This is a genomic window from Kineococcus aurantiacus (assembly GCF_013409345.1).
GTDB lineage: Bacteria > Actinomycetota > Actinomycetes > Actinomycetales > Kineococcaceae > Kineococcus > Kineococcus aurantiacus.
Genome location: NZ_JACCBB010000001.1, coordinates 629868 through 1091240, shown reverse-complemented (window position 1 = coordinate 1091240; position 461373 = coordinate 629868). Strand labels below are relative to the sequence as shown.

419 protein-coding genes, 9 tRNA genes, 1 pseudogene and 3 riboswitches (2 of these 432 running past the window's edge) are annotated in these 461373 nt (G+C 74.9%); of the genes and pseudogenes, 247 read left to right on the top strand and 182 right to left on the bottom strand.

The window, feature by feature from the left end; genetic code table 11:
• Positions 1–311, bottom strand: partial view of a GTP 3',8-cyclase MoaA gene (gene moaA / locus BJ968_RS05160; protein WP_179749812.1) — the beginning only. Its footprint begins 787 nt before the window's first position; 311 of the gene's 1098 nt are visible here — the first part of the coding sequence; it begins with the start codon at positions 309–311; its stop codon lies off the left edge, out of view.
• Between the two features lie 146 nt (positions 312–457).
• On the opposite strand from moaA, the gene BJ968_RS05155 reads away from it, so the two are divergent.
• Positions 458–607 carry a hypothetical protein gene (locus tag BJ968_RS05155; RefSeq protein ID WP_179749810.1) on the top strand — a complete coding sequence of 50 codons (150 nt, stop codon included), beginning with the start codon at positions 458–460 and terminating at the stop codon, positions 605–607.
• A gap of 59 nt (positions 608–666) precedes the next feature.
• On the opposite strand, the gene BJ968_RS05150 is transcribed toward BJ968_RS05155, so the two are convergent.
• Positions 667–957 carry a WXG100 family type VII secretion target gene (locus tag BJ968_RS05150; protein ID WP_179749808.1) on the bottom strand — a complete coding sequence of 97 codons (291 nt, stop codon included), beginning with the start codon at positions 955–957 and terminating at the stop codon, positions 667–669.
• A 164-nt stretch (positions 958–1121) separates the two neighbouring features.
• On the opposite strand from BJ968_RS05150, the gene BJ968_RS05145 reads away from it, so the two are divergent.
• Positions 1122–1709 (top strand): DUF4031 domain-containing protein, encoded by a 588-nt coding sequence (locus BJ968_RS05145; RefSeq protein WP_179749806.1) that lies wholly within the window; start codon positions 1122–1124, stop codon positions 1707–1709.
• A gap of 203 nt (positions 1710–1912) precedes the next feature.
• On the opposite strand, the gene BJ968_RS05140 is transcribed toward BJ968_RS05145, so the two are convergent.
• The 3 genes from BJ968_RS05140 to BJ968_RS05130 form a co-directional block, all read right to left on the bottom strand.
• Complete coding sequence (locus BJ968_RS05140) at positions 1913–3370, bottom strand: S1C family serine protease (protein ID WP_218884822.1); 1458 nt, start codon at positions 3368–3370, stop codon at positions 1913–1915.
• Positions 3371–3463: 93 nt separating this feature from the next.
• Positions 3464–5071: a sensor histidine kinase gene (locus BJ968_RS05135; protein ID WP_179749803.1), complete on the bottom strand. Its 1608-nt coding sequence runs from the start codon at positions 5069–5071 to the stop codon at positions 3464–3466.
• Positions 5068–5787, bottom strand: a complete 720-nt coding sequence (locus tag BJ968_RS05130) for a response regulator (protein WP_179749801.1) — start codon at positions 5785–5787, stop codon at positions 5068–5070. Before BJ968_RS05130 ends, BJ968_RS05135 begins: the two co-directional genes overlap by 4 nt.
• Positions 5788–5970: 183 nt before the next feature.
• On the opposite strand from BJ968_RS05130, the gene BJ968_RS05125 reads away from it, so the two are divergent.
• The 3 genes from BJ968_RS05125 to BJ968_RS05115 are packed head-to-tail and all read left to right on the top strand — an operon-like array spanning position 5971 to position 9149.
• Positions 5971–6696: a HipA family kinase gene (locus tag BJ968_RS05125; protein ID WP_218885510.1), complete on the top strand. Its 726-nt coding sequence runs from the start codon at positions 5971–5973 to the stop codon at positions 6694–6696.
• A complete protein-coding gene (locus tag BJ968_RS05120; protein WP_179749800.1) occupies positions 6689–7081 on the top strand; it encodes a DUF3037 domain-containing protein in 393 nt (130 codons plus the stop codon). Before BJ968_RS05125 ends, BJ968_RS05120 begins: the two co-directional genes overlap by 8 nt.
• Before the next feature lie 28 nt (positions 7082–7109).
• A complete protein-coding gene (locus BJ968_RS05115) occupies positions 7110–9149 on the top strand; it encodes a M3 family metallopeptidase (RefSeq protein ID WP_179749798.1) in 2040 nt (679 codons plus the stop codon).
• 18 nt (positions 9150–9167) lie between these two features.
• On the opposite strand, the gene BJ968_RS05110 is transcribed toward BJ968_RS05115, so the two are convergent.
• On the bottom strand, positions 9168–11822 hold the full coding sequence (locus tag BJ968_RS05110) for an ExeM/NucH family extracellular endonuclease (RefSeq protein ID WP_179749796.1): 2655 nt from the start codon (positions 11820–11822) through the stop codon (positions 9168–9170).
• Positions 11823–11938: 116 nt separating this feature from the next.
• Between BJ968_RS05110 and BJ968_RS05105 the strand changes: the two genes are divergently transcribed.
• The gene (locus BJ968_RS05105; RefSeq protein WP_179749794.1) at positions 11939–12955 is read left to right on the top strand and encodes a zinc-binding dehydrogenase; all 1017 of its coding nucleotides are present in this window, start codon (positions 11939–11941) and stop codon (positions 12953–12955) included.
• A gap of 60 nt (positions 12956–13015) precedes the next feature.
• Here the strand turns inward: BJ968_RS05105 and BJ968_RS26350 are convergent, their stop codons facing one another.
• From BJ968_RS26350 to BJ968_RS25460, 3 genes are all read right to left on the bottom strand, one after another.
• Entirely contained in the window at positions 13016–14686 is a 1671-nt protein-coding gene (locus BJ968_RS26350; RefSeq protein WP_179749792.1) for a DNA repair helicase XPB, read from the bottom strand.
• A gap of 37 nt (positions 14687–14723) precedes the next feature.
• Positions 14724–15509 (bottom strand): hypothetical protein, encoded by a 786-nt coding sequence (locus tag BJ968_RS05095; protein ID WP_179748099.1) that lies wholly within the window; start codon positions 15507–15509, stop codon positions 14724–14726.
• Positions 15510–15591: 82 nt separating this feature from the next.
• The gene (locus BJ968_RS25460; protein ID WP_179749790.1) at positions 15592–17958 is read right to left on the bottom strand and encodes a helicase-associated domain-containing protein; all 2367 of its coding nucleotides are present in this window, start codon (positions 17956–17958) and stop codon (positions 15592–15594) included.
• Between the two features lie 53 nt (positions 17959–18011).
• Here BJ968_RS25460 and BJ968_RS05085 point away from each other — a divergent pair, with 53 nt between their 5' ends.
• The gene (locus BJ968_RS05085) at positions 18012–18536 is read left to right on the top strand and encodes a DinB family protein (RefSeq protein ID WP_179749788.1); all 525 of its coding nucleotides are present in this window, start codon (positions 18012–18014) and stop codon (positions 18534–18536) included.
• A gap of 4 nt (positions 18537–18540) precedes the next feature.
• Here the strand turns inward: BJ968_RS05085 and BJ968_RS05080 are convergent, their stop codons facing one another.
• Entirely contained in the window at positions 18541–19533 is a 993-nt protein-coding gene (locus BJ968_RS05080; protein ID WP_343077824.1) for a sigma-70 family RNA polymerase sigma factor, read from the bottom strand.
• A gap of 68 nt (positions 19534–19601) precedes the next feature.
• Here BJ968_RS05080 and BJ968_RS05075 point away from each other — a divergent pair, with 68 nt between their 5' ends.
• Together BJ968_RS05075 and BJ968_RS05070 are read left to right on the top strand one after the other, a co-directional pair.
• Positions 19602–20348 carry a TSUP family transporter gene (locus BJ968_RS05075; protein WP_179749786.1) on the top strand — a complete coding sequence of 249 codons (747 nt, stop codon included), beginning with the start codon at positions 19602–19604 and terminating at the stop codon, positions 20346–20348.
• Positions 20349–20464: 116 nt separating this feature from the next.
• A complete protein-coding gene (locus BJ968_RS05070) occupies positions 20465–21244 on the top strand; it encodes a nitrilase-related carbon-nitrogen hydrolase (RefSeq protein ID WP_179749784.1) in 780 nt (259 codons plus the stop codon).
• A gap of 8 nt (positions 21245–21252) precedes the next feature.
• On the opposite strand, the gene BJ968_RS05065 is transcribed toward BJ968_RS05070, so the two are convergent.
• Positions 21253–23532: a HelD family protein gene (locus BJ968_RS05065; protein WP_343077822.1), complete on the bottom strand. Its 2280-nt coding sequence runs from the start codon at positions 23530–23532 to the stop codon at positions 21253–21255.
• Positions 23533–23773: 241 nt separating this feature from the next.
• On the opposite strand from BJ968_RS05065, the gene BJ968_RS05060 reads away from it, so the two are divergent.
• Both BJ968_RS05060 and BJ968_RS05055 read left to right on the top strand, forming a co-directional pair.
• Complete coding sequence (locus BJ968_RS05060) at positions 23774–24850, top strand: fatty acid desaturase family protein (protein WP_343077821.1); 1077 nt, start codon at positions 23774–23776, stop codon at positions 24848–24850.
• 170 nt (positions 24851–25020) lie between these two features.
• Positions 25021–25224, top strand: coding sequence for a cold-shock protein (locus BJ968_RS05055; protein ID WP_179749782.1), 204 nt, complete (start codon positions 25021–25023; stop codon positions 25222–25224).
• A 56-nt stretch (positions 25225–25280) separates the two neighbouring features.
• Here BJ968_RS05055 and BJ968_RS05050 read toward each other — a convergent pair whose 3' ends face one another.
• Positions 25281–25787, bottom strand: coding sequence for a mycothiol transferase (locus tag BJ968_RS05050; RefSeq protein WP_179749779.1), 507 nt, complete (start codon positions 25785–25787; stop codon positions 25281–25283).
• Positions 25788–25889: 102 nt separating this feature from the next.
• On the opposite strand from BJ968_RS05050, the gene BJ968_RS05045 reads away from it, so the two are divergent.
• On the top strand, positions 25890–26129 hold the full coding sequence (locus tag BJ968_RS05045) for a hypothetical protein (protein WP_179749778.1): 240 nt from the start codon (positions 25890–25892) through the stop codon (positions 26127–26129).
• Between the two features lie 11 nt (positions 26130–26140).
• On the opposite strand, the gene BJ968_RS05040 is transcribed toward BJ968_RS05045, so the two are convergent.
• Positions 26141–26491 carry a VOC family protein gene (locus BJ968_RS05040; RefSeq protein WP_343077820.1) on the bottom strand — a complete coding sequence of 117 codons (351 nt, stop codon included), beginning with the start codon at positions 26489–26491 and terminating at the stop codon, positions 26141–26143.
• 75 nt (positions 26492–26566) lie between these two features.
• On the opposite strand from BJ968_RS05040, the gene BJ968_RS05035 reads away from it, so the two are divergent.
• Positions 26567–27298 carry a methyltransferase domain-containing protein gene (locus BJ968_RS05035; protein ID WP_179749774.1) on the top strand — a complete coding sequence of 244 codons (732 nt, stop codon included), beginning with the start codon at positions 26567–26569 and terminating at the stop codon, positions 27296–27298.
• Here BJ968_RS05035 and BJ968_RS05030 read toward each other — a convergent pair.
• From BJ968_RS05030 to BJ968_RS05015, 4 genes are all read right to left on the bottom strand, one after another.
• On the bottom strand, positions 27286–28425 hold the full coding sequence (locus tag BJ968_RS05030; RefSeq protein WP_179749771.1) for an ABC transporter substrate-binding protein: 1140 nt from the start codon (positions 28423–28425) through the stop codon (positions 27286–27288). The two genes, BJ968_RS05035 and BJ968_RS05030, sit on opposite strands and share 13 nt — an antisense overlap.
• Positions 28425–30050 (bottom strand): ABC transporter permease, encoded by a 1626-nt coding sequence (locus BJ968_RS05025; RefSeq protein ID WP_179756234.1) that lies wholly within the window; start codon positions 30048–30050, stop codon positions 28425–28427. The genes BJ968_RS05030 and BJ968_RS05025 overlap by 1 nt, the downstream gene beginning before the upstream one ends.
• Positions 30051–30202: 152 nt before the next feature.
• On the bottom strand, positions 30203–31309 hold the full coding sequence (locus BJ968_RS05020) for an ABC transporter ATP-binding protein (RefSeq protein ID WP_179749769.1): 1107 nt from the start codon (positions 31307–31309) through the stop codon (positions 30203–30205).
• Between the two features lie 83 nt (positions 31310–31392).
• The gene (locus BJ968_RS05015; protein WP_179756232.1) at positions 31393–32505 is read right to left on the bottom strand and encodes a PrpF domain-containing protein; all 1113 of its coding nucleotides are present in this window, start codon (positions 32503–32505) and stop codon (positions 31393–31395) included.
• 146 nt (positions 32506–32651) lie between these two features.
• Here BJ968_RS05015 and BJ968_RS05010 point away from each other — a divergent pair, with 146 nt between their 5' ends.
• Complete coding sequence (locus tag BJ968_RS05010; RefSeq protein WP_179756230.1) at positions 32652–33665, top strand: LysR family transcriptional regulator; 1014 nt, start codon at positions 32652–32654, stop codon at positions 33663–33665.
• 18 nt (positions 33666–33683) lie between these two features.
• On the opposite strand, the gene BJ968_RS05005 is transcribed toward BJ968_RS05010, so the two are convergent.
• Positions 33684–34892, bottom strand: coding sequence for a pyridoxal phosphate-dependent aminotransferase (locus BJ968_RS05005; protein WP_179749767.1), 1209 nt, complete (start codon positions 34890–34892; stop codon positions 33684–33686).
• Between the two features lie 139 nt (positions 34893–35031).
• Here BJ968_RS05005 and BJ968_RS05000 point away from each other — a divergent pair, with 139 nt between their 5' ends.
• From BJ968_RS05000 to BJ968_RS04975, 6 genes are all read left to right on the top strand, one after another.
• Positions 35032–35682, top strand: coding sequence for an ElyC/SanA/YdcF family protein (locus BJ968_RS05000; protein ID WP_179749765.1), 651 nt, complete (start codon positions 35032–35034; stop codon positions 35680–35682).
• Between the two features lie 170 nt (positions 35683–35852).
• On the top strand, positions 35853–36695 hold the full coding sequence (locus tag BJ968_RS04995; RefSeq protein ID WP_179749763.1) for a fumarylacetoacetate hydrolase family protein: 843 nt from the start codon (positions 35853–35855) through the stop codon (positions 36693–36695).
• 64 nt (positions 36696–36759) lie between these two features.
• Positions 36760–37497: an SDR family NAD(P)-dependent oxidoreductase gene (locus BJ968_RS04990; protein ID WP_343077819.1), complete on the top strand. Its 738-nt coding sequence runs from the start codon at positions 36760–36762 to the stop codon at positions 37495–37497.
• 4 nt (positions 37498–37501) lie between these two features.
• Positions 37502–38449, top strand: coding sequence for an aldo/keto reductase (locus BJ968_RS04985; RefSeq protein WP_179749761.1), 948 nt, complete (start codon positions 37502–37504; stop codon positions 38447–38449).
• Positions 38446–39249 (top strand): amidohydrolase family protein, encoded by an 804-nt coding sequence (locus tag BJ968_RS04980; protein ID WP_218884814.1) that lies wholly within the window; start codon positions 38446–38448, stop codon positions 39247–39249. The genes BJ968_RS04985 and BJ968_RS04980 overlap by 4 nt, the downstream gene beginning before the upstream one ends.
• A gap of 128 nt (positions 39250–39377) precedes the next feature.
• The gene (locus BJ968_RS04975; protein ID WP_343077817.1) at positions 39378–40862 is read left to right on the top strand and encodes an alpha-L-fucosidase; all 1485 of its coding nucleotides are present in this window, start codon (positions 39378–39380) and stop codon (positions 40860–40862) included.
• Between the two features lie 54 nt (positions 40863–40916).
• Here BJ968_RS04975 and pdxH read toward each other — a convergent pair whose 3' ends face one another.
• On the bottom strand, positions 40917–41573 hold the full coding sequence (gene pdxH / locus BJ968_RS04970; RefSeq protein WP_179749757.1) for a pyridoxamine 5'-phosphate oxidase: 657 nt from the start codon (positions 41571–41573) through the stop codon (positions 40917–40919).
• Positions 41574–41642: 69 nt separating this feature from the next.
• Between pdxH and BJ968_RS04965 the strand changes: the two genes are divergently transcribed.
• The 3 genes from BJ968_RS04965 to BJ968_RS04955 all read left to right on the top strand — a co-directional run bounded on the left by BJ968_RS04965 (position 41643) and on the right by BJ968_RS04955 (position 47276).
• A complete protein-coding gene (locus BJ968_RS04965; RefSeq protein ID WP_179749755.1) occupies positions 41643–43130 on the top strand; it encodes a hypothetical protein in 1488 nt (495 codons plus the stop codon).
• A gap of 80 nt (positions 43131–43210) precedes the next feature.
• Positions 43211–44224 (top strand): substrate-binding domain-containing protein, encoded by a 1014-nt coding sequence (locus BJ968_RS04960; protein ID WP_179749753.1) that lies wholly within the window; start codon positions 43211–43213, stop codon positions 44222–44224.
• Between the two features lie 25 nt (positions 44225–44249).
• Positions 44250–47276 carry a glycoside hydrolase family 38 N-terminal domain-containing protein gene (locus BJ968_RS04955; protein WP_179749751.1) on the top strand — a complete coding sequence of 1009 codons (3027 nt, stop codon included), beginning with the start codon at positions 44250–44252 and terminating at the stop codon, positions 47274–47276.
• Positions 47277–47340: 64 nt separating this feature from the next.
• Here BJ968_RS04955 and BJ968_RS04950 read toward each other — a convergent pair whose 3' ends face one another.
• Entirely contained in the window at positions 47341–48354 is a 1014-nt protein-coding gene (locus BJ968_RS04950) for a putative sulfate exporter family transporter (RefSeq protein ID WP_179749749.1), read from the bottom strand.
• Between the two features lie 139 nt (positions 48355–48493).
• Here BJ968_RS04950 and BJ968_RS04945 point away from each other — a divergent pair, with 139 nt between their 5' ends.
• Complete coding sequence (locus BJ968_RS04945; protein ID WP_246314078.1) at positions 48494–49306, top strand: sugar phosphate isomerase/epimerase family protein; 813 nt, start codon at positions 48494–48496, stop codon at positions 49304–49306.
• A gap of 2 nt (positions 49307–49308) precedes the next feature.
• Here the strand turns inward: BJ968_RS04945 and BJ968_RS04940 are convergent, their stop codons facing one another.
• The gene (locus BJ968_RS04940; RefSeq protein WP_179749748.1) at positions 49309–49719 is read right to left on the bottom strand and encodes a DUF1810 family protein; all 411 of its coding nucleotides are present in this window, start codon (positions 49717–49719) and stop codon (positions 49309–49311) included.
• Positions 49720–49898: 179 nt separating this feature from the next.
• Here BJ968_RS04940 and serC point away from each other — a divergent pair, with 179 nt between their 5' ends.
• Positions 49899–51050, top strand: a complete 1152-nt coding sequence (gene serC / locus BJ968_RS04935) for a phosphoserine transaminase (protein ID WP_179749746.1) — start codon at positions 49899–49901, stop codon at positions 51048–51050.
• A 74-nt stretch (positions 51051–51124) separates the two neighbouring features.
• Positions 51125–51424 (top strand): DUF1540 domain-containing protein, encoded by a 300-nt coding sequence (locus tag BJ968_RS04930; RefSeq protein ID WP_218884811.1) that lies wholly within the window; start codon positions 51125–51127, stop codon positions 51422–51424.
• Here BJ968_RS04930 and BJ968_RS25455 read toward each other — a convergent pair.
• The 3 genes from BJ968_RS25455 to BJ968_RS04915 are packed head-to-tail and all read right to left on the bottom strand — an operon-like array spanning position 51409 to position 54454.
• Positions 51409–52611 (bottom strand): methyltransferase, encoded by a 1203-nt coding sequence (locus BJ968_RS25455; RefSeq protein ID WP_179749744.1) that lies wholly within the window; start codon positions 52609–52611, stop codon positions 51409–51411. The two genes, BJ968_RS04930 and BJ968_RS25455, sit on opposite strands and share 16 nt — an antisense overlap.
• A gap of 50 nt (positions 52612–52661) precedes the next feature.
• Entirely contained in the window at positions 52662–53972 is a 1311-nt protein-coding gene (locus BJ968_RS04920; RefSeq protein ID WP_179749742.1) for an MFS transporter, read from the bottom strand.
• A complete protein-coding gene (locus tag BJ968_RS04915) occupies positions 53969–54454 on the bottom strand; it encodes a MarR family winged helix-turn-helix transcriptional regulator (protein ID WP_179749740.1) in 486 nt (161 codons plus the stop codon). The genes BJ968_RS04920 and BJ968_RS04915 overlap by 4 nt, the downstream gene beginning before the upstream one ends.
• A gap of 176 nt (positions 54455–54630) precedes the next feature.
• Between BJ968_RS04915 and BJ968_RS26345 the strand changes: the two genes are divergently transcribed.
• The gene (locus tag BJ968_RS26345) at positions 54631–56841 is read left to right on the top strand and encodes an EAL domain-containing protein (protein WP_179749738.1); all 2211 of its coding nucleotides are present in this window, start codon (positions 54631–54633) and stop codon (positions 56839–56841) included.
• Here BJ968_RS26345 and BJ968_RS04905 read toward each other — a convergent pair.
• Entirely contained in the window at positions 56830–58011 is a 1182-nt protein-coding gene (locus BJ968_RS04905) for an aminotransferase class I/II-fold pyridoxal phosphate-dependent enzyme (protein WP_179749736.1), read from the bottom strand. The two genes, BJ968_RS26345 and BJ968_RS04905, sit on opposite strands and share 12 nt — an antisense overlap.
• 108 nt (positions 58012–58119) lie before the next feature.
• The gene (locus BJ968_RS04900; protein WP_179749735.1) at positions 58120–58875 is read right to left on the bottom strand and encodes an SDR family NAD(P)-dependent oxidoreductase; all 756 of its coding nucleotides are present in this window, start codon (positions 58873–58875) and stop codon (positions 58120–58122) included.
• A gap of 45 nt (positions 58876–58920) precedes the next feature.
• Here BJ968_RS04900 and BJ968_RS04895 point away from each other — a divergent pair, with 45 nt between their 5' ends.
• The gene (locus BJ968_RS04895; protein ID WP_179749733.1) at positions 58921–59160 is read left to right on the top strand and encodes a DUF2530 domain-containing protein; all 240 of its coding nucleotides are present in this window, start codon (positions 58921–58923) and stop codon (positions 59158–59160) included.
• A gap of 4 nt (positions 59161–59164) precedes the next feature.
• Here the strand turns inward: BJ968_RS04895 and BJ968_RS04890 are convergent, their stop codons facing one another.
• The 4 genes from BJ968_RS04890 to BJ968_RS04875 all read right to left on the bottom strand — a co-directional run bounded on the left by BJ968_RS04890 (position 59165) and on the right by BJ968_RS04875 (position 64439).
• Complete coding sequence (locus tag BJ968_RS04890) at positions 59165–62305, bottom strand: sacsin N-terminal ATP-binding-like domain-containing protein (protein ID WP_179749731.1); 3141 nt, start codon at positions 62303–62305, stop codon at positions 59165–59167.
• 8 nt (positions 62306–62313) lie between these two features.
• The gene (locus BJ968_RS04885) at positions 62314–63186 is read right to left on the bottom strand and encodes a DUF3027 domain-containing protein (protein ID WP_343077814.1); all 873 of its coding nucleotides are present in this window, start codon (positions 63184–63186) and stop codon (positions 62314–62316) included.
• On the bottom strand, positions 63183–63566 hold the full coding sequence (locus BJ968_RS26340; RefSeq protein WP_179749729.1) for a cold shock domain-containing protein: 384 nt from the start codon (positions 63564–63566) through the stop codon (positions 63183–63185). Before BJ968_RS26340 ends, BJ968_RS04885 begins: the two co-directional genes overlap by 4 nt.
• Before the next feature lie 135 nt (positions 63567–63701).
• Positions 63702–64439 (bottom strand): HAD family hydrolase, encoded by a 738-nt coding sequence (locus tag BJ968_RS04875; RefSeq protein ID WP_179749727.1) that lies wholly within the window; start codon positions 64437–64439, stop codon positions 63702–63704.
• Positions 64440–64633: 194 nt separating this feature from the next.
• On the opposite strand from BJ968_RS04875, the gene BJ968_RS04870 reads away from it, so the two are divergent.
• Positions 64634–65257: a superoxide dismutase gene (locus tag BJ968_RS04870; RefSeq protein WP_179749725.1), complete on the top strand. Its 624-nt coding sequence runs from the start codon at positions 64634–64636 to the stop codon at positions 65255–65257.
• 102 nt (positions 65258–65359) lie between these two features.
• Here BJ968_RS04870 and BJ968_RS04865 read toward each other — a convergent pair whose 3' ends face one another.
• Positions 65360–66241: a LysR substrate-binding domain-containing protein gene (locus BJ968_RS04865; RefSeq protein WP_179749723.1), complete on the bottom strand. Its 882-nt coding sequence runs from the start codon at positions 66239–66241 to the stop codon at positions 65360–65362.
• A gap of 85 nt (positions 66242–66326) precedes the next feature.
• Between BJ968_RS04865 and BJ968_RS04860 the strand changes: the two genes are divergently transcribed.
• A complete protein-coding gene (locus tag BJ968_RS04860; protein WP_343077813.1) occupies positions 66327–67526 on the top strand; it encodes an MFS transporter in 1200 nt (399 codons plus the stop codon).
• On the opposite strand, the gene BJ968_RS04855 is transcribed toward BJ968_RS04860, so the two are convergent.
• Positions 67498–68127 carry a copper resistance protein CopC gene (locus BJ968_RS04855; RefSeq protein WP_179749721.1) on the bottom strand — a complete coding sequence of 210 codons (630 nt, stop codon included), beginning with the start codon at positions 68125–68127 and terminating at the stop codon, positions 67498–67500. The two genes, BJ968_RS04860 and BJ968_RS04855, sit on opposite strands and share 29 nt — an antisense overlap.
• A gap of 160 nt (positions 68128–68287) precedes the next feature.
• Between BJ968_RS04855 and BJ968_RS04850 the strand changes: the two genes are divergently transcribed.
• The 3 genes from BJ968_RS04850 to BJ968_RS04840 are packed head-to-tail and all read left to right on the top strand — an operon-like array spanning position 68288 to position 72185.
• The gene (locus tag BJ968_RS04850; RefSeq protein ID WP_179749719.1) at positions 68288–71404 is read left to right on the top strand and encodes a S8 family serine peptidase; all 3117 of its coding nucleotides are present in this window, start codon (positions 68288–68290) and stop codon (positions 71402–71404) included.
• Between the two features lie 38 nt (positions 71405–71442).
• Positions 71443–71691, top strand: a complete 249-nt coding sequence (locus BJ968_RS04845; RefSeq protein WP_179749717.1) for a hypothetical protein — start codon at positions 71443–71445, stop codon at positions 71689–71691.
• Positions 71688–72185: a 2'-5' RNA ligase family protein gene (locus BJ968_RS04840; RefSeq protein WP_179749715.1), complete on the top strand. Its 498-nt coding sequence runs from the start codon at positions 71688–71690 to the stop codon at positions 72183–72185. The genes BJ968_RS04845 and BJ968_RS04840 overlap by 4 nt, the downstream gene beginning before the upstream one ends.
• 24 nt (positions 72186–72209) lie before the next feature.
• Here the strand turns inward: BJ968_RS04840 and BJ968_RS04835 are convergent, their stop codons facing one another.
• From BJ968_RS04835 to BJ968_RS04815, 5 genes are read right to left on the bottom strand one after another with little or no spacing between them, the layout of a single operon-like run.
• The gene (locus BJ968_RS04835; RefSeq protein WP_179749713.1) at positions 72210–73343 is read right to left on the bottom strand and encodes an aminotransferase class V-fold PLP-dependent enzyme; all 1134 of its coding nucleotides are present in this window, start codon (positions 73341–73343) and stop codon (positions 72210–72212) included.
• Positions 73340–74203 (bottom strand): carboxylating nicotinate-nucleotide diphosphorylase, encoded by an 864-nt coding sequence (gene nadC, locus BJ968_RS04830; protein ID WP_179749711.1) that lies wholly within the window; start codon positions 74201–74203, stop codon positions 73340–73342. Before nadC ends, BJ968_RS04835 begins: the two co-directional genes overlap by 4 nt.
• Complete coding sequence (nadB, locus tag BJ968_RS04825) at positions 74200–75750, bottom strand: L-aspartate oxidase (protein WP_218884809.1); 1551 nt, start codon at positions 75748–75750, stop codon at positions 74200–74202. The genes nadC and nadB overlap by 4 nt, the downstream gene beginning before the upstream one ends.
• A gap of 14 nt (positions 75751–75764) precedes the next feature.
• Complete coding sequence (nadA, locus tag BJ968_RS04820) at positions 75765–77057, bottom strand: quinolinate synthase NadA (protein ID WP_179749709.1); 1293 nt, start codon at positions 77055–77057, stop codon at positions 75765–75767.
• A gap of 46 nt (positions 77058–77103) precedes the next feature.
• Complete coding sequence (locus BJ968_RS04815) at positions 77104–77796, bottom strand: NUDIX hydrolase (protein ID WP_179749707.1); 693 nt, start codon at positions 77794–77796, stop codon at positions 77104–77106.
• Positions 77797–78268: 472 nt separating this feature from the next.
• Here BJ968_RS04815 and BJ968_RS04810 point away from each other — a divergent pair, with 472 nt between their 5' ends.
• Positions 78269–79555, top strand: a complete 1287-nt coding sequence (locus BJ968_RS04810) for an MFS transporter (protein WP_179749705.1) — start codon at positions 78269–78271, stop codon at positions 79553–79555.
• Between the two features lie 25 nt (positions 79556–79580).
• Here BJ968_RS04810 and BJ968_RS04805 read toward each other — a convergent pair whose 3' ends face one another.
• Positions 79581–80951 (bottom strand): FAD-binding domain-containing protein, encoded by a 1371-nt coding sequence (locus tag BJ968_RS04805; protein WP_179749691.1) that lies wholly within the window; start codon positions 80949–80951, stop codon positions 79581–79583.
• Between the two features lie 138 nt (positions 80952–81089).
• On the opposite strand from BJ968_RS04805, the gene BJ968_RS04800 reads away from it, so the two are divergent.
• From BJ968_RS04800 to BJ968_RS04780, 5 genes are all read left to right on the top strand, one after another.
• Positions 81090–81773 (top strand): iron-dependent transcriptional repressor DtxR, encoded by a 684-nt coding sequence (locus BJ968_RS04800; protein WP_179749689.1) that lies wholly within the window; start codon positions 81090–81092, stop codon positions 81771–81773.
• 242 nt (positions 81774–82015) lie between these two features.
• A riboswitch (cyclic di-AMP (ydaO/yuaA leader) is annotated at positions 82016–82187 on the top strand.
• Positions 82188–82189: 2 nt separating this feature from the next.
• Entirely contained in the window at positions 82190–83077 is an 888-nt protein-coding gene (locus BJ968_RS04795; RefSeq protein ID WP_179749687.1) for a C40 family peptidase, read from the top strand.
• 385 nt (positions 83078–83462) lie between these two features.
• A complete protein-coding gene (locus BJ968_RS04790; protein WP_179749685.1) occupies positions 83463–83960 on the top strand; it encodes an HNH endonuclease in 498 nt (165 codons plus the stop codon).
• Positions 83961–84188: 228 nt separating this feature from the next.
• Complete coding sequence (locus BJ968_RS04785; RefSeq protein ID WP_179749683.1) at positions 84189–84542, top strand: hypothetical protein; 354 nt, start codon at positions 84189–84191, stop codon at positions 84540–84542.
• On the top strand, positions 84539–84757 hold the full coding sequence (locus tag BJ968_RS04780; protein ID WP_343077811.1) for an RNA-binding S4 domain-containing protein: 219 nt from the start codon (positions 84539–84541) through the stop codon (positions 84755–84757). Before BJ968_RS04785 ends, BJ968_RS04780 begins: the two co-directional genes overlap by 4 nt.
• 40 nt (positions 84758–84797) lie before the next feature.
• Here the strand turns inward: BJ968_RS04780 and BJ968_RS04775 are convergent, their stop codons facing one another.
• The 3 genes from BJ968_RS04775 to BJ968_RS04765 all read right to left on the bottom strand — a co-directional run bounded on the left by BJ968_RS04775 (position 84798) and on the right by BJ968_RS04765 (position 86520).
• A complete protein-coding gene (locus tag BJ968_RS04775; RefSeq protein ID WP_218884803.1) occupies positions 84798–85577 on the bottom strand; it encodes an aldo/keto reductase in 780 nt (259 codons plus the stop codon).
• A 10-nt stretch (positions 85578–85587) separates the two neighbouring features.
• Positions 85588–86418 (bottom strand): alpha/beta fold hydrolase, encoded by an 831-nt coding sequence (locus BJ968_RS04770; RefSeq protein ID WP_179749681.1) that lies wholly within the window; start codon positions 86416–86418, stop codon positions 85588–85590.
• Positions 86419–86447: 29 nt separating this feature from the next.
• Positions 86448–86520 (bottom strand) — tRNA-Arg (locus BJ968_RS04765).
• Between the two features lie 120 nt (positions 86521–86640).
• Between BJ968_RS04765 and ettA the strand changes: the two genes are divergently transcribed.
• Complete coding sequence (gene ettA, locus BJ968_RS04760) at positions 86641–88323, top strand: energy-dependent translational throttle protein EttA (protein WP_179749679.1); 1683 nt, start codon at positions 86641–86643, stop codon at positions 88321–88323.
• 49 nt (positions 88324–88372) lie between these two features.
• Here ettA and BJ968_RS04755 read toward each other — a convergent pair whose 3' ends face one another.
• Positions 88373–89545: an acyl-CoA dehydrogenase family protein gene (locus BJ968_RS04755; RefSeq protein ID WP_179749677.1), complete on the bottom strand. Its 1173-nt coding sequence runs from the start codon at positions 89543–89545 to the stop codon at positions 88373–88375.
• A gap of 44 nt (positions 89546–89589) precedes the next feature.
• Positions 89590–90456: an acyl-CoA thioesterase domain-containing protein gene (locus BJ968_RS04750; protein WP_179749675.1), complete on the bottom strand. Its 867-nt coding sequence runs from the start codon at positions 90454–90456 to the stop codon at positions 89590–89592.
• 49 nt (positions 90457–90505) lie between these two features.
• On the opposite strand from BJ968_RS04750, the gene BJ968_RS04745 reads away from it, so the two are divergent.
• Positions 90506–91471 carry a zinc-binding dehydrogenase gene (locus tag BJ968_RS04745; protein ID WP_179749673.1) on the top strand — a complete coding sequence of 322 codons (966 nt, stop codon included), beginning with the start codon at positions 90506–90508 and terminating at the stop codon, positions 91469–91471.
• Positions 91472–91564: 93 nt separating this feature from the next.
• Here the strand turns inward: BJ968_RS04745 and BJ968_RS04740 are convergent, their stop codons facing one another.
• Entirely contained in the window at positions 91565–93463 is a 1899-nt protein-coding gene (locus BJ968_RS04740) for a phosphoenolpyruvate carboxykinase (GTP) (protein ID WP_425491472.1), read from the bottom strand.
• Between the two features lie 118 nt (positions 93464–93581).
• Here BJ968_RS04740 and BJ968_RS04735 point away from each other — a divergent pair, with 118 nt between their 5' ends.
• The gene (locus tag BJ968_RS04735; protein WP_218884799.1) at positions 93582–95093 is read left to right on the top strand and encodes an XRE family transcriptional regulator; all 1512 of its coding nucleotides are present in this window, start codon (positions 93582–93584) and stop codon (positions 95091–95093) included.
• On the opposite strand, the gene BJ968_RS04730 is transcribed toward BJ968_RS04735, so the two are convergent.
• The 4 genes from BJ968_RS04730 to BJ968_RS04715 all read right to left on the bottom strand — a co-directional run bounded on the left by BJ968_RS04730 (position 95054) and on the right by BJ968_RS04715 (position 99319).
• On the bottom strand, positions 95054–95746 hold the full coding sequence (locus BJ968_RS04730) for a response regulator (protein ID WP_179756207.1): 693 nt from the start codon (positions 95744–95746) through the stop codon (positions 95054–95056). The genes BJ968_RS04735 and BJ968_RS04730 overlap by 40 nt on opposite strands.
• Before the next feature lie 2 nt (positions 95747–95748).
• Positions 95749–97800 carry an ATP-binding protein gene (locus BJ968_RS26335; RefSeq protein ID WP_179749669.1) on the bottom strand — a complete coding sequence of 684 codons (2052 nt, stop codon included), beginning with the start codon at positions 97798–97800 and terminating at the stop codon, positions 95749–95751.
• 59 nt (positions 97801–97859) lie between these two features.
• The gene (locus BJ968_RS04720) at positions 97860–98555 is read right to left on the bottom strand and encodes a hypothetical protein (RefSeq protein WP_179749667.1); all 696 of its coding nucleotides are present in this window, start codon (positions 98553–98555) and stop codon (positions 97860–97862) included.
• 152 nt (positions 98556–98707) lie between these two features.
• On the bottom strand, positions 98708–99319 hold the full coding sequence (locus BJ968_RS04715) for a malonic semialdehyde reductase (protein ID WP_179749665.1): 612 nt from the start codon (positions 99317–99319) through the stop codon (positions 98708–98710).
• A gap of 95 nt (positions 99320–99414) precedes the next feature.
• Between BJ968_RS04715 and BJ968_RS04710 the strand changes: the two genes are divergently transcribed.
• Positions 99415–99771 carry a winged helix-turn-helix transcriptional regulator gene (locus BJ968_RS04710; protein WP_179749664.1) on the top strand — a complete coding sequence of 119 codons (357 nt, stop codon included), beginning with the start codon at positions 99415–99417 and terminating at the stop codon, positions 99769–99771.
• 72 nt (positions 99772–99843) lie between these two features.
• Here BJ968_RS04710 and BJ968_RS04705 read toward each other — a convergent pair whose 3' ends face one another.
• Both BJ968_RS04705 and BJ968_RS04700 read right to left on the bottom strand, forming a co-directional pair.
• Positions 99844–100254: a globin domain-containing protein gene (locus BJ968_RS04705; RefSeq protein ID WP_179756205.1), complete on the bottom strand. Its 411-nt coding sequence runs from the start codon at positions 100252–100254 to the stop codon at positions 99844–99846.
• A gap of 35 nt (positions 100255–100289) precedes the next feature.
• Positions 100290–101846, bottom strand: coding sequence for an SDR family oxidoreductase (locus BJ968_RS04700; RefSeq protein WP_179749662.1), 1557 nt, complete (start codon positions 101844–101846; stop codon positions 100290–100292).
• A 193-nt stretch (positions 101847–102039) separates the two neighbouring features.
• Here BJ968_RS04700 and BJ968_RS04695 point away from each other — a divergent pair, with 193 nt between their 5' ends.
• The gene (locus BJ968_RS04695) at positions 102040–102663 is read left to right on the top strand and encodes a response regulator transcription factor (protein WP_179749660.1); all 624 of its coding nucleotides are present in this window, start codon (positions 102040–102042) and stop codon (positions 102661–102663) included.
• Positions 102664–102712: 49 nt separating this feature from the next.
• Positions 102713–105088, top strand: a complete 2376-nt coding sequence (locus BJ968_RS04690; RefSeq protein ID WP_179749658.1) for a phosphoketolase — start codon at positions 102713–102715, stop codon at positions 105086–105088.
• Positions 105089–105130: 42 nt separating this feature from the next.
• Here BJ968_RS04690 and BJ968_RS04685 read toward each other — a convergent pair whose 3' ends face one another.
• Both BJ968_RS04685 and BJ968_RS04680 read right to left on the bottom strand, forming a co-directional pair.
• Complete coding sequence (locus BJ968_RS04685) at positions 105131–106222, bottom strand: mechanosensitive ion channel family protein (RefSeq protein ID WP_246314077.1); 1092 nt, start codon at positions 106220–106222, stop codon at positions 105131–105133.
• Positions 106223–106228: 6 nt separating this feature from the next.
• On the bottom strand, positions 106229–108373 hold the full coding sequence (locus BJ968_RS04680) for a prolyl oligopeptidase family serine peptidase (RefSeq protein ID WP_179749656.1): 2145 nt from the start codon (positions 108371–108373) through the stop codon (positions 106229–106231).
• Between the two features lie 73 nt (positions 108374–108446).
• Between BJ968_RS04680 and malQ the strand changes: the two genes are divergently transcribed.
• Complete coding sequence (gene malQ, locus BJ968_RS04675; protein WP_343077809.1) at positions 108447–110597, top strand: 4-alpha-glucanotransferase; 2151 nt, start codon at positions 108447–108449, stop codon at positions 110595–110597.
• A 216-nt stretch (positions 110598–110813) separates the two neighbouring features.
• The gene (locus BJ968_RS04670; protein ID WP_179749652.1) at positions 110814–113780 is read left to right on the top strand and encodes a BTAD domain-containing putative transcriptional regulator; all 2967 of its coding nucleotides are present in this window, start codon (positions 110814–110816) and stop codon (positions 113778–113780) included.
• Here BJ968_RS04670 and BJ968_RS04665 read toward each other — a convergent pair.
• Both BJ968_RS04665 and pepN read right to left on the bottom strand, forming a co-directional pair.
• Complete coding sequence (locus BJ968_RS04665; protein ID WP_179749650.1) at positions 113740–114276, bottom strand: N-acetyltransferase; 537 nt, start codon at positions 114274–114276, stop codon at positions 113740–113742. The genes BJ968_RS04670 and BJ968_RS04665 overlap by 41 nt on opposite strands.
• A gap of 85 nt (positions 114277–114361) precedes the next feature.
• Complete coding sequence (gene pepN / locus BJ968_RS04660; RefSeq protein WP_179749647.1) at positions 114362–116917, bottom strand: aminopeptidase N; 2556 nt, start codon at positions 116915–116917, stop codon at positions 114362–114364.
• 104 nt (positions 116918–117021) lie between these two features.
• Here pepN and BJ968_RS04655 point away from each other — a divergent pair, with 104 nt between their 5' ends.
• Positions 117022–117645 (top strand): mycothiol-dependent nitroreductase Rv2466c family protein, encoded by a 624-nt coding sequence (locus BJ968_RS04655; protein ID WP_179749646.1) that lies wholly within the window; start codon positions 117022–117024, stop codon positions 117643–117645.
• 28 nt (positions 117646–117673) lie between these two features.
• Here the strand turns inward: BJ968_RS04655 and BJ968_RS04650 are convergent, their stop codons facing one another.
• The 3 genes from BJ968_RS04650 to BJ968_RS04640 form a co-directional block, all read right to left on the bottom strand.
• Positions 117674–118882 (bottom strand): glycerate kinase, encoded by a 1209-nt coding sequence (locus BJ968_RS04650; protein ID WP_179749644.1) that lies wholly within the window; start codon positions 118880–118882, stop codon positions 117674–117676.
• Between the two features lie 71 nt (positions 118883–118953).
• Positions 118954–119020, bottom strand: a tRNA-Gly gene (locus tag BJ968_RS04645).
• A gap of 53 nt (positions 119021–119073) precedes the next feature.
• The gene (locus BJ968_RS04640; protein WP_179749641.1) at positions 119074–120210 is read right to left on the bottom strand and encodes a tyrosine-type recombinase/integrase; all 1137 of its coding nucleotides are present in this window, start codon (positions 120208–120210) and stop codon (positions 119074–119076) included.
• Between the two features lie 348 nt (positions 120211–120558).
• Here BJ968_RS04640 and BJ968_RS04635 point away from each other — a divergent pair, with 348 nt between their 5' ends.
• The 10 genes from BJ968_RS04635 to BJ968_RS04590 all read left to right on the top strand — a co-directional run bounded on the left by BJ968_RS04635 (position 120559) and on the right by BJ968_RS04590 (position 125925).
• Positions 120559–120801: a helix-turn-helix domain-containing protein gene (locus BJ968_RS04635; protein ID WP_179749639.1), complete on the top strand. Its 243-nt coding sequence runs from the start codon at positions 120559–120561 to the stop codon at positions 120799–120801.
• A 70-nt stretch (positions 120802–120871) separates the two neighbouring features.
• Positions 120872–121216: a hypothetical protein gene (locus BJ968_RS04630; protein WP_218884794.1), complete on the top strand. Its 345-nt coding sequence runs from the start codon at positions 120872–120874 to the stop codon at positions 121214–121216.
• Positions 121213–121566 (top strand): hypothetical protein, encoded by a 354-nt coding sequence (locus tag BJ968_RS04625; protein WP_179749635.1) that lies wholly within the window; start codon positions 121213–121215, stop codon positions 121564–121566. The genes BJ968_RS04630 and BJ968_RS04625 overlap by 4 nt, the downstream gene beginning before the upstream one ends.
• The gene (locus BJ968_RS04620) at positions 121563–122312 is read left to right on the top strand and encodes a hypothetical protein (protein ID WP_179749633.1); all 750 of its coding nucleotides are present in this window, start codon (positions 121563–121565) and stop codon (positions 122310–122312) included. Before BJ968_RS04625 ends, BJ968_RS04620 begins: the two co-directional genes overlap by 4 nt.
• Positions 122309–122779 carry a hypothetical protein gene (locus BJ968_RS04615; protein ID WP_179749631.1) on the top strand — a complete coding sequence of 157 codons (471 nt, stop codon included), beginning with the start codon at positions 122309–122311 and terminating at the stop codon, positions 122777–122779. The genes BJ968_RS04620 and BJ968_RS04615 overlap by 4 nt, the downstream gene beginning before the upstream one ends.
• 197 nt (positions 122780–122976) lie before the next feature.
• Complete coding sequence (locus BJ968_RS04610; RefSeq protein WP_218884791.1) at positions 122977–123339, top strand: hypothetical protein; 363 nt, start codon at positions 122977–122979, stop codon at positions 123337–123339.
• Between the two features lie 44 nt (positions 123340–123383).
• The gene (locus BJ968_RS04605) at positions 123384–123731 is read left to right on the top strand and encodes a hypothetical protein (RefSeq protein WP_179749627.1); all 348 of its coding nucleotides are present in this window, start codon (positions 123384–123386) and stop codon (positions 123729–123731) included.
• Positions 123732–123867: 136 nt separating this feature from the next.
• Positions 123868–124380, top strand: coding sequence for a phage terminase small subunit (locus BJ968_RS04600; protein WP_484496871.1), 513 nt, complete (start codon positions 123868–123870; stop codon positions 124378–124380).
• Positions 124377–124916, top strand: a complete 540-nt coding sequence (locus BJ968_RS04595; protein WP_179749622.1) for a hypothetical protein — start codon at positions 124377–124379, stop codon at positions 124914–124916. The genes BJ968_RS04600 and BJ968_RS04595 overlap by 4 nt, the downstream gene beginning before the upstream one ends.
• Before the next feature lie 169 nt (positions 124917–125085).
• Entirely contained in the window at positions 125086–125925 is an 840-nt protein-coding gene (locus BJ968_RS04590; RefSeq protein WP_179749620.1) for a phage major capsid protein, read from the top strand.
• 67 nt (positions 125926–125992) lie between these two features.
• Here the strand turns inward: BJ968_RS04590 and BJ968_RS04585 are convergent, their stop codons facing one another.
• The 3 genes from BJ968_RS04585 to BJ968_RS04575 form a co-directional block, all read right to left on the bottom strand.
• Entirely contained in the window at positions 125993–126481 is a 489-nt protein-coding gene (locus BJ968_RS04585) for a DUF4411 family protein (protein WP_179749618.1), read from the bottom strand.
• Positions 126478–127659, bottom strand: a complete 1182-nt coding sequence (locus tag BJ968_RS04580; protein WP_179749616.1) for an ImmA/IrrE family metallo-endopeptidase — start codon at positions 127657–127659, stop codon at positions 126478–126480. The genes BJ968_RS04585 and BJ968_RS04580 overlap by 4 nt, the downstream gene beginning before the upstream one ends.
• A 643-nt stretch (positions 127660–128302) precedes the next feature.
• Positions 128303–128376 (bottom strand) — tRNA-Gly (locus BJ968_RS04575).
• Positions 128377–128466: 90 nt separating this feature from the next.
• Here BJ968_RS04575 and BJ968_RS04570 point away from each other — a divergent pair.
• The 5 genes from BJ968_RS04570 to clpX all read left to right on the top strand — a co-directional run bounded on the left by BJ968_RS04570 (position 128467) and on the right by clpX (position 133191).
• Positions 128467–128540, top strand: a tRNA-Pro gene (locus BJ968_RS04570).
• Positions 128541–128694: 154 nt separating this feature from the next.
• Complete coding sequence (gene tig / locus BJ968_RS04565) at positions 128695–130152, top strand: trigger factor (RefSeq protein WP_179749614.1); 1458 nt, start codon at positions 128695–128697, stop codon at positions 130150–130152.
• Positions 130153–130329: 177 nt separating this feature from the next.
• A complete protein-coding gene (locus tag BJ968_RS04560) occupies positions 130330–130971 on the top strand; it encodes an ATP-dependent Clp protease proteolytic subunit (protein ID WP_425491469.1) in 642 nt (213 codons plus the stop codon).
• Between the two features lie 46 nt (positions 130972–131017).
• Entirely contained in the window at positions 131018–131671 is a 654-nt protein-coding gene (locus tag BJ968_RS04555; protein WP_179749612.1) for an ATP-dependent Clp protease proteolytic subunit, read from the top strand.
• Positions 131672–131898: 227 nt separating this feature from the next.
• Positions 131899–133191 carry an ATP-dependent Clp protease ATP-binding subunit ClpX gene (gene clpX, locus BJ968_RS04550; protein WP_179749610.1) on the top strand — a complete coding sequence of 431 codons (1293 nt, stop codon included), beginning with the start codon at positions 131899–131901 and terminating at the stop codon, positions 133189–133191.
• A 66-nt stretch (positions 133192–133257) separates the two neighbouring features.
• Here the strand turns inward: clpX and BJ968_RS04545 are convergent, their stop codons facing one another.
• The 4 genes from BJ968_RS04545 to BJ968_RS04530 form a co-directional block, all read right to left on the bottom strand.
• Positions 133258–134037, bottom strand: a complete 780-nt coding sequence (locus BJ968_RS04545) for a YceI family protein (RefSeq protein WP_425491563.1) — start codon at positions 134035–134037, stop codon at positions 133258–133260.
• Between the two features lie 65 nt (positions 134038–134102).
• Complete coding sequence (locus BJ968_RS04540; protein WP_218884789.1) at positions 134103–136634, bottom strand: MFS transporter; 2532 nt, start codon at positions 136632–136634, stop codon at positions 134103–134105.
• Positions 136631–137116 (bottom strand): MarR family winged helix-turn-helix transcriptional regulator, encoded by a 486-nt coding sequence (locus BJ968_RS04535; RefSeq protein WP_179749606.1) that lies wholly within the window; start codon positions 137114–137116, stop codon positions 136631–136633. The genes BJ968_RS04540 and BJ968_RS04535 overlap by 4 nt, the downstream gene beginning before the upstream one ends.
• Positions 137117–137263: 147 nt before the next feature.
• Complete coding sequence (locus BJ968_RS04530; RefSeq protein ID WP_179749604.1) at positions 137264–137692, bottom strand: MarR family winged helix-turn-helix transcriptional regulator; 429 nt, start codon at positions 137690–137692, stop codon at positions 137264–137266.
• A gap of 142 nt (positions 137693–137834) precedes the next feature.
• Here BJ968_RS04530 and BJ968_RS04525 point away from each other — a divergent pair, with 142 nt between their 5' ends.
• Together BJ968_RS04525 and BJ968_RS04520 are read left to right on the top strand one after the other, a co-directional pair.
• Complete coding sequence (locus BJ968_RS04525) at positions 137835–138410, top strand: helix-turn-helix transcriptional regulator (protein ID WP_179749602.1); 576 nt, start codon at positions 137835–137837, stop codon at positions 138408–138410.
• On the top strand, positions 138410–139492 hold the full coding sequence (locus BJ968_RS04520; protein WP_179749600.1) for an inositol-3-phosphate synthase: 1083 nt from the start codon (positions 138410–138412) through the stop codon (positions 139490–139492). The genes BJ968_RS04525 and BJ968_RS04520 overlap by 1 nt, the downstream gene beginning before the upstream one ends.
• Before the next feature lie 80 nt (positions 139493–139572).
• On the opposite strand, the gene valS is transcribed toward BJ968_RS04520, so the two are convergent.
• Positions 139573–142212, bottom strand: a complete 2640-nt coding sequence (gene valS, locus BJ968_RS04515) for a valine--tRNA ligase (protein WP_179749598.1) — start codon at positions 142210–142212, stop codon at positions 139573–139575.
• A gap of 108 nt (positions 142213–142320) precedes the next feature.
• Here valS and BJ968_RS26330 point away from each other — a divergent pair, with 108 nt between their 5' ends.
• Genes BJ968_RS26330 through BJ968_RS04500 form a run of 3 tightly spaced genes read left to right on the top strand, consistent with a single transcriptional unit; the run spans position 142321 to position 146493 of the window.
• Positions 142321–143778, top strand: coding sequence for a diguanylate cyclase domain-containing protein (locus BJ968_RS26330; protein WP_179749596.1), 1458 nt, complete (start codon positions 142321–142323; stop codon positions 143776–143778).
• A gap of 52 nt (positions 143779–143830) precedes the next feature.
• Positions 143831–145336 carry a long-chain-fatty-acid--CoA ligase gene (locus BJ968_RS04505; protein ID WP_179749594.1) on the top strand — a complete coding sequence of 502 codons (1506 nt, stop codon included), beginning with the start codon at positions 143831–143833 and terminating at the stop codon, positions 145334–145336.
• Positions 145333–146493 carry an acyl-CoA dehydrogenase family protein gene (locus tag BJ968_RS04500; protein WP_179749592.1) on the top strand — a complete coding sequence of 387 codons (1161 nt, stop codon included), beginning with the start codon at positions 145333–145335 and terminating at the stop codon, positions 146491–146493. The genes BJ968_RS04505 and BJ968_RS04500 overlap by 4 nt, the downstream gene beginning before the upstream one ends.
• 60 nt (positions 146494–146553) lie before the next feature.
• Here BJ968_RS04500 and BJ968_RS04495 read toward each other — a convergent pair whose 3' ends face one another.
• Both BJ968_RS04495 and BJ968_RS04490 read right to left on the bottom strand, forming a co-directional pair.
• Positions 146554–148617, bottom strand: a complete 2064-nt coding sequence (locus BJ968_RS04495) for a 3-hydroxyacyl-CoA dehydrogenase NAD-binding domain-containing protein (protein WP_179749590.1) — start codon at positions 148615–148617, stop codon at positions 146554–146556.
• The gene (locus BJ968_RS04490; RefSeq protein WP_179749588.1) at positions 148617–149828 is read right to left on the bottom strand and encodes an acetyl-CoA C-acyltransferase; all 1212 of its coding nucleotides are present in this window, start codon (positions 149826–149828) and stop codon (positions 148617–148619) included. The genes BJ968_RS04495 and BJ968_RS04490 overlap by 1 nt, the downstream gene beginning before the upstream one ends.
• 354 nt (positions 149829–150182) lie before the next feature.
• Between BJ968_RS04490 and ileS the strand changes: the two genes are divergently transcribed.
• The 4 genes from ileS to BJ968_RS04470 are packed head-to-tail and all read left to right on the top strand — an operon-like array spanning position 150183 to position 155689.
• Positions 150183–153401 (top strand): isoleucine--tRNA ligase, encoded by a 3219-nt coding sequence (gene ileS, locus BJ968_RS04485; RefSeq protein ID WP_179749586.1) that lies wholly within the window; start codon positions 150183–150185, stop codon positions 153399–153401.
• On the top strand, positions 153398–154948 hold the full coding sequence (locus BJ968_RS04480) for a bifunctional folylpolyglutamate synthase/dihydrofolate synthase (protein WP_343077806.1): 1551 nt from the start codon (positions 153398–153400) through the stop codon (positions 154946–154948). Before ileS ends, BJ968_RS04480 begins: the two co-directional genes overlap by 4 nt.
• Positions 154945–155310 (top strand): DUF4233 domain-containing protein, encoded by a 366-nt coding sequence (locus BJ968_RS04475; RefSeq protein WP_179749584.1) that lies wholly within the window; start codon positions 154945–154947, stop codon positions 155308–155310. Before BJ968_RS04480 ends, BJ968_RS04475 begins: the two co-directional genes overlap by 4 nt.
• 52 nt (positions 155311–155362) lie before the next feature.
• Entirely contained in the window at positions 155363–155689 is a 327-nt protein-coding gene (locus tag BJ968_RS04470) for a hypothetical protein (RefSeq protein ID WP_179749582.1), read from the top strand.
• A gap of 1 nt (position 155690) precedes the next feature.
• Here the strand turns inward: BJ968_RS04470 and BJ968_RS04465 are convergent, their stop codons facing one another.
• From BJ968_RS04465 to BJ968_RS04455, 3 genes are all read right to left on the bottom strand, one after another.
• Positions 155691–156365 carry a maleylpyruvate isomerase N-terminal domain-containing protein gene (locus tag BJ968_RS04465; protein WP_179749580.1) on the bottom strand — a complete coding sequence of 225 codons (675 nt, stop codon included), beginning with the start codon at positions 156363–156365 and terminating at the stop codon, positions 155691–155693.
• 19 nt (positions 156366–156384) lie between these two features.
• Entirely contained in the window at positions 156385–157851 is a 1467-nt protein-coding gene (locus tag BJ968_RS04460; RefSeq protein WP_179749578.1) for a sugar porter family MFS transporter, read from the bottom strand.
• A gap of 135 nt (positions 157852–157986) precedes the next feature.
• A complete protein-coding gene (locus BJ968_RS04455) occupies positions 157987–158235 on the bottom strand; it encodes a hypothetical protein (RefSeq protein WP_179749576.1) in 249 nt (82 codons plus the stop codon).
• A gap of 40 nt (positions 158236–158275) precedes the next feature.
• On the opposite strand from BJ968_RS04455, the gene ndk reads away from it, so the two are divergent.
• Positions 158276–158707: a nucleoside-diphosphate kinase gene (gene ndk, locus BJ968_RS04450; protein ID WP_179749573.1), complete on the top strand. Its 432-nt coding sequence runs from the start codon at positions 158276–158278 to the stop codon at positions 158705–158707.
• A gap of 95 nt (positions 158708–158802) precedes the next feature.
• Positions 158803–159219 carry a VOC family protein gene (locus tag BJ968_RS04445; protein ID WP_218885476.1) on the top strand — a complete coding sequence of 139 codons (417 nt, stop codon included), beginning with the start codon at positions 158803–158805 and terminating at the stop codon, positions 159217–159219.
• A gap of 18 nt (positions 159220–159237) precedes the next feature.
• Here BJ968_RS04445 and BJ968_RS04440 read toward each other — a convergent pair whose 3' ends face one another.
• Positions 159238–160359, bottom strand: a complete 1122-nt coding sequence (locus BJ968_RS04440; protein WP_179749568.1) for a LacI family DNA-binding transcriptional regulator — start codon at positions 160357–160359, stop codon at positions 159238–159240.
• A gap of 177 nt (positions 160360–160536) precedes the next feature.
• On the opposite strand from BJ968_RS04440, the gene BJ968_RS04435 reads away from it, so the two are divergent.
• The 5 genes from BJ968_RS04435 to BJ968_RS04415 all read left to right on the top strand — a co-directional run bounded on the left by BJ968_RS04435 (position 160537) and on the right by BJ968_RS04415 (position 165247).
• Complete coding sequence (locus BJ968_RS04435; RefSeq protein ID WP_179749565.1) at positions 160537–161409, top strand: ABC transporter substrate-binding protein; 873 nt, start codon at positions 160537–160539, stop codon at positions 161407–161409.
• A 13-nt stretch (positions 161410–161422) separates the two neighbouring features.
• The gene (locus BJ968_RS04430; RefSeq protein ID WP_179749563.1) at positions 161423–162214 is read left to right on the top strand and encodes an ABC transporter permease subunit; all 792 of its coding nucleotides are present in this window, start codon (positions 161423–161425) and stop codon (positions 162212–162214) included.
• Positions 162215–162327: 113 nt separating this feature from the next.
• Positions 162328–163041 (top strand): amino acid ABC transporter ATP-binding protein, encoded by a 714-nt coding sequence (locus tag BJ968_RS04425; protein WP_211298452.1) that lies wholly within the window; start codon positions 162328–162330, stop codon positions 163039–163041.
• Positions 163038–164063, top strand: coding sequence for a Gfo/Idh/MocA family protein (locus tag BJ968_RS04420; protein WP_179749561.1), 1026 nt, complete (start codon positions 163038–163040; stop codon positions 164061–164063). The genes BJ968_RS04425 and BJ968_RS04420 overlap by 4 nt, the downstream gene beginning before the upstream one ends.
• Positions 164064–164116: 53 nt before the next feature.
• Positions 164117–165247, top strand: a complete 1131-nt coding sequence (locus BJ968_RS04415) for an NAD(P)/FAD-dependent oxidoreductase (protein ID WP_179749559.1) — start codon at positions 164117–164119, stop codon at positions 165245–165247.
• A 129-nt stretch (positions 165248–165376) separates the two neighbouring features.
• On the opposite strand, the gene acs is transcribed toward BJ968_RS04415, so the two are convergent.
• Positions 165377–167323, bottom strand: a complete 1947-nt coding sequence (acs, locus tag BJ968_RS04410) for an acetate--CoA ligase (protein WP_179749557.1) — start codon at positions 167321–167323, stop codon at positions 165377–165379.
• A gap of 88 nt (positions 167324–167411) precedes the next feature.
• On the opposite strand from acs, the gene BJ968_RS26325 reads away from it, so the two are divergent.
• From BJ968_RS26325 to sufU, 6 genes are all read left to right on the top strand, one after another.
• A complete protein-coding gene (locus tag BJ968_RS26325) occupies positions 167412–167504 on the top strand; it encodes a putative leader peptide (protein WP_343077804.1) in 93 nt (30 codons plus the stop codon).
• 93 nt (positions 167505–167597) lie between these two features.
• A complete protein-coding gene (locus tag BJ968_RS04405) occupies positions 167598–168695 on the top strand; it encodes an LLM class flavin-dependent oxidoreductase (protein WP_218884784.1) in 1098 nt (365 codons plus the stop codon).
• Entirely contained in the window at positions 168692–170044 is a 1353-nt protein-coding gene (locus BJ968_RS04400; RefSeq protein ID WP_179749555.1) for an NtaA/DmoA family FMN-dependent monooxygenase, read from the top strand. The genes BJ968_RS04405 and BJ968_RS04400 overlap by 4 nt, the downstream gene beginning before the upstream one ends.
• A gap of 10 nt (positions 170045–170054) precedes the next feature.
• On the top strand, positions 170055–170840 hold the full coding sequence (locus tag BJ968_RS26320; RefSeq protein ID WP_179749553.1) for a DUF1684 domain-containing protein: 786 nt from the start codon (positions 170055–170057) through the stop codon (positions 170838–170840).
• Positions 170837–172171: a SufS family cysteine desulfurase gene (locus BJ968_RS04390; RefSeq protein WP_179749551.1), complete on the top strand. Its 1335-nt coding sequence runs from the start codon at positions 170837–170839 to the stop codon at positions 172169–172171. The genes BJ968_RS26320 and BJ968_RS04390 overlap by 4 nt, the downstream gene beginning before the upstream one ends.
• 13 nt (positions 172172–172184) lie before the next feature.
• Positions 172185–172613 (top strand): Fe-S cluster assembly sulfur transfer protein SufU, encoded by a 429-nt coding sequence (sufU, locus tag BJ968_RS04385; RefSeq protein WP_179749549.1) that lies wholly within the window; start codon positions 172185–172187, stop codon positions 172611–172613.
• A gap of 16 nt (positions 172614–172629) precedes the next feature.
• Here sufU and BJ968_RS04380 read toward each other — a convergent pair whose 3' ends face one another.
• A complete protein-coding gene (locus BJ968_RS04380; RefSeq protein ID WP_179749547.1) occupies positions 172630–173697 on the bottom strand; it encodes a substrate-binding domain-containing protein in 1068 nt (355 codons plus the stop codon).
• Between the two features lie 394 nt (positions 173698–174091).
• On the opposite strand from BJ968_RS04380, the gene BJ968_RS04375 reads away from it, so the two are divergent.
• The 10 genes from BJ968_RS04375 to BJ968_RS04330 are packed head-to-tail and all read left to right on the top strand — an operon-like array spanning position 174092 to position 185783.
• Entirely contained in the window at positions 174092–175396 is a 1305-nt protein-coding gene (locus BJ968_RS04375; RefSeq protein ID WP_179749545.1) for an extracellular solute-binding protein, read from the top strand.
• 7 nt (positions 175397–175403) lie between these two features.
• Entirely contained in the window at positions 175404–176354 is a 951-nt protein-coding gene (locus tag BJ968_RS04370) for an ABC transporter permease subunit (protein WP_179749543.1), read from the top strand.
• On the top strand, positions 176351–177235 hold the full coding sequence (locus BJ968_RS04365) for an ABC transporter permease subunit (RefSeq protein ID WP_179749541.1): 885 nt from the start codon (positions 176351–176353) through the stop codon (positions 177233–177235). Before BJ968_RS04370 ends, BJ968_RS04365 begins: the two co-directional genes overlap by 4 nt.
• Positions 177232–178197 carry an aldo/keto reductase gene (locus BJ968_RS04360; RefSeq protein WP_218884781.1) on the top strand — a complete coding sequence of 322 codons (966 nt, stop codon included), beginning with the start codon at positions 177232–177234 and terminating at the stop codon, positions 178195–178197. The genes BJ968_RS04365 and BJ968_RS04360 overlap by 4 nt, the downstream gene beginning before the upstream one ends.
• Complete coding sequence (locus BJ968_RS04355; protein ID WP_179749539.1) at positions 178194–179288, top strand: Gfo/Idh/MocA family oxidoreductase; 1095 nt, start codon at positions 178194–178196, stop codon at positions 179286–179288. The genes BJ968_RS04360 and BJ968_RS04355 overlap by 4 nt, the downstream gene beginning before the upstream one ends.
• Complete coding sequence (locus tag BJ968_RS04350) at positions 179288–179713, top strand: tautomerase family protein (RefSeq protein ID WP_179749537.1); 426 nt, start codon at positions 179288–179290, stop codon at positions 179711–179713. The genes BJ968_RS04355 and BJ968_RS04350 overlap by 1 nt, the downstream gene beginning before the upstream one ends.
• Positions 179710–180858 (top strand): zinc-binding dehydrogenase, encoded by a 1149-nt coding sequence (locus BJ968_RS04345; RefSeq protein WP_179749535.1) that lies wholly within the window; start codon positions 179710–179712, stop codon positions 180856–180858. Before BJ968_RS04350 ends, BJ968_RS04345 begins: the two co-directional genes overlap by 4 nt.
• Positions 180855–181631, top strand: a complete 777-nt coding sequence (locus BJ968_RS04340; protein WP_179749533.1) for an SDR family oxidoreductase — start codon at positions 180855–180857, stop codon at positions 181629–181631. Before BJ968_RS04345 ends, BJ968_RS04340 begins: the two co-directional genes overlap by 4 nt.
• Positions 181628–183382: a dihydroxy-acid dehydratase gene (locus BJ968_RS04335; RefSeq protein WP_179749531.1), complete on the top strand. Its 1755-nt coding sequence runs from the start codon at positions 181628–181630 to the stop codon at positions 183380–183382. Before BJ968_RS04340 ends, BJ968_RS04335 begins: the two co-directional genes overlap by 4 nt.
• A 31-nt stretch (positions 183383–183413) precedes the next feature.
• Positions 183414–185783: a beta-xylosidase/alpha-l-arabinosidase gene (locus BJ968_RS04330; RefSeq protein WP_179749529.1), complete on the top strand. Its 2370-nt coding sequence runs from the start codon at positions 183414–183416 to the stop codon at positions 185781–185783.
• Here the strand turns inward: BJ968_RS04330 and BJ968_RS04325 are convergent.
• Positions 185762–186673 carry a VOC family protein gene (locus tag BJ968_RS04325; RefSeq protein ID WP_179749527.1) on the bottom strand — a complete coding sequence of 304 codons (912 nt, stop codon included), beginning with the start codon at positions 186671–186673 and terminating at the stop codon, positions 185762–185764. The genes BJ968_RS04330 and BJ968_RS04325 overlap by 22 nt on opposite strands.
• A gap of 50 nt (positions 186674–186723) precedes the next feature.
• Between BJ968_RS04325 and BJ968_RS04320 the strand changes: the two genes are divergently transcribed.
• The 8 genes from BJ968_RS04320 (at position 186724) to BJ968_RS04285 (ending at position 193870) form a co-directional block, all read left to right on the top strand.
• Positions 186724–187029 (top strand): antibiotic biosynthesis monooxygenase, encoded by a 306-nt coding sequence (locus BJ968_RS04320; protein ID WP_179749525.1) that lies wholly within the window; start codon positions 186724–186726, stop codon positions 187027–187029.
• A gap of 33 nt (positions 187030–187062) precedes the next feature.
• Positions 187063–188379: an endo-1,4-beta-xylanase gene (locus BJ968_RS04315; RefSeq protein ID WP_218884778.1), complete on the top strand. Its 1317-nt coding sequence runs from the start codon at positions 187063–187065 to the stop codon at positions 188377–188379.
• The gene (locus tag BJ968_RS04310) at positions 188376–189416 is read left to right on the top strand and encodes a glycoside hydrolase 5 family protein (RefSeq protein ID WP_179749523.1); all 1041 of its coding nucleotides are present in this window, start codon (positions 188376–188378) and stop codon (positions 189414–189416) included. The genes BJ968_RS04315 and BJ968_RS04310 overlap by 4 nt, the downstream gene beginning before the upstream one ends.
• A gap of 39 nt (positions 189417–189455) precedes the next feature.
• Complete coding sequence (locus BJ968_RS04305; protein WP_179749521.1) at positions 189456–189980, top strand: GNAT family N-acetyltransferase; 525 nt, start codon at positions 189456–189458, stop codon at positions 189978–189980.
• 51 nt (positions 189981–190031) lie between these two features.
• A riboswitch (SAM riboswitch) is annotated at positions 190032–190115 on the top strand.
• A 5-nt stretch (positions 190116–190120) separates the two neighbouring features.
• Positions 190121–190522 carry a rhodanese-like domain-containing protein gene (locus BJ968_RS04300; RefSeq protein WP_179756186.1) on the top strand — a complete coding sequence of 134 codons (402 nt, stop codon included), beginning with the start codon at positions 190121–190123 and terminating at the stop codon, positions 190520–190522.
• Positions 190523–190637: 115 nt separating this feature from the next.
• Positions 190638–191828, top strand: coding sequence for an O-succinylhomoserine sulfhydrylase (locus BJ968_RS04295; protein ID WP_179749519.1), 1191 nt, complete (start codon positions 190638–190640; stop codon positions 191826–191828).
• A gap of 22 nt (positions 191829–191850) precedes the next feature.
• Positions 191851–193071 carry a cobalamin-independent methionine synthase II family protein gene (locus tag BJ968_RS04290; RefSeq protein ID WP_179749517.1) on the top strand — a complete coding sequence of 407 codons (1221 nt, stop codon included), beginning with the start codon at positions 191851–191853 and terminating at the stop codon, positions 193069–193071.
• 4 nt (positions 193072–193075) lie between these two features.
• Complete coding sequence (locus BJ968_RS04285; RefSeq protein WP_179749515.1) at positions 193076–193870, top strand: methyltransferase domain-containing protein; 795 nt, start codon at positions 193076–193078, stop codon at positions 193868–193870.
• Here the strand turns inward: BJ968_RS04285 and BJ968_RS04280 are convergent.
• Together BJ968_RS04280 and BJ968_RS04275 are read right to left on the bottom strand one after the other, a co-directional pair.
• Positions 193806–195743 (bottom strand): FAD/NAD(P)-binding protein, encoded by a 1938-nt coding sequence (locus BJ968_RS04280; protein WP_179749513.1) that lies wholly within the window; start codon positions 195741–195743, stop codon positions 193806–193808. The two genes, BJ968_RS04285 and BJ968_RS04280, sit on opposite strands and share 65 nt — an antisense overlap.
• Before the next feature lie 195 nt (positions 195744–195938).
• Positions 195939–197075: an ROK family protein gene (locus tag BJ968_RS04275; protein ID WP_179749511.1), complete on the bottom strand. Its 1137-nt coding sequence runs from the start codon at positions 197073–197075 to the stop codon at positions 195939–195941.
• Positions 197076–197285: 210 nt separating this feature from the next.
• Between BJ968_RS04275 and BJ968_RS04270 the strand changes: the two genes are divergently transcribed.
• The 5 genes from BJ968_RS04270 (at position 197286) to BJ968_RS04250 (ending at position 205802) form a co-directional block, all read left to right on the top strand.
• A complete protein-coding gene (locus BJ968_RS04270; RefSeq protein ID WP_425491468.1) occupies positions 197286–199487 on the top strand; it encodes an alpha-galactosidase in 2202 nt (733 codons plus the stop codon).
• A gap of 168 nt (positions 199488–199655) precedes the next feature.
• On the top strand, positions 199656–200999 hold the full coding sequence (locus BJ968_RS04265; protein WP_179749509.1) for an ABC transporter substrate-binding protein: 1344 nt from the start codon (positions 199656–199658) through the stop codon (positions 200997–200999).
• Positions 201000–201010: 11 nt separating this feature from the next.
• Positions 201011–201976, top strand: a complete 966-nt coding sequence (locus BJ968_RS04260; protein ID WP_179749507.1) for an ABC transporter permease subunit — start codon at positions 201011–201013, stop codon at positions 201974–201976.
• Positions 201973–202890, top strand: coding sequence for a carbohydrate ABC transporter permease (locus BJ968_RS04255; RefSeq protein WP_179749506.1), 918 nt, complete (start codon positions 201973–201975; stop codon positions 202888–202890). Before BJ968_RS04260 ends, BJ968_RS04255 begins: the two co-directional genes overlap by 4 nt.
• Positions 202887–205802, top strand: a complete 2916-nt coding sequence (locus BJ968_RS04250; RefSeq protein WP_179749504.1) for a glycoside hydrolase family 2 TIM barrel-domain containing protein — start codon at positions 202887–202889, stop codon at positions 205800–205802. Before BJ968_RS04255 ends, BJ968_RS04250 begins: the two co-directional genes overlap by 4 nt.
• Here the strand turns inward: BJ968_RS04250 and BJ968_RS04245 are convergent.
• Positions 205745–206623, bottom strand: a complete 879-nt coding sequence (locus tag BJ968_RS04245; RefSeq protein WP_179749502.1) for a helix-turn-helix domain-containing protein — start codon at positions 206621–206623, stop codon at positions 205745–205747. The genes BJ968_RS04250 and BJ968_RS04245 overlap by 58 nt on opposite strands.
• An 84-nt stretch (positions 206624–206707) precedes the next feature.
• Between BJ968_RS04245 and melA the strand changes: the two genes are divergently transcribed.
• Positions 206708–208078: an alpha-glucosidase/alpha-galactosidase gene (melA, locus tag BJ968_RS04240; RefSeq protein ID WP_179749500.1), complete on the top strand. Its 1371-nt coding sequence runs from the start codon at positions 206708–206710 to the stop codon at positions 208076–208078.
• Positions 208075–209337 (top strand): glycoside hydrolase family 27 protein, encoded by a 1263-nt coding sequence (locus BJ968_RS04235; protein WP_218884775.1) that lies wholly within the window; start codon positions 208075–208077, stop codon positions 209335–209337. The genes melA and BJ968_RS04235 overlap by 4 nt, the downstream gene beginning before the upstream one ends.
• A gap of 15 nt (positions 209338–209352) precedes the next feature.
• On the opposite strand, the gene BJ968_RS04230 is transcribed toward BJ968_RS04235, so the two are convergent.
• From BJ968_RS04230 to BJ968_RS04210, 5 genes are read right to left on the bottom strand one after another with little or no spacing between them, the layout of a single operon-like run.
• On the bottom strand, positions 209353–210516 hold the full coding sequence (locus BJ968_RS04230; RefSeq protein WP_179749498.1) for an acyl-CoA dehydrogenase family protein: 1164 nt from the start codon (positions 210514–210516) through the stop codon (positions 209353–209355).
• Between the two features lie 29 nt (positions 210517–210545).
• Complete coding sequence (locus BJ968_RS04225; RefSeq protein ID WP_343077802.1) at positions 210546–211934, bottom strand: LLM class flavin-dependent oxidoreductase; 1389 nt, start codon at positions 211932–211934, stop codon at positions 210546–210548.
• Between the two features lie 14 nt (positions 211935–211948).
• Complete coding sequence (locus tag BJ968_RS04220) at positions 211949–212764, bottom strand: carbohydrate ABC transporter permease (RefSeq protein WP_343077801.1); 816 nt, start codon at positions 212762–212764, stop codon at positions 211949–211951.
• The gene (locus BJ968_RS04215) at positions 212761–213711 is read right to left on the bottom strand and encodes a carbohydrate ABC transporter permease (protein WP_179749494.1); all 951 of its coding nucleotides are present in this window, start codon (positions 213709–213711) and stop codon (positions 212761–212763) included. The genes BJ968_RS04220 and BJ968_RS04215 overlap by 4 nt, the downstream gene beginning before the upstream one ends.
• Entirely contained in the window at positions 213708–215084 is a 1377-nt protein-coding gene (locus BJ968_RS04210) for an ABC transporter substrate-binding protein (protein ID WP_179749492.1), read from the bottom strand. Before BJ968_RS04210 ends, BJ968_RS04215 begins: the two co-directional genes overlap by 4 nt.
• Before the next feature lie 220 nt (positions 215085–215304).
• Positions 215305–215395, bottom strand: a riboswitch (SAM riboswitch).
• A 382-nt stretch (positions 215396–215777) separates the two neighbouring features.
• On the opposite strand from BJ968_RS04210, the gene BJ968_RS26315 reads away from it, so the two are divergent.
• The 7 genes from BJ968_RS26315 (at position 215778) to BJ968_RS04175 (ending at position 224093) form a co-directional block, all read left to right on the top strand.
• Positions 215778–218801 (top strand): Rne/Rng family ribonuclease, encoded by a 3024-nt coding sequence (locus tag BJ968_RS26315; protein WP_218884773.1) that lies wholly within the window; start codon positions 215778–215780, stop codon positions 218799–218801.
• Between the two features lie 129 nt (positions 218802–218930).
• Entirely contained in the window at positions 218931–219242 is a 312-nt protein-coding gene (gene rplU, locus BJ968_RS04200; RefSeq protein ID WP_179749490.1) for a 50S ribosomal protein L21, read from the top strand.
• Between the two features lie 6 nt (positions 219243–219248).
• Complete coding sequence (rpmA, locus tag BJ968_RS04195; protein ID WP_179749488.1) at positions 219249–219503, top strand: 50S ribosomal protein L27; 255 nt, start codon at positions 219249–219251, stop codon at positions 219501–219503.
• 99 nt (positions 219504–219602) lie between these two features.
• Entirely contained in the window at positions 219603–221114 is a 1512-nt protein-coding gene (gene obgE / locus BJ968_RS04190; protein WP_179749486.1) for a GTPase ObgE, read from the top strand.
• Between the two features lie 7 nt (positions 221115–221121).
• Positions 221122–222270 (top strand): glutamate 5-kinase, encoded by a 1149-nt coding sequence (gene proB / locus BJ968_RS04185; RefSeq protein ID WP_179749484.1) that lies wholly within the window; start codon positions 221122–221124, stop codon positions 222268–222270.
• A gap of 85 nt (positions 222271–222355) precedes the next feature.
• A complete protein-coding gene (locus BJ968_RS04180) occupies positions 222356–222742 on the top strand; it encodes a hypothetical protein (protein WP_179749482.1) in 387 nt (128 codons plus the stop codon).
• A gap of 58 nt (positions 222743–222800) precedes the next feature.
• A complete protein-coding gene (locus tag BJ968_RS04175; protein WP_179749480.1) occupies positions 222801–224093 on the top strand; it encodes a glutamate-5-semialdehyde dehydrogenase in 1293 nt (430 codons plus the stop codon).
• Here BJ968_RS04175 and BJ968_RS04170 read toward each other — a convergent pair.
• The gene (locus BJ968_RS04170) at positions 224078–225043 is read right to left on the bottom strand and encodes a glycosyltransferase family 2 protein (protein WP_343077800.1); all 966 of its coding nucleotides are present in this window, start codon (positions 225041–225043) and stop codon (positions 224078–224080) included. The two genes, BJ968_RS04175 and BJ968_RS04170, sit on opposite strands and share 16 nt — an antisense overlap.
• A gap of 106 nt (positions 225044–225149) precedes the next feature.
• Between BJ968_RS04170 and BJ968_RS04165 the strand changes: the two genes are divergently transcribed.
• From BJ968_RS04165 to BJ968_RS04145, 5 genes are all read left to right on the top strand, one after another.
• Positions 225150–225308: a hypothetical protein gene (locus BJ968_RS04165; protein WP_179748097.1), complete on the top strand. Its 159-nt coding sequence runs from the start codon at positions 225150–225152 to the stop codon at positions 225306–225308.
• Positions 225305–225952, top strand: coding sequence for a nicotinate-nucleotide adenylyltransferase (gene nadD / locus BJ968_RS04160; protein ID WP_179756176.1), 648 nt, complete (start codon positions 225305–225307; stop codon positions 225950–225952). Before BJ968_RS04165 ends, nadD begins: the two co-directional genes overlap by 4 nt.
• A gap of 31 nt (positions 225953–225983) precedes the next feature.
• On the top strand, positions 225984–226364 hold the full coding sequence (gene rsfS / locus BJ968_RS04155) for a ribosome silencing factor (RefSeq protein WP_179749476.1): 381 nt from the start codon (positions 225984–225986) through the stop codon (positions 226362–226364).
• A 10-nt stretch (positions 226365–226374) separates the two neighbouring features.
• Positions 226375–227001, top strand: coding sequence for a histidine phosphatase family protein (locus BJ968_RS04150; protein ID WP_179749474.1), 627 nt, complete (start codon positions 226375–226377; stop codon positions 226999–227001).
• Positions 227002–227082: 81 nt separating this feature from the next.
• Positions 227083–227155: transfer RNA gene (locus BJ968_RS04145), tRNA-Ala, on the top strand.
• 56 nt (positions 227156–227211) lie between these two features.
• On the opposite strand, the gene BJ968_RS04140 is transcribed toward BJ968_RS04145, so the two are convergent.
• Both BJ968_RS04140 and BJ968_RS04135 read right to left on the bottom strand, forming a co-directional pair.
• On the bottom strand, positions 227212–228003 hold the full coding sequence (locus BJ968_RS04140) for a serine hydrolase (RefSeq protein ID WP_179749472.1): 792 nt from the start codon (positions 228001–228003) through the stop codon (positions 227212–227214).
• A 67-nt stretch (positions 228004–228070) separates the two neighbouring features.
• Complete coding sequence (locus BJ968_RS04135) at positions 228071–229096, bottom strand: LLM class flavin-dependent oxidoreductase (protein WP_179749470.1); 1026 nt, start codon at positions 229094–229096, stop codon at positions 228071–228073.
• Between the two features lie 47 nt (positions 229097–229143).
• On the opposite strand from BJ968_RS04135, the gene BJ968_RS04130 reads away from it, so the two are divergent.
• The 8 genes from BJ968_RS04130 to BJ968_RS04095 all read left to right on the top strand — a co-directional run bounded on the left by BJ968_RS04130 (position 229144) and on the right by BJ968_RS04095 (position 238565).
• Positions 229144–229959, top strand: a complete 816-nt coding sequence (locus tag BJ968_RS04130) for a shikimate 5-dehydrogenase (protein ID WP_343077799.1) — start codon at positions 229144–229146, stop codon at positions 229957–229959.
• 41 nt (positions 229960–230000) lie between these two features.
• Positions 230001–230936 carry a diguanylate cyclase domain-containing protein gene (locus BJ968_RS26310; RefSeq protein ID WP_179749468.1) on the top strand — a complete coding sequence of 312 codons (936 nt, stop codon included), beginning with the start codon at positions 230001–230003 and terminating at the stop codon, positions 230934–230936.
• A gap of 161 nt (positions 230937–231097) precedes the next feature.
• Positions 231098–233641: a leucine--tRNA ligase gene (leuS, locus tag BJ968_RS04120; RefSeq protein WP_218884768.1), complete on the top strand. Its 2544-nt coding sequence runs from the start codon at positions 231098–231100 to the stop codon at positions 233639–233641.
• Between the two features lie 10 nt (positions 233642–233651).
• Positions 233652–234176, top strand: a complete 525-nt coding sequence (locus BJ968_RS04115; RefSeq protein ID WP_343077798.1) for a GNAT family N-acetyltransferase — start codon at positions 233652–233654, stop codon at positions 234174–234176.
• A gap of 76 nt (positions 234177–234252) precedes the next feature.
• On the top strand, positions 234253–235053 hold the full coding sequence (locus tag BJ968_RS04110) for a hypothetical protein (RefSeq protein ID WP_179749464.1): 801 nt from the start codon (positions 234253–234255) through the stop codon (positions 235051–235053).
• Positions 235050–236456, top strand: coding sequence for a protein kinase domain-containing protein (locus tag BJ968_RS04105; protein WP_179749462.1), 1407 nt, complete (start codon positions 235050–235052; stop codon positions 236454–236456). Before BJ968_RS04110 ends, BJ968_RS04105 begins: the two co-directional genes overlap by 4 nt.
• A 152-nt stretch (positions 236457–236608) precedes the next feature.
• Positions 236609–238069 (top strand): fibronectin type III domain-containing protein, encoded by a 1461-nt coding sequence (locus BJ968_RS04100; protein ID WP_179749460.1) that lies wholly within the window; start codon positions 236609–236611, stop codon positions 238067–238069.
• A gap of 31 nt (positions 238070–238100) precedes the next feature.
• On the top strand, positions 238101–238565 hold the full coding sequence (locus tag BJ968_RS04095) for a DUF2690 domain-containing protein (protein ID WP_179749457.1): 465 nt from the start codon (positions 238101–238103) through the stop codon (positions 238563–238565).
• A gap of 45 nt (positions 238566–238610) precedes the next feature.
• Here the strand turns inward: BJ968_RS04095 and BJ968_RS04090 are convergent, their stop codons facing one another.
• Positions 238611–240863 carry a glycoside hydrolase family 3 C-terminal domain-containing protein gene (locus tag BJ968_RS04090; RefSeq protein ID WP_179749456.1) on the bottom strand — a complete coding sequence of 751 codons (2253 nt, stop codon included), beginning with the start codon at positions 240861–240863 and terminating at the stop codon, positions 238611–238613.
• 46 nt (positions 240864–240909) lie between these two features.
• Between BJ968_RS04090 and BJ968_RS04085 the strand changes: the two genes are divergently transcribed.
• Genes BJ968_RS04085 through BJ968_RS04075 form a run of 3 tightly spaced genes read left to right on the top strand, consistent with a single transcriptional unit; the run spans position 240910 to position 244865 of the window.
• Positions 240910–241584, top strand: coding sequence for a TetR family transcriptional regulator (locus tag BJ968_RS04085; RefSeq protein ID WP_179749454.1), 675 nt, complete (start codon positions 240910–240912; stop codon positions 241582–241584).
• A 9-nt stretch (positions 241585–241593) separates the two neighbouring features.
• Entirely contained in the window at positions 241594–242466 is an 873-nt protein-coding gene (locus BJ968_RS04080; RefSeq protein WP_218884766.1) for a ComEA family DNA-binding protein, read from the top strand.
• Complete coding sequence (locus tag BJ968_RS04075) at positions 242463–244865, top strand: ComEC/Rec2 family competence protein (protein WP_179749452.1); 2403 nt, start codon at positions 242463–242465, stop codon at positions 244863–244865. The genes BJ968_RS04080 and BJ968_RS04075 overlap by 4 nt, the downstream gene beginning before the upstream one ends.
• Before the next feature lie 64 nt (positions 244866–244929).
• Here the strand turns inward: BJ968_RS04075 and BJ968_RS04070 are convergent, their stop codons facing one another.
• Positions 244930–245688: an SDR family oxidoreductase gene (locus BJ968_RS04070; protein ID WP_179749450.1), complete on the bottom strand. Its 759-nt coding sequence runs from the start codon at positions 245686–245688 to the stop codon at positions 244930–244932.
• A 143-nt stretch (positions 245689–245831) separates the two neighbouring features.
• On the opposite strand from BJ968_RS04070, the gene BJ968_RS04065 reads away from it, so the two are divergent.
• Together BJ968_RS04065 and BJ968_RS04060 are read left to right on the top strand one after the other, a co-directional pair.
• On the top strand, positions 245832–246725 hold the full coding sequence (locus BJ968_RS04065; RefSeq protein WP_179749448.1) for an MmyB family transcriptional regulator: 894 nt from the start codon (positions 245832–245834) through the stop codon (positions 246723–246725).
• A 59-nt stretch (positions 246726–246784) separates the two neighbouring features.
• On the top strand, positions 246785–248236 hold the full coding sequence (locus BJ968_RS04060) for an amidohydrolase family protein (RefSeq protein WP_179749446.1): 1452 nt from the start codon (positions 246785–246787) through the stop codon (positions 248234–248236).
• On the opposite strand, the gene BJ968_RS04055 is transcribed toward BJ968_RS04060, so the two are convergent.
• Entirely contained in the window at positions 248217–249095 is an 879-nt protein-coding gene (locus tag BJ968_RS04055; RefSeq protein ID WP_179749444.1) for an NAD(P)-binding domain-containing protein, read from the bottom strand. The two genes, BJ968_RS04060 and BJ968_RS04055, sit on opposite strands and share 20 nt — an antisense overlap.
• A gap of 72 nt (positions 249096–249167) precedes the next feature.
• Here BJ968_RS04055 and holA point away from each other — a divergent pair, with 72 nt between their 5' ends.
• Positions 249168–250199, top strand: a complete 1032-nt coding sequence (gene holA / locus BJ968_RS04050) for a DNA polymerase III subunit delta (RefSeq protein ID WP_179749442.1) — start codon at positions 249168–249170, stop codon at positions 250197–250199.
• A gap of 99 nt (positions 250200–250298) precedes the next feature.
• On the opposite strand, the gene rpsT is transcribed toward holA, so the two are convergent.
• Positions 250299–250559: a 30S ribosomal protein S20 gene (gene rpsT, locus BJ968_RS04045; RefSeq protein WP_179749440.1), complete on the bottom strand. Its 261-nt coding sequence runs from the start codon at positions 250557–250559 to the stop codon at positions 250299–250301.
• A gap of 243 nt (positions 250560–250802) precedes the next feature.
• Between rpsT and BJ968_RS04040 the strand changes: the two genes are divergently transcribed.
• On the top strand, positions 250803–251594 hold the full coding sequence (locus tag BJ968_RS04040; protein WP_179749438.1) for a hypothetical protein: 792 nt from the start codon (positions 250803–250805) through the stop codon (positions 251592–251594).
• A gap of 13 nt (positions 251595–251607) precedes the next feature.
• Here the strand turns inward: BJ968_RS04040 and BJ968_RS26305 are convergent, their stop codons facing one another.
• The 6 genes from BJ968_RS26305 to BJ968_RS04010 form a co-directional block, all read right to left on the bottom strand.
• Positions 251608–253356 (bottom strand): twin-arginine translocation signal domain-containing protein, encoded by a 1749-nt coding sequence (locus BJ968_RS26305; RefSeq protein WP_179749436.1) that lies wholly within the window; start codon positions 253354–253356, stop codon positions 251608–251610.
• Positions 253353–253817 (bottom strand): hypothetical protein, encoded by a 465-nt coding sequence (locus BJ968_RS04030; RefSeq protein ID WP_179749434.1) that lies wholly within the window; start codon positions 253815–253817, stop codon positions 253353–253355. Before BJ968_RS04030 ends, BJ968_RS26305 begins: the two co-directional genes overlap by 4 nt.
• On the bottom strand, positions 253814–254407 hold the full coding sequence (locus BJ968_RS04025) for a hypothetical protein (protein ID WP_179749432.1): 594 nt from the start codon (positions 254405–254407) through the stop codon (positions 253814–253816). The genes BJ968_RS04030 and BJ968_RS04025 overlap by 4 nt, the downstream gene beginning before the upstream one ends.
• Positions 254408–254496: 89 nt before the next feature.
• Positions 254497–255312, bottom strand: coding sequence for a hypothetical protein (locus BJ968_RS04020; protein WP_179749430.1), 816 nt, complete (start codon positions 255310–255312; stop codon positions 254497–254499).
• Complete coding sequence (locus tag BJ968_RS04015; protein ID WP_179749428.1) at positions 255309–255842, bottom strand: MauE/DoxX family redox-associated membrane protein; 534 nt, start codon at positions 255840–255842, stop codon at positions 255309–255311. The genes BJ968_RS04020 and BJ968_RS04015 overlap by 4 nt, the downstream gene beginning before the upstream one ends.
• 108 nt (positions 255843–255950) lie before the next feature.
• Positions 255951–256910 carry a DUF4349 domain-containing protein gene (locus BJ968_RS04010; RefSeq protein WP_179749426.1) on the bottom strand — a complete coding sequence of 320 codons (960 nt, stop codon included), beginning with the start codon at positions 256908–256910 and terminating at the stop codon, positions 255951–255953.
• Positions 256911–257014: 104 nt separating this feature from the next.
• Here BJ968_RS04010 and lepA point away from each other — a divergent pair, with 104 nt between their 5' ends.
• Positions 257015–258925 carry a translation elongation factor 4 gene (gene lepA / locus BJ968_RS04005; protein ID WP_425491465.1) on the top strand — a complete coding sequence of 637 codons (1911 nt, stop codon included), beginning with the start codon at positions 257015–257017 and terminating at the stop codon, positions 258923–258925.
• A 24-nt stretch (positions 258926–258949) separates the two neighbouring features.
• Positions 258950–259978, top strand: coding sequence for a LacI family DNA-binding transcriptional regulator (locus tag BJ968_RS04000; protein ID WP_179749422.1), 1029 nt, complete (start codon positions 258950–258952; stop codon positions 259976–259978).
• Here BJ968_RS04000 and BJ968_RS03995 read toward each other — a convergent pair.
• From BJ968_RS03995 to BJ968_RS03940, 12 genes are all read right to left on the bottom strand, one after another.
• On the bottom strand, positions 259966–261270 hold the full coding sequence (locus BJ968_RS03995; RefSeq protein ID WP_179749420.1) for a glycoside hydrolase family protein: 1305 nt from the start codon (positions 261268–261270) through the stop codon (positions 259966–259968). The genes BJ968_RS04000 and BJ968_RS03995 overlap by 13 nt on opposite strands.
• Complete coding sequence (locus BJ968_RS03990) at positions 261267–262130, bottom strand: carbohydrate ABC transporter permease (RefSeq protein ID WP_179749418.1); 864 nt, start codon at positions 262128–262130, stop codon at positions 261267–261269. Before BJ968_RS03990 ends, BJ968_RS03995 begins: the two co-directional genes overlap by 4 nt.
• Positions 262131–262141: 11 nt before the next feature.
• On the bottom strand, positions 262142–263083 hold the full coding sequence (locus BJ968_RS03985; RefSeq protein WP_179749416.1) for a carbohydrate ABC transporter permease: 942 nt from the start codon (positions 263081–263083) through the stop codon (positions 262142–262144).
• 4 nt (positions 263084–263087) lie between these two features.
• Positions 263088–264485: an extracellular solute-binding protein gene (locus BJ968_RS03980; protein WP_179749414.1), complete on the bottom strand. Its 1398-nt coding sequence runs from the start codon at positions 264483–264485 to the stop codon at positions 263088–263090.
• Between the two features lie 164 nt (positions 264486–264649).
• On the bottom strand, positions 264650–265636 hold the full coding sequence (locus BJ968_RS03975; RefSeq protein ID WP_179756168.1) for an LLM class flavin-dependent oxidoreductase: 987 nt from the start codon (positions 265634–265636) through the stop codon (positions 264650–264652).
• Between the two features lie 31 nt (positions 265637–265667).
• Positions 265668–266336: an aminoacyl-tRNA hydrolase gene (locus BJ968_RS03970; protein WP_179749412.1), complete on the bottom strand. Its 669-nt coding sequence runs from the start codon at positions 266334–266336 to the stop codon at positions 265668–265670.
• A complete protein-coding gene (locus tag BJ968_RS03965) occupies positions 266333–267319 on the bottom strand; it encodes an acetylxylan esterase (protein WP_179749410.1) in 987 nt (328 codons plus the stop codon). Before BJ968_RS03965 ends, BJ968_RS03970 begins: the two co-directional genes overlap by 4 nt.
• A gap of 18 nt (positions 267320–267337) precedes the next feature.
• Positions 267338–268213: a GTP-binding protein LepA gene (locus tag BJ968_RS03960; RefSeq protein WP_179749408.1), complete on the bottom strand. Its 876-nt coding sequence runs from the start codon at positions 268211–268213 to the stop codon at positions 267338–267340.
• 161 nt (positions 268214–268374) lie between these two features.
• Complete coding sequence (locus BJ968_RS03955; protein ID WP_179749407.1) at positions 268375–269169, bottom strand: DUF1206 domain-containing protein; 795 nt, start codon at positions 269167–269169, stop codon at positions 268375–268377.
• A gap of 50 nt (positions 269170–269219) precedes the next feature.
• A complete protein-coding gene (locus BJ968_RS03950; protein WP_179749405.1) occupies positions 269220–271403 on the bottom strand; it encodes a heavy metal translocating P-type ATPase in 2184 nt (727 codons plus the stop codon).
• The gene (locus tag BJ968_RS03945) at positions 271403–271636 is read right to left on the bottom strand and encodes a heavy-metal-associated domain-containing protein (RefSeq protein WP_179749403.1); all 234 of its coding nucleotides are present in this window, start codon (positions 271634–271636) and stop codon (positions 271403–271405) included. Before BJ968_RS03945 ends, BJ968_RS03950 begins: the two co-directional genes overlap by 1 nt.
• Positions 271636–271926 carry a metal-sensitive transcriptional regulator gene (locus BJ968_RS03940; protein ID WP_179749401.1) on the bottom strand — a complete coding sequence of 97 codons (291 nt, stop codon included), beginning with the start codon at positions 271924–271926 and terminating at the stop codon, positions 271636–271638. Before BJ968_RS03940 ends, BJ968_RS03945 begins: the two co-directional genes overlap by 1 nt.
• A 94-nt stretch (positions 271927–272020) precedes the next feature.
• On the opposite strand from BJ968_RS03940, the gene hemW reads away from it, so the two are divergent.
• The gene (gene hemW / locus BJ968_RS03935) at positions 272021–273226 is read left to right on the top strand and encodes a radical SAM family heme chaperone HemW (RefSeq protein WP_179749399.1); all 1206 of its coding nucleotides are present in this window, start codon (positions 272021–272023) and stop codon (positions 273224–273226) included.
• Between the two features lie 55 nt (positions 273227–273281).
• Positions 273282–274325 carry an LLM class F420-dependent oxidoreductase gene (locus tag BJ968_RS03930; RefSeq protein WP_179749397.1) on the top strand — a complete coding sequence of 348 codons (1044 nt, stop codon included), beginning with the start codon at positions 273282–273284 and terminating at the stop codon, positions 274323–274325.
• Here BJ968_RS03930 and BJ968_RS03925 read toward each other — a convergent pair.
• Together BJ968_RS03925 and BJ968_RS03920 are read right to left on the bottom strand one after the other, a co-directional pair.
• Entirely contained in the window at positions 274306–274716 is a 411-nt protein-coding gene (locus BJ968_RS03925; protein WP_218884764.1) for a magnetosome magnetite crystal formation protein family, read from the bottom strand. The two genes, BJ968_RS03930 and BJ968_RS03925, sit on opposite strands and share 20 nt — an antisense overlap.
• 61 nt (positions 274717–274777) lie before the next feature.
• Positions 274778–275644, bottom strand: coding sequence for a DUF3097 family protein (locus tag BJ968_RS03920; RefSeq protein WP_179749395.1), 867 nt, complete (start codon positions 275642–275644; stop codon positions 274778–274780).
• Between the two features lie 107 nt (positions 275645–275751).
• On the opposite strand from BJ968_RS03920, the gene hrcA reads away from it, so the two are divergent.
• Together hrcA and dnaJ are read left to right on the top strand one after the other, a co-directional pair.
• Positions 275752–276792 carry a heat-inducible transcriptional repressor HrcA gene (hrcA, locus tag BJ968_RS03915; RefSeq protein WP_179749393.1) on the top strand — a complete coding sequence of 347 codons (1041 nt, stop codon included), beginning with the start codon at positions 275752–275754 and terminating at the stop codon, positions 276790–276792.
• Positions 276793–276820: 28 nt separating this feature from the next.
• On the top strand, positions 276821–277942 hold the full coding sequence (dnaJ, locus tag BJ968_RS03910) for a molecular chaperone DnaJ (RefSeq protein WP_179749391.1): 1122 nt from the start codon (positions 276821–276823) through the stop codon (positions 277940–277942).
• A gap of 78 nt (positions 277943–278020) precedes the next feature.
• Here the strand turns inward: dnaJ and BJ968_RS25450 are convergent, their stop codons facing one another.
• On the bottom strand, positions 278021–279178 hold the full coding sequence (locus BJ968_RS25450; protein WP_179749389.1) for a Gmad2 immunoglobulin-like domain-containing protein: 1158 nt from the start codon (positions 279176–279178) through the stop codon (positions 278021–278023).
• Complete coding sequence (locus BJ968_RS03900) at positions 279175–279693, bottom strand: RNA polymerase sigma factor (protein WP_343077793.1); 519 nt, start codon at positions 279691–279693, stop codon at positions 279175–279177. The genes BJ968_RS25450 and BJ968_RS03900 overlap by 4 nt, the downstream gene beginning before the upstream one ends.
• A gap of 208 nt (positions 279694–279901) precedes the next feature.
• Here BJ968_RS03900 and BJ968_RS03895 point away from each other — a divergent pair, with 208 nt between their 5' ends.
• The 4 genes from BJ968_RS03895 to BJ968_RS03880 are packed head-to-tail and all read left to right on the top strand — an operon-like array spanning position 279902 to position 284631.
• A complete protein-coding gene (locus BJ968_RS03895) occupies positions 279902–280267 on the top strand; it encodes a histidine triad nucleotide-binding protein (protein WP_179749387.1) in 366 nt (121 codons plus the stop codon).
• Positions 280268–280289: 22 nt separating this feature from the next.
• The gene (locus BJ968_RS03890; RefSeq protein WP_179749385.1) at positions 280290–282074 is read left to right on the top strand and encodes an N-acetylglutaminylglutamine amidotransferase; all 1785 of its coding nucleotides are present in this window, start codon (positions 280290–280292) and stop codon (positions 282072–282074) included.
• A gap of 14 nt (positions 282075–282088) precedes the next feature.
• Positions 282089–283879, top strand: coding sequence for an N-acetylglutaminylglutamine synthetase (gene ngg, locus BJ968_RS03885; protein ID WP_179749383.1), 1791 nt, complete (start codon positions 282089–282091; stop codon positions 283877–283879).
• An 8-nt stretch (positions 283880–283887) separates the two neighbouring features.
• On the top strand, positions 283888–284631 hold the full coding sequence (locus tag BJ968_RS03880) for a DNA-formamidopyrimidine glycosylase family protein (RefSeq protein ID WP_179749381.1): 744 nt from the start codon (positions 283888–283890) through the stop codon (positions 284629–284631).
• Positions 284632–284804: 173 nt separating this feature from the next.
• On the opposite strand, the gene BJ968_RS03875 is transcribed toward BJ968_RS03880, so the two are convergent.
• Positions 284805–285728, bottom strand: a complete 924-nt coding sequence (locus tag BJ968_RS03875; protein WP_179749379.1) for a hypothetical protein — start codon at positions 285726–285728, stop codon at positions 284805–284807.
• A 52-nt stretch (positions 285729–285780) separates the two neighbouring features.
• On the opposite strand from BJ968_RS03875, the gene BJ968_RS03870 reads away from it, so the two are divergent.
• The 5 genes from BJ968_RS03870 (at position 285781) to BJ968_RS03850 (ending at position 289802) form a co-directional block, all read left to right on the top strand.
• Positions 285781–286977 (top strand): osmoprotectant NAGGN system M42 family peptidase, encoded by a 1197-nt coding sequence (locus BJ968_RS03870; RefSeq protein ID WP_179749377.1) that lies wholly within the window; start codon positions 285781–285783, stop codon positions 286975–286977.
• Positions 286978–287041: 64 nt separating this feature from the next.
• On the top strand, positions 287042–287782 hold the full coding sequence (locus BJ968_RS03865; protein WP_179749375.1) for a DUF899 family protein: 741 nt from the start codon (positions 287042–287044) through the stop codon (positions 287780–287782).
• Between the two features lie 36 nt (positions 287783–287818).
• A complete protein-coding gene (dhaK, locus tag BJ968_RS03860) occupies positions 287819–288832 on the top strand; it encodes a dihydroxyacetone kinase subunit DhaK (protein WP_179749373.1) in 1014 nt (337 codons plus the stop codon).
• Positions 288820–289416 carry a dihydroxyacetone kinase subunit DhaL gene (gene dhaL, locus BJ968_RS03855; protein ID WP_425491464.1) on the top strand — a complete coding sequence of 199 codons (597 nt, stop codon included), beginning with the start codon at positions 288820–288822 and terminating at the stop codon, positions 289414–289416. Before dhaK ends, dhaL begins: the two co-directional genes overlap by 13 nt.
• Positions 289417–289427: 11 nt before the next feature.
• Positions 289428–289802, top strand: a complete 375-nt coding sequence (locus BJ968_RS03850; RefSeq protein WP_218884759.1) for a PTS-dependent dihydroxyacetone kinase phosphotransferase subunit DhaM — start codon at positions 289428–289430, stop codon at positions 289800–289802.
• Positions 289803–289811: 9 nt separating this feature from the next.
• Here the strand turns inward: BJ968_RS03850 and BJ968_RS03845 are convergent, their stop codons facing one another.
• The 4 genes from BJ968_RS03845 to BJ968_RS03830 form a co-directional block, all read right to left on the bottom strand.
• A complete protein-coding gene (locus tag BJ968_RS03845) occupies positions 289812–291359 on the bottom strand; it encodes an alkaline phosphatase D family protein (protein WP_179749370.1) in 1548 nt (515 codons plus the stop codon).
• A gap of 100 nt (positions 291360–291459) precedes the next feature.
• Complete coding sequence (locus BJ968_RS03840) at positions 291460–291747, bottom strand: hypothetical protein (RefSeq protein ID WP_179749367.1); 288 nt, start codon at positions 291745–291747, stop codon at positions 291460–291462.
• 49 nt (positions 291748–291796) lie between these two features.
• On the bottom strand, positions 291797–292612 hold the full coding sequence (locus BJ968_RS03835; protein ID WP_179749365.1) for an aminotransferase class IV: 816 nt from the start codon (positions 292610–292612) through the stop codon (positions 291797–291799).
• Entirely contained in the window at positions 292597–293676 is a 1080-nt protein-coding gene (locus tag BJ968_RS03830) for a Gfo/Idh/MocA family oxidoreductase (RefSeq protein ID WP_179749363.1), read from the bottom strand. Before BJ968_RS03830 ends, BJ968_RS03835 begins: the two co-directional genes overlap by 16 nt.
• A 169-nt stretch (positions 293677–293845) precedes the next feature.
• Between BJ968_RS03830 and BJ968_RS03825 the strand changes: the two genes are divergently transcribed.
• Genes BJ968_RS03825 through BJ968_RS03800 form a run of 6 tightly spaced genes read left to right on the top strand, consistent with a single transcriptional unit; the run spans position 293846 to position 300546 of the window.
• On the top strand, positions 293846–294910 hold the full coding sequence (locus BJ968_RS03825; RefSeq protein ID WP_179749361.1) for a PhoH family protein: 1065 nt from the start codon (positions 293846–293848) through the stop codon (positions 294908–294910).
• Positions 294907–295428 (top strand): rRNA maturation RNase YbeY, encoded by a 522-nt coding sequence (gene ybeY, locus BJ968_RS03820; RefSeq protein ID WP_179749359.1) that lies wholly within the window; start codon positions 294907–294909, stop codon positions 295426–295428. The genes BJ968_RS03825 and ybeY overlap by 4 nt, the downstream gene beginning before the upstream one ends.
• A gap of 3 nt (positions 295429–295431) precedes the next feature.
• A complete protein-coding gene (locus tag BJ968_RS03815; protein WP_179749357.1) occupies positions 295432–296742 on the top strand; it encodes a CNNM domain-containing protein in 1311 nt (436 codons plus the stop codon).
• Positions 296735–297646 (top strand): GTPase Era, encoded by a 912-nt coding sequence (era, locus tag BJ968_RS03810; protein ID WP_179749355.1) that lies wholly within the window; start codon positions 296735–296737, stop codon positions 297644–297646. Before BJ968_RS03815 ends, era begins: the two co-directional genes overlap by 8 nt.
• 22 nt (positions 297647–297668) lie before the next feature.
• The gene (locus tag BJ968_RS03805) at positions 297669–299690 is read left to right on the top strand and encodes an alkaline phosphatase family protein (protein WP_179749353.1); all 2022 of its coding nucleotides are present in this window, start codon (positions 297669–297671) and stop codon (positions 299688–299690) included.
• 22 nt (positions 299691–299712) lie between these two features.
• The gene (locus BJ968_RS03800) at positions 299713–300546 is read left to right on the top strand and encodes an MBL fold metallo-hydrolase (RefSeq protein WP_179749351.1); all 834 of its coding nucleotides are present in this window, start codon (positions 299713–299715) and stop codon (positions 300544–300546) included.
• Between the two features lie 137 nt (positions 300547–300683).
• On the opposite strand, the gene BJ968_RS03795 is transcribed toward BJ968_RS03800, so the two are convergent.
• Complete coding sequence (locus BJ968_RS03795; RefSeq protein WP_179749349.1) at positions 300684–301622, bottom strand: aldo/keto reductase; 939 nt, start codon at positions 301620–301622, stop codon at positions 300684–300686.
• Complete coding sequence (locus tag BJ968_RS03790) at positions 301619–302506, bottom strand: aldo/keto reductase (RefSeq protein WP_179749347.1); 888 nt, start codon at positions 302504–302506, stop codon at positions 301619–301621. The genes BJ968_RS03795 and BJ968_RS03790 overlap by 4 nt, the downstream gene beginning before the upstream one ends.
• Positions 302507–302580: 74 nt before the next feature.
• Here BJ968_RS03790 and BJ968_RS03785 point away from each other — a divergent pair, with 74 nt between their 5' ends.
• Positions 302581–303501: a LysR family transcriptional regulator gene (locus BJ968_RS03785; protein WP_179749345.1), complete on the top strand. Its 921-nt coding sequence runs from the start codon at positions 302581–302583 to the stop codon at positions 303499–303501.
• Here BJ968_RS03785 and BJ968_RS03780 read toward each other — a convergent pair.
• The 5 genes from BJ968_RS03780 to BJ968_RS03760 form a co-directional block, all read right to left on the bottom strand.
• Complete coding sequence (locus BJ968_RS03780) at positions 303444–304217, bottom strand: trans-aconitate 2-methyltransferase (protein ID WP_179749343.1); 774 nt, start codon at positions 304215–304217, stop codon at positions 303444–303446. The two genes, BJ968_RS03785 and BJ968_RS03780, sit on opposite strands and share 58 nt — an antisense overlap.
• A gap of 38 nt (positions 304218–304255) precedes the next feature.
• Positions 304256–305524 carry an enolase C-terminal domain-like protein gene (locus tag BJ968_RS03775; protein WP_179756160.1) on the bottom strand — a complete coding sequence of 423 codons (1269 nt, stop codon included), beginning with the start codon at positions 305522–305524 and terminating at the stop codon, positions 304256–304258.
• 118 nt (positions 305525–305642) lie between these two features.
• Positions 305643–306572, bottom strand: a complete 930-nt coding sequence (locus BJ968_RS03770; protein WP_179749341.1) for a 5-dehydro-4-deoxyglucarate dehydratase — start codon at positions 306570–306572, stop codon at positions 305643–305645.
• Between the two features lie 185 nt (positions 306573–306757).
• Complete coding sequence (locus BJ968_RS03765; RefSeq protein ID WP_179749339.1) at positions 306758–307762, bottom strand: adenosine deaminase; 1005 nt, start codon at positions 307760–307762, stop codon at positions 306758–306760.
• Positions 307763–307811: 49 nt separating this feature from the next.
• Positions 307812–309077 (bottom strand): glucarate dehydratase family protein, encoded by a 1266-nt coding sequence (locus tag BJ968_RS03760; protein WP_179749337.1) that lies wholly within the window; start codon positions 309075–309077, stop codon positions 307812–307814.
• A gap of 278 nt (positions 309078–309355) precedes the next feature.
• Here BJ968_RS03760 and leuA point away from each other — a divergent pair, with 278 nt between their 5' ends.
• From leuA to recO, 3 genes are all read left to right on the top strand, one after another.
• Positions 309356–311083: a 2-isopropylmalate synthase gene (leuA, locus tag BJ968_RS03755; RefSeq protein WP_179749336.1), complete on the top strand. Its 1728-nt coding sequence runs from the start codon at positions 309356–309358 to the stop codon at positions 311081–311083.
• A 122-nt stretch (positions 311084–311205) separates the two neighbouring features.
• Positions 311206–312804: a diguanylate cyclase gene (locus tag BJ968_RS26300; protein ID WP_179749334.1), complete on the top strand. Its 1599-nt coding sequence runs from the start codon at positions 311206–311208 to the stop codon at positions 312802–312804.
• 115 nt (positions 312805–312919) lie between these two features.
• Positions 312920–313699: a DNA repair protein RecO gene (gene recO / locus BJ968_RS03745; protein WP_179756158.1), complete on the top strand. Its 780-nt coding sequence runs from the start codon at positions 312920–312922 to the stop codon at positions 313697–313699.
• Positions 313700–313706: 7 nt separating this feature from the next.
• On the opposite strand, the gene BJ968_RS03740 is transcribed toward recO, so the two are convergent.
• A complete protein-coding gene (locus BJ968_RS03740; RefSeq protein WP_179749332.1) occupies positions 313707–314276 on the bottom strand; it encodes a histidine phosphatase family protein in 570 nt (189 codons plus the stop codon).
• A gap of 32 nt (positions 314277–314308) precedes the next feature.
• On the opposite strand from BJ968_RS03740, the gene BJ968_RS03735 reads away from it, so the two are divergent.
• Positions 314309–315139, top strand: coding sequence for an isoprenyl transferase (locus BJ968_RS03735; RefSeq protein WP_179749330.1), 831 nt, complete (start codon positions 314309–314311; stop codon positions 315137–315139).
• Between the two features lie 115 nt (positions 315140–315254).
• On the opposite strand, the gene ppc is transcribed toward BJ968_RS03735, so the two are convergent.
• Together ppc and BJ968_RS03725 are read right to left on the bottom strand one after the other, a co-directional pair.
• Positions 315255–318092 (bottom strand): phosphoenolpyruvate carboxylase, encoded by a 2838-nt coding sequence (gene ppc, locus BJ968_RS03730; RefSeq protein ID WP_179749328.1) that lies wholly within the window; start codon positions 318090–318092, stop codon positions 315255–315257.
• Positions 318093–318271: 179 nt separating this feature from the next.
• The gene (locus tag BJ968_RS03725) at positions 318272–318550 is read right to left on the bottom strand and encodes an HU family DNA-binding protein (protein ID WP_179749326.1); all 279 of its coding nucleotides are present in this window, start codon (positions 318548–318550) and stop codon (positions 318272–318274) included.
• 159 nt (positions 318551–318709) lie between these two features.
• Here BJ968_RS03725 and BJ968_RS03720 point away from each other — a divergent pair, with 159 nt between their 5' ends.
• A complete protein-coding gene (locus BJ968_RS03720) occupies positions 318710–319756 on the top strand; it encodes a GTP-binding protein (protein WP_179749324.1) in 1047 nt (348 codons plus the stop codon).
• Positions 319757–319774: 18 nt separating this feature from the next.
• Here the strand turns inward: BJ968_RS03720 and BJ968_RS03715 are convergent, their stop codons facing one another.
• Positions 319775–320176: a transcriptional repressor gene (locus BJ968_RS03715; protein WP_179749322.1), complete on the bottom strand. Its 402-nt coding sequence runs from the start codon at positions 320174–320176 to the stop codon at positions 319775–319777.
• A gap of 185 nt (positions 320177–320361) precedes the next feature.
• Between BJ968_RS03715 and BJ968_RS03710 the strand changes: the two genes are divergently transcribed.
• Both BJ968_RS03710 and BJ968_RS03705 read left to right on the top strand, forming a co-directional pair.
• Positions 320362–321744: a glycine--tRNA ligase gene (locus BJ968_RS03710; protein ID WP_179749320.1), complete on the top strand. Its 1383-nt coding sequence runs from the start codon at positions 320362–320364 to the stop codon at positions 321742–321744.
• 82 nt (positions 321745–321826) lie between these two features.
• Positions 321827–323029, top strand: a complete 1203-nt coding sequence (locus tag BJ968_RS03705; protein WP_179749318.1) for a benzoate/H(+) symporter BenE family transporter — start codon at positions 321827–321829, stop codon at positions 323027–323029.
• Here BJ968_RS03705 and BJ968_RS03700 read toward each other — a convergent pair.
• Positions 323013–324041, bottom strand: a complete 1029-nt coding sequence (locus BJ968_RS03700) for a LacI family DNA-binding transcriptional regulator (RefSeq protein ID WP_218884757.1) — start codon at positions 324039–324041, stop codon at positions 323013–323015. The two genes, BJ968_RS03705 and BJ968_RS03700, sit on opposite strands and share 17 nt — an antisense overlap.
• Positions 324042–324188: 147 nt before the next feature.
• Here BJ968_RS03700 and BJ968_RS03695 point away from each other — a divergent pair, with 147 nt between their 5' ends.
• From BJ968_RS03695 to BJ968_RS03685, 3 genes are read left to right on the top strand one after another with little or no spacing between them, the layout of a single operon-like run.
• The gene (locus BJ968_RS03695) at positions 324189–324623 is read left to right on the top strand and encodes a universal stress protein (RefSeq protein WP_179749314.1); all 435 of its coding nucleotides are present in this window, start codon (positions 324189–324191) and stop codon (positions 324621–324623) included.
• Positions 324620–325786 (top strand): tRNA dihydrouridine synthase DusB, encoded by a 1167-nt coding sequence (dusB, locus tag BJ968_RS03690; RefSeq protein WP_179749312.1) that lies wholly within the window; start codon positions 324620–324622, stop codon positions 325784–325786. Before BJ968_RS03695 ends, dusB begins: the two co-directional genes overlap by 4 nt.
• Positions 325783–327036 (top strand): deoxyguanosinetriphosphate triphosphohydrolase, encoded by a 1254-nt coding sequence (locus tag BJ968_RS03685; protein WP_179749310.1) that lies wholly within the window; start codon positions 325783–325785, stop codon positions 327034–327036. Before dusB ends, BJ968_RS03685 begins: the two co-directional genes overlap by 4 nt.
• Positions 327037–327051: 15 nt before the next feature.
• On the opposite strand, the gene BJ968_RS03680 is transcribed toward BJ968_RS03685, so the two are convergent.
• Together BJ968_RS03680 and BJ968_RS03675 are read right to left on the bottom strand one after the other, a co-directional pair.
• Positions 327052–327663, bottom strand: coding sequence for a CoA-binding protein (locus tag BJ968_RS03680; protein WP_343077792.1), 612 nt, complete (start codon positions 327661–327663; stop codon positions 327052–327054).
• Positions 327660–328979, bottom strand: coding sequence for an aminotransferase class V-fold PLP-dependent enzyme (locus BJ968_RS03675; protein ID WP_179749307.1), 1320 nt, complete (start codon positions 328977–328979; stop codon positions 327660–327662). Before BJ968_RS03675 ends, BJ968_RS03680 begins: the two co-directional genes overlap by 4 nt.
• 51 nt (positions 328980–329030) lie before the next feature.
• Between BJ968_RS03675 and dnaG the strand changes: the two genes are divergently transcribed.
• The 6 genes from dnaG (at position 329031) to BJ968_RS03645 (ending at position 333317) form a co-directional block, all read left to right on the top strand.
• Entirely contained in the window at positions 329031–330935 is a 1905-nt protein-coding gene (dnaG, locus tag BJ968_RS03670; RefSeq protein WP_179749305.1) for a DNA primase, read from the top strand.
• Positions 330936–331045: 110 nt separating this feature from the next.
• Positions 331046–331118: transfer RNA gene (locus BJ968_RS03665), tRNA-Asn, on the top strand.
• A 100-nt stretch (positions 331119–331218) separates the two neighbouring features.
• Complete coding sequence (locus tag BJ968_RS03660) at positions 331219–331911, top strand: HemK2/MTQ2 family protein methyltransferase (protein WP_179749303.1); 693 nt, start codon at positions 331219–331221, stop codon at positions 331909–331911.
• Positions 331901–332176: a CDGSH iron-sulfur domain-containing protein gene (locus BJ968_RS03655; RefSeq protein WP_179749301.1), complete on the top strand. Its 276-nt coding sequence runs from the start codon at positions 331901–331903 to the stop codon at positions 332174–332176. Before BJ968_RS03660 ends, BJ968_RS03655 begins: the two co-directional genes overlap by 11 nt.
• A gap of 17 nt (positions 332177–332193) precedes the next feature.
• The gene (locus tag BJ968_RS03650) at positions 332194–333189 is read left to right on the top strand and encodes an iron-containing redox enzyme family protein (protein ID WP_179756155.1); all 996 of its coding nucleotides are present in this window, start codon (positions 332194–332196) and stop codon (positions 333187–333189) included.
• A 54-nt stretch (positions 333190–333243) separates the two neighbouring features.
• Positions 333244–333317, top strand: a tRNA-Ile gene (locus BJ968_RS03645).
• A 3-nt stretch (positions 333318–333320) separates the two neighbouring features.
• Here the strand turns inward: BJ968_RS03645 and BJ968_RS03640 are convergent.
• The 4 genes from BJ968_RS03640 to BJ968_RS03625 form a co-directional block, all read right to left on the bottom strand.
• Positions 333321–333485 (bottom strand): hypothetical protein, encoded by a 165-nt coding sequence (locus BJ968_RS03640; RefSeq protein ID WP_179749299.1) that lies wholly within the window; start codon positions 333483–333485, stop codon positions 333321–333323.
• 124 nt (positions 333486–333609) lie between these two features.
• Positions 333610–333876, bottom strand: a complete 267-nt coding sequence (locus BJ968_RS03635) for a thioredoxin domain-containing protein (protein ID WP_179749297.1) — start codon at positions 333874–333876, stop codon at positions 333610–333612.
• A 34-nt stretch (positions 333877–333910) separates the two neighbouring features.
• Complete coding sequence (locus BJ968_RS03630) at positions 333911–334630, bottom strand: response regulator transcription factor (RefSeq protein ID WP_343077790.1); 720 nt, start codon at positions 334628–334630, stop codon at positions 333911–333913.
• Between the two features lies 1 nt (position 334631).
• Positions 334632–335834, bottom strand: coding sequence for a sensor histidine kinase (locus tag BJ968_RS03625; RefSeq protein WP_343077789.1), 1203 nt, complete (start codon positions 335832–335834; stop codon positions 334632–334634).
• 160 nt (positions 335835–335994) lie between these two features.
• Here BJ968_RS03625 and BJ968_RS03620 point away from each other — a divergent pair, with 160 nt between their 5' ends.
• The 6 genes from BJ968_RS03620 to BJ968_RS03595 all read left to right on the top strand — a co-directional run bounded on the left by BJ968_RS03620 (position 335995) and on the right by BJ968_RS03595 (position 340940).
• Positions 335995–337047 carry a 3-isopropylmalate dehydrogenase gene (locus BJ968_RS03620; protein WP_179749295.1) on the top strand — a complete coding sequence of 351 codons (1053 nt, stop codon included), beginning with the start codon at positions 335995–335997 and terminating at the stop codon, positions 337045–337047.
• A gap of 101 nt (positions 337048–337148) precedes the next feature.
• On the top strand, positions 337149–338252 hold the full coding sequence (locus BJ968_RS03615) for a branched-chain amino acid aminotransferase (protein ID WP_179749293.1): 1104 nt from the start codon (positions 337149–337151) through the stop codon (positions 338250–338252).
• A 49-nt stretch (positions 338253–338301) separates the two neighbouring features.
• The gene (locus BJ968_RS03610) at positions 338302–339099 is read left to right on the top strand and encodes a fumarylacetoacetate hydrolase family protein (RefSeq protein ID WP_179749291.1); all 798 of its coding nucleotides are present in this window, start codon (positions 338302–338304) and stop codon (positions 339097–339099) included.
• Between the two features lie 12 nt (positions 339100–339111).
• Positions 339112–340629, top strand: coding sequence for a glutamate--tRNA ligase (gene gltX / locus BJ968_RS03605; protein WP_179749289.1), 1518 nt, complete (start codon positions 339112–339114; stop codon positions 340627–340629).
• 147 nt (positions 340630–340776) lie between these two features.
• Positions 340777–340848 (top strand) — tRNA-Gln (locus BJ968_RS03600).
• Between the two features lie 19 nt (positions 340849–340867).
• Positions 340868–340940: transfer RNA gene (locus tag BJ968_RS03595), tRNA-Glu, on the top strand.
• Between the two features lie 50 nt (positions 340941–340990).
• Here the strand turns inward: BJ968_RS03595 and BJ968_RS03590 are convergent.
• On the bottom strand, positions 340991–341707 hold the full coding sequence (locus tag BJ968_RS03590) for an IclR family transcriptional regulator domain-containing protein (protein WP_179749287.1): 717 nt from the start codon (positions 341705–341707) through the stop codon (positions 340991–340993).
• Positions 341708–341756: 49 nt separating this feature from the next.
• Here BJ968_RS03590 and leuC point away from each other — a divergent pair, with 49 nt between their 5' ends.
• The 3 genes from leuC (at position 341757) to BJ968_RS03575 (ending at position 344686) form a co-directional block, all read left to right on the top strand.
• Complete coding sequence (gene leuC / locus BJ968_RS03585; RefSeq protein WP_179749285.1) at positions 341757–343181, top strand: 3-isopropylmalate dehydratase large subunit; 1425 nt, start codon at positions 341757–341759, stop codon at positions 343179–343181.
• A gap of 13 nt (positions 343182–343194) precedes the next feature.
• Entirely contained in the window at positions 343195–343800 is a 606-nt protein-coding gene (gene leuD / locus BJ968_RS03580) for a 3-isopropylmalate dehydratase small subunit (RefSeq protein WP_179749283.1), read from the top strand.
• A 331-nt stretch (positions 343801–344131) separates the two neighbouring features.
• Positions 344132–344686, top strand: coding sequence for an HU family DNA-binding protein (locus BJ968_RS03575; protein ID WP_179749281.1), 555 nt, complete (start codon positions 344132–344134; stop codon positions 344684–344686).
• Between the two features lie 71 nt (positions 344687–344757).
• On the opposite strand, the gene BJ968_RS03570 is transcribed toward BJ968_RS03575, so the two are convergent.
• Together BJ968_RS03570 and BJ968_RS03565 are read right to left on the bottom strand one after the other, a co-directional pair.
• A complete protein-coding gene (locus BJ968_RS03570; RefSeq protein WP_179756150.1) occupies positions 344758–346287 on the bottom strand; it encodes a UDP-N-acetylglucosamine 1-carboxyvinyltransferase in 1530 nt (509 codons plus the stop codon).
• Between the two features lie 125 nt (positions 346288–346412).
• Complete coding sequence (locus tag BJ968_RS03565; protein ID WP_179749279.1) at positions 346413–347564, bottom strand: PLP-dependent transferase; 1152 nt, start codon at positions 347562–347564, stop codon at positions 346413–346415.
• A gap of 38 nt (positions 347565–347602) precedes the next feature.
• On the opposite strand from BJ968_RS03565, the gene BJ968_RS03560 reads away from it, so the two are divergent.
• On the top strand, positions 347603–348736 hold the full coding sequence (locus BJ968_RS03560) for a D-alanine--D-alanine ligase family protein (protein WP_179749277.1): 1134 nt from the start codon (positions 347603–347605) through the stop codon (positions 348734–348736).
• On the opposite strand, the gene BJ968_RS03555 is transcribed toward BJ968_RS03560, so the two are convergent.
• The gene (locus BJ968_RS03555; RefSeq protein ID WP_179749275.1) at positions 348733–349266 is read right to left on the bottom strand and encodes a DUF3515 family protein; all 534 of its coding nucleotides are present in this window, start codon (positions 349264–349266) and stop codon (positions 348733–348735) included. The genes BJ968_RS03560 and BJ968_RS03555 overlap by 4 nt on opposite strands.
• A 44-nt stretch (positions 349267–349310) precedes the next feature.
• Between BJ968_RS03555 and BJ968_RS03550 the strand changes: the two genes are divergently transcribed.
• Entirely contained in the window at positions 349311–350234 is a 924-nt protein-coding gene (locus tag BJ968_RS03550; RefSeq protein WP_179749273.1) for a thiamine-phosphate kinase, read from the top strand.
• Between the two features lie 78 nt (positions 350235–350312).
• Here the strand turns inward: BJ968_RS03550 and rpmB are convergent, their stop codons facing one another.
• Positions 350313–350498, bottom strand: coding sequence for a 50S ribosomal protein L28 (rpmB, locus tag BJ968_RS03545; RefSeq protein WP_106208090.1), 186 nt, complete (start codon positions 350496–350498; stop codon positions 350313–350315).
• A gap of 224 nt (positions 350499–350722) precedes the next feature.
• Here rpmB and BJ968_RS03540 point away from each other — a divergent pair, with 224 nt between their 5' ends.
• The 10 genes from BJ968_RS03540 (at position 350723) to mutM (ending at position 359643) form a co-directional block, all read left to right on the top strand.
• Complete coding sequence (locus BJ968_RS03540) at positions 350723–352975, top strand: helicase-related protein (protein WP_179749271.1); 2253 nt, start codon at positions 350723–350725, stop codon at positions 352973–352975.
• Entirely contained in the window at positions 352972–353682 is a 711-nt protein-coding gene (locus BJ968_RS03535) for an ABC transporter ATP-binding protein (RefSeq protein WP_179749269.1), read from the top strand. The genes BJ968_RS03540 and BJ968_RS03535 overlap by 4 nt, the downstream gene beginning before the upstream one ends.
• The gene (locus tag BJ968_RS03530) at positions 353679–355328 is read left to right on the top strand and encodes a DUF6297 family protein (RefSeq protein WP_179749267.1); all 1650 of its coding nucleotides are present in this window, start codon (positions 353679–353681) and stop codon (positions 355326–355328) included. The genes BJ968_RS03535 and BJ968_RS03530 overlap by 4 nt, the downstream gene beginning before the upstream one ends.
• Positions 355329–355338: 10 nt before the next feature.
• Entirely contained in the window at positions 355339–355896 is a 558-nt protein-coding gene (gene rsmD / locus BJ968_RS03525) for a 16S rRNA (guanine(966)-N(2))-methyltransferase RsmD (protein ID WP_179749265.1), read from the top strand.
• A gap of 41 nt (positions 355897–355937) precedes the next feature.
• Positions 355938–356462 carry a pantetheine-phosphate adenylyltransferase gene (gene coaD, locus BJ968_RS03520; RefSeq protein WP_179749263.1) on the top strand — a complete coding sequence of 175 codons (525 nt, stop codon included), beginning with the start codon at positions 355938–355940 and terminating at the stop codon, positions 356460–356462.
• A 21-nt stretch (positions 356463–356483) separates the two neighbouring features.
• Positions 356484–357023, top strand: coding sequence for a F0F1 ATP synthase subunit B family protein (locus BJ968_RS03515; protein ID WP_179749261.1), 540 nt, complete (start codon positions 356484–356486; stop codon positions 357021–357023).
• Positions 357024–357147: 124 nt separating this feature from the next.
• A complete protein-coding gene (locus BJ968_RS03510; RefSeq protein WP_218884749.1) occupies positions 357148–357741 on the top strand; it encodes a YceD family protein in 594 nt (197 codons plus the stop codon).
• Between the two features lie 2 nt (positions 357742–357743).
• On the top strand, positions 357744–357947 hold the full coding sequence (gene rpmF / locus BJ968_RS03505; protein WP_179749259.1) for a 50S ribosomal protein L32: 204 nt from the start codon (positions 357744–357746) through the stop codon (positions 357945–357947).
• Positions 357948–357975: 28 nt separating this feature from the next.
• Positions 357976–358698 (top strand): ribonuclease III, encoded by a 723-nt coding sequence (rnc, locus tag BJ968_RS03500; RefSeq protein ID WP_179749257.1) that lies wholly within the window; start codon positions 357976–357978, stop codon positions 358696–358698.
• Between the two features lie 18 nt (positions 358699–358716).
• Positions 358717–359643 (top strand): bifunctional DNA-formamidopyrimidine glycosylase/DNA-(apurinic or apyrimidinic site) lyase, encoded by a 927-nt coding sequence (gene mutM, locus BJ968_RS03495; protein WP_179749255.1) that lies wholly within the window; start codon positions 358717–358719, stop codon positions 359641–359643.
• Between the two features lie 18 nt (positions 359644–359661).
• Here mutM and BJ968_RS03490 read toward each other — a convergent pair whose 3' ends face one another.
• The 6 genes from BJ968_RS03490 to map all read right to left on the bottom strand — a co-directional run bounded on the left by BJ968_RS03490 (position 359662) and on the right by map (position 364251).
• Complete coding sequence (locus tag BJ968_RS03490) at positions 359662–360504, bottom strand: PHP domain-containing protein (protein WP_179749253.1); 843 nt, start codon at positions 360502–360504, stop codon at positions 359662–359664.
• Between the two features lie 21 nt (positions 360505–360525).
• Complete coding sequence (locus BJ968_RS26295) at positions 360526–361080, bottom strand: DUF6083 domain-containing protein (protein WP_179749251.1); 555 nt, start codon at positions 361078–361080, stop codon at positions 360526–360528.
• A 24-nt stretch (positions 361081–361104) separates the two neighbouring features.
• On the bottom strand, positions 361105–362097 hold the full coding sequence (locus BJ968_RS03480) for a TIGR03560 family F420-dependent LLM class oxidoreductase (RefSeq protein ID WP_179756146.1): 993 nt from the start codon (positions 362095–362097) through the stop codon (positions 361105–361107).
• A 75-nt stretch (positions 362098–362172) separates the two neighbouring features.
• Positions 362173–362904, bottom strand: a complete 732-nt coding sequence (gene ppgK / locus BJ968_RS03475) for a polyphosphate--glucose phosphotransferase (protein WP_179756144.1) — start codon at positions 362902–362904, stop codon at positions 362173–362175.
• A 144-nt stretch (positions 362905–363048) separates the two neighbouring features.
• Positions 363049–363246, bottom strand: coding sequence for a PspC domain-containing protein (locus BJ968_RS03470; protein ID WP_179749249.1), 198 nt, complete (start codon positions 363244–363246; stop codon positions 363049–363051).
• Positions 363247–363372: 126 nt separating this feature from the next.
• On the bottom strand, positions 363373–364251 hold the full coding sequence (map, locus tag BJ968_RS03465) for a type I methionyl aminopeptidase (protein WP_179749247.1): 879 nt from the start codon (positions 364249–364251) through the stop codon (positions 363373–363375).
• Positions 364252–364358: 107 nt separating this feature from the next.
• Between map and BJ968_RS03460 the strand changes: the two genes are divergently transcribed.
• From BJ968_RS03460 to BJ968_RS03400, 13 genes and pseudogenes are all read left to right on the top strand, one after another.
• Complete coding sequence (locus tag BJ968_RS03460; RefSeq protein ID WP_179749245.1) at positions 364359–364541, top strand: SPOR domain-containing protein; 183 nt, start codon at positions 364359–364361, stop codon at positions 364539–364541.
• Positions 364542–364779: 238 nt separating this feature from the next.
• Positions 364780–366042: a toxic anion resistance protein gene (locus tag BJ968_RS03455; protein WP_179749243.1), complete on the top strand. Its 1263-nt coding sequence runs from the start codon at positions 364780–364782 to the stop codon at positions 366040–366042.
• The gene (locus BJ968_RS03450) at positions 366039–366968 is read left to right on the top strand and encodes a hypothetical protein (protein ID WP_179749241.1); all 930 of its coding nucleotides are present in this window, start codon (positions 366039–366041) and stop codon (positions 366966–366968) included. The genes BJ968_RS03455 and BJ968_RS03450 overlap by 4 nt, the downstream gene beginning before the upstream one ends.
• Before the next feature lie 9 nt (positions 366969–366977).
• Entirely contained in the window at positions 366978–367823 is an 846-nt protein-coding gene (locus tag BJ968_RS03445) for a hypothetical protein (protein ID WP_179749239.1), read from the top strand.
• Between the two features lie 449 nt (positions 367824–368272).
• The gene (locus BJ968_RS03440; protein WP_179749237.1) at positions 368273–368695 is read left to right on the top strand and encodes a hypothetical protein; all 423 of its coding nucleotides are present in this window, start codon (positions 368273–368275) and stop codon (positions 368693–368695) included.
• A gap of 37 nt (positions 368696–368732) precedes the next feature.
• Positions 368733–369530: an AIM24 family protein gene (locus BJ968_RS03435; protein WP_179749235.1), complete on the top strand. Its 798-nt coding sequence runs from the start codon at positions 368733–368735 to the stop codon at positions 369528–369530.
• A 74-nt stretch (positions 369531–369604) separates the two neighbouring features.
• Complete coding sequence (locus BJ968_RS03430; protein WP_179749233.1) at positions 369605–370180, top strand: TerD family protein; 576 nt, start codon at positions 369605–369607, stop codon at positions 370178–370180.
• Positions 370181–370312: 132 nt separating this feature from the next.
• Positions 370313–371440, top strand: a complete 1128-nt coding sequence (locus BJ968_RS03425) for a DUF475 domain-containing protein (RefSeq protein WP_179749231.1) — start codon at positions 370313–370315, stop codon at positions 371438–371440.
• Between the two features lie 256 nt (positions 371441–371696).
• The gene (locus BJ968_RS03420) at positions 371697–372353 is read left to right on the top strand and encodes a hypothetical protein (RefSeq protein WP_179749229.1); all 657 of its coding nucleotides are present in this window, start codon (positions 371697–371699) and stop codon (positions 372351–372353) included.
• A 74-nt stretch (positions 372354–372427) separates the two neighbouring features.
• Positions 372428–373006, top strand: a complete 579-nt coding sequence (locus tag BJ968_RS03415) for a TerD family protein (protein ID WP_179749227.1) — start codon at positions 372428–372430, stop codon at positions 373004–373006.
• Between the two features lie 8 nt (positions 373007–373014).
• Entirely contained in the window at positions 373015–374241 is a 1227-nt protein-coding gene (locus BJ968_RS03410; protein ID WP_179749225.1) for an HpcH/HpaI aldolase/citrate lyase family protein, read from the top strand.
• Positions 374238–376762: pseudogene (locus BJ968_RS26290) on the top strand (phosphoribosyltransferase). The gene BJ968_RS03410 and the pseudogene BJ968_RS26290 overlap by 4 nt, the downstream one beginning before the upstream one ends.
• Positions 376762–377577, top strand: coding sequence for an HAD family hydrolase (locus BJ968_RS03400; RefSeq protein ID WP_179749223.1), 816 nt, complete (start codon positions 376762–376764; stop codon positions 377575–377577). The pseudogene BJ968_RS26290 and the gene BJ968_RS03400 overlap by 1 nt, the downstream one beginning before the upstream one ends.
• 15 nt (positions 377578–377592) lie before the next feature.
• Here BJ968_RS03400 and BJ968_RS03395 read toward each other — a convergent pair whose 3' ends face one another.
• The 3 genes from BJ968_RS03395 to BJ968_RS03385 are packed head-to-tail and all read right to left on the bottom strand — an operon-like array spanning position 377593 to position 381134.
• Positions 377593–378423 carry an alpha/beta fold hydrolase gene (locus BJ968_RS03395; RefSeq protein ID WP_343077786.1) on the bottom strand — a complete coding sequence of 277 codons (831 nt, stop codon included), beginning with the start codon at positions 378421–378423 and terminating at the stop codon, positions 377593–377595.
• On the bottom strand, positions 378420–379472 hold the full coding sequence (locus tag BJ968_RS03390; RefSeq protein ID WP_179749221.1) for a pyridoxal-phosphate dependent enzyme: 1053 nt from the start codon (positions 379470–379472) through the stop codon (positions 378420–378422). The genes BJ968_RS03395 and BJ968_RS03390 overlap by 4 nt, the downstream gene beginning before the upstream one ends.
• A 51-nt stretch (positions 379473–379523) precedes the next feature.
• Positions 379524–381134, bottom strand: coding sequence for an alpha-amylase family glycosyl hydrolase (locus tag BJ968_RS03385; protein ID WP_179749218.1), 1611 nt, complete (start codon positions 381132–381134; stop codon positions 379524–379526).
• A 90-nt stretch (positions 381135–381224) separates the two neighbouring features.
• Here BJ968_RS03385 and BJ968_RS03380 point away from each other — a divergent pair, with 90 nt between their 5' ends.
• Positions 381225–382403, top strand: coding sequence for an ROK family protein (locus tag BJ968_RS03380; protein WP_179749216.1), 1179 nt, complete (start codon positions 381225–381227; stop codon positions 382401–382403).
• Between the two features lie 10 nt (positions 382404–382413).
• Here BJ968_RS03380 and panB read toward each other — a convergent pair whose 3' ends face one another.
• Both panB and BJ968_RS03370 read right to left on the bottom strand, forming a co-directional pair.
• Positions 382414–383235, bottom strand: coding sequence for a 3-methyl-2-oxobutanoate hydroxymethyltransferase (gene panB, locus BJ968_RS03375; RefSeq protein ID WP_179749214.1), 822 nt, complete (start codon positions 383233–383235; stop codon positions 382414–382416).
• Between the two features lies 1 nt (position 383236).
• On the bottom strand, positions 383237–385009 hold the full coding sequence (locus tag BJ968_RS03370; protein ID WP_179749212.1) for an NAD+ synthase: 1773 nt from the start codon (positions 385007–385009) through the stop codon (positions 383237–383239).
• Positions 385010–385155: 146 nt separating this feature from the next.
• Between BJ968_RS03370 and BJ968_RS03365 the strand changes: the two genes are divergently transcribed.
• Complete coding sequence (locus BJ968_RS03365) at positions 385156–386499, top strand: glutamine synthetase family protein (protein ID WP_179749210.1); 1344 nt, start codon at positions 385156–385158, stop codon at positions 386497–386499.
• A gap of 10 nt (positions 386500–386509) precedes the next feature.
• A complete protein-coding gene (locus BJ968_RS03360; RefSeq protein ID WP_179749208.1) occupies positions 386510–389641 on the top strand; it encodes a bifunctional [glutamine synthetase] adenylyltransferase/[glutamine synthetase]-adenylyl-L-tyrosine phosphorylase in 3132 nt (1043 codons plus the stop codon).
• A 141-nt stretch (positions 389642–389782) separates the two neighbouring features.
• On the opposite strand, the gene fgd is transcribed toward BJ968_RS03360, so the two are convergent.
• A complete protein-coding gene (gene fgd, locus BJ968_RS03355) occupies positions 389783–390805 on the bottom strand; it encodes a glucose-6-phosphate dehydrogenase (coenzyme-F420) (protein ID WP_343077785.1) in 1023 nt (340 codons plus the stop codon).
• Positions 390806–390940: 135 nt separating this feature from the next.
• Here fgd and BJ968_RS03350 point away from each other — a divergent pair, with 135 nt between their 5' ends.
• A complete protein-coding gene (locus BJ968_RS03350; RefSeq protein WP_218884739.1) occupies positions 390941–391951 on the top strand; it encodes an acetamidase/formamidase family protein in 1011 nt (336 codons plus the stop codon).
• A gap of 12 nt (positions 391952–391963) precedes the next feature.
• On the top strand, positions 391964–392722 hold the full coding sequence (locus BJ968_RS03345) for an SDR family oxidoreductase (RefSeq protein WP_179749205.1): 759 nt from the start codon (positions 391964–391966) through the stop codon (positions 392720–392722).
• A gap of 67 nt (positions 392723–392789) precedes the next feature.
• Here BJ968_RS03345 and BJ968_RS03340 read toward each other — a convergent pair whose 3' ends face one another.
• Positions 392790–393650, bottom strand: a complete 861-nt coding sequence (locus BJ968_RS03340; protein ID WP_179749203.1) for a discoidin domain-containing protein — start codon at positions 393648–393650, stop codon at positions 392790–392792.
• A 174-nt stretch (positions 393651–393824) separates the two neighbouring features.
• Positions 393825–395249, bottom strand: a complete 1425-nt coding sequence (gene glnA / locus BJ968_RS03335) for a type I glutamate--ammonia ligase (protein ID WP_179749201.1) — start codon at positions 395247–395249, stop codon at positions 393825–393827.
• Positions 395250–395422: 173 nt separating this feature from the next.
• On the opposite strand from glnA, the gene BJ968_RS26285 reads away from it, so the two are divergent.
• A complete protein-coding gene (locus tag BJ968_RS26285; RefSeq protein WP_179749199.1) occupies positions 395423–395851 on the top strand; it encodes an RDD family protein in 429 nt (142 codons plus the stop codon).
• A 68-nt stretch (positions 395852–395919) separates the two neighbouring features.
• On the opposite strand, the gene BJ968_RS03325 is transcribed toward BJ968_RS26285, so the two are convergent.
• From BJ968_RS03325 to BJ968_RS03315, 3 genes are read right to left on the bottom strand one after another with little or no spacing between them, the layout of a single operon-like run.
• Positions 395920–396660 carry a DUF4191 domain-containing protein gene (locus BJ968_RS03325; protein WP_179749197.1) on the bottom strand — a complete coding sequence of 247 codons (741 nt, stop codon included), beginning with the start codon at positions 396658–396660 and terminating at the stop codon, positions 395920–395922.
• A gap of 36 nt (positions 396661–396696) precedes the next feature.
• Positions 396697–397701, bottom strand: a complete 1005-nt coding sequence (lipA, locus tag BJ968_RS03320; RefSeq protein WP_179749195.1) for a lipoyl synthase — start codon at positions 397699–397701, stop codon at positions 396697–396699.
• A gap of 20 nt (positions 397702–397721) precedes the next feature.
• Positions 397722–399095, bottom strand: coding sequence for a serine hydrolase domain-containing protein (locus tag BJ968_RS03315; RefSeq protein ID WP_179749194.1), 1374 nt, complete (start codon positions 399093–399095; stop codon positions 397722–397724).
• A gap of 77 nt (positions 399096–399172) precedes the next feature.
• Here BJ968_RS03315 and BJ968_RS03310 point away from each other — a divergent pair, with 77 nt between their 5' ends.
• Together BJ968_RS03310 and BJ968_RS03305 are read left to right on the top strand one after the other, a co-directional pair.
• Positions 399173–400096, top strand: a complete 924-nt coding sequence (locus BJ968_RS03310; protein ID WP_179749192.1) for a TIGR03560 family F420-dependent LLM class oxidoreductase — start codon at positions 399173–399175, stop codon at positions 400094–400096.
• Between the two features lie 146 nt (positions 400097–400242).
• On the top strand, positions 400243–401133 hold the full coding sequence (locus tag BJ968_RS03305) for a glycosyltransferase (RefSeq protein WP_179749190.1): 891 nt from the start codon (positions 400243–400245) through the stop codon (positions 401131–401133).
• Here the strand turns inward: BJ968_RS03305 and lipB are convergent.
• The 3 genes from lipB to BJ968_RS03290 all read right to left on the bottom strand — a co-directional run bounded on the left by lipB (position 401094) and on the right by BJ968_RS03290 (position 403946).
• Positions 401094–401807 (bottom strand): lipoyl(octanoyl) transferase LipB, encoded by a 714-nt coding sequence (gene lipB, locus BJ968_RS03300; protein ID WP_218885419.1) that lies wholly within the window; start codon positions 401805–401807, stop codon positions 401094–401096. The two genes, BJ968_RS03305 and lipB, sit on opposite strands and share 40 nt — an antisense overlap.
• Before the next feature lie 89 nt (positions 401808–401896).
• Entirely contained in the window at positions 401897–402631 is a 735-nt protein-coding gene (locus BJ968_RS03295; protein WP_179749188.1) for a Type 1 glutamine amidotransferase-like domain-containing protein, read from the bottom strand.
• Complete coding sequence (locus BJ968_RS03290; protein ID WP_179749186.1) at positions 402621–403946, bottom strand: FAD-dependent oxidoreductase; 1326 nt, start codon at positions 403944–403946, stop codon at positions 402621–402623. Before BJ968_RS03290 ends, BJ968_RS03295 begins: the two co-directional genes overlap by 11 nt.
• Before the next feature lie 67 nt (positions 403947–404013).
• Here BJ968_RS03290 and BJ968_RS25445 point away from each other — a divergent pair, with 67 nt between their 5' ends.
• Complete coding sequence (locus BJ968_RS25445; protein WP_179749183.1) at positions 404014–405765, top strand: protein kinase domain-containing protein; 1752 nt, start codon at positions 404014–404016, stop codon at positions 405763–405765.
• A 21-nt stretch (positions 405766–405786) separates the two neighbouring features.
• Here the strand turns inward: BJ968_RS25445 and BJ968_RS03280 are convergent, their stop codons facing one another.
• From BJ968_RS03280 to BJ968_RS03260, 5 genes are all read right to left on the bottom strand, one after another.
• The gene (locus BJ968_RS03280; protein WP_179749181.1) at positions 405787–406677 is read right to left on the bottom strand and encodes a TIGR01777 family oxidoreductase; all 891 of its coding nucleotides are present in this window, start codon (positions 406675–406677) and stop codon (positions 405787–405789) included.
• 77 nt (positions 406678–406754) lie between these two features.
• A complete protein-coding gene (sucB, locus tag BJ968_RS03275) occupies positions 406755–408599 on the bottom strand; it encodes a 2-oxoglutarate dehydrogenase, E2 component, dihydrolipoamide succinyltransferase (RefSeq protein ID WP_179756134.1) in 1845 nt (614 codons plus the stop codon).
• A gap of 69 nt (positions 408600–408668) precedes the next feature.
• On the bottom strand, positions 408669–410048 hold the full coding sequence (lpdA, locus tag BJ968_RS03270; RefSeq protein ID WP_179749179.1) for a dihydrolipoyl dehydrogenase: 1380 nt from the start codon (positions 410046–410048) through the stop codon (positions 408669–408671).
• A gap of 189 nt (positions 410049–410237) precedes the next feature.
• The gene (locus BJ968_RS03265) at positions 410238–410768 is read right to left on the bottom strand and encodes a hypothetical protein (RefSeq protein WP_179749178.1); all 531 of its coding nucleotides are present in this window, start codon (positions 410766–410768) and stop codon (positions 410238–410240) included.
• A 276-nt stretch (positions 410769–411044) separates the two neighbouring features.
• Positions 411045–412544 carry a leucyl aminopeptidase gene (locus BJ968_RS03260; protein WP_179749176.1) on the bottom strand — a complete coding sequence of 500 codons (1500 nt, stop codon included), beginning with the start codon at positions 412542–412544 and terminating at the stop codon, positions 411045–411047.
• A gap of 22 nt (positions 412545–412566) precedes the next feature.
• On the opposite strand from BJ968_RS03260, the gene BJ968_RS03255 reads away from it, so the two are divergent.
• Positions 412567–413250 carry a GNAT family N-acetyltransferase gene (locus BJ968_RS03255; protein ID WP_218884737.1) on the top strand — a complete coding sequence of 228 codons (684 nt, stop codon included), beginning with the start codon at positions 412567–412569 and terminating at the stop codon, positions 413248–413250.
• Here the strand turns inward: BJ968_RS03255 and BJ968_RS03250 are convergent.
• Complete coding sequence (locus BJ968_RS03250; protein WP_179749174.1) at positions 413181–414362, bottom strand: nicotinate-nucleotide--dimethylbenzimidazole phosphoribosyltransferase; 1182 nt, start codon at positions 414360–414362, stop codon at positions 413181–413183. The genes BJ968_RS03255 and BJ968_RS03250 overlap by 70 nt on opposite strands.
• 193 nt (positions 414363–414555) lie before the next feature.
• Between BJ968_RS03250 and BJ968_RS03245 the strand changes: the two genes are divergently transcribed.
• The 8 genes from BJ968_RS03245 (at position 414556) to BJ968_RS03210 (ending at position 423285) form a co-directional block, all read left to right on the top strand.
• Entirely contained in the window at positions 414556–415812 is a 1257-nt protein-coding gene (locus tag BJ968_RS03245; protein WP_179749172.1) for a GAF domain-containing protein, read from the top strand.
• A gap of 101 nt (positions 415813–415913) precedes the next feature.
• The gene (gene adh / locus BJ968_RS03240) at positions 415914–417437 is read left to right on the top strand and encodes an aldehyde dehydrogenase (RefSeq protein ID WP_179749170.1); all 1524 of its coding nucleotides are present in this window, start codon (positions 415914–415916) and stop codon (positions 417435–417437) included.
• A gap of 1 nt (position 417438) precedes the next feature.
• Positions 417439–417795, top strand: coding sequence for a DUF779 domain-containing protein (locus BJ968_RS03235; protein ID WP_179749168.1), 357 nt, complete (start codon positions 417439–417441; stop codon positions 417793–417795).
• 42 nt (positions 417796–417837) lie between these two features.
• The gene (locus BJ968_RS26280; protein WP_179756130.1) at positions 417838–418857 is read left to right on the top strand and encodes a Gfo/Idh/MocA family protein; all 1020 of its coding nucleotides are present in this window, start codon (positions 417838–417840) and stop codon (positions 418855–418857) included.
• A gap of 167 nt (positions 418858–419024) precedes the next feature.
• Positions 419025–420332, top strand: coding sequence for an MFS transporter (locus BJ968_RS03225; RefSeq protein WP_179749166.1), 1308 nt, complete (start codon positions 419025–419027; stop codon positions 420330–420332).
• 35 nt (positions 420333–420367) lie between these two features.
• Positions 420368–421447, top strand: a complete 1080-nt coding sequence (locus BJ968_RS03220) for a quinone-dependent dihydroorotate dehydrogenase (RefSeq protein WP_179756126.1) — start codon at positions 420368–420370, stop codon at positions 421445–421447.
• A 163-nt stretch (positions 421448–421610) separates the two neighbouring features.
• The gene (locus BJ968_RS03215) at positions 421611–423062 is read left to right on the top strand and encodes an MFS transporter (RefSeq protein WP_179756129.1); all 1452 of its coding nucleotides are present in this window, start codon (positions 421611–421613) and stop codon (positions 423060–423062) included.
• Positions 423063–423075: 13 nt separating this feature from the next.
• A complete protein-coding gene (locus BJ968_RS03210; protein ID WP_179749164.1) occupies positions 423076–423285 on the top strand; it encodes a hypothetical protein in 210 nt (69 codons plus the stop codon).
• 35 nt (positions 423286–423320) lie between these two features.
• Here BJ968_RS03210 and BJ968_RS03205 read toward each other — a convergent pair whose 3' ends face one another.
• From BJ968_RS03205 to BJ968_RS03195, 3 genes are read right to left on the bottom strand one after another with little or no spacing between them, the layout of a single operon-like run.
• The gene (locus BJ968_RS03205; RefSeq protein ID WP_179749162.1) at positions 423321–424331 is read right to left on the bottom strand and encodes an aldo/keto reductase family protein; all 1011 of its coding nucleotides are present in this window, start codon (positions 424329–424331) and stop codon (positions 423321–423323) included.
• Between the two features lie 25 nt (positions 424332–424356).
• The gene (locus BJ968_RS03200; protein ID WP_179749160.1) at positions 424357–425253 is read right to left on the bottom strand and encodes a COX15/CtaA family protein; all 897 of its coding nucleotides are present in this window, start codon (positions 425251–425253) and stop codon (positions 424357–424359) included.
• 8 nt (positions 425254–425261) lie between these two features.
• Positions 425262–425855 carry a DUF3043 domain-containing protein gene (locus BJ968_RS03195; RefSeq protein WP_179749158.1) on the bottom strand — a complete coding sequence of 198 codons (594 nt, stop codon included), beginning with the start codon at positions 425853–425855 and terminating at the stop codon, positions 425262–425264.
• 79 nt (positions 425856–425934) lie between these two features.
• Here BJ968_RS03195 and BJ968_RS03190 point away from each other — a divergent pair, with 79 nt between their 5' ends.
• The 8 genes from BJ968_RS03190 to BJ968_RS03155 all read left to right on the top strand — a co-directional run bounded on the left by BJ968_RS03190 (position 425935) and on the right by BJ968_RS03155 (position 434175).
• Complete coding sequence (locus BJ968_RS03190; protein WP_179749156.1) at positions 425935–427362, top strand: M20/M25/M40 family metallo-hydrolase; 1428 nt, start codon at positions 425935–425937, stop codon at positions 427360–427362.
• Positions 427363–427441: 79 nt separating this feature from the next.
• Positions 427442–427795, top strand: coding sequence for a HesB/IscA family protein (locus tag BJ968_RS03185; RefSeq protein WP_179749154.1), 354 nt, complete (start codon positions 427442–427444; stop codon positions 427793–427795).
• Positions 427796–427850: 55 nt separating this feature from the next.
• Positions 427851–428612 carry a leucyl/phenylalanyl-tRNA--protein transferase gene (aat, locus tag BJ968_RS03180; RefSeq protein WP_343077781.1) on the top strand — a complete coding sequence of 254 codons (762 nt, stop codon included), beginning with the start codon at positions 427851–427853 and terminating at the stop codon, positions 428610–428612.
• A 92-nt stretch (positions 428613–428704) separates the two neighbouring features.
• Positions 428705–429643: an aa3-type cytochrome oxidase subunit II gene (ctaC, locus tag BJ968_RS03175; protein WP_218884735.1), complete on the top strand. Its 939-nt coding sequence runs from the start codon at positions 428705–428707 to the stop codon at positions 429641–429643.
• Positions 429643–431409 carry an aa3-type cytochrome oxidase subunit I gene (ctaD, locus tag BJ968_RS03170; RefSeq protein ID WP_179749150.1) on the top strand — a complete coding sequence of 589 codons (1767 nt, stop codon included), beginning with the start codon at positions 429643–429645 and terminating at the stop codon, positions 431407–431409. Before ctaC ends, ctaD begins: the two co-directional genes overlap by 1 nt.
• Before the next feature lie 3 nt (positions 431410–431412).
• The gene (locus tag BJ968_RS03165; RefSeq protein ID WP_179749148.1) at positions 431413–431814 is read left to right on the top strand and encodes a cytochrome c oxidase subunit 4; all 402 of its coding nucleotides are present in this window, start codon (positions 431413–431415) and stop codon (positions 431812–431814) included.
• A gap of 190 nt (positions 431815–432004) precedes the next feature.
• Positions 432005–433237, top strand: coding sequence for a L,D-transpeptidase (locus BJ968_RS03160; RefSeq protein WP_179749147.1), 1233 nt, complete (start codon positions 432005–432007; stop codon positions 433235–433237).
• A gap of 23 nt (positions 433238–433260) precedes the next feature.
• A complete protein-coding gene (locus BJ968_RS03155; RefSeq protein WP_179749145.1) occupies positions 433261–434175 on the top strand; it encodes a lysylphosphatidylglycerol synthase domain-containing protein in 915 nt (304 codons plus the stop codon).
• 15 nt (positions 434176–434190) lie between these two features.
• On the opposite strand, the gene BJ968_RS03150 is transcribed toward BJ968_RS03155, so the two are convergent.
• The 5 genes from BJ968_RS03150 to ctaE all read right to left on the bottom strand — a co-directional run bounded on the left by BJ968_RS03150 (position 434191) and on the right by ctaE (position 439385).
• A complete protein-coding gene (locus BJ968_RS03150; protein WP_179749143.1) occupies positions 434191–434952 on the bottom strand; it encodes an SDR family oxidoreductase in 762 nt (253 codons plus the stop codon).
• Positions 434953–435042: 90 nt separating this feature from the next.
• Positions 435043–436716, bottom strand: coding sequence for a cytochrome bc1 complex cytochrome b subunit (qcrB, locus tag BJ968_RS03145; RefSeq protein WP_179749141.1), 1674 nt, complete (start codon positions 436714–436716; stop codon positions 435043–435045).
• Positions 436713–437744, bottom strand: a complete 1032-nt coding sequence (gene qcrA / locus BJ968_RS03140) for a cytochrome bc1 complex Rieske iron-sulfur subunit (RefSeq protein ID WP_179749139.1) — start codon at positions 437742–437744, stop codon at positions 436713–436715. Before qcrA ends, qcrB begins: the two co-directional genes overlap by 4 nt.
• 61 nt (positions 437745–437805) lie before the next feature.
• Complete coding sequence (gene qcrC, locus BJ968_RS03135) at positions 437806–438648, bottom strand: cytochrome bc1 complex diheme cytochrome c subunit (RefSeq protein ID WP_179749137.1); 843 nt, start codon at positions 438646–438648, stop codon at positions 437806–437808.
• Positions 438649–438725: 77 nt separating this feature from the next.
• On the bottom strand, positions 438726–439385 hold the full coding sequence (gene ctaE / locus BJ968_RS03130) for an aa3-type cytochrome oxidase subunit III (RefSeq protein ID WP_179749135.1): 660 nt from the start codon (positions 439383–439385) through the stop codon (positions 438726–438728).
• Positions 439386–439694: 309 nt separating this feature from the next.
• Between ctaE and trpD the strand changes: the two genes are divergently transcribed.
• A complete protein-coding gene (trpD, locus tag BJ968_RS03125; protein ID WP_179749133.1) occupies positions 439695–440750 on the top strand; it encodes an anthranilate phosphoribosyltransferase in 1056 nt (351 codons plus the stop codon).
• An 8-nt stretch (positions 440751–440758) separates the two neighbouring features.
• Here the strand turns inward: trpD and BJ968_RS03120 are convergent, their stop codons facing one another.
• Together BJ968_RS03120 and BJ968_RS03115 are read right to left on the bottom strand one after the other, a co-directional pair.
• The gene (locus BJ968_RS03120; RefSeq protein WP_179749131.1) at positions 440759–441037 is read right to left on the bottom strand and encodes an Lrp/AsnC ligand binding domain-containing protein; all 279 of its coding nucleotides are present in this window, start codon (positions 441035–441037) and stop codon (positions 440759–440761) included.
• On the bottom strand, positions 441034–442809 hold the full coding sequence (locus tag BJ968_RS03115) for a DEDD exonuclease domain-containing protein (protein WP_179749129.1): 1776 nt from the start codon (positions 442807–442809) through the stop codon (positions 441034–441036). Before BJ968_RS03115 ends, BJ968_RS03120 begins: the two co-directional genes overlap by 4 nt.
• 147 nt (positions 442810–442956) lie before the next feature.
• Here BJ968_RS03115 and BJ968_RS03110 point away from each other — a divergent pair, with 147 nt between their 5' ends.
• The 3 genes from BJ968_RS03110 to BJ968_RS03100 are packed head-to-tail and all read left to right on the top strand — an operon-like array spanning position 442957 to position 445533.
• Positions 442957–443190, top strand: coding sequence for a hypothetical protein (locus tag BJ968_RS03110; RefSeq protein WP_179749127.1), 234 nt, complete (start codon positions 442957–442959; stop codon positions 443188–443190).
• 7 nt (positions 443191–443197) lie between these two features.
• Positions 443198–444355, top strand: a complete 1158-nt coding sequence (locus BJ968_RS03105) for a hypothetical protein (protein WP_179749125.1) — start codon at positions 443198–443200, stop codon at positions 444353–444355.
• Positions 444352–445533 carry a glycosyltransferase gene (locus BJ968_RS03100; RefSeq protein ID WP_179749123.1) on the top strand — a complete coding sequence of 394 codons (1182 nt, stop codon included), beginning with the start codon at positions 444352–444354 and terminating at the stop codon, positions 445531–445533. Before BJ968_RS03105 ends, BJ968_RS03100 begins: the two co-directional genes overlap by 4 nt.
• On the opposite strand, the gene BJ968_RS03095 is transcribed toward BJ968_RS03100, so the two are convergent.
• Positions 445436–446800, bottom strand: coding sequence for a hypothetical protein (locus BJ968_RS03095; protein ID WP_179749121.1), 1365 nt, complete (start codon positions 446798–446800; stop codon positions 445436–445438). The genes BJ968_RS03100 and BJ968_RS03095 overlap by 98 nt on opposite strands.
• Positions 446801–446807: 7 nt before the next feature.
• Positions 446808–448556, bottom strand: a complete 1749-nt coding sequence (locus tag BJ968_RS03090; protein WP_179756122.1) for an AMP-dependent synthetase/ligase — start codon at positions 448554–448556, stop codon at positions 446808–446810.
• 206 nt (positions 448557–448762) lie between these two features.
• Here BJ968_RS03090 and BJ968_RS03085 point away from each other — a divergent pair, with 206 nt between their 5' ends.
• The 4 genes from BJ968_RS03085 to BJ968_RS03070 all read left to right on the top strand — a co-directional run bounded on the left by BJ968_RS03085 (position 448763) and on the right by BJ968_RS03070 (position 452429).
• Positions 448763–449449, top strand: a complete 687-nt coding sequence (locus BJ968_RS03085; protein WP_179749119.1) for a hypothetical protein — start codon at positions 448763–448765, stop codon at positions 449447–449449.
• A 118-nt stretch (positions 449450–449567) separates the two neighbouring features.
• Complete coding sequence (locus BJ968_RS03080; protein ID WP_179756120.1) at positions 449568–450575, top strand: ROK family glucokinase; 1008 nt, start codon at positions 449568–449570, stop codon at positions 450573–450575.
• 22 nt (positions 450576–450597) lie between these two features.
• Positions 450598–451671: an ROK family glucokinase gene (locus BJ968_RS03075; RefSeq protein WP_179749117.1), complete on the top strand. Its 1074-nt coding sequence runs from the start codon at positions 450598–450600 to the stop codon at positions 451669–451671.
• Entirely contained in the window at positions 451671–452429 is a 759-nt protein-coding gene (locus tag BJ968_RS03070; RefSeq protein WP_179749115.1) for an endonuclease/exonuclease/phosphatase family protein, read from the top strand. Before BJ968_RS03075 ends, BJ968_RS03070 begins: the two co-directional genes overlap by 1 nt.
• A 13-nt stretch (positions 452430–452442) precedes the next feature.
• Here BJ968_RS03070 and BJ968_RS03065 read toward each other — a convergent pair whose 3' ends face one another.
• Entirely contained in the window at positions 452443–453081 is a 639-nt protein-coding gene (locus tag BJ968_RS03065; RefSeq protein ID WP_179749113.1) for a hypothetical protein, read from the bottom strand.
• 77 nt (positions 453082–453158) lie between these two features.
• Between BJ968_RS03065 and BJ968_RS03060 the strand changes: the two genes are divergently transcribed.
• The 3 genes from BJ968_RS03060 (at position 453159) to BJ968_RS03050 (ending at position 456500) form a co-directional block, all read left to right on the top strand.
• Complete coding sequence (locus BJ968_RS03060) at positions 453159–453959, top strand: 1-acyl-sn-glycerol-3-phosphate acyltransferase (protein ID WP_179749111.1); 801 nt, start codon at positions 453159–453161, stop codon at positions 453957–453959.
• A gap of 71 nt (positions 453960–454030) precedes the next feature.
• Complete coding sequence (locus BJ968_RS03055) at positions 454031–455062, top strand: 6-phosphofructokinase (RefSeq protein ID WP_179749109.1); 1032 nt, start codon at positions 454031–454033, stop codon at positions 455060–455062.
• Positions 455063–455105: 43 nt separating this feature from the next.
• The gene (locus tag BJ968_RS03050) at positions 455106–456500 is read left to right on the top strand and encodes a class II 3-deoxy-7-phosphoheptulonate synthase (protein WP_179749107.1); all 1395 of its coding nucleotides are present in this window, start codon (positions 455106–455108) and stop codon (positions 456498–456500) included.
• A gap of 63 nt (positions 456501–456563) precedes the next feature.
• Here BJ968_RS03050 and pknB read toward each other — a convergent pair whose 3' ends face one another.
• Positions 456564–458459, bottom strand: a complete 1896-nt coding sequence (gene pknB, locus BJ968_RS03045; RefSeq protein ID WP_179749105.1) for a Stk1 family PASTA domain-containing Ser/Thr kinase — start codon at positions 458457–458459, stop codon at positions 456564–456566.
• Between the two features lie 32 nt (positions 458460–458491).
• Entirely contained in the window at positions 458492–459607 is a 1116-nt protein-coding gene (locus tag BJ968_RS03040) for a lytic transglycosylase (RefSeq protein WP_179749103.1), read from the bottom strand.
• Positions 459608–459776: 169 nt separating this feature from the next.
• Here BJ968_RS03040 and BJ968_RS03035 point away from each other — a divergent pair, with 169 nt between their 5' ends.
• Positions 459777–460172: an Rv2175c family DNA-binding protein gene (locus BJ968_RS03035; RefSeq protein ID WP_343077780.1), complete on the top strand. Its 396-nt coding sequence runs from the start codon at positions 459777–459779 to the stop codon at positions 460170–460172.
• Here BJ968_RS03035 and BJ968_RS03030 read toward each other — a convergent pair.
• Positions 460162–461124 (bottom strand): phytoene/squalene synthase family protein, encoded by a 963-nt coding sequence (locus BJ968_RS03030; protein WP_343077779.1) that lies wholly within the window; start codon positions 461122–461124, stop codon positions 460162–460164. The genes BJ968_RS03035 and BJ968_RS03030 overlap by 11 nt on opposite strands.
• Positions 461121–461373 carry the 3' end of a phytoene desaturase family protein gene (locus BJ968_RS03025; RefSeq protein WP_343077778.1) on the bottom strand. 1280 nt of this gene lie beyond the right edge of the window, so the window shows 253 of its 1533 coding nt (coding positions 1281–1533); its start codon lies off the right edge, out of view; its stop codon occupies positions 461121–461123. Before BJ968_RS03025 ends, BJ968_RS03030 begins: the two co-directional genes overlap by 4 nt.

Here is a 461373-nt window from a genome sequence, read left to right as displayed (position 1 = left end):
CCCTTGCGCAGCAACGGCTCGCCGCCGGTGAAGCGCACCTCGTGCACGCCGAGGTCGCGGACGGCGACCTCGATGAGCCGGACGACCTCGGCGTCGGACAGCACGTCGTCGGAGGCCAGCCAGGGCAGGCCCTCGGGGGGCATGCAGTAGTGGCAGCGCAGGTTGCAGCGGTCGGTCAGCGACACCCGCAGGTCCCGGGCCACCCGGCCGTGGCGGTCGCGCAGGGGCCCGGTGGTGAAGCGCGGGTCAGCGGGACCCGCCGACGGCGGGGCGCTGCGCACCCGCGGGACACCCAGATCGACCGTCGTCACCGGCCCAGGGTAGGCCGCGGGACCGGCCGGTCCCGCCCGCAGGGCGATCAGTATCGGTTTGGTCACTTTCCGCGATTCGCGCCGAAAGTTGGTCAAGAGCGGGTCACGTCCGCTAAAGTGAACTCCAGATGAACAGGAGGTGGCACATGGCCAACATCGGAACGAAGTCCACTCAGCAGACGAGCACCAAGCCCGCCGTGCACTGGGTGACGGTCCGGGACGCGTCCGGCCGCCCGCACCTGGAGATGCGCTGGAGCATCGCCGGGGCGCACGCGCCGCTGTCCCGAGCCGCCTGACCCCACCCCCACCGCCGGAGGCCCCACGCTCCCGCGTGGGGCCTCCGGCGCTCCCGGGGTCAGCCGGCGAACATGCGGGCGTTGGCCGCCTCGACGTCGGCGTACTGCCGGCCCGCCTGCGCCAGCGCCCGCTGGATCTCCTCCAGCGTCGTGCGCACCCGGTCCTGGGTCTGCCGCCACTGCGCCGACAGGTGCTGGAACCCGCTGGCCGCCTGCCCCTTCCAGCACGACTCCAGGTCCAGCAGGTGGCGCATCATGCCGTCCACCTCGGCGGCGAGGTTGCCCGCCGACGTGGCCACGGCCGCGCTGGCCTGCTCCACCCGCGCGCTGTCGACCTCGAACCTGCTCATGGGATCCTCTCCTCCCCGCGGCGGTCCGCGGTCCCGTGGCCGGCCCGGTGGCCGCCCCCGGGGGAGAAGCTAGGTCGGCGCACGAGCGGAGGACGGATGCTGTCCACAGGGCCCGGTGGTCCGGGGGCCCCCGGCCGCCCTGTGCACGCGGGGACGGCGGCGGCGTGACCGTCCTGGTGGACACCGCGCGCATCCCCGCGCACGGACGGTGGTGGGCGCACCTGGCCAGCGACACCTCCAGCGCCGAGCTGCACGCCTTCGCCGACCTGCTCGGCGTCCCGCGCCGCGCCTTCGAGGGCGACCACTACGACGTGCCCGTCGAGCGCATCCCCGAGGCCGTCGCCCTCGGCGCCGAGCTCGTCACCACCCGCGAACTGCTCGCCCGCGTCCGCGCGGCGGGGCTCCGCACGCCCAAGCGGCGGGGCGAGAAGGTGCTGTCCACCGCCGTCGTCGACGGTCACCGCGTCGACGTCGTCCGCTCCGCGGGCGTCCCCGCCCCCCACGGCGAGCACCGCGTCGCCCGCCTCGTCGGGGGTCGCCTCGACCTCACCGACGACGGCGACCTGCCCCGGGTGGCGCACCCCGGTGCCGTCCCCGGTGTCCAGCCCGGTGTCGTCGCGGGGTTCCGGCGGCGCTGGACCCGCACCCCGGCGGGCCTGACCCTGCACCACGACGGCGTCGTGCTCCTCGCCGACCGGTTCCCCGGCCGCCTCCCGGACCGCTGGTGGACCCCCCTGCTGCACCCCGGTTGACCCGCCCCGCTCATCCCCCCGTCCTCCCCGTCCCCCTGAGTTCCCGCTCTTCGCACGGTTCGGGCCCTCGCCGGCCGTCCGGGAGGGCCCGAACCGTGCGAAGAGCCCCCGCCGGGCGGCCGGCGAGGGCTCTTCGCGTGCGTTGGGCGGGACTGGGGAGCGGGACTGGGGAGCGGGAGCGGGGCTGAGGGGCGGGGGGCGGGTCAGCCCTCCGAGCGGGCGGTGAGCGTCGCCTTCAGCGTCTGCTGCGCGCCGTCGCGCACGACCGTCAGCTCGACCGTGCTGCCCACGGCCTTGCCGCGGATCGTGGCGGTCAGCGACTCGTAGCCGTCGATGTTCACGCCGTCGACGGCCGTGATGACGTCCCCGGCCTCGACCCCGGCCTCCGCGGCGGGCGAGCCGTCGGTCACCGCGGCGACCTGCGCGCCCTCGCGGGTCACGTCCCCGACCGTGGCGGTCGCCGACGCCTCGGACATGCTGACCCCCAGCCACGCGTGCTGCGCCTTGCCGGAGGCGATGAGCTGGTCGGCGATCATCTTCACCTCGTTGGAGGGGATCGCGAAGCCCAGCCCGATGCTGCCGGACTGGCTCGAGGAGGACGACGAGCTCAGCGAGGCGATCGAGGAGTTCACCCCGATGACCTTCCCCGAGGAGTCCAGCAGCGCGCCGCCGGAGTTGCCCGGGTTGATGGCCGCGTCGGTCTGGATCGCGTTCGTCGCCGCGGTCTCACCCGTCGTCTGCTGCTGCTGCTGACCGCCGAACTGGCCGAAGGGGTCCTGCGACTGCGACTCGTCCTCCGCCGTCGTCAGCACCGGCCGGTCCAGGGCCGAGACGATGCCCGTCGTGGCGCTGCCGGACAGCCCCAGCGGGTTGCCCAGGGCCATGACGGCCTGCCCCGCCACCACGTCGTCGGAGTCGGCGAACGTGGCCGCCTTCAGGTCGCTCGGCGGGTCGGTGATCTGGATGACGGCCAGGTCGGTCGCGGCGTCGGTCCCCCTGACGGTCGCGGCGTACTCGCGGCCGTCGGACAGCGTCACCTTGATCGTCGCGCCGGAGCCCAGGCCCGAGACGACGTGGTTGTTCGTCACGACGCGACCGGAGGTGTCGTAGACGATGCCGGACCCCTCGGCCTCCCCGGACTGCCCCGTCACGGTCACCGAGACCACGCTCGGCGCGACCGCGCTCACGACGGCCTGCCAGTTCACGGTCGTCTCGCTGACGCCCTGGACCTGGCTGCTGCTGGAGCTGCTCGTCGTGGTGGCCGACCCCGTGCCGGTCTCCTGCCCGAACGCGCCCGTCAGGCCCGCGGTCAGCAGGCTCGCGGCGACGGTGCAGACCACCGCGACGCCGGCGACCCCCAGCCAGCCGGGGGAGCGGCGCGGCCCGCGACGGCCGCCGCCGCCCCCGCCGCCGCCCTCACCGCCGCCGCCGTGCGGCGGGGTGGGGCCACCGGGCGTGGTCCACGGGTCGTGCTGGGCGTACTGCCCCTGCGACTGGTCGGCGGGCCGGCCGTAGGGGCCCTGGTTCCAGTCCCACGGCTGCTGCGGCGCGGTGGCGCCGGTGTCGTCGTGGCCGTCGCCGCGGTGGTCGCGGGCGGTGGTGACCAGCCCGGACGAGGGGCGGCTGCCGTCGGGGGTGTGGCGCTCGTCGGGGCGGTTCATCCTTGCTCACCTCTGCGGGTCGGTCTGGGGCGGTCTTGCCGTACCCCCATTGACGGACACCACGCTGCAGGTGGACCTGGAGCCGGCTGGAACCTAGCTGTGAAACCCCGCGCTCCCGGTCCGGTCCTCGTCCGGGGTGCCGTCCAGGGTGTCGTCAGGGTCGTCGTCCGGGTCGTCGGCCACCGCCACGGGCTGCTCCCCGGCGCGGAACCGCACCCGGAACGTCGCCCCGCCCCCCTCGGTCGGCAGCACCGAGACCGTCCCGCCGTGCAGGTCGACGATGGTGGCCACGATCGCCAGCCCCAGCCCGGAACCGCCGCCGGTCCCGCGGCGGCGGGAGGAGTCGACGCGGTAGAAGCGCTCGAAGACCTTCTCGGCCTGGTCCGGGGTCAGGCCGGGCCCGTGGTCGCGGACCTCCACCACCGACTCCGGCCCCGAGGGCCCCTGCACCGGTCCCACGGCCACCTCGATCGGCGTCCCCGCCGGGGTGTGGTGCACGGCGTTGGCCAGCAGGTTCGTCAGCACCTGCCGCACCCCGGCGTCGTCGGCCAGCACCACCGCGGAGTTCGGGCCCACCCCCTCGTGCAGGCCGGTCAGCCGCACCGCGCGGTCCGGGGCCAGGGCCCGGGCGTCGTGGACGGCGTCGGAGGCCACCACCGCCAGGTCCACCGGCTCGCGCGCGGCCGTCCGGGCCCGCTGGGCCTCGTCGAGCCGGGCCAGCGCCAGCAGGTCCTCCACCAGCCGGCCCAGCCGCGTCGACTCGCCCTCGATGCGCCCCATGACGTGCGCGACGTCGGCCGGTTCGCGCACCGCGCCCTGCCGGTACAGCTCGGCGAACCCGCGGATCGCGGCCAGCGGGGTGCGCAGCTCGTGGCTGGCGTCGGCGACGAACCGGCGCATCTGCTCCTCCGAGCGCTGCTGGGCCCGGAACGAGGACTCGATCTGGGTCAGCATCGCGTTCAGCGCCGTCGACAGCCGCCCGATCTCCGTGCCGGCCGGGGCGCCCGGGACGCGGCGCGACAGGTCGCCGGCCGCGATGGCCGACGCCGTCTGCTCGATGTCGTCCAGCGGGCGGAAGCTGCGGCGGATCGCCAGGGCGGCGAAGAACCCGCCCAGCAGGATGGCGCCGGCGGCGACCAGGAGCGCGATCGAGCGGAAGTCGGAGATCGTGCGCGTCGCCCCCGACAGCGGCAGGGCCACCGCGAAGTTCAGCACCGTCGAGGAGCCCCCGATCCGGCCCTGGAAGAGCAGGACGCGCCACGGGTCCCCGCCCTCGTCGTCGGCGACGGTGAAGGGCCTGCCCGCGCGCGCCGACGCGTAGGCCGAGGTCAGCAGGGGCAGGTCCGGGCGGCTCGTGCAGTCCTGCGACCCGGTCCGCTCGCACGCCTCGATCGGGTTCGCGCCCTCGGCGTCGGCCACCTGGACGTAGTAGTCGGACAGCCACAGCGCCCGCGACTGCGTCTGGTTGAGGTTCGCGAAGGACGTCTCCACCGCGGCCTGCCCCTTGGACAGCAGCTCCTCGTCGACCTGGTCGCGCAGGTTGCGCTGCAGCAGCTGCAGCGACACCACGCTCGTGACGCTCATCGCCAGCACCAGCAGCACCACGACGATCACCAGCAGCCGCACCCGCAGCGGCAGCCGCGCCTCGGCGGCCAGCGCCCGCGCCCGCGCCGCCCGCAGCCGGTCGGCGACCCGGCTCATCCCACCGTCTGCGGCACGCGCAGCACGTACCCCACACCGCGCTTGGTGTGGATCAGCGGTTCCAGGCCCTCGGTGTCCAGCTTGCGGCGCAGGTAGGAGATGTAGGACTCCACGATCCCCGCCTCGCCGTTGAAGTCGTAGTCCCAGACGTGGTCCAGGATCTGCGCCTTCGACAGCACCCGGTTCGGGTTCAGCATGAGGTAGCGCAGCAGCTTGAACTCGGTGGGGGACAGCTCGACCTCCCGGCCGGCGCGCCGCACCTCGTGCGAGTCCTCCTCCAGCTCCAGGTCGTGGAACACCAGGCGGCCGGTGTCGGGACCGTCGGCCGCGCCGGTGCGGCGCAGCACCGCGCGGATGCGGGCCACGACCTCCTCCAGGCTGAACGGCTTGGTGACGTAGTCGTCACCGCCGACGGTCAGCCCGGCGACCTTGTCGGCCGTGTCGTCGCGCGCGGTGAGGAACAGCACCGGGACGGGACGGCCGCGCTCGCGCAGCTTGCGCGTCACGGTGAAGCCGTCGAGGTCGGGCAGCATGACGTCCAGGACGACCAGGTCGGGGCGGAAGTCCTCGGCGAGCTTGAGCGCCTCGGCCCCGTCGGCGGCCGAGGCGACCTCGAAGCCGGCGAAGCGCAGGCTCGTCGCCAGCAGCTCGCGGATGCTCGGCTCGTCGTCGACGACGAGCAGGCGCGCTTCCGGTGCGGAACTCGCAGATCTCACGCCGGCCAGTCTGCGCCCGGCGCCTGGGAGCACGCTGGGGACCCGCCCGGAACGGTGCGTGGGAACTGCGAAGATCGACCGTGTGAGGATCGGGGGGTGCTGCCCGCGTCCCCCGAGCCGCCCGCCGCCCTGCGCCGGGTCACCGCCACCCGCTACGTCCTGCCGCTGCGCGAGGGCGGCAGCATGCCGGGCCTGTGCGAGGCCGACGACCTCGGCACGTACGTCGTGAAGTTCCACGGCGCCGGGCAGGGCCGCCGGGTCCTGGTCGCCGAAGTGCTCGCCGCCGCGCTCGCCGGCGCCCTGGGCCTGGCGGTGCCCGAGCTCGTCGTCGCCGACGTCGACCCCGTCATCGGCCGCGGCGAACCCGACGAGGAGGTCCAGGACCTGCTGCTGCGCTCCCCGGGGGCCAACCTGGGGATGGACTTCCTGCCCGGGGCGCTGTCGTTCGACCCGGCCGTCGACCCCGTCGACCCCGCGTGGGCGGCGGCCGTGCTGTGGTTCGACGCCTTCGTCCTCAACGTCGACCGGTCCTGGCGCAACCCGAACTCGCTGTGGTGGGGCGGGCGGCCCTGGCTCATCGACCACGGGGCGGCCCTGTACTTCCACCACGACTGGCCGCGGGCGGCCGCCAGCGTCGACCGGCCGCTGCGGCACGCCGAGGACCACCTGCTGCTGCGCGCGGCCGCACCGCTGGACACCGTCGCCGACCGCTGCGCGGCCGTCCTGACCCCGCAGGTGCTGCGCGCCGCCGTCGAGGCGGTGCCGGCCGAGTGGGTCGAGGACGAACCGGGCTTCGAGGACGCCGGGGCCCTGCGGGGCGCCTACCTAGACTGGTTCACCGCCCGGCTGGCCGCGACCGGCTGGGTCGCCGACCTGGCCCGCACCCAGGCGGAGGCCACCCGTGGCTGAGCTGGACGTCTTCGAGTACGCCGTCGTGCGGGTCGTCCCGCGGGTTGACCGCGCCGAGTTCCTCAACGCCGGGGTCGTCCTGTGGTGCCGCGCCCGCGAGCACCTGCAGGCCCGCACCGCGCTGGACACCGCCCGGCTGCGCGCCCTGGGCGCCGACCTGGACGTCGAGGCCCTGACCCGGCACCTGCGGGCCCTGGAGGCCGTCTGCGCGGGGGACCCCGCCGCGGGCGCCGCGACGAGCGAGGCCAAGGGGGCCCGGTTCCGCTGGCTCGTCGCCCCGCGCTCGACCGTGCTGCAGACCTCGCCCGTGCACTGCGGGCTGACGGCCGACCCCGCCGCCGAGGTGACCCGGCTCCTGGAGGCGCTGGTGCTGCCCCTGCGCTGAGGCGGGCCCGTGGGGCAGGATCGGGCGCATGGCTCTGGACCCCGCGAACCCCTTCGCCGCCCCCAGCGAGCTGCCGTTCGCGGTGCCGCCCTTCGACCGCGTGCGCGTCGAGCACTACGCGCCGACCTTCGAGGCGGGCATGGCCGAGCACCGCGCCGAGCTCGACGCGCTGCTGGAGCGCGACCTGCCCGCCGCGCGGTTCCTCGACGCCCTGGAGTCGGCCGGGCAGCTGCTGGGCCGCGCCGAGGCGGTGTTCTTCAACCTCGTCGGCACCGACGCCGACGACGCGCTGCGCGCCGTCCAGGCCGAGTACTCCCCGCGGTTGTCGGCCCACCACGACGCCGTGCGCCTGGACCCCCGGCTCGTCGAGCGGGTCCGGGCGCTGCACGAGGACCCGCCCGCGGACCTGGACCCCGAGCAGCTGCGGCTGCTGGAGCGGCTGCACCGCGACGCCGCCCGCTCCGGGGCGCTGCTCGACGAGGCCGGGCAGTCCCGGCTGCGCGACCTCAACGAGGAGCTGTCCCGGCTGACCACGGCCTTCGACGTCGAGCTGCTCGCCGACACCAACGACCTCGCCGTCCGGTTCACCGACGCCGCCGAGCTGGAGGGCCTGTCGCCCGCGGAGCTGGCGCGGCTGGCCGACGGCGACGGCGAGGGGTACGTGGTCCCGCTCGTCCTGCCCACCGGTCAGCCCGTCCTGGAGTCGTTGCGGCGCAGGGACAGCCGCCGCCGCGTGCACGAGGCGTCGGTGCTGCGCGGCGGGCGCGGCGGCCCGCACGACACCCGCGCGACCCTCCAGCGGATCGCGGGTCTGCGCGCCGAGCGCGCCGCGCTGCTCGGCCACCCCGACCACGCCTCCTGGGTCGTGGCCGACGAGACCGCCGGCGACGTCGAGGCCGCCGCCGGGATGCTGCGCCGCCTGGCGCCCGCCGCCGTCGCCAACGCCCGCCGGGAGGAGGCCGAGCTCACCGAGCTGCTGCACGCCGACGGCTTCGACGGGCCGCTGGAACCGTGGGACTGGGCGTACTACGCCGGCCGGTTGCGCCGCGAGCGGTTCGCCGTCGACACCGACGCCCTCAAACCCTGGTTCGAGCTCGAACGGGTCCTCGTCGACGGCGTCTTCGCCACCGCCACCGCCCTGTACGGGCTGACGTTCACCGAACGCCCCGACGTGCCCGTGTTCTCCGCCGACGTGCGCGCCTTCGAGGTCGCCGACGAGTCCGGGCCGCTGGGCCTGTACCTGTTCGACCCCTACGCCCGCCCCTCCAAGCGCGGCGGGGCGTGGATGAGCTCGTTCGTCGAGCAGTCCCGGCTGCTGGGCACCCGGCCCGTCGTCGTCAACTGCCTCAACGTGCCCCGGCCCGCCCCCGGCGACCCGGCCCTGCTCACGGTCGACGAGGTCGAGACCCTCTTCCACGAGTTCGGCCACACCCTGCACGGGCTGCTGTCCGACGTGCACTTCCCCCGGTTCTCCGGCACGAGCGTCCCGCGCGACTTCGTCGAGTTCCCCTCCCAGGTCAACGAGTTCTGGGGTTTCGAGCCGGAGGTGCTCGCCGGGTACGCCCGCCACGTGGAGACCGGGGAACCGCTGCCGGAGCAGGAGGTCGCCAAGCTGCGCGCGGCCCGCGGGTACGGCCAGGGGTTCTCCACCACCGAGTACCTGGCCGCGGCCCTGCTCGACCAGGCCTGGCACCGCGTCGGCCCCGGCGCCCTCGACGGCGCCGAACCCGACGACGTCGGCCGCTTCGAGGCCGCCGCGCTCGCCGAGGCCGGGGTCGGGCTGGAGACCGTCCCGCCCCGCTACCGCAGCACCTACTTCCACCACGTCTTCGGCGGCGGGTACGCGGCGGCCTACTACTCCTACGTGTGGAGCGAGGTCCTCGACGCCGACACCGTCGAGTGGTTCGCCGAGAACGGCGGACTGCGCCGGGAGAACGGCGAGCACTTCCGCCGGACCGTCCTGGCGCGCGGGGGGTCGGTGGACCCGCTGGCCGCCTACCGGGAGTTCCGGGGCCGCGACGCGCGCCTGGAGCCGCTGCTGCGGCGGCGCGGCCTCGACGGCGTCTGACCCCGGAACCCCGGCGGGTCAGGCGGCGGGACCGCCGGGGTCCTCCACGCCCGTGCCGCGACCCTGCACCAGCACGTCGTCCCCCGCTCCGCCGAGCAGGCGGTCGGAGCCGTTGTCGCCGTTCAGGACGTCGTCCCCGGCGCCGCCGAGCAGGACGTCGTCGCCGCTGCCGCCGGAGACGCGGTCGTCCCCGTCCCCGCCGCAGAGCACGTCGTCGCCGTTGCCGCCGGTGATGACGTCGTCGCCACCGAGGCCGACGACGACGTCCCGGCCGCTCGTGCCGCGCAGGACGTCGTCCCCGGGGGTGCCGACGAGCGTGGGCGTCAGGCCCTGGCAGGTCGGCGGGGCCGGCGGCTGCAGCTCCAGGCCGAGCACCAGCGGGTCGTGGTCGCTGGAGCGGTACGGGTCGGCCGCGTACAGCGCCGGGTCACCGGCGTACTGGTAGGCGAACGACTCCACCGCGTTGATGTTCCAGTGCGTCACGCCCGTCACCTTCGCGGTGAGCTCGGCGGTGCCGAAGGCGTGGTCGAGGGAACCGGACAGCCCGTCGAAGACGTAGCTGTAGCGGCCCGGGTCGAACTGCGCCCCGAGGTCGGTCAGCCCCGCGTCGTGCAGCGCCACGACCGGGTCCTCCTGCGAGTAGGCGTTGAAGTCGCCCAGGGCCACCACGTCGGGGTCACCGCTGCTCTGCCGCAGCCGCTCGACGAACGCGGCCAGCGACGCCGCCTGCCGGGTGCGGTCGCCGTTCCACTGGCCCTGCCCGTCGCCGGCGTCGACGTTGTCGCCCGTCGGCGCCCCGGGGCTCTTGGACTTGAAGTGGTTCGCCACCACGGTGAGCACGTCACCCTCGGCGGTGGCGCGGAACGTCTGGGCGATCGGCTCGCGGGCGTTGGACCAGACGGTCTCGTCGACCAGGCCCACCGGGGCCCCGACCGGTTCGACGGCGTCGGTGCGGTAGACGATCCCGTTGCGGATGACGTCGCGGTCCACGGCGTACAGCTCGGCCGGCAGCGGCACGTACGCCCACACGTCCGAGCCCTCGGCCGCGTTGAGCCGCCGGACGAGGTCGGCCAGCGCCGTGTCCGCGTTCCCCGGGGTCAGGCCCGTGGAGTCGGTGTCCTCGATCTCCAGGAGGGTCACGACGTCGGCGCCCAGCCCGCGGACCGCCGGGACGATCTTGCCGGCCTGCTCGTCCAGCTCGGCCTGGTTCGCGGCCCCGCGCCCGGCGCCGCCGAAGGTGAGGAAGTAGTTCAAGACGTTGAACGCCCCGACCTGCAGGTCCCCGCCGACCGCGGCGGGCGCCTCGGGACGGGTGTCCTGCGGCGCGAGCAGGCCGTCGGCGGTGCCCTCGGCCGGGACGAGGCGCCACTCGTCGAAGCCGTACCCGAGCACGACCGGTTCGCGCAGCTGCGCCACGTCGCCCACGCGCACGGGGGAGTCCGGCGACAGGTACGGGCGGGCGGTGGCGCTGGTGCGGGCGCTGACCGCGTCGTCGAGCAGGACCCGGCGCTCGGCGTCGGCCGCGGCGAGCGCGACCGCCTCCGGGCTGCCCGGCCGGGCCAGCTCGGTGGGCTGGACCAGGAGCCCACCCTGCGACAGCGTCAGCTCCCCGTAGGAGGTCAGGGCGTACACCTCGCTGACGGTCAGCTCGTCGGCGGGGACCACGAGCACCCCCTCCAGCACCTCGCGCGCGGCGTCCCCGGCGGGCAGGTCGAGGACGGCCGGGGCGGGCAGGTCGGCCGCCGTCCCGTCCGCGCAGACCGCCACGGCGGCACCGGCGTCGACCTGGGTCTGGTCGTAGTACTCCTGCGCGGTCCCGGTGACGCTCACCGTGTCGCCCAGACCGACGGCGACGTCGCTGTGGACGAAGACGCCGTCGGAGGTGGTGGCGTCGCCGTCGCCGTCGGGGTCCTGGAGGTAGAAGCCCGACAGGCCCGGGGTGGCGCCCACGACGGTCCCGCGCACGGTGACCCGCTGCCCGGCCAGCGGCGTCGTCGCGCCGCTGCCCTGGACCTGGCCGACCTCGTGGGTGGGGGCGCTGTCGCAGGAACCCGACGGCTCCTGGCCGTCGCCGGCGGCGGCGGTGTTGAGCGCCCCCGGGCTGGCGGTGGCCGGGCCCGACCACACCAGGGCTCCGGAGGCGTCGACGGTGCGCTGCAGGGACTGCCCGACCGGGGTGGTGGCGCTCTCGGCGACGCCGACGTCGGTGCTGGTCAGCCCGGCGGCGGGACCGCCGACGGCGGTCAGGGGGCCCTCGTAGCTGAGGAACTCCAGCACCGCGCCGTCGGCGCCCACGAGGGCGACGCCGTCGGGGGAACCGTTCTGCACGCCGTTGGCGGGGTACTGGACCACCGCCACGGCGGGGGCGCCGGCCGGGGCCGTCACCGCGGGCAGGGCGTCGGTGTCGTACACCGCGCCGTTGCCGCCGTTGTAGAGCACGACCGACAGCCCCGCCGAGCTGGTGCCCGCGGGCAGCTGCACCTCGACGAACTCCCCGCTGTCGGTGCCGTCGTTGTCGTAGTGGAGCTCTGAGACGAAGGGGGTGGCCAGGGTGGCCGCCGAGGCCGGGAGCGCAGCGACGACGGGCAGGCCCAGGGCCGTCAGCGAGACGGCGGCGGCACCGACGGCGGCGCGCCGGGTGCAGGCACCCAGGCGGCCGGGGACGAGGAACATGCGGGTCCTTCCGGGAGTGACGACGGACGGTCGCACGCTAGGTGCGGTGTGTGACGTCACTGTGTCCGGGAGGTGAACCGGAATCGGGCGCGACCGGCCGGGGTTGGCGAGCAGTCGTGAAGACGATCGTCTACTCCCAGACCGGCCCCAGCTCCGTCCTGCGCCTGGTCGACCGCCCGCTGCCCGAACCCGGCCCCGGGGAGGTGCGGCTGCGCGTCGTCGTCTCCGGCGTCAACCCCACCGACTGGAAGTCCCGCTCCGGGGCCACCAGCAGCCTCGCGTTCCCCGAGGCCACCCCCAACCAGGACGGTGCGGGTGTCGTCGACGCCGTCGGCCCCGGCGTCGAGGACCTCGCCGTGGGCGACCGGGTGTGGACGTGCATGGCCGCGCAGGGCCGGCCCACCGGCACCGCCCAGGAGCACACCGTCCTGCCCGCCGACCGCGTCACCCGCCTGCCCGACGGGGTCTCCTTCGACGTCGGCGCCTCCCTCGGCGTGCCCGCCGTCACCGCCCACCGCGCCCTGACCGTCGCCGAGGACGGCCCGAGCCGGCTCGCGCCCGGCGCGCTCGCCGGCCGCACCGTCCTCGTCGCCGGGGGAGCCGGCGCGGTGGGCAACGCCGCGATCCAGCTCGCCCGCTGGGCCGGCGCGACCGTCGTCACCACCGTCAGCAGCCCCACGAAGGCCGACCTGGCGCGCGCCGCCGGCGCCCACCACGTCGTGAACTACCGCGAGGGCGACCCGGCCGCCGCGGTCCGCGAGGTCGCCCCCGACGGCGTCGACCTCGTCGTCGAGGTGGCCCCGGCGCAGAACGCCGCGCTCGACCTGCAGGTCGTGCGGCCCCGCGCCTCCATCGCCGTCTACGCCAACAACGGCGGCGACGAGGTGCGGCTCGACGTGCGCCCCAACATGGTGACCAACGCCCGGTGGCAGTTCATCCTCATGTACACGATGGGCGCGCAGGCCCTGGCCGCGGCGGCGCAGGACGTCACCGCCGCCCTGCGCGACGGGGCGTTCGGCGTCGGCGAGGAGCACGGCCTGCCGCTGACCCGCTTCGCCCTGGCGGACACCGCCGCCGCCCACGACGCCGTCGAGGACGGCGTCGTCGGCAAGGTCCTCATCGACGTCGGCTGACGCGCCCCCTGCCCGCGGGCCGGGCCCCGGCCCGCGGGCAGGTCGTCGGGGCAGCGTCCGTCAGGGGAGCACGCCGTCGGCGTCCGGGACCCCGCCGTCGATGTCGTCGGCGTCCACGATCCGGTAGGCGTACCCCTGCTCGGCCAGGAACCGCTGCCGGTGCGCGGCGAAGTCCTGGTCCTTGGTGTCGCGGGAGACGACCGTGTAGAAGCGCGCCGCGCCGTGGTCGCCCTTGGGGCGCAGGACCCGGCCCAGGCGCTGGGCCTCCTCCTGCCGCGACCCGAACGAGCCCGACACCTGGATGGCGACCTTCGCCTCCGGCAGGTCGATCGAGAAGTTCGCGACCTTGCTCACCACGAGCGTCGTGATCTCCCCGTGCCGGAACGCGTCGAACAGCCGCTGCCGCTCCTTGACGCTCGTGTCGCCCTTGATGACGGGGGCGTCCAGCCGGTCCCCGAGGTCGTCGAGCTGATCGATGTACTGGCCGATGACGAGCGTCGGCTGGCCCCGGTGCTGGGCGACGAGCTTCTCCACCACGCGGGACTTCGCGTCCGACGTCGAGCACAGCCGGTACTTCTCGTCGTCCTCGGCCGTGGCGTACGCCAGGCGCTCGGAGTCCGGCAGCGTCACGCGCACCTCGACGCAGTCGGCCGGGGCGATGTAGCCCTGCGCCTCGATGTCCTTCCACGGCGCGTCGTACCGCTTGGGGCCGATGAGGGAGAACACGTCGCCCTCGCGGCCGTCCTCGCGCACGAGCGTCGCCGTCAGCCCGAGGCGTCGGCGGGCCTGCAGGTCCGCGGTCATGCGGAAGATCGGCGCGGGCAGCAGGTGGACCTCGTCGTAGACGATGAGCCCCCAGTCGCGGGCGTCGAACAGCTCCAGGTGCGGGTAGACGCCCTTCCGCTTCGTCGTCACGACCTGGTACGTCGCGATCGTCACGGGGCGGATCTCCTTGCGGGCCCCGGAGTACTCGCCGATCTCGTCCTCGGTCAGCGACGTGCGCCGGATCAGCTCGTCGCGCCACTGCCGGGCCGAGACCGTGTTCGTCACGAGGATGAGGGTCGTCGCGCGGGCCCGCGCCATCGCCCCCGCACCGACGATCGTCTTGCCCGCCCCGCAGGGCAGGACGACGACCCCGGACCCGCCGTGCCAGAACCCCTCGACGGCCTGCTCCTGGTAGGGCCGCAGCGTCCAGCCGTCCTGGGCCAGGTCGATCGGGTGGGCCTCGCCGTCGACGTACCCGGCGAGGTCCTCCGCGGGCCAGCCCAGCTTCAGCAGGACCTGCTTGAGGTTGCCGCGCTCGCTGGGGTGCACCACGACCGTGTCGGGGGCGACCTTCGCGCCCAGCAGCGGGGCGACCTTCTTGCTGCGCAGGACCTCCTCCAGCACCGGGGTGTCCAGGGAGTGCAGCACCAGCCCGTGCGCGGGGTCCTTGACCAGCTGCAGGCGGCCGTAGCGGGCCATCGTCTCGGCCACGTCGACCAGCAGGGCGTGCGGGACGGAGTAGCGGGAGAACTCCAGCAGGGTGTCGACGACCTGCTCGGCGTCGTGCCCGGCCGCGCGCGCGTTCCACAGCCCCAGCGGCGTCAGCCGGTAGGTGTGCACGTGCTCGGGGGCGCGCTCGAGCTCGGCGAAGGGGGCGATCGCCGCCCGGCACGCCGCGGCGCGCGGGTGGTCGACCTCGAGCAGCAGCGTCTTGTCGCTCTGGACGATGAGGGGGCCGTCGGTCACCTGAGGGTCAACTCCGTGGGGGCTGGGGAACTTCCGGTCAGCGCGCGAACGCGACGCCGACCGCGTCGGACGTGTCGAAGGTGTCGAACGTGGAGCCGGTGCCGGTGCCGCCCTGGGAGGCGGCCCACACCAGGAGCCCGACGACGACGGCGACGGCCAGGACGCTGAGGCCGATGTTGACCCAGGCGCAGATCTTGCCGGCCAGCAGGTACCCCAGGCCGCGCTTGGCCCCGTTCGAGGCCAGGACGTCGCGGCGCGCCCCCGGGGTCAGGGCCAGGGCCACGACCGAGGCGATCCAGCCCAGCGTCCCCGCGCTGAAGAAGTTCAGCACCAGGCCGCCGACGGCCGTCCACAGCACCGCGTGCGCCGTGCCGGCCACGGGCACCTGGCCGAAGGACTGGTCGGCGTACCGGGGGTACTGCTGGTTCGGCTGGTCGCCCTGCGCGGGGTGCTGCCGGCCGTACGGGGACTGGCCGTACTGGGGCTGGCCGTACGACTGCCCGTACTGGGGCTGGCCGTACTGCTGCTGCCCGTACTGGGGCTGCCCGTACTGCTGGTCGTACGGGGACTGCTGCTGCGCGTACGGCGAGGGCTCCCCGTACCGGGGCAGGCTCTCGGTCGGCGGTGTCACCGGCGGGTGCTCCTGACCGGACGCCCCCTCCGGGCCCGGCCCGGGGGCCCGGGTGGAGCCGCCCGTGCGGTACGGGTCGTGCGCGTCCTCGGCGCCGCCGTCGCGGGGGGCGTACGGGTCCTGCGCGGCCGGCTCGGAGTCGGGCTTCTCCCACCAGGACCGCTGTCCGTCGCCCTGCTCGCGCTCGCTCATGGTGGTCCGTGCTCCGATCGGAAGGCTGTCGCTGGTCGGGGGACGACGCTAGCCCACGGCTGCGACGGGCACCTCCCGCCGCTCAGCCGCCCTGGACCACCCCGGTGATGCGGTGCACGGAGAAGGACCGGACCGTGCGCTCGGCCTGGTCGAACACCGTCACCCGGCCGCCGTCGACGCCCAGCGGCTCGACGAGGTGCCGCCCCGCGGCGCCCGTGGCGTCGACGTAGCCGATCCACACCGGCTGCCGCCGGCTGACGGCGTCGCGCAGCACCGACAGCGACGTCGCCGGGTCCATCGCCGGCAGCGCCGGGGCGTCCTTGAGCCGGTCGCGGCGGCGCTCGAGCTCGGCGATGTCCTCGTCCCCGCCGCGCACGGTCTGCACGGCCGCCGCCAGCAGGGAGGGACCCGGCGCGGGGGGCTCGCCCGTGACCGGCGCGGGCGGGGGCGTGGGACCCGAGCGCGCGGCCGGGGGACGGCGGACCAGCAGCTCACCGGCCGGCCCCTCCGCCGCGGGCGCGACCCCCAGCTCGCGCAGCACCGCCAGCACCTCGTCCGGGTCCGCCGCGGCCGCCAGCACCGTCGGCGCCAGCGCCCGCAGCCCCAGCCCGGCGCACCGCTTGTCGGCGACGAGCTCGGCCAGCAGGGCGGGGTCCTCGGCCCGCACGTACGCGCCGGCCCGGCCCACCCGCACCCGCCCGTGCCGCCGGGCGACGTCGCGCAGGAGGTACTCCAGCGGCTGCGGGACACCCGTGGCGGACAGCCGCGCCAGGAAGGCCAGCGCCTCGTCGGCCGTCTGCCCCTCGTCCAGGCCGCGCCGCACCGAGGCCGCGTCGAAGCGGTAGACCGTCGCCCCGCCGCGGCTCTCCACCCGCGCCAGCGTCTCCAGCCGGCGCGCCACCGCGGGCTCCAGCGGCCCCGGCGCCACCGCCGTCAGGTCGGCCTGCAGCAGCACCTCGCGCACCGGTTCGGGCAGCGCGGACGCCAGCGCCCGCAGGGCCGCGTCCTCGTCCCCAGCCAGGAGCGCCCGGCCCGCCGGGGCCAGGGCCCCGGCCCCCAGGACCCCCAGCCAGCCGGCGTCGCGCAGCGTCCAGGTGACGAGGTCGTCGCGCAGCCTGCTCGCCCGGCGCGGGGCGGCCCAGCGCAGCCGGGCCGCGAGCTCGTCGGCGGGGGCCGAGGCGTCGGCGGGCAGGGCCGCCAGCTCGGCCAGGACGGCCTGGCGCACCGCGGGCGCCGAGGCCCGGTCCAGGTCCGGGCCCAGCGCGTTGCGGGCCGAGTCCCGCGCGTCGCGGGTCCCCACCATCGCCGGGACGCGCGTCGAGGGCAGCCAGGCCGTCGCCAGCGTCAGCCACTGCGCCGGGACGTCCTCCTCCAGCCAGCCGTCGAAGGCGGGGGTCGGCAGCCAGCGCGGTTCCACCTCGCCGTCGTCGGCGACCAGCCCGGCCACCCGCGCGGTCTCCACGACGAGGGCGGCGGTGGCCTCGTCGACCTCCAGCGCGGTCGCCGTGCGCCGCAGGTCCCGCACGCCCAGCCCACCGGCGCGCAGCACCGACGGCCCGGCCGAACCCCACCAGCGGCCGAGGTCGGCGACGAGGCGGCACGCCTCGGCGGCGGCCGCGGCGGAGGCCGCCAGCACCCGGTCGTGCGGGTGGGCGGTCACCGTCAGCTCCGGGGCGGACCGCTCGGGGGTGCGGTGGACGCGCCCGCCGCGCAGCGCCAGCGCGACCTCGCGGGGCAGCACGACGGTGCCCGGGCCGGACACCGCCAGCAGCCCGCGGGACAGCAGCCACTCCACGGGCCCGGTGCTGGAGGCCGCCCGGACCTGCCGGTCGGCGCGTTCGACGGCACCCGTCGGCGGCCCCCACGTCAGCTTGTCCAGGACCGCCGACACCCCCTCGGGGGCCGTGTCCAGCAGCGCCCGCACGGTGCCCGGCGCGGCCAGGTGCGCGGTCAGCCGCCGCAGCGCGACCTCCGGGTCGTGGCTGACCTCCAGGCCGAGGTCCTCCAGGAGCTCGGCCAGCCGCTGCGGGGACCGGCGCCCCAGCGCGTCGGCCAGCGTCGGGCCCAGCCCCGCCGGGTGCGGGCCCAGCAGGTCGCGGACGGCGGCCACCAGGTGCAGCCGCCGGTCCGGGCCCCACACCAGGGCCCGCCGCCGCAGGTCGGCCACGACCTCCCCGGCCTTGGCGCCCCACGCCTTCGAGACGGCCGTCACGCTCGTGGGGTCCGGCAGGACCGCGAGCACCTCGGCGACCTGCAGGGTGGGGGTGTCGAGGCGTTCGAGGGCCCGCTGGGTGCTGGCGCGGGTCGTCGCGCGGGTGGCCAGGGCCGTCGAGGACGTCGGCAGCGGCGCGGCGAGGTCGGGGCGGGCCGTGAAGAGGGCCTGCAGGTCCTCGTCCGGGCGGGCGCGCAGGTCCTCGGCGAGGGTGCGCGGGGCTGGGGCCGTGGGCATCACCGGCCAGTTTAGGTCCGCCGCGTGTCCGGGCCCGCCCCTACCGTTCGGCCATGACCACCGACACGACCACCGACGGGGCGCTGTCGCCCGAACGTCGCGAGCTCCTGTCCGCGCTGGGGAAGCACCGCTGGCTCCTCACCGCCACCCTGACCGGCCTGACCGACGAGCAGGCCGCCTCCCGTCCCACCGTCAGCGAGCTGTGCCTGGGCGGGCTGGTCAAGCACGTCGGGCAGACCGAGGCCCAGTGGGTGCGGTTCGTCCAGGAGGGGCCGGCGGCCTTCACGCCCCCGGAGGAGACCGACTGGCAGGCGCGCGCCGACTCGTTCCGGATGCTGCCGGGGGAGACCGTCGCCGGGGTGCTGGCCGACTACGCCGCCGTCGCGGCCCGCACCGACGACCTCGTCCGCACGGTCGACCTCGACGTGGCCCACGACCTGCCGGAGGCGCCGTGGTTCGAGCACGAGCGGTGGAGCGCCCGGCGGGTGCTCCTGCACCTGCTGGCCGAGGTCTCCCAGCACGCCGGGCACGCCGACGTGCTGCGGGAGACGATCGACGGGCGCAAGTCCATGGGCTGAGGGTTCAGCCCCGCGCGGGCGGCTCGGCCGGGAACCCGAAGAGCCCGAACAGCCGCGTGTCCAGGAACGAGGTGATCCGCGCGATCTTCCCGTCGGCCAGTTCCAGGGCCTGGATCGCGAACGGCACCAGCTCCCCGTGCGCGCCGATCGGCTTGTAGTGCACGAACGCGGGGGAGCCGTTCGCCGTCACGGGCACCAGCCGCGACCCGCGGCACTGGTGGCCGGGGCCGAGCATCCAGGCGGCGATGTCGTCGGCCCCGGCCAGCCACAGCTCGAACGGCGGCATGTTCTGCGTGACGTCGGCGGCCAGGAGCTCCACGAACGCCTCGATGTCGTACGCCTCGAAGGCGCGCACGTACTCCTCCAGCAGCGCCCGGTGGCTGTCGTCGAGGACCTCGGTGCGCCCGACGTCGGGACGTTCGGCCAGCGTGGCCCGCGCCCGCTGCAGCGCGCTGTTCACCGACGCCGTCGTCGTCCCCAGCAACCCGGCGACCTCGTCGGCCTTCCAGCGCAGCACGTCGCGCAGGATGAGGACGGCGCGCTGGCGCGGGGGCAGGTGCTGCAGCGCCGCCACGAACGCGAGCCGGATCGACTCCCGGGCCACCGCGATGTCGGCCGGGTCCCCGGCCTCGGGCAGGACGCGCTCGTCGACCATCGGTTCCAGCCAGGTGTCCTCGGGCCGGCTGCGGGCCAGCGACGCCTCGACCGGTTCCCACGCCGCCGCCGACAGGTCCATCGGCCGGGCCCGCTTGCCGCGGGTCTCGATCATCGTCAGGCACACGTTCGTCGCGATCCGGTACAGCCAGGACCGCAGCCCCGAGCGGCCCTCGAACCCCTCCACGCCCTTCCAGGCGCGGACCATCGTGTCCTGCACGGCGTCCTCGGCGTCGAACGCGGACCCGAGCATGCGGTAGCAGTAGCCGGTGAGCTCCGCGCGGTGCGCGGCCAGCCGCGGTTCGAGCTCGTCGGGGGTGAGAGCACCGGTGGTCGTCGTCACACGCACAGCACAGCACAGGGCCCCGACACGACGGGAGCACGCGGCGCCCCCTGGTTGGATGGTGGCCCGTGCCGTCCGCCGAGGTCCCGCTGCTGCTGCTCGCGGGCGTCCTGTCCGGGCTGGTCGGCAGCACCGCCGGGCTGGCCTCGCTCGTCTCCTACCCCGCGCTGCTGCTGGCAGGGCTGCCGCCGCTGGCGGCCAACGTCACGAACACCGTCGCGCTCACGGGGGTCACCGCGGGGACGGCGGCCGGCTCGCGGCCCGAGCTGGCCGGTCAGCGCGCCCGGCTGCTGCGGCTGGTGCCGCTGGCCGCGGCCGGGGGAGCGGTGGGGTGCCTGCTGCTGCTGGCGCTGCCGGCGGGCGCCTTCGAGCTCGTCGTGCCGTTCCTGGTCGCCGGTGCGTCGGCGACGCTGCTGCTGCAGCCCCGGATCAAGCGGCTGCAGCCCGGGCGCCTGTCCGCCCGCAACCCGCTCGTGCTGGCCGCGATCTTCCTCGTGGGCGTCTACGGCGGCTACTTCGGCGCCGCGGCGGGCGTGCTCATGCTCGCCCTGACGGAGGTCCTGCACGCCCAGTCCCTGGCCCGCAACAACGCGCTGAAGAACATGCTCACGGGCGCCGCGAACACCGTGGCCGCCGCGGGGTTCGCCGCGTTCGGCCCGGTCGACTGGTGGGCCGCGCTCGCGCTGGGCGCCGGGTGCGTCGCGGGCGGGCGGGTCGGCCCCGTCCTCGTCCGCCGCGTCGACCCGCGGCTGCTGCGCGGGGTGGTCGCGGTCGCCGGGTTCGCGCTGGCGGTGCGGCTCCTCCTCGCGCGCTGACCGGCGGGGCGGGCCGACGGGGTTGCCATCGTTGTGACAACGCTGCCGATCACCGGCAGCGTTGTCACAACGATGACGACCCCGCCGCCCGCTCGCCCGCGTGGTAGGCAGGGGCCGTGCGCGTCGCCCTCTCGCAGCTGAACAGCGGTACCGACCCCGCCGCCAACCTCGACCTGGCCGCCGCGGAGATCGCGGCCGCCGCCGACGCCGGGGCCCGGCTGCTGGTCCTGCCCGAGGCGTTCTCCTGCCGCTTCGGCGTCCCCCTCGGACCGGTCGCCGAACCCGTCGACGGGCCGTGGGCCACGCGGCTGGGCGAGCTCGCCGACGCGGCCGGGATCACCGTCGTCGCCGGTGCCTTCTCCCCCGGGGAGGGCGGGCGGGTGCGCAACACCCTCCTGGTCCGCGGGGCCGGCGTGCACGCCCACTACGACAAGGTCCACCTGTACGACGCGTTCGGCTTCGCCGAGTCCGACACCGTCGAACCCGGTGCGCGGCCCGTGGTGGTCGACGTCGACGGGGTCGGCGTGGGGCTGACCACCTGCTACGACGTGCGCTTCCCCGGCCTGTTCCAGGCCCTGGCCGACGCGGGGGCGCAGGTCGTCGTCGTGGCCGCCTCCTGGGGGGCCGGGCCGGGCAAGGTCGAGCAGTGGCGGCTGCTGGCCCGGGCCCGCGCGCTGGACTCCACGTGCTTCGTCCTGGCCTGCGGCCAGGCCGAGCCGCCCACCGCGCACGGGTCGGCCCCCACGGGCGTGGGGCACAGCCTCGTCGCCGGGCCCCTGGGGGCCGTCGTGGCCGAGCTCGGCGCGGCCCCGGGGCGGCTCGTCGTCGACCTGGACCTCGAGCAGGTCCGGGCCGCCCGGGCCGGCCTGCCCGTGCTGGCGAACCGGCGGTTCTGACCGGCGGCTCAGCTGCCCGCGATCGTCATCCCGGCCGGCAGCGGCTCGGCGTGCAGGACGTGCAGCTCCTGCGTCGCGCGGGTCAGCGCCACGTACAGGTCGTTCGCCCCGCGCGGGCGGCGCAGCACGGCCGCGGGCTCGACGAGGACGACCACGTCGAACTCCAGCCCCTTGGCCCGGTGCACGTCGAGGACCGACACGCTCGCGTCGAGGTCGTCGGGGGAGGCCGCGACCGACCCCGGCGGCAGCACCGCGCCCACGGCCGCGCGCAGCGCGTCCGAGCCCAGCGGGCCGTGCTCCTCGGCGGCGATGACGGCGATCCGGCCCTCGTCGAGCGCGGCGAACCGGTCCCGCACGTGGTCCACCACGGAGGCCGCGCCGGTCAGCGGGACCGCGACGGGCTCGTGCTCGCCCTCGCGCACGGGCGTCGGGGGGTTGGCCGCGATGCCCGCGGCCCGCAGCACGTCGGCCGCCACGCGGGAGATCCTCGCCGGGGTCCGGTAGTTGACCGTCAGCTCCTCCAGCCGCCACCGGTCGTCGACGACGGGTTTGAGCGCCTGCGCCCAGCTGCGCGCGCCCGCCGGGTTCGAGGTCTGGGCGACGTCGCCGACGAGGGTCATCGACCGCGACGGGCAGCGCCGCTCCACCAGCCGCCACGCCATCGCCGACAGCTCCTGCGCCTCGTCGACGACGACGTGCCCGTAGGCCCACGTCCGGTCGGCGGCGGCGCGCTCGGCCACGGTGCCGCTGGGGCCGCCGCCGGCGAACCGGTCGGCGAGCAGCTCGGGGCTGACCAGGGGGTTGCCCACCCCCGACGCCTCGAAGTCCTCCAGGACCTTGCGGGCGTACGCGACCTGCTCCTCGCGGTCGGCCGCCGCGCGCGCCGCCGTGGCGCTCTCCTCCAGCGGCCCGAGCAGCTCGGCCAGCTCGTCGAGCAGCGGCACGTCGGCCTCCGACCACGCGGTCGCGTCCTCGCGGTGCAGGGCCGCCCGGTCGCGCGCGGACAGCTGCGGGGCGACGGCCTCCAGCCGCTCCGGGCTGGCGTACAGCCCGGCCAGGACCTTCTCCGGCGTCAGCGGCATCCAGCACAGGTTGACCTCGCGGCGCACGTCGCGGTCCTCGCGCAGCTCGGCGACGAGGTCCTCGCGCTCCTCGCCGAGGTCGACGCCGCGGGCGCGGGCCAGGGCGTTGACGAGGGAGTTCAGGACCTCGCGCACGAACGTCACGCGCGCCACGTTGTGCGGCTTGCGGGTGCGCCGGGCCCGCGCGCGGGCCGAGGCGATGACCTCCGGCCGCAGCTGGACGCGGGTGCCGTCGAGCTCGAAGCGCAGCGGCTGGGCGGGGACGCGTTCGCGGGCCGCGACGGCGGCCTCCAGGACGTCGACCATCCGCAGCGAGCCCTTCAGGCGGGCGGCCTCGGGGGAGTCCTCGCCCCGGGCCACGACCCCGGGGTGCATCTCGCCCAGCGTCAGCGTCACCACGCCCGTCTCGCCGAGGGCGGGCAGGACCTGCTCGACGTAGCGCAGGAACACCGGGCTGGGGCCCAGCAGCAGCACGCCGCTGCGGGCCAGCCGGTCGCGGTGCGTGTAGAGCAGGTAGGCCGTGCGGTGCAGCGCCACGGCCGTCTTGCCCGTGCCGGGCCCGCCCTGGACGACGAGCACCCCGCGGTCGGAGGCGCGGATGACGCGGTCCTGCTCGGCCTGGATCGTGGCGACGATGTCGCCCATGCGGCCCGTGCGCGGGGCCGTCACGGCCGCCAGCAGCGCCGCGTCGCCCGTGGTGCGCTCGCCGTCGGCCGCGACGAGGACCTCGTCGTCGAGGCCGGTGACGTGGCGCCCGGAGGTCAGCAGGTGCCGGCGGCGGACGACGTCGCGGGGGGCGGCCGCGGTGGCCTGGTAGAAGTCCTGGGCCGCGGGGGCCCGCCAGTCGACGAGGATCTGGCTGCCGCGCTCGTCGGACAGCCCCAGCCGCCCGACGTAGCGGCGGGGGTCCTGGGTGCCCGGGCGCAGGTCCAGGCGGCCGAAGCACAGCCGGTTCTCCACCGACCACAGCTGCGAGAGCCGGTCCTCGTACAGCGTCGCGAACGCGTCGCGCTCGAAGCGGTTCTGGTGGGTCCCGGTGGCCAGCGTCCGCCGCACCTCGGCCAGCTGGGCCGCCGTCTGCTCGCGCAGCGCGTCCAGGCGGGCGTAGAGCGCACCGACGTGGGCGTCCTCGCGCTGGACCTCGGTGTCGGTCCCGGTGGCGTCCGGGCCGCCGTCGGTCAGGCTCGGGTCGGTCGACTGGCTCACTCGGGCGGCTCTCCTCGAACTGGCACGGTGCGCGGTGCGTGCGCCGAACGGCACCGAAGAAGAGTAGACGCGGGACCGCGGGCACCGATCGGCGGACCGGTACGTTGAACCGGCGGGAGGAACGCTGCGCGAGGTCGCAACTCCCGCCTGCACCGCTGTGTCCTCCCACGGGTCCACCTCCCGGGCACCGCTCAGGACGCACCCGGCCCCGGGACGTCCTCCACCGCCCGCGAGGAGTCCCGTGCCCGCCCTGCCCACCGAGCCCACCCCTGCCCGCGCGCCCCGCCGGACGACCCCCTACGCGGCGCTGACCGCCGAGGTCCAGGAGGCCGGGCTGATGCGCCGGCGCACCGGCCACTACTGGGGGCGCATCGCCGCGACGTCGGTGGCCTTCGCGGCCGTCGTGACCGGCGCGTACCTGCTGCGGGAGTCCTGGCTGGTGCTGCTCACGGCCGCCCCGCTGGCCGTCGTCCTGACCCAGTTCGCCTTCCTGGGCCACGACGGCGCGCACCGGCAGATCTTCGCCACGCACCGCGGCAACGAGTGGGCCGCCCGCGTCTTCGCCGCGCTGCTGACGGGCCTGAGCTACGGCTGGTGGATGGGCAAGCACACCCGCCACCACCAGGCGCCCAACAAGCGCGGCACCGACACCGACATCGAGTCCGACGTCGTCTCCTTCCACCCCGAGGCCGCCGCCGGCCGCCGGGGCCCGCTGCGCTGGGCCACCCGCACGCAGGGCTGGTGGTTCTGGCCGCTGCTGCTGCTGGCGGGCCTGAACCTGCACGCCGACTCGGTGCGCACGATGGTGCGCGGCCGCTCCGGCAAGCGCCGCTGGCTGGACACCGCCTTCATCGTCGTGCACTGGGCCGTCTACGGCGCCGCCCTGGTCCTGCTGCTGGGCCCGGGCCGCGGCGCGGCCTTCTTCGGCGTGCACATGGCCGCCTTCGGCCTGGCGATGGGCGGGGCCTTCGCGCCCAACCACGTCGGGATGCCGATCGTGCCGCGCGAGGCGAAGGTCGACTACATCCGCCGCCAGGTGCTGACCTCGCGCAACATCAGCGGCGGCTGGTTCGTGGACCTGTTCATGGGCGGGCTCAACCACCAGGTCGAGCACCACCTCTTCCCGAGCATGCCCCGGCCCAACCTGCGGGCCGCGCGCCCCTTCGTGCGCCGCTTCTGCGCCGAGCACGGCATCTCCTACACCGAGACGTCGCTGCCGCGGGCCTTCGCCGACATCGTCGGGTACCTCAACGAGGTGGGCCTGGCCGCCCGCGACCCGTTCCGCTGCCCGCTGGTCTCGCAGCTGCGCGCCGGCTGAGGGGGCAGACGGATCAGCCGGGACGTGCTACGTTAGGCGGCAGTCGCAGTTTCTCGTCGTGCTTGTAGCGCCCGGGGGATCACCGAGGGGCACGCACGCTCGGCCACAAAGGTCAGCACCCTCGGCGGCGAGTCCCACCTCGTGTGGGGCGCAAGACCCGAGGAGGCCTCATGGCTCAGGGAACTGTCAAGTGGTTCAACGGTGAGAAGGGCTTCGGCTTCATCGCCCCCACCGACGGCGGCCCGGACGTCTTCGTCCACTACTCCGCGATCAGCGGCAGCGGCTACCGCAACCTCGAGGAGAACGACACCGTCGAGTTCGAGGTGACCCAGGGCGCCAAGGGCCCCCAGGCCGCGAACGTCGTGCGTCTCTGATCGTCTGATCACCGGAACGACCCCCGTCCCCTCGTGGGACGGGGGTCGTTCTGCGTCTACCGCCGTTCCAGGACGCCCCGCACGAAGGCCGCCTGCGCCGCGTGCTCGAGGTCGTCGTCGGCGACGCTGACCAGCCGCACCCCCAGCGTCACCGGCGGGTCCCAGCGGACGTCGACGATCCGGTCCAGGTCGGCCTCGCGCAGGGTCGAGAGGTAGTCGACGGTCCGCAGGTGCACGGCGTCGAGGTACCCCGTCAGCAGCTCGGCCGGGGCCCGGACCTGCCCCACCTGCTCGGAGGTGAACCCGTAGCCGGTCTCCCCGTCGGGGAAGGGCAGCGCGAACCGCCGGGCCCAGCCCTGCGTCGTCCACGCCTGCTCCTGGCCGGCGACCTCGCTGACGTGGTCGTCCTGCACGCGGGCCAGGTGCCAGACCAGCCACGCGATGCTGTTGGCGCCCTCGTCGAGGCGGGTCGTCAGCGCGTCGTCGTCCAGGCCGTCCACCGCGGCGTGCACGGCGTCGGGGATGCGCCCGTAGAGGTCGAGCAGGAGGTCCTTGGCGTCCATGCGTCCTGCCTAGCGCTCTCGTCCCCGGCCCGCACCCCGGCGCCCTGCTCCGGACGGGGGACCACCTGCAACGCGCGGCGGCCGCCCCGCGATGGACCGGGCGTGAACCAGACCGATGCCCTCGCGCGGTGGTGGGCCTCGCTCGACGCGCGCGGCCGGCGCGACGTCCTGGAGGTCGAGCCCGGTGACTTCCTGTCCGAGTCCCTGGCCCTGGACCTGCAGCTGTACGGCGTCCACGTGCCCGACGTGGCCGTCGCCTTCGACGTCGACGGCGACCTGCGCCGCATCGTCGTGCACGTGCAGCCGCGCGGGCTGACCGACTTCCTCAGCTCCGTGCGCTGACCGAGCCGCGCTCAGGCGTCGGCGGGGTCGAACGCGCAGAACTCGTTGCCCTCGGGGTCGGCCAGGACGTCCCACGGCCGGCCCTCCCCCCGGGCCCGCAGGAGCGTCGCACCGGCGGCCAGGAGGTCCTCGCGCCGCCCGACGACGTCGAGGTGCATGCGGTTCTTCACCGTCTTGGGCTCGGGGACGGGCACCACCCACAGCGCCGGTCCCGCCCCCGAGGGGTCGTCCAGCACCACCGGGTCGGCGGGGGGCCGGTCGCCGGCGCGCCGCACGTAGCCCAGCACCCGGCACCACCAGTCGGCCTGCGCCTGGTGGTCGGTGGCGTCGAGGCAGAGGTCCTTGAAGCGTGCGGTGGCCACGGCCCCACGGTGCCACCGGCCGGGGGAGCGCGGAACCCCGGTGACGCGCCCGGCGCGCTGCGCCACCATCGGGACGTGCCCGACCCCCTGTTCGCCGATCCGCGGCTGGCGCCCCTGCACGACCTCTTCGAGGACCCCGACCGCCCCGACCTCGCGCCGTACGAGGCCCGGGCCGTGGGCGCCGGGCGCGTCCTGGACGTCGGCTGCGGCACCGGCGTCCTGGCCGCGCGCCTGGCCCGGCGCGGGGTGGACGTCGTCGGCGCCGACCCGGCCGCGGCGAGCCTGCGGGTGGCGCGGGCCCGCGGGGTGGACGTGCGCTGGCTGCAGCTGCCCGCCGCGGACCTGCCGGCCCTCGACGCCGACCTGGCGCTCATGACGGGCAACGTCGCCCAGGTCTTCACCACCGACGCCGGGTGGGACGCGGCGCTCGCCGGGGTGGCGCGCGCCCTGCGGCCCGGTGGCCGGTTCGTGTTCGAGACCCGGCGCCCCGCGGCGCGCGACTGGGAGAACTGGTCGACCGCCCCGCAGCACCGCGACGTGGCGGGCACCGGTCACGTCACCAAGCGCTCCGAGCTCCTCGACGTCACCGGCGCCCTGGTCTCCTTCCGCGACACCTTCGACCTCGCCGGGACGGTCGTCGTCTCGGAGTCGACCCTGCGGTTCCGGGACCTGCCCGAGCTCGAGGAGTCCCTGCACCGCCGCGGGTTCACCGTCCAGGACGTGGGGCAGGCCCCGGACCGGCCGGGGCTGGAGCTCGTGGTCGAGGCCACCAGCGCCCCGGCCCGGCGGCGCGGTCAGCCGACGTAGCCGAAGGCGGCGTTCCACAGCTCCTGGTCCGAGGCCTGGTGCGCGGCCAGGTCCCGGGGGTCGGGCCGGTGCGGCAGGCCGGTGGCGACCGTCGGCAGCGTGGTGCCGTGCACCGTGGGCGGGTCGGCGTCGGGGTTGGTCGAGTACTCGCCGATGTCGGCGAACACGGCGCCGCCGCGACGGCTCATGTTCCAGTTGAGGAACACCTGGGCGGCGCTGGGGTGCGGGGCCGCGGCGGCCACGCCCGCGAAGTAGTCGTAGAGCGCGAACCCCTCCTCGGGGACGACGAACTGCACGGGCGCGTTCTTGGCCATCGCGATGTTCAGGCTCGACACGACCGCCGTCGAGGCGTGGATCTCCCCGCGGGCCAGGCTCTCCTGCATGGCCCCGGAGCTGTCGAAGATGCGCGGGCTGTTCGCGGCCAGCGCCTCCAGCCAGTCCGGGCCCAGGACCTCCAGCTGGAACCTCGTGAGCGACAGCGAACTGCCGCCGGCGCCGGCCTGGGTGATGCCGAGGCGGTCCTTCCACCTCGGGTCGACGAGGTCGTGCCAGCTGCGGGGGCGCTCGTCCTCCTCCACCAGGGCGGTGTTGCACCCGAACGTGAAGGCCGGGTCGAAGCAGCGGTAGTAGCTGCCGTCGGCGTACCGGACGGTGTCGTCCAGCTCGTCGTACCCGGGGACGACGTGCGGGGCGAACACACCGGCCTCCTGCATCCGCAGGACGTTGGCGGGGTCGGAGGAGCGGACGACGTCGGCCCGCAACCGGCCGGCGCCCTGCTCGCTGAGGACGCGTTCCAGGAGCCGGTTCGGCACCAGGCGGATCACGTCGACCGCTATGCCGGTGTCGGCGGTGAAGGCGCGGACGACCTCCTTCTCGCTGTTCTCGACGTAGCCGGTGTAGAGGCTGACCCGGCCCTCGGCCTTCGCCGCCGCGAACAGGGCGGCGTCGGCGATGAGCTCGCCGTCGACGACCAGACCGGAGGTCGTCTCGACGGAGGAGGCGGGGCTGACGAGCTGGTACGAGGGCGGCGGGGCGCAGGCGGCCGCGCCCAGACCGGCGGCGGACAGCGTGCCGGCGGCCAGGACCGTCCGGCGGGAGAGGCGGGTGGTGGAGCGGGTGGAGGACATCAGCGTGCTCCGTTCGCGGGGCGGGCCCCGAGGAGTCGGGCCAGCAGCACGACGACCATGATCGCGAGGCAGTACAGGAGGCTGGTGGACGCCGCGTCGCGCAGCGCCCCGTTGTCGTACTCGTCGAAGACCACGATCGACAGCAACCGGGTGTCGGAGGTGAAGAGGAACAGGGCGGCCGACAGTTCGCGCATCGACAGCATGAGCAGCAGCAGGAGGGTGGACAGCAACCCCGTCCGCATGAGGGGCACGGTCACCGTGCGGACGGCCCGGAACCGGCGGGCGCCGAGCAGGACCGCGGAGTCCTCCAGGTCGTCGTCGACCTGCAGGATGCTCGCCGTGGTGCCGCGGTACCCCTGCGGCAGGTAGATCCCGACGAAGGCGATGACGAGGACGGCGACGGTCCCGTACACCGGCACGGGGGCGGCGACCCACGTCCACAGCAGGCCCAGGCCCATGACGATCGCGGGCACGGCCAGCGGCGCCATCGCGACGTACTCCAGGACCTTCCGGCCCGGGCTCGTGGTGCGGTAGACGGTGTACCCGACGACGAAGCTGAGCGTCGTGCCGACGGTCGCGGCGACGACCGCCACCAGCAGGCTGTTGCGCAGCGCGTGCAGGAACTCCGGGTCGATCGCGGTGTGGCCGAGGGACCAGAAGGACAGACCGCCCGCCGTCGTCAGCTGGCTCAGGTCCGACAGGTACGGGGAGCTCTGCAGCGAGGCCAGCAGCAGCGCCAGGGCCGGCAGCACCAGGGCCAGGAACAGGTAGGCCGCGGCCAGGACCAGGCCGATCGTGCGCCACCGGCCGATCGCCAGGACGCGGGGTTTCATGCCCTTGCCGGAGACGGTCGTGAACTTGCGCTTGAGGACGACCCGCTGCTGGACCGCGGTGACGACCATGAGCACGAGCGTCAGGACGACGGCGACGGCGGCGGCCTCCGTGCCGCGGGCGGGGGCCGCGTTCATGAGCCGGTAGATGAACGTCGGGAGCGTCTCGACCTGACCGGGCGTCCCGATCATCTGGGCGACGGGGAAGTTCTCCATCGTCAGGGCGAAGATCAGCACGCCCGACCCCAGGGCCGCGGGCAGGGCCAGCGGGAACGTGACCTCGCGCAGCGTGCTGCGCATGCTGCCGCCGTGGACGCCGGCGGCGTCCTCCAGGTCGGGGTTCATGAGGGCGAGCGAGCCGTACACGAGCAGGAACGCGTAGGGCGCGTAGTACAGCGTGAGGACGAAGACCATCCCGAGGTGGGAGTAGACGTCGAACACGTTGCCGATCCCCACCGAGCGCAGCACCACGTTGAGGTACCCCGTGCCGGGACCGGCCAGCAGCGACCAGGCCAGCGCCCCGACGAGGGAGGGCAGGAACATCGGGGCGATGCCCGCGAAGTACACGAGGAGTTTCCAGCGCACGTCGGTCCGGGCGGCGAGGAACGCCAGCCCGCACCCGATGACCATCGCGCCGACGGAGGCGCACCCCGCGATGAGGACGGAGTTCCCGAGCGCGACGAGCGAGGCGTGCGAGACGACGATCGAGAAGTTGCCGAGGGTCAGCCCGCCGAGCGTCGCGGCCCCGGGCCGCGGCACCTCGTCCGAGAACGCCGCCAGCACGATGAGGGCCATCGGGACGACCACCAGCAGGGCCAGCAGGAGGAGCTGGACGCCGGTGAAGGTGCTGCGCCGGGTCAGGCTCAGCGCACGGCGCCGGCGGCCCGGACCGCTGGGGGTGCGGGTCAGGGTGGGAGGCGTCTGGCTGCGGGGCAGGGTGCCGGTGCTCACGCGGCCACCTCCGCCGGGAGCACCTGCACGTCGCGGGCCGCGATCGAGGTGCGGACGCGGTCGCCCTTGACGAAGGGGGAGCCCAGGCGGCGCGGGGAGGCGACCTGCAGGCTCGGCCCGTCGTCGAGCACCACCTGGTAGACGGTCGTGGCGCCCTGGTAGCTGACGACGTCGACGACCCCGGCCCAGCAGTTCGGCTGCCGGCCCGGTCCGCGGTCGGCGTCGAGGTGCAGGTCCTCGGGCCGGATGCAGGCGCGCAGTTCGGTCCCGGCACCGGGCAGACCGGCGCCGCAGACGTCCCCGCACTCCAGCTCCAGGCTCGTGCTGGCCAGGCGGAACCGGCGGTCGGTGCCGTCGGCCTCGACGGGCAGGATGTTGCTGACCCCGAGGAAGTCGGCGATCGAGGCGCTCACGGGGCGCTCGTAGACCTCCTCCGGCGCCGCGCACTGCACGATGCGACCGGACTGCATGAGGGCGACGCGGTCCGCGAGCGCCATCGCCTCGGTCTGGTCGTGGGTGACGTACACGCACGTGAGGTCGAGCTTCTGCTGGATGGACCGCAGTTCGACCCGCAGCCGCTCGCGCAGCCGCGCGTCGAGGTTCGAGAGGGGTTCGTCGAGCAGCAGCACCCGGGGACGCATGACGAGGCTGCGGGCCAGGGCCACCCGCTGCATCTGACCGCCGGACAGCAGGCTCGCCCCGCGGTCGGCGAAGTCGCTGAGGCCGACGACCTCGAGGACCTCGCCGACGCGTTCGGCGATCTCGCGGCGGCCGAGCTTCTGCATCTTCAGCGGGAACGCCACGTTCTGGAAGATCGTCCGGTGGGGCCAGACCGCGTAGGACTGGAACACCATGCCCACCTGCCGCTTGTACGAGGGCACGTCGATGCCCGCGGCGCTGTCGAAGACGACCTGGTCCCCGATGGTGATGCGGCCGGCGACGGGGGTCTCGAGGCCGGCGATGCTGCGCATCGTCGTCGTCTTGCCGCACCCGGACTTGCCGAGCAGGACGAGCGACTCGGCGTCCTTGATGTGGATGCTCAGGTCCTTCACCGCGACCGCCCCGCCGTAGGCGATCGAGACGTTCTCGAGCGTGACTTCCATGACTGCTCCTTCGCGACGCTGCGGGTGGTGCGGTGGGGGTGCGGGGGCGGTGGTGCGGTGGCGCGGTGGTGCTGGGGGTGCCCTCAGACGAGGGCGGGCGTGTAGATGGTGGCGTCCGCGATGACGCGCGCGGCGCGCTGCACGGTGACCTCGCGGCGGGGTGCCCCGTCGGTCGCGGCCGGACCGGTGACGGTGACGGTGACGACGCCGCCGGGGGTCCCCAGCCGCACGGTGCCGCCGGTGCGCCGGCGCGCCGCGCGGGCCACCACGGTGCCCTCCTCGAGGGCCGCCGTCGCGACCCCCACGGCGGAGGTGAGCCCGATGACGGGGTGGACGTCGAACATCGACAGCATGCGGACGGCGACGTCGTGCTCGTCCTCGCCGACGACGTGCCCCTCGCTGGTCTTGTGCTCGGCGGGCGGCCCGACGACGCCGACCTTGGGCACGGCGTGCCGGACGGGCTCGTCGGCGGTGCGCAGACCCATCCGGACGGCGGCCGCCGCGCGCAGGTCGATGAGGTCGCCCAGCCGCGACCGCAGGTCCTCGACGCTCTCGGTGGCGCTGAGGCCCAGGTCGGCGGCGGTGACCAGGGCCAGGGGCGCGCCCGCGTCCACGAGCGTCGCCTCCACCGCCAGGGATCCGCTCACGAGGCGCTGGCGGCGCTCGCCGGTGGGGAACAGCCGGCCCGTGGTGCCGCCGTCGGCGTCCAGGAAGGACAACCCGACGGGCACGCCGGCGGCCTCGGTCCCCGGGACGGTCGCCGTCCCCTCGGCCGGGACGAGGCCGCCCGGGGTGCTCACGAGGCCGTCGAGGCGGGCGCCGGTGTTGAGGTTGTGCAACCGCACGCGGGTCACGTCCCCCGTCGTGGGGACCAGGCCCTTGGTGACGGCGTACAGGGCGATGGCCGTGGCGCAGTTGCCGCAGTTGCTGCCCCACTCCACGACGTTCTCCCCGATCCCGACCTGGGCGAACAGGTAGTCGACGTCGACGCCGGGGGTGCGCGAGCGGCCGACGACGGCGGCCTTGGAGGTCGTGGAGGTGGCGCCTCCCACGCCGTCGATCTGCCGGCGGTCCGCGGCGCCGTAGGCCGCGAGCAGGAGGGCTTCGAGGGTGTCGCGTTCACGCGGCACGTCCACCGCGGAGAAGAGCCAGCACTTGCTGGTCCCCCCGCGCACGAGCGTCGCCTTGATGTCCACGTCCGGTCCTTCCTCGACGGACGACAGCCGGTGCGGCGTCGTCGACCGGTCCAGGATGCGACGCCGCACCCTTCAGTACAATGTCGATCTGGTTCAACGCCCTGTAGCAGAACTGGAGGGTCGGGGTGGCTCTCGACGTGCGCCGGATGGCGCTGCTCGCCGACGTCGCCGACGCCGGGTCCCTCACGGCGGCGGCGGAGAAGCTGAACTACACGGTGTCCGCGGTCTCCCAGCAGGTCCGCCGCCTCGAGGAGGAGGTCGGCCAGCCGCTGCTGGAACGTCTCCCGCGCGGGGTGCGGCTCACCGACGCCGGCGCCGTGCTCGCGGCCCGGGCGCGGCGCATCGCGCTGGAGCTGCGGGCGGCGCAGGCCGAGCTCGACGGCCTCTCGGGCCTGCGGGGCGGCACCCTGCGGCTGGGGTCCTTCCCCACGGCGAGCTCCTCGCTGCTGCCGCTCGTGCTCAGCCGCTTCCTGCGCGACCACCCCGGGGTCGCGCTGCACGTGCGCAGCGCCCTGCAGGACGACCTCGTGGAGGCGCTGCACACGCGCGAGGTGGAGCTCGCGCTGCTGTGGGACTACCCCTGGAACCGGTTCGCGGACGCGGACGTCACGTCCTCGGTCCTGCTCGACGACCCCTCGGTCCTCGTGGTGCCGCGCGACGGCCCGCTGGCGGGCCGGTCGGACGTCTCCATCGCGTCGCTGCGCGACCAGCCGTGGATCGTCCGGTCGCGCCGGCACCCGGTGGGGGAGGTCCTGCTGCGCAGCTGCCTCGCCCGGGGGTTCGAGCCGACGATCGCCTACCAGGCGCAGGACTACCAGGAGACGCAGGCGATGGTCGCCGCCGGTCTCGGCATCGCCCTCGCCCCGCGCCTGGGCCTGACGAACCTGCGCGACGACGTCCGCCTGGTGCACCCGGCGGCCTCCGACCGGGTCGCGTCGCGGCGGATCCTGCTGGCGCACCTGCGCGACCGCGGGTCCTCGCCCGCGGCGCGCGCGATCGTCGGGTACTTCCGCGAGGCCACGTCCACCCTGTCCCTGGAGACCTCCGGGTCGGGGCAGCTGGGGTCCGTGGGCCCGGGGTCCGTGACCCCGGGCCGTGCGGCGGTGCCGACGGGCCGGGCCCGCGGCCGCGCGCCGGACCCGCCGGTCACCGGCGCGTAGGGCCGGTGGGGTCCCCCGTCAGCGCCGGGACGCCAGGAACGTCCCGATCCGGCCCACGGCGTTCTCCAGGTCCTCCACGCGGGGCAGCGTCACGATGCGGAAGTGGTCGGGTTTCGGCCAGTTGAACCCCGTGCCCTGCACGACGAGCACGTGCTGGTCCTCCAGCAGGTCGACGATGAACTGGTAGTCGTCCTCGACGCGGTGCACCTCGGGGTCCAGCCGCGGGAAGCAGTACAGGGCGCCGCGCGGTTTGACGCAGCTGACCCCGGGGATCGCGTTGAGCAGCTCCCACGTGCGGTGGGCCTGGTCGGCCAGCCGGCCGCCGGGCAGCACGAGGTCGCCGATCGACTGGTGCCCGGACAGCGCGGCCTGCACGACGTGCTGGGCGGGGACGTTGGCGCACAGGCGCATGTTGGCCAGCAGGTCCAGGCCCTCGACGAACCCCGCCGCGTGCGCCTTCGGGCCGGACAGGTACATCCACCCGGAGCGGAAACCCGCCACGCGGTACGCCTTCGACAGGCCGTTGAAGGTGATGCACAGCAGGTCCGGGGCCAGCGACGCGGTCGAGACGTGCACGGCGCCGTCGTAGAGGATCTTGTCGTAGATCTCGTCGGACAGGACGAGCAGCCCGTGCTCGCGGGCGACCTGGAGCATCCCCTCCAGCACCTGCGTGCCGTAGACGGCGCCGGTGGGGTTGTTCGGGTTGATGACGACCATCGCCTTGGTGCGGGGGGTGACCCGCGAGCGCAGGTGGTCCAGGTCCGGTTCCCAGCCCTGGGACTCGTCGCACAGGTAGTGCACGGCCCGGCCCCCGGCCAGGCTGACGGCCGCCGTCCACAGCGGGTAGTCCGGGGCCGGGACGAGCACCTCGTCGCCGTCGTTGAGCAGGGCCTGCATCGCCATGACGATGAGCTCGCTGACGCCGTTGCCCATGTAGACGTCGGCGACGTCGACGTCGGGGACGCCCTTGAGCTGGCTGGACTGCACGACGGCCCGGCGCGCGGACGGTATGCCCTTGGAGTCGCTGTAGCCCTGCGCGACGGGCAGGTTGGCGATCATGTCCTGCAGCAGCTCGTCGGGGGCCTCGAAGCCGAACGGGGCCGGGTTGCCGATGTTCAGCTTGAGGATGCGGTGCCCGGCCTCCTCCAGCTGCTGGGCCCGCCGCAGCGCGGGCCCCCGCACGTCGTAGAGGACGTTGGCGAGCTTGTCCGACTGCGCGAGTTTCATGACCGGCCTTCTCGGGACGTCCTGGGCCCGACCAGCTTGGCACGCCGGGTCGCCCCCGGGGACGGGGGTGGCACGCCGGAGTGTCGGACGGTAGCGCTACCCGGTTGCCCGCCGCCGGTGGGCGGGCCAGGGTGAGGTCGTGCCCCGGACCGCAGGACCCCTCGGCGCGGGGTCCTCGGCGCTCGTGCCGGGTCTGGTGCCGGGTCTCGTGCTGGGCCTCGTGGCCGGTGTCCTGGTGGGCGTGGAGGCCGTCCACGCGCTCGCGTCGCGCCGGGGCTTCCCCGGTGGCCGCCGCCGCGTCGCCCCGGACGTGGTGCTGGTCCTGGGCTGCCCGCCGCGCGCGGACGGCTCGGTCAGCCGCATGCAGCGCTGGCGCACCGAGATCGCCGTCCGCACCTCGCCGACGGCGCAGCTGGTGTTCTCCGGGTACGCCCGCGACGGCGGCCCGAGCGAGGCCGCCGTGATGGCCGCCCACGCCCGCGACGTCCTGGGCGTCGCGCCGGGCCGGACCCGCACCGAGGAGGAGGCGCGCACGACGTGGGAGAACGTCGAGTTCTCCCTCGCCGGGCTGGAGGCCGGGCGGTACCTGGCGATCGCCTCCTCGCCCGTGCACGCCTGGCGGGCGCGCCGGTACGTGGCCCGGCAGCGCCCGGACCTGGCCGCCCGGCTCGTCCCGGCCGCCGACCACCGGCTCGGGGAGCGGTGGGGGCTGAAGGCCGCGACGCTCGCCTACGACGTCGCCCGGTCGGTCGTGCTGCGGCTGTGGCCCGCCAGACATCTGACGTCCTGAGGAGGGAGACCGGGGATCTCCCCACTTGACGCGCCGACCGAGCGCGGGACAGGCTTCAGACGTCCGAGGTCTCCCTCGGCGCTCCGTGCGGCCCGCCGCAGTGACACCGACGTCGCGGAGGCCCGGCCCCGGCGGCCGCCGGACCCCGCACCCCTGGAGAGGCAGACACCGTGAAGCTCCTGCGCTTGGGCCCCCCGGGTGCCGAACGACCCGTCGCGCTGCGCGAGGACGGCACGTACGCGGACCTGTCCGGTGTGCTGGACCCCGACGTCGCCTGGTCGTTCGCCGACCTGGACCGGGCCCGCGCCGCCCTCGCGGGCGCGCCCGCGCTGGACGCCGGCGGCCTGCGGGTCGGCTCGCCGGTCCCGCGCCCGCACGCGGTCGTGTGCATCGGGCTGAACTACCGCGACCACGCCGCCGAGACGGGCGCGCCGGTCCCCGACGAGCCGGTGGTCTTCCTCAAGATCCCCTCCACCGTCGTGGGTCCCTACGACGAGGTCCTCGTGCCGCGCGGTTCGGTCAAGACCGACTACGAGGTCGAGCTGGGCGTGGTCCTGGGCCGCACCGTCCGCTACCTCGACTCCGCCGAGGAGGGCCTGGCCGCCGTCGCCGGGTACGTCGTGTCCCACGACGTGTCCGAGCGCGAGTTCCAGATCGAGCGCGGCGGCACCTGGGACAAGGGCAAGAACTGCGAGACCTTCAACCCCCTCGGCCCCTGGTTCGTCACGGCCGACGAGGTCGGGGACCCCTCGGCGCTGGGGCTGCGCTGCTGGGTGGACGGGGAGCTGCGCCAGGACGGCACGACGAAGGACATGGTCTTCGGCGTCGGCGAGCTCGTCCGGTACCTGTCGCAGTTCACCGTGCTGGAGGCCGGTGCCCTCGTCAACACGGGCACCCCCGCGGGCGTGGCCCTGGGCCGGCCGGACCCCAAGCCGTACCTGCGCGCCGGGCAGGTCGTGGAGTGCGAGGTCGACGGCCTCGGCCGCATGCGACAGGTCCTCGGGGCGGCCTGATGACCGGGTCCACGAGCCCCGCCCCGGACGCCGCGCGCCTCCGCGCGCCCGCGGGGGGCCGGCGGTGAAGGAGCTGCGGGTCCTGGTGACCGGCGGGGCGTCCGGCATCGGCGCGGCGACGGTGCGGCGGTTCGCGCAGGACGGCGCGCGGGTCGTCGTCCTGGACCGCGACCCCGCGCCCGGCGCCCACGGCGTGCGGGCCGACCTGTCCGACGACGCCTCGGTGCGCGCCGCCGTCGCCGAGGCCGTCGCCCACCTCGGCGGGCTCGACGTCCTCGTGAACAACGCCGGGGTCGGCGCCGTCGGCGACGTCACCGCCAACGACGACGAGGAGTGGCACCGCGTCTACGACGTCAACGTCCTCGGCATCGTGCGCACCACCCGCGCCGCCCTGCCGCACCTGCGGGCCTCCGGGCACGCCGCCGTCGTCAACACCTGCTCCATCGCGGCCTGGACGGGCCTGCCGCAGCGGGCGCTGTACTCGGCGACCAAGGGGGCGGTCCAGGCGCTGACGCTGGCGATGGCGGCCGACCACCTGGCCGACGGGATCCGGGTGAACTGCGTGAACCCCGGCACCGCGGACACCCCGTGGGTGCAGCGGCTGCTCGACGCCACCGACGACCCCGCCGCCGAGCGGGCCGCGCTGCAGGCCCGGCAGCCCACGGGGCGGCTCGTCAGCGCCGACGAGGTCGCGCACGCCGTCGTTCACCTGGCCGACCCGCGGTCGTCGGCGACCACGGGGGTCGTGCTGGCCGTCGACGGCGGGACGCACTCCCTGCGCCTGCCCGCGCGGCAGGGGTGAGGCGGTGCTGCAGCTGCCGCCGTGGGGCCTGGGGTCGGCCGCCCTGGGGAACCTCTACACCGCCGTGAGCGACGAGCAGGCCCGCGCCACCGTGGACGCCTGCTGGGACGCCGGCGTCCGCTACGTCGACACCGCCCCGCACTACGGCCTGGGGCTGGCCGAGGAACGGGTCGGGGCGGCCCTGCGCGACCGGCCGCGGGCGGAGTTCGTGCTGCAGACCAAGGTGGGGCGGCTGCTCGTGCCCTGCGCCGGGACCGGGCGCGACAGCCAGGGCTTCGACGTGCCCGCCACCCGGGAACGGGTGTGGGACTTCTCCGCGGCCGGGGTCCGGCGCTCGATCGAGGACAGCCTGGAGCGGCTGGGCCTGGACCGCGTCGACGTCGCGCTCGTCCACGACCCCGACGACCACCTCGACCAGGCCCGCCGGGAGGCGATCCCCGAGCTGCTGCGGATGCGCGAGGAGGGGCTCGTGCGGGGGGTCGGGGCGGGCATGAACTCCTCGGCGCCCCTGGCGCGCTTCGTGGAGGAGTTCGACCTCGACGTCGTCCTCGTCGCCGGGCGCTACCACCTGCTCGACGCCTCCGCGGCGGCCGACCTGTTCCCGGCGGCGACGCGCACCGGCACGGCCGTCGTCCTCGGCGGCGTGTTCGCCTCGGGCCTGCTCGCCCACGACGAGCCGCCCCCGGACGCCACGTACGCCTACGGGCCCGCACCGGCGGACCTGCTGGAGCGGGCCCGCCGGATCGCGCGGGTCGCCCGCGAGCACGGCACGACGCTGCCGGCCCTGGCCGTGCAGCACGCCGCGGCCCACCCGGCCGTCGCCTCCCTGGTCCTGGGCGTGCGCTCCCCCGCCGAGGTGCGGCGCGACGCGGCGCTGTTCGACCCCGCACCGCCCGAGGTGTGGGAGGCGCTGCGCCGCGAGTCCCTGCTGCCCGGCGGGGTGAGCGCGTGATCGTCGACGCCCACCACCACCTGTGGGACCCGGCGCGGCGCGACTACCCGTGGATGGTCCCCGCGCTCGCCGAGCCGTTCGGGCTGGAGGACCTGCGGCGGGTGACGCGGGCGGCGGGCGTCGACCGCACGGTGCTCGTGCAGACCGTCTCCGACCTGGCCGAGACCCAGGAGTTCCTCGACGTCGCGGCCGCCTCCGGCGGGCTCGTCGCGGGGGTGGTCGGCTGGGTCGACCACGCGCGGGACGTCCCGGGGCAGGTGGACGGCCTGCGCCACCGCGAGCTCCTCAAGGGCGTGCGGCACCAGGTGGAGGACGAGCCGGACCCGGACTGGCTGCTGCGCCCCGAGGTCGTCCGGGCGCTGGGCGCGGTGGGCGACCTCGTCGTCGACCTCCTCGTCCGCTGGGACCAGCTCCCCGCCGCCGCCGAGCTGGCCCGGCGCTGCGAGGGCACCTCGTTCGTCCTGGACCACGGGGCGAAACCCCCGCTCGGCTCGGGCGACCTGCCGGCCTGGGAGCGGGGCGTCACGGCGCTGGCCTCGCGGCCCAACGTCCGCTGCAAGGTCTCCGGGTTGTTCACGCTGGCGCACCAGGAGCACCTCGGGCCCGCCGTCGACCACGTCCTCACCGCCTTCGGCGCCGACCGCCTGCTGTTCGGCACCGACTGGCCCGTCAGCACCCTGGCCCACGACTACCCGACCGTGGTGGAGCGCACCCGGTCCCTGCTCGACCCGCTGAGCCCGGACGAGCGCGCCGCCGTCCTGGCGGGCAACGCCGTCCGCACCTACCACCTCGCCCCCTGAAGGGAACCCCGCACCGTGTCCCTGTCCACCGCCGACCCGCAGCGGTACCGCGACGCCGCGTCCGGCGTCCCCGTCGCGCACCTCGCCCCTCCCGGTCCCGTCGTCGATCCGGACCCGCGGTGAGGGGCGTGGGGGCCGACGACGCGGAACTGGCCCGCGTCCGCGAGGTCGCCACCCGCGGCCCGTACCAGCCGACGTGGGAGTCGCTGCAGCGGTACACCGCGCCCCGCTGGTACGCCGACGCGAAGTTCGGCGTCTTCACCCACTGGGGCGTCTACTCGGTGCCTGCGTTCGGGAACGAGTGGTACGCGCGGAACATGTACCGGCGGGGGACCCCGGAGTTCGAGCACCACGTCGCCACGTACGGCCCGCACACCGAGTTCGGCTACAAGGACTTCGTCGACCGGTTCACGGCGCCGCGGTTCGACCCCGCGGCCTGGGTGGCGACGTTCCACCGGGCCGGGGCGCAGTTCGTCGTCCCGGTCGCCGAGCACCACGACGGGTTCGCGATGTACGCGACCGCGCGCTCGGAGTGGAACTCCGTCGCCCGGGGCCCGGGGCGGGACGTCGTCGGGGAGCTCGGCGACGCGGTGCGGGCCGCGGGGATGGTGCTCGGGGCGAGCTCGCACCGCGCGGAGCACTGGTGGTTCATGAACGGCGGGCGGGAGTTCGACTCCGACGTGCGCGACCCCGCGCACGCGGCGTTCTACGGCCCGGCCCTGCGGGAGGAGACGGCCCCGAACGAGCAGTTCCTGGAGGACTGGCTGCTGCGGACCGTCGAGCTCGTCGACCGGTACCGGCCGCAGGTCCTGTGGTTCGACTGGTGGATCGAGACCCCGGCGTTCGAGCCCTACCTGAAGCTGTTCGCCGCGTACTACTACAACGAGGCGGCGCGCTGGGGGCGCGAGGTGGTCATCAACTACAAGTGGAACGCCTTCGCCGACGGCAGCGCCGTCTACGACGTCGAACGCGGTGCGCTGCACGGGATCCACCCCCGGGTCTGGCAGAACGACACGTCGGTGGGGCGCACGTCGTGGAGCTGGGTGCCCGACCAGCGGTACAAGAGCGTCCCCGAGCTGGTCGCCGAGCTCGTCGACGTCGTCGCCAAGAACGGCGTGCTGCTGCTCAACGTGGGACCGAAGGCCGACGGGACGCTGGCCCCGGAGGAGGTGGAGATCCTGCACGGCATCGGCGACTGGCTGACGGTGCACGGGGAGGCGGTGTACGGGACCCGGCCGTGGACGGTGCCGGGGGAGGGACCCACGCACCTGGCGGCGGGGTCCTTCGTGGACTCCACGGCCCGCGACCACACCGGCGCCGACGTCCGGTTCACGGTGCGCGAGGACCCCTCGGGGACCCACCTGTACGCCACGGCCCTCGGGCCGGTGACCGACGGGGTGCTGCGGGTCCGGTCCTGGGGCAGCGGGGCCGGGCTGCTGGGGGAGTTCGACGACCTGCGGGTCCTCGGCCACGCCGGGCCGGTCACGTCCCGGCGCACCGCCGAGGCGCTGGAGGTCGACGTGCCCGCCGACCGGGTGGGGACGTCGGGGGTCGTCGTGCGCGTCACCCGGCGCGAGCCGGTGCCCCCGCCCCGGCACGACGGCCTGCACTGACCGGCCGCAGCCGCTGCTGCACCCCGCGACGGGGACCCGCGCCCGGGGGTCCCCTCAGGGTTGCCGGCGCTCCACCCGCCAGTTCGCGGGGACGTCCAGGTCGGTGCCGGCCCCGTCGCGCACGAACACCAGCCGGTCGTGCAGCCGCGACGTGCGCCCCTGCCAGAACTCGACCTCCTCGGCCCGGACGAGGAAACCCCCCCAGTGCGGGGGCGTGGGGACCTCCTGCGGCCAGCGGGCCCGCAGCTCGGCCTCGCGCGCGTGCAGCTCGGCGGCGGAGGCGATCGGCTGCGACTGCTCGCTGGCCCACGCCCCGATGCGCGACCCGTACGGCCGGGAGGCGAAGTACGCCTCGGTCTCGGCCCGCGGGACGTGCTCGGCGCGGCCGCGGACCGCGACCTGCCGGTGGACCCCGTGCCAGCCGAACAGCAGGGCCACGCGCGGGTCGTGCCCGATCGCCCGCGCCTTGCGGGAGCCGTGGTTGGTGTAGAAGACGAAACCCCGGGCGTCGACGGCCTTGAGCAGCACCGTGCGCGCCGAGACGCCGTCCGGCCCGGCCGTCGCGACCGTCATGGCGTTGGGCTCGTCCACGCCCGCCTCGACGGCGGCGGAGTACCACGTGCGGAACTGCTCCAGGGGGGTGGCGGCCAGGTCGCCCTCCTCGAAGCGGCGTTCCCCGTAGTCCACCCGACGGCCCGCAGGATCCTCCACGCGCCCAGGGTACGGCGGCCCGCCCGACCCCGCCGCGGGGGCCGGGAGCGGGGACGGCACACTGCGCGGGTGCTCCAGGACAGGGCGGCGGACACCGGTGCGGACACCGTCGCGGCGACCGCGCTCGGCCTGACGCTCACGACCGCCGTGCGCCCGCCCGTCGACGACCCGACCCTCGGGGTGCCCGTGCGCGCCCGCCGGGCCGTGCCGGACCCCGCGCACCGCCTCGTGGCGGTGGGGGACTCCCTCACCCAGGGGTTCCGGCACTACGCCGTGCACGACACCTCCCTGAGCTGGCCGGCCCTGGTCGCCGACCTCCTCGGCACCCCCTTCTCCCACGCCGAGGACCACGGCCCGGGCGGGTACCCGCTGAACCTGGAGTTCCTCGCCCGGCGCGCCCTGGGCCGCCCCCTGCTCTCGGGCGCCGTCGAGGGGATCCGCTACCTGCGCGAGGTGCAGCGCGCCTACGAGGTGGACCTCGGCGAGCCCGGTGGCCCCCGCCACGAGGCGCTGGCGGTCTGGGGGTGGGACCTGCGCGACCACCTCGCCCGCACGGCCGACACCGAGCGCCCGCGCGTGTCGTCCTCCCGGCTCAACCCCCTCGTCGACGACCCGAACGCCCGGGCCGCCGTGGCGGTGCTCGACGGTTCCCGGGACGCCGGCGGGCAGGCGTTCACGACCCTGCAGGCGGCCCGGGACCTGTCCCGCGGGGGCCTGGAGACGCTGTGCGTGTGGCTGGGGTCGAACAACGCGCTGCGCAGCGTCGTGGACCTGCGGGTCGTCCCCAGCGGCCCGGCGTTCCGCGACGTGGAGGCCAAGGAGGCGTACACGGTGTGGACGGTGCCGCACTTCCGCGCCGAGCTGGCCGAGCTCGCCGACCGGGTCCGGGCCGTCGAGGCCGACCGGGTGCTGTGGGGCACCGTGCCGCACGTGACGATCCCCCCGATCGTCAACGGCCTCGGCGGGGCGCTGCCGGAGTGCCCGCGCTACTTCCGCTGGTACGGGCGGCCGTGGGCGACCGAGCACGGTTTCGACCCCGACCGCGACGAGCACCTCACGGGGTTCGACGTCTGGGCCGTCGACCTCGCCGTCGACGGGTACAACCGGGCGATCACCGAGCTCGTCGCCGCCGAGCGCGCCGCCGGCCGGGACTGGCGCGTCGTGGACGTGGGCGCGATGCTCGACCGGCTCGCGGTGCGCCGCAACGACGAGCTGGGGGCCCGGCCGCCGGAGTTCCCGCCCCTGCCGCTGCCGGAGGCCCTGCGCGGGCTCGACACGCGCTTCCCCGTGACCGACGACGAGGGCAACCTCGTCGCCGGCGGCCTCATCGGCCTCGACGGGCTGCACCCCACGACGTGCGGGTACGGGCTCGTCGCGCAGCAGTTCGCCACCGTCATGGCCGACGCCGGGGTGGACTTCCCCGGCGGGCCCGGTCTGGACTTCGCCGCGCTGCGCCGCCGGGACACGTTCGTCTCGGCGCCGCCGCCGGGGATCGCCCGCGCGCTGCGGGTCATCGGCCGGGTGGACCGGTTCGGGCGGGCGTTCCGCCGCCGGTGAGGGGCGGGGCTCCGTGACGCGGTGGCCCCCGTCGTCTACCCTGCCGCTGGAAACGTTCGCAGGACGACGGGGAGGTCGCCGTGGCCGCAGGCCGCCCGCCCACGATGCGTGACGTGGCCGCCCACGCCGGGGTCAGCGTCTCCACCGTCTCCCGCGTCGTCAACGCCGAGCGGTACGTCGACGCCGCCACGCGGGAGAAGGTCGAGGCCTCCGTCGCCGCCCTCGGCTTCCTGCGCAACGAGAGCGCCCGCACCCTGCGCCCGGGCCAGCGGACCGCGACCGTCGCGCTCGTCGTCGAGGACCTCACCAACCCCTTCTCGGCCGAGCTGGCCCACGGGGTCGAGCTGGTCGCCGCGGCCGCCGGGTACGTCGTCCTGCTGCTGTCGACCGGGCGGGACGCCGCGGGGGAGCGCGACGAGGTCCGCGAGCAGGAGATCGTCGCCGAGCTCCTGCGCCGGCGCGTCGACGGCGTCCTCGTGGTCCCCGGCGCCGACGACGCCGCGGGCCGCTACGCCGCGCTGGCCGAGCGGGCCCCCGTCGTCTTCGTCGACCGCCTGCCCCGGGGGGTGCGCGGCGACGTCGTCCTGCTCGACAACGCCGGCGGCAGCCGCCGGCTCACCGGCTGGCTCGTGGACCGCGGCCACCGGCGCATCGCCTACGTCGGCGGGGACCGGCGCTCGGGCCCGGGCGCCAAGCGGTACTCGGGGTTCCGGGCCGCGCTGAAGGCGGTCGGGGTCCCCGAGCACCGCGAGCTGCTGCGCTTCGGGCGGCGCTCCAGCGAGGAGGCGCGCACGGCGACCGGGGAGCTGCTCGCCCTGCCCGACCCGCCCACGGCGGTCTTCTGCGACAACAACCGGATGACGGTGGGCGCGCTGCTCGCCGTCCACCGCGCCGGCGCCGACGTCGTCGTCGCCGGGTTCGACCACGTCGAGCTCGCCGAGGTGCTCGTCGACCGCGTCGCGCTCGTCACCTACGACCCGGTGGACGTCGGCCGCCGGGCCGCCGGGCTGCTCGTCGAGCGGCTCGCGGGGGCGGACGTCGCCCCCCGCAAGATCACCGTGCCGGTCGAGCTGGCCGAGTTCGGGAACCGATGACCGACCGACCGTCGAGGAGGACGTCGTGCACGACCAGCGCCAGGCCACCGAAGCCCGGCTCGAACGAGCGGTGGCGCAACGCCTGCGGCCCGCCGTCCACTCCGGCGCGGTACCGCTGGACGTCGCGGCCTGGCACGCCCCCGGCGAGCCCGTCCCGGTCGCCGAGGGGATCGCCGCGCCCTACGAGCCGTTCGCCGTCGGCACCCCGTGGGGGCCGCCGTGGGGGACCACGTGGTTCCGGCTGCGCGGGCAGGTGCCCGCCGACCGCGCCGGGCGCGAGCTGGAGGTCGTCTTCGACCTCGGCACCGACGCCCGCAACGTCGGTTTCCAGGCCGAGGGTCTCGTGCACACCCCCGACGGGCAGCCGGTGAAGTCCATCAACCCGCTGTCCACCTGGATCCCCGTCCCGGCGGGGACGACGACGTTCGAGTTCTTCGTCGAGGCCGCCTCCAACCCCGACGTCCTGGGCGGGGGCGGGGCCGCGTTCGAGCCGACCCTCCTGGGCGACGTCCTCACCGCCCCCCGCGACCCCCTCTACGTCCTGGCCCGCGCCGACCTGTGCGTCCGGGAGACCGAGGTGGCCGAGCTCCTGGCCGACGTCGAGGTCCTCGGCGGCCTCATGCGCGAACTGCCCCTGGAGGACGCGCGGCGCTGGGAACTCCTGCGCGGCCTCGACGCGGCCCTGGACGCCCTCGACCCGCACGACGTGGCCGGTTCCGCGGCGCGGACCCGCGCCGTCCTGGCGCCGCTGTTCGCCGCACCGGCGCGCGCCTCGGCGCACCGGGTCAGCGCCGTGGGGCACGCCCACATCGACTCGGCCTGGTTGTGGCCGCTGCGCGAGACCGTGCGCAAGGTCGCCCGCACCACCGCCAACGTCACCCAGCTCATGGACGTGCACCCCACCTTCTCCTACGCGATGAGCTCGGCGCAGCAGTTCGCCTGGATCGCCGAGCACCGCCCCGAGGTCCACGAGAAGGTCCGCCGCCGCATCGCCGAGGGCCGGTTCGTGCCCGTCGGCAGCATGTGGGTGGAGTCCGACACGAACATGGTCGGGTCCGAGGCCATGGTGCGGCAGTTCGTGGAGGGCAAGGGCTACTTCCTGCGCGAGTACGGCGTCGACACGCAGGAGGCGTGGTTGCCGGACTCCTTCGGGTACTCCGCGGCCCTGCCGCAGATCATGAAGCTGGCGGGTGTCCGCTGGTTCCTCACGCAGAAGATCTCCTGGAACGCGGACAACAAGTTCCCGCACCACACGTTCGACTGGGAGGGCATCGACGGGACGCGGATCTTCACCCACTTCCCGCCCGTCGACACCTACAACTCCGAGCTGTCGGCGCGGGAACTGGCCCATGCCGCGCGGAACTTCCAGGAGAAGGGCCGCGCGAACTGGTCGCTCGTGCCCTTCGGCTGGGGCGACGGCGGCGGCGGTCCTACCCGGGAGATGTTGCAGCGCGCCGACCGGCTGGGCGACCTGGACGGGTCCACCCGGGTGACCCTGCACTCCCCGGAGCAGTTCTTCACCACGGCCGAGGCCGACTACCCCGACCGGCCCGTGTGGTCGGGGGAGCTCTACCTCGAACTGCACCGCGGCACCTACACGTCGCAGGCGGGGACGAAGCAGGGCAACCGCCGCAACGAGCACCTGCTGCGCGAGGCGGAGCTGTGGGCCACGACGGCGGCGGTGCGCACGGGGGCCGAGTACCCGGCCGCGCGGTTCCAGGAGCTGTGGCGCACGGTGCTGCTGCACCAGTTCCACGACATCCTGCCGGGGTCCTCGATCGCGTGGGTGCACCGGGAGGCCGCGGCCACCCACGCCCGGGTCAGCGCCGAGCTCGAGGAACTCGTCGCCGGCTCCCTGCGGGCGCTCACGGGCGAGGGTTCGCAGCGGCTGGTGGCCAACGCCGCCCCGCACGCCCGCGACGGCGTGCCCGCCCTGGGCGTGGCCGTCGCCGAACCCCCCGGGGCGCTCGTGTCGGCCACGACCGACGGGTCGGGCACGGTGCTGGACAACGGGGTCCTGCGGGTGCGGGTCGACGCCGGCGGGAACGTCGTCTCGGTGCTGGACCTGCTGGAGGACCGGGAGGTCCTGCTGCCCGGCACGAGCGCCGGGCTGCTGCAGCTGCACCGCGACACCCCGAACCGGTGGGACGCCTGGGACGTCGACGCGCACTACCGCAACGTCGTGCGCGACCTCACCGACGCCGAGTCCGTCGTCGTCCACCCCGACGAGGAAGGCTCCCAGGGCGGCGCGAGCGTCGTCGTGACCCGCTCGACCGGGCCGAGCACCCTCGTCCAGACGATCCGCCTGCCCCGCGGGGAAGCGCGCCTGGCGTACACCCTGGACGTGGACTGGCACGACCGGGAGGCGCTGCTCAAGGCCGCGTTCGGTCTCGACGTCCACGCCGACCGGTCCGCCTCGGAGATCCAGTTCGGTCACGTGTTCCGCGCCACCCACGAGAACACCAGCTGGGACGCCTCCCGGTTCGAGATCTGCGCGCACCGCTGGGTCCACGTCGGTGAGGCCGGGTACGGCGCGGCGGTCACGAACTCGGCGACCTACGGCCACGACGTGACGCGCAGCGCCGTCGAGGGGGGGCGGCCGGGGACGACGGTGCGGCTGTCGCTGCTGCGGGCCCCGCTGTCGCCCGACCCCGAGACCGACCAGGGCAGCCACCACCTCGAGTACTCCCTCGTCGTCGGTGCCCAGATCACCGACGCCGTGCGCGAGGGGTACCGGCAGAACCTCGCCCCGCGCCCCGTGCGGGGCGCCGAACCCGTCGAACCCCTCGTGACCGTCGAGGACACCGGCGTCGTCGTGGAGGCCGTGAAGCTGGCCGAGGACGGGTCCGGGGACGTCGTCGTGCGGCTCTACGAGGCGCTCGGCGGCCGGGTGCGGACGTCGCTGCGCTGGGGTTTCGCCGTCGGTGCGGTGACCGAGGTGGACCTGCTGGAACGCCCGCTGGAGCAGGGGGCCACGACGGTCGGGGACGGTGGCGCGACCGTCTCGCTGCGCCCGTTCCAGATCCTCACGCTGCGCCTGGCGCGAGCCTGACGCGCGCCTGACGCGCGCCCCGCCGCGGCCGGGGACCCGGCCGCGGCGGGGCGGCGCCGTGGGGTCAGGCCCCGACGTGCAGCAGGTGCACCCCGGCCAGGGCGACCCCGGCGACGAGCACCCACGACGACAGGCCCAGGACGAGCGAGCGCGCGCCCGTGCGCACCAGGTGCGGGACGTCGATGCCCGTGCCGAGCGCGAACAGCGCGGCCACGAGCAGGACCGACTGCAGCTGCTGGGCCCCGGCCAGGGCCGCCCCCGGCACGAGCCCGGTGGCCCGCACCGCCACGGCGACGACGAAGGCCGCCACGAAGAACGGCAGGACGGGGGGCCGCTTCGCGGTGGTGGTCCCGGCGTCGCGGGCGCGGCGGCGCAGGACGACGAGGGCCACGAGCGGGGCCAGCAGCAGGACGCGGGAGAGCTTGACGACGACGGCGGTGCCCAGCGCCCCGGGGACCCGGTCGCCCGTCGCGACGACCTGCCCCACGTCGTGCACACTGGCCCCGGCCCACACGCCGAACCCGTGCACGTCCAGGCCCAGCGGGACGCGCAGCAGCGGCAGCACGACGATCGCCAGCGAGCCGCAGAGGGTGACCAGCGCGATCGAGGTCGACACGTCCTCCTCGTCGGCGTCGGTGGCCGGGCGCACCGCGGCGATCGCCGAGGCGCCGCAGATGGAGAAGCCCGTCGCCACGAGCAGCGACCGCGCCGGGGACAGACCCAGGGCACGGCCGATGAGCTGGGTCCCGCAGAACGTCACGGCGACGACGCCGACGACGAGGACCACCCCGCCCCAGCCCAGGTCGCGCACCTGCGACAGCGGCAGCTGCAGGCCGAGCAGGACCACCGCGACGCGCAGCAGCCGCCGGGAGGCGAAACCCGTCGCGGGCGCCCAGGAGCGCCGGAACAGGCCCGTGCTGCGCACCACCGCCCCCAGGGCCACGGCGACCGTGGAGGCCGTCAGGACGGGCGCGAGGGCCTGCACGCCGAAGGCGAGGAGGGTCGCGGCGGCGACGACGACCAGGCCGGGCAGCAGGGCGGCGGCGGGGTGGGCGGGGCGGGGGACGGCGCGGAGCACCCTGCCAGGGTGCTCCCGCCGCGCCGGGGGCTGAACCCGGGGCCTGCCGTGGGGTCACCGGTCCTGCTTGTGACCGCCCGCGTCGTTGACCCTCCGTCCGGCGCTGTGGGACAGTGCCGCGGAAAGCGCATTCCAGACGATGACGACGGAGTGGACGATGGACACCGCGCGGCTCAGCCTGAACCAGATCACGCTCAACACCCTCGGCCTGCCCGAGGTCGTCGAGATCTGCGAGCGCCACGGGATCGGCTCCCTCGCCGTGTGGCGCGACAAGGTCGCCGCCGTGGGCCTGGACCGCGCCGCCGCGCTCGTCCGCTCCGCCGGCCTGCACGTCAGCTCGGTCTGCCGCGGCGGGATGTTCACCGACCCCACCGTCGACGTCCGCGAGGAGAACCGCCGCGCCGTCGAGGAGGCCGCCGCGCTGGGGGCCGACTGCCTCGTCCTGGTCTGCGGCCCGCTGCTCGACCACGACCTGGCCGCGGCCCGCGGGCGCGTCCACGACGGCATCGCCGACCTGCTCCCGCACGCGCGGGCGGCCGGGGTCCGGCTCGCGGTCGAACCGCTGCACCCCATGATGATCAGTCGGCGGTCGGTCGTGAACACCCTCGCGCAGGCGCTGGACCTGTCCGACGCCCTCGACGGGGAGGTCGGCGTCGTCGTCGACGCCTACCACGTGTGGTGGGACCCCGAGCTCGACGCGCAAGTGGCCCGCGCGGGGCGCAGGGTCCTCGGCTACCACGTCTCGGACTGGCTGCCGGGGACCGCGGACCTGCTCCTGGACCGCGGGATGATGGGCGACGGTCTCATCGACCTGCCGCGGGTGTCCCGGCTCGTCGCCGACGCCGGCTACACGGGCCCGGTGGAGGTCGAGATCCTCTCCACCCGCTGGTGGGCCGAGGACCCCGACGACGTCACCCGCACCCTGCGCAAGCGGTTCGAGGAGTTCGTCTGACCTCAGCCGGCCCGGCCGAGGAGGCGCGTCGTCGCGGGGTCGGGGTCCCCCGCGAAGAACTCCTCCAGGACGCGCGCGGCCAGGTCCTCCCCGGCCGCGGCGAACAGCGTCGCCGAGCTGCGCAGCTTCACCGCGTCGACCCCGCCCAGCACGCGCTCCGCGTCGCGCGACCCCTGCCCCAGCAGTGCCGCGCAGTTCTCCCGGTACCGGGCGCCCAGGACCGGGTGGGCCAGGTAGGCGCGCGCCTCCTCGACCCCCTCCAGCGCGTAGGCCACCGACGTGGGGGAACTGCCCAGCAGCAGCTGCGGGAACTCCCACCACATCCAGTGCGACGTCTTGCGGCCCGCGCCCAGCTCCCGCAGGGCCTGGGCGTGGGTGGTGTCGGAGGCGGTGACGAAGCGGTCCAGGTCCACCGCCCCATCGTGCGCCACCCCGTCGCGCGCGACGACCCCACCGTTGTGCTCGATCACCGGAGTGCTTGATCACCGCTGTGCTTGATCACCGCAGGGGGTGGCGGGGGGCGAGCACTCCGGTGATCGAGCACAGCGCCGGAGGGACGGGGGGAGCCGTGCGGTGCGGCAGGATTCTCCCCGTGACCGTCGCTGCCACCGACCTGCGCCTCCCCGCCCACCTGCTGCCCGCCGACGGCCGCTTCGGGTCCGGGCCGTCCAAGGTCCGCCCCGAGCAGATGGCCGCGCTCGCCGCCGCGGGGCGCACCGTCATGGGGACCTCGCACCGGCAGGCGCCCGTCAAGGACGTCGTGCGGCGCGTGCGGGCGGGTCTGGCCGAGCTGTTCGCGCTGCCCGACGGGTACGAGGTCGTGCTCGGCAACGGCGGCAGCACGACGTTCTGGGACGTCGCGACGCTGTGCCTGGTCCGGGAGCGCTCCCAGCACCTCGTGCTGGGTGAGTTCTCCTCCAAGTTCGCCGCGGCCACCGCCTCGGCGCCGTTCCTGGCCGACCCCGTCGTCGTGCGCGGGGAACCGGGGACCCTGCCGCGGCTGGGAGACGTCGCCGACGGCGTCGACGTCGTGGCCTGGCCCCACAACGAGACCTCGACGGGCGTCATGGCCCCCGTCCTGCGCCCGGCGGGCCCCACGGCCGCGCAGGGGGGCCCGCTGGTGCTCGTCGACGCCACCTCCGGGGCCGGCGGGCTGCCCGTGGACGTCGCCCAGACCGACGCGTACTACTTCGCGCCGCAGAAGGTGTTCGCCTCCGACGGCGGGCTGTGGGTCGCGCTGCTGTCGCCGGCCGCCCTCGACCGGGTCGAGGAGGTGGGGGCCACCGGGCGCTGGACGCCGGCGTCGCTGGACCTGCGGATCGCCGTGGAGAACTCCCGCAAGGACCAGACGTACAACACCCCGGCCGTGGCGACGCTGGTCCTGCTCGCCGAGCAGGTCGAGTGGATCCTCGCCCGCGGCGGGCTGGGGTGGGCCACCGCGCGCACCGCGCAGTCCTCGGGGATCGTCTACGACTGGGCGCGCGACCGGGAGTGGGCCACGCCCTTCGTCGCCGAGCCCGCCGCCCGCTCGCAGGTCGTCGCGACCATCGACCTCGACGCCTCGGTGGACGCCTCCCTGGTGCAGGAGGTGCTGCGGCGCAACGGGATCGTCGACGTCTTCCCGTACCGCAGCCTGGGCCGCAACCAGCTGCGCATCGGGGTGTTCCCGGCCGTCGAACCGGACGACGTGCGGGCCCTGACGGCGTGCGTGGACCACGTCGTGGAAGCGCTCAGGAAAGCCTGACCTGCATTCCGGGGGGAATTCAGGAAAGGCGTTCCTGCCTAGCCGCGGGAACGCCGGACGGTTACTTTCGAACCATGGCGACCGTGAACCTGGACCTCACCCCGATCCACCAGTGCTCCGTCGAGGGGTGCACCTTCAACGCCTCGACGTCCTGCCACGCCCCGGCCATCACCGTGGGCGACCACGGCGCGAACCACTGCGCCACGTTCCTCGGGATCCCGACCAAGCACACGCCGACCCGCGACGGCCACGTCGGCGCGTGCCAGCTCGCTGACTGCACCCACAACTCCGACCTCACCTGCCACGCCAGCACCATCGAGGTCGGCACGGCCGACAGCGGCCAGACGCGCTGCCTGACCTACAGCGCGGCCTGACGCACCCGCTCCAGCTCGGGGGTGAGCATCCGCGCCAGCGCGGGTTCCACGCCCCAGGCCCGGGTCAGGTCGTCGTACTCCGCCAGCAGCTCCGCCAGCCGCGGGCCGCGCGGTGCGCCCGCGCGCACCGCGCGGATCATGGCGTTGCGGGGCGTGTGCGCGGAGTCGATGAACTCCACGACCTCCACCCGGTAGCCCAGCAGCTGCAGCACGAGCGAGCGCAGCGTGTCGGTGAGGACGTCGGCGAACCGCTCGCGCAGGATCGCGTGCCGCACCAGGGGGGCGCGGTTGCCGTGCAGCTGCCGCTGCACGTCGCGGTGGCAGCAGGGGGCGGCCAGCACCACCGGTGAGCCCCAGCGCACCGCCCGGGCCAGCGCCTCGTCGGTGGCCGTGTCGCAGGCGTGCAGCGCCATCACGACGTCCGGGCGCTCGTCCGGGAACGGTTCGGCACCGGCGATGGAGCCGACCGCGAACTCCAGACCGGGCAGCCCGGCCTCCGCCGCGGCCCGCCGGCCGGTCGCCACGACGTCCTCGCGCACGTCGACGCCGACGGTCACGAGGTCCTTGCCGCGCTCGCGGGCGGCCTCGCCCAGCCAGCGGTGCGCGCCGAACGTGAGGTAGGCGTTGCCGCAGCCGAGGTCCACGGCCCGCACGCGCTCGCCGTCCCCGGTCAGCACCGCCGGGGCCAGGGTGGCGAGCTGGCGGACGAACGCCTCGACCTGCCGGCGCTTGTCGCCGCCGGCGCCCAGGACGCGGAAGACCGGGTCGTCGGGGTCGACGAGCCGCTGCTTGGCCTTGTCGTGCCGGGCGGGGCCGGCCGCGTCCCGGGCCCCCTCCGGCGCCGGGGCCCGGTGCACCTGGGCGTCGCCCTTCTTGGTGACGCGGACCTGGACGACCTCGGTCGCCGTCTCGACGTGCAGGTTGCCGTACGCCTGGCCCAGCAGGTCGTCCACGGCCCCGCCGGCGGCGGCGACGGGGACGTTGCGCGTCGTCACGACCGGCCCGGTGCGGGCCGTGAACTGCAGGTGCGGGCCGTTCTTGAGGGTGACGGGACGGACCTCGACCCGTTCGGCCGCGGGCGGCTCGCAGCCCTTGCGGCGTCCGGCCGCGACCGCCCGCGCGAGGTTCGGCGCGTCCAGCAGCAGGGCGCGGACGTCGGCGAGGGCGGTGGGCAGGTCGGTGGGCACGGCACCATTCTCCCGCGTCCGCGGCGTCCTCCCGCCGCGGACGCCGGGCCTCAGGCGGCGGCGGAGTCGCGGGTCGGCTCCGCGGCCGGGCCGCTGGGCGCGTCGCCGGTGGGCACGAGGCGGACGTGGGGGGAGCGCCGCCACGACCAGCTGACCCGGACGTGCGCGCGGCGCAGCAGGAAGATCCCGACCGCGACGGCGACGAGGGCCGAGGGGACGGACCCGACGAGGATCGACCACGAGGGCCCGAACCGGGTGCCCACCCAGCCGACGAACGGGCCGCCGACGACGGTGCCGCCCTGCATGAGCGACATGTAGATCGCCATGACCCGCCCGCGCACGGCCGGCTCGGTGCTCATCTGCACGGTGGCGTTGGCGGCCGTCAGCAGCGTCAGCGAGGCCAGCCCCATGAAGGGCAGCACGAGCAGGTAGAGGGCGTAGGTCGGCATGAGCGCCGCGACCGAGGCGAGCACCCCGAAGGCGGCGGCGGCCCCGACGACGAGCCGGTAGCGGGGGCGGCCCCGGCGGGCGGCCACGAGCGCCCCGGCCAGGGAGCCCACGGCCAGGACGGTGCCCGCCAGGCCGTACCCGGCGGAGTCGGTGCCGTACCGGACGCTCGTCATGAGGGCGCTGGTGAGCTGGAAGTTCAGCCCGAACGTGCCGACGACGGCGACGAGGACGAAGACCGCGACGAGGTCGGGGCGGGCCCGGACGTACCGCAGGCCCTCCCGCATGCTGCCGGTCCCCGCGACGGGCCGGACCCGCGGCGAGGGGTGCGCGGGCCGCATGAGGTGCAGCATCACCAGCGGCGCGGCGAAGGACAGCGCGTTGAGCAGGAACACCGGCCCGGTGCCGATCCAGGCGATGAGGACGCCGGCCAGGGCCGGGCCGACCAGGCGCGCGGAGTTGAACGAGGCGGAGTTCAGGCCGATGGCGTTGGGCAGGTCCTCGCGGGGGACGAGCTGGCCGACGAACGTCTGCCGCACGGGCCCGTCGATGGCCGAGGCGCAGCCCAGCAGGGTGGCCAGGACGTAGACGTGCCAGAGCTGGACGTGCCCGGACAGGACCAGCACGGCCAGGACGAGCCCGATGAGGCCCATGGCGGCCTGGGTGGCCACGAGGGTGCGGCGCTGGTCGAAGCGGTCGGCGACGGTCCCGGCGACGGGGGCCAGCAGCAGGATGGGCCCGAACTGCAGGCCCGTCGTGATGCCGCCCGCGGTGCCCGAGCCGTGGGTGAGGACCTGGATGACCAGCCAGTCCTGGGCCACGCGCTGCATCCAGGTGCCGACGTTGGAGACGACGGCGCCGCTGACCCAGAGGCGGTAGTCGCGGTGCCGCAGGGAGCGGAAGGTCTGGTTCACTCCGCGATCACCGCGGTGAGGATGCGGGCCGCCTCGGCCAGGGTCGCGCGCTCGGCGGGGGACAGGCCCTCCAGGCGGCGGCTGAGCCAGGCGGCGCGGCGCTCGCGGGTCTCCACGACGACGGCGCGGCCGGCGTCGGTGGCGGACACGAGCACCTGGCGGCCGTCGTCGGGGTGGTCGGTGCGCTCGACGAGGCCGGCCTCGACGAGGCCGGCGATGGTGCGCGTCATGGAGGGCGGGCGGACGTGCTCGGCCTCGGCGAGCTCGCCGGGGGTGCGGGGACCGGTGGTGAACAGCTGGGACAGGACCGAGAACTGGCCGTCGGTCAGCTCGTCCACGCTCTTCTGGGCGCGCAGCCGGCGGGCGGTGCGCAGCAGGGAGACGCGCAGGTCGACGGCGAGCCGGTCCAGCGGGGCGGTGTCCACGGCGGTCCCCCCGGCGGTCTCCCCGGTGGTGGGGAGCTCCTCGGTGGATGGTGGCATGAGGCCACCATAATCCTTCCCTCGGCTAATTACCACTGCGAAACACCGGGGTGGGACACCGGCGAGGTTCCGTCCCGGCCCACAGCGCGTTAGAGTCGGTCACGTTGTGTGATTACTTGGCGAAGGTCCCCGGACCGCGTCACGGAGGGGTGAACGTGCCAGTGAGTGGAACTCCCGTGACGTCGGCCGACCGCCGGGCCCGGCGGGCCCTCGAACGCGCCGCGGCCGCCGTCGCCGAGGCCGGCGCCGCCGTCGAGGCCCGCGGCACCGAGCACCCCGACGTCGACCTCGCCCAGCACCTCGACCTCGGCGTCACCCGGCGCGACACCGGCGCCGCCTTCCTGCGCGCCCAGCGGCGGTTCAGCGAGTGCGGCGACCTCAGCTCCCTCGGCGAGGAGCTCGTCACCGAGGTCCACGAGGCCGGCCACCAGCGCGTCCTGCTGCTGGAGACCGTCGCCCGCTCCCGGCACCGCGAGCTGGAGGTCCTCGCCGCCCGCGGCGACCTGCTCCTCGTCCCCGGCCGCCGGCTGACCGGCAACGACCTCACCCGCATGTGCCCCTCGGCCGTCGTCGAGCTGGTCCCCGGCCACCCCCGCGCCCCCCGGCTGGCCGTGTGGGGCGTGCCGGACGGCGACTCCCCGGGCCTGGAGTTCCTCGCCCTCGCCGCCGGCGCCGCCTGGCGCGCCCTGGTCGCCACCGCCGACGCCGTCCGGGCCGACCGCGAGTCCACCCGCGCCACCCTCCTGCTGTCCGGTGCCGCCCGCCTGGCCGGGCTCGGCTCCTGGAGCTGGGACCCCGCCACCGGGGTCGTCACCCTCGACGACCGCCTGCGCGAGATGCTCGGCATGACCGCGGCCGAGGCCGACCCCGACCTGGAGACCTGGCGGCTGCGCGTCCACCCCGACGACCGCGCCCCCTTCACCGGCGTCGACGACCCCGCCGCGCACGCCGGCAGCTCCGCGCCCTACCCCTTCCGCGTCGCCGCCCCCGACGGCACCGAGCGCACCTTCCTCGGCATGAGCGTCCCCCTGACCCGCACCAGCTCCAGCGTCGTGCAGGGCCTGGTCATGGACGTCTCGGCCGGGGGGAAGTCCACCGGCGAGCTCGTGCGCCTGGCCCAGTGCGACTCCCTCACGGGCCTGGCCAACCGCTCCGTCCTCGACACCCGGCTCGCCGAAGCGCTCGCCGGGGCCACCCCCAGCGACGCCGTCGCCCTCGTCCTGCTCGACCTCGACCGGTTCAAGCTCGTCAACGACACCCTCGGCCACCAGATCGGCGACGCGCTGCTGCGCCAGGTCGCCGTCCGCCTCGAGGCCGCCGCCCCGCCCGGGGCGACCCTGGCCCGCCTCGGCGGCGACGAGTTCGTCGTCATGGTCCCCGGCGTCAACCGGCCCGAGGCCGCCTCGATCATGGCCCGCGACGTCATCCGCCGGCTCCGCGCCCCGATGCTGCTGCCCGGCCTGCCCGAACCCTTCGTCTGCACCTCCAGCGCCGGGGTCGCCGTCGCCCACGAGGGCACCGCCGACGACCTGTTCCGCAGCGCCGACATGGCCCTGTACCGGGCCAAGGACGGTGGCCGCGACCGCGTGGCCCTCTACGACACCGCCATGCGCGACGAGGCCCACGCCCGCCACGTCGCCGAGCACCGCGTCCGGCGCGCCCTGCGCACCGACGGCCTGCGCGTCGTGTGGCAGCCCATCGTCGACCTGCGCAACCGCGAGCTCGTCGCCGCCGAGGCCCTCGTCCGCCTCGACGACCCCGTCGAGGGCATCCTCGAACCCAAGCACTTCGTCGACACCGCCGAGGACACCGGGCTCATCGTCGACGTCGACACCTGGGTCCTGGGGGAGGTCCTGCGGCAGCTGCGGGAGTGGCGGCGCGAGGAGGTCGGGCTGCAGGTCTCCTTCAACGTCTCCGGCAAGACCCTGGAGCACCCCGCCTTCGCCCACCGCCTCGCCCACAGCGTCGAGTCCACCGGCGCCTCGGGCAGCTCGCTGCTCGCCGAGGTCACCGAGCGCACCCTCATCGACCTGTCCACCTCGACCCGGGCCAGCCTGGGGGAGCTGCGCAGCATCGGCGCCCGCGTGGGCCTCGACGACTTCGGGACCGGGTACTCCTCGCTGTCCTACCTCGACCGGTTCCCGCTGAGCTTCCTCAAGATCGACATGAGCTTCGTGCGGCCGCTGGGGTCCTCCGACCGCGCCGAGGCCGTCGTCGAGGCGCTCATCAGCCTCGCCCACGCCCACGGCATGGTCGTCACCGCCGAGGGCGTGGAGACCGAGCTGCAGGCCTCGATGCTGCGGGACATGGGGTGCGACCGCGCCCAGGGGTACCTGTTCGGCCGCCCGATGGACGCCGGCCTGCTGCCCCTGACCTCACGCCCGTAGCGCCCGGCCCAGCCGGGCCACCCCCTCGGCGGTGCGGGCGGGGGAGTGCGTCGTGAACGACAACCGCAACGTCGAGCGGTCCGGCGCGCCCGCGAAGAACGACTCACCCGGCACGAACGCGACGCCCTCGGCCAGCGCCGCCTTCAGCAGGACCCCCGTGTCCGGCCCGCCCGGCAGCCGCACCCAGGTGAACATCCCGCCCTCGGGCCGCGACCACGTGCTGCCCACCGGCAGCTCGGCCGCCAGCGCCGTCAGCATCGCGTCCCGGCGCTCGCGGTAGGCCGCCACGACCGTCGCGACGTGCGCGTCGAGGTCGGTCGCGGCGAGGTACTGCGCCGCGGCGGCCTGGTCGACCGTCGAGGTCTGCAGGTCCGCGGCCTGCTTGGCCACGACGACCGACGGGCGCAGGGCGCGCGGCAACCGCGCCCAGCCCAGCCGCAGCCCGGGAGCGCCGACCTTGGAGAAGCTGCCGAGGTGGACGCAGTTCCCGGTCGCCGCGGGGTGCGCCGCCAGCGGCGGCAGGTGCTCACCGGCGTAGCGCAGCTCACCGTACGGGTCGTCCTCGACGACCCACACCCCGTGCTCGGCGGCCAGCTCGGCGATGCGGGCCCGGCGGTCGGCGCGCAGCGTCCGGCCGGTGGGGTTCGCGAAGTTCGGCACGAGGTACAGCACCGCCGGCCGGCGGGTGCGGAACACCTCCTCCACGGCCTCGGGGACCGCGCCGTCGTCGTCGCCGGCGACCCCGACCAGTTCCGCGCCGGCCAGCGAGAACGACTGCAGCGCAGCCAGGTAGCTGGGTTCCTCGACCGCCACCACCGACCCCGGGCCCAGCAGGGCGGTGGTGAGCAGCGTCAGCGCCTGCTGCGACCCGGTCGTGACGAGCAGGTCGTCGGGGCCCGTCGGCAGCCCGCGGCGCGTCAGCCGCGCCGCCACGAGCGCGCGCAGCTCCGCGTCGCCCTCGCTGGGGGCGTACTGCAGGTTCCGCCGGGCGGCCGGCCCCGTCAGGGCCCGCTCGTAGGCCGCCCGCAGCCCCTCCACGTCGAACAGCTCCGGGGCCGGCAGACCACCCGCGAACGAGATGACGTCGGGGGCGTCGACCAGCGCCAGCAGGTCGCGCACGGGCGAGGAGCGGACCCCGGCCAGGCGGGGGTTGAGCGGGAGCGGTGGCACGGGTTTCCTCCCCGGTGGCGGCGTGCGGTGGGACCGGCCGCCCGCGACGGTCGTGGCGTCGCGCGGGGACGGGGGGACGCCGCCGGGGTGGGGAGCGTTGCCCGGATCCTACGCCCGGTGCACGTGCGCGGCGTCCGCCTGCGCGACCGGCCGCACGACCACCTTGTCGAGGTCGACGTGCGGGGGCCGGGTCACCGCGAACGCGATGACCTCCGCGACGTCCTGCGCGGTCAGCGGCGTCAGCCCCTCGTACACCTCGTCGGCCGCCTCCTGCGACCCCAGCCGGACGAGGGAGAACTCCGTCTCCACCATGCCCGGGGCGATCTCGGTCACCCGGACCGGCTCACCCAGCAGCTCCAGGCGCAGCGTGCGGCACAACGCGTTCACGCCGTGCTTGACGGCCGTGTACCCGCCGCCGCCGGGGTACACCTCGAACCCCGCGATCGACCCCAGCACCACGACGTGCCCGTTCCCGCCGCGGCGCATCCCCGGCAGCAGGGCCTGGTGCACGCGCAGCACCCCGACCACGTTGGTGTCGTACATCGCCTTCCAGCCCTCGGGGTCACCGGCCTCGACCCTGTCGCTGCCCAGGGCGCCGCCGGCCGAGTGCACGACGACGTCCACGTCACCGACCTGCTCGGCCATCGCGGCGACCGAGGCGGCGTCCGTCACGTCCAGCGCCACCGCCCGGCCGCCGACCTCGGCCGCCAGCGCCTCCAGGCGCTCGACGCGGCGCGCGGCCGCGACGGTGTCGAAACCGGCCGCCGCCAGGGCCCGCACGGTGGCCGCGCCGATCCCGCTGCTGGCCCCGGTCACGAGGGCGGTGCGCCGGCGGGGGGTCGGGCAGGACGTCTGCGTGGACATGCCGCCATCCCAGCAGACGCGCCGCCGGCGGTGGACACTGGCCCGGTGCCCCTGTTCCTGCCGCCGTCCAAGGCCAAGCCGCCGCCCCCGCCGCTGAAGACCGACGACCGCCGCGCCGTCCTCGTGGGGCTGGGCGTCTGGGCGGTGCTGCTCGTCGTGGCGCTGGCCGTGCCGGAGGTGCGCAGCACGGGGGAGGGGCGCTGGCTCGGCTCGTGCGTCGCGGGGCTGGCGCTGGGGCTGGTGGGGCTGGCCCACGTGCACCGGCGCGGCCGCCGCTCCCGCTGACCGGTCAGGCCAGGCCGGGCAGCTCCGCGCCCAGGACCTCGCCCGCCGCCGTCCCCGCCAGGAGCCGGGCCAGGGCCGTGCGGGCCCACCACGCCCCCGCGGCCTGCGCCAGGCCGTCCGCGGCGGCCGCCGGGTCCGTCGCCACGACCTCCCCGACCGCCCCGTCCCGCCCCTCGCGCACCCAGAACCGCACGGGCACCCCGTCGCACGTCAGCGACGCCACCCGCGTCCACACCCCGGGCACGTCCGGCGCCAGGGCGCGGGCCGCGGCCGGCACCTCGTGCACCACCCCCGCAGGGTGCTCCAGGACGGCGTCGGCGCGGTCGGAGGACAGGTCGACGTCGAGCAGGTCGGCCACGCGCCCGGCGTGCGGGACGAGCAGGCGCGGCCCCAGGTCGGTGCGCTGGGCCCACGCGGGGGAGTCGGGCACGACGACGTCGTCCGCGTCGGCCAGGACGACCCGGCCGTGCGCGTCCAGGGCCGCGAACCGCTCGGGGACCACCGCCCACGACCCCGCCCACGACCCGGCCGACGACCCGGCTGACGACCCCGCCGCGGCCCGGCCCAGCAGCGCCCACAGCACGAGCAGGTCCCCGGCCTGCGGCAGCGCCCCGGCACCGGCCTCCAGCAGCCCCGCGAGGTCCTGCGCGCCGGCGTCCACCAGGTCCGGCAGGACGCCCAGCGCGCGGCGGGCCGGGACGGGCAGCCCCGCCGCCCAGGCCGGGGCCGCCGGCAGCCAGGCCGGGGCCGTGCCCGCCGGGTCCCGCGAGACCACCGGCAGCGGACCGTGCCGGCGCAGCCACCAGGCGAGGTGACCGGGCCGGCGGTGCGGGCCCAGCACCCACGGCTCCGTCAGCGCGCCCAGCCCCGCGGGGGTGGCCGCCAGCGCCGCCACCACCTCCGGCCAGGCGCCGGGGACGACGAGGTCCAGGTCGCGCACCGAGACCGCCCCGGCGACCACGGTCGTCCCCGGCGGCTCGTCGAGGACCTGGTCGAGCACGTCGCCCCAGACGTCCTCGACGTACGCGCCGAACGCGGCCAGGCCCACGTCGAGCCCCGCCGCCGGGTCGGTCAGGTCCAGACCGGCCGGCTCCACCAGCGCCGGGCCCGCCAGCACCCCCACCGCCCGCAGGACCCCCGGCCCCCAGTCGGCCAGCAGGTCCGGGTGCACGGGGGCGACGTCGGCGGCGTCGAAGGCCCGCTCGGCCGGCGTGCCCGGCAGCACCAGGGCCCCGGCGGGGGCCAGCTCGTCCCGGTCGTCGGGCAGGGCCAGGTCCGCCAGCCAGGGCAGCTCCCGCGCCACCCGCGCCACCAGGTCCCCGTCGGCCCCGCCGCGGTCGTCACCGTCCCGCCCGGCGCGCACCGCCGCGGCGACCACGCCCAGCACCGCCTCGGCCACCTCGTCGGGGTCCTCGGCGTCCGGCGACGCCTCGACCGCGGCCCGCACGGCCGGGTCCGTGAGCACCGCCCACGCCCCGCCCTCGCGCGCACCCAGGCGCACCAGCAGGTCCCGGGCCGGGCCCACCGCGACGTCGGGGTCGACCACCCGCAACCCGGACCCCGCGAACACCCGCGCCGCCGCCGCGTCCAGCAGGTCGGGGTCCTCGACGAGGACGGCACCGCGGACCCCGTGCACGCGCCGGCCGTCCAGCAGCGGGACCGGCAGGCCGCTCATCGCCTCGCGCGCCACCGGGTCGGCCGCGGCCAGCGGCGCCAGCGCCGCGAACAGCTCCCGCGCCCGCGCCCCGTCGACCCCCGGCAGCACGTCGAGGACCTCGGCCAGCCCCATCCGCGTCACCCCGAGCTCGGTGAGCAGCCGGTCGGTGCCGCGCGGCGCGGCGACCAGCCCGGCCAGGGCGGGCGCCAGCGCCTCCAGCAGGACCCGGTCGTCGGCCCCCGGGCCGGTCAGCGCGACGGCCGCGCTCGGGCGCACCGGCAGCGGTGCCCCGTCGACCCGCTCGACGCAGACCAGCAGCGGCACGTCCCGCGCCCGGTCCAGGACGCGGCGGCGCAGCTCGGCGTCGACGCGCCCGGCCGCGGCCCCGTACGGCAGCAGCGCCACGGCGTCCCCGCCCTCGGCGGCGACCTCGCCCAGCAGGTCCCCGTAGGCGTCGGCGGCCGCGTCCAGCAGCACCTCCGTCGCCGGGCCCGGGGCCAGCCGCCGCCGGTCCGGCCCCAGCGGGAACGTCGCGACCAGCAGCGCCGGCCACGGCAGGTCCTCGTCGGTCGGCGTCGGCGCGCACACCACCCCCGGCGGCCGGGCCCCGCCGCGCGGCAGCGCCCACGCCAGGTGCCAGCCGGGACGCCGCCGGTCCTCCACCCCGCGACCGGCCAGGTCGGCGGCGTCGAAGCGGCCGCTGCGCCGCAGCACCCGCCAGCGGTCCTCCACGTCCGCGCACCGGCGCGCCGGTCCCCCCGGCACCTCCACGACGACCTCGGCCAGCCCCGGCAGGGCCAGCAGCAGGACGTCCGCGCCCCCGCCGTCCGTGCCGTCGGCACCGTCCGTGCCGGTCAGGGCCGCCAGCTGGCGCTCCACGAGCCCGCGGGCCGCCGCGTCGCGCAGGGGCAGCTCGACGACCGTGTCGTACCCGTCCGGGACGGCCGCCGCGCCCGGGGCGGGCAGCGGCAGCCGCAGCGCCGCCACGTGCCCGTCGCGGGCCTCCAGCTCGGCCACCGCCGCCGCGCCGGCGCGGCGGCGGACCAGGGCGGCGGACTCGTCGCGGGAGAAGCGGACGGCCCCGGTGGCCGAGCGCAGGGCCGGGGCGTCGGTGACGGCCAGGACGGCGGCGAACCCCACCCCGAACCGGCCCACGGACCCGCCCTCGTCCCGCTTGGCGCTGGCCCGCAGCGTCGCGAGGGCACCCACCCCGGCCGCCGACAGCGGCGCCCCGGTGTTGGCGGCCAGCAACCGGCCCGGACCCCCCGCGGGGTCCTCCACCAGCCGCAGCAGCAGCCGCCCCCGCACACCCGCCGCCGACGCGGCGTCGGCGGCGTTCTGGGCCAGCTCCACGACCAGCCGGTCGCGGTAGGCGCCCAGCGCGGCGTCCTCCTCGGCGTTGGCGTCCTCGCGCAGCCGGGCCGGCGAGGCGCTCCAGGCCGCCAGGACCCGCTCGCGCAGCTCCGCGGTGCCGAACGGGTCGTCCACCGCTTCGCTCAGCGGGTGGCCCCGGCCGCCGCGGGGACCTCGTCGGACGGCTCGTCCGGCCCGAAGAGCTCCAGGCCCTCGGGGGACAGGTCGTCGATCAGCGGCACCGACGGCGGCTCGGCGACGACCTCGACGTCGGTCTCGCTGTGCGCCCCGCAGCCGTGGTCGACGCTCACGACGCGGGCGTCCTCGGGGGACCACTCGTTGGCGCAGACGCCGAACACCTGCCGCAGCGACCCGGCCAGCGGCAGGAAGAAGCCGCACGTCGAGCAGGGCGCCTTGGCGTGCTCGGCGATCTCGGCGCGGGGGCCGCGGTCGCCCTCGTACCAGCGCGTCGCGGCGGCGTCCCGGCCCTCGGCCGACAGCACGCGCTCGCGGCCCAGGCCCAGCTCCCACAGGGCCACCGCGTCGGTGTCCTCGTCGCCGGCGGACTCGAAGCCCTGCTCCAGGTGCGGGTCGTCGGCCTTGCGCGGCAACGTGTCCTGCGGGCCGACGTCGCCGGGGGACAGCCGCTCGGCCCACGGCAGCCACGCGGGCGGCTGCAGCGCGTCCTCACCGGGCAGCAGGCAGACCTCGTCGACCGTGACGTTGCGCGCGCGCGAGGCGCGCACCACGGTGACCGTCCACCGCCAGCCCCGGTACCCCGGCAGCAGGCACTCGAAGACGTGGCTCGCGAGCCGGTCGCCCTCGGCGACCGCCCCGAGGTGCTCACCGACCGTGCCCGGCTCGGCCACCTCCTGCGCCGCCTCGCGGGCCAGGTCCACCGCGGCGGCCACGGCCGCGTCGAGGGTGGGCTTGCGGGAGCGGCGGACCTTGGGGGCCGGTGCGGGCGCCGCCTCGGCGCCGGGCGTCCCGGCCGGGACCTTCGGGGCCACGCTCACGCCTCGATGTCGTCGGCGACGGCCCGCAGCACGGTCGCGATCTTCGCCGCGCCCGCCTTGTCGGGGTAGCGCCCGCGCCGGAAGGACCCGGAGACGCCGTCGAGCAGCTTGATGAGGTCCTCGACGATCGGGACCATGTCCTCGGGCTTCTTGCGGGTGGCGCGGCTCACCGAGTGCACCGGCTCCAGGACGCGCACGGACAGCGCCTGGTTGCCGTTCTTGCCCTGCACCACGCCGAAGTCGACGCGGGTGCCCTTCGTCAGCGTCGCCGTCCCGGACGGCAGCGCGGAGGCGTGCACGAACACCTCGGCGCCGTCCTCGGCGGCGAGGAAGCCGAAACCCTTGTCGGCGTCGAACCACTTGACCTTGCCAGTCGGCACAGGAACCTTCTCCAGTTCGCGGGGGCCGGGCGCTGCGGGCGGGCCGCGCGCACCGGCGGGGTGCGTACTCCATGTCGTCGCAGGTCCACGCCCGGCAGACCGTGGGTCCGCCTCGGCGTGAGCCGTCGACCAAGGTTAACGGGGGACGGGTACCGCTCGCTCACCGTCGCGCAGGTCGGCCGCGTGCGCGGCGAGCCAGCCGGGGAACTCCTCCAGGCCGGCGAGAACGACGTCGGCCCCGGCGCGGCGCAGCGCGGCGGCGTCGTGGGAGCCGGTCGTCACGGCGACCGCGACGGCCCCGGCGACCCGCGCGGCCCGCACGTCCCCGGGGTGGTCGCCGACGTAGGCCGTCGCGCCCACCTCCCGCAGCCGCACGCCCTTGTCCTCGGCGAACAGGTCCCCCGTGACGTCCTCGTCGGCCACGACCCCGGCCAGGCCCGTGACCGCCAGCACGCGGTGGACGTTGGGCGTGTGCTTGGCGCTCACGACGACGCTGCGGCCCCCGAGCGCGGCCGGGGCGCGCAGGGCGGCCGCCGCGGCGGGGTAGGCGCGCACGGAGGGCACCCCCAGGTCGGGGTACAGCTCGCGGTAGCGGGCGGTGAGCACCGCGACGCCGTCGGCGGCGGTGCCAGGGACCAACCCGGCCACGATGGACTCCAGCGGCATCCCCGCGTACGGCCACACGTCGTCGGCGGTCACCGCGACCCCGACCTCGGCCAGCACGGCCCGCATCGTCGCGGCGATCCCGGCGCTGGAGTCCACGAGCGTCATGTCGAGGTCGAAGCCGACGACGGGCGCCCCCGGGGGGACCGGCCGGGCCGGCGTGGGCGTGTCGCTGGTCCGGGGCGCGCCGGTCGGGGCCGCTGAGCTCATGCCCCGACCCTACGGGGCGCCCCGGACCGCCCCGCCGACCCCGGCAGCGGGGCGGCGATCACGCGGTGAGACGCTTCGGGCGGCCGGTTGCGCACCCCCGGGGGCTGCGCGATGGTCACGGGTGCGAGGCGGGGCCGGCAGGCCGGTCCTCGTCCCGACCAGGACGACGCTGACGACGCTGACGAGGAGAAGGCATGGCTGACTACACCCTTCCGGATCTGCCCTACGACTACTCCGCGCTCGAGCCCCACATCTCCGGGGCGATCATGGAGCTGCACCACGACAAGCACCACGCCACCTACGTCGCCGGCGTCAACACGGCCCTGGAGAAGCTGGCCGAGGCCCGCGACAAGAACGACCTGGCCACGGTCAACCTGCACGAGAAGAACCTGGCCTTCAACCTCGGTGGGCACGTCAACCACTCGGTGTTCTGGCCCAACCTGTCCCCCGAAGGCGGCGACAAGCCCACCGGGGAGCTGGCCGCGGCCATCGACGAGCACTTCGGCTCCTTCGACGGCTTCCGCGCCCACTTCACCGCCACCGCGCTGGGCATCCAGGGCTCGGGCTGGTCGATCCTGGCCTGGGACTCCATCGGCCAGAAGCTGATCAACGTCCAGCTGTACGACCAGCAGTCCAACCTGGCCCTGGGCCTGGTCCCGATCGTGCTGCTGGACATGTGGGAGCACGCGTTCTACCTGGACTACAAGAACGTCAAGCCCGACTACGTCAAGGCGTGGTGGAACGTGGTGAACTGGGCCGACGCCCAGTCCCGCTTCGACCGGGCCCGTACCCAGACCGTCGGGCTGATCGTCCCCTGAGACGTCACCCGGGGCATCGCCTGAGGCGTCGTCTGGACGGCGCCGGCTGAGGAGGGGGTGGGACCGCACCGGTCCCACCCCCTCCTGCCGTCCGGGCGCCCCTCAGGGGCCGGGCAGGTGCCGGTCGAGCTCGGCCAGCAGGGCGCGGGCGGCGGCCGAGGCGCCGTCGCCGGCGTGCAGGACGTAGCTGCGCCGGGCCGGGCCGTCGGGCACCGCCAGGGTGTGCAGCCCGGGGGCGCCGGCGACCGAGGACCCCGGCAGCAGCGCCGTCCCGACCCCCCGCCGCACGAGGTCCAGGAGCAGCGGCAGGTCGTCGGTCTCGACGACGACGTCGCGCACCAGCCGCGCGGCCGAGAACGCCTCGTCGGTCTGGCGGCGCCCGCCGGTGCCGGCGGGGTAGTCCACGCAGGGCCGGGAGGCGATGTCGCGCAGGCGGACCCGCCGGCGCGTGCGCCAGGGGTCGTCGGCGGCCACCACGGCGACGTGCGGCTCGACGGCCAGCAGCCGGCTCTCCACCCCGGCCGGCGGCACCCCGAGGGGGAAGCCGGCCAACCCCACGTCGAGGGTGCCGTCGCGCACGGCGGCCAGCGTCACGTCGCTGCTGCGCACGACGACGGACGTGCGCACCCCCGGGTGCCGCCGGCGCAGGCCCCGCAGCACGTCGGCCAGGCGCAGGTCGGGCAGCGAGGGGACGGTGCCGACGCGCAACCGGCCGGCCACCGCCCCGCCGGCGGCCACGACGTCGGTCCGCAGCCGGTCGAGCTCGGCCAGCACCGCCCGCGCGCGCGGCAGCAGCGCCTCGCCCGCGGGGGTGAGCCGGACCCGGCGGCTGGTGCGGTCGAACAGGCGGGTGCCCAGCTCGGCCTCCAGGGCGGCGACCTGGTGGCTCAGCGCCGACTGCGCGATGCCCACCTCGGTGGCGGCGCGGGTGAAGTGCAGACCGTCGGCGACGGCCAGGACGCACTGCAGCTGCAGGGGGGTCACCCGGGCACACTAATCGCGTCCCGCGATCGATCAGCAGCCTTCGATCGCTTGGACAGGGCGCCGCGACGGCGCGCAGGATGGTCGCGTGCTCACCAGGCCCCTGCTGCTCCTCATGGCCGTCACGACCGGGCTGACCGTGGGCGGCAACTACGTCAACCAGCCCCTGCTCGACACCATCGCCGGTGACCTCGGGATCGGCGACGGCCGCGCCGCCGCGCTCGTGACGGTCGCGCAGGTCTCCTACGGCCTGGGCCTGCTGCTCGTGGTCCCGCTGGGGGACCTGCTCGAACGCCGCCGCCTGCTCGTGGCCCTCGCGCTGCTCGCCGCGGCCGGTCACGCCGTGTGCGCGCTGGCGACAAGCTACCCGCTGCTGGTGCTGGGAACGGCCGTGGCGGGGCTGTTCTCGGTCGCCGCCCAGATCCTCGTGCCCTTCGCGGCCGAGCTGGCCGCCCCGGGCCGGGAGGGCCGCGCCGTGGGGACCGTCATGAGCGGGCTGCTCGTCGGCGCGCTGCTGGCCCGCAGCGTCTCGGGGGCGCTGGCCTCCTTCGCCGGCTGGCACGCCCCGTACGCCGTGGTCGCCGTCGCGCTGGTGCTCGTCTCGGTCGTGCTGGGCCGGCGCCTGCCGCGCAGCGAGCCGACCGCCGCCGGCGGGTACCTGGCGACGCTGCGGTCGGCGGCCGCGCTGGTGCGCGAGCTGCCGCGGCTGCGCACCCGCGCCCTGCTGGGCGGTCTGGGGTTCGCGGGGGTCTCGGTGCTGTTCGCGACGACGACGTTCCTGCTGACGGGCCCGCGGTTCGGCCTCTCGGAGCTGCAGGTCGGGCTCGTGGGGCTGGCCGGGGTGGCCGGCGCGTCGATGGCGAGCGTCGCGGGCCGGCTGGCCGACGCCGGCCGGGGGCAGTGGGCGACGGGGATCGGGGCCGTGGGCCTCATCGCGACGTGGGGGCTGCTGGGCCTGTCGAGCTCGGTGTGGCTGACGTCGACGCTGCTGTTCGTGCTGGGTTTCGGGCTGGCGGACATGTTCCTGCAGGCCGTGCACGTCTCGAACCAGAACGTCGTCTACCCGCTGCGCCCGGACGCGCGGTCCCGGCTGAACTCGGTCTACATGACGACGTACTTCGCCGGCGGGGCGCTGGGTTCGGCCGCCGGGTCGGCCGCCTGGAGCGCGGGCGGCTGGCCCGTCGTGACGGCCGTCGGCGCGGGCCTGGGCGTCCTGGTGCTGCTCGTGTGGTTCGTCGACCTGCGCCTGGAGCGCTCGCTCAGCCTTGCCGGCGCCGGTAGCCGATGACCCCGCCGACGACGCCGACGACCGCGACGACCACGAGGCCGACGCCGATGAGCGCGTCGTCGCCCTGACCGGCGGTGGGGTTGGACGGGTCGACCGTGGCCGGGCTGGTCGACGCGGACGCCGTCGCGGAGGGGGTCGCGGAGGGGGTCGCGGACGCCGGCGCGGAGGGGGACGCGGAGGACGCGGCCGCGCCGGTGGCGGTGAAGGTGAAGCTGCCCGAGACGGGGTGCCCGTCGGAGGAGGTGATCCGCCACTGCACCTCGTAGGTCCCGGCGGGGCGGGCGCCGGTGAGGTCGGCGGTGACGGTGGTGTCGACGATGCGCGGGTCGCCGCCGGAGACGACGGTGCCGTCGGGGCCGGTGACCTGGACCTGCGTGCCGAGGGCCAGGGGCGTGGTGGACATCGTCAGCACGACGGAACCGGGGGCCGCGTCGAGGACGGCGCCGGTGCCGGGGCTGGTGGACTCCAGGCGGTCGTGGGCCGCGGCCGGAGCGGCCGCGGCGAGCCCGGCCCCCAGGGTCAGCAGCCCGGCCGCCGCCACCGCCAGGCGCCGCCGTCGCGGTGCGAGGGGGGCGGGTCGGGGGCGGTTCGGCGTCGGCACGGCGCCAAGACTACGCAGCGTCGTGGACGGCGCCGGGAGTCGCAGCACCCTTGACGGGCGTACCCACCACCCGGTTGGCTGCACCGAGTTGTCACAGGCTCACCGACTGTCACGGACGCCGTGCTGTCGTCCACCACCGGCACCAGCAGGAGGCCGCACCATGGTCGCCCCCCGTCCCCACCGCCGAGCCGTCCGGCCGGTGCTCGCGATGGGGGTGGGCCTCCTGCTCGCCGCCGTCCCGGCGCTGCCGGCCCAAGCCGCACCCACCGCGCCCACCCGCCACAGCACGCAGGGGTTCACCGCCGGCAACTACGTCGTCACGCTCGCGCAGGACCCCATCGCCGGGTACGACGGCTCGCTGCCGGGCATCCCGCGGCTGAAGTCCGCCACGGGCGGCCTGGACCTGTCCGGCGCCACGACGCAGCGCTACCGCGACCTGCTCCTGGGCGCCCAGCAACGCGTCGCCGACGCCGTCGGGGTCCAGCCCCGGCAGCGCTACACCGTGGCGCTCAACGGGTTCAGCGCGACGCTGACGGCCGCGCAGGCCGGCAAGCTGGCCGCCACCCCCGGCGTCGTCTCGGTCGCCCCCGACAGCGTGCGCCACCTGACCGCCGACCAGGCCACCGCCCAGACCGCCACCGAGCAGACCGCGGCGGCCGTCGACGAGGCCACCGAGGAGGCCACCGAGCAGGCCACCGAGCAGGCACCGGCCGCCGCGCCCACCGCCACGACCCTCGCCGCCGCCGCCCCCGCGCGGACCACGGCCGACTACCTCGGCCTGACCGGCCCCGGGGGCGTCTGGGAGCAGCTCGGCGGGGTGGCGCAGGCCGGGAAGGGCGTCGTCGTCGCCGACCTCGACACCGGCCTGTGGCCCGAGCACCCCTCCGTCGCCGGCGCGAAGCTGCCCTCGAAGGCCCCCGCGGGCGACCCCTTCGGGGCCTACCGCTCCGGCGGGACCATCACGGTGCCCAAGGCCGACGGCGGCACCTACACGGGCGTCTGCCAGACCGGCCGGGGCTGGACGGCGGCCGACTGCACGACCAAGGTCGTCGGCGCCCGGGCCTTCAACACCGGGTTCAGGGCCGCCCACGGCCTGGCCGACGACGAGTACGACTCCGCCCGCGACAGCGACGGCCACGGCACCCACACCGCCACGACCGCCGTCGGGCTGCCCGGCGTCCCGGCCAGCATCGACGGCGTGTCCTACGGCGACGTCACGGGCATCGCCCCGGCCGCCTCCCTCGCCGTCTACAAGGTCTGCTGGACCGGCGAGGACGGCGACAACTCCTGCCTGACCTCCGACCTGCTCGCCGCCATCGACCAGGCCGTCGCCGACAACGTCGACGTCATCAACTACTCCATCGGCGGCGGGGCCACGGCCGACGCGGCCGACCCGATCGACCTCGCGTTCCTCGTCGCGGCCTCGGCCGGGATCTTCGTCTCCGCCTCCGCGGGCAACTCCGGACCCGGCGCCTCCACCGCCGAGAACACCGGCCCCTGGGTCACCACCGTCGCCGCGGCCACCTCGGTGCTGCGCGAGGGCACCGTCGTCCTGGGCGACGGCAGGAAGCTCGTCGGCGCCCGGCTGGTGCAGTCCGCGCTGCCGCGCACCCTGGTCGTCCTGGGCTCGGCCGTCGCCGCGGCCGGCCGCAGCGCCGACGACGCCGCCAAGTGCTTCGCCGGGTCCCTGGACGCGGCGAAGGTGAGGGGCAAGGTCGTCGTCTGCCAGCGGGCCGTGACCGCCCGCATCGACAAGTCGGCCGAGGTCGCCCGCGCCGGGGGCGCCGGGATGGTCCTCTACAACCCGACGCCGAACTCCCTCGAACCCGACGCGCACTCCGTCCCGACCGTCCACCTGGACACCGCGGCGGGCGAGGCCGTCGTCGCCTACGTCCGCCGGACCGCGAACCCCACCGTGGCCTTCCAGCCCGGCAACACCAGCGGCCGGGCCACCCCGGCCCCGCAGGTCTCGGCGTTCTCCGGGCGCGGCCCGGCCCTCGTCGACGGCGGCGACGTCCTCAAACCCGACCTGGCCGCCCCCGGCTCCGGTGTCCTGGCCGGGTACTCGCCCGACGCCACCACCAACGGCCGGGACCTGTTCGCCCCCGAGTCCGGCACCTCGATGTCGGCCCCGCACGTCACCGGGCTCGCGGCGCTGTACGTCGCGGCGCACCCGGAGTTCACGCCGATGGCGGTCAAGTCGGCCCTCATGACCACGGCCCGCAGCCTCCTGGGCCCCGACGGCCGGGCCCAGCGCCGCGTGTTCGCCGGCGGCGCCGGTTTCGTCGACCCGACGAGGATGCTGACGCCGGGGCTGGTCTACGACTCCACGCCCCTCGACTGGCTGCGCTACCTGGAGGGCTCCGGCGTCGCCACCGGCACCGGGCTCACGGGGATCGACCCCAGCGACCTCAACCAGGCCTCCCTCGCCGTCGGCGACCTCGCCGGGACGCGCACGGTGACGCGCACGGTGACGGCCACCACGGCGGGCCTGTACTACGCGAAGGCCTCGGTGGCGGGCTTCGACGTCCAGGTGCGGCCCAGCGTGCTGAACCTGCAGGCCGGCCAGACCGCGCAGTTCCGGGTCACGTTCACCCGCACGAGCGCGGCGCTGGGCAAGTGGGTCTCCGGCGGTCTCACCTGGACCGGCGGGTCGGGCCTGAGCGTGCACTCGCCGATCGCCCTCGAACCGGTCGCCCTGACCGCCCCGGCCGAGCTGACCGCCCCGGCCGCCGCGCAGGGGTCGGTCACCGGGACCGTCACGGCGGGCCGCAGCGGCACGCTGGGCCTGCGCACCACCGGCCTGGTCGCGGGCGACACCTACCGCCAGCGCATCCCGCTGGGCTACTACGACGAGCTGCCCGTGACGATCCCCGAGGGCACCGCGTTCACCCGCTTCGACGTGGTGGGCGAGGACGGCTCGGACGTGGACATGGGGCTGTTCACGACCGGCGGCGACCTCGTCGAGGCGTCGGCCACGGCGTCGTCCGACGAGCGCATCGACGGGTACGTCACCCCCGGCGACTACCTCCTGCGCGTCGAGCCGTACGCCCCGGCCCCCGGCCGGCAGGACGTGGGCTACCAGCTGACGACGTACGTCCTGGGGGCGGGCGCCGGCACCGGGTCGTTCACGGTCGCACCGGGCGCGCTGCCGCTCACCCAGGGCCGCCCGGCCACCTTCACGGCGTCCTGGGCGGGGCTGGACCCCGGCACCCGGTACCTGGGGCTCGTGACGTACGACGGTTCCCGGGACCGCACGGTGGTCACCGTCGGCTGACGCGGGCCGCCCCGCGGGGCGCGTGGGAGAGTGGGGCCGTGCAGGAGCAGAAGGCGCAGCCCACCAACACCGGCGCCCTCGCGGGGATCGTCGCCTCCCTCGCGGGGCTGGTCGTCTCCCTGGCGCTGGCCCCGCTCGGCGTCGTCATGGGGCTGGTGGTCCTGGTCCTGGGCGTCCGGGCCCTGCGCGGCGGCCACCCGGACCGGGGCTGGTGGACGGCGGCCCTCGTCCTGTCGGTGCTGTGCGTGGCCTCGGGCGTCCTCGGGACCGTCCTGGCGCGGCCGTGAGCGCGCTGATCGTCGCCGCCGCCCCCGACGCGGCGGCCCAGGAGGAGCTGGACCGGTTGCGGCGGGAGAACTTCCCGCCCGAGCGCAACCAGCTGCCCGCCCACCTGACCCTGTTCCACGCCCTGCCCGGCGAGGCGCTCGGCGAAGTCGTCGAGGCCTGCCGGGACGCCTGCCGGGCGGACCCGCCGCGGGCGCAGGTGCGCTCGGTGCGCTCCCTGGGCCGCGGGGCCGCGCTCGTCGTGGACAGCCCCGGCCTGGTGGCCGCGCGCGCCGCCGTCGCGGGCCGCTTCGCCGGCCGCCTCACCCGCCAGGACGCCCAGGGGTTCCGCCCGCACGTCACGGTCCAGAACTTCGTCGACCCCGCCACGGCCCGGGCCACCGTCGAGCGGCTGGACGCCGGGTTCGCCCCGTGGGGCTTCACCGTCGAGGCGCTGGCGGTGCACCGGTACGCGGGCGGCCCGTGGGAGCTGCTGGAGACGGTGCCCTTCGGCTGAGGGCCCGGCCGACCGCCCCGGCCCTCAGCCGCGGGCGGTCGCCACGGCGCGCGGCAGGGCGGCCAGGACGGCGTCGACGTCGTCCTCGCCGGAGGTGCGGCCCAGCGTGAACCGCACGGCGGTGCGGGCCAGGTCCGCCGGGACGCCGGTGGCCAGCAGGACGTGCGAGGCGTCCTCGGAGTCGGCCGAGCAGGCCGACCCGCTGGAGCAGGTGATCCCGGCGGTCTCCAGCTCGGCCAGCACGGTCTCCCCGCCGACGCCGGCGAAGCAGAAGGAGGCGTGACCGGGCAGCCGCCGGGTGCGGTGACCGGTCAGCGCGGCCCCCGGGACGCCGGCGAGCACGCCCTCGACGAGCCGGTCCCGCAGCGCGGTCAGCCGCGGCACCTCCTGCGCGCGCGTCGTGGCGGCCAGGTGCAGCGCGACGGCCGTCCCCACGGCCGAGGCCACGTCCGTCGTGCCCGAGCGGCGCCCGCGCTCCTGGCCGCCGCCGTGCAGGACGGGGCTGAGCGGGACGGCCGAGCGGACCCAGAGGAAACCGGCCCCCCGCAGCCCGCCGAACTTGTGCGCCGAGACCGACAGCGCGTCGACGCCCAGGGTCGCGACGTCGAGGTCGAGGTGCCCGGCGGCCTGGACGGCGTCGGTGTGGAACGGCACGCCCAGCGCCCGGCAGCGCGCGCCGATCTCGGCCAGCGGCTGCACGGTGCCGATCTCGTTGTTGGCGTACATCACCGACACCAGCGTCGTGTCGGGCCGCAGCACGGCGTCGAGCTCGTCGAGGTCCAGCAGCCCGTCCCGGTCGACGCCCACGACGTCGACGGTGAAACCGCTGCCGCGCAGGGCCTTCGCGGTCTCCAGGACGGCGGGGTGCTCGATCGCGGAGACCACGACGTGCCGTCCGCGCGGGGCGGCCGTCGCGATCCCGGTGACGGCGAGGTTGTCGGCCTCGGTGCCGCCGGCGGTGAGCACGACCTCCCCGGGCCGGGCGCCGAGGACGTCGGCGATGGCGGCGCGGGCGGCGTCGAGCCCGGCCTTGGCGGCCCGGCCCGCCTCGTGCGCGCTGGAGGGGTTGCCGGTGACCTGCGTCAGGTAGGGCCAGACCGCTTCGAGGACCTCGCGCCGCGGCGGGGAGGTGGCGGCGTGGTCGAGGTAGGCGCTCACGCCGCGACCGTGGTGTCGAGCCCCAGGTCCAGGGTCCGGGGGTTCTGCGTCAGGGACCCCACCGAGACGAGGTCGACGCCCGTCGCGGCGATGGCGCCGACGGTCTGCAGGGTGACCCCGCCGCTGGCCTCGACCAGGGCCCGGGAGCGGGCCCGGACGACCCGGACGCCCTCGGCGAGGTCGGCCAGGGCGAAGTTGTCGAGCATCACGACGTCGACGTCGGCGGCCAGCACCGCGTCGAGCTGGTCGAGGCGGTCGACCTCCACCTCGATCGCCGTCGTGTGCGGCACGGCGGCCCGCACCGACCTCAGCGCCGCGGTGACGTCGAGCCCGGAGGCCAGCAGCACCGCGAGGTGGTTGTCCTTGACCAGGACGGCGTCCGACAGCGACCAGCGGTGGTTGTGCCCGCCGCCGGCGCGCACGGCGGCGCGTTCGAGCGCGCGCAGCCCGGGTGTGGTCTTGCGGGTGTCGACGACGCGCGCGCCCGTGCCGGCCACGGCCTCGACGAACCGCGCGGTGTGGGTGGCGACGCCCGACAGGTGCTGCAGCAGGTTCAGGGCGACGCGCTCGGCGCGCAGGACCCCGCGGGCGGTCCCGCGCACGCGCCCCAGCACGTCCCCGGCGGCGAAGCGGGTGCCGTCGGCGGACAGCTCCAGCAGGTCCAGCGACCCGCCGGTGAGGCGGGCGGCCTGCGCGAACGCCTCGCGGGCGGCCCCGGTGCCGGCCAGCGCGCCCGGTTCGCGGGCCACGAGCTGGGCGTCGGCGGCGGCGTCGGCCGGCAGCAGGGCCTCGCTCGTGACGTCCCCCCAGGGGGCGTCCTCGGCCAGGGCGAGCGCGACGACGTCGGCTGCGGTTCTCACGCGGTCCTCCGGGAACTGCGGCGCACGGGCCGCGGCGGGCTGGTGGGGTGGTCGCTGCGGAAGTGCGCGCCCAGGCTCTCCCGGCGCGCGGTGGCGGCCGCGACGAGCAGGCGCGCGGCGAGCAGCAGGTTGGCGTCCTCGCGCGTGGCGCGGGGCACGTCGAGGTCGCCGGGGAGGATCTCGACGGGTTCCTCCTGGGGGGTGAGGAGCTTGGTGGCGACCGCCAGGCCGGCCTCGTCGCGCACCAGCCCGGCGTGCTCCCACAGCGCGGCCTGCAGCTCGCGGCGCCCGACGTGCGCGGCCTGGGGCAGCGCGGGGGAGGTGACGGTGGTGACCTCGTCGTCGAACCGGGCCGCCGCGGCGCCGCGGGCGATGTCGGCCACGACCGTTCCGCCGGCGACGAGGGCCTCCAGCAGGGAGTTCGAGGCCAGCCGGTTCGCGCCGTGCACGCCGGAGCAGGCCACCTCCCCGGCGGCCCACAGGCCCGGCAGCGACGTGCGGCCCGCGGCGTCGGTGCGGACCCCGCCCATCCAGTAGTGCGCGGCGGGCGTCACGGGCACGGGGTCGTGCTCGGGGTCCAGGCCGGCCTGCGCGCACATCCGCGCGATGCCGGGGAAGCGGTCGGCGAAGGGGCGGCCGAGGGTCGCGGAGACCCCCGTCGCGTCGAGCAGGGCGGGCCGGCCGCCGTGCTCGGCCATGGCCGTGGCGATGGCGCGGGCGACGACGTCGCGCGGGGCGAGCTCGGCGCGCGGGTCGACCGCGGGCATGAACCGGTTCCCGGCGGCGTCGAGCAGCACGGCCCCCTCGCCGCGGACGGCCTCGGAGACGAGGAACGGCGCGGGCACCGCGGCCACGGTCGGGTGGAACTGGAAGAACTCCAGGTCCGCGACGAGCGCACCGGCCCGGAACGCGGCCGCGAGGCCGTCGGCCGTGGCGACGGGCGGGTTCGTCGTGCGGCTGAACAGCTGCCCGGCCCCGCCGGTGGCCAGGACGACGGCCCCGGCGTGGACGCGCAGCAGGTGCGGGGACTCCTGCCCGACGTGGAACTCCGCGCCCGTGACGCGGCCGCCGGAGGTGAGCAGCCCCACGAGGAAGGCGTCCTCGTGGACCGCCACGTCGCTGCGCCGCACGGCCGCGGCCAGGGCCTGCGAGATCGCCTCCCCGGTCCGGTCCCCGCCGGCGTGCAGGATGCGCGAGGTGGTGTGCGCGGCCTCCAGGCCCAGGGCCCAGTCGCCGGAGCGGGCGCGGTCGAACTCCACGCCCCGTTCGGCCAGGACCCGCACGGCGCCCGGCCCGGCGGCGCACAACGCCTGCACGGCCGCCGGGCTGGACAGCCCGGCTCCCGCGGCGAGGGTGTCGGCGACGTGGACGGGGACGTCGGCGGCCCCCGTCGCCGCCGCGATCCCGCCCTGGGCGTAGTGGGTGCTGCCGTCGCCGAGGGAGGTCTTGGTGGCCAGGACGACCCGCCCGGTCCGGGCGGCCTCCAGGGCTGCCGTCAGCCCGGCGACGCCCGCACCGACGACGAGGACGTCGGTGCGCAGCTCCACGGGTCCGGGGTGTCTCACGCCCCGACCGCCAGCATCCGCTCCACCGCCGTGCGCGCGTTGGCGGCCACCCCGGCGTCGACGCTGACCCGGTTCACGACCCGGCCCTCGACGAGGGACTCCAGCACCCAGGCCAGGTAGGCGGGGTGGATGCGGTACATCGTCGAGCAGGGGCACACGACGGGGTCCAGGCACTCGATCGTCAGGTCGGGCCGGGTGTCGGCCAGGCGCCGGACCATGTTGACCTCGGTGCCGATCGCGAACGCCGTGCCGGGGGCGGCGGCGTCGACCGCGAGCTGGATGTACCGGGTGGACCCGGCCTCGTCGGCGGCGTCGACGACCTCCACCGGGCACTCGGGGTGCACGATGACGCGGACGTCGGGGTTCTTCGCGCGGGCCTGCGCGATCTGGTCGACGGTGAACCGCTGGTGCACCGAGCACCAGCCGCGCCACAGCACGACCCGGGCGTCGCGCAACGCCTCCTCGGAGTTCCCGCCGCGGGGTTTGCGGGGGTCCCACAGGGGCATGTCGGCGACGTCGACGCCCATGGCCTTGGCGGTGTTGCGGCCCAGGTGCTGGTCGGGGAAGAACAGCACGCGCTGCCCGCGCTCGAACGCCCACTCCAGGACCTCGCGCGCGTTGGAACTGGTGCACACGATCCCGCCGTGCTCGCCGCAGAAACCCTTCAGGGCCGCGGCGGAGTTCATGTAGGTGACCGGGACGACGGGGACCTTGCCGTCGGCGTCGGGTTCGGTGCCGTAGAGCGCCTCGAGCTGTTCCCAGCAGGCCTGCACGGCGTCGATGTCGGCCATGTCGGCCATCGAGCAGCCCGCGGCCAGGTTGGGCAGGATGACGGGCTGCTCGGGGGTGGTGAGCAGGTCGGCCGTCTCGGCCATGAAGTGGACGCCGCAGAACACGACGAACTCGGCCTCGGGGTGCTGCTGGGACTGCTGGGCGAGCTGGAAGGAGTCGCCCACGAAGTCGGCGTGCTGGACGATCTCGTCGCGCTGGTAGGCGTGGCCGAGGATCGTGACGCGCGACCCGAGGGTCTGCTTGGCGGCGCGGATGCGGCGGTCGAGCTCGTCGGCCGGCAGCAGCCGGTACTGCGCGGGGATCTGCTGCTGCACCGGGGCGTCGGCGGGGACGGGGTCCTGCCGGGAGGCTCCCGCGCCGTACGTGGGCAGCGGCAGGGGCCGCCCGGGGACGGCGTCGAACTGCCACGGCGCGGTGGGCAGGTCGGGGTCGCACGTCGCGTCGGCTCCCCCCGGGGTGCGGGTGAGCAGGGCGATCTGCGTGGGGACGGACGCCATCGGGCAGCCTTTTCTCGAGGAGTTCCTGTGAACGTTCCCGGGTCGCTCAGGCGAGCGGGCCGGCGGACAGCAGCGGGCCGGCGGATCCCTCGGGGACCACGGCCCGGTAGAGCTTGGGGGGCCGGTGCCGGCCCCCGGTCTGGCGTTCGCCGGTCTCCACGACGGTCCCGGACCCCTCCACCTGGCGGCGGAAGTTCGCGGGGTCGAGGGGACGTTGCAGCACCGCCTCGTGCACCTCGCGCAACTGCGCCAGGGAGAACTGCTCGTCGAGGAAGTGCTGGGCCACGTGGGCGTGCTGGACCTTCGTCCGCAACCGCCACAGCGCGTACTGCACGACCTCGTCGTGGTCGAAGGCTAGTCCCGTGCAGTCGTCGGCCGAGGTCCAGCGCACGTTCTCGCCCTCGACGGCGGCGGCCGCCTCGTGGTTGCGCACGAGGGCGGAGTAGACGACGGACACGACGCGCTGGCCGGGGGAGCGGTCCGGGCGCCCGAAGGTGTAGAGCTGCTCCAGGTAGCTGGGCCGCAGGCCCGTCGTCTCCGCCAGCGTCCGGCGCCCGGCGTCGCTGAGGCTCTCGGCCGTGCGCACCCAGCCGCCGGGCAGGGCCCACTGGCCCCCGAAGGGGTCCCGGGTCCGCCGCACGAGCGGCAGGTGCACGCGCACGGCGCCGTCGCGGTCGGGCAGCAGCGCGAAGATCACCGTCGACACCGCGACGAGGATCGCCTGCTGGGACGTGCTCATGGACCCTGGCCCCGGATCAGTAAAGGTGGTTCTGACAACAACTGGTCGGCGAGAACTGTAGGGCCGGTGGGGCCTCCGCCACAAGCCGGTCCCCGGACCCCCGCGCGGCGCCGGTCCGGGGACCGGCTCGGCGCGGTCCCCGGGGTCGCCGGGAAAACGGGGGTGACAACCGGCGGACCCCGTCGTACCGTCGGAGGACACGGGAAGGAGGTGGTCCGAAAACATGGTTTCCCATCGGACGCGTGAGGTGGCTGCCAGCTAGCAGCTGCGCGACAGGACGCGGACCGCTCTGGTCGCCCCGCGCAGCGCGGCGAATCCACGGCAGTCACCGGGTCCCCGGGCGCCGGTCTGTCCAACCGGACCGCCCCGACGGTGCCAGCACCGCCGGGCGGGAAGCGCCCGGGGACTTCCTGCGTCCCGGCGCAGGGCCCTGGGGGGACGTCGCCCCGGGCAACCGCTTAACCTCCAGGGCGTGAGCTCACCACCCGTCACCCGGCGGCGGTTCCTCGCCGACACCACCCCGCTGCGCGAGGTCCCCGCCTTCCGGTGGCTGTGGATCGGCCAGTCGCTCGCCGGGATCGGCACCCAGCTGACCGTCGTCACCGTCGGCCTGCAGGTCTACGCGCTGACCTCCTCGACGTTCTCCGTCGGCCTCGTCGGCATCTTCGCGCTCGTCCCCCTCGTCGGGCTGGGGCTGTACGGGGGAGCGCTCGTCGACGTGCACGACCGCCGCCGCGTCGCCCTGCTGGCCTCGCTCGCGCTGTGGGTCCTGTCCATCGCCATCGCGGTCCAGGCGTGGCTGCACGTGGACTCCGTCGGGCTGCTCTACGGCCTCGTGGCGCTGCAGAGCGCGGCCTTCGCCGTCAACAACCCGGCCCGCTCGGCCATCGTCCCCGGGATCGTCCCGCGCGAGCTGCTCCCGGCCGCGAACGCCCTGTCGGGCACGACGAACGCCGTCGCCCTGACCGTCGGGCCGCTGCTGGCGGGGTTCCTCGTCGGCGGCTGGGGGTTCCAGGCCGCCTACACCGTCGACGCGCTGACGTTCGTGGCCGCCCTGGCCGGGGTGTGGCGGCTGCCGCCCATGCGGCCCGACGCGGCGGCCGGCGCCCGCCGCCCGGGCCTGCGCTCGGTCCTGGAGGGCATGACCTTCCTCGGGACCCGGCCCAACATCCGCATGACGTTCCTGGCCGACCTGTGCGCCATGGTCTTCGCCATGCCGCGCGTGCTGTACCCGGCGATCGCCGCCGCCGAGCTGGGCGGCGGCGCCCGGACCGTCGGCGTCCTGGGGGCGGGGTTCGCGCTGGGCTCGGTCCTGGCCGGGCTGTTCTCCGGCCCGCTGGGCGCGGTGCGCCGGCAGGGCGCGTTCGTCGTCGGCTGCGTGAGCGTCTACGGCGCCTCCGTCGCGGCGTTCGGGCTGGTGCTCGTCCTCGCCCCCGACGGCGACGCCTGGAAGCTGTGGCTGTGCGTCGGGCTGCTGGCCGTCTCCGGGGCCGCCGACGCGGTGAGCGCGGTCTTCCGCGGCACGATCCTGCAGGTCGCCACCCCCGACGCCCTGCGCGGCCGGTTGCAGGGGGTCTTCATCGTCGTCGTCGCGGGCGGTCCCCGGTTGGGCGACCTCGTCCTGGGCTCGGCCGCCGGTGGCGTGGGCGAGGGGCTCGCGGCGCTCGGCGGGGGCCTGGCCTGCGTCGCGGCCGTGCTCGCGCTGGCCGCCTGGCAGCGGGGCTTCCTGCGCTACGACGCCCGGCACCCCACGCCCTGACCCGCCGCCGGGGGCCCGGCGGGGGTCAGCCCCGCACGCGCGCGTACTCGGCCAGCGCCACCCGCCGCTCGTGGGCGTGGTCGACGATGCGCTCGGGGTACCCGTGGGCGTACCCGTCGGCGGCCTCCCACGGCGTGTGGACGCTGCGGCCGGGCAGGTGGCGCAGCTCGGGGACGTGCTGGCGGACGTAGTCGCCGGAGGGGTCGAACCGCTGGCCCTGGGTGACGGGGTTGAACACCCGGAAGAAGGGGGAGGCGTCGGTGCCCGAGCCGGCCACCCACTGCCAGCCGTGCATGTTGCTGGCCAGGTCCCCGTCGCGCAGCCAGCGCATGAACTCCCGGCCCCCGTGCTGCCACTCCACGTGCAGGTCCTTGACCAGGAAGCTGGCCACGATCATCCGCACCCGGTTGTGCACCCAGCCCACCGACCGCATCTGCCGCATCCCGGCGTCGACGATCGGGTACCCCGTGCGCCCCTGCGACCACGCCTCGAACTGCTCGCCGGGCTCGGCGTAGCGCAGCCCGGCCAGCTGCGGCTTGTAGTACTCGCGGGCGCTGTCGGGGCGGTGCCACAGGACGTCGGCGTAGAAGTCGCGCCAGCACAGCTCGGTCCGGAAGGTGTCCGCGCCCGGGGACCGGTGGCGGCGCAGGTCGGCCAGCAGCGTGCGGGGGTGCACCTCGCCCCACTTCAGGGCGTGCGAGAGCTGGGAGGTCCCGTCGTGGTCGGGGCGGTCGCGCTCGTCGGCGTACCCGGCGAGCGCGTGCGCGCGGAAGTCGGCCCAGCGCCGGTGCGCGGCGTCCTCCCCGGCCTCGGGCAGCTCCAGGTCGCCCAGGTCCGGCTCCTCGGGCCAGTGCGGGCCGTCGACGCCCCCGCCCCCGCCGGTCCAGCGGACCTCGCCGGGGTCGTCGGCGGGAGCGGGCCAGCCGTGGGCGGCCCAGGCGCGGGAGAAGGGCGTGAACACCTGGAACGGCTTGCCCGAGCCGTTCAGGACGGTCCCGGGCCCGATGGCGTAGGGCGTCCCGGTCCGGACGAGCTCGCGGCCGTGCGCCGCCAGCGCCCGCGCCACGGCGTCGTCGCGGCGGCGGCCGTAGGGGCCGGCGTCGGCCGTGACGTGCACGCGGCGGGCCCCGGCGCGCGCCGCGACCCGGTCGACGACCTCGGCGGGGTCGCCGGCCTCCACGACCAGGTGACCGCCGAGCCGGGCGTCCAGGGCGCGCAGCGAGCGCAGCAGGTAGGCGCGGCGGACGTCGCCGGAGGGCCGCCACAGCGCCGGGTCGACGACGAACAGCGGCAGGACGGCGCCGTCGGCGGCGGCCGCGAGCAGCGCGGGGTGGTCGTGCAGGCGCAGGTCGCGCCGGAACCACAGGACACTGGAGCTCTCCGCGCGCGCCGTCACGTCCGGCGACGCTAGCCGCGCCGGTGCCCGGGCGCGATCGGGGACCGGGTGCCGCCGGCGGCGGGGGAGGGCCCGGGCAGGTGCCGCGGCGGGGGCCACGGGTGCGACCACGGGTCCCGATACCGGATGATGTGCCCCGTGAGCGATCTCATCGACACCACCGAGATGTACCTCAAGACGGTCTTCGAACTGGAAGAGGAAGGCATCGTGCCGATGCGCGCTCGCATCGCCGAGCGGCTCCACCACTCCGGGCCCACGGTCTCCCAGACGGTGGCCCGCATGGAGCGCGACGGCCTCCTGCACGTGGGCACCGACCGCCGCCTGGAGCTGACCGAGGCCGGGCGGACCAAGGCCATGCGCGTCATGCGCAAGCACCGCCTCACCGAGCGGCTGCTGACCGACGTCATCGGCCTGGAGTGGAGCCTGGTCCACGAGGAGGCCTGCCGCTGGGAGCACGTGGTCTCCGAGGAGGTCGAGAAGCGCCTGGGCGCGATCCTGGACCACCCGCACTTCGACCCCTACGGCAACCCCATCCCGGGGCTGGGCGAGCTGGGGGAGGCCGGGGCCGCGGAGGAGTTCCGCGCGGGGGTGCAGTCGCTGACGTCGGCCGAGGTGGCCGGGCGCAGCGTCGTCGTGCGCCGGCTGGGGGAGCCCCTGCAGACGGACGTGCCGCTGCTGGCGAAGTTCCGCGAGGCCGGTCTGGTCCCGGGCGTCGAGGTCGTCGCGAAGCCCTCCACGTCGGGGGTCGAGGTGAGCGTCGGCGGGACCGTGGTGGACCTCACACCGGCCGAGGCCGGGCACATCTTCGTCGCGCTGGCCTGACGGGCTCTCCCGGGTCGGGCCCGGCGGGAGCCGGGTGGCGGTGCGGGTGGTCCAGCGCTCACCGAGGTCGGCGTTGCGTCCTCGATCGCTACGGTGAGTAGCCCGATGTGAGCATCTCGTCACACTCCCGGCACCTGCCCGTCACCGGGTCGTGACATCCACGTCGCCGGCGGGTTATGGTCCACCCGCTACCGCGTCACTGCACGCGGAAGTCCTCGCGCGGACGCCGAGCCCTGCCACCGCGACGAGGTTCCCCGAGACAGCTCGTGGCAGGGGTGGGGGAACCACGTTTCCCGGGCGACGTCCGACCAGCGGGTCGGGCCGAGCCCTTGGGGTGAAGCCGGTGCGAACCGGCCGGGCGATGCTCCCGCCCGAACCCGACAGCTCACCTCGCAGGCGTCGGAGAGGCCACCACCTTGACGACTCGCGTCCAGGCGCGCCACCGCGCCGCCGTCCGCTCCACCACGCCCCTGACCGACCTGTCGGTCGGCCTCGCCCGCACCGCCGGCGCCGCCCGCACCGGCGCCGTGGCGCTCGCGGCCGGTGGCCTGCTCGTGTCGATCGCCGCCCCCGCCGGTGCCGCCCCCGCGGCCGCGCCCGCCGCCGTGGGCACCAGCTTCGCCTCGGTGGCCACCACGGTGCCCGCCGCGTTCGGCACCACCGTCCCCGGGGTCGTCTCCGCCCCGGCGACCGTCGCCGCGCCGACCACCACGGTGACCTTCGCGAGCGCCCCCGCGGCGCCCGTCGTCCTGGCGGCCCCCGTGCTCCAGCGCTCCTCCCGCGCGACCGACGACGCCCCCGTTGTGGCCTCCAGCGTCGCCGAGAGCGCGCTCGTGCCGCCGCCCGCGCCCGTCCCCGCGGCCGCCGCCGTGGCGGTCGTCGCCGAGCCGGCTCCGGCGCCCGCGCCGGCCCCGCCGCCCCCGCCGGCTCCCGCCCCGGTCCCGCTGGGGCAGCGCATCCTCGACGTGGCCGACGACTACGCCGGCGTGCCCTACGTCTACGGCGGCACCACGCCCGCCGGCTTCGACTGCTCCGGCTACACCAGCTACGTCTACCGCCAGCTCGGCGTGGAGATCCCGCGCACCGCGGACGCCCAGAAGCGGGCGGCCCGCACCATCTCGCGCGGCGAGGCCGTGCCGGGCGACCTGGTCTTCTTCTCCAGCGGCGGTGGCCGGGCCTACCACGTGGGCATCTACGCCGGGGGGAACTCGATGTGGGACTCCCCCCGCGCCGGCAAGCCCGTGCAGCTGCGCGCCATCTGGTCCGACGCGGTGAGCTTCGGCCGCCTCGCCCCGACCGTCTGAGGCGTCCGCACCGCACCACCCGACCGCCGGTCCCGGGGGCTCCACGCCCCCGGGACCGGCGGTTCGCGCGTCCGGGGCCGTCCGCGGCGCCCCGGGGACCGTGCGTCCCGTGGGATTCACGGGAAAGTTGCTGACTCGTCCACCTCCGGCGACGTACTCTCCCTCCACGGACGATCAGGTCCGCACCGGACCAGGACCGCGGAGGGCCGATGACCACGAGTCACCCCGGCTGGACCCCCCGACGGGGGACCGCGATACCCCACGTCCGGTACGCCGCCCAGGTCGTGGGGCACCACCGCGTGCACCACCACCATGTGGCCGTCGTCGCTGTCAGAGGCGCCTACCCCCTCGGGGGAGGCGCCTCTCGTCGTCTCAGGAGGTGGATGTGCGCACGCTCGTGCTGAACGCCGGCTACGAACCCCTCGCGGTCGTGTCCTTCCGGAGGGCACTGGTCCTGGTGCTGGCGGGGAAGGCGTCGGTCGTCCTGGCCGACGCCGAGGACCCCGTCGTCGGGGCCACCGTCAGCCTCGAACGCCCCTCCGTCATCCTCCTGACGCGCTACGTCCGGGTCCCGCGCGGGCAGGTCGTGCCCGTGAGTCGGCGCGGTGTCCTGCGCCGGGACCACCAGCGGTGCGCCTACTGCCGCGGGCACGCCACGACCATCGACCACGTCCTGCCGCGCAGCCGCCGCGGCCCGGACACCTGGGAAAACCTCGTGGCGGCCTGCGTGCGCTGCAACAACGCCAAGGGCGACCGCACCCCCGAGGAGATGGGCTGGCACCTGCCGTTCCGGCCCGCCGCTCCCCGCGGGGCCTCCTGGGCGGTCCGGGGCGCCGAGCAGCCCGACCCGCGCTGGGACGAGTTCCTCGCCACCGCCGCCTGAGGGGCCGGGCCGGAGGGGTGGCGCCCCCCGGCCCGGGGCCGCTGCGCTGCGCCGCGCGGGGGGCGGCGCGTGCCGGCGGGGACGCCCGCCGGCGGCGTGACGTCGGCGTTCGGCGCGGGGGCGGACCGGGAGGGGGACCGGGGGCACCCGGCGGGGCAGCCGACCGGAGGGGGCCGGGTCCGACCGGCGGGTGACGCGGGGTGCGCGCCGCGGTGCGAGGCTTGCGCCATGGATCAGGACAAGTGGCAGGGCGAGTCGGTCGACTCGGTCCTGCGCAAGCTGCTGAAGCAGGGCCGGCTGGACCCGCAGGCCGAACGGCTCGCCGAGCAGGGCATCGACCGGCTGCGGACGTTCCTGGGCGGGACGAGCGCGCCCGCGCCGACGCCGGAGGAGGTGGTGGACGCCGAGGTGGAGGCCGACGCCGGGGCCGGTTCGGTGGTCGCCACGGGCCGGGGGATGCTCATGCACACCATCCCGCTGCCCGACGGCACCCGCGTGGAGGTGCTGGTGCCCGAGCGGCTGACCCGCGCCGAGGCCGAGCGCGTCTCCGCGGTCCTGGGTGCGCTGGCCGTCGAGGAGTGAGCGCCTTCGAGGTCGAGGTCACCGGGGTCGTGCGCCTGGGCCAGTTCCTCAAGCTGGCCGGGGCGGTCGACTCCGGCGGCCAGGCCCGCGAGGCGCTGCAGGCCGGTGACGTGACCGTCAACGGCGAGGCCGAGGACCGTCGCGGCCGTCAGCTGGCCGACGGGGACGTCGTCGCGCTCGGGACGGGGTCGTGGACGGTGCGCGTCACGGGCTGAGCCCCGCGGGGCGCCCGGCGAGGACGGGCGGCGCGGGCCCTCACGCCCGCGCGAGCCCGTCGAGCGCCGCCACCTCATCGCCGGTCAGCGCGAAACCGGCCACGTCGCGGTTGCGGGCCTGCCGGCCGGGGTCGCCGGACTTGGGGATCGCGATCACCCCGTGCTCGACGTGCCAGCGGACGACGACCTGCTCGGGCGTCACGTCGTGCTCCGCGGCGATCCCGGTCAGCACCGGGTCGGACAGGTCCGTCGACTTCAGCGGTGAGTACCCCTCCAGGACGACGCCCCGCTCGCGGTGCCCGGCGAGGAACGCCGCGTCGAAGCGGGCCGGTCCCCACTTCACCTGGTTCACCGCGGGGGTGACGCCCGTGGCGGCCGTGAGCTCGTCGATCTGGGCGAGGGAGTAGTTGCTGACGCCGACGGCGCGGACCCGGCCGTCGGCGCGGGCGGCGACCAGGCGCTCCCACACGTCGGGGCGGGCCTGCCCGCCCGGCGGCCAGTGGATGAGCCACAGGTCCAGGACGTCCACCCGCAGCAGCCGCAGGCTGCGGTCGAGGAACTCCTCCTCGCGCCCGGCGTGCTCGTGGTGCAGCTTGGTGGTGATCCGCACGTCGGGCAGCCCGGAGTCGGCGACCGCGCGGCCCACCTCGTCCTCGTTCTCGTACATCGTCGCGGTGTCCAGCAGCCGGTAGCCCAGGTCCAGGGCCCCGCGCAGCGACCGGTAGCCGTCCGCACCGCGCAGCGCGTAGGTGCCCAGGCCGACGAGGGGGACGTCGAGGGTGCCGTCCAGGGTGCGGACCGGGGTCGTGGGCAGCGTCACGCGGACGACGCTACGACCGCGGGCCGCCCTCCGCAGCCGCCAGGACGGCCCGCGCCACGGCGCCGGGGGCCAGCTCGGGGACCCAGTGCCCGGTGTCGAGCTCGACGCGGCGGTACGGCCCCCGCACGTGCCGGGCGGTCCCCGCCACGGCGGTGCGGGAGTAGAAGGGGTCCCGGCGGCCGTGCAGGTAGGTCACCGGGACCGCGACGGCCCCCACGGGGCCGGCCAGGGCCAGGGCCCGGTACCAGTTCAGCGCGGCGGTCAGGCTGCCCGGGGCCAGGTGGCGGCGGGCGTACCCGTCGGCCAGCGCGGCGGGCAGCCCGGTGCGCCGCAACGACTGCGACAGCACGGCCCCGCCGCGGGCCAGCAGCACCCGCTCGGGCAGCGTGGGCAGCTGGAAGAAGGCGACGTACGCCGAGCGCAGCGCCTGCGAGGACCGGGGCACCGCCGCGCCGAAGGCCGCCGGGTGCGCCTGGGAGAGCGCGGTGAGGGAGGCGACGCGGTCGGGGTGCCGGGCGGCGGTGGCCCACGCCACGACCCCGCCCCAGTCGTGACCCACGAGGTGCGCCCGCCGCACCCCGGCGGCGTCCAGCAGCGCCAGGACGTCCCCGACGAGCTCGCCGAGGGCGTAGTCGCGGCGGTGCGCGGGCCGGGCGGTGGCGCCGTACCCGCGCTGCTCGGGGACCAGGACCCGCAGCCCGTGCGCGGTGAGCAGCGGCGTCAGCGCGTCGTAGGCCTCCGGCCCCTGCGGGAAGCCGTGCAGGCACACGACGGCCTCGCCGTCGCCGGGCCCGGCCTCGCGCACGGCGAACGTCAGGCCGCCGCGGTCGAACTGCTGCACGGGCCACCCCCGGGGATCGCGGTGAGGGGCGCGCTCGGAGGGATTCGAACCCCCAACCAACCGGGTAGAAGCCGGTCGCTCTATCCGTTGAGCTACGAGCGCTGGCGCCGGCCGGGGCCGACGGGCACACCCTAGCGAGCGCCGGGGCCCGGTGCGGCCCGGTGCGGCCCGCACGGCCCGCGGCGGTGCGTCCCGGTGGGCCACCTCGACTAGGCTCGGGCCGTGGCGGAATTCATCTACGTGATGTCCAAGGCTCGCAAGGCGCACGGGGACAAGGTCATCCTCGACGACGTCTCCATGTCGTTCTTCCCCGGCGCCAAGATCGGCGTCGTCGGCCCCAACGGCGCGGGCAAGTCCAGCGTCCTGAAGATCATGGCGGGGCTGGACCAGCCCTCCAACGGTGAGGCCCGCCTCTCGCCCGGCTACAGCGTCGGCATCCTCATGCAGGAGCCGGCCCTCGACGAGACCAAGACGGTCCTGCAGAACGTCCAGGACGGCCTGGGCGACCTCAAGGTCAAGATGGACCGCTACAACGAGATCACCGGCCTGTTCGAGGACCCCGACGCCGACTTCGACGCCCTGATGGCCGAGATGGGCACCCTGCAGGAGGAGCTGGACCACGCCAACGCGTGGGACATGGACTCCCAGCTGGAGCAGGCCATGGACGCGCTGCGCTGCCCGCCCGGGGACGCCGACGTCTCGGTCCTGTCCGGTGGTGAGAAGCGCCGCGTGGCGCTGTGCAAGCTGCTGCTCGAGGCGCCCGACCTGCTGCTGCTCGACGAGCCCACCAACCACCTCGACGCCGAGTCGGTGACGTGGCTGGAGCAGCACCTGGCCAAGTACCCCGGTGCCGTCCTGGCCGTCACCCACGACCGGTACTTCCTCGACAACGTCGCGCAGTGGATCCTCGAGCTGGACCGCGGTCGCGCGTACCCGTACGAGGGCAACTACTCCACCTACCTGGAGAAGAAGGCCGCGCGCCTGAGCGTGCAGGGCAAGAAGGACCAGAAGCTCGAGAAGCGCCTCAAGGAGGAGCTGGAGTGGGTCCGGTCCAACGCCAAGGGCCGCCAGACCAAGTCCAAGGCCCGCCTGGCCCGCTACGAGGAGATGGCCGCCGAGGCCGAGCGCACCCGCAAGCTCGACTTCGAGGAGATCCAGATCCCGGCCGGCCCGCGCCTGGGCTCGGTCGTCATCGAGGCCAAGGACCTCAAGAAGTCCTTCGGGGACCGCACCCTCATCGACGGCCTGTCGTTCTCGCTGCCGCGCAACGGCATCGTCGGCGTCATCGGCCCCAACGGCGTCGGCAAGACGACGCTGTTCAAGACGATCGTCGGCCTGGAGGAGCTCGACTCCGGTGAGCTGAAGATCGGCGAGACGGTCAAGCTGTCCTACGTCGACCAGTCCCGCGGTGGCCTGGACCAGGGCAAGACGCTGTGGGAGACCGTCTCCGACGGCCTGGACTTCATCCAGGTCGGCAACCAGGAGATGCCCTCGCGCGCCTACGTCTCGGCGTTCGGGTTCAAGGGCCCGGACCAGCAGAAGCCCGCGGGCGTGCTGTCCGGCGGGGAGCGCAACCGGCTGAACCTGGCCCTGACGCTCAAGGAGGGCGGCAACGTCCTGCTCCTGGACGAGCCGACCAACGACCTCGACGTCGAGACCCTGGGGTCGCTGGAGAACGCGCTGCTGGAGTTCCCCGGCTGCGCCGTCGTCGTCAGCCACGACCGGTGGTTCCTCGACCGCGTCGCGACCCACATCCTCGCCTACGAGGGCACCGAGGAGAACCCGGCGAACTGGTACTGGTTCGAGGGCAACTTCGCCGGCTACGAGGAGAACAAGGTCGCCCGCCTCGGCCCCGACGCGGCGCGCCCGCACCGCGTGACGTACCGCAAGCTCACGCGCGACTGACCGCGGCGCGCGGGGACGGCGCGCTCCGGCGCTCCGTCCCCGCGCGGCCTCACCCCGCGGGCAGGTACCGCCGCGTCGGGGTCCCGTTGAGCTCGAAGTCGCCGATGGCGCGGCGGCGGTGGATCGCCGGGTTGTGCGTGGCGATGGTCCGGGCGTTGCGCCAGTGCCGGTCCAGCCCGAGGTCGACGTCGACGGCGGAGGCGCCGCCCACCTCGAACAGCCGCGCCGTGGCGTCGACGACGAGCGGCAGCACGACCTGCTGGGCGCGGTACACCTCCAGCTGGGCCTCGGCCAGCGCCTCGGGGTCCCCGCCGCGCAGGTGCGAGCCGAGCGCGGCGTCGAGCGTGCGCGCCGCCTGCAGCACGACCGCCCGCGCGGCCGAGGCCGCGCTGGACAGCCCGCCCACCTCGGCCTGCACGAGGTGGTGCTCGCGGGGCAGCGCCTCACCGGCGTACCCGAAGATCCGCCGCCGCCCGCGCACGTACTCCACGGTGTCGTCCAGCGCGGCGTAGCCGATCCCGACCACCACGGCCAGCAGCACGTTCTGGAAGAAGCCCAGCAGGTACGTCTGGGCGTCGTCGTCGGGGTCGATGGGGCGGACGTGGGCGGGGTCGACCTCCACGTCGGTGAAGGTGGTCGTCCCGCTGCCGGTCAGGCGCTGGCCGAAGCCCTTCCAGTCGTCGACGACCTCGACGCCCGGCGCCCGGGTCGGGACGAAGACCTGGACGCTGCGGTCGCCGAAGGCCGCGGACGTGTCGATCCAGTCGGCGTAGATCGAGCCGGTCGTGTAGAACTTCCGGCCGTCCAGCCGCAGCCCCCGCTCGCTCTCGCGCAGCACCGTCGACAGGTCCGAGGTCGCCGAGGCCTCCGAGACGGCGTTGCCGACGAGGTCGCCGTCCAGCACGCGCCGCCACCAGCGGTCGCGGACGGCGGGGTCGGGCTCGAAGTACTGCTTCTCCACGAAGGCCAGGTGGCCGCGGAAGACGTGCGCGACGTTGGCGTCGGCGCGGGCGAGCCGGACGAGCCGGTCGAACAGCGTCTCCAGCGAGGCGCCCTCCCCGCCGGCCGCCCGCGGCACGTGCGCGTTGGCGAACCCCGCGGCGGCCAGTTCCCGGACGAGCCCGGCGGGCAGCTCGCGGCGGCGCTCGCGCTCGGCGGCGCCGGTCCGCACCCGGGCCAGCAGGTCGTCGAAGGTCTGGTCGCTGAGCACTGCGGGAGGCACGCGGACACGGTGCCACACGGCCGCCGGGGCGTGCCGGGGCGGGTTCAGGCCCCCGCGCCCTCCCCGGGCAGGCGCAGCATGCCCTCCTGCGCCACGGTCGCCAGAAGCCGGCGCTGCCGGTCGTACATGCGGCCGGTCGCCAGCCCCCGCGCGCCCGAGGCGTTCGGGCTCTGAGTGACGTACAGCACCCACTCGTCCGCGCGCGCGGGCCGGTGCCACCACATCGCGTGGTCCAGGCTCGCCACGCTCATCCCCGGCGTGGCCCACGCCAGCCCGTGGCGGCGCAGGACCGGTTCCAGCACGGACAGGTCGCTGGCGTAGGCCAGCGCCGCCCGGTGCAGCAGGTCCGGCCCGGGCAGGGGGGCGTCCAGGCGCAGCCACACCGACTGCCGCGCCGCGGGGGCGGGGTCGGGGGCGAGGTAGAGCGCCGGTTCGACGTGGCGCACGTCGACGTGCCGGCCCTCGCCCAGCTGGCGGGCCACCGGGTGGTCCAGCGCGGCGAGGAGGTCCTGGTCGCTGGGCAGGTCCTCGGGGTCGGGGACGTCGGGGGCGGGTTCGGCGTGGTCCAGCCCCTCCGAGCGGGTCTGGAAGGAGGCGATGGCGGACAGGATCGGGACCCCGTTCTGCGTCGCCTGGACCCGGCGGGCCGAGAACGAGCGGCCGTCGCGCAGCCGCTCGACGGAGAACGCGACGGGCACGTCGGGCTGGCCGGGGCGCAGGAAGTAGGCGTGCAGGGAGTGCAGGTCCCGGTCGCCGGTGACGGTGCGGCCCGCGGCGACGGCGACCTGCCCGAGCACCTGGCCGCCGAACAGCCTCGTCCGCCAGTGCCGCAGGTTCGGCCCGGTGAACACGTCGAGCGCGTCCCCGGCGGGTCGCACGTCCAGGACCTGGAGCAGGGGCGAGTCGGTCACCCGCGCACGGTACCGAGCCGGGCCGGGGGGCGGGCGGTAGCGTCGGGCCGTGCTCGCCGCCCGTGCCGTCCGCGCCAGCCCCGACGACCCGCTGTCCGCACTGGAGGTCGCCGACGCCCCCGCCGCCGAGCCCCCCGCGGGCTGGGTCCGCGTGAGCGTCCGCGCCGCGGCCCTCAACCGGCACGACCTGTGGAGCCTGCGCGGGGTGGGGCTGCCCGCCGACCGGCTGCCCATGGTCCTGGGCTGCGACGCGGCGGGCACGACCGACGACGGCGCCGAGGTCGTCGTGCACGCCGTCGTCTCCGACGAGGACTTCCGCGGGGACGAGACGCTGGACCCGCGGCGCACGCTGCTGTCCGAGCTGCACCCGGGGACCCTGGCCGAGCACGTGTGGGTGCCGCGCCGCAACCTGCTGCCCAAGCCCGCCGGGTGGAGCTTCGAGCGGGCGGCGTCGCTGGGGACGGCGTGGCTGACGGCCTACCGCATGCTCTTCACCCAGGCCCGCGCCGTGCCGGGGCAGACCGTCCTGGTGCAGGGCGCCGCCGGCGGGGTCTCGAACGCGCTCACCGCGCTGGGGTCGGCCGCGGGCCTGCGGGTGTGGGTCGCGGGGCGCACCCCCGAACGGCTGGTCAGGGCCCGCGCGTGGGGGGCGGCGGCGACGTTCGCGACGGGGGAGCGGCTGCCCGAGCGGGTCGATGCCGTGTTCGAGACCGTCGGCAAGGCCACCTGGAAGCACTCGGTGCAGTCGCTGCGGCCCGGTGGCCGGCTCGTCGTCTCCGGGGCCACGACGGGCGGCGACGCGCCCGCCATGCTAGAGAACGTGTTCTTCCGGCAGCTGCAGGTGCTGGGTTCCACCATGGGGACCCGCGAGGAGTTCGAGCGCCTGCTGCGGTTCTGCGACACCGCGGGGCTCGAACCCGAGGTCGACTCGGTGCACGCGCTCGCCGACGCCCGGGACGCGTTCGCGCGCCTGGAGTCCGGCGAGGCCGTCGGGAAGGTCCTCGTCCGGCCCTGAACCCCGTCCCGGACGGGGTGGTTCACCGCCGCCACGTCCTCCCGGCGAGCCCGGTACCCGGGGGGACGTGACGACGGTGGTCGGTGGGGCGGGTCAGTCGACCTGCCAGTCCGCCCAGCGCTGCCGGGTCCAGCGCGCGGCGCGCAGGCCGTCGCGCACCCGGTCCACGCTCTGCCCGATCTGCGCCGGCAGCCTGTCGCCGAAGCGGGCGAAGTACGCCTCGAGCCGGTCCAGCTCCTGCGACCAGGCGGCCGGGTCGACGGCGAACAGCTCCTGCAGGTCCGCCGCGGGCACGTCGAGCCCGTCGAGGTTCAGGGCCCCGGCCGCCGGGACGAGCCCCACGGGGGTCTCCTCGGCCGCGGCGGTGCCCTCCAGTCGGCGGCAGATCCACTCCAGGACGCGGGAGTTCTCCCCGAAACCGGGCCACAGGAACCGGCCGTCGTCGCCGCGGCGGAACCAGTTCACGCCGAACACCTGCGGCAGGTGCTCGACCCGGTCGGCCATCGACAGCCAGTGCGCGAAGTAGTCGCCCATGTGGTAGCCCGCGAAGGGCAGCATGGCGAAGGGGTCGTGCCGCAGTTCGCCGACCGTCCCCTCGGCGGCGGCGGTCTGCTCGCTGGAGATCGAGGCGCCCAGGAACACCCCGGCGGACCAGTCCGGCGCCTGCGTCACCAGCGGCACGTTCGACCGGCGGCGGCCGCCGAACAGGACCGCGTCGATCGCGACGCCCTCGGGCGCGTCGAAGTCGTCGGCGATGCTCGGGCACTGCGAGGCCGCGACGGTGAAGCGCGCGTTCGGGTGCGCCGCGGGCGTGGGGCTGTCCGGGGTCCAGTCCTCGCCGCGCCAGTCGACCAGGTGCTCGGGGGTCTCCTCGGTCATCCCCTCCCACCACACGTCGCCGTCGTCGGTCAGCGCGACGTTGGTGAAGATGACGTCCTGGGACAGCATCTGCATCGCCGTCGGGTTCGTCGACCACCCGGTGCCCGGTGCCACCCCGAAGAACCCGGCCTCGGGGTTGATGGCCCGCAGCCGCCCGTCGGGGCCGGGGCGCATCCAGGCGATGTCGTCCCCGATCGTCTCGACCCGCCAGCCCGGGAGCGTGGGCCGCAGCATCGCCAGGTTCGTCTTGCCGCACGCCGAGGGGAAGGCCGCGGCCAGGTGGAACACCTTCGACTCCGGGCTGGTGACCTTCAGCACGAGCATGTGCTCGGCCAGCCAGCCCTCCTGACGGCCCATCGCCGAGGCGATCCGCAGCGCGAAGCACTTCTTGCCCAGCAGGGCGTTCCCGCCGTACCCGGAACCGAAGGACCAGATCTCGCGCGCCTCGGGGAAGTGCGCGATGTACTTCAGGTCGTTGCACGGCCACGGCACGTCCGCCCGGGCCCGCCCCACGGCGTCCACCAGCGGGTACCCCACCGAGTGCACGGCGGGCACCCACGGGGCCCCGGCCTCGATCGCGGCCAGCGCCGACGTGCCCGTCCGCGTCATGATCCCCATGGAGACCACCGCGTACGGGGAGTCGGTGACCTGCACGCCCAGCTGGGAGATCGGGCCGCCCACCGGTCCCATGGAGAACGGCACGACGTACATCGTGCGGCCCCGCATGCTGCCGGCGAAGACCCCGGCCAGCTCCTCGCGCAGGGCGCCGGGCTCGCGCCAGTTGTTCGTCGGGCCGGCGTCCTCGCGCCGGTGCGAGGCGATGAACGTCCGCGACTCCACGCGGGCCACGTCCGTCGGCGCCGACCGCGCCAGGAACGACCCCGGCCGCAGCGTCGGGTTGAGCGGGATCAGCGTGCCCGCCGCCACCATCTGCGCGGTCAGCCGGTCGTGCTCGGCCCGGGACCCGTCGCACCAGACGACCGCGTCCGGCCGGGTCAGCGCGGCGATCTCCCGCACCCAGGCCGACAGCGCGGGGTCGCTCGTGGGCCCGGTGGACAGCTGCAGGTCGTCGGTCGCGGTGACGGTGGACTCGCGCGTCAGTTCGATGGTCACGGCGGCGTGTCTCCTCGGATCGGTCGGCGGCTGGTCTTCCGAGGATGTGCCGACCGCGACCCGCTCACAACGGACTTGGCACGTGAAGATCGGCCGTTCTTCACCTATCGTGAACCCCATGGCCCCACTGCGCGTCGCGGCGCTCGAACCGCTCACCGACCCCGCGCTGGCTCCGCCGGTCCCGGAGACGGGGCTGGACGCGCTGACCGTGGGCCGCCGCATCCGCCACCACCGGCAGGCCAAGGGGTGGACCCTGGCCCAGCTGGGGGAGGAGGTCGGGGCCGCCCAGAGCCAGCTGTCCCAGGTCGAGAACGGCAAGCGCGAACCGCGGCTGTCCCTCATCACCGCCGTCGCCCGGGCGCTGGGCGTGCCGCCGTCGGACCTGCTGGACCCCGCGCCGCCGCCGAGCCGGCGGGCCGCCCTGGAGATCGAGCTGGACCACGCCCAGCGCTCGACGCTGGCGCGGTCCCTGGGGCTGACCGAGGTCCGCTCCAGCCGCAAGCTGCCCACCGACGCCCTGGAGGCCCTCGTCCAGCTGCACCGGGAGCTGGCCCGCCGGCACGACGCCTCGAACGCGACCCCGGAGGAGGCCCGCCGGGCCAACACCGAGATCCGCCAGCTCATGCGCGCCTCGGACAACCACCTGCCCGAGATCGAGGAGGTGGCCGAGGACCTCGTGCGCGCCGCCGGGTACACCGTCGGGGCGCTGACCCACCGGCAGGTGGCGCGCATGGCGGCGGACCTGGGGTTCAACATCATCCACGTCGACGACCTGCCGCACTCGGCGCGCACCGTGACCGACCTGGCCAACGGCCGGATCTACCTGCCGCCGGCCTCCATCCCCGGCGGGCACGGCCTGCGCTCCCTGGCGCTGCAGGCCATCGCGCACCGCGTGCTGGAGCACGAGCGGCCCGCCAGCTACACGCAGTTCCTGCGGCAGCGGCTGGAGATCAACTACTTCGCGGCGTGCTGCCTGATGCCGCGCAGCGCGGCCGTGGAGTTCCTCTCGGCGGCCAAGGCCGACAAGGACCTCGCGGTGGAGGACTTCCGCGACGCCTTCGGCGTGACCCACGAGGCCGCCGCCCACCGGCTGACGAACCTGCTGACCTCGCACCTGGGGATCCCCGTGCACTTCCTGCGCGTCGGGGACGACGGCGCGCTGTACCGGGGGTACGAGAACGACGGCGTGCCGTTCCCGGAGGACTCCTCCGGCGCCATCGAGGGGCAGCCGGTGTGCCGCAAGTGGACCGCGCGCACCGTGTTCGACGTCCGGAACCGGACGACCGAGAACTACCAGTACACCGACACCCCCGCCGGGACGTTCTGGTGCTCCTCGCAGACCGGCACGAGCGACGACGGGGGTTTCTCCATCACCGTCGGCGTGCCGTACGCGCACGCGAAGTGGTTCCGCGGCCGCGACACCCGGGTCCGCAACGTCAGCACGTGCCCGGAGGCGTCGTGCTGCCGCCGGCCCCCGGCGGAGGTGGTGGAGCGCTGGGCCGACGCGGCGTGGCCCAGCGCGCGCCTGCACGCCCAGACCCTCGCCCCGCTGCCGTCGGGGCGCTTCCCCGGCGTCGACGACCTGGAGGTCTACCAGTTCCTGTCCTCGCACGCCCCGCGCGACGTCTGACGGCCAGGCCCCCCACCACCCCCGAGGCCGGCGTCCCGCGCGCGGGCGACGGCCTGGGCCCGGTCGGCCACCTGCAGCTTCGCGAAGACGTGCGAGACGTGGTTGCGCACGGTCTTCGGCGACACCCCCAGTTCCGCGGCGATGCGGGCGTTCGGCAGTCCCCGGCTCAGCAGGCCCAGCACCTCCCGCTCGCGGTCGGTGAGCTCGGGGAACGGTTCGGCGGTGGGGGTGTCCGCGGCAGCTGTGAAGTAGGTGACGAGCCGGGCCGCCACGGCCGCGGAGAACAGCGCTTCCCCCGCGGCCACCGCCTCCACCGCCCGGGCCACCTCGGTGCGCGGGGCCCCCTTGAGCAGGTAGCCGCGTGCGCCCGACCGCACGGCGGCGAACACGGACGCGTCGTCGTCGGACATCGTGAGGACGACCACCCCCACGTGCGGTGCGCTCTCGCGCAGGCGCCGGGTGGCCTCGACCCCGCCGATGCCCGGCATGGCCAGGTCCATGAGGACGACGTCGGGCTGGAGCCGTCCGGCCTGGACCAGGCCCTCCTCGCCGGAGGCCGCCTCGCCCAGGACCTCCACGTCCGCCAGCGAGCCCAGCAACCGCACCAGGCCCTCCCGGAAACCCTTGTGGTCGTCGACGACCAGCAGCCTCACGGTCACGGCCGGACCTCCGGGGCCAGCGGCAGGCGGGCCCGCACGGTGGTCCCTGGGGGACTGACGACCTGCAGTTCCCCGCCGAGCTCCTCGGCCCGTTCCCGCATCCCCAGCAGACCGGCGCCGGGACGGGAACCGGCGGTGCCGCACCCGTCGTCGCTGACCTCCAGCAGGACCTCCCCCGGGCCGTCGACGACGCGTACCCGGACCCGGCCGGCCCGCGCGTGGCGCCCGGCGTTCCGCAGGGCCTCGGCGGCGATCCGGTAGACGGCGACCTCGACGGCCGCCCCCAGCGGTGCCCCGACCCGGACGTCGACGTCCACGTCCGCACCCGTCAGGTGCTGCTGCGCGACGTCCTCCACGGCACCTGCCAGCCCCAGCTGCTCGACCTCGGGTGGGTAGAGCCGGTAGGCGAGCCCGCGGACCAGGGCCACGTCGTCGGTGATCGTCGCCCGGACGCCCTCCAGCAACCTGCGGGCGGTCGCCGGGTCGGACCCCAGCACGGTCAGCGCCACGTCGAGGTCCATCGCGGCGGTGGCCAGGCCGGGACCGACTTCGTCGTGCAGTCGTCGCCGCATCCGGCGGCGCTCCTCCTGGGCCGAGGTCACGAGCCTGCGGTGGGCGAGCCGCAGCTCCTCCGTGCTGCGCAGCGCCAGGGCCAGCGTGGCCAGGTGGGGGGCCACGACGTCGAGGAGGTGCCGGTCCCGAGCACCCAGGACCACGTCCCCGCGGCGGGGGGCCAGCGCCAACCGCCCCACGGCCTCACCGCGCGCGACGAGGGTGGTCTCGGCCGCGCTCGAGGGCAGCGCCGGCCCGCTGCCCAGCAGCGGGGACCCGTGCCGGTCGAGGAGCTCGAGGTGGGTGGCGGGCAGGCGCAGCGCCGTGGCGAGGGTGGTGGCCGCCGCGCGGAGCGCCTCCTGCGCCGAGCCCGCCTGCGCGGTGCGGGCGGTCAGCCGGGCCAGGACCACCTGCGGCACGTCCCGGTCGCCGAAGGTCCACCGGTTGAGCGCGCGCTGCGCGGCGCGCCGGGTCGGGGCCACGAGCGCGACCACCACGAGCGCGGCGACCACGGCGGGGACGGCGGGGCTGCCGGCCGGGGCCCGCAGCGTCGCGTCGACCACGGCGACCACCCCCAGGTACACGAGGGTGGAGGTGAGCGTGAGAGCGCCCCACAGGAGGGTGCGGTTGATGAGGGCGTCGACGTCCCACAGCCGGTACCGGGTCGTCGCCGCCCCGACGGCCAGGGGGACCAGCAGCACCAGGAGGACCAGGAGGACGTTGCCGACCGTGGAGACCACGAGCCCGCCCGGTCCCGGAGCGGTCCAGGCCGGGAACGCGGTCGTCGAGGCGAACAGGGCCGTCCCGCCGGCGGCCACCAGGCTCAGGCTCCAGACCACCCACTTCGTCTGCTGGCGCCCGACGGGGTCGGCGTGCCGGTACCGCCGGACCTGCGCCAGCAGCGCGGTGCCGACGAGGAGGACGTCGGCGCCCGCGGCCACCGGTCCGGTCACCCCGAGCGCCGCGCAGGTGACCCCGACGACCGCCACGACCCACGTCCACCGCGGGCGGAAACGGCCGTCGGGGAACACGAGGAGCAGGACGGTCAGCCCGCCGAAGGCGGCGACGCCGAACCGCTGCAGGGCTTCGGCGGCGAACGGCAGGAGCGTGGCGAGGGTGGAGTGCGTCCCCGAGAGCGCCCACCCGCTGACGGCCAGCAGCAGCGAGACCACCAGGGGACCGCGGTCGCCGGGGCGCCGCCGGCCGATCAGGACGGCCACGGTGAGGAAGCTGACCGTGACGAGCTGGCCGACGGCGTGCACGGCCCCGGCGTACAGCGGTTCCGGGACACCGAGCTCCCGCAGCGCCGACCGCACGTCGGTCACCGTCCAGCGCTCGTCCGGGACCAGCGACTCGTCCACCCGCCCGTGCCGGCGCGCCCCGGCGGGCACGCACAGGAGGAAGGTGACCACCGCGGTCCCCGTCCCGGTGAGCCACCACCAGGGCGGGAGCGGGGTGCGCGGGGCGGGGACGGTGAGCGCGGGTGGTGGTGGCACGGGACACCGTCCTCCTCGTCGCCGCGGTGCCGGACCGGTGCCGCCGACGGTAGCGCTGCTCAGGCGTGGGCGTCGCTCAGCGATCGGTGCGGTGCGGTGCGGTGCCGGCCGCGCAGGAGGTCCGCGGTGGCCGGCAGGCAGGCCAGGACGAGGACGGCCGACGGCAGGAGTTCCGCGGCCCGGCCGGGCAGCGGCAGGACGGCCGCGACGACGGGCAGGGCGAAGGCGGCGAGCGCGGTCCAGCGCACGAGTCCGTGCCGCGCCAGAGCGGCGGTGACCAGCGGCAGGGTCAGGACGCACCCGCCCACTCCGGCGAGCAGCATGACCAGGAAGGGGAGCCAGTCGTTGGTGACCAGGGCGGCGCGGACGCCGGCCTCGACGTCGAGGGTCCCCGACACGAGGGCGCCCTGGGCGAGCTCGTACCCGAGCACGAGCACCGTGGTCACGGCCGCCGCGCCGCCGAGCACCGTGGCGGCCAGTGCCGGCACCCGGCCCCGGGTCCCGGGCGGGACCAGGGTCAGCGACGAGACCAGCAGCGGGGCGAGGGCCAGCGCGCCGAGGAGCTGCAGGGTCAGGAGGTGGTGGGGGAAGCCCTCGGCCGCCCACTGGCGCAGCGCGTCCTCGGCGCGGGCGTGCTCGCCGCCGAGCAGGGCCGGCGTGAGCAGCAGGAGGAGGGGGACGGCCGGCAGCGAGGCGGCCAGCACCGTGGCGGTCGTGGTGGTTCGGGGGGTCCGGGGCGTCCGGTCGGGGTCCACAGCGGGTTCCTCTCGTCGGCGGGACGGCGACGGTCGTCGCCGTCGCGCCGACGGTAGGTACGGGGGTGTCCCGGCCGGACGTGACTCGGGTCCCGGTCGGGCCGGGAACCTCGGCCCCGAGGTGCGCCTCCGGCGGGAACGCCGGGGGAGCCTCAGGCGAAGCGGACGACGTCCTCGTGCGGCAGCCGCGGCAGACGGGGGCGGAAGGCGTCCTCGCCGGGGTAGCCGATGTTCACGACGAGGGACGAGCGCCAGTTCGTGCCGGCGAAGAACTCCGCGTCCACGGCGGCCTTGTCGAAACCTGCCATGGGGCCGGCGGCCAGGCCGAGGGAGCGGACGGCGAGGATGAAGTACCCGGCCTGCAGGGCCGCGCTGTAGGAACCCATCTCACCGCGCACGGCCGGGTTCTCCTCCAGGAAGCCCTGGCGGGGGGCCATGAAGGGGGCCACGGTGGGGATGGCGTCGTGGAAGCGGTCGTCGACGGCGAGCACGGCGGTGACCGGGGCGCTGGCCGCGCGGGCCTGGTTGGTGTCGGACAGCAGCGGGACCAGGCGCTGCTTGCCCTCGGGGGAGCGGACGAACAGCACGCGCAGCGGCTGCAGGTTCGCCCCGGTGGGCGCCCAGCGCGCCAGTTCCCAGATCTGCGTGAGCTGCTCGTCGGTGACGGGCGTGGGGGCGAAGGCGTTGGCGGTGTGCGCGTCGCTGAACAGCGCGGCGCGGGCGGCCTCGTCGAGGCCCCGGGGGCGGTCGTCCAGGGTGGTCATCTGGCTGCTCTCCTCGTATCGGCTAGCCGTGGGCTTGCTGCTTCGAAAAAGAGAGTAGCACTTTCGTTTGAAGCGTCAAGGGGTACAGTGGTCCCGTGAGCGAGCAGGTGCAGCACGACGCGCGGGCGTGCGACGGAGCCCTCGCCCGCGCCTTCGGGTTCCTCGGCAAGCGCTGGAACGGCATCCTGCTCGCGACCCTGGGCTCGGGCCCCGCCGGCTTCTCCGAGCTGCGCCGCGCCGTCGCGGGCATCAGCGACTCGGTCCTGTCCGACCGGCTGGCCGAGCTGTGCGGGGCCGGCCTGGTGCACCGCACCGTCCACGAGGGCCCGCCCGTCGCGGTCGTCTACGAGCTCAGCGACTCCGGCCGCGCGCTCACCCCGGCCCTGCGCGAGCTGACGACCTGGGCCCGCGAGAACCTGCCCGCCGACCGCTGCGCGCGCGAGAGCGCTTGACCACCGAAGTGCTCGATCACCGGCAGGGTCCGCGCTGATCGAGCACTGTCGTGATCGAGCACTCCGGGGTCGTCAGTCCTCGAAGGTGTTGAGCATGCTGTGCGCGGCGCGGTCGAGGTAGTCCCACAGGACCCCCTCCTGCGCCGGGGGCAGCCCCAGCGACTCCACCGCCCCCCGCATGTGCCCCAGCCAGCGGTCCCGCGCGTCGGGGTTGACCTTGAACGACGCGTGCCGCATCCGCAGCCGCGGGTGCCCGCGCTCGTCCGAGTACGTCGTGGGGCCGCCCCAGTACTGCTCCAGGAACATCAGCATGCGCCGCCGCGCGGGCCCCAGGTCGGCCTCGGGGTACATGGGCCGCAGGACGTCGTCGGCGGCGACGCCCTCGTAGAACCGGTCCACGAGGGCCACGAACGTCTCGTGCCCGCCGACCTCGTCGTAGAAGCTGCGCGTCCCGCCGTCCGGGCCCGCCGGTGTGCGGCCGATCAGGTTCTGCGGACGGACGAACGGCAGGTCGGGGCTCACCGCACCAGTGTCCCCTCCGCGCGCACGTCCACCGACCCCGGGGCCGAGGCCGTCGGCCCGCGACCGCGCGCGGCAGCCTCGGCGGCGTCCTTGACGTTCTTCTGCATCCCGCCGAAGACGACGCCGTGGAACGGGCTGATGGCCGCCCAGTACGCCTGCCCGGCCAGCCCCTTGGGGTGGAACAGGGCCCGCTGGTGGAACAGCGTGCGCCCCACGGCGTCGGTGTCGACCCGCAGGTCCAGCCAGGCCAGGCCCGGCAGCTTCATCTCCGCGCGCAGCCGCAGCAGCCGGTCCTCCTCCCGCTCCTCCACCCGCCACCAGTCCACCGCGTCACCCACCATGAGGTGCCGCGGGTCGCGCCGCCCGCGCCGCAGGCCCGGGCCGCCGGAGAAGCGGTCCATCACCCCGCGCACCGCCCACGCCATCGGCCACGAGTACCAGCCCTGCTCGCCGCCGATCCCCTCCAGGACCTCCCACAGCACGTGCGGCGGGGCCTGCACGACCGTCGTCCGCTCGTCGACGTAGAGGTTGCCGCCGGCCCAGTCCGGGTCGCTGGGCAGCGGGTCGCTGGGGGCGCCGGGCACCGAGGCCGAGCTCCAGCGGGTCGTGACGTCGGCCTCCTGGATGCGCTGCAGCGCCAGCTGCACGGCCCGCCGGAACGGGACCAGGCCCCCCGGCGGGTCCGGCACGTACTTCGCGATGTCGTTCTCCTTGCACACGACCTCGTGCACCAGGCTCTCCACCAGTGGCCGCGCGATCGACCCCGGCACCGGCGTGATCGTCCCGACCCAGTGGCTGGACAGCTTGGGGGACATGACCTTCACCGGCAGCACGTGGCGCTTGGGCAGCCCGGCGACCTCGGCGTACCCGCGCATCATGTCCAGGTAGGTCATGACGTCCGGGCCGCCGATGTCGAACGTGCGGTTCACGTCGTCCGGCATCGAGGCCGACCCGACGAGGTAGCGCAGCACGTCGCGCACGGCGATGGGCTGGATGCGGTTGTTCACCCAGGCCGGGCAGACCATGACCGGCAACCGCTCGGTGAGGTAGCGCATCATCTCGAAGCTGGCCGACCCCGACCCCAGGATGACCGCGGCCTGCAGCACCGTCGCCGGCACGGGGGAGTCCAGCAGGATCTCCCCGACCTCCCGGCGCGACTCCAGGTGCCGCGACAGCTCCTCGCCCTCGGGGTGCAGACCCCCCAGGTACACGGTGCGGCGCACCCCGCGCGCGGCCGCGGCGCGCGCGAAGGTGCGCGCCGTGCGGCGGTCCTTGGCCGAGAACGACGACCCCCCGCTCATGGCGTGGATGAGGTAGTAGGCCACGTCGACGCCCTCCAGGGCCGCGCCGACCTGGTCGGCGTCGGAGGCGTCGGCCTGCACGACCTCGACGTCGTCGACCCACGGGCGGTCGCGCAGGGACTCCGGCCGCCGGGCCATCGCCCGCACCCGGAAACCGGCCGACAGCAGCTCCGGCACCAGCCGGCCGCCGATGTACCCGGTGACCCCCGTCACCAGCGCCAGCCGTCCGTCCCCCGCCGCGATCTCGCTCATGCCGCCCAGTGTCGGAGGGGTCGGTCCGCCGCGCGAGTCAGCGCAGGTGCCCGGCGAGGGGGCGGCGACCGCGGCGTCCACCCCGGCGGCGCGCACCGCCCGGGACCTTCGTCCCGAACCGGTCCCCGCGGTCCCCGCCGGCCCGCCGCGCGGGCCAGGATGGTCCCGACGGTCCGACTCCGGGAGGGGAGCGATGATCCGGGTCTTCCTGCTGGACGACCACGCCGTGGTCCGCGCCGGTCTGCGCGCGGTGCTGGAGTCCGACCCCGGCATCGAGGTCGTGGGCGAGGCGGGCACGGTCGCCGAGGCGCTCGCGGGCATCACGCTGACCCGCCCGGACGTGGCCGTCCTCGACGGCCGGCTGCCCGACGGGTCCGGCACCGAGGTGTGCCGGCAGGCGCAGCTGGTCTCCCCGGGCACCCGCAGCATCCTGCTGACCTCCTACGACGACGACCAGGCGTTCTGGGCGGCCGTCGTCGCCGGGGCCGCGGGGTACCTGCTCAAGGAGATCGGCACCACCGACCTCGTGGGGTCGGTGCGCACCGTGCACGCCGGGGGTTCCCTGCTGGACCCCGCCGCGGTCGAGGCCGTCCGCCGCCGCCTGCAGGACCCGCTGGCGGCGGACCCGCGGCTGGCCGACCTCACCCCGCAGGAGCGGCGCGTGCTGAGCCTGGTCAGCCGGGGCTGCACCAACCGGCAGATCGGCCGGGAGATGCACCTGGCGGAGAAGACCGTCAAGAACCACGTGTCGAGCCTGCTGGCGAAGCTGGGGCTGAGCAGCCGCACCCAGGCGGCCGTCTTCGTCGCGCAGGCCTGAGCCGAAGGGCCCTGGCGCGCCCCCGGCGGGGTGGGCCAGCCTGGGCGCCGTGGAACTCCTCGAGACCGTCCCCGACAGCCTCTCCACCGAAGAGCTCGCCACGGTCGACGCCTGGTGGCGGGCCGCGAACTACCTGACCATCGGGCAGATCTACCTCCAGGACGACGCCCTGCTCCAGCGGCCCCTGCGGCCCTCCGACGTCAAACCCCGCCTCCTGGGCCACTGGGGAACCAGCACGGGCCTGTCGTTCGTCTACGCCCACGTCTCCCGGCTGATCCGGCACACCGGGCAGCAGACCCTCTACCTCGCCGGCCCCGGGCACGGCGGGCCCGCGCTCGTGGCCGCCAGCTGGCTGGAGGGCACCTACGCCGAGTGCTTCCCGGCCGTCACCCGGGACGCCGACGGGATGCGCCGGCTGTTCCGGCAGTTCTCCTCCCCGGGCGGCATCCCCTCCCACGCCTCGGTCACCACCCCCGGCTCGATCCACGAGGGCGGCGAGCTGGGGTACGTCCTCGTCCACGCCTTCGGCGCCGTCATGGACAACCCCGACCTGCTGGCCGTGGCCGTCGTCGGCGACGGCGAGGCCGAGACCGCGCCGCTGGAGGGGGCGTGGAAGGGCATCTCGTTCCTCAACCCCGCGCGCGACGGCGCGGTGCTGCCCGTCCTGGACCTCAACGGCTACAAGATCTCCGGACCCACCGTCCTGGCCCGCAAGGACCCCGTGCTCGTGCGGTCCCTGCTGGAGGGGCACGGCTACCACGTGCTGGAGGTCACCGGCGAGGACCTGCCCGGCATGCACCACCGGTTCGCCGCCGCCCTGGCCGAGGCCCACCGGCGCATCCGCGCCGTCCAGCGGGCCGCCCGCAGCGGCCAGGCCCCCGAGGGGGTCCCCGCCTGGCCGGTGATCGTGCTGCGCTCGCCCAAGGGCTGGACCGGGCCCTCCGTCGTCGACGGGGTGCAGGTCGAGGACACCTGGCGGGCCCACCAGGTCCCGCTGTCGGGGGTGGAGGAGAACCCCGAGCACCTGCGGCTGCTGGAGGAGTGGATGCGCTCCTACCGGCCCGAGGAGTTGTTCGACGACCGGGGCCGGCCCACCGCGCTCGTGCGGGCCAACGACCCCGAGGGGGCGCTGCGGATGTCGGCGACCCCGCACGCCAACGGCGGTCTGCTCACGCGCGACCTCGTGCTGCCCTCCCCGGGCGACTACGCCGTCGACGTCCCGCGCCCGGGCGCCACCCGCGCGGAGTCGACGCAGCGGCTGGGGGAGTACCTGCGCGACGTCTACCGCGCCAATCCCGAGACGTTCCGGCTGTTCTGCCCCGACGAGACCAGCAGCAACCGGCTCGGCGCGGTGTTCGAGGCCAGCGACCGCGCGTGGATGGAGGCGACCGTCCCCGGCGACGTGGGGCTGTCGGCCTCCGGGCGGGTGCTGGAAGTGCTGTCCGAGCACAACTGCCACGGCTGGCTCGAGGGGTACACCCTCACCGGCCGGCACGGGCTGTTCGCCACCTACGAGGCGTTCGCCATGGTCAGCGCCTCCCAGACCGTCCAGCACGGCAAGTGGCTGGAGGAGGCCGAGCACCTGCCGTGGCGGGCGCCCGTCCCGAGCCTGAACGTGCTGCTGACCTCCACGGCCTGGCGCAACGACCACAACGGCTTCAGCCACCAGGGTCCCGGGCTCATCCAGACCGCCCTCACCCAGCGGTCGGGGATCTCGCGCATCTACCTGCCCCCGGACGCGAACTGCCTGCTGGAGGTCGCCGACCACTGCCTGCGGACCCGCTCGCGCATCAACCTCGTCGTCATCGACAAGCAGCCGCAGCTGCAGTACCTGTCCGCCGCGGAGGCCGCCGACCACGTGGCGCGCGGGGCGGGGACCTGGGAGTGGGCCGGGACCGACGACGGGTCCGCCGACCCCGACGTGGTGCTCGCCTGCGCGGGGGACGTGGTGACCATGGAGACCGTCGCCGCGGCGCGGATCCTGGCCCAGCGGCTGCCGCAGCTGCGGGTGCGGGTCGTCAACGTCGTCGACCTCATGCGGCTGCACCGCCCCGCCGACCACCCGCACGGCGTGGACGAGTTCACCTTCCGGGAACTGTTCACCGACCACGTCGACGTCGTGTTCGCCTTCCACGGGTTCCCCGGGGCCGTGCACCAGCTCGTCCACGGCCGGCCCCGCGCCGACCGGTTCCACGTGCGGGGGTTCATCGAGGAGGGGACGACGACCACGCCGTTCGACATGACGGTGCGCAACAAGGTCTCCCGCTACGACCTCGTGGTCGACGCGCTGAACAACGCCGGCCGGCTGCCCGTGGGGGCCGGGGACCTGCGCCGCTGGTGCCGGGCCCAGCTCGAACGGCACCGCGCCCACGTCGTGGAGCACCTGGAGGACATGCCCGAGGTGCGGGACTGGGTCCTGGACTGAACCCGGCCTCCGGGGCCTGCGGCGTGCGGGCCCCGGGACGGTTCACAGACCGCGGTCGGTGGTCCGGGGGTCGGCGGCCGCGGCGTCCTGCGCGGCGACGTCCGCCTCGCTCGGGGCGGGCGGGTGCGGGACCACGGCCGCGGCCGGGTCGACCGGCCGGTGCTCCCGGCGCGCCCCCTGGCCCGGGGCGCCCTGGGGCAGGAACACCGTGCGCTGGGCCGGCGGGAACTCGATGCCCTCGGCGTCGAACACGCCCTTCACCCGGCGGTTCAGCTCCCGCTGCACGGCCCACTGCTGCATGGGGGCCGTCTTGACGACGAGCCGCAGCACGATCCCGTCGGTCGTCATCTGCTCCACGCCCCACACCTCGGGGGCGTCCAGCACGAGGGGTTTCCACTCCTCCTCGGCGGCCAGGCCGTCGGCGATGCGCTGCAGCACCTCCTGCGCGTGGGTCAGGTCCTGGCCGTAGGCGACCGACACGTCGACCACGGCGCGGGCCCAGCCCTGGCTCATGTTGCCCACCCGCAGGACCTCCCCGTTGCGGACGTACCAGACGGTGCCCTTGACGTCCCGCAGGCGGGTCACCCGCAGACCCACGGCCTCCACGGTCCCCGTCGCGTCGCCCAGGTCCACGGAGTCGCCGACGCCGTACTGGTCCTCGGCCAGCATGAAGATGCCGGACAGGAAGTCCTTGACCAGCGCCTGCGCGCCGAAACCCAGCGCGACCCCCGCGATCCCCGCCGAGGCCAGGAACGGGGCGATGGCGATGCCGACGGTGTCGAGCACCACGAGGATCGCCATGATCCCCAGCACGAAGGTGACGGTGCTCTTGAGCACCGAGGCCAGCGTCTCGGCGCGCTGCTGGCGGCGTTCGCTGAGCAGCGGGGAGGAGTCCAGCAACCCGTTGCGCCGCCCGCCGCCGAGCTTGCCGGCCCCCGTCGCGATGCCCGCCGCGACGCGGCCGATGAGCCGCAGCAGCAGGTACCGCGCGATCCAGCAGACGAGCAGGACGACGACGATCTTCAGGGGTTTGTCCAGCAGGAACGCGGCGACGTCCTGCGCGCCGGCCGTGGCGCCGGCGGTGTCCACCGCGGGCAGGGTTCCGGTGATCGAGTCCAGCACGAGGTCGAGCAACTCCTTCTAGTCCCGCAGGGTCAGGCCGGTGGCCCGGGCCGCGAAGGCCAGGGTGTCCCGGACGAGGCCGGCGCTGCGCGAGACCGACCGCGCCCCGTGGCCCACGTCCTTCTCGCGGCGCAGCAGCACCGGGCGCACCGCCGGGTCCGACGACGTGGCGTGCTGCAGCGCGGCGCACAGCTTGCGCGCGTGCAGCGGGTCGACGCGGCTGTCGGCGTCGAACACGGTGAACAGCACCGACGGGTACGCCGTCCCCTCGACCACCCGGTGGTAGGGGGAGTAGGCGTGCAGCCAGCCGAACTCCTCGGCGACCGCGGCGCTGCCGTACTCCTCGCTCCACGTCGCCCCCAGGCCGTGCAGCTCGTAGCGGACCATGTCCAGCAGCGGGGCCGAGCACACCGCGCCGGCGAACAGCGACGGTTCCTGCGTCACCGCGGCCCCGACCAGCAGGCCCCCGTTCGACCCGCCGTGCACGCACAGCTGCCCGTGCGTCGTGAAACCCCGGGCGACGAGGAACCGCGCCGCGGCGTGGAAGTCGTCGAACACGTTCTGCTTGTCCCCGCGCATCCCGGCGCGGTGCCAGTCCTCGCCCTCCTCCCCGCCGCCGCGCAGGTTCGCCACGGCGTACACGCCGCCGGCCTCCACCCACGCCAGGGCGTCGGGGGCGTAGTGCGGGGACAGGCTGATGCCGAAACCGCCGTAGCCGTAGAGGATCGCCGGCACCGGCCCGCGGGGGGCGCCGTCGGCGTCCAGCAGGTCCGCCCGCGCCGTGACCTGCAGCCGCACGACCGTCCCGTCCGCGCTGGGGTACTCCAGCAGGCGGCTGACGACGGCGGGCACCTCCACGGCCCCCGGCGGCGCCGCCTCCACGGTCAGCTCGCGCGTGCGGCCGTCCAGGTGCCACACGTGCGACGGCGTCGTGGTGTCCGTGTACGTGAACCACAGGTCGTGCCCGCCCTCGGGCCGGCCGACCAGGCCCCCGATCGAGCCCGTCCCCGGCAGCTCCACGCGCCCCGCGGCCCCCTCCAGCCGGGCCCCGGTCACGAGGTCGTGCACCGTCACCGAGCTCACCGCGTGCTCGGTCCAGCCCACCACCAGCAGCGGCTCGGCCAGCTCCGGGCCGTCCAGGACCGCGACGTCGTCCAGCAGCGCCGGGCCCTGCGGGACCAGGTCCCGCCAGCCCTCGACGCCCGGCTCGCGCGGGTCGGCCACCGCCAGCCGGCCGCGCGGGGCGTCGAGGTCGGTGAAGACGTACAGCCGCCCGTCGCGGCCCACCCAGGCGCCCGTGTTCGCGTCCTCGCCCTCCACGACCGTGCCGAACTCCGGCCGCGCCGGGTCCGAGGCCGCCAGGTCCGCGATCCACACGTCGTTGCGCGGCGCGGTCCCGTCCGAGGCGCTCACGACGAGCCAGCGCCCGTCGCGGGAGGTCCAGACGCCGTAGTAGTTCGTCATCGACCGGCCCGCGCCGAAGACCTCCACGTCGGTCGCGGGGTCGGTGCCCACGACGTGCAGGTACACGCGGCGGTGGTACTGCCGCTCGTCGGCGGGCAGCTGCTCCGGCGGCAGCCGCCGCACGTAGTAGAAGGCGCGGCGGTCCCCGTCGGCCGGCAGCCACGCCACCGGGGAGTAGCGGGCCCGGTCGATCGGGCCGTCGACGACCTCGCCCGTCGCCACGTCCAGGACCCGCAGCACGCTCTCCTCGCTGCCGCCCTCGGACAGCTGGTAGGCCAGCAGGTCCCCCTCCACGTCGGGCCGCCACGCGTCGAGCGTCGTGGTGCCCGAGGGGTCCAGCGCCACCGGGTCCACCAGCACCCGCGGTGCGGCGCCCGGGTCGGTGACCAGCAGCACCGCGTGCTCGGCGGTGGGCTCGCGGCGGGTGCGGAACACCCGCTCCCCGCGGTGCACGGGGGTCCCGACCGACCCCGTCGCCATGAGCTCGCGCACGCGCCGCTCCAGCCGCTCGCGCCCGGGCAGCGCCGCCGCCCACGCCTCCCACGCCTCGTCCTGGGCCCGCGACCACGCCACCGTCCGCTCGTCGGCGGCGTCCTCCAGCCAGCGGTAGGGGTCGGGGACCGCGGTCCCGTGCAGCTCGTCGACGACGTCCACGCGCGGGGCCAGCTCCGGCCCGGGCGCCGGGTGCGGGGTGCTCATGGCCGCCCACCCTAGGTCGGCGGGCCCGGCGCGTGGACGGGCAGGGGCGGGGCACCTCTGGCAGAGTCGCCGGGTGGCCACCGACGTGCCGAGCTCCGAAACCCCCGCCGCCCCGCGCGCCGACCTCACCGACCTCGCGGCGGCCTGCGGGGTCTCCACGACGTTCCACGACTGGCAGGGCCGGGAGACGACCGTGCCCGCCACGACGATCACCGCGGTGCTCGGCGCGCTGGGGCTGGACGTCTCGACGGCGCAGTCGACCCGCGAGGCCCTGCACGAGGTGAAGCTGCGCCCGTGGCGGCGCGTGCTGCCGCCCGTGGTCGTCGCCCGCGAGGGCCGGGTCCACCCCGTGCCCGTGCACGTGCCCCACGGCGACCCCGTCGACGTCGTCGTCGAGCTCGAGGGCGGCGGCTGGGCACCCCTGCGCCAGCTGGACCGCTGGGTCGACCCCGTCCACGTCGACGGCGTCCTCACCGGCCGCGCCACCTTCGAGCTGCCCGACGACCTGCCGCTGGGCTGGCACGTCCTGCGCGCGCGGACCCCCGCGGGGCAGGTCGAGTGCCCGTGCGTCGTGACCCCCGACGTGCTGGAGCTGCCGCCCACCCTGCAGACCGGCCGCAGCTGGGGCTACCAGACGCAGCTGTACTCCGTCCGCTCCTCCCGCTCCTGGGGCGTGGGCGACCTCGCCGACCTGGCCGAGCTGAGCGCCGTCGCGGCCGACCAGGGGGCGGGGTGGGTCCTCGTCAACCCGCTGGCCGCCGCGCAGCCGGTCCCGCCCATGGAGGCCTCGCCCTACCTGCCCACCACGCGCCGGTTCGTCAACCCGCTGTACCTGCGGGTCGAGGACGTCCGCGAGGTCGCCTACCTCACCCCCGGCGACCGCGCCCTCGTCGAGCGCCTCGCCGAGCGCGTGCGCCCGGCCGACCGCGACGCCGGCCAGATCGACCGCGACGCCGCCTGGGCCGCCAAGCGGCAGGCCCTGGAGGTCGTCTTCGCCCACGGCCGCACCCCCGCCCGCGAGGCCGCGTTCCGCCGCTACGTCGCCGCCGAGGACCCGGGGCTGACCGGGTTCGCCACCTGGTGCGCGCTCGCCGAGCGCTTCGGCCTGCCCGCCGCCGACTGGCCCGCCGAGGCCGCCTCGCCCGAGGCCGCCGCCTCCTCCGGCCTGGCCGGCGAGCTGGCCGACCGCGTCGAGTTCCACCGCTGGCTGCAGTGGCAGTGCGACGAGCAGCTGCGCACCGCCCAGGACGCGGCCACGGCCCCCGGCACCGGGCCGGGCATCGTCCACGACCTCGCCGTGGGGGTCCACCCCGACGGCGCCGACGTGTGGTCCCTGGGCGACGCCCTGGCCCACGGCGTGACCGTCGGCGCGCCGCCGGACGCCTTCAACCAGCAGGGGCAGGACTGGAGCCAGCCCCCGTGGCGGCCCGACCGCCTCGCCGAGCTGGCCTACGCCCCGTTCCGCGACATGGTCCGCACGATCCTGCGGCACGCCGGCGGGCTGCGCCTGGACCACGTCATCGGGCTGTTCCGGCTCTGGTGGATCCCGCAGGGCGCCTCGCCCGCGGCGGGCACCTACGTGCGCTTCGACCACGAGGCCCTGCTCGGGATCCTGGCCCTGGAGGCCCAGCGCGCCGGGGCGGTCCTGGTCGGGGAGGACCTCGGCACCGTCGAGCCGTGGGTGCGCGAGTACCTGGCCGACCGCGGGATCCTCGGCAGCGCCGTCCTGTGGTTCGAGTACGACGGCGAGCGCCCCAAGGCCCCCGAGGCGTACCGGGAACTGGCCCTGGCCAGCGTCACCGTGCACGACCTGCCCCCCACGGCCGGCTACCTCGCCCAGGAGCACGTCGCCCTGCGCGACCGCCTGGGGCTGCTGACCCGGCCCGTGGAGGAGGAGCGCGCCAAGGACGCCGCCGAGCAGGAACGCATCCTGGGGCTGGTCCGCGAGCGCGGGCTGCTGCGCGAGGGGGCCGACGAGCAGGCCACCGTGGAGGCGCTGCACCGCTACCTGGCCCTGTCGCCCTCGCTCATGGTCGGCGTCTCGCTCGTCGACGCCGTCGGGGACCGCCGCACCCAGAACCAGCCCGGGACGTCCCTGGAGTACCCGAACTGGCGGATGCCGCTGACGGGCCCCGACGGCGAGGTCGTCCTCCTCGACGACCTCGCCGGCAACGCCCGCGCACGCTCGCTGGCCCGGGCGGTGGACGAGGCCCTGCGGGGCTGACCCCGCACCCCCGGCCCCGTCCTCGCCCGGACCCGCCACCGCCCGGGACGTCCCCTCCGGCGCGTCCCGGTCCCCCCGGTGGCAGGACTGAGCCTGCCCGCCCGTCCTTGCGGACGGCTTGCAGGCCGCTGCCGTCCCCCCGACGTGACCGGACGCCCCCCGCGCGCACCCCCCGGGTGGCTACCGTGTGCGGCGTGAGTGCCGCGTGAGGGCCCGGTGAGCGGGGTGGCCGCGCCGCAGCGGGCGGCCGGCCCGGACGTGGAGGTGCGCGTCCTGGGCGCCGTGGAGGTCCTCGTCGCGGGGACCGCGGTGGCCCTGGGCCCGTCCCTGCGGGCCGTCCTGGCGGCCCTGGCCCTGGACGCCGGGCGCGTCGTGGGCGCCGACGTGCTGGCCGAGCGCACCTGGGGGCAGGCCGGGGGCCGCCCCGCCGCCTCCACGATGCACAGCTCCGTCTCGCGGCTGCGCCGGGCCCTGGCCCCGGCCGGTGACGTCCTGCGGACCCGCGCGCCCGGCTACCAGCTCGCCCTGGGCCCCGACGCGCTCGACGCGGCCGTCTTCGAGGGGCTGCTGGACCGCGCGCACGCCGAGCAGGACCCCACGAGCGCCCATCGCGCCGTGACGCAGGCGCTGGCCCGCTGGCGCGGACCCGCCTACGCCGACGTCGGCGCCGACTTCGCCCGCGAGGAGGCGCACCGCCTGGAGGGCCGCCGCCTCAGCGCCCTGGAGCTGCGCGCGCGCCTCGACCTGGCCCTGGGCCGGCACCGGGAGGTCCTGGCCGACCTGGCCGACCTCGTCGACCGGCACCCGCTGCACGAGGACCTGCGCGCCTCGCTGGCCCTGGCGCTCTACCGCAGCTCCCGGCAGGCCGAGGCCCTCGCGGTCCTCGACGACGCCCGGCGCGTCCTGCAGCGCGAACTGGGCCTGGACCCCGGACCGCAGCTGCGCCGGCTGCGGGACCTGGTGCTGCGCCAGGACCCCTCGCTGGAGGCCCCCGAGCCCGCGCCGCGGCCCACCCCGCCCCCTGCCGCCGGGCCCGCCCGGTCCGCCGCGACGACGGCACCGGCCGTGCCGACGACCTCCCTGGTCGGCCGCGACGCCGAGGTCGAGGCGCTGCGGGCACGGCTGGGGTCCAGCCGGCTGCTGACCCTGACCGGCACCGGCGGGGTCGGCAAGACCCGGCTGGCCGCCGCGGTGGCCCGGACCGCCGCCGCGGACTTCCCGCACGGGACCTGGTTCGTGCCGCTGGCGATGGTCACGCACGCCGCCGGGGTGCTGCCGGCCGTGGCCCGCGCCGTCGGGCTGCCGCAGGCCACCGACGACGACGTCCTCGACGACGTCGCCACCCGGCTGAGCGGCGGCCGTGGGCTGCTCGTCCTGGACAACTGCGAGCACCTGCTGGAGGCCGCGACCGACGTCGCCGCGCTCGCGGCCCGCTGCCCCGACCTGTCCGTCCTGGTGACCTCCCGCGCGCCGCTGCGGGTCAGCGGGGAGGCCGAGCACCGCGTCGAACCGCTGGCCGCGGCCCCGGCCCGGGAGCTGTTCGTCCAGCGGGCGCAGGCCGTCGCGCCCCGCTTCGTCCTCGACGAGCGGACCGGGCCGGCCGTGCAGGCCGTCTGCCGCGCCGTGTCGGGCATCCCGCTGGCGCTGGAGCTGGCCGCGGCCCGCGTGCGCACCCTCGACGTGGAGGACCTGCTGGGCCGCCTCGACCAGGCCCTGGCCAGCGGCCCGCGCGACCTGCCCGAGCGTCAGCGCAGCGTGCGCGCGACCCTGGACTGGAGCTACCACCTGCTGGACCCCGGCGCGCAGGGCCTGTTCCGGCGGATCGGCGTGTTCACCGGGGGCTGGACGCTGGAGCAGCTGGAGGAGGTCGAGGGCCCCGACGTCCTGCAGCACCTGCACACCCTCGTCGAGCACTCCCTCGTCGGCGTGGACCCGCCCGCCGCGGGCGGGGGACCGGCGCGCTACTCGGTGCTGGAGCCGACGGTGCAGCACGCGCGCCGGCTCCTGACCGGCGCCGAGCGCGACGCCGCGGCGCGCGCCCACGCCGAGGCCTTCGCCCGGCTCACCGAGCGGGCCGCCGCCGGCTACCGCTCCGCCGAGCAGGTGCGGTGGCTGGACCGGATGGACCGCGAGCACCCCAACGTCCTCGCCGCGCTCGACTGGGCGGTCGGGGCGGGCCGGGCCGACCTGGCCGGCCGGCTGGTGTGGGGCAGCTGGCTGTTCTGGTGGCTGCGCGGGCAGCTGCGCACCGGCCGGCGCTACGCCGAGGCGGTCGTGTCCCTCGCCCCACCGGGACCGGTGGGCCTGGCGCTCGTGCGGGCCCGCACGGCCTGCGCGGCGATGGCTTTCGCCCAGGGCGACGGCGAGGCCGCGCGCGCGCACTGGGCCCAGGCGCTCTCCGAGGCGCGGGCCTCGACCGACGGCAGCCGTGCCGAACGCCTCGAGGCGAGCGCCCACTGCGAGGCGGGGCTGGGCATCTGCGCGCTCACCGACGCCGACCTGGACACGGCGGCGACCCAGCACCGGCGGGCCATCGACCTGGCGCGGGACCTGCCCGCCGACTCCTGGGGGCCGTGGATCGTCCGGCTCAACCTCGTCTGGGGCGCCACCGCCGCCTGGCGCGCGGGGCGCCTGGAGGACGCCCGGCGGGACCTGCGCGCCGCGCTGCGGGCGGCCCGCGGGGTGGGGGACCGGCTGGCGACCTACATGGGCCTCTACAACACGGCCCTCGTGGAGGGTGGGGTCGACCCGCACGGAGCCGCCGCAGCGCTGCTGGAGGGGCTGCGCCTGTCCGAGCAGATGGGGGACCTGGCCAACCTGTCGTACTTCCTGGAGGCGCTCGTCGTGCTCCTCGTGCGCGTCGGGGGGCCCGCGCCGGACCCGGCCACGACCGAGCTGCTCGCGGTGCTGGCCGCGGCGGCGGCCACGGCCCGCGAGACCGTCGGCTTCGAGGTGTACCGCTACTACCCGCGGGACGCCGCGGCGGCCGCGGCGGCGCGGGAGGCCCTGCGCGCCGGGCTCGGGGAGCACCGGCTGCAGCAGGCCACGGCCCGCGGCCGGCAGGCCCCACCGGCCGAGGTGGTCGCGCTGGCGACCGGTGCCGCGGGCACCGTCCTGGCCGCGGCGCCGGTGACCGTGGACCTCACGCCGGGTCCGGCAGCAGAGCCCACTCCGGCCAGCTGAGGTCGAAGCCCACGAAGCGCGGCCGGGTGAACGGCCAGTCCCGGGCCAGCCAGCCGCGCAGCGCACCGGGCAGCTCGGCGTGCACGGCCGAGCCGACCAGCGCGTCCACCGTCCACCAGGTCACGTCGACGTCGGCCCCGCCCGGCCCGCCGCGCGGCGGGTCCAGGTAGACGCACCCGCCGAGGGCCTCCTCGGCCTCGTCGAACAGGCCGTAGCTGAAGGAGGTCCCGGCGGACATCTCCTGCTCCTGCCGTTCCAGGTCCCGCCGGTCGCCGTCGCGGTCCAGGTCGGCCGGGGGCCAGCCCCAGGCGAACCCGTACCGGGCCCACAGGCTGAGCCGGGACCCCAGGACCGCGGGCAGGTCCAGGTCGACGTCGACGGCGCGCAGCGGCCGCAGGTGGAACCCGCTGTCCAGCTCCAGGTGCGCGGGGTGGGTGAACCAGGACGGCAGCCAGCTCGTCGCGGACGGCTGCGAGGTCTGAGGGTTCTCGTTCACACCGCCACCGTGCCCGGCCCGCCTTGCGACCTGCTTGCACGCCGGTGCCAGGGGCGGTGCGGCCACCCCCGGCACCGGGCACGGGTCAGCGGGCGTCGCGCTCCTGGGCCCGCAGGGCGCGCGCGACGCCGTCGCGGTTCTCCAGCACGAGGCGGCGCAGCGCGGGCGGCGCGTCCTGCTCGGCGGCCAGCCACGCGTCGGTCCGCTCCAGCAGCGCCGCGTCGGCCAGCTCCACCGGGTACAGGCCGGTGACGATCTGCTGGGCCATCTCGTTGGTGCGCTCGGCCCACACCGTGCGCAGCGCGGCGAAGTACGGCTCGACGAAGGGCCGCAGCAGGGCCTCCTCGTGGGCCCGGCCGAAACCGCCGATGACCGCGGCCTGCACCGCGTTGGGCAGGTCGCCGCGCTCGACGACGTCGGCCCACGCCCGCTGCTTGGCCTCCGCGCTCGGGACGGCGGCGCGCGCCGCGGCCGCCGAGCGCTGGCCGGTCGCGGTGGCGTCGCGGGCCAGCTCGGCCTCGATCGCCTCCTCGCCGGCGGCCCCGCCGGCCACCAGGGAGGTCAGCAGCACCCAGCGCATGTCCGCGTCGACCTCCAGGCCCTCGATGACCTGCGAGCCGTCGTACAGGCCGCCGATCACCGCCAGGTGCTCGCCGCTGCGGGCGAAGGAGGCGAAGGAGCGGGCGAACTGCAGCTGCGTGTCGCTGCCCGGGGCGGCCGCGCGCAGCAGCTCCAGCAGCGTCGAGGCCGTCCGGGCGCGGACCTCCTCGCGGTGGGCCGGGGCGGTGTACAGCTCGACCGTCGTGGTGAGCTGGCGCAGCAGCACCAGGGCCACGGTGGAGTCCGCGCGCGCCGCGTCCCCGGGCAGCAGCGTCGTCAGGAGCAGGTCGACGTAGTCGCGCGCGGGGGACTCGCCGTCGCGCGTCATGTCCCACAGCGCCGCCGCGACCAGCGAGCGGGGCAGGGAGTCCTTGAAGGCGTCCAGGTGCTGCAGGGCCGTGGCCAGCGACGCCTCGTCGAGGCGGATCTTGGCGTAGGCCAGGTCGTCGTCGTTGACCAGCAGCAGGTCGGGGCGCCGGCGGCCCACGAGCTGCGGCAGGTCGGTGCTGGCCCCGGCGGCGTCCAGCTCGATGCGGTCGGTGCGCTCGAAGCTGCCGTCGACGAGGTCGTAGCAGCCGACCGCGATGCGGTGGGACCGCAGGTGCGGGTGCTCGGCCGGGGCCTCCTGGAGCAGGGCGGCCGAGGTGACCGTGCCGTCCGCGTCCGTCGCCAGCTGCGGGCGCAGCGTCGCCACCCCCGCCGTCTCCAGCCACTCGCGCGACCACGCCGACAGGTCCCGGCCCGAGGTCGTCTCCAGCTCACGCAGCAGGTCGACGAGCTCGGTGTTGCCGTAGGCGTGCCGGGCGAAGTAGGCGCGGACCCCGGCGAGGAACTCCTCGCGGCCCACGTAGGCGACGAGCTGCTTCAGGACGCTGGCGCCCTTGGCGTAGGTGATGCCGTCGAAGTTGACCTCGACGTCCTCGAGGTCGTTGATCTCGGCGACGATGGGGTGCGTGGTGGGCAGCTGGTCCTGCCGGTAGGCCCAGGACTTCTCCAGGGAGTTGAAGGTCGTCCACGACCCCTTCCACTCCGTGGCCTCGGCCGCGGCCAGCGTCGAGGCGAACTCGGCGAAGGACTCGTTGAGCCACAGGTCGTTCCACCAGCGCATGGTCACCAGGTCGCCGAACCACATGTGGGCCAGCTCGTGCAGGACCGTGACCACGCGCCGCTCGACGGTGGCCTGCGGCACCTTGGACCGGAAGACGTAGCTCTCGACGAAGGTCACCGCACCGGCGTTCTCCATGGCCCCGGCGTTGAACTCGGGGACGAAGACCTGGTCGTACTTGGCGAACGGGTACGGGCGGTCGAACTCGCGCTCGAAGAACTCGAAGCCCTGCTTGGTGGCCCGCACGACGTTGTGCGCGTCGAGGTGCTGCACCAGGGACTTGCGGCAGTACACGCCCAGCGGGATCGTCCGGCCGTCGGCGGACACCAGGGAGTCCTCCGAGCCCTCGTAGGGGCCGGCGATGATCGCGGTCACGTAGGACGACAGCCGCGGCGTCTTCTCGAAGGTCCAGCGGGTGCCGGCCTCGACGGGGTGGCGGTGCTCGACGGGGGAGTTGGAGACCACCCGCCAGTGGGCCGGGGCGGTCACGGTGAAGGTGAACTCGGCCTTGAGGTCCGGCTGCTCGAAGACGGCGTACACGCGCCGGGAGTCGGCGACCTCGAACTGCGAGTACAGGTAGACCTCGTCGTCGACCGGGTCGACGAAGCGGTGCAGCCCCTCACCGGTGTTCATGTAGCGGCAGTCGGCCACGACGCGCAGCTCGTTCTCGGCGGCCAGCCCGTCGAGCCGGACGCGCACCCCGTCGGCGACCGCGGCCGCGTCCAGGGCGGTGCCGTTGAGGACCACCTCGTGCACGGCGGCGCTGATGAGGTCGATGAACGTCGAGGCCCCCTCGGTGGCGGTGAAGCGCACCGTCGTGGTGGAGCGGAACGTCTCGGGCCCCGTCGTCAGGTCCAGGTCCACGTCGTAGTGCTCGACCTGCACGAGCCCCGCACGGGCCCGCGCCTCCTCGCGCGTCAGGTTCTCCCCGGGCACGGCACGTCCTTCCCTCGGTCTCAGGTACGTCGAAGCACTCTGCCACGCCGCCCCGACGGGGGCCCCGCCGCCCGTGCCCGGGGCGCGGGGAGCACCATGGCCCCATGACCACCGAGACTGCCGCCCGGGCCCAGGCCGACTTCTGGTTCGACCCGCTGTGCCCGTGGGCGTGGATGACCTCGCGCTGGATCCTCGAGGTCGAGAAGGTCCGCGACATCAGCGTGCGCTGGCACGTCATGAGCCTGTCGGTCCTCAACGAGGACAAGCCGGACCTGCCCGAGAGCTACCGCGAGATGCTGCAGCGCGGCTGGGGCCCCGTGCGCGTCGTGACGGCCGCGCGCATCCTGCACGGCGAGGACGTCGTCCTGCCGCTGTACACCGCGCTCGGCACGCGCCGCCACCCCGGCGGCCAGGAGGACTGGGACGTCATCATCGCCGAGGCCCTCGCCGAGGTCGGCCTGCCCGCCGAGCTGGCCGAGCACGCGGGCAAGGACACCTACGACGCCGAGCTGCGCGCCTCGCACGCCGAGGGCATCACGAAGGTCGGCGAGGACGTCGGCACGCCCGTCGTGGCCTTCGAGGACGTCGCCTTCTTCGGCCCGGTCGTCACCCCCGCCCCCAAGGGCGAGGAGGCCGGCAAGCTGTGGGACGGCTGCGTGCTCGTGGCGAGCGTGCCGGGCTTCTTCGAGCTCAAGCGCACCCGGACCCAGGGCCCCGTCTTCGACTGAGGACGGCGCGACCGGCGGCCGCGCGGGCTCAGGCGCGCGCGGCCGCCCGGGCGCCGTGCTCGGCGCCCAGCTGACGGGCCAGCCGCGCCAGCAGCACCGCCGCGTCCCGCACGCACGTGCGGGGGTCCGGTTCCAGGTCGGTCAGGGCGCGGGCGTCGCTGAAGCCGGCGGCCCGCCACCGCTCCTCCGGCAGCGCGCGGCGGCCGCTGAGGACCACCACCGGCGCCGGGATCCGCGCGGCGGCGGCCGCCACCCCCACGGGCGTCTTGCCGCCCAGGGACTGCTCGTCGAAGCTGCCCTCACCCGTGATGACGAGGCAGGCCCCGCGCGTGCGCTCGGCCCAGCCCGCGAGCTCCAGGACGACCTCGACGCCGGGCCGGCGCACGGCCCCCAGCAGGCCCAGGGCCACCAGGCCCAGCCCGCCGGCCGCGCCCGCGCCGGGCGCCCGGCGCGCGTCGGTGCCCGTGGCGGCGGCCAGCGCGTCGGCGAAGCGGGTCAGGGCCGCGTCGAGCAGCGCGACGTCGGCGGGGGAGGCGCCCTTCTGCGGGCCGAATACCGCCGCGGCGCCCCGCTCGCCGAGCAGCGGGTTGTCCACGTCCGCGGCGAGCGTCCAGCGGACCTCGCGGACCCGGGGGTCCAGGCCGGACAGGTCGACGCGGTCCAGGTCGAGCAGGGCCGCGCCGCCGTCGGGCAGGTCGTGGCCGCCGGCGTCGAGCAGCCGGGCGCCGAGGGCGGTGAGGACCCCGGCGCCGCCGTCCGTCGTGGCGCTGCCGCCGACGGCCAGGACGACCTCGCGGGCCCCGTCGTCGAGGGCGCGGCGGACCAGCTCGCCGGTGCCGCGGGTCGTCGCCGTCAGCGGCGCCGGGACGCCGCCGGGCAGCCGGTCCAGCCCCGAGGCCTGCGCCATCTCGACCAGCGCGAGGTCGCCGTGGCGGGCGAGGACGGCCTCGACCGTCGCGCCGGTCGGCCCGGGCACGCTCGCGGTCAGGGCCCGGAAGCCCGCCGAGCGCACGGCCGCCTCCACGGTGCCCTCGCCGCCGTCGGCGACGGGCAGCACCGTGCAGGTGAGGGTGGGGGCGGTGCGCGCGCCACCGGCCCCGGCGCGGTGGAAGCCGTCGGCGAACCCGGCGGTGAAGCCCTCGGCGACGACCTGCGCGACCTCGGCGGCGGTCAGGGACCCCTTGAACTTGTCCGGGGCCACGACGACGTGGACACCGGCCGGCTCCGCGGTGGGCATGCACGGACCCTACCGACGGGCCCGGGGACGCGGACGGCGGCCGGCTCTGAGAGAGCCGGCCGCCGTCGGTGAGCGGGTGACGAGAATCGAACTCGCGTAGCTAGTTTGGAAGACTAGGTTATTTCCAGGTAAAGCCGCAGGTCAGTGTCGTCCGAGGTCCCCCGCGAGGCCCCGTGTGACCGCCACGTGACCTAAGCGACTGAAATGGCCGTGCTAGTGACCCGCCTCGGGGTCGCCGCTGCGACGACGTCGAGCGCCCGCGCGATCTCGTCGTCGCGGTGCTCAGAGGCGTGCTGGTAGACCAGTGCAGCGGCCGGTGACGAGTGCCCAAGGCGGGTCATCACCTCGCGCAGCGAGGCGCCAGCAGCCGCTGCGAGGGTCGCGCCCGTGTGCCGCAGCTCGTGAGGTCGGGTCGGAGGAAGTTCACACCGAGTGACCGCCCGCGAGAACATCGACGAGAAGTTCGACCGCGCCAGGAACCCACCCGACCTCGTGCCGAACACCAATGCGTCAGGCTGCCGTGGCACGAACTCGCGCAGGTGCTCGACGAGTGCCGTGGCGATTGAATCGGGCAGGGCCACCCGGCGCCGACCCGCTGCCGTCTTGACGTCGCCGACGAGGTGCTCGTGCCCGTCGTGCCAGACGCCCCGCTCAACGGTCAGCAGTCGCCCGTCAGCGCTGACGTCCTGACGGCGCAGCGCAGCGGCCTCGCCGAAGCGCAGCCCTGACCACGCCAAGACCAGCACGAGTACCGAGTACCGAGCAGGCACCGCCTCGGCCAGCTTGACCACGTCCTCGGGGGAGAGGCTGCGCGTGGCCCGCGCGGGCTTATGGACGGCCGCACCCCTGACGGTCGCAGGGTTGGCTCGGATGGCCCCGTCGTTGAGCGCGACGTTAAGGACGGCCCGCAGCAGCCGGTACGCCTGCACGAGGGCCGTTGGCGCCGTCGTGGCACCAACGCGCTCGTGCCAGCGCCGCACGGCCTCGACGGTGATCTCGCCGACGGGGGTGCTGGCCCACACCTCGTCGAGGTGTACCCGCCACACCCGCTCGTAGAGGGTGCGGGTCGACTCGCGCAGGTCGGGACGGGCGAGGTAGTCGGCCGCGTAGTCGCCGACCGTGCGCCGGCCGACCTCGGGCGCCCGCCACTCGCGGCGCACGACGTCGGCCGCTTGGGTGTTGATCCATGCTCGCGCGTCGGCCTTGGTTGGGAACGACTTGGTGCGCCGCTTGCCGTCCGGCCCCGTGTGCCGTGCGCGCCATGCGCCGCTCGGCAACCTGTCGATGGCCCCGTCGGATGCCCGGCGTGACCGCTTAGGACTAGTCATGCAGCACATGATGCCATCGAACTCGCCTAGCCGTGGTTTCTACTAGTCCGATCGGGCGCGTGACTACCCCCTCCGTGCGTCGAAACCGGGTTACACCCGCTTAAGCGCATGCCGCCGTACCCACTTATGGGTACGGCCGAAACTGTCGTCGCAGGTCAGCCGACGTGTTGTCCTGCGAAAGCGGGTTCGACGTATGTAATAAGCGGGTACCGCTGCAGTGCAACGCATTTCTGCCTTGCCTTGTCCGGCCATCTCGGTCAGAGTTTCGTCATTGAATCCCCGAGGTTCTCTGAGAGTCCCTGGGAACGACCGCCAATCGGCGAGACCCCTCAACCGGAAGGACCGCTCATGCCTGCCCGCCAGATGCTCAACGTGGTTGACGCGGCCGACTACCTCGGCGTCACGACGCGGTTCATGCGTCGGCTCGTCGAGGAACGCCGCATCACGCACGTCAAGGTCGGTCACTTCGTGCGGTTTCCCACGGAGGTGCTCGACGAGTTCCTGCGACAGGGCACGCGCCCGGCCGTCCACGGCGCCAGCGCGCTCGACCGGGAGGAGTTCGCTCAACGGGGCACCGCACCCGTGCGGTAGGGGAGTAGCTCGGCACGGCCGGGATGAACGCTTCAGCGCCCATCGACGACACCGACACCTAGGAATTCAGATGACCAGAACGAGAACGGCGGCGCCCCCACCGGCCAGAGTCAGGGGCACCGCCAAGGAGTCGAGCGCCGACCAAAGCCCCGACCGCGCCATCATCGCATTGACCGACGAGGTGGTCGAGGGGGTCAACGTCGTTGACCACGACACCGTGAGGGCCGTCGAGGGGCGATGGGCCGTCGTGGTCCGTTTCAACGTCGGCAGTGACCAGGCGCACACCCGCTCCCGGGTCTACCTGACCGCCACGGCCGCTCAGCGCGCGGTCGAGGCCGCTCGGGACCGAGGGCAGCCCGCTGCGGCCGTGCTCGTCGAGCTGCGGGTGGTCGGCACGCTCGGGGCGACGTCGTGAGCCCCCACACCGCCGACCTCGGCCTCGGCGAGTACGACCCCGAGCTGCTCGACGGCGACCCGCGCGTCGTGTGGTTGGTGCTCGTGCAGACGCCCCGGGGCGCGTTCCGCTCGCCGTTCCTGACGATGGGCGCCGCTGCCAAGCGGGTGCGCCGCGCCCGCAACCGGGGGTGGTCGGCCCGACTCGTGCCGTGCGAACTATGGCCCCTCGACCCCGAGGCCCCCATCGACCCCTACAACCTGCCCGCGCCCGACCCCGAGGCCGAGGTCGGGCGTCCTCGACGAGCACGGGCTGCCCGCATCGACCTCGTGCCGGCCACGCCCTCGGCGACCCCGGGGGCCACGTCGTGAGCGCCCTCTACTGGCCGCAGTACCACGACTCGGTCGAGCGGCTCGACGCCCTCGGATGCACGAGCGATGCCGTGGCCCTGTTCCTCGTCGACGTCCTGCCGCACTGCGCTCGGTTCCAGAGCGACGGGGCCGTGCTCCGAGGCGTGCCCCGTCGCGGCCATGTGCCCGATCCCGAGGCCGCTGTGCAGTCCCTCGTTGAGGCGGGGGTACTGGCCCCCACCGACACCGGGTGGCAGGTCGTCGACTACTCGGTGCCGTTCGACAAGGGCGGGTGGGGCCAGCCATCGCAGGCGACCATCGCCGAACGGCGAGACGCCAGCGCCAAGAGCAGCGAGGCCCACCGCAGGCGCAAGGGACTGCACGCCCGGGGCGACCACTCGCAGTGCGACCGCTGCGAGTGGGTCAAGGTCCACGGCCGCGACGCTGCCCGGGCCACAGCAGGCGTGACGAGTCACGCGGCCGTCACTGACGCGTCAGTGACCGAGGAGCCACCGTCACTGACCCCCCTAACCCAGAACCACTTCAGCTCCAGCACCAACACCACCACCACGGAACGTCAGTGGAGTGGTGGTGGTGAGGGTGAGGGGTGGACGGACAGCGACAGCGCCCGCGCTGGCGCGCGGTCACAGCCGCAGCCGTCCACCCCTCACGAGGACAGCACCGCGCGGTGGCCCGAACCGCAGGGGTGGGAACTCGCAGCCACGTGGGTCGACTTATCCCCGGCCGAGGGGGGTGGTGCCTCGTGACGTTCCACCCCAACCGGCTTGACGTCGTTGAGGCCACCGACGACCCCACCGACGAGAGCCGCAAGGCGCACGCGCTGCTGCTCGTGCGCTCGTCGTTGTCGGCCGAGGCCATCGCCGAGCACCTGCCGACGTGGTCGGCCGAGACCGTGCAGGCCCGACGGGTGGCCCACGCGGGCGTGCTCGCCCGGGTCGGCCTGTTCGTCGAGCACGAGGTCGACAAGCTGCGCCGCAACCACAACTGCGGGTGGTGGTGCGGGCTCGTGCCCGTCGAGGGGTTCCCCACCATCACCACCGACCGCGACGCCCCGACCCTCGGCGTGCGCGTTCCCAAGGACGACGCTGACGAGTGGGTCGAGCGCCTGCAGCACCTCGTCGAGTTGGTGCAGCGCAACGACAGCCCCCCAGCGTGGCTGGCCGAGCAGCAGCGCCGGCCACCGAACTCGCCCGACCTGCGGGCCGTCCGGTGACCCCTCGACGCCGTCACCGACGGCGCACGTTCCGCACTAATCCCACCAGCCCCCGCACCACCACCGATCCGTTGGGAGACGCCGCCATGACCACCGCCCCCGCATTCCCCCCGTTCGTCACCGAGACCGGGGAACCCCGGTGCATCCACCTCGGGTGCCCTCACGCGCAGACCGAGGGGCCGACCCTGTTGTGCGCCATGCACGTCGGGTTCGCGCTGGCCATGTCCGACATGCACCGTCGGTGGTTGGCGCAGAACTCGACGGCACCCACCGACGTCGAGCGGGTCGACGTCCGTCTCACGGCCGTGGCGATGGTCGAGGCAGCGGCCAAGGGGGAGCGCGAACGCATCCCGCAATTGGTCGGCCTCGTCGTCCCCGAGGGGGTCGGAGTGCCCGACGACCTCGTCGCGCTGACCGCCATCACCGCGCAGCTCGCGGCCATCCTCGTGCCGGTGGTCGGCGACCGCGACGAAGTCATCGCAAGGTTGCGCGCGGCTATGAGTAGCACCGAGCACCCCGGGGTTATGGCCGAGGACGACGACGAGGGTGGTGCCCGGTGACGGCTGTGACCTTGCCGAGCTGTCCGCTCTGCGCTGGCCCTCGGATGCGCTTCTACCTCGACGGCTCGCTCGTTTTCTCGCACACCTTGTCGTGCGTATACGGCCACGCCGAGGACGCCCGGGAGGTCGCCGACCATGAGTTCGTCGATGGGGGCGTCGTGCGCCGGCCAGCGACTCACACCGAGGTGTCGCTGCTGCGCGCGGCCGGGGTCGACCTGCCCGAGGACGACGACGAGGTCGAGACGTTCGTCGCGTGGTCGAGCCCCGGCGTGCGGCGGCGGCGGTGGTTCGACCGCCTCGGCCGACAGGTGGTGTTCGACCCGCACCCCGTCGCGCGCACCGCCGAGGTGCACCTCATCGCCACGGCCGCGCCGGTCGCACCGACCGCGTGAGGGGGGAAGGGGACCTCTCCCCGGCCCCCTCGTCATCACCGGAGCGCTCAGGCGCTGCCCCCGCGTGAGGGATAGAGACCCCTCCCGGCCCCCGTCCACCCCCTGACCTACACACCGCACCACGAGAGGACACCCCATGCCCGGCCCCCCACCCCGCGACCCGCGCCGACGGGCGCGACCCAAGGACGACCCCACCGTGCGCCGCGTCGACCTGCCGGTGGCTGGCCCGCAAGACCTGCCAGCCGATCTTGAGCCCGACGGCGGGTGGCACCCCTCGACCGTGCGGTGGTGGGCGACGTGGCGCGATTCGCCGTTGACCACCACGTGGCCCGCGACCGAGTGGGCCGAGCTTGAGGTCGCGGCCGTTCTGTACGAGGCGTTCGTGCGGGGGCGCACGTCCGCTGCTGCCGAGCTGCGCCGACGCACCGCCGCGCTCGGGGCGACCGCTACCGACCGTGCCCGCCTGCGCATCTTCGCCGCCGATGCGGACGCCAAGGAGAGCAAGGCGTCCCCGCGCACCGCCGCCCCGCGCCGGTACCCCGCGCTGCAGGCCGTCGACCCGGTCCTGGCGTTCGCGCCGCGCCCGCAGGACACCACCACCGAGGCCCGCGACGAGGGGCACGACCACCGAGAGGACAACCCCGCATGAGCATCCCCACGACCACCACCACCGACCCGCAGCCCGGGCCCGACGAGACGTTCGACCCGGCCTCCACCGAGGGCCTCGACGACTACCTCGTGGCCGAGGGCCTCCGCGAGGTCGGTAACCCCGTCGAGGGCACCGAGGACGAGGGCCAGCAGAGCGCCGGCCGAGGCCCCAACGCCGAGGCTGCCCGGTGGCGGGCGTCGTTCCGTGAGGCCGAGGCCGAGCGGGACGGCCTGCGCGAGCGGGTGACCAACCTGCAGCGTCGCGAGGTCGAGCGCCTCGCCGAGGGCAAGCTCGCGCAGGCGGGCGACCTGCTGACGTACGGCGAGGTGACCCTCGACGACCTGCTCGACGCCGACGGGCACGTCGATGCCGGGGCCGTCGAGCAGGCGGTGGCTGGCCTGCTGGCCGCCCGCCCGGGGCTGCGGTACCTACCCCCGGGGCCGTCGAGCTTCGGCCTCGGGTACACCCGGCCGATCCCCCGAGGTGAGCCCGAGACGTTCGCGCAGGCCGTCCGCAAGACCGTGCGCGGCGGGTAGTCGACCAACTACTCTGTGTCGTGCAGGGGTGGTGCGGGCCAGGTGCCGGCCACCCCGAGCGCGCACGGCCCCAGCGGGGCACGCACCAACCGGCAGGCACGGGGTGCGGGCAGTACCGGCCACGTCGAGCACGACGTCGCCGAACGCACCCCGCTGAGAGGCCCCCGTCATGCCCTTGAACACCCTCAACGCCGCGCCGCTGCTCACCCCTGAGCAGGTGCAGGCGACCATCGTGCGGCCCGTGACCACTGGCTCGGTCGCCACGCAGGTCTCCACCGTCGTCACCTCGACGAGCAAGTCGACCCGGTTCCCGCTCGTCGTCAGCGACCCCACCGCAGCCGGGGTCGCCGAGGGGCAGGAGATCCCGTTCAGCTCGCTCGGTACCGACGCCGTCACCGTCGTGCCGTTCAAGCTCGCGGTGCTCGACAGCATCACCCGCGAGGCCATCGAGGACAGCGACGACGCCGCGCTCGACCTCACCGCCGCCCGCATGGCCGAGGCCATCGCCAAGCGCCTCGACGCGGGGTTCTTCTCCGCTGCCGCCGCAGGCGTCGTGCAGGCGGGCATCGGTGCGGTGGCTGGCGTCTCGACCGTCGATGCGGGCGAGACGTGGTCGAGCGTCGACCCGTTCGTCGATGCCCTCGCCGAGGCCGAGGGGGTCGGCGCGACCGTCGATGCGTTCGTCGCCAACCCCGCCGACGCCCGGGCGCTGGCCAAGCTCAAGCAGGCCACCGGCAGCAACCTGCCGCTGTTCTCGGGCGACCCCACGGTGCCGACCCGGCGCGTGGTGCTCGGGGTGCCGCTGTTCGTGACCCCGGCCGTGCCGGCCGGGACCGTGTGGGGCATCCCCCGCGCCCGCTCGTTCGTCGTCATCCGCGACGAGGTGCGCGTCGAGACCGACGGCAGCCCGCTCTTCACCAAGGACAGCGTGGCGGTGCGCACCACCATGCGCGTCGGCTACGCATGGCCGCACGCCGCTGCCGTGGTCAAGGTCGCTCTTTCGTCCTGACCCGGCTCGGACGTCAACGTCCCCCCACCCGTGTCCTCAACCGGTCTTGCGGGTCGGGGGGTGACGCCTACCGGTGTAGTACCCACCCCTCGTAACGGACCATGTCCACGAACTTGCCGTAGTCGACGTTCCGCTGCCCACACACGTAAGGGATCTTCGGTCGCCCAGGTCCACCGTTGGTCTCTCCCGTGATGACGGTGCACGCATCGACCTCAGCGACCGCGATGACGAATGGGTCAGCACCATTCTTGCGACCCTGCTGAGCCCATTTCGGGAAATCGTTAGTAATCGAACCCGCGATAGTCGCGACCGCTGCATCCGTTTCGCGGATGCAAGCTTCCCTGTTCATGCCAGGTTCCAGGCACCATGACTTGAGAGGGGCATCCGCTCGTAGCGCCTCGGCCCAAGCCTCTTCCGAGACCAGAAGGCGCCCCGCGGCGATGAGGTCGTCCACGTGTTCCCATACGCCAGGGAAGTTGCCGATCGGGTAGAAGCGCTCGATTCCGTCGATGAGCCCACTCGTGTCGAATGAGTAAATCCGCGGGACTGCACTCACGCTGGAGCCTCCCCGATTACAGACAGCAGCTTGGGTACTTTGTCGTAGGAGACCTCCAGCAACTGCGAGACGTCGCGGGAACTGATGGCTTCATCGCGGTGCGCCTCGACCACTCGGGTAATGAAGCGGCGACCCAAGTCGCGAGCCTTGAGCTGATAGAAGATCGGTGGAGGATCTTTCCCCTCCCGCGCCTCTCGTTGTTCCGTGCGGAAAGCTCGGTAAGCGGCGTCGAATTCAGGCTTGAGTCGCCAATAGTCGTCCCATTCCGCTAGACCGAGCTCGATCGTCCGGAGCACAGCCGCCTCGCCGCTCACTCCGAATTGACTTCCGATGGCTCGGGCGGTGTCCGTGTCTAGAGCCCGTGAATCGGGAAGATCGATCAGGCTGAGGAATTGATCCTTTGGCATGAGGGTTGCGGCGGCAATCTGCTCGCACTTGCGCTCAAGGTCGCCGTCGTCCTCGTGCTGCAGATCGCAGAGGCCGCTCGTTCTGAATCCGACATGAGCCAGCTCGTGAATGAGGGTGTAAATTTTGCCGCGGGGCCAGTCCGCACCGTTGAGCGCGATAATCGGGCACGGTCCATCCGCTATGGAGAACCCCCGCATCAAGCGAGCGTCAACGCGCTGCGTCTGAATGACGGTGATACCGAGAGCCTCGGCTCTGCGGATTAGGGTGCGCGCGTATTCTTCCGGGCGGAGCACGGTGGCGCGGGGGATTGAATCTAGGTCAAGAGCAGTGCGCAGCTCGACGCTGATTTCCTCGGCAGAGGACTCCGGGTCCAGCTCGAACGCCGCGTACCCGGACTCTGCATTCCCGTCCGTCGCCTCAAGAATATCGATGAGGGCATCGCGTTGCCGGTAGGCGCGGGAAATGGCCTTCTGTAGCGGAGCCGGATCGATGCCTTCCCGAGTCTCTGATCGCCGAAAGTCTGGCAGTCGGGAGGGTTCGGGCACGTCGGGGAGTTCACGCATGAAGAAGGCGGCAAGGGGGCGTTCGTAGACGTCGCTCATCTTGCGAAGCTGGTTCAAGGTGGGGGTGGCCTGGCCCGCCTCCCACTGCTCGACGCGATTCAGCTTCACGCCTAGGCGGGCAGCGGCAGTCTGCTGATCGATCCGCGCCGTCTCACGCGCCCAGCGCAACACCGGCGCTTGGACCGCGAAGCTGCTGGCCGTCGACACGGGTCTCCTCCATCTGACTTGGCAAGGACTCTAGGGCCTGCCTCGGACACTCGGTACCGGAGGCGGACGGCGACCTGTCGGGGGAGGCGAACCAGAGCTGTCGGTCACACCCAACCGGTCCCACACCGCACTGCGCCCTTGGGTCTTGGGCGCCGTCGGCGTTGTTCCACGGCGTTGAAAGTTCGTTGCCAGCGGTAAGCAAAGCGTTCAAGATCATCGTCGGTGGTGCAGTCCTGTAGCTCGCGATCCTCCAATGGCGTCCAAGGACTGCTCCGTCGCAGTGCCGTGTTGCGCGTCGCGGCCTGCCGGGATGACTGGGACCGAGCGGGCGAGGGCAGTGCCGTCTCTGCGCGCCGCGGGAGGTCTCGTACGGTGCCGCCGCCATCGGCGAGAGCGTCTGCCTTGGTACGTCCACGGTCGTCCGGGTGAGTGGGCGAGGTCACCGCAGGTTGGTCGGCATCGTGAGACGCGAGCAGGAGCGCAAGTAGCCCACCAGGGTCAAGCGACCGAGTGTCCCCACGACGCCCTCGGCGTGACCTCCGCATGACCTAAGTCGTGGTCATTGGGGGTCTGTGGCGGGTCATTGTGGGGGGAGGCCGGTTCGCCCTTCAGGAGCGAACCGGCCTCTGACCTGCGGCCTTACTGGAGCGGGCGACGGGAATCGAACCCGCGTAGCTAGTTTGGAAGACTAGGGCTCTACCATTGAGCTACACCCGCGTGAGGGCCGGCTCAGCGCGCGACCCTCGGTGACCATCGTAGCGGGTGCCGGGGCGGTAGCCTCTCCCCGTGCCGCCCGCGGGTGGCGCGCGGGGTGTGGCGCAGCTTGGTAGCGCGTCCGCTTTGGGAGCGGAAGGCCCCCGGTTCGAATCCGGGTACCCCGACGGACACGCGTCCGCCTGCACGTGCGGCGGTCGTGCGAGTGAAGAGCCCCGGCGCGGACGGCTACGCTTTCGCGGTGCGTCGGGGCTGCCCCGGCGTGCCGCACGCCTGACCACGACCTCCGCACCGGCGGAGAGACCCCAGGAGATCCCCGCTGTGAAGAGCGACGTCGAGACCCTCAACCCGACCCGGGTCAAGTTCACCGTCGAGGTCGGCTACGACGAGCTGAAGCCCAGTCTCGACAAGGCCTACAAGACGATCGGCGGTCAGGTCCAGGTCCCCGGCTTCCGCCAGGGCAAGGTGCCCCCGCGCGTCATCGACCAGCGCTTCGGGCGGGCCGTCGTGCTCGAGGAGGCCGTCAACGACGCGCTGCCGAAGTTCTACCAGCAGGCCGTGGAGGCCTCGGACTTCCTGCCGCTGGGCCAGCCCACGGTCGACGTCTCCCAGGCCCCGGACCCGGCCAAGGGCGGGGACCTGAAGTTCTCCGTCGAGGTCGACGTCCGGCCCACGCTCGAGCTGCCCGACCTGTCCACGGTGACGGTGACCGTCGAGGACCTCGACGTGCCGGCCGAGGAGGTCGAGACCCGCCTGACCGCGCTGCGCGAGCGCTTCGGCACCCTCGTGGGCGTCGACCGCCCGGCCGCCGACGGCGACTTCGTCTCCATCGACCTGCACGCCGAGATCGACGGCGAGGAGATCGAGACGGCCAAGGGCATCAGCTACCGCATCGGCCAGGGCAACATGATCGAGGGCCTGGACGAGGCCCTGACGGGTGTCTCCGCCGAGGGCACCGCGACCTTCACCGCGCCGCTGGCCGGTGGGGACCGCAAGGGCGAGGACGCCTCCATCACCGTGACCGTGCAGTCGGTCAAGGAGCGTCAGCTGCCCGAGGCCGACGACGACTTCGCCCAGCTCGCCAGCGAGTTCGACACGCTGGAGGAGCTGAAGGCGGACCTGCTCAAGCAGGTCGAGCAGTCCAAGAAGTTCGAGCAGGGCCTGCAGGCGCGCGACAAGGTGCTCGAGAAGCTCCTCGAGCTCGTCGAGGTCCCCGTCCCGGCGTCGCTGGTCGAGGCCGAGATCCACGCCCACCTCGAGCGCGAGAACCGCCTGGAGGACGCCGAGCACCGCGCGGAGATCCAGGAGTCGACCGAGCAGGCCATCCGCAGCCAGCTCCTGCTCGACGCCCTCGCCGAGCGCGAGGAGATCGGCGTGGAGCAGGGCGAGCTCATCGAGTACCTGGTCGGGCAGTCCCAGCAGTACGGCATGGACCCGAACCAGTTCGTCCAGATGGTCGACGGCGCGGGTCAGGTCCCGGCCATGGTCTCGGAGGTGCGTCGCCGCAAGGCGCTGGCCGTCGCCATGGAGCAGGCGACCGTGACCGACGCCTCGGGCAACCCGGTGGACCTGGAGGAGCTCGTGGGCGGCGAGGACGGGGCCGAGGGCACCGACGAGGACGCGACCGAGGGCGCGACCGAGGGCACCGACGAGGGCACGCAGGGGACCGGCGAGGCCGTGGAGAACCCCGGCTCCGAGGCCGGCGCGACCGTCGACCCGACCGGTGAGGACGAGGCCGCGGCCGCGCAGGAGGTCGGGCAGGACCCCTCGAAGGGCTGATCCCGGTCGCTGTGGGCGCACCCGTCACGGGTGCGCCCACAGCGAAAAGGGCCCGGCCCCGACATGGTCGTCGGGGCCCGCGCGTTAGGGTCGATCGAGATCGGCGGAGCATCCGCCGGACCCTCCCGGACACGTCCGGGGTGGGTGGTCGACGCCAGGAGAGGGCCAGGGAACAGCGTGAGCGAGATCTTGAGCGCACCGGGACTGGTGACGCCGCAGCAGGCCCGGACGGGCAACCCGGGAGTGGGCCTCGACGACAACGTCTACCAGCGCCTCCTGCAGCAGCGGATCATCTGGCTGGGGACCGAGGTCCGGGACGACATGGCCAACGCCATCTGCGCGCAGCTGCTGCTGCTCGCGGCCGAGGACCCGGACGCGGACATCTTCATGTACATCAACTCGCCCGGCGGCTCGGTGTCCGCGGGCATGTCGATCTACGACACGATGCAGTACATCAAGCCGGACGTGGCGACGATCGCCACCGGCATGGCGGCCTCGATGGGCCAGTTCCTGCTCTGCGCGGGTGCTCCGGGCAAGCGCTCGGCGCTGCCGCACGCGAAGATCATGATGCACCAGCCGCTGGGCGGCCTGGGCGGCTCGGCCAGCGACATCAAGATCCTCGCCGAGCAGATCATCGCCACCAAGAAGCAGATGGCCGAGCTGATCGCCAAGCACTCGGGCCAGACCTTCGAGACCATCACCCGCGACTCCGACCGCGACCGCTGGTTCTCGGCCCAGGAGGCCAAGGAGTACGGGCTCATCGACCACGTCGTCGGTCACACCAGCGAGGTCGAGGGCGGGGGCGGCACCGGTGCCTGAGCTCCACCGCCCGCCGTTCACCACCGCTCCGAGGGGAGACCGCCCGATGAACCCGCAGTCCCGGCTGAACCCGGCGTACGACCAGTCCGCCCGGTACGTCCTGCCGCAGTTCGAGGAGCGCACGTCCTACGGGATGAAGCGCTCGGACCCGTACACCAAGCTCTTCGAGGACCGCATCATCTTCCTCGGCGTGCAGGTGGACGACGCCTCGGCGGACGACATCATCGCCCAGCTCATCGTCCTGGAGTCCCAGGACACCGAGCGCGACATCATCATGTACATCAACTCCCCGGGCGGGTCCTTCACGGCCCTCACGGCGATCTACGACACGATGATGTACATCCGCCCGGACATCCAGACGTACTGCATGGGCCAGGCCGCCTCGGCGGCCGCGGTCCTGCTGGCGGCCGGTGCCCCGGGCAAGCGGTTCGCGCTGCCGAACTCGCGCATCCTCATCCACCAGCCCGCCATGGCCGGTGGCGACTACGGGCAGGCCTCCGACCTGGAGATCCAGGCCAACGAGATCCTGCGGATGCGGTCCTGGCTGGAGAGCACGCTCGCGTTCCACTCCAACCGGACCGCCGAGCAGGTGCGCGACGACATCGAGCGCGACAAGTTCCTCACCGCGACCGAGGCCGTCGAGTACGGCCTCATCGACGAGGTCCTGACCAGCCGGAAGGCGTCCGCCCCCTCCCTGTGAGCGGGGACCGGGCGTCACTCACCTGCAGCACCGGGTGAGGTGAACGGGAGCGCCCCGGGGGACCGGTCTGGCACCGTGTCCCCCGGGGGCGTCTAATGAATCGCACCCGCGAGTGGTCGGGAGAACGCCCGCCCGGCAGGTAGCGTGGCACCACGTGACGCGACGAGGACCCGGCTCCGCCGGCCCTCCCGGGTCGCGCCCGAGCAGCACGAGGAGAGGAATCGTCGGTGGCACGCATCGGTGACGGTGGCGACCTGCTGAAGTGCTCGTTCTGCGGCAAGAGCCAGAAGCAGGTCAAGAAGCTCATCGCGGGCCCCGGCGTCTACATCTGCGACGAGTGCATCGACCTCTGCAACGAGATCATCGAGGAGGAGCTCGCCGAGGCCAACGACCTGGGCCTGGTGGAGCTGCCGAAGCCGAAGGAGATCTTCGACTTCCTCGACCAGTACGTCATCGGCCAGTCCTCGGCGAAGAAGTCGCTGGCCGTGGCCGTCTACAACCACTACAAGCGCATCCAGGTCGGCGAGGCCGCGGGCAAGGCCCGCGGCGAGGACGCCGTGGAGATCTCCAAGTCCAACATCCTGCTGATCGGCCCCACGGGCTGCGGCAAGACGTACCTGGCGCAGACGCTCGCCAAGATGCTCAACGTGCCCTTCGCCATCGCCGACGCCACGGCGCTGACCGAGGCCGGCTACGTGGGCGAGGACGTCGAGAACATCCTGCTCAAGCTCATCCAGGCGGCCGACTACGACGTCAAGAAGGCCGAGACGGGCATCATCTACATCGACGAGGTCGACAAGATCGCCCGCAAGTCCGAGAACCCCTCGATCACGCGCGACGTGTCGGGGGAGGGCGTGCAGCAGGCGCTGCTGAAGATCCTCGAGGGCACCACGGCCAGCGTGCCGCCGCAGGGCGGCCGCAAGCACCCCCACCAGGAGTTCATCCAGATCGACACGACGAACGTGCTGTTCATCGTGGGCGGGGCCTTCGCGGGCCTGGACCGCATCATCGAGGCGCGCTCGGGCAAGCAGGGGCTCGGCTTCGGCGCCCAGCTGCGCTCGAACCAGGCCAAGGGCGAGCCGACCTTCGCCGACGTCATGCCCGAGGACCTCATGAAGTTCGGGCTCATCCCCGAGTTCATCGGGCGCCTGCCGGTGATCACCAGCGTCGAGAACCTCGACCGGGAGGCGCTGGTCCAGATCCTGACCAAGCCCCGCAACGCCCTGGCCAAGCAGTACCAGCGGATGTTCGAGCTGGACGGCGTGGAGCTGGAGTTCACCGACGACGCCCTGGAGGCCGTGGCCGACCAGGCGATCCTGCGGGGGACCGGCGCCCGCGGCCTGCGGGCCATCATCGAGGAGGTCCTCCTCCCCGTGATGTTCGACGTGCCGAGCCGCGACGACATCGCCCGCGTCGTCGTGACCCGCGAGGTCGTCCTCAAGAACGTCAACCCGACCCTGGTGCCCCGCGAGGCGCCGGCCCGCAAGCCCACCCGCGAGCGCCGGGACAAGTCGGCCTGACGACCTGCTCGTGGCACGACGAGGGCCCCGCACCGGCTGGTGCGGGGCCCTCGTCGTGTCCGGCGGCTACTGCTGCAGCACGGCCTGGACGTCGATCTGGACCTTCAGGGTGGTCCCGAAGACGGCGACCCCGATCCCGACGGCCTGGTTCCAGTTCATCTTGAAGTCGTCGCGGTGCAGCTCGGTGGTGGCCGTGAAGGCCGCCCGGGTGCCGCCCCAGGGGTCCGGGCCGCTGCCGGCGTAGGACAGCTGCAGCTCCACGGGCCGGGTGGTGGCCAGCAGGGTCAGGTCCCCGGCCAGGACCCAGCCGTCGGCGCCGCGCTGGACGCCCGCGGCGCGGAACGTCAGCGTGGGGTACCGGGCGACGTCGAGGAAGTCCGGCGAGCGCAGGTGGTCGTCGCGCACGCCGTTGCCGGTGTCGATGGAGGTCGCGTCGATCTCGACCTCCACGGTGGCCCGCGTGACGTCCTCGGGGACGGTGATGACCCCGGAGAAGCCCGTGAACCGGCCGTGCACGGCGGACAGGCCCAGGTGGTGGGCCGTGGCGGAGATCGTCGAGTGCGCGATGTCGATCACCCACACCCCCGGCGGCGGGACGTCGCTGCCGCCCTGGCGCCGCAACCGGACCTCCCCGACGCGCCAGGCGCCGTCGGCGGGCACGACGACGCTGGTCGCGCGGGGCTCGTGCGCCGCGGCGGCGACGAGCATGGTCGCCGCCCCCGCGGGCACCCCGAGCAGGGCGAAGCCGCCGTCGCCGCCGGTCACGGCCCGGGCCACCTGCGACCCGTCGGCGCCCAGGAGCGTCACGGAGGCGCCGGTCACGGGCCAGCCCTCGCGGGTCAGCACGCGGCCCTCGCCCGTGACGCCGTTCCCGGCGGCCGTGGCGTGCCGCCGGGCGGCCGGTTCGGCGTTCACCGCTGCTCCGAGCGGGCGTCGAAGCGCGTCAGGTCGAGCACGGCGGGACCGGTGCCGGTCCCGAGGGTGATCCGGGCGGCGGACACCGAGTCCTCCTCGACGTCGACGGACGCGGCCACGGGGGCGAACCCGGCCGCGGTCAGCGTGTAGTGGCCGCCGGCGAGGTCCTCGAAGGAGTAGCTGCCGTCGGGGCCGGTGACGACGGACCCGACGACCTCGCCGTCGGCGTCGACGAGGGTGACGGACGCCTCCCGCAGGACGCGGCCGTCGCTGGCGGCGACCACGGTGCCGGTGAGGCGGCCCCCGCCGGTCAGGACGAGGTCGCAGGCCAGGGCGCCGGCGTCGGGCACCTCGACGCTGCGGGCCAGCGGCCGGTGCGACTCGCTCTGGGCGGTCAGCACGTAGGCGCCGCCCATGAGCTGGTCGAAGGCGTACCCGCCGCCGCCGTCGGTCCGGGTGGACCCGACGACCTCGCCGGTGACGTCGGTGAGGGTGACCAGGGCGCCCTGCACGCCGTGGGTGCGCAGCGGCTCGTCGGCCTGGTGCGGCTCGTGGGCCAGGACCCGGCCCGTGATGGCCGAGCGCCCCGACAGCACGACGTCGCGGGTCACGGAGGTGTCGCCGATGCCCACGAGGGTCGCGGCGGGGGCCACGTGGGCGGCCGCGACGATGAGCAGGTAGGTCCCGCCGGTGGGCAGGGCCAGGGAGTAGCCGCCGTCGTCGCGGCTGGCGGTGCGGGCGACCTGCTGGCCGGACTGGTCGGCCAGGGTCACGACGGCGCCGGCCAGCGGCCGGGAGTCGTGGTGGCGCACGGTGCCGGACAACGTGAGCCCGGCGTCGGTGCGCGTGGACTGGGCAGGCACGCTGGGGACCTCCTCCCGCTCGGGGTGCTGGTGCTGGGCACCGTCGATCTGAGCACCGTTCATCGCAGCTGCGTCGATCTTCGCAGGTGCGGCCGCCGCGGGGGCGTCCTGGCCGCCGTCGGTGCGCAGCGCGCGCTCCTTGAAGAACAGGGTGATGACGAAGGCGACGAGCGCGAACGGCGCGGCGAGCAGGAAGACGTCGGCGATGGAGGAGCCGTAGGCGGCCTGCACGATCGAGCGGACCGGCTCGGGGATCGCCCCGAGGTTCGGCACGCCGGTGCTGGAGCCCAGCGAGGACAGGGCCGCGGCGGGGTCGATGCGGGCGGCGGTCAGCCCGTCCTGGAGGTGGGTGGTGACCCGGTGGCCCAGGACGGCGCCGAGGGCTGAGACTCCGATGGCCCCGCCGAGGCTGCGGGCGAAGGCGACGAAGGAGGACGCCGAGCCCATGTCCCGGGGCTCGGCGACGTTCTGCACGGCCAGGACGAGGTTCTGCATCATCATGCCGACGCCCAGGCCGATGAGGGCCATGTACGGGGCGACGACCCAGTAGTTCGTGTCGTACTCGATGGTGCCCATGAGGCCCAGGCCGGCGGTGAGCAGCACGCCGCCGACGACGAGCCAGGCCTTCCAGCGGCCGGTGCGGGTGATGAACTGCCCGGCGACGGTGGAGGCGAGGAACAGCCCGACGATCATCGGGATGGTCATGACGCCGGCCATGGTGGGCGTCTCGTGGCGGGCGAGCTGGAAGTACTGGCTGAGGAAGATCGTGGCGCCGAACATGGCGACCCCGACGAAGAGGCTGGCGGCGGCCGACAGCGCGATGGTCGGGTTCCGGAAGAACTTCAGCGGGACGATCGGCTCGGTGGCGCGGTGCTCGGCCAGGACGGCCAGGGCCAGCAGGACGACGCCGGCGGCGACGAGACCGACGGTCCACCAGGACGCCCAGTCGAACTCGGTGCCGGCCAGCGACACCCAGATGAGCAGCGCGGAGATGCCGGCGGCGATGAGCAGGGCGCCGAGGTAGTCGATGGAGACGGCGCGGCGGGGCTGGGCCGGCAGCTTGAGCTTGAACTGCAGGACGACGAAGGCCAGGACGGCGAAGGGGATGCCGACGTAGAAGCACCAGTGCCAGGACAGGTGCTCGGTCAGGACGCCGCCGATGAGGGGGCCGCCGACGGTCGCGAGGGCGAACGTCGCGCCGAGGTAGCCGGAGTACCGGCCGCGCTCGCGGGGGCTGACCATCGAGGCGAGGATCACCTGGGCCAGCGCGAGCAGGCCGCCGCCGCCGATGCCCTGGAACACGCGCAGGGTGATGAGCGTGCCCATGTTGGTGGACAGGCCGGCGACGGCCGAGGCCAGGACGTAGAGCACCAGGGCGGACTGGACGAGCAGCTTCTTGGAGAAGAGGTCGGACAGCTTGCCCCAGATGGGGGTGGAGATCGTCGTGGCGAGCAGCGCGGCGGTGACGACCCACGTGTAGCCGGACTCGGTGCCGTGCAGGTCGTTGACGATGGTGGGCAGCGCGTTCGAGACGACCGTCGAGGACAGGATCGCGACGAACATGCCCAGCAGCAGGCCCGACAGCGCCTCGAGGACCTCCCCGTGGCTCATCTTGGGGGCGGTGCCGTCCAGCTGCGGGGCCTGGGTGTGGGTGGTGGCGCTCATGCGTTCGCCTGCAACGGGTTCTCCTGGTGGGTGTGGGCGTTCTCCGGCGGTGCCGGCGTGGTCGCGGGGGTGCACCCGGTGGTGCGCGCGAGGCGCCCGAGCAGCCGGGTGAGGTCCTGGACGTCCTCGTCGTGCCAGCTGCCGAGCTGGCCGACGAGCCGGTCGACGACGGTGCGCCGGAACGCGCGCAGGTCCTCGACCCCGGCGTCGGTGACGGTCAGCCGGTGCGAGCGCCCGTCGTCGGGGTCGGGGGTGGCGCGCAGCAGGCCCTTGGCCTTCAGGTGCGACACCTGGCGGCTGACGGTCGACAGGTCGAGCGAGAGGTGCTCGGCGACTTCGCTCAGGCGCAGCGGGCCGTGCTGGTGGACGACGGCCAGGGCGGCGACGGCGGGGGTGTTCAGCGTGCCGACCAGGCAGCGGCGGGCCCGGAGCAGGTCCGGGAAGACGTCGACGAGCGCTGCGCACGCGTGCGGGGTGGCCATGGCGACCTTCGGGAGTGCGGTTGGTGTGTGCAAGCAACCATAGGTCGATTGGTTGCCTCATGCAACCCCATCGCCCCACCCGGGGCAGGCGTGACCCCGCGCCCGACGGCCGGGCGCGGGGTCACCGCGCGCGGCGGCGGGGCGGGCTCAGATGGCCGTGTTGAGCCGGTGCAGGAGGGTGGCCAGGGTCGTCATGTCCTCCTCGGGCCAGCCCTCCAGTCGGGTGTGCAGGCGCTGGCGGCGCGCGGCGCGGGCGGCGTGGACCTTCTCCAGGCCGTCGGGGGACAGGGTCAGGCGCACGGCGCGGCCGTCGGTCGGGTCCGCCTCCCGGCTGACCAGCCCCAGCCGCTCCAGGAGCTGGACCTGCCGGGACAAGGTGGGCTTGCCGATCCCGAAGAACGTCGCCAGGTCCGAGGGGCGCGCCTGTCCGACGTCGTCGAGGCGCACGAGCAGGCTGTACGCCTCCGGCTCCAGGTCCGGGTGGACGCTGTTCGCGGTCTCCCGGTTGATCGCACGCGATCGCCGCAGGAGGACGGCGAGCTCGCGTTCCAGCGCTTCGGCGGGGCCACTGACCATCCCAGGAACCTACCGGTCCGCGCCCCCGGCCCGTGCGGCACGGGCGACGCGCCGGGCGGACGGGCTTGAACAGCGTCGCGGTCACCCCCTAATGTCACGCGCAGATGCATCGAACCGATGCATCGAGGAGAGCGGGGGCGACGTGGTGCGCAAACGGGGTGACGTCGTCCTGCTGGCGGTCCTGGCCCTGCTGGCCGACGGCCCGATGCACGGCTACGAGGTCCGCAAGCGGCTCGACCAGCGCCTCGGGCTCTTCCGGGCCCTGAGCTACGGCACCCTCTACCCGGCCCTGCGGGCGCTGCAGGCCGGCGGCTGCATCACCGAGACCACCGAGCAGCGCCTCCCCGGCACCATCAGCCCCAAGCGGGCCCGCGTCGTGTACGAGATCACCGCCCACGGCCGGGACCGGCTCGCCGACCTGCTCGAGGAGTCCGGCCCGGAGGTGTGGGAGGACGACGCCTTCGGCGTCCACTTCGCCCTCTTCGCCCGCGTCGCCCCGCGCACCCGCCTGCGCATCCTCGAGGGCCGCCGGGCCCGGCTGCTCGAACGCCTCGAGGTCATGAACCGCTCCATCGAGCGCACCCAGGCCCAGCTCGACTCCTACGCCCTGGAGGCCCAGCGGCACGGTCTGGAGACCGTGCGCAGCGAGGTCGACTGGCTCGAACGCCTCATCACCGCAGAGCACACCCCGAACCACCACCCCGAGGAGAAACCCTGATGGCAGGTCCGATCCGCGTCGCGATCGTCGGCGTCGGCAACTGCGCCGCCTCGCTCGTGCAGGGCGTCCACTACTACCGCGACGCCGACCCCTCGCAGTCCGTCCCCGGGCTGATGCACGTGCAGTTCGGCGACTACCACGTGCGCGACGTCGAGTTCGTCGCCGCCTTCGACGTCGACGACAAGAAGGTCGGCACCGACCTCGCCGACGCCATCGGCGCCAGCGAGAACAACACGATCAAGATCTGCGACGTCCCCACCACCGGCGTCACCGTCCAGCGCGGCCACACCCTCGACGGCCTGGGCAAGTACTACCGCCAGACCATCACCGAGTCCGCGGCCGAGCCCGTCGACGTCGTCGCCGCCCTGCGCGAGGCCCGCGTCGACGTCCTCGTCTGCTACCTGCCCGTCGGCTCCCAGGACGCCGCGGAGTTCTACGCGCAGTGCGCCCTGGACGCGAAGGTCGCCTTCGTCAACGCGCTGCCCGTGTTCATCGCCAGCGACCCCGAGTGGGCGCAGAAGTTCACCGACGCGGGCGTGCCGATCGTCGGCGACGACATCAAGTCCCAGGTCGGTGCGACCATCACCCACCGCGTGCTCGCCAAGCTGCTGGAGGACCGCGGCATCGAGCTGGAGCGCACCTACCAGTTGAACGTCGGCGGCAACATGGACTTCAAGAACATGCTCGAGCGCGACCGCCTGGAGTCCAAGAAGATCTCCAAGACGCAGGCCGTCACCTCCAACGTGGAGGCCGACTTCGGCACCCGCAACGTCCACATCGGCCCCAGCGACTACGTCCAGTGGCTCGACGACCGCAAGTGGGCCTACGTCCGCCTCGAGGGCAAGGCCTTCGGCGGCGTCCCGCTGAACCTGGAGTACAAGCTGGAGGTCTGGGACTCCCCGAACTCCGCCGGCGTCATCATCGACGCCGTCCGCGCCGCGAAGATCGGCCTGGACCGCGGCATCGGCGGCCCGCTGCTGTCCCCGTCGGCGTACTTCATGAAGTCCCCGCCGCAGCAGCGCGACGACGAGACCGGCCGCAACGGCGTCGAGGCGTTCATCGCGGGCACCGTCGACCGCTGAGGTCCGCACCGCCCGCACCGCCCGCACGAGGAGGGCCCCCACCGGCAGCTGCCGGTGGGGGCCCTCCTCGTCGCCGGTCCTCAGTCCCCGGCGGGGGCGATCTGCGCCTGCGCCGTCAGCGACTCGGCGCCCTCGACGACGACCCACGTGATCGACGCCGCGCGCGAGGCCGCCAGGACGTCGCCCTCGGCCTGCCGGGCCGCCTCGACGAGCGCCGCGGGACCGGACACGGTGGCCGCCGACAGCGGCGTCTTCTGCGAGACCTTCGCCTCGCTCTTGACCTTGCGCAGCACCGACAGCGCCTGCCCCGCCGCCGGGAGCACGCCGCCCGCCGCCGCGTCGACCGTCCCCAGCTCGGGCAGCACGGGCCAGGCGGTGGTGTGCACCGACCCGTCCTGCCACCACGACCAGACCTCCTCGGCCGCGTAGGGCAGGAACGGGGCGAACAGCCGCAGCAGGGTCCGCAGCGCGATGGCCGCGGTCGCCCGGGCCGAGGCGGCCGGCCCCTCGCCGCGGCTGCCGTACGCGCGGTCCTTGACCAGCTCGACCCAGTCGTCGCAGAAGTTCCAGAAGAACTTCTCCGTCACGTCCAGGGCGGAGGCGTGGTCGTAGCGCTCGAAGGCCTCCGTGGCCTGCTGCACGACCACCGCCAGGCCCGCCAGCACACCGGCGTCGATCGGCTCGGTGACCGCGGCCGGGTCCGCGGCGTCCCCGCGCTCCACCCCCAGGCCGAGCACGAACTTCGAGGCGTTGAGCAGCTTCATCGCCAGCCGGCGGCCGATCTTCATCTGCCCCGTGTCGAACGTCGCGTCGGTGCCCAGCCGCGAGGAGGCCGCCCAGTACCGCACCGCGTCGGAGCCGAACTCCTCCAGCAGCGCCAGCGGCGTCACGACGTTGCCCTTGGACTTCGACATCTTCTTGCGGTCGGGGTCCAGGATCCAGCCCGACAGCGCCGTCCGCGCCCAGGGCAGCCCGCCGAACTCCAGGTGCGAGCGCACCACGGTGGAGAACAGCCAGGTGCGGATGATGTCCTGCCCCTGCGGCCGCAGGTCCATGGGGTACACGCGGGAGAACAGGTCCTCGTCGCGCTCCCACCCGCCGGCCAGCAGCGGCGTCAGCGACGACGTCGCCCACGTGTCCATGACGTCGGGGTCGGCCGCGAACCCGCCCGGCACGCCGCGCTGGTCCTCGGTGTACCCCGGGGCGGGCTCGGCCGCGGGGTCCACCGGCAGCGCGTCCTCGGAGGGGGTGACGGGGGAGTCGTAGACCGGCTCGCCGTCGGCGTCCAGCGGGTACCACACCGGGAACGGCACGCCGAAGAACCGCTGCCGGGAGATGAGCCAGTCGCCGTTCAGGCCCGAGACCCAGTGGTCGTAGCGGTGCTTCATGTGCTCGGGGTGCCAGGCCAGCTCCGCGCCGCGCCCCAGCAGCGCCGAGCGCAGCTCGCCGTCGCGGCCGCCGTTGCGCAGGTACCACTGGCGGGTCGAGACGACCTCCAGCGGGCGGTCGCCCTTCTCGTAGAACTTCACCGGGTGCACGATCTTCTTGGGCTCCCCGACCATGTCGCCGGAGGCCTGCAACGCCTCCACGAGGGTCTTCTGGGCGCTGAACACCGTCGCCCCGGCGATCGTGGCGTAGACCTCCTCGCCCGGGGTCCCCACCAGCCAGGCCGGGGTCTCGCGCAGCAGCCGGCCGTCGCGGCCGATGACGGCCCGGTTGTCCAGCTGCAGCTCGCGCCACCAGGTGATGTCGGTCGTGTCGCCGAAGGTGCAGATCATCGCGATGCCGGACCCCTTCCCGGGGTCGGCCAGCTCGTGGGCCAGGACGGGCACCTCGACGCCGAACAGCGGCGTGCGCACCGTCGTGCCGAACAGCGGCTGGTAGCGCTCGTCGTCGGGGTGGGCCACCAGCGCCACGCACGCCGGCAGCAGCACCGGGCGGGTCGTCTCGATGAAGACCGTCCCGCCGCCGTCGGTGCGCTGGAAGCCCAGCCGGTGGTAGGCGCCCTCGGTCTCCCGGTCCTCCAGCTCCGCCTGGGCCACGGCCGTGCGGAACGTCGTGTCCCACAGCGTGGGGGCCTGCTGGGAGTACGCCTCCCCGCGGGCCAGGTTGCGCAGGAACGCCCGCTGCGCCGTGGCGCGCGAGGTCGCCGAGATCGTGGAGTACGTGTGGGACCAGTCGACCGACAGGCCCAGGCGCCGCCACAGCGACTCGAACACCTGCTCGTCCTCGGCCGTCAGCCGGTCGCACAGCTCCACGAAGTTGCGCCGGGAGACCTGGACGAAGTCGCGGTCGTTCTTCGGGGCCTTCTCCGGCGGCACGAACGAAGGGTCGTACGGCAGCGACGGGTCGCAGCGCACGCCGTAGTAGTTCTGCACGCGGCGCTCGGTGGGCAGGCCGTTGTCGTCCCAGCCCATCGGGTAGAAGACGGACTTGCCGCGCATGCGCTGGAAGCGGGCGACCACGTCGGTGTGGGTGTAGCTGAAGACGTGACCCACGTGCAGCGACCCCGACACCGTGGGCGGCGGGGTGTCGATGGAGTACACGTCGGCGCGCTGCGCGGTGCGGTCGAAGGCGTAGGTGCCGGAGTCCTGCCACTGCGGGGCCCAGCGCTCCTCCAGGCCGTCCACGGTGGGACGGTCGGGTACCTCGACGCCGGGCGCGGTGGTGGCGCGGAACTGCGCTGCGGGCGGGGCCGAGGGGGTGGTGGCGTCGGACATGGCCCCATCATCCCAGCCCCGGCCCGCGCCCCGCGCCGCTGCCCCGCCCGTCCGCAACGGTGCGGTCACGACGCTTGAGGTGGGCCGCGGGCCGGCCGATGCAGGGGCGTGGACTTCCGGCACCGGTTCCTGCCCTGGCAGGCCTACACCGCCTTCGGCGCGGTGTTCGGCGTGCTGGGCCTGCTCGTGCCCGCGGGGCTGCTGCACGACGCGCTGTTCTCCGTCGTCAGCCTGTCCGCCGCCGCGGCGACGGCCGTCGGCGCGCGGCTGCACCGCCCGCAGCGGGCCTCGGCGTGGTGGCTGCTGGCGGCCGGTCTGCTGTGCTGGGCCCTGGGGGACGTCAGCTACGCCGTCTGCTACGACTGGCTGGGCTGGGACGCCTACCCCAGCGTCCCGGACGTCTTCTACGTCGCCGCCTACCCCCTCATCGCGGCGGCCATGCTGCGGATGGCCCGCCAGGCCCGGCCCGGCTCCGACCGCGAGGGGGTCATCGACGCGGCGATCCTGGCGGTCGGCTTCGGGATGCTGTCGTGGACCTTCCTGGTCCGGCCGGCCCTGCACACGCTGCCGCAGGACCTGCCCGCCGGGCTCGTCGCCCTGGCCTACCCCGTCGGCGACGTCGTCGTGCTCGCCATGCTGGTGCGCGTCTTCTCCGCGGCCGGGCACGGCTCGCGCGCCTTCACCCTGCTGGCCGGCGCCGCCACGGCCATGCTGACCGCCGACGCGCTCTGGCAGGCCGCCGAGGCCTACTCGACGCTGGACGCGACCTGGATCGACTCCGTCTTCGTCCTGTCCTACGTCCTGTGGGGCGCCGCGGCGCTGCACCCCTCCATGCGGCGCCTGTCCGACCCGTCCCCGGCCACCCGCGACGAGTTCAGCCGCCTGCGCCTGGTCGTCCTGACCGCCGCCAGCCTCCTGTCGCCGGGCACCCTGGGCGTGGAGCTCGCCCTCGGCCAGCCCACGCAGGGCTGGGCCGTCGTCATCAGCTCCTCCGTCCTGTTCGTCCTCGTCGTGGCCCGCATGTCGGCCCTGCTGGGGCGGCTGCGCGAGCAGACGGCCCTGCTGGGCGACCTGGCCCGCACCGACCCCCTCACCGGGCTGCTGAACCGCCGCAGCGCCGACGCCGAGCTGGAACGGGTCCGCGCCCGCGCCCGGCGCGACGGGGTCCCCCTGGTCGTCGCCCTCCTGGACCTGGACCACTTCAAGGCCTTCAACGACACCCGCGGCCACCCCGCCGGGGACCGCCTCCTCGTGGGGGCGTCCGCGGCGTGGCGCGAGACCCTTCGCGGCAGCGGCGTCCAGCTGGCGCGCTGGGGTGGGGAGGAGTTCCTCGCCGTGTCCTGCGGGAGGGCCCCCGAGCAGGTCGAGCAGCTGCTGGACCGGCTGCGCGCCGTCGTGCCCGAGGGGCAGACCTTCTCCGCGGGCGTGGCCCGCTGGGACGGGCAGGAGGACGTGGCCGCCCTCGTGGCGCGCGCCGACGCGGCCCTGTACGCCGCCAAGCACGCCGGCCGCGCCTGCACCCGGACGGCCCACGACCCGCGGGAGCGCGTGAGCCCGGGACGGTGACGTGTGCGAAGCTGCACGCAACCAGCGACGACGACGTCCGCAGGAGCTCCGCATGCCCAGCTTCGCCAGCACCATCGCCCAGCACGCCCGCACCCGGCCCGACGACGTGGCCGTCCGCCTCGACGACCACGCCCTGACCTGGCGCGGCCTCGACGACGCCACCGCCCGCGTCGCGGCGCTGCTGAGGTCCCGGGGCGTCCGTCCCGGGGACCGGGTGGCGCTCATCGCCCCCAACGTCCCGCACTTCCCGGTGCTGTACCACGGGATCCTGCGCGCCGGCGCGGTCGTGGTCCCCGTGAACCCGCTGCTGCGCGGGCGCGAGGTCAACCACCTCTTCGCCGACTCCGGCGCCGTCCTGGCCCTCGTCTGGCACGCCGTGGCCGAGGCCGCCCACGCCGGCGCCGTCGGCACCGGCACCCGCGTCCTCGTCGTCGAGCCGGGGGCGACCAGCGCCCTGCTGGCCTCCGTCGACCCCGACCCGCACGTGCACGAGCCGGACCCGGACGACACCGCCGTCATCCTCTACACCTCCGGCACCACGGGGGCCCCCAAGGGCGCCGAGCTGAGCCACCGCAACCTGCTGAGCAACGCCGTCACCAGCCAGGAGCAGCTCATCCGGCTGGGGGAGGGCGACACGATCCTCGGCGCGCTGCCGCTGTTCCACGCCTTCGGGCAGACCTGCGCCATGAACACCGCGGTCGTCGCCGGGCGCACCATGACGCTGCTGCCGCGGTTCACCGCCGCGGCCGCGCTCGCCCTCGTCCAGCGCGACCGCGTCACCCACTTCGCGGGCGTGCCGACCATGTACGTCGCGATGCTCAGCGAACCGACGGCCGGCGACTTCGACCTGTCCTCGTGGCGCTCGTGCGTCTCGGGCGGGGCCTCCCTGCCGGTGGAGGTGCTGCGCGGTTTCGAGGAGAAGTACGGCGTCGTCGTGCTGGAGGGGTACGGGCTGAGCGAGACGTCCCCGGTGGCCTCCTTCAACCGCCCCGACGTCCCGCGCAAGCCCGGCACCATCGGCCTGCCCGTGCGCGGCTGCGAGATGGACCTGCGCGCCGCCGACGGCACCCCGGTCACCGAGGGGGTGGGCGAGATCGTCATCCGCGGCGAGAACGTCATGAAGGGCTACTGGCGCAACGAGGTCGCCACGGCCCACGCCTTCGTCGACGGCTGGTTCCGCAGCGGGGACCTCGCCACCCGCGACGCCGACGGCTACTACACGATCGTCGACCGCGCCAAGGACATGATCGACCGCGCCGGGTACAACGTGTACCCGCGCGAGGTCGAGGAGGTCCTGTACGAGCACCCCGCCGTCGAGCAGGCCGCCGTCGTCGGCTTCCCCGACCCCCTCGTGGGGGAGGAGGTCGGGGCCGCCGTGGTGCTCAAGGAGGGCGCCACGGCCACCCCCGAGGAACTCGTGGAGCACGTCAAGGGCCAGCTCGCGGCCTACAAGTACCCCCGGCGCGTGTGGATCGTCGACGAACTGCCCAAGGGCCCCACGGGGAAGGTCCTCAAGCGCCAGATCAAGCCCCCGGTACGAGAGGAAGCACAGCCATGACCGGTGTGGACTACTACGACATCGCCGCCGACCTCACCGAGCAGGAGCGCTCGGTGTGGGAGACCGTCCGCGGTTTCGTCGACGAGAAGGTGATCCCCGTCGCCGGGGGCTTCTGGGAGCGGGCGGAGATGCCGCTGGACCTGCTCAAGGAGTACGGGCAGCTGAACCTCGTCGGCGACGGCCTCCAGGGCCCGGGCGTCCCGTCCCTGAGCCACACCGCGGCCGGGCTGGTGACGATGGAGCTGTCCCGCGGGGACGGCAGCTTCGCCACGATGCTCGGCGTCCAGGCGGGCCTGGCGATGCGGTCCATCGCGTTCCTCGGCTCGCCCGAGCAGAAGGAGCGCTGGCTGCCGCCCATGGCGCGGCTGGAGGTGCTGGGCGCGTTCGGCCTGACCGAACCCGACCACGGTTCCGACGCCGTGGCCCTGGCCACGACGGCCCGGCGCGAGGGCGACGAGTACGTCCTGGACGGCGCCAAGCGCTGGATCGGCTTCGGGACGGTCTGCGACGTGTGCGTCGTGTGGGCCCGCGGGGAGGACGGGCAGGTGCAGGGCTTCCTCGTCGAGCGGGGCACCCCCGGCTTCGAGGCGACCGTCATCGAGGGCAAGGCGTCGCTGCGGGCCATCCACAACGCGCACATCACGCTGACGGGGGTGCGGGTCCCGGCGGCCAACAGGCTGCCGGGCGCGAACAGCTTCCGCGACACCGGCCGGGTGCTGTCGGCCACCCGCGCCGGCATCGCCTGGGGGGCCCTGGGCCACGCGCTCGCCGCCTACGAGACGGCGCTGGCGCACTCCCTGGAGCGCAAGCAGTTCGGCCAGCCGATCGGCAGCTTCCAGCTCGTGCAGGACAAGCTCGTGCGGATGCTCGCCGAGGTCACCGCCATGCAGCTGTTCTGCCTGCGCGTGGGCAAGCTCGCCGACGCCGGCCGGCTCACCGACACGCAGGCCTCCCTGGCCAAGGTCAACGCGACCCGCAAGGCCCGTGCCGTGACGGCGATGGCGCGCGACCTGCTGGGCGGCGACGGGATCCTGCTGGAGAACCGCGTCGCGCGGCACATGGCCGACGTGGAGGCCCTGCACACCTACGAGGGGACGGAGTCGATCCAGACCCTCATCGTGGGCCGCCACCTCACGGGCCTGTCCGCCTTCACCTGACCGGTCCCGCACCGGGACCCCCGGTGGGGTCCCGGCGCGGGGCCTCGAGGGCCCGCAGCCTCAGGCCGCGGGGGCCGCGGGGTGGAACCGGCGCCCGGTGACGCGCTCGCTGGCCCCGACGCGGTCCAGGTACGGGGTGATCCCGCCGGTGGACAGCGGGTGCCCGGTGCCCAGCACAAGGCACACGTCGACCTCCTCCGGCCCGGCCACGACGCCCTCGTCGAGCACGCGCCGGACCTCGTCGGCCAGGGCGTCCTGCACGTTCCGCAGGACCTGCTCGCGCGTCAGCGGCGCGTCGCCCACCTCGAACAGGCCCGCGTCGGCGCCCGTCGCGGCGACCGGGCCCTTCGGGGTGACGAGCTCGGGCCCCCCGGCCTCGACCCAGCGCCGCAGGTTCGCCGAGACGCGGTAGCGGTCGGGGAACGCAGCGGCCAGGGTCTCGTGGACGTGCAGCATGACGGCCGGCCCGACGAAGTGCGCCAGCCGGAACGGCGACATCGGCAGCCCGAGGGGGTCCAGGGCGTGCTCGACGTCCATCAGCGGCGTCCCGGCGTCCAGGGCCCGCAGGACCTCGTCGAACATGCGCGTCGAGATCCGGTTCACGACGAACGCGGGGGCGTCGCGCACCAGGACGCACGTCTTCTTCAGCGCCGCGCCGACGGCGAACGCCGTGGCGAGGGTGGCGTCGTCGGTGGCGGGGGTGCGCACGACCTCCACGAGCGGCAGCACCGCGACGGGGTTGAAGAAGTGGAACCCGACGAACCGCTCGGGGTTCTTCAGCACCGAGGCCATCCCGGTGACCGGCAGCGAGCTGGTGTTGGTGGCCACGACGGCGTCCTCGCGCAGCAGCGGTTCCAGCTCGCGCAGCACGTCCTGCTTGACGCCCAGCTCCTCGAAGACGGCCTCGACGACGAAGTCGCACCCGGCGAGCGCGCCCTTGTCCACCGACCCCGACACCGAGGCGGTGAGCCGGTTGACGGTGTCCTGCGTGATGCGCCCCTTGGCCAGCAGGTCCTGCACGCCCTGCCGGACGAACCCGACGCCCTTCTCGACGCGCTCGGCGGAGACGTCGGTGAGCACGACGGGCACCTGCAGGCGGTGCAGGAACAGCAGGGCCAGCTGCGAGGCCATCAGCCCCGCCCCGACGACGCCGACCGAGTTCACCGCCCGCGCCGCGGTGCCGGGGGCGCCGGTGGGCCGGCGGCCGTGGCGCTGGACGAGGTCGAAGGCGTACAGCCCGGCGCGCAGCTCCGGGGAGACCCCCAGGTCGGCCAGGGCCTCGTCCTCGGCCGCGAAGTGCTCCTCGCGGGAGTTCGTGCGGGAGGCGGCGATGAGGTCCAGCGTCCGGTACGGGGCGGGGGCGGAGCCGTGGACGCGGGCGTCGGCGACGGCCCGGCCGCGGGCGACGGCGGCGTCCCACTCCTGCTCGGTCGCCGGGTCGCGCCGTTCCACGACGGTCCGCCCGGCCAGGACGGAGTCCGTCCAGCGCAACGACTCCACGAGGAAGTCGGCGGGGTGGAACCGCACGTCGGCGATCCCGGCGTCGAACGCCTGCGGACCCGTCAGCGTCCTGTTGCCGGCCAGCGCGTTCTCGATCGCGACCCGCACGGCGACGTCGGGGCCGGCCAGCCGGGGGAGCAGGTGGGTGCCGCCCCAGCCGGGCACCAGGCCCAGGTACGCCTCGGGCAGGCCGACGCCGCGCACCGCCGAGGAGATCGTCCGGTGGGTGCAGTGCAGCGCCAGTTCCAGCCCGCCGCCGAGGGCGAGGCCGTTGACGTACGCGAAGGTCGGCACGGGCAGGGTCGCGAACCGTCCCAGGACGCGGTGCCCGAGCCGCCCCAGGGCCAGGGAGTCCTCCCGCGAGGGCGTGCGGGCCACCTGCTTCAGGTCGGCCCCGGCGCAGAACACGCCGCCCACGCCGGTGACGCCGACCGCCACGACGCCCTCGTCCCGGACCAGCCGCTCGGCCTCGTCGAGGGCGGCCGACAGCTCCTCCAGGACCTCCGGGCCCAGCACGAAGGGTTTGCGCGGGTCGCCGGGGTCCAGGGTCAGCAGCGCCGCCCGCCCCGCGCCCGTCCCGCCCCCGGCCCGGGGCAGGTCCAGCCCGCGGACGTGCACCGGCATCAGTTGGCCCCTTCCCAGTTCGGGTTCTCCCACAGCACCGAGCCACCCTGCCCGAGCCCGACGCACATGGCCGTGAGCCCGTAGCGGACCTCGGGGTGCTCGGAGAACTGCCGGGCCAGCTGCGTCATGAGCCGCACGCCGGAGGCGGCCAGGGGGTGGCCGATGGCGATGGCCCCGCCGTAGGGGTTGACCCGCGGGTCGTCGTCGGCGATGCCGAAGTGGTCCAGGAAGCTGAGGACCTGCACGGCGAAGGCCTCGTTGAGCTCGAACAGGCCGATCTCGTCGATGCCCACCCCGACCCGGCGCAGCAGCTTCTCGGTGGAGGGGACGGGGCCCAGGCCCATGACCTCCGGTTCGACGCCGGCGAAGGCGAACCCGACGAGCCGCATCCGCGGGGTCAGGCCGAGCTCGGCGGCGGTGTCCTCGGCCGCGACGACGCAGGCCGTCGCCCCGTCGGTCAGCGGGGAGGCGTTGCCGGCGGTGACCCGCCCGTGCGGGCGGAAGGGGGTGCGCAGGTTCGCCAGGGCCTGCACCGTCGTGCCGGGGCGGGCCAGCTCGTCGGCGGTGGCCAGCCCCCAGCCCCGCTCCGCGCTGGCGGAGGCGACGGGCACGAGGTCGGCGCCGACCTGGCCGCTCGCCACGGCCTTGGCGAACTTCTCCTGGCTGGCGGCGGCGAACGCGTCGGCCCGCTCCCTGGTCAGCTGGGGGAACCGGTCGTGCAGGGCCTCGGCCGTCTTGCCCATGTCCAGGGCGTCGGGGGAGACGATGCGCTCGGTGAGGAACCGGGGGTTGGGGTCCATCCCGGTCCCCAGGGGGTGCCGGCCCATGTGCTCGACCCCGCCGGCCAGGGCGACGTCGACCGCCCCGACGGCGATGGAGGCCGCCGTCGTCGTGACGGCCGTCATGGCCCCGGCGCACCAGCGGTCGACGGCGTAGCCGGGCGTCGTCACGGGCAGGCCCGCGAGCAGCGCGGTGCTGCGGCCGAGCACGAGGCCCTGGTCCCCGCTCTGGGTGGCCGCCGCGATCGCGACCTCGTCGACGCGCTCGGGCGGCAGGGACGGGTTGCGCCGCAGGAGTTCGCGCAGGCAGGCGACGACGAGGTCGTCGGCGCGGGTCTGGGCGTGCAGGCCGTCGGGACGGGCCTTGCCGAAGGGGGTGCGGACGCCGTCGGCGAAGACGACGCTCCGTCCGGGCGGAGCGGTGTGGGCCACAGGACCTCCTCGTCGTGGGTGCGCTCGGGCCCACCGTACGCGCCGCCGGAGGTAAGCGGTACCGCGGGTCCCTGGTAGTTGGCCGGGGTCCACCGGGCCGCCGGGGGAAGACCGCCGGGCCCGCGCCGGTTACCATGACCGCACAGGCGACGATCCGGCCATCACCGGTGAGCCTCCGGAAGAACGGGTCGGCCACGAGCGGGCCCCACTAGAACCGGGCGGGTCCGGCCCGCGTGAGCACGCCGGACGAGAGAGGTCACCCGCGGCGCGGGTGGCAAGCGGGGTGGTACCGCGGCACCGCCGGCCCCGGCGGCGTCGTCCTCGCGGCTGGAGCGGTTCAGTCGAGGAGACACGGTGTCCGAGGACGTCACGGAAGCCCCGCCGACCGGGGCGGAGACCACCGGCAGCCCCAGCTTCCCCGAGATCGAGCAGCGCGTCCTCGACTCCTGGGCGGCCGACGACACGTTCCGCGCCAGCGTGCGGGCCCGCGAGGGGTCCGCGGCCGGGGAGTTCGTCTTCTACGACGGCCCGCCCTTCGCCAACGGGCTGCCGCACTACGGCCACCTGCTCACCGGGTACGTCAAGGACCTCGTCCCGCGCTACAAGACCATGCGCGGGTACCAGGTCGAGCGCCGGTTCGGCTGGGACACCCACGGCCTGCCCGCCGAGGTCGAGGCCGAGAAGCAGCTCGGGATCACCCACAAGTCCGAGATCGACGCGCTCGGCGTCGCCGCCTTCAACGACGCCTGCCGCACCTCGGTGCTGCGGTACACGAAGGAGTGGGAGGCGTACGTCACCCGCCAGGCCCGCTGGGTCGACTTCGACAACGACTACAAGACCCTCGACACCGACTACATGGAGTCGGTCATGTGGGCCTTCAAGACGCTGTGGGACAAGGGCCTGGTCTACGAGGGGTTCCGCGTCCTGGCCTACTGCTGGCGCTGCGAGACGCCCCTGAGCAACTCCGAGACCCGCCTGGACGACGTCTACCGCAACCGGCAGGACCCCGCCGTCACCGTCGGGTTCCGGTTCACCGACGCCGGTGACGACCTCGACGGCGTCCTGGGGCTCATCTGGACCACGACGCCCTGGACGCTGCCCAGCAACCTCGCGATGGCCGTGCACCCGGACCTGGAGTACGTCGTCGTCGCCGGCACCGGCGAGCACGAGGGACGCAGGTTCCTGCTCGCCGCCGAGCGCGTCGGGCACTACGCCCGCGAGCTCGGCGAGGACCCGCAGGTCCTGACCCGCCACCGGGGCGCGGACCTGCTGGGCCGCACCTACACCCCGCCGTTCCCGTACTTCGCCGGCCGCGAGAACGCCCACCAGGTCCTCGCCGCCGACTACGTCACGACCGACTCCGGCACCGGCGTGGTCCACATCGCGCCCGCCTTCGGCGAGGACGACAAGCTCGTCACCGACGCCGCCGGGATCGTCCCCGTCGTGCCCGTCGCCTCCAACGGCACCTTCACGGCCGAGGTCACCGACTTCGCCGGGATGCACGTCTTCGACGCCAACAAGGAGATCGGCCGCGCCCTGAAGAACGGTCTCCCCAGCGGTGCCGTGCTGCTGCGGCTGGAGACCTACGACCACTCCTACCCGCACTGCTGGCGCTGCGGCAACGCCCTCATCTACCGCGCCGTCTCCAGCTGGTTCGTCAAGGTCACCGCGATCCGCGAGCGCATGGTCGAGCTCAACGAGCAGATCACCTGGGTCCCCGAGCACGTCCAGCACGGCTCCTTCGGCAAGTGGCTCGAAGGCGCCCGGGACTGGTCGATCAGCCGGAACCGCTACTGGGGCAGCCCCATCCCGGTGTGGGTGTCGGACGACCCCACCTACCCGCGCGTCGACGTGTACGGCTCCCTGGACGACCTCGAACGCGACTTCGGCGTCCGCCCGGCCGACCTGCACCGCCCGCACGTCGACGAGCTCACCCGGCCCAACCCCGACGACCCGACCGGGAAGTCGACCATGCGCCGGGTCCCGGAGGTCCTCGACTGCTGGTTCGAGTCCGGCTCGATGCCGTTCGCCCAGGTGCACTACCCGTTCGAGAACACCGAGTGGTTCGAGTCGCACTACCCGGGCGACTTCATCGTCGAGTACATCGGGCAGACCCGCGGCTGGTTCTACACCCTGCACGTCCTGGCCACGGCGCTGTTCGACCGGCCCGCGTTCCGCACGGCCGTCTCGCACGGCATCCTGCTCGGCGACGACGGCCGCAAGATGAGCAAGTCCCTGCGCAACTACCCCGACGTCTCCGAGGTCCTCGACCGCGACGGCTCCGACGCCATGCGCTGGTTCCTCATGAGCTCGCCGGTCCTGCGCGGCGGGAACCTCATCGTCACCGAGCAGGGCATCCGCGAGTCCGTGCGCCAGGTGCTGCTGCCGCTGTGGAACACCTTCCAGTTCTTCCAGCTGTACGCCGGCTCCTCCAGCCACACCCCGCGCTGGCGCACGAGCTCGCCCGACGTCCTGGACCGGTACGTCCTGGCCAAGCTGCACGACACCGTCGTGACGGTCACCGAGCAGCTCGACGCCTACGACATCGCCGGGGCCTGCGAGAGCGCCCGGCAGTTCTTGGACTCCCTCACCAACTGGTACGTCCGGCGCTCGCGCTCGGCGTTCTGGGACGGGGAGTCCGAGCGGGCGAAGGACGCCTTCGACACCCTGTACACGGTGCTGGAGACGACGACGCGCATGCTCGCGCCGCTGCTGCCGCTGGTCAGCGAGGAGATCTGGCGGACGCTCACCGGTGGCCGCTCGGTCCACCTGACCGACTGGCCCGACGCCCTCGACCTGCCCGCCGACCACGCCCTCGTCGCGGCCATGGACGAGGTCCGCGCCACCTGCTCCAGCGTGCTGGCGCTGCGCAAGGCCAACGGGCTGCGCGTCCGGCTGCCGCTGCGCGAGGTCGAGGTCCTCGTCGCGGACCCGGCCGCCCTGGAACCGTTCACGCAGCTCGTCGCGGACGAGGTGAACGTCCGGTCCGTCACGCTGGGCCCCCTGGAGGCGGCCGTGGAGCACGGCGTCGTCGCCAAGCTCACCGTCAACGCCCGGGCCGCCGGGCCCCGGCTGGGCAGGAACGTCCAGCAGGCCATCAAGGGGTCCAAGAGCGGGGACTGGGAGGAACGCCCCGACGGCACCGTCGTGGCCGGCGGCATCGAGCTCGTCGAGGGCGAGTACGAGCTGTCGACCGTCGTCGAGGGCACGGACACGGGCCTGGCGACGTCCGCGCTGGACGGCGGCGGTTTCGTCGTCCTCGACACGACCGTCACGCCGGAACTGGCGGCCGAGGGCGTCGCCCGCGACGTGGTCCGCCTCGTCCAGCAGGCCCGCCGCGAGGCCGGGCTGCACGTCTCGGACCGCATCCGGCTCACGGTCGCGGCCGACGGCCCCGTCTGGGAGGCGCTCGTGGCGCACCAGGACCTCGTCGTGACCGAGACGCTGGCCCAGCAGTTCGGGTCCAGCGGGTCGGCCGACGCGCTGGACGCCGGCGAGGCGACCCTCGTCGGGTCGGTCGAGGGGCACGAGGTGCGCGTCGCGGTGGAGAAGGTCGTGGAGGTGGACCGGTGAGCGACCCGAGGGACCCCTTCGACGCCGAGCTGGAGGAACTGCTGGGGCCGGTCGGGGACGGCACCGACGACACCGGCGAGGCCTTCGGCACCGACGGCCTGCGCCGCGGCCGCGTGCCGCAGGACCGCCGCTCCCCGCGCGTGGACGCCACGGGCCGGCTCGTGCCCGCCGGGCCCGTGCAGGAGGAGGACGACCGGTTCGCCGGGGTCGTCGAGCAGATCCTGGGCCGCAACCCCGAGCACCGGATCCACCCGACGCTGGACCGGGTGCGCGAGGCGTGCGGGCTGCTGGGCGACCCGCAGCTGGCCTACCGCGTCGTGCACCTGGCCGGCACCAACGGCAAGACGTCGACCGCGCGCATGGTGGAACGGCTGGTCCGCGAGCACGACCTGCGCACCGGCCGGTTCACCAGCCCGCACCTGGTGGACATCACCGAGCGCATCTCCATCGACGGCGAACCCATCACCCACGCGGCCTTCGTGCGGGCCTGGGACGACGTCGAGCCCGTCGTGACGATCGTCGACGCCCGCGCCGCCGAGCGCGGGGAACCGCGGCTGAGCTTCTTCGAGGTGCTCACCCTCATGGCCTTCGCCGCGTTCGCCGACGCCCCCGTCGACGTCGCCGTCGTCGAGACGGGCCTGGGCGGGACGTGGGACACGACGAACGTCGTGCAGCCCGACGTCGCCGTCGTCACGCCCGTCTCGATGGACCACGAGGCCTGGCTGGGCTCGACGATCGAGGAGATCGCCGCGCAGAAGGCCGGGATCATCAAGCACGGGGCCACCGTCGTGCTCGGCCGGCAGACCGAGGAGGCCGGCGGCGTGCTGCTGGCCAAGGCCGCCGCCGAGCGCGTCACCGTCGTGCGCGAGGGCCTGGACTTCGGCGTGGAGGAGCGGGCCCTGGCCGTGGGCGGGCAGCAGGTCTCGCTGCGCACGCGCGGCGGCCTGTACGCCGACGTGTTCCTGCCCCTGCACGGGGCGCACCAGGCCGAGAACGCCGCCACGGCCCTGTCGGCGGCCGAGGCGCTGCTGGCCCTGCCCGGCGGCACCCTGCCGCCGGGGCTGGTCGAGGCCGCCTTCGCCGACGTCACCTCCCCCGGACGGCTGGAGGTCCTGCGGACCTCCCCGCTGATCCTGGCCGACGCCGCGCACAACCCCGCCGGCGCGCAGGCCCTCGCGGCGGCCATCGCGGAGGCCTTCACGCTCAGCCGCCTCGTGGGGGTCGTCGCCGTCATGGGCGACAAGGACGTCGAGGGGGTGCTGCACGCCCTCGAACCCGTCCTGGCCGAGGTCGTCGTGACCCGCTCCAGCTCCCCGCGGGGCATGGAACCGTCCGAGCTGGGCGAGCTGGCCGAGGACGTGTTCGGCGAGGACCGCGTGCACGTCGTCGACCGGCTCGACGAGGCCATCGCCACGGCCGTGGACCTCGCCGAGGCCGAGGCCGGTGTCGGCGGGGGCATCGGCGGCTCCGGGGCCGGCGTCCTCGTCGCCGGGTCGGTGGTGCTGGCCGGGGACGCCCGGGCGCTGCTGGGGAAGGACGGGCGGTGAAGCGCAGCACCAGGCGGCTGTTCGCCGCCACGACGCTGACCTGCGAGGCCCTGCTGGTGTTCTTCGCGACGCTGGTGGCCTACGGGCTGGTCCCGATGCAGGACCGGCACGCCGGCTACCTCGCCGCGGGCGGCGCCCTGCTCCTGCTGTGCCTGGTGGCGGCGGGGACCCTGCGCTCGCGGGTGGGGTACGCCCTGGGCTGGCTCGTGCAGGTGCTGCTGGTCGCCGGCGGGTTCGTGGTGCCCATCATGTTCGTCATCGGCCTGGGCTTCGCCGTCATCTGGTTCTTCGCCCTGCGCATCGGCGGCCGCGTCGACCGGGAGAAGGCCGAGGTGGCGCGGCGGCTGGCGGAGGGGTCCTGACGTCGCGGGCGCCGCGCCCGCGATGATGGGGTCCCGACCCCGAGGAGGACCCGTGCGCATCGCCGTCGACCCCAGCGCCGCCCAGCCGGCCGAACTGCTCGACCGTGACGTGTTCACGGCGTTCGACGTCGCCGTCCCCGCCGGGACGACCGTCTCGGACCTGTCCGCCGTGCTGGGGTCGGTGGGGGAGCTGGACGCGCAGGGCGAGGACGTGACCGCCGCCCACGTGCGGGTGTCCGTGGCCTGGCTGCGCGAGACCGCGCACGCCGAGGGGGCCGACGCCGGGTGGGACGAGCAGTTCGAGGGGATGCTCGCCTACGCCGAGACGAAGGGGTGGGTCGCCGAGGGCACCGTGCGGGCCCACGTCGTGACCGGCTGAGTCAGCGCAGCACCGGGAACCGGGCCGCCAGCGCGGGGTGCTGCGCCGCCACCTCCCCGGTCAGGGCCACCCGGCCGGTGCCGGCCAGGACGACCGTCGCGTCGTCCCAGTCCGCCGGCACCGCACCGCCGGCGAGGTCCTCGACGGTGCGGCGCGCCACCCGCAGCGCCGACGCGGCCGGGGGAGCGGCGACGAGGTCCAGGTCGAGGTGGTGGACGGCGAGCTCCACGGCCCAGCTGCCGAGGAAGTCCCCGGTGGACAGGACCTGGCCCTGGAACCCCACCCGGCCCGCCGGTGTCCGGCCCAGGCCGCGGCCCAGCGCCGCGACGGTCTCGGCGAGGTGGGCCGTCAGCGTCGCGGCGTCGGGGTAGGCGCGGGCGAACCCGTCGAGCAGCTGGGTCTGGCGCTGGGCGTCGGTCGTGGCGGGGTAGCCGGTCCAGTACCCGGCGGCGTCGACCGTCGCGGCGCCGGGGGCATCGGCGGCCTCGACGTCCAGCAGGGCCAGCGCCACCTCGTGCAGCCCCAGGTGGACGTGGACCAGCACGTGGGCGCACGACCACCCCGCGCACCGGCTGGGGGCGTCGAGGTCCTGGTCGGCGCCCAGGAGCACCGACCAGGACGCGAGCTCGTCGGCCAGGGCCGTGCGGCCCTCCTCGTGGGTCAGGTGCAGGGTCACGGCCGGTCCCGTCCCGTCCTCAGGCCTGGCCTCCGCTGGTGGCCGGGGACTCCTCGTCCATGTCCTCCAGCTCCCGGCCCTTGGTCTCGCGCACGGCCTTGCGGACGAAGACGAACGACAGCAGCGCGATGAGCGCGTACAGGCCGTAGGCGAACTGCAGGCCGATCCCGGCCAGCGCCGGGAAGCTCGTGGAGATGGCGAAGTTGGCCAGCCACTGCGCGGCGGCGGCCACCGCCAGGCCCGCGGCGCGGATCTTGTTCGGGAACATCTCGCCCAGCAGCACCCACACCACCGGGCCCCAGGTGGCGCCGAAGGAGATGACGTACACGTTCGCCGCGACGACGGCGATGGGGCCCCACGGGGCGGGCAGCGAGGGGTTCTCGGTGGTGCCGCCGGCCTGGGAGAACGCGACGGCCATGACGAGCAGGGACACGAACATGCCCGCCGACCCGACGGTGAGGAGGGGCTTGCGCCCGATCCGGTCGACGGTGGCGATGGCGATGAAGGTGACGACGACGTTGGTGACCGACGTGATGACCGACGTCGTGAACGCGTCGGACTCCTGGAAGCCGACGGCCTGCCACAGCGTCGTGGAGTAGTAGAAGATCACGTTGATGCCGACGCCCTGCTGCAGGACCGACAGCAGGATCCCGACCCAGACGACGGGCAGCAGCCCGAACCGGGGCCCGCGCAGGTCGCGCAGGCTCGGGTCGTGCTCGCGGCGCATCGAGTTGCGGATCTCGGTGACCTTGCGCTGCGCCGCCTCCAGGCTGCGGGTGCCGAGGACCTCGCGCAGCACCTCACCGGCGCGCTGGGTCTGCCCCTTGGCGATGAGGTAGCGGGGGGACTCGGGGACCTGCAGGGCCAGCAGCGCCCAGATCACCGACGGGACGACGCCCACGACGAACATCCACCGCCACGCCTCCCAGCCCAGCCAGGTGGTGTTGGCGGCGCTGCCGGCCGTGTTGGCGATGAAGGCGTCCGACAGCAGCGCGGCGAAGATGCCGATGGTGATGGCCAGCTGCTGCAGGGAGGCGAGGCGGCCGCGGATGTAGGCCGGGGCCACCTCGGCGATGTAGGTGGGGGCGATGACCGAGGCCACCCCGACGCCCACGCCGCCGACCACGCGCCACAAGATGAGGTCCCAGACGCTGAAGGCGAACGCCGACCCGACGGCCCCGATCGCGAAGAGGGCGCCGCCGACGACCATGACGGCCTTGCGCCCGAAGCGGTCGGCGATGCGCCCGGCGAACCACGCCCCGACGGCCGCGCCGAGCAGGGCGCAGGAGACCGCGAACCCGGACAGCCCCTTGGACAGGGCGAACTGGTCGGTGACGGCGTCGACCGCGCCGTTGACGACGGAGGTGTCGAACCCGAAGAGGAACCCGCCGATGGCGGCGACGATCGAGATGAGCACCACCTTCGTCGTGGTGCGCTTCTCGTCCTCGGCGTCGTGCGCCTGGTCGTGTGCTCTCTCCGAGCTCATCGGGCCCTCCTGCTGGTGCGGTGGTGCCCCGGTGCCGGAGCCCGTACCCGATGGTCCGCTCGTGCCGCGATCACCGCACCCCGAGCACCTGACCCTGACCGGGCCACCCTGCCCGCGGAAGGGGGGCGGGTGGGCTCAGGCGTCCTCGCCACGCGCCGTGGCGAGGTCGTGCGCGGCCAGGTCGACGGCCTCCTCGGCGCGCCGGGCGGCGTCGACGAGCCCGGCCAGGGCCGAGCCGTCCGGCAGGCGCGCGGTGCGCCCGGCGTAGGCCCTGGACAGCGAGCGCGCCTCGGTGGCCAGCTCGGCCAGCACCGCGGCGGCCTCCTCGCGGGCGCGGCGCAGCGCGTCCTCCTGGGCGGCGGTGTCCTCGCGGTCGTGGCGCACGGGGCCATCCTGCCGGACCCGTCCCGCTAGGGTCGGCCCCGTGACTGACACCAACGTCCAGCGGACCCTCGTCCTGGTCAAGCCCGACGGCGTGCGCCGCAACCTCTCCGGTGAGGTGCTGCGGCGCATCGAGGCCAAGGGCTACACCCTCGTGGCGCTCGAGCTGCGCTCGGCGACGCGCGAGCTGCTCGCCGGCCACTACGCCGAGCACGAGGGCAAGCCGTTCTACGAGCCGCTCGTGGAGTTCATGCTGTCCGGGCCCGTGCTGGCCGCCGTGGTCGAGGGCCACCGCGTCATCGAGGGCTTCCGGTCCCTGGCCGGCACGACCGACCCGACGACGGCGGCCCCCGGCACGATCCGCGGGGACCTGGGCCGCGACTGGGGCCTGAAGGTGCAGCAGAACCTCGTGCACGGCTCGGACTCCCCGGAGTCGGCCGCGCGCGAGATCGGCCTGTGGTTCCCCGGTCTCTGACCGATCAGTTCCCGCGGTCCCGGCGGTCGGTAGGGGCAGGAGGGCCGGAGCGTCGGAGCGCCGGCCCGTGAGCGACCGGGGAGCTCGTCGTGCGCATGGTCTTCATCAACCTGCCGGTGGCCGACAAGGAGGTCAGCAAGACCTTCTTCACGGCCCTCGGGTTCACGCTGAACCCGCAGTTCGAGGACGAGACCACGGCCTGCGTCGTGGTGGAGGAGAACATCGTCGTCCTCGTGCACGAACCGTCCAAGTGGCAGCAGTTCCTGCACAGCCAGGCCGCGCCGAAGGGCACGAACGAGGTCATGGTCGCGCTGTCGTGCGCCGACCGGGCCGAGTGCGACGCGCTCAAGGCCGCGGCCCTGGCCCACGGTGGCGGGGAGTACGCGCCGACGATGGACCTGGGCTGGATGTACGGCACGAGCTTCCTCGACCCCGACGGCCACGTCTGGGAGACCAGCTGGATGGACGTCGAGGCGGCGGCCGCGGCCGGCGGGATCGGCGAGCCCGCCTGAGCCGCGCGGGCCCGCCCGTCAGCGGCGGGCCCGCGGGCCCGGGCCGATGGAGGCCCGGTGCACGACGTGCGCGGGGAAGGACCGCACGCGCGCCGGCCCAGCGCCCTCCCCGTCCCCGGAGGCACCCGGACCGCTGTCCCGGCCGGTGCCGGGGTGCTGGACCTGCTCCAGCAGCAGCCGGGCGCACTCGGCCCCCACCTGCTCGATGGGCTGGCGCACGGCGGTCACGGCCGGGTCCACCAGCGGGGCCCACGGCGCGTCGTCGAAGCTGGCGAAGGACACCCGGCCCGGCAGGTCCTCACCGCGCTCGCGCAGCCGGGTCAGGACGTCCAGGGCGATGACGGCGTCGGAGGACACGACGGCCGTCGCCGGGTCCGGGCCGTCCAGGGCCCGGTCCACCAGCGCGGCCGTGGCGGCGGGGGAGTGGGCCCCGAAGAGGGTCAGGTCGGCGGGGAAGGGGACCCCGGCGTCGGCGAAGGCCAGGCGCATCCCGCGCAGGCGGTCGGCGATGGGGGAGCTGACCAGCTCCAGGTCGGGGTGGTCGAACTCCGGCTCCAGCGAGGTCAGGTAGGCGACGCGGGTGTGCCCGGCGGCCAGCAGCGCCCCGGTCAGCTCCCGCACCGCCGGGACGACGTCGACCCCCACCGACAGGGCCGGGACGTCCTCGCGGCGGCGGTCCAGCAGGACCACGGGGCGCCCGGTGGCGCAGGCCGCGCGCAGGTGGGCGGCCTCGAAGGAGGCGGCCGGGACGACGACGAGCCCGTCGACGCGCTTGTCGAGCAGCAGCCGCACCGCGTCGGCCTCGTCGGCGTGGCGCTCGGCGGTGTTGACGAGCACCACCTCGTACCCGGCGGCGTGCGCGACCTCGGAGATCGCGCGGGTGGCCAGCCCGAAGTAGCTGTTCTCGATGTCGCCCACGACCAGGCCGATGGTCCGCGAGCGGCCGGTGCCCATGCTGCGGGCCAGCTCGTTGGGCCGGTACCCCAGGGCGCGGGCGGCGGCGGTGACGCGGTCGCGCACCTCCGGGCTCACCGAGCCGTAGCCGCCGAGGGCGCGCGCGGCGGTCGCCTTGGCGACACCGGCCCGGCGGGCCACGTCGGCGGTGGTCGGCTCCCGGCGGCGGGAGGCGGGCTCGGTCATCGTCGTCCTGGGGCGCTGGGCACGGGAAAGTCTTAACACGGTGGAAACGCCAGGGGTTGACCGGTGGTCGGCGCGCCCTTTACGTTACCGGAGTTCCGCCATTGAGACCGGTCTCATACGCGGATGTTTGAGACCGGTCTCAATGCTCCCCCACCCTTCTCACGGAACGGCTGACCCATGACACGCCACACGACCCGCCGGGCCGTCCTCGCCGCCGCGCTCACCGCGGCGGGGCTCGCCGTCGGCGCCTGCAGCTCCTCCGGGACGACCTCCTCCCCGCAGGAGGACCCCTACGGCCTCATCCAGCCGGGCACGCTGCGGGTGGCCAGCATCGGCGACGCCAAGCCCTACACGTTCACCGACGCCCAGGGGGAGTTCACCGGGTTCGACGTCGAGCTGTTCCGCGACGTCGCCCGGCGCATGGGCATCACCGACGTCACCTTCACCGGCCAGGACTTCACCGCCATCCTGCCCGGCGTGGCCAACGGCCAGTTCGACGCCGGCGTGGCCGCCATCGGCATCACCGACCAGCGCAGGCAGACCGTCGACTTCAGCGACGGCTACCTCGCCGGCTACCTCACCGTCCTCACCACGCCCACCTCCGGCGTCACCTCGGCGGCGTCGCTGGCCGGCAAGCGCCTCGGCGTCGTCCAGGGCACCCTGCAGGACGCCTACGCCGCCAAGAACTTCCCCGACGCCGACCTCGTCCGGTTCCCGGACAACAACGCCGCCGTCTCCGCCCTCAACGGCGGCAGCGTCGACGCGCACTTCCTCGACTACGAGGCCGCGAAGTCCTACGTGCAGCAGTTCGGCCTCGTCGACGCCGAGGACATCCCCAGCTTCGACGCCCCCGCCGGGTTCGCCATCGCCAAGGGCAAGACCGCCCTGCGCGACGCGCTGGACGAGAACCTGCACGCGGCCATGGAGGACGGCACCTGGAAGCGGCTGTACGAGAAGTGGTTCCCCGGCTCGCCGATGCCCGAGCAGTACCTGCCCAGCGCCGAGCGGACCGGGACACCCAGCCCCTCCGGCACGCCCGCGGCGTCCTGACGGGAGCGACGTCGTGACCTGGTTCGAGACCATCTCCCGGACGTTCCTGGACGGTCAGGCGATGCTGGCGGTCCTGCCGCAGCTGCTCGCCACCGGCCTGAGGAACACCCTGGTCATCTCGCTGGCCGCCACCGTCATCGGCACCGTGCTCGCGATGGTCGTGGCCCTCATGGGGATCTCGACGTCGCGCTGGCTGCGCGTGCCGGCCCGCATCTACACCGACGTGTTCCGCGGCCTGCCGGCCATCCTCACCATCCTGCTCATCGGCCAGGGTTTCGCCCGGTTCAGCCAGTCGGTGTTCGGGCCCTCGCCCTACCCGCTGGGCATCATCGCCCTGGCCCTCATCTCCAGCGCCTACCTCGGGGAGATCTTCCGCGCCGGCATCCAGGCCGTCGACCGCGGCCAGCTGGAGGCCTGCCGCGCACTGGGCATGAGCTACGGCCGCGCCATGCGGCTCGTCGTCGTCCCGCAGGGGGTGCGGCGGGTGCTGCCGGCCCTGGTGAACCAGTTCATCGCCATCGTCAAGGACTCCAGCCTCGTGTACTTCCTGGGGCTGCTGACCTCCGAGCGCGAACTGTTCCGCGTCGGGCAGGACGCCGCCGTGCTGTCCGGGAACCTGTCCCCGCTGGTGCTGGCCGGGGTGTTCTACCTCGTCGTCACCGTTCCGCTGACCCACGTGGTCAACGTCGTCGACGCCCGGTTCCGCACCGGCCGCCGCGTCCCCACACCGCCCAAGAGCGGGCTCGACGAGGTCGCCGAACTCGCGCCCTCCGCGCCCGCCGGACCCCGCGGGAGCAGCCTGTGAGATCCACCGCCGAGAACCCCACCGCCCAGAACCCCACCGCCGAGGACCCCACCGCCGGAGGAACCGTCGTGCAGGAGGCCGTCGCGCCCGCACCCGCCTACGCCGGGTCCGCCCTGGACCTGCGGGACGTCCGGCTGTCCTACGGCCCCGTCGAGGTCGTGCGCGGGGTGACGTTCTCCGTCCCCGCCGGCAGCACCACCTGCGTCATCGGCCCCTCCGGCTCGGGCAAGTCGACCCTGCTGCGCGGGATCAACCGGCTGCACGAACCCAGCGGCGGCGACGTCCTGCTCGCCGGCACCAGCACCCGGGGCCAGCACCCCGACCGGCTGCGCCGGCGCATCGGCATGGTGTTCCAGCACTTCAACCTCTTCCCCGACCACACCGCGCTGGAGAACGTCGCGCTCGCCCCCCGCACCGTCGCGGGCGTCCCGCGGGCCGAGGCCCTGCGCCGCGCCCACGCCCGCCTCGCCGAGGTGGGGCTGGCCGAGCGCACCGACCACCGGCCCCGGGACCTGTCCGGCGGCCAGCAGCAGCGCGTCGCCATCGCCCGCGCGCTGGCCATGGACCCCGAGGTCATGCTCTTCGACGAGGTGACCAGCGCCCTGGACCCCGAACTGGTCAAGGGCGTCCTGAACCTCATGGCGACCCTGGGCCGGCAGGGCATGACGATGGTCGTCGTGACCCACGAGATGGGGTTCGCCCGCCGCGTCGCCGACCAGGTCGTCTTCATGGACGAGGGCCGCGTCGTCGAGGCCGGCCCGCCCGCGCAGCTGTTCGAGCAGCCCCGCAGCGAGCGCCTGCGCCGCTTCCTGGCGGAGGTCCTGTGAGCGCCCCGCGCCCCCTGCGCACCGCCGTCGTCGGCTGGGGCACCGCCGGGGCGGTGTTCCACGGCCCGCTGCTGGCCGCCGACCCCGAGTTCACCGTCGACGTCGTCGTCACCCGCGACCCCGCCCGCGCGGCCGCCGCCCGCGCGGCGCTGCCCGGGGTGGCCGTGGTCACCTCGCCCGGGGAGGTCCTGGCCCGCCGCGACGAGCTCGACCTCGTCGTCGCCTCCCCGCCGGCCACCCACGTCGACCTGGCCACCCGCACGCTCCAGGCCGGGCTGGCGACGGTCGTCGACAAGCCGCTGGCCGTCGACGCGGCCGGCGCGCGCAAGCTGCTCGACGTGGCCGCCGCCACCCGCACCCCGTTGACGGTGTTCCAGAACCGCCGCTGGGACGGGGACTTCCTGACCCTGCGCCGGCTGCTCGCCGAGGGCACCCTGGGACGGGTGCACCGCTTCGCCTCGCGCTTCACGTGGTGGGAACCGGCCGGCGGCAAGGCGTGGAAGATGGATGCCCCCGTCGCCGACGGCGGCGGGATCCTCGCCGACCTCGGCACCCACCTCGTCGACCAGGCCCTGCAGCTGTTCGGCCCCGTCGACTCCGTCACCGCCGAGCTCGACCGGCGCCGCCCCGGCCCCGGCCCCGAGGACGACGCCTTCGTCGCCCTGCACCACCGCAGCGGGGTCCGCTCGCACCTGTGGATGAGTGCCGTCGCCGCGCTGCCGGGCCCGCGGTTCCACGTGCTGGGCGAGCGCGGCGCCTTCGCCGTCGACGGCCTGGACCCGCAGGAGGCGCAGCTGGCCGCCGGGCTCGGCCCCGGGTCGGCCGGGTACGGGGTGCGCACCGCCCCGGCCCGCGGCGGGACCGTCGACGCCCCGGCCGAGGTCCCGGTGGCACCCGGTGACTACGCCGCCTTCTACCGCGGGCTGGCCGGCGCCCTGCTGCGCGGCGGACCGCTGCCGGTCGAGGCCGCCGACGCCGTCGCCGTCCTGGACGTCCTGGACCGGGTCCGCGCGGCCGCCTGAGCCCGCACCCGCCGAACCCCGCCAACCCCGCTCCACGATCGGAAGAGAGAACCATGAGCACCTCCACCGCCCGGGTCGTCGTCGTCGGCGCCGGCATCCTCGGCGCCTCCACGGCCGCCCACCTGGCCCGCGCCGGGGCGTCGGTCGACCTCGTCACCGAGGCCGACGTCGCCTCCGGGGCCAGCGGCCGGTCGCTGTCCTGGCTGAACTCCGCCGGGGCCCGCAGCGACGCCTACCACCTGCTGCGCACCGTCGGCATCGACCGCTGGCACACCTTCGCCGCCCGCCGCGCCGGCCGCGCGGACGTGGCGCAGGGCGTGCGCTTCGACGGCGGCCTGACGTGGGCGGCGCCGGGGGAGAGCCACCGCGACCGGCACGCCCACGAGCTCGCCATCGGCTACGACTCGCTCTGGCTGGCCCCCGACGAGGTCGCCGCCTGGACCCCCGGCGTCGACCCGTCCGCCGTGGCCGCCGAGGGCGCGGTCTTCAACCCCGGTGAGGGCTGGGTGGACCTGCCGCTGGCCGCCGGGGTGCTCCTGGAGGAGTTCGACGCCGCCGGCGGCCGCCTGCACACCGGCACCGGCCGCGCCCACCCCGTCGTCGAGGGCGGCCGCGTCACCGGCGTCACGACGGACTCGGGGGCCACCTTCGCCGCCGACGCCGTCGTGCTGGCCACCGGCCCGTGGGTCCCGCGCGACCTGGCCGAGCTCGGCCTCAGCGTCCCCGACGACTCCCCGGTCTCGCTGCTGCTGCGCACCAAGCCCGTCGAGGTGGCGCTGCGCGCGGTCCTGAACACCCCCCGCGTCGCGGTGCGCCCGGCCCCCGGCGGGGTGCTGGTGCTGGACTCGGCGTGGTCGGAGGAGGAGGTCGTGATCCACGGCGAGGGCGACTACGAGGTCAAGGACAGCACGCTGGAGGGCCTGCTGGCCGAGGCCTCGGCCGTCCTGGCCGGGAACCCGCAGCTGGCGCTCGACGGCTACGGCGTGGGCCGCAAGCCCATCCCGGGCGACGGCGAGCCCGTCGCCGGGGCCGTGGACGGCGTGGCGGGCCTGCACGTCCTGTTCACCCACAGCGGCGCCACCCTGGGCCTGGTCCTGGGCGAGTTCACCGCCCGCGAGGTCCTCACCGGGCAGCCGAACCCGCTGCTGGCGGCCTTCCGCCCCGGCCGCTTCGCCGCCTCCTGACCCCCGACTCCTGAACCCCGCCCCCTGACCCCGGGTCCGCCCCACCCCCTCCGTGATCAAGCACTTGTGGACAGGAGTGCTCGATCACGGAGGGGGTGGGGCGGGGCCGCGCCGGGAGGGGTCAGGGAGTCAGCGGGAGCCCACGTACTGCGCCCAGGCCGTCTCGACCGCGGCCAGCGCCGTCTCGTCCTGCAGCGACGTGACGTCGCCGCCGCCGCGGCCGGCGGTCAGGTCGGCCATCAGCCGGCGCATGATCTTGCCCGACCGGGTCTTGGGCAGGTCCGGCACGACGACGACGTCACGGGGTTTGGCCACCGGCCCGATCTGGTGCGCGACGTGCGCGCGCAGCTCCTCGGCGAGGTCCCCGTCGGTCCCCTCGCCGCGCGTGATGACGAACGCGACGATCCGCTGGCCCGTGGTGTCGTCCGGGGCGCCGACGACGGCGGCCTCGGCGACCCGCGGGTGGGAGACCAGCGCCGACTCCAGCTCGATGCTGGACAGGCGGTGCCCGGAGACGTTCAGCACGTCGTCGATCCGGCCGCCGATCCAGATGTACCCGTCGGCGTCCTTCGTCGCGGCGTCCCCGGCCAGGTAGTAGCCCTGCGCCGCGTACGGTTCCCAGTAGCTCTTCACGAAGCGCGCGTGGTCGCGCCACACCGTCCGCGCCATGCCGGGCCAGGGCTTGGTGATGACGATGACGCCCGTCTCACCCGGTGCCGTCTCGTTCCCGGCCTCGTCCACGACGGTCGCCGACAACCCCGGCAGCGGGACCGTCCCCGACCCCGGTTTCAGGGGCGTGACCCCGGGCAGGGGCGCGACGACGGCGGCGCCGGTCTCGGACTGCCACCAGGTGTCCACGATGGGGCAGCGCCCGCCGCCGACGTTGCGGTGCAGCCACAACCACGCCTCGGGGTTGATGGCCTCACCCACCGACCCCAGCAGCCGCAGCGAGGACAGGTCGAAGCGGGCGGGCAGTTCCGGCCCGTGCTTCATGAACGTCCGCACCAGGGTCGGGGCCGTGTAGTAGATCGTCACGCCGTACTTCTCGATGACCTCGAAGTGCCGGCCCGGGTGGGGGGTCAGCGGGGACCCCTCGTAGATCACCTGCGTCACGCCGTTGGACAGCGGCCCGTACATCTCGTACGAGTGCGCCGTCACCCACGCCAGGTCCGCCTGGCACCAGTAGACGTCGTCGTCCTTGACGTCGAACACGGCCCAGTGCGACCACGACGTGTGGGTCAGGTACCCGCCGCTGGTGTGGACCAGGCCCTTGGGCCTGCCGGTCGTGCCGGACGTGTAGATGATGAACAGCGGGTTCTCGGCGTCGAAGCTCGGGGCGGTGTGCTCGACGGGCTGGCGGTCGACCAGCTCGTGCCACCACACGTCGCGGCCCGGCGTCCAGGGCACGTCCGGGGTCTGCTCGCCCGTGCGGCGCAGGACCAGGACGTGCTCGACGTGGGACAGCCCCTCCACGGCGGCGTCCGCGGCGCCCTTCACCGCGACGGCCGTGCCCCGCCGGAACTGCCCGTCGGTGCAGATCAGCAGCTTCGCCCCGGTGTCCTCGACGCGGAACCGCAGCGCCTCGGCCGAGAAGCCGCCGAAGACCAGCGAGACGACGGCGCCGATGCGCGCGCAGGCCATGGTCGCGACGATCGTCTCGGGCAGCACGGGCAGGTAGAGCACGACCCGGTCGCCGTGCCCGACGCCCAGCTCCTCCAGGGCGTTGGCCAGGCGGCAGACCTCGTCCTGCAGCTGCGCGTAGGTGATCGTGCGGGAGTCGCCCGGCTCGCCCTCCCAGTGCAGCGCCACCTTGTCCCCGCGCCCGGCCGCGACGTGCCGGTCGACGCAGTTGACCGCGACGTTGAGCCTGCCGCCGGTGAACCACTGCGCCGTCGGCAGCGTCGAGCCGTCGAAGACGGTGTGGAACGGCTCGTCCCACTGCAGCCGGCGGGCCTGCTCGGCCCAGAACGCCTCCGGGTCGGCCGCGGCGCGGGCGTGCTCACCGGCGCCGACGTTGGCCTGGGCGGTGAACTCCGGCGAGGGGGCGAAGACGAGCTCGTCGGGCGTGGTGGTCACAGGCGGCGTCCTCACGGGCTGGGGGGTGGGGAGCGACCGGCCAGCGGCCGGCTTGGTCGCCAGGGTAGCCGCGCCGTAGCCTGCCCCCGTGGAGACCACCGGTACGAGCGCCCGCTCGTTCTTCGCCGTGCAGCGTCGCCACGTGGACCTCTGCCGCACGCGCTCCGCGGTCTGTCGCTGACCCTCGATCTCCCGCGCCGGGAACACCCCGGCGCCACCGGGCGCTGCACCGTGCGACCCGGCAGGTCCTGAGCGCCCCGAGGGGGTCCCACCCGTGTCCGAACCGCTGCGCCACCCCGTGCGCCTGGGCGTCGAGCTCGACGCCGCCGGTCGCCACCCCGCCGCCTGGCGGCTGCCCGGCGCCCGCCCCGCCGAGCTGTTCACCGCCGCCCACTGGCGCCGCCTGGCCGCCACCGTCGACGCCGCCGACCTCGACCTGCTCGTCGTGCCGGACTCCTTCCGCCTGGGCTCGGCCGACGAGCGGGACCAGCGCGGGCGCCTCGACGCCGTCGCGGTCGCGGCCAACCTCGCGCCGCTGACCCGGCGGACCGGCCTGGTCCCGGTGGTGACGACCACCCACACCGAGCCGTTCCACACCCAGAAGGCGGTCGCGACGCTGGACTTCACCAGCCGCGGGCGCGCGGGCTGGCAGGTCGAGGTCTCGGCCACGCCCGCCGAGGCGGACCTGTTCGGCCGCAAGGCGGCCGCCCCGGCGCAGGAGCTGTGGGCCGAGGCCGCCGAGACCGTCGACGTCGTCCGGCTGCTGTGGGACTCCTGGGAGGACGACGCCGTCGTCAAGGACCTGGCCACGGGCCGGTTCGTCGACCGCGACAAGCTGCACTACGTCGACTTCACCGGCGAGCACTTCTCCGTCAAGGGGCCCTCGATCACCCCGCGCTCCCCGCAGGGCCAGCCGCTCGTCGTGGTCCCCGTGCGCGACGAGCCCTCGCTGGCCGTCGCCGCCGCCCACGCCGACCTCGCCCGGCTGGAGGCCCCCGACGCGACGGTCGCGGCCCGGCGGGCGGCCCGCCTGGGGACCACGACCCTGCTCGACGTCGAGGTGCTGCTGCGCCGCGACGCCTCGCAGGCGCAGGAGGTCGCGGCCCACCTCGACGAGCTGAGCCCCGGCCACGGGCCCCGCACGCTGCGCCACGTGGGGACCCCGGCGTCGCTGGTGGAGCTGCTGCACGACCTGCCCGCGGGCCTCGACGGCGCCGTCCTCGTCCCGCTGGACCTGCCCGCCACCCTCGAGCTCGTCGCCTCCGACGTCGTCCCGCACCTGGGTCGCCCGCCGGCGGCGGGCACCACCCTGCGCGACCGCTTCGGCCTGACCCGACCCGCCAGCCGCTACGCCGTGGGAGGCACCCGATGAGCAAGCGCCAGGTCCACCTCGGGGCCCACTTCCCCGGCGTCAACAACACCACCGTCTGGCGCGACCCCCGCGCCGGCAGCCAGGTCGACTTCTCCTCCTTCGAGCACCTGGCCCGCACCGCCGAGCGCGGGCTCATGGACTTCTTCTTCCTCGCCGAGGGGCTGCGGCTGCGCGAGCAGCGCGGGAAGATCCACGACCTGGACGTCGTGGGCCGCCCCGACACCCTCACGGTGCTGAACTCCCTCGCCTCGGTCACGACGCACCTGGGGCTGGCCGGCACCATCAACGCCACGTTCAACGAGGCCGCCGAGGTCGCCCGGCAGTTCGCCTCCCTGGATCACCTCTCCGGGGGCCGGGCGGCGTGGAACGTCGTCACCAGCTCCGACGCGTTCACGGGCGAGAACTTCCGCCGCGGCGGGTACCTCGCCCACGCCGACCGCTACGTGCGCGCCCGCGAGGTGCTCGACGTGGCCCGGGCGTTCTGGGACTCCTGGGGCGCCGACGCCCTCGTCGCCGACCCCACGACGGGGGTGTTCGCGCGCGGGATCGGCGAGGTCGAGCACCACGGCCCGCAGTTCGACGTGCGCGGCCCGGGTCTGCTGCCGCGCAGCCCGCAGGGGCACCCCGTGCTGTTCCAGGCCGGCGACTCCGACGCCGGCCGCGAGTTCGGCGCCACGTACGCCGACGCCATCTTCACCATGCACGGGACCCTGGAGGCCGGTGTCGCGTTCACCGCCGACATGCGCTCGCGGGCCGTGCGCAACGGCCGCTCCGGGGACGACCTGCGGATCCTGCCGGGGGCGACGTTCGTCCTGGGCGACACGCTGGAGGAGGCGAAGGAGAACGCCCGGGAGATCCGGTTCCTGCAGGTCGGGCCCGAGCAGGCCGTCGCGTTCCTGGAGCAGGTCTGGGGCCGGGACCTCACCGGTTTCGACCCCTCCGGCCCGCTGCCGGACTTCGAGCCCGAGGTCGCCTCCGACATCGCCCAGGGCCGCACCCGCATGACGAAGGACCCGCGCGAGACCGCCCGCACCTGGCGGCAGCTGGCCGAGGCCAACGGCTGGAACGCGCGCGAGCTCGTCGTGGAGGTCACCGGCCGCCAGCAGTTCGTCGGGACGCCCGGGCAGGTCGCCGCCGAGATCGACGCCTACGTGCAGGCCGACGCCTGCGACGGGTTCATCCTCGTCCCGCACCTCACCCCGACCGGCCTCGACGAGTTCGTCGAGAAGGTCGTCCCGCTGCTGCAGGAACGCGGCAGCTACCGCACCGAGTACACCGGGCAGACGCTGCGCGACCACCTCGGCCTGTCCCACCCGCACGCCGTCCCGTCCGTCCGCGCCACCGCCTGAGGGGAACACCGTGACCACCACGACCGGCACCACCGCCCGGGAGACCGCCCGCGCCGAGTTCGACGCCTGGCGCGCCGCGCGCACCGCCGAGCTGTCCAAGCCCCACGGCTGGCTGAGCCTGACCAGCCTGCACTGGCTCGTGGGGGACCCCGCTCCCGTCGAGGGCCTCCCGGGCACCTGGGGGTCGGTCCCCGGTGGTGTCGTCGTGACCGCCGCCGCGGCCGACGGGGTCGTCGTGGAGGGTTCCCCCGTCGAGGGCACCGTGACGGTCCCGACCGTCGAGGGCGCGCCCGGCAGGCTCGTCGAGGTCGGCGACCTGCGCGTGGAGGTCATCCAGCGCACCGGGTCGCACGCCCTGCGCGTGCGCGACCCGCAGGCCCCCGCGCTGGCCGCCTTCACGGGCGTGCCGGTCTTCGACTTCTCCGACGACTACGTCCTGGACGCCGAGTTCGAGCCGTTCGAGTCCTCCCGCGCCGCCGTGGTGGGTGCGGTCAAGGACGGGCTGGAGCACCACTACGAGGCCGTCGGCGTCGTGCGGTTCGAGCTCGACGGCCCGCAGCAGCTCACCGTCTTCCGCGGCGGTACCGTGCTGTTCACGGACGCCACCAGCGGCGTCACGACGACCGGCACGACCCGGTCGGTGAAGGTCCCCGAGACCCCCGGGCGCTTCGTCCTGGACCTCAACCGCACGCAGAACCTGCCGTGCGCCTTCACCGACCACGCCACCTGCCCGATCCCGCCCGCCGAGAACCGGCTGACCGTCCCCGTGGCCGCGGGGGAGAAGGACCCCCGTTGACCCCTGCCGACCCCGCCGTCCTCGCCGGTTTCTCCGACGTCGAGCTCGCCGCCCTGCGCGCCGACTTCCCCATCCTGGGGCGCTCGACGCGCTCGGGGAAGCCGCTGGTGTACCTGGACTCGGGGGCGACCTCGCAGAAGCCGCTCGCCGTCCTCGACGCCGAGCGGGCCTTCTACACGCAGCGCAACGCGGCGGTCCACCGCGGCGCGCACCAGCTCGCGGAGGAGGCGACCGACGACTTCGAGGCCGCCCGCGCCGCGATCGCCGCGTTCGTGGGCGCCCCGGCGCAGGAGGTCGTGTTCACGAAGAACGCCACCGAGTCGCTCAACCTCGTCGCGCACGCCTTCAGCACGACCACCGCCTACGCCGCCCGGGGCTCGGCCCCCGGCGGCCAGGTCGTCGACCCGCGGTTCGTCCTGGCCGAGGGCGACGAGGTCCTGGTCACCGAGGCCGAGCACCACGCCAACCTCGTGCCGTGGCAGGAGCTGTGCGCGCGCACCGGCGCGGTCCTGCGGTGGGTCCCCGTCACCGACTCCGGCGTCCTGGACCTGTCGACGCTGCCCGCGCTCGTCACCGACCGCACGAAGGTCGTCGCCTTCGCCCACGCCTCCAACGTCCTGGGCGGGATCGCCCCCGTCGAGGCGGTCGTGGCCGCGGCGAAGGCCGTCGGGGCGCTCGTCGTCCTCGACGCGTGCCAGTCCGTGCCGCACCTGCCCGTCGACCTGCCCGCCCTCGGCGTCGACCTCGCCGCGTTCTCCGGGCACAAGATGCTCGGCCCGTCGGGCATCGGCGTCCTGTGGGGGCGCTCGGAGCTCCTCGACGCGATGCCGCCGTTCCTCACGGGCGGCTCGATGATCGAGCTCGTCCGGATGGAGCGCTCGACGTTCGCGCCGGCGCCGCAGAAGTTCGAGGCCGGTGTCCCGATGACGGCGCAGGCCGTGGGGCTGCACGCCGCCGTCGACTACCTGCGCGGGCTCGGGCCCGACGGCACGGGCATGGCCCGCGTCGAGGCCCACGAGCGGTCGCTGACGGAACTGCTGCTCGCCGAGCTGGCGCAGCTGCCGTGGGTGCGGGTCCTGGGGCCCCTGGAGGCCACCGACCGCGTGGGGCTGGTGTCCTTCACGGTCGACGACGTCCACGCCCACGACGTCGGCCAGCTGCTCGACGACGAGGGCGTCGCGGTCCGCGTCGGGCACCACTGCGCGTGGCCGCTGCACCGCCGCTTCGGGGTCGCGGCCACGACCCGGGTGAGCTTCGGCCCCTACAACCAGCCCTCCGACGTCGACGCCGTGCTGCGCGGTCTGCACCGCGTCCGCGCCCTGTTCGCGTGAGAGCCTGAACGGCGTGGACCTGTACCAGCAGTTGATCATCGAGCACTCCAAGCGCCCGCACGGCGAGGGGCTGCGCGCACCGTTCGGCGCGCAGTCGCACCACGTGAACCCCACGTGCGGTGACGAGATCACGTTGCGGGTCCGGGTCGACGGCGGGTCGGTCACCGACGTCTCCTACGACGCGCTGGGGTGCTCCATCAGCCGCGCGTCGGCGTCGGTGCTGCACGACCTCGTCGTCGGCCGGTCCGTCCCGGAGGTCGGCGACCTGCGCGATGCGGTGCAGCACATGCTCACCAGCCGCGGTGAGGACCCCGGCGACGAGGAGGTGCTCGGGGACGCCGTCGCCTTCGCGGGCGTCGCGAAGTACCCCGCGCGCGTGAAGTGCGCCCTGCTGAGCTGGTCGGCGCTGGCCGACGCGCTGCTGCGGACCGCCCCGGCCTGAACCCCGGCGCCGGGCCTCAGCCCGCCGCGGCCGGGACGCGCGCGGGGGGCGGCCCGCTGGAGTCGCGCACGACGAGCTCGGTGGCCAGCTCGACGTGGTGCGGCTCGACGGTCTCGCCGTCGACCAGGCGCAGCAGCATCTGCAGGGCGTAGCGGCCCATGTCCTGCAGCGGCGTGTGGACGGTCGTCAGGGCCGGGGTGACCCACGGCGCCAGGTAGGTGTTGTCGAAACCCACCACCGACAGGTCCTCGGGCACCCGCAGCCCGCGCCGGTGGGCGGCCTGCACGACCCCGAAGGCGCACACGTCGGTGACGGCGAAGACCGCCGTGGGCGGGTCGTCGGCGGCCAGCAGGCCGGTGGCCAGCTCCAGGCCCGCCTCGAACCCGAACCCGCCGTCGACGACCAGCCGGGGGTCGACGGGCAGCCCGGCGTTCTCCATGGCCGCCCGGTAGCCGTGCAGCCGGGCCTGGCTGATCGCGGCGCGCGCGGGCCCGCCCAGGTGGGCGATGCGGCGGTGGCCCAGCCCGATGAGGTGCTCGGTGGCGCTCAGGCCGCCGGTCCAGTTCGTGGCCCCGACGCTGGCCACGCTGGCCTGCGGCGTGTGCACGGGGTCGACGACGACCAGCGGCAGGCCGACCTCGGAGAAGCCCGACGTCTGCTGGGCCGTGAGGTCGGAGGTCACCACGAGGACCCCGTCGCGGCCGGCCCGCAGCAGCCGCTGGGCCCACGCCGCGCCGTCGGTGCCGGAGGAGCCGTCCGAGAAGCGGCCGACGACGACGTCCGCGTCGGCGGCCGCACCGGCGTCGGTGACGCCGCGGATGAGCTCGGTGGCGTAGGGGCTCATGAAGTCGTCGAAGATCAGGCCGATCGTGCGGTGCGGCCCGGCGGGTCCGTTCCTCGCCGGCCGCTGCCGGGTGGCCGGCAGGTAGTCGTGCTCGGCCAGCAGGCGCTGGACGTGCGCGCGCGTCTGCGCACCCACGTCGTCGCGCCCGTTGAGCACCTTGGACACGGTCGCCGCGGACACCCCCGCCGCCGAGGCGATGGCGCTCAGCGTGGGGCGTCGGCGCCCTGCTGCATCGGTCACGGAACCCCCTCGGGCGCTGCGGGAGCCGGGTGCCCCCTGCGGGGATCATCCCAGCCCGCCGGTGGGCCGGGGACCGGCGCGAGCCGTCCTGCCCCGTGTTCGGGAGGACGGCGATCCCTGCTTTGCGAAACCTGAGCATAGGTTGCGAAAGGCCTCTTGTCGCTGTCTTCCCACTGATTTCGGAGGGGGAGTTGCCCCCTTGACGGTTTCGGCGGGCCAGGTCTAGCGTCGGGTCTCGCCGGACTTGCGAAACTTTGCGAAGACGCCGCAGTCCCGCGACGGTGACCCGATCCGTCCGACTCAGCCCGCCCCATCCAGCACGCACCGGCTCGCACCGCCGGTGCCCGGCCCGGCACGTGGACGTGCCGGGCACCCCACTCCGATGGAGGACCCCGTGCACGAGACCCCGGCCGCCCCCCGCACCCGCCTCACCCGCCGCAGCGTCCTGGCGCTGGGCGCCGCCGCGGGCGCCGCCCCCGCCCTGGCGGCCTGCGGCTCGAACGACAGCGCCGGCGGGGGAGGGGACGTCACCCTCGGCCTGTGGACCTGGGCCTCGGAGTTCGAGGACGCCTTCGCCGCCGCCGCCGACGAGTACCACCAGCTGCACCCGAACGTCACCGTGAAGCCCCGCTACTGGAGCTTCGCCAACTACGCCCCCTCGCTGCAGGCCGCGCTGGCGGCCAAGGAGGAGGGCGACATCTTCATGCCGCTGGTCTCCACGCTGGCGCTGGCCCAGGCCGAGCGCACCGTCGACCTGCGCAAGGCCCTCGGCGCGGACTTCCTCGAGGGGTTCTTCCCCTCCACCAACGAGGAGAACGTCTACCAGGACGGCCAGTACGCCGTCGGCTGGGCCGCCCAGACCTTCGGCCTGTTCCACAACACGACGATCATGGCGCAGCTGGGGCTCACGCCCCCCGAGACCTGGGACGACCTGGCGGCCATGGCCCCGCAGATCAACGCCGCCGGCCTGGTCCCCATGTCCATCCAGGGCAACCCCTCGAACCAGCTGTCCGACTTCATGCTGCCGATCATCACGCAGATCACCGACGACCCCCAGGTCGTGCTGGACCTCGACACCCACGAGGAGAAGGGCGTCAGCTGGGACAGCGAACCGGTCGTGCAGGCGCTGACGATCGTCAAGCAGCTGACCGACGCCGGGGTGTTCTCCTCCGGGGTCCTGGCCACCGACAGCGACACCGCGAACAGCACGTTCACCAGCGGCAAGGCCGCGATGCTGTTCACCGGGTCGTTCTTCCCGCCGTCCCTGCAGACCACCGCGCCGCCGGAGTTCCTCACCCAGTACGGCATCGCCAAGACGCCGACCGTGCAGCCGGGCGGCAAGCACTGGTGCGCCAACCAGGCCGGCTACACCTGGGCGGTCAGCTCCGGCTCGAAGAACCAGGACGCCGCCGTCGACTTCCTCAAGTACCTCTACGACCCGCAGCGGTACCTGAAGATGATGAACGACACCTTCTCCATGCCCAGCACGAAGGCGGCCGCCGACGGGGTCACCAGCTCGGACATCAAGACCATGACGTCCTGGCTGCTCGACGGCGAGGGCGCCCCGCACATCATGTTCGGCAAGGGGACGCTCGACTCGGTCACCAACGGCGTCGTCTCGGTGATCAACGGTTCCGCGACCCCGGCGCAGGCGGCCAAGGCCATCGAGGCGGCCGTGGTCCAGGCCCGGAAGATCTGAGGCGCCCGTGGCGACCACCACCTCCGCGAAGGCGCCCACCGCGGCGCCGGGCCGGGGCCGCCGGCCACGGCCCCTCACCGGCTGGTCCAACCCGACGGGTCTGCTGTTCACCGCCCCCGCCGTCGTGTTCTTCGGCGTCTTCATCGCCTACCCCGTGCTGCGCACGTTCTGGCTGTCGCTGACCACCTCCGACGGTTTCGGCGGCTCCTCCTTCGCCGGCCTGCACAACTACGGGGTCATGCTGACCGACCCCATCTTCCGCAAGGCGGCCGTGGTCACGCTCGTGTACACCGTCGTGACCACGGTCCTGCAGACGGCGCTCGCGCTGCTGCTGGCCCTGATCGTGCACGCCGGTCCCCGCCGCAGCGCCGTCGTCTACCGGACGCTGCTGTTCCTGCCCGCAGCGGTGTCCCTCACCGTCACCGGCCTGCTGTGGCGCATCGGCCTGACGCCCGTCTTCGGGGTGTTCAACCGGGCGCTGGAGGCCGTCGGGCTCGGTGCGCTGCAGCACGAGTGGCTCGGGGACACCGCCACCGTGCTGCCGACGGTCATCGTCGTCTCGCTGTGGCAGTCCACCGGGCTGTTCATGCTGATCTTCTACGCGGCGCTCGGCAACGTCGACCCGGCCATCTCCGAGAGCGCCCGCGTCGACGGGGCCGGCCCCTTCCGGGAGGCGTGGAGCATCACCGTCCCCATGCTGCGGCCCGTCGTCGAGGTCGTCGTCATGCTCAACGTCCTCAACGGGCTGAAGGTCTTCGACCTCAACTTCGTCATGGCCAACGGCGGGCCGCTGCACGCCTCGGAGTCCCTCAGCAGCTACACGTACCTGCTGACGTTCGGCTCCTCCACCGGCGGGGTGCCCTCCTTCGCCTACGGCTCCGCCATCAGCGTCGTCGTCTTCCTCGTCGCCGGCCTGGCGACGGTCCTGCTCTACCGCTTCCGGAAGGGGGAACAGTGAGCACCTCCACCCTGCACCGGCCGCGACCGGCGACGGTGAGCACCCGGCCGCCCCGCACCGCCGGCGCCGTCGGCCGCCGCGTCCTGTGGCACGCCGTCATGGTCGTCGTCGCCGCGGCCGCCGTCGCCCCGCTGCTCTACATGCTCCTGACCTCGATCCGCCCGCAGGCCACCGCCTTCTCCGGGCCCATCGTGCCGGACGAGTTCTCCGGCGCCGGGTACGCCTTCGCGTGGAACGACCTGCAGATCTGGCGCAACTTCCTCAACAGCGTCCTCATCACCGGGGTCACCCTGGCCCTGACCATCGCGGCGGCGACCCTGGCCGGGTACGCGTTCTCCCGGATCGGTTTCACCGCGCGGAACCTGCTGTTCTTCGTCGTCACCAGCGCGCTGTTCCTGCCCGGCGTCGCGACCCTCATCCCCGTCTACCTGGAACTGCAGAGCTTCGGCCTGCTGGGCAGCCGGCTGGGCCTGATCCTGGTCTACACCGCCGGCGGGGTCTCCTTCTCGCTGTTCCTCATGCGGACGTTCTTCGACGCCCTGCCGCACGAGCTGAGCGAGGCCGCGCGGCTCGACGGGGCCAGCGAGCTGCAGATCTTCTGGCGGGTCATGCTGCCGCTGTCGGCCCCCGGGATCGCCACCGTCGCGATCTTCCAGATGATCGGCGTCTGGAACGAGCTGCTGTTCGCCAGCGCGCTGGTCTCCGACCCCGCGGCCCGGCCCATCCAGCCCGTCGCGAACTCCCTCATCGGCCAGTACGGCACGAACTGGCCCGCGCTGACCGCCACCATGACCCTCACGGCGCTGCCCATGGTCGTGGCCTACGTCGTGTTCCAGCGCTGGTTCGTCGCCGGCCTCACCGCCGGGGCGGTGAAGGCGTGAGCGCGCAGCGCGGCCGCACCGGTGGTGTCGACGTCCTCACGCCCCGACCGCTGGGCCGCACCGGGTTCGAGGTCACCGGGTTGTGCGTGGGCACCGCCGAGCTGGGCGACATGACGAACGTCTACAGCGCCGTCCCCGAGGAGCAGGCCCTGGCCACGGCCCGGCGCGCGTTCGCCGGACCCCTGACGTTCGTCGACACCTCCAACGGCTACGGCTCCTCCGAGCAGCGGCTGGGCACCGTCCTGCGCGAGCTCGGCGGCGTCCCCGAGGGGATCCTGCTGGCGACCAAGGTGGACCCCCTCGACGGCGGCCCCTTCGACGGGCCGCGGGTGCGGGCCTCGGTCGCCGAGAGCATGGAGCGGCTCGGGCTGGACCACCTGCCCCTGCTGCACCTGCACGACCCCGAGCGCATCGAGTTCGAGGCCGCCACCGCCCCCGGCGGGCCGGTCGACGTCATGCGCGAACTCGTCGCCGAGGGGCTGGTCGGGCACCTGGGCGTGGCGGGGGGGACCGTGGACCTGATGCGCCGCTTCGTCGACACCGGCGTCTTCTCGGTCGTGCTGAACCACAACCGCTGGACGCTGCTGGACCGCTCCGCCGGGCCGCTCCTGGACGACTGCGCGGCCAGCGGCACCGCCTTCCTCAACGGCGCCCCCTTCGGCGGCGGGATCCTGGCCAAGGGCCCGGCCGCGGTGCCCCGGTACTGCTACGGCCCGGCGTCCCCGGAACTGCTGCGCGCGGCCGAGCGCATCGAGGCCGCCTGCGCCCGCCACGGCGTCCCGCTGGCCGCGGCCGCGCTGCAGGACTCGTTGCGCGAACCGCGCGTCACCTCCACCGTGGTCGGGTCCTCCCGACCGGAGCGGCTGGACCAGACCCTGGCCCTGGCCGCCCACCCCGTCCCCGACGAGCTCTGGACCGAACTCGCCGACCTCGTCCCGCCGAAGGAGCACTGGCTTCCGTGACCACCCCCACCACCCCCGCGAGACCCACCACGTTCGCCGTCGTCGGCAGCGGCTGGCGCTCGGAGTTCTTCCTGCGCCTGGCCCAGGCCGCGCCCGACCGGCTGCGCGCCGTCGGCGTCGTCACCCGCAGCGCCGAGAGCGGCCAACCCCTCACCGACCGCTGGGCGGTGCCGACGGTCCGCACGGTCGACGAGCTCGTCCGCAGCGACCGCCCCGACTTCGTCATCGCCTCGGTGCCGTGGGCCCAGATGCCGATCACCGTCCGCGAGCTGGAGGCGGCCGGGATCGCCACCCTCGCCGAGACCCCGCCGGCCCCCGACCTCGACGGGCTGCGCTCGCTGTGGAACGACGTCGGCGCCGGCGGTCGCGTGCAGGTCGCCGAGCAGTACCTGCTGATGCCCGGCCACGCGGCCCGCCTGGCGCTGGTGCGGGCCGGGGTCATCGGCGAACCCACGCAGGTGCAGCTGTCCTCCACGCACATGTACCACGCGGTCTCGCTCATCCGCGGCCTGCTCGGCGTCGACATGGACGAGGTCGTCGTCAACGCCCGCAGCTTCACCGCCCCGCTCGTGGACCCGCTGAGCTTCGGCGGCTGGGACACCGACGCGACGCCGCAACCCCGCGCGAACGTCCTGGCCACCCTCGACTTCGGCGGGAGGTCCGCGCTCTACGACTTCAGCGACAACCAGTGGTGGAACCCGCTGCGGGCCCGGCGCATCGTCGTGCGCGGCTCGATCGGCGAGATCGTCGACGACGCCGTGACGCGGATGGTCGACCCCACCAGCCCGGTCACCTCGCCGCTGTCCTACCGCCGTCGCGGCGTGGACATGAACCTCGAGGGCGTCGACCTGGACACCGTGAGCTTCGACGGGCAGGTCGTGTACCGCAACGCCTGGGCCGGCACCCGGATGTCGGAGGACGACATCGCCGTGGCCCAGATCCTCGCCGACACCGGCGCCTGGGCCCGGGGGGAGGGGCCCGAGCCGTACCCGCTGGCCCAGGCCTGCCAGGACCACGCCATCGCCCTGGCCATGGGCACCTCGGCGGCCACCGGCACCGACGTGCGCGTCGCGAAGGAGGTGTGGGCCTGATGCCCCTCGTCCGCATCGACCTGCCCGACACCACCCCCGTCGAGCTGCGGCGCGCCATCGGCGACGCCGTCCACGACGGTCTGGTCGAGGGGCTGCAGATGCCCCCGCAGGACCGGTTCCAGATCCTGCGGGCCCTGCCCGCGGAGGACTTCTCCTTCGACCCGCACTTCATGGGCGGGACCCGGCGCGACGTGGTGTTCCTGCAGGTCCTCATGGTCCGCGGCTACTCCACCGAGGTGAAGAGGGCGACGTTCGCTGCGATCGCCACCCGGCTGGAGGCCGCCGGGGTCCGCCCCGACGACGTGTTCCTGGCCGTCACCGAGAACGGCGGGGAGGACTGGTACGTCGGCCGCTCGGGAGACGACTCGGGGGACGACTCGCAGGACGACGCCGATCACGACGCGGGTGGGGGTCCCACCCCGTGAGAGCGCTCGTCCTGCGCGAACCCGGCACCCGGCCGGCCGTCGAGGACGTCGACCTCGACGGCCCGGGCCCGGGGGAACTGCTCGTGCGCGTCGAGGCGGCCGGGGTGTGCCACACCGAGCTGCACTACGTCAGCGGCGACATCCCCTGCCCGCTGCCGATCGTCCTGGGCCACGAGGGCACCGGCGTCGTCGAGGAGGTCGGCCCCGGCGACGCCGGTAAACCCGACGCCCTGCGCGTCGGGCAGCGCGTCGCCTTCACCTGGCGACCGCGCTGCGGGCAGTGCGAGCCCTGCGTCACCGGCCGGCCGGTGATGTGCGTGTACGGCCGCGTGCAGGCCCGCAGCGGCGGGCTCATGGACGGCACCAGCCGCCTGCGGCGCGGCGGTGAGCGGCTGCACCACTTCCTCGGGGTGTCCTGCTTCGCCGAACGCGCCGTCGTGTCCCGGCGCGCCGTCGTCGCCCTGCCCGACGACGTCGCGCCCACCCTGGCCGCGGTCGCGGGCTGCGCCGTCGTCACCGGCGTGGGGGCGGTCGTCAACGTCGCCGCCGCCGACGGTTCCCTCGCGGGCCGCCCGCTGCTCGTCGTCGGCGCCGGCGGGGTGGGGCTGTCCGCCGTCATGGGAGCCGCCCTCGTGGGCGCCGGCCCCGTGGTCGTGGTCGACGTCGCGGCGGACAAGCTCGCGCTGGCCCGCCGGCTCGGGGCCACCCACACCGTCGACGCCTCCGGGCTCAGCCCCGCCGAGGTCGTCGAGGCCGTGCAGGAGGTGACCCGCGGCGGCGCCGACGTGGCGGTGGAGGCCGTCGGGAACCCGGCGACGCTGGCCCAGGCGTTCTCGGCCGTGCGCCCCGGCGGGACGGTCGTGGCCGTCGGCCTGTCCTCGACGACGGCCACCGTCGCCGTCCCCGTCAACGAGCTCGTGCAGCAGCAGAAGCGGCTGGTGGGCAGCCTGTACGGGTCGGCGAACCCGCCCGTCGACCTGCCCCGGCTGCTGGCCCTGCACCGCACCGGCCGGCTGCCGCTGGAGGACCTGCTGGGGGCGACGTACCCCCTGGAGCAGACCGCCGACGCCTACGACGCGCTGCGGGCCGGGGCCGTCGGCCGGGCCGTGGTCCTGCCCGGGGCCCCCGCGGCGGTGGCCGCGTGAGCGGGGTGAGCCGGTACGCCACGTACCCCAGCCTGCGCGGGCGCGGCGTGGTGGTCAGCGGCGGAGCCACCGGCCTCGGCGCGCAGTTCGTCACCGAGTTCGCCGCCCAGGGCGCGCAGGTCGCCTTCGTCGACGTGCAGGAGGAGGCCGGGCTCGCGCTGGTGGAGTCCGTCGCCGCCGCGGGCCACCCGCGGCCGCGGTTCCGGCGCACCGACGTGCGCGACCTGGAGGGCTACCAGCAGGTCCTGCGCGACCTCGCGGCCGACTTGGGGTCGGTGGGCGTCCTGGTGAACAACGCCGCCGACGACACCCGGCACGACAGCGCCGGGGTCGACCCCGCGGCCTGGGACGCCGGTCTCCGGGTGAACCTGGACCACCAGTTCTTCGCCACCCAGGCCCTGGCCCCCGCGCTGCGGGCCGCCGGCGGGGGGTCGGTGGTCAACCTGGGGTCGATCAGCACGCACGTCAAGCTGCGCGACCTCGTCGTCTACCGCACGGCCAAGGCGGCCGTGGAGGGCCTGACGCGCGCGCTCGCGCTCGAACTGGGCGCCGACGCGATCCGGGTGAACTGCGTGGTCCCCGGCTGGGTCATGACCGCCCGCCAGCTCGAGCACCACGTCGACGCGGAGGCCGAGGCCACCCTCGACCGCGAGCAGGCGCTCGCCCGCCGCGTCCTGCCCGAGGACGTGGCCCGGATGGTGCTGTGGCTGGCCGCCGACGACAGCGCCGCCTGCACCGGACAGAACTGGATCGTCGACGGAGGCTGGATGTGAACGGCACGCAGCACGAGGACCGGCAGGAGGCGCGCCCGCGGCGCAGCCGGGCCTGGTTCGGGGCCACCGGGCGCTCGGGCATGCTCTACCGCTCCTGGCTGCGCAACCAGGGGTACGGCCCGGACGTGTTCGACGGCCGGCCCGTCATCGGCATCGCCACCACCTGGTCCGAGCTGTCCCCGTGCAACGCCCACCTCGACCGCGTCGCCGAGGCCGTCAAGCGCGGGGTCTGGATGGCCGGGGGCTTCCCCCTGGTGTTCCCGGTGATGTCCACCGGGGAAACCCTCATCCGCCCCACGGCGATGCTGTACCGCAACCTCATGGCCATGCAGGCCGAGGAACTCATCCGGGGCAACCCCCTGGACGGGGTCGTCCTGCTGTCGGGCTGCGACAAGACCACCCCCGCCCTGCTCATGGGAGCGGCCAGCGTCGACCTCCCCACGATCGTGGTGACCGGCGGGCCCATGCTCAACGGCAAGTTCCGCGGCCAGGACGTCGGGTCGGGGACCCACGTGTGGCGCTTCGAGGCCGAGATGAAGGCCGGGCGCATGAGCGCGGCCGAGGGGGCCGTCGCCGAGGGGTGCATGGCCCGGTCCGCCGGTCACTGCATGACCATGGGCACCGCCTCGACGATGGCCTGCGTGGCCGAGGCGCTGGGGATGCAGCTGCCCGGCTCGGCCGCCTGGCCCGCCGTCGACGCCCGCCGCGACGAGGTCGCCCAGGCCGCCGGCCAGCGGATCGTCGCGATGGTCGAGGAGGACCTGCGCCCCAGCGCGGTCATGACGCGGGGGGCGTTCGAGAACGCGATCCGCGCCACGGCCGCCATCGGCGGGTCCACCAACGCCATCGTGCACCTGCTCGCCCTCGCCGGCCGCCTCGGCGTCGACCTCGCGCTGGAGGACTTCGACACCCTCACCCGCGACGTCCCCACGATCGTGGACCTCATGCCGTCGGGGCGGTTCCTCATGGAGGACTTCTGCTACGCCGGGGGCCTGCCCGCGGTCCTGCGCGACCTCGCCGAGCACGGCCTGCTGAACACCGACCAGGTCACCGTCACGGGCCGGCCGCTGGGCGAGCTCGTCGCCGACGCCGAGTGCTGGGACCGGGAGGTCATCCGGGAGTTCGACTCCCCGCTGCAGCCGGCGGGGTCGGGCACCGCGGTCCTGCGCGGCAACCTGTGCCCGCGCGGGGCCGTCCTGAAGCAGTCCGCGGCCTCGCCGCACCTGCTGCAGCACACCGGGCGCGCGGTGGTGTTCGACTCGCCCGAGGCCTACCACGCGGTCTGCGACGACGAGGACCTCGACATCACCGCCGACGACGTCATCGTCGTGCGCGGCGCGGGCCCGCGCGGCTACCCGGGGATGCCGGAGGTCTCCAACGTCCCCCTGCCGGCCAAGCTCCTGCGCGCCGGGGTCAGCGACATGGTGCGCATCAGCGACGGCCGCATGAGCGGCACCGGGTTCGGCGCCGTCGTCCTGCACGTCGCCCCCGAGGCGGCCCTCGGCGGCCCGCTGGGGCTGCTGCGCACCGGCGACGTCATCACCCTCGACGTCCCCGCGCGACGGCTGAACGTGCACCTGAGCGACGACGAGCTCGCCGCCCGGGAACCGTCCTGGCGCCAGAGCGCCCACGCCCCCGCGGGCGGCTGGCCCTGGCTGTACGCCCGGCACGTCCTGCAGGCGGACGAGGGAGCCGACCTGGACTTCCTGGTGGGTGCGCGCGGCAGCGCCGTACCGCGAGACTCGCACTGACGAACGACCACCCGAGCACGGAGGAACCACCATGGACCACGCGACCGAACCGTCCACCCGCCCCCGGGCCCGGGGCGAGGAGCGCGTCGAGGAGCTCCTGGCCGCCATGACGCTGGAGGAGAAGCTCGCCCAGCTCGTGGGGCTGTGGGAGGGCCGCGGGGACGCCGACAGCGACGGCGAGGGCGGTGAGGGGGCGGCCGTGGCCCCGATGCAGGACACCATGCAGGTCGCGGTGGACAGCCTCGAGGGGTTCGCCGGCCAGGGGCTCGGGCAGCTCACCCGGGTCTTCGGGACGACCCCCGTCGAACCCTCCGAGCAGGCGCGCGCCCTCATCGCCAAGCAGCGCTGGCTGCAGCAGAACACCCGGCTGGGCATCCCCGCCCTGGTCCACGAGGAGTGCCTGACCGGGCTGGCCGCCTGGAAGGCCACCACGTTCCCCGCCCCGCTGTGCTGGGGCGCCAGCTTCCACCCCGAGCTCGTGCAGGAGGTCGGCGCCGCCATCGGCGCCTCGATGCGCAGCCTCGGCGTCCACCAGGGCCTGGCCCCCGTGCTCGACGTCGTCCGCGACGCCCGCTGGGGCCGGGTCGAGGAGTGCATCAGCGAGGACCCCTACGTCGTGGGGACGGTCGCGTCGGCCTACGTGCAGGGCGTGCAGTCCACCGGGGTCGTCGCGACGCTGAAGCACTTCGTCGGGTACTCCAACTCCCGCGCGGGCCGCAACCTGGCCCCCGTGCACGCCGGCCCGCGCGAACTCACCGACGTCCTGCTGCCCCCCTTCGAGATGGCCGTCCTCGACGCCGGGGCCCGCTCGGTCATGAACTCCTACACCGAGGTCGACGGGGTCCCCGTCGCCGCCGACGAGCGGCTGCTCACCGACCTGCTGCGCGAGCGGTGGGGCTTCACCGGCACCGTCGTGGCGGACTACTTCTCCGTCGCGTTCCTCGAGCGGCTGCACGGGGTGGCGGGTTCCCCCGCCGACGCCGCCGCGCAGGCCCTGCGCGCCGGCATCGACGTGGAGCTGCCCACCGGGGTCACCTACCTGCAGCCGCTGGCCGAGCTGGTCCGCGCCGGGGAGGTGCCCGAGGCCCTCGTGGACCGCGCCCTGCGCCGGGTCCTGCGCCAGAAGGCCGAACTGGGCCTGCTGGCGCCCGACTACGACCCCGCCGCCGGCGTCGACCCCGACCGCGTCGACCTCGACCCGCCGGCGCACCGGGACCTGGCCCGGACGCTGGCCGAGGAGTCGATCGTCCTGCTGTCCAACGACGGCACCCTGCCGCTGCGGACCGCGGACCGCGCCGAACCCCTGCGGGTCGGCGTCGTCGGCCCCAACGCCGACGACACCTCCGCCCTGTTCGGCTGCTACAGCTTCGCCAACCACGTGCTGGCCCAGCACCCCGGCGTCGAGCTCGGCCTCGACGTCGACTCCGTCCTGGCCGCCCTCGGCGCCGAGTTCGGCGACGGCGCCCGCACCACCCACGTCCGCGGCGCGGACGTGGACACCGACGACACCAGCGGTTTCGAGGCCGCCGTGGCGGCGGCCGCGGCCGCCGACGTCTGCGTCGCCGTCGTCGGGGACCGCGCGGGGCTGTTCGGCCGCGGCACCTCCGGGGAGGGCTGCGACGCGGAGTCGCTGGAACTGCCCGGCGTGCAGCGCCCCTTCGTCGAGGCGCTGCTGGCCACCGGGACCCCCGTCGTCCTGGTCCTGCTGACCGGCCGCCCCTACGCCGTCGACTGGGCGCTGCAGCGGTGCGCCGCCGTCGTGCAGGCGTTCTTCCCCGGCCAGGAGGGCAGCGGGGCGATCGCCGGGGTCCTGTCCGGGCGGGTCAACCCCTCCGGCCGGCTGCCGGTGTCGCTGCCCCGCTCGGTCGGCGCCCAGCCCTACAGCTACCTGCACCCCAAGCTGGGCGCGGCCAGCCCCGTCTCGAACATCGACACCGCCCCCGTGCGGCCCTTCGGGCACGGCCTGTCGTACACGACGTTCGCGCACTCCGACCTGCGGCTGGCCGCGGCCGAGGTGCCCACCGACGGCTCGATCGCGGCGACCGTCACGGTCACCAACACCGGCGACCGCGCCGGGGCGCACGTCGTGCAGCTGTACGGCAGCGACCCCGTCGCCTCCGTCACCCGCCCCGTCGTCCAGCTGCTCGGCTACGCCCGGGTCGAGCTGGAGGCCGGGGCCAGCGCCGAGGTCACCCTCGACGTCCCGACGCAGCGGCTGGCGTTCTCGGACCGGCGGATGGTGCGCGTCGTCGAACCCGGCCGCGTCGACCTGTTCGTCGGCCACGACTGCGCCACCCCGGACCTGACCGCGGCGGTCGAGCTGACCGGTGCGGTGCACGAGGTCGGCGTGGGCGACCGCCGCCTCGTCGAGGTCGCCGTTCAGCCCGCGGCGGGGTCGTGACCGGCGTGCGCACCCCCGTCCCCCGCCCCGGAGGGGGCGGGGGACCAGCCCGCGGGCAGGAACCGCAGGGTCAGCCCGTCGCGGTCCACGACGTGCCGGCCCGGTCCGGCCAGGGCGCTGCCGCGCCCGCCGCGGCCGGTGACGACGTGCGCCGCCGCGTCGGGGTCGGGGGAGGTCAGGGCGACCACCCGCAGCCCGAGCCGGTGCGCGTCGACGTCCGCGGCCGCGGGCAGCGGGTCCACGGCGTAGGAGAACACCTCCAGCACGCCCGGACCGGCCGCGAGGTAGCTGCGCACGTACCCGCGCTCGTCGCCCGGGTGGGGCACCTGGCCCAGCCGGCCCATGCCCAGCCCGTCCGCGTACGTCGCCAGGCCCTCCCGCAGGTCGCCCACGGTGGTGGCGGCGTGGTCCAGCACCAGGTCCCCGCCGTCCTGCGCCCCGGCGCGGCCGTGCGCGGCCCGGGCGGCGACGAGCCCGGCGTCCCAGACGTCGCTGTAGCGCAGCTGGCCGGAGACGAGTTCGACCAGCGCCCCGTCGGGGTCGCTGAAGAACACGATCCGCACACCGCCCAGGGCGTCCATGGGCGCGATGGCGAACTCGACCCCGGACCGGCGCAACCGGTCGGCCCACGGGTCCACGGCGGCCACCGTGAAACCGACGTGCCGCAGACCGGCCTGGTGGTTCACGCTCGACCAGCCGCCGAGGTCCCCGTCCCCGACCCGCAGCAGCCGCAGGAACCCGGGCCCGGCCGCGAGCCAGGCCTCCTGCGGGGACCAGGCGCGCCGGTGGACGGGGCGCAGCCCCAGGACGTCGACGTAGAACTCCAGGCTGCGCGCGAGGTCGGAGACGCCGACCTCGACGTGGTGCAGTTCGACCGGTGCGGTGGGCATGGCCCCACCAGACCGCGACCCCGTCCCGGCGGCAACCCGGGAGGGACGCGGTGAGCCTGGCCCTGGTCGTCCGGTTCGACCTGCCCGACCCCGCGGCGGCGCAGCGGTTCGACGCCCTGCTGGGCGCCGCGCTGCCCGCCGTCCGCACCGAACCCGGGACCCACCTGTACGTGCCGCACACCAGCGCCACGGAACCCCTCGTGCGGCTGGTGTACGCCGTGTACGCCGACCGCGCTGCGCACGAGCGGCACAACGCCGCGCCCGGGATGGCGCGGTTCCTGCGCGAGCTGCCGGACCTGCGCGCCACCGTGCGCGTCGAGGAGCTCGTGCCCACCCCGGACGTCCTGCCGGCCTGAGGCCGGCGGTCCCCGCCCCCCGAAGGAGCCCCCGTGTCGCACGACACCCCCGCCCGCGTCGCGGCCCCCGCCGCCGACCGGCCCGAACTGGCCCACCGCCTCGCCGCGGCCACGGTCACCGTCCTGGGCCCCGACGGCGCCCCGCTGGCCGACCGCGAGGTGACCCTCGCCCAGCGGAACCACGAGTTCCTCTTCGGCTGCATCGGCTTCGACTTCGTCGCCCACGCCGGCGGGGAGGACCTCGACGGCGCGTCGTCGTTCTTCGGGGCGTCCGCGCCCGCCGACCAGGTCGACGCGCTCGCCGAGGCGTGGTTCGGGCTGTTCAACGCCACGACCCTGCCGTTCTACTGGGGTGAGTTCGAGCCGGTCCGGGGCCGGCCGGCGACCGACCGCCTGGTGAAGACCGCCCGGTGGTTCGCCGACCGCGGCGTGCTCGTCAAGGGGCACCCGCTGACCTGGCACACGGCGGCGCCGGACTGGCTGCTGGACCTGAGCACCGCCGAGGTCGTCGAGGCCCAGCGGGCCCGGATCCGGCGCGAGGTGGGCGGTCTGGCCGGGCTCGTCGACACCTGGGACGTCGTCAACGAGTCGGTCATCATGCCGGTGTACGACAAGTACGACAACGGCCTGACCCGGGTCGCCCGCGAACTCGGCCGCACCGCCACCCTGGCGGTGGCGTTCGGGGAGGCCCGGGCGGCGAACCCCGCCGCGACGTTGCTGCTCAACGACTTCGACATGTCGCCCGCCTACGAGAGGGTCGTCGAGGAGGCGCTGGAGGCCGGTGTCGGCATCGACGCGCTCGGCCTGCAGAGCCACATGCACAAGGGCTACTGGGGCGAGGAGCGGACCCACGACGTGCTGGCCCGGTTCTCCCGGTTCGGCCTGCCGCTGCACTTCACCGAGAACACGCTGGTCTCCGGCGACCTCATGCCCGCCTCGGTCGGCGACCTCAACGACCACCAGGTCGACCACTGGCCCTCCACCCCCGAGGGGGAGCAGCGGCAGGCCGACGAGCTCGTCCGGCACCTGAGCACCCTCGTGGCGCACCCGTCGGTGCAGGCGTTCAACTACTGGGGCCTGACCGACGCGACCACCTGGCTCGGCGCCCCCGTCGGCCTCGTCCGGGCCGACGGGACCCGCAAACCCGCCTACGACGCGGTGCACGCGCTGGTGAAGGGGCAGTGGTGGGTCGCCCCCACCACCGTGCGGACCGACGCGGACGGCCGCCTCGCGGTCCACGGCTTCCGGGGCGAGTACGAGGTGTCGGCGGGCGGCGCCCGCGCCGGGGTGCGCCTGGACGGCACGGCGGCCGCCCTCGAGGTGCGGCTGGCCGCGGGGACCGGCCGGTGACCCGCCGCCCGACCCGGGAGGTCCACGGCTTCAACTACGCCGGTTCCTGGGGCACCTCGGGCCTGGACCTGTGGCAGCACCACGACCACGGGCTGATGGCCGTCGAGGTGGCCCGCGGCAAGGCCGCGTTCCCCGGCTGGAACACCGCCCGCTGGTGGCTGTCGCACGAGGCGTTCCAGCGCGACCCCGGGCGGTTCCTGGCCAACCTCGACGCCGGGCTGGGGGTGTTCGCCGCGCACGGCATCGCGGTGGTGCCCGTCCTGTTCAACCGCTGGCGCGACCCGGTGTGCGACTTCGGCGGGGTCCCGCTGGACCACCTCCTGCCGCACGCCAGCGCCTGGAGCCGCACCGACGACCTGTTCGCCGACCCCCTCGCCGACGGCCCCGACGTCGCCCCCGTGCAGCGGATCTTCCGGCGCTACCTCCTCGACGTCGTCACCGCCCACGCCGACGACGAGCGGGTCTGGGCGTGGGACCTGTGCAACGAACCCCTCATGGGCGCCTACGTCCACGACGAGGACAGCCCGCTGCGCACCGCCGAGCTGCGCTGGCTGCGGTGGTGCCGGGGCGTGGTCCTGGCCGCCGGGGCCCGGCAGCCGCTGACGGTGGGCAACTACGCCGACGTGGCCGCGCTGCGGGCCACCGAACCGGTCAGCGACGTCCTGGGTTTCCACCCGTACTGGATGTGGCAGGGCATCGGCCCGGAGACGGACGTGCACACCCACGAGGGTTTCGAGGCCTACCTCGACGAGTGCGTCGCCCTCGCCCGCTCGGCCGGCAAGGACCTGTACGCCAGCGAGACCGTCTGGGGCGCCCGCGACGACGCCAAGCACGTCGAGGTCATGCGCTACACGCTGTCCCGGCTGCGGGAGCGGGGGATCGGGTACACCGTGCACGCCCTGCACCACAGCGGCGTCGCCGACCTGCACCGCGACACCCACGGGCCCGTGGGGCACCCGGAGTGGCTGCACTTCCTCGACGCCGACGGCACCGTGCGCCCGGGCCACGAGGCGTTCAACGAGTTCGCCCCCGGCTGAGGCGGCGGCCCCGCGGCCCGCCCCGGCTACGGTGCCGGGGTGCAGATCCGCGAGTACGCCGAGACCGACTGGGCCCGCGTCTGGCCCTTCTTCGACGAGGTCGTCGCCGACGGGGAGACCTACGCCCTGCCGCAGGGACTGACCTCGCAGCGGGCCCGCGACCTGTGGGTGCAGCCGCCGCCGTGGGCGACCTTCGTGGCCGTCGAGGACGACGGCACGGACGACGGCACGGGGGACGGGACGGGGGAGGAGGAGGTGCTCGGGACGGCCAAGTGCGGGCCCGTCCGCCCCGGCGGCGGGGCCCACGTGGCGACGGCCAGCTTCATGGTGTCCCCCGCCGCGCGCGGGCGCGGGGTCGGGCGCGCCCTGGGCGAGCACGTGCTGGCGTGGGCCCGCGCGCAGGGGTACCTGGCGGTGCAGTTCAACGCCGTCGTCGAGACCAACACCGCGGCCGTCGCGCTGTGGACGTCGCTGGGCTTCGCGATCGTCGGGACCGTCCCGCAGGCCTTCGACCACCCCGAGCACGGGTACGTCGGCCTGCACGTCATGCACCGCTTCCTCTGAGCCTCCTCCCCGGCCCGGCCCCGGGGCCCTCCGCCATGCCCTAGGGTGGGCGGACCATCCAGAGCGGCCGAGAGACCTGGCTCGTCGACGCCGCAGCAACCCCGCGAGGGGTGCTCATGCCAGGACCGATGGGAGGAACAGTGGGTCACGCCGGCGACCTCACCCCGCGTGAGGCCTTCGAGCTCGTCCGGGACGACCCGGACGCGGTCCTGGTCGACGTCCGCACCGACGCCGAGTGGCGGTTCGTGGGGGTCCCCACGGGCCTGGGCGCCGAGCCCACGCTCGTGTCGTGGCTGCCGGTGGACCCCGAGCGCTTCCTCGCCGACCTGGCCGCGGCCGGCCTCACGCCCGGGTCCGGCCGCAAGGTCGTCTTCCTGTGCCGGTCCGGGCAGCGCTCGGTCGCCGCGGCCGAGGCGGCCACGGCGGCCGGCATCGCGCCGAGCTACAACGTCCTGGACGGCTTCGAGGGGCCGCTGGACGCCGAGGGCCACCGCGGCGCGGTCGGCTGGCGCGCCGCGGGCCTGCCCTGGAAGCAGTCGTGAGCGACACGCGGTGCGGCGCTGCCTGGACCGAGGAGACGCGCCGACGGAGTCGTCGCGCGGATCCGGGGGAAGGCGGCGCCACGGGCACCGCGACGGAGCGAGCGGGGGAGACGTCGTGAGCGACGCGCGGGACTGGCGGCCGGACACCACGGCCGTCCGCGGCGGCCTGGCCCGCTCGCAGTTCGAGGAGACCGCCGAGGCGATGTACCTCACGTCCGGCTACGTCTACGGGTCCGCCGCCGACGCCGAGGCCGCCTTCTCCGGTGACGTCGACCGGTACGTCTACTCCCGCTACGGCAACCCGACGGTGTCGGTGTTCACCGAGCGGCTGCGGCTCATGGAGGGCGCGCAGGCCTGCTACGGGCTGGCCAGCGGGATGTCCGCGGTGTTCTACGCCCTGGCCGCGCTGCTGGGCGCCGGGGACCGGGTCGTCGCCGCGCGCAGCCTCTTCGGGTCCTGCTTCGTCATCCTCGACGAGATCCTGCCCCGCTGGGGCGTCGAGACGGTCTTCGTCGACGGCGAGGACCTCACCCAGTGGGAGCAGGCGCTCGCCGTGCCCACCCAGGCCGTGTTCTTCGAGACGCCCGCCAACCCCATGCAGACCCTCGTCGACATCGAGGCGGTCACCGAGCTGGCCCACGCCGCGGGCGCCGCGGTCGTGGTCGACAACGCGTTCGCCTCGCCCGTGGGCCAGCACCCGCTGCGGTTCGGGGCCGACGTCGTCGTGTACTCGGCCACCAAGCACATCGACGGCCAGGGCCGGGTCATGGGCGGTGCGGTGCTGGGCACCGAGGAGTTCATCGGCGGCCGGTTCCGGGAACTCACCCGGCACACCGGCCCCACCCTCAGCCCGTTCAACGCCTGGACCCTGGCCAAGGGGCTGGAGACCCTGGGCCTGCGGGTCCGGCACTCGGCGGCCAGCGCGCTGCGGATCGCCGAGCACCTCGAGCAGCAGCCCGGCGTCCGCTGGGCCCGCTACCCCCTGCTGCCCAGCCACCCGCAGTTCGACCTGGCGAAGCGCCAGATGGACCTCGGCGGCACCATCGTGACCTTCGAGCTCGACGCCCCCGCCGGGCGCGGCAAGGAACGCGCCTTCGAGGTCCTCGACGCCCTGCGGGTCGTGGACATCTCCAACAACCTCGGCGACACCAAGTCGCTGGCCACCCACCCCGCCACCACGACGCACCGGCGGCTGGGGCCGCAGGGTCGTGCCGCCATCGGCCTGACCGACGGCGTGCTGCGGTTGTCCGTGGGTCTGGAGGACCCCGACGACCTGCTCGACGACCTCACCCGCGCCCTCGCCTGAACCACCCGAACGGAGAACACCCTTGTCGCAGCAGCAGATCCCCGTCTCCCACGCCGGCAGCCTGCCGCGCACCCCCGAGCTCATCGCCGCCAACGAGGCCCGGCGGGTCGCCGAGGACGGTTTCACCCTCGAGCGCACGCCCGAGTTCGAGGCGCTGCTCACCCGCGCCGTCGTCGACCTCGTGCAGCGGCAGGAGGACCTCGGGGTGACGATCGTCGGCGACGGCGAGTACGGCAAGGCGATGTCCAGCGCGGTCGACTACGGCGCCTGGTGGTCGTACTCCTTCCAGCGCGTCGCCGGCCTGGAGGTGACGGGGGAGGACCTGTTCACCCAGCCGACCGTCCGGTCCGGCCCGGGCGACGTCAAGCTCACGAGCTTCCCCGACCGCCGCGACTGGACGATCTTCAAGGAGGCCTACCAGGACCCGACGTCGGGGATCTCGACGGGCAAGAACGCCACCGCGTTCCCCGCGACCACCGGCCCGCTGTCCTACACCGGCCAGGACGCCATCGCCTCCGACATCGCCAACCTCAAGGCCGGGCTGGCCGCCACGGGCCTCGAGCAGGGTTTCATCACCTCCCTGTCCCCGGGCAGCGGCGCGCGCATCTCCAACCGGTACTACGCCACCGAGGAGGAGCACATCTGGGCGTGGGCCGACGTCATGCGCGAGGAGTACAAGGCGGTCACCGACGCCGGGCTGATCGTGCAGATCGACGACCCGTCCATCGCGGAGAACTGGGACCAGATCAACCCCGAACCCTCCGTCGAGGACTACCGCGCGTTCACCCGGATCCGCGTCGAGGCGCTCAACCACGCGCTGCGCGGCCTGCCCACCGAGCAGGTCCGCTTCCACCTGTGCTGGGGCAGCTGGCACGGCCCGCACACCACGGACGTCGAGTTCAAGCACATCGTCGACCTCATGCTGGAGATCGACGCGGGCTCGTACTCCTTCGAGGCGGCCAACGTGCGGCACGAGCACGAGTGGAAGGTCTGGCGGGACGTGGAACTGCCCGCGGGCAAGCAGATCGTGCCCGGCGTCGTCAGCCACGCCACCAACGTCGTCGAGCACCCCGAGCTCGTCGCCGACCGCCTCGAGCGGTTCGCCTCCGTCGTGGGTGCCGAGAACGTCGTGGCCTCCACCGACTGCGGCCTCGGCGGCCGCATCCACCCGCAGATCGCCCTCGCCAAGCTCGCCACCCTGGGCGAGGGGGCGCGGATCGCGAGCGCCCGGCTGTTCGGGTGAGCCGGTGTCCGCGGGGGAGGCGGCGTGGGCGCTGTGGCAGGACTCGCCCTGGGGGCGGCTGCGCTACCACGTCGTCGCGCGCCTGCTGAGGGAGTGGACCGCCGACCTGGGGGAGGGGCTGCGGGTCCTGGACGCCGGCGGCGGTGACGGGCGCGACGCCCTGCCCTTCGCGCTGGCCGGTCACGAGGTGACGGTCCTGGACCGGTCGCAGGAGATGCTCGCCCTCGCCCGGGCCGCCGCCGCGGCGGCCGGGGTCTCCGACCGCGTGCGGACCGTCGCGGCCGACCTGGAGGACCTCACGGCGCTGGCGGCGCTGACGCGGTACCGCGAGGGCGGGTCGGGTTCCTTCGACGTCGTGTTCTGCCACGACGTGCTGCAGCACCGCAGTTCCCACGCCCAGGTCCGGGCCGACGTGGCGACGCTGGTCTCCTCGGTCCGGCCCGGGGGGCTGGTGTCGCTGCTGGCGCCCAACCCGCCCGCCGACGTGGTGACCACGGTGCTGCGGGAGGGGCCGGCGGCGGCGTGGGTGACGCTGGACGCCGAGCGCGCCGGTGACCCGGCGACGGGTCACACGGCGTTGCGGCTGTCCCCGGAGTTCGTCGCGGACGCGCTGGAGGAGGCCGGGTGCGCCGTCGTCGGCGACGCCGGGGTCCTGACCGTCACGGCGCTGCTGGAGAACGCCGAGCGCGTCGACGACCGCGTGGCCGCGGACCTGGAGGAGCTGGAGGTGGAGCTCAGCGCACGGGCTCCGTTCGCCGGGACGGCGCGCTACTGGCTGCTCGCGGGGCGACGACACTGATCCCGGCGGTACCCCCCGGGTCGGCGTCCGGGGTGCCCTCGACGTCCAGGAGGGCCAGGGCGACCCGGTCGTTGAGCCGGAAGAACCCCGCATCCAGCCCCGGCCGCGCGAACGCCGCGGCCCAGCCGCCGCCCGCCACCCAGGGGCCCACCCCGAAGCGCCGCGGGTGGACGCTGCCGTCGGTGTGCACGAGCCGCTGCAGCGGGTCGACGACGAGGCGGCCGTTGCCGAGCTCGCTGACCTCGCCGCGGGTGGTGAGGTGGCGCAGCAGCGGGTCCGCGCTCGTCGTGACCCGCGCCTCGGGCAGCCGGGCGTCGACGAGGGTGCGGGCGCTGACGACGGCGGGTGAGTTCGCCGAGCGGGCCGTCCAGCACCGGCCGACCTCGTCGGGGGCGACCCGCAGGTCACCGCCGAGGAAGCGCACGACGCCGGCGTCGGCCAGGGCCAGCAGCTCGGCCAGCCGCCGCGGCGGGGGGCCGGAGGCGACGTAGCTGAACAACCCGTGCCACCACCCGTCGACCTCCACGACGGACTGCCGGTCCAGCCGCCCGGCGTGGGCCAGGCCCGCGACCGTGACGTAGCAGGACAGCAGGGCGTGGAACACCGCGGCGTCCATGCTGAAGGCGGGGTCGGCGCGGCGCGCGACGTCGGCGGCGACGTGGTCGCGGACCCTGCGGTGCACGTCGTCGGCACCGGGACCCCACCAGCCGTCCAGCGGCCGGTCGAGGCGGTGCAGGTCGAACCGGTCCTCCGGGCGGGGCACGGCGGAGGCCACGAGGTCGTCCAGCCCCGCGTCGCCCCAGGCCAGCGCGGCGAACCGCCGGTCGAACTCGGCGGCGTCGAGGGTCGTCCGGTCCGGGTGGGCGCGGAACAGCTCGTGGTAGTGGGCCCCGGCGAGTTCCTTGGCCACGAGCGGCCAGACGTCGGCGCGCAGGTTCAGCGGCCCCTCGCCGGGCAGGGCGCCGGGGGTGAGGAACCGCGGCAGCGGGGGGCGCTCGCCGAGCTCGTAGGTGATCTTCGAGCGGTAGGGGACACCGCGCCGGGAGCCGACGTGCAGGCGCGGTTCGCGCCCGCTGGGGTGGTAGACGAGGCCGCCGGGACCCTCGGAGAACCGGCCCCCGCGGCCCTGGGCGACGAGCACGACGAGGTCGACGAACGCGAGCCCCATGCCCGCGACGAGGACGTCCCCGCCGGGGGGCAGGGTGTCCTCGTCCTCGGTGAGCCCGAGGTCGCTGGTGTACCCGGGCGCGACGTAGCGCAGGCCGTGCCGGTCGGCGAACTCCCGGGCGCCGGTCTCGCGCGGGCCCGGGACGACGTCGGGGTGCCCCTGGGCCAGCACGACGGCGTCGACGGTCAGCGCGGTGCCGTCCTCCAGGTGAACCTCCTGGCGGCCGGTGCCCCGGACGTCGACGACGCGGGTGCGGTGGACGTGCAGCCGCACGGTCGCGGGCAGGTGCGCGACGACGGTGTCCCACGCCCAGCTCAGGTAGCGGCTGCCCAGGGCGCGGGACACGAAGGTGCCCTCCCGCACCGCCAGCACCTCCCGGTGCAGCGCGTCCTGCCCGGTCGCGGCGAACTCCGCGGCCAGGGCGGCGCGGTGCTCGGCCAGCCAGGCGTACAGGGTCGGCCCGGGCCGCACGGGGCCCTCGAGCCGGGAGGAGGCGTCGGGCAGGACCGTCACGTCGGCGGCCCGGGAGTTCATCCACAGCAGCGGGTGCTGGTCGGCCCGCCAGATCCTGCCCGCACCGGCGGGGTGGGGGTCGACGACGTGGACGTCGACGCGGCGGTCGGTGGTGGAGGCGTGCGCGGACAGGCGGTCCAGGACCCCGAGGGTGCGGGGACCGGCGCCGACGAACAGCAGGGACAGGCTCACGGGTGGGCTCCTGAGGGGGGATCCGGCGGGGGACTCCTCAGCGACACGTGGCGGTCTGCGTGCGGCACAGGTCGACGTGCCGGCGGCGCACGAGCCGTCCGTTCGTCGCTCCCCGGGTCCGCACACCTCCAGGGTAGGCCCGCCGCCACGTCCCCACCTCCGCTGCCCCGGCGGCCCGGGCCCGCCGCCGGGCGGTCAGCGGCGGTGGCCCAGGACGAACGTCCGGATCGCGGTCACGGCCGCCCCGCGGGCCCACTCGGTGAACCCCGTCGGCTGCACCACGAGGTCGATGGGGGTGGCGAAGGGGCTGCGGTGCTCACCGATCGCGCGGTGCAGCGCCTCCTCCCCGACGACGGCCAGCCGGATCCCCTCCCCGGACAGGATGACCATCTCGGGCATCGTGAGGTTGGCGACGGCGGCGACGAGGACGCCCAGGCCGCGGGCGGAGTCGTCGACGACGCGCCGGGCGACGGGGTCCCCGGCGGTGGCGAGGTCGAGGACCTCCTCGTACCCGACGGCGCGCCGCAGCCCGGTCGAGGCCCGCGACTCCACGGCGGCCACCGTCAGCAGGGAGTCGGCGCAGCCGAGGTGGCCCGCGGGGCACATCGGGCCGCCGGGCAGCAGGGGGTAGTGCCCGAGCAGACCCACGCCGGCGTCCGGGCGGTCGAGGACCTCGTCGCGCACCACGAGCCCGTACCCGAGCCCCTCGCCGATGGTCAGCACCGCGAAGTGGCCGCAGCGGCGCGCGGACCCGAACCACTGCTCGGCGCGGGTGAAGGACAGCAGGTCGTTGTCGACGACGACGGGCAGGTCGAGCTCGGCTTCGAGCACCGGGCCGAGCGGGACGTCCTGCCAGCCGAGGAAGCTCGCGTTGAGGACGTGGCCGTGCTCACCCACCAGACCCCCCAGCGACACCCCGACCGCGCGCAGGGAGTCGGTGCACCCGCCGGCGACGGAGCGCACGAGGTCGACGACGGTGGCGGTGACAGCGGCCGGGGTGCGGTCGGGCAGGTCGGCTTCGGCGGACCGCAACACGTTGGCGCGCAACGAGGTCAGCACGACGTGGACCGTCGTGGCGGTGAGCTTGACCCCGACGAACAGGTGCGAGCGCTCGTCGACGTCCATCGGCCGGGTGGGCCGGCCGGTGACCGGGTCGGGCGCCTCGCCGATCTCCTGCAGCAGACCGGAGTCCAGCAGCGGCTTCGACAGCCGGGTCAGGGTGCCGGCCGACAGGTCCAGCCGGCGCGCCAGCTCGCTGCGCGGCAGGGGGCCGTCGAGCAGCACCTCCAGGGCGATGCTGTGCGCGGTCCCCGTCAGGGGTGTCCAGGCCACGGCGTCGGGGACGGGGGCCGTGGCGGGTGCGGGAGCGTCGATGGTCCGCCTCCTTCGTCGGGGGCTCAGCGTACGCCTGGGAGTGTTGCAACGGAACTCACAGCCGTGATCCAGTCCCGCTGAGCCGGGTGAGCTTGGGTGATTGACGTCCTGGGAGTTTCAGCGTAGAACTTCCCCCGTCCCGTACATCGACGTGCCGACGGAGCCACCGTGACTCAGCTGGACCTCGACCCCCACCCCCCGGCGGCCGGCCCCGGCACCGCGCCGCAGGGGCGGGTCCTGCACCTGCGGGCCGCCGGGGTCAGCCTCGTCCTCGACGTCCCCGCGACGTCGCTGCCGACCGTGGTGCACTGGGGCGCCGACCTCGGCGAGCTGTCGGCCGCGGCGCTGGACGACCTCGTCACCGCCGGCCGGACGGCGCGCGCGAACAACGACCTCGACGTGCCCCAGCCGCCCCGGGTCCTGCCCGAGCAGTCCTGGGGCTGGAGCGGGCGGCCGGGGCTGTCCGGGCACCGCGCCGGCGCCGCGTGGTCCACCCGCTTCGTCCCGACCGGCGTGCACGTCGAGGAGCGCGCCGAGGGTGGCCGGCTGGGACTGACCGCCGCCGACCGCGACGCCGGGCTGACCCTGGAGGTCGAGGCCGAGCTGCTGCCCTCGGGGCTGCTGCGGCACCGCGCCACCGTGACGAACACCGCCGGGCCGGGCGAGCAGCCCTACGAGGTCGCCGAGCTGGCCCTCAGCCTGCCGGTCCCGCCGGTCGCCACCGAGCTGTTCGACCTCGCCGGCCGGTGGGCCAAGGAGCGCGTCCCGCAGCGCCGTCCGCTGACCTTCGGCTCGCACGTCCGGGAGAACCGCCGCGGGCGCACCGGACCGGACGCGCCCCTGGTCACCGCCCTGGGCCCGGCCGGTTTCGGGTTCCGGCACGGTGAGGTCTGGGCCGTGCACACCGCCTTCAGCGGCAACCACCGCACCGTCGTCGAACGGCTCTCCAGCGGCGCCACCACCGTCTCCGGCGCCGAGCTCCTGCTGCCCGGGGAGGTCCGGCTCGCGACGGGGGAGCAGTACCGCACCCCGTGGGTGTACGCGGCCTGGTCGGCCGAGGGCCTCGACGGCGTCGCCGCCCGGTTCCACGACCACCTGCGCTCGCGGCCGCACCACCCGCGCCTGCCGCGGCCGGTCGTCGTGAACACCTGGGAGGCCGTGTACTTCGACATGGACCTCGACCGGCTGCTGGAACTGGCCCGCGCCGCGGCCGAGGTGGGCGCCGAGAGGTACGTCCTGGACGACGGCTGGTTCCGGCACCGCCGCTCCGACGACGCCGGGCTGGGGGACTGGTACGTCGACGAGGACGTCTGGCCGCAGGGCCTGCACCCGCTCGTCGACGGCGTGCGCGCCCTCGGCCTGGAGTTCGGCCTGTGGGTCGAACCGGAGATGGTCAACCCCGACTCCGACCTGGCCCGCGCGCACCCGGACTGGATCCTGCGCGGCGGGGACCGGCTGCCGCCGGCCTCCCGCCAGCAGCAGGTCCTCGACCTGGGCAACCCCGCCGCCTACGAGCACGTGCTGGGACGGCTCGACGCCATCCTGTCCGAGCACGCGATCTCCTACCTGAAGTGGGACCACAACCGCGACCTCGTGGAGGCCGGGTCCGGGCCGGTCCGGGCCCCCGGCGTCCACGCCCAGACCCTCGCGGTCTACCGGCTGCTCGACGAGCTGCGGGCCCGCCACCCCGGCGTGGAGATCGAGTCCTGCTCCTCGGGGGGGCTGCGGGTGGACCTGGAGGTCCTGGAGCACACCGACCGGGTGTGGGCCAGCGACTGCATCGACCCGCTGGAGCGGCAGGACATCCAGCGGTGGACGACGCAGCTGCTGCCGCCGGAACTCATCGGGTCGCACGTGGGGGCCTCCCCCTCGCACACGACCCACCGCAGCAGCGACCTGTCGTTCCGGGCCGGGACCGCGCTGTTCGCCTCCTTCGGCATCGAGACCGACCTCACGCGGATGGACGCCGGGGAGCGGGCCGAGCTGACCCGCTGGGTCGCGCTGTACAAGGACGTCCGGGAACTGCTGCACACCGGGGTGGTGGTCCGCGACGACGACCACGACCCCTCGTACCGCGTGCACGGGGTCGTCGCCCGCGACGGTTCCGAGGCGCTGTTCGCGGTCGTCCAGACGGGGACGCCCGACGGTTCCCTGACCGGCCGGGTGCGCCTGCCCGGCCTGCTGCCCCGGGCGGAGTACGAGGTCACCGCGCAGGAACCGGGCAACGACCCGGCCGTGCGCGGGGGACGGGACCTGCCGTGGCTCGCGACGGGGGTGCGCCTGAACGGCCGCACCCTCGCCGCGGCCGGGGTGACCGCACCGGCGATGCAGCCGCAGCAACTGCTGCTGCTGCGGGTCCGCCGTGCCTGACCCGCCCGCTCGCGGGCACCTGCCGCACGACCTCCCGGGGGTTCCCCCGAACCGCTTGACACCCGACGAAACACCAGCCCACGCTTGCAGAACCGCCCGCCGTGATCACGGCCGGCAGTGCTGCGCGCCGCGTCCCGGCGCCCGCCGGACGCCGACGAAGGAGTCGCGATGAACCGCCCCGCCACCGAGTCCGAGTACCTCGCGAGCCTCGTGCCCGCATCCGCCGGCCGCTCCGGTTTCAGCCGGCGCTCGATGCTGCGCGGCTCCCTGCTGGCCGCCGGGCTCCCCGCCCTCCTCGCCGCCTGCGGCGACGGCGGGTCCGGCGGCAGCGGGGGCGGCGGAGGGGGCTCCCAGGTCACCCTGGGGTCGAACTTCTCCGACGAGGTCCCCCTGAAGACCATGAACGCCATGGTCGAGGACGCCCAGAAGAAGCAGGGCATCTCGATCAAGCTCAACACGGTCGACCACACCACGTTCCAGAACAACATCAACAACTACCTCCAGGGCAGCCCGGACGACGTGTTCTCCTGGTTCGCCGGGTACCGCATGCAGTTCTTCGCGGCCAAGGGCCTCGCCTCGGACATCTCCGACATCTGGGGCACGATCGGCGCCGACTACACCGACGCCTTCAAGAAGGCCTCGACCGGTGAGGACGGCAAGCAGTACTTCGTCCCCACCACCTACGGCCCGTGGGCGGTCTTCTACCGCAAGTCGCTGTGGCAGGAGAGGGGCTACCAGGCCCCGCAGACGCTGGACGAGATGAAGACCCTCGCCGCGCAGATGCAGAAGGACGGCCTCGTCCCGCTCGCCTTCGCCGACAAGGAGGGCTGGCCGGCGATGGGCACCTTCGACCAGCTCAACATGCGCATCAACGGCTACCAGTTCCACGTCGACCTCATGGCCGGCGAGGAGGCCTGGACCGACCAGAAGGTCAAGACGGTCTTCGACACCTGGAAGGGCCTGCTGCCCCTGCACCAGACCGACTCCCTGGGCCGCACCTGGCAGGAGGCGGCGTCCGGCATCGTCAACAAGACGTCCGGCATGATGGTCATCGGCTCCTTCATCGGCCAGCAGTTCGACGAGGCCGACCAGGAGGACATCGACTTCTTCAACTTCCCCGAGGTCGACCCGGCCGTCGGCGCCGACGCCGTCGAGGCGCCCATCGACGGGTTCATGATGTCCAAGCGGCCCCGCAACGAGGACGGCGCGAAGAAGCTGCTGGAGTACTTCGGGTCCCCCGACGACGGTGTCGTCCAGACCACGAACGACCCCTCGGGCATCGCGGCGAACACCAAGTCCGACCAGTCGCACTACACCGAGCTGCAGAAGAAGTGCGCCGAGTTCGTGGCCAACGCCAAGTCCATCTCGCAGTTCATGGACCGCGACACCCGCCCCGACTTCGCCTCGACGGTCATGATCCCCTCGCTGCAGACGTTCATCTCCAACCCGAACGACATCGACGGCCTCTGCAGCCAGATCGAGTCCCAGAAGAAGAGCATCTTCGCCTCCTGAAGGAGCCTCCCGTGTCGTCCCCCGACCTGCCCCTGGTGGCTCCCCAGACGGCGCAGCCCGCGCCGTCCGGGGGGTCGCACCAGGGCACCGGCAAGAAGCAACGCGTCCGCCGACTGAGCGGGCGCGACCGCGTGGCCGTCGTGCTCATGGTCGCCGTCCCCACCCTCGTGGTCGTCGGCCTCGTCTGGCTCCCGGCCATCGCCTCGGTGCTGCTGTCATTCACCAACTGGGACGGCGTCGGGTCGCTGGCGGACGTGAAGGTCATCGGCCTGCAGAACTACACCGACGTCTTCACCAACTACCCGCCCTTCAAGCCGGCCGTCCAGCACAACCTGCTCTGGCTCGTCGTCATGTTCGTGGTGGCGACCCCGCTGGGCGTCCTGTTCGCCGTGCTCATCGACAAGGAGCTCAAGGGCAGCCGGTTCTACCAGACGGCGCTCTACCTGCCCGTCGTCCTGTCGCTGGCGCTGGTCGGCTTCATCTGGCAGCTCATGTACTCCCGCGACCAGGGGCTCATCAACGCCGTCCTGGGCACCCAGGTGGACTTCTACGGCGACCCGAAGTGGAACATCTGGGCGGCGCTGTTCGCGACCTGCTGGAAGCAGGTCGGGTACGTCATGCTGCTGTACTTGGCCGGCCTGAAGGGCGTGGACGCCTCCCTCAAGGAGGCGGCGCAGATGGACGGCGCCAACCAGGTCCAGACGTTCTTCCGGATCGTCTTCCCGGTGATGCGCCCCATCAACATCATCGTCCTGGTCATCACGGTCATCGAGTCGCTGCGCGCCTTCGACCTGGTCTGGGTCATCAACCAGGGCCGCAACGGGCTGGAGCTCATCGCGACCCTGGTCACCGCGAACATCGTGGGTGAGGCCAGCCGCATCGGCTTCGGCTCCGCCCTGGCGACGATCATGCTCGTGATCTCGCTGGTGTTCATCAGCATCTACCTGTGGGTCGTCATGCGGGAGGACGAACGATGAGCTCGACCACGATCCCGGGGGTCGGCGGGCGCACGCTCGCCGACACCCCCCGGGCGCCGCGCCGGACCCCGCCGGCGCGGGTCGTCCTGTACGTCTTCCTCATCGGCGCCTCGGTCCTGTGGCTCTTCCCGCTGCTGTGGGCGCTGTTCAACTCCTTCCGCGACTACTCGTACACCCAGGCCAACGGCTACGCGTCCTTCGGCGGGTTCACCTTCTCCAACTACGTCAACGCGTGGCAGCAGGGCGACTTCGGCCGGCACTTCCTCAACTCGGTCATCATCACGGTGCCGTCGGTCGTGCTGGCGCTGCTGCTGTCCTCGATGGTCGGCTTCGTGGTGGCCCGCTTCAACTTCAAGTTCAACCTGGCCCTGCTGGGCCTGTTCACGGCGGCCAACCTGCTGCCCCCGCAGGCCCTGCTCATCCCGCTGTACCGGCTCTTCCGGGCCATCGAGGTGCCGTACTGGTTCAGCTACTCCGGGACGCTGCTCGACAGCTACTGGGCGCTCATCGTCGTCAACACGGCCTTCCAGACCGGCTTCTGCGCCTTCGTCCTGAGCAACTACATGAAGACGCTGCCCTACGAGCTGTACGAGGCGGCGCAGGTCGACGGCCTGAGCGTCTTCAAGCAGTACTGGAAGATCACGCTGCCGCTGTGCCGGCCCGCGCTGGCGGCCCTGGCCGTGCTCGAGATCACCTGGATCTACAACGAGTTCTTCTGGGCGACGGTCCTGCTGCAGTCGGGGGACAAGTTCCCCATCACCAGCTCGCTGAACAACCTCAAGGGCCAGTTCTTCACCGACTACAACCTGCTGTCCGCCGGTTCCGTGCTCGTCGCGCTGCCGGTGCTCGTCGTGTTCTTCGCGCTGCAGAAGCAGTTCGTCTCCGGTCTGACGCTGGGAGCCACCAAGGGATGAGCCACTGGTTCGAGGACTTCGCCCCCGCGCGGGGAGCCCTCCCGGCGCGGGCGTGGCTGCGGTCGGACGCATCGACCCTCCCGCTGAACGGCGGCTGGCGCTTCCGGTACGCCGAGCGCGCCGACGGTCCCACGGACTTCGCCGAGCCCGCGTTCGACGACGCGGGCTGGGACGAGATCGCGGTCCCGGGGCACTGGCAGCTGCAGGGGTGGGGGGCGCCGGCCTACACCAACGTCACCTACCCGTTCCCCGTCGAGCCGCCGTTCGTGCCCGACGAGAACCCCACGGGTGACCACCGGCGCGCCTTCACCGTGCCCGCGGCCTTCGGCGACGCCCGCGTCGTCCTGCGCTTCGAGGGCGTCGACTCGGCGTTCACGGCGTGGGTCGACGGCGTCGAGGTGGGCCGCTCGGTCGGGTCCCGGCTGCCGGTCGAGTTCGACGTCACCGACGCCCTGGGGCCCGGGGACCAGCACGTGCTGGCCGTCCGCGTCCACCAGTGGTCCGGGGCGAGCTACCTCGAGGACCAGGACATGTGGTGGCTGTCCGGGATCTTCCGCGACGTCACCCTGCTGGCCCGGCCGGCCGGGGGCGTCGAGGACGTCTTCGTGCACGCCGGGTACTCCGGCGGGACCGGCACCCTGCGCGTCGACACGCCCTCACCGGCCCGGCTGCTCGTCCCCGAGCTCGGGGTGGACGCCGCGACGAACGAGGACGTGGCGGTGGGCCCGGTGCAGCCGTGGTCGGCCGAGGTGCCCCGCCTGTACGACGCCGAGGTCGTGACCGGCGCCGAGCGCGTCCGGCTGCGGATCGGCTTCCGCACCGTCGCGATCGTCGACGGCGTGTTCACCGTCAACGGCGCCCCGGTCAAGCTGCGCGGCGTGAACCGGCACGAGGTCTCCGCCGACCGGGGGCGCGCCGTCACCGAGGACGAGATGCTCGCCGACGTGCTGCTCATGAAGCGGCACAACGTCAACGCCGTCCGCACGAGCCACTACCCGCCGCACCCGCGGTTCCTGGAGCTGTGCGACGAGCACGGCCTGTGGGTCGTCGACGAGTGCGACCTGGAGACCCACGGGTTCTGGTCCCTGGACTGGCGGGACAACCCCTCCGACGACCCGCGCTGGCACGACGCGCTGATCGACCGCATCACCCGGACCGTGGAGCGCGACAAGAACCACCCCAGCGTCGTCCTGTGGTCGCTGGGCAACGAGAGCGGCACCGGCCGCAACCTCGCTGCGATGTCGGCGTGGGTGAAGGACCGCGACGGCTCCCGCCCCGTCCACTACGAGCACGACTGGGCCGTGCCGTACGCCGACGTCTACTCGCGCATGTACGCCACCCACGCCGAGGTCGCCGCCATCGCCACGCGCACCGAGGAGCCGCTGCCCGACGCCGCGGCCGACGCGCGCCGGCGGGCGATGCCGTTCGTGCAGTGCGAGTACGCGCACGCCATGGGCAACGGGCCGGGCGGCCTGGTCGAGTACCAGGACCTCTTCGAGTCCTCCGAGCGCTGCATGGGCGGTTTCGTCTGGGAGTGGATCGACCACGGCCTGCGCCAGACCGGGCCCGACGGCCGGGAGCGCTTCGCCTACGGCGGTGACTTCGGCGAGCCCGTCCACGACGGCGCGTTCGTCGCCGACGGCCTCGTCTTCCCCGACCGGACCCCCTCCCCGGGCCTGCTGGACTACGCGGCCGTCATCGCCCAGGTGCGCCTGCGCCCCGACTCCACGTCCGGTGAACCCCGGCTGCGGCTCACGAACCACCACGACGTCGTGGACCTCGGCCACGTCCGGCTGCGCTGGACGGTGGAGGACGACGGCGTCGAGGTCGCGGCCGGGGAGCTGCCGACACCGAAGCTCCCGCCCCGGGCTTCGGCGCTGCTGGACCTGCCCGACGAGATCGCGGCCCTGGCCCCGGCGACGGGGGAGCGGTGGTTCACCGTCGTCGCCGAGCTCGCCGAGGGCACCACGTGGGCCCCGGCCGGTCACGTCCTGGGCCGCGGCCAGGTGCAGCTCGCCACGACCCCGGCGGCGGACGCACCCGCTGCGGCGGGCACGCCGGTGCAGCGGCTCGGCGCGGACGTCACCGTCGGCCCGGCGGTCCTCGACGCGCGCACGGGGACGCTGCTGCGGCTGGCCGGCCACCCCGTCGGGGTCGCCGAGCTCGCCCTGTGGCGGGCCCCGACCGACAACGACCGGGGCGAGCACGGCGAACCGCTCGAACCGGCCTGGCGCGCCCTGGGCCTGCACCGGGTGCGGCACCGGACCGTGGACGTCCGGATCGACGGGCAGGTCGAGGGGGACGGCGGTCCCGGCGTCGTGGTCCGGCGCCGCAGCGCCCCCGCGGGCACCGACACCGGGTTCGCCACGACGTGGCGCTGGGCGGCCGAGGGGACCGGTGCGCGGCTGACCGTCGACGTCGTCCCGCAGACCCCCGGCGCCCTCGCCGCGCCGCTGCCCCGGCTGGGGATCCGGCTCGCCCTGCCCCGGGACCTGCGCCACCTCACGTGGTTCGGGCGGGGACCGGGGGAGGCCTACCCCGACACGGGGACCGCCACCTGGGTCGGCCGGTTCTCCCGGACCGTCGAGGAGCTGCAGACGCCGTACGTGCGCCCGCAGGAGAACGGCCAGCGCGCCGACGTCCGCTGGGCCGAGCTCACCTCCGCCGCGGGGCGGGGGCTGCGCGTCAGCTCGGCGGAACCGTTCGGGGTCACCGTGCGGCCCTGGAGCACCGAGACGCTCGACGCCGCCACGCACACCTCCGCGCTGGACGACGAGGGACGGGTCTGGCTGCACCTCGACCACGCCCAGCAGGGCATCGGCAGCGGCTCCTGCGGGCCGGGTGCGCTGCCGGCCTACCGGCTGGAGGCCGCGCCGGCGAGCTTCAGCTTCCTGTTCGAGGCGCTGGGCTGAGGTGGCGTGCCCCGCGGGGTGAGGGTCCGGGTGGCGCGGTAGGCGCCGGGGGAGCAGCCGCAGGCCCGTGAGAAGTGGGCGTACAGGCTGCTGCCCGACCCGAACCCCGCGGCGTGCGCGACGGCGGCCGTCGTCATCGACGTGGTGAGCAGCAGCCGCTGGGCCTCCGCGAGGCGGTGGCGCAGGAGCTGCTCACCCAGCGTGGCGCCGGTGGCGCGGCGGAACAGCGTCGTGGCGTAGTTCGGGTTGAGGTTCACCGACCGGGCGATGTCCGCCGGGGAGATGGGCTCGCGGAAGTTCTCCGCGGTGAAGCGGGCCATCAGCGCGACGGGACGCGGGTCGGTCCGCCGCCCGGGGGCGGGGGACGACCCCTCGTGTGCCAGGATCCTCAGGACCAGGGCGTTCGCCTCCAGCAGCACCGTCTCGGTCCCCACCCCGGCCGCCACGTCGCGCTCCCACGTGGCGAACTGGGCCTCGACGTGCTCGCCGAGCGCCCGCGTCGGGACGACCACCGTGTCCTGCGACAGGACCCGCGCCGAGAAACCCTCCGGCAGCGACCAGCGCAGCACGGCCGTCAGCGGGACGTGGATCCAGCAGGTGTCGCTGTCCGGCGCGTCCGCCGTGGGGAGCAACCGGTGCGGGGCGGCGGCCCAGAACATCGCCGTGTGCCCCTGCGGCACCGTGACCCGCTCGCCGCCGAAGAGGTAGTCCAGGGTCCCCCGGACCGCGACGTTGATCTCCAGGTCGTCGTGGCGGTGGAACTCCCGCATCGGCGGGACCGCACCGCGGTGGACCCAGAGCGCGGGGGCGACGACGTCCACGCGGCCGAGCGTACCTGAGGATCCTGGAAGGTCCACGGGGTTCGCCGGAGGACCGGGGGCCGCGCGCGCACCTAGCGTGGCCGCATGACGCGCAGCCCCAAGATCACCATCATCGGCGCCGGTGGTTTCGTCTTCCCGTTCCGCCTCATCGGCGACATCCTCAGCTTCCCGGCCCTGCGCTCAGCCCGGCTGTGCCTCATGGACGTCCGTCCCGACAAGCTCGGCCCCGTCGCCGACGCGGCCCGCAAGCTCGTCGCCCACCACGGCTTCGGCGCGCAGGTCGAGGAGACGACCGACCGCCGCGCGGCCCTCGACGGCGCCGACTTCGTCGTCATCACCTTCCAGGTCGGCGGGGTGGAGGCGTACGAGGACGACGTCCTCATCCCGCGCCGGTACGGCGTCGACCAGACCGTCGGCGACACGCTCGGCCCCGGCGGGGTGTTCCGGTTCCTGCGCTCGGTCCCCGCGTACGAGGCCATCGCCGCCGACGCCCTCGAGGTGTGCCCGGACGCGGTGTTCATCAACTACGCCAACCCGATGGCCATGGCCACGGCGTTCCTCAACGCCAAGGGGTTGAGGACCGTCGGGTTGTGCCACAGCGTCCAGGGCACCACCCGCATGCTGGCCCGCACCCTCGACGTCCCCTACGAGGAGGTCGACTACCTCTGCGCCGGGATCAACCACCAGGCCTGGATCCTGAAGTTCCGCCGCGGCACCGAGGACCTGTACCCGCGGCTGCGCGAGGTGATGAACGCCAAGCACGTCGTGGGCCGCGGCGCCGCCGAGCTCGCCGGTGACGACGGCGACCACAGCGGGGCCGCTCCCGCCGCCAGCACCTACGAGGGCGGCAACGAGCAGGTCCGCACCACCCTCATGAACGCCTTCGGCTACTTCGAGACCGAGTCCAGCCACCACGCCTCGGAGTACCTGCCGTACTTCCGCAAGAACCCGGAGATGGTCCAGCACTACATCCCCGAGCGCTGGGACTACTACGAGATCTGCGCGGGCCACGACGACCAGGGCGACCTCGACACCCAGCTCGACAAGCTGAAGGCCGAGCTGAAGCCGTCCGTCGAGTACGGCGCGTCCATCGTCAACTCCGTCGTCACCGGGGTGCCCAGCGTCGTCTACGGCAACGTGCCGAACACGGGCCTGATCCCCAACCTGCCCGCCGACGCGTGCGTCGAGGTGCCCTGCCTCGTCGACCGGAACGGCGTGCAGCCCACGGCCGTCGGGGAACTGCCCCCGCAGCTGGCGGCGCTGAACCGCACCAACGTCAACGTCCAGACCCTCGCCGTCCGCGCGGCGCTGACGGGGAACCGGGAGAACGTCTTCCACGCGGTGGCCCTCGACCCGCTGACGGCCGCGCTGCTGACGCTGGAGCAGGCCCGGGCCATGACCGAGGAGCTGTTCGCCGCCCACGCCGAGCGCCTCCCGGAGGACCTGCGCGCATGAGCCGGCCGCCGATGGGCTGGAACTCCTGGGACTGCTACGGCACGACCGTGACCGAGGAGGAGGTGCTCGCCAACGCCCGGTTCCTCGCCGAGCACCTCCTGCCGTTCGGCTGGGACACCGTCGTCGTCGACATCGACTGGTCCGACCCGACGGCGAAGCCGCACGGGTACAACGCCGGCGCCCCGCTGTGCCTGGACGACCGCGGCCGGCTCGTCCCCGACCCCGGCCGCTTCCCGAGCTCGGCGGGCGGCGCGGGGTTCGGGCCGCTGGCCGAGCAGGTCCACGCCCTCGGGCTGAGGTTCGGGATCCACGTCATGCGCGGGATCCCGCGGCTCGCCGTCGACGAGGACACCCCCTTCGTCGACCGCGGCAACGTGTGCGAGTGGAACCCCGACATGTTCGGCCTCGACCACACCCACCCCGGGGCGCAGGCGTACTACGACTCCGTCCTGGAGCTGTACGCCTCCTGGGGCGTGGACTTCCTCAAGGTCGACGACATGCTCTGGCCCTACCAGGCGAGGGAGATCGAGGCCTTCGCCGAGGCGATCCGGCGCTCGGGCCGCGACATCGCGCTCAGCCTGTCCCCGGGCCGCGACCTGTCGCTGTCGCGGCTGGAGCACCTGCGCGAGCACGCCACGATGTGGCGGATCTGCGACGACCTGTGGGACCGGTGGCCGGACGTCGAGGCGAACTTCGCCCGGTTCGCGCGCTGGGTCCCGCACGCCGGCCCGGGCGGCTGGCCCGACGGGGACATGCTGCCCCTGGGGCGCATCGGCCTGCGCGCCGAACGCGGCGAACCCCGCCACGACCGGCTCACCCCCGCCGAACGGCGCACGCTCGTGACGTTGTGGGTGGTCGCGCGGTCACCGCTGATGATCGGCGGGGACCTGCCGTCCTCCGACCCCGCGACGGTCGCGCTGTTCACCAACGCCGACGTGCTGGCGGTCCTCGACGCGGCCTGGAGCCGGGAGGTGTTCCGCGAGGGGCCGCTCGTGCTGTGGACCGCCGAGGGCGGTCACGTCGCCGCGTTCAACCTCGGCGACGAACCGCTGAGCGTCGCCCTGGACAGCCGGAACGTGGACCTCCCGGGGCGGCTGGGGACGGTCACCGACCTCTGGACGGGCGAACCCGTCGAGACGGTCGCGGTGACGGCCCAGACCGACGCCACCCGCGGTGTCGCCCCCGGCAGCACCGCGGTCCCGCTGACGGTCGAGCCGCACGGCGCGGTCCTCCTGCGGCACGCCCCGGGAGCGTCCTAGCGCGACCCCGTCCCCTCAGGTGTAGAGGGTGAAGTCCGGGTGCGCGCCGGTGAGGAAGTGGTTGCCGACCTCGCGGGCCTTGTACTGCACCGGGTCGTGCAGCGTGTGCGTGCGCACGTTGCGCCAGAACCGGTCGAAGCCGTGCTTGTTCGCCGACGCCCGCGCGCCGGTCACCTCGTAGATCGCCGACGTCGCCTCGATCGCCAGGTCGCTCGAGACGACCTTCAGCGCCGCGATCTCCTCGGCGACCTCGCCGCGCTCGGCCCACGTCAGGTCCGCCCCGCGCTCGTGGGCCTGCGACAGCGACTCGCCGACGCTGCGCCCCAGCGCCTCCGCCGCGCGCAGCCGGGCGACGAGCCGGCCGTAGGTCGCCAGCACGTACGGGTCCTCCACGGCCCGCTCCACGTCCGACAGCAGCCACGGCCGCGACGTCGTGCGCGTGTACTCCGAGGCCGCCTCCAGCGCCCCGCGGGTGACCCCGAGGTAGAAGTGCCCGAAGGCGGCCTGGATCGAGGGGGTCACCAGGGACCCGAACGCCCCGCTCGCCGACGCCGACCCCAGGACGGCGTCGGGCGCGACGCGCACGTCCTCGAAGCGCACCGACCCCGACGCCGACAGGCGCTGGCCCAGGTTGTCCCAGTCGCCGTTCTTGACGAAACCGGGCGCCTCGCGCGGGACGACGACGAGCAGGTCCTGCCCCTCGTCGGTGACGCCGCCGACCAGGGTCACGTCGCCGACGCTGGCCCCGGTCGAGAAGTTCTTCGTGCCCGACAGGACCCAGTCCGCGCCGTCGCGGCGCAGCTGCAGGTCCGGGTCCACCGGGTTCACCGCGTCGCCCCACAGCCACTGGTCCTCCACGCTCGGCACGCCCCAGCGGGCGCGGCCGGCGTCGTCGGCGACCCACACGAGGTTGTGGGCGTTGACGTAGTGGTAGGCGATGAGCTGGGCGATGGAGCCGTCGGTGCGGGCGATCTCGCGCACGACCTCCAGCGCCACCGACCAGGGCAGGCCCGCCCCGCCGGTCGAGGTGGGCAGCAGGACGCTCGGCAGCCCGGCCTTGCGCAGCAGCTCGGCCTCGGCGAACGGCTCGGCGTTGGCGCGGTCGCGGTCCAGCGCGTCGAGGGCGAGGTGGCGGGCGACGTCGCGGGCGGCGTCGAGGACCTGGTCGCGGGTGGTCATGCCGGGTCTCCTGGAGTTCTCGGGGTGGGTCAGCGGGCGGCGCGGGCGGACGCGCGGAAGGCGGCGGCCGGGTGGTCGTCGCGCACCCGGACCTGCCCCTTGCCGTAGATCGTCTCGCGCAGCGTCTCGCCCTCGTACTCGGTGGGGTAGACCCCGCGGCGCTGCAGCTCGGGGACCACGAGGTCGACGACGTCCTCGAACGTGCCGGGGGTGATGGCGTAGGCGCAGTTGAACCCGTCGACGTCACCGACCTCCATCCAGCGCTGCAGCTCGTCGGCCACCGTGGCGGGGGACCCGACGAGCACGGCGCCCATGCCGCCGATGCCCACCCAGTTCGCGATGTCGCGCGGCGTCCACTCCCGGTCCGGGTCGGCCGTCGAGAACGCCTCGACGGCGCTGCGGACGGCCTCGGTCTCGGCGTACTGCAGCGGCTCGTCCGGCGGGTAGCTCGACAGGTCCAGCCCGCTCCAGCCTCCGTAGAGGTTCAGCGCGCCGTCGTAGCTGACGTAGCGCGCGTACTCCTCGTACTTGGCCCGCGCCTCCTCGTCGGTGGGGGCGGTGACGATCGTCACGAGGGTGAACACCTTGACGCTGCGGGGGTCGCGGCCGGCCTGCGCGGCCTGCGCGCGCAGCCTGTCGACCCAGGGCCGCATGACCTCCGGGCGGGTGGCGGTGTTGAAGACCGCCTCCCCGTGCCGGGCGGCGAAGGCGATCCCGCGCGGGGACGCGCCGGCCTGGAAGATGACCGGGGTCCGCTGCGGCGACGGTGCGGTCAGGCCGATGCCGGGGACGTCGAAGAACCGGCCGTGGTGCTCGACCGGGTGCACCTTCGCCGGGTCGGTGAAGACCCCGGCCGCGGCGTCGCGGACGACGGCGTCGTCCTCCCAGGACCCCTCCCACAGCTTGTAGACGACCTCCATGAACTCCTCGCCCAGCTCGTACCGGTCGTCGTGGGAGATCTGCGTCGACAACCCCAGGTTCCTCGCGGCCGACTCCAAGTAGCTGGTGACGACGTTCCAGCCGACGCGCCCGTTCGTGTAGTGGTCCAGCGTCGCCATCTTGCGGGCGAAGGAGTACGGCTGCTCGTACGTCAGCGAGACGGTGACGCCGAACCCGAGGTGCTCGGTGACCGCACCCATGGCCGAGACCGCCAGCATCGGGTCGCCCACGGGCACCTGGGTGGACTCGCGCAGCGCCGTCTCGGGGCCGCCCTTGTAGACGTCGTAGACCCCCAGCACGTCGGCGATGAACAGGGAGTCGAACTTGCCGCGCTCCAGCAGCCTCGCCAGCTCCGTCCAGTACCGCAGGTCGTCGAAGCGGTGCGACTGGTCGTCGGGGTGCCGCCACAGGCCGGGGGACTGGTGCCCGACGCAGGTCATGTCGAAGGCGTTGAGGTGGACTCGTCGGGGCTCGGTCACGGGGGTCTCCTCCATCACTTCACGGCCCCGGCGGACAGCCCGCCGACGAGCCACTTCTGGGCCACGACCGCCAGCACGTACATCGGGACGATCCCGACGAGCGAGGCCGCGGCCTGCTGGCCGAACTGGACGGTGCGGTCGCCCTGGAACAGCGACAGCCCGACGGGCAGGGTCTGGCTGCTGGTGCTCTGCGAGAACGACACGGCGAACAGGAACTCGTTGTAGGACAGGAACAGGCAGATGAGCAGCGCCGCCACGAGCCCGGGGGCCAGCAGCGGCAGCACGATGCGCCGCAACCCGCCGGTGGTGGACAGCCCGTCGACCCAGCCGGCCTCCTCGACCTCGAGGGGGACGCGCCGGACGAAACCGTCCAGCAGCCACACCGCCACCGGCACGTTGGCCAGGCCGTTGACCAGGACCAGCCCGAGCGCGGAGTTCGTCAGGTCGGCCTGCTTGAGCAGGTAGTACAGCGGCAGGACCGCGACGATCGGCGGCGCGCAGTAGCTGGCCAGCAGCAGCGTCTGCAGCCGTTCCCCGCGCGCCCCGGCCCGTGCCGTGACGTACGCGGCGGGGACGGCGACGACGCAGGTGAGGACGGTGGCGCCGATCGCGACGACCCAGGAGTTCACGAGCATCGTCGACAGCGGGACCGTGGAGAACGCCTTGCTGAAGTTCGACCACACGAACGCGGTCGGCAGCCAGCCGCCGTTGGCGATGTCGTCGACGCTGCGCAGCGACAGCGAGACGAGGAACAGCAGCGGCAGCAGCGCGACGAGCGCGACGGCGGCCAGCGCGACCCGCAGCCCCCCGCGGCGCAGGACCGCGCTCACCGGTCGGCCCGCACGGCGCGCGCCCGCAGCAGCGTGACGACGGTGGTCAGGACCCCCACGACGAGGCCGAAGACCAGCGTCTCGGCGGCGGCGGTGCCGATCTCGTAGCTGCCGCGCATCCCCGTCCGGAAGATCTCGAAGCTGCTGACGATGGTCGAGACCCCCGGACCGCCCTGGGTGACGACCGTGACGAGGTCGAAGACCTTCAGGCCGATGACCAGCTCCAGCAGCAGCACGGAGAACACGTTGGGGGCGATGACCGGCCACACGACGTGGGTGAACGAGCGGAACGCCCCGGCCCCGTCCAGGGCGGCGGCCTCGCGCAGTTCCTCGGGCACGCCCAGCAGCGCCGCGAACACCAGCAGCGTCACCAGCGGCGTCCACTGCCACACGTGCATCACGACGAGCGCGCCGAACGCGCCGACGCTGTCACCCAGCGGGTTGGCGCCGGGGAACCCCAGCGCGGAGAACAGCCCGCCGAACGCCCCGCCGACGGGGGCGAGCATGAGCTTCCAGGCCACCCCCACCATGACGGGCGGGGTCACCAGGGGCAGCAGCAGGATCGTGCCGACGACGCCGAACCGCGTCCCCCGCGCGTGCAGCAGCAGCGCCAGGACCACCCCGAGGGCCGTCGCCGCCAGGGCGGCGAGGACGGCGAACACGACCGAGCGGACCAGCGAGCCCGCGAAGGCCAGCGACTCCCACGCCTCGACGAGGTTGTCGGTCCCGGTGAAGCGCTGCAGCGGCCGGGCCAGCGACGACTTCGTCACCGCCAGCGCCACGACGAACACCGTGGGGTAGACGAGCATGAGCGCCAGGCCCGCCAGGCTCGGCGCCGCCAGCCACGTCGAGACGTGCCCGGGGCGGTGGCGTCCCGGCACGGCGCGCCCGGGGACCCTGCCGCGTTGCCGCGGCAGGGTCCCGCGTCCGTCGAGGAGCTGGGTCATCCGAGCGTCTTCCCCCAGCTCTCGGCGGCCTCGTCCAGGGCCGCCTGCGGCTCGACCTGCCCCTGGATGGCCAGCGCGAGCTGGTCGACGAGGTCCTGCAGCGCCTTGGGCGCTCCCTGCTGGGACGGCCACGCCAGCGGGTCGCCGTCCAGGCCCTCGCGGATGACGTCGGTGGCCTTGCCGGCGGCCGCGGCGTACTCGGCCGAGTCCAGGACCGTCTTGCGCGCGGGGTCGATGCCCGAGCCGGCCGTGGAGGCCAGCAGGAAGTTGTTCTGCTCGTTCGTCGCCCACTTCACGAAGGCGGCGGCCTTGTCCTGCTGCCCGGAGGCCGAGGAGACGCCCAGGCCGAACCCGGCGTCCAGCGCCGTGCGGGGGGTCGTGTTCCTCCCCCCGACGGGCAGCGTGACCACGCCCCACTTGTCGACGATCTTGGAGCTGGCCGGGTCCTGCGCCTTCAGGCCCAGGTCGGTCCAGGTGTCGAGCATGGCGCCCTGGCCGGACAGGAAGGCGGAGTTGGCCTGGTCGAAGCCCGTCTGCAGCGGCGTCGGCAGCGCGTTCGGCGACACGTCGACGAGGTGCTGCAGCGCGGCCAGGCCCTCCTCGCCGTTGAAGGCCGCCTTCCCGTCGGCGTCGACGAGGGTGCCGCCGTAGCCGGCGAGGCGGTTGATGAAGGAGCAGCCCAGGATCATCGGGACCTGCTGGGCCTCGACGATCGCGCCGTACACCTTCCCGCCGGAGTCCTTCGTGATCTTCTCCGCAGCGGCGTCGTACTCGTCCCACGTCGTGGGCGGCTCGACGCCGTACGTCTCGAACACCTCGGCGTTGTAGTAGAGGACGTGGGTGTCGCCGTCGAAGGGCAGGCCGTACCGCCTGCCGTCGATGAGCGTGTACGGGTCGTAGATCGAGGGCAGGAAGTCGTCCGTGGCGATGTCGGCGTTGGCGCCGATCCAGTCGGTGAGGTCGACCAGGGCGCCGGCGTCCACCAGCTCGCCGAGGCCGAAGTAGAAGTAGTCGAAGACGTCGAACTCGCCGTCGCCGCCCTGCACGTCCAGGATCTGCTTGCTCGTCAGCTGGTCGTAGGGGATGGCGGTGACCTCGAGCTTGCCGCCGAACTCCTGTTCGAACTTCTTGCCGAGCAGGTCGGTGAAGGCCAGCACGTGCGGCTGGTTGACCATGAGCTTCAGCGTCGCGCCCTGGAGGTCCACGGCCTTCTCGGCGGCCAGCTCCGAGCCGCTGCTGCCGTCGCCGCAGGCGGCCAGGGAACCGGTGGCGGCGAGGGCGCCGACGCCCAGGGCGCCGGACAGGACGCGGCGGCGGGACGCCAGGAGGCGGCGGGTGCTCGCGGGCAGGGGGGTGCGACCAGGTGCGGGCATGGGGGAGCTCCGGGGGTAGGCGGACGGGACGTCCGTCGGGGGGTGCGCGCGGAGGACGGCGCGCTCGTCTGAGGACTCGGGGGGAGGTGGGGCGGCCGGTCAGGCCGCGCGCGACGTCCCCCGCCGCATCGACGCGCCGGGGCGACAGGCCATGGAGGCCGTGCGCGCCAGGTCGACGTGGTAGCGCCGGGTGAGCTGGGTGCAGCTGATCACTTCGAGTCCTCCATCGCCCCTGGCGGGAGCACCTGCCGCTCGCGCGGTGGTTGCTGTGGCGTCAACGAGCCAGGTCTCTCGGCCACTCTGGATGGTGTTGATCGGAGCGTAGCGGACGCCGTGCCGCCGTGGCGATGCCCCGCTGACGTGTGGGCAGGGTCACCTGGTCGGGCTTGTGCGACACTGACCGTGGCCGAGCGTTCCCCACACCGGGCGCCCGGCCCGCCGACGAGACCGCCGCCCAGCGCGCGGACCCGGGCAGCGCCGCGGTCCAGTGGAAGGGCCCCGCAGGCGCCCCGGCCCGCTCACCGGGCGTCGACCGCCGGCGGCCCGGGGGGAGCACGCGTCGCGCGAACCTCCCCGGTGCACCGAGGACTTCCGTCGGGTGCGGGACGACCCGCCCGACGAATCCGACGAGGACGCCCGAGCGTCCGCGGGGTTCACCGGTGGAGCGGGCGCTGCGGGCGAAGCGGAGCACCCGTGAGCACCACACCTGAAGAGAACACCGCAGCCCCCGCCACGGCGGAGGACGTCGCCCCGACCACGCGGCCGCGCCGCCGGCGGGCCGCCAGCCGTCCCGCCGGGGCTCCCGCGCACGTCGAGCCCGTCGTGAGCACCGTCCCCGCGACCGTCCCGGCCGCGGACGCCGCGCCCGCGCCGGCCCCCGCCGAGGTCCCCGCCGCCGAGGCCCCGGCCGCGCCGGAGGCGGCCCCGGTGGAGGAGGCGCCCAAGCGCCGGGCCCGCCGGGCCACCCGCAAGGTCGCCACCCCCGAACCGGTCGCGCCGGTCGCCGACGAGGTGGCCGCCCCGCCCGTCGCGCCCGTCGCGGCCCCGGAGAGCGAGCCCGTCGCGCAGGTCGCCGCCGAGCCCGTCGCGGAGCCCGCTGTGGAGCCCGTCGCCGAGCCCGCCGCCGAGGAGGTGGCCGCGCCGCCGGCCCGCCGCCGCCGCACCCGCAAGGCCGCCGCGCCCGCGCCGGCCGTGACGCCCGAGCAGGCCGTCGCCGTCGCCGTGGACACCCCGGTGGAGGAGGCGCCCGTCGTCGAGCCCACCCCCGAGCCCGCCGTCGAGCCCGTCGCCGCCGCCGAGCAGCCCGCGGGGGAGGACTCCGCCGCCGACCTCATGGACGACCCCGTCCTGCTGCGGGCGGCCGGGCTGGCCCGCCGCGGCGGGCGCGCCCCCCGCGAGACCGACGCCGACCGGGCGGCCGACGCCGCCGCCCGGGCCACGGCCCTGTTCTTCCAGGCCCCCGAGGCCGACGCCCCGGCCCGCCGCTCCCGCCGGGCCTCCGCACCGGCCGGCCCGCCGCCGGGCCTCTTCGGCTTCGCCGGTGCCGAGCCGCTGGACGAGGACGCGGTCGAGGAGGAGTTCGAGGAGGTCCTCGACGGGACCTCCGACGACGACGCCGCGGACGAGGCGCCGGACGACGTCCAGGACGAGGCGCGGGACGACGCGCAGGACGACGAGACCGGTGCGCCGCGCCGCCGTCGCCGCCGCGGTGGCCGGGGCCGGCGCAGCCGCACCCGCGACGACGACAGCACGGACGACAGCACGGACGACAGCACGGACGACAGCGCCGACGACGACGCCGACGAGGACGCCGACGAGACCGACGCCGGGACGTCCCCGGACGCCGCGGAGGACGCCGAGACCGACGAGGACGACACCGACGAGGGCGAGGAGTCCTCGGGCTCCTCGCGCCGCCGCCGTCGCCGCCGTCGCCGCGGGGGGTCCTCGGAGGGCGAGGACTCCTCCTCCCCGGACGACCCGCCGAACACCGTCACCCGCGTCCGCGAGCCGCGCCGCTCCAGCGCCCGCGGCACGGGCGAGGACGAGATCACCGCGCTGCGCGGCTCGACGCGCCTGGAGGCCAAGAAGCAGCGCCGCCGCGAGGGCCGGGAGGCCGGCCGCAAGCGCGCCATCCTCACCGAGGCCGAGTTCCTGGCCCGCCGCGAGGCCGTCGAGCGCGTCATGGTGGTGCGCCAGGAGGACGACAAGACGCAGATCGGCGTCCTGGAGGACGGGATCCTCGTCGAGCACTACGGCGCCCGGCAGGCCCAGACCACCATGGTCGGCAACGTCTACCTCGGCCGCGTGCAGAACGTGCTGCCCAGCATGGAGGCCGCCTTCGTCGACGTCGGCAAGGGGCGCAACGCCGTCCTGTACGCCGGTGAGGTCAACTGGGACGCGGCCGGGCTGGAGGGCCAGCCGCGCCGCATCGAGGCCGCGCTGAAGTCCGGCGACCCGGTCCTGGTGCAGGTCACCAAGGACCCCGTGGGGCACAAGGGGGCGCGGCTGACCAGCCAGGTCTCGCTGCCGGGCCGCTACCTCGTGTACGTCCCGCGCGGGTCGATGACGGGCATCTCCCGCAAGCTGCCCGACACCGAGCGCGCCCGCCTGAAGAAGGTCCTCAAGGAGGTCGTGCCGCAGGGCGCGGGCGTCATCGTCCGCACCGCGGCCGAGGGGGTGGCCGAGGAGGAGCTGCGCGCCGACGTCCAGCGCCTGCAGGCCACCTGGGAGGCCATCCAGGCCAAGGCGGGCAGCAAGAACGCGCCGCAGCTGCTGCACGGCGAGCCCGACCTGACCGTCCGCGTCGTGCGCGACGTGTTCAACGAGGACTTCAGCCGGGTCGTCGTCTCCGGCGACGCGGCGTGGGAGGCCGTCCACGGCTACGTCGCCGACGTCGCCCCGGACCTGGCCGACCGGCTCGAGCGCTGGGAGGGCCCGCAGGACGTCTTCGAGCACCACCGCGTCGACGAGCAGCTCGCCAAGGCCCTGGGCCGCAAGGTCTGGCTGCCCTCGGGCGGTTCCCTCGTCATCGACCCGACCGAGGCGATGCACGTCATCGACGTCAACACCGGCAAGTTCACCGGTGCCGGCGGCACGCTCGAGGAGACCGTCACCCGCAACAACCTCGAGGCCGCCGAGGAGATCGTCCGGCAGCTGAGGCTGCGGGACATCGGCGGGATCATCGTCATCGACTTCATCGACATGGTCCTGGAGTCCAACCGCGACCTCGTCCTGCGCCGGCTCGTGGAGTGCCTGGGCCGGGACCGGACCAAGCACCAGGTGGCCGAGGTGACCTCCCTGGGCCTGGTCCAGATGACCCGCAAGCGGACCGGCCAAGGGCTGGCGGCCGTGCTCGAGGAGCTCGACGCCGCCGCCGACGCCAACCCGGCCCCGCAGCCGCCCCCGGCCGCCCAGAACGGCGGGGGCGGCGGCAGGAACGGTGGTGGCGGCGGTGGCGGTGGCGGCGGTGCCGAGAACGGTGGCGGCACCGCGAACGGGTCGGGCAAGTCCCGCAACCGCCGCGGCCGCGGCCGGGACCGCGGCGCGGCCGAGGAGGCCCCCAAGGTGGACGAGCCGGCCGCCGAGGCGCCGCGCGAGCCCGCCCGGGACGCCGCGGCGCTGGCGGCCATCGCGGCCGTGGCGGCCGCCGGCCGCCGGGAGCGGGAAGCGGCCGCCACGTCCACCGAGGCGCACGAGCCCGCCCCCGCGGCGAAGTGAGCGCGTCGTTTTGACCCCGGGGGGCGGCGTTCCGTACGCTTGCCTCTTGGTGCGCCGTCGTGCGCGAGCCTCCAACTGCACGTGCAGTTCGGCGGCGTTCCAGTTCGTGACGAGAGAAACGGGTTCGTTGTGGTGTACGCCATCGTCCGCGCCGGCGGCCGGCAGGAGAAGGTCTCGGTCGGCGACGTGCTGACCATCGACCGGGTCCCCGTGGCCAGCGGGGAGACGCTGCAGCTGCAGCCCCTTCTCCTCGTCGACGGTGAGACCGTGACTCACGACGCTTCGGCGCTCGCGGGTGTCAAGGTCGTCGCCGAGGTGGTCGAGGAGGCCAAGGGCCCCAAGATCACCATCCTCAAGTACAAGAACAAGACCGGGTACCGCAAGCGTCAGGGTCACCGCGCGAAGCTCACCCGCGTCAAGATCACCAGCATCGGGGCGTGACGTCAGATGGCACACAAGAAGGGCGCGAGCTCCTCGCGCAACGGTCGTGACTCCGCCGCTCAGCGCCTCGGTGTGAAGCGCTTCGGCGGCCAGGTCGTCAGCGCGGGCGAGATCCTCGTCCGTCAGCGCGGCACCCACTTCCACCCCGGTGCGGGTGTGGGCCGCGGCGGCGACGACACGCTGTTCGCGCTGGTCCCGGGCGCCGTCGAGTTCGGCACCCGTCGTGGTCGCAAGGTCGTCAACATCGTCGCGGGCGAGTGACGACGCTCCAGTCGTGAACACGAGGGGCGGACCGGAGAGATCCGGTCCGCCCCTCGTGCGTTCCACCAGCAGTCCCCCCTCGAAGTCCTAGGAGTAGGTATGTCGACGCACTTCGTCGACCGTGTCGTGCTGCACGCGGCCGGCGGTGACGGCGGCAACGGCTGCGCGTCGGTGCACCGCGAGAAGTTCAAGCCCCTCGGCGGGCCCGACGGCGGCAACGGGGGCCGCGGCGGCGACGTCGTCCTCGAAGTGGACCCCCAGGTCACGACGCTGCTGGACCTGCACCGCCGCCCGCACCGCAGCGCCCCCGACGGCCGCTTCGGCATGGGCGACCACCGCAACGGCGCCGAGGGCGACGACCTCGTCATCGGCGTCCCCGAGGGCACGATCGTCCGGTCCGCCAGGGGTGAGCTGCTGGCCGACATGGTCGGCGCCGGGACCCGCTACGTCGTGGCCCCCGGCGGGCGCGGCGGGCTGGGCAACGCCGCGCTGGCCACCACCAAGCGCAAGGCGCCGGGCTTCGCCCTCCTCGGGGAGCCGGGGGAGGCCGTCGACGTCACCCTGGAGCTGAAGACCCTCGCCGACATCGCCCTGGTCGGGTTCCCCAGCGCGGGCAAGTCCAGCCTCGTCGCGGCGCTGTCCGCGGCCCGCCCGAAGATCGCCGACTACCCCTTCACGACGCTCGTGCCGAACCTGGGGGTCGTCGAGGCCGGGTCGACGCGCTTCACCGTCGCCGACGTCCCGGGCCTGATCCCCGGCGCCAGCGAGGGCCGTGGGCTCGGGCTGGACTTCCTGCGCCACGTCGAGCGCTGCGTGGCGCTCGTGCACGTCCTGGACGGGGCGAACCTGGAGTCCGACCGCGACCCGATCAGCGACCTCGAGGCCATCGAGAAGGAGCTGGCGGCCTACACCGTCGACGACGGCACCGTCCCGCTGCAGGACCGCCCGCGCCTCGTCGTCATCAACAAGGCCGACGTGCCCGACGCCCGGGACATGGCCGACATCGTCCGCGAGGACCTCGAGAAGCGCGGGGACCCGGTGTTCGTGGTCTCCGCCGTGGCGCGCACCGGGCTGCGGGAGCTGGCCTTCGCCATGGCCGAGCTCGTCGCGGCCTCCCGGGCGGCCGAGCCGGCGGCGGTGCCGCAGCGCGTGGTCATCAACCCGCCGGCCGTCGACGAGTCCGGGTTCCGCGTCTCCCGCGACGAGTACGGCGAGGGCCAGGTGCGCTTCCGGGTGCGCGGGGAGAAGCCCCGCCGCTGGGTGCGCCAGACCGACTTCACCAACGACGAGGCCGTCGGGTACCTCGCCGACCGCCTCGCGCGGCTCGGCGTCGAGGACGAGCTGTTCAAGGCCGGTGCCACCCCGGGCGCCGAGGTCGTGATCGGCGACGACGCCAACGCCGTCGTCTTCGACTGGGAACCCACGATGGTCGCCGGCGCCGAGGTGCTGGGGCAGCGCGGGTCCGACCTGCGCCTGGAGGACCACTCGCGGCCCACCCGCGACGTCAAGCGGCAGCAGGAACGGGAGCGGCGGGCCGCCAAGGCCGCCGCCCGCGGCGAGCTGGAGGCCGAGCGCCTGGCCGGTCACTGGACCGCCGACGACGACGAGTAGGCCGCAGGTGAGCGAACCGTCGACGCTCGCCCGGCGCGAGGACCTCGCCGCGGCGCGCCGGGTCGTGGTGAAGGTGGGCTCGTCCTCCCTGACGACGGCAGCCGGGGGGCTGGACACCTCCCGGCTGGACGCGCTGGTGGAGGTCCTGGCCGCGCGCCGGTCCACCGGGGGGGACGTCGTGCTCGTCTCCTCCGGGGCCATCGCCGCCGGGCTCGCGCCCCTGGGGCTGCCCAAGCGGCCCCGGGACCTGGCCAGCCAGCAGGCCGCGGCCAGCGTCGGGCAGGGGCTGCTGCTGGCCGAGTACGCCCGCGCCTTCGCCCGCTCCGGCCTGACCGTGGGCCAGGTGCTGCTGACCGCCGAGGACGTGGTGCGGCGCACGCACTACGGCAACGCCCAGCGCACGCTGGAGCGCCTGCTCAGCCTCGGGGTGGTGCCCGTCGTCAACGAGAACGACACCGTGGCGACCCACGAGATCCGCTTCGGCGACAACGACCGCCTCGCCGCGCTCGTCGCGCACCTCGTGCGCGCCGACGCGCTGGTCCTGCTGTCCGACGTCGACGCCCTGCACACCGCGCCGCCCTCCACCCCCGGCGCGCGGCGCATCGCCACCGTCCGCGGTCCCGAGGACCTCGCGGGGGTGACCGTCGGGTCGGCCGGTGCGGCCGGCGTGGGCACCGGGGGCATGACGACGAAGGTCGAGGCGGCCGGCATCGCGGTGTCGGCGGGCGTGCCCGCGCTGGTGACGTCCGCGGCCCTGGCCGGGCCGGCCCTGGCCGGTCAGGACGTGGGGACGTGGTTCTCCGTCCCGGCCTCCCGGCGGGCGCGGCGCAGCTCCCGGCAGCTGTGGCTGGCCCACGCCGCGGCCCCGGCCGGGCGGCTGGTCCTGGACGACGGGGCCGTCAAGGCGGTGCGCGGCAACCGCTCCTCGCTGCTCCCGGCGGGGGTGGTGGGGCTGGCGGGGCGCTTCCGCGCCGGTGACCCGGTCGACCTGGTCGACGGAAACGGTCACGCCGTGGCCCGTGGCCTGGTGAACTACTCCTCGGAGGAGCTGCCGGAGATGCTGGGGCGCTCGACGCGCGAGCTGGCCCGGCAGTGGGGCGCGGCGTACGAGCGCGAGGTCGTCCACCGCGACCACCTCGTCCTCCTGGGGCGTTGAGCAGTCAGCGCCGCGACATGCCGCCCGCCGGCGCCCCGACACCGTGGCCGGCGAGCGCCCCGGCACCGCAGCGAGGAGGCCTGACGTGGGGTTCGAGTCGTCGTCGCTGTGGTCGGTGACGCTGACGGTGGCCGGCGAGGCCGCGGACGTCGCCGAGGTGCGCGCCGCGCTGGACCGGCTGCTGGTCCAGCACCCGTTCCTGTCCAGCGTGCGCTACAGCGCGACCCGCGCGGAGCTGCGCTACTGGGACGAGGCGCGCGACGTCGACGACGCGGCCGCGATGGCGTTGCGCCTGTGGCCCGAGCACCGCGTCAGCGCCGGCCTGCCGGACTGGTCGGTGGCGGGCATCGAGGTCGTGGACCGGGGGACGGTGGAGCACCGCGCCCGGGCCCGGGGCGCGGCGGCCCACCGCGTCCAGCCGGGGCGCCGCTCCCGGACGCTGGACCTCATCGGCGACATCGCGCCCTGGTGACCCTGACCGCACTCCTGGATCGTTGAACGATCCAGGAGGCGGGGCGTACGCTGGCGCCATGACTCTCGCCGCCGACCCCGCCCTCTCCGTGCAGGACGCCGTGCTCGCCACCTGCCGGCGCGCCAAGGTCGCCTCGCGGCCGCTGCGGGTCGCGACGCGCGCGACGAAGGACGCCGCCCTGCTGGCCGTCGCGGACGCGCTCGAGGCCGCCACCGAGCGCATCGTCGCCGCCAACGGGGAGGACCTCGCCCGCGGCCGCGCCGAGGGCACGAGCGAGCACCTGCTGGACCGCCTGGCCCTGGACCCCGCCCGCGTGGCGGCCATCGCCGCCGCCGTGCGCGAGGTCGCAGCCCTGCCCGACCCCGTCGGGGAGGTCGTGCGCGGCTCCACGCTGCCCAACGGCCTGCGGCTGCGGCAGCTGCGCGTCCCCATGGGCGTGCTCGGCGTGGTCTACGAGGCCCGTCCCAACGTCACCGTCGACGTCGCGGTCCTCGCGCTCAAGAGCGGCAACGCCGTCGTCCTGCGCGGCGGCTCGGCCGCCATGAGCAGCAACACCGTCCTCGTCGAGGTCGTCCGGGGGGCCCTGGAGTCGGTCGGCCTGCCCGCCGACGCCGTGACCAGCATCGACGAGCACGGCCGCGACGGCGTCGGCGCCCTGCTCACCGCCCGCGGCCTGGTCGACCTCCTCGTCCCGCGCGGCGGGGCCGACCTGATCCAGCGCGTCGTGCGCGAGGCCACCGTCCCCGTCATCGAGACCGGCGTCGGCAACTGCCACGTCTACGTCGACGCCTCGGCGGACCTGGCGCAGGCCGTCGACGTCGTCCTGAACGCCAAGACGTCCCGCCCCAGCGTCTGCAACGCCGCCGAGACGGTCCTGGTGCACTCCGCGCTCGCCGCCGACTTCCTGCCCACCCTGCTCACGGCGCTGCACGGGGCGGGGGTCGTGCTGCACGCCGACGAGCGGTCGCTGACGGCCGCGCGGGCGGCGGGCGTCCCCGCCCGGGCCGTCACCGACGAGGACTGGGCCGCGGAGTTCCACGGCCTGGAGATCGCCGTCGGCGTCGTCGACTCGGTGCAGGAGGCCGTCGAGCACATCGGCCGCTGGTCCTCGGCCCACACCGAGGCGGTCCTGGCCACCGACGTCCGGGTCACCGACTACTTCTGCGCCGCCGTCGACTCCGCGGTCGTCGCGGTCAACGCCTCGACGCGGTTCACCGACGGCGGGGAGTTCGGCCTGGGCGCCGAGGTGGGGATCTCGACGCAGAAGCTGCACGCGCGCGGCCCCATGGGTCTGGCGGAGCTGACGACGACGACCTGGCAGGTCCTCGGCGACGGTCACGTCCGCGTCTGACCGTCCTCCAGGGAGTCCGCCGCCACCAGGTAGGTGGGCCGGTTCTGCAGCTGCACGTAGAGCCGGCCCACGTACTCGCCCAGCACCCCCAGGCACAGCAGCTGCAGCGTGCCCGCGCCCGCGACGACGGCCAGCGTCGACGTCCAGCCCGGCACGGTGCTCCCGACGGCGAACGAGACGAGCGCGTACAGCAGCAGCAGGGACGTCAGCAGGGCCCCGCCGAGGCCGAAGAGCGAGGCCAGCCGCAGCGGCGCGGTCGAGGAGCCCGTGATGGCGTCCAGCGACAGCCGCAGCATCCGGGTCAGGGGGTACTTCGTGCGCCCGGCGCCGCGGGCCCCGCGCACGTACCCGACCGTGGTCGAGGTGAAGCCGAGGTCGGGGATCACCAGCCGCAGCACCCGGTGGGCCTCGGGCAGCTGCAGGACGGTGTCGACGACGACGCGGCCGGTGTACCGGTAGTCGCCGGCCTGCTCGGGGGCCCGGCCGCCGAGGGCCCGGACCAGGCGGTAGAACGCGGCCGCGGTCACCCGCTTGAGCGCGCTGTCGACGGACCGGTCCTCCCGCACGGCGTACACGACGTCGTGGGCGGCGCCGGCGGCCAGCAGCCGGGGGAGCACCTCGGGGGGGTCCTGCAGGTCGGCGTCCATCGTCACGACGCCGTCGCGGCCGCGGGCCCGCGCGAGCCCGGCCGACAGCGCGGCCTGGTGCCCGGCGTTGGCCCGCAACCGCACGACCCGCAGCTGCGGCCAGTCCCGCCGCAGCCGGGCCAGGACGACGGGGGTCGCGTCGGTGCTGCCGTCGTCGACGACGAGCACCTCGTAGCCGTCCAGGCCCTGCCCGGTCAGCTCGTCCAGCACGGGCCGCAGCCGGCGGGCGAACTCGGGCAGCACCTCGGCCTCGTCGAAGGCGGGGACCACCACCGACAGGGCCGGGGGGACGTCGGGGGACACACGGTGATCCTGCCGCAGCCGCCGCGGGGGCGGCGTGCGAGACTGGGCCCGACGTACGACCAGACGCTCCACCTGACGCTCCAGGCACGCTCTACGGAGGACCCCCATGCTGCACGCGCTCGTCGCCGAAGCCGTCCAGACGACCGAGGAGACCCACGGCGCGGGTCTGCCCTCGCCGTACGTGTTCGCGACCATCGCCTTCTGCGTGCTCGCCGCGCTGCTCATCGTCACGATGGGCTTCAAGAGCGTCGGGACCCGTCACTGACGTCCCCGGCGGACGGTCGCCGCCCGCGCCTGGGCGTGATGGGCGGCACCTTCGACCCGATCCACCACGGCCACCTCGTGGCCGCCAGCGAGGTCGCGGCCCGCTTCGACCTCGACGAGGTCGTCTTCGTGCCGACCGGCCGGCCGTGGCAGAAGTCGCGCGGGGACATCGCCCCCGCCGAGCACCGCTACCTCATGACGGTCATCGCGACCGCGTCGAACCCGCGCTTCACGGTGTCCCGGGTGGACATCGACCGCGGCGGGTTCACGTACACGATCGACACGCTGCGGGAGCTGCACGACCTGCGCCCCGAGGCCGACCTCTTCTTCATCACCGGGGCTGACGCGCTGGCGCAGATCCTGCAGTGGAAGGACGTCGCCGAGCTGTGGTCGCTGGCCCACTTCGTCGGGGTGAGCCGTCCCGGGCACGCGCTGACCGACGACGGCCTGCCGCTGGACGGGGTGAGCCTGATGGAGGTGCCGGCCCTGTCGATCTCCTCCACCGACTGCCGCCGGCGCGTCGCCGACGGCCTGCCGGTCTGGTACCTCGTGCCGGACGGCGTCGTCCAGCACATCTCCAAGCACCGGCTCTACGCGCGCGCGGACGAGCCCGCGCCGGCGGCCGTGGGAGAATCGAACGGCTGAAGCCGTTCCGAACACCCCTCCTAGGAGTACCGTGCCCGCCTCCGACCGTTCTCTCGAGCTCGTGACCGCAGCTGCGGCAGCAGCTTCGGACAAGCTCGCGACCGACGTGATCGCGCTGGACGTCTCCGACCAGCTGTTCATCACCGACGCCTTCCTGCTGGCCTCGGCCCCGAACGAGCGCCAGGTGCGCGCGATCGCCGAGGCCATCGAGGAGACGCTCCTGCCGCTGGGCTCCAAGCCCGTCCGCCGCGAGGGCGAGCGCGAGGGCCGTTGGGTGCTGCTGGACTTCGTCGACGTCGTCGTGCACGTCCAGCACACCGAGGAGCGCGAGTACTACGCCCTCGAGCGCCTCTGGAAGGACTGCCCCCTCATCGAGCTGCCCGAGCACGCCGCGAGCGACGCCTCCGCCTGAGCCCGGCGTCGTGAGCGCGCGTCGTGTCGTCCTCTGGCGGCACGGTCGCACCACCTTCAACGCCGAGAACCGCTTCCAGGGCCAGCTCGACGTCCCGCTGGACGACGTCGGGCGGGCCCAGGCCGCCGCGGCGGCCGCGCACCTCGCCGGGCAGCCGATCGACGCCGTCGTCGCCTCGGACCTGTCCCGCGCCGTGGAGACGGCGCGGGCGCTGACCTCCCGCACGGGCCACGCGCTGCGCACCGACCCGGACCTGCGGGAGGTCCACGCCGGAGCCTGGGAGGGGCTGCTGGGCGCCGAGATCGAGGCGCGCTGGCCCGAGGAGCACGCCGCCTGGCGCCGCGGCGACGACGTCCGGGTGGGCGGCGGGGAGAACCGCCTGGAGCTGGGGACCCGCGTCGCCGGTGCCGTGGAACGGCACGCGTCCACCGTCGAGGGCACGCTCCTGGTCGTCGCGCACGGGGCCGCGCTGAAGGCCGGCGTCCTGCGGCTCGTCGGCCTGCCCCCGGTGGCCACGAGAGCGCTGGCCGGCTTCCGCAACGGCCACTGGGCCGTGCTGACCCGCCGGGGTCACGGCTGGGTCCTCGAGGAGTGGAACGCGGGGTCGGCGGGTGCCTCCGTGGGCGCCGAAGGCTGAGGGTGGTCACCAGCACCCCCGCCCGTGAGGTAGTGTTCTCTCTGTCGCCAGGGGGAAACCCGGGGTGATGAACGAGAGCAAGGGGCTGTGGCGCAGCTGGTAGCGCACCTCCATGGCATGGAGGGGGTCAGGGGTTCGAGTCCCCTCAGCTCCACCCCAGAAGGGCCCGGACGAGAGTCCGGGCCCTTCGTCGTCCCCGGGGTGCTGCGCTCACCACCAGCGGTCCAGCCCCTCCAGCAGCGCCTCCACCACCCCGGTCACCGCCGCGCGGGACCCGGGGACGGCCGGTTGCCCCGCGCGCACCGTCGCGGCCACCAGCACCCGCCGCCGCCCGCGGGCGGCGGTGCCCACGAGCGCGGCCGTGCCGTAGCGGCCGGTGGAGTGGGTGCCGGTCAGCCGCCACCCGCCGCGCAGCCCGGTCGTCGGGAACAACCCGGCGAACCGGGCCCGCGCCGGCGGGGGCAGGGCGGTGCCGAGCAGCAGCGTGCCGTGCGTCAGCGCCAGCGCCGACGTCGTGGTGGTGTCCTGCGGATCCCACGGCGCCCCCGCGCAGGAACCGGGGGCCAGGCGGTCGACGCGGGTCCGGCGGTCGCCGAGGCGGCGGCAGAAGCCCGTCACGGCCGCCGGGCCGCCCGCCCGGGTCAGCAGGAGGTTCGTGGCGGTCGCGTCGGCCCGGCGCAGGGCCGCGTCGCCGAGCCGCCCGACGGACAGGCCGCCGGGGACGTGCCAGGCGCACACGGGGGAGGGGGCCACGAGCCGGTCGGCGCCGTAGCGCACGCGCCGGGCCAGGACACCGGGTCCGTGCCGGGCCACGAGCAGACCCAGGGCGGCCCCGGCCGACAGCGTCAGGACGGGGCGGGGCTCGTCGGCGTGGTGGCGCGCGCCGCGCCCGGTGAGCAGGTCGGCGGCCCAGAACGTCACCTCGTCCGGTGGGCGGCCGAGGACGGCGGCCAGACCGGCACCGCTGCCGGCCGCCACGAACGACCGCCGCGAGACGTCCACGTCCCTCCACCCCCGGGACCAGGGTGCTCCCGCGGGGACGGGAGCACCAGGCCCGGGTGGTGGGGCCTCAGCGCGCGGGCCGCCAGCCCAGCGCCGGGGCGACGTGCTCGGCGATGGAGCTCATGAGGTGGGTGTTGTAGTCCACCCCGAGCGCGTTGGGGATCGTGACGAGCAGGGTGTCGGCCTCGCGCACGGCGGCGTCCTTGGCGAGGTCCTCGGCGACCTGGTCGGGGTCGCCCGCGTAGGTCTTGCCGAACCGCGCCAGGCCGGGTTCGCCGAGGGAGCCCACCTGGTCGGTGGAGCCGCGGTCGCGGCCGAAGTACGCCTCGTCGAGGTCGTCGACGATGGGCATGACGCTGCGGGAGACCGAGACGCGCGGTTCGCGCTCCCAGCCGGACTCCTTCCACACCTGCCGGAACAGGGCGATCTGCTCGGCCTGCAGCTCGTCGAAGGGGATGCCGGTGTCCTCGGTGAGCAGGGTGGAGCTCATGAGGTTCATGCCCTGCTCGGCGGTCCAGCGGGCGGTCTCGCGGCTGCCCGAACCCCACCAGATCCGGTCGGACAGACCGGGGGACTGGGGCAGGACCGGCAGGTGCACGCTGCGGCCGGTCATCCGCGGGTTCGACTCCGCGACGCCGGCGCCGGCGATGGCGCGGCGGAAGACGTCGGTGTGCCGGCGGGCCATGTCGGCCTCGGTCTCGCCCTCGGCCGGTACGTACCCGAAGGTGGCCGGGCCGTGCAGGGCGGGCTCGGGTGATCCCCGGCTCACGCCGAGCTGGAGCCGGCCGTCGGAGAGCAGGTCCGTCATCGCCGCCTCCTCGGCCATGTAGAGCGGGTTCTCGTACCGCATGTCGATGACGCCCGTGCCGAGCTCGATGCGGCTCGTGCGGGCGGCCATGGCGGCGAGGACCGGGAAGGGCGCGGCCTGCTGGCGGGCGAAGTGGTGCACCCGCACGTAGGCGCCGTCGAAGCCGAGCTCCTCGGCGGCCACCGCGAGCTCGACGGTCTGGACGAGGGCCTCGCGCGCGGTCCGGGCGGCCGAGCCCGGGACCGGCTGGTAGTGCCCGAAGGACAGGAACCCGATGCGCTTCACATCGTCATTGAACCATCAACAAGTCGATCCTGTTCCACACTGGGGCGGTGATCTCCAAGGACACCCAGCTCTGCCTGTCGCTGTCGGGCCGCCCCAGCAACCTCGGCACCCGCTTCCACAACTTCCTCTACGCCGAGCTCGGCCTCGACTTCGTCTACAAGGCGTTCACCACCGACGACCTGCCCGCCGCGATCGGGGGCATCCGGGCCCTGGGCGTCCGCGGCGCCGGGATCTCCATGCCCTACAAGGAGGCCGTGATCCCGCTCGTCGACGAGCTGGAGGCCTCCGCCGCGGCCATCGACTCGGTGAACACGATCGTCAACACCGGCGGCCGGCTCGTCGCGCACAACACCGACTACGTCGCCGTGGCGACCCTGCTCGCCGAGCACGGCATCACCCCGCAGGGCGCCGCCGCCGTCCTCGGCAGCGGCGGCATGGCCAAGGCCTCGCTCGCCGCCCTGCGCGACAACGGCTTCGACGACCTGCTCGTCGTGGCCCGCAACGAGGCCACCGGCGCGCCCCTGGCCGCGCAGTACGGCGCCCGGTGGCTGCCCGTGCTCGGCGCCGAACGGCCCGCGCTCGTCCTGAACGCCACCCCCGTCGGCATGGCCGGCGGCCCCGCCGAGCACGACCTGCCCGTCGCCCGCGAGGTCGTCGAGGCCGCCCGCGCCGTCTTCGAGGTCGTCGCCGTCCCCGAGGACACCTCGCTGGTGCGCCTGGCCCGCGAGCTGGGCCGCACCGTCGTCACGGGCACCGAGGTGGCCGCGCTGCAGGCCGCCGAGCAGTTCGCCCTCTACACCGGGGTGCGCCCCACCCCCGACCAGGTCCGCCGAGCGGGTGAGTTCTCCCGCCAGGAGGGGTGAGAGGGGCCCCGGAGCGGGCCCGCGCGCGGGAGGATCGAGGGGTGCCCTCCTCGCCCTCCCGCCCCCCGACGCCCCCGGCAGCCACCGCCGGGGAGGTGACCGGCGCGCCCGCCGCCCCCGGGACCGCCGGGCCGGACGCGCCCACCGGGTCCGTCGTGCGCCCGCGGCGCACCGGCGGCGCGCCCGGGGGCCGGGGTCTGCGGGCCGCCCTGCTGCTGGTGCCCACCGCCGGCGCGGTCGCGGTGGTGCTCGCGGCGGCGCTCACCCCGACGGTCACCGCGCTGGTCGTCGCCCTGGGCGCGCTCGCCCTGCTGGCCGTCGTCCTCGGCGTGGCGCTGGCCCTGACGGCGCGGGCCCACCGCGCGGCCGAGCAGGCCGCCGGCCAGCTCCTGTCGGCGCTCGAGGCCGCCCGCGACGAGAAGGTCGACGACGCCGTCACGGGCCTGCTCAACCGGCGCGGGCTGGTGCTCGTGGGCCGGCAGGTCCTGGAGTCGGCCCGCCGCTCCAGCGGCGCGGTGCACGCCTGCGTCGTCGAGGTCTCCTCGGCCGTCCAGCTCGGCGGCCCGCCGCGGACCGCCACCCAGGAGCGGGTCCGGCGGGAGGCGGAGTGGACCGCGGCGGCGTCCGCGCTGCGCGGGGCCACCCGCACCTCCGACGTCGTCGCGCACGAGGGTGGGGGCCGCTTCGTCGTCCTGGGGCCCGGGTCCGGGCTGCACGCCCAGGAGCTCGAGCGCCGCATCCGGGTGGGCCTGGCGCAGGGCCGGCTGACCGGCGGCGGCCAGCGCGCCGCCCGGCTGTCCGTCGAGGCCGGTGCCGCGGTCCTGGCCCCCTGGGACGAGGGCGGTCTCAGCGACCTGCTGGTGCGCGCCGAGCAGGCCCTGGCCCAGCGCCGCGCCCTGCGCCGCAGCACCCCCTCGCACGGCTGGGGGCGCCGCCGCAACGACCGCGCCGCCCGACCGGAACGTCCGCAGGCGTGAGCGAGTAGGCTTCCCCCGTGTCTTCCCGCCGACTTCCCGGCCGGTGCTGAGCTGCTGCGGCCCCGCAGGTGCTCGCACCGTGACCCCTCCTGCGCGAGGGGTCTTCCGCTGTCCAGGCGAGTTCGCAGGTGCGGGACGCACGAGCGCACCGGGAGGACGAGATGACTGACGTGTCGACGGACCAGGCCCACGACCGGGCCCACGAGCAGGTCCAGGAGCAGGACGAGCAGCGCTACGACGCGTTCGCGCTGCAGGACAAGTGGCTGCCCGTGTGGGACGAGCTGAAGCCGTTCCGCAGCGGGGCGCCGGGCGACGAGCGCCCGAAGAAGTACGTGCTGGACATGTTCCCGTACCCCTCGGGGGACCTGCACATGGGTCACGCCGAGGCCTACGCGCTGGGCGACGTCATCGCCCGGTACTGGGTGCAGCGCGGGTTCGACGTCATGCACCCCATCGGCTGGGACGCCTTCGGCCTGCCCGCCGAGAACGCCGCCATCAAGCGCGGCCTGGACCCGCGGCGGTGGACGTACGACAACATCGCCCAGCAGCGGGCCTCGATGCGCCGGTACGCGTGCTCCTTCGACTGGGACCGCGTCCTGCACACCTCCGACCCCGAGTACTACAAGTGGAACCAGTGGCTGTTCCTGAAGCTGTACGAGAAGGGCCTGGCGTACCGCAAGGACTCCCTGGTCAACTGGGACCCGGTCGACCAGACGGTGCTGGCGAACGAGCAGGTGCTGCCCGACGGCACCTCCGAGCGCTCGGGCGCCAAGGTCGTCAAGAAGAAGCTGACGCAGTGGTACTTCCGGATCACCGAGTACGCCGACCGGCTGCTGGACGACCTGGACACCCTGGAGGGCCAGTGGCCCGCCAAGGTGATCTCCATGCAGCGCAACTGGATCGGGCGTTCCACCGGCGCTGAGGTCGAGTTCGCCATCGAGGGCCGCGACGAACCGGTGACGGTCTACACGACCCGCCCCGACACCCTGCACGGCGCGACGTTCATGGTCGTGGCCGCCGACTCCGACCTGGCCGAGGAACTGGCCGCCGGCGCCTCCGAGCAGGTCCGGGAGGCGTTCGAGGCCTACCGCACGCAGGTGCAGGAGACCTCTGAGATCGACCGGCTGTCCTCCGAGCGCGAGAAGACCGGCGTCGACCTGGGCCGCTTCGCCGTCAACCCCGTCAACGGCGAGCGCCTGCCCATCTGGGCCGCCGACTACGTGCTGGCCGACTACGGCACGGGCGCCATCATGGCCGTCCCCGCCCACGACCAGCGCGACCTGGACTTCGCGCGCGCCTTCGGCCTGCCGGTGCGGGTCGTCGTCGACGTCCGCGACGCCGACGGCAACCCGCTGCCGGACCCCGCCGAGTCCGGCGAGGCCACCGCGGGCGACGGGGTCCTGGTGAACTCCGGTCCGCTGGACGGGCTGGACAAGGCCGCCGGCATCGCGAAGGCCATCGAGCTGCTGACCGCCGAGGGCAGGGGCCGCGCGGCGAAGAACTACCGGCTGCGCGACTGGCTGATCTCCCGTCAGCGCTACTGGGGCACGCCCATCCCGATCGTGCACACCGCCACCGGTGAGGTGCCCGTCCCCGAGGACCAGCTGCCGGTCCTGCTGCCGCCGAGCGAGGGCCTGAACCTGACCCCCAAGGGCACCTCGCCGCTGGGGGCCGCCGAGGAGTGGGTCAACGTGCCCAGCCCCGTCGACGGCACCCCCGCCCGGCGCGACCCGGACACGATGGACACGTTCGTCGACTCCTCCTGGTACTACCTGCGCTTCGTCTCCCCGGACGACGACACCAAGCCCTTCGACACCGACCTGGTCGCGCAGTGGGGTCCCATCGACCAGTACGTCGGCGGGGTGACCCACGCGATCCTGCACCTGCTGTACGCGCGGTTCATCACCAAGGTGCTGCACGACCTGGGGTACGTGCCGTTCGACGAGCCGTTCACGCGGCTGCTGAACCAGGGCATGGTCCAGATGGACGGTTCGGCCATGAGCAAGTCCAAGGGGAACCTGGTCCGGCTGTCGGACCAGCTGGAGGAGCACGGCGTCGACGCCGTCCGGCTGACGATGGCCTTCGCGGGCCCGCCCGAGGACGACATCGACTGGGCCGACGTGTCCCCGTCGGGGTCGGCGAAGTTCCTGGGCCGCGCCTGGCGGCTGGCCCGGGACGTGACCTCCGCGCCGGGCACCGACCCCTCGACCGGTGACCCGGCCCTGCGCCGGGTGACGCACCGGACGCTGCACGAGGTCTCCGGGCACGTCGAGGCGTACCGGTTCAACGTGGCCGTGGCGCGCCTGATGGAACTGGTCAACGCGACCCGCAAGGCCGTCGACTCCGGCCCCGGCGCGGCCGACCCCGCCGTGCGCGAGGCCACCGAGGCCGTCGCGGTCGTCCTGTCGCTGTTCGCGCCCTACGCCGCCGAGGACATGTGGTCGCTGCTGGGGCACGAACCCGCCGTGGCGCGCGCGGGCTGGCCGGTGGTCGACGAGTCGCTGCTGGTGCAGGACACCGTGACCTGCGTCGTGCAGGTGCAGGGCAAGGTCCGCGACCGGCTGGAGGTGTCCCCGGACATCGCCCAGGACGCGCTGCGGGAGCTGGCGCTGGCCTCGGAGAAGGTGCAGGCGGCGCTGGCCGGGCGGGACCTGCGGACCGTCGTCGTCCGCGCGCCGAAGCTGGTCAACATCGTCCCGGCGTGAGGGGCCCGGCGTGAACCCGGTGGCGGAGGTCGAGCTGTCCACCCCGCGGCTGCTGCTGCGGCGGTGGACGGCGGCCGACCGCGAACCCTTCGCGGCGCTCAACGCCGACCCGGAGGTCATGCGGTTCTTCCCCTCCGTCCTGGACCGGGAGGCCTCGGACCGGCTGGCGCACTACGCCGACAGCCGGTTCGAGGAGCTGTCGGTGGACGGGGAGCCGTTCGGCCTCTCGGCGGTGCAACGCCGGGAGGACGGGGCGTTCCTGGGCTTCACCGGCCTGCACCGCATGCGCTGGTACCCCGAGGACGTCGAGATCGGCTGGCGGCTGGCCCGGCACGCCTGGGGCCGGGGGTACGCGACCGAGGCGGCCCGCGCGTGGGTCGGGCGCGCCCGGGCGCTGGGCCTGCCGCGGCTCATCTCGATCGTCGACCCGGACAACGCGGCGAGCCTGGCCGTCACCCGCAAGCTCGGCATGGTCGAGGGCTGGCGCGCCGAGGCGGAGGGGCGCCCGCACGTCGTGACGGTCCTGCAGCTGTGACGCCGGCGCGACCGCGAGGTCGTCGCACGTTCCACGACCGGCTGCGCGCGGGCACCGGAGGCGCTAGAACCAGCCTGTGCGACGCGAGCGCGAGGCCACGGACCCGGTGGCGGACGGGCGGGCTCCCGGCCCGTCGCTGACCGTCGTCTACACGGGGGAGCAGGACGAGGTCTACGACTTCCCCGTCGAGGGCTGCCGGCGCACCTTCGGCCGCGACGACGAACGCTGCGACATCGTCGTGTGGTCCGCCCTCAACGGCTCGGACCTGGCCCGGGTGGCCGGGGTGGTCTTCCGCATGGACGGGGAGCTGTGGCTGCGCAACCTCGCCGTGAGCCACTCGCTGCGCGTGCAGGTGCCCGGCCGGCCGCCCGAACCGGACCTGCCGCCGCGCCGCTCGGAGGCCGACCGGGGCCCGGCCCGCTCGCTGCCCGGACCGGTGTGCACCGTCGTGGGCCCCGACGGCTGCGAACTGCTGGTGCGTCAGGAACCGCACCCCCGGCCCGACCCGGTCCGGCCGGCGGCCTCCCCGGGCGCGCCCACCCGGTTCGAGGTCCCCGCCGTCCCGGACCACCTGCGGCTGGTCGCGGTGGCCGTGTGCGCGCCCCTGCTGCGCGGGGAACGGTTCCCGGCCTCCTACAGCGAGGTGGCCGCGACGCTGCGGCTGCGCAGCGCGCGCACGGCCCGGCGGCTGGTCGACGAGCTGTGCGCCGGCTACACCGCCGCCCACCCCGGCCCCGGCGAACGCCCACCCGGTGACTGCCGGACCCTGAGGCTGCCGGTCTACCACGACCTGGCGCACGTCCTCGTCGGCCACCACCGCATCGACGCCGGCGACCTGCGCCTGCTGCCGTCCGCGGGCGGGACGGTCCGCCCGTGAGCGCGTCCGGCGCCGCGGCCCCGCTGGCCGCGCACCCCGACCTCGAGGTCCTGGGGGTCCTGGGCACCGGAGGGGTGGGCACCGTCCACCGCGTGCGGGACACCGCGTCCGGCGCGCTGCTGGCCTGGAAGGTGTGGCACGAGCCGCTCGGCGAGCAGGACCACCGGCGCTTCGAGGCCGAGTGCGCCCTGCACACCGCCCTGTCCGGGCACCCGCACGTGGTCCGGCTCGTCGGGCACGCCCGGCCCGGGCCCGGGGAACGACCCTGGATCACGACCGAGCTGCACGAGACGTCGCTGCAGGACTGGCTGACCGCCCACCGCCCGACGGCGGCGCAGTGGCACGTCCTCGTCGCGGACCTGCTGTCCGGACTGGGGGCCGTCCACGCCGTCGGGCACGTCCACCGCGACGTGAAACCCGCCAACGTCCTGCTGCGGGCGGGCCGCTGGTCGCTGACCGACCTCGGGCTGGTGATGCCCGTCGACGGCACGACCCGCAACCCGCCGGCGGGCACGCCGTACTACCTCGCCCCCGAGCTGGGACGCCCCGGCATCATGCCCGGACCGCGCAGCGACGTGTACTCGGCCGCGCTGACCCTGCTCCTGGTGCACGACCGCCTCGCCGATCCCGGCGGCCTGCCCCCGGCGGTCGAACAGGTCCTGACCCGGGCCGCCTCGGTGCACCCGGCCGACCGGCCCGCCGACGCCCAGGACCTGCACCGCCGGCTCGTGGCGGCTGCGGCGGGGCACGTCCCGGCCCCCGCCGCCGTCACCGCTGCTCCCGTCCCCACCGCGCCCGCCGGGACGGTGAGCCGGGTGCGGCGCGAGGCCCGGCTGAGCGGGCTGGGAGCCGCCCTCGCCGTCTGCCTCGTGCTGGGGGGCAGCGCGGCCGCGCCCACGACGGCCACCGACCCCACCGCGTCCCCGGCGGGGTGCCCGGTCGCGACGACGGTCGACGCGGTGGTCCCCGGCCGCGGGCCCGGTCTGGCGGAGGTCAGCCACCTCGGCTACACCGTCCACGGCCACATCTCCCTGGAGGTGTCGGGCCGGGTCGCGCCGGAGCTGGCCGGATCGACCCCGGGCCCGCTGTGGATCGTCTCCTTCCCCCGGCGCCTGCCCGTCGGCCGCGACGGCCGCCCCGGGAGCCTGACGTGGTACCCGCTGGGCGTGGTGCGACCCGACGGGGACGGCTGCTTCCAGACCGACCCGCTCCAGCTGAGCTCCTACGACGCGGCGCAGGGCATCGTCTTCGACGTGGCCCTGGCCCGGCTGAGCCCCCAGCGGCAGCAGGAGGCCGCGGCGTGGCTGGCGGAGAACTCCGCCGACGGGTGGCGGACCCTGCCGGCCGACGTCGAGCCGCTCAGCACGTTCGTCGTGGACTCCGGGCCGTTCGAGGTGCTCTGAACTCCGGCCCTGTCAAGGGCAGGGCTGCCGGTGAGGGCCCGGGCCGTCACCCGTTTGGATGAGCGCGCCGGTCACCCGGTGCAGGTGGTCACGAGGGGGGTCACCTGCGCCGGTTCCCGTCGTGGCCACCCCACCGGTCCGTGGAGGACTCCATGCGCGCACGACCCCGCCCCGGCGGTCCGCAGCACCGTCGCCACCGCCGCGGCCTGCCGCGGCTCACGCTCGCCCTCGTCGCGGCCCTGGCGCCCGTCACGGTCGCCGCCGGGCCGCCACCGCCGGCCTTCAGCGCCGTCGCCGCCCCGTCCGCGCCCACCTCGGTGCGGGTGACGACCTCCGGGACGTCGGCGACGCTGTCCTGGGGCGCACCGACCAGCACCGGGGGTGCCGCAGTCACCGGGTACGTCGTGTCCCGCGACGGCCGGGACTCCACCGGGTACGGCGCCTGGAGCGGCACGGTCGCCGCCACCGCGCGATCGGCGACCTTCGGGCAGCTCGTCCCCGGCGCCACCTACCGGCTGTCCGTGCGGGCCGTGAACTCCGCCGGGGCCGGCACGACCACCACGGTCGCGGTGACGATGACCTCCACGACGGCGCTCGCGACCGCACCCACCTCCGTGACGGTGACCCCCGCGGCGAGCGGCGGCACCGCGACGCTGGCCTGGGCGCCGCCGAAGGCCTCCGGCGGCGCCGCCGTGACGGGGTACCGGGTCGCCCGCGACGGGACCGACAGCACGGGGGCGGGGGCGTGGAGCACGACGGTGGCGGCCACGGCGCGGCAGCAGGTCTTCGGGAACCTCGTCGCGGGCCGGACGTACACCTTCACGGTCGCGGCGATCACGTCGCTGGGCACCGGGACGCCCGCCGCGGTCAAGGCCGTCGTCCCGAGCCCGTCGCCGTCCGGGCAGGCGATGCCCGTGGGGGGCCTGACCGGCTGGAAGCAGGTCTTCGCCGAGGACTTCACCGCCGACCTGCCCCTGGGCGGGTGGCCGGGCGCGTACTCGGGGCGCTTCGAGCCCTACGACTGGGGAACCCCCGACACCGGGAAGCAGGGTGTCTGGAAGACCTCGAAGGTGTTCTCCGCCAAGGGTGGCGTCGGTGACTACTACCTGCACAGCGAGAACGGTGTCCCGCAGTCGGCGGCGCTGATCCCGAAGGTGGGCGGCAGGAACGCCGACCAGGTGTTCGGGCGGTACTCGGTGCGCTTCAAGGTGGACCCGGGGATGGCCGGGTGGTCCAGCGCCTGGCTGCTGTGGCCGCTGGACGACGGCGACCCGGCCACCCGCGAGTGGCCGGACAAGGGCGAGATCGACTGGCCCGAGGGTGAACTCGACGGCGAGGTCAAGGGGTTCCTGCACTACGCGAACCCGGCGGGCGGTCAGGACGAGTTCCACTCCGGCGTCGCCTTCAGCCCGGGCTGGCACACGGCGACGACGGAGTGGACCGCGGGGCAGGTGAAGTTCCTCCTCGACGGCCGGCTCGTGGGGACGGCCACCCGGCAGGTGCCCACCGGCCCCATGCACTGGGTCCTGCAGTCCGAGACCGCCTACGGCGAGAAGCCCACGACGGCGGGGCACATCCAGATCGACTGGGTCGTCCAGTACGCCCAGGCCTGAGGAAATCGACCGCTCACCGGAAGGAAGAACGATGAAGATCTCCCACCGCTCCCTGTCCGCCCTGGCTGCCGTCCCCCTGGTGGTCGGCCTGCTGACCGCCGGTGCCGGCGGGGCCCAGGCCGCGTCGCTGACGTGCCCGTCCTCGCGGAACCCCTCGACCCTCGGGACCGCCACCACCCCCGCCTCGCAGTCCGTGGCGGTCGGCGGTCAGAGCTTCCGGGTGGAACTGAGGTACTCCCCGAGCACCCGGTTCGCGTGGGGCAGGGTGACCAAGACGGCACCGGCCGGGACGACCGCCAAGGCGTACCACCTCTGGACCGACCGGAGGTCGGGGACGACGACCGACGGGCAGATGTGCCAGGTGAACCGGCCCGGTGGCTACCTGGTCAACGGGGGCCAGGACTGGACGAGCGCCATCGACGACGCCGGGTACCTCATGCGGGCCTGCTTCAAGCTGCGCGACTACTCGCAGGTCACCTGCACCGGCTGGTACTGAGCAGGTGCCCGGGCGGGACGCCGGTCCCGCCTGGGCCGCCGCACCTCAGGCGTTCGCGTCGGCGACCAGGGCGGGCAGGTCGTCCTCGGAGACCGGGAACTCGGGGAAGCGGGTGAGGCGCAGCAGCGGGATCGCGCGCATCATCTCGCCGTTGCGCTCGTCGAAGACCATGTCGTGCCAGGGCGTCCCGTCGAGCGCGCGCCGCACGACGTCCCCGGCGCCGGGGTGGGCCAGCCAGGTCCCCAGCTCGGAGTCGGCGGCCAGCGGGACGTGGACGCCGTCGCCGGGCAGTTCGACGGTGGTGGCCAGCCGGATGTCGCGCGAGGAGGCGCCGACGCGGATGCCGAACTCGCCGCCCTCGACGACCCACCGGCCGGCGGTGCTGTGCCAGAAGGAGAACGCGCGCTCGTCGAGGGTGACGACGACCTCGCGGCTCTGGCCGGGTTCGAGGGTGACGCGGGCGAAACCCTTCAGCTCCTGGTCGGGGCGGGAGACGGTCGCCTCGGTGTCGGCGACGTACACCTGGACGACCTCGCTGCCGGTGACCGGACCGGAGTTGGTGATCGTGACGTGGACGTCGAGGCCGCCCTCGCCGGCCGCCAGGCGCAGCCCGGAGTAGTCGAACGTGGTGTACGACAGGCCGTGCCCGAAGGCGGCGGCGACGGGCAGGGAGTGCGCGTCGTACCACCGGTAGCCGATGAGCAGGCCCTCGCCGTAGCGGACGTGACCGTGCTCGCCGGGGAAGTTCCCGATGGTCGGGTTGTCGCGGTAGCGCAGGGGGATGGTCTCGGCCAGCTTCCCGGAAGGGTTCACGGCCCCGGACAGCAGGTCCGCGACGGCGCCGCCGCCGGCCTGCCCGCCGAGCCAGCCCTCCAGCACGGCCCGCACGGAACCCTGCCAGGGTTCGAGGTTCACGACGGACCCGTTGGCCAGCACGACGACGACGTCCGGGTTCGCGGCGACGACCTGCTCCAGCAGCGCGGTCTGCGCCGGCGGCAGGTTCGTGTGCTCGCGGTCGTACCCCTCGGACTCGTAGGAGTCGGGCAGGCCGAGGAACAGGACGACGACCTCGGCCGCGGCGGCGTTCGCCACGGCCTCGGCGACGAGCGCGGGGTCGGTGTCCTCGGACTCCGGGACGTACCCGGCGGCGAAGGTGACCTCGCGGCCGGTGAGCTGGGCGCGCAGGGCGGTGAGCGCGTCGTCGACCCTCGTGGGGTTCACCTGGGAACTGCCGGCGCCCTGGTAGCGGGGGGTGCGGGCGAACTCGCCGACGACGGCGACGGTGCCGCCGGTCGCGGCCAGCGGCAGGACACCCCCCTCGTTCTTCAGCAGGACGGCGCTGCGGGTCGCGGCCTCGCGGGCCAGGGCGTGGTGGGCCTCGACGTCGAAGCCGCCCGGTTCGGCCAGCGCGGCGCGCGACTTCCCGACGAGTTCGAGGACGCGCAGGACGGAGCGGTCGACGTCGGCGGTCGACAGCCGCCCGGTGGCGACGGCCTCCAGGACGCGGCGCGCGCCGGCGCCGGAGGAGGACGGCATCTCCAGGTCCAGGCCGGCGCGCACGCCGTCCTCGCGGACGTTGACCGCGCCCCAGTCGGAGACGACCAGACCCTCGAAACCCCACTCCTCGCGCAGCACGCGGGTCAGCAGCCAGGGGTCCTCGGAGGCGTAGACGCCGTTGATCCGGTTGTAGGAGCACATGACGGTCCACGGCTGGGCCCTGGTGACGACGCGCTCGAAGGCGGTGAGGTAGATCTCGCGCAGGGTGCGCTCGTCGACGTCGGCGGAGACCGTCATCCGCTGCGTCTCCTGGTTGTTCGCCGCGAAGTGCTTCAGCGACGTCCCGACGCCCTGGCTCTGGACGCCCTCGACGAGGGCGGCCGCGAGGTCACCGGCCAGGACGGGGTCCTCGGAGAAGTACTCGAAGTTGCGCCCGCACAGGGGGGAGCGCTTCATGTTGACGCCGGGGCCCAGCAGGACCGACACGCGTTCGGCGCGCGCCTCGCGGCCCAGGGCCTGCCCGACGCGGCGCAGCAGGTCGGTGTCCCAGGACGAGGCCAGGCCCGCGGCGGGCGGGAAGCAGGTGGCCGGGACGGAGGCGTTCAGGCCGAGGTGGTCGCCCCCCTCGGCCTGCTTGCGCAGGCCGTGCGGGCCGTCGGTGAGCATCAGGGCCGGGACGCCGAGGCGTTCGACGGGCTCGGTGTGCCAGAAGTCGGAGCCGTCGAGCAGGGCGGCCTTCTCCTCCAGCGTGAGCTCGGCGAGCAGCTGCGCGGGGGAGCGCGGGACGTCGGTGTCGGTCATGGGGCGAGGCTACCCGCCAACACCGTTCACCTGATAGGTATTCGGGGTGGGCAGCCGGGGCGAGTACGCGAAGGGGCGGGTGCGGCGCGAGCAGATCCTGCGCGAGGCCGTGGCCCTGTTCGCCGGGTCCGGCTACCGGGCCGCCTCGCTGCGCGAGCTCGCCACCCGCTGCGGGCTGTCGCTGGCCGGTCTCCTGCACCACGTCGGCAGCAAGGAGGCGCTGCTGCTGGCGGTGCTGGAGCAGCGCGACGTCGAGGACGCCGCGTCGATCGGCGCGGCGTCGATCGGCGCGGCGTCGACCGGGGCGGGCCCCGACCAGCCGCCCGCCCCGGGGCGCGAGCGGCTGGAGGCCCTGCTGGAGGTGGTGCACCGCAACACCTCCCGCCGCGGTGTCGTCGAGCTCTTCAGCGTCCTGTCGGCCGAGGCGACCTCACCGGCCCACCCCGCGCACGCCTTCTTCGACGAGCGCTACCGGCGCGTCGTCGCCGCGCTCGCGGCGGCCTTCGCCGACTGCGGGCACCCGCGCCCGGAGTCCGCGGCGCGCCGGCTGGTCGCCGTCATGGACGGGCTGCAGGTGCAGTGGCTGCTGCACCCCGACGACGTCGACATGGTCGCCGAGGTGCGGGCCCAGGTCGACGCCGAGCTCGCCGCGGTGTCCACACCCCCGCGCCCTCCACAGGGCAGCGCCGGCGCCACGGGGGACCTGCCCGCACCGACCTAGCGTTCCCCGGTGCCCTCCTCCTACCGCCCCCGCCCCGGGGTGTCCCCGGTCCGGGACCTCGCCGCCCGGCAGTTCCGGCAGTTCCCGGAGGTCCACGGGTTCGACGACCCGCCGGGGGAGACCGGGGGCGAGGGCACGGACGAGGACGAGGGCGCGGGAGGGACCGACCGGGACGAGCGCCCGGAGTGGCGCCGCCGGCTCGCCGACCGCACCCCGCCGGCCGTCCGCTCGGCCCGGCTGCGGGTCGGCCCCCGGGCCGCGGTGGGCGTCGTCCTCGTCGCCCTCCTGGTGGCCGGCGCCCTCAGCCTGCTGGTCTGGCGCACCTGGCCGCGGCCGGCCGCACCCCGGGCCGAGCCGGTCCCGGCGCGGTCGGTGAGCGCCGTGACGAGCGCGAGCGCGGCACTCACCCCGCCCCCCGCACCGACCTCACCCCCCGCACCGACCGCGCCTCCCGCGCAGGTCGTCGTCCACGTCGCGGGCCGGGTCGCCTCCGCCGGGGTCGTCACGCTCGCCGCGGGCAGCCGGGTCGCCGACGCCCTCACCGCCGCCGGCGGACCCGCGCCCGGCGCCGACCTGGACGCCGTGAACCTCGCCCAGGTCCTCCTCGACGGCCAGCAGGTGCTCGTGCCGGAACCGGGGCAGGCCGTCGCCCCCCAGCCGGTCCCCGGTGCCGGAGCCGGGGCGGCCGTGGGACCGGTCGACCTGAACACCGCCTCGGCCGCCGACCTCGACGCCCTGCCCGGCGTCGGGGAGGTCCTCGCCGGGCGGATCGTCGCCTGGCGCGAGGAGAACGGCCCGTTCACCAGCGTCGACGACCTCGGCGAGGTGCAGGGCATCGGCCCGAAGGTCCTGGAGGACCTGCGGGACCGGGTGAGGGTGTGAGCGGTGAGGGGGCGGCCGTCCCGCTCGACCTGCGGCTGGCGGCCGTGGCCCTCGGCGCCTGGCTCACCGCGTTCGGCGCCGTCACCGCCCCGGGGTGGTTCCCCGTCGCGGTCGGCGCGGTGCTCCTGGTGGGGGCGCTCGCGGTCCTGCTCCTCGTGCGCCGCGGCGCGCGGGTCGTGCTCGTCCTGACCGGCTGCCTCCTCGTGCTCCTCTCCGTCGCCCTGCAGCACAGCCGGTCCACGGCCGGGGGCGTCGAGGACCTCGCCGCCGCGAGGGCCTCGGGCACCTTCTCCGCGACCGTCACGTCCGACCCCCGCGCCCTGCCCGCGCTCCACGACGGCGGCCCGGCGCGGGTCGTGCTGGACGCCCGGCTCACCCGCGTCACCGCCCGCGGCCGCACCTCGGCGCTCGCGGCGCCGGTGACGGTGTTCGCCGCGGCCGACGGGTGGCGCGACGTGCGCTGGGGGGACCGGGTGGAGCTCGGGGGCCGGCTGGGCCCGGCCGACCCGGGGCGGCGGTCGGTCGCGGTGGTCTCGGCCGGCCCCCTGCGCGCGACCCACCGCCCCCGCGGGCCGCTGCGCGCCGCCGAGCGGTTGCGCGCCGGGCTGCGGGACGCCGTCGCGCCCCAGCCACGCGACGCGCGCGGTCTGCTGCCGGGCCTGGTCGTGGGGGACACCAGCGGCCTGCCCGACGACCTCGAGGCGGCGATGAAGCAGGTCGGGCTGACGCACCTGACCGCGGTGAGCGGCTCCAACACGACCCTCGTCGTGGGGTTCTGCGTCCTGGTGGCGTCGTGGCTGGGGTGCGGCCGCCGGGCGCGGTTGCTGGTCGCCGGGGTCGGGCTGGTGGGTTTCGTGGGGCTGGCCCGGCCGGACCCCAGCGTCCTGCGGGCGGCCGTCATGGGCGGAGTCGCGCTGGTGGGCCTGGCGGCGGGCCGGCCCACGCGGGGGGTCCCCGTCGTGGCCGCCGCCGTGGTGGGTCTGCTGGTCGCCGACCCGTGGCTGGCGCGCGAGCACGGGTTCGTGCTGTCGGTCCTGGCCACGACGGCGCTCGTGCTGTTCGCCCGGCCCTGGGCCGACCGGCTCACCGCCGCGGGCGTCCCCCGGGTCCTGGCCCACGCCCTCGCCGTCCCCGTCGCGGCGCAGGCCGTCTGCGGCCCGGTCGTGGTGCTGCTGCAACCGTCGGTGAACCCGGTGACGATCCCGGCCAACGTCCTGGTCGCCCCGGCGGTGGCCCCGGCCACGGTGATCGGGCTCGCCGCGACGCTGCTGTCCCCGCTGTGGCCGGCGGGGGCGGTGGTGCTGGCCTGGCCGGCGGGGCTGTGCGCGCAGTGGATCGGGCTGGTCGCCCGCACCGGCGCCCGGCTGCCCACGTCCCTGCCGGTGCCCGCGGGGGCCGCCGGTGCCCTCGTCGTGGGCGCGCTGACCGTGCTGGTGCTGGGCGCGGCCGCCGCCGCCGCCCGGTTCCGGCGCTCCGGTCGCCGGTGGCTGGGGTTCGCCGTGGCCTTGCTGCTGGTGGCGGCCCTGCTCGTGCGCTGCGCCCCGCGCTGGGGCGGCCCGGCCGGCCCGTGGCCGCCGCCGGACTGGCTCGTCGTGGGCTGCGACGTCGGGCAGGGCGACGCGGTCGTGCTGCGCTCGGGGCAGCGGTCGGCCGTCCTCGTCGACGCCGGCCCCGACGACCTCCTCGTCGACGGCTGCCTGGACCGGCTGGGCGTGCGGCGCCTCGACGCGGTCGTCCTGACCCACTTCCACGCCGACCACGTCGGCGGCCTCGCCGGGGCCCTGCGCGGGCGGGAGGTGGGGCGGGTGCTCCTCTCCCCGCTCGCGGTGGAACCCGCCGCCCGCACCGTCCACCGCACCCTGGCCCGCGAGGCCGGGGACGCGCCGGTCACCGGGGCCGTCGCGGGGAGCACGGGCTCGGCCGGTGAGGTCACCTGGACCGTCCTGGGCCCCGGGCCGTCGCTGGCGGATGCCGCGGCCCCCGACTCCTCGCAGGTCAACGACTCCAGCGTGGTGCTGCTGGCCCGGGTCCGGGGTGTCGGCGTCCTGCTGGCCGGGGACCTGGAGCGGGAGGGGCAGCGGCAGGTGCTGGCCCGCCTGCCCGGGGGCACCGCCGTCGACGTCGTCAAGGTCGCCCACCACGGGTCGGCCACCCAGGACCGGCGGTTCTACGCCCGCCTCCGCCCGCGGGTGGCGGTCGTGGAGGTCGGGGCCGTCAACGACTACGGCCACCCGGCCGCGGCGACCCTGGACCTGCTGGCGGCGACCGGCGCGCGGGTCCTGCGGACCGACACCGACGGGGACGTGGCGGTGACCGGGTCGGCGCAGGACCTGCGGACGGTGGTGCGGGGACCGGACCCGCGCGAGGCGGATCGGCGCGCGCGGTACTCCAGCGGGTGAACCGGGCCGTCCCCCGATGCCGGCCGAGGTCAGCCGCAGCGGGCGCCGGGCGCCGGTGGGTGGCTCAGCGCCCCGGCAGGGTGGCGAGCGCCTGCGAACGCTGCCGCAGGAGGTCGGCGTAGGTGCCGTCGCGCTCGGCCCACCGCAGCCGCCGGGCGGCCTGGACCACCACCTCCTCGGGGGTGGGGTCGGCCGTCAGGAGGTCGAGGGCCTCGTCGAGGTAGTCGTCCAGGGGCAGGGCGGCGGGGTTGACCTTCTCCTGCCCGGCGGTGGCGACCGCGGGCGGCACGAGTTCGGTGACCCGCACGCCGGTCCCGGCCAGCTGTGCGCGCAGCGCCTCGGTGTAGGCGTGCACCCCGGCCTTGGACGCCCCGTAGGTGGGCATGAGGGGGAAGGGCAGGAAGGCGATGCCGGAGGTGACGGTGACGATGTCCCCGCGGCCGAGGGCCAGGAGGTGGGGGGTGAAGGCGTCGAGGACGCGGATGGTCCCCAGCAGGTTCACCGCGACGGTGGTCTGCGCGGCCTCGAAGTGGGCGGGGTCGCGCAGGTCCTCGAAGAGCATGACCCCCGACATGGTCACCACCACGTCGAGGTCGGGGTGGGCGGCCAGCACCTCGTCGCGGGCTCGCAGGACGCTCGCGGGGTCGGTGACGTCGACGGGGACCGCCTCGACCGTCCCGGCGCCGACGAGGTCGGCGACCTTGCCGGTGTCGCGGCCGGCGACGACGACGGTGCTGCCGGCGGCGGCGAAGCGGCGGGCCAGCCCGCGGCCGATGCCGGAGGTGCCGCCGACGACGAGGACGGTGCGTCCGCTGATGTCCATGTCTTCTCCTCGGGTGCGTCCAGTGGTGCCCGCCCAGGTTCGGCGCCGGTGGCGGGGGGCGGGCAGGTCCCCGCGGATCCGGGGAGCGGCAGGACCCCCTCTGCGGGGCCCGGCGGGTGCCGCGGCGGGGTTAGCGTGGCCGGGTGGCCGAGCCGACGAACCCGCTGGGGGAGTACCTGCGCGCCCGCCGGGCGCTGGTCACCCCCGAGCGGTCGGGTCTGCCCACCGGGTCCCGGCGCCGGGTCCCGGGCCTGCGCCGCGAGGAGGTCGCGCTGCTGGCCGGGGTGAGCGCGGACTACTACCTGCGGCTCGAACGGGGCCGGGACCGCAACCCCTCGGCGCAGGTGCTGGAGGCGCTGGCGCGGGTCCTGCAGCTGGACGACGTCGAGACGCAGTACCTGCACGACCTGGCGCGACCGCGCCCCCGCGCGCGCACCTCCCGGCCCCGGCCCGCCGAACGCGTGCCGGCCCGGCTGCACCACCTGCTGGCGGCGGTGGGGGTCCCCGCCTTCGTGGAGGGCCGGGCCTTCGACGTGCTGGCCTCCAACCCGCTGGCCCTGGCCCTCTCCCCGCGGCTGGCGCCGGGGGAGAACCGGTTGCGGTCGCTGTTCCTCGACCCCGCCGAACGGGACTTCCACCGGGACTGGGAGGCCGCGACCGCCGAGTTCGTCGGGGCCTTCCGCCGGTCGGTCGGGGTGGGCGGCACCGGGGCCGACGGCGGCGGTGACGTCCCCCCCGACCTGTCCCGGGACCTCGCCGGCGACGCGCGCGTCGTGGAACTGGTCGGGGAGCTGTCGCTGGCCAGCGGGCGCTTCCGCGCGCTGTGGAACCGCCACGACGTGCGCCGGCTGCGGGGCGGCACGACCGTGGTCGACCACCCCGTCGTCGGTGAGCTGAGGCTGCACCGCGACAAGCTCCCCGTCGAGGGGCTCCTGCTCGTCCTGTACTACCCCGAGGCCGGTGGCGAGGGCGCCGAGAAGCTGCGGCTGCTGGCCTCCCTGGCGGCGACCCCCGCCGACGCCCCGTCCGCGGTCTGAGCGACCGCCCGGACCGACCCGGCCGGGTCCGTCCCCGGCCCGCGCGGCAGGATCGTGCCGTGCTGCTGAGGAACGTCCACCGCGCGGGCCGGCTCGTCGACGTCGAGGTCGCCGGGGGCCGGGTGCGGGCCGTCGGCGAGGGGTTGCGCGCCCAGGACCCCGATGGGGAGGTGCTCGACGCCCAGGGGGCCGTGCTGCTGCCGGGCCTGGTCGACTCCCACGTCCACCTCACCCAGTGGGCCGCCGCCCGCCGCCGCGTCGACGTGCTCGCCGCCCGCTCACCGCAGGAGGTCGCGCGCACGCTGGCCGCGAGCGCCGGGCCGGGCGGGGGAGCGGGCGGAGGAGCGGGCGAGGACCTCCTCCTGGGGCACGGCTACCGCGACGCGCTGTGGATCGAGCCCGCGCACCGCGACGTCCTCGACGCCCACGTCCCCGACCGGCCCGTGGTGGTCGTCAGCGCCGACCTGCACGCGGTGTGGGTGAACTCCGCGGCCGCCCGGCGCTTCGGGGTGGACGACCCCGCGGGGGTCCTGCGCGAGGGGCCGGCCATGGAGCTCATCACCCGGGCCGGGGACGTCGGCGCGCCGGCGCTGGACCGGTGGATCGCCGAGGCCACCCGCGCGGCGGCCGCCCGGGGCGTCACGGGGATCGTCGACCTGGAGTACGCCCCCGTCGCGTCCTGGGAGCGCCGGGCGCGCCCGGCGGTGCGGGTCGCCGCCGGGGTCTGGGCGGACTGGCTCGAGGACGCGGTCGCGGCCGGGCTGCGCACGGGGGACGCCCTCGCGGGGGACCGCGTGAGCGTGGGGCCGGTGAAGTTCGTCGTCGACGGCTCGCTGGGGACCCGCACGGCGTTCTGCCACGACGAGTACCCCTCCGGCGGCCACGGGGTCCTGCGCCTGCCGCTGGCCGACCTCGAACCGGCGCTGCGGCGGGCCGCCGCGCACGGGCTGGGCGCCGCCGTCCACGCGATCGGCGACGAGGCCGTCCGGGTCGCCCTCGACGCCTTCGAGCGGACCGGGTGCCGGGGGAGCGTGGAGCACGCCCAGCAGGTCCACCCGCGGGACGTGCCGCGGTTCGCGGCGCTGGGCGTCGTGGCCAGCGTCCAGCCGCGGCACGCCGTCGACGACCGCGACGCCGTCGCGGTCCACTGGGCGCACGGCGCCGAGCGCGCCTACCCGTACGCGGCGCTGCACGCCGCGGGCGCCGAGCTGCGGCTGGGCTCCGACGCCCCCGTCGCCGCGCTGGACCCCTGGGACGCCCTGGCCAGCGCCGTGCACCGCACGGTCGACGACCGTGAACCCTGGCGGCCGGACCAGCACCTGCCGTTCGACGTGGCGCTCACCGCGAGCTGCGGCGGCCGGTCCGGCGTGTTCGTGGGCGACGTCGCCGACCTGGTGCTGGTCGCGGCGGACCCGGCCGCGGTGTTCGCCTCCGGCGGCGCGGACGCGCTGCGGCGCACCGAGGTCCTCGCCACCGTCGTCGGTGGGGAGTTCACCCACCGGACGATCTGAACGGGGCGCCCGCGCGCAGCTGGAGCAGGTGCGCGGCCAGCAGCTCACCGGGCACCGGGCCGAACTCGGCCAGCGCCTCGCGGTGCAGCTCCAGGACGCCCCGGTGCAGCGCGTAGGGCGTCCCGGCGTCCCCGGCCAGCCCGGCCAGCACCTCCAGCTCCTCCACGCACCGGTCCAGGCCGAAGCCGGTCAGGTGGTCCCCGGCCAGCAGGGCGCCGGCGTGCCGCTGCAGGAAGGCGCTGTCGCCGGCCGACCCGGCCAGCGCCTCGCGCAGGACGTGCGGGTCGAGCCCGGCGGCGCGGCCCAGCAGCAGCGCCTCGGTGACCGCCACCGACTCGGCGAACCACAGCAGGTTCGCGACGAGCTTCGCCGTCTGCCCCGCCCCGGCGCGTTCACCCACCCGCCGGACGCGGCGCGAGACCGCGCCCAGCAGCGGGCTCACGCGCTCGACGTCGGCGGCCGCACCGCCCACGAACAGCTCCAGCGTCCCGGCGGCGGCGTCGGCGGGGCCGCCGCCCATCGCGGCCGCGACCGTCCCGACCCCGCGCCCGGCCAGCTCGGCGGCCAGGCGGTCGGTCGTGCGGGGGTCACCGCTGGTGAGGTCCAGCCACACCGACCCCGGCCGCAGCCGGGCCGTGAGCTCCGGCGCCAGCGCGGCGACCTCCGCGGCCCCCGGCAGCGCCGTGACCAGGACGTCGGCCGCGGCCAGCACCCGCCCGGCGGGCAGCACGGGGCCGGGCAGGTCGGCAGCCGGGCACGGGTCGTGGACCAGCACCTCGAAGCCGGCGGTGCGCCACCGCTGGAGGATCGGGCGGCCCATGCGGCCGGCCCCCAGCAGGCCGATGCGGTCGGTGCTCACCCCACCACGGTGCCCGCCGCCGTCCCGGCCGGGCGCACCGGGTGCGTCGGTGCCGCGTGCGACAGTGGCGCCGTGCCCGTGAAGTCCGCCGGTAAGACGGCCGCCAGGAAGCCCACCGCGGGGGCGGCGACCACCGTCCCCCCGTTCGACCTGGCCCCCGCGCCCGTCGTGCTGCTCGCCGGGTCCGAGGAGGCCCTGGCCGACCGCGCGTTCGGGGCGCTGCTGGCCCGCATGCGCGAGGCCGACCCCGCCTTCGAGCGCACCGACACCAGCGCGGCGGGCTACCAGAAGGGGCAGCTGGCCACCTGGACGTCGCCGTCGCTGTTCGACGAGCGGTCCCTCGTCGTGGTCGACGGCGTCGACGCGGCCGGCGACGCCTTCGTCGAGGACGTCCTGGACTACCTGCGGGCCCCGGTCGAGACGGTCGTCCTGGTCCTGCGGCACCGGGGCGGGAACCGGGCGAAGAAGGTGCTGGACGAGGCCCGCGCGGTCCCGGGCGTGGCCGAGGTGTCCTGCCAGCCCCTCAAGCGCGACCAGGAGAAGGTCGACTTCGTGCTCGGCGACGTGCGCCGCGCGCGGCGCAAGATCGACCTCGAGGCGGCCCGGGCGCTCGTCGCGGCCCTCGGCAGCGACCTGGGGGAGCTGGCCGCGGCCGTCGACCAGCTGCTCGGCGACACCGACGGCACCGTCACCGAGGACGCCGTCCACCGCTACCACGGGGGGCGGCGGGAGGCGACGGGCTTCGAGGTCGCCGACGCCGCCGTCGCCGGGGACGAGGGGCGGGCGCTGGTGCTCGTCCGGCACGCCGCGGCGACGGGCGTGCCGCCGGTCCTGGTGGTCGCGGCGCTCGCCTCCCGGCTGCGGCAGCTGGCCAAGGTCGCCGCCGCGGGCCGCGGGCGCGCGGCCGACCTCGCGCGGGACCTGGGGATGGCGCCGTGGCTGGTGGAGAAGGCCCAGCGCGAGGTCCGCGCCCTGGACCCCGAGCGCCTGGCCGAGGCGATCCTCGCCGTCGCGGCCGCCGACCACGCCGTCAAGGGCGGCGGTACCCCGCCCGAGCACGCCCTGGAGCGGGCCGTGCGGGTCGTGGCCGCCGCCCGGCGGTAGTCGCCCGGGAGGTAGTCGCCCGGAGGTAGATGCGCGGAGGGGTGGACGCACGGAGGGCCGGCCCCGAACGGGACCGGCCCTCCAGCGAGGATCCGAGGATCAGGCCTTGGCGGCAGCCTTGGCGATGGCCGACTTGCGGTTGGCGGCCTGGTTCTTGTGGATGACGCCCTTGCTCACGGCCTTGTCGAGCTTCTTGCTGGCCAGGGCCAGCGCGGCCGAGGTCTTCTCGGCGTCACCGGAGGCGAGGGCCTCGCGGAAGCCGCGCACCGCGGTGCGGAGCTCGGACTTGACGGCCTTGTTGCGCAGGCGCGCCTTCTCGTTGGTGAGGATGCGCTTCTTCTGCGACTTGATGTTCGCCACGTGTTCCGTCTTCCTGTCGATCGCTGATCGGTGTCAGAGGGCGGTCGCTCCACCGGGGACTTCCGGCGTGGGGAACACCGGGAGGTGACGGTGGGAGACCGTGACCTCCGCACGGAGCGAAGGCGTCGTCAAGGCTACCAGCGCGAGCGCCCCTCCCACGACACGCAGCGGTTCGAGGTGCGCCGCGGCCCTCGCCGTGGTGTCGTTCCCCGCGCGAGCGGGAGCGAGCAGGAGGAGGACGCGATGGGACTGCTGGACCGACTGCTGGGGCGGGGACGGCGGGCGCAGGAGCCCGCGCCGCCGCCGCGCCGCGACCCCGCGACGCCGGCCGCTGCGAACCCCGCCGACGCCGACCGCGCCGCCGTGGAGCGCTACCGCTACATGCTGCGCACCGCGCCGCCGGACCAGGTGGAGCAGGCGCACGCCGAGGCCTTCGCCAAGCTCACCCCCGAGCAGCGCCGGCAGGTGCTCGAGCAGCTGTCGGCGGTCGTGCCCGCCGCCGAGCGGGGCGGTGACGACGCGCGCTCGCTGGCCCGGACCGCGACCCGCGCCGAGATCCGCCAGCCGGGGACGCTGGTGCAGGTCTTCAACAACGGCCCGGGCGGCTACGGCAGCGGGTACGGCGGCGGGTACGGCCGCGGTGGCGGCTTCGGCGGCGGTGGCTTCGGCGGTGGGGGGTTCGGCGGCGGCTTCGGCGGCGGCATGGGCCTGGGCGGGACGCTGCTGACCAGCGTCGCGGGCGCCTTCGTCGGGACGGCCATCGCCGACGCCCTCATCCCCGACGACTTCGGCAACGAGCACTGGGGCGACGACCAGGCGTACGAGGCTGGTGAGCAGCAGGGCTACGACGAGGGGTACGACCAGGGCTACGACGCCGGGAACGGCGGGGACGACGGCGGCGCGGCGGACCAGCAGGGGGTCGCCGACGCCGGGTACGACGAGGGCTACGACAGCGGTGGCTACGACGGCGGCGGCTTCGACGGCGGTGGTTTCGACGACGGCGGCTTCGACGGTGGCGGCGACCTCGACGTCTGAGCCCTGAGCCGCCTCAGCCGAAGCGGACCGCCCCCGTGGCGACGGTGAGGACCGCCGTCCCGCGCTCGAACGCCTGCCGCACCTGCCCGGCGCTGACGGGCTCGGGCTCGCCGGTGGGAAACCCCCACCGCGCGGGCCCGCCGGCGTCGCGGAAGGCCTGCCGGACCGGCCCCGAGACGGTGTGCGCGCCCGTGGCGGCCGAGACGTAGATCGACCCGTTCTCGAAGTTCTCGAAGCTGCCCCCGGCCACGGCGGTCTCGTCCGTCGTCGGCAGCCCCAGCGGGCCGGCCTCCCAGCCCGTGGCCCGCCACCGGTCCAGGACGGCGCCGGTGACGGCGTGCGCGCCCGTGTCCGCGGAGGCGTACACCGAGCCGTGCTCGAAGTGGTTGTAGACGGCCCGCCCGTCCGGTGTCCGCGCCTGGCTGGTGACGGGGTAGCCGAGCCGGCCGCCCTCCCAGCCCAGGTACGCCCACGCGTCGCGGACGGCGCCCAGCACGGCCCGCGCCCCGGTCCGCGGGCTCCAGTGCACCGACCCGCCCGGCGCGGCGGGGGTGCCGGTGAAGTGGGTGAACCGGCCGCGCCCGTCGGGGGTGGGCAGCTCGTCGGTCGTGGGGTAGCCCAGCGGCCCGGCCTCCCAGCCCCACGCCTCCCACTCCTCGCGGATCGCCCCGCGCACCGCCCGCGCCCCCGTCGCCGCCGTCCAGTAGACCGAGCCGTGCTCGAAGTGGGTGAACCGGCCGCGCCCGTCGGGGGTGCCCAGCTCGTCGGTCGTGGGGTAGCCCAGCGCCCCGGCCTCCCAGCCCAGGGCCCGCCAGCTCTCCCGGATCGCGCCGACGACGGCGCACGCGCCCGTCTCGCGCGTCCAGTAGACCGACCCGCGCTCGAAGTGGTTGAACCGGCCGCGGCCGTCGGGGGTGCGCAGCTCGTCGGTCGTGGGGTAGCCCAGCGCCCCGGCCTCCCAGCCGAGGGCGGCGAACTTCTCCGCGATCGCCCCGTGCACCTCGTGCGCGCCGGTGCCGGGGGAGTGGTGGATCGCGCCGAAGTCGAACAGCTGGTACCGGCCGCCGGGGCCGGGGGTGCCGAGCTCGGGGGTGCGCTGCTCGCCCAGCACGCTGCCCGGCCCGCCGATCGCGGTGTACTCCCGGCCGATGGGGGTGCAGTCCTCCAGCGCGGGCGCGGTGTGCTGGTTGGTCCGCTGGTCGGTCGCCGACGTCGTCGTGCAGTTCCACGCCGGGATGCGCCACGGCGGGGTGCAGGTCACGACCCGGCACCACACCGGGCCGGTGCAGCCGGTGTCCTGGTTGCACTGCCCGTAGCGGAACTCGTTGCAGCACTCCTTGCGCTGGTCGCACTGACCGGCCGGCCCGCACCCGCACGAGCAGTTCCGGCAGCCCTCGCCGCAGAACTTGCTGCGCCCCCCGCACCCGCAGGAGCAGTAGCTGTGGCAGTCGATGTAGTAGCGGGCCCCGCCGCAGCAGAACCCCGACCCGTCCGACTTCCACCAGCCGCCGACGAGGCTGCCCGGGGGGCAGCGGTTCACGCCGTTGTTCACGGTCGCGCAGAACACCGTGTACCCCGACGAGCAGGTCGAGTCGATGCCGCAGACCGCGGCGTACGCCGACTGCGGGCGCGTCAGGAAACCCCACGGGCCCACGGACAGGGCCGACCCCACCAGGGCCGTGCGGGTCAGGAAGCCGCGGCGGCTGGTGCGGGCGGCCAGGAAGGTCGTGACGGTGCCGAGCACCCGGTCCGCGACGTTCACCGCAGCCCCCCCGACACCCGCACCGACTCCAGCAGCTGCGTGACCGCGCCGAACAGCCGCGCCCGCTGCGCGTACGACCCCAGGACCACGTACAGGCTGAAGGCGCGCCCGTCGACGTGGAAGAACCACTGCCCGCCGCACTGGCCGGGGATGCTGCGCTGCAGCCGCCGGGGGGAGAAGTCGGACAGCGACGGGACGGGGAAGCCCTCGTCGGCGAACAGCGCCGTGCCGGCCGAGGCCGGGTCGTGCTCGAAGAGGCTGACGAACACGTCGTCGCTGCCGAGGGTCCCGGTGACGCCGCCGCCGAAGTCCCCGCGCACCGCGGGCAGCGGGACCGTCGCGGCGTGCAGGACGGGGCGGCGGTCCGAGCCCGGTTCGTGCCCCTGCGCGGCGCGCCGGGTGATCCGCACCTCCCAGCCGTCCGGGGCCTCGACCGAGATGCCGTGCGCGTCGAGCTTCACAGGACTCCTCCCACCGACAGGGCCAGCGAGGTCAGCGCGACCAGCCCGGCCCAGGCGCCGGTCGCCCGCCGGCCCGCGGGGGCCAGCCGTTCCAGCCGCCGGTGGCTCGCGGCCAGCCGTTGCGGCGTCGTCACCGAGCGGGTGCTCAGCAGCGGCAGCGCCCGGGCGGTCCCGAAGACCAGCCCGAGCAGGGCGCCGGGCCCGGGGCCGCCGGTGGCGACCACGAGCGCCAGTGCCAGGTGCAGGACCGGGGAGGTGACGATCGTGACGACCCCGACGCCGAGCTGGGCGCCGTACCCCAGGCCGTAGACCCAGCCGCGGTAGCGGTGCAGCCAGTCCTCGTCGACCTGCCGGTGCCAGCTGGGGAACCGGCGCAGCCGGCCGGTCTCGGCGGCGATCGTCGCCGCGGCCAGCAGCACCAGCACCGCGACCACGAGCGGCACCGGTCGCGGCAGCAGCGCCCCGAGCGTGCCCAGGACGGTCCCCAGGGCGGCCCCGCCGGCGGCGGAGCCCAGGAGGTGGGCGGTGACCGTGACCGACCACCGGCTGGCGCGACCCCGCTCACCGAGCGGGGTGATGCTCGAGAGCATCGACTCCCCTCAAGGGGACCAGAGGCTGCGCAGGGCCGCGACGACCGCGGTCGGCGCCCCCAGGACGAGGGCGGCGGTCGTGAGGTCCATCAGCGGTCCGGGGTCTGGTCGGCCGCCGTGAGCCGCAGGCTGGGGTGGTCGGGGGTGATGCCGGCGGCGAGCAGCTCCCGGTTCGCGCGGGCCTCCCGGTGGGCGCCGTCCCCGTGGTCGGCGTCGTGCCGGTGGTCGCCGTCGTGCCGGTGCCCGGGGGAGCCGTGCCGGGCCGCGCCGGCCCGGTCGCCCACCGCCTCCCCGACGAGCCGTTCGACCTGCTCCCAGTCCGTGGCGCTGCCCTCACCGGTCACCCGCCCGCTGGCCCCGTCGACGTGGGCGAAGTACGGCGAGCCGGGCACCTCGTACCCCTCCCACGCGCCCGTCGACATCACGACGTCGATCCCGCGCGCGGCCGGGCCCGCCGCGAGGGCGGCGACGGTGCTGGGGGACTCGGCGTCGGCGCCGCGGGTCACCACGACCAGCCGCGTCGCCGGCGGCAGCGACAGCGGCGCGGGGTCGGCCAGCCGGGCCCACAGGCGCTGGCAGGTCAGGCAGCCGCTGGACAGGAACGCGACGAGGGTGCTCGTGCCGCCGGCCCCGACGGCGACCTGCACGGCGTCCCCGTCGGGGGTCGTGCCGGAGATCGCCGTGCCGCGCCGGCCCACCGGCCCGGCTCCCTCGACGACGCCGCGCCCGACCTCGAACGGCAGGTCCCTGCCGGTGCGGGGGGCGGTGTCCTCGCGGCCGGCGCCCAGCTCGTGCAGCGAGCGCAGGATCTCGGCGTGCGAGCGCAGCAGCCCCGCGACGAGCACGGCCAGCAGCGCGACGGCCAGCACGAGGCCGGCCAGCAGGATCGTGACGACGGTGTTCACGACGTGGTCCTCCGGGTGGGGGGGCGGGCCGCGACCAGGCGCGGCAGCCCGGTCAGGACGAGCAGGCACAGGGCGCAGAGCAGGCCGGTGAGGACGAGCGCCGCCACCGTCGCGCCGGCCGGCAGCGCGAGCAGGGCCGGCAGGCCCCGGGAAGGCCCGGCGGCGGCGAGCGCGGCGGCCCCGGCCAGGACCGCGGTGAGCACGACGTGGGCGCCGGTGGGGGGCAGGTCGGGTTCGCCGAAGCACCCGCACGAGCTCAGCGGCCGGCGCCGCAGGAGGGCGAGCAGGACGAAACCGGTGAACCCCGCGTACGCGACGGCGTTGGCCCAGGCCGCGACGGCCAGCCCGGCCGCCGAACCCGCCGCGACGGCCAGTTCGGCGACGCCGAGCCCCCGCACCAGCGCGGTGGCCGACGGCAGTCCCTGGGTGCGCAGGGCCCGGCCGGTCCCGGCCGGGTGCCGCAGCTTGCCGACGCCGGCGACGAGCAGCAGCACCGTGCCCACGAGGAACGGCAACTGCGCGGCGATCACGTTGACACACTCCGTGATGGCGAACGCCCCGGTCAAGGGTCGCCCGTCACCGCCCGGCGGATCACCCGCGGCGCCCCCGGGGTTCCGCCCGTGGTTCCGCCCGGGGTCTCACTCCGCGGCGGGGGTGGCCTGCCGGGTGCGGCGGCGGCGCACCAGCAGCCACGCCGGGACCGCGACGAGCGCCACCGGGACCAGGAACGGCAGGACGGCGCCGGCGACGAGCGCCAGGACCCGCCCGGCCTCCCCGAGCGCGTGCCAGCCCGCCGCCAGGCCGCCGCGGAACCCCGGCTGGGCTGCGGCCGTCGCGGCCAGCGGCGCCCCGCGGGTGAGGTCCACGTCGACCGTGGCCAGCGAGACCTGGTCGGCGAGGACGCGCTGACGGGCCTCCAGCGCCTCCAGGTCGGCCTGGCGGCGGGCGATCTCGCCCTCGATGGCCAGCACGTCGGGGACGGTCGTGGCTTGCGGCAGGCGCTGGCGGAAGGTGTCCAGGACGGCCCGCGCCGAGGTGACCCGGCTGCCGACGTCGGCGACCTCGGCCGTGACGTCGGTCGAGGCCGTGGTGCGGTCGGTCTGCTGGCCGAGGCCGGCGACGCCGTCGAGGAGGTCCTCGAAGGCGGGGGAGGGGACCCGCAGGGTCAAGTGGGCGCTCTGCGCCCCGTCCGTCCCGCCGCTGCGGCTGGCGCTGACCAGCCCGCCCGCGGCGGTGGTGCGGGCCTCGACGTCCGCGACGGCCGCGGGCAGGTCCCGCACGCGCACGGCGATCGTGGCGGTGCTCACGACGGCCCGGTCCGGGGCGGCGGCGTCCGCCGTCCCCGTCCCGGCCGCGGCGCCGGTGCCCGTCGCCGGGTCGGCGGGGCCGGCCGGACCCTCGGCCGGGGCCGCCACGCTCCCGGCATCGGCGGCCGATCCCGACCCCGAGGACCCCGAGCCCGAGGACTCCGAGGACCCCGCGCCCGCGCCGCTGCACGCGGCGAGGGCCGGGACCCCCAGCAGCAGGGTCAGCGCGAGGGTGGCCGCCGCGGCGCGGCGGTGCCGGGTGCGCCGGGGGGCGGGGTCGGGGGAGCGCATCGGACACCTCCGTCGGTGCGGTCGCCGTGACCGTGCCGCTGTGACGCGGGCAGGGGGTGCGCGGTTCCCGCGCGCCGGACGCCGCGGGGCGCGGACGTGCGACGATGGGGTCGCCCACCCGACCGACCGAGAGGTGCTTCCCGCCCGTGTCCCCGAGAGCCGCCGACGCACCGGCACCCGCCGCGACCGCGCCGGAGCTGCTGCGCAACTTCTGCATCATCGCCCACATCGACCACGGCAAGTCGACGCTGGCCGACCGCATGCTGCAGCTGACCGGCGTCGTCGACGAGCGGGCCATGCGCGCGCAGTACCTCGACCGCATGGACATCGAGCGCGAGCGCGGCATCACCATCAAGTCGCAGGCCGTCCGGATGCCCTGGGACGTCGGCGGCACGGCGTACGCGCTGAACATGATCGACACCCCCGGGCACGTCGACTTCACCTACGAGGTGTCCCGCTCGCTGGCCGCCTGCGAGGGCGCGGTGCTGCTCGTCGACGCGGCGCAGGGCATCGAGGCGCAGACCCTGGCGAACCTCTACCTCGCCATGGAGAACGACCTCACGATCATCCCGGTCCTGAACAAGATCGACCTGCCCGCCGCGCAGCCGGAGAAGTTCGCCGAGGAGCTGGCCAAGCTCATCGGCTGCGAGCCGGAGGACTGCCTGCGGGTCTCGGGCAAGACCGGCGTCGGCGTCGACGCGCTGCTCGACCAGATCGTCCAGCAGGTCCCCGCGCCGGTCGGGGACGCGGACGCGCCCGCCCGCGCGATGATCTTCGACTCCGTCTACGACACCTACCGCGGGGTCGTGACGTACGTCCGCGTCGTCGACGGCAAGCTGTCCCCGCGCGAGCGCATCGCGATGATGTCGACGAAGGCGACGCACGAGCTGCTGGAGATCGGCGTCAGCTCCCCCGAGCCGACCCCGTCGGCGGGGCTGGGCGTCGGCGAGGTCGGCTACCTCATCACCGGGGTCAAGGACGTCCGCCAGTCCAAGGTCGGTGACACCGTCACCAACGCGGCCAAACCCTCCACGCAGGCGCTCGGCGGGTACCGCGACCCCAAGCCGATGGTGTTCTCGGGGCTGTACCCGATCGACGGGTCGGACTACCCGCTGCTGCGCGACGCCCTCGACAAGCTCAAGCTCAACGACGCCGCCCTGACGTACGAGCCGGAGACGTCGGTGGCGCTGGGGTTCGGGTTCCGCATCGGGTTCCTCGGCCTGCTGCACCTGGAGATCGTCCGCGAGCGCCTGGAGCGCGAGTTCAACCTCGACCTCATCTCCACCGCGCCGAGCGTGCCGTACGAGGTGACGCTGGAGGACAAGCGGGTCGTGGAGGTGACGAACCCCTCGGAGTTCCCCGAGGGCAAGATCGCCGAGGTCCGCGAACCGGTCGTGCGCGCCACGATCCTGGCCCCCTCGGACTTCATCGGCGCCATCATGGAGCTGTGCCAGCAGCGCCGCGGTGACCTGCAGGGCATGGACTACCTGTCCGAGGACCGCGTCGAGATGCGCTACCGGCTGCCGCTGGCCGAGATCGTCTTCGACTTCTTCGACCAGCTGAAGTCCCGCACCCGCGGGTACGCCTCCCTGGACTACGACGTGGACGGCGAGCAGGCCGCCGACCTGGTGAAGGTCGACGTGCTGCTGCAGGGTGAGCAGGTCGACGCGTTCAGCCAGATCGTGCACCGCGAGAAGGCGTACGGCTACGGCGTGATGATGGCCGGCAAGCTCAAGGATCTCATCCCGCGCCAGCAGTTCGAGGTCCCGATCCAGGCCGCCATCGGGGCCCGGGTCATCGCCCGCGAGAACGTGCGCGCCATCCGCAAGGACGTCCTGGCCAAGTGCTACGGCGGTGACATCACCCGCAAGCGCAAGCTGCTGGAGAAGCAGAAGGAGGGGAAGAAGCGCATGAAGATGGTCGGCCGGGTCGAGGTCCCGCAGGAGGCCTTCATCGCCGCGCTGTCCTCCGACGCCGCCGGGGACAAGGCCAAGGACAAGAACGCCAAGAAGTAGACGGGGCGCGGGTAGCCTGGCGCCATGTCCCGGAAGGCCACCTCGCAGGACGTCGCCGACCTGGCCGGGGTCTCGCGCAGCGCCGTCTCCCTGGTCCTCAACGGCCGGGGGGACGGCAACATCGCGCCCGAGAAGCAGGCCGCCATCCGGGAGGCCGCCGCCCGCCTGGAGTACACGCCGAACCCGTCCGCGGTGTCGTTGCGCAGCAGGCGGACCCGGACGCTGGGCGTGGTGACCGACGCCATCGCCTCGACGGCCTACGGCGGGGGCCTGCTCCAGGGGGCCTCCGAACTCGCCTCCCGGTCCGGTCACCTCCTCGTCCTGGTCGACACCCACTACGACGAGCGGCGCGAGGCCGAGGCCTACCGGACGCTGCGCGAACGCCGCGTCGACGGTCTGCTGTTCGCCGCCATGAGCCTGCGGGAGTACGACGCCCCCGCCGCCCCGCAGGGCATCCCGTTCGTGCTGGCGAACTGCCTCGACCCGCGCGGGGCGGTTCCGGGTTTCGTCGCCGACGAGGTGCAGGGGGGCCGGGACGCGGCGCGCCTGCTCCTCGAGGCCGGGCACCGGGACGTCGTGCTGCTGGCGGGGAACCGCGCGGACATCGCGAGCACGCTGCGCGAGCAGGGTGCTCGTGCCGCGCTCGAGGCGGCCGGGCTGCCGGCGTTGCGGACGGTCGAGACCGGCTGGGAGATCTCCGGGGGGGTCCGCGCGGCCACGGCCGTCCTGACCGGTCCGTGCCGGCCGACGGGGCTGTTGTGCGCGAACGACCGGGTGGCGGTCGGTGCGGTGCTCGCGGCGAACCGGCTCGGCCTGTCCGTGCCCGCGGACGTGTCGGTGGTCGGCTACGACGACGACGAGAACCTCGCCGCGCCGATGGTGCCCGCGCTCACGACGATCGGGCTGCCGCACCGGGCGATCGGGGAGGCGGCCGTGCGGCGCGTCCTGGGCGACCTGGAGCAGGACCCCGGTGGGCGGCGCGGACCGGGCACGGTGCTGGTCCCGTGCCCGGTCGTCGTGCGCGACTCCGTCGCCGCTCCTCACCCCTCCTGAGCGGGTTCCCCCAGCCGGTGGGTGCGACCCGCGCCGCGCACGTGCCACACGGCGCCCCGGCGCGGGTAGGCGCGCAGCGTCCGGGCGGCCCCGTCCTCGAACACCTCGACGATGCTGCCGTCGACGAGGGCGCGCGCGTGACCGGAGCTCCCGAACGTCGCCACCAGCCGGGGTTCGCCCCCGTCCTGCGCCAGCAGGAGGGCCGCGGGACCGTCGGCGACGACCTCGAAGCTGCGTTCCCGGGTCTCCCTCGTCTCCCCGGTCCCCAGTTCCTCCCGGCGCAGGGCGAGGAGTTCCGCCGCGGGTTCCACCCGGAGCGTCCCGCCGGCGAGGGACAGCTCGCGCGGGAAGGTGAGGACGCCGGACCAGCCGCTGGCCTCCACCTCGGCGGGGTCGCGGTCGTCCTCGCGCGACCAGGCCCACAGCAGCGCGCGGCCGTCGGCGGCCAGCACCTGGGGGGCGTAGAACGTCCGGCCCCCGTCGACGGGTCCGCCGCTGCGCGCGACGAACCGCAGGCCGGGTCCCTCCGCGACGAGATCGCCGACCAGGTGCACGACACCGTCCAGCCGGTGGGTGTCACCGTCCCGGTGCCACAGGGAGAAGACGAGCAACCAGTCGTCGCCGACGCGGACCAGGTTCGGGCACTCCCAGATGTTCGCCCCGGCCACCCGTGCCGCGACGGGGTCCTCGTGCGTCAGCAGGGGACCGAGCGGGGTCCACGCGCGCAGGTCGTCGCACCCGTGGAGGAGCAGCTGCGGGGAACCGTCGGGGTGTCCCGCGCCGAGGACGGCGTACCGGTGCCCGTCGTGCTCGAACACGAACGGGTCGCGCACCTCGGAGACGGCGGGGTCGGTCGGCGGGAGCGTGACGGCCTCCGGTTCCTGCTGCCACCGGCGCAGCGTCCGGTCGCTCGTCGCGACCAGCGTCACGGCCCGGCCCGGCCCCCCGGCACCCACGCCGGTGTAGACGGCCGTGGGGACGGCGTCCGGTCCGTCGAGGACCACGCACCCCGTCCAGCACCCCGCGGAGTCCGGGCCGCCGGGGACGGGAGCCAGTGCGACCGGTTCGGCCCGCCACGTCACGAGGTCGGCCGAACTCACGTGACCCCAGCGGATGTCACCGTGCTGCGGGCCGTCGGGGTTGTGCTGGAAGAACACGTGCCAGACCCCGTCGACGTGCGCCAGTCCGTTGGGGTCGTTCAGCCAGCCGGACTCGGGGCGGCCGTGCAGCACGGGGAACGCGGGGTCGTCCCGGCCCGTCGGCACGCCGGTCGTCGGGATGTCGATGCTCACTTGCCCACTCCTGCGGTCAGACCTTCGCGCAGCGGTCGCTGCCCGAACACGAACACCAGCAGAGCGGGCACCATCGAGAGCACCACGCCTGCCAGCACCGTCGCCACGCTCCCGGTCCCGAGGTTGCCCTGCAACGACACCAGGCCCAGCGGCATCGTGAAGTTCCGTTCGGACACCGTGAGGATGAGGGGACGGAAGAACTCGTTCCAGTGGTAGTTGAACGCCAGGATCCCGACGATCGCCAGGCCCGGCAGCGCCAACGGGGCGTACACCGACGTGAAGGTCCGCAGCGGCCCGGCGCCGTCGATCGCGGCAGCCTCGGCGAGGTCGTCGGGCAACCCGAGGAAGTACTGCCGCATGAGGAACGTCCCGAAGGCCGTGGGGATCGCGGGCAGGATCAGCGCCAGCAGCGTGTCCGACAGGCCCATGCCGCGGATCAGCATGAACACCGGGACGATGGTCACCTGCAGCGGCACCATCATCGTCGCGAGCACGACGGCGAACAGCGCTCCGGAGCCGCGGAACTCGACCCGCGCGAAGACGTACCCGGCCAGGGCCGCGGTCACCATCTGGCCGAGGGCGCACAGCGCGGTGACCAGCACGCTGTTCCAGACGAGCAGGAGCACGTCGGTCTGGGCGAACACGTCGACGTAGGCGCTGAAGCCCGGCTGCACACCCGCCCCCGCGACCTGGGGCCGGAACGAGGTCCACACCGTCCAGGCGACGGGGCCGAGCGTGAGGAACGCCGCGACGCCGAGGACGACGAACTTCCCGACGGTCGAGGGGCGGGGGACGGGACGGTTCCGCGCCGGGCGTCGGAGCTGCGCAGCGGTGGCACGGGGAGGAGTGGTCGTGGCCATCGGTGTTCCCATCACTGGTAGAAGACGAAGCGGCGGCTGAGCCGGAACTGGACGGCGGTGACCGCCATGATGAGCAGCGTCAGGACGATGCCGATGGCCGAGGCCCGGCCGAACTGCAGCTGCTGGAACGCCGACTCGAAGATGACCATGACGGCCGTGCGGGTCGAGTCGCCCGGTCCGCCGCGGGTCAGGACGTACGGCTGGTCGAAGATCTGCAGGGCCCCGATGACGGCCATGACGCTGGCCACGAGGATCGTCGGGCTCAGCAGCGGCACCGTGATCCACCGGAACCTGGACCAGCCCTCGATCCCGTCGAGGGAACTGGCTTCGTAGACGTCGTGCGGGATGGCGGCCAGGCCGCCGACGAAGAGCAGGAAGGAGAAGCCGAAGTTCTGCCACACGTAGACCAGGACGACGACGACCGCGGCGCCGGCCGGTGAGGTCAACCAGGGCACGTCCGGCAGACCCACCCTGGACAGGACGGCGTTGACCACCCCGAAGTCCTCGTTGAACAGGTACGCCATGACGAGGGAGACCGACGCGGCGGACAGGATGAGCGGGAAGAACAGGGTCGAGCGGAAGAACGAGCGCACCCAGCCGGGCATCTTCGACTGGACGAGGACGGCGAGCCCGAGGGCGACCGCCAGCTGCAGCACGACCGAGACGACGACGAACAGGAGGGTGTTGAGGAACGCCACCCGCACGGTGGGGTCGGCGGCGATGTCGACGAAGTTGTCGACCCCGACGAACTGCGGGGGCGTGATGATGTCCCAGCGGAAGAACGCCAGCAGCACCGACGCGACGATCGGCACGAGCGTGAAGAGCGCGATGCCGAGGACGGTCGGGGCCAGGAACAGCACGACGAGCAACCGGCGGGCGCGTCGTTGCGGCCGGGCCTCGGGGCGTCGGACGACGACCGGTGCCGGGGCCTGCGTGGGCAGCGTGGTGGCCATCAGCTCACTTCCCGTTCTTCAGGGCGAGTTCGAGGTCGCGTTGCATCGTGCCGAGCGCGGCGCGCACCCCACCGGCGGGGGCGGTGACCGCGGCCAGCACGTTCTTGATGAGGGCGGTCTCGACGGCCGCCTGCTGCGGCGGGGCCGGGATGGGCCCGGTGTCGGGGAAGCGGTCGAGCGTGTCGTAGAAGACCTGCCAGTGCTTCGGCCCGGTCCCGGCGTAGAACGCGGCGTCCACCAGCGAACGGCGGACCGGGGTCGTGGTGGGCTGGGGGAACGACAGTTCCATGCCGCGGCGGGAGGAGCAGAACTTGATCCACTCCCACGCCTCGTCCTTGCGCCGGGAGGTCTTCATGACGGCGTACCCGGCGGAGCCGAACTGGTGGCGTTGGGTCGTGGCGCGGGGGAAGAAGGTGACGTCGTAGTCGTCGGGCCCCATGCCGCCCTCGGACAGGCCCTGGGCCCAGAACCCACCGGCCGGTGTCATGCCGATGACGCCTTCGGCGAAGCGCGAGACCAGCTCGTTGCCGCCGCCCTGGGCGGGTGAGGAGCCCAGGCCCTCCGCGGTGATCTCGCGCAGGACCTCGAACGTGTCCAGGACCGCGGGGTCGTCGGCGCCGGCCTCGAGCCACTGGTAGCCGCCGGAACGGGTGGCGGCGGTGGGGTCGCCGGCGTAGAAGCGGTCCCAGAACCACCGCCCACCGCCGGCCCTGCTCTCGCGCAGGAAGCTCGTCCCGTGGACGTACAGCCACGGGACGACGCCGCCCCAGAGGCGGTTGGTCCAGAAGTAGGGCCGGAAGCCGCCTGTGGACGCCCCGTCCCGCATGGCGCGGGCCACGGTGACGAAGTCGTCGACCGACCAGTCGTCGGCGGGGCGCTGCACCCCGGCGCGTTCGAGGGCGCTGGAGTTGTAGTAGATGTTCGCGGCGTTGAAGTCCCCGGGCAGCATGAACAGCGACCCCTGGTACATGAACGACTCGATGAGGGAGGGGTGGACGTCGTCGAAGTAGTCCTGCACCTCGGCCGCGTCACGGACGACGAACTCGTCGAGCGGCTGGGCCAGGCGCTCGGCGAAGAGCTGTGCGCCCTCGGTGGCGATGAGGCAGACGTCCGGGGGAGTGCCGGCGGCCACCATCGTGAGGATCTTGGTGAAGAACTGGCTCCAGTCCTGGCCCTGCACGGCCTGGATCCGGACGGGGATGTCCGGGTGCTCCTCGCGGAAGGCGTCGAGGAGGCTCTGCCGGGCGGCCGCGTCGGCGGCCGTGCCGAGGATCGCGACGTTCAGGGCGTCCTCACCGCGACCGGGCACGTCCCGTGCGGTGAGGCGGCGCCAGGACAGCCCGGTCCCCAGGGCGGCGAGGCCCGTGGCGCCGAGGACGGTCCGGCGGGTGAGATCTGCCATCGGATGCTCCTTCGCGGGATGGCCTAACACGTGTGAGGCATGAGAGCAGGTGCGCCTCACACGTGTCAAGCCTCCGGGTGCACCCACAACGGCGAGAGGCACACCTCCCGCCCCGGGGAGCGCGCCCGGGGGGCGGGAGGTGTGCCTCCGACGTGGGGACGGCGTCAGGCGGTGGCGGGGGCCCAGCCCAGGCGCGGGCCGAGGTGGGTGGCCATGTCGGTGAGGATCTGCACGTAGTCCTCGTGCTCGAACCCGAAGGGCAGCGCGAACACCACCTCGTCGACGAGCTGGAACCCCGCGTCGGCCCACAGCCGTTCCGCGAGCTCGGCCGAGGACCCGAGCAGGTCCTGGGCGAAGAGCAGCTGCCCGGGCCCCTGCGGCACCCCGACGCGGGCCGAGCGGGAGTCCACGTAGGCGCGGTACTTGCCCACCTGCTCCGGCGTCGCGGAGTCGGTGGGGATGACCACCAGACCCTGCGAGGTGCGGCCGGTGGGGTTCAGCTCGGCGAACCCGCGCAGGTGCGAGGCCTGCACCTGCGCGAAGTCGGTCGACCCGCCCTCGGCGCGCACGACGCTGGAGGCCAGCAGGTTCAGCCCCTGCGACCCCGCCCACTGCGCCGAGCGCAGGCTCGCCCCGCCGTACCAGAGCCGGTCGGCCAGGCCGGGGGAGTGCGGTTCGACGCGGTCGGAGAACACCTCGATGCCCTGCGTCCCGGCGAAGTCGCTGGCCCGGTCCCCGCGCAGGAACCGGTGCAGCCGCAGGACCCGCTCGTAGCTGAAGTCCTCCACGTCGGCGGTGTCGGGGTACAGCGAGCCCTTGACGTGCTCCCACTGCATGGGCGGGCCCACGCTGACGCCGGGGTTGAGCCGGCCGTGGGCCAGGACGTCGACCGTCGCGAGGTCCTCGGCCAGCCGCAACGGGTTCTCCCAGCCCAGCGGCGTGACCGCCGTGCCCAGGTGGATGCGGCTGGTGCGCTGCGTCAGGGCGGCCAGCACCGCGACGGGGGAGGAGATCCCCGGCTGCAGGTGCCGGTGCCGCAGCCAGGCGCTGTCGAGACCCAGCCGCTCCCCGAGCTCGACGACCTGCAGCGTCGTCTCGTGCCCGGGGCCCGGGTCGGCCGGGTCGAACGACCCGATGGTCAGGAACCCCATGCGCCGCAGCGCCACACCCTCGACCGGCACGTCAGACCGTCCCTTCGAAACCCGCGCTCGCGGTGGTCGTCCCCGGGGGGACCTCGGTGAAACCGCCGTCGCGCACGTCGACGCGCCCGGACGGGGGCAGGACCGGCGCGCCGGTGAGCACGCGGACCCCGAAGCCGGTCTCCTGCCAGCGGCGGGCCTGCGGCAGCTGCTCGTAGGCGAGCTGGGCGGCGTGCCCGACCTGCGCCGCGGCCTTGCCCGTCGTCATCGCCACCCCCGGCGTCAGCCGGATCGTCAGCAGCCCGTCGGGGCCGGGGACGGCCAGGTCCTCCGGGTCGGCCAGGTCCAGGCCGCCGACCTGCAGCGGCCGCAGGAGCTCGGGCACCTGCTCGCGCGGGTGCGGGGCGAAGACCCGGACCACCGCCTCGCCGCTGGCGGCCTCGGCGTGCGGGAGGGCGGCGGTCCGCTCCCACTTCACCCCGCGCGCGCGGCGGCAGATCTTGCGGATCCGCCGGTCCCGCCAGGCCTGCACGGCGGCGCGCAGCTCACCGTCGGGGGAGGTGACGCGCGGGTCGGACAGCAGCAGGACGACGGCGCGGGCCGCGGCGACCAGGGTGTCGGTGTGCGTGGGCGCGGGGTTCCCCGCGGCGTCCTTCTCGACCCGGGCGACGAGCGAGAGCGACCACGGGTCGGTCTCGGCCAGGTCGGTCACCGCAGGCCGAGCCGGTCGAGGAAGCGCAGCTGCCGCTGGACCTGCCAGCCCAGCCCGCCGGCGTGGTCGGAGAACTCCCAGACGTCGACGTGCCGGTCCTCGTGCCCCCAGCGGTTGAAGGCCGCGAACACCGTCGACGGCGGGCACACGGGGTCCATGAGCGCGGCGGAGAACAGCGCCGGGACCCGGGCGCGGGAGGCGAGGTTCGCCCCGTCGACGTAGGACATCGTCGTGAACGTGCGGTCCACCTGCTCGGGGGAGTGCCGGCGCAGGTAGTCGACGACCTCCAGGTACGGCCCGTCGCCGGCGACCTGCGCGCCGCGCCGGACGTGGCACAGGAACGGCACGTCGACCAGCGCGGCCGCCACCCGGTCCCCGGACAGGGCCGCCGCGGCGATGGTGAACGCCCCGCCCTGGCTGGCGCCGCGCACGACGACGCGGGAGGTGTCGACCTCCACGCCCAGGGCGGGCAGCGCGTGCGCGACGTCGACGGCGCGCGCGCAGTCGACGTAGGCGCGGCGGTAGTAGTAGGTGGCCGGGTCCCCGACGCCCTTGGTCATGAACCCGCGGGCCCACTGCCCGCCGCTGACGTGCGGGTCGGGGTCGGGGGTGTCGGTGCCCTGCCCGCGGGTGTCGACGACGAGGTGCGCGAAGCCCGCGGCGGCCCAGGTGGTCCGGTCCAGCGGCAGGCCCCGGCCGCCGGAGTAGCCGATGAACTCCACGACGACCGGCAGCGGCCCGGGCAGGTGCGCCGGGCGCAGCAGCCAGGCGGCGACCCGGTCACCGGCCCAGCCGGAGAACCGCACGTCGTGGACGGTCAGCGCCGGCAGCGCCGGGCCGGGGGCCTCGGTCAGCTCGACCGCGAGGTCGTGCCCGCGGGCCAGGGCCAGGCTCCCGGCCCAGAAGGCGTCGAGGTCGGCGGGCTCGGGGACGTCCCCGCGGTAGTCGCGCAGCACGTCCAGCGGCAGGTCGGTCAGCGGCACGTGCTCGACGCTACTGGCTCACACCGCGGCGGGGTGAGCCTGGGTCCGGAACTGCTCCAGGGTGTCGCGCAGGGCCGCCAGCACGTAGTCGGGGACCCGCATGCCCTGCTCCCGCGACCACAGCAGCTCGCGCTCGACCAGCCCGATCTGGGCGCCGAAGTCCTCCACCGTGTCCTGCAGGCCCAGCGTCGTCAGCACGCTGCCGAACTGCGCGCGGTGCTGGGGGGTGTGCGCGCCCACGGGGCTGAAGGACTTGCGGCGCAGCACCCGCGCCAGCCGCAGCTGCCAGGGCGCCAGCACGCCCTGCTGGACCATCTCGGTGGCCGAGAGGCGGTAGAAGGCGAAGTGCCCGGGTTCCTGCCGCCGGATCGGCTGGACGATGGTCCTGGAGACGGCGTCCTCACCCATCTCGTCCAGACCCTCGACGAGCTTGTTGTACGCGACCACGGCGGCCTTCTCGGTGGCGGCGCCGGTCAGGTAGTAGAGCAGGCGGGCGACCTCCTGCACCGGGCGCAGGTGGGCCAGCGCCCCCAGGAGGCGGATCTTCGCGCTGACGGTGTCGGTGTCCGGGTCCGCCGGCGGCAGGTCGAGGTCCTGCTGCAGCCGGTCCAGGATGAGCCCGTGCTGGATCTCCTGCGGCTGCCACACGTCGGCGTAGAAGAGGCGGTCGGTCTCGGAGACGTCCGGCAGCAGGGTCAGCAGCTCCAGGACGTTGCGGTCGACCTCCAGCTCCACCCGGGCCAGGTAGTCGATGACGTGGCCGAAGCGCTGCCGCACGCCGCGGGGGTCCTTCACGGTGCGGTCGACCGACTCCAGGGGGATGGGCGGGTGCTTCTCGCCCAGGCGCAGGACGTGGTCGCGGATGTCCCCGGGGGTGATGAGCTTGCGCGCCACGTGCTTCTCCTGCTTCCTGGGCCGACCGGTGCGAACGCCCCCCGGACAGTGTGCCCCCTGGGGCGCCCTGCCCGTGAGGGTGTCCTCAGTTCGCAACCGGCGGCCGCGCGGATGGGTTCCACCCGCCGGACGTGGCGTGGGCCACACCCGGCGGTCCCGCCTCAGGCCCGCACGCGCCGGTGCGCGGTGAGCAGCGTGAACACCGCGTAGGCGGCGAACCCCAGGGCGACCAGCAGGAGCAGGACCACGCCGTAGGGCTGCGCGGCGATCTCGTGGAAGGCCGCGTCCAGGCCGCGCGACTTGGCGGTGTCGCCCGTGGCCGAGACGACGACGAGGGCCCCCAGCACGGCCAGGGCCACGCCCCGGGCCACCCAGCCGGCGACGCCCAGCGCGCGCAGCGGCCGCGACAGCGTCCCCTCGACCTTGTCCTCGAAGTCCTTGCGCACGCCCCGCACGACGAGCGCGACGCCGACACCGGCCACGACGAGCCCGGCGAGCACCACGAGCACGGGACCGCCGGGCGCCTCCAGCACCCGCTGCGTGAGCGTCTGCTGCTGCGTCCCGGCGGAGGCCCCCGCGCCGACGGCGAAGCGGACGCAGGAGACCGCCAGGACCGCCGCCACGACCCCCTTGGCCGCCGCGCTGACGCGGTGCGAGGTCTTGGTGCCGGTGAGGACCGTCAGGACCTGCCACGCCGTCAGCGCCGCGAAGCCGACCGCCAGCGCCACGAGGAGCACCACCCCGAAGGGCTTCTCCGCGATCTGCCGCAGCGCCCCGCTGGAGTCGGCCGACCCGCCCCCGCCGCCCAGCGCCACCTGCGCCGCCAGCCAGGCCACGACGAGGTGGACGACCCCGTCGGCCGCGACACCCGCGCGCCCGGCCCGGCGCACCCCGTCCTCGTGGGCTTGCGCGAAGGACTCCCCGCGCCGGACCTGGGACTCCAGCGAACCCGACATGCGAGAAGGGAACTGCGCGGCGGGCCGGGCCGCAACCGCAACCGCGTCGGTCAGCGGAAGCGGCGCAGGCGCAGCGAGTTGGTCACGACGAACACCGAGGAGAACGCCATCGCCGCGGACGCCACGACGGGGTTGAGCAGCCCCGCCGCCGCCACGGGCAGGGCGGCGACGTTGTAGGCGAAGGCCCAGAACAGGTTCCCGCGGATCGTCGACAGGGTCCGGCGGGAGAGCCGGACGGCGTCGACGGCGGCCTGCAGGTCGGCCCGCACGAGGGTCAGGTCCCCGGCCTCGATCGCGGCGTCGGTCCCCGAGCCCATGGCGATGCCGAGGTCGGCCGTGGCCAGGGCCGCGGCGTCGTTGACGCCGTCGCCGACGACGGCGACGACCCGTCCCCGCGCCTGCAGCGCGCGGACGTGGGCGACCTTGTCCTCGGGGCGGGCCCCGGCCACCACGTCCTCGATCCCGACGGAGGCCGCGACGGCGCGGGCGGTGCGCTCGTTGTCGCCGGTCAGCAGCACCGGCCGCAGGCCGAGGGCGCGGAACCCGGCCACGGCGTCGCGGCTGGACGGCCGCACGGTGTCGGCGACGGCCAGGACGCCCAGCGGCCGGTCGCTCGCGACGAGGACGGTGGTGCGCCCGGCGGCCTCGTGCTCGGCCAGCGCCCCCGCCAGCGGCGCGGGCACGTCCGGGCCGGTCCAGTCCGGGCGCCCGGCCCGCACGCGCACGCCCTCGACCGTCCCGGTGATCCCGGCGCCCGCGCTGGCGGTGACGTCGGTGACGGGCACAAGGGTGACCCGCTCCCGGGCCCCGGCGGCGATCGCGCGGCCCACGGGGTGCTCGGAGGCGTCCTCCAGGGACCCCGCCCACCGCAGCAGGTCCTCCTCGGCCACGCCGGGGGCGGGGACCACGGCGACCAGGGACATCCGGCCCGTCGTCACCGTGCCGGTCTTGTCGAGCACGACGGTGTCCACGCGCCGGGTGGACTCCAGCGCCTCGGGGCCCTTGACGAGGACGCCGAGCTGGGCGCCGCGGCCGGTGCCGACGAGCAGCGCGGTCGGCGTGGCGAGGCCCAGCGCGCACGGGCAGGCGATGACCAGGACGGCGACCGCGATCGTCAGCGCCTCGCCGACCGGGGCCCCGGCCAGCAGCCAGCCGACGGAGGTGGCCAGGGCGCCGGCGAGCACGACGGGCACGAAGACGCCCGAGACGCGGTCGGCGAGCCGTTGCGCCGCGGCCTTGCCGGACTGCGCCTGCTCGACGGTCCGGCCGATGCGGGCGAGCTGGGTGTCGGCCCCGACGCGGGTGGCCCGCACGACGAGCCGCCCCCCCGCGTTGACGGTCCCGCCCACGACGTCGTCGCCCGTGCCGACCTCGACGGGGACGGACTCGCCCGTCAGGAGGCTGAGGTCGAGGGCGGAGGTGCCCTCGACGACGGTGCCGTCGGTGGCGACGGTCTCCCCGGGGCGGACGACGAAGCGGTCCCCGACGCGCAGGTCCGCGACCGGGACCCGGACCTCGGCGCCGTCGCGCAGGACGCCGACGTCCTTGGCGCCCAGGGCGAGCAGCGCCTCCAGCGCGGCCCCGGACCGGCGGCGGGCGCGGGCCTCCAGGTACCGGCCGGTGAGGACGAACACCGTGACGACGGCGGCGACCTCGAGGTACAGCTCGTCGCCGGAGGAGCCCAGGAGGGAGAACCCCATGTGCGTGCCGGGCATCCCGGCGTCGCCGAGGAACAGCGAGGCGCACGACGTCAGGTACGCCGCGACCACCCCGAGGCTCACGAGGGTGTCCATGGTGGCCGCGCCGTGCCGGGCGTTGACGAGCGCGGCCCGGTGGAAGGGCCACGCCCCCCACACCGCGACGGGGGAGGCGAGCGCGAAGGCCAGCCACTGCCAGTTCGTGAACTGCAGCGCGGGGACCATCGACAGCAGCAGGACGGGAAGGCCCAGCGCGGCCGTCACCGCGACCCGCCGGCCGAGCGCGGAGGTGACCGGGTCCTGCGGCGCGGCGACGGGCGCCGGTCCGGGCTGCGGCAGGGTCGCCGTGTAGCCGGTCCTCTCCACGACCGAGATCGCCTCGGCGACGTCGGTGCCCTCGGGCAGGCGCACGGTGGCCTTCTCGGTGGCGTAGTTCACCGTGGCCTCGACGCCGGGCATCCGGTTGAGCTTCTTCTCGACGCGGTTCGCGCAGGACGCGCAGGTCATCCCGCCGATGGTCAGTTCGACGGGCTCCATCACTCGACCAGCTCGTACCCCGCCTCCTCGACGGCGGCCGCGACGGCCGAGCGCTCGAGGGGCGTGGTGCTCGTGACGTCCACGGTGGAGGTGCCGCCGGCGACGAGGTCGACGCGCACCGACTCCACGCCGGGCAGGGCCGAGACCTCCTCGGTGACGGCGCCGACGCAGTGCGCGCAGGTCATGCCCGCGACCTCGTACCCGGCCACGTACTTCGCCTCGTGCTCGCTCATCAGGACCTCACCAACCGCGCGATCGCCGCGCTCGCTTCCTTGATCTTCTCGTCGGCCACGGTGCCGCCCTCGGCGGCCGCGTGGGCCACGCAGTGCCCGAGGTGGTCGTCGAGCAGCGACAGCGCGACGGCCTGCAGGGCCTTGGTGGCCGCGGACACCTGGGTCAGGACGTCGATGCAGTACGCGTCCTCCTCGACCATCCGGTGCAGTCCGCGCACCTGGCCCTCGACGCGCCGCAACCGCTTGAGGACCTCGTCCTTCTCGCCGGCGTAGCCGGGCCCGTTCTCCATTCCTCCTTGATACCCCCCGGGGGTCCCCACCGCAACCCCTACCCCCCACGGGTACCTGCCGGGAGCACCCCCGGGCAGGGGGGACACTGGAGGGGTGCCGAGCACCCTGCCCGACGGTGAGACCGTCCCCGCCGACGGATCCCTGCCCGAGCGCGCCCTGACCGGCGCGACCGAGCGCACCTTCGGCGTCTACCTGCACGTCCCCTTCTGCTCGGTCCGCTGCGGGTACTGCGACTTCAACACCTACACGGCCACCGAACTCGGCGGCGGGGGCTCGCAGGCCGCCTACGCGCAGACGGCCGCGGCCGAGGTGCGCTTCGCCGCGGGTGTCCTGGGCGACGCCGTCCGGCCCGCCGGGACGGTCTTCTTCGGCGGCGGCACCCCCACGCTGCTGCCGGCGGCCGACCTCGCCCTCATGCTCGCCGCCGTGCGCGAGCAGTTCGGGACCACCCCCGGCGCCGAGGTCACCACCGAGGCCAACCCCGACTCGGTGACGCCGCAGTCGCTGGCCGCGCTGAAGGCCGCCGGGTTCACCCGCGTCTCCTACGGCATGCAGTCCGCCGTGCCGCACGTCCTGGCCGTCCTCGAACGCACCCACGACCCCGCCCGCGTTCCGCAGGCCGTCCGCTGGGCCCGCGAGGCCGGGCTCGACGTCAGCCTCGACCTCATCTACGGCACGCCCGGGGAGTCCCACGACGACCTGCGGCGCAGCCTCGACGCGGCCCTGGCCTGCGAACCCGACCACGTCTCGGCCTACGCCCTCATCGTCGAGCAGGGCACGAAGCTCGCCGGGCAGATGAAGCGCGGGGAGGTCCCCGAACCCTCCGACGACGACGAGGCCGACAAGTACGAGATCGTCGACGACACCCTCACCGCCGCCGGGTACGGCTGGTACGAGGTGAGCAACTGGGCGCGCGGCCCCGAGCACGCCTGCCGGCACAACCTCGCCTACTGGCGCGGCGGGGACTGGTGGGGGATCGGGCCCGGGGCGCACAGCCACGTCGGCGGGGTCCGGTGGTGGAACGTCAAGCACCCCACGGCCTACGCCGGGCGCATCGCGGCGGGGAACTCCCCGGCCCACGCGCGCGAACTGCTCAGCGACGACGACCGCCGCGTCGAGGACGTCCTGCTGCGCTCGCGGCTGGCCGAGGGTTTCGACCCCGCGTGGTGGGGCGTGCGGACGCAGGCCGCGCAACTGCTCATCGACGGGTTGCTGGAACCGGCCGCGGGCGGGCGGGTCGCGCTGACCCGCCGGGGCCGGCTGCTGGCCGACGCGGTGGTGCGGCGGCTGCTCGACTGAACCCGGCGGGGCGTGAGGCTCCTGCGGCGCGGACGGCCGCCGGTAGCGTGCCGGCATGGACCTCGGCCTGAGCCTCGGCTACCTCACCGGCCCCGTCGGGCCCGCCGCCCGGCGGGCGCTGGAACTGACCCGGGCCGCCGAGGACGCCGGGTTCGCCTCCGTCTGGGTCGCCGAGGCCTACGGCACCGACGCCGTCAGCGTCCTGGGCTGGCTGGCCGCCCAGACCACCCGCATCGGCCTGGGCTCGGCCGTCCTGCAGGTCCCCGCGCGCGCCGCGGCCTCGACCGCCATGACGGCCGCGACGCTCGACGGGCTCTCCGGCGGCCGGTTCCGGCTGGGCCTGGGCGTCTCCGGGCCGCAGGTCGCCGAGGGCTGGTACGGGCAGTCGTTCTCCCGGCCGCTGGCCCGCACCCGCGAGTACGTGGCCGTCGTGCGGCAGTTGCTGGCGCGCGGGGAGTCCCGGTTCGACGGCCGGCACCTGCAGCTGCCGCTGCCCGATGGCCCGGGGATCCCGCTGCGGCTCATGCAGCCCACCCCGCGGCCGGACCTGCCCGTCCACCTGGCCGCGGTGGGACCGCGCAACGTCGAGCTCGCCGGGGAGGTCGCCGACGGCTGGCTGCCGTCCTTCCTCGTCCCGGAGGACTCCACCGGGTCCTTCGACCGGTTGCGGGCCGGGTTCGCCCGGCGGGACCGGCCGGTGGAGGGGTTCGAGGTGACCGCGACCGTCCCGCTCGTCGTGACCGGCGCGAGCGGCCCGGCCCGCGCCGAGGCCGAGCGGCCCGTCCGCGACCTCCTCGCGCTGTACCTGGGCGGGATGGGCTCGCGGGAGCAGAACTTCTACGCCGACCTCGGCCGCCGGCTCGGCTTCGGCGCCGCCGTCGACGAGGTCCAGGACCTCTACCTCGCCGGCCGCCGGGCCGAGGCGGCCCAGCGGGTCCCGCAGGACCTGCTGGCCGCGACGACCCTCGTCGGGTCGGCGGCCTCCGTGCGCGCCCGGCTGGACGACTACGAGCGCGCGGGGGTCACCACGGTCGCGCTGGCGCCGGTGGGGGCCGACCCGGTCGCGGACCTGCGCGCGGTCAGCGCACCAGGCGGATGATCAGCGGGTACCGGTAGACGCGACCCTGGTTGGCCGTGACCGCGGCGACGACCGCCAGGACCAGCGCCACCAGCGCCGGCACGCCCAGCAGGGCGAACAGCGGCGACCCCAGCCCGAACGTCACCAGGGTCAGGACCGCCAGGACGACGCTCAGCACGATCTCGTAGAGCACCAGCGAGATCGTCATGTTCAGCGCCTCGGCGCTGTGGCCGCGCACGAACGGGCTGCGGTCCTTGAAGACCAGGAAGACGACCAGCGGGCCCAGGAACGGCAGCGTCACGAAGCTCGCCGCGATCGCGGACAGGTGCCCGAACATCCCCCACATCCGCTCGTCCGACGGCGACAGGGGCACCGGTGCGCGGTGCGGGGGCGGTTGCGGGGGCTGGCTCACGGCTCGATCCTGACCCTTCCCGCCGCGATCCGCCAGGTTCCCCGGCGCTCCGCCGGACCCCTCAGCGGTCGGCCAGGTCGGCGGTCACGAAGTCGACGAGTTCCTCCACCCGGCCCAGCAGCGCCGGTTCGAGGTCGGCGTAGGTGCGCACCGTCCCCAGGATCCGCTTCCAGCCGTGGGCGACGTCGGCCTGGGTGGCGTGCGGCCAGCCGAGCTCGGCGAGGACGCCGTGCTTCCAGTCCTGCCCGCGCGGGACCGTCGGCCACCGCGTCCAGCCCAGCCGCTGCGGCCGCACCGACTGCCAGACGTCGATGAACGGGTGCCCCACGACGAGCACGTGCGGGTTCGCGCCGACCTTCGCGACGATCCGCGACTCCTTCGACCCCGGCACCAGGTGGTCCACGAGCACGCCGATCCGGCGGCCCGGCCGCGGCGCGTGGGACCGGATCGCGGCGTCGAGGTCGTCGACGCCGTCGAGCATCTCCACGACGATCCCCTCGACGCGCAGGTCGTCGCCCCAGACCTTCTCGACCAGCTCGGCGTCGTGCCGGCCCTCGACGAGGATGCGCGAGGCGCGGGCCGTGCGGGCGCCCGCGCCGGCCACCGCGACCGACCCCGACGCGGTCCGCGTCGGCTGGACCGGCCCCGCGGCCTTCGGGGCGACCAGCCGCACGGGCTGCCCCTCGACCCAGAAGCCCGACCCCAGCGGGAAGGTGCGGGTCCTCCCCTTCGCGTCCTCCAGGACGACGACGTGCACCCCGCCGCTCTTCTCCACGCGCACCACGGCCCCGACCCAGCCCGTGTCGACGTCCTCCACGACCAGGCCCCGCACCGCCGGCTCGTCCCGGTGCACCGGCTTGGGGTGGGAGCGGGCGTGGGGGTCGGCCGAGAGCACGTCGGCGCCGTAGCGGTCGTCGTAGCGGGTCACCGGGGCACGCTAACGACGCGCGCGGGCCCGGCGGGGGAGGCGCGGCGGGCGCGGCAGCACTTAGACTTGGCACTCACCGGTGAGGAGTGCCAGCAGAAGGGGGACCGATGAGCGACGACCGCCGGCTCGCCGTGCTGCGCGCCATCGTCGAGGACTACGTCTCCAGCCACGAGCCCGTCGGCTCCAAGACCCTCGTCGAGCGCCACCAGCTCGGCGTCTCACCCGCCACCATCCGCAACGACATGGCCGTGCTGGAGGAGGAGGGGTACATCACCCAGCCCCACACCAGCGCCGGCCGCATCCCCACCGACAAGGGCTACCGGCTGTTCGTCGACCGGCTCGCCAACGTCAAACCCATGAGCCCGGCCGAGAAGCGGGCCATCGAGGCCTTCCTGCACGGCGCCGACGACCTCGACGACGTCGTCGACCGCACCGTCCGGCTGCTCGCGCAGATCACCCGCCAGGCCGCCGTCGTGCAGTACCCGTCGCTGACGCGCGCCACCGTCCGGCACGTCGAGCTCGTCGGCGTCGGCGGCCGCAGCGCGCTGCTGGTGCTCATCACCGACTCCGGCCGCGTCGAGCAGCGCGTCCTGGACGTCCGCTCCGCCGTCGACGTGGAGTCCCTGGGGGTCTCCCTGGCGGCGCTGCGCACCCGCGTCAACGCCTCCGTCGCCGGCAAGCGGCTGCGCGAGGCCCGCGACGCCCTCACCGACCTCGTCCAGCAGACCCCCGCCACCGACCTCGCCATCGCCGCCGAGGTCGCCGCGGCCCTGGGGGACTGCCTGACCGCCTCCCTGGAGGAGCGCGTCGTCCTCGCCGGGACCTCCAACCTGGTCAAGTCCGGGCCCGACCTGGCGACCTCCCTCGGCAGCGTCCTGGAAGCCCTCGAGGAGCACGTCGTGCTGCTCCGGCTGGTCCAGGAGATGACCGAGGACCCCGCGCGCGAGCGCGGTGCCCTGACCGTGCGCATCGGCGCCGAGAACCTGCACCTCGGCCTCGACGGCACGTCCGTGGTGACCAGCGGCTACGGCTCCGACGGCGAGCTGGCCCGCCTCGGCGTCCTCGGCCCCACCCGGATGGACTACCCGACGACGATGGCCGCGGTGCGCGCGGTGTCCCGCTACGTCTCGCGCATCCTGGCCCAGTGACCGGAACCGACAGGAGAACCCCGACCTCGTGAGCGACTACTACGACGTCCTCGGCGTCTCGAAGGACGCCTCGACGGAGGAGATCAAGCGCGCCTACCGCAAGCTGGCGCGCAAGCTCCACCCGGACGTGAACCCCGACGCGGGGGAGCAGTTCAAGGAGGTCTCCCAGGCCTACGAGACGCTGTCCAACCCGGACAAGCGGTCCGCCTACGACCGCGGCGGCTCGATGCCCGGCGGCGCCGCCGGCGGCTTCGGCGCCGGGTTCGGGTTCTCCGACATCATGGACGCCTTCTTCGGGCAGGGCGGCGCCGGTGGGCGCGGCGCCGGGCCCGCCAGCCGCACCCAGCGCGGCCAGGACGCCCTCATCCGCGTCGACGTCGACCTCGCCGAGGCCGCGTTCGGGGGCGAGCGCTCCATCCAGGTCGACACCGCGATCCTGTGCCCCACGTGCAAGGGCTCGTGCTGCCAGCCCGGCACCAGCCCGCAGACGTGCGACATCTGCCACGGCCAGGGGTCGGTCCAGCGGGTCGTCCGCTCGCTGCTCGGCCAGGTCATGACCACCCAGGCCTGCCCCACCTGCCGCGGCTTCGGGACCGTCCTGCCCTCCCCGTGCCTGGAGTGCTCCGGGGAGGGCCGCGTCCGCGCCCGTCGTCCCCTGACGATCCGCATCCCCGCCGGCGTCGACACCGGCACCCGCATCCAGCTCGCCTCCCAGGGCGAGGTCGGCACCGCCGGCGGCCCGCCCGGCGACCTCTACGTCGAGATCCACGAACGCCCGCACCCGGTGTTCTCCCGCTCCGGCGACGACCTGCACTGCACGCTGCAGGTGCCGATGACCGCGGCGGCCCTGGGCGCCACGGTCCCGCTGGAGACCCTCGACGGCAGCGAGGACGTCGACGTGCGCCCCGGCACCCAGGCGGGGGAGACGGTGGTCCTGAAGCAGAAGGGCGCCGAGCACCTGCGCGCCCAGGGCCGCGGCGACCTCGTCGTCACCCTCGACGTCGTCACCCCGCGCGAGCTCGACGACGAGCAGGAGGAGCTCCTGCGGCGGCTGGCCGAGCTGCGCGGCGAGGTGCGCCCCGCCGGCAAGCTCGCCCCCGCCCACCAGGGCGTGTTCTCCAAGCTGCGCGACCGGCTCTCCGGCCGCTGAGGCCCACTGCGCGCGGTGGGGCGCGCGGTCACCGCGCGCCCCACCGGGGCGCCCGCGGTGACCGCGCGCGCGAACCGCTCAGGAGACGGTGAACCCCTTGGTGTCGGCCAGCGGGGTCGCGCCCTCGCCGCCGGACTCGTCCGGCGCGACCACCGCGACGGTGTACGTGCCCGGCCCGACCTGCGCGGTGAACGAGAAGTCGTCGAACGTCCCGTTCGCCCCCGCCTGCACCGCCTCCCGCGCCACCTCGGCCCCCGAGGCGTCGGTGATCGTGTACAGCAGCGTGCCCTCGAACGCCGTCCCGACCCCGGTGACGGTCACCGAGCCCGACCCGGGCGTGACACCCGTGATCCACGCCGGGGCCTGCACGTCGGCCTGCGGGGCCCGCGCCACCGTGCGCGCCACGGCCTCCCCGAACAGCGTGGGCTCCGGCCGCCCGTCGACGCGGATCTCCACCGGGTCGCTCGACCCCGCCGCCGCCGTCACCGTGTAGACGAGCTGCTGCACCGCCGCGGTGGCGTCCGCGGCCCGGCCGGCGGCGGCCGACGCCGCCAGGTCCACGACCAGCCGACCCCCGGTGGAGGTGACCGTGGCGGTCGGGTCCGCCGACCAGGGGCTCGTGTAGTCCGGGTCGCCCGGCCCGCCGGCCAGCATGGCCCGCAGCGCCCGCGTGGCGTCGTCCGCGCCCGCGTCCCCGGCCCGCACGTACTCGCGGAACAGCTTCGGGGAGGACCCGCCCAGCCAGTACACCGGGACGGTGGCCGACCCCGAGGGCAGCGCCGCACCGGCCGGCGCCGACGTCGCGACCGACCCCGCCGGGGTGGACCGCGGGGTCCCCCGCGGCGCCGGCGAGGTGCCGTCCGGAGCCGGGGTCTCCTCCGGCGCCGAGGAGGCGGCCGACGTCGCCGGGGACGCCGGGGACGCCGAGGACGCCGACGCGCTGGGGGACGGCGAGGTGGACGCCGCGACCGTCGTCACGTCGCCCCCGTCGCGCTGGGTCAGGGCGTAGCCCCCGCCCCCCACGACGACGACGGCGGCGGCCCCCGCGACCGCGACCCAGGCGCGCGAGCGACGACGGTTGGAACGGCTGGTCATGCGGATCTCCTCGAGACGGTCGGCAGGTCGGGCCCCGGCCGCGCGTGCGGCCAGCGCGTCGCGCAGCTGCCGCGCGGTGGGGCTGAGCTCGTCGTCGCCGTCGGGGTCCGGCAGCGGACCCAACGGGGTGTCCTCGGTCACTGCCGCTCCTCCCGGCTCATCACCTCGCGCAACGCGGACAGCCCGCGGTGCGCGTGCGTCTTGACCGCACCCCGGCTGATGCCGAGGGTGTCGGCGATGTCCTGCTCGGACATCTCGCCCTGGTACCGCAGCACCAGGACCTCGCGCTGCCGGGCGGGCAGCCCGTCCAGCGCCGCGAGCACCGTCCGGTGCTCGCTGGCCCGCACGGCGTGCTCCTCGGGGCCGTCCGGGGCCGGGTCCGGCAGCGGCCGCCCGCGGTCGGCCACCACCCGGTGCCGCAGCGCGTCCCGGGCCCCGTTGACCACGCTCGTGCGCAGGTACGCCACGGCGGACCCCTTGTCCGCCAGGCGGTCCCACCGCCGGTGCAGGGCGACGAAGGCGTCGGCGACGACCTCCTCGGCGCTCGCGGACTCGCCCATGAGCGAGGTCACGAGCGCGACCAGACGCCGCCAGTGCGCCGCGTACAGCGCGCTGACGGCCTCGTCGGCCGACCACGAGCGCGGGTCGTCAGACACGACCCCACGCTCCTCCATCACCATCACACCGTGTAGACGAGTCACGCAGGGTCACGGTTGACATCCAAGCGGAGATGTTTCGCGAGGGGCCCGTGGGACGCGCCGGGCGGGGGTGGGCCGGGGGTGGCGATCGTTGTGACAACGCTCGCGATCACCGCGAGCGTTGTCACAACGATCGCCACCCCCGCGGCCCGGTAGCGTCGGACCCATGGCCGAGGTCTCCCGCGTCGAACGCGCCCCCGACGACCTGTTCCTGCGGATCGTCGCGGGCGACGTGCCCGCCACGATCGTCCACTCCGACGACCAGGTCGTCGCCTTCGAGGACATCGCCCCCCAGGCCCCCACCCACGTCCTGGTCGTCCCGCGCGAGCGGTACGAGAACGTCGCCGAGCTCGCCGCGAAGGCCCCGCAGGTCCTCGCGCGCCTCGTCGAGGTGGCCCAGCGCATCGCCGACGAGCGCTGCGGCGGGGAGTACCGCCTCGTCTTCAACACCGGCACGGCCGTGGGGCAGTCGGTCTTCCACGTGCACGGGCACGTCCTGGGCGGCCGGGACTTCACCTGGCCCCCGGGCTGATCCTGCGGTTGCATGTACCGCCATGTGCGGTCTCTGCGGTGAAGTCAGGTTCGACGGGCGCGCGGCGGACGTCGCCGCCGTCCAGGCGATGTCGCAGACCCTCGCCCCACGCGGGCCGGACGGCGAGGGCGTCTGGGCGCAGGGCCGGGTCGCCTTCGGGCACCGCCGGCTGTCGATCATCGACCTGTCGGCGTGCGGCGCCCAGCCCATGCAGGACCCCGAGCTGGGGCTGACCGCCGTCTTCAACGGCTGCATCTACAACTACCCGCAGCTGCGCGAGGAGCTCACCGGGTACGGCTACCGGTTCGTCTCCACCTCCGACACCGAGGTCATCGTCAAGGGCTACCACCGCTGGGGCGCCGACGTCGTCGACCACCTCGTGGGCATGTTCGCCGTCGTCGTCCACGAGCGCGACACCGGCCGCGTGGTCCTCATGCGCGACCGGCTCGGCATCAAACCCCTCTACCTGGCCGAGACGCCCGGCCGGCTGCGGTTCGCCTCCAGCCTGCCCGCGCTGGTCGCCGCCGGTGACGTCGACACCACCATCGACCCCGTCGCCCTGCACCACTACCTCAGCTGGCACGCCGTCGTCCCCGCCCCGCACACCGTGCTCAAGGGCGTGCGGAAGCTGCCGCCCGCCACGGTCCGCACGATCGAGGCCGACGGCCGCTCGACCGAGCGCCGCTACTGGGCGCCCGACCACGTGCGCCGCGAGCAGTTCGCCGGGTTCACCGCCCGCGACTGGGAGGACGCGGTCCTGGAGTCCCTGCGGACCGCCGTCAAGCGCCGCACCGTCGCCGACGTCCCCGTCGGGGTGCTGCTGTCCGGCGGGCTGGACTCCAGCCTCATCACCGCGCTGCTGGCCGAGCAGGGCCAGACCGACCTGGCGACGTACTCCATCGGGTTCGAGTCCGTCGGCGGCCACGAGGGCGACGAGTTCGCCTACTCCGACGTCATCGCCGAGCGGTTCGCCACGAACCACCACCGCATCCGCGTCACGGGCGACGAGCTCGTCGGGGCGCTGGGGCACGCCGTGGGGGCCATGAGCGAACCCATGGTCAGCCACGACGTCGTCGCCTTCGACCTGCTGTCCCAGCAGGTGTCGCAGACCATCAAGGTCGTGCAGTCCGGGCAGGGCGCCGACGAGGTGTTCGGCGGCTACCACTGGTACCCGCCGCTGACCGGCCTCACCCCGCAGCAGGGCGTCGACGCCTACGCGCGCGTGTTCTTCGACCGCGACCACGCGCAGATGGCCGAGGTGCTGAACCCGCAGTGGCTGACGGCCACCGACGTCTCCCGGGAGTTCCTCACCGAGCACTTCACCCGCCCGGGCGCCGACACGGCCGTCGACGCGGCGCTGCGGCTGGACACCGAGGTCATGCTCGTCGACGACCCGGTCAAGCGCGTCGACAACACGACGATGGCGTGGGGACTGGAGGCGCGCGTGCCGTTCCTCGACCACGAGCTCGTCGAGCTGGCCGCCGCGATCCCCCCCGAGCTCCAGCTCGCCCACGGCGGCAAGGGCGTCCTGAAGCAGGTCGGGTACCGCGTCATCCCGCGCGAGGTCATCGACCGGCCCAAGGGCTACTTCCCCGTCCCGGCCATCACCCACCTGGAGGGCAAGGTCCTCAGCACCGTCCGCGACGCCCTGACCAGCCGCGCCGCGCAGGACCGCGCCCTGTTCCGCCCCGAGTACGTCGCCGGGCTGCTCGCCGACCCCAACGGGGAACTGACACCGTTGCACGGGAACAAGCTGTGGCAGCTCGGGCTGCTCGAGATGTGGCTGCAGCAGCACGGGATCGGCTGAGCGGAGGAGGCGGGATGAACGTCAGCGCGAAACGCCGCAGCACGGTCGCCGGCCTGCGGCACCGGGTCGTCGACGTCCCGACGATCTCCGGCCGGACCTGGCAGCGACCACCCCAGTGGTTCACCGACGACATGTCCAGCGACGTCGTCCTCGACATGGGGTGGGGCCGGCTGGTGTTCGGGCAGACCTTCACCGACCAGCGCGCCGTCGTCGACGCCCTGCGCGCCGAGGAGACCGGCGAGCGCGACATCGCCATGTACGTCCGCGAACCGCAGGTGCTCGTCGGCCTGGCCCCGCACGAGCTGTTCCTGGACCCCTCCATCACGTTCCGGCTGGACCTGGCCCGCTACCGGGCGGCGCGCGACCGCAACCCCGACGTGTTCGTGCGCATGGTCCGCGAGCGCGGTGAGCTGGACGAGGTGAACCGCATCTACGCCGCGTGCGGCATGGTCACCTCCGACGTCGACGTCATGTGGGCCAACCACCGCACCCGGACGTTCACGTACCTCGTGGCCGAGGACACCCGGACCCACGAGGTCGTCGGCACCGTCACCGGCGTCGACCACGTCCTCGCCTTCGGCGACCCCGACCAGGGCGCGAGCCTGTGGTGCCTGGCCGCGGACCCGCAGGCCGCTCCGCGCGGGGTGGGGGAGGCGCTGGTGCGGGTGCTCGCCGAGCGCTACGTCGCCCGCGGCCGGGCCATCCTGGACCTGTCCGTCCTGCACGACAACGACGGCGCCATCGCCCTGTACCGGCGGCTGGGTTTCCGGCCCGCCGCGCCCGTCGTCGTCAAGCGCAAGAACCCCATCAACCGGCCGCTGTTCTCCCCCCAGCCCGAGGGGCTGTCCGACCTGAACCCGTACGCGCGGATCGTCGCCGACGAGGCGCTGCGCCGCGGGGTGCGGGTGGAGGTCACCGACGCCCCCAGCGGGGAGATGCGCCTGACGTTCGGCGGGCGCTCGCTGCTGACGCGCGAGTCCCTGTCCGAGCTCACCAGCGCCGTCGCCATGAGCCGCTGCGACGACAAGCGCGTGACGCGCCGCCTGCTGGCCGCGCGCGGGGTGCGGGTGCCGCGGGCCGTGGAGCTGGCGCCCGACCCGCTGCGCGACGAGGAGGGGCTGGCCGCGTGCGAGCGGCTCGTCGCCGAGACCGGCCCGGTCGTGGTGAAACCCGCGCGGGGGGAGCAGGGCAAGGGCATCACGGTCGGCGTCCGGGGCGGGCAGGAGCTGCGGGCCGCGGTCGCCGAGGCCGCCGCGCACTGCCCCGACGTCCTCGTCGAGGAACTCGTCGCCGGGCAGGACCTGCGCGTCGTGGTCATCGACCACGAGGTCGTCGCGGCCGCGGTCCGCCGGCCGGCCGCCGTGATCGGCACCGGCACCGACGACGTCCGCACCCTCATCACCCGGCACAGCCGCCGCCGGGAGGCCGCGACGGGCGGGGAGTCCAGCATCCCGCTGGACGCCACCACCGAGCACGTCGTCGCCGACGCCGGTTTCAGCCTCGACGACGTCCTGCCCCGCGGGCAGCGCCTGGAGGTGCGGCGCACCGCGAACCTGCACACGGGCGGCACGATCGACGACGTCACCGACGACCTGCACCCCGACCTCGTCGACGCGGCCGTGGCCGCCAGCCGCGCCATCGGGATCCCCGTGACGGGCCTGGACTTCCTCGTCCCCGACGTGTCCGGCCCCGAGCACGTGGTCATCGAGGCCAACGAGCGGCCCGGGCTGGCCAACCACTCGCCGCGGCCGACGGCCCAGCGGTTCCTGGACCTGCTGTTCCCCGAGACCCGGTCCCAGGACTAGGGACCGTCGTGCCCGAGGCGCACAGCCTGCACCGCCACGCCCGCGACCAGCGCGAGGCGCTGGCCGGTCAGGTCCTGGCGGTGTCCAGCCCGCAGGGCAGGTTCGACGCGGCACCGTTCGACGGCCACCGCCTCGACGACGTCCAGGCGTACGGCAAGCACCTGCTGTACTCCTTCGACGAGGCCCCCGACGTGCACGTCCACCTGGGCCTGAAGGGGATCTACCTGCGCACCGCCGACCTGGCGCTGCCCCCGCGCGGCGGGACGCGGATGCGGCTGGCGGGGGAGCGGGAGGCGTTCTCCCTCATCGCCCCCAGCCGGTGCGAGGCGCTGGTGCCGCAGGCCCGCGACGCACTGCTGGCCTCCCTGGGGCCGGACCCGCTGCGGGTGGGGGAGGCCGGCCGCGAGGACGCCGCCCGGCGGCTGGCGGCCGCCGGGACCGCGGTGGGCGCCGCGCTGCTGGACCAGTCGGTGTGGGCGGGCATCGGCAACGCCTGGCGCGCCGAGCTGCTGTTCCTGGCCGGCCTCGACCCGGCCCGCCGCGTCGGCGAGGAGGAGGCCGGGTTGCTGTGGGACCTGGCGGTGGAGCTCCTGCGCCTGGGCGTCGACGCCGGGCAGGTCGTGTCCGACCCCACCGCCCCCGACGAGCGCTGGGTGTACAAGCGCGACACGTGCCGCCGCTGCGGGACGACGGTGCAGACCCGCACCGTCGCCGGCCGCACCGCCTACGTCTGCCCCCGCGACCAGCGCTGACCCGCTCCCGCTGCGCCCGACCACAAAGTGCTTGATCACCGAAGTGCTTGATCACCGAAGTGCTTGATCACGGCGAGGTGGTGGTGCGCCCCACCCCCCCGGCGGTGATCAAGCACTGTCGTGATCAAGCACTCTCCTGATCGAGCACTTCCCTGATCGAGCACTCCCCGCGGTCAGTCGGGGAGGCGGGCGCGCAGGCGCTCCAGCTCCCGCTCGGCGGCCGCGACCCGCTCCTGCGCCGCGTGGGCGGCCCGCTCGGCCGCGCGCAGCGCGCCCGCGGCCGGGGCGAGCTGGGCGGCGACGGCGTCGAGCCGCGCCTGCAGGTCGTCGCGGCGGCGCACCAGGTCGTCGTAGCGCCGGCGCGCCGAGGACAGCTCCGCGGCCGCCGAGGACGACTCCCCGCGGGCGTCGTCGAGCTCGGTGCGCGCCGCGCGGACGGCCTCGTGCAGCTCGGCCCGCTCCCGTTCGCGGCGCTCGGTCTCGACCCGCTGCCGCTCGGCGTCGCGGGCCGCCCTCACCTCCCGGCGGGCGCTCAGCTCGTCGCGGGGGACCGCGGGGCGCCGGGGGGACGCGGCGGGCGGCCGGGGCGGGGCGGCGTCCGACGCGGTCGCCCCCGCCAGGTCGACCTCCCCGAAGCCCGCGGGCTCCAGGGGCCGCACCAGCAGCCCCGAGCGCACGGCGTCCGCGGCGGCCGCGTCGGCCATCGCGGCCCGCAGCGTGGCGACGACCCGCTCCCCGGCCCCCGGGGACAGCCGCACCCCCGCCTCGCGGGCCAGCCGCACCACCTGCACCCGCACGGCCTCCAGGACCTCGTGCTGCCGCACCCGCAGCTCCCGCAGCTCCGCGCCGGCCAGCGAGGCCGTCGCCTCCCGCATGGCCGCGCCCAGCTCCAGCAGCCGCTCGACGTCCTCCCCGCGCTCGCGCACCAGCAGGTTCACGGCCCACGCGGGGACCAGCGGTCTGCGCAGCGCGCCGATGCGGCCGGCGAGCTCGCGGTCGCCCTCGGCGCGGGCCTGCCGGGCGAAGGCGTCGCGCGCGGCGGTGAACCCCGTGGGCGCGGAGCCGTAGAGGTCGTCGAGCACGTCAGCGAGGTCCACCGGGGCATCCTCCCGCGCCGTCCGCCCGCCCCGCCTGGCAGCATCGACCGCGATGAGCACCGCCGACACCCCCCAGCCCGTCGACGTCAGCATCGACGTCGAGTACCTCACGAGCACGCTCATGGAGATGCTGCGCATCCCCAGCCCCTCGGGCCGCACCGACGCCGTGATGCAGGCCGTCGGCGACCACATCGCCGCCCTGGGGCTGCCGTTCGACCTCACGCGCCGCGGCATCCTGCGCGCGACGCTGCGGGGCCGCAGCGAGGGGGTGCACCGCGCCGTCGTCGTGCACGCCGACACCATCGGGCTGATGGTCAAGCGCGTGAAGCCGTCGGGCCGGCTGGAGGTCGTGCCCGTCGGCAGCCACAGCGCCCGGTTCTCCGAGGGCGCCCACGTGACGATCTTCACCGACGACCACGACCGCGTGTACACGGGGACGGTCCTGCCGCTGAAGAGCAGCGGGCACACCTTCGGCGACGAGATCGACACCCAGGGCGTCGGGTGGCCGTACGTCGAGGTCCGCATCGACGAACCGGTCGAGTCGGCCGGGGACGTGCGCGCCCTGGGCATCGAGGTCGGTGACCACGTGGCCCTCGACGCGGCCCCGCAGCTGACCCGCCGCGGCTACGTCAAGTCCCGGCACCTCGACGACAAGGCCGGGCTCGCGGCGTGCCTGGCGGCGCTGAAGGCGCTGCGCGACGCCGACCTGCCGCTCGCGGTGAGCGCCCAGTTCCTCGTCACCATCGGCGAGGAGGTCGGGTTCGGCGCCACCCACGGCCTGGCCCCCGACGTCGCCGAACTGGTCGCCGTCGACAACGCCGTGGTCGCCGAGGGCCAGAACTCCCGTGAGGAACTGGCCAGCGTCGCGATGCTCGACATGACCGGGCCCTTCGACTACCACCTGTCCCGGCGCCTGCACGCCCTGGCCCGCGAGCACGGCATCCCCGCGGTCCGCGACGTGTACCGGCACTACCGCTCCGACGCCGCCCCCGCGCTGGAGGCCGGCATCGAGGCCCGGCACGCGCTGCTCGGGTTCGGCCTGGACTCCAGCCACGGGCACGAGCGCGCCCACGTCGACGGCCTCGTCGCCCTCGCCCGGCTCCTCGCGGTCTACCTGCAGAGCGGCCTGACGTTCGACGACTGGGACCGGGAGGAGGCCGGGCCGCTGGCGGACTTCCCCAGCCTCAGCGTGCAGCCCGCCGACCCCGAACCCGTGGACCGCACGGTCGTGCCCGACGAGCACCGCTGAGTCCGGGCCCCCGGCGGAGTCACCACCTCGTCAGGAGCACGTCGGCACGACGGAGGAGGACACCGTGGCTCTGCCGGAGGTCACCACGCGCGAGGAGTGGCTGCGCGCCCGCAAGGACCTGCTGGTCCGGGAGAAGGAGCTGACCCGCGCCCAGGACGCCCTGGCCGCCGACCGGCGGCGGCTGCCGATGGTGCAGGTCACCACCGACCACCGCTTCACCGGCCCCGACGGCGAGGTCGGCCTGCTGGACCTGTTCGCCGGCCGCGACCAGCTCGTCGTCCAGCACGTCATGTTCGACCCGTCCTGGGACGAGGTGTGCCCGTCCTGCACGGCCGCGCTGGACGAGCTCAGCGACGGCCTGCTGAGGCACCTGAACGCGCGGCGCACGACGTTCACGGCCGTCTCGCGCGCCCCGTACGGGAAACTCGCCGCCTCCGCGGCGGCGCGCGGCTGGACGTTCCCGTGGGTCAGCTCGCACGGCAGCCGGTTCAACCACGACTTCCACGCCACGCTGGACCCCGGCGTCGCCCCGGTCCAGCTGAACCACCGGGACGCCGACGAGCTGCGCGCCGCGGGGATGGGCTGGGCGCTGGAGCAGCCGGGGGAGGTGCCCGGGTACAGCTGCTTCCTCACCGACGGCGGCCGCGTCTTCCACACGTACTCCACCTTCGCGCGGGGCACCGAGCAGCTCGGCGGTGCCTACGCGTTCCTGGACATGACGGCACTGGGCCGGCAGGAGGCGTGGCAGGAACCGCACGACCGCGTCCCCGACGCCCGGGGGGCGGTTCCGAACTTCGCCGACTGAGGATAGCTTGGGCGTCCCCGGGCGAAGGAGCTCCTCATGACCGCAGCCGCCAAGCTGCTCGACGACCCCGCGAACGCCGTCACCGACGCGTTGCGCGGACTGGCCGCCGTCCACCCCGAACTGTCCGTCGACCTCGAGCACCACGTCGTGGCCCGCGGGGACGAGCGGCGCCCGGGCAAGGTCGGTCTCGTCTCCGGCGGGGGGTCCGGTCACGAACCCCTGCACGCCGGTTTCGTCGGTCTGGGCATGCTCGACGCCGCGGCCTGCGGGGCCGTGTTCACCTCACCCGTGCCCGACCAGGTGCTCGCCGCGACGCGGGCCGCCTCCTCCGGGGCGGGCGTCGTGCACGTGGTGAAGAACTACACCGGGGACGTCCTGAACTTCCAGATGGCCGCCGAGCTCGCCGACGACGAGGGCATCGAGGTGGAGACCGTCCTCGTCGACGACGACGTCGCCGTCACCGACAGCCTGTACACCGCCGGCCGCCGCGGCACGGGCGGGACGCTGTTCGTCGAGAAGGTCCTCGGCGCGGCCGCCGAGAAGGGGTTGCCGCTGGCCGAGGTCGCCGCCCTGGGCCGGGACGTGGTGTCCCGCAGCCGGAGTTTCGGCGTCGCCCTGAGCCCCTGCACCACACCGGGTTCCGACCAGCCCGGTTTCGACCTGCCGCCCGGGGAGATGGAACTGGGCATCGGCATCCACGGCGAACCCGGCCGCCGCCGGGTCCCCGTCCCCGCGACGGGCGTGGCCCGCGAGGTCGCCCGGACGTCGGTGGCGGCCATCGACGAGGACCTGCCCCTGGCCCACCAGGACCTGCTCCTGCTCGTCAACGGCATGGGCGGCACACCGCTGCTGGAACTGCAGGTCCTGGCCGCCGACGTCGTCGACGAGCTCTCCGCGAGGGGGGCCCGCGTCGCGCGGGCGCTGGTCGGCAACCACGTCACCAGCCTGGAGATGGCCGGGGCGATGGTCAGCGTCTGCACCACCACCCCCGAACTGCTCGAGCTGTGGGACGCCCCCGTCCGCACCCCGGCCCTGCGGTGGGGCGCGTGAACCTCGACGCCCCGACCGCCCTCGCCTGGTTGCGCGCGTTCGCCGGGCTCGTCGACGAGCGGGCGGGTGAGCTCACCGACCTCGACCGGCCCATCGGCGACTCCGACCACGGCGTGAACCTGCAGCGCGGGATGCACGCCGTCGTCGCCGCGTTCGACCAGGAGACCCCCGAGACCGCGGGAGCCGTCCTCACCAGGGCCGGGTCCACGCTCGTCAGCACCGTCGGCGGGGCCAGCGGACCGCTGTTCGGGACGCTGCTGCGGCGGGCGGGGAAGGCCCTCGACGGCGGTGACCTCGCGAGCGCGTTGCGGGCCGGTCTGGACGGCGTCGTGAAGCTCGGCGGGGCCCAGGTCGGGGACGCCACCCTCGTCGACGCCCTGACCCCGGCCGTCGAGGCGCTCGAGGCGGGCCGGTCGCTGTCCGAGGCGGCCGAGGCCGCGGCGCGGGGGGCCGCCTCGACCGAGCCGCTCGTGGCCCGCAAGGGCCGCGCCAGCTACCTCGGCGAGCGCGGGGTGGGGCACCGCGACCCCGGCGCGGAGTCCGTCGCGCTGCTGTTCACCGCGCTCGCCGGGGCCGGCGCGTGAGCGTCCGGGTGGTGCTGCTCTCGCACAGCGCCGCCGTCGCCCGCGGGGTCGCCGACCTCGCGGGGCAGATGGCCCCGTCGGCGACCGTCGTGCCCGTCGGCGGCACCGCCGACGGGCGCCTGGGCACCGACGCGGACGCCCTCGAGGGCGCCGTCGGGCAGGCCCTCGCGGCCGGTGAGGAGGTGGCCCTGCTGGTCGACCTCGGCAGCGCCGTGCTCACCGCCCGGACGGTGCTGGCCGACCTCGACGACGACGCCCCCGTCGCCCTGGTCGACGCGCCCTTCCTCGAGGGGGCCGTCGCGGCGGTCGTGACGGCCTCCACGGGCGCGGGCCTGGCCGAGGTCGTCGCGCAGGCCGAGCTCGCGCGCGGGCTGCGCAAGACCTGACCGGGCGGGTCAGCCGTGCGGCTGCAGGTCCCGGCTCCACAGCGCGGCGCCGTCGACGTCGCGCAGGGTCACCGTGAGCACCTGGGAGTCGGGGTCGATCTCGACCTCGCCGAAGAACTGCGAACCCTCCAGCGGCGAGGTGTTCGGGCGCGGCGGCACGGCCTGGAACTCCACCTTCGGCCCGAACGTCGGGTCGAGGTCGCTGGGCCCGAACGACCCGGCGTGCAGGGGGCCGGAGACGAACTCCCAGAACGGGTCGAACTCGGTGAAGGACGCCCGGTCGGGGGAGTAGTGGTGCGCCGCGGTGTAGTGCACGTCCGCGGTCAGCCACACGTGGTCGCGCACCCCGCGCCGCTTCAGCTCGCGCAGGATCCACGCGATCTGCCGTTCCCGGCCGCGCGGGACCCCCGGGTCGCCCTGGGCGACGGCCTCGATGCCCGCGGGGTCGGTCTGGGAGTCCGGCACGACGAGCCCGACGGGCATGTCGGCCTGCACGACCTTCCAGCGCGCCGTGGAGGCCGCCATCGCCTCGACGAGCCAGCGCGCCTGCTCGGTGCCGAGGATCCCCCCGTCGGGGCGGACGCCGCCCCCGGCCCAGCCCCACGGGTTCGGGTCCCGGTAGCTGCGCATGTCCAGGACGAAGACGTCCAGCAGCGGGCCGAAGGAGAACTTCCCGTAGACGTCGGACGTGCGCCGCCGCGAGATCGGGACGTACTCGCGCCACGCCTGCTCGCCGCGGGCCCACAGCACGTCGACGCGCTTCTCGGTGTACCGGTCGTCGTCGAGGACCTCGTGCGGGAACCAGTTGTTGTGCACCTCGTGGTCGTCCCACTGGTTCACCTGCGGGACGCGGGCGAAGAACCGCCGGTAGGCCTCGTCCTCGAGGTTGTACTGGAAGGCGCCCCGGAAGTCGTCGAGGGTCTGCGCCACGTGGGACTTCGCCTCGGTGACGACGTTGCGGTAGACGCGCCCGTCGGGCAGCGTCACGTCGCCGGTGATGACCCCGTCGGCGTAGATCGTGTCCCCCGAGTGCAGGAAGAAGTCCGCGTCCCGCCGCGCCATCGCCCGGTAGATCGGGAACCCGCCCAGGTCGGGGTTGCGGCCCCAGCCCTGACCGGCCTGGTCACCGCTCCACAGGAACCGCAGGCGCCGGTGGTCGCCCGCGGCCGGTGCGGTCCGCAGGAAACCCTCCACCGACTCCCCGTCCGGGCGGTGGGCGTCGGGCGCGCCCAGGACGACCCGGTAGGGGACGTCGGTGGCCGACGGCAGGCCGTTCACGTCCAGGCGGCCGGTGAAGTCGCTGGACCCCTTCAGCAGCGGTCCGCGGTAGGTGCGGCAGTCGCGGCCGAACGTGCCGGTCGGGGAGACCTGCACGAACATCCGCGCGGTGCGGTCGGCGCGCGTCCAGATCGTCGCGGTGCTGGAGGTGACGTCCCCGGACTGCACGCCGTGGGTGATCCGCGGGGCACCGCTGCGCAGCAGGGCGGGGGCCAGCAGCCCGGTGCCGCCGGCGGCGAGGAGGGAACGGCGCGAGAAGGGGGAGGAGGGGGTCTGCACGCCCCGCAGGCTGCCGAACCCGGGTGACGTCCCCGTGCAGCCCGGGAGAACTCCCGGTGAAGCGCCGGGCGGTGCGGCCGGGCGGGGCGGCCGGGCGGGCTCAGCCGGCCGGGGACCGGAAACCCGTGCCGCGCACCTCCGCGTGCAGCCCCACCGCCAGGAGTTCGCCGGTGACGCGCGCGGTGGCCGCCGAGACGTCGACCGCCGTGGGCCGGTGCCCGCAGGGCAGGGTCACCACGACCACCGGGTCCTCTCCGGTGGGGGTGACCCGCTCGATCGCGGCGTCCAGCCCGGCCTCGCGCAGGACCCGCAGGCAGCGGTGCTCCTGCTCCGACTCCGTGGCCAGCACCACGGTCAGCCGGCAGTCCTCGGAAGCGCCCGTGCCCACCCCCCGACTGTGGCACCGCGGACCGCCCGGCGCGAACCGCGGCGCGTCCTCAGCCCGTCCCCAGCGCGATCCCCCGCAGGGCGGCGGTGCGGTCGGCGTCGTGCGGCAGCGCGGTGCCGTCCAGGCGCAGGACGGGGGCGGCCCCGCGCAGGCTCGACAGCAGCCAGGCGCCGTCGGCCCCGGCCAGCTCCGCGGGGCGCACGTGGGCCTCCTCGACGTTCAGCTCGCCCGCCACGGCCTCCAGGGTCGTGCCCGGCAGGACCGCCCGCCCGGACCGCGGCGGGGTGAACCAGCGGCCCCCCGCGGTCCACAGCAGGTTCGCGGTCGGGGCCTCCAGGACGAGGCCGTCGGCGTCGACGAACAGCGCGTCCTGCGCCCCGCGCCGCGCCGCCTCCCGCAGGGCGGCGGAGTTCACGGCGTAGGAGGACGTCTTGGCCGCGGCCAGCAGCCACGGCGCGTCGGGCACGGTCGCGGTCCCGCGGGCCAGGGTCACGACGTCGACCCCGCGCCGGCCCGCCCGCACGCCGTCGGGGACGGGCCGCACCGTGACCAGCCCGAGCCCGTCGCGCGACAGGCTCCACCGCAGGACGGCCTCGCCGGCGGCGGGCAGGTCCGCGGTCGCGGCCACCGCCAGGGCGGTCCACGCGTCCCGGTCCAGGCCCACCCCGAAGGCGGCGGCCGACCGCTCGAACCGGTCCAGGTGCGCCGCCAGCCGCACGGCGTGCCGGCCGCGCACGAGCAGGGTCTCGAAGAACCCGTCCCCGCGCAGGCCCGCGTCGTCGGCGGCGGCGACGGGGGCGTCCCAGGGGACCTCCCCGACCCCCAGGACCAGGGTCCGCCGCGGCCCGCTCAGCTGCGCGCCCACGGTCCCTCGCCGGTCGCGACGGGCCCGCCGGTGGCCAGGGACCGCTCGATCGCCGCGCTGAGGAGCTGGTCCTGCGCGGCCTCGGCCAGCGGGTAGGGCGGCGGGCCCTCGTCCCGGGCCCAGGCCGCGCACCGCTGCAGGAGCGTGGCCACCGCGATGTCCTCGTCGGACAGCCGGGAGGTGGGGAAGGGGTTGCGGAACAGCACCTCGCCGTCGAGGGACAGGTGGTCCAGGTCGTGGCCCTGCACGTCCTGGTGGTGACCGGTCCAGCGCCGCTCGAGCGTGGAGGGCACGACGGTCGTGGGGCCGGTCAGCCGGACGAGCCGGTCGTCGACGAGCTCGCCGGCGCTGCCGCGCACGACCAGCCGCCGCGCCCGCAGCGGGTTGCGCGTCTGGGTCTCGGTGAAGTCGTACAGGGCGCTGCGGCCGTCGCCGAAGTCGAACGTGGCGATCGTCGTGGTCTGCGGGCGCGGCTCGGCGCTGCCGGTCCAGCCCGCCCGGGTGATCGGGTCGGCCAGCGGCGCGGTCGTCGCGGTGGCGACCACGCGGGCGCCGCGCCACCGCGTCCCCAGCAGGCCCCGGACCAGCGACGTCGCGTGGTGCAGCTGCGTGGAGGAGACCTGCACCGAGGTGGGCGTCCCGACCGCGCCGCGGCGCACGAGCTCGGCGCGGGCCGCGTTGTGCGGGAAGAGCAGGTACTGCTCGGCGACCTGGACGCGGCCGTGCGCCCCGACGGCGTCCCACAGCGCGCGCAGCCCGTCGAGGTCGGCGGCCGCGGGGGTCTCGGTGACGGCGTGCACCCCGCGCCCGTCGAGCTCGCGGACCAGGCCGGGGGCCACCCGCGCGGGCACCGAGACGACGACGACGTCCGGCGCGGCGCGCAGCAGCCCGTCGAGGTCGCGGTGGACGGGCAGCCCGCGCGCCGCGAGCGCCCCGGCGGTGGCGGCGCTGCGGGCCAGGACCCCGGTCACCTCGAAGCGCCCGGGCAGGCGGCCCAGCAGGTCCAGGTGCAGGCCGGCGCGGAAGCCCCCGCCGGTCAGGGCGATGCGCGCGGGCCGGTCCACGGGGCGAGGCTAGCCCGGTGGCCGAGCGGGGGCCCGGCGCGGACCCGGGAGCAGCCGGTGGCGAACGCGGGAGACCTGCGCGCGCCCGGCTCGTTAGGATCGGGGTGACAGCGTGCACCCCCAGGCGCGCACATCTCGACACGGAGGCGAGCGGCCCCTCGGGGCGACCATGGCCAGCACCGAACCCACCCCCGAACCCACGGCCGCGCCGTCCGGCCAGGCCCTCGGCACGGCGCGGCACGTCATCGTGGTGCCGCCCGAGGTCCCCATGGTGGGGCTGCTCGGCGCGCGCGACGAACTGCTGCGCGTGCTGGAGCGGGCCTTCACCCGGGTCGACGTCCTCGTGCGCGGCAACGAGATCACCGTCACGGGCACGGCCGCCGAGGTCGCCCTCCTGGAGCGCCTGGTCGACCAGATGACGACCGTCCTGCGCAGCGGCCAGGCACTGTCGCCCGACGCCGTCGAGCGGTCCGTGGCCATGCTGCGCGCCCAGGCCAACGGCACCGGCGACGACCGCCCCGCCGACGTCCTGACGATGAACATCCTGTCCAGCCGCGGGCGCACGATCCGGCCCAAGACGGTCAACCAGAAGCACTACGTCGAGGCCATCGACGAGCACACCGTCGTCTTCGGCATCGGCCCGGCGGGCACGGGCAAGACGTACCTGGCGATGGCCAAGGCCGTGCAGGCGCTGCAGGCCAAGCAGGTCAACCGCATCGTCCTGACCCGCCCGGCGGTCGAGGCCGGGGAGCGGCTGGGCTTCCTGCCCGGCACGCTCACCGACAAGATCGACCCGTACCTGCGCCCGCTGTACGACGCGCTGCACGACATGCTCGACCCCGACTCCATCCCGCGCCTCATGGCGGCCGGGACCATCGAGGTCGCGCCCCTGGCGTACATGCGCGGGCGCACCCTCAACGACGCCTTCATCATCCTGGACGAGGCGCAGAACACCTCCCCCGAGCAGATGAAGATGTTCCTCACCCGCCTGGGCTTCGGGTCCAAGATCGTCGTGACGGGTGACGTCACGCAGGTCGACCTGCCCTCGGGCACCGAGTCGGGCCTGCGCGTCGTGCAGGACATCCTCGAGGGCATCGAGGACGTCCACTTCTCCCGGCTGACCTCCAGCGACGTCGTCCGGCACCGCCTCGTCGGGGAGATCGTCGACGCCTACGGCCGCTGGGAGGAGGCCCGCCCGCGGGCCGGTGCCGCGCACGGCGGGAGGAAGCGGTGAGCATCGACGTCGTCGACGAGAGCTGCTTCGCCCAGGGCCGCGGCGTCGACACCGTCGAGGTGACGCACCTGGCCCGGTACGTGCTGGACGAGATGCGGGTGCACCCGCTGGCCGACCTGTCGATCCTCATGGTCGACACCGAGGCCATGTCCCGCCTGCACGTGCAGTGGATGGACGAGCCCGGCCCCACCGACGTCATGTCCTTCCCCATGGACCAGCTGCGCCCCGGCCGCGAGGGCGGCACGTCCGAGCCGGGCCTGCTGGGGGACGTCGTGGTGTGCCCGGAGGTGGCCGCGGCGCAGGCCAAGGCCTCGGGCCACGCCACGGCCGACGAGGTGCTGCTGCTCGTGACGCACGGCATCCTGCACCTGCTCGGCTACGACCACGCCGAGCCGGACGAGGAGCGGGAGATGTTCACCCTGCAGCGCCGGCTCGTGCTGGGCTTCCTGGCCCGCATCGGCCGTCCCGGCGACCCGACCCCCACGGTCGGGCACCGGGCGCTGCCGTCGGGGGGCTGAGGCGTGGACGCTCCCGCGGGCCCGCTGCTGCTGCTGGCCCTGCTGCTCGTCGTGGCGGCCGGGCTCGTCGCGGCCGCCGAGTCGGCCATCGCCGGCACGTCCCGGCGCCGCGCCCGGGAGCTGCAGGACGACGGCCGCCGCGGCGCCCCGGCGCTGGCCCGCGTGCTGGAGCGCGCCGCGCCCGTCCTGACCGTCTGCACCCTGCTGCGGGTCGTCCTGGAGACCCTCGCGGCGGTCTGCGTGACCGTCGTCGTGGCCAGCTGGACCGACTCGTGGTCCCTGGTCCTGCTCGGCGCCGGGCTGGGCATGTCGGCGCTCGACTTCGTCCTCGTCGGCGTCGGCCCCCGCACGCTGGGCCGGCTGCACGCCGAGACCGTCGGCCTGCTCGCCGCGCCCGTGCTGGCCCCGCTGACCACCGTCCTGGGGCCGGTGGCCCGGGCCCTGGTGGCCGTCGGCAACGCCGTCACCCCGGGCCGGGGCCTGCGCCACGGCCCGTTCGGGTCCGAGGCCGAGCTGCGCGAGATCGTCGAGCTGGCGGGGGAGACCTCCGTCATCGAGGCCCGCGAGCAGCGGATGATCCACTCCGTCTTCGAGCTCGGCGACACCCTCGCCCGCGAGGTCATGGTGCCCCGCACCGACCTCGTCACCGCCCGCCGCGGCACGGGCCTGCACGAGGCGGAGGCGCTGTTCCTGCGCTCGGGGTTCTCCCGGATGCCGGTCGTGGGCGAGGACGCCGACGACGTCCTCGGCGTCGTCTACCTCAAGGACGTCGCCCGCCGCTTCCACACCGACCCCGCGCGGGCCCGCACCGAGCACGTCGAGGAGGTCGCCCGCCCGGCGGTGTTCGTCCCCGACAGCCTGCCCGTCGACGACCTCATGCGGCAGATGCAGCGCGACAACGTCCACGTGGCGATCGTCGTCGACGAGTACGGCGGCACCGCCGGCCTGGTCACGATCGAGGACATCCTCGAGGAGATCGTCGGGGACATCTCCGACGAGTACGACCGCGCCGGGCCCGAGGTCGAGCACCTCGACGACGGCGGGTTCCGGGTGTCCTCGCGGCTGCACGTGGAGGACCTCGGGGAGCTGTTCGACCGGGAGATCGAGGACGAGGACGTCGACACCGTCGGCGGCCTGCTCGCCAAGACGCTCGGTGAGGTGCTCGTCCCCGGTGCCGTCGCCGAGGTGCACGGCCTGCGGCTGGAGGCCGACGCCCGCGCCGGCCGCCGCAACCAGGTGCGGACGGTCCTCGTCCACCGCCTGCCCGAACCCGAGACCGAACTCCTCGACGCCGGAGGCCTCGACCATGCCTGAAGCAACCCCCCACCGCTCCGGCTTCGCCTGCCTCGTGGGCCGGCCCAACGCCGGCAAGTCCACGCTGACGAACGCGCTGGTCGGGCAGAAGGTCGCGATCACCAGCTCGCGGCCGCAGACCACCCGGCACACCGTGCGCGGCATCGTGCACCGCCCCGACGCCCAGCTCGTCCTCGTCGACACCCCCGGACTGCACCGGCCCCGCACCCTGCTGGGCCAGCGGCTCAACGACCTGGTCCACGAGACCCTCGCCGAGGTCGACGTCGTCGCGCTGTGCATCCCCGCCGACGAGAAGATCGGCCCCGGTGACCGCTTCATCGCCGACGCCCTCGGCGCGGTCCCCCGCTCGACGAAGGTCGCCCTGGTCACCAAGACCGACAAGGCCTCCAAGCAGCAGGTCGCCGAGCAGCTGCTGGCGGTCTCCGCCCTCGGCGAGGAGGTGCTCGGGGGTTTCTCCGACGTCGTCCCCGCCTCGGCGCTGACCGGCGAGCAGGTCGACACCGTCGCCGACGTCCTCCTGCAGCACCTGCCCGAGGGGCCCCGGCTGTACCCCGACGGCGAGCTGACCGACGAACCCGAGACCGTCATGGTCGCCGAGCTCGTCCGCGAGGCGGCCCTGGAGGGCGTCCGCGACGAGCTGCCGCACTCCCTGGCCGTCGTCGTGGAGGAGATGCAGGAGGGCGACAACGGCGTCCTCACGGTCTTCGTGTGGCTCTACGTCGAGCGCGAGTCCCAGAAGGGCATCGTCATCGGCCGCGGCGGCGCGCGGCTGAAGGACGTCGGCACCCGCGCCCGCCGGCAGATCGAGGCTCTGCTGGGCACCCGGGTCCACCTGGACCTGCGGGTGAAGGTCGCCAAGGACTGGCAGCGCGACCCCAAGCAGTTGCAGCGCCTCGGTTTCTGAGCCCCGCCCGCTCCACGACACCGTGCGCTCCCGGTTCGCCCTCACCGCCCGCGACGTCCGCGACCTGCTGCTGTCGCTGCTGCCCACCGCGTTCGCGCTGTGGATCAGCGTGCACCTCGTCGCGGGCGTGCGGGTCGACTCGCCGTTCTGGCTGCTGGCCTCGGCGGCCGTGCTCGCCGTCGGCGACCTGCTGGTGCGCCCCGTCCTGGGGCCGCTCGTGGGGGTCCTGGGGCCGCTGCCGACGGTCGTCCTCGGCGTCGCGGTGCAGCTGCTGCTGCTGCACACGGCGCTGACGGCGGTGCCCGGCCTCGACCTCAGCTCCCTCAACGCGCTGTGGCAGGTGTACCTGTGGACCGGCCTGGTCGGCGTCGCCGTGCGCTGGCTCGTCGGCTCCAACGACAGCCGCTGGGTCGTGCGCGGCCTGCTGCGGCACCGGCCGAGCCCGCCGGGGGACGTGCGGCCCCCGGGGCTGCTCGTCGTCCAGGTCGACGGGCTGTCGATGCCGCTGCTGCGGTTCGGCCTGCACTCGGGGACGCTGACGACCGTCTCCCGCTGGCTGCGGGAGGGCACCCACCTCGCGGAGGGCTGGCACGCCCAGCTGCCCTCCACCACGCCCGCGAGCCAGGCCGGGTTCCTGCACGGCTCCACCGAGGGCATCCCCGCCTTCCGCTGGTGGGACCCCGAGCTGGGCCGCGTCCTCGTGGCGAACCGGCCCGCCGACGCCGCCGTCATCGAGCGCCGCGCGCGCGAGGCCGCCCACGCCGCCGGCCGGCGGGGGCTGCTGGCCGACGACGGCGCCAGCGTCGGGAACCTGTTCTCCGGGGAGGCCTCGCACGCCCACCTCGTCGTCTCCACGTCCCGCGCAGGCGGTTCGGGCCGCCCCTACCTGCGGTACGTCGCGCGCCCGTTCGTGCTGCTGCGCAGCCTCATCCTGACCCTCGGGGAGATCGTCAAGGAGCTGTACCAGGGCTGGCAGCAGCGGGTGCGCCGCATCGAGCCCCGCATCCCGCGCCGCGGCTGGTACGTCCTGCTGCGGGCCCTGACCAACGCGCTGCTGCGCGACCTGAACGTCTCCGTCGTGGCCCAGGAGCTCGCCGACGGCCGCCCCGTCGTCTTCGTCGACTTCCTCGACTACGACGAGGTCGCCCACCACGCCGGCGTCGCGCGGGCCGAGTCCCTCGACGCGCTCGCGGGCATCGACCGGGTGCTGCAGACGCTGGCCGACGTCGCGGCCGTCTCCCCGCGCGAGTACCGCGTCGTGGTCGTCTCCGACCACGGCCAGGCGCAGGGGGCCACGTTCGAGCAGGTCTGCGGGCGGTCCCTGCAGGAGGTCGTCGCCGGGCTCCTCGACGAGGCCGGGCCCGAGCACCCCGTGGTGACGACCGCGGCCGGGGAGGAGATGCGCGGCCGGGTGGACGTCCTGGTGCGCGAGTTCGCCCCCCACGCCAAGGCCGAGCGCGTCAGCACCCGGCACGAGGACGAACCCGACGGCGACCGCGACGCCGTCGTCGTCGCGACCTCGGGCTGCACGGCGCTGCTGTCGGTGCCCGGCGCCGCCGACGGGCGCGTCGACCTCGCCGAGTTCGACCGCCGCTGGCCCGCGCTCGTGCCCGGACTCCTGCAGACGCGCGGGATCGGTTTCGTCGCGGGGTTCCGCGGCGAGGAGGTCGTCGTCATCGGGACCGAGGGGGAGCACGAACTGGTCTCCGGCGTGGTCAAGGGCGCCGACCCGCTCGCGGCCGTCGGGCCCCGCGCCGCGGGCGACCTGCTGCGGGTCATGCGCTTCCGCACCGCCCCGGCGCTGTTCGTGCACTCCACGGTGGACCCGGTGACCGGGGAGGTGCACGCCTTCGAGGAGCAGGTCGGGTCCCACGGCGGGCTCGGCGGGTGGCAGGAGCAGGCGGTCCTGGTGCACCCGGCGGAGTGGAAGGTCGACGAGGACCTGCGGGACCGGTCCGTGCCGGGCGAGGCGCCGCTCGTGGGGGCCGCCACGGTCCACGAGCAGCTGGTCCGGTGGATGCAGCAGGTCGACCTGCGCTCGTGAGGGGCCAGGGGGAGGAGGAACGGTGAGCGTCGACGTGAGGTGGCTGGGGCACTCGACCGTGACGGTCGACGTGCGGACGCCGGGAGGGTCGCTGCGGGTGGTCACCGACCCCGTGCTGCGGCCGGGGCTGGCGCACCTGCGCCGCCGGCCCGCGACGCCCGACCCGGCCGCGTGGGCCGGGTGCGACCTGGCGCTGGTCTCGCACCTGCACCACGACCACCTGGACCTGCCGTCGCTGCGGCGGATGCGGCCCACGGTTCTGGTGACCCCGCCGGGTTCCTCGGACTGGGTGCGGTGGCGGTTGCGGCGGCCCGCCACGCACGTCGTGGAGGTCGCCGTCGGGCAGACGCGGGAACTGCCCACGCCGTGCGGCCCGGTGCAGGTCACGGCCCTGCCCGCCCACCACGCCGGGCACCGCACGGGCAGCGGGTTCAGCCGCGCCCCGCGCGGGGCCGAGGCCGTCGAGCACCTCCTGCGGGTCCCGGGCGCGTTCCCCGGCCGCGACCTGGACGACCTGCTGCTGTGGGCGATCGGGGACACCGGCGAGTTCGCGGGGTCCGACGCGGTGCTGGCCGCGGCCGGCCGCGCCCCCGACGTCGCGCTGGTCCCCGTCGGCGGCTGGGGCCACACCCTGGGCCCGCACCACCTCGACCCGCGCCAGGCCGCCGAACTCGTGGCGCGGGTCCGGCCGGGGGTCTCGGTGCCGGTGCACTGGGGGACGCTGCACCCCGTCGCCCTGGGGGCGACCATGGGCGACCGGTTCGTCGAACCCGGCCGCCGCTTCGTGCGGGAGGCGTCGAGGCTGGGGGTCGCCGGCGCGGTGCAGCTACCGGTCGGGGGTTCGCTGAGCGTGTGACCTGCGGGTCGCGCGGGGAGCGCCCGGGGTCGCTGCGCGCGACCACCGGGATCCACGGCGGCGGGGGCGGAACCCGGGGTCGACCCCGGGTTCCGCCCCCGCCGGCCTGACGGTCGTGGACCGCTGCGCGGCGCGGGTCAGGGCACCTGGTAGCCCGCGGCGCGGAACAGCTCGTACCACTCCGCCCTGGTCAGCGGGACGTCCGAACCCTGGGCCGCGGCGCGGACCCGGTCGGGGTTCGTGGTGCCGAGGACGACCTGCATGTTCGCCGGGTGGCGGGTGATCCACGCGGTCGCGATCGCGATCGTCGGGACGTCGTACTGCGCGGCGAGGCGGTCCAGCACGGCGTTCAGCTCGGGGTACTTCGGGTTGTCGAGGAACACCCCGTCGAAGAACCCGGCCTGGAACGGCGACCACGCCTGCACCGTGATGTCGTGCAGCCGGCAGTAGTCCAGGGTGCCGTAGTCGCGCGAGATCGACTGGTCCAGACCCTGCATGTTCGCCGCGACGCCCTGCGCGACGAGGGGCGCGTGGGTGATCGACAGCTGCAGCTGGTTGGCCACGAGCGGCTGGCGCACGTGCTTGCGCAGCAGTTCCAGCTGGCCGGGGGTGTGGTTGGAGACGCCGAACGCGCGGACCTTGCCGGCCTCGTGCAGCTCGTCGAACGCCTTCGCCACGCCCTCGGGTTCGACGAGGGCGTCGGGGCGGTGCAGCAGCAGGACGTCGAGGTAGTCGGTGTCCAGCGCCCTCAGCGACCCGGTGACCGAGGAGATGATGTGCTCGTACGAGAAGTCGAAGTACGCCCCGTCCTCGCCGGGCACGATGCCGCACTTGGTCTGGATGACCGTCTGCTCGCGCTCGGAGGAGCTGAGCTTGACGGCCTGGGCGAACCGCTCCTCGCAGCGGTGCGGGGCACCGCCGTAGACGTCGGCGTGGTCGACCATCGTGATGCCGACCTCGCGGCCGGTGGCGACGAGGGTGCGGATGGCCTCGTCGTCCATCTCGGCGATGCGCATGAGGCCGAGGACGACGTTGGGCACCTGCAGGCCGGTGGTCCCCAGCGGGACGGTCCTCACGAGCGGGCTCCTTCGGACAGGCGGGCGACCTCGTCGGCGGTCAGTTCCAGGTCGGCGGCGGCCAGGGAGTCCAGGATGCTCGCCGGGCGGGAGGAGCCGGGGATGGGCAGGACCTGCTCGGCCAGGGCCAGTTCCCACGCCAGCGTGACCTGCTGCGGGCTGACGCCGTGGGCCTCGGCCACCTCGGCGAACACCGCGTGGCGGCTGCCGAGCTCGGCGGCGTTGGAGATCCCGCCCAGCGGGGACCAGGGCAGGAAGGAGATGCCGCGGGCCGCGCAGTGCTCCAGCTCGCCCTGGCTGCTGCGGAAGGCGGGGGAGAACTGGTTCTGCACCGAGACCAGGCGGCCGCCCAGGACGGTGTCGGCCTCCTCGATCTGGGCCACGTCGGCGTTGGAGATGCCGGCGCGGACGATGACGCCCTCGTCGAGCAGCTCGGCCAGGGCCCCGACGGACTCGGCGTAGGGGACGTTCGGGTCCGGGCGGTGGAACTGGTAGAGGCCGATGGCCTCCACGCCGAGGCGGCGGGCGGAGGCCTTGGCGGCCTCCTTGAGGTAGGCGGGGTCGCCGTTCTGCGTCCAGGACCCGTCGCCGGGGCGCAGGTGGCCGCCCTTGGTGGCGACGACGACGTCGTCGGTGCTGCCGCCGAACTCGCGCAGGGCGCGGGCGATGAGCTCCTCGTTGTGGCCGACCTCGTCCGCGTCGCGGTGGTAGGCGTCGGCGGTGTCGATGAGGGTGACGCCGGCCTCGAGGGCGGCGTGGATCGTGGCGAGGGCCCGGTCGGTGTCGGGACGGCCCTCGATGCTCAGCGGCATGCCGCCGAGGCCGATGGCGGAGACCTGCCGGGTGGTGGGGGCGCCGGGGCGCCCGAGGCTGCGCTGCTTCACGCGGCGAGCCTAGGAACCGGCACCGCAGAAGTCCAACAACTGATTCTTCTCCCGGGCAGAAGTACAGTTCATGGATGGACCTGCGCCAGATGCAGTACGTCGTCGCCCTCGCCGACGAGCGGCAGTTCACCCGCGCCGCCGCCCTCAGCGGCGTCTCGCAGTCGGGGCTGTCCGCCGCGATCCGCACCCTGGAGGACGAGCTGGGCACCGCGCTGTTCGACCGCAGCCCGCGGCAGGTGCGGCCCACCGACGCCGGGCTGGCCCTGCTGCCCTACGCCCGCACGATGCTCGCCCAGGCCACCGCGGCCCGCGACGCCGTCGTCCAGGCCACCCGCCGGCTGTCCGGGACGCTGCGGGTCGGCGCCGAGCAGTGCCTGGGGGTCGTCGACGTCTCCACCCTGCTGGAGCGGTTCCACCGGCGCTTCCCGCAGGTCGAGGTGCACTTCGAGCAGGCCGGCTCGCACGACCTGGTGGGCCGGGTGCGCGAGGGCGAGCTGGACCTCGCCTTCGTCGCCACCACCGAGCACCTCGGGTCGCTGCCCTCCACGGAGCTGGGCCGCGAACCGCTGGTGCTGCTCCTCCCGCCGGCCCACCCGCTGGCCGGGCGGGCCGTCGTGGACTGGGGCGAGCTGGCCGCCTCGCCGTTCATCGACTTCGTTCCCTCCTGGGGGGTGCGGCCCCTCACCGACGCCGCCTGCGCCGGGCACGGCGTGCACCGGCAGGTGCGGTTCAGCGTCGGCGACGTCCACGCCCTGCTCGACCTCGTCGGCCGTGGGCTCGGGGTCGCGGTCGTCCCGCGGCACGTCGCGGCCAAACCCGAGGCCGCCCGGCTGGCGGTCGTCGCGATGCCGGCCGACGCCCCCGACTGGGTCGTCTCGGTGGTGACCGCCTCGACGGGCTCGCCGGCCCCGCACCTGCTGGAACTGCTGGAGGTCGATCAGGCCGGGACGGTCGAGACGGCGAACGTCCGCAGGAACGGCAACGGCGTGCCGTAGTCGCGCGCCGGGTAGGCCTCGCGCAGCAGCGCGGCGTACTCGCGCTCGAACTCCGCCGCGCTGCCGGGGTCCAGGGCCTGCAGCACCGGGCGCAACCCCGTGCCGCGCACCCACTCCAGGACGGGGTCCTGCCCGGGCAGGACGTGCAGGTACTCGGTCTGCCACACGTCGGCGACCAGTCCCTGCCCGGCGAGCAGGTCGAGGTACTGCGCGGGGGAGGCCACCGACTCGGTCCCGCGCAGGACACCGGCCAGCCGGTGCCGCCACGGCGGGGACGCGGCCAGTTCGCGCATCAGCCGGTGGGAGGGGGCGTCGAAGTTCGAGGGGACCTGGAACGCCAGCCAGGCCCCGGGGGCCAGCTGGGAGGCCCAGCGCCGCAGCAGCTCCCGGTGGGTGGGCACCCACTGCAGCACCGCGTTGCAGACGACGACGTCGACCCCGCGCGCGTCGAACTCCTCGGCCGCCGCGACCGAGAACTCCACCCCCCGCCCGGCCGGGGCCTGCGCGACCATCTCGGGGGAGGAGTCCAGACCCCGCACGGTGGCGCGCGGCCACCGGCGGGCCAGGTCGAGCGTCAGCGTCCCCGGCCCGCAGCCCACGTCGACGACGACCGCGGGGTCCTGCGCCCCGACCCGGGCCAGCAGGTCGTGGAAGGGGCGGGCGCGGGGGGAGGCGAACCGGGCGTACTGGGCCGGGTCCCACGTCGGCGAGGTCACCGGCCCGACCCTACGCCGGGCCCCTCACGCCCGGCCCCTCACGCCCGGTCGAGCGCCGGCCGCTTCGGGTCGAACGTCCAGCCGGGGAGGAGGAACTGCATGGCGACCGCGTCGTCGCGCGCGCCGAGCCCCTCGCGCAGGTACAGCTCGTGGGCCCGGGCGAGCTGGTCCTCGTCGAGCTCCACCCCGAGGCCGGGCGTGGTGGGCACGTCGAGGAAACCGTCGCGGATCCGCAGCGGCTCCTTCGTGAGGCGCTGCCCGTCCTGCCAGATCCAGTGCGTGTCGATGGCGGTGACGTCCCCGGGGGCGGCCGCGGCGACGTGGGTGAACATGGCCAGGGAGACGTCGAAGTGGTTGTTCGAGTGCGAACCCCAGGTCAGCCCCCACGCGTCGCACAGCTGCGCGACCCGCACCGAGCCGGCCATCGTCCAGAAGTGCGGGTCGGCCAGCGGGATGTCGACGGCGTTCGTGCGGACCGCGTGCCCGAGCTGCCGCCAGTCGGTGGCGATCATGTTGGTCGCCGTGGTCAGCCCGGTGGCGCGCTTGAACTCGGCCATCACCTCCCGGCCGGAGTACCCGCCCTCTGCCCCGCACGGGTCCTCGGCGTAGGCCAGGACGTCGCGCAGGGCCCGGCCGTACCGCACGGCGTCGGCCAGCAGCCAGCCGCCGTTGGGGTCCAGGGTGATGCGGGCCTGCGGGAACCGCCGCGCCAGGGCCGTGACGACCTCGACCTCCTGCTCGCCCGGCAGGACCCCGCCCTTGAGCTTGAAGTCGGCGAACCCGTACCGGGCCTGGGCGGCCTCGGCCAACCGCACCACGGAGTCGGCGTCCAGGGCCGGTTCGTGCCGCAGCCGCTCCCAGTCGTCCCCGTCGGGTTCGCCGCGGTAGGCCAGGTCGGTGCGGTGGCGGTCACCGACGAAGAACAGGTACCCCAGCGCCTGGACGCGGTCGCGCTGGCGGCCCTCGCCCAGCAGGTCGGCGACGGGGACCTCCAGGAACTTGCCGAGCAGGTCCAGCAGCGCGGCCTCCAGGGCCGTCACGACGTGCACGGTGGTGCGCAGGTCGAACGTCTGCAGGCCCCGGCCGGCGGCGTCGCGGCCGGCGAAGGTGCGCTGGACCCGTTGCAGCAGCGTGCGGTACCGGGCGACGGGTTCCCCGGTGAGCAGCCGGCCCGCCTCCTCCAGGGTCCGCCGGATGGCCTCCCCGCCGGGGACCTCCCCGACGCCGGTCCGCCCGTCGGAGTCGGTGAGGACGACGACGTTGCGGGTGAAGAACGGGGCGTGCGCGCCGGAGAGGTTCAGCAGCATGTCGTCGTGCCCGGCGACGGGCACGACGCGGACGCCGACGACGACGGGGGTGTCGCTCACGAGCCCTCCCGCAGGTCCGCCGGCGGCAGCCCGGCGGTGGACCGTTCCCCCGTGGGGTTCACGCCCGCACCACCTTCTTCACGAGGTCGGTGAGCTCGGTGAGCTCACCGGCGGTGAGGTCGGTCAGCGGCGGGCGGACGGGCCCGGCGGGCCGGCCGGCGGCGGTCATCCCGGCCTTGACGATGGAGACGGGGTACCCGGCGGCGCGGTCGCGGATCTCCAGGTAGGGCAGGACGAACTCGCGCAACCGGTCGTACACGCCGTCGCGGTCGCGGGCCACGACGCGGTCGTAGAACTCCTTGGCCCACTCGGGGGCGAAGTTGAAGATGGCCGAGGAGTAGGTGGTGGCTCCCAGTTCCAGGTACGGCAGGGCGTACGTCTCGGCGGTGGGCAGGCCGCCGACGTAGACGAGGCGGTCGCCGTGGGTGGCGTGCAGGGTGGCGAGCAGGTCGATGTCGCAGACGCCGTCCTTGAAGCCGACGAGGTTGTCGAACTCCCCGACGAGGCGGGCCACGGTGCGGGCGGTGAACCGCATGTTGGCGCGGTGGTAGACGACGACCCCGAGCGAGGTGGCGCGGCAGACGGCGGCGACGTGCGCGTACAGCCCGTCCTGGGTGATCTCGTTGAGGTAGGGGGGCAGCAGGAACACGCCGTCGGCGCCGGCGGCCTCGACCTCGCGGGCCATGGCGACGGCCGTGGCGGTGCCGTACCCGGCGGGCCCGACGACGGGGCTGGCGCCCGCGTTGGCCTCGACGGTGGCGCGGACGACGCGGAACACCTCGTCGTGGGTGAGGGCGGGGAACTCCCCGGTCCCCCCGGCGGCGAACAGGCCCGCGGCGCCGAACCCGGACAGGTGGCTCACGTGGTCGCGGTACCCGGCCTCGTCGAAGGACAGGTCGGGGTGGGTGTGGGTGACCGGGAACGACAGCAGCCCCGAGCCCAGGGCCCGGCGCAGGTCGTCGGGGGCGTAGCTGCTGCGGCTGCTCATGGGGGCTCCGGGGTCTGGGCGGGCGGCGGTGCCTACGGCGGACCTCACGGTAACAGTTCTGCTCACGAGTGGGAACAGCGTCCACATCCGTAGACAGTGCTGGGGTGCGGGGGGTTCGGATCGTTGTGACAACGCTCGCGATGACCGCGAGCGCTGTCACAACGATCCGAACCCCCCGCGGCCCCTCAGCGGCGCGCGGCCAGCCAATCCTCGATCTCGCCCCGCAGGTCGGCCTTGCGCTGCGGGCTCGCGAAGGAGCCGTCGACGGCGTTGCGGGCCAGCAGGGCCGCGGTCGCGTCGTCCAGCCCCTGCGCCGCGGCGACGGCGTCGAAGGTGTCGCCCACGTACCCGCCGAAGTACGCCGGGTCGTCGGAGTGCAGGCTGACCTTCAGGCCCGCCGCGAGCATCGCCGGCAGCGGGTGCTCGGCCAGGTCCTGCACGACCCGCAGCCGCAGGTTCGACAGCGGGCACACCGTCAGCGGGACCTCCTCGCGCACGAGGCGGGCGACGAGGTCGGGGTCGTCCAGGCAGCGCACGCCGTGGTCGACGCGCTCGACGCCGAGGGCGTCCAGGGCCTCGGCGACCGAGGAGGCGGGCGCCTCCTCCCCGGCGTGGGCGACGCGGCGCAGGCCCAGCTCGGCGGCGCGGGCGAAGACCCCGGCGAACGGGCCGGGCGGGAAACCCACCTCGGCGGAGTCCAGGCCGACGCCGAGCAGGACGTCGAGCCGGGTCCGCGCCTCCTCCAGGGTCCGGGCGGCCTCGTCGACGGGGCGGTCGCGCAGGAAGCACAGGATGAGCCCCCCGGTGATCCCCAGCTCGGTGCCCGCGCGGGTCAGGGCGTCGTGCAGGCCGTCGACGACGTCGGTGAACGCGACCCCGCGGCTCGTGTGCGCCTGCGGGTCGAAGAACACCTCGACGTGGCGCAACCCCTGCGCCGCAGAGCGTTCCAGGTACGCCCACAGCAGGTCGTGGAAGTCCCGGCGGGTCCGCAGGACGGCCGTCGTGGCGTAGTAAAGGTCCAGGAACGACTGCAGGTCGGTGAAGTCGTAGGCGGCCCGCAACTCCTCCTCGGAGGCGAACGGCAGGCTCACCCCGTTGCGGCGGGCGAGGGTGAAGGCCAGTTCGGGTTCCAGCGTCCCCTCGGCGTGCAGGTGGAGCTCGACCTTGGGCAGCGCAGCGTACGTCGACACGCCGCCATGGTGGCACCCCGCGCGCCGGTCCCCGTTCCCCCCGAGGCGGTCACCAGTGCGCCGAGCGCGGGCTGAACCCGGCGTCGAACCGGCGCATGTACCCGGTGTCGTCGCGCTCGCGGACGTCGGTGCGCAGGTACTGCTCGTGCAGGCGGCCCAGGGCGTCCCGGTCGAGCTCGACCCCCAGGCCGGGGGTGGTCGGGACCTCCACGGCCCCGCCGGAGAACCGCAGGACGCCGGGCACGACGACGTCGTCCTCGGGGCGCTTCCACGGCCAGTGCGTGTCGCACGCGTAGTCGAGGTTCGGGGTGGCGGCGGCGAGGTGGGTCATGGCCGCCAGGCTGATGCCCAGGTGGGAGTTGGAGTGCATGGACAACCCCTTGCCGAACACCTCGCAGATCCGGGCGAGGTCCTGCGAGCGGCGCAGGCCGCCCCAGAAGTGGTGGTCGGACAGGACGACCTGGACGGCGTCGGCCGCGATCGCCGGGGGCAGGTGGCCGAAGGCGACGACGCACATGTTGGTGGCCAGCGGCACGTCCGTCCGCGCCGCCACGGCCGCCATGCCCTCGATGCCGGGGGTGGGGTCCTCCAGGTACTCCAGGACCCCTTCGAGCTCCTCGGCCACCCGGACCGAGGTCTCCACGGTCCACGCGCCGTTGGGGTCCAGGCGCAGGGGCAGGCCGGGGAACTCCGCGCGCAGCGCGCGGATCGCCTCGACCTCCTGCGCGGGCGGGAACGCGCCGCCCTTGAGCTTGACCGCCGTGAATCCGAACTCGTCGACCATGCGGCGGACCTGGGCGACGACCCCCGCGGGGTCCAGCGCCGCGCCCCACTCGTCGTCGGGTTCCCCGGGGTGCCCGGCCCACTTGTGGAAGGCGTAGGCGCTGTAGGCGACCTCGTCGCGCACGGCTCCGCCGAGCAGGTCGCTGACGGGCCGGCCGACGAGCCTGCCCTGCACGTCGAGGGCGGCGACCTCGAAGGGGGAGAACACGCGGTCGGCGGTGTTCGAGGTCGTGATCTGCAGCCCCATGCCGTGCCCGCCGGCGGTGTCGGCGGGCAGCGACGCGGAGACCTCGCGGGCCAGGGCGTGCAGGTCGAAGACGTCGACGCCGGCCAGCCGCGCGGCCGCCGCGCGCAGCCGGTCGAGGTGGGCCGCGTCGCCGTAGCTCTCGCCCAGGCCGCTGAACCCGTCCTCGGTGTGCAGTTCGACGACGCTGCGTAGGGCGAAGGGTTCGTGGACGCCGACGTTGTTCAGGAGGGGCAGGTCGCGGAAGGCGACGGGCGTGATCTCGACGTGCGTGATCCGGCTGGGCATGTCCGTCCTTCGTCGTCGGCAGGCGGTTCCAGCATCGTGCCACATGTCCACATCTGCGGACAATGCTCGCGGACGTAGCGACCGCGGCCTCCCGTCCCGGTCGCGGTGGGGCCGCTCGAGTGTCGCCCGCCCGAGGCGGAGGGGTACGGTGGTCCCGTGGCTCGTCTGGAGAACCTCCTCCTTCGTCGCCGCGGCGGGGCCAGCTAGGCCGGTCTCCCCGTCGCGGGACCTCGTCGTGCGCGCCGGCCGCCACACCGCCCCGCCCCTGAGGAGATGACGTGCGCAACACCCAGACGCCCAGCCCCATGCCGTTCGGCAAGTACACGCCGTTCCACGAGCAGATCACCGTCGACCTGCCCGACCGCACCTGGCCCACCAAGCGCATCGAGAAGGCCCCGCGCTGGTGCGCGGTGGACCTGCGCGACGGCAACCAGGCCCTCATCGACCCGATGAACGCCGAGCGCAAGCTGCGGATGTTCAACCTGCTCGTGCAGATGGGCTACAAGGACATCGAGGTCGGTTTCCCCTCGGCGTCGCAGACCGACTTCGACTTCGTCCGCACCCTGGTCGAGAACGACCTCATCCCCGACGACGTCCGGATCCAGGTCCTGACCCAGGCCCGCGAGCACCTCATCGAGCGCACCTACGAGTCGCTGCGCGGGGCGAAGCAGGCCATCGTCCACCTGTACAACTCCACCTCGGTGCTGCAGCGGCGCGTCGTGTTCAACAGCGACGAGGACGGCATCGTCGACCTGGCCCTGCAGGGCGCGCGGCTGTGCCGCAAGTTCGAGGAGACCATCCCCGGGACGACGGTCTACTACGAGTACTCCCCGGAGTCCTACACCGGCACCGAGCTGGAGTTCGCGGCCCGCATCTGCAACGCCGTCGTCGAGGTCTTCGAACCCACCGCCGAGCGCAACGTCATCGTCAACCTGCCCGCCACGGTCGAGATGACGACCCCGAACGTCTACGCCGACTCCATCGAGTGGATGTCGCGGCACCTGAACCACCGCGAGCACGTCATCCTCTCGCTGCACCCGCACAACGACCGCGGGACCGGTGTCGCGGCCGCCGAGCTGGGCTACCTGGCCGGCGCCGACCGCATCGAGGGCTGCCTGTTCGGCAACGGCGAGCGCACCGGCAACGTCGACCTCGTCACGCTGGGCATGAACCTGTTCAGCCAGGGCATCGACCCGCAGATCGACTTCTCCGACATCGACCACGTCCGCCGCACCGTCGAGCACTGCAACCAGCTGCCCGTCGGCGAGCGCGTCCCCTACGGCGGGGACCTGGTCTTCACGGCGTTCTCCGGCTCGCACCAGGACGCCATCAAGAAGGGGCTGGAGGCGATGGAGCGGGACGCGGCCGCCGCCGGCAAGACCGTCGACGAGATCCCGTGGGCCGTGCCGTACCTGCCGATCGACCCCAAGGACGTCGGCCGCTCCTACGAGGCCGTCATCCGCGTCAACTCCCAGTCCGGCAAGGGCGGGGTCGCGTACCTGCTGAAGGCCGAGCACCAGCTCGACCTGCCGCGCCGGCTGCAGATCGAGTTCTCCCGCGTCATCCAGGAGCGCACCGACGCCCAGGGCGGGGAGGTCTCGGCGAAGCAGATCTTCGAGGTCTTCTCCGACGAGTACCTGCCCTCGCCGACGGGGACGCCGGAGTGGGGCCGCTTCGCGCTGCGCGGCACCCGCTCGGTCAGCGTCGCGGGCGGGGCCGACACCCTGGAGGTCGACCTCTACGACGGTGGGGAGACCACCACCGTGCAGGGCACCGGCAACGGCCCCATCGCCGCGTTCTGCGCCGCGCTGCACGGCCAGGGCGCCGACGTCCGCGTCCTCGACTACGCCGAGCACGCCCTGTCCGCCGGCGGTGACGCCCTCGCGGCGGCCTACGTCGAGTGCGCCGTCGACGGCCGGGTGCTGTGGGGCGTGGGCATCGACCACAACATCACGACGGCCTCGCTCAAGGCGATCGTCTCGGCCGTGAACCGCGCCCTGCGCTGAGCCGGGCGACCGGGCCCCGCCCCGTGGTCCCGCGCGCTGCGGCGCGCGGGGCCGCGGGGCGTCGTCGTCCTCGGGGTCCGGTGCCCAACGGGCGCACGAACCGTTAAGATCAGTCACCTCGTGTGATCGACACGCCGGAGCTGGACGAAGGGGACGCGGTGGGCACCGAGCTGGAACCACTCAGCCCCTTCGGACCCTTCGACGCCCTGGCCGAGTGGTCGCACAAGCTCTACCTCGACGGCTACGGCGAGCGCGCCATCGCCGTCAGCCGCCAGGCCCTCGCCTTCGTCGAGGCCGCCCGCGACGAGCGCACCGCCCGCTACCTGCAGTTCATCTGCGGCGTCGCCCTCCACCAGCTCGGCCGCGCCGCCGAGGCCAGCGAGGAGGCCGGCCGCCTCCTGCGCCGCCTCGGCCCCGGCACCGACCCCGTCTGGCGCGCCAAGGCCCTGGCGCTGCTGGCCGAGTCCCGCGTCGACCTCGGCATGACGGCCCTGGCCATGGACCACCTCGCCGAGGGCAAGCTCATCGTCTCCGCCCAGCGCATCCGCACCTACGACCACCTCTCGGCGACCATGTCGGTGGCGCTCGCCCTCAACGCGCTCGCCCTGTTCGAACCAGCCGACGAGCTCATGGTCCAGATGCTCGCCCTGACCTTCCCGCCCGCCCGGGTCCGCCTCAACGTCGCCCAGGAAGCCGCCGTCCTGCAGACCGCCTGGGGCTCGATGCTGGAGGTCGCCGGGCGCGCCGCCGAGGCCTGGCCGCACTACACCGAGGCCCTCTCGCGCACCGCCCGCATGCGCGCCCTGGCCGCCGAGGCCGACTACCCCGAGATGCGCGCCCGGGCCGAGGCCATCGAGGCGTTCGTCCTGCACCGCACCGGCCACGAAGGGCTGGGCCTGGCCCGGCTGCGGCCCGCGATGGACGCCTTCCGCCTGCGCGAGGAGCTGGCCGAGACCCAGATCGCGCGCATCGCCCTGGCCCTGGCCACCTCCGACGCCGGGGACCAGGACACCGCCGCCGAGCTGCTCGCCGCCGTCCAGCGCGTCTCCTCCGCGACCCAGCTCGACGTGTGGGGGCTCACGGCGCTGGCCGTGCGCGCCCGCAACGCCGTCCAGCGCGACGGCCGCAGCGACGCCGCCGACGCCCTCGAGCAGCTCGCCCAGGTGTCCCTGGCCCGGCTGTGGGAGGACCGCGAGAGCCGCTTCGAGGCCCTGCAGGACCGCATCCGCCAGCGGGAGATGGCCGAGCAGCACGAGCGCATCGGCCGCGCCTCCCTCGTCGACCCCATGACCGGGCTCGGCAACCGCCGCCGGCTCCAGCAGGTCCTCGAACGGCCCGACCAGCGCTTCGCCGCCGTGCTGCTCGACATCGACCGGTTCCGGACCGTCAACGACGAGCACGGCCAGGAGATCGGCGACGCGGTCCTGCGGCGCACCGCCGACCTCGTGCAGCGCAACGTCGGCGACGGCGACGTCGTCGTGCGCTACGGCGCCGACGAGTTCGTCGTCCTGGTCCCCGGCGGCTTCGGGGCGGCCGCCACGGCCGAGCGCCTCCTGGAGGTCGTCCGCAAGGAACCGTGGCTGGAGATCTCCCTCGGGCTGCGGATCACGGTCTCGGTCGGCCTGGCCGGGCCGGCCCCGGCCGCCGAGGCGCTGGCCGCCGCCGACCTCGCGGCCGCCGAGGCCAAGCGCGCCGGCCGCGACCGGCTCGTCACCGCCTGACGAGCCCCCGCCGCGCCCGCCCCGGCGCGCGCGGGCGGGCGGTGTCGGTGCCGCCACCTACAGTGGAACGGTGCCGGGTGGTTCGCGGGGTTCAGGTGGGTCCAGGGGTTCGAGCATCGGCGGGGCCAAGAGCTACCGCGACGAGGCCGTCGTCCTGCGCACCACCAAGCTGGGGGAGGCCGACCGCATCGTCTCCCTCCTGACGCGCCACCACGGCCGCGTCCGCGCCGTCGCCAAGGGCGTGCGGCGCACCTCCTCCCGCTTCGGGGCGCGGTTGGAGCCGTTCACGTGCGTCGACGTGCAGCTGCACCGCGGACGGTCCCTGGACACCGTCACCCAGGTCGACGTGCTGGCCCCCTACGGGCAGGTGCTGGCCGCCGACTACGGCCTCTACACCGTCGGGCACGCCCTGGTGGAGACGGCCGAGCGCTTCACCGAGGTCGAGCGGGAGAACGCCACCCAGCAGTACCTGCTGCTCGTCGGGGCGCTGCGCACCCTGTCCCGGCGCGAGCACGACGCCCCCCTGGTCCTCGACGCGTTCCTGCTGCGGTCCCTGGCGATCGCCGGGTACGCCGCCAGCTTCGCCGACTGCGCCCGGTGCGGGGCCCCCGGACCGCACACCGCCTTCAACGTCGCCGCCGGGGGAGCGGTGTGCTCCGCGTGCCGCCCGCCCGGCTCGGCCGCCCCGGACCCGCAGACCCTGGAACTGCTCGCCGCGCTGCTCACGGGGGACTGGCAGGTGGCCCGCGACGCCGAGGAGCGCTGCCGCCGGGAGGGCAGCGGGCTCGTCGCGGCGTTCCTGCAGTGGCACCTCGAACGCGGGATCCGCTCCCTGCGGCACGTCGAGCGCGACGACACCCCCGTGCTCGTCCCCGCGCACGTCCCCGTGCGCTGAACCGGTCTCAGGCCCGCTGCGGTTCCCGGGCCAGCCGCCAGTTCGCGCCCGCGCCCTCGACGACGACGGACGTCGCGTTCGCCATCCGCGGCAGCTCCACCCCCGCCAGGCCCTCGACGGTCGCGCGCAGGAACGTGCCGTGCGCGACGACGACCAGCGGCGCGTCGCCGTGCGCGGTGCGCAGCCGGCGCAGGGCCGCGGACCCGCGGGCGACGAGTTCCTCCCACGGTTCCTGACCGGGCCGCTCCCCGCCGGGGAAGCGCACGCGCAGTTCCGCGGCGGTCCCGCCCTCGGCCTCGCCGAAGCGCCGCTCGACGAGGTCGTCGTGCGCCGGCAGGAGTTCCAGGCCGAGCTCGGCGGCGATGATGCGCGCGGTCTCGCGGGCCCGGGACAACGGCGAGGACGTGATGGCCGCCCACCCCTGGCCGGCCAGCTGCTCGGCCAGGGCCTGCGCCTGGGCCCGGCCGGTGTCGTTGAGCGGGATGTCGGTGCGGCCCTGCAGCCGGCCGTCGCGGTTCCAGTCGGTCTCGCCGTGACGGACCAGTGCCGTGAGGGGGAGGGTCGCGTGGGGGTGCACGGGCCCATCGTCTCACCTGGCACCCTGGGCGGGTGCCAGGACTCCGCCGCACCAGCAGCCGTACCGCCACCCCGGCAACCCCCCGCGAGGTCGTCGCGCCGCCGCCGCACCCCTCCGGCGCCCGGCCGCCGCAGCTGCCCGCCGAACTGGTCCCGCGGCACGTCGCGATCGTCATGGACGGCAACGGCCGCTGGGCCAACCAGCGGGGCCTGTCGCGCGTCGAGGGGCACAAGATGGGCGAGGCCTCGCTGCTCGACGTCGTCGCCGGGGCCGTCGAGATCGGCGTGGGGCACGTGTCGGCGTACGCGTTCTCCACCGAGAACTGGAAGCGCAGCCCCGAGGAGGTGAGGTTCCTCATGGGGTTCAACCGCGACGTCATCCGCCGCCGCCGTGACGTCATGAACTCCTGGGGGGTCCGCGTCCGCTGGGCCGGGCGCCGTCCCCGCCTGTGGCGCAGCGTGATCGCCGAACTGGAGGCGGCCGAGGAACTGACCCGGGAGAACACCGTCTGCACGCTGACGATGTGCGTGAACTACGGCGGCCGCGCCGAGATCGCCGACGCCGCCCGCGCCCTGGCCCAGGACGTCGCCGCGGGGAAGGTGAACCCGGACCGCATCGACGAGACGGTCCTCGCGCGCTACCTCGACGAACCCGACATGCCCGACGTCGACCTGTTCTGGCGGTCCTCCGGGGAGCAGCGGACGTCGGGTTTCCTGCCCTGGCAGTCCACGTACGCGGAGATGGTGTTCTCCGACGTGCTGTGGCCCGACGTGGACCGCCGGGCGCTGTGGGCCGCGATCGAGACCTACGCCACGCGCAACCGCCGGTACGGGGGCGCCGCGGACACCCCCCGCACCACCTGAACGCAGCCGACCCGCTGGTGATCAAGCACAACACGTACTCGGTCGGCTGCGGTTCGCGCCTGGGTGTTGTGCTCGATCACCAGCGGGTCGGCCTGCGGCCTCACACCGCTGCGCCTCAGCCGGTGTTGCGCATCCCGGCGGCGATCCCGTTGATCGTCAGCAGCAGCGCGCGGCGCAGCGCGGGGTCGACGTCGTCGCCGCTGGCGCGCGAGCGGGCGAGCAGGGAGACCTGCAGGGCGTGCAGCGGGGCCAGGTAGGCGTCGCGCAGTTCCAGCGTCCGCTTCAGGACGGGGGCGGACTCCAGGAGCTCGTCCTGACCGGTCAGCCACAGGACCTGCTCGAGCGTGGTGGCGTGCTCGGCGCGGATGACGTCGAACGTCGCACGCGCGTCGGCGGAGACGAGCTCCTCGACGTAGTGCGCGGCGATGCCCAGGTCCGTCTTGGCCAGGGTCATCTGCACGTTGGACACGAAGCTGCGGAAGAAGTTCCAGTTCGCGAACATCTCGCGCAGGTCGTCGCCGTGCCCGGCCTCCCGGGCGGCCTGGAGGCCGGAGCCCACGCCGAACCAGCCGGGGACGTTGATGCGGCTCTGCGTCCAGCCGAACACCCACGGGATGGCCCGCAGGTCCTCCAGGCCGCCGAGCCCGCCGGGGCGGCGGGCCGGGCGCGAACCGATGTTGAGGTTGCCCAGTTCCTCGACGGGGGTGGCCGAGACGAAGAACGCCACCAGGCCCGGGTCCCGGACCAGCGCCCGGTAGGCCTCCTGGCCCTTGGCGGCCACGACGGACATGGTCTCGTCCCAGCCGTCGAGGATCTCCCCGGACTGCAACGGCGTGCGGTGCAGGGTGGACGCTTCGAGCGCGGCGGACAGCGCGACCTCGAGGTTGTGCCGGGCCAGCCGGGGCTGGACGTACTTGTCGGAGATCACCTCACCCTGCTCGGTGACCTTGATCGGGCCGTCCAGCGTCCCGTACGGCTGGGCCAGGATCGCCTCGCCGGTGGGGCCACCGCCGCGGCCGACCGAACCCCCGCGGCCGTGGAACAGGCGCAGGGTCACGCCGTGGCGGGCGGCGACGTCGCGCAGCGCGCGCTGGGCGCGGTGGATCTGCCAGCGGGAGGCGGCGATCCCGGCGTCCTTGGAGGAGTCGGAGTAGCCGAGCATGATCTCCTGCACGTCGCCGCGGGCGGCGACGACGCGGCGGTAGGAGGGGTCCGACAGCAGCCCCTCCAGGAGCTCCTCCGCGTTCTCCAGCTCGGTGACGGTCTCGAACAGCGGGGCGAACCCGATGCGCGCCACGTCGCTGGCGCCCGGGGTCTGCGCCAGGTCCACCAGACCGACCTCGCGGGCCAGGACCACGACGGCGAACAGGTCGTCGATGCCCTTGGTCATGGACACGATGTACGTCTCGATGACGTCGTCGCCGTAGCGGTCCAGCGAGGTGCGGATCGTCGAGAACAGCTCCACGACCTTGGCCGGGGTGCCCGTGAGGGTCTGCGCGGCGGCGCCGATGAGCGGGCGGTGACCGGTCAGCTCCTTGGACAGCAGCTTCGTGCGCGCGGACCGGTCGAGGTCGGCGTAGGGGGTGATGAGCTCGCCCAGGCGGTCGTAGATCGCGGCCAGCGCGGCGTGGTGCTTGCCGGCGTCCTCGCGCACGTCCAGGGTGGCCAGGCTGAACCCGACGGCGCGGACCACGCGCAGCAGGCGGGCCACGGCCCCGTCGGCGACGAGCTCGCCGTCGTTGGCGCGCAGCGAGTCCTGCAGCATCCGGATGTCGGCGGTGTACTCCTCGACCGAGGAGTAGTCGCGGCCGGGCACGTGGTCGGTGCCGCTGTGCCAGCGGGCGCGGGTGCCCTCGAGGCGGGCCAGCACGTAGGACAGCTTGAAGCGGTAGGGCTCCTCGCCGTTGAGGTGGGCGCGGGCGGCGCGGACCTCGGGCAGGGCCTGCGCGTCGGCCTCCAGCGAGGCCAGGAGCTCCTCGGAGACCCCGACGATCTGGGTGGAGGCGGCGAGCTCGGTCATGAGGTCGCGCGTGGCGGCGGTCAGGACGTCGAGCGCGGCGTCGTGCTGCATGGCCAGGACCTCGGCCGTCACCTCGGGGGTGACGTTGGGGTTGCCGTCGCGGTCACCGCCGACCCAGTTGCCGAACCGCAGCGGCTGGGCGCCCGCGGGCAGTTCCAGGCCCAGGTCGGCCAGGCCCACGGCGAGGTCCTCCAGCAGGTCCGGCAGGACCGTGGAGGTGAGGTTGCGCAGGTAGTGCAGCGCCGAGCGGGCCTCGTCGGTGGGCCGGGGGCGCAGGACCCGCAGCTCGTCGGTCTGCCACAGCTCGTCGACCAGCTCGGCGAGGCGGCGCTGGCCGCGGGCGGCGTCCAGCGGGCGCACCGCGGGGTCCTCGGACGCCTCGACGATGCCCGTGATGCGCAGCAGCAGGTCCAGCACCGAGCGGCGGCTGGACTCGGTGGGGTGGGCGGTGAAGACGGGGCGCAGCTGCAGGCGGCCCAGGATCTGCTGGGCGGTGCCGTGGTCCAGGTCACCGGCCGCCAGCGCCTCGCCGAGGCGTTCGAACGTGCCGTCGAGGCCGCCGGTGGTGGCCCGGGACAGCTCCAGCCCGCGGTGCACCTGCTCGGAGGCGTTGGCGAGCTGGAAGTAGGCCGTGAAGGCCCGGGCCAGGACGATCGCGGTGGCGTCGTCGACGCCCGACAGCAGCTTGGCCAGCTCGGCGCCGTCGTCGGGACGGCGGGCCAGGGCGCGGACCTGCTCGACGAGGTCGAGCAGCTCGCGGCCCTCGTGACGGGTCAGGGACTCGCCCAGGAGCTCACCGAGCTTGCGGACCGAGGCCCGCAGGGCGGCGTGGCCCTCGTCGGAGGACACCCCGTCCACCGTCAGCACGTCCCGGGACGTGCGGACGGGTGCTTGCTCGGGGGTCCTTCGACCCTCGTCGGTCGGTGCGCTCATGCGACGCCTCGCCTCCCTGCCGGGTGCCCGGGGGTCGACGCTGACTCCGTGTGCACGTGGTGACTGCCTGCTTGCCGTGTCGATTGTCACAGCACCCCTCACGAGCGAGCGGCGGGGGCAGTCTGGCGTGTCCGCCCCCCGATGGGGAAGCGGAGGGGGAGGCGGGGCGCCGCGGGGCGTCAGCTGCCGTTCGCGGCGGCCTTCAGCTTCGACCCGGCGGTCAGCTTGGCGCCGAAGGAGGCGGCGATCTCCATGGTCTCGCCGGTGCGCGGGTTGCGGCCGGTGCGGGCGGCGCGCTCGACGCGCTCGACGGTCAGCAGGCCGGGCAGCTTGACGGTCTCGCCCTGGGCGACGGCCTCGACGAGGACGTCGCCGAAGGCGCTGAGCAGGGAATCGGCGTCGGACTGCGTCAGGCCGGCGCGCTGGGCGACGGCGGTGACGAGTTCGGAGCGGTTCACGGTTTCTCCCGGTGTGTCGTGGACGGTGGCGGGGGTTGACGTTACCTGTGGTCACCGGTCGTGCTCGGCACGTGGCGCCACCCGGGGCGCGTCGGGCGTCTGCTAGCGTCCCCTACCTGAGAACCGTTCTCGACAACGATCCTCGATGAGGAGTGCCGCGTGCCGCTTCCCGTGACCCTGCTGACCTCGATGGACCCCGTGCTGCGCGACAGCGCCACCGCCGCCGCGCTGTGGGGCGAGCCCGGCACCGGGCTGCTGCGCTACGACCTGCACGACGACGGCCTGCACCGGCTCGTCAGCGAGTTCGGCCGCGTCCTGGAGGACGTCCGGGTCCCCCTGGAGCACACGTGCTTGGGCTGCGCCCTGCGCGAGGACGTCCTGCCCACGGTCGCCGCCGCCGCCCGCGGCGGGCGCTTCACCCGGCTCGTGCTCGCCCTGCCCGCCGCCGCCGAACCGCTCGCGGCCCTGCAGGCGCTCGCCCTGGGCCACGACGGCGCGGACGCCCTGGCCGACCTCGTGAGCGTCGGCGGCGTCGTCGCCGTCACCCACGGCCCGACCCTGCTGGAGGACCTGCTCGGCGACGAGCTGCTGCCCGGCTCCGAGCGCGCGGTGGGGGAGGTGCTGGCCCACCAGCTCGACGAGGCCGACCTCGTCCTCGTCGACGGCGACCTGCCCCGGCGCTCCGCGGTGCTGCTCGACCACGTCACCGCCCCCGGCAGCGTCGTGGCCGACCTGCTCGCCGCCGACGCCGCCGACCTGCTCGCCACCCGCCGGGCCCCGACGCCGGACCCGTTGCGGCGCAGCGACCCGCGCGCCGCGCGGCCCAGCGGGGCCGACGACCGGCTCGGCGTCTTCACGCTGGACCTGCGGGCCGGCTCGGCGCTGCACCCCCGGCGGCTGCTCGAGGAGGTCGAGGCCGTCGGCGCCGGCCGGCTGCGGGCCCGCGGGGTGTTCTGGGTGCCCTCGCGGCCCGGGGTCGTGTGCGCCTGGGACGGGGCCGGCGGTCAGGTCAGCATCGGCACCGCGGGGGAGTGGGACGCCCGGCGCGGGGAACGCCCGCACACCCGGCTCGTCGTCACCGGCGTCGACGCCGGCGACGCCGAGCGGGTCAGCGCCGCGTTCGGGCGGATCCTGGCCACCCCCGCCGAGAGCGCGGCCTGGACCGCGCCGCACGACGGCCTCGAACCGTGGCTCGGGGACCGCTGAGCGCGGCCGGGCAGGGCCTCAGGCCCGGGCGGAGCACTCCGCGCAGACGCCGAAGACCTCCACGACGTGCTGGACGGCCGTGAAGCCGTGCTCGGCGCCCACGCGCCGGGCCCACGTCTCCACCTGCGGACCCTCGACCTCGACCGTCGCGCCGCAGCGCCGGCACACGAGGTGGTGGTGGTGGCCCGTGCTGCACCGCCGGTACACGGCCTCGCCGCCGTCGTCGGTGCGCAGGACGTCGACGTCGCCGTCCTGCGCCAGGACCTGCAGGGCGCGGTAGACCGTCGCCAGCCCCACGTTCTCGCCGCGCTCGCGCAGCCGGGCGTGCAGGTCCTGGGCCGAGAGGAAGGCGTCGGCCTCGTCGAGGACGGCGGAGACGGCCGAGCGCTGCTTCGTGGACCGACGGGCGGGCGCCGACACGGGTCCTCGTCCTCCTCGTGCTCGTCGTGCCCGGACGGCACCGGGCGGTCAGGACACCCTACGTCGTCGCCCGGTCGGCGGCAGGCCGCGGGCGCCGCTGCTCGCTCAGCGCGTAACCTCGTGCCGGTGCCCGCCGACCCCGAGCGGGCGCACCGCCGACACCCAGCCGGACAGGAGACCCCAGCGTGGCCGCATCCCGCCTCGACGCCGTCATCAACCTCGCCAAGCGCCGAGGTTTCGTGTTCCCGTCGGGGGAGATCTACGGCGGGACCCGCTCCGCCTGGGACTACGGCCCCCTCGGCGTGGAGCTGAAGGAGAACATCAAGCGCCAGTGGTGGCGGACCATGGTCTCCACCCGCGACGACGTCGTGGGCCTGGACTCCGCCGTCATCCTGCCCCGCCGCGTGTGGGAGGCCTCCGGCCACGTCGCCGTCTTCACCGACCCCCTGGTGGAGTCGCTGCAGACGCACAAGCGCTACCGCGCCGACCACCTCCTGGAGGCCTACGAGGCCAAGCACGGCCACCCGCCGGTCAACGGCCTGGCCGACGTGCCCGACCCCGACACCGGCGTGCGCGGGCAGTGGACCGAGCCCAAGGACTTCTCGGGCCTCATGAAGACCTACCTCGGCGCCGTCGACAACGAGGAGGGGCTGCACTACCTGCGCCCCGAGACCGCCCAGGGCATCTTCGTGAACTTCGCCAACGTCATGGGCTCGGCCCGCAAGAAGCCGCCGTTCGGCATCGGCCAGATCGGCAAGAGCTTCCGCAACGAGATCACCCCCGGCAACTTCATCTTCCGCACCCGCGAGTTCGAGCAGATGGAGATGGAGTTCTTCGTCGAGCCCGGCACCGACGAGCAGTGGCACCAGTACTGGCTCGACGAGCGCATGTCCTGGTACACCGGCCTGGGCATCGACCCGGGCAACCTGCGCTTCTACGAGCACGCGCAGGAGAAGCTGTCGCACTACTCCAAGCGGACCGTCGACATCGAGTACCGCTTCGGGTTCCAGGGGTCGGAGTGGGGCGAGCTGGAGGGCATCGCCAACCGCACCGACTACGACCTGTCGACGCACTCCAAGGAGTCCGGCGTCGACCTGTCCTACTTCGACCAGACCAAGGGCGAGCGCTGGGTGCCCTACGTCATCGAACCCGCGGCCGGCCTGACGCGCTCCCTCATGGCCTTCCTCGTCGACGCCTACACCGAGGACGAGGCGCCCAACACCAAGGGCGGCGTGGACAAGCGCACCGTCCTGCGCCTGGACCACCGCCTCGCGCCCGTCAAGGCCGCGGTGTTCCCGCTCTCGCGCAACGAGCAGCTGTCCCCCAAGGCCAAGGACCTCGCCGCGGAGCTGCGCAAGCACTGGAACGTGGAGTTCGACGACGCCGGCGCCATCGGCCGCCGCTACCGCCGGCACGACGAGGTCGGCACGCCGTACTGCATCACGGTCGACTTCGACACCCTCGAGGACCAGGCCGTGACCATCCGCGAGCGCGACACCATGGCCCAGGAACGCGTCGGCCTGTCCCAGGTCACGCAGTGGCTGGGGTCGCGCCTGCTCGGCGCCTGAGGGTCCCCGCCCACCCGCCCGCCCCGCCCGCCCCGCCCCGGCGGGACGGGCGGGGCCCGCGCCGGTGGTTGGATCGGGGCCCGTGGACCACCGCCCCAGCAGGCACCGCCGACCCGGCGGGCTCACCCGGCCCGTCTCGGCCGGTGCCGTCGCCGCCGTCACCGGCTTCGCCTCCTCCTTCGTCCTGGTGCTCGCCGGGTTCACCGCCGTCGGCGCGAGCCCGCGGCAGGCCGCCTCCGGGCTGCTCGCGCTGTGCCTGGCCCAGTGCGCCGTGGCGTGCCTGCTGTCGTGGCGGACGCGGCTGCCGCTGTCGTTCGTGTGGTCCACCCCCGGGGCCGCGCTCCTCGTCGCCGCGCAGGGGCGGACCGGGTCGATCGAGGCCGCCGTCGGGGCCTTCCTCCTGTGCGCCCTGCTCGTCGTCGTCACCGGCGCCTGGCCCGCGCTGGCCCGGCTCGTGCGGCGCGTCCCCACCCCCGTGGCCGGGGCGCTGCTGGCCGGGGTGCTGTTCCCCCTGTGCCTGGCCCCCGTCACCGCCGTCGGCGCCCGGCCCCTCGCGGCCGCGTGCGTCGTCCTCGTCTGGCTCGCGCTGCGCCGGCTGGCCCCCGCCGCCGCGGTGCCCGCCGCGATGGTCCTCGCCCTCGGGTTCACCGTCGCCGGGCTGCCCGGACCGGCCTCGCTGCCGTGGACCCCGCACCTGGTCCCCGTCGTCCCCGCCCTCGACCCCTTCGTCCTGGTCTCCCTCGGGGTCCCGCTGTACGTCGTGACCATGGCCGGGCAGAACATCCCCGGGTTCACCATCCTGGAGACCCTGGGCTACCGCGACGTCCCCACCGGCCGGGTCCTGCTCGGCGCGGGCCTGGGCAGCGGCGCCGCGGCCCTGTTCGGCGGGCACGCCGTGAACCTGTCCGCCCTGGCCGCCGGCATCATCGCCGGCCCCGGTGCCGGCCGCGACCCCTCCCGCCGCTGGATCGCGGCGCTCGCCGGCGGCGCGGGCTACCTGCTGCTGGGGCTGCTGGCCGCACCCATCGCCGCCCTCGTGGGGGACACCGACCCCGTCCTCGTCGAAGCCGTCGCCGGCCTGGCCCTGCTGGACTCCTTCGTCGGCGGCCTCGTCTCCGCGCTCGCCGACGCCGCCCACCGCCTCACCGCGGGCCTGACGTTCGCCGTGGTCGCCTCCGGCCTCACCTTCGCCGGCGTCGGCAGCGCGTTCTGGGGCCTGGTCGCCGGCCTGGCCGTCTTCGCGTGGACCTCCCGGCCCGCGGCACCCCTCACGGCACGGGGGTGAGGAGCTCCCCGCGGTCGTGGCGGACCGGCCCGGCACAGCCGCAGGAGGCGCGGTGCCGGAAGGTGGGGCGGATGCGTTCGCGGCGGGGGGCGGCGGGGGCCGTGCCGGCCAGGCGCTCGAGGATCATCGTGACGGCGCGGGTCGCCATCGCGGGCACGTCCTGGTGGATCGCGGTCAGGGGCGGGTCGACGAGGTCGGCCCACTCGGGGTCGTCGTAGCAGACGAGGGCGACGTCGTCCGGGATGCGCAGGCGCAGGGTCCGCAGGGCGCGCAGCGCCCCGACGGTCATGGAGTTGTTGCCCACGACGACGGCGGTGGGGTGGCCGGGGGAGGCGAACGCCGACAGGACGGCGGCCTCGGCCACGGGGGTCTCGCTGCGGCCGTCGAGCACCACGCCGTCCAGGCCCCGCTCGCGGACGACGCGGTGGAACCCGGCGGTGCGCTCGGACGTGGAGCTGAGCCCGGCCAGGCCGGCCACGAACGCCACGGACGTGTGCCCGGCGTCGGCGAGGTGGGCGGTGAGCAGGGCCGTCGCGTCGGTGTTCTCGGGCGCGACCTGGTCGAAGACGCAGTCGGCGAAGCGGTCCAGCAGGACGGTGGGGATCCCCGCGCGGGCCAGGAAGGGCAGGGCCTCGTCGACGGCGTGCACGGAGGGGGCCAGGAGCAGCCCGTCGACGCGGCGGTCGGCGAGCTCGTGGACGGCGCGCAGCTCCTGCGCGGGGTCGTCGTGGGTGTCGGCCAGGACGAGGGAGTAGCCGGCGCGCCGGGCGGTGGACTCGATGGAGGTCACCAGGTCGGCGAAGTGCGGGTTGGAGACGAACCGGCTGGCCAGGCCCAGGGTCGTCGTGGAGGAGCGGGCCAGAGACCGCGCCAGGGTGTTCTGCCGGTAGCCGGTGCGGGCGACCGCGTCGAGCACGGCCTCCCGGGTGGGTCCGCTGACGGTCCGGGTGCCGTTGAGCACGTGCGAGACCGTCGACGCGTTCACCCCCGCCAGCCGCGCCACGTCCGCCATCGTCACCACGGTCGTCAGCCTCCTCGCCTCCGCCGGAACCGGACCGTCACGGTCTCGCAACACCCCGGACAAGCGCTTGCGCAAGCGCTTGTCGTGATTCTAGGGTCCACACCCGGAGCAGATCCACCGTCGCGAGGGAGCGTCCTGATGTGCGATCCGAGGCACCACCACCCGCAGCGCCCGGTCCAGCACCCCCTGGTGGTCGTCGGCTACGAACCGGGCGACGAGCACGCCGTCCTCGAGGCGCTCGCCCAGGCCCGGCTGCGCCGCGGCGCCCTGACCGTCGTGGCCGCCGCGCCGCTGCCCGACGGCCTGCTGCTGCGCTGCCGCACCGCGCTGGGCGGTCTCGACGTGCGGCTGCCGCCGGAGGGCGCCGACCTCACCGAGGCCCTGCTCGACCTCGCCGAGCGCGAGCGCGCCGCGCTGCTCGTCGTGGGCCTGGCCCGCCGCGGCGTCGACGACCTCCTGGGCGGCCGCGCCCGCCTCGTCGTCCTCGACGCCCCCTGCCCCGTGCTGTCCGTGCCCGAGCCCGGCGGCGCCGGCCGCCCGGCACCCGCCGAAGCGGTCACAATGGGGGCGTGAGTGCACCCACGCTGACCGCCGCCCGGCCGCTGAGGATCGGCCCGCTCGTCTCCTCGACGCCCGTCGTCCTGGCGCCGATGGCCGGGATCACCAACTCCGCGTACCGCCGGCTGTGCCGCGAGCAGGGTGAGGGCTTCTACGTCAGCGAGATGATCACCTCGCGCGCCCTCGTCGAGCGCACCCCCGAGACCATGCGGCTCATCACCTTCGAACCCGACGAGTCCCCGCGCAGCCTGCAGCTCTACGGCGTCGACCCGCTCACCGTCGCCAAGGCCGTCGAGATGATCGTCGCCGAGGACCTCGCCGACCACGTCGACCTCAACTTCGGCTGCCCCGTCCCCAAGGTCACCCGCAAGGGCGGCGGGTCGGCGCTGCCGTGGAAGGCCGGGCTGTTCCGCGACATCGTCCGCGGCGCCGTGCGGGAGGCCGCCAAGGGCGGCGTCCCGCTGACCGTGAAGATGCGCAAGGGCATCGACGACGACCACCTGACCTACCTGCAGGCCGGCAAGGCCGCCGAGGAGGAGGGCGTCGCGGCCGTCGCGCTGCACGGCCGGACGGCCTCCCAGCACTACTCCGGCACGGCCGACTGGGACGCCATCGCGCGGCTGCGCGACACCGTCACCACGATCCCCGTCCTGGGCAACGGCGACGTCTGGAGCGCCGAGGACGCCCTGGAGATGGTGCGGCGCACCGGGGTCGACGGGGTGGTCGTGGGCCGCGGCTGCCTGGGCCGGCCCTGGCTGTTCGCCGACCTCGAAGCCGGTTTCGCGGGCCGCCCCGAGCGCGTCAAGCCGGGGCTGCGGGAGGTGACCCGCGTGCTGCGCCGGCACGCCGAGCTGCTGTGCGACTTCTACGAGGACGAGCTGCGCGGCTGCCGGGACATCCGCAAGCACGTCTCCTGGTACTTCAAGGGCTACGCCGTCGGCGGGGACATGCGCGCCAAGCTCGGTCTCGTCGACACCCTCGACGCCCTCGACGAGCTCATCGCCGACCTCGACCTCGACCAGCCCTACCCGGGGGAGGCCGCCGAGGGGGCCCGGGGCCGCGCCGGGTCGCCGCAGGCGAAGGTCGCCCTGCCCGAGGGCTGGCTCGAGAGCCAGGAGCTGACCGGCGTCGCCGCCGAGATGATCCGCCAGGCCGAGCTGTCGGTGTCCGGCGGATGAGCGGCGACGGCCCGGGCTACGCGGCGGCCGACGTCGCGCGCTGGGCGCCCGAACCGCCCAAGACGCACGCCCGCAGCGCGTTCATGCGCGACCGCGCCCGCGTCCTGCACTCCTCGGCGCTGCGGCGGCTGGCGGCCAAGACGCAGGTCGTCGGGCCGGGCACCGACGACTTCGTCCGCAACCGGCTGACCCACTCCCTCGAGGTCGCCCAGGTCGGCCGCGAGCTGGGCGCCGCGCTCGGCTGCGACCCCGACGTCGTCGACACCGCGTGCCTGGCGCACGACCTGGGGCACCCGCCGTTCGGGCACAACGGTGAGCGGGCGCTCGCCGAGGCCGCGGCGCACGTCGGCGGGTTCGAGGGCAACGCGCAGACGCTGCGGATCCTGACCCGGCTGGAACCGAAGTCGGTCGCCGCCGACGGCTCACCCGTCGGGCTGAACCTGACCCGCGCCAGCCTGGACGCCGCCACGAAGTACCCGTGGCTGCACGGCAAGGCGCCGCGCGCCACGTCCAAGTTCGGCGCCTACGCCGACGACGCCGACGTCTTCGCGTGGCTGCGCGACGGGGCCCCGGAGAACCGCCCGTGCGTCGAGGCGCAGGTCATGGACTTCGCCGACGACGTCGCGTACTCGGTCCACGACGTCGAGGACGCCGTCGTCGCGGGGCACGTGCGGCTGGACTGGTTGCAGCGGGCCGAGATCCGCGCCCGCGTGGCCGCCCAGGTCCGCGACTGGTACGTCGCTGACGCCTCCGACGAGGCCGTCGACGCCGCGCTGTGGCGGCTGTCCTCGTCCCGGTTCTGGGCCGCGGAGCAGCCGGGGGAGGTGTTCGGCGGCCGCCGCCACCTGGCGGCGCTGAAGGACATGACGTCCCAGCTCATCGGCCGGTTCGCCAACGCCGCCGAGCACGCGACCCGCGCGCGCCACGGCGACGGCCGGCTGACCCGGTACGCCGCCGACGTGGTGGTGCCCGAGGAGACGGCCCTGGAGGTCGCGGTGCTCAAGGGCGTCGCGGCGACGTTCGTCATGAGCGCCCAGGAGCGGCAGCCGTTCTACGCCCGCCAGCGCGAGCTGCTGCACGAGCTCGTGGCCGCCCTCGTCGAGCAGGGCCCGGACGTCCTGGAGCCGCCGTTCCGCGAGGACCACCACGACGCCGTCGACGACGCCGCCCGCCTGCGGGTCGTGGTGGACCAGGTGGCGTCGCTGACGGACGTGTCGGCGCTGGCCTGGCACGACCGGCTCACGGCCTGAGCCCGGGGCCGGGCCTCAGCGGGCCCGGCGCCGGGAGGAGATCACGCCCGTGTCGAAACCGGCCAGGTGCAGCCCGCCGTGGAAGCGGGCGTGCTCGATCTTCAGGCAGCGGTTCATGACGACCGTCACCCCGTGCTCGGCCCCGCGCCGGGCCACGGCCTCGTCGGCCAGGCCCAGCTGCATCCACATCACCGGCGAGCCGACGGCGATGACGTCGTCGAGGACGGCGTCCAGCTCGCTGGGGCGGCGGAACACGTCGACGAGGTCGGGGACCCCGGGCAGTGCCTCCAACGACGGGTAGCTGGGCCGGCCCAGAACCTCGGTCTCGTTGGGGTTGACGAACCACAGCTCGAAGTCGGAGTCGGCCAGCAGGTACGTCTCGACGAAGTACGAGGCGCGCGAGGGCTTGTTCGAGGCGCCCAGGATCGCGACGGTCTTCGTGCGGCGCAGGATCCGCAGCCGCTCACCGGCGCTGGGCGCGGTCCAGGACCCCGACGACCCCGACGCGGCGGGGGCGTCCTTGGAGCCGGTCGCGGCGGCGGCGTCGGCCGCGGCCTCCCGCAGGGCCTGCGGGGCGGCGACGCTGCCGGTGTCGAGGCTCGCGTCGGGGAGGTGCTGCTCGGTCACCGGTTCTCCTTCACGGCGGCGGACAGGGCCTGGTCCAGGTCCCACAGGACGTCCTCGACGTCCTCCAGACCCACGCTGATCCGGATGAGGTCCTCCGGCACCCCGGCCGAGGTCAGCTGCTCGGCCGACAGCTGCTGGTGCGTCGTGGAGGCCGGGTGCAGGACGAGCGTGCGGGCGTCGCCGATGTTCGCCAGGTGCGAGCAGAGCTGGACGCTGTCGATGAACCGCTCCCCGGCCGCGCGGCCGCCGACGACGCCGAAGGAGAACACCGCGCCGGGACCTTCGGGCAGGTACTTCTCCGCGCGCGCGTGGTGCGGGTGCGAGGGCAGCCCGGAGTAGCGCACCCAGGACACCCGCTCGTCGGCCTCCAGCCAGGCGGCGACCCTGCGGGCGTTGGCGACGTGCTCGCGCATCCGCTGCGGCAGCGTCTCGACGCCCATGAGCAGCAGGAACGCCGAGTGCGGCGACAGCGTCGCGCCGATGTCGCGCAGCTGCTCGCTGCGCAGCTTGGTGAGGAACCCGTACTCGGCGAAGTTCCCCCACCACGACAGCCCCCCGTAGGAGGCGACCGGTTCGGTCATCGCGGGGAACTTGCCGTTGTCCCACGGGAAGGTGCCGGCGTCGACGACGACGCCGCCCAGCGTCGTGCCGTGGCCGCCGAGGAACTTCGTCGCGGAGTGGATGACGATGTCCGCGCCGTGCTCGATGGGCCGGCACAGGTACGGGGTGGCCGTCGTGGCGTCGACGACGAGCGGGATCCCGGCCTCGTGGGCGACGTCGGCCAGCGCCCGGACGTCGGCGACCACCGTGGAGGGGTTGGCGACCAGCTCGGTGAAGACGAACCGCGTGCGGTCGGTGATGGCCGCGCGCACGGTCTCCGGCTCGGGGTCGACGAACACCGTGTCGACGCCGAAGCGGCGCAGCGTGACGTCGAGCTGGGTGACCGTCCCGCCGTAGAGGTTGTTCGAGGCGACGACGTGGTCCCCGGCGCCGGCCAGTGCGGCGAAGGTGAGGAACTCCGCGGACTGCCCGCTGGCGCAGGCCAGGGCCCCCAGACCGCCCTCGAGGGAGGCGACCCGCTCCTCCAGGGCGGCGACGGTGGGGTTGGAGATGCGCGAGTAGATGTTGCCGTACTTCTGCAGCGCGAAGAGGTTCGCGGCGTCGGCGGCGTCCTCGAAGACGAAGCTGGTCGTCTGGAAGATCGGGACCGCCCGCGCGCCCGTCGTCGGCTCCGGGACGGCCCCGGCGTGGACGGCGCGGGTGCGGAAGCCCCAGCTGCGGTCGGTGCTGCGCTCGCTGCTCTGCTCACTGCTCACGGGGCGATCCTGCCACCCGTCCGTGTCGGGCCCGGCGCCTACACTCCCCCCGTGGCCGGGCGCATCCATCCAGACGATCTGCTGACGGTCAAGGAGCGGGTGCGGCTCGACGAGGTCGTCGGGGAGCAGGTCACCCTCCGCTCGGGCGGCGTGGGCTCCTTCAAGGGCCTGTGCCCCTTCCACGACGAGCGCACGCCCAGCTTCACCGTCCGCCCCGCGACCGGTCGCTGGCGCTGCTTCGGCTGCGGGGAGTCCGGCGACGCCATCGAGTTCGTCATGAAGATCGACGGCCTGGGCTTCGCCGACGCCGTCGAGCGCCTGGCCCAGCGCGCCGGGGTCCAGCTGCGCTACGTCGACGACGGCGGCCGCACCGCCCAGCGCCCCGCGGGCACCGCCGGCCAGCGCCAGCGGCTGCTGGCCATGCACCAGGTCGCCGAGGAGTTCTACGCCCGCCAGCTGGAGGCCGACGGGCCGGCCGAGACCGCGCGGGCCTTCCTGGCCGCCCGCGGCTTCAGCCGCGAGGACGCCGCGCGCTTCGGGGTGGGTTTCGCCCCGGGCACCGGCGACGCGCTGCTGCGGCAGTTGCGCGCCAAGGGGTACGGCGAGGAGGAGCTGGTCACCTCCGGCCTGGCCGGGCAGGGCCAGCGCGGGCTGTACGACCGGTTCCGGGGCCGCCTCGTCTGGCCGATCCGCGACGTGTCCGGGCACACCGTCGCCTTCGGCGCGCGCCGGCTGTTCGACGACGACCGCATCGAGGCCAAGTACCTGAACTCGCCCGAGACGCCGGTCTACAAGAAGTCGCAGGCCCTGTACGGGCTGGACCTGGCCAAGCGGGAGATCGCCCGCACCAAGCGCGTCGTCGTCGTCGAGGGCTACACCGACGTCATGGCCTGCCACCTGTCCGGGGTCGGGACGGCCGTGGCGACGTGCGGGACGGCCTTCGGGGAGGACCACGCGCGGATCGTCCAGCGGATGCTGGGGGAGGCCGACGCCTCGGCCGAGGTCGTCTTCACCTTCGACGGCGACGCCGCCGGGCAGAAGGCCGCCATGAAGGCCTACGAGCTGGACCAGCGCTTCAGCGCCCAGACGTACGTCGCGGTCGCCCCCGGCGGGCAGGACCCGTGCGAGCTGCGCCTGTCGGCGGGGGAGACGGCGGTGGCCCAGCTCGTGGAGGGCCGGGTGCCGCTGTTCGAGTTCGCCATCCGCTCCACCATCGAGAGGTTCGACCTGGACTCCGAGGGCGGCCGGCTGGCGGCGCTGGACGCGGCCGCGCCCATCGTCGGGGCGATCCGCGACCGGGGCCTGCAGCAGCGCTACGCCATCAACCTGGACCGCTGGACGGGGTTCCTCGACGAGCGCTTCGTGCTGGACCGGGTGCGCCGCAGCGCCCAGGGCGGCTCCGGCGGCACCCCGCACCCGCGGGGACCGGCCCCGCGGGGTGCGGCCCAGCCGGCGCCGTCCCCGCGCCCGGCCGTGGACCTGTCCGACCCGGTGGCCCAGCTGGAGCGGCAGGTGCTGGCCTGCGCCCTGCAGGCGCCGTGGTCGGTGGCGGAGGTCTTCGACGCGCTGGGGGCCGACGCCTTCGGCGCCCCTGGCCACCGCGCCGTCCACGACGCGGTGGTGGCCGCCGGGGGGCCCGTGGAGGCGCCGCAGGGGCCGGCGTGGCTGGCCGCGGTCCTGGAGTACTCCGCGGGCCCGGTCGCGGCCCTGGTGGACGAGCTCGCGGCCAGCGACCTGCCCGTCTCCAGCGAGGAGGAGCTGGAGCGCTGGGCGCGTTCCCTGGTGGCCGCCCTCGCCGGGCAGGCCGCGACCCGCGCCGTCGCCGACGCCCGCCGCACCCTGATGCGGCTGGACCCCTCGGCGCAGGCCGCGGAGTACCAGGCGGCCTCAGCCGAGCTGTTCCGGCTGGAGCAGGCGCGCCGGACGTGGCAGGAACGGGCGCAGGGCGGGGCCTGAGCCCCGGTGCGCCCATGGGCGGTGGCACGGGGCGGTGGCACGGAGCGGCCCGGGGGGCTGGTACGGTTGGAGAGTCGTCACGGCGGGTCAACCACCGCGACGAGAAGTGGTCCCGCATAGCTCAATTGGCAGAGCAGCCGGCTGTTAACCGGCAGGTTGTTGGTTCGAGTCCAACTGCGGGAGCAGACGACGAGGGGCGCACCGGCTGGTGCGCCCCTCGTGCTTTCCGCCCCCGTCACCGTTTCCGCGCGCGCGTCGGCCGTGCCCGGCACACGATGAGTCAGTGCTCCTGCGCCTGCCCGGTACCTACCCCGCTCAAGGGGACACCCGCCTGCTGACCGACACCCTCGCCCGCCTCGGGTACGCCCGCGGCCGCTCGGTCCTCGACGTGTGCACCGGCGGTGGGGCGGTGGCGCTGGCCGCGGTCCGGGCCGGGGCCCGCAGGGTGACGGCCGTCGACCTGTCCCACCGCGCCGTGCTGACCGCGCGGGCCAACGCGCTGCTGGCCCGCGCCCGCGTGCGCGTGTGGCGCGGGGACCTGTTCGAGCCGGTCCAGGACGAGCGCTTCGACCTGGTCCTGGCCAACCCGCCCTACGTGCCGGCCGAGACCGACCGCCTGCCGCGGCACCACCCCGGCCGGTCCTGGGACGCCGGTGTCGACGGCCGTGCCCTGCTGGACCGGATCTGCGCCGGGGCGCACCGGGTGCTGGTCCCCGGGGGGCGGCTGCTGCTGGTGCAGTCCACGCTGTCCGGCGAGGAGGCGACGCTGAGCCACCTGCGGTCCCGCGGCATGACCGCGGCCGTGGCGGCCCGGGCCCCGGAGCCGTTCGGGCCCGTGATGAGCGCCCGCGCGGAGCTGCTGCGGTCCCGGGGGCTGCTGCGGGCCGATCAGGAGCACGAGGAGCTGGTCGTGGTCGAGGCCCGGCTGCCCGTCCCCAGCGGTGCGGCGGCGCGGGGGTTCGGTCGTGTCGTCTGAGCCCGTGCACCCCGAGCGCCCCGACGAGCCCGCCCAGCGGCTCGTCGTCACCGGCGACGGCCCCTACCTGGTGGAGGGGCCGCTGGAGGTCGTGCTGCCCGACGGCCGCCGTGTCGTCTCCGAGCGGCCTGTGACCGCGGTGTGCGCGTGCCGCCGCAGCCAGATCTTCCCCTGGTGCGACACCAGCCACCGCCGGCGCCGCCGCCCCGCCCCCTCGCCCAGCCCCTCGTCCAGCCCCGCGTCCAGCCCGGAGGAGACCCCGTGACCGACACCCTCGCCGACGTGCTGCCCCTGAGCGCGGACGGCCCCGCCCTGCCCCGGCCGCGCGGCCCCCTCAGCGCCGCGGTGCTGACGCGCCTGCGCGGCGGCGCGCTGCCCGCCGTGGACGTCGCGGGCGCCGACCCCTGGGGCGAGGACCTGCAGCTGGCGCTGTACACCTGCTACGAGCTGCACTACCGGGGTTTCGCGGGGGTCGAGGACGACCTGGAGTGGGACCCCGCCCTGCTGGCGCTGCGGGGGGAGCTGGAGGCGCCGTTCCTGGCCGCGCTCCGGTCGGTCGTCGCCGGCGGTGACGACCTGGACGGCGAGGTGGCGAACCTGCTGGTCGCCGACGACGGCGCCGGGGGCGTCTCGCACCACCTGCGCGAGCAGGGGGAGCGGTGGCAGTTCCGCGAGTACATCGCGCTGCGCTCGGTCTACCACCTCAAGGAGGCCGACCCGCAGGCCTGGGTCATCCCGCGCCTGGACGGGGCCGCCAAGGCGGCGCTGGTCACCGTCGAGCACGACGAGTACGGCGCGGGCCGCGGTGAACGCATGCACGCCAGGCTGTTCGCCGACATGATGCTCGAGCTCGGGCTCACCGACGCCTACGGCGCCTACCTCGACCAGGCGCCCGCGGCCGTCCTCGCCGAGGTGAACCTCATGTCGCTGTTCGGGCTGCACCGCAGCCTGCGCGGGGCGCTGGTCGGTCAGTTCGCCGTCGTGGAGCTGACGTCCTCGCCGGGGTCGAAGCGGCTCGTCGACGCCGCGCAGCGGCTGGGCTGCGGGCCGGCCACCGAGCACTTCTACGCCGAGCACGTCGAGGCCGACGCCGTGCACGAGCAGGTGGTGCGGCACGGGATCATCGCGCCGCTGGTGGCGCAGGACCCGGCGATGGCCGCCGACGTCGTCTTCGGCGTCCAGGCGGCGCTCGCGCTCGACGAACGGCTCGGGCAGCACCTGCTGGCCTCGTGGGCGCAGGGCCGGTCGGCCCTCGTCGGGGCTCCGCCGGCGGCCTGACCGGGGGCCCCGGGCGGGTACCCTCGGCGCTGCGGGGGGACCGTCCCGCGCAGCGGGGCGGTAGCTCAGTCGGTCAGAGCAGGGGACTCATAATCCCTCGGTCGTGGGTTCGAGCCCCACCCGCCCCACCGTCAGTGCGACGCCCTGGCCCGCAGCACGTTCAGCATCCGGCCGCGCGGGGTGCGGGGACGGGTGGGCAGCACCGCGACCGAGGCGTTGGCACGACGGGGCGCGTCGGCCGGGCGCGGGGCGCCGTGGTCGGCGAGGCGGTCGTTCGGGGCGAGTGCTGCGGCCATCGGGGGAGAACCTCTCGGGTGGTGCGCTGGGTGCGGCGGAGCCGGTGGGTGACGTGTAGGAGGTCGGGCGGCGGGGGCCGTGACGACAGCGCCTGTCCGGGTGACCCCCGCGTGCCGCAGCGCGTCAGCGCCCCAGCGCCAGGCCCATCGCCGCCAGCACCTGCGGCAGCCGCGGGGCACCGGCCGCGCGGAACACCTCGCGGCCGGCGTCGTCGCGCACGATGACGGTCGGGGTGCTGGTGATCCGTTCCGCCGCAGCGCGTTCGACGTCGTCGGCGACGTCGGTCTCACGGACCCGCGCGGCCGGGACCAGGCGCGCCGCCTCCTGCACGACGCGGCGCGCGGTGCGGCACGGGGCGCAGAAGGCGGACGTGTACAGCTCCAGGGTCACGTGGGGGGAACGCCCCGCGGGCCCGGGCCCTTCCCTACCGCGCGTCGCGCAGCACCTCACCGGGCTGGACGAGCCCGGCGGAGAACGCGAGCACGACGGCCTGGACGCGGTCGCGCGAGCGGGTCTTGGCCAGCACCCGCCCGACGTGGGTCTTCACGGTGGCCTCGGAGACGACGAACCGCTCGGCGATCTCGCCGTTGGTCAGGCCGTGCGCCATGCACTCCAGGACCTCCAGCTCGCGCGGGGTGAGGTCGGTGGGCAGGCCCTGCGGGGCGTTCGCGGGCGTGGCCGCCCCGGCGCGCAGCAGCGGGCCGACGTGCTGCAGGAGCCGGCGGGTGGAACTGGCCGCGATGACGGCGTCGCCGGAGTGGACCGTGCGGATCGCGGTGAGCAGCTCCTCCGGCGGCGCGTCCTTGAGCAGGAAACCGCTGGCCCCGGCGCCGATCGCGGACACCACGTACTCGTCGAGGTCGAAGGTCGTGAGCACGACGACCTTGGGGGCCGCCTCGCCGAGGGAGGTGGTGAGCCGCCGCGTCGCCTCGATGCCGTCCAGGCCCGGCATGCGGACGTCCATGAGGACGACGTCGGCGGGGGTCGCCGTCACGACCCGCACGGCGTCGGCGCCGTCGGAGGCCTCGGCCACGACCGTGAGGTCCGGCTGGGAGTCGATGACCATCCGGAAACCGGCCCGGACGAGCTGCTGGTCGTCGGCGAGGACCACGCGGATCCCCTTCTCGCTCACGTTCTCGCTCACGTCAGGAACTGTAGGGAAGCGTCGCGCGCACGGAGAAACCCCCGCCGGGGCGCGGCCCGGTGGTCACCGAGCCGCCGTGCAGCCGCGCCCGCTCGGCCATGCCCACCAGTCCCTGCCCGCCCGGGCTCGGCTCGACCATCGACGCCGCGCCGCGGCCGTCGTCCTCGACGCTGAGCCGCAGCGCGTCGGGGTCCCAGCGCACCAGCACCTGCGCGCGGGCGCGGGGCCCGGCGTGCTTGAGGACGTTCGTCAGCGACTCCTGCACGATCCGGTAGGCGGCCAGGCCGATGGCCGGCGGCAGTGGCCGGGCCCGGCCGCTCACCTCGGCGTCGACCTCCAGGCCGCTGGCCCGGACCTGCTCGACGAGGTCGCCGATCCGGCCGGCGTCCGGCTGCGGGGCGCGCTCGTCGCCGGGGCCCTGGCGCAGCACGCCGAGCAGGTTCCGCATGTCCGCCAGGGCCTGCCGGCCGGTGCCGGAGATCGTCTCCAGGACCTGCACGGCGACCGCCGGGTCGGCCGTCGCGGCGTACCGGCCCCCGTCGGCCTGGGCGATGATCACCGACAGGGAGTGCGCCACGACGTCGTGCACCTCCCGGGCGATGCGCTGGCGCTCGGCCGTCGCCGCCAGCCGCGACTCGTTCTCCCGCTCGTTCTCCAGCAGCCGCGCGCGCTCGACGAGGGCGGTCTCGTTCTGCCGCTGCGCGCGCCGCAGGCTGCCCAGGGACCAGCTGGCCAGGACGGAGAAGCCGATGAGGGCCGAGAGCAGGACGACGACCCCGAGGCCGCTGGGGAAGTAGCGCACGGCGCAGACCACCGCCCCGGCCAGGCCCAGCAGCAGCCCCCCGCGCGAGGCCCACGGCCTGGCGTACCCGGCCAGGGCGTACACCGACGCCAGGACGGCGACGTTGCCGTAGGACGGCACGGGCAGGGCGAGCTGGGCGAGGCCGAAGCAGGCGACGAGGCCACCGCTGACCTCGGGGAACCGGCGCCGCACGGCCAGCGGCAGGGTCATGCCCAGCGCGACGAGGCCGGCGAGGAACCCGCTGGTGACGGTGAGGCTGCCCAGCCAGGTGACCGCGGCCAGGGCGAGCGCCAGGAGCGCGTCGATGAGGACGCCGTTGGCCCGCGTCCAGGCCACGACGCGGTCGAAGACGTTCCGCCCGGCGTCCCGCCCCGCGCGCTCCCCGACGTCCAGCCCTCGCACCCGCCCAGCCTAGGAGGCGCCCGGGGTGCCGTCGTCGGCCCGCGGGACGACTCCCCGGGTCAGACCCGGGGGGACGGGGACCCGTCGTGCGGTCCGGATGCTGAGACCGGGTGACCGCATGTTGGACACCCCGTCGCCACGGTCCAGTACCCTCGCGCGCATGGCGGACACCTTGCGACTGGCAGTCATCCCCGGCGACGGCATCGGCCAGGAGGTGACGGCCGAGGCGCTGAAGGTCCTGACCGCGGTGCTCGGCGCGCAGGGCGAGCAGGTCGCGACCACCGAGTACGACCTCGGGGCCCGCCTCTACCACCGGACGGGGGAGACGCTGCCCGACAGCGTCCTGGAGGAGGTCCGCGGGCACGACGCGATCCTGCTCGGCGCGGTCGGGGACCCCAGCGTGCCCAGCGGCGTCCTCGAGCGCGGGCTGCTGCTGAAGCTGCGCTTCGCCCTGGACCACTACGTGAACCTGCGGCCCTCCAAGCTGTACCCGGGGGTCGCCACGCCGCTGGGCCAGCCCGGCGAGATCGACTTCGTCGTCGTGCGCGAGGGCACCGAGGGGCCCTACGTCGGCAACGGCGGTGCCCTGCGCGTGGGGACCCCGCACGAGATCGCCACCGAGGTCAGCGTCAACACCGCGTTCGGCGTCGAGCGCGTCGTGCGCGACGCCTTCGCCCGCGCCGCCGCCCGCCCGCGCCGGAAGCTGACCCTGGTGCACAAGCACAACGTGCTCGTGCACGCCGGGCACCTGTGGCGCCGCACGGTCGAGGCCGTGCACGCCGAGTTCCCCGACGTGAGCGTCGACTACCTGCACGTCGACGCCGCGACGATCTTCCTGGTCACCGACCCCGCGCGCTTCGACGTGATCGTCACCGACAACCTCTTCGGCGACATCCTCACCGACCTGGCCGCGGCCGTGACCGGCGGCATCGGCCTGGCCGCCTCCGGCAACGTCAACCCCGACCGGACCGCGCCGAGCATGTTCGAGCCCGTCCACGGCTCGGCCCCCGACATCGCCGGGCAGCAGCTGGCCGACCCGACGGCCGCGGTCCTGTCGGTCTCGCTGATGCTGGAGCACCTGGGCCGCACCGGGGCCGCCGCCCGCGTCGACGCCGCCGTCACCGCCGACCTGGCCCGCCGCGCCGCCGGGGAGGTCGGCGGCCGCTCCACGGCCGCCGTCGGGGACGCGCTGGCCGCCGCCGCCGTCGCCTGACGGCGGGGTACCGTCGGACCACCGCCGCACCGCGCCGAACCGCGCAGAACACCGCCGAAGACCGCCCACCGCACCACCGGCCAGATCCCGAGGAGCCCTCCATGACCGCCACGCCGACCGCTGGGTTGACGTTCCCCGTCACGCCGTCGGCCGTGCCGGTCTCCGAGGAGTGCCGGGCCGAGATCCTGGCCGCCCCCGGGTTCGGCAAGCACTTCACCGACCACATGGCGGTGGCGACGTGGACGGTCGACGCCGGCTGGCACGACGCGGCCGTCGTCCCCTACGGGCCGCTGCAGCTGGACCCGGCCGCGGCCGTCCTGCACTACGCGCAGGAGGTCTTCGAGGGGCTGAAGGCCTACCGGCACGCCGACGGGTCGGTCTGGACGTTCCGCCCCGAGGCCAACGCGGCCCGGATGGCGCGCTCGGCCCGGCGCCTGGCCCTGCCCGAGGTCGACGAGGCGACGTTCCTGGAGGCGATCACCCAGCTCATCCGCGCCGACGAGGCGTGGGTGCCGACCGGGGGCGAGAGCTCGCTGTACCTGCGCCCGTTCATGGTCGCCACCGAGGCGTTCCTGGGGGTCCGCGCCGCGCGCGAGGTGAAGTTCCTCGTCATCGCCTCCCCGGCGGGCTCGTACTTCCCCGGCGGGGTGAAACCCGTCTCGATCTGGCTGTCGCAGAACTACACCCGCGCGGCCTTCGGCGGCACCGGATCGGCCAAGTGCGGGGGCAACTACGCCGCCAGCCTGGTCGCCCAGACCGAGGCCGCCGAGCACGGTTGCGACCAGGTCTGCTTCCTCGACGCCGGCGAGCGCAAGTACGTCGAGGAGCTCGGCGGGATGAACCTCTACTTCGTCCACGACGACGGCTCGATCGTCACCCCCGAGCTGACCGGCACCATCCTCGAGGGCATCACGCGCGACTCGATCGTGCAGCTGGCCAAGGACCTCGGGCACGAGGTGAGCGAGCGCCGCGTCAGCATCGACGAGTGGCGCGAGGGCGTCGCCTCCGGGCGCATCACCGAGGTCTTCGCCTGCGGGACGGCCGCCGCGGTGACCCCCGTCGGCAGGCTCGTCTCCGCCGACGGGGAACTGGTGCACGGCGGCGGGGCCGCCGGCGAGGTCACGATGGCGATCCGCGGCAAGCTGCTGGACCTGCAGTACGGCCGCGCCGAGGACACCCACGGCTGGCTGCGCCGGATCGTCTGAGCCGGTCCCCGCGGGACGGGCGGGGTCACGCGCTCACTAGGGTGAGCGCATGCGCATCGCCAGGTTCACGTCCGGTGGCTCCGACCCGCGGTTCGGCGTCGTGGAGGGCGCACCGGGCGAGGAGGAGATCCTCGTCGTCACCGGCGACCCGCTGTTCACCCCGCTGAACCCGACCGGTGAGCGCGTGCCGCTCGTCGACGCCCGCCTCCTGGCGCCCGTCATCCCGCGCTCGAAGGTCCTGGGCATCGGCCGCAACTACGCCGCGCACGCGGCGGAGCTGGGCAACGAGGTCCCCGACGAGCCCCTCGTGTTCACGGTGCCGAACACCTCCGTCGCCGGCCCGGGGGACCCGCTGGTCATCCCGGCCTGGGCGGGGGAGGAGCTGCACTACGAGGGCGAGCTGGCGATCGTCATCCGGCGCATCTGCAAGGACGTCCCCGAGGAGCGCGTCGAGGAGGTCGTGTACGGGTACACGATCGCCAACGACATCACCGCCCGGGCGCTGCAGCAGAGCGACAAGCAGTGGTGGCGGGCCAAGGGGGCCGACGGGTTCACCCCGCTGGGGCCGTGGATCGAGACCGAGCTGGACCCCTCGGACGTGCGGATCGAGACGCGGCGGGTGACCGGCGACGACGTCGAGGTCGTCCAGGACGGCCGGACCTCGCTCATGATCCACGACGTCCCCTCCATCGTGGCCCACGTCTCCTCGGCCATGACCCTGCTGCCCGGGGACGTCATCATGACCGGCACCCCGGCGGGCGTGGGTCCCGTGCGCCCGGGCCAGCGCGTGGAGGTGGAGGTCGAGGGCATCGGCGTCCTGTCCACGCCGTTCACCGCACCCGAATAGGCTGGGCGGGCCATGACTGAGATCCCCGCGCCCGCCCCGTCCGACCCGGCCGCCGCCCCCTCGCCGGTCCGCGTCCGCTTCTGCCCCTCGCCGACCGGGACCCCGCACGTCGGGCTCATCCGGACCGCGCTGTTCAACTGGGCGTACGCCCGGCACACGGGCGGCAAGCTCGTGTTCCGCATCGAGGACACCGACGCGGCGCGCGACTCCGAGGAGAGCTACGCCCAGATCCTCGACGCCCTGGGCTGGCTCGGCCTGGACTGGGACGAGGGGATCGGCGTCGGCGGCCCGCACGAGCCGTACCGGCAGTCCCAGCGCCGTGCGCTGTACGACGACGTGGTGCAGCGGCTGCTGGCCGCCGGGCACCTGTACGAGTCGTTCTCCACGGCCGAGGAGATCGAGGCCCGGCACGAGGCCGCGGGCCGTCCCAAGGTCCTGGGCTACGACGGCTTCGACCGGGACCTGACCCCCGAGCAGGTCGCCGCGTTCAAGGCCGAGGGCCGTCAGCCCACGCTGCGGCTGCGGCTGCCCGAGGGGCGCGACTACTCCTTCGACGACCTGGTGCGCGGGCGCATCGAGTTCAAGGCCGGTTCCTTCCCCGACCCGGTCCTGGTGCGCGCCAACGGCGACCCGCTGTACACGCTCGTCAACCCCGTCGACGACGCGCTGATGGGGATCACCCACGTCCTGCGCGGGGAGGACCTGCTGTCCTCCACGCCGCGGCAGGTCGCGCTGTACGAGGCGCTGGTCGACATCGGCGTGGCGCAGGCCGTCCCGCGCTTCGGCCACCTGCCCTACGTCATGGGGGAGGGCAACAAGAAGCTGTCCAAGCGCGACCCCGAGTCGAACCTGTTCCACCACCGCGACCGGGGGTTCATCCGCGAGGGGCTGCTGAACTACCTGGCCCTGCTGGGCTGGGGGATCGCCGACGACCGCGACCTGTTCAGCGTCGAGGAGATGGTCGCGGCGTTCGACGTGGCGGACGTCAACGCCTCGCCGGCGCGGTTCGACGTCGCCAAGGCCGAGGCGATCAACGCCGCGCACCTGCGCCTGCTGGCCCCGGAGGACTTCCGCGCCCGGCTCGTGCCGTACCTGCAGGCGGGGGGCGTGCTGCCCGCCGAGCCGGACGCCGGCCAGCTCGACCGGCTGGCCGCGGCGGCCCCGCTGGTGCAGGAGCGCATGACCCTGCTCGGGCAGGCCCCGGGGATGCTGGGCTTCCTCTTCGCCGCCGACGAGGACGTGGTGCTGGAGGAGGACGCCCTCAAGGCGCTGCGCCCGGAGGCGGCCGACGTCCTGGACGCCTCGCTCGCGGCGCTGCAGGCCCTGCCGGCGTGGACCACCGCGGACCTGGAGGCGGCCCTGCGCGCGGCCGTCGTGGACGGTCTGGGGGTCAAGCCGAAGTTCGCCTTCGCGCCGCTGCGGACGGCCGTCACGGGCCGGCGCGTCTCGCCGCCGCTGTTCGAGTCGATGGAGATCCTGGGCCGGGAGTCCTCGCTGGCGCGGCTGCGCCGCCTGCGCGCGACCCTCTGACGGTGCCCGCGGTCACGTCGCCCCACGGGGCGACGTGACCGCCCGCGCGGCCTCAGGTCCGCGGCCGGGGAGCCGATTTGGGAAGCAGGCGCGGCACCCGTTAGAGTTCATCTCGTTCGGGCGGTCCGCCGGCCGGGCAAGTCACCATGGGGTATGGTGTAATTGGCAGCACGACTGATTCTGGTTCAGTTAGTCTAGGTTCGAGTCCTGGTACCCCAGCGCTTGTACTGCAAGCTAGGGCCCCGTTGTGTAGCGGCCTAGCACGCCGCCCTCTCACGGCGGTAGCGCGGGTTCGAATCCCGTCGGGGCTACAGACGAGGCCCCCGGTCACCTGACCGGGGGCCTCTTCCTTTGCCCGCCCTCAGGTCGCCGGGGTCAGGGCCGCGCTGAAGGCCGCCGCCGTCGACAGCACCGCGTCGGCGTGCCGGCGCCCCGGGTGCCGCCCGAAGCGCTCGGCGGGGCCGGACACCGACACCGCCGCCAGGACGCGCCCGGACGGGCCGCGCACGGGGGCGCTCACCGAGGCCACGCCCGCCTCCCGCTCACCGCTGGAGTGGGCCCAGCCGCGCCGCCGCACCCCCGACAGGACGCCGGCGTCGAAGCGGGAGCCGATGAGCTCCACCGACAGCCGCTCCGGGTCGTCCCAGGCGAGCAGGACCTGCGCGGCCGACCCGGCGTGCATGGTCATGGACGAGCCGACGGGGACGGTGTCGCGCAGCCCGTGCAGCCGCTCGGCGGCGGCGATGCAGACGCGGTGCTCGCCGTGCCGGCGGTACAGCTGCGCGCTCTCGCCCGTGGCGTCGCGCAGCGCCGTCAGCAGGGGTCCGGCGACGGCCACGAGGCGGTCCTCGCCCGCGGCGGCCGCGAGCTCGGCGTGCCGGGCGCCGAGCACGAACCGGCCCCGCAGGTCCCGGCTGACGAGCCGGTGGTGCTCCAGGGCGACCGCGAGGCGGTGGGCCGTGGGGCGGGCCAGGCCCGTGGTCGTCACCAGCTGGGCCAGGCTCGCGGGCCCGGCCTCGAGGGCGTCCAGGACCAGCACGGCCTTGTCCAGGACGCCGACTCCGCTACTCTTGTCCACGAAGCGATACTGGCGTCTCAAATCGTGAGACGCAAGAGGGGAGCCGAGCATGGGCCGCACGCTGGCGCAGAAGGTCTGGGACGACCACGTCGTCCGGCGGGGTGAGGACGGGGAACCGGACCTGCTCTACATCGACCTGCACCTCGTCCACGAGGTGACGAGCCCGCAGGCCTTCGACGGGCTGCGGATGGCCGGGCGCCCCGTGCGCCGGCTCGACCTCACCATCGCGACCGAGGACCACAACACCCCCACCGCGGACATCGACCGGCCCCTGTCGCTGCTGGAGGACAAGACCTCCGCCAAGCAGCTGCAGACGCTGCGTGAGAACTGCACCGAGTTCGGTGTCCGCCTGCACCCCCTCGGCGACGCCGAGCAGGGCATCGTGCACGTCGTGGGCCCCCAGCTCGGGCTGACCCAGCCGGGCATGACGGTCGTGTGCGGGGACTCCCACACCTCCACCCACGGCGCCTTCGGCTCCCTGGGCATGGGCATCGGCACCAGCGAGGTCGAGCACGTCATGGCGACCCAGACCCTGCCGCTCAAACCCTTCAAGACCATGGCGATCACCGTGGACGGGCAGCTCAAGCCCGGCACCACCGCCAAGGACATCATCCTCGCCGTGATCGCCGAGATCGGCACCGGCGGCGGCCAGGGCTACGTCCTGGAGTACCGCGGGGAGGCCATCCGCAGCCTGTCGATGGAGGGCCGGATGACGATCTGCAACATGTCGATCGAAGCCGGTGCCCGCGCGGGCATGGTCGCCCCCGACGACACCACGTTCGAGTACCTCAAGGGCCGCCCGCACGCCCCGCAGGGCGAGGACTGGGACGCCGCCGTGGCCTACTGGCGCACCCTGGCCTCCGACGACGACGCCGAGTTCGACGCCGAGGTCGTCCTCGACGGCGCCTCGCTCGAACCCTTCGTCACCTGGGGCACCAACCCCGGCCAGGGCGTCCCGCTGTCGGGCTCGGTGCCCGTGCCCGAGCGGATCGGCGACGACGGGGTCCGCCAGGGCGTCGAGCGCGCCCTGGAGTACATGGGCCTGGAGGGCGGCACGAGGATGCGCGACATCGCCGTGGACACCGTGTTCCTCGGCTCGTGCACCAACAGCCGCATCGAGGACCTGCGCGCCGCCGCGGACGTCGTGCGCGGGCGCAGGAAGGCCGACTCGGTCCGCATGATGGTCGTCCCCGGGTCGGCCAAGGTCCGGCTGCAGGCCGAGGCCGAGGGCCTGGACACCGTCTTCAAGGAGTTCGGCGCCGACTGGCGGTTCGCGGGGTGCTCCATGTGCCTGGGCATGAACCCCGACCAGCTCGCGCCGGGGGAGCGCTGCGCCTCCACCTCCAACCGCAACTTCGAGGGCCGGCAGGGCAAGGGGGGCCGCACGCACCTGGTCTCCCCGCTCGTCGCGGCCGCCACGGCCGTGCGCGGGACGCTCAGTTCCCCCGCCGACCTCGAACCCGTGAACGCCTGAGAGGGGACCGACCGTGGAGAAGTTCACCGTCCACCGCGGTGTCGGCGTGCCGTTGCGCCGCACCGACGTCGACACCGACCAGATCATCCCCGCCGTCTACCTCAAGCGGGTCACCAAGACCGGCTTCGAGGACGCGCTGTTCGCCGGCTGGCGCAACGACCCGGGCTTCGTGCTGAACCAGGAGCCCTACCGGCCCGGGTCCGTCCTCGTGGCGGGCCGGGACTTCGGCACCGGCTCCAGCCGTGAGCACGCCGTGTGGGCGCTGCGCGACTACGGGTTCCGGGCCGTCCTGGCGCCCCGTTTCGCCGACATCTTCCGCGGCAACTCCGGCAAGCAGGGGCTGCTGGCGGCCGTCGTCGAGCAGAGCGACATCGACCTCATCTGGAAGGCGCTGGAGGCGCACCCCGGCACCGAGGTGACGGTCGACCTCGTCGAGCGAGTCGTCCAGGTCGACGACTTCACCGCACCCTTCGAGGTCGACGACTACGTCCGCTGGCGGCTCATGGAGGGGCTGGACGACATCAGCCTCACCCTGCGCCACGCCGACGCCATCGCCGACTTCGAGGCGCGCCGGCCCTCGTTCAAGCCGACGACGACCCCGCTGGCCCCCACCGCCTGAGGCTCCCGCGACGGCCCCGGTACCCGCTGCCCCGCAGCGGGACCGGGGCCGTCGTGCGTCCGGGTGCGTTGCGGCGCAACGCTTCCGGCGCTGGTGTGCCGCGGCCGCGGGCAGCGGCGGGGGCCCGCCGGAAGGCCCTGCGGCGCAAGCCGACGACGGCCGCCGGCGACGAGGTGTGCTGCGCCGCAACGACTCGCCGCCACGCAGGTGGTGGACTCCGGTGATCGACGGTCGTACCGTTTCCCCGTCGGGCTCCTGCTCGGCCCTGCGCGACCCGTTGCGCGAGGAGATGTTCGGTCCGCACGACGTCCGGTACCCAGGAGGAGCCCCCGTGAACAAGGCAGAGATGGTCGAGGCGCTCGAAGCGCAGCTCGGCGGTCGCAAGCAGGCGGTGACCGCCGTCGAGGCGATCGTCGAGCTCATCACCCTGACCGTCGCCAAGGGTGACAAGGTCGCCATCAGCGGCTTCGGCACGTTCGAGAAGCAGGCCCGCAACGCCCGCACCGGCCGCAACCCGCGCACCGGCGAAGCGGTGAAGATCAAGAAGACGTCCGTGCCGCGCTTCCGCCCCGGCACGGCCTTCAAGGAGGTCGTCTCCGACACCAAGGCGCTGCGGGCGTTCCAGGCCGCGGCCAAGGAGCGGGCGGGCTCGACCGGCGCCGCGCCGGCGACCGCGTCGACGGCCACCGCCAAGAAGACCACCGCGACGGCGAAGAAGGCCGCCCCCGCGACCCGCACCGCCGCCCCGGCCGCCCGCACCGCGACCGCGGCCAAGAAGACCGCGCCGGCCGCCCGCACGGCCACCACGGCCAAGAAGGCCGCCCCGGCCAAGACCGCCCCGGCCAAGACCGCGGCGACCACCCGCCGGGTCGCCAAGAAGGCCTGAGGTTCCGCACGACGACGGCCCCCGTCCCCGCTCGCGCGGGGACGGGGGCCGTCGTCGTGGGTGGAGCGGGGTCAGTCCTTGAACGTCTCGATCTGCGCGCCCAGGGGCGTCAGGCGCTCGGCGAGCTGCTCGTACCCGCGGGCGATGATGTCGACGTTGCGCAGCACCGACGTGCCCTTGGCCGCGAGCATCGCCAGCAGCACCACGACGGCCGGGCGCAGCGCCGGCGGGCACAGCACCTCCGCGCCGGACCAGCGCGTGGGCCCCTCGACCAGCACCCGGTGGGGGTCGAGGAGCTTGACGCGCGCGCCCAGGCGGTTCAGCTCGGTCAGGTAGATCGCCCGGTTGTCGTAGACCCAGTCGTGGACCGTGGTCGAACCCTCCGCGCTCGCCGCGATGACGGCGAAGAACGGCAGGTTGTCGATGTTCAGCCCCGGGAACGGCATCGGGTGGATCTTGTCGATGGGGGCCTTGAGCTCGGAGGGGTGGACCGTGATGTCGACCAGCCGGGTGCGGCCGTTGGCCGCGGTGTACTCCGGCGACAGGTCGTACTTCAGGCCCATCTCCTCCAGGATCGCCAGCTCGATCTCGAGGAACTCGATCGGGGCGCGCGTCACGGTGAGCTCGGAGTGGGTGATGATCGCCGCGGTCAGCAGGCTCATGGCCTCGACCGGGTCCTCCGAGGGGGCGTAGTCGACGTCGACGGAGATGTCCGGGACGCCGTGCACCACCAGGGTCGTCGTGCCGATGCCCTCGATGCGGACCCCGAGCAGCTCCAGGAAGAAGCACAGGTCCTGGACCATGTAGTTGGGGCTGGCGTTGCGGATCGTCGTGACGCCGTCCATGCGGGCCGCGGCCATGAGGGCGTTCTCGGTGACGGTGTCCCCGCGCTCGGTCAGCACGATCGGGCGCTGCGGGCTCACCGAGCGGTCCACGCTCGCGTGGTAGAAGCCCGTGGTCGCGGTGACCTGCAGCCCGAAGGGGCGCAGGGCGACCATGTGCGGTTCCACGGTGCGGGTGCCGAGGTCGCAGCCGCCGGCGTAGGGGAGGGCGAACTCCTCGTACCGGTGCAGCAGCGGGCCCAGCATCATGATGATCGAGCGCGTGCGGCGGGCGGTCTCGCCGTCCATCGCGTCCAGGTCGAGGTCGTTCGGCACGTCGAGGACGAGGTCGGCCTCGTTGATCCACTCGTACTGCACGCCGATGCTGCCCAGGACGTCGAGGATGCGGTGGATCTCGAGGATGCGGGCCACGCCCCGCAGCGTCGTGCGGCCCTTGTTCAGCAGCGCGGCGCACAGCAGGGCCACGCCGGCGTTCTTGCTGGACTTGACCGCGATGCTGCCGGACAGCTTGACGCCGCCGTGCACGCGCAGGTGGGTCGGGCCGGGGCGGCCGATGGAGACGATGTCGTCCTGCAGGGCGTGCCCGACGCGCTGCAGCATGTCGATCGACACGTTCTGCTGCCCCTGCTCCATGCGGTGCACTGCGCTCTGGGACGTGCCCAGCCGCTCCGCGAGCTGGACCTGGGTGAGGCCGCGGTGCTTGCGGGCGTCGCGGATGAGGGCGCCGATCTGCGACAAGTGGTCGCCGGTCGGCGTCATCTGCTCGGTGGAGACTGCCATGCGGGCCACGTTATCTCATGGATGAGATATTGCCCGTCAAGGGCTCGTGCCGGGCGTGTCACCCGCTCGTCAGCGTGCCACACGCCCGGCTTGTTCCCGCTCGCTCAGCCCAGCGTGTCGAGCGCCTGCCGCAGGTCCCGCCACAGGTCCTCGACGTCCTCGACCCCGACCGACAGCCGCAGCAGGTCCTCGGGGACCACGCGCGGCTCACCGGCGTGCCGGCGGCGCCGCTCGACCAGCGACTCCACCCCGCCCAGGCTCGTGGCCGGCACCCACAACCGCACGGCGTCCACGACGGCGTCCGCACCGGCCGCGCCGCCGGTCACCTCGATGGACACCAGCGCGCCGAAACCGCTCATCTGCTCCTTCGCCAGCGCGTGACCGGGGTCGCCCGGCAGCGAGGGGTGGCGCACCCGCGTCACCGCCGGGTGCTCCTGCAGGCGCCGCGCCAGGTCCGCCGCGTTGGCCTGGGCGCGCTCCAGGCGCAGCGGCAGGGTCCGCAGCCCCCGCAGGGCCAGGAACGCCTCCAGCGGGCCGGGGATGGCCCCGTGCAGCGTCCGGTGCGCCGTCAGCGCCGCCACCGTCTCCTCCCCGCGCGCCACGACCGCGCCCAGGACGACGTCGGAGTGGCCCGAGAGGAACTTCGTCACCGAGTGCACGACGACGTCGGCGCCCAGTTCCAGCGGCCGCTGCAGCAGCGGCGTGGCGAACGTGTTGTCCACCACCACGACCGCGCCGTGCTCGTGACCGGCCGCGGCCAGCGCCGCGAGGTCGGCCACCTCCAGCAGCGGGTTCGTCGGCGACTCCAGCCACAGCAGGACCGGGCCCGCCAGGCCCGCCAGCGCGGTGCGCACCGCGTCCACGTCGGTGATGTCGACGGGCTGGACCTGCAGCCGGCCCTGGGCCGCCAGCAGCGCCGTGAGGGAGTGCGTGCCGTTGTAGGCCCCGTGCGGGACCAGCACCGTGCCGTCGGCGGGCACCAGGTGCAGCGCCGCGGCCACCGCGGCCATGCCCGAGGAGAACGCGAGCGCGCGGCCGCCCTCCAGCTGGCCGATCGCCGTCTCCAGGGCCGTCCACGTCGGGTTCCCGAAGCGGCCGTAGCCCAGGGCGGCCGCGCCGAGGGACCCGCCGCCGACGTAGGTGGCCGACAGGGACACGGGGGTGTTGAGCTCGCTGTCCAGGGCGCGCGCCGGTCGTCCGGCGACGACGGCGACGGTGTTCGGGGACAGCGGGGTGGGGGACACGTCATCTGGCACGGGGGCACCCAACCACACCGCGGGTAGGGTCGGCGCCGATGAGCAGCCAGCCCCCGCCCCCCGCCACCACCCGGCCCCGCGTCGCCGTCGTCTTCGGCGGGCGGTCCTCCGAGCACGCCATCAGCTGCGTGACCGCCGCCGGCGTCCTCGCCGCCCTCGACCGCGACGTCTACGACGTCGTGCCGATCGGCATCACCACGACCGGCCGCTGGGTGCTCGTCGACGACGACCCCGCCCTGTTCCAGCTCACCGACGGCAAGCTGCCCGAGGTCCCGGCCGCCGGGCCCTCCGTCGCGCTGTCGCAGGACGTGGACTCCCGGGCGCTGCAGACCCCCTCCGGGCAGGCCCTCGGCGGCCCCGTCGACGTCGTGCTGCCGCTGCTGCACGGGCCCTTCGGGGAGGACGGGACCCTGCAGGGGCTCTTCGAGCTGTCCGACACCCGCTACGTCGGCTCGGGCGTGCTCGCCTCGGCCGCCGGCATGGACAAGCAGGTCATGAAGCTCCTGCTCGCCGGGCAGGGGCTGCCCGTCGGGCCGTGGACCTCCTTCCGCGCCAAGCGCTGGGAGACCGACCGCGACGCCGTGGTCGCCGAGGTCGAGGCCCTGGGGTACCCCGTCTTCGTCAAGCCCGCCCGCGCCGGTTCCAGCATCGGGATCAGCCGCGTCACCGGCCGCGAGGGCCTCGAGGCCGCCGTCGCCGAAGCGGTCTCGCACGACCCCAAGGTCGTCGTGGAAGCCGCCCTGACCGGCCGCGAGATCGAGTGCGGCGTCCTGGAGGACCTCGACGGCGGCGAACCGCTCACGAGCCTGCCCGGGGAGATCGAGGTCGTCGGCGGCCACGACTTCTACGACTTCGAGGCCAAGTACCTCGACTCCGCCAACGTGCGGCTGTCCTGCCCGGCCGACCTGCCCGACGAGGTCACCGCCGCCGTGCGGCGCACCGCGGTGCGGGTCTTCGAGGCCATGGGCGCCGAGGGGCTCGCGCGCGTCGACCTGTTCGTCGACCCCGCCCGCGGACCCGAGGGCATCGTCGTCAACGAGATCAACACCATGCCCGGGTTCACGCCGTTCTCGATGTACCCGCGGATGTGGGCGGCCACGGGCGTGGACTACCCTCAGCTCGTCGACCACCTCCTGCAGCTGGCGCTGCGGCGGCCCACCGGCCTGCGCTAGAGGCACGTCCGGGTCTGCGGGATCGCCGAGACCGGCGCGGCGAGGTCGATGAGCTGCGACGTCGCCTGGTCGCGGGTGATGCCGTCGCCGAAGCGGACGGTCACCTCGACCGCCGGGGTGCGGCCGTAGGTCAGGAAGCGCACGGCGCGCTCGCCGGCGGCGTCCTGCACCCAGTCGACGCTGGGACCGGCGTCGGGGCCCACCGGCACGCACGCCTTCGTCGTCGGCCCCAGGACCAGCGCCCCGCACCGCAGGACGACCTGGTCCTCCCCCCAGGCCGCGACCCCCGCCGCCCCCTGCGGGGTGCGGGCCAGGCCCCCGAGCGTGGCCGGCAGTGCGTCCAGCAGCGGCGCGCAGGCCGGGTCGCCGGCTCCGGGAGCGGCCTCGACACCGCGCGAGCCCACCGCGTACGCCCACACCGCCGCCGCGGCCACCACCACCACGACGAGCCCGACGAGCGGGCGGGGGACGGGGCGGCGGGGGGCGGTCGGGCCGGGCGGCTCGGGCGGCTCGGGGGGCTCGGGGGACATCGCCCCGTAGTGTGCCCGTGGCAGCTGTGACGAGAGGACGAGGGTTGCGCGTCGGCGATCTGGACGAGACCGAGCTCCTGGCCCGCGTGGTGCCGCTCATGCCCACCGAGGCCCTGCTCGGCCCCGGCGACGACGCGGCCCTCGTCGCGGCCCCCGACGGCCGGGTCGTGGCCACCACGGATCTCCTCGTCGAGGGCCGGGACTTCCGCCGCGACTGGTCCACCGGCGCCGACGTCGGGTGGAAGGCCGTCGCGCAGAACGTCGCCGACGTCGCCGCCATGGGCGCCCGCTGCTCGGGCCTGCTCATCGGACTGGGGATGCCCGCCGACCTCGAGGTCGCCTGGGTCGAGGACTTCGCCGCCGGCGTCGCCGCGGCCTGCGAGCGGTTCGGGGCCGTCGTCGTGGGCGGGGACCTGTCCGCGGCCTCCGAGGTCCTCGTCGCCGTCACCGCCCTGGGCGACCTGGCCGGGCGCGCGCCGGTCCTGCGCTCGGGGGCCCGTCCCGGTCACGTCGTCGCGGTCGCCGGGCGGCTGGGGCGGTCCGCGGCGGGCCTGGACCTGCTGCAGCGCGGCGTCCCCGACGCCCCGCCGGAGCTGCTGGCGGCGCACCGGCGCCCCGAACCGCCCCTCGCCGCCGGGCCCGCCGCCGCCGAGGCCGGGGCCAGCGCGCTCATGGACGTCAGCGACGGCCTGCTGCGCGACGCCGGGCGCCTCGCGGTGGCCAGCGGCGTGAGCGTCGAGCTGTCCACGCGGACGGTGCTGGGGGAGTGGATCGACGACCTCGGCGACCCCGCGCCCGTCCTGACCGGGGGTGAGGACCACGCGCTGCTGGGGTGCTTCCCGCCCGGCGTGGAGCTGCCCGCGCCGTTCGCCGTCGTCGGGCGGGTCGTGGAGCGCGGCGAGCACGGGGTGCTCGTCGACGGCCGGGCGTGGACCGGCTCGACGGGCTGGGACCACTTCTCCCGCTGAGGGCGCCGCGGCGCCCCCGGGAACGACGCAGGGGCCGGATCCGTGCGGATCCGGCCCCTGCGTCGATCTGGAAGGTGGTCAGCGCGTGACCTTGCCCGCCTTCAGGCAGGAGGTGCACACGTTGAGGCGCTTGGGGGAACCGTTCACGGTGGCCTTGACCCGCTGGATGTTCGGGAGCCACATGCGGTTGGTCCGCCGGTGCGAGTGCGAGACGCTCTTGCCGAAGCCAGGGCCCTTGGCGCAGACGTCACAGGTGGCAGCCACGGGGAACTCCTGAAGTCGAACGATCGGTGCGCCGTCCCGACGGGACGCGCAGGTGCCCGGCCTTCCAGGCACCGTGGAACACCATAGCCGAGGACCGCCGCCCGGGTGAAACCGGCGCGTGCGCCGCAGCGCCGCCGGGCGCACCGGGGCGGGCCCGGGTGCGGCGGAGCGCCGTCGGGGCCTGCCTCCGCGGGTGCGTCCGAGCCCGGCGGTAGCCTGCCGGGGTGCTTGACCTGGACGCCCCGCTGTCCAGCCTGCTGCCCGCGGCCGGCGGGGGGAAGAAGGCCGACCCGGCCCGCTGGCTCGCCGACCTGGGCCTGGAGACGGGTCGGGACCTGCTGTGGCACCTGCCGCGCAAGTACGCCGAGCGCGGCGCGCTGACCCCCGTCCGGGACCTCGTCGAGGACGAGAACGTCACGATCCTGGCCGAGGTCGTCGCCGTCCCCGAACCGCAGGCGCTGCGCAGCAAGGCCGGTTCCCGCCTCGTCGTGACGCTCTCGGACGGCCGCGACGACCTCACCATGACGTTCTTCATGGCCAAGCCGTGGCAGTTCAAACCGCACCGGGACGCCCTGCAGGAGGGGCGGCTGGTCCTGGCCTCGGGCAAGGCGACCCGCTTCAACGGCAAGTGGCAGCTGGCCAAGCCCGACTACGAGCTCCTCGACGACCCCACCCAGGGCGTCGAGGCCGCGACCGCGGTCGACCGGCCGATCCCGCTCTACCCGGCCACCCGGGACTGCCCGAACTGGCTGGTGCGCGACAGCGTCTCGGCCCTGCTGGACCGGCTGGGTTCCACCCCGGAGGGGCTGGAGGAGTTCCTGCCCCCCGACGTCGTGGAGGCCGAGGGGCTGCCCTCGCCGCTGGCGGCGCTGCGGGCGGTCCACACCCCCACCACCCGCGCCGAGCTCGAGGCCGGCCAGGAGCGGCTGCGCTTCGAGGAGGCCTTCGTCCTGCAGACGGCCCTGGCGATGCGCCGGGCCTCCACCGCCACGCAGCGGGCCATCGCGCGCAAGGCCTCCGCCGACGGCCTCGCCGCCGCCTTCGACGAGCGCCTGCCGTTCCCCCTCACGGGGTCCCAGCGCGCCGTGGGGGAGGAGATCGCCGCCGAGCTGGCCCGGCCCCACCCCATGCAGCGCCTGCTGCAGGGCGACGTCGGCTCCGGCAAGACCCTCGTGGCGCTGCGGGCCATGCTCACCGTCGCCGACGGCGGCGGACAGGCCGCGCTGCTGGCGCCCACCGAGGTCCTCGCCGCCCAGCACCTGCGCTCCATCACCGCCATGCTCGGCGACCTCGCCGGCGGCGGGCTGCTGGGCGGGGACCCCCGCGGCACCCGCGTCGTGCTGCTCACCGGCTCGATGGGCACCGCGGCCCGGCGCGAGGCGCTGCTCGCCGCCGCCAGCGGCGAGGCGGGCATCGTCATCGGCACCCACGCCCTGCTGCAGGAGGGCGTCCAGTTCGCCGACCTCGGCCTCGTCGTCGTCGACGAGCAGCACCGGTTCGGGGTCGAGCAGCGCGACGTGCTGCGCCGCAAGGGCAACGGGATCCCGCACCTGCTCGTCATGACCGCCACGCCGATCCCGCGCACCGTGGCGATGACGCTGTTCGGGGACCTGGAGACGTCGGTGCTGTCCGAGCTGCCGCCGGGCCGGGCCGAGGTGCGGACCGTCGTCGTCCCGATGGGCAAACCCGTTTGGGTCGACCGCACCTGGCACAAGATCGCCGAGGAGGCCGCCCTCGGCCGGCAGTCCTACGTCGTGTGCGCGCGCATCGACACCGACGACGAGGAGGCGGCCGACGGGGCGCAGGAGGCGCCGGCGGAGGAACCCGCCCCCACCGGCGGGGGCGCGCGCCCCAAGCCCCGCCCCGCCGCGGCCGTCTCCCAGGTCGTCGAGGTCGTCCGCGCCCACCCCGCGACCAGCGGCCTGCGCATCGACGTCCTGCACGGCCGGCTGCCCCCGGCCGAGAAGGACGACGTCATGGCCCGCTTCGCCGCCGGCGAGCTGGACGTCGTCGTGGCCACCACCGTCGTCGAGGTCGGCGTCGACGTCCCCAACGCCAGCGTCATGGTCGTCGTCGACGCCGACCGCTTCGGCATCTCCCAGCTGCACCAGCTGCGCGGGCGCATCGGCCGCGGCGGGCTGCCGGGGACCTGCCTGCTGCTGTCCGGCACGACCGAGGGCTCGCGCGCCGGGCGCCGGCTCGCCGCCCTGGCCCGCACCCGTGACGGGTTCGAGCTGGCCCGCCTGGACCTGCTCGAACGGCGCGAGGGCGACGTCCTGGGCTCGGCGCAGTCCGGTCAGCGCAGCTCCCTGCAGCTGCTGGGCGTGCTGCAGCACAGCGAGGTCATCGAGCGGGCCCGCACCCGCGCCCGGCGGCTCGTGGAGACCGACCCCGACCTGGCCGGCCACGCCGGGCTGGCCGCCGCCGTCGCCGCGCGCGTCACGGGCGACACCGAAGCGTTCCTGGGGAGAGCATGAGCCGCACGAAGGCCCGGCCCGGGCGCGAGGTCGTCCTGGCCCTGCAGGACCTGCGCGTCGGCTACGGCGAACCCGTCTGCGCCCCCGTCACCGTCGACGTGGCCCGCGGCGAGGCGCTGTGCCTCGTGGGGGCCAACGGCGCCGGCAAGTCCACCGTCCTGCGCGCCGTGGCCGGGCTGCTCGAACCGCTGGGCGGCTCCGTGCAGCTGCACGGGCAGGCCGTCGACGAGCGCTCCGTGCGCTTCCGGCGGGAGGTCGCGTGCGTCTTCGACGAGGACGCCTGGTTCGCCGAGCTGTCCGTCGCCGAGCACCTCGAGCTCGTCGCCCGCGGTCACGGGGTCCGCGACGTCGTCGAGGTCGTCGACGCCGAGCTGGAGGCCCAGCGCCTCACCGACGCCGCCGACCAGCTGCCGACCTCGCTGTCCAGCGGCCAGAAGCGCCGGCTGCTGCTGGCCGCCGCCCTCGTCCGCCCCCGCTCGGTGCTCCTGCTCGACGAACCCGAGCAGCGCCTGGACCCCACCGGCCGCGAGGCCCTGGCCGACCGGCTGGTCGCCGAGCGCGACGCCGGGACCGCCCTCGTGCTGGCCACCCACGACGTCGTGCTGCTGCGCCGCCTCGCGACCCGCGCCGTCGTCGTCGACGACGAGCGGTGCCGGGTCGTCGACGCCGAGGAGGCCGCCCGGATCGTCAGCGACCCCGTCCGGTGAGCGCGCCGCCCCCGGACCTCGCCGGCCGGCTCGTCGGTCCCCTCGCCGACCAGCCGTACCCCACCCGCCGCGACCTGCTCGACGAGGCGGCCCCCTCCCGGGCCGCCCGCGGGCTGCGCGCCACGGTCGTCGACACCTACACGACCCTGCTGCAGGTCGGCATCGCGTTCCTGCTGCTGCTCGGCGGCAGCGCGGGGCTGCGCGACGCGCTGCGCGCCGGGCTGTCCAGCAGCGGCGACGGCCCCGGCTGGGTCGCCCAGACCTCCGCCGTCCTCACCGCCGTCGGGCTGTCCCTGAGCGTCACCGCCTTCGGCCTGGCCGTCTGGTGCCGCCTGGGCCCGGTCTCCCTGGGCACCGCCCCGACGACCTGGTGGACCCCGCTGCCCGTCGACCGCGGCCGGCTCCTGCGGCCCGTCGTGCGCAACCGGGCGCTGGGCTCGGCGCTGGCGGGCGGGTCGTTCACCGCGTGGGCGACCTCGGTGGCCTTCGGGGTCGCGGGGCAGCTGTCCGGGGCGCTGGTCGCCGCTGGTCTGCTCGGCGGGTTCGCCGTCGGAGCCGGGCTGGCCGGGCTCGGGTTCCTGCTCGTCGTGCGCCCCGCGGTCGGGGCGGGGGTGCCCGCCCTGCTGCGCGCGAGCCGGGTCCTCGACGCGGTCGGGGTCGCGCTCGTCGTGGCGCTGGCCGCCAGCGCGGCCGTCGGGATCTCCCTCGACGCCGTGCACCCCCGGCAGGTGCTCGTCCCGGCCCTCGTCGTGGGGCTGGGGGCCCTCGTCGGGCTGGTCCTGCTGGCGCGGCCCACGGCCCGGCGGGCGGGGGACGTCCCCTCGCCCTCGCTGCGGCGCGGTGCCTCCCGGCTGGAGCGGCTGACGTCCTCGGTCCTGCAGTTCGACGTCCGCGAGATGGGCCGGGCCCTGTCGGCGGACTCCGACGGCCGCGTCGCCCGCCGCCGGCGCTTCCCGCGCGTGCACGGGCCCGTGGCGGCGCTCGTCGCGGCCGACGTCACGCTCCTGCGCCGCCAGCCGCGCCGGCTGGTGACGGCCGGGGTCCTCGCGCTCGTGCCGTTCGTGCTGGCGGCGGGCACGTCCGCGCACCGGGCCGTGGCCGCGCTGCTGCTCTGGCTCGCCGGGTACGCCGCGGCCACGACGCTGTCCGAACCGGCCCGCGGCCTGGCCCTGGTGCCGGCCGCGGCGCGGACCCTGCCCATCGCCGCCTCGACCGTCGTCATCGTGCGGTGGATCCCCGTCGCGGCGCTCTCGGCGCTGTGGGGCGCGGTCGCGTACCCGCTGGCGGTGACGACCTCCGGTCTGCTGCACGGGGAGTCGATCGGGTCGTCATGGTGGACCTGGGCGCTGCTGGGGGCCCTGGCCGGGCCCGGGTTCGCCGCCGCCGCGCTGCGCGGAGCCGTGCGACCCGACCCCGACCTGTCGGCGCCCGTCATCGCCACGGCCATGGGCTCGCTGCCGCCCGGGGCGGCCGCCGCGACCACGACCGGGCCCGACCTGGCCGTCCTCGTGAGCGTGCCGGTCCTGCTGGCCGTGCTGGCGCGCGGTGCGTTCGACCTGCTGGTGCTGGGACAGTTGCTGGCCTCGGCCGCCGCCGTGGGCATCGGCTGGGCCTACGCCGCGCACCGGGCGCGCAAGATCTCCTGAGGGGTTTCGAGTGACACGCATCGTCGCCGGCACGGCCGGGGGACGCCGGCTGAAGGTGCCGCCGGGGGAGACGACCCGCCCCACCAGCGACCGCGTGCGCGAGGCGCTGTTCTCCGCGCTCGACGCCGCGGGCGCGCTGGAGGGGGCCCGCGTGCTGGACCTCTACGCCGGCTCGGGGGCCCTGGGGCTGGAGGCCGCCAGCCGGGGCGCGGCGCAGGTCGTCCTCGTCGAGGCCGCCCGCCCGGCCGCGGCCACCGCGCGCGCCAACGTCGCGGCGGTCGGCCTGGCCGGGGTGCGCGTCGTCGCCGACACCGTCGAGCGCTTCCTGGCCTCGGCCGGGGCCGTCGTCGAGGGCGGCTGGGACCTGGTGCTCCTGGACCCGCCCTACGCCGTGGGCTCCGACGACGTCTCCGCCGTCCTGGACGCCGTGGTGCCGCTGCTGGCCCCGGGGGCCACGGTCGTCGTGGAGCGGTCCGCGCGCAGCCCCGAGCCGCGCTGGCCCGAGCCGCTGACGGGGGTGCGGGAACGGCGGTACGGCGAGACGTCGGTCTGGGTCGCCGGGCTCTGAGGGGGGCGGGGCGCGCGAGCGGGTCGTGAGAGGTTGACCGGGTGAGCGCGTGCGTCTGCCCCGGCAGCTTCGACCCCCTGACCCTCGGGCACCTCGACGTGCTGCTGCGGGCGGCGGGGATGTTCGACGTCGTGCACGCCGGCGTGGCGGTCAACCCGGGCAAGCAGGGGCTGTTCACCGGGGCCGAGCGCGCCGACCTGGTGCGGCGGGCGCTGGCGGACTGCGGGGACCCGCGCGCCGGGCGCGTCGTGGTGGAGGAGTTCACCGGCGGCCTGCTCGTCGACCACTGCCGCCGCCTGGGGGTCCGGGTGGTCCTCAAGGGCCTGCGCAGCGGGACGGACTACGCCTACGAGCTGCCCATGGCCCTGATGAACCGGGACCTGGGCGACGTGGAGACGGTGTTCGTCGTGGGGGACCCCCGGTACGGGCACGTCTCCTCCTCCCTGGTCAAGGAGGTCGCCCGCCACGGCGCGGACGTCTCGGGGCTGGTGCCCCCGGCGGTGCGTGCCGCGCTGGCCGCGCGGCTGGGGGAGAATGCCCCTGCCCGGCCCACCGGCCAGGGCTGAGGACTACGGGAGGCAGTTGCTGTGGAGGTGCACGAGAAGCTCGGCGAGCTCGCCGCGCTCGTGTCGGGCGCGCGGGGCGTCCCCCTGTCGTCGTCGGTGGTGGTCGACCGCGAGCAGCTGCTCGCCCTGGTCGGCGACGTCCGCCGGCTCCTGCCCGCCGAGGTGCAGCAGGCCGGCGACGTGCTCGCCCAGCGCGACGAGGTCCTGGAGGCCGCCCGCGCCGACGCCGAGAAGGTCCTGGCCGAGGCCCGCGAGCGCGCCGAGGAGCTCGTCGACGCCCAGGCCGTCACCCGCGCCTCGCGCGAGCGCGCCGACCACATCGTGGCCACCGCCCGCGAGGAGGCCAAGCGGCTGCGCGTGGACGCCGACGCCTGGGTGGACCGCAAGCTGTCCGACTTCGAGGACGAGCTGGACCGGCTCAAGCAGCAGGCCGCCCGCGGCCGCGACCGGCTGAAGGTGCGCGAGGCCTCCGCCGAGCCCGAGGAGGCGCCCGCCGGGACCCCGGACGTGGCCCCGACGGTGGCCGGGGCCGTGCGGGCCGAGCGGCCCAGCGGGTCCTGACCGCACGATTGGGTCGCGGGGCGCACCCTCGGTTACCCTTGGGGACGGCCTCGGCGCGTGTGGAGCTCCCACCAGCGGCGGGGCCGTGTGGTGTGTCGGAACGCTCGGGGAACGAGGTGTGGACGTGAGCAAGAGGCAACTGCCGGAGGGTCACCTGGACCCGGACGCGCCGCTCGTGCTGTCCACCCACGACCTGGGCCGCCGACCGGGCACGATGCGCACCCTGCAGCGCACCGTCCCCGCCCCGGCCGACCTCGGGATCGCCGTCATCGGCGTCCCCGAGGGCAGCGACCTCGAGCTCGACCTGCGGATGGAAGCCGTCATGGAGGGTGTGCTCGTCACCGGCACCGTCCGCGGCACCGCCGTCGGCGAGTGCGTCCGGTGCCTCACCGAGGTCACCGAGCCGGTCGAGGTGCAGGTGCAGGAGCTGTTCGCCTACCCCGGCAAGACGCCGGTGGAGGTGGCCGACGACGAGGACGAGATCCGTGAGGTCGCCCCGGGCGAACTCGTCGACCTCGAACCCGCCGTGCGGGACGCGATCGTGCTGGACCTGCCGTTCCAGCCCGAGTGCGACGGCCCCTGCCAGCAGGACTACGAGATCGGGGTGTCCGAACCGGCCCCCGTCTCCGAAGAACCGGCGGACCCCCGGTGGGCCGCCTTGCAGTCCCTGCTCCCCAGCAGTGACGACTCCCCGTCCGGAACCAGAGAGAAGAGCTGATCGTGGCCGTCCCGAAGCGGAAGATGTCCCGCAGCAACACCCGCGCCCGCCGTTCGCAGTGGAAGGCGTCCGAGGAGACGCTGGTCCGCGGCACCGTCCGTGGCCAGGTCGCCTACTCGCGCCCGCACACCGCCCGCGTCGTCACCGACTCCGCCGGCACCCCGCTGTACCTCGAGTACAAGGGCCGCAAGGTCAAGGACCTCTGAGCTGACCGCTCAGCAGGCCCCCGCCGTCATGCCGGGCGACGTCCGCGACGTCGCCCGGCTGACTGCTGCGCTGGGGGTGCAGATCGAGCCCGACCTGCTGGTGCTCGCCCTGACCCACCGCTCCTACGCCTACGAGCACGGCGGGCTGCCGACCAACGAACGCCTGGAGTTCCTGGGGGACTCCGTCCTGGGCCTGGTCGTGACGCACGAGCTGTACGCGCGGTTCGCGGACGTTTCCGAGGGCCGGCTCGCCAAGCTGCGGGCCGCTGTCGTGAACTCCCGCGCACTGGCCGACATCGCCCGCGGTCTGGGCCTGGGCGACTTCGTGCGCCTGGGCAAGGGGGAGCTCGGCACCGGTGGCCGGGACAAGAACTCCATCCTGGCCGACACCATGGAAGCCGTCATCGGCGCGTCCTACCTGTCGGTGGGCATGGCCGACACGCGCGACTTCGTGCTGCGCCTGACGTCGCCGCTCATGGAGTCCTCCGAGCGCCTCGGCGCCGGGACGGACTGGAAGACGGCGCTGCAGGAGCTGACCGCCGCCGAGAACCTCGGGGTGCCCTCCTACGCCATCACCGAGGCCGGCCCCGACCACGCCAAGACCTTCACGGCCGACGCCGTCGTGGGCGGCACGGCGATCGGGCACGGGGAGGGGCGCAGCAAGAAGGAAGCCGAGCAGAAGGCCGCCTCGGCGGCCGTCGAGGCCCTGCGCGCCGCGACCGCCGCCGCCGCGGTCCGCGCCTCGTCCTGACGCGCCCCGGACCCTGACGTGCCCGAGCTGCCCGAGGTCGAGGTCGTCCGTCGCGGGGTGGCGCGCTGGGTGGTGGGGCGCACCGTCTCCTCCGCCCGGTTCCTGCACCCGCGCGTGACCCGCCGGCACGTCGAGGGGCCCGCCGACGCGGTGGCCCGCACCGAGGGGCTCGTCGTCGCCGACGCCGTGCGGCGCGGCAAGTACCTGTGGATGCCCCTGGCCGAGGCGGACGGGTCGGCGACCGACGCGATGGTCGTCCACCTCGGCATGAGCGGTCAGCTGCTCGTCGAGGCCGCCGACGCCCCGCCGGAGAAGCACCTGCGGGCGGTGTGGGAGTTCGACGACGACCGCGAGGACCTGCGCTTCGTCGACCAGCGCACCTTCGGCGGGATCGCCGTCGTCCCGCTCGTGGGGGTCGCCGACGGCGGGCTCGGCGGGGCCGGGGAGCACCCCGACGCCCCCTGGTCCCGGCTGCTGCCCGCCCCGGTCGCGCACATCGCGCGCGACCCCCTCGACCCGGCCTTCGACGACGCGGGTTTCGCCACCCGGCTGCGGGCGCGCACCACGGGCCTCAAGCGCGCCCTGCTGGACCAGACGCTGGTCTCGGGCGTGGGCAACATCTACGCCGACGAGGCCCTGTGGCGGGCCCGGCTGCACTACGCCCGGCCCACCCGGTCCGTCACCCGCGCCCAGGCCGCCGCCGTCCTGGCCGGTCTGCGCGAGGTCATGACCGCGGCCCTGGCGGCGGGCGGGACGAGCTTCGACTCGCTGTACGTCAACGTCAACGGGGCCTCGGGCTACTTCGACCGGTCCCTGGCGGTGTACGGGCAGGCCGGGCGGCCGTGCCCGCGGTGCGGGTCGCCGGTGCGCCGGGACGCCTTCATGAACCGCTCGTCGTTCTCCTGCCCGACGTGCCAGCCGGTGCCGCGCGCCGCGCACTGGTGAACCGCCCCCGGCCCCCGCTCAGCCGCGCCCCCACAGGGCGGTGGGGTCGTCGGCCGGCCTGAACCCGGCGGCCTCCACGAGCGGCGCGACGGCGCGGAAACTGCGGGCGAGCTCGCCGGGGCTGTGGGCGTCACTGCCGAAGGCCACGGCCCCGCCGCCGGCCTCCCGCCACCAGCGCACGACGCGCAGGTCCAGCGGCAGGGAGGTGTTGACCTCCAGCGCGCGGCCGGAGGCGGCCAGGGCGGACAGCGTCTCCCGCAGCGGCTCCTCGAAGACCTCCCACGAGACCTCCCGGCCCGCGGGCCAGTGCCGCAACGGGTAGTCGACGTGGCCGAGGACCTCGAAGGGCGTGCCGGAGGCCACCAGGTCCCGCACCTCGGCGAGGTAGCCGAGCACCACGTCGGACGCGGCCCGCTGCGCGTACGCCGCGTCCACCTCCAGGTACCCGCCGGCGTCGTCGAGGTCGGGCAGGGCGTGGATCGACCCCACGACGCGGTCGAACCCCGTGCGCAGCAGCTCGGCCACCTCCCGCGGGTGCCGGTGCCCGGCGTCGAGCTCGACGCCGGTGCGGATCCTCAGCCCGGGGAACAGGTCCCGGCAGCGCTGCACCTCGGCCACGTACGCCTCGACCTCCAGCGCGGCCCCGAGGAACCGGCCGTGCCCGTCGACGGTGCCGCGGACGCCCGGGGGCCAGGCCCACCCGCCCGGGGGCGCCGACCACGCCTCGAAGTCGACGTGCTCGGTGAAGGAGACGGCGGGCAGCCCGAGGTCCACGGCCCGCCGGCAGGTGCCCTCGAGGTCGCCCTCGACGGCGTCCCAGGAGAACCGGGAGTGGACGTGGTCGTCGGACGGCAGGTTCACGGGTCCCCCCTGGTGCCTGGCTCAGAACTCCGGCTGCGGCGGCCGCCGGTGGGCGTCCCACATCCGCGCGAGCCGGGCGTTGGCCGGCGCCGGGTTCGCCGGGCACACGACGTCGTGCCGGACGCGGGCGCCCACCGAGTCCTCGTCGTCGGGGTCGGCCTCCGGCGCCGGGACGGCCCGCCCGTCGACGACCCGCCAGCGTTCGTCGTCGGGCACCGTCGCGGCCAGGACGGACTCCTTCGCCAGGGCCACGGTGCCGCCGTCGGGACCGGGGTAGCGGTGCACGACGTGGCCGCAGCGCTCGCAGTCCTCCTCGACGTAGGGCCGTTGCGCCGCACGGCGGTGCAGGCTCCGCACGAGGTCCAGGACGGCGGAGGACTGCTGCCCCAGCGTCGGGGGCAGACCCTGGGCGTCCGGCGGGACCGGCACCGGGGCCGGGCGCGCCGCGGCGCCGGTGGCGAAGCGTTCCCGGCAGCGGGCGCAGACGGCGACCTCGACGCCGAGGCGTTCCTGCACCTGCACGCCCGCGTCCTCGCCGTCCGCGCCGCAGAACGCGCACCTGCCCGGATCGCTCACGGCACCAGCATGCCGTGCCCGGGTTCAGGCCAGCAGGGCGGGCACGACCTCCCGCTCGAACAGCTCCAGGCCCGAGGTGTCCGTCGAGACCTCGGGGAAGTAGAAGTTCGCGTGCCCCAGCCCGGCGGCGAGCAGGGGCTTGAGGTTCTCGACGATCTGCTCGGGCGTCCCGGTGGCCAGGCTCGCGCTGAGCCCGGCGACCTCGCGCTCGGTGGCCTCGGCGCTGACGTGCCGCTCCAGGACGGCCCGCCGGGCGGCGACCCGGTCGGCGACCTCCTTCTCGTCCCGGCCGATCGCGACGTTGTAGTCGGCGGTGCGGGTGATGGAGGCGAAGTCGCGCCCGACGTCCTGGCAGTGCTTCTCCAGCACCGCGGACTTGTGGGTGAACGTCTCCAGGGTCCCGTCGAAGTTCGTGAAGTCGGCGTACTTCGCGGCCGTCAGCAGGGTCTTGCGCTCCCCGCCGCCGGCGATCCACAACGGGATCCCGCCCTCCTGGACCGGCAGCGGCCGGTTGATCGCCCCCGCGGTCTGGTAGTGCCTGCCCTCGAACGTGGAGATCCCGTCCTGCCACAGCTGGCGGAAGATCTGCACGCCCTCGTCGAGGCGGGCCAGGCGTTCCCCGGCCCCGGGGAACCCGTACCCGTAGGCCCGCCACTCGTGCTCGTACCAGCCCGCGCCGATGCCCATGTTGAGGCGCCCGCCGGAGACCACGTCGATCGTCGTGGCGACCTTGGCCAGGTAGGCGGGGTTCCGGTAGCTCAGGCAGGTGCACATCTGCCCCAGCCGGATCCGCGTCGTGGAGGCGGCGAAGGCGGCCATGAGGCTCCAGGCCTCGTGGGTGGCCTGGTCGGTGGGTTCGGGGACGGTGTGGAAGTGGTCGTAGACCCAGATCGAGTCCCACACGTCCCCGGCGTCGGCGCGTTGCGCCAGACCGCTCATGACCTTCCAGTGGTCGACCGGGTCGACCTCGACCAGGTCGTGCTTCCAGCCCTGGGGGATGAACAGCCCGAACTTCAACCGCGGCGTCGCGTCCGTCATGGTCGAGGACCCTAGTGCGCCGGGGCCACCACCGGAAGGCCGGGGGCGGTCCGGTCAGCGGGCGGCGTTGGCGGCCAGGGCCGCGGCACCGATGATGCCGGCGTCGTTGCGCAGCTGCGCCGGGACGATCGGGGTGCGCAGGTCCAGCAGCGGCAGGAACTTCTCGTGCTTCTTGCTGACCCCGCCGCCGACGACGATGAGGTCGGGCCACAGCAGGTCCTCGACGTGGGAGTAGTAGCGCTGCAGCCGCTTCGCCCACTGCGACCAGGACAGGTCGTGCCGTTCGCGGGCGGAGTCGGCGGCCTTCTTCTCCGCGTCGTGGCCGTCGATCTCCAGGTGCCCCAGCTCGGTGTTGGGGACCAGGTGCCCGTCGACGAACAACGCGCTGCCGATCCCGGTGCCCAGCGTCGTCACCAGGACGACGCCGTGCACGCCCTTGCCGGCGCCGAACCGGACCTCGGCGTACCCGGCGGCGTCGGCGTCGTTGACGACGTGGACCGCGCGGCCGAGGGTCTCGGAGAACAGCGTCCCGGCGTCGGTGCCGATCCACGACGGGTCGACGTTCGCCGCGCTGCGCGCGATGCCGTGCTGGATGACGGCGGGGAAGGTGATCCCGACGGGGGTGTCGGCCGGGACGTCGAACCCGGCCAGCACCTCGGCGACGACGGGGGCCACCGCGGCCGGGGTCGCGGGCTGGGGGGTCTCCAGCCGGACCCGGTCGGCGGCGAAGCGCCCGCCGGCCAGGTCGACCGGTGCGCCCTTGATGCCCGACCCGCCGATGTCCACCCCGAGCCCCGTCGTGCGGGGAGCGGCCCGCCGGGCGCGCGGGGCGCGCTGGGGGCTCGGGGTGCTCGTCGGCTGCTCGGTCGTCCCGGTCGTCTCGGTCACGCCCGCGAGCCTAGGGCGAGGTCCCGGGCGGGGCCACGCGGCTCACCGGCCGCCGGTGTCCTTGGGCAGGACGACCCACAGCGCGAGGTAGGCCAGGACCTGCGGGCCGGGCAGCACGCAGGACACGATGAACAGCAGGCGCACGACGTTGGCCGGCAGGCCGAAGCGGCGGCCCAGACCGGCGCACACGCCGGCGATCAGCTTGCCGCGGGTCGGGCGGGACAGGACGGGGGTGCTCACGAGGGGCTCCTTCGGTGGTCGGGTCGGTCCCTGCGCACCGTCCAACGTCCGGGGCCCCGCTTTCGTCGCACGACCGGGGGAGGGTCCCGCCGTCCTACCGCGGGACGACGGCGGGCCGCCGGAGGGCTACGGGAGGGTGAGGACCTCCGACCCCGTCTCGGTCACGACGAGGGTGTGCTCGAACTGCGCGGTGCGCTTGCGGTCCTTCGTGACGACCGTCCAGCCGTCCTCCCACATGTCCCACTCGTGGGTGCCCAGCGTCAGCATCGGCTCGATGGTGAAGACCATCCCCGGCTCCATGACCAGGTCGTGCGCCGGTGCGGCGTCGTAGTGCGGGATGACCAGGCCGGTGTGGAAGGCCGGCCCCACCCCGTGCCCGGTGAAGTCGCGGACCACGCCGTACCCGAAGCGCGCGGCGTACTTCTCGATGACGCGGCCGATGACGTTGACCGCCCGGCCCGGGGCCACGGCCTTGATGCCCCGCTCGGTCGCCTCGCGGGTCCGCTCGACGAGCAGCCGCGACTCCTCGTCGACGTCGCCGCACAGGTAGGTGGCGTTCGTGTCGCCGTGGAACCCGTCGAGGTAGGCCGTGATGTCGATGTTCACGATGTCGCCGTCGGCCAGCACCGTGGAGTCCGGGATGCCGTGGCAGATGACCTCGTTCAGGCTGCTGCACAACGACTTCGGGAAGGAGCGGTACCCCAGCGTCGAGGGGTAGGCGCCGTGGTCGCACAGGAACTCGTGCCCGACGCGGTCCAGTTCGTCCGTCGTCGTGCCCGGCACGACGTGCTCGGCGACCACGGCCATGGCCTGCGCGGCCAGCCGGCTCGCGCGCCGGATCCTCTCCACGCCCTCGGGGTCGATGACGTTCGGCCCCCGGTAGGGCGCGGGGGCCGGCCGGTCGACGTACTCGGGGCGGGCGATCCGGGCCGGGACCGCGCGACGCGGGGAGACGGTGCCGGGCACCAGGGTGCCCAGGGGTGCGGTGGCGGTTCCCGTGCTCATGCCAGGAGTCTAGGTCGGGCGCACCGGCCCCTCCGCGACGGCGCGGGGAGGCGGCGGGGGAGGCGGCGGGGGAGGCGCCGGGGGCGGCTTCGCGCGAGGATGCGCCCATGGCGACGCAGTGGTTCTACGACACGAGCACCGGTCAGGTGCAGGAGCTGGAGCGCAAGGGGCAGGGCAAGGACCTGCTGGGCCCCTACGCCACGCGCGAGGAGGCCGAGCACGCCCTGGAGAAGGCCCGTGCCCGCACCGAGGAGAACGACCGCCGCGACCGCGAGGAGGACGACTGGTGACCCCGGGAGGACCCCGGGACCCCGGCCCGCGGGGTGGGTGACGTCCCGGGCACCCCCCGACGACCGGCGTACGGGTGCTCACGATTCCTCCACCGTGGGGAGGATGCCGCGGGGCGTCGGCGTCGGTGAGGATCGGACGACCGCAGGCGCCCTGCTCCGCGCGGCACCGACCTAGGATCGGTGGCACGCCCGGGGTGGCGCGGGTGGAACGCAGTTCGAGGACGAGGGGAACCGCCTGATGTCGGAGTCGCTGGACCTGAGCAAGCCGCTGGACCCGCCGGCCGCGGCCCCCGCACCGGCGCCCGCGGACCTGCAGCTGACCCCGCCGGCGCCCGTGCCCGTCGTGGCCGACGACACCGCCGAGGGCATGATCCCGCTGGACGAGGCCACCCGGGCCGAGCTGAACCGCAAGGCGCAGGCCTTCGTGGCCGACCTGGCCGCCCAGGACCCGCGCAGCCCCGCCTTCCAGAAGAAGGTCGACGACATCACGCGCATGGGCGAGCAGGAGGTTCGCTCCTCGGCCCAGGTCTCCAACCGCATGCTCGAGCGCCCGCAGTCCAGCCTGGCCGGGGCCAAGGGGCAGAAGGCGTCCGGGCCGGGGGCCGACGCGCAGGTCAAGGTCGCGAACACGCTGCTGGACCTGCGCCGGACCGTCACCGACCTCGACCCCGGCCGGGCCGACCTCAAGGGCGTCAAGAAGATCCTCGGGATCATCCCCCTGGGCAGCAAGGTCCAGCGCTACTTCGAGCGCTACCAGGACGCCCAGTCCCAGCTCGACGCCATCATCAAGGCGCTGGCCAGCGGCCAGGACGAGCTGCGCAAGGACAACGCCTCCATCGAGTCCGAGAAGCAGCACCTGTGGACCACGATGGGCAAGCTCACCGAGTACGCCACGCTGGCCAAGGCCCTCGACGCGGCGACCGTGGGCAAGATCGAGGAGCTGCGGGTCTCCAACCCGCAGGCCGCCGACGCCCTGACCTCCGACGCGCTGTTCCCCATCCGCCAGCGCCACCAGGACCTGCTGACCCAGCTGGCCGTCAGCGTGCAGGGCTACCTGGCGCTGGACCTGGTGCGCAAGAACAACATCGAGCTCATCAAGGGCGTCGACCGCGCGCAGACGACGACGGTGGCCGCGCTGCGCACGGCCGTCATCGTGGCCCAGGCGCTGGCCAACCAGAAGCTCGTCCTGGACCAGATCAACGCGCTGAACACCACGACGAACCAGATGATCCTGTCGACCTCGGAGATGCTGAAGCAGCAGACGGGGCAGATCCACCAGCAGGCCTCCACCGCCATGGTCGACGTGGGCACGCTGCAGAAGGCCTTCGACAACGTCTTCGCGACGATGGACGCCATCGACACCTTCAAGCAGCAGGCCGTCGTCAGCATGGCCAGCACCGTCGACGCCCTCGAGGGGCAGGTGCACCGCTCGCGGTCCTACCTCGAGCGCGCGCGCAACGGTGAGCAGGGCGCGGGCCCGGCGCTGGAAGGCCCCCGGTGAGTTCGGTGGCCCCCTCCCGCGGCGACGCCCGCCCCTCGCGCGCCCTGCGCCGCGCCGCGGCCGCCGAGGGCGCGGTGGTGCGCCGCGGCGGTGCGCGGGGGGCGGCGCAGGCCCCGCCCGAGCTCGTCGCCCGCCGGCTGCGCAGCCGGGCCTGGCGCGCGGCGAACTCGTGGTGGCTGGTGGTCCCCGCGGTCGGGTTGCCGTGGTTGTCGTTCCTGTACATGGGGTTGCGGGCCCGGCGGGTGCGGTGGGTGCTGGCGGCGGTCGCCTACCTCGTCGCCTTCGTCGCGGCCGGCTCGGCGGTCGGGGCCGGTGCCCTGTTCCCCGGGGGCGACCTGTCGATCGTGCTCGGTGTCCTCCTGGGCACCGGGACGTGGGGTCTGGGGTTGGTGCACTCGATCATGGCGAACTCGACGTGGCTGCGGATCAAGGCGGCGTTCACGGGGGAACCGGCCCTGGAGGCCGCCCCCGCCCCCGCCCCGGTGCAGGCGCCGCCGGCCGACCCGGTCGTCGCGCTGCAGGAGCGGTTGCGCGAGGTCGTGCGCACCGCCAACCGCGCCGGCGGGCGGCTGCCGGACGGCGCCGTCCCGGCCGTGCGCGAGATCGAGGACGTGCTGCGGCCCCTGCTGGCGCACGTCGCCCGGCGGGGCGCCGACGTCGAGGAGCTGCACAACCTCGAGGCCATCGTCACCGAGTACCTGCCCGGTGCCCTGGAGCACTACCTGGACCTGCCCGAGGAGTACGCGCTGACCAACCGCGGCCCCGGCGGCACCACCCCCGCCGAGGAGCTGCTGAACCAGCTGCGGCTGCTCGCCGACGGCTCCCGGGACCTGCAGCGCGCCGTGCACGACCAGGACGCGCGCAAGCTGGCCGTCCAGGGGCGGTTCCTCGACGCGAAGTTCCGCCGTTCGGACCTGGACCTGTAGGGGGGACCCGTGGGAGTCGAACTCGGCAAGGGGGAGGGCGCCGGCCCCCGCCAGCGGGACGAACCGCCGCCGCAGGTCCGCACCGGGGGAGCGCTCGCCCGGACCACGCCCCCGCCCGCGCCGTACGAGAAGCGCGAGCCGTCCGTGCCGCAGCCCGCACCGGCCCGCGGGCTGAGCGAGCACGGCATGAAGGTGTTCACCGGGACGTGGACGGCCGGCTGGATCGTCATGTTCGCCACGGGCCGGCTCTGGTTCGTCGGGCTGGTCATGCTGCTGGTGCAGGGCGCCGTGTTCGGCTACGTCAAGCACCACGGCCTGCCGTGGGCCGGGGTGAACCGCCAGGAGATCCGCGCCCGCCGGCTGGAACGGCACCGCGCGCGGGCGCTGCGCCGCGCGCCGGCGCCGGTCCCGGTGGCTCCCGCGCCACCGGACCCGGTCAGCGTCGCCGAGCGGGCGCTGGCGCGTGCGGTCGTGCGCGCCGAGACCTCCGGCGGCCGCATCGACGCCGAGTGCGTCGAGCTGGTCCGCGAGGTCGACCGCCTGCTGCGCCCGCTGCTGGCCCAGCTGCGCACCCGCGAGTCCGACCCGCAGGTCCGGCACGACCTGGAGACCCTGGCCACCGAGCACCTGCCGCGCACGGTCGACGACTACCTCGTCCTGCCCGCCGACTACGCCCACGAGCACCGCACCCCCTCCGGGACCACCCCCGCCGACGAGCTGCGCAGCCAGCTGCTGCTGCTGGTCGAGGGCTGCCGGCAGCTGCGCGAGTCGGTGCTGGCCCGCGACGTCGACCGCCAGCAGCAGCAGAGCCGCTTCCTGGAGTCGAAGTTCCGCCGCAGCGACCTGGACCTGTGAGCCTGCCGTGGGGATCGAGCTGAGCAGGCCCGGCGGTCCCGGTGAGGAGCCGCGCCGCCAGGACGTGCCCGGGGCCGTCCCCCAGGCCGTTCCCGGGGCCGTCCCCGAGCGGCACGTCGAGGTCCTGCGGCCCGAGCAGCTCGAACCGCCGCTGGGCGCGGACCTGCCGGTCCTGGGCTGGGTCTCCGACGCCCGGTTCCAGCTGTTCAACTTCGTCGGCCTGGGCGGCTGGGTCGTCCTGTACGCCACCCTCGGGCCGCTGGGGCTGTGGTGGGTCGGGTTCCTGGCCATGTGGGCCTGGATCGGCGCGAACGTGGCCTACGGGAACGAGGCGCGCCGCCGTCGCCGCCTGCGGCGCCACTACCGGCGCGCGGTGAGGCTGGGCCTGGCCGTCCCCGCCGTCCCCGCCGTCCCCGCCGGTGGAGCGCGCGCCCCGCCCGCCCGCGCCGGTGAGCGCCGCGCCGCCCGCCCCGCGCGTCACGGCGGCCGAGAAGGCCCTCGTGGCCACCGTGCGCCGCGTCGACACCAGCGACCGGTTCGAGCGCACCGACGTCGTCCTGGTCCACGAGATCGCCGACCTGCTCGGGCCGCTGCTGCTGCGCGTCGCCGAGCGTGGGGCGGACCCGCAGGTCCGGCACGACCTGGAGACCCTGGCCACCGAGCACCTGCCCCGCACGGTCGCCGACCACCTCGCGCTGCCCGCCGACGTCGCCCGCGGGGCCCCCGTGCAGGAGCTGCGCAACCAGCTGCACCTGCTCGTCGAGGGCTGCCAGCGGCTGCGCGAGGCCGTCCTGGCCGCCGACGTCGACCGCCAGCAGCAGCAGAGCCGCTTCCTGGAGACCAAGTTCCGCAAGAGCGACCTGGACCTGTGATCCCCGCGGGGAGCGACGGGTGCGGTAGGAAGGGATCATGACCCTCGACGTGCAGCTCGTCGGCTCCACGACCCAGATGGCCGTGGTGACCCTGCGCCCCGGCCAGACGGTCTACTGCGAGGCGGGCAAGTTCCTGTTCTCCTCCGGGGACGTCGTCATGGAGACGAAGCTGTCGGCGCCCAGCGACCCCGGCGGGGCGGGCGGCGGGCTGGGCGGCCTGCTGCGCGGCGCGGCCAACGCCGGGAAGCGGGTGCTGGCGGGGGAGTCGTTCGCCTTCCAGCACTTCCACACCCCCGGCGGGGACGGCCTGCTGGGCCTGGCGGGCGTCCTGCCCGGGGAGATGCGGGTGATCGAGCTCGACGGCCGCACGACGTGGTTCGCCGAGAAGGACGCCTTCGTGGCCGCCGAGGCCGGGGTCCACTTCGACATCGCCTTCTCCGGCTTCGGGCAGGGGCTCATGGGCGGGGAGGGCTTCATCCTGGAGAAGTTCACCGGCCGCGGGTCGCTCATGATCGCCGGGGCCGGCGACTTCATCGACATCAACCCCGCCGACTACGGCGGCACGATCCGCGTCGACACCGGCTGCATCGTGGCCTGGGACGACCAGATCACCTACGGCGTCGAGACGGTGGGACGGCTCAACCGGCAGGGGATCGTGAACGCCGTCCTCGGCGGGGAGGGGCTGACGCTGGCCACGCTGCGCGGCAACGGGCGCGTCATCCTGCAGTCGGTCACGATCGAGGCCTTCGCCAAGGCCCTCGTCAAGAACAGCGCCAAACCCGACCAGCAGGGGTTCGGCGCGCTCGGCGGTCTGTTCTCGGGTTCGCGGGACTGACCGGGCACTTCCACGGGCCGGTGATCGTTGGCCCGACGACACGCACGCACGACACCTAGAAGGAGCGGTTCACCATGGGCGTCAGCCTCAGCAAGGGCGGCAACGTCTCCCTGTCCAAGGAAGCCCCGGGGATGACCAAGGCCGTCATCGGCCTGGGCTGGGACGCGAACACCTTCACCGGCTCGGAGTTCGACCTGGACGCGCAGGCCATCATGGTCGGCGCCAACGGCAAGGTCCCCAGCGACGGGTACTTCGTCTTCTTCAACCAGCTGAAGTCCCCCGAGGGCTCCGTCGAGCACACCGGCGACAACCGCACCGGTGAGGGCGACGGCGACGACGAGAAGATCAACGTCGACCTGTCCGCCGTCCCGGCCGAGATCGACAAGATCGTCTTCACCGTCGCCATCTACGACGCCGACACCCGCAAGCAGTCCTTCGGCCAGGTCCGCAACGCCTTCATCCGCGTCGTGAACGCCGAGGGCGGCACCGAGGTCGCGCGCTACGACCTGTCCGAGGACGCCTCCACCGAGACCGCCATGGTCTTCGGCGAGCTGTACCGCAACGGCAGCGACTGGAAGTTCCGCGCCGTCGGCCAGGGCTACGCCGACGGTCTGCGCGGCATCGCGACCGACTTCGGCGTCAGCGTCTGACCCACCTGCTCACGACGACCGCGCGGCCCGCTCCCGGGCCGCGCGGTCCGTCAGGTGTGCGCGAGCTGCGCGTTCGGTGAGAAGGTGCGGTGTCCAGCCCGTGCGGGCTCCGTTCGACAAGGAAGCTGACTGGTGATCCTCAAGACCTACCGCTGGTCGTTCGTCGTGACCGCCGTGGGCCTCGTGCTCGCAGCCTGGTACGGCCTGTCGGCCCACCTGGGCATCGGCCAGGCGATCGCCCTCGTGCTCATCCTCTCGATCCTCGAGATCAGCCTGTCCTTCGACAACGCCGTGGTGAACGCCACCATCCTGGAACGGATGAGCGACTTCTGGCGGAAGATCTTCCTCTCCGTCGGCATCATCGTCGCCGTCTTCGGCATGCGGCTGATCTTCCCCATCGTCCTGGTCTGCGTGACCGCCGGTCTCAGCCCCGCCGAGGTCATCCGCCTCGCGCTGGCCGGCGGGGACCCCGAGACCCCCGGCACCTACGGCTACGAGCTGCACGAGGCGCACCCGACCATCGCCGCCTTCGGCGGGATGTTCCTGCTCATGCTCTTCCTGAACTTCATCTTCGGGGAGAAGGAGCACCACTGGATCGGGCCCCTGGAGCGGCTGCTGGAGAAGGTCGGCAAGCTCGAGTACGTCCAGGTCATCGTCGCCGGCGCCGTGCTGCTGATCGTCGCCGAGAGCTTCGCCACCGAGCACGGCCGCACCGTCCTGGCCTCCGGCCTGGCCGGCATCGTCACGTACCTGCTGGTCAACGGGCTCGGTGAGCTGTTCAACGTCGAGGAGCACCTCGAGCACGGCGAGCACCACGAGGAGGGCGCGCCCGCCCGGTCCAACGGCCCGACGCCCGTGGCCCGGGCCACGGGCAAGGCGGCGTTCTTCCTCTTCCTCTACCTGGAGGTCCTCGACGCCTCGTTCTCCTTCGACGGCGTCATCGGTGCCTTCGCCATCACCTCCGACCCGGTGATCATCGCGATCGGGCTGGGCGTGGGGGCGATGTACATCCGGTCCATGACCGTCCACCTCGTCGAGGAGGGCACCCTGGCCCAGTACCCGTACCTGGAGAACGGTGCGCTCTGGGCGATCGGCGCGCTGGCCGCCATCCTGCTCATCAGCATCGAGATCGAGATCCCCGAGGTCGTCACCGGCCTCATCGGCCTGGCCTTCATCGTGGCCTCGCTCATCAGCTCCATCCGGTACAACCGGGCCCACCCGGAGGAGGCGCACGCCGAGACGGCGGCCGCCCACAGCTGAGCCCGGCGCGGTCGGCGCGGACGGGGAGGGACGGGAACGGGCAGGAGGTCGGCGGGTGAGCGGGACGGGCGGGCGACCGGACGAGGCGGTGCACACCTTCCTCGGCCACCCGGGGCCGCGCCGCAGCAGCCGGACGTTCGCCGACCACCTGCACCCCCCTCGTCCCGCCCCTCCTCGTGCCGCCCCTCCTCGTGCCGCGGCCCCCGCGCCGCGGCCGAGCCCCGCACCCCGGCCCGCTCCGGCTCCGGTCCCGGCGGTGCGGGTCCCCGCCCCGCCCCCCGAGGCCGTCGTGGGGCGGGCGCGGGACAGCGAGCGCCGCGTCGTGCTCGACGAGGACCGCCCGAGCCTGACGATCCCCGCCGCCGAGCGCCGCGGCGGGACGTTGCGGTTCACCCTCACGTGGGAGCAGCTCGTGACCCGCTCGGGGCTGCACCGCTCCTCCGACGTCCACCTGGGGTGCCTGTGGGAGACCCGGGACCGGCACGCGGGGGCGGTGCAGTCGCTGGGGGACCTGCTCGCCGCCCCCGGTTTCGGCGCCCGGCAGGTGCTGCGCCTGGGCGCGCGCAGCGAGCAGGCCGGCGAGGAGGTCCTCGCCGACGCCGCCCACCTGCACCTCATGCGCCGCCTGGTCCTCTACGCCTACGCGGTGGGGCCCCAGCCCCCCGAGTTCGCGCAGCTCGCCCCGCAGCTGACCATCGGCCGGCGCGGTGGCGGCACCGTCCAGCTGTGGGCCGGGGACCCGCCCCCGGGGGCCCGCACGTGCGCGCTGGCCTCGATCCACGACGTGGGCGGCGACCTCGTCGTGCGCCGCGAGGCCGAGTTCTTCGAAGGTCCGGTGCGCGAGGTGGCCCTGGCCTACGGTTTCGACGACCTCGACTGGAACGCCGGGGGCACCGTCCCCCGCCCGTCCTGAACCACCCCGACCGACCCCGACCGACCCCGACCGGACCCCACCGAACCCGACAACCCCGACGAGAGGGGACGCACGTGGCCGTCAGCCTGACCAAGGGCCAGAAGCTGTCGCTGAGCAAGACCGGCGGCGGCGAGCTCACCCGCGTCTTCATGGGCCTGGGCTGGGACGCCGTGGCCAAGGGCCTGTTCCGCAAGCGGAGCGTCGACATCGACCTCGACGCCAGCTGCCTGCTCTTCGACGCGCGCGGGAAGCTCGTCGACGAGGTGTGGTTCCAGCAGCTGCGCAGCAAGGACGGCTCGGTCACGCACTCCGGCGACAACCTCACCGGGGAGGGCGAGGGCGACGACGAGGTGATCTTCGTCGACCTGCCCGCCGTCCCCGCGAACGTCGCCACCCTCGTCTTCACCGTCTCCAGCTTCACCGGCCAGGACTTCTCCCAGGTCCGCAACGCCGTCTGCCGGGTCGTGGACGCCGCGCAGCCGCAGCAGGTCGAGCTCGCCCGCTACGAGCTGTCCGACTCCGGGCCGCACACCGCGCAGATCATGGCCAAGCTCACCCGAGAGGGCTCCGGCTGGGCCGTCACCGCCATCGGCGCGCCCGCGAACGGCCGCCACCTCCGCGACCTGCGCGACGCCGTCGCGCAGCACCTGTAGACACGTCCGTGCGGCACTTCGCCACCCTCGACGAGGAGCAGACGGAGCGGCTCTTCCTGCACCGCCCGCAGCCCGTCGACGTCACCGCCGGCCGCGACGAGCTCGCCGTCGCCCTGGGCGCCACCCTGTACTGCCCCGCGACCCGCGAGCGCCTCGCCGGGGACCTGCTCAAGCTCGCCCGCCGCGGGGTGCTGTCGGTCGTGGCCTGCCTGGAGGACTCCGTCCCCGACCACCGGGTCGCCGAGGCCGAGGAGATCCTCGTGCGCGAGCTGGCCGGGCTGGCCCGGACCCCGGAGTGGTCCGGGGGGGCGCCGCTGCTGCTGTTCCTGCGCACCCGCACCCCCGAGCAGCTGCTCGACGTCGTCGACCGGGCCGGGGTCGGGCTGCGGTGCCTGCAGGGCTTCGTGCTGCCCAAGTTCGGCGGTCAGGGGCAGCCCACGCCGGACGAGTGGCTCGAGGCCGTCCGCAAGGCCTCCGCGCGCGCCGGCCGCCGGCTGTGGGCGATGCCGGTGCTGGAGAGCCGCGACGTGGCCCACCTCGACACCCGGCACAGCGCCCTGTTCGCCGTCCGCGACGTCCTCGACGCCCACCGCGACCTCGTGCTGGCCGTGCGGACCGGCGCCACCGACCTGTCCGCCGCCTACGGGCTGCGCCGCCCGCGCGGGCAGACCGTGTGGGACGTGCGCGTCGTCGCCGACGTCCTGGGCGACGTCATCAACGTCCTGGGCCGCGCCGACGGCAGCGGCTACCCCATCACGGCGCCGGTCTACGAGCACTTCAGCTCCGGGGAGCGGGTCTTCCGGACCAGCCTGGCCGCCTCCCCGTTCGCCGAGGGTGCCGAGGAGCTGCGCGAGCAGCTCATCGCCGACGACCTCGACGGCCTGGTGCGCGAGCTCGTCCTGGACCGCGTCAACGGGCTGCAGGGCAAGACCGTCATCCACCCCTCGCACGTCGCGGTCGTGCACGCCACGTCGGTCGTGACCCACGAGGACTTCTGCGACGCCTCCGACGTCCTGGCCCAGCACGGCGGCGGGGCGATGGCCTCCTCGTACCGGAACAAGATGAACGAGGCCGGCCCGCACCGCGCCTGGGCCGAGCGGGTCGTGCTGCGCGCCCGGGCCTTCGGCGTCGCCCGCGACGACGTGTCCTACGCCCACCTGCTGCAGGCCCAGGACGAGGCGTGGCGGGCCTACCGGGCCGGCGCCGGCGCGGTGGGCCCGGGGGACGCGCCGTGACCGACCTGCACCTGCCCGCGGGGACCCGCACGTGGGTCGCCGACCGGCTCGGGGTCCGCGTCAGCGGGGAACCGGGTGTCGACGGGCTCACCGTCGAGGACCTGCTGGGCCTGGCGCTGCGCCGCAACCCCCGCCGCGCGCACCTGCTCGTCAGCCGGGTGCTCGGCAAGCACGTCCCCACCGACCCGCGGCTGGTGCGCGCCGCCGGCCTGCGGCTGGGGGCCCGGGTCGCCGACGCCCTCGGCGTCGCCGACGTCCCCGGCGCCGGCACCGCCACCTGGCGCGCCGCGCTGGCGGGGGACCCGGTGGCCGCGGGCGCGGTCCTGGCCGGGGCCCGGCGCGGCCCGGCCCGGCCCGACGCCGTGGTCCTGGGGTACGCCGAGACCGCCACCGGCCTGGGCCAGACCGTCGCCGACGCCCTCGGCTGCGCCGGCCTGCACTCCACCCGGCGCGAGGTGCCCGGGGCCGTGGACTGGGCGGGGTTCGAGGAGGAGCACTCCCACGCCACCGGCCACCGCCTCCTGCCGGCCGACCCGGCCGTCCGGGCGGCGCTGGCCGACCCGGCCGCGCCCGTCGTCCTCGTCGACGACGAGCTGTCCACGGGCCGGACGGTGGCGAACACCCTCCGCGCCGTGCACGCCCTCGCCCCGCACCGCCGCTACGTCGTGGCCGGGCTGGTCGACCTGCGCTCGCGGGAGGACCGGCACCGGCTGCAGGACCTGGCCCGCGAACTCGGCACCCGGGTCGACGTCGTCGCCCTCGTGCGCGGCGCGGTGGACCTGCCCGCGGACGTCCTGGCCCGCGGGGCCGAGCTCACCGCCCTCGTCGAGCCCGTCGTCCCGCGGTCGCTGCCGGGGGCCGCGGTCGAGCCCGTGCGGGTGGACTGGCCCGCCGCGGTGCCGACGACGGCCCGCTTCGGCACCGCCCCCGGGCACGGGGAGGCCGTCGCCGCGGCCGACCTCGCCCGGCACCTGCTGCCGCAGCTGCCCGCGGGGGCGCAGGTCCTCGTGCTGGGCTCGGAGGAGCTGCTGCACGCGCCGCTGGCCCTCGCGGTCCAGCTGGCCGAGCGCTCCGGCGCGACGGTCCGGTTCTCCTCCACCACGCGCTCACCCGTGCTGGCCGTGGACGACCCCGGGTACGCGGTGCGCAGCTCCGTCGCCTTCGGCTCCCACGACCCCGCCCAGGACGGCCCGGGGACCCGGTACGCCCACAACGTCGCGCGCGCGGTCCCGTGGGACGCCGTCGTGCTCGTCGTCGACTCGGCCTCCGACCCCGCGGCGCTGCACGCCCCCGACGGGGTGCTGGCCGCCCTGGCCCCGCACACCGCCCGCCTCCTGCTCGCCACGCTGCCCGCCGACCCCTGGAGAGACCCCGCGTGAACCTGCCCCCAGCCCTGTCGGGACCGCGGTTCGGGTCCTACGCCCCCGACGAGGTGAGCTGGCTGCTGACCGACCTGTCCGGCGCCGACCTGGAGGCCCCCGCCGAGGAGCGCGAGGAGGCCGTCCAGAGCGGCGGCGCCCACTACGCCGAGTCGCTGCCGGTGGAGTACCAGCCCAGCCCCGAGTACCAGCGGCTGTTCCACGACGCCCTGGCCCGCGGCGCCCGCCGGGTCGCGCTGGGCGTGGGTGTCGTGGCCGGGCTGCTGCGCGCCGACCGCGGGGAGGACCTGCTGCTGGCCTCCCTCGCGCGGGCCGGCACCCCCGTGGGGATCCTGCTGCGGCGCTGGGCGGTCCGCGAGGGGCTGCACTGGCCGCACGTCGCCGTCTCCATCGTGCGCGGCCGCGGGATCGACGAGGTGGCGCTGCGGTGGGTCGCGGCCCACCACGACCCCGCGAAGGTCGTGTTCGTCGACGGCTGGACGGGCAAGGGCGCCATCGTGCGGGAGCTGTCCGCGGCGCTGGAGCGCTTCGGCGGGTTCAGCGACGACCTGGCCGTGCTGGCCGACCCGGGCCGCTGCGTGCGGACGTTCGGCACCCGCGAGGACTACCTCATCCCCTCGGCGTGCCTGAACTCCACCGTCTCGGGGCTGGTCTCGCGCACGGTCCTCAACGACCGCCTCACCGGCCCGGGGCAGTTCCACGGCGCGAAGTTCTACGCCGAGCTGGCCGGCGCGGACCTGTCGAACCGCTTCCTGGACGCCGTCACGGCGTGCTTCGACGACGTGGCCACCGAGGTCCCCGCGGCCGTCGAGGCGGTGCGGGCCGGGGACCGGGCGGCGGTGTTCACGGGCTGGTCCGAGGTCGAGCGCGTCAGCGAGCACTACGGCATCGGGGACGTGAACCTCGTCAAACCCGGGGTGGGGGAGACCACGCGCGTCCTGCTGCGCCGGGTGCCCTGGCGGGTCCTGGTCCGGCCCGAGGCCGAACTGGCCCACCCCGACGACCTGGCCCACGTGCGGCTGCTCGCCGACCAGCGCGGGGTCGTCGTCGAGGAGGTGCCGGGGTTGTCGTACTCGGCGATCGGGCTGATCCACCCGCGGTTCACGCGCGGGGCGACCGGCGCGGACGGCAGGGCCGTCTGATGGCGCTGCTCGCGGCGAGCGACCTGGACCAGACGCTGGTGTTCTCCGCCCGCTCCGCGCAGGCCGACGTGGCGGGTCTCGTGCCCGTGGAGGACTACCGCGACGCGACGATCTCCTGGGTGACGCCGGGGGCGTGGTCGGTGCTGGCCGACCTCGTCGCCTCCGGCGGCTTCGTCCCGGTGACGACGCGCACGGTGGAGCAGTACTCCCGGATCCGCTGGCCGCAGGGACCGCCGCGGGACGCGGTGTGCGCCAACGGCGGGGTCGTCCTGCGTGACGGGGTCCCCGACCCCGGCTGGGACGCGGCCGTGCGCGAGCGGCTCGCGGCCTGCGCGCCGCTGCCGGACGTGCTGGACGCGCTGACCCGGCTGGCCCGGGAGCTGGTGGCCGTCGTGCCGGGCTCGGAGGAGCCGTCGGTGCGGGAGGTCCCGGGGTTGTTCGGGTACGTCGTGCTGCGCGAGGGGCAGCGCGAGGCGCTGGAGGGGCCGCGGCTGGGGGACCTGACCGCTCGGCTGGACCCGTGGGGGTACGCGGTGTCCCTGCAGGGGCGCAAGCTGTACGCGGTGCCGCGGTCGCTGACGAAGTCGGCGGCGGTCGCGGAGGTCGTGCGCCGTCACGGGGCCGACGGTTTCGTGGCGGCCGGTGACTCGCTGCTGGACGTCGACCTGCTGCTGGCCGCGCGCGCCGCCCGCCGCCCCCGGCACGGTGAGCTGCTGCGGACCGGGTGGGAGCACCCGCGCGTGGAGCTCACCGGCGCCGCGGGGGCCGCGGCCGGTGAGGAGATCGCCCGCTGGCTGCTGGCCGCCACCGGCTGAGGGCCGGCGGGCGCCTCAGCGGGAGATCTCCACGAGCACCGACAGGTGCCCGGCGCCGGGGATGGTGACGAGGTCGGCGCCGGGGATCAGCTCGGCGAGGCGGCGGGCGTGGGCGACGGGGACCACCCGGTCGGCCTCGCCGTGCACGAGCGTCACCGGCACGGTGATCGAGGCGGGGTCGAAACCCCAGGGCGAGACGTGCGCGACGTCGTCGTCGACGAGCCCGCCGGAACCGGCCCCGCCCGCCTCGGCCACGACCGTCCCGAACCAGCCCCACGGGCCGTCCAGCGTCTCCCGGTCCTCGTCGGTGAAGTCGACGCCACCGGACCCGCCCGCCGCCTCGAACTGCTCCTTCGCCCTGCGGCCCGCGGTGGCCCGGCCCAGCGAGGCGCGCGAGTGCGGGCCCATGCCCTCGAACCAGTCGGCCCCGGTGAAGGGGGCCAGGCCCGAGATCGACAGCGCGGACGTCACGCGGTCGGGCAGCAGCGCGGCGCAGGCCAGGGCGTGGGCGCCGCCGCCGGAGTGCCCGACCGTGCGGCACGTCGCGACACCGAGGTGGTCCAGGACGGCCCGCACGTCCGCCGCGACGTCGGCGATGCGGCGGCCGGGCACGCGGGAGGACCGGCCGTATCCGGGGCGGTCCACGCCGATCCAGCGGGCGTCGGTCTCCCGCCACGGCAGCGGGGGTTCCCCCGTGTTGGGGGTGCCGCCGTGCCACAGCACGACGTCGCCCGTGCCGCCGGTGTCGTGGATCCCCAGCGCGCGGCCGTCGGGCAGTTCCAGCTCGGTGCGGTGCACGGGCTTCGCGGGGCCGGGGTGTTCGGGGTGCTCGGCGGGGGAGGTCACGGGAAGAAGGGTTCCACCGCGGCCCGGCCCGCGTCCACGTCGATGCCCCTGGCGCGGACCCAGTCGTCGGCGTAGTAGGTGTCCAGGTAGCGGTTCCCGTCGTCGCAGATCAGCGTCACGACGGACCCCGGCCGGCCCTCGCGCCGCATGCGGTCGACCAGGCGCAGCGCCACCGACAGGTTGGTCCCCGTCGAGGCTCCCGCGCGGATCCCGGTGCGCTCGAACAGGATCCGCATCGCGGCGACGGACTCGGCGTCCGGGACGGTGAAGACCTCGTCGATGACCGTGGGCACGAACGACGGTTCGACGCGGGGCCGGCCGATGCCCTCGACGCGCGAGCCCGGGCCCGTCACGGCGCGCGAGCCGGTCCGCCACGCCTCCTCGAAAACCGACCCCTCGGGGTCGGCGACGGCCAGCCGCGTGGGCCGCCGGGAGTACCGGCAGTACCGTCCGATGGTGGCGCTCGTCCCGCCCGTCCCGGCGCCCACGACGATCCACTCCGGTTCGGGGTGGGGTTCGAGGGCGAGCTGCTCGAAGATCGAGCAGGCGATGTTGTTGTTCCCGCGCCAGTCGGTCACGGTCGAGGCGTTCGCGAACTGGTCGAGGTAGAACCAGCCGTCCTGCGCCCCCAGCGCCTCCGCCGCGGCGTACACCTCGCCGGGGTCGGCGACGAGGTGCAGGCGCCCGCCCTGGCGGGTGATGAGGTCGAGCTTGGCCGCCGAGGTCTGCGCCGGGACGACCGCCACGAACTCCAGGCCGAGCAACCGCGCGAAGTACGCCTCCGAGACCGCGGTGGACCCGCTGGAGGCCTCCACCAGCGTCGTGCCCGGGGTGATGTCGCCGTTGCTCAGGCCGAACAGGAACAGGGACCGGGCGAGCCGGTGCTTGAGCGAGCCCGTCGGGTGCACCGACTCGTCCTTGAGGTACAGCTGCACGCCCCAGTCCGGGGGCAGGTCGAACACCCGCAGGTGGGTGTCGGCGCTGCGGTTGGCGTCGGCCTCCACGATGCGCACCGCGCGGTGCACCCAGTCGCGTCCGGGGGAACTCACCGGGCGACGGTACCCGCACCGCCGCCTGCGCGGCGGTGCGGGCCGAGGGCCCTAGGCCCGCACCCAGACCGTCGTGTCCTGCGGGACCAGACCGCCGGCCAGCGGCCCGCTGCTGAGCACGAGCTCACCGGCGGGCACGGCCACGGGGTCGGGGCCGAAGTTCGTCAGGACCGTCCAGCCGCCGGGGCGGGAGAACGCGACCACGTCGGCGCCGGAGGGGATCCACGTCAGGTCCTCGGTGGTCCGCAGGCGGCGGCGCGCGGCCAGCGCCTGCCGGTAGAACTCCAGCGTCGAGCCCTCGACGCCGTCCTGCCGGTCGACGGCCACGTCGGCGAACCAGGCCGGCTGCGGCAGGTGCGAGCCGCCGGGGCCGAACCCGTGGGAGGGGCCGGCGGCGGTCCACGGCAGCGGGACGCGGCAGCCGTCGCGGCCCTTCTCCGTCCCCTGCGAGCGCAGCCACGTCGGGTCCTGCAGGGCGGCGGCCGGGAGGTCGGCGACCTCGGCCAGCCCGAGCTCCTCGCCCTGGTAGAGGTACGTGCTGCCGGGCAGGGCCAGGATGAACGCCGTCGCGGCACGGGCCCGGCGCAGGCCGCCCTCGACGTCGGGCCGGGGGTACCGGCCGTCGGAGAGCAGCCAGGCGTTCTGGTCGGCCCCGGCGGGCAGGGCGTACCGGCTGGCGTGCCGCACGACGTCGTGGTTGGACAGCACCCAGGTGGAGGAGCTGCCGGCGTCGGCGGCGAACTCCAGGTTCTCGGTGACGGTGCGGCGGAACGCCTCGGCGTCGAAGTCGGCCCGGAGCAGGTCGAAGTTGAACGCCTGCCCCAGCCCGTCGGGGGAGGCGTAGCGGGCGCGGCGGTGGGCCGGCACCCAGGCCTCGGCGACGGCCGTGCGGGGCGGGTCGTACTGGTCGAACAGCTTGCGCCACTCGACGTACACGTCGTGGACCTCGTCGCGGTCGAACAGCGGGTGGGAGCCGTCGAGCAGCGTGGCGAGCTCGGCCTGGGTCGGCAGCGGTTCGGTGAGGTCCTTGGTCAGCGCGTGCGCCACGTCGATGCGGAAACCGTCGACGCCGCGGTCGGCCCAGAACCGCAGGGTCTCCAGGTGGTCCTCGCGCACGTCGGGGTGCGCCCAGTTCCAGTCCGGCTGCTCGGGGGTGAACAGGTGCAGGTACCACTCGCCGTCGCCGACCGGTTCCCACGCCGGGCCGCCGAAGGCCGCGGTCCAGTCGCTGGGGGGCAGTTCGCCGTCGTCGCCGCGGCCGCGGCGGAACACGTACCGCTCGCGCTCGGGGGAGCCGGGCCCGGCGGCCAGCGCGGCGCGGAACCACGGGTGCCGGTCGGAGGAGTGGTTGGGGACGATGTCGACGACGAGCTTCAGCCCCGCGGCGTGCAGGGTGGCGACGAGCTCGTCGAACTGCTCGAGGGTCCCGATCCGCGGGTCGACGTCGCGGTGGTCGTCGACGTCGTACCCGCCGTCGGCCAGGGCCGAGGGGTAGAAGGGGGAGAGCCAGACGGCGTCGACGCCGAGGCGGGTCAGGTGGGGGACGCGGGAGGTGATGCCCGGCAGGTCGCCGGTGCCGTCGCCGTTGGAGTCGGCGAAGCTGCGCGGGTAGACCTGGTAGACGACGGCTTGACGCCACCAGTCCTTCGTGGGCTGTTCCACGGCGGGGCTCCGATGATCGTTTTGTTGGTTTTGGCCTTAAATCTAAGGCCTGTCTAAAGTGTGCCCAAGCGGCACGAGGAGGGTCAAGGGGTGGCGACGACGGTTTCGGTGACCCGGCGGTTGCGCGACGACAACGCGCTCGCCGTGCTCCACCACGTGTGGGACCTGCCCGCGACCGCGGACGGTCCCGAACCGGGCGTGACCGGCACCGACCTCATCGCCGCGACCGGGCTGTCCCGCGCCACCGTGCACGACGTGTGCGACGAGCTCATCACCCGCGGCTGGCTGCGGGAACTGCCCGACGAGCGGGCCACCGGCACCTACACCAAGGGCCGGCCCGCCCGGCGCTACGGCTTCGAGGCCCGGGCCGGGGTCGTCGTGGGCGTCGACGCCGGCGAGCACCGGATCGCGGTCCGCGTGGCGGACCTGCGCGGGCGCGCCCTGGCCGACACCGCGCTGCAGGTGGCCCACGACCCCACCCGCACGCCCGTCGCCGACCGCTTCGAGGCCGTCGCGGCGACCGTCGGGCGCGCCCTGGCCGACGCCGGGGACCCCCGGGTGCTGTCCGTCGCGGTCGGGGTCCCCGCACCCGTCGACCCCTCCGGGCGCACCGGGTCCGCCGGCAACCCCTACTGGGCCTTCGTCGACGCCGACCTCGCCGCCGGGCTGACCGCCCGGCACGGGTGGCCGGTGCTGACCGACAACGACGCCAACCTCGCCGCGCTGGCCGAGGGGTGGCGCGGCAGCGGCCGGGGCGTGCGCGACCACGTGACGCTGCTGGCCGGTGAACGCCTCGGCGCCGGGGTCGTCGTCGACGGCCGGCTGCTGCGCGGGGCCCACGGGGGCGTGGGGGAGATGCGGTTCCTCCACCTCGTCGACGGCGTCGGCTCGGCCGACGGGCTGGGGAAGGTGCTGCGCGACCTCGTCGCCCGCGCCGGCGGCACGGGGGCCGCCGAGGACGTCGTCGCCGCGGCCGCGGCGGGGGAGGAGCTCGCCGGGTCGGTGCTGGAGGCCGCCGCTGAACGGCTGGCCCGCGTCGTGGCGACCGTGGCCAGCCTCGTCGACCCCGAGCGCGTCGTCGTCGCCGGCGGGGTCGCCGCGGCACCCGGCCTCGCCGACCGCGTCAACGCCGCGCTGCCCCGGTTCCTCGCCCCGCCCCGGCCGCTGGTCCTCACCTCGACCCTGGGCCGCGACGTCGTCGTGCTCGGCGCGCTGCGCCGGGCGCTGGACGAGGTGCGGGCCGGGGCCCTGGCGCTGTCCCTGCGCTAGGACCGCTCGGTCAGAAGGAGTGCTCGGGCCCCGGGAAGGACCCCCCGCGCACCTCGGCGGCGTACTCGCGGGCCGCCTCGGACAGCACCGCGCGGACGTCGGCGAACTTGCGGACGAACGTCGCCGTCCGCCCGCTCAGGCCCGCGAAGTCCTGCCAGACGAGGACCTGCGCGTCGCAGCCGGCCCCCGCCCCGATGCCGACGGTCGGCACGGCCAGGGTCCGGGTGACCTGCTCGGCCACCTCGGCCGGGACCATCTCCAGGACGACGGAGAAGGCCCCCGCCTCGGCGACGGCGCGGGCGTCGGCCAGCACCTGCCCGCCCGCCTCCCCCCGGCCCTGCACCCGGTAGCCGCCCAGGGCGTGCTCGGCCTGCGGCGTGAACCCGACGTGCCCCATCACGGGGATCCCCGCCGCGACGACCGCGCGCACCCGCGAGGCGGTCCGCACCCCGCCCTCCAGCTTCACCGCGTGCGCCCCGCCCTCCTTCATGAGGCGGACGGCGGACTGCACGGCCTGCACGTCGGAGGCCTCGTAGGACCCGAAGGGCAGGTCGGCCACGACGAGGGCGTGCGGCGCCCCGGCCACCACGGCCCGCACCAGCGGCAGCAGGTGCTCCAGCGTCACCGGCAGGGTGCTGGGCATCCCGAACACCGTGTTCGCCGCCGAGTCGCCCACGAGCAGCGCGGGGATGCCGGCCTCGTCGAACACCGCGGCCGTCAGGGCGTCGTAGCTGGTGAGCATGGCCCACTTCTCGCCCGCGTCCTTCCACTGCTGCAGGTGGTGCACGCGCGTGCGCCGGCGCGGCGCGGGCGTCTCCGCGGCGTAGGCCACCTCAGCCCCCCGCCACGGTGCCGTCGGTCTTGACGTCCACCGGCGGCGTGAGGGAGGCAGGCGCCTGCGGCTCGCGCCAGCGGTTGGTGATGGGCAGCCGGCGGTCGCGCCCGAACGCCTTCAGGGAGATCTTCGGGCCCGGGGCGAACTGGCGGCGCTTCCACTCGGCGCGGTCCACCAGGGTGACGATCGAGTCCACGAGCGCCCCGTCGAAACCCGCGGCGAGCATGTCCGCGCGGCCCTTGTCGCCCTCGACGTAGTCCTCCAGGACCGCGTCCAGGACGTCGTACGGCGGCAGGGAGTCCTGGTCGGTCTGGCCCGGGCGCAGCTCGGCCGACGGCGGCTTGGTGATGGTGTTCTCCGGGATCGGCGGCTTCTCCCCGCGCGCGGCCGCCTCGGCGTTGCGCCAGCGCGACAGCTCCCACACCAGCGTCTTGGGGACGTCCTTCAGCGGCGCGTACCCGCCGACGGAGTCGCCGTACAGCGTCGAGTACCCCACGGCCAGCTCGCTCTTGTTGCTGGTGGCCAGCGTGAGGTGGCCCTCCTGGTTGGCCAGGCCCATGATCGTCGTCCCGCGCACCCGGGCCTGCAGGTTCTCCTCGGCGACGCCCTGCAGCGGGACCGTGGCCAGGAACGCCTCGACCATCGGCGCGATCGCGTACTGCCGGTACTCGAAGCCGCAGCGCTCGGCCAGTTCCCGCGCGTCGTCCCGGGAGTGCTGGCTGGAGTACCCCGAGGGCAGCGAGATGCCGACGACGTTCTCCGCGCCGATCGCGTCGCAGGCCAGGCTCGCCACCAGAGCGGAGTCGATGCCGCCCGAGACGGCGACGATGACGGACCGGAAACCGTTCTTGCGCACGTAGTCCCGCAGGCCCAGGACGATGGCGGCGTGGACGTCGGCGACGTCCGGCAGCGGTTCGAGGACCTCCGAGGCCCGGGGCTCGTAGGCCGGCACGGGCTCCTCGCTGACCGTGACGCGCGCGATGCGCTCCTCCCAGCCAGGGGTCGTGACCGCCGCGGGCAGGTCGAGGTCGGTGACGACCAGGGACTCGCGGAACTGCGGCCCGCGGGCCAGGACGGTGCCGTCGGCGGCCACCACGAGGGAGTCCCCGTCGAAGACCAGCTCGTCCTGGCCGCCGACGGCGTTGACGTAGGCGATGGGGCAGCCCGCCTCGGCCGCGCGCCGCGCGACCAGCTCCAGGCGCACGTCGTCCTTGTTGCGCTCGTACGGGGAGCCGTTGAGGACGGCCAGCAGCCCGGCGCCGGCGTCGTCGGCCATCTGCACCGGCCCGCCGTCCTGCCACAGGTCCTCGCAGATCGCCACGGCCACGTCGACCCCGCGCACGCGCGCCACGAGCAGGTCGTCGCCGGGGGTGAAGATGCGGTACTCGTCGAAGACGCCGTAGTTCGGCAGGTGGTGCTTGGCGTACCGGCCCACCACGCGCCCGCCGTGCAGGACGGCCGCGCAGTTCTGCGGCCGGCCCCGGCCCTCGTGGTGGTCGACGTACCCGACGACCACCGCCACGTCGCCGTGGCCGTCGTCGGCGATCTCGGCCGCCAGCCGCCCCACGGCCCGCCGCGAGGCCGCCACGAAGGAGGGGCGCAGGGCCAGGTCCTCCACGGGGTAGCCCGTCACGGCGGTCTCGGGGAACAGCACCAGGTGCGCGCCGTCGCGCGCGGCGCGGGCCGTCCACTCCCGGACGGCCGCGACGTTGCCGTCGAGGTCGCCGACGGTCGTGTCGATCTGGGCCATGGCCACGCGCAGCTGGGGCATGGGGGCAGCCTAGTGAGCCGGTGGGGGCGGGTCAGCCGGGGTGCGGGGCGACCGGGCGCGCCCGTGCGCGATGATGACCCCGTTGACCTACGGGGGCCAGCGGGAGCACCGACGGCCCGGTGATCGGACGCGACGGGAAGGGTGCCATGGACCGCCAGCAGGAGTTCGTGCTGCGGACGCTGGAGGAGCGGGACATCCGCTTCGTCCGGCTCTGGTTCACCGACGTCATCGGGACGCTGAAGTCGGTGGCGATCGCCCCGGCCGAGCTCGAGGGCGCCTTCGGCGAGGGCATCGGCTTCGACGGGTCGGCCATCGAGGGCCTGAGCCGCGTCTCGGAGTCGGACATGCTGCTGCAGCCCGAGCCGTCCACCTTCCAGGTGCTGCCGTGGCGCACCACCGACGAGCACCAGGGCACCGCCCGCATCTTCTGCGACATCCTCACCCCGGACGGGCAGCCGGCGCGCTCGGACCCGCGCTTCGTCCTCAAGCGCGCCCTCGACAAGGCCGCCCAGGCGGGCTACACGTTCTACACGCACCCCGAGATCGAGTTCTACCTCTTCAAGGGGCCGCTGGAGCGCGGGGCGACGCCCGAGCCGGTGGACTACGTCGGCTACTTCGACAACCACCCCGGCAGCACCACCACCGACTTCCGCCGCACGGCCATCTCGACGCTGGAGAGCATGGGCATCTCGGTGGAGTTCAGCCACCACGAGGGCGGCCCGGGCCAGAACGAGATCGACCTGCGGTACGCCGACGCGCTGACGACCGCGGACAACATCATGACGTTCCGGACGGTCCTCAAGGAGGTCGCCCGCGACCAGGGCGTGTACGCCAGCTTCATGCCCAAACCGCTGGCGGGCGAACCGGGTTCGGGCATGCACACCCACCTGTCGCTGTTCGACGGCGACGCCAACGCCTTCTACGAGGCGGGCGCGGAGTACCAGCTGTCCCGCACCGGCCGGCGGTTCATCGCCGGCGTCCTGCGGCACGCCGCCGAGATCACCGCCGTGACGAACCAGTTCGTCAACTCCTACAAGCGGTTGTGGGCCGGCGGGGAGGCCCCCAGCTACATCTGCTGGGGCCACAACAACCGCTCCGCCCTCGTGCGCGTCCCGATGTACAAACCCTCCAAGGGGCAGTCGGTCCGCGTGGAGTACCGGGCCCTGGACTCCGCCGCCAACCCCTACCTGGCGTTCGCGCTGCTGCTGAGCGCGGGCCTGAAGGGCATCGAGGAGGGCTACGAGCTGCCCGACGGCGCCGAGGACGACGTCTGGTCCCTCACCGACGCCGAGCGCCGCTCCATGGGCATCGAACCGCTGCCGCAGAGCCTGGAGCACGCCATCTCGGTCATGGAGCGCTCCGAGCTGGTCGCCGAGACCCTCGGCGAGGGCGTCTTCGACTACTTCCTGCGCAACAAGCGCCAGGAGTGGGCCGACTACCGCTCCCAGGTGACGCCGTTCGAGCTGCAGCGGTACCTGCCCCTGCTGTGAGCGTCCCCTCGTGAGCACCCAGGGCCGACGCTCCTCCGCCGCCGCGCAACTGGTCCGGGCGGGGTTCGCCGACCCCGACCGGGCCCTGCGCCTGCTGCGCGACCCCGTCCTGGCCGACGTCGTGCACGTCGAGGGCGACCAGGAGCTCACCGACGGCGCGGGCGACCTCGTCCGCGCCCTGGGCCGCACCGCCGACCCCGACCAGGCCCTGCTGGGCCTGGTCCGCTGGGTCGAGGCGCTCACCGCCGGCCGGGGCCCCGCCGACCCCCCCGACGAGTGCGTCGCCGCCGCCCTGGGCCTGGTGCGCGGCGGGGACGGCCCGGCCGGGGGCACCCCGGCCCGGCTGCTGGGCGTCCTCGGCGGCTCGCTGGCCCTGACCGACCACCTCGTGCGCCACCCCCGGCAGTGGACGGTCCTGGCCTCGGCGACCCCGCCGGACCCCGGCGAGCTGCGCACCGAGCTGCTCACCGCCGTGGGGGCCGACCCCACCGACCCCGTGCCCGTCGCCGGGGGCGGGACGGGGAGCGGACCGGACCCGGTCGACGCGCTGCGGGTGGCCTACCGCCGCCGCCTCGTGGGCCTCGCCGGCCGCGACCTCGCCAGCCCCGACCCCCTGGCCGTCCTGCACCTGACCTCCGCCGAGCTCGCCGACCTCGCCGCCGCGGCCCTGGACGCCGCCCTGGCGATCGCCCGGTCCGAGCTGCCCGGCCACGACCCGGCCACCGGTCCCGGTTCGTGGCGCGCCTGCCGGCTCGCCGTGCTGGGCATGGGCAAGACCGGCGGTCGGGAGCTGAACTACCTCTCCGACGTCGACGTCGTCTACGTCGCCGAACCCGCCCCCGGCGCCGCCGAGGACGACGCCCTCGCCGTCGGCGCCAAGCTCGCCGCCGCGCTGCAGCGCATCTGCTCGGCCCCCACCGGGGAGGGGGCGCTGTGGGAGGTCGACGCGGCCCTGCGCCCGGAGGGCAAGGCCGGCCCCCTCGTGCGCACCCTGGCCAGCCACCTGGGGTACTACCGCCGGTGGGCCAAGACGTGGGAGTTCCAGGCCCTGCTCAAGGCCCGGCCCGTCGCCGGCGACCTCGCCCTCGGCTGGGAGTACCTGACCGCCATCGCCCCCCTGGTCTGGAGCGCCAGCGAGCGCGAGGGCTTCGTCGGGGAGGTCCAGGCCATGCGCCGCCGCGTGGAGTCCCTCATCCCCTCCAAGGAGGCCGACCGCCAGCTCAAGCTCGGCGCCGGCGGCCTGCGCGACGTCGAGTTCAGCATCCAGCTGCTGCAGATGGTCCACGGCCGCAGCGACGAGCGGCTGCGCCGCAGCGCCAACACCCTCGAAGCCCTCGAGGCGCTCGCGGCCTACGGGTACGTCGGGCGCAGCGACGCCGGTGAGCTCGACCGCGACTACCGGTTGCTGCGCTCCCTGGAGCACCGCATCCAGGTGCACCGGCTGCGCCGCACCCACGTCCTGCCCACGGCCGAGGCCGACCTGCGCCGCCTCGGGCGCTCGCTGGGGCTGCGCCCGGACCCCGTCCAGGGGCTCGAGGACGTCTGGCGCGGCACCCGCCGCGACGTGCGGCGCCTGCACGAGAAGCTGTTCTACCGGCCGCTGCTGACGGCCGTGGCCAAGCTGCCCGCCGCCGACGCCCGCATCGACGCCCAGCTGTCGGCCGAGGCCGCCCGCGAGCGCCTGGCCGCCCTCGGCTACCGCGACCCCGCCGGGGCCCTGCGCCACCTGGAGGCCCTCACCGGCGGCGTCAGCCGGCGCGCGAGCATCCAGCGCACGCTGCTGCCCGTCATGCTCGCCTGGTTCGCCGACGGCGCCGACCCCGACGCCGGCCTGCTGGCGTTCCGCCGCGTCTCCGAGGCGCTCGCCGGCACCCAGTGGTTCCTGACGATGCTGCGCGACGCCGGCGCCGCCGCCGAGCGCCTGGCCTACGTGCTGTCCGCGGCGCGCATGCCCACCGAGCTGCTCCTGCGCTCACCCGAGGCCGTCTCCGTCTTCGCCGACGACGACCGCCTGGCCCCCGAGGACGTCGGGGAGGTCCTCGCCGACGCCGAGGCCGCCGCCGGTCGCCGCGAGGAGCTGGGCGCGGCCGTCCTGGCCGCGCGCGGGGTGCGCCGGCGCGAGCAGTTCCGCACCGTCGTGGCCGACCTCGTGGGCGTGCGGGACCTCGCCGGGGTCGGGCGGGCGCTCGCCGACGCCGACCAGGCGGTCCTCGACGTCACGCTGCGCCGCACCGTGGCCGACCTGGAGCGCCGCCGGGGCGGCCCGCTGCCGACCCGGCTGCTCGTGGTGGGCATGGGCCGGCTGGGGGCGGGGGAGACCGGGTACGGCAGCGACGCGGACGTGCTGTTCGTCCACGACCCGCTGCCGGGTGCCGACGAGACGGCCGCCCAGAGGGCGGCCACCGAGGTCGTGGCCGAGCTGCGCCGGCAGCTGGCGGCCGCCGGCCCCGAACCGGCCCTGGAGGTGGACGCCGACCTGCGGCCCGAGGGCCGCAACGGCCCGCTCGTGCGGTCCCTGGACAGCTACCGCGCGTACTACCAGCGCTGGTCGCTGTCCTGGGAGGCGCAGGCGCTGCTGCGGGCCCGGCCCGTGGCCGGTGACGCCGACCTCGGCGAGCGCTTCCTCGCCCTCGTCGACCCGCTGCGCTGGCCCGCGGGGGGCCTGTCCGACGCCGACGTCCGCGAGGTGCGGCGCATCAAGGCGCGCGTGGAGGCCGAGCGGCTGCCGCGCGGGGCGGACCCGGCCCGCCACCTCAAGCTGGGCCGGGGGGCGATCTCCGACGTCGAGTGGACCGCGCAGCTGCTGCAGCTGCAGCACGCCGCCGAGCACGAGGGGTTGCGGTCGCTGTCGACGCCCGGGGCGCTGCGGGCCGCGTCGGCGGCCGGCCTGGTCGCCGCCGAGGACGCCGAGACCCTCCTGACGGCCTGGGACCTGGCCTCCCGCGCGCGCAACGCCGTCGCGCTGTGGCGCGGCAAGACCGGTGACTCCCTGCCCACCCAGGCCCGGGACCTGGACGGGGTGGCGCGCATGTTCGGCTTCGAACCGGGCAGCTCCCGCGAGTTCGAGGAGCTGTACCTGCGCACCACCCGTCGCTGCCGGGCCGTCGTCGAGCGCGTCTTCTACGGCCGCACGGGGAGCTGACCGCGCCACCCCCCCCCGCTCCGAGCACGGTTCGGGCCCTCCCCGACGGCGCGGGAGGGCCCGAACCGTGCTTCGAGCGGTACGGGCGCGGGTGGGGGGTGGGGGTGGGGGTGGGGGTGGGGTGGGGTGGGGGTGCCGGGGTCAGGGCCGCAGCAGCGGCACGACGTCGGCGGTGAACTGGCTCAGGAACCGCGACTGGTCGTGACCGGGGGCGTGGAAGACCAGGTGGGTGAACCCGGCGTCGACGTACTCCTGCACCTTCGCCGCGACCTCCGCCGGGTCGCTGGAGACGATCCAGCGCTTGGCGACCTGCTCGATGGGCAGCTCGTCGGCCAGCCGCGCCATCTCCACGGGGTCGTGGACCTGCGACTTCTGCTCCGCGGTCAGCGACAGCGGCGCCCAGAACCGCGTGTTCTCCAGCGCCTTCGCGGGGTCCTCGTCGAAGGACAGCTTGATCTCGATGGTCCGGTCGATCTGGTCCTCGGTGCGCCCCGAGGCCTCCAGCCCCTCCCGCAACGCCGGCAGCAGGGTGTCGGAGTACAGGTCCATGCCCTTGCCGGAGGTGCAGATGTACCCGTCCCCGGCCCGGCCGGCGTACTTGGTGACCCCCGGCCCGCCCCCGGCGACGTAGATCGGGACGGGGACCTCGGGCCGGTCGTAGACGGTCGCGTCGTGCAGCCGGTAGTAGTCGCCCTCGAAGGTGACCCGCTCCCCGGCCCACAGCTGCTTGATGAGCCGCACCGCCTCGCGCAGCCGGGCGAAGCGTTCCTTGACCTCGGGGAAGTCGACGCCGACGGCGTGCTCGTTGAGGGCCTCGCCGGTGCCCACGCCCAGGATCGCCCGGCCCGGGGCCAGGACCCCGAGGGTGGCGAAGGCCTGGGCGATGACGGCGGGGTTGTAGCGCAGGGTGGGGGTCAGGACGCTGGTGCCCAGCTGCACCCGGGAGGTCTTGGCCGCCACCCACGGCAGCCAGGTCAGGGCCGAGGGGGCGTGCCCGTCGACGTGGCGCCAGGGCTGGAAGTGGTCGGAGATCCACACCGAGTCCAGGCCCTGCTCCTCGGCCTGGACGGCGAAGTCGGCCAGGGCCCCGGGCGTGAACTGCTCCGCCGACGCCTTGTACCCCAGCTTCAGGGGCTGGCCGTGCGTGTCCACCGTTCGGCTCACCGTTTCCACCTTCCCGCGGGTTCGACTGGGCCCAACCTACGTCGCCCCGCCCGGGCCGCTCACGGGGGGCCGGGTCTTCCCCCGGCCCACCGCCCTGCGGTAGAAGGTGCAGACCGCGATCACGAGGGAGAACCCGTGCACACCCTGGACGGCAGTGTCGAGGTCGTCGAGTTCACCCCGACGCCCGAGCAGTACGCCTGGACCTTCGGCGGCGTCGCGCCCGTCGCGACCGTCCGGCCGGGCACGGCCCTGAAGCTGTGGAGCGACGACGCCTTCTGCGGGCGCCTGCGCTCGGTCACCGACCTGCCCGGCACCGCGCTGCGGATGCCGTTCGTCAACCCGCAGACCGGCCCGTTCTTCGTCGAGGGCGCCGAACCGGGCGACACCCTCGTCCTGCACGTCGTCGACCTCGAACCCGCGCGCGACTGGGGCGCCTCCGCGCTCATCCCCTTCTTCGGCGGCCTGACCTCCACCGACCGCACCGCCACCCTCCAGCCGCCGCTGCCGGAACGGACGTGGATCTACCACCTGGACTCCGCCCGCCGCACCGTGGGCCTGGACCTGGGGGAGCTGTCCCTGGAACTGCCCCTCGAACCCATGCTCGGGACCGTCGGGGTCGCCCCGGCGGCGGGGGAGGTGCGCAGTTCCCTCGTGCCCGACACCTTCGGCGGCAACATGGACACCCCCGAGCTGAAACCCGGCACCACGGTGTACCTGCGCGTCAACGTCGAGGGCGCCCTGTTCTCCCTGGGCGACGGGCACTACCGGCAGGGCGAGGGGGAGTCCTGCGGGACGGCCGTGGAGGGGGCGGTGAACTCCCTGGTCCTCGTCGACCTGCTCAAGACGCCCGGCCCGGCCTGGCCCCGGCTGGAGAGCGACACGCACTGGACCGTCGTCGGCTCCTCCCGGCCGCTGGAGGACGCCTGGCGCGCGGGGCAGGTCGACGCCGTGGCCTGGATCCGGGAACTGACCGGGCTGGACGTCCTCGACGCCTACCAGGTGCTCTCCCAGATCAGCGAGGTCCCCCTCGCCAACGCCGTCGACGTGAACTACAGCGTCGCGACGAAGGTCCCCAAACGGCTGCTGCCCGTGCAGCGCGCCGCCTACGGCGGCGTCCACGACCGGTTGCGCGCGCTGGTGCGCTGAGAGGAGTCAGACGTGGACCTGCAGCTGGAGGGCGCCCGCGTCCTGGTGACGGGCGGCACCCGCGGGATCGGCGCCGCGATCGTCGCGGAGTTCCTGGCCGAGGGGGCCGACGTCGCGATGTGCGCGAGGACGCCGGCCGACGTGGAGGCCGCCGTGCAGCGGGCGGGCGGGCCGGGGACCCTGCGCGGCGCGGTCGTCGACGTCTCCCGCCGCGAGGACGTCTTCGCCTGGGTCGACGAGACCGCCGCCGAGCTCGGCGGCCTGGACGTGGTCGTCGCGAACGTCAGCGCCATCGCCGCCGCCAACGACGTCGAGTCCTGGCGGTTGTCCCTCGACGTGGACCTGCTGGGCACGGTGTCCCTCGTCGACGCGGCGCTGCCGCACCTGCGGCGGGCCGGGGGCGGGTCGATCGTCACGATCGGCAGCGTCTCCGGTCGCGAGGTCGACGCGTTCGCCGGGCCGTACGGGACCGTCAAGGCGGCGCTGGTCGCCTACACGCAGGGCCTGGCCCACCAGTTCGCGGCCGAGGGGATCCGGGCGAACACCGTCTCGCCGGGGAACACCTACTTCGACGGCGGCGTGTGGCAGCTCACCGAGCGCAACGACCCGGAGTTCTTCGCCGAGGCCCTCGCGCTGAACCCGACGGGCCGGATGGCCACCCCGGAGGAGGTGGCGCGGCCGGTGGTGTTCCTGGCCAGCCCCGCGGCCAGTTTCGTCACCGGGACGAACCTCGTCGTGGACGGGGCCCTGACGCGGGGCATCCAGCTGTAGTCGGCGGCACGGCGCCCGCGGTGAGCGCGGGGCCGGTCCCGTCGCCCCGCGGTCGTTCTCCCGCTCGTCAGCTGTTCGCGAAGGCCACGTCGCTGACGGCGGTCCGGTCGAAGCGCCCGCCGGCGCCGGGGGAGGTGACCGCGTCGATGGTCAGCTCCACCGAGGTCACCTCGACGGGGGCGACGTTCAGCCGCTGCAGCCGGCGGTCGCCGTCGGTCAGCCGCTGGGGGACCCGCACGGGGCCGGTCGGCGTCAGGAACGTCCACGTCACCGCCGTGATGCGCCGGCCCTGCTGGTAGCGGTCCGTGCCGTCGTACGGGTCGACCTTGGCGAAACCGTTCACCAGCCCCACCTCGGTGAGGCGGACCGTCCGCGCGAACGTGAACGTCAGCGTCGACCCCGTCGCGTCGCCCTCGGTGCGCCAGGCCGTCGAGGGCCTGCCGTCGAGCACGTTCGCCGCCGCGTACGACGTCGTGCGGCCCCCGGCGTCGGCGCTGTCGGGGGAGGTGCCCGGTACCCGGACGCCGGCCGGGACGACGGGACCCGCGGCGTAGCTGACCGTGGGCGTCGGCGCGGGCGTCGTCGCCGGGGCCGTCGCCTGCGCGGGCACGGCGCTCGCGGTGGCGCTCGCGGAGGCCGGAGCGGCCGTCGTGGCCGGGGCGCTGGGGGCCGCGCTCGTGGTCGCCGTGTCCGAGGGGCGCAGCAACCACCACCCGGCCACCCCGACGGCCGCCACGAGCACCACCGAGAACGCGCCGATGACCGTGCGGGCCCGCCGGTCCCCGCGGTGCGCAGCGCCCGCGGCGGGCGACGTGAGGACCTCCAGCCGGTCCGGGACGCCCTCCCGCGGTTCCCCGCAGGTCCAGCAGAACCTGTCGGCCTCCCGCATCCCTGCTCGGCAGGACGAGCAGGTGGTGGTCGTCGGCACGCGGGGCACCCCCGTCCTTGGGTTCGTCGTCCGGTGACGTCCTGTCACCGCGAGGTGCTCAAGATACTCCGGACGGGGGAGGTGATCCAGGCACCGGGCGGGAACGGGCGAACCCCCGCCCCCAGGAGGGGACGGGGGTTCGACGGCGGGCCCACCGCGACGGCGATCCGGGGATCAGATGTCGTAGTAGAGCTCGAACTCGTGCGGGTGCGGGCGCAGCCGGATCGGGTCGACCTCGTTGGTGCGCTTGTAGTCGATCCAGGTCTCGATGAGGTCCTGGGTGAACACGCCGCCCTCGAGGAGGTACTCGTGGTCGGCCTCGAGCGCGTCGAGCACGTCGGGCAGCGAGTACGGGACCGTCTTGATGTTCGCGTGCTCCTCGGGCGGGAGCTCGTAGAGGTCCTTGTCGACCGGGTCGGCCGGCTCGATGCGGTTCTTGATGCCGTCCAGACCCGCCATCAGCTGGGCCGCGAACGCCAGGTACGGGTTCGCCGACGGGTCCGGCACGCGGAACTCGATGCGCTTGGCCTTGGGGGAGTTCCCCGTGATCGGGATGCGGATGCAGGCCGAGCGGTTGCGGGCCGAGTAGACGAGGTTCACGGGAGCCTCGAAACCGGGGACCAGGCGGTGGTAGGAGTTCACCGTCGGGTTCGTGAACGCCAGCAGCGACGGCGCGTGGTGCAGCAGGCCGCCGATGTACCAGCGGGCCAGGTCGGACAGGCCGCCGTAGCCCTTCTCGTCGTAGAAGAGCGGCTCGCCGTCCTTCCACAGCGACTGGTGGCAGTGCATGCCGGAGCCGTTGTCGCCGAACAGCGGCTTGGGCATGAACGTCACGGTGTGACCGTTGCGCAGCGCCACGTTCTTGATGATGTACTTGAAGAGCAGCAGCTGGTCGCCGGCGTTCTTCAGGGTGTCGAACTTGTAGTTGATCTCGGCCTGGCCGGCGGTGCCCACCTCGTGGTGCGCGCGCTCGACCTGCAGGCCCGCCTTCTCCAGCTCCACGACCATCTCGTCGCGCAGGTCCGAGAAGTGGTCGATCGGGGCCACGGGGAAGTACCCGCCCTTGTAGCGCGTCTTGTACCCGAGGTTCCCACCCTCCTCCTTGCGGCCGGTGTTCCACGCGGCCTCGATGGAGTCGATGTGGTAGTAGGACTCGCGCTGGTTCGTCTCGAACCGCACGTCGTCGAAGATGTAGAACTCGGCCTCGGGGCCGAAGAAGACGGTGTCGGCGATGCCGGTCGTCTTCAGGTACGCCTCGGCCTTGGCCGCGATGTTGCGCGGGTCGCGGCTGTACGCCTCGTCCGTGAACGGGTCCACGATCGAGTGGTTGATGACGAGGGTCTTCTCCTTGCGGAAAGGATCGATGAAGGCCGACGTCGGGTCCGCGATGAGCTTCATGTCCGACTCGTGGATGGCCTGGAAGCCGCGGATCGAGGACCCGTCGAACATCTGGCCCTCGGACAGCGCGTCGACGTCCACGGTGCTCGCGGGGACGGTGAAGTGCTGCATGACCCCCGGCAGGTCGCAGAACCGGATGTCGACGAACTTCACGTCTTCGCGGGCGATGAAGTCGACGACCTCTTGGGCGTTGCTGAACATCCAACCTCCAGAGACGGATCCGGCTCGGTTGTCGAGCCGCCGCGGACGCGCCGACGGTAGGGGCACGATGTTTCGCGCTCGTTACGCCGACGTTTCGGCAACCTTACCGACGGCACGGGGGGCTGGACAGGGCGGTCCCCGACGACTCGCCGCGGGGCACGTACGCTGGTCCCGTGGCCGACCGGACGACGAGCGCCCCCGACGACCCCTTCCCCGAGCCCGCGCCCGGCACCCGGCTGGGCCTGCCCGCCTCGGGCCCCGGCTCGGTCTCCGGCTGGGGCCGGCGCTTCCTGGGCCTGGTCGTGGACTGGGTCGTGGCCTCCCTGGTCGCCCGCGCCTCCCTCAGCGGCGTCGGCCGCGACCTGGGACCGCTGCTGGTCTTCCTCCTCATGCACCTGCTGCTGGTCTCCACGATCGGCATGACCATCGGGCACGCCGTCACCGGGACCGCCGTGCGCCGCCTGGACGGCCGGCCCGTCGGGTTCGCCCTCGGCCTGGCCCGCGCCGTCCTGGTGACCCTCGTCATCCCCGCCGTCGTCTACGACGGCGACCGGCGCGGCCTGCACGACCGGGCGTCGCGCACCGTCGTCGTGCGCCGGTAGGGCCGCACCCGCCCGGACGCGCAGAGCCCCCGCGACCGGGTGGTCACGGGGGCTCTGCGGGTCCGCGGTCAGCGACCGCGCATCGCGCGCCGGTCGGGACGGGCGCTCATCGGGTCGATGCCCTTGGGCACCGGCGGGCGGATGCCGCCCAGGGCGCGCAGCCTCTTCTGCACGGCCCCGACCTCCTGCTTCGTCAGCTCCGGCTTCAGGCGCTGCACGCGCGAGGCGAGCTTGCGCAGCGGCACCTCGTCGGCCGCGCCGCCGTCGCCGACGGTGAACAGGTGCACGGGGACGTTGGGGGCGACGCGGGCGACCTTGCGCCGCTCGGTCTCCAGCAGCTTGCGCACCCGGCTGGGCGGGCCGTCACCGACGAGGACGATGCCGCCGCGGCCGACGGCGCGGAAGACCATGTCCTGGGTGCGGGCCTCGGCGGCCACCGGTTCCTGCTCGACCGTCCAGCCGCGACGGATGGAGGACAGCGCGGCCCCGGCCGCGCCCTTCTGCCCCTCGAGGTTCACGTAGGCGGCGCGCTCGGCGCGCCGGCCCAGCAGGAACATGGCGAGCAGGATCCCGACGAGCAGGCCGAGGATCGTGAAGTAGATCGGGTGCCCCGTGAGCAGGCCGATCAGCAGACCGACGACGATCGGGCCGACGAGGGCGGCCAGCAGGACCCACTTGGCCGACGGGTCCACCCGCACGGTCATGTCGTAGACCTGCTTCAGCTGACGGGTGCGCGCCCACCGCTGCTTCTTGGGTCTCGGTGCGGCGGTGCTGCCCCCGCGTCCGGCGTCGGATCCACGTCGTGCCATGCGCGCAAGGATACGTGCCCCGCGCAGGGCGGACGCTCAGCGACGGGCGAGCAGGCTGGAGGCCTCCTGGGCCGCGGGGGACTCCTTGTCCAGGTGCGCGAGCTGCTCGGGGATCGCGACCCCGCGCTTCCTCATCGCCCCGGCCCACAACCGGCCCGCGCGGTAGGACGAGCGGACCAGCGGGCCGGCCATGACGCCCGCGAAGCCCATCTCCTCGGCGGCCCGGCTGAACTCGACGAAGGCCTCGGGCTTGACCCACCGCTCCACCGGGTGGTGCCGCGACGTGGGGCGCAGGTACTGGGTGATCGTGATGATGTCGCAGCCGGCGTCGTGCAGGTCCTGCAGCGCGGCCAGGACCTCCTCGTCGGTCTCGCCCATCCCCAGGATGAGGTTCGACTTCGTCACCAGGCCCGCGTCGCGGCCCTGCGTGATGACGTCCAGCGACCGCTCGTACCGGAACGCCGGCCGGATCGACTTGAAGATCCGCGGGACGGTCTCGACGTTGTGCGCGAAGACCTCCGGGGCGGCGTCGAAGACCTGCTGCAGCAGCTCGGGCCGGCCGTTGAAGTCGGGGACGAGGATCTCCACGCCCGTGCCCTCGTTGCGGGCGTGGGTCTGCCGGATCGTCTCGGCGTACAGCCACGCGCCGCTGTCGGCGAGGTCGTCGCGCGCGACGCCGGTGATGGTCGCGTAGCGCAGCCCCATCGTGCGGATGCTCTCGGCCACCCGGCGGGGCTCGTCGCGGTCCAGCGGCGACGGCTTGCCCGTGTCGATCTGGCAGAAGTCGCAGCGGCGCGTGCACTCGGAACCGCCGATGAGGAACGTGGCCTCGCGGTCCTCCCAGCACTCGTAGATGTTGGGGCAGCCGGCCTCCTCGCACACCGTGTGCAGGCCGCCGGACCTCACCAGGCCCTTGAGCTCGGTGTACTCCGGGCCGGTGCGCGCCTTGGTGCGGATCCAGTCGGGCTTGCGCTCGATCGGCGTCTCGGCGTTGCGCGCCTCGATGCGCAGCATGCGCCGGCCCTCGGGTGCGATCGTCACCCCCACAGCCTACGTCGGGCTCACGCCAGCGGCGTCCACCCCCTCGGGTCGACGCCGCCGGGCACGTCGGCGGCGGGGTCGTACGGCGTGCGGGTCAGCCGGAAGCTCGCCAGGTCCAGGTGGCCCACCGCGCCGTCGGGCGTGCGGACCGGGCGCAGCAGCTCGCCCGCGTAGTAGCCGTCCAGGCCGCGCCAGACCCCCTCCCCGGCGCGCACGAACCGCGACGCGCGCCCGCGCCCCTCCAGGCCGCGCAGCTCGAAGCCGTGCGCGCTCGCGCGCACCACCAGCGGCGCGGGCCCCCAGTACCAGGGGCCGACCAGCTCCAGGACGTCGGCGGGCACGTCGTGGGGCACCCACGGGGCGGGGCGGTGCGGTTCGGCGTCGGTCAGCGCTGCCAGCAGCCGGGCTGGCAGGTCGCCGAAGCCCGTCGTGGAGTTCGTCAGCGCGACGACGCCGTCGCCCGTGGCGACGTCCACCCGCAGCATCGCCACGAACCCCGGCATGGACCCCGAGTGCCCGGCGTGGCGGCGGCCGGCGACGTTCCACAGCTGCAGGCCCAGCCCGTACCCCGCGGTCCAGGCCCCGCCGCGGGGGTCGTCGACGCTCTGCGGCTCCCACATGGCCTCCACGGTGCCGGGGCGCAGCACCGTGGAGGTGCCCGCCACGACCGTGGCCCACCGCGCCAGGTCCGCGACCGTGGACCAGACCTGCCCCGCGGGCGCCATGGCCCCCGCGTCGTGCTCCGGCTCGGGCAGCACCACGTCGGCCCACGGGTGCACCGCCAGGCCCCGCGCGGCCGGCTGCTGCGGGCGCAGCGTCGTGCGCGTCATGCCGAGGGGGTCCAGGAACTGCGCCTGCACGACCCGGCGCCAGTCCTCGCCCCGGACCCGGCCGACCAGCTCGCCCAGGACCCCGAAACCGAGGTTGGAGTAGTGGAAGCGCGTGCCGGGCCGGTGCCGCAGCGCGGAGCCGCCCAGGAGCGGCAGCAGCGCGTCCCAGTCCCCGCCGGGCGTCCGCTCCCACCAGGGCCCGTCCGTCTCGGCCTGCACCCCGCCCGCCTGCCCCAGCAGCTGGCCCACGCCGACCCGGCCCACCCCCTCGGTGTCCAGCTCGGGCAGGTGCGCCCGCACGGGGTCCTCCAGCGCGACCAGCCCGTCCTCGACCAGGCGCAGCACCGCCGCCGCCACGAACGTCTTGGTGATCGAGCCCACGCGGTACTGCGTGTCGGCCCCCGGGCCGGTGTCCACCCCCGTCGTCCCGGCCGCGCCGGTCCACACGAGCTCCCCGTCGCGCACCAGCCCCGCCACGACCGAGGGCAGGCGCGCCGCGCTCTGCTCGGCGGCCAGCAGGTGGTCCAGCGCGCGGTGGGTGGTGGGGAGCAGGACGGTCGTCATGCACCGACCTTGCCAGAGGACGACGGCCGGAGGACCCTGCCGGGGGTGGCGCCCGCCCGGCCCGGCAGGATGGGGGTGTGGATCTGCGCATCTTCACCGAGCCCCAGCAGGGCGCCAGCTACGAGACCCTCCGCCGGGTCGCCGTCACGGCCGAGGAGACGGGCTTCTCGGCCTTCTTCCGCTCCGACCACTACCTGACGATGGGCGGCGACGGGCTGCCCGGCCCGACCGACGCGTGGACCACGCTGGCGGGGCTGGCCCGCGACACGACGTCCATCCGGCTGGGGACGCTGGTCTCCTCGGCGACGTTCCGCCTCCCGGGCGTCCTGGCGATCCAGGTCGCCCAGGTCGACGAGATGTCCGGCGGCCGCGTCGAGCTCGGGCTGGGCTCCGGCTGGTACGAGGAGGAGCACACCGCGTACGGCATCCCCTTCCCGCCGGTGGCCGAGCGGTTCGACCGCTTCGAGGAGCAGCTCGCCGTGGTCACCGGGCTGTGGGGCACGCCGGCGGGGGAGCGCTTCTCCTTCGAGGGCCGCCACTACTCCCTGACCGACTCCCCGGCGCTGCCCAAGCCCGTGCAGTCCCCGGTGCCGGTCGTCGTCGGCGGGGCGGCGAAGAAGCGCGGGGCGGCCATCGCGGCCCGCTACGCCCACGAGTTCAACGTGCCGTTCTGCTCGGCGGCCGAGACCGGTGAGCGCTTCGCCCGGGTCCGGGCGGCGTGCACCGAGGCCGGCCGCGACCCGGGGTCGCTGGTCTACTCGGCCGCCCTGGTGCTGGCCTGCGGGCGCGACGAGGCCGAGTTCGCCCGGCGCGCCGGGGCCATCGGGCGCGAGCCGGGGGAGCTGCGCGAGCACGGCGTGGCCGGGACCGTGTCCGAGGTCGTCGACACCGTCGGCCGGTACGCCGAGGCCGGTGTCGAGCGCCTCTACCTGCAGGTGCTGGACCTGTCGGACCTCGAGCACCTCGAACTCGTCGCCGCCCAGGTGGCGCCGCAGCTGTGACCGTCGCCCTCCCGGGGTAGTCGGTCGACGCAGCGTCAGCGCAGGTCGCGGTGTCCCCCCAGGTGAGAGTTGAAGCACCCGGTCCCGGCGTGCACCCTCGCGTCAGCCGACACCACCGGGGTGTCGCCGGCCACCCGGGGGGACCCGTGATCGACCGACCCTGCGGGGACGCGCCGCTGGTGAGCGTGGGGGTGCCCGTCCACAACGGTGAGGCCTACCTCGAGCAGACGCTCACCGCCCTGCTGGACCAGACGCTCGACGACTTCGAGCTCGTCGTCTGCGACAACGCCTCCACCGACCGGACGCCGGAGATCGTCGAGAAGTTCGCCGCCGGCGACGAGCGCGTCCGCTCCGTGCGCAACCCGGTGAACATCGGCCTGGCCCGCAACTTCAACCGCGCCTTCCAGCTCGCGCGGGGCCGGTACTTCCGCTGGGCCATGGCCGACGACCTCGTCGACCCCACGAACCTCGCCGACTGCGTCGCGGCGCTGGAGGCCGACGCCGGGGCCGTCCTGGCCGTCCCGTCGTGGGACCTCGTCGACGCCGAGGGCAACCCCGCGCGCGGCGGCCGCGAACTGGCCTCCTTCACCTGGGACGCCGACCCCGCCCGCCGCATGCACCAGCTCATCGACATGGTCAACGGCCCGTCCTCGATCGCCGTCCTGGCCTACCTGTCCGGGCTGGTCCGGACCGAGGCCGTGTGGGCGACCGACCAGCTCGGCAGCTACCCCTGCTCCGACCACGTCCTGCTCGCCCAGCTCCTGCTGCGCGGCCGGTTCGTCGAGGTCCCGCGCCGGTCGCTGCACGTGCGCCTGCACGAGGCCTCCGCCGGCCACGGCATCGGGACCGGCGACTACGCCGCCGTCCACCGCACGTTCTTCCCCGGGACCGAACCGGGGAACCTGCTGCGCTGGCGCGCCTCGCGCTACCGCAGGATGTGGGAGGTGCTGGACCGCACCGACGCCTCCCGCGCCCAGCGCACGTCGCTGCGCGCCCGCTACGCCACGACGTCGGTGCGGGGCCTGCTGCCGGTCTGAGCCGCCCCCGGCAGGTCCGCCCCCGGCAGCAGGGCCGTCACCGCGGCGGCCGCCTCCAGGACGCCGACCCGGCGGCCGGCCCGGGCGCTGAGCGACGTCGCGCCCGCGTCCGGCAGCCCGCACGGGACGATGTGGCTGAACCCCTGCAGGTCGGTGTCGCAGTTCAGGGCGAAACCGTGCATCGTCACCCCGCGGGAGACCCGGACCCCGATCGCGGCGAGCTTGTTCTCCGCCCGCCACCCCGGTGCCAGCGGCTCGTCGGCCGTCCACACGCCCGTGCGGTCCTCGACGCGGTACCCCCGCACCCCGAACCCCGCGGCGACGGCGATGAGCAGCTCCTCCAGCCGCCGCACGTACCCGACGACGTCCAGCGCCCCCCGCAGCCGCACGATCGGGTACCCCACCAGCTGACCCGGCCCGTGCCAGGTGATCCGCCCGCCCCGGTCGACGTCCACGACGGGCGTGCCGTCGTCGGGGCGCTCCCAGGAGTTCGTGCGCCGGCCGGCCGTGTAGACGGGGGAGTGCTCCAGCAGCAGGACCGTGTCGGGGACCTCACCCGCGACGACCTGCGCGTGCCGGGTGCGCTGCAGCTCCCACGCCTCGCGGTAGTCGACCGTCCCCTCGCCGAGCCGCACGCGTTCGACGACGAGGCCCCCGCGCGGTCCGCCGGGCAGGTCGCAGGGGGGCACCGTCACGACGGCAGGGTACGTCGGCGCCCGGTCCGGTGGTGCCGCCCGCGGTGCCCGCGCCGTCCGGAGCGCCCTCAGGGACGCAGGAGGCGGGGTTCCACGCGCGTCTCCACGACGCCCGGCCCCTCCCGGCGCACGACGTAGGCCCCCTTGCCGGGGACCTCCGCGACGGCCTCGACGAGCTCGGTGCCCTGGTAGACCAGGCCCACGCCGTCGTCGCTGCAGTGCGTCTCGCCCAGGACCCCGGAGGCCACCAGCTCGTGCACCAGCGGCCGGCGCCGGGCCTCGGAGTCGTAGTGGACGCCGTTGCCGTAGGGCAGCAGGCCCAGGCCGTCGGTCACCGGGCGCAGCTCGGGCCCGAAGGAGTCGGTGGTGCCGCCGGTGAACCAGCAGATCGACCCCGCGCTCACCCCGCCCAGGACGACCCCGGCCTCCCAGGCCCGGGCGAAGACGCCGTCCAGGCCGTGCACCCGCCACACGGCGAGCAGGTTCGCGACCGAACCCCCGCCGACCCACACGACGTCCGAACCCAGGACCTGCGCGGCCACGTCCGGGACGCTGGGCATCGGGAACAGGTCCAGCACGGTCGTGCGGAACCCGGCGCGCTCACCGGCCGCGTGCACCTCGCCGGCCCACGACCGCTGGTCCCCGCCCGCCGTGCCCAGGTAGGTCACCCGCGGGGCCCGGTCGCGGGGGACCCGCGCCAGCTCCACGGCCAGGTGCGCCGTCCCGGCCCAGTCGATGCCGCCCAGTTCCCGGCGGGTCCAGCCCCCCGACGTCGCGACGATCGTGGGGACCTCAGCGGGCACGCTTGAACCCGTTGCGCCCGAACGCCTTCACCAGCACCGCGTCGGCGGCGCGACGGCCCGAGACCAGGGCCCCCTGCAGCGAGGCGTTCTCGCGGTGGTCACCCGCGACGAACACCCCGTCGCCGACGTCGACGGGCCGGGGACCCTCGAACGGCGGAGCGACCACGGGCAGCGCGTGCGGCAGCGAGTGCGCCGCCACGCGCGTCCACCCCGCGGCGTCGACGCCGTACACCCGCCCCAGCTGCTCCCGCACGCGGGCCTCGACCTCCGCGCCGGTGTCGGCGCCCAGCACCTGCGCGCTCACCAGGGCGCGGTGGTCCGAACCCGCCAGCACGTACCCCGGCGCGACCGCCGACAGCACCGAGGTGTTCACGATGGGTCCGGTGCGGTCCCCGTCCAGGTGCAGCAGCCGGGCCCGCGACTCCGGCGCCGGCGAGGACGCGGCCCCGAACCAGAACGTCGAGATCGCGTGGCTCGCCGGCACGTCCAGGCCCGGGACGAGGTGACCGGCCGCGTGGGCGTCGGTCGCCACGACGATCGCCTCGCAGTTCACCCCGCCCTGGGTGGTCTCCACCGCGAGCGAGCGCGGGGCGTGCCCGATGTGCCGGACCGAGACGCCCGTCACGACGCTGCCGGCGGGCAGGGACGCCGCGAGCTGGTCGGGGACGGCCTGCATGCCCCGCGCCGGCACCGCCGGGGTCCCGCGCAGGAAGCTGCGGACGAGCAGGTCCACGAACCGCCGGGACGTCGTCCCGTCCACCTCGCCCAGCACACCGGCGAGGAACGGTTCCAGGACCGACCAGCGCAGCTCGCCGTGCACCTCCGCCGCGTCCAGGCCCTCCGACCAGCCCGTGTCCGGCTCCTTGAGGTCACCCGCCGACGTCACGCGCAGCAGCCACCGCGCCGCGGCGGCCTTCTCCCGGGCGTTGCCCAGCGGGAAGCGCAGCACGTCCAGCACCGACGCGGGGTGGCGCCGCGGGTCGCGCAGCGTGCTGACCCGGCCCCCGCGGTGCACGGCCACCCCCGCGTCGAAGGGCTGCAGGTCCAGCGCGTCGAGGTCCAGGACCTTGACCACCTCGGGGTAGCCGGGGTTGAGGAGCTGGAACCCGCGGTCCACCCGGAAGCTGCCGACGGTCTCGGAGCGGACGCGACCGCCCACGGCGTCCGCGGCCTCCACGACCAGCACGTCGACGCCCGCGGCGGCGAGGTGCTTGGCGCAGGCGAGGCCGGCGAGCCCGGCGCCGATGACGACCACCTCGGCCGACGAGCGCAGCGTGGCGGGCGGGTGGTTCTCGAGAGTGGAGCTGACGGTCACCCCCCGAGCGTATCGACCCTGTGGACAACGAGCGCGGCAGTCCCCGCCCGTGCGCCACCCTGTCCTGGTGACCCTCCCCGACCCGCACGCCGTCCCCCGGGACACGCGCCCGGACACCGACGCCCCGACCGGCCCGGCGGGCCCGGCCCGGCAGTGGCGCCGGGCCGCGCTGGCGGCCCTGGGCGACGACCCGCGCCGGCGGCCGCCGCTCGTCGACGGGTACGACGTCGACGCCCTGCTGGGGGCGGGCGGGTCCAGCGTCGTCTGGTCGGCGACCGGTGTGGACGGCGTGCAGCGGGCGCTGAAGGTCCTGGCCCCCGGCGCCGACGCCGACCTGCTCGCGGAGCTGTCCACCCTGCGCCGCGTCCGGCACCCGCGGGTCGTCGCCGTCCACGACATCTCCACCACGGCCGACGGCCGCCCCGTGCTCGTCCTGGACCTGGCCGCGGGCGGTTCGCTGTCCGCGGTGCTCGCCCAGCGGCGGCGCCTGTCGGCGGGGGAGGTGTCCGGGGTGCTGGGCGTCCTGGGGCCGGCCCTGGAGGACCTGCACGCCGCCGGTGTCGTGCACGGCGACCTGTCCCCGGGCAACGTGCTGCTCGACGCCGCCGGGGAGCCCCTGCTCGCCGACCTCGGCGTCTCGCGCGCCCTGGGCCGCCGGCACGGCAGCGTCCTGGGCACCCCCGGCTTCGCCGACCCCGCCGCAGTGGCCGGTGAGGGCGTGGGAGCGGCCTCCGACGTCTACGGCCTGGCCGCGCTGGCCTGGTGCGCCCTGACGGGGGCGCCCCCCGCGCCCGCGGGGGCGGTCGGTCACCGCCTCGCCCACCGGCGCGCGCTGGGCGACCTGCCGCCGGGCAACGCCGCCGCCGTCCTCGCCGCCGTGCGGGAAGGACTGCACCGCAAGCCGTCCCGGCGCCCGACACCGGGCGAGCTCGCCACCGCGGTCGCCGCCGCCGCGCGGCCGCGCCCCGTGCGCGGCCTCGCGGCGGGAGCGGCCGCGGCCGGGGCCCCGGCCCGGGTGCCACCGCCGCCGGCCGCGACCCGGCGGATGGGTTCGGGCTCACCCGTGGTCGCCGAACCTCCGGCGAGCGCCCGGCCGGCCCCCTCCTCCGGGTCCACCCCGTCCCGGCGCACCCCGTCCCGGCCCACCCCGCGGCGCACCCCGTCCCGCGCCACCCGGCGCCGGGTCCGGCCCGGGCTCCTGGTGGCCGGGGCGCTGCCCGTGGCGGCGGTCGCGCTGGTCGTGCTCTGGCGGTCCACGACGCCGGCGCCCGCGTCCCTGGCCGCACCCCTGCCCGCGCCCGCCGCCGCGCCGGCCGCCGCGCCGGTCGCCGCGCCGGTCGCGGGGGAGCCGGCCGCGCCGTCCGTCGCGCCCGCGCGACCCACCGGCCCCGCGAGCGCCGACGGGGCCCTGCCCGCGGTGCCCGCCGACGGCGCCGACGTGCTGCGCGGGGAGGACGCCGTCGCCGTGGTCGCCGAGCTCGCCGACCGACGGGCCCGGGCGCTGACGGCGGGGTCCGCGCAGGCCCTCGACCTCGTGGACTCCCCGGGCTCGCCGGCCCGGACGGCCGACGAGGCCCTGCTGGCCGAACTGGCGGCCGGTGGTTCCCGCTTCGAGGCGCTGGGGTTCGACGTGACCGCCGTCCGGCAGGTCGAGCGCGACGGCGACCGCTGGGTCCTGGACGCCGACGTCACCACCGCCGAGCACGTCGTCGTCTCGGCGGCCGGGGCCCGGCGCACGGTGCCCACCGGTGAACCCCGGGCCTCGCGGTTGACGCTGGAGCGGGTCGGCGGCCAGTGGCGGGTCAGCGCGGTCGGCTGAGCGCCCCGCCGGACCGGGGTGTCAGGCGCGCGCGAGCCAGCCGGCGATGGCCGCGACGTCGGGGTGCTGGAACCGGAAACCGGCCGCCAGCAGCACCTGCGGCACCACCCGCTGGCTGGCCAGCGGCTGCTCGCCGAACTCCCCGAGGGCCAGGCGCAGCGCGGCGGCGGGCACGGGCAGCAGCGCCGGGCGGTGCAGCGCCGCGGCCAGGGCCGAGGTGACCGCCTGGTTCGTCGCCGGCTCGGGGCACACCAGGTTCACCGGGCCCGCCACGTCGTGGGTGAGCAGGAACTCCAGCGCGGCCAGCTCGTCCGGCATGGAGATCGGGCTCCACCACTGCCGCCCGCTGCCCAGCGGACCGCCCACGCCGAGGCGCAGCACCGTCAGCAGCTGCCCGAAGGCGCCGCCGACGGGGTTGGCCAGCAGTCCCGTCCGGGCCAGCGCCACGCGCACGCCCGCCGCCGCGGCGGGGCCGGTGGCCTCCTCCCACTCCCGCACGACGTGGGCCAGGAAGTCGTCGCCGCGGGGGGAGTCCTCGGTCAGCACGGCCGAACCGCCGTCGCCGTAGGCGCCGATGGCGGAGGCGTTGACGAGGACCTGCGGGCGCTCGTCGAGGTCGAGCAGGGCCCGCACGAGGGTCCCGGTCGTCTCGGTGCGCGAACGCAGGACCGTCTCCTTGTAGGCGGCGGTCCAGCGCTTGTCGCCGACCCCGGCGCCGGAGAGGTTCACGGCGGCGTCCACGCGGCCCAGCCGCCGCGGGTCGAGCCGGCCGGCCGCGGGGTCCCAGGAGACCTCGTGGGGTTCGCGCTCGGGACGGCGGACGAGGGTGAGCACCTCGTGCCCCGAGTTCCGCAGGTGGGCCACCAGGTGGCGGCCGACGAGACCGCTGGCGCCGCTGACGACGATGCGCACGAGAACTCCTCATCAGGTGGGGGAGAACGGGACAGCCCCGTCCCCGCGCGGGGGGACGGGGCTGCCCGGTGGGTGGTTCAGAGCCCGAGGTCACCCTCGAACGCACCGGCTTCGATGCGCTTCTTGACGGTCTGCAGGAAGCGGGCCGCGTCGGCACCGTCGACGATCTGGTGGTCGTACGACAGCGCCAGGTACATCATCGAGCGGATCGCGATGGTCTCCTGGCCCTCGGCGTCGGTGAGGACGACGGGCCGCTTGACGATCGCGCCGGTGCCGAGGATGGCGACCTGCGGGGCGTTGAGGATCGGGGTGTCGAACAGGGCCCCGATGCTGCCGGTGTTCGTGATGGTGAAGGTGCCGCCGGACAGGTCGTCCGGGGTGATCTTGCTGGCGCGGGTGCGGGCCGCGAGGTCGGCGATCTTGCGCGCCAGCCCACCGAGGTTCAGGTCGCCCGCGTCCTTGATGACGGGGGTGATGAGGCCCTTGGGGGTGTCCACGGCCATCGAGATGTTCTCGCTGCCGTGGTAGACGATGTTCTCGCCGTCGATGCTGGCGTTGAGCGAGGGGTGCTGCTTGAGCGCCTCGACCGTGGCCTTGACGAAGAACGGCAGGAACGTCAGCTTCGCGCCCTCGGTCGCCGCGAAGGAGTCCTTGGCGCGGGCCCGCAGCCGGGCGATCCGGGTCACGTCGACCTCGATGACGGTGGTCAGCTGCGCGGAGTTCTGCAGCGACTCCTTCATCCGCTGGGCGATGACCTTGCGCAGGCGCGACATCTTCTCGGTCGTGCCGCGCTTGGGCGAGACCTCCACCGCGGGGGCGGCCGCGGGAGCCGGCGCCGAGGGGGCGGCGGGGGCGGGAGCCGGTGCGGCGGCCGCGGCCGCGGCGGCCTTGGCCTTGTCGGCGGCCTCCTGCACGTCCTGCTTGCGGACGCGCCCGCCGACGCCGGTGCCCGTGACGGAGGACAGGTCAACCCCGAGGTCCTTGGCGAGCTTGCGGACCAGCGGGGTCACGTACGTGCTCCCCCCGGTGGCCTCGGGCTGGGCGGGGGCGGCGGGTGCCGGCTGCGCCGGGGCGGCCGGCTGGGCCGGCGGGGCGCTCTGCGCCGGGGCCGAGGCGGGCTCGGCGGCCGGGGCGGCCGACGGCTGGGTCGCGGCCTCGGCCTGCGAGCGCGCCTCCTCCCGCTCCGCGACCTCGTCCGCGAGGGACTCCTCCTGCGGTGCGCTCTCCTGCGCAGCCGGTTCCTGCTGCGGCGCGGGCGAGCTCGGGGCCGGGCTGGAGGCCTGGGAGGCGTCGCCGATGCGGGCCAGGTCGGCCCCCACCTCGGCGGTCTCGTCCTCGCCGACGAGGATCTCCAGCAGCGTCCCGGCCACGGGGGAGGGGATCTCGGTGTCGACCTTGTCGGTGGACACCTCCAGCAGCGGTTCGTCGACCTCGACGGTGTCCCCGACGGCCTTGAGCCAGCGCGTGACGGTGCCCTCGGTGACGGACTCGCCCAGCGCCGGCATCTGGACGGCCTGACCGGAGCCCGAACCCCCCGTGCTGGGGGCCGCGGCCGCGGCGGGCGGCTGCTCCGGGTCCGGCTCCTGCGCCGACTCGGGGGCGGCCTGCGCGTCCTGGGTGCTCGGCGGGGTGGGCGCGGACTCCTGCTGGGGGGCCGGCGCCTCGGCGGCGCCGCCCTGCTCGGAGGCGTCCCCCACGCGGGCCAGCTCGGCCCCCACCTCGGCGGTCTCGTCCTCGGGCACGAGGATCTCCAGGAGCACGCCGGCGACCGGGGAGGGGATCTCGGTGTCGACCTTGTCGGTGGACACCTCCAGCAGGGGCTCGTCCACGGCGACGGTGTCGCCGACCTGCTTCAGCCACCGGGTGACGGTGCCCTCGGTCACGCTCTCGCCGAGAGCGGGCATCTGCACCGAGTTCGACATCTGTTCGGTTCTCCTCACGGGCGGTCTCCGGCGTCTCGGAGACGCCGTGGTCGGGGGTGTTCGGGTCGGCTAGGAGTGCGAGTGCAGCGGCTTGCCGGCCAGCGCCAGGAACGCCTCGCCGACGGCCTCGTTCTGCGTCGGGTGCGTGTGGACGAGGGCGGCGACGTCCTCGGGGTAGGCCTCCCAGTTCACGATGAGCTGCGCCTCACCGACCTGCTCGCTGATGCGCGAGCCGATCATGTGGATGCCCACCACGGGACCGTCCTTCTGCCGCACCAGCTTCACGAAACCGGTCGTGCCCAGGATCTGGCTCTTGCCGTTGCCGCCGAGGTTGTACTCCAGGACGTCGACGTCGCCGAACTTCTCGCGGGCCTTGGCCTCGGTCACCCCCACGGAGGCGATCTCGGGTTCGCAGTAGGTGACCTTCGGGATGCCGAGCTCGTCGACCGGCTGGGGGTCCAGCCCGGCGATCTCCTCGGCGACGAAGATGCCCTGCGCGAAGCCGCGGTGGGCCAGCTGCAGGCCCGGGACGATGTCGCCGACGGCGTAGACGCCGGGGACGCTGGTCTGCAGGCGCTCGTTCGTCAGGACGAACCCGCGGTCCATCGTGACGCCCTGCTCCTCGTAGCCCAGGCCGGCGGTGTTCGGGCCACGGCCGACGGCGACGAGCAGGAGGTCGGCCTCGAAGGTCTTGCCGTCCTCGAGCTTGACGACGACGCCGGAGTCGGACTGCTCGACCCCGGCGAAGCGGACGCCGAGGGAGAACTTGATGCCGCGCTTGCGGAACGCGCGCTCGAGGCCCTTGCTGATCGCCTCGTCCTCGAGCGGGGCCAGGTGCGGCAGGGCCTCGACGATCGTGACGTCCGCGCCGAAGGACCGCCAGACGCTGGCGAACTCCACGCCGATGACGCCGCCGCCGAGGACGACGACCTTCTCGGGGACCGAGTCCAGGGTCAGCGCCTGCTCGCTCGTCACGACGCGGCCGCCGATCTCCAGGCCCGGCAGGCTGCGGGAGTAGGAGCCGGAGGCGAGGACGACGTTCTTGCCGGTGTAGCGGACGCCGTCGACCTCGACCACGTTCTTCGCCACGAGCTTGCCGGTACCGGCGACGAGCTCGACCTTGCGGGACTTCACCAGGCCCTGCAGGCCCTTGTACAGGCGGGCGATGACGCCGTCCTTGTACTTGTTGACCCCGGCCATGTCGATGGAGTCGAGACTGGCGCGCACGCCGAACGTCTCGGACTCGCGGGCCGTGTCCGCGACCTCGGCCGCGTGCAGGAGGGCCTTGGTGGGGATGCAGCCGCGGTGCAGGCAGGTCCCCCCCAGCAGGTCCTTCTCCACGAGGGCCACGGAAAGGCCCAGTTCGGCGGCGCGCAGGGCGGCCGCGTAGCCACCACTGCCTCCCCCGAGGATGACGACGTCGTACTCCTGCCCGGCGGCACCTGCCACGAAATGCTCCTGAAGTCGGCTGTGTGCTGGCGACTGCTGCTCTCGGATCCTCTCACCACCGCCGCGGGTGCGGTGCGAGGGGGTGCTCGCCGTCCGCGCCGCGGGCGGCGGACGGCCCCGGACGACGGAACGGCACCTCCCCGGGTGGGGAGGTGCCGTCGTGTCGGGGGGTCGAGCCGGTGGGACCGGTCAGCGCTCCTTCTCGGTGGTGCCGGACTCCTTGCGGGCCACGGTGGACTCTTTGCGGGCCACGGTGGACTCCTTGCGGGCGACGGTGGACTCTTTGCGGGCGACGGTGGACTCCTTGCGGGCGACGGTGGACTCCTTGCGGGCCACGGTCGACTCCTTGCGCGCGACGGTGGACTCCTTGCGGGCCACGGTCGACTCCTTGCGCGCCACGCCGGACTCCTTGCGTGCCACGGTGGACTCCTTGCGGGCGACCGTGGATTCCTTGCGGGCGACGGTGGACTCCTTGCGGGCGACCGTGGATTCCTTGCGCGCCACGGTCGACTCCTTGCGCGTGATCGTGGACTCCTTGCGCGCCACGGTGCTCGTCGTCGACGCGGCCGTGGTGAGCTGCACGCTGCCGGCCACCGTGGTGGGCGCCGCCGAGGCCGAGGTCGCCGCACCCAGTCCGCCACCGGCCAGGACGGCCGCCGCGGTGAGGGACAGGGCAGCGCGACGGGCGAGGCGCGCGACGGTGGTGGGACGCGTGGACATGGTGCCTCCGTGACGTGTGCCCCGGTGCACACCGGGGTGTCTGGGTGGGTGAACCGAACCGGTCGGAGTGACGCCCCCGAACTAGGTCGTCACTATAAGCATATACGCGGTTGCGTACAGTGCACGATTTGCCGTGAAAAGGATCACGTGAAAGCGCTCGGCCACCATTCCCGATCAAGGAAACGGGTGGTGAACCCCCCGCGGCGGGCAGTCGTCCACGGCAGGAACGTCACCTCGGGCCCTCCCCGGTGGCGCCCCGCGGGCCGCCGCGGCGCCTCAGCGCCCGGCGTGGTCCTCAGCCAGGGCCACCAGCGTGCGGACGGCCACCCCGGTGCCCCCGCGGTGCGTGTAGCCCCACGGTTCGCCCGTCGCGAAGGCCGGGCCGGCGATGTCCAGGTGGGCCCACGGGATCGGGGCCCCGGCCGGGCCCGAACCGATGAACTCGCGCAGGAAGACCGCGGCCACGAGCATCCCGCCGGCGCGGTCGCCGATGTTGGCCAGGTCGGCGACGGGGGAGTCCAGCGTGGCCCGCAGCTCCTCCGGCAACGGCATGGGCCAGAACGACTCACCGGCCCGCTCGGCCGCGGCCAGCACCCGCGCCCGGAAGTCGTCGTCGTTGCCCATGACCCCCGAGACGCGGTTGCCCAGCGCGACGACCTGCGCACCGGTCAGGGTCGCGACGTCGACGATGGCGTCCGGCTGCTCGGCCGAGGCGGCGACGAGGGCGTCGCCCAGGACCAGGCGGCCCTCGGCGTCGGTGTTGAGCACCTCCACGGTCGTGCCGCCGAACATCGTCAGGACGTCCGAGGGCCGGATCGCGGTGCCCGAGGGCATGTTCTCGGCCACGGCGAGCCACCCGGTGACCTTCACGGGCAGGTCCAGGTCGGCCGCGGCGCGCACCGCGGCCAGGACCGCGGCCGCCCCCGACATGTCGCTCTTCATCGTCTCCATGCCGGCGGCCGGCTTGATCGACAGGCCGCCGGAGTCGAACGTGATGCCCTTGCCGACGAAGGCCAGGTGCCCCTTCGCCCGGGCCGGCGCGTGCTCGACGACGACGAGCCGCGGCGGGCGCGAGGACCCCTGCCCGACCCCCAGGATGCCGCCGTAGCCCCCGGCCGCCAGCGCGTCCTCGTCCAGGACGCGGGCCGTCAGCTTCCCGTCCGCCGCCAGGCGCACCGCCGCGGCGGCCAGGTCGGCCGGAGCCAGGTCGGCCGGGGCGGTGTTGACCAGGTCGCGGGCCGTCGTGACGGCCGCGGCCAGCACCCCGGCGCGGTCGAGCGCCGCGCGCACCGCCTTGTCCCGCGGCTTGTCGACCAGCAGGGTCACCTCGGCCACCGGCTCGCGCGTCGCGGCCCGGTAGCGCGTGAAGGCGTAGGCGCCGAGCGCGGCACCCTCGGCCACCGCCGCGACCGACGCGGCGTCGGGGACGGGCAGGGCGAAGGCGACGCGGCGCTGACCGGCCAGCGCCCGCGCGGCCGCACCCGCGCTGCGGCGCAGGGTCTCGTGGTCGGGGGCGGTGCCCACCCCGGCCAGGGCCACCAGCGAGGTGGACAGCCCGCTCACCCCGGGGACCAGGTGCACCTGACCGGCCGCGCCGGTGGCGCCGAGGGAGACGGCCGCGTCGACGAGCGCCCCGCGGGTGGCGCGGGGCAGGTCCTCACCCCCGAGCAGGACCGGCGCGGTGGACTTCCCGGCCGGTGCGGGGGCGAGCCCCAGCACCAGGGCGTCCACGGACACGCTCTTGACCGACTTGCTGCTGAGGAGGAGGCGCGGCACCCGGGCACCCTAACGTGGGGCCGTGGACGAGGGCTCGGGGAGCGGTCCCGGCGGCGCGCTGCGCCCCGGGGTGCGGTGGCGGCCCGCCGGACCCGCGGACGTGCCCGCGCTGCGGGAGGTCTGCCGCCTCACGGGCGACGCCGGCCGGGACGCCAGGGGGCGCACCGCCTTCCCCGACCTGCTCGGCGACGTGTACGCCGCGCCCTACGCCCACCACGAGGCCGCCTTCGCGACCGTCGTCGAGGACGACGGCGGGGTCGCCGGGTACGTGCTGGGGTGCCGCGACACCGCCGCCTTCGAGGCCTGGCGCGAGGAGCGCTGGTGGCCGCCGCTGCGCGCGGCGTACCCGCGGCCGGAGACGGCCGCCGGCGGTTTCGACGAGCCGTTCCTGCGGATCGTCCACACCGGGGTGCGGCCCGAACCGGTCTGGGCGACCCACCCCTCGCACCTGCACGTCGACCTCCTGCCCCGGCTCCAGGGCGCCGGGGTCGGCCGGGCCCTGATCGAGCGGGTCTGCGCCCAGCTCGCGGCGGCCGGTTCCCCCGGCGTGCACCTGGGGGTCTCGGCCCGCAACCCCGGCGCGGTCGCGTTCTACCGCCGCACCGGGTTCACCGAGCTGTCCCGGTCCGCCGACGGTCACACGTTCGGGCGGACGCTGTCCCCGGCCGGTCCCTCGACGGTGGCGGGCTCCCCGGTGGGGACCTGAGCGACGGGCTCGGGCTCGACCGCGGGCTCGGGTTCCACGGCGGGCTCGGGCTCCGGTTCGGGCAGCGGCGGCAGCTCCGCCTCGTCCGCCGCGGCGAGCGCCTGGGCGGCCCGCAGCACCCCCAGCGCGGTCAGGGCCCCCGTCCCGCCGCCGCGGCCCGCGCCGAGGTCCAGCAGCGGCCGCAGCCGCAGCCGGTCCGCGGCCAGCGCCTGGGACGGCTCGGCCGTCGCCGCGCCGACCTGCCACCACTTCTCCACCCCCGGGACCCCGCGGGAGGCGACCAGCGCGGCCGCCACGCCCACCGCGCCGTCCAGCAGCACCGGGGTCCGGCGGGCGGCCGCGCGCAGCAGGAACCCGACCGCGGCGGCCACGTCGGCGCTGCCGACCGCGGCCAGGACCGCCGTCGGGCGCGTGGCCAGCTTGCGCGCGCGCCGGACCGCGTCGCGCACGGCGGCGGTCTTGCGCATCCAGGCGTCGTCGTCGACGCCGCTGCCGCGGCCCACGACGTCGACCGCGCCCTTGCGCAGGCAGGCCGCGACGAGCGTGGCGGCGACCGTCGTCGCCCCCGCGCCGAGGTCGCCGAGGAGCAGCAGGTCGACGCCGGCGTCGACGGCGGCGTCGGCCACGGCCGCCCCGCCCCGGACCGCGGCCTCGACCTCCGCGTCGGTCAGGGCGTCCTCGACGGCGATGTCGCCCGAGGGGCGCAGCGCCGCGGCGACGACGGCGGGCGGGACGTCGACCGGCCCCTGCTCACCCCAGTCGACCCCCAGCGCGTGGACCTCCACGGGGACCCCGGCCTGCGCGGCCAGCGCCGCGTACGGGCCGCGGGAGGCGGCCAGGTCCCGCACGGCGCGCGCCGTCCAGCCCGGTCCCAGCCGCGAGACCCCGCGCGCGGCCACGCCGTGGTCGCCGGCGAAGACGACGAGCCGGACCCGGTCCAGGGGGGCGGCGACGTCGCGGTCCTGCGTGCCGGCCAGCCAGCGGGCGAGCTCGTCGGCGCGGGAGGGGGCCAGCAGGGGGGCGCTGCGGCGTTCCCGCGCCGCGGACGTGTGCGGCGAGTACAGGCCTTCGGCGATCTCGCGCAGGTTCAACGGCCGCGGGCCGTCGGTCATCGGGACTCCTCGGGTGGTGCACGGCTTGCTCGTCCACCGCATGCTCCCACCCCCGCGGGCGACGGCGGAGCCACCCGCGGGCGCGCGCCACCGGTCGCCGGCCGTGCGGGTCGGGGCTCTTGTGGACCGCTGCGGGCCCGCCTACGGTGCTGCCCACCGGGTCCGAGGGAGGTCCCGGCGGGGAGGTGCTCAGGTGGCCGCTGACCTGGCGCGCGCCCGGGAGCACTGGCTGGCGTCCACGGCGAGCGCGACCGTCGGGACGCCGCTGCCCGGGGCCCGCGAGCTCGTCTCCTCCTCCTGGTGGCGGGCCCGCCGCACGGGGCTGGACCCCGACCGGGTGCTGCCGCCCGTGCTGACCGACCCCGCCGACGTGCGCGCCCGCCGCGAGGCGCACCCCCTGGCCGCGGTGCTGCCCACCGCGCGCCGGCTGCTGCTGGCCGAACCCCTCGGCGTCCCCGTGCTGATGGCCGTCAGCGACGTCGACGGCACCCTGCTGTGGGTCGAGGGCGACCCGGGCCTGCGCCGCGCGGCCGAGCGCATGGCCTTCACCGAGGGGGCCCGCTGGAGCGAGGACGTCGCCGGGACCAACGCCCCCGGCACCGCGCTGGCGCTGGGGCGTCCCGTGCGGGTCCGGTCCGCGGAGCACTACGCGACCGCCGTGGCGGGCTGGAGCTGCTCGGCGGCCCCCGTGCGCGACCCGGCCACGGGGCGGGTCCTGGGGGTCCTGGACCTCACCGGCGGGGACGACCTGGGCCGCGAGCGGGCCCTGGAGCTGGTGCGCGCGGCCGTCGGCGCCGTCGAGGGCGAGCTGCGCGTCGCGGCCCTGCGGCACCGGCTGGCCCCCGGGGCGGCCGGCGCGCCCACCCGCGCGCGGCTGGCCGTGCTCGGTGCCGCTCCCCGCCTGGAGGTCGGCGCGGTCACCCGGCCGTTGTCGTTGCGGCACAGCGAGGTCCTGCTGCTGCTGCTGGGGGAGGGGGCGGCGGGGGGCCGGTCCGCGGCCCAGCTCGCCGCCGACCTGGACGAGCGCCACCTGGCGCCGGTCTCGGTGCGGGCCGAGGTGCACCGGCTGCGGGCCGTCCTGCGCGACCGGACCGGCGGGGCCGTCGACCTCTCGCCCGCGCCGTACCGGGTGGTGGGGGACCTGGGCTGCGACGTGCTGGAGGTGCGGGACGCGCTGCGCGCCGGCCGGGTCCGCGAGGCGGTGCGGGCCCTGGCCGGGGACGTGCTGCCCGGCTCGGACGCCCCCGGCGTCCGGGAACTGCGCGAGGACCTGCTCCTGACCCTGCGCACCGGGGTCCTGGAGGGGGAGGACGACCAGGCGCTGCTGGAGTACTCGCGCACCGCCGGCCGCGACGACGCCGTCGTCGCGCGCGACCTGGTGGCCCGCCTGGGGCCCGGCGACCCCGGCCGCGCCGAGGCCGTCGCCCGCTGGGAGCGGTTGCGCCGCTGACGCGTCCCCGGGGTGGGGTGCAACGCGGGTGCAACGGCGCGCGGCGCACCGTGGGGGCACGGCGACGGAGCAGTCGCCGGTCCCTTCCCGTGGAGGTCACCATGACGGTCTACGAGGCGCCCGGACGCCCCGGCAGCGTCGTCGAGTACGCCAGCCGCTACGACCACTGGATCGGGGGCGAGCGCGTCGCCCCCGCCGAGGGGCAGTACTTCGAGAACCCCAGCCCCGTCACCGGGCAGGTCTTCACCGAGGTCGCGCGCGGCACCGCCGCCGACGTCGAGCGGGCCCTGGACGCCGCCCACGCCGCCGCCCCCGCCTGGGGCCGCACCTCCGTCGCCGAGCGCGCCCTGGTCCTGAACCGGATCGCCGACCGGATCGAGGCCAACCTCGAGAAGCTCGCGGTCGCCGAGACGTGGGACAACGGCAAACCCGTCCGCGAGTGCCTCGCGGCCGACCTGCCCCTGGTCGTGGACCACCTGCGCTACTTCGCCGGGGTCGTGCGCGCCCAGGAGGGCGGCATCTCCCAGATCGACGACGACACCGTCGCCTACCACTTCCACGAACCCCTCGGCGTGGTCGGGCAGATCATCCCGTGGAACTTCCCCCTGCTCATGGCGGTCTGGAAGCTGGCCCCGGCGCTCGCGGCCGGCAACGCCGTCGTCCTCAAGCCCGCCGAGCAGACGCCGGCGTCGATCATGCTGCTGATGGACCTCATCGGCGACCTGCTGCCGCCGGGGGTGGTCAACGTCGTCAACGGCTTCGGCGCCGAGGCCGGCAAACCCCTGGCGAGCAACCCGCGCATCCGCAAGATCGCCTTCACCGGGGAGACCACGACGGGCCGGCTGATCATGCAGTACGCCAGCCAGAACCTCATCCCGGTGACGCTGGAACTGGGCGGCAAGAGCCCGAACATCTTCTTCGAGGACGTCGCCCGCGCCCGCGACGACTTCTACGACAAGGCCCTCGAGGGCTTCACGATGTTCGCCCTGAACCAGGGGGAGGTGTGCACCTGCCCCTCGCGCGCGCTCATCCAGGACCGCATCTACGACACGTTCCTGTCCGACGCGCTGGAGCGCACGAGGGCCGTGAAGCAGGGGAACCCGCTGGACACCGCGACGATGATCGGTGCGCAGGCCAGCAACGACCAGCTCGAGAAGATCCTGTCCTACATCGACATCGGCACCAAGGAGGGCGCCAGGCTGCTCACCGGCGGTGAGCGCGCCGACCTCGGCGGGGAGCTGTCGGGGGGGTACTACGTCACCCCCACGGTGTTCGAGGGCGACAACTCGATGCGCGTCTTCCAGGAGGAGATCTTCGGCCCGGTCGTCTCGGTCGCGCGGTTCGGGGACCCCGACGACGCCCTGAAGATCGCCAACGACACCCTCTACGGCCTGGGGGCCGGGGTGTGGTCGCGCGACATCCACCTGGCCTACCGCATGGGCCGCGGCATCCAGGCCGGCCGGGTCTGGACGAACAACTACCACGCCTACCCGGCCCACGCGGCGTTCGGCGGCTACAAGAGCTCGGGCATCGGCCGGGAGAACCACCGCATGATGCTCGACCACTACCAGCAGACGAAGAACCTCCTCGTCAGCTACTCGACCTCCAAGCTCGGGTTCTTCTGAGGTGCCCGTCGGTCTGACCCCGGCGGCTGCGGAGGAGCTCCGCAGCCTCCGGGCCCGGCACGGGGCGCTGATGTTCCACCAGTCCGGGGGGTGCTGCGACGGCAGCTCACCGATGTGCTTCCCCGACGGGGACTTCATCGTCTCCGACGCCGACGAGTTCCTGGGCGACGTGCGGGTCCCCGCGGCCGGGGACAGCGAGGCGTTCACCGTCGGGGTGTGGATGTCGAAGGAGCAGCACCGGGTGTGGGCGCACACCGAGCTGACCATCGACCTCGTCCCCGGCCGCGGGGCGGGGTTCTCCCTGGAGGCCCCCGACGGCGTCCGGTTCCTCGTCCGCTCGGACGTGTGCCGGACCTGAGCGGGTCCTCGGTAGCGTGGCGGCGTGAGCGCTCCGGAGCCCGTGACCTTCGCCCTCGTCGGCTACGGCGGGGGTGGCCGCTTCTTCCACGCCCCCGTCATCGAGGGGGCGCCGGGGGCCCGGCTGGGGTTCGTCGTCACGACCGACCCCGCCCGCGCCGCGCAGGCCCGGGCCGAGCACGACGGCGTCGAGGTGGTGCCGTCGCTGGCGCAGGCCGTGGCCGCCGGCGCGCAGGCCGTGGCGATCTCCACGCCGGCCGCGACCCACACGGCGCTGACGCAGGAGGCGATCGGGCTCGGGGTGCCCGTGGTGTGCGACAAGCCGTTCGCCCTGGACGCCCCTGCGGCGGCCGCGACGGTCCGGGCGGCCGAGGCCGCCGGGGTGCTGCTGTCGCCCTACCAGAACCGCCGCTGGGACTCGGACCTGCTGACGCTGCGGCGGGTCCTGGCCGACGGCGAGCTGGGGCAGGTGCGGCGCTTCGAGTCCGCCTTCGAGCGCTGGGCTCCGGGGGACCCGCCCGCGGCCGGCGGCGGCCTGCTGCGCGACTTCGGCGCGCACGTCGTGGACCAGGCGCTGCACCTGTTCGGGCCCGTGCGCTCGGTGGCGGCGCAGACGTGGGGCGGGGACGGCACCGAGACGGACCTGCGGGTCCAGCTCGAGCACGTCGGCGGGGTCCGCAGCGAGCTGTCGGGCTCGTGGAAGCAGGCCGTGCCGGCGCCGCGCTTCCGCATCACCGGGACGCGGGGCACGTTCGTGCTCGACTCCCCGATGGACGTCCAGGAGGAGGTCCTGCTCTCCGGGCGCACGCCCGCGACGGAGGGCGCGGCGTGGGGGACCGAGCCGCCCAGCCGCTGGGGCGCGCTCGCCCTCGGCGGGGACGCGGTGCGCCGCGTCCCCAGCGAGCAGGGGCGCTGGCCGGACTTCTACGCCGCCTTCGCGCGCGCCGTGCGCGGGCAGGGACCGGTCCCGGTGGACCCGTGGGACGCCTGGCGCACGTGCGCCGTCGTCGACGCGGCCCGGGTGGCGGCCCGCGACGGCGTCACCGTCCGTCTCGAGGACTGAGACGGTCGTCTCGCGAGCTGGACGGACGGCGGACCGGGCGTAGGATCCGGGACACGCACCCGGAGCGGCGACGGCGACCCCGGTGACCTCCACGGGTGTCGACCGCCCGGCCAGGAGGACCCCTGGAAGGTGTCCCCGCCCGCCGTCGTCCCGAAGGTCCTGCCACCATGGGCTCCGCACCCACCACCGCCTCCGCGCAGGCCGCTGCGCCCACCAACCCGATCCGCAGGGTCGCCGCCGCCAGCCTCATCGGCACCACGATCGAGTTCTACGACTTCTACGTCTACGCGACGGCGGCGGTCCTCGTCTTCGGGCCGCTGTTCTTCCCCTCCGGCAACGAGACCGCGCAGACGCTGGCCTCCCTGGCCACCTTCGCCATCGCCTTCGTCGCCCGCCCCATCGGCTCGATCGTCTTCGGCCACTTCGGCGACCGCGTCGGGCGCAAGACGACCCTCGTCGCCGCGCTGCTCGTCATGGGGATCTCCACCGTCCTCATCGGCGTCCTGCCCACCCACGCCACCGCCGGCAACCTCGCCCCGGTCCTGCTGTGCCTGCTGCGGTTCGGGCAGGGCTTCGGCCTCGGCGGGGAGTGGGGCGGCGCCGCCCTGCTGGCCACCGAGAACGCCCCGGCCCACCGGCGCGCGCTGTACGGCATGTTCCCCCAGCTGGGCGCGCCGTTCGGCTTCGTCCTCGCCAACGGCCTGTTCATCGTGCTGGCGACCACCATGAGCGAGGCGACGTTCACGTCGTGGGGCTGGCGCATCCCGTTCCTGCTCAGCTCCGTGCTCGTCGTCCTGGGGCTGTGGATCCGCCTGAGCCTGGCCGAGACCCCGATCTTCGCCAAGGCGCTGGCCGAGAAGAAGCAGGTCCGCGTGCCGGTCGCGGAGACCTTCCGCACCAGCTGGCGGACCGTCGTCCTCGGCGCGTTCTCCGTCATGCTGACCTACACGCTGTTCTACCTGACGACGACCTGGTCGCTCAGCTACGGCACCAAGGCGCTGGCGTACACGCGGCAGGACTTCCTGCTCATGCTCTGCTTCGCCGTGCTCTTCATGGCGGCCGCCACCCCGCTGTCGGGCTGGCTGTCCGACCGGTTCGGCCGTCGCCCCGTGCTGGCGACCGCCATGGCCGGCGGCGCCGTCGTCGGGCTGCTGACCGGCCCGCTGCTGGGGTCGGGCAGCACCGCGCTCGTCGTGCTGTGGCTGTGCGCGGGCCTGTTCTTCATGGGGCTGGTCTTCGGGCCGATCGGGGCGTACCTGCCCGAGCTGTTCCCCACCAACGTCCGCTACACCGGGGCCTCGCTGGCCTTCAACTCCGGCTCGATCCTCGGGGCCTCCCTGGCCCCGTACACGGCCGTCAAGCTGGCCGCCGCGCACGACGTCAGCTGGGTCGGCTACTACCTCGCCGGCACGGCCGTCGTCAGCCTCGTCGCGCTGGCCCTGCTGCGCGAGACCCGCACGTCGTCCATCGGCTGAGTCCGGTTAGGGTGCAGGGCGTGGCCGGTGGAAACGTGTACAAGACCCTCTACCGGCACGTCCTGACCCGCGTCGACGCCGAGGTCGCCCACCACTGGGCCTTCGCCGGCATGCGCCTGTCCAGCCGGGTGCCGGTCGCCCCGCGCCTGCTGCGCAAGGCGTTCGTCGCCGGCGACGAACGCCTGCGCACGCGGGTCCTGGGCATCGACTTCCCCACCCCCCTCGGCCTCGCCGCGGGGTTCGACAAGAACGCCACCGGCCTGGCGGCCCTGGGCAACTACGGCTTCGCCTGCGTCGAGGTCGGCACGGTGACCGCCCGCCCGCAGCCGGGCAACCCCAAGCCCCGGCTGCACCGGCTCGTCGCCGACCGCGCCGTCGTCAACCGCATGGGTTTCAACAACGACGGCGCCGAGGTCGTGGCGAAGCGGCTGCGGCAGTACCGGGCGGTCCCGCCCCGGCACCCCGTCGTCGTCGGGGTGAACATCGGCAAGAGCAAGGTCGTCGAGGAGGCCGACGCCGCCGAGGACTACGCCACGTCCGCGCGACTGCTGGCCCCCTACGCCGACTACCTCGTCGTCAACGTCTCCTCGCCCAACACCCCCGGCCTGCGCGACCTGCAGGCGGTCGAGAAGCTGCGGCCCGTGCTGACCGCCGTCCGCGAGGCCGCCGACGCCAGCGCGCACCGGCACGTCCCCCTCCTGGTCAAGATCGCCCCCGACCTGTCCGACGACGACGTCGACGCCGTCGCCGACCTCGCGGTCGACCTCGGGCTCGACGGGATCGTGGCGACCAACACCACGATCAGCCGCGACGGCCTGCGCTCGCCCGCGGCGCTCGTCGAGGCCGCCGGCGGCGGCGGGCTGTCCGGTGCGCCGCTGAAGGAACGGTCCCTGCAGGTCCTGCGCCGGTTGTCCGCGCGCACCCACGGCTCGCTCGTGCTCATCGGCGTCGGCGGCGTCGAGACCGCCGCCGACGTCGTCGAACGCCTCGAGGCCGGCGCCTCCCTCGTGCAGGCGTACACGGCGTTCATCTACGAGGGGCCGGGCTGGGCGCGCCGCGTGCTGGCCGAGCTCGCCGCCAGCCGCACCCGGCGGGAGAGCGACCGCTCGTCCTGAGTTGTGGGGACCGCCTCCCCGGGTGATGGTCGGACGGTTGCCCCGACGAACTCGCCCGAGGAGAGCTGTGACCGACACGGCCCGGCGTCCCACCGAAGACCCCACCGACGCACCGGACCGCAACCGGTGGCGCGCCCTCGGCGTCTGCCTCGCCGTGGGTTTCATGACCCTGCTCGACGTCTCGATCGTCAACGTGGCCCTGCCCTCCATCGAGGGCTCCCTGCGCGCCGGCTCCTCGCAGGTCCAGTGGATCGTGGCCGGGTACGCCCTGGCCTTCGGGCTCGTCCTCGTGCCCGCCGGGCGCATCGGGGACCTGTACTCGCGCCGGGCCATGTTCGTCGCCGGCCTCGCCGGCTTCGTCCTGACCAGCGCCGCCGCCGGGCTCGTCCAGTCGGCCACCGCGCTGGCCGTCGTCCGCCTCGCCCAGGGCATCACCGCCGGCCTGGTCAACCCGCAGGTGCTGGCGATCATCCAGCAGCTGTTCACCGGCGCCGAGCGCGGCCGGGCCTTCGGGGCGTTCGGCACGACCATCGGGCTGTCCACGGCCGTCGGGCCGCTGCTCGGCGGCGCCATCCTGGCCGTCTTCGGGGAGGAGGAGGGCTGGCGGGGCGTCTTCCTCGTCAACGTGCCCATCGGGCTCGTGCTCCTGCCGCTGGCCTGGCGCTGGCTGCCCCGGCCCGAGCGGGGCGCCCCGCGGGCACGCCTGCACCTCGACGTCGTCGGGCTCGTCCTGCTGGGGGCCGCGACCGTCCTGGGGATGCTGCCCTTCGTCCTGACGACCGGGCAGGGCGACTCGCCCGCGCGCTGGCTCCTCCTCGTCCCGGGCGCGCTGCTGCTCGTCGCCTTCGTGCTGTGGGAGCGGCGCGAGGGGCGCCACGGCCGCGAACCCGTCGTCGACGGGGAGCTGGTGCGCACCCCGTCGTTCAGCGTCGGCGCGCTCGTCGGCATCGCCTACTTCGCCGGGTTCACCGGGATCTTCCTCGTCGTGACCCTCTACCTGCAGTCCGGGCTGGGCTTCGCCCCGTGGCAGGCCGGGCTCGTGCAGACGCCGTTCGCGGTCCTGTCCGGCCTCTTCGCCCAGATCGGCGGCCGGCAGGTGTCCCGCCGGGGCCGCGGGGTCGTCGTCGTGGGACTGGTCGTCGTCGCCGTCGGGCTGGCCGCGGCCGACCTGGTGGCCGCCTCGGTGCAGGGCACGGCCGGTGCGATCGGGCTCTCGGCGTGCCTGGCCGTCGCGGGGGCCGGCAGCGGGCTGGTCATCTCCCCGAACCAGACCCTGGCCCTGGCCGACGTCCCGCCCCGGGTCGCCGGGGTCGCCGGCGGGGTCCTGCAGACCGGGCAGCGCGTCGGGTCGGCCGTCGGGGTCGCGGCGGCCACCGCGATCTTCTTCTCCACCGTCGCGGGGGCCGGGCTCAGCGGCCAGGCCCGCCAGGCCGGGGCCCGCGAGGTCCCGGCCGCGGTGCAGGAGGTCTTCGGGCAGGCCCTGTCGCACGGGCTGCGCGTCTCGCTCGGGCTCGTCCTGCTCGCCCTGGTGCTGGCCGTCGTCGACCAGCGCCGCCGGGTCGGGCACCAGCACGGCGCCCACGACGCGTCGGTCGCCAAGCACCGGGTGCAGTGAGTAGCGTCGGCGCGTGAGACCGACGCAGTGGACGTGGGAGTACGAGGACGCCGAGGGCCGCCCGGTCGAGGGGGACACGTCGGTGTTCCCGACGCAGGCCGACGCCGAGACGTGGATCGGGGAGTCCTGGCGCGGGCTGCGCGAGCGCGGCGTCGAGAACGCCCACCTGTGGGCCGACGGCGCGAAGGTCTACGGGCCGCTGTCCCTGCGCCCCGCGGACTGAGCCCGGTCCCCGCCGGAGGGGGACCGGGCGCCCGGTCAGGAGGGGCGTTCGGTGGGTGCGGTCGCCGCCGTGCGGGCGGGGTCGCGCTCGACGACGTCACCGAGCGCGGCGTCGATCCTCTGGAGCAGCTCCTCCGGGATCCTCACCCCGGACGCCTTGACGTTCTCGTGGACCTGCTCGGGCCGGGACGCGCCGATGATCGCCGAGGCGACGTTGTCGTTCTGCAGCACCCACGCGACGGCCAGCTGGGCCATCGACAGCTGCAGCTCGCCGGCGACCGACTTCAGCTGCTGGACCCGCGACAGCACGTCGTCGCGCATCCAGCGGCTGATCATCTGCTTGCCGCCCTTCTCGTCCGTGGCGCGGCTGCCCTCCGGCGGCGCGCTGCCGGGGGTGTACTTGCCCGTCAGCACGCCCTGGGCGACGGGGGAGAAGACGACCTGGGAGATCCCCAGCTCCCGCGAGGCCGGGACGACCTCGGGTTCGATGACCCGGTAGAGGGCGGAGTACTGCGGCTGGTTGGAGATCAGCTGGAACCCCAGGTCGCGCGCCAGCGCGTGGCCCTGCCGCAGCTGGTCGGCCGTCCACTCGCTGACGCCGATGTAGAGGGCCTTGCCCGCCCGCACCACGTCGGCGAACGCTTGCATCGTCTCCTCGACCGGGGTCGAGACGTCCCAGCGGTGCGCCTGGTAGACGTCGACGTGGTCGGTGCCGAGCCGGCGCAGCGACCCGTCGATGGACTCCAGGACGTGCTTGCGCGACAGCCCGGAGTCGTTGTGCCCCTTGGGGCCGGTCGGGAAGTAGACCTTGGTGAGGATCTCCAGGCTCTCGCGCCGCTGCCCCTTCAGCGCGGTGCCCAGGACCGTCTCGGCCGCGGTGTTGGCGTAGACGTCGGCGGTGTCGAACGTCGAGATCCCCGCGTCCAGCGCCGCGTGCACGCACGCGACCGCCGCCTCGTTCTCGACCTGCGAACCGTGGGTGAGCCAGTTGCCGTAGGTGATCTCAGAGATCTTCAGGCCGCTGCGCCCGAGGTGTCGGAACTCCATGGCGCCGAACCTAACGCCTGGCCCCTCAGACGGCGAGGGCCGCCGGGGCCGTGCGGTCGACGGTGGTGGTGCGGGCCGCGAGCAGGACCCGCGTCGCCCCGGCCGCGGTGAGGGCCGCCCCGCCCAGGTGCAGGACGACCGCCAGGCCCGGCAGCCCGTCGAGGCTCTGGTACACGCCGAGGGCGGCCTGCGCCACGAACAGGGCCAGCAGGACCGCCGCGCGGCGGTGCACCAGCCGGTCCCCGCTGCGGCGGGCGACGGCCACCACCACGGCGGACAGCACCAGCGCGCCGACGGCCGCGATCCCGTGCACGACGGTGACCAGCGTCCAGCTCACGGGGATGCGGTGGACCTCGGCGCCGTCGCCGGGGTGCGGGCCCGAGCCCGTGACGACCGTGCCCAGCACGACCACGACCGCCGTGACCAGGACCAGCCAGCGGGCCAGCCGGCGCGTCGCCCCCGCCGGGGCGGGGACCACCGCCCGGTGGGCGATGTCGAAGCTCACGGTCGTGGAGACCAGCAGGGCGATCGCGGCCAGGAAGTGGGCGGCGACGACGTAGGGGTTCAGCCCGGTCCACACCGTGATGCCGCCGACGACGGCGTTGAGCAGGACCCCCGCGAACTGGCCGCACGCCGACCACAGCAGCGCCCGGTGCCGGGGCCGCTGCAGCAGGCAGGCGACGATCACCGCGCCCACCGCCAGGACGATGACCGTGGTGAGCATCCGGTTGCCGAACTCGATCGCGCCGTGGACGCCGGTCGAGGCCGTCGCGGAGGTGAAGGAGTCGTCGGTGCAGCGCGGCCACGTCGGGCAGCCCAGGCCCGAGCCGGTGACGCGGACGATCCCGCCGGTGACGATGATGAGGATGCTGACGGCCAGGGCGACCGTGGTGGTCCAGCGGACGGCGCGGGAGTGCGTCACGGCTCGGCTCAGCTCGGGTGGGCGCCGCGGGCCACCATCGGGACCGGGCGGCGCATGCGGCGGATCTGCAGCGCGCGGGTGATGCCGTAGGAGACCAGCCCGCGCTCGGGCTCGGGGAACTTCGCGGCGACGGCGCGGCGGATCCGGCGGCCCAGCAGCACGCTGTCGACGACGACGACCGCGAGCATCGCGTAGATGAGGAGCGTGGTGCCCAGCAGCAGGACCTGCGACTTCAGCGGCGAGGCGACCATCGAGAGCACCAGCGAGACGCCGGCGATGATGAGGAAGTACTCGCCGACGTTGCGGCGGGCGTCGACGACGTCGCGCACGAACCGCTTCTGCGCCCCCCGGTCGCGGACCGGCAGGTAGCGCTCGTCGCCGGTCAGGAGCGCGGCCTGCATCTTGGCGCGCTCGGCGCGCTGGGCCTCCCGGCTCAGCTTCTGGGCGGCCTTGCGGTCGGCCGGGACCAGCGGCCGCGCGTTGCGGGCCTGGGCCTCGCTGCGCCGCGGCGTGGGGCGCCCCTTGCCGCCGACCTTCGTCAGCTCGACGGCGGGCGACTCCTGCGCGGCGGGGGCCGACTTCTCCTTCGAGCGTCCGAACACGAGATGAAGGGTACGTCACCGGCGGGGGCCCGCGGCCGGGTCCACCGCCGCGCCGGGTCCCTTGTGTAGCGTCGCGCGGGTGAGCGAGCAGACCCCCGACGTCCCCGGTGACGACGCGATCGACGAGAGCCGGCTGGAGGAGCTGCGCCGGGCCTCGGCCGCCCAGGACGCCGCCACCCGCGCCGACCTGGAGGCCCTCGTGCGCGTGCCGAGCGTCTCGGCGCGCGCCTTCGACGTCGCGCACGTGCACGCCAGCGCCGCGGCCGTGGCCGACCTGCTGCGCGGGGCCGGGCTGCCCCGCGTGGAGGTCCTCACCGCGCGGGCCGCGGCGGACGGGGGGGAGCTGGAGTCCCTGCCCGCGGTCGTCGCCCACCGCCCCGCCCCCGCGGGGGCGCCCACCGTCCTGCTCTACGCCCACCACGACGTGCAGCCCCCGGGCCGGGACGAGGACTGGACCAGCCCGCCGTTCGAGCCGGCCGAGCGCGGGGGCCGCCTCTTCGGCCGCGGGGCCGCCGACGACAAGGCCGGCGTCATGGCCCACGTCCACGCGCTGCGCACCCTGCTGCCGACGTGGGGACCGCAGGACGGCGTGGGCGTGACGGTCTTCGTCGAGGGGGAGGAGGAGATCGGGTCGCCGACCTTCGCGGCGTTCCTGGACGAGCACCGCGCGGCGCTGGCCGCCGACGTCATCGTCGTGGCCGACTCCTCCAACTGGCGCGTGGGCGTGCCGGCCCTGACGACGACGCTGCGCGGCCTCGTCGACTGCGACGTGACGGTCGACGTCCTCTCGCACGCCGTGCACTCCGGCGTCAACGGCGGCCCGGTGCTGGACGCGCTGACGTGCCTGGCCCGGCTGCTGGCCACGCTGCACGACGAGGACGGCGACGTCGCGGTCGACGGGCTGGTCGCCTCCACCGCGCCGGTCGTCGACCTGGACGAGGCGACCTTCCGCGCCGACGCGGGGGTGCTGCCGGGCGTCCGGCTGGCCGGGACGGGCACGGTCGCCGACCGGCTGTGGACCAAGCCGGCCATCTCGGTGATCGGCCTGGACGCCACGCCCGTCGACCGCGCCAGCAACACGTTGATCCCCTCGGCCCGGGCCAAGGTCAGCATGCGCACCGCCCCCGGCCAGGACCCGTCGGAGGCCATGACGGCGCTGCGGCGCCACCTGCTGGCCAACGCGCCCTTCGAGGCGCGCGTGCGGGTGGACGACGGCGAGGAGGGGCAGGCCTTCTCGGCCGACACCTCCACGCGGGCCCACGCCGTCGCGCGCCGCGCCCTGACCGCGGCCTTCGGGGCGCAGGCCGTCGAGACGGGCATGGGCGGCTCGATCCCGTTCGTCGCGGACCTGTCCGCGGCGTACCCGCACGCGGCGATCCTCGTCACGGGCGTGGAGGACCCCGACTCCCGCGCCCACGGCGCCGACGAGTCCCTGCACCTGGGCGACTTCGCCCGGGTGTGCCTGGCGGAGGTCCTCCTGCTCGACGGCCTGGCCCGCCCGTCGTAACCTCGTCGGGGAACAGACCGCGCCAGGCCGCGGTTGGACCGACGACAGACCACCGCGAGCGCTCCCGGAGACGATGCTCATGACCACCACCACGGACACGACCCCGACCCACGGGGTCCTGCTCACCGACGTGGCCGCGACGAAGGTCCGCACGCTGCTCGAGCAGGAGGGTCGCGACGACCTCCGGCTGCGCATCGCGGTCCAGCCCGGCGGCTGCTCGGGGCTCATCTACCAGCTCTACTTCGACGAGCGCACCCTCGACGGGGACGCGCTGCGCGACTTCGGCGGGGTCGAGGTCGTCGTCGACAAGATGAGCACCCCGTACCTCGACGGCGCGACGATCGACTTCGCCGACACCATCGAGAAGCAGGGCTTCACCATCGACAACCCGAACGCCGGGAGCAGCTGCGCCTGCGGTGACTCCTTCAGCTGACGGTCCGCCGCACCGATCGGCCCTCGCACCCGTCCGGGGTGCGGGGGCCGATCGCGTGTGGGCCCGGCCCTTCCCGCACCGGCCGGCGGGCCGCCCGCGCCTCGACGTCGGCCCGGCCCGGTTCGGCTTCGCCGACCTGGCCGTCGAGGACGGCGAGGACCTCGTCGCCTCCGGCGGCGACCTCGACGCCGCGACGCTGCTGGAGGCCTACCGCCACGGCTTCTTCCCCATGGGGCTCGGCGGCGGGGGGCGCGCACCGCTGGGCTGGTGGTCGCCGGACCCGCGCGGGGTGCTCGTCCCCGAGCGCGTGCACGTCTCCCGCTCGCTGCGCCGGTCGCTGCGCCGCTTCGAGGTGCGCGTCGACACGGCCTTCGACGACGTCGTCGCGGGCTGCGCCGACCCCTCCCGGCCGGGGGCGTGGATCACCGCGGGCGTCGCCCGCGCCTACGGGCGGCTGCACCGGCTCGGGTGGGCGCACTCGGTGGAGGTGTGGTGCGACGGGGCGCTGGCGGGGGGCCTGTACGGCGTGGGCCTGGGGGGCCTGTTCGCCGCCGAGTCCAAGTTCCACCGGGTCACCGACGCCTCCAAGGCGGCCGTGGTGGCGCTGGCCGACCTGCTCACCGCCGACGGCGTGCGCGGCCGGCTCGTCGACGTGCAGTGGCGCACCGGGCACCTGGCCACCCTCGGGGTCGAGGAGGTCGCGCGCCCGGTCTACCAGCGCCTGCTGAGCACGGCCCTGGCCCTGCCCGTGCCCCCGCTGCTGGAGCCCGCAGGTCCGGCGCGCCCCGATCGGCCGAACGACTACGACGGGGGGTAGTCTCTGTGTCGGAGGGACGAGCCTGCCCAGGACCAACGCGTCACGGACACGATTCGTCCCCGTTCACTGCACGCACCGTGGGAAGGCCGACGTTGGGCACGCGAGACTCGGGCGCGACGCGTCGTCGCCGTCCCCCCAAGGCGCTGGTCGCCGGCGCCCTGACCGGGGGGGCGACCGTTCTGCTGAGCGGCTGCGCGGCCGACTGGCCGGACGCCTCGGCGAGCAACTTCTTCCTGCCGGACGACAGCATCGGCGCCACGAACATGACCGAGCGCATCTCGCTGCTCTGGGACGGTTCGTGGATCGCCGCGCTGGCCGTCGGCATCCTGGTCTGGGGCCTGACGATCTGGTGCGTCGTGGCGTACCGCCGTCGCAAGAACGACCCCGAGCTGCCGGCCCAGGTCCGCTACAACATGCCGATCGAGATCCTCTACACGATCGTCCCGGTCATGATGGTCGGTGTCCTCTTCTACTACGTGGCCCGCGACCAGCAGGCCATCCTGGACACCTCCAAGAGCCCCGACGTCACGATCCAGGTCGTCGGCAAGAAGTGGTCCTGGGACTTCAACTACCTCGAGGGCAACGGCACCTCGGCGCAGCCGGGCGTCTACGACACCGGACGCCAGGCCGACCTCAGCGGCGAGTCGGGCGTGGAGAACGAGCTCCCGACGCTGTACCTGCCCGTCGGCGAGACGGTCGAGTTCGACCTGTACTCCCGTGACGTCATCCACTCGTTCTGGGTCCCGGCGTTCCTCATGAAGATGGACATGATCCCGGGCAGCCCGAACAAGTTCCAGGTGACCCCCACCAAGGAGGGCGACTTCAAGGGCAAGTGCGCCGAGCTCTGCGGTGAGTACCACTCCGAGATGCTCTTCAACGTGAAGGTCGTCTCGGCCGAGGAGTACCAGCAGCACCTGGACGACCTCGCAGCGGCGGGCCAAACCGGTTCGCTGCCGACGACCCTGGCCGGTGACGAGGAGCTCGCCAACGTCCAGGCCGACTCGGTCGTCTCGAACGAGCAGGAGGACTGATGGCCACCGAGAGCTTCAACCTGCCGGGTGGCGCGGCGCGCGTCACCTCGCGGCAGCCGCTGGGCGCCGTCCTGCCCCGCTCGCGCGGGCGCGTCATGGCCAACTGGCTGTCCTCGACCGACCACAAGGTCATCGGGAACCTGTACTTCATCACCTCGTTCATCTGGTTCCTCATCGCCGGCGTCATGGCCCTGCTCATCCGGGCCGAGCTGTTCGAGCCCGGCATGCAGGTGTTCAACACCAAGAACGAGTACAACCAGGCGTTCACCATGCACGGCACGGTGATGCTGCTGCTCTTCGCGACGCCGCTGTTCTCCGCCTTCGCCAACGCGATCATGCCGCTGCAGATCGGCGCCCCGGACGTGGCGTTCCCGCGGCTGAACATGTTCGCCTACTGGCTGTTCCTCTTCGGTGGTCTGACCGCCGCGGCCGGGTTCCTCACCCCCAGCGGTGCGGCCTCCTTCGGCTGGTTCGCCTACGCGCCGCTGAGCGACGTCGTCCACTCCCCGGGGCTGGGCGGCAACCTGTGGGTCATGGGCCTGGCCTTCTCCGGCTTCGGCACCATCCTCGGCGCGGTCAACTTCATCACCACGATCATCTGCATGCGCGCTCCCGGCATGACGATGTTCCGGATGCCGATCTTCACCTGGAACACGCTCATCACGAGCGTGCTGGTCCTGATGGCCTTCCCGGTCCTGGCCGCCGCGCTGCTGGCCCTGGCCGCCGACCGCATCATGGGCGCCCACGTCTTCGAGGCCGCCAACGGCGGGCCGATCCTGTGGCAGCACCTGTTCTGGTTCTTCGGTCACCCCGAGGTCTACATCATCGCGCTGCCGTTCTTCGGCATCGTCACCGAGATCTTCCCGGTCTTCAGCCGCAAGCCGGTCTTCGGCTACAAGGGCCTGGTCTTCGCGACCATCTCCATCGCCGGCCTGTCGGTGACGGTCTGGGCCCACCACATGTACGTGACCGGCAAGGTCCTGCTGCCGTTCTTCTCGTTCATGACGATGCTCATCGCGGTCCCGACGGGCGTGAAGTTCTTCAACTGGCTCGGGACGATGTGGCGCGGGTCGCTGACCTTCGACACGCCCATGCTGTGGAGCGTCGGGTTCCTCGTGACGTTCCTCTTCGGGGGGCTCACCGGCGTCATCCTCTCCGCCCCGCCGCTGGACTTCCAGCTGTCCGACTCCTACTTCGTCGTGGCGCACTTCCACTACGTCGTCTTCGGCACCGTCGTGTTCGCGATGTTCGCCGGCTTCTACTTCTGGTGGCCCAAGCTCACCGGCAAGATGCTGCACGAGGGCTGGGGCAAGCTGCACTTCTGGCTGCTGTTCGTCGGGTTCCACACGACGTTCCTCATCCAGCACTGGCTGGGGGCGGCCGGCATGCCGCGCCGTTACGCCGACTACCTCGTCGGTGAGGGCTTCACCACGATGAACCAGATCTCGACGATCGGCTCGTTCATCCTGGGTCTGTCCTTCCTGCCGTTCCTGTGGAACGTCTACCGGACCGCCCGCTTCGGCGAGAAGGTCACCGTGGACGACCCGTGGGGCTACGGCGCGTCCCTGGAGTGGGCGACGTCCTGCCCGCCGCCGCGGCACAACTTCCACTCGCTGCCGCGCATCCGTTCCGAGCGTCCCGCCTTCGACCTGCACCACCCCGAGGTCGCGGCGCACGACAACCACGACGGTGGCGGCAACCTGCTCGATGCGGTCTACGGCGGCTCGGACCGTCGCGGCCGTGAAGACGTCCACGGAGGGCACTGACCGATGAAGCCTGAAACCTGGCTGTTCTCCGGCGGGATCCTGTTCTTCATCCCCGTCGCCTTCGTCTACGGGATGCTGACCCGCTGGGACGAGTGGGTGGGCTTCATCGCCCTGCTCCTCACCGGTGGGCTGGCCGTCCTCGTCGGCACGTACCTCACCATCACGGCCCGGCGCATCGACGAGCGTCCCGAGGACAACCCGCGGGCCGACATCTCCGAGGGCGCGGGGGAGCAGGGCTTCTTCTCCCCGCACTCCTGGTGGCCGCTCTACCTGGCCGCCGGTGGCGCGATCACGTTCTTCGGCGTGGCGGTCGGCTGGTGGCTCTGGCTCATCGGCGTCGTGATCTCCGTCCCGATGATCGTGGGCTGGGTGTTCGAGTACTACAAGGGCGAGCACGCCCACTGAGCCCGCATGACAGGAGGGGCCCTGCACCGGAGACGGTGCAGGGCCCCTCCTGCGTTCACCGGATCGTGACCTGCGCGGGTGCAACGGATCGGATCTGCGCGGCGTCCTGTGGATGGACCGTCCGGGTGCGACCATGACCGGCGGGGGACACACGAGGGGGCGTCCGCGCTCCGGGGGAGAACGACATGTGATGAAGCACTCTGGGCCGTCGACCGTCCTGCGCCGGCGGACGCTGGTCGGCGCGCTGCTGGCCGCAGCCGCCGTCCCGGCCGTCGCGGCCTGCCAGTCCAAGTCCGGCGCGGTGGGCACCGGGGCCGGGGCCTCCGCCTCGCCGTCGCCGTCGGCCACGCCCGCGACCATCACCGTCACCCCCGCCGACGCCGCCGTGGATGTCCGCCCCGACGCGCCCGTCACCGTCACCGTCACCGACGGCACGCTGACCGACGTCACCGTCACCGCGGCCGACGGGACCCCGCTGGCCGGCGCGCTCGACCCGGCCGGCACCACCTGGACGTCTTCGGCGACGCTGACGACCGGGACGGCCTACTCGGTGCACGCCGTCGCCGCGGGCGCCTCCGGTGGCTCCACGACCCACCAGTCCACCCTCACGACCCTGACCCCGGCCGAGACGGCGTTCCCGGCGGTCGCGCCGCTGGCCGGCAAGGAGGTCGGCGTGGGGATGCCGATCATCGTCACCTTCGACTCACCCGTGGCCGACGACCGCCGGGCGGTCGTCGAGCAGAACCTCAAGGTCACCGCCAGCCCGAACGCCGTCGAGGGCTCGTGGAGCTGGCAGTCGGACAGCAAGGTCGAGTTCCGGCCCGCGCAGTACTGGCCGGCCCACTCGGCCGTGCACCTCGACGTCGACCTCGGGGCCGTGGAGGTGTCCCCGGGGGTGTGGGGCAAGACCCGCGACATCGACTTCACCATCGGTTCCGCCATGGTCAGCACCGTCGACATCGCCGCCCACACGCTGACCGTCACCCGCGACGGTGAGCTGCTCAAGACCATCCCGGTGACCCTGGGGCAGTCCGGCAGCGGGGGGCAGTTCACCACCCGCAGCGGCACCAAGGTGATCATGAGCCTGGAGGCGGCCCGGCAGATGAACTCGGAGACGACCGGCATCGGGCAGGACGACCCGAACTACTATAACGTGGACGTCCAGTACGCGCTCCGCGTGACCAACTCGGGGGAGTTCCTGCACGCCGCCCCCTGGTCGGTCGCCTCTCAGGGCAAGGCCAACGTGAGCCACGGCTGCACCGGGATGAGCACCGAGAACGCCAAGTGGATGTTCGACAACTCCAAGGTGGGGGACGTCGTCGTCTACACCGGCAGCGACCGCACCATCGAGCCGGGCAACGGCTTCAACGTGTGGAACGAGACGTACGAGCAGTGGCAGCAGGGTTCCGCGCTGCACGCCTGAGGCGACGGGGGGCCGGTCGCCGGGTGTGGCGCGTCGTCCTGGCCGTCGCCACCGTCGTCGCGCTCGTCGTGCTGGCCCGGCGGCTGGAGGCGGCCGACCTGGGGGAGCGGCTGCGGTCGGCCGACGCGCGGTGGGTGTGGGCGGCCGCCGCGTGCTCGCTGGTGCCGTTGTTCGGCAATGTGGCGTCCATGGCGGCGTTGTCGCCCGTCCCGCTGCCCGTCGGGCGGACTGCGGCGCTGTGGCTGGCGACGTCCTTCGTCAACCTCGTCACCCCGTCCAGCACCGGCGGGGTGGCGCTGACCGTCCGCTTCCTGCAGCAGCGCGGGCTGCCGCTGGCGGTGGCGGCCACGACGATCGGCATCGTGCAGTCGACGTCCTTCGTCGTGACGGGGCTGCTCATCGTCGGCTGCCTCGTCGCGGTGGGACGGGACCCCGACACCGCGGTGTCGCTGCCGTGGCCGGTCCTGGGCGCGGGGGTGCTGCTCGTCCTGCTCGGGCTGCTCGTCGTCCGCTCCTGGCCGAGGGCGCGCCGGTTCGCGGTGGACCAGGTCGTGCGGCCGGTCCGGGCGGAGTGGCCGGCGCTGCGGCGGGTCCTGACCCACCCCGTGCGCGTCGTGGTCGCCCTGGCCGGGCACCTGGCCGTCCCGCTGGGGTTCGCGGCCACGCTGGCGTGCTGCGCTCGGGCCGTCGGGGGAGAACCGCCCGTCGCCCTGCTGGTGCTCGTCGTCGTCGGCAGCTCCGCGGTGACCGCGGCCGTACCGGTCCCCGGGGGCATCGGTGCCTCCGAGGCGGCGCTGGCCGCGGGCCTGGTCGCGACGGGCCTGGGGGCCGAGGCGGCCCTGTCGGCGGCGCTGCTGCACCGGGCCCTGACCTTCTGGCTGCGCGTCCCCCCGGCGTGGGTGGCGCTGCTGCGGCTGCGGCGTCAGCGCGCGGTCTGACGCCGCAGCGCCCCGTCAGCCGGTGAAGCTGGAGATGTCCCCGACGTAGCGCGTGTGGTCGGCCGGGACCGGCTCGACCGCGGCCAGCGCCACCTCGGCGGCGAACTCGGCGACGTCGTACAGCTTGCCCGCCGCCTCCTTGCGGGTGGCGAGGGCGCCGGGGTTGGAGCGCTCGAGGAGGGTCGCGGTGATCGTGCCCTCGATCATGTCGCCGGAGACGACGACGAACTCCACGCCCGCGGCCTCGATCGTGGGGATCAGCTCGCGCAGCGCGTCCTCGCCGGCGCGCTTGCTGCGGGCCACCTGCTCGTACTCGGGCATCGTCTCGACGGTGTTGATGAAGTGCGCCTGGTGGCTCGTCACGAAGACGATGCGCGAGCCGGGCGCCATCAGAGGCAGTGCGGTCTTCAGCGCGTTGACCTGCGCGTCGCGGTTGAGCTGCATCGCGTAGTCCTCGGCCATGCCCTGCTCCATCCCGCCGGAGGCGTTGAGGAACAGCAGGTCCAGACCGCCGAACTCCTCGCGCGCCCGGTCGAACATCGCCGTCACCGACGCGGGGTCGGTGAGGTCGGCGCCGACGGCGACGGCCGTCGCGCCGGCCTCGGCGAGCGTCCGGACGAGCTTCTCCGCGCGCGGGGCCTTGCTGCGGTAGTTGATCACCACGGAGGCGCCCGCCTCGGCGACGTAGGTCGCGGTCTGGGCGCCGATGCCGCGGGAGGAACCGGTGATGAGGACGCGCTTGCCGGAGAGGCTGCCGGGGGCGAGGGGGTTGGTCACGGGGCGAGAGCCTAACTGTTCTGGTCGGGTGCGGGGCTCACGCAGAAGGGCCCCGAGCCGGTGGCTCGGGGCCCTTCTGCATGGGGTGCGTCAGCCGTGCGTCGTCTGCGACGTCGCGATGGCCGGATTGTCACCACGGTCGAGCTCGTCGGCGTGAGCCGTCTCGAGCGCGTTGTGGTGGTCGTGGTGGGACGCGGCCAGCTCGGCCGGCGTCACCGGTTCGACGCGGTCCTCGAAGTAGAACTTCGACAGGCGGCGCTGGACCTTGCCGTACAGCGTGTCCGGGTTGCCGGCGTCGACGCGGTCTTCGATCTCCATGGGTCGCAGGTTGTCGTGCTGGACGAGGGTCCAGCGCTCCAGCTCGGTCAGCGGGGCGTGGACCTCGATGAACTCGCCGTGGGGGAGGCGGACGATGCGGCCCGTCTCCCGGCCGTGCAGCGCCTTCTCGCGGTCCTTGCGCTGCAGCCCCAGGCAGATGCGCTTGGTGACCACGAACGCCAGGGCGGGCAGGACGAAGATGAGGACGCGCAGCGACCGCGTGATGTCGTTGATCGACAGGCTCATCATGTGGGCGACGATGTCGTTGCCGCCCGAGACCCACAGCAGGATGTAGAACGTCAGCGCCATGACGCCGAGCGCGGTGCGCGTCGGCTGGTTGCGCGGGCGGTCCAGCAGGTGGTGCTCGCGGCGGTCACCCGTCGCGGCCTGCTCGATCCACGGGTAGAGGACCATCACGCCCATCGTGAACAGGATCACCACGGTGGTCGGGATGAAGATGTTCATCGAGAAGGTGAAGCCGAACAGGCTGAACTCGAACCAGCCCGGCGTGAGGCGGACGGCACCGTCGAGCCAGCCCATGTACCAGTCCGGCTGCGAACCGGCCGTGACGGGGGAGGGGTCGTACGCGCCGTAGGCCCAGATCGCGTTGATCTGCACCAGCGCACCCAGCGCCGCGATGATGCCGAAGACGATGAAGAAGAACCCGCCGGCCTTGGCCATGTACACCGGGAAGAGCGGGAAGCCGACGACGTTGTCCTCGGTGCGCCCGGGCCCGGGGTACTGGGTGTGCTTGTGCACGACGACCAGCATCAGGTGGACGGCGACCAGCGCGAGGATGACCGCCGGCAGCAGCAGGATGTGGATGGTGAAGAACCGCGGGATGAAGTCGGTCCCGGGGAACTCGCCGCCGAAGAGGAAGAAGCTGATGTAGCTGCCGACCACCGGGACGGCCAGGATGATCGCCTGGGCGATGCGGATCCCGGTGCCGGACAGCAGGTCGTCGGGCAGCGAGTAGCCGGTGAAGCCCTCGAAGACCGCCAGGATGGCCAGGATCGAGCCGATGACCCAGTTGATCTCGCGCGGCTTGCGGAAGGCGCCGGTGAAGAACACGCGGGCCATGTGGACGATCGTCGCGGCCACGAAGACCAGCGCCGCCCAGTGGTGGACCTGGCGCATGAGCAGACCGCCGCGGATGTCGAACGACAACCGCAGGGAGGACTCGTACGCCTCCGAGACGTGCTGACCCGTCAGGGGGATGTACCCGCCCGTGTAGGTCGTCTCGGCCGCGCTCGGTTCGTAGAAGAACGTCAGGAACGTCCCGGTGAGGAGCAGGATCACGAAGCTGTACAGCGTGATCTCGCCGAGCATGAACGACCAGTGGTCGGGGAAGATCTTCCGGGCGAACCCGTTGACGACCTTGCTCGCGCCGACGGTGTCGTCGGCGAAGTTGGCGACGCCGCCCGCCGCCTTGTCGATGGTGCTCATCCGCGCTCCCAGAAGCTCGGGCCCACGGCTTCGTGGAAGCCGCTCGTCGCCACCAGGTAACCCTCGTCGTCCACTGCGATCGGCAGCTGGGGGAGGGCCCGCTTGGCGGGGCCGAAGATCACCTTGCAGTCCTGCGTCAGGTCGAAGGTCGACTGGTGGCAGGGGCACAGCAGGTGGTGGGTCTGCTGTTCGTACAGGGCCACGGGGCAGCCCATGTGGGTGCAGATCTTGGAGTAGGCGACGGTGCCGTCGACCCCCCACTCGTTCTGCTTCTCGGTGAGGAGGTTCTGGTCCAGCCGCATGATGAGGACGGCGGACTTGGCCTTCTCGTTCAGCGGGTGGTCGACTTCCTCGATGCCCTCGGGCAGGACGTGCACGACCGAGCCCAGGGTCACGTCGGCGGCCCGGATGCGGCCACCCTCGGGGTCCTTGGTCAGGTAGGTGCCCTCGGTCCACATGGTGGTGGAGAGCTGGTTGCCCGGCAGCGGCCCGGTGTCGCGGAAGAAGAAGACCGCGGGGATCGGGAACAGCGCCAGGGCGCCGATCAGGGTGTTGCGGATCAGCGGCCGGCGGCCCAGGGCGGCCTCGGAGGCACCCTCCTTGAGGATGGCCACGGCCTCCTCGCGCTCGGCGGTGGTGCCGCGCTGGCGGTGGCGCATGTCGATGCGCTCGTCGTCGGGCATGAGCGTCTTGGCCCAGTGCACGGCGCCGACGCCGAGGGCGAACAGGGACAGGAACATCGACAGGCCGATGGCCTTGGTCGACAGGCTGATCCGGTCGAAGCTGCCGTCGTACTTGATCGCCACGATCGAGACGATGATCCCGATCGAGCCGAGGATCGACAGCAGCAGGAAGAAGGCCACCTGCCGCTCGGCGCGCTTGGCGGCCCGGGGGTCGGTGTCGCCCATGCGGTGCTTGTGCGGCGGCAGACCCGGGTTCTCGAAGCGGTCGGGAACGCCGCCCCCGGGCTTGGCCAGGGTCGTCCCCGGCTGCCCGTGCGCCTCGTCGGCGCGTTCGATGTCGCTCATGCTCCCTGCCCGTCCGGTTCCTTCACGTGTGTCGCGGTGTCGCTGCTCGTCGAGGTGGTCATCAGGACGACTTCATCCCCAGCCAGATGGAGACGCCGATGAGGGCGCCGATGCCGGCGATCCAGGCGACCAGGCCCTCGGAGACCGGACCCAGCGACCCCAGCGTGAGACCGCCCGGGTCGGTGCGCACGTCCTCGGTGCCGCTGCGGTTGGTCAGCCAGGCGATGATGGCCGTCTTGTCCTCGGAGCTGATGTTGTTGTCGTTGAAGACCGGCATCGACTGCGGGCCGGTCTGCATCGCCTCGTAGATGTGCTTGGCCGAGGTGTTGGTCAGGTCCGGGGCGTACTTGCCGGCCGTCAGCGCACCGCCCTTGCCCTGGGAGTTGTGGCACATGGCGCAGTTGGTGCGGAAGATCGCGGCGCCCTCGGCCAGCTGCTCGTCCGAGACGGTGCTGGTGTCGAGCTGCTCGTCGGTCGGGATGGCCGGGCCCGGGGCCAGGGAGGCGATGTACGCCGCCATCTGGTCGATCTGCTCCTGCGAGAAGCGGACCTTGTCCACCTCGGGGGCCTGCGCGCCGGACTGGGCCAGCGGCATGCGGCCGGTGCCGACCTGGAAGTCGACCGAGGCGGCGCCCACGCCGATGAGGGAGGGGCCCGGGTTCGCGCCGTCCACGATGCCGCCGCCCTGGGCGTTGATGCCGTGGCAGGTGGAGCAGTTGGCCAGGAAGAGCTTCTTGCCGGCCTCGATGTCGTCGGCCGAGGCCGTCGCGGTGGTCGCCTGCGCCTCGCGGGGGGCCAGGGCCGTGTAGAGGCCGCCGACGAGGAGGAGCGCCAGCGCGATCAGGACGACGACGGCCAGAGGGTGGCGCCGCCGGGCGCTGAGTGCGGTGAGGGTCCTGGTCACGGTGCTGGTGCTCGCTTCCTACGGGGCGTTCTGGGCTGTGCTGGGCGCTGGCGGGAACCGGGCCGTCGGGGGGTCCGTTACTTGAGCACGTAGATGACGGTGAACAGGCCGATCCACACGACGTCGACGAAGTGCCAGTAGTACGAGACGACGATCGCGCTCGTCGCCTCCTGGTGGCCGAAGCGCTTGGAGGCGAAGGAGCGGCCGATCACCATGAGGAAGGCGATGAGCCCGCCGAAGACGTGGATGCCGTGGAACCCGGTGGCGAGGATGAAGACCGAGCCGTAGGCGTTCGTGGCGATCGTCAGGCCCTTGTGGGCCAGCTCGGCGTACTCGAAGACCTGGCCGATGACGAAGATGCCGCCGAAGGCGTACGTGAGGATGAACCACTCCTGCATGCCCCACTTGGAGAACTGCAGGAGGGAGCCCGTGCGGCGCGGCTGGAAGCGCTCGGCGGCGAAGACGCCGAACTGGCACCAGAACGACGAGATCACCAGGATGATCGTGTTCACGGTGGAGAACGGGACGTTGAGCTGCGCCGGGCCCGACTGCCACAGGTCCGGGGCCACGGAGCGGATCGTGAAGTACATGGCGAACAGCCCGGCGAAGAACATCAGCTCGCTGGACAGCCACACGATCACGCCGACCGACACCATGTTCGGCCGGTTCACGGACCCGTGAGCGGGACTCGGGGTACTGCTCTGGACAGCCTGTGCACTCGCCACGGCGACAATCATGCCCCACCCCTGCCGGGGTTCGCCGCCCGGCCCACCGACAACGTGTCGTAGATCTCCATTGAGCCGGTCGGGGGAGGTTCGCCACCGGGTGTGCAGGGCCCGTGCCGGAGGTGCGCGCCCCGCGTGGATCCTGCGTGGAGGGCCCTCCCGGTGAGGTCGTCCTCACCCCGACGGTCACAGTCCGGTATCGATCTGGGCGGGCCGGTCCCCCGGGGGCCGCGAGCGCCCCGGGAGGCGGTCAGTAGGGTGCGGGACGCCGCTGCGCCAGCGGCACCACCTGCCGCCGGACCCCGGGGAGCCGAGGACGCCATGACCACCGCCGCACCCACGTGGCCCCGGCTGCTGACCGAGCTCCTGGCCGGTCGTGACCTCGCCGCGGACGAGGCCGGCTGGGCCATGGACCAGGTGATGCGCGGGGAGGCCGGCGACGTCGCGCTGGCCGGCTTCCTCGTCGCCCTGCGGGCCAAGGGCGAGACCAGCGCCGAGCTGGCGGGCCTGGCCGACGCGATGCTGTCCCACGCCGTCCCGCTGCACGTGCCCGGCCCGATCGTCGACCTCGTCGGCACCGGCGGCGACCGCGCCCACACCGTGAACATCTCCACCATGGGCTCGCTCGTGCTGGCCGGCGCCGGGCACCGCGTCGTCAAGCACGGCAACCGCGCCGCGACGTCCTCCTCCGGCTCCGCCGACGTGCTCGAGGCCCTGGGGGTCCGGCTGGACCTGCCGCCCACCCGCGTCGGGCAGCTCGCCGTCGAGGTCGGCATCACCTTCTGCTTCGCCCAGGTCTTCCACCCGGCCATGCGGTACGCGGCCGGCGCGCGCGGCGGCCTCGGCGTCCCCACGGCCTTCAACGTCCTGGGGCCGCTCACCAACCCGGCGCGGGCCGGGGCCACCGCGATCGGCGTCGCCGACCTCCGGATCGCCCCGCTCGTGGCCGAGGTGCTCGCCGGGCGGCGCACCCAGGCCCTCGTCTTCCGCGGCGCGGGCGGCCTCGACGAGCTCACCACGACCGAGGCGGCCCGGGTGTGGGTCGTCGACGGCGGGACCGTGACCGAGGTCGGGCTCGACCCCGTCGCCGACCTCGGGATGCGGCCGGCGACGCTCGCGGACCTGCGCGGGGCCGACGCGACGTTCAACGCGCGGGTGGCGCGGGACGTGCTGGCCGGTGAGCGCGGGCCCGTGCGCGACGCCGTCGTCCTCAACGCCGCGGCCGCGCTCGTCGCGGCCGGGGTGCGCGGCGGGCCCGGCGACGTCGCCGGCTCGCTCGTGGAGCACCTGCGCGAGGGCGTGCGGCTCGCGTCCGCCTCGCTGGACTCCGGCGCCGCCGCGGACGTGCTCGACCGCTGGGTGGCCGCCTCCCGCTGAGCGGGGGGTCAGTCGAAGCCGAGGGCGAACGCCGACTCCAGGTCGTGCCGAGAGTAGGCCCGGAAGGCGATGTTGGTCGTCGTGGAGACGACCCCCTCGACCCGGCTGATGCCCCCGGCGATGACGTCGGCGAGGTGCTCGTGCTCGCGCACGCGGACCATGACGACCAGGTCGACGTCCCCGGTCACCGAGTAGACCTCGCTGACGCCGTCGAGCTCGGCGAGGGTCTGGGCGACCTCGGGGATGCGCCGGCCGTCGCAGGCCACGTTGACGATGGCGGTGATCACGCCGGAGAGGCTACCGGGGCCGCCCGCAACCGGCTCCTCGCCCAGCCCGCCCCGCGCACCGGGCACGCCCAGGGGGAGGCGTCGGCCCCCTCGAGGGAGACCAGCCGCACCCCGGGCTGCTCCAGCCAGCCCAGCAGGACGTCGGTCTCCTCCACGAGCAGGCCCGGGCGGCCCGGGCCGGGGGGTGCGACCACCTCGCCGGTGGCGCGCAGCGCGTCGATGTGCGGCACCGGGTCCGCCCCGCGCGGGGTCAGGCACGTCCCCGCCAGGCGGCCGTACCGGATGAGCACCACCTCCCACCCGCCACCGGGCCAGCCCGGAGTGGCCTCGGCGCGGCGGGCGGCGACGAGCTCGGGGGCGGCGGCCACCGGCGCGCGCCGCTGGGCCCGCTCGGCGGTGGTCAGGAAGGCCTCCAGCCGGTCCCGCGCCGCGGCCGCCTCCTCGTAGCGCTCCTGCGCCGCCAGCCGCCGCAGCCGGTCCTGGCCGTGGGTCAGGGCGGCGCTCGCGTCGGCGCGCAGGGACTGCCGCACCGCGTCGACGACCTCGGCGTACGAGGCCGCGTCCTGGCCGCCGCGCGCCGGCCCCAGGCAGGGCGCGCCGCAGCGCCCGATCTCGGCCAGCACGCACGCGCCGGGCCCGGTGGCCGTCGGCGTCCTGGGGATCCGGCGGGTGCACTGGCGCAGCGGGTGGACCTCGTGCAGGGCCTCGACCGCGAGCTCGGCCGTCCGCGCCGAGCGGAAGGGGCCCAGGTACTGCGCGCCGGCGGCCGTGTCGTCGCGGACCTGCCGGACGATCGACAGCCGCGGCCACGCCTCGGCGGTCAGCTTCACCCAGCTCACCTTCTCCGGCTGCTTCGAGCGGCGGTTGTACGGCGGGGCGTGCTCGGCGATGAGCCGCAGCTCGCGCACGCGGGCCTCCAGCGGCGTCGCGCACACCACCGGCACGACCGTGGTCGCCGCCCGCACCATCTCCGTCATCCGCGGGCGCGTCTCCGAGGCCGTGAAGTACGAGCGGACGCGCCGCTGCACGTCCACGGACGTCCCCACGTACAGCACCCGGCCCGCCCCGTCGCGGAACTGGTAGACGCCCGGGGCCGACGGCAGCCCCACGGCGAGGTGCTTCTTGGCCCGCCGCGCCGGGTTCACCACCGTCGCGGCGAAGGCCGACAGGTCCTCCAGGGAGTGCACCCCGCGGTTGCCGACCCGGGACAGCAGGGCGTGCAGCACGTCCACGGTCGCCCGGGCGTCGTGCAGCGCGCGGTGGTCCGGGGTCGTCGCCGTGCCGAACAGCCGGGCCAGGGTCCCCAGCTTGCGGTCCGGCGCCTCGTCGCGGTCCACCAGCTGGCGGGCCAGCACCACGGTGTCGACCACGCGGGGCCGGGGCCAGGGCCGCTCGGACAGCTCGCAGGCGGCCTTGAGGAAGGAGACGTCGTAGGGGGCGTTGTGCGCCACGAGCACCGCGCCCCGGTCGAACCCAGCGAACTCCAGGAAGCTCGGCAGGACCTCGCGCACGCCGGGGGCCGAGGCGACCATCCGGTTCGTGATGCCCGTCAGGACCTGCACGAACGCCGGGATCGCCGCGTCGGGCCGGACCAGCGTCTGGAACTCGCCCAGCACCTGCCCGCCCCGCACCTTCACGGCGCCGACCTCGGTGATCCCGGCCCCCGCGGGCGGTCCCCCCGTCGTCTCGAGGTCCACGACCACGAAGGTGACCTCGGACAGCGGCTGCCCCAGGTCCTCGAAGCTGGTCTGGACGCTCGTGCTGCCGGGCATGGGCGGACCGTAGGCGACGGGGCGGACACGGCGGCGCGCGACACGCCCGCCCGAGGTCGAACGGGCGTTCGAGGTCGTGTCGGAGGTGGGTGCCACAGTCGGCGGCGCCGGTCGGGGTGACCGGTCCCTGAGGAGGTGGAGGTCCCGGTGCTCATCGACTGCGACAGCTGCACGGTCCGCCCGCACGCCTGTTCCGAGTGCGTCGTCTCCGTCCTGCTCGGCGTGCCCGGTGACGCCCGCCTGGACGCCGAGGAGGTGGGTGCGGTCGAGGTCCTCGCGGCCTCCGGGCTCGTCCCGCCGCTGCGCTTGACGACGCGTCCCCGCCCGGCCCAGCGCACCGGCCGGCACGCCGGGCCGTCCACGGGGCGTCAGGCGGGATGATGACCGGGTGCGCCCCGGTCCGTCGTTCCCGCGACGGCCCCTGCTCCTCGCGCCCCTCGCGCTGGCGGCCTGCTCGTCCCCGGCGCCGGACGTGCGCGACGCCCTCGCCGCCCGCGCCCGAGCCCTGAGCGCCGGTGACCTCGACGCCGCCGCGGCCGGGTACGCCGCACCGGACCGCGAGGCCGTGCGCCGGACCGACGCCCGCGCCGCGGCGGCGGGGCTGGCCGACTGGGCCGTCGAGGGCCCCCGGGTCGTCGGCGGTGAGGTCCGCGGCCTGCTGCGCGTCCGCGTCGCGGGGGAGGGCCGCGCGGTGGCGGGGGACTTCCGCGCCGGCTGGGACGGTGCGCTGCACCTGCCGGCGGGCGCCCCGGGAGCGGCGGGGACGCCGCAGCCGTGGGACCTCGGCGACGTCACCGCGCAGCGCACCGACGGCGGGGTGGTGCTGCACGTCGGCGGGGTCGGCGAGGTCGGCGAGGTCGGCGAGGTCGGCCGTCAGGTGGCGGCCGACCTGGCCGGCGCGACCGCCCGGGTCGACGCGGCCTGGGGCACCGGCTGGCCCCGCGGGACGGCCGTCGTCGTCGTGCCCACGGCCGCCGACGTCTCCCGGTTCACCGGGGCCGCGGCCGACCTCGACGCCGTCGCCGTCGGCCTGGACGCCGCCCTGGCCGACGGCCGGCCCGCCGGCGTGCGCGTCGTGCTGTCCACCGAGCGCTTCGCCGCGCTCAGCCCCCTGGGCCGCACGATCACCCTCACCCACGAGCTCGTCCACGTCGCCACCCGGGCCACCGCCCGCCCGGCCGGGGCCGTGGTACCGCGCTGGCTGACCGAGGGCTACGCCGACCACGTCGCCCGCCTGCACCGCGACGTCCCCGCCACGGCCCTGGCCGCAGCGCTGCTCACCGACCCCGGCCCTCCGCGGGTCCCCGCCGACGACGACTTCACCGACCCCGCCCGGGCCCAGCTCGCCTACGCCGCCGCCTGGACGCTCGTGACCTCCGCGGCCCGGGTATCCGGCACGCCCGCCGTCACCGCCCTGGTCCGCGCGGTGTGGACCGGCACCCCGCTGCCGGACGCCTGCCCGCAGACCCTGGGGCGCCCCCTCGACGACGTCGTGGCGACCTGGCGCGCCGACGTCGCGGCCGACCTGGTGGGGTGGGGGTCGTGAGCACGCTCGTCGTCACCAACGACTTCCCCCCGCGCACCGGCGGCATCGAGTCCTTCGTGCACGCCGTGGTCCGGCGGCTGCCGGAGGTCGGCGGTGGGCGCGTCGTCGTGCACACCGCCCGCCAGCGCGGGGACGCGGCGACCGACGCGGCGCTCGCCGCCGCCGGGATCAGCGTGGTCCGCGACCCGTCCCCGCTCATGGTGCCCACCCCCGGCATCACCCGCCGGGTCCAGCGCACGGCCCGCGAGCACGGCGCGGACCGGGTCTGGTTCGGCGCCGCCGCCCCCCTGGGGCTGATGGCCCCGGCGCTGCGCCGGGCCGGGGTGCGGCGCACCGTCGCCACCACCCACGGCCATGAGGTGTGGTGGTCCAGCCTGCCCGGCTCCCGGGAGGCGCTGCGGCGCATCGGGGAGGGCAACGACACCGTCACCTACCTGGGGGACTGGTGCCGCTCGCGCGTCGAGCGCCCCCTGACCCCCGCGGCCCGGTCCCGGATGCGGCGGCTGACCCCCGGCGTCGACGTCGAGGTGTTCCGGCCCGACCCGGCGGCCCGCGCCCGGGTCCGCGCCGAGCTCGGCCTGGGCGACCGGCCCGTGGTCGTGTGCGTGTCGCGGGTCGTGGCCCGCAAGGGGCAGGACGTCCTCGTCCGGGCGCTGCCGCGCATCCGCAGCCGGGTCCCCGGCGCGGCCCTGCTCGTCGTGGGCGACGGCCCGCACCGGGCGGCGGTGGAGCGGCTCGCCGAGCGCACCGGCGTGCGCGAGCACGTCGTCCTCACCGGGGCCGTGCCCTGGGAGCGGGCACCGGCGTACTACGCCGCCGGGGACGTGTTCTGCATGCCCACCCGCACCCGCCTGGGCGGCCTGGAACCGGAGGCGCTGGGCATCTGCTACCTCGAGGCCGCGGCCTGCGGGCTGCCCGTCGTCGCGGGCGACTCCGGTGGCGCCCCCGACGCGGTCCTGCCCGGGGTCAACGGCACGGTCGTCGACGGCCGCGACGTCGGGCAGGTCGCCGACCGCGTCGCGGACCTCCTGCAGGACGGGACGAGGGCCCGGGCGTGGGGGGCCGCGGGCCGGGAGTGGGTCAGCCGGCGCTGGGGCTGGGCGGAGCAGACGCGCCGGCTGGCGGACCTGCTGGCCGGGCGCGACGTTCCGGCCGACCCCGCCACCCCGGGGAGCTGAGGGCCCCGGCCGAGGCGGCCACGGCCAGCAGCAGCAGCGCCCCCACGAGCCAGAACTGGTTGTAGAACGCCTGCTTGTTCAGCAGGTTCGCCACGAGCAGCACCGCGGCGCACCACGTCAGCACCCCGCCCAGCCCGACCGGGCGGCGGCGCAGCGTCACGACCGCCGCGGCCAGGACCGCCAGCACCCCCACCCCGACGACGGGCAGCGGCAGCTGCACGCCCGTCTCGTTGAGCACCAGGGTGTAGAGGGTGTCGGCGAACCGCAGCGGCGGCAGGCCCAGCATCGTCTCGACCGTGTCGTGCCAGAACACCGCCGGCCCCGTCAGGGCCCACGGCGCCACGAGCAGCCCGGCCCCGCCGGTGGCCACCACCGCGCGCCGCCAGCCGAACCGCGGCCACACCGCCAGCAGGGGCAGCAGCGCCACGACGTGCTGCTTGCCGGCCAGGGCGACCGCGAGCGGGACCACCGACCACCACGCCCGGTCGGCCCGCACCAGCCACGCCCACAGCGCCAGCCCCACAAGCACCGTCGGCTCGGTCCAGGCCTGCTCCACGAGCGTGCTGGACCCGGGGGCCAGCAGCAGCAGGGCGGCGGCCCCGACGGCACCGCGCCGCCAGCGGCCCACGGCCGCCACGGCGACCGCGCTGACCAGGACGAGCAGGAGCATCGCCCACCGCACGTCCCCCGCGACCCAGCGTCCCGGGGCCGACAGCACCGCCGTCCACGGCAGGTAGGCGAAGGCGTCGGAGATGCCCGGGGACCCGACCCACCGGCGGCCGTAGATCGACTCCCCGCGCGCCATGGCGTCGGCGGCCTGCTGCAGGACGACCCACACGTCGATGCGCGGCGCCGGGTCGCCCGTGACGACCAGGGCGCCGGCGGCCGCCGCACCCGCGGCGGCCACGGTGAGCGCCAGCCCCCGCGAGGTCCCGCGCCCGGGCAGCAGCAGCCCCGCCACCGCGAACGCCGCGACCCCCAGCACCAGCTGCACCGTGGTCCGGCCGCCGGTGGTCAGGTACGTGAAGGGCGCCACGGTCAGGTGCACCAGCCCCACGAGCGCCAGGACGGCCGAGGGCACCCAGCCGCCGGACCGCGGCGCGGGGCGGTCCCGGTCGTCGCGCGTCGTCACCGCGCAGGCGACGACGACGGCGGCGACCACGACGTACCCGGCGACGATCCACCACCGGTAGCGGACGACGCTGTGCGTGGCCAGCGCCAGCAGCGCCGCCCACGCCCCCAGCACCGCGCCGTCCCGGCGGTTCACGGACGCCTCACGAGGCGTAGATGGCCTCGACCTCGGCGGCCAGGTCGTGCAGCACCTCGTGCCGCTTCACCTTCAGCGACGGCGTGAGGTAGCCGTTCTCGACGGTGAAGTCCTCGGCCAGCACCCGGAACCGGCGGATCGACTCGGCGCGGCTGACCGACGCGTTGGCCCCGTCCACCGCGGCCTGGACCTCGGCCAGGACCTGGGCGTCGGTGCGGGCGGTGGTCAGGTCCAGGCCCGGCTTGCCGTGCAGGGCCCCCCACGAGGGCAGGGCCTCCTCGTCGAGCGTCACCAGGCAGCCGACGAAGTGCCGCCCGTCGCCCACGACGACGGCCTGGGAGATGAGCGGGTGCGCGCGCAGCCGGTCCTCCAGCGCCGCGGGCACGACGTTCTTGCCGTTCGCCGTGACGATGATCTCCTTCTTGCGGCCCGTGATCGTCAGGTGGCCGAACTCGTCGATCGAGCCCAGGTCCCCCGTGCGGAACCAGCCGTCGGCGAAGGCCTCCGCGGTCTCGCGGTCCCGGCCCCGGTACTCGTGGAAGACCCCGACGCCCCGGGCCAGGACCTCCCCGTCGTCGGCGATCGCGAGGTCGGTGCCCGGCAGCGGTGGGCCCACCGTCCCGATCCGGATCCGGGAGGGCCGGTTCACGGCCAGCGGCGCGGTCGTCTCGGTCAGCCCGTAGCCCTCGAGGACGACCAGGCCGGCGCCGCGGAAGAAGTGGGCCAGGTGCTCGCCCATCGGGGCGCCGCCGGAGACGGCGTACTCCACGCGCCCGCCCATGAGGGCGCGCAGCTTGGAGTAGACGAGCCGGTCGAACAGCAGGTGCTGCAGCCGCAGCGCGGGGGAGGGGCCGCCGGTGTCCAGGGAGCGCGACCACGCGTCAGCCGTGGCGGCGGCCCGGGCGAAGATCCGCGCGCGCAGCTTCCCGCCGGCGGCGGCCTTCTGCTCGGCGCCGTTGTAGACCTTCTGGAACACCCGCGGCACGGCGAGGATGAACGTCGGCCGGAACCCGCCGAGGTCGGCCAGCAGGTCCTTGGCGTCGGGCGTGTGCCCCACGCGGACCCGGCACACCAGGCACAGCGCCTGGATGAACCGGGCGAAGACGTGGGCCAGCGGGATGAACAGCAGCGTCGCGGCGTCGGGACGGCCCAGGACCTCGGGGATCGCGGCCTCGGCGTTGCGGGCCAGGTCCAGGAAGTTGCCGTGGGTCAGCTCGCAGCCCTTGGGGCGCCCGGTGGTGCCCGAGGTGTAGATGACGGTCATCGGGTCCCCCGGGCCGGCCACCGCGCGGGCGCGGTCGACGTCGGCGTCGGGGACCTCCCGGCCGGCCGCGCGCAGCTCCTCCAGCGCGCCGGCCTCCAGCGTCCACACGTCCCGCAGCCCCGGCAGCCGGTCGCGGACCGAGGCGATGCGCGCGGCGTTCGCGCTGGTCTCCACGACGCAGGCCACGGCGCCGGAGTCGGACAGGATCCACTCGACCTGGTCGGCGGAGCTGGTCTCGTAGACGGGGACCGTGACGGCGCCGGCGAACCAGCCCGCGACGTCGACGACCGTCCAGTCGTAGCTCGTGCGGCCCATGACCCCGACCCGGTCGCCGGGGACGATGCCGGCGGCGAGGAAGCCCTTGGCCACGGACACGACGTCGGAGAGGAACTCCGAGGCCGTGACGTCGCGCCAGCTGCCGTCCGCACCCTTGCGGCTGGCGCTGACGTGGCCGGGGACCTCGCGCGCGGTCTGGACCACGCAGTCGGTCATGTTGCCGGTCGTGGCCGGTGGGACGAGCGGCGGTTCGCTGCTGCTGCGCCCGGAGCCGGTCGGCCCGAAGCTGGTCGGCACTGTTCCTCCTGTGTCGCTCTCGCTGCCCCGCGAGGTCGCGATCGTCCGCCGCCGTCGGGGGCGAGCGGGTGCGGACGACCCTACCTGCGTACCGGCGTGCTCCTTCGCACGCCACGGTGGCGCTCGTGCCGGCAACGCCGGGCCTCAAGGTGCGGTTCCCGCGGGCCGACGACCTCCGGGTGAGCCAGGACCAGCGGCAGGACCAGCCGACCTCCTCCCTCGACGGCCTGCACCCGGCCGAGGGGGAGGACCTCGGGTGGGCGCCGCGCCGCGCCGCGGCGGGGTCGGCGCCCACGGCGACGTCGGCGGCCTTCGGGGCCGTCGAGGTCGGGGCGCCCGTCAGCCGGCTCGCGGCGCCGGTGGCCCCCGCGCCGGCGGCCCCCGTGCCCGCCCCGGTGGCCCGGCCCGACCGCTGCCCGTCCTGCGGGGCCCGGGCGCGGGCCGAGGAGGACTGGTGCTCGCTGTGCCACACGTCGCTGCTGCCGGCCCCCGCGGCCCGCGCGACCTCCGTGATCTCCGTGACCCCTGAGACCCCCGTGGCCGCCGGTCCCGCCGCCGACCGCGCCGCGGTCCGCGTCCTGGAGGACGAGGACGGCCAGCTGGCCCTCGACCTGCAGGCCCCGGCCCGGCAGCCGACCCTCGACGAGGCCGAGGTGGCCCGCATGCTCGGCGCGCTGTCGTCCTCCCAGCGCACCGGGCCGCGGGGCTTGGGCTCGCCCCGGGCCAAGGCCCTCGTCGCCGCCGGCGGGGCCCTCGGGCTGACGGCGCTGCTGCTGGGCGGCGGGACGCTGCTCGGCTCCCTCCTGGGGTGAGGGCCGGCGCGACCGCCCGCCGGGTGGTGCCGGTCACCCGGTAACCTCCCGAGGGCTGCGCGTGCGCGCGGCCGCCCTGCCCGTGCGGGGCCGACGTCGCAGGGAGAACCGCACCGGCATGGTCGAGCAGCCAGCCCAGAACCCCGTTCCGCCCGCCGTCCCCACCGCGGTCGGCAACGCGGTCGGCGTCGACATCGGCGGCACCAAGATCGCCGCCGGGGTCGTCGACCACCGGGGCGAGATCATCGCCCAGACGCGCCGGGAGACCCCGGCCTCGCACCCGGCCGCCATCGCCGAGGCCGTCGCCGACGCGGTCGCCGAGCTGCGCACCACGCACGAGTTCGGCCCCGTGGGGGTCGCCGCGGCCGGGTTCGTCGACGCCGGCCGCCGCAACGTCGTCTTCGCCCCCAACCTGGCCTGGCGCGACGAGCCCCTCGCCGACCACCTCGAGGCCCGCGTCGCGGCCCCCGTCGTCGTCGAGAACGACGCCAACGCCGCCGCCTGGGCCGAGTACCGCTTCGGCGGCGGCCTCGACGAGCACGGCCGGGCCGTCGACGACCTGGTGATGCTGACCCTGGGTACGGGCCTGGGCGGCGGGATCGTCACCGGCGGCGTCCTGCAGCGCGGGGCCAACGGCGCCGCGGCCGAGCTCGGGCACGTGCGCGCCGTCCCCGGCGGCCGCGCCTGCGGCTGCGGAAACTCCGGCTGCTGGGAGCAGTACGTGGCCGGCAACGCCCTGGTCCGCGACGCCCGCGACCTGCTGCGCGCCGGCGACGAGGAGGGCAAGCCGCTGCTGGAGGCCGTCGGGGGGAACCTCGACGACGTCACCGGCCCGCTGATCACCCGGCTGGCGCAGGCCGGGGACCCCGGCTGCGCCCGGCTGCTGGCCGACGTCGGCCGCTGGCTGGGGGAGGCCGTGGCCAGCTTCGTCGCGATGCTGGACCCCGAGGTGGTCGTCATCGGCGGCGGCGTCTCGCAGGCCGGTGAGCTGCTGCTGGGCCCCGCGCGGATCAGCCTGGCGCAGAACCTCTCCGGTCGCACCCACCGCGAGCCGCCGCCGCTGCGCACCGCCCGCAAGGGCAACGACGCCGGGATCATCGGCGCCGCCGACCTCGCGCGCGTCTGACCCTCGAGCCCCGGGAGTCCCCATGGCCACCCCCCGCCCGCCCCGTCGTCGCCGCGCCCCGGACCCGCGGCGCGTGGCGCTGCAGCAACGGCTGCGCCAGCAGACGCGGCGCGTCTTCATCGGCGACGGGCCGGCCGTCGGCGTCGACATCGGCGGCACGAAGGTCGCCGCCGGGGTCGTCGACGGGGACGGCCGGGTCGTCGCGCAGCTGCGCCGGGAGACGCCCACGACGAGCCCGCAGGGCGTCGAGGACACCATCGCCGAGGTCGTCGAGGAGCTCGCGGCCCACCACGACATCGTCTCGGTGGGCATCGGCGCGGCGGGTTTCGTGGACGCCGAGCGCGCCAACGTCCTGTTCGCCCCGCACCTGGCGTGGCGCAACGAGCCGCTGCGCGAGGCCGTCGAGCGCCGCGTGCGGACGCGCCTGGGCCGGCGCGTCGGCCGGCGCACCGTCGTGGAGAACGACGCCAACGCCGCGGCCTGGGCGGAGTACCGCTTCGGCGCCGGCCGCGGGGAGTCCCGGCTGGTGTGCGTGACGATGGGCACCGGCATCGGCGGGGGGATCGTCACCCAGGGCCGCGTCGTGCGGGGCCGCTACGGCATCGCGGGCGAGTTCGGGCACATGATCGTCGTCCCGGGCGGCCACCGCTGCGAGTGCGGGAACCGCGGCTGCTGGGAGCAGTACGCCTCCGGCAACGCCCTGGTCCGCGAGGCCCGCGAGCTGGCCCGCTCCAACTCGCCGGTGGCCCACCACCTGCTGGAGCTGGCCGGCGGCAACCCCGAGGCCATCACCGGTCCCATGGTCACCGACGCCGCGCGCGCGGGGGACCCGGCCGCGGTGGAGCTGTTCGAGGACGTCGGCCGCTGGCTCGGCATCGGCGTCGCGAACCTCGCCGCCGCCCTGGACCCCGGCACGGTCGTCATCGGCGGCGGGGTCTCCGACGCCGACGAGCTGCTGCTGGGCCCCTGCCGGGAGGCCTACCGCCGCACCCTGACGGGGCGGGGGTTCCGGCCCGAGCTGACGATCGCGCGCGCCGAGCTCGGTCCCGCCGCCGGCCTGGTGGGCGCCGCCGACCTGTCCCGCGGCTGGGGCTGATGGACCGGCCCCGGTCCGGGGGGCGGGCCGTGGCCCGGTTGCGGGTCGCGACGTTCAACGTCCGGGAGCTGCTCGACGACACCGTGGCCGTCCGGGAGGTCCTGCGCGCCGCGCGGGCGGACGTGGTCTGCCTGCAGGAGGTGCCGACGCACCCGTTCGCCCGGCACCGCCTCGGGGACCTCGCCGCGGACACCGGGCTGTGGATCGCGGCCGCCGGGCCCGAGGGCGCCGGGACCGCGGTCCTGGCCGCCGCGCGGGTCGACGTGCGGGCCGGCGTCGTGCGGGCGCTGCCGACGGCCCGTCGGCGGGGCTGGAAGCCGGTGCGGCGCCGCGGGACCGCCGAGGCCGTCGTGCGGGTGCCGCTCGCCGGGGGCTGGTCCACGGAGGTCCTCGTGCGCAGCGTGCACCTGGGCCTGGGGGCGGACGAGCGGGCCGAGCAGGTGGCGCGGTTGCTGCCGGGGGCGCCCGCCGGAGGTGCGGCCGGGCCGTGGTCGGGTGCCCCGGCCGTCCTGGCGGGCGACCTCAACGAGGAGCCCGGGGGCCCGGTGCACGCGCGGCTGGGGACCGTGCTGCTCGACGCGGCCGAGGCCGTGGGGTCGCCGTCGCCGACGTTCCCGGCCCGCGCGCCGCGCCGCCGCCTCGACGTCGTCCTGGTCGACCGGCGGCTGTCGGTGACGTCGGTGAGCGCACCGGCGGGGTTCCCGACCGCGAGCGACCACCTGCCCGTCGTGGCGGACCTGCTGGTCCCCGGGCCCTGAGCGGGCGGGGAGCCTAGACGACCGCCCCGTCGTCGTCGTCGTCGTCGCGGCTGCTGGGCAGCCGGACGACGAGGGTGGCGAAACCGGCCACGAACACGGCCGCGGTGATCGCGGTGAGCAGCCGCGGGACGTCCTGCCAGGCCAGGGCCGCCACCAGCAGGAAAAGCGGCGCGCCGACGACGGCGATCCAGGCGGCCCAGCCCAGCACGTCGCGGGGCAGGGGCGCCGGGTCGGCCGGGACGAAGCTCTCCTCCGACAGCGACCGCAGCTCGATCGGCTCGTCGTCGCGCTGGCGGGGGGTGAAGGGCCGGGCGTCGGGGACGTCCTCGCGCGGGGGCGGCGGCAGCGGGGTGGCGGGACGGACCAGGCGGGCGCGCGCCTCGGGGTCGTCCGTGCCGCGCTGGTCCTCCGGCGACCCGCCCGCGACCTCACCCGGGGAGGCGCCCCGGGAGGTGTCGGCCGGGGTGTCGCCGGAGGGGTCGGCGTCGGCCAGGTGGCGCGGCCCCCGGGAGGCGGCGTCCTCCCCGTCGGCGTCGTCCGCGCCGCGCCCGTCCTCGTGGCCGGGCGCGTCCTCGCCCCAGCGCGCGACGATCTCGGCGAACGCCGCGTCGACGTCGAGGGGTCCGGATCCGTCGTCCGGGGTCGGGGGCACGCCCCATCGTGGCACGGCGGGGGCGGACCGGTCGAGGTCTCGGCGTGGCGCGGGTGCGCGCCGGTAGCGTTCCCGGCGTGCCCCGCTTCCCGGTCCTGTACTGGCCGATCAAGCTGCTCGTCGCCGAGCCGCTGGTCACCGCGGTGTTCCGGCCGTGGGTGCGCGGGCTGGAGAACGTCCCCTCCTCGGGACCGGCGATCCTGGCCAGCAACCACCTGTCCGCGGCCGACACCGTGCTGCTGCCCACGGTCGTGAAGCGGCGGGTCACCTTCATCGCCAAGGCCGACCTGTTCCGCGGCCGGGGCGTGCGCGGCAAGCTCACCGCCGGGCTCATGCACGGCATCGGCCAGCTGCCCGTCGACCGCTCCGGGGGCCGCGCGTCGGCGGCGGCCATCGACAGCGCGGTGGGGGTCCTGCGCGCCGGGGAGCTGTTCGGGATCTACCCCGAGGGCACCCGCTCCCTCGACGGTCGGCTGCACCGCGGCCGGACCGGGGTCGCGCGGATCGCCCTGAGGTCCGGGGCGCCCGTCGTGCCCGTCGCGATGATCGGCACCCAGGACCTGCTGCCGTCCGGGCGTCTCCTGCCGAAGGTCCGCCGGGTCGGCGTCGTCATCGGCGAGCCGCTGGACTTCTCCCGCTACGCCGGGCGCGAGGACGACCAGCTCGTCGTGCGGTCCGTCACCGACGAGGTGATGGCCGCCATCCAGCGCCTGTCCCACCAGGAGTACGTCGACGTCTACGCCGAGCGCAGCCGGCTGCGCTCGGAGCTGTCCAGCCGGACCGGCGTGCCCGAGCCGCCGTCGGCCTCGTCCGGGGGACCGGGCGGGCGCGCGGCACCCACCGGCGACACACCGGGCCCGGACGACGCGCAGCACTGATCGCGCGGTGGCAGGCTTTCCCCGTACCTGACGGGCACGTCGGCGAGGGCGCCGGGGAGTGGGGTTTCAGGATGCGGGTGGGGATCCTCACCGGGGGCGGCGACTGCCCCGGGCTGAACGCGGTGATCCGGGCCGCGGTGCTGGCCGGCACGCAGCGGCACGGCATGGAGTTCGTCGGGTTCCTCGACGGCTGGCGCGGGGTCCTGGAGGGGGACGCGGTGCCCCTGGACGAGGAGCGGGTCAGACCGCTGCTGGCCGTCGGCGGCACCGTCCTGGGGTCCTCGCGGACCAACCCCCTGGCCGACGGCGTCGACGAGGGCGTGGCCCGCGTCCGCAAGCAGCTCAAGGCCCTGGGCGTCGACGCGCTGCTCGCCATCGGCGGCGAGGACACCCTGGGGGTGGCGACGGCCCTGCACGAGGCGGGCGTCCCCGTCGTGGGCGCCCCCAAGACGATCGACGACGACCTGTCGGCCACCGACGCGACCTTCGGGTTCGACACGGCGGTGCAGACCGCCGTGGACGCGTGCGACCGGCTCGTCACCACCGGCGCCAGCCACCACCGGGCCATGATCGTGGAGGTCATGGGCCGGCACGCGGGCTGGATCGCCCTGCACACCGGGATGGCCGCGGGCGCGCACGTGACGCTGCTGCCCGAGGAGGACGTCGACCTCGACGAGGTCGCCGCCACCGTCCGCGCCGTGCTCGACCGGGGCCAGGCGCCGCTGATCGTCGTCAGCGAGGGCGCGAAGGTCCACGGCGACGAGGCCGTCAGGAACGCCCCGCGGGACGCGTTCGGGCACGTCCAGCTCGGCGGGGCCGGGGAGGCGCTCGAGCACGAGGTCGTCGCCCGCGTCCCGGGGCTGTCGACGCGCGTGACCGTCCTGGGGCACCTGCTGCGCGGCGGGACCCCCTCGGCGGCCGACCGGATCCTCGCGACGCGGTTCGGCCTGAGCGCCGTCGAGGCGCTCGCGGCCGGGGACCTGGGGACGATGGCCTCCCTGCGCGGGGTCGACGTCGTGCAGGTGCCGCTGGCCGAGGCGACCGGCGTGTTGCGAACGGTTCCCGAGTCCCGGCGGGCGGAGACCGCCGGGTTGCGCTGGTGAACCAGGGCGACCCGAGGGTGCGGGGAGTGCGACACTTGCCCGCGTGAGCACCCCTACGACGAGCTTGCCGACGCCCACGTCGAGCACCACGTGGCCCGACCTCCCCGCCGCCCAGCAGCCGCAGTGGCCGGACGCCGCCGCGCTGGCCGAGGTGCAGGCGGAGCTCGCTTCGTATCCGCCGCTCGTGTTCGCCGGGGAGGCCGACCAGCTGCGCGCGCAGCTGGCCAAGGCCGCCCGCGGCGAGGCGTTCCTGCTGCAGGGCGGGGACTGCGCCGAGACGTTCGCCGGCGCGACGGCCGACGGCATCCGCCGCCGGCTCAAGACCATGCTCCAGATGTCCGCGGTCCTGACCTACGGCGCCTCGCTGCCGGTGGTGAAGGTCGGCCGGATGGCCGGGCAGTTCTCCAAGCCGCGCTCGTCCAACGACGAGACCCGCGGCGGGGTGACGCTGCCGGCCTACCGCGGTGACGCCGTCAACGACTACGCGTTCACCCCCGAGTCCCGCACCCCGGACCCGCAGCGGCTGCTGCGGGCGTACCACACGTCCTCGGCGACGCTGAACCTCATCCGCGCCTTCACGACCGGCGGCTACGCCGACCTGCGCAAGGTGCACGAGTGGAACCGCGGGTTCGCGGCGACGGCCGCCAACGCGCGGTACGAGGCGCTGGCCCGGGACATCGACAAGGCCATGAAGTTCATGATCGCCTGCGGGGCCGACTTCGACGCCCTCCAGACGGTCGACTTCTGGTCCAGCCACGAGGCGCTGCTGCTGGACTACGAGCGCCCGCTGACCCGCACCCTGGACGAGGAGCCGCCGCTGAGCGGTCCCGTCGGCGGGGACGCGCGCCAGGGCGGCCCGTACGACACGGCCGCGCACATGGTCTGGATCGGGGAGCGCACCCGTCAGCTCGACGGTGCGCACGTCGACTTCGCCTCCAAGATCCGCAACCCGATCGGGATCAAGCTGGGCCCGAAGACCTCCGTCGACGACGCCCTCGCGCTGATCGACAAGGTCGACCCGTACCGCGAACCGGGCCGCCTGACGTTCATCACGCGCATGGGCGCCTCGACGATCCGCGAGGCGCTGCCCGCACTGGTCGAGGGCGTCACGGCGTCCGGGGCGCAGGTCACGTGGGTGTGCGACCCGATGCACGGCAACACGATCACCTCGACCAGTGGGTACAAGACGCGCCGCTTCGACGACGTCGTGGACGAGGTCCGCGGCTTCTTCGAGGTCCACCAGGCCCTGGGCACCGTGCCCGGCGGCCTGCACGTCGAGCTCACCGGTGACGACGTCACCGAGTGCCTCGGCGGGGCGTACGACATCGACGACGCGGCGCTCGCGACGCGCTACGAGTCGCTGTGCGACCCGCGCCTGAACCACCAGCAGTCCCTGGAGCTGGCGTTCCTGGCCGCGGAGATGCTCGCGAACCGCTGACGGACGACGACGGGCCCGGCACCTGCGAGCAGGTGCCGGGCCCGTCGTGCGTGCGGTGCCGCCTCAGACGACGGTGAGGGTCACGGTCGACCCCTTGGGGATCTGCTGCCCCTCCCCGGGGTCGATGGAGCGGACGGTCCCGAAGACGCCCCCGAGGACGTTGTCGACCTCCACCGTGAAGCCGAGCCCCTGCAGCTGGGCGCGGACGGCGTCGACGTTCTTGCCCTGGACCGTCGGGATCGTCACCAGCGGCGGGCCGGAGGACACCACGAGGGAGACGGCGTCGCCGCGGAACAGCGTGCCGCCGGTGGGGCTCTGGGAGATGACCTGCCCCTTCGGGACGGTCTCGCTGATCTTCGAGCTCACGTCGCCGACCACCAGGCCGGCGTCGGTGATGGCCTTCTCGGCGGCGTCCTGCGTCTGGTCCACCACGCCCGGCACGTCGATGGGCTGGCGGCCCCTGGACACGACGAGGTTCACCGGGGTGTCGTGGTTGAGCACGGTCCCGGCCGCCGGGTCGGTGCGGACGACCCGACCCTGCGCGACGTCCTCGCTGAACTCCTCCGAGACCGCGCCGACGGCGAGCCCGGTGCTCGTCAGCTCCTCCTGCGCGTCGTCCAGCGCCCGCCGGGCCAGGTCGGGGACGGGGAAGGTCTGGATCCCCTGGCTGACGACGACGGTGACGGTGCCGTCCTTGCGCACCCGTTCGCCCTCGCCGGGGTCGGTGGAGGCGATCCGCCCCTTCTCGACCGTGTCGCTGAAGCCCTGCTCCTCGCGGACCCCCAGCCCGGCGCCCTGCAGGATCGAGGTCGCCTCCTGCGGCGTCCTGCCGACCAGCCCCGGGGTCGTGGTGTACGCGCCGGGACCGGCGAGGGAGTACCAGGAGACAGCGGCCGCGAGCGCCAGGACCAGCAGCACCAGGCCCACGAGCAGGCCGCGGCGGGAGCGGCGCCCCTCGGACGGGACGCCCGCGGGTTCCTCGTCCTGCGCGAGGGCCCGCGCGCCGGGCTGCCCGCCCGCCTGCAGGCGCGTCGTGCTGCCGGGGGCGGCGGGCGCGACCGGGCGCGGACCGCGGCTGCCCAGCTGGGCCGGCGACAGCGAGGACAGCACCGCGCGCAGCTGCTCGAGCATCTCCCCGGCGTCGGCGGGACGTTCGGCGGGGTCCTTGGCCAGGGCGTCCAGCACGAGGGCGTCCAGGGCCGCCGGCAGGCCCGGGACCTTCGCCGACGGCGGCGGCACCGGTTCGTGGACGTGCTTGTAGGCGATCGTGAACGGGCTCTCCCCGGTGAACGGCGGGGCGCCGGTGAGCATCTCGTAGAGCATGACGCCGACGCCGTAGACGTCGCTGCGGGCGTTCGGCTCACCGTTCTCGAGCTGCTCGGGGGCCAGGTACTCCGCGGTGCCCATGAGGTCGCCCATGCCGACCGTCGTGCTCTGCCCGGAGGCCGAGGCGGCCCGGGCCAGGCCGAAGTCGGCGACCTTGACCCGCCCGTCGTGGGCGACGAGGACGTTGGCGGTCTTGACGTCGCGGTGCAGGACGCCCTTGCGGTGCGCCTCGGCGAGGGCGTCGAGCACGTCCCCGGCGACGCTCAGCGCCTCACCGGCGCTCAGCGTGCCCTCGTCGAGGACGACGTCGCGCAGCGTGCGGCCGTCGACGAGCTCCATGACGAGGTAGGCCGTCTCGTCACCGCCCTCGTGGTCGACGCCCTGGTCGAGGACGGCGACGACGCCCGGGTGGGCCAGGCGGGCGGCGGACTTGGCCTCGCGGACGAACCGGGCGCGGGCCACCGGGTCGTGGGCGAGGTCGGCGCGCAGCACCTTCAGCGCCACGGTCCGGTCGAGGCGCTCGTCCTCGGCGCGGTAGACGACCCCCATGCCGCCGCGGCCGAGCCGGCCCAGCACGCGGTAGCGACCGTCGAGGCGTCGCCCGACGAGCGGGTCGGAGAGGGTCGCGTCCACGGTCAGCGAGTCTAGGTCGACCGGCGCTCAGGTCAGCTGAACCGCGCCTGCAGTGTCTGCACGTTGGCCACGTAGCGGCGCGTGTCGTCGTACATGCCGCGCGAGCGGACCGAGGCCTGCCCCTGGTAGTAGGAGGCGATCGCCACGTCCGGCGGGTTGTTGGCGACCAGCGTCCGCAGGATCGCGACGCCGGCGCGGGCGTTGTCGTGCGCGTCGAACAGGTCGATGGGCTCGCCGAGCAGCTGCGAGGCCCACTCGCCGGAGCTGGGGATGACCTGCATCGCGCCGATCGCGTTGGCCCCGGAGACGACCTTCATCTGGTAGCCGGACTCCTGCATGCCGATGGCCAGCGCCAGGGCCGGGTCGACCCCCAGCTCCACGGCCGTGCGCCGGATGATCTCGCGCATCTGGGCCTTGCCGGGCTGCTTGCTGGCCTGGATCTTGGCCCGGTTGGCGGCGACGGCGTCGCTGACGGTGGGGGCCTGCGTCGCCGGGGTGGCCGCGGGCCGCGGGGCGGCCTGCTGGGTGCCGCCCAGCCGCAGCGTCTGCCCCTCGACGATGAAGCCGGTGCCGTCGAGGTCGTTGAGGGCGATGAGGTCGTCGACGTCGACCCCGGTGGCCAGCGAGATGTGCGAGAGCGTGTCCCCGGCCCGGACCGTGTAGGTGCCCCCGCCCGTGGGCGTGGCGGCCGGCGCGGGACCCGCGGCGGGCCCGGCGGGCAGGGTCAGCACCTGCCCGGCGCGCAGGAAGCCGTCGGCGGTCAGCCCGTTGGCCTCCCGCAGCGCCCCGACCGTGGTGCCCCGGGCCGCGGCGATGCCCGACAGGGTGTCGCCCGGGCGGACCGTGTACGTCCCGCCCGCGGCGGCCCCGTCCGAGCCGGGGATCGTCAGCTGCTGCCCCTCGACGACGAACGCGCTCTCGTCGAGGCCGTTGGCGGCCACGATGGCTTCGACGGTGGTGCCGTGCTCGGCGGCCAGGGCGCCCACCGTGTCGCCCGCCGCGACGGTCACGACGGTCTGGCCGGTGGCCGCGGCGGCGTGCGCGGCGGGCAGGAGGACCGTCGGGGCCGCGGCGCCGAGCGCGGCGGCGGCCAGCCAGCGACCGCGACGGGACGTCGAGTTCGGGGTGTCGGTGGTCTCGTCGGCCATGGCGTCCCTCGCAGGTCGTGACGGGTGGTGCGGGAGTGAACCCGTGGGGCGCGAGCGAACCTATCGGACGCTCGGCGCACCCCGCCCCCAGAGTGGTGGAGACGGGCCCGCGGAGGTGGGAGGCGGGGCGGGCATGTCGCGGCCCCGGCGGAGGAGGCAGACTGGGACCGTGGTTGCACCGCTGAGAGCAGAGATCGCCCGCGAGAAGGGCACCGACGAACTCGACGCCCTCGTGCCCGAGTGGCTCACCGTCCCCGACGTCGCCGAGCTGACCGGCCAGGACCAGCGCGTCGTGCGCCGCTGGCTGCAGGAGCGCGAGCTCGTCGCGGTCCGCCGCGGCGAGCGCGCCGTGGCGAACGTGCCGGCCGCCTTCGTGACGCCCGAGGGGCCCCTGAACCACCTCAAGGGCACCCTGTCGGTGCTGGGGGACTCCGGCTACACCGACGTCGAGGCGCTGCGCTGGCTGTTCACGCCGGACGAGACCCTGCCGGGCACGCCCATCGAGGCGCTGCGCGCCAACCGCAAGACCGAGGTCCGCCGCCGGGCGCAGGCCCTCAGCTTCTGAGGGGGGTCCAGCGCGCCTCCCGCGTGCGGGCCAGGCGCGCCCGGACCAGCCCCGGCAGCGCGACGGCGAGCCGGCGCGGCACCCCCACCCGCACCCGCCGCCCCAGGACGTCGTGGTCCACGGCGGCGACCTCGTCGAGGATGCCGCCGTAGAGCAGGTACGCCGTGCGCAGGCAGTCGCGGCTCGTGGGGTGGACCATCGCCAGGCCCGGCTCGGCGAAGGCGTACAGCTCCCGGGTCCGCTCGGCCTCGAAGGCCAGCAGTTCCCGCACGGGCTCGGGTGTGGTCCCCGCGGCCCGGCCCGCCAGCAGGTCCTCACGGGTCACGCCGAAGCGGTCCAGGTCCTCCTGCGGCAGGTACACGCGGCCGCGGTCCAGGTCCTCCCCGACGTCGCGGACGAAGTTCGTCAGCTGGAACGCCTCCCCGAGGGCGCGGGCCCGGGCCGCGGCGTCGGGGGTCAGCGGTTCGAGGATCGGCAGCATCTGCAGGCCGATCACGGCCGCCGACCCGTACACGTACCGGCGCAGGTCCTCGTAGGTGGCGTAGCCGGTCTCGGTGATGTCCATCCGCATCGAGTCCAGGAACGCCTCGACCTGCTCGCGCGGCAGGTCCCAGCGGCGCATCGTCGCCGCCATCGCCCGGCCCACCGGCTCGGCCGGTCCCTGCCCGTCCAGCGACTTCAGGAAGTCGTCCGACCACGCCACGAGCGCCTCGGGATCGGGGTCGGTCAGGGAGTCGACGAACTCGTCGGCGTACCGGGCGAACCCGTACAGCGCCCACACGTACGGGCGCTTGGCCGGCGGCAGCAGGAGCGTCGCGAGGTAGTACGTCTTGCCGTGCTCGGCGTGCAGGCCCCGGCAGACCTCGAAGGCCTCCCGCAGCTCCGGGTCCCGCAGCGCGTCGTCCGTCTCGGCGGCCGCGTCGAGGCACACGCGGCTGCTGCGGGGGATCACGCGCTGCGCCAGGCGCGCGAACGGTACGCGCGGTCGCGGCCGGTGACCCGCTCGGCGGCCAGCCGCCCCGAGACCAGCACCATGGGCACCCCCACGCCGGGCTGGGTCCCGGACCCGGTGAACACGACGTTCTCGCCCCACAGGTTCCCCGGCCGGAAGGGCCCGGTCTGCCGGAAGGAGTGCGAGGCGGCGAACGGTGCGCCGTCGGCCATCCCGCGCCGCTCCCAGTCCGCCGGCGTCGTGACGTCC

Coding starts and splice junctions, on each gene's coding strand:
- BJ968_RS04680 (WP_179749656.1), bottom strand. CDS start 108,373: ATGAGCACCCCGCACCCGGCGCCCGGGCCGGAGCTGGCCCCGCGCGTG.
- BJ968_RS04330 (WP_179749529.1), top strand. CDS start 183,414: ATGGACCACGCGACCGAACCGTCCACCCGCCCCCGGGCCCGGGGCGAG.
- ngg (WP_179749383.1), top strand. CDS start 282,089: ATGAACGTCAGCGCGAAACGCCGCAGCACGGTCGCCGGCCTGCGGCAC.
- BJ968_RS04265 (WP_179749509.1), top strand. CDS start 199,656: ATGAACCGCCCCGCCACCGAGTCCGAGTACCTCGCGAGCCTCGTGCCC.
- rnc (WP_179749257.1), top strand. CDS start 357,976: ATGCCGGGCGACGTCCGCGACGTCGCCCGGCTGACTGCTGCGCTGGGG.
- BJ968_RS03265 (WP_179749178.1), bottom strand. CDS start 410,768: ATGTCCACGCGTCCCACCACCGTCGCGCGCCTCGCCCGTCGCGCTGCC.
- BJ968_RS04815 (WP_179749707.1), bottom strand. CDS start 77,796: ATGAGCACGTCCCAGCAGGCGATCCTCGTCGCGGTGTCGACGGTGATC.
- BJ968_RS03985 (WP_179749416.1), bottom strand. CDS start 263,083: ATGGCCACCACGCTGCCCACGCAGGCCCCGGCACCGGTCGTCGTCCGA.
- valS (WP_179749598.1), bottom strand. CDS start 142,212: ATGTCCGACGCCACCACCCCCTCGGCCCCGCCCGCAGCGCAGTTCCGC.
- BJ968_RS04870 (WP_179749725.1), top strand. CDS start 64,634: ATGGCTGACTACACCCTTCCGGATCTGCCCTACGACTACTCCGCGCTC.
- BJ968_RS03955 (WP_179749407.1), bottom strand. CDS start 269,169: ATGTCGGGTTCGCTGGAGTCCCAGGTCCGGCGCGGGGAGTCCTTCGCG.
- BJ968_RS03975 (WP_179756168.1), bottom strand. CDS start 265,636: ATGGGGTTCCTGACCATCGGGTCGTTCGACCCGGCCGACCCGGGCCCC.
- BJ968_RS04695 (WP_179749660.1), top strand. CDS start 102,040: ATGATCCGGGTCTTCCTGCTGGACGACCACGCCGTGGTCCGCGCCGGT.
- BJ968_RS04010 (WP_179749426.1), bottom strand. CDS start 256,910: ATGCGCTCCCCCGACCCCGCCCCCCGGCGCACCCGGCACCGCCGCGCC.
- BJ968_RS05115 (WP_179749798.1), top strand. CDS start 7,110: ATGGCTCTGGACCCCGCGAACCCCTTCGCCGCCCCCAGCGAGCTGCCG.
- BJ968_RS05110 (WP_179749796.1), bottom strand. CDS start 11,822: ATGTTCCTCGTCCCCGGCCGCCTGGGTGCCTGCACCCGGCGCGCCGCC.
- leuS (WP_218884768.1), top strand. CDS start 231,098: ATGACTGACGTGTCGACGGACCAGGCCCACGACCGGGCCCACGAGCAG.
- BJ968_RS03640 (WP_179749299.1), bottom strand. CDS start 333,485: ATGGCCGCAGCACTCGCCCCGAACGACCGCCTCGCCGACCACGGCGCC.
- BJ968_RS03770 (WP_179749341.1), bottom strand. CDS start 306,572: ATGAGCAGCCGCAGCAGCTACGCCCCCGACGACCTGCGCCGGGCCCTG.
- BJ968_RS04325 (WP_179749527.1), bottom strand. CDS start 186,673: ATGCCCACCGCACCGGTCGAACTGCACCACGTCGAGGTCGGCGTCTCC.
- BJ968_RS03070 (WP_179749115.1), top strand. CDS start 451,671: ATGGACCGGCCCCGGTCCGGGGGGCGGGCCGTGGCCCGGTTGCGGGTC.
- BJ968_RS04435 (WP_179749565.1), top strand. CDS start 160,537: ATGACACGCCACACGACCCGCCGGGCCGTCCTCGCCGCCGCGCTCACC.
- BJ968_RS05025 (WP_179756234.1), bottom strand. CDS start 30,050: ATGGCCCTCATCGTGCTGGCGGCGTTCTCGGACGAGGTGCCGCGGCCC.
- BJ968_RS04630 (WP_218884794.1), top strand. CDS start 120,872: ATGACCAGAACGAGAACGGCGGCGCCCCCACCGGCCAGAGTCAGGGGC.
- ppc (WP_179749328.1), bottom strand. CDS start 318,092: ATGAGCGCACCGACCGACGAGGGTCGAAGGACCCCCGAGCAAGCACCC.
- BJ968_RS03695 (WP_179749314.1), top strand. CDS start 324,189: ATGTGCGATCCGAGGCACCACCACCCGCAGCGCCCGGTCCAGCACCCC.
- BJ968_RS03685 (WP_179749310.1), top strand. CDS start 325,783: ATGAGCGGCGACGGCCCGGGCTACGCGGCGGCCGACGTCGCGCGCTGG.
- BJ968_RS05135 (WP_179749803.1), bottom strand. CDS start 5,071: ATGAGCCGGGTCGCCGACCGGCTGCGGGCGGCGCGGGCGCGGGCGCTG.
- BJ968_RS04930 (WP_218884811.1), top strand. CDS start 51,125: ATGGCGACCGTGAACCTGGACCTCACCCCGATCCACCAGTGCTCCGTC.
- BJ968_RS03980 (WP_179749414.1), bottom strand. CDS start 264,485: ATGGCAGATCTCACCCGCCGGACCGTCCTCGGCGCCACGGGCCTCGCC.
- BJ968_RS05055 (WP_179749782.1), top strand. CDS start 25,021: ATGGCTCAGGGAACTGTCAAGTGGTTCAACGGTGAGAAGGGCTTCGGC.
- lepA (WP_425491465.1), top strand. CDS start 257,015: ATGGGGTCGCCCACCCGACCGACCGAGAGGTGCTTCCCGCCCGTGTCC.
- BJ968_RS04230 (WP_179749498.1), bottom strand. CDS start 210,516: ATGACCACCCGCGACCAGGTCCTCGACGCCGCCCGCGACGTCGCCCGC.
- BJ968_RS03825 (WP_179749361.1), top strand. CDS start 293,846: ATGGCCAGCACCGAACCCACCCCCGAACCCACGGCCGCGCCGTCCGGC.
- BJ968_RS04540 (WP_218884789.1), bottom strand. CDS start 136,634: ATGAGCGCCACCACCCACACCCAGGCCCCGCAGCTGGACGGCACCGCC.
- BJ968_RS03115 (WP_179749129.1), bottom strand. CDS start 442,809: ATGCCCGGCAGCACGAGCGTCCAGACCAGCTTCGAGGACCTGGGGCAG.
- BJ968_RS05155 (WP_179749810.1), top strand. CDS start 458: ATGGCCAACATCGGAACGAAGTCCACTCAGCAGACGAGCACCAAGCCC.
- BJ968_RS04650 (WP_179749644.1), bottom strand. CDS start 118,882: ATGCCCACCGCGGAGCCGGCCGGTGTCCACGTCGTCGTGGCCCCGGAC.
- BJ968_RS03945 (WP_179749403.1), bottom strand. CDS start 271,636: ATGAGCGAGCACGAGGCGAAGTACGTGGCCGGGTACGAGGTCGCGGGC.
- BJ968_RS03930 (WP_179749397.1), top strand. CDS start 273,282: ATGGACCTCGGCCTGAGCCTCGGCTACCTCACCGGCCCCGTCGGGCCC.
- ctaD (WP_179749150.1), top strand. CDS start 429,643: ATGGCCACCGAGAGCTTCAACCTGCCGGGTGGCGCGGCGCGCGTCACC.
- BJ968_RS03990 (WP_179749418.1), bottom strand. CDS start 262,130: ATGGCCACGACCACTCCTCCCCGTGCCACCGCTGCGCAGCTCCGACGC.
- BJ968_RS03370 (WP_179749212.1), bottom strand. CDS start 385,009: ATGCCCCAGCTGCGCGTGGCCATGGCCCAGATCGACACGACCGTCGGC.
- BJ968_RS04210 (WP_179749492.1), bottom strand. CDS start 215,084: ATGCCCGCACCTGGTCGCACCCCCCTGCCCGCGAGCACCCGCCGCCTC.
- glnA (WP_179749201.1), bottom strand. CDS start 395,249: ATGTTCAGCAACGCCCAAGAGGTCGTCGACTTCATCGCCCGCGAAGAC.
- BJ968_RS05140 (WP_218884822.1), bottom strand. CDS start 3,370: ATGAACCGCCCCGACGAGCGCCACACCCCCGACGGCAGCCGCCCCTCG.
- BJ968_RS05095 (WP_179748099.1), bottom strand. CDS start 15,509: ATGAGCGAGCGCGAGCAGGGCGACGGACAGCGGTCCTGGTGGGAGAAG.
- BJ968_RS03205 (WP_179749162.1), bottom strand. CDS start 424,331: ATGGAGTTCCGACACCTCGGGCGCAGCGGCCTGAAGATCTCTGAGATC.
- BJ968_RS03040 (WP_179749103.1), bottom strand. CDS start 459,607: ATGGCCGACGAGACCACCGACACCCCGAACTCGACGTCCCGTCGCGGT.
- BJ968_RS05150 (WP_179749808.1), bottom strand. CDS start 957: ATGAGCAGGTTCGAGGTCGACAGCGCGCGGGTGGAGCAGGCCAGCGCG.
- adh (WP_179749170.1), top strand. CDS start 415,914: ATGACGGTCTACGAGGCGCCCGGACGCCCCGGCAGCGTCGTCGAGTAC.
- BJ968_RS04350 (WP_179749537.1), top strand. CDS start 179,288: ATGCCCCTCGTCCGCATCGACCTGCCCGACACCACCCCCGTCGAGCTG.
- BJ968_RS04520 (WP_179749600.1), top strand. CDS start 138,410: ATGGCAGGTCCGATCCGCGTCGCGATCGTCGGCGTCGGCAACTGCGCC.
- BJ968_RS03700 (WP_218884757.1), bottom strand. CDS start 324,041: ATGGCGGACGTGGCGCGGCTGGCGGGGGTGAACGCGTCGACGGTCTCG.
- BJ968_RS04040 (WP_179749438.1), top strand. CDS start 250,803: ATGGGACTGCTGGACCGACTGCTGGGGCGGGGACGGCGGGCGCAGGAG.
- BJ968_RS04445 (WP_218885476.1), top strand. CDS start 158,803: ATGGTCTTCATCAACCTGCCGGTGGCCGACAAGGAGGTCAGCAAGACC.
- BJ968_RS03160 (WP_179749147.1), top strand. CDS start 432,005: ATGAAGCACTCTGGGCCGTCGACCGTCCTGCGCCGGCGGACGCTGGTC.
- BJ968_RS05030 (WP_179749771.1), bottom strand. CDS start 28,425: ATGTCCTCCACCCGCTCCACCACCCGCCTCTCCCGCCGGACGGTCCTG.
- BJ968_RS04215 (WP_179749494.1), bottom strand. CDS start 213,711: ATGACCCAGCTCCTCGACGGACGCGGGACCCTGCCGCGGCAACGCGGC.
- BJ968_RS04735 (WP_218884799.1), top strand. CDS start 93,582: ATGGCCCCACTGCGCGTCGCGGCGCTCGAACCGCTCACCGACCCCGCG.
- BJ968_RS03570 (WP_179756150.1), bottom strand. CDS start 346,287: ATGACGCCGACCGGCGACCACTTGTCGCAGATCGGCGCCCTCATCCGC.
- BJ968_RS04025 (WP_179749432.1), bottom strand. CDS start 254,407: ATGCTCTCGAGCATCACCCCGCTCGGTGAGCGGGGTCGCGCCAGCCGG.
- obgE (WP_179749486.1), top strand. CDS start 219,603: ATGTCGACGCACTTCGTCGACCGTGTCGTGCTGCACGCGGCCGGCGGT.
- BJ968_RS04715 (WP_179749665.1), bottom strand. CDS start 99,319: ATGACCACCCTGGACGACCGCCCCCGGGGCCTCGACGAGGCCGCCCGC.
- BJ968_RS04070 (WP_179749450.1), bottom strand. CDS start 245,688: ATGGACATCAGCGGACGCACCGTCCTCGTCGTCGGCGGCACCTCCGGC.
- BJ968_RS04945 (WP_246314078.1), top strand. CDS start 48,494: ATGACGACGGAGTGGACGATGGACACCGCGCGGCTCAGCCTGAACCAG.
- BJ968_RS04555 (WP_179749612.1), top strand. CDS start 131,018: ATGAACCCGCAGTCCCGGCTGAACCCGGCGTACGACCAGTCCGCCCGG.
- BJ968_RS04850 (WP_179749719.1), top strand. CDS start 68,288: ATGGTCGCCCCCCGTCCCCACCGCCGAGCCGTCCGGCCGGTGCTCGCG.
- BJ968_RS03080 (WP_179756120.1), top strand. CDS start 449,568: ATGGTCGAGCAGCCAGCCCAGAACCCCGTTCCGCCCGCCGTCCCCACC.
- trpD (WP_179749133.1), top strand. CDS start 439,695: ATGACCACCGCCGCACCCACGTGGCCCCGGCTGCTGACCGAGCTCCTG.
- BJ968_RS04400 (WP_179749555.1), top strand. CDS start 168,692: ATGAGCAAGCGCCAGGTCCACCTCGGGGCCCACTTCCCCGGCGTCAAC.
- melA (WP_179749500.1), top strand. CDS start 206,708: ATGACGCGCAGCCCCAAGATCACCATCATCGGCGCCGGTGGTTTCGTC.
- BJ968_RS03620 (WP_179749295.1), top strand. CDS start 335,995: ATGGCGGACACCTTGCGACTGGCAGTCATCCCCGGCGACGGCATCGGC.
- BJ968_RS04255 (WP_179749506.1), top strand. CDS start 201,973: ATGAGCTCGACCACGATCCCGGGGGTCGGCGGGCGCACGCTCGCCGAC.
- BJ968_RS03535 (WP_179749269.1), top strand. CDS start 352,972: ATGAGCCGCACGAAGGCCCGGCCCGGGCGCGAGGTCGTCCTGGCCCTG.
- BJ968_RS03215 (WP_179756129.1), top strand. CDS start 421,611: ATGACCCTGCTCGACGTCTCGATCGTCAACGTGGCCCTGCCCTCCATC.
- BJ968_RS04635 (WP_179749639.1), top strand. CDS start 120,559: ATGCCTGCCCGCCAGATGCTCAACGTGGTTGACGCGGCCGACTACCTC.
- BJ968_RS04505 (WP_179749594.1), top strand. CDS start 143,831: ATGCCCAGCTTCGCCAGCACCATCGCCCAGCACGCCCGCACCCGGCCC.
- BJ968_RS03430 (WP_179749233.1), top strand. CDS start 369,605: ATGGGCGTCAGCCTCAGCAAGGGCGGCAACGTCTCCCTGTCCAAGGAA.
- ctaE (WP_179749135.1), bottom strand. CDS start 439,385: ATGATTGTCGCCGTGGCGAGTGCACAGGCTGTCCAGAGCAGTACCCCG.
- BJ968_RS03400 (WP_179749223.1), top strand. CDS start 376,762: ATGGCGCTGCTCGCGGCGAGCGACCTGGACCAGACGCTGGTGTTCTCC.
- BJ968_RS04165 (WP_179748097.1), top strand. CDS start 225,150: ATGCTGCACGCGCTCGTCGCCGAAGCCGTCCAGACGACCGAGGAGACC.
- BJ968_RS05125 (WP_218885510.1), top strand. CDS start 5,971: ATGCCGGGCCTGTGCGAGGCCGACGACCTCGGCACGTACGTCGTGAAG.
- BJ968_RS05005 (WP_179749767.1), bottom strand. CDS start 34,892: ATGAAACTCGCGCAGTCGGACAAGCTCGCCAACGTCCTCTACGACGTG.
- BJ968_RS04440 (WP_179749568.1), bottom strand. CDS start 160,359: ATGACCGAGCCCGCCTCCCGCCGCCGGGAGCCGACCACCGCCGACGTG.
- BJ968_RS03325 (WP_179749197.1), bottom strand. CDS start 396,660: ATGGCACGACGTGGATCCGACGCCGGACGCGGGGGCAGCACCGCCGCA.
- rpmA (WP_179749488.1), top strand. CDS start 219,249: ATGGCACACAAGAAGGGCGCGAGCTCCTCGCGCAACGGTCGTGACTCC.
- BJ968_RS03615 (WP_179749293.1), top strand. CDS start 337,149: ATGACCGCCACGCCGACCGCTGGGTTGACGTTCCCCGTCACGCCGTCG.
- BJ968_RS03895 (WP_179749387.1), top strand. CDS start 279,902: ATGGCCGAGGTCTCCCGCGTCGAACGCGCCCCCGACGACCTGTTCCTG.
- BJ968_RS04915 (WP_179749740.1), bottom strand. CDS start 54,454: ATGCCACCATCCACCGAGGAGCTCCCCACCACCGGGGAGACCGCCGGG.
- BJ968_RS04785 (WP_179749683.1), top strand. CDS start 84,189: ATGGATCAGGACAAGTGGCAGGGCGAGTCGGTCGACTCGGTCCTGCGC.
- era (WP_179749355.1), top strand. CDS start 296,735: ATGCCTGAAGCAACCCCCCACCGCTCCGGCTTCGCCTGCCTCGTGGGC.
- BJ968_RS04500 (WP_179749592.1), top strand. CDS start 145,333: ATGACCGGTGTGGACTACTACGACATCGCCGCCGACCTCACCGAGCAG.
- BJ968_RS04095 (WP_179749457.1), top strand. CDS start 238,101: ATGAAGATCTCCCACCGCTCCCTGTCCGCCCTGGCTGCCGTCCCCCTG.
- BJ968_RS03315 (WP_179749194.1), bottom strand. CDS start 399,095: ATGACGACCGTCCTGCTCCCCACCACCCACCGCGCGCTGGACCACCTG.
- BJ968_RS03890 (WP_179749385.1), top strand. CDS start 280,290: ATGTGCGGTCTCTGCGGTGAAGTCAGGTTCGACGGGCGCGCGGCGGAC.
- BJ968_RS04590 (WP_179749620.1), top strand. CDS start 125,086: ATGCCCTTGAACACCCTCAACGCCGCGCCGCTGCTCACCCCTGAGCAG.
- BJ968_RS03250 (WP_179749174.1), bottom strand. CDS start 414,362: ATGACCGACGGCCCGCGGCCGTTGAACCTGCGCGAGATCGCCGAAGGC.
- BJ968_RS04530 (WP_179749604.1), bottom strand. CDS start 137,692: ATGGTCAGTGGCCCCGCCGAAGCGCTGGAACGCGAGCTCGCCGTCCTC.
- BJ968_RS03940 (WP_179749401.1), bottom strand. CDS start 271,926: ATGGAGAACGGGCCCGGCTACGCCGGCGAGAAGGACGAGGTCCTCAAG.
- BJ968_RS04640 (WP_179749641.1), bottom strand. CDS start 120,210: ATGACTAGTCCTAAGCGGTCACGCCGGGCATCCGACGGGGCCATCGAC.
- map (WP_179749247.1), bottom strand. CDS start 364,251: ATGAGCACGGGAACCGCCACCGCACCCCTGGGCACCCTGGTGCCCGGC.
- BJ968_RS05010 (WP_179756230.1), top strand. CDS start 32,652: ATGGCGCTGCTCGCCGACGTCGCCGACGCCGGGTCCCTCACGGCGGCG.
- BJ968_RS04175 (WP_179749480.1), top strand. CDS start 222,801: ATGACTCTCGCCGCCGACCCCGCCCTCTCCGTGCAGGACGCCGTGCTC.
- BJ968_RS04250 (WP_179749504.1), top strand. CDS start 202,887: ATGAGCCACTGGTTCGAGGACTTCGCCCCCGCGCGGGGAGCCCTCCCG.
- BJ968_RS25460 (WP_179749790.1), bottom strand. CDS start 17,958: ATGCCCACGGCCCCAGCCCCGCGCACCCTCGCCGAGGACCTGCGCGCC.
- BJ968_RS03075 (WP_179749117.1), top strand. CDS start 450,598: ATGGCCACCCCCCGCCCGCCCCGTCGTCGCCGCGCCCCGGACCCGCGG.
- BJ968_RS05085 (WP_179749788.1), top strand. CDS start 18,012: ATGACCACCGACACGACCACCGACGGGGCGCTGTCGCCCGAACGTCGC.
- BJ968_RS03870 (WP_179749377.1), top strand. CDS start 285,781: ATGAGCACCGCCGACACCCCCCAGCCCGTCGACGTCAGCATCGACGTC.
- BJ968_RS03760 (WP_179749337.1), bottom strand. CDS start 309,077: ATGCCCAGCCGGATCACGCACGTCGAGATCACGCCCGTCGCCTTCCGC.
- BJ968_RS04535 (WP_179749606.1), bottom strand. CDS start 137,116: ATGGCCACCCCGCACGCGTGCGCAGCGCTCGTCGACGTCTTCCCGGAC.
- BJ968_RS03365 (WP_179749210.1), top strand. CDS start 385,156: ATGGACCGCCAGCAGGAGTTCGTGCTGCGGACGCTGGAGGAGCGGGAC.
- BJ968_RS04875 (WP_179749727.1), bottom strand. CDS start 64,439: ATGAGCTCAGCGGCCCCGACCGGCGCGCCCCGGACCAGCGACACGCCC.
- BJ968_RS03555 (WP_179749275.1), bottom strand. CDS start 349,266: ATGTCCCCCGAGCCCCCCGAGCCGCCCGAGCCGCCCGGCCCGACCGCC.
- BJ968_RS03560 (WP_179749277.1), top strand. CDS start 347,603: ATGAGCAGCCAGCCCCCGCCCCCCGCCACCACCCGGCCCCGCGTCGCC.
- BJ968_RS04495 (WP_179749590.1), bottom strand. CDS start 148,617: ATGCCGGTGCACGTCCGCGGGCTGGACCTGCCCCGGGCCGGGGGCGGG.
- BJ968_RS04655 (WP_179749646.1), top strand. CDS start 117,022: ATGACCACCGAGACTGCCGCCCGGGCCCAGGCCGACTTCTGGTTCGAC.
- BJ968_RS03185 (WP_179749154.1), top strand. CDS start 427,442: ATGACCACCACCACGGACACGACCCCGACCCACGGGGTCCTGCTCACC.
- BJ968_RS04415 (WP_179749559.1), top strand. CDS start 164,117: ATGAGCACCTCCACCGCCCGGGTCGTCGTCGTCGGCGCCGGCATCCTC.
- qcrB (WP_179749141.1), bottom strand. CDS start 436,716: ATGAGCACCATCGACAAGGCGGCGGGCGGCGTCGCCAACTTCGCCGAC.
- BJ968_RS04610 (WP_218884791.1), top strand. CDS start 122,977: ATGCACGTCGGGTTCGCGCTGGCCATGTCCGACATGCACCGTCGGTGG.
- BJ968_RS04595 (WP_179749622.1), top strand. CDS start 124,377: ATGAGCATCCCCACGACCACCACCACCGACCCGCAGCCCGGGCCCGAC.
- BJ968_RS04460 (WP_179749578.1), bottom strand. CDS start 157,851: ATGAGCTCGGAGAGAGCACACGACCAGGCGCACGACGCCGAGGACGAG.
- BJ968_RS03435 (WP_179749235.1), top strand. CDS start 368,733: ATGACCCTCGACGTGCAGCTCGTCGGCTCCACGACCCAGATGGCCGTG.
- sucB (WP_179756134.1), bottom strand. CDS start 408,599: ATGTCGAACTCGGTGCAGATGCCCGCTCTCGGCGAGAGCGTGACCGAG.
- BJ968_RS04090 (WP_179749456.1), bottom strand. CDS start 240,863: ATGACCGACACCGACGTCCCGCGCTCCCCCGCGCAGCTGCTCGCCGAG.
- BJ968_RS03055 (WP_179749109.1), top strand. CDS start 454,031: ATGCGGGTGGGGATCCTCACCGGGGGCGGCGACTGCCCCGGGCTGAAC.
- BJ968_RS03775 (WP_179756160.1), bottom strand. CDS start 305,524: ATGCTGCTGAACCTCTCCGGCGCGCACGCCCCGTTCTTCACCCGCAAC.
- BJ968_RS03090 (WP_179756122.1), bottom strand. CDS start 448,556: ATGACCGACTGCGTGGTCCAGACCGCGCGCGAGGTCCCCGGCCACGTC.
- leuC (WP_179749285.1), top strand. CDS start 341,757: ATGGGCCGCACGCTGGCGCAGAAGGTCTGGGACGACCACGTCGTCCGG.
- BJ968_RS03460 (WP_179749245.1), top strand. CDS start 364,359: ATGGCGACGCAGTGGTTCTACGACACGAGCACCGGTCAGGTGCAGGAG.
- dhaK (WP_179749373.1), top strand. CDS start 287,819: ATGACCGCAGCCGCCAAGCTGCTCGACGACCCCGCGAACGCCGTCACC.
- gltX (WP_179749289.1), top strand. CDS start 339,112: ATGACTGAGATCCCCGCGCCCGCCCCGTCCGACCCGGCCGCCGCCCCC.
- nadA (WP_179749709.1), bottom strand. CDS start 77,057: ATGGCGTCCGTCCCCACGCAGATCGCCCTGCTCACCCGCACCCCGGGG.
- hrcA (WP_179749393.1), top strand. CDS start 275,752: ATGAGCGACGACCGCCGGCTCGCCGTGCTGCGCGCCATCGTCGAGGAC.
- qcrA (WP_179749139.1), bottom strand. CDS start 437,744: ATGAGCGACATCGAACGCGCCGACGAGGCGCACGGGCAGCCGGGGACG.
- BJ968_RS03455 (WP_179749243.1), top strand. CDS start 364,780: ATGTCGGAGTCGCTGGACCTGAGCAAGCCGCTGGACCCGCCGGCCGCG.
- BJ968_RS03165 (WP_179749148.1), top strand. CDS start 431,413: ATGAAGCCTGAAACCTGGCTGTTCTCCGGCGGGATCCTGTTCTTCATC.
- BJ968_RS04000 (WP_179749422.1), top strand. CDS start 258,950: ATGTCCCGGAAGGCCACCTCGCAGGACGTCGCCGACCTGGCCGGGGTC.
- BJ968_RS03950 (WP_179749405.1), bottom strand. CDS start 271,403: ATGGAGCCCGTCGAACTGACCATCGGCGGGATGACCTGCGCGTCCTGC.
- BJ968_RS04605 (WP_179749627.1), top strand. CDS start 123,384: ATGCGCTTCTACCTCGACGGCTCGCTCGTTTTCTCGCACACCTTGTCG.
- BJ968_RS04600 (WP_484496871.1), top strand. CDS start 123,868: ATGCCCGGCCCCCCACCCCGCGACCCGCGCCGACGGGCGCGACCCAAG.
- BJ968_RS04235 (WP_218884775.1), top strand. CDS start 208,075: ATGAGCCGGCCGCCGATGGGCTGGAACTCCTGGGACTGCTACGGCACG.
- BJ968_RS05020 (WP_179749769.1), bottom strand. CDS start 31,309: ATGGAAGTCACGCTCGAGAACGTCTCGATCGCCTACGGCGGGGCGGTC.
- BJ968_RS03225 (WP_179749166.1), top strand. CDS start 419,025: ATGGGCTCCGCACCCACCACCGCCTCCGCGCAGGCCGCTGCGCCCACC.
- BJ968_RS04700 (WP_179749662.1), bottom strand. CDS start 101,846: ATGAGCGAGATCGCGGCGGGGGACGGACGGCTGGCGCTGGTGACGGGG.
- BJ968_RS04100 (WP_179749460.1), top strand. CDS start 236,609: ATGCGCGCACGACCCCGCCCCGGCGGTCCGCAGCACCGTCGCCACCGC.
- BJ968_RS03610 (WP_179749291.1), top strand. CDS start 338,302: ATGCGCATCGCCAGGTTCACGTCCGGTGGCTCCGACCCGCGGTTCGGC.
- BJ968_RS05050 (WP_179749779.1), bottom strand. CDS start 25,787: ATGGACGCCAAGGACCTCCTGCTCGACCTCTACGGGCGCATCCCCGAC.
- BJ968_RS04900 (WP_179749735.1), bottom strand. CDS start 58,875: ATGTCCACGCAGACGTCCTGCCCGACCCCCCGCCGGCGCACCGCCCTC.
- BJ968_RS03785 (WP_179749345.1), top strand. CDS start 302,581: ATGGACCTGCGCCAGATGCAGTACGTCGTCGCCCTCGCCGACGAGCGG.